The organism is Bradyrhizobium sp. 45 (assembly GCF_023073155.1).
GTDB lineage: Bacteria > Pseudomonadota > Alphaproteobacteria > Rhizobiales > Xanthobacteraceae > Bradyrhizobium > Bradyrhizobium canariense_D.
This window is the reverse complement of the sequence record NZ_JADPIX010000122.1, coordinates 906,941-1,362,434: the sequence shown is the minus strand read 5'-3', so window position 1 is coordinate 1,362,434 and position 455,494 is coordinate 906,941. Positions and strand designations below refer to the sequence as shown.

Genomic DNA, 455,494 nt, shown 5'->3' with positions numbered 1-455,494 from the left:
CTTCCCACATATCCTCGGGATCGAGACGCGCCGAGAGCGCGGTCGAGCCGACCAGATCGCAAAACATAACGGTGAGGTGGCGCCGCTCGGCGTCCTGAGGAGGGGTCGGCGATGCGATCAACGCGGCTGGATCGAGGTCGGCAATAGCACGCAGCATTTTGCGGCGATGGCCTAGCAGGACTCCGAGCTTTTCAAAGTCCTCGTCCATCAGTTCGGGGAGGACGCCCACGTCGATTCCATTCTGGGCAAAACGCTCTGCGTATTGCCCAAGCCCCAGTTTCTCGAGCCACTCCGCAATCTGCATTGGCTCCACCGATCGTGTGGTTGGCGGTTAGCAGGATTTTGGACCACGGCGCGGGGACGATATCCCAACACCGCCATGATGGCACGTCTTGTTTGTTGTGCGATAATTTAGGTTACTCAGTACCGACACGGCTTCCAAGCCGGGTCGCCGCCCGATGCGAACGACTGCGCTACCAAAAATCGTCTTCCCGCAGCGTTGGACGACAGAGGTTGCGATGAGTGGTCACTACTCACTCCGGACCTGAAATCGAATCCAACACTGCGGCTTGTGCACTCGTCATGACGCCAAGCAGACGTTCTTGCGTGAGGACAATTCCTTCATTGCTTGTCCATGCGCGCTTCGTAGTTGCGAGCCATCATGCCCGCCGCAACTTGGAGCGAGGAACCAACCACCCAACAGCCGGCAACAAAGGTTATCAGGCCATTGGCTGGGTTTTGATCAAGGACAAGGATGCTGACGGACAGAGTTGCGGCAATCGCGGCGCCGAACGTTCCAGCCGCACTCATGATCTCAGCCGGCTCGGAACCATTCCACTCTTCCGAGTTGCTCGAGATCGACTTCCGCGCGACACTGCGAGACAAATCAATTCCGACATAATAGCTGAGAGCTCCATAGAGCATCGTTATCAGCACGATCCAGCCGCTTTCAAACAGTCCGCCTTTCTCACGCAACAGGGTCGCACCCACATAGAGGCCACAGGAGGCCCCAACGGCTGCGAGCCCAATTCTTTCAAGAAGATGGGCCGACCTGATCAGACCGGAACGAGCGATCCGAAGATTGCCGGAGCCCCTCGTTAGGGAAAATGCGCTGGAAACTGCATCACTAATTTTCATTGGGGGTCTCCTTCTTAGGTAAGTAGCGGCCTACCGGCCGACCCCGAATAGAGGCAGCCTCGTGGACGCGTTTTGCGATTGCCTTGATTCCAATTTCTGAAAAATCTGTGCTGAGTGATGGGGCTGGCTTGCTCGTGAGCAAGACGAGAGCCAATCCAAAGCTGCGAGCACGCGGCTACGCAGGCATTGCATCTCACCCGTGTCGGTCAGTTAGGTCCGGGTGCGGCAATTTCTTGCGGGAGTGATAGCTCGAAAGAGAGTGATGAAATATGAGACGGTTCACATAACGCGGTTCCCCGTCGCTCTATCCGATCACAATTTCCGGAGGACAAGTCTGCATCGTCGCGAGACCCGGGAGCACGGGAGCTGAATCAGTAAACAAGTTGTCCCGCGTCTCGCCGACATCAGATCTATCCCCTCATACCGTGTTTCGTGCACGTGAATTCCTGAAGCGCGAGCAAGCAATCAGCAGGATCGGACAAGGCAGCGCGGCTTTAGGAAAGACGCCGGCGCTCCGCCAGCCCTAACACACGGACATGCCGCTTTTGCCGGAGGCCAAGCCATGTCCGAACTTCCCACCCCCGCTGCAACACCCGCCGCGGTCGTCGATGCATTGAAGGCGGTCGCAGGCAATCCGCCGAAGGTGCGCGCGAGCTTCGCCAAGGGTCGATGTGTGCGCGGGACCTATGCCCCGTCCGACCGCGCGGCAGAGATTACGCGATCGCTGAGCTTCACAAAACCGTCGCGCGTGCTGGCGCGCTTCTCCGTCGGCGGCGGCAATCCCGGGGTGACCGACACCAACAACCTCGTGCTGCGCGGCTTCAGCTTCAGGCTGGGCGACGACGCCCATCGCTCGGACATCCTGACGGAAACCGCTCCGGTGCATTTTGCACGGACGCTCGACCAGATGCTCGCCTTCCTCGAGGCGCGCATTCCGGGTGCGGACGGCAAGCCTGACATCGAGAAGGTCCGGGCCTTTTCGGCAGCCAATCCTGAAACACTGAACCAGGCGAATTACGTCGCGGCACGCCGGCTGCCCGGCAGCTTTGCCGGCACGACCTATTGGGGCGTGCACTCCTTTCCCGCGACGAACGCGAAGGATGAGACCCGCTTCATCAAGTTCAAGGTCTCGCCGGTCGGCGGCGACGTCACCTTGAGCGAGGACGAAGCGAGGGCGAAGTCGGCCGATTTCCTGCATGACGATCTCGCGCGGAGGATCGTAGCCGGCGACGTCCGATTCAACGTGATGGCCTTGCTCGACCGTCCCGGCGATCCCACTATGGACGTGACCCTGCGATGGCCGGACGAGGACAACCGTGAGCAGGTGCGGCTGGGGACGATCGTCATCACCAGCCTCGAAGCCAACGCGGCCTGCGACGGCTCCATCTTCAATCCAGCCAATCTTGCCGACGGCATCGGCCATCCGCCGGACGAGATTTTTGCGGCGCGCCGCACGGCCTACACGATCTCGCTGGCGAAGCGTCGGTAACTTCAAGTCTTGTCCCGTCCACCATCCGTTTCTCGGCGCCATGCGCCCGGACTGACGCCGACGATGGACGAGAACACCCGCGTGAAATGGCTCTGATTGGCAAATCCGGCCGAGATGGCAATCTCGGATAACGGCAGGTCGCGGACTGTCATCAGTTGCTTGGCCGCCTTGACGCGCTGTTGGAGCAGCCATTGATGCGGCGGCAGGCCGGTGGAGATCCGGAATGCGCGTGAGAAGTGGCTGACTGACAGGCCAAGCTCGGTCGCGATCAGCTGCAGCGCGATCTTGCCCGAGAGATCGGAATCGAGCCGGTCACACGCACGCTTCACCTGCCATGGCGCGAGACCGCCGCGGCTCGGTTCCGCGGCCGGCTTCAGCCCACCATAGGTCTGGGCGACATGGGCGGTGAGCGCGAGCATCATGTGATCGACGAAAAGCTGGTTGGTCTCGTCGGGCCGACACAGTCCTTGCCGCAACGAGGCACCGACATGTCGAACGACCTCGTCGTCATGACCGACACCGGGCTCGTAGCTGAGCTCGCCTACGCGCGGCCCGCCCGGTTGCCTGGCAACGCTGTTGAGCGCCGAGCGCGGCAAATAGAAGAAGAGCGAGTGAAACGGCTTGTCGATCACATAGCGCGGGTCACGCTTGAGGTCGTACAGATAAGTCGCACCTGCGCGAACATCCGCCTTGGTGACACAGCGGCCCTCCTCCCAGCATTCGCAATCCGGATAGTCGCGGAGTTTCAGGCTGAGGAGATAGGCATCTTCCGCAGCCAGCGATCCGGAAATATCCGGTGTCGGATCGTCGTTGCGGACTTCGGTGACCGCGAGCTCGGCGCTGTGCAGCGAACGCGTGATCAGGACCGGTGCTTGCTTGGAGCGAAGGCCCTGCCCGAGCCTCTGCCCGTAGACGCCTGCTTGTGTCATTCTAGTAAATCCATCCGTAAAGGCACGTCTTCGCCGGCCTTCCCGAGATCCGCGCATTATCGGAGATCGCCGGCCGACGGTCCAGCTGCAGCGCATAACACGAAGCTGGCGCGGCCAGCCGTCGCACCGGGCCGTGCCGCGATGATTTCATTGTGATTTCAGCGTGATGTCACCGGCCTGGCGTCGCGAAGGACACCACCGTTGACCTGCCCGGCAGATCGCGGGGCGACTTCATCGTGCATTTTGGAAATAATTTGCGGCCTGCGCACGTCAGTTGGACCATTCCTCGCCCCAGAGCTGGACGACATGGCCCGGCGACACCTCACGAAATTGACGCACGGGCGGCTGGTAATCGGGCGCGCGCACCGGGCTTCTGATCTCGTCATTCGTGGCCTCGCGCCTGGTGCCGCGGCGCGCTGGATCGGGCACTGGCACGGCCGCCATCAGCTTCTTCGTATAGGGATGCTGCGGATTTCCGAACAGGGCCGCGCGTGGACCGGTTTCGACGATCTCGCCGAGATACATCACCGCGACGCGATGGCTCATGCGCTCGACCACCGCGATATCGTGGGAAATGAAGAGATAGGCAAGTCCCATGCTGGCCTGAAGGTCCAGCATCAGATTGACGACCTGCGCCTTGACCGAAACGTCGAGCGCCGAGACCGCTTCGTCCGCGACGATCAGCTTCGGTCCGAGCGCGAGCGCGCGGGCAATGCAGATGCGCTGGCGCTGGCCACCGGAGAATTCGTGCGGAAAGCGCGCGGCCATGTCGGCGGTGAGACCAACGCGGACAAGCAGGTCGGCGACCTTCTCCCGTGCCTGCGACGCCGTGACGAGCCCGTTGGCGAGCAATGGGGCCGCAATCGCCGTTCCCACCGACATGCGCGGGTTGAGGCTCGCGAACGGATCCTGGAACACGATCTGCATCTGCTTGCGAAAGTCACGCAAGGTGCGGGCATTCATCGCCAGCACATCCTGCCCGTCCACCAGAACGGTGCCGCTGTCCGGCTCCGTCAGCTTGAGAATGGAGCGGCCCGTCGTCGACTTGCCGCAGCCGGATTCGCCGACCAGCGCCAGCGTCTCCCCGGCGCGCAAGGTGAAGGAGATGTTCTCGACCGCATGGACGCGGCCCGAGACCTTGCCGAACAGGCCCGAGCGGATTGGAAAGCGCGTCGTGAGGTTGGAGACCTCGAGCAGCGGTCGCTCGGCAATCGAGACCGTATCGGGCGTCTCCGCCGGCTCGTCAGAGGTCCCCGTCACCTTGTCGACGGTCGGAAAACGCATCGGCCGCGTCCGCCCGTCCATCGAGCCGAGGCGTGGCACGGCCGCGAGCAGCGAGCGGGTATAAGGATGCGAGGGTGAAGCAAAGATGCGCGCGGTCGCATCGGTTTCCACTGCCTGGCCGCCATACATCACCACGGTGCGGTCCGCGATCTCGGCCACCACCCCCATGTCGTGGGTGATGAAGAGGATCGACATCTCCTCTTCCTGCTGAAGCTCCTTCAGAAGCTCCAGGATCTGGGCCTGGATCGTGACGTCGAGCGCGGTGGTCGGCTCGTCTGCGATCAGCAGCCTCGGCTTGCAGGCCAGCGCCATCGCGATCATTACGCGCTGGCGCATGCCGCCGGAGAAGCGATGCGGATGCTCGTGGAAGCGCGATTTCGCCGCAGGTATCCGCACGCGGTCGAGCAGGCATATGGTCTCGACCTCCGCCGCCGCGCGCGACAGGCCGCGGTGCTGGATCAGTGCTTCCGCAATCTGGAAGCCGATGGTCAGCACCGGATTGAGGCTCGTCATTGGCTCCTGGAAGATCATGGCGATTTCGTTGCCACGAACATCCTTCATGCTCGCTTCGGGCAGCGTCAGCAGGTCGCGACCGGCAAGCCGGACGCTGCCTTCGACGCGGCCGTTCTCCTTCGGAATGAGCCGCATGATCGAGAGCGCAGTGACGCTCTTGCCCGAACCGGACTCGCCGACGATCGCCACGGTTTCCCGCGAGGCAATATCGAACGACACGTCGCAGACGACGGGAATCCATCGCCGCTCACGCAGGAAGGACGTCGTCAGGCCGGAAACCGACAGCACCGGCGACTGCGCGTTGGCAGCGATTTGATCAGCTCCGCTTGCGCCCATGCTCATGCCAGTGTCCTAATAGCCGCGACTACGATCGACACGCCCCGGCAATTCTTCACCGCGGCGGTGGCGCGCAATCACATCCAGCACGAAATCGACCGCCGTATCCGGCGTCGTCATGCTGGCATTGTGCGGCGTGACCAGGATGCGCGGATGGCTCCAGAAAGGGTGACCCGCAGACAGCGGCTCCGGCTCGGCGACATCGAGGACAGCACCCGACAACGCGCCGCTGTCGAGCGCCGCGAGAAAGTCGGCTTCGACCAGATGCGGGCCACGCCCGACGTTGACGAGCGACGCGCCGCGCGGCAGGCGCGCGAACAAGTCCGCATTGAGGATGCCGCGGGTCTCATCCGTCAGAGGCAACAGGCAGACGAGAATGTCGGTCTGCGCAAGGAAATCCGGCAACGTCCCCATGCCCGTATAACAGGTGACGCCGTCGATCTCGCGCATCGATCGGTTCCAGCCGAGTAGTGGAAAGTCGAAAGCCGTGAGGCGTTCGAGCACGGCCTGGCCGAGTTGGCCGAGACCCATCACGCCGACGCGCCGCCGCTTCGCCGGCGTGATCCGGATCTCGCGCCAGACCTGCGCCTTCTGCTGGGCGATGAAGTGCAGGAGATCGCGATGCAGGGCGAGCACCGCCATGGTGACGTATTCGACCATGGTCTCGGCGATGCCAGGCTCCAGCATGCGAACGAGCGGAATGTGCGCTGGAAGTTTTTTCGCGTCGAACTGATCGACACCCGCACCGACCGAGAAGACCAGCTCGAGATTTGGGAAAGTCGTCGCGATGTCGTCGGGCGGCACCCACGCCACGAGATAGCGGATGTCGGCGGGATCGCCGATGTCGGGCCAGAGCCGGAATGGCACATCGGGCGCGCGCTCGGCGAAGAAGCCCGCCCATTCAGCGCCCCGAACCATGTTGGCCTTGTAGAGAACCGTCATGCCGCCAAAACTCTCAGAACGGGCTGACCGGCGCGAGCCGGCGGCCGTCGATCAGGCGCTTGTGGCTGTAGGCCGCGGGATCGACCAGCGGCGTCGCGCCCGTCACGATGTCCGCCGCGAGCTTGCCGGCCGCAGGACCGATGCCAAAGCCGTGGCCGGAGAAGCCGGTGGCAAGGAAGAAGCCAGGCATGGCATCGACCGGCGAGATGACCGGAATGGTATCCGGCGTGCAGTCGATCGTCCCGCCCCAGGCTTCCGCGATCTCGATGTCCTTCAATTCAGGGTTCGACTTGATCAGCGAAGCCAGCGCGGCATTGACCAGCGACATGTCAGGCGCGGGATCGCGCACCCGCTCGGTCTCGAATGGCGACGGCTTGTCCAAGCTCCAGTTCGTGCCGCGCATGAGCTGGTCGAAGAAGGATTTGCCGAACGACAGTTTCAACCCATTCTTGCGATGCAGATAGGTCGGCCAGAAAGTTCGCGCGTACCGGAACAGATCAGGCGACAGTTCGACCGTGCCGCGGTTGCGTAGCGCCAGGGTAAAGCCGCCGTCGAGGCGGCGGCGGATGCAATAGAAATCGGTGCCGAGCGCACCGGAGGTGATCTCCGGCCCCGGCGTGGTCCGGCACGCGGTCGCATTGACGAGGCCGATCGGCAGCTCGATGCCGTGGCGACGGCAGAATAGCGACGACCAGGCGCCGCCGGACAGCAGCACCGATTGCGTGCGAACGGTGCCCTTCTCGGTGACGACGGCGCTCACCCGTCCACCTTGCGTCTCCAACCCACGCGCGGCGCAGCCCTGATGAATCGTGACGCCGTGCTTTCGCGCGGCGGTCGCAAGCGCCGGCACGGCCATTGAGGGCTCGGCGCGCCCGTCGCTCGGCGTGTGCAATCCGCCAACCCATGTCTCGGCATTGCCGGGCAGGCGCTCGGCGACCTCCGCCGGCGTCAGCACGGTCGAGTGAACCTGCATCTCGCGCGCCGTTGCGGCCCATCGCTCCCAGCTGGCGAGCTCGTCCTTGCTCTTGGTCAGGAACAGCACGCCGGTACGGCGGAAGCCGGCATCGACGCCGGCATCGTTTTGCATGTCTTCCCACAGCCGCAGCGCCTCGCGGGCCAGCGGGATCTCCTCACGCGCGCGGCCCTGCTGGCGGCACCAGCCCCAATTGCGGCTCGACTGCTCGCCGCCGACATGGCCCTTCTCGACCAAGGCGACGGAGAGGCCCTTCTTTGCGAGATGATAGGCCGCGGAGACGCCAATGACGCCGCCGCCGATGACGACGACATCCACCTGCGCTGGCAGGCGCTCGTCACTGTTTATGCGGGTGAGCGGCGGGGACATGGGAAACTCCAGATATTCAGTTCGATCGAGACAGCTCGGCTCGTCGCTAGTTTGCAGATCATGGGATGTTCATCCGCGGATCGAGCGCGTCGCGCAGGCCGTCGCCGAGGAAGTTGAAGCTCGTCACCGCAAGCGTGATGGCGAGGCCCGGTGCAATCGCGAGCCAGGGCGCGCTGGTGAGATAGATCTGCGCGTTATTGAGCATGTTGCCGAGGCTCGCGGCCGGCGGTTGGATGCCGTAACCGAGATAGCTGAGATAGGATTCGAGCAGAATGGCCTTGGCCACGTTCAGCGTCGCCGCCACCACGATCGGCGCGATCGCATTGGGTACGAGCTCGCGGAACATGATCCGCAGATTCGACGAGCCGAACGCGAGTGCAGCAACCGCAAACTCGCGCTCCCGCAGCGAGCGCACCTGGGCCTCGACGACGCGGGCCACCCACATCCAGGCGGTTGCCGCGATCAGCACGGTGGTGGTGATGAAGCCGGGCTCGATGAGCGCCGCGAGCGCAAGCAGCAGGAAGATGGTCGGAAAGCAGAGCATGGCATCGACGAGCCGCATCAGCACCGCGCCGACCACGCCGCCATAGAAGCCGGCGAAGGCCCCGACGACGATGCCCACCGCCATCGCCATCACCATCGCGACGAAGCCGATCGACAGCGAGACGCGCGCGCCCATCATCAGCCGCGCCAGCACGTCGCGGCCGAGTTCGTCGGTGCCGAGGATGTGCGCGCCCGACAGCGGCGGTGCGAACCGCTTCATGATATCGATGTAGGTGTCGTCGAACGGCAGGAGGTACGGGCCGAATGCCGAACCGAGAACAAGGACGAGAATGATCACCGCGCCTGCAAGTGCAAGCCGGTGCCGACGAAATCGCCGCCACGCGGCCTGGCCGGGTGCGGGTTGAGCGCTGGACAAGTCTACGGTCGTCATCCCTAGCCCACCCGGATGCGCGGATCGACGACCGCATAGAGGATGTCGGCCAGCAGCGACCCGATCAGCACCATGATCGCCGAGAACATCAGAATGCCCATCACCACGGGATAGTCGCGATATCCGATGGAATCGAGGAACAGCCGGCCCATGCCGGGCCAGGTGAACACGGTTTCAGCGACCAGCGCACCACCGAGCAGCGTCGGAAACTGAAGGCCGCCCATCGTGATCATCGGCAGCAGCGCGTTACGCAAGGCGTGAACCGTAAGGATTCGCCATTCCGGCATGCCCTTGGCGCGCGCGGTGCGAATGTAGTCCTGGTTGATGACTTCGAGCATCGAGGAGCGCATGAAGCGGCCCCACATCGCGGTCTCCACCAGCGCCAGCACCAGCGCCGGCGCAATGAGATGATGGAGCAGATCGAGCAGGGAGCCATCGCCGACGGTCTGCCGGTTGCCGGCCGGCAGCCAGCCGAGCTTCACCGAGAACACATAGATGGTGACGAGGCCGAACCAGAAGGTCGGGATCGACAATGCGATCATGGCGCCGACGGTTGCGAGCGAATCGAACAGCGAATAGCGGCGCAGCGCACCGAGCACGCCAATCCAGCAGCCGAGCAGCACCGCGATGATGGTCGCAGTCGCCATCAGTTCCAGCGTGGCGCCGAGATGCGACGAGATCACCGCCAGCACCGCCTCGCCGTCACGATGCGAGCGGCCCCAATCGCCCCTCAGCATCCGGCCGAACCAATCGAGATACTGGATCGGCAGCGAACGATCGAGGCCGAGTTGCCGCGTGACGCGGTCGAGATCCTCCTGCGTCATCTGCGCGGACGCCGCGAATTGCGAGAGCGGACCGCCGGGCGCCAGATGCAGGATGGCGAAGCCGATCGCGGACACGATCACCAGCAGCATGATCGCCTGCGCCAGGCGATTGGCGACGTAACGGGCCATCTCAGGCGATCTCGCGCGCCTGAACCATCAGGCCCAATACCATTCGCGAATGTTCCAGCAGTTGATCGACATGTTGATGTTGGGACGGAAGCCTTGCAGCCCTTCCTTCACACCTTCGGCGATGAAGCCCTGGAACAGCGGCAGGATCGCGAGGTCGTCGCGGATGAGCTTTTGCAGAGCGCCATAGGTCGTCTTGCGCTGCGCCAGATCGAACTGCTTGGCACCTTCGGCGAGAAGCCGATCCGCCTCCGGGTTGCGATACTGATAGGTGTTGTAGCCGCGGCCACCTTTGGCAGGAATGGCGCCGGAGCCGAAGCGGGGCGTCACGTCGGGGTCGCTGCCGAGCATGAAATTCACTCCCACGATCACCGAATTGAATTTCGATTGCTGCCAGAAGTCGCCCCAGATCACGGCGGCCGGCATGTTGTTGACGCGCATCGCGGCACCGATCGCGCGCCAGTCCTGGATCAGCAGCTGCTGGGTCTGCTCACGCACCGCATTGCCCGACGTCGTTGAATTGGTGAATTCGAGCTTGACGCCGCCTTTCTCGCGCACGCCGCCGGCGCCGCGGACCCAACCGGCCGCATCGAGCAGCGTGTTGGCCTTGGCCGGATCGTATTTGTGCTGCGGCAGTCCCTGCTGGAACGACCAGGCCTGTTGCGGCACGAAGCTTTCGGTCTGCGTCGGCAAGCCGTAGTTCAGCGCGTCGATGATCGCCTGCTTGTTGATCGCGAGATACAGCGCCTCGCGCACCGTGCGGTCCGCCAACGCGCCGAACTCCAGATTGGGCGCGATGTGCTCCACCGACGACGTGGATGAGACGAAGATCTTGCGGCCCTTCAGCGTCTTCGCTTCCTGCACGAAGTTCGGCAGAATGCCTTGCAGGCCGGTGTAATCGACCTGGCCGGTGCGGAACTGGGTGTAGAGCACGGTCAGGTCTGGAATGTATTTGAACACCACGCGCTCAACGTAGGGTCCCTTGGCGTGATAGCCGGTATGGGCATTCAACTGAATGTGGTCGCCCGGCACGCGCTCGCCCCAGCGGAACGGTCCGGTGCCGACAGGCGCATTGTGGAACGGCGAGGCGTTCGGATCGGTCACCTTCTCCAGGATGTGCTTGGGCACGATGAAGGTCAGCGATCCCAGGATCGACATATAGGGCGAATAGGGAGCTTCCATGCGCCAGTGAATCTCGTCGGGCGCGACGATCTTGATGTCCTTGACGAGACTATGGCCGACGCGGCTGCGCGCGCGAAAATCGGGGTTGTTGATCAGCTCAAGCGAGAACTTCACGTCCTCGGCCGTGAACGGCGTGCCGTCGTGCCATTTCACGTCGCTGCGGAGCTTGATCTTCCAGGTCAGGCCGTCGGCCGAGAGGCCGCCATTCTCGACCGTCGGGACTTCGCGGGCGAGGTCGGGAACGAACTTGCCGTCGGGATCGATGAACCAGAGCGGCGAGAACACCTGCCACCAGATGCCCTGATCGACTTCGATGCCCGGCATCAGGGGATGAAAGACCGTCGGCTCCTGCGACAGCGCCGCGATCACCTGTCCGCGCGGCTTGTCCGGCGGATTGGTCGGGCGTTCTGTCTGCGCAAATGCGTTGCCCGATAGCGTCCATCCCGCCGCGGCGCCGGCCCCGAGCTGAAAGATCTGACGGCGATTCGGATTGCCGAGATGCAGTGCCCCAACGCCGAACTTCCCGGTGTCGTCCGCCATGACCACTCTCCGTTGTCGCACGCGGCACCGTCTCCCGGGCCCCGAGACCCCGGCAAAGGGACAGGAATGGGCTTTAGTGCTTCTAAATTTTCTGTCAAAAGTTCATCACGACTAAATACAGCTGTCAATCATATTGCTAGGATGCGCGACCTTTTCACTCCGACTGAAGCTCCGGAACGTCATTGTCCGGGCTGAGATGATGCATGGGAGAGCGACATGGATGGTCGCGGCGAGATCAACGATCCGAAGGATGCCCCGCCGACCGAAGCCGACGATGCCGTCGACCAGCGCCTCGGCGAGACCGTGCGGCTGCTGCGGCAGCGCGCGGGCCTGTCGATCCAGGACGTCGCCAAGAAGACCGGCCTCTCCAACGGCATGATCAGCCAGCTCGAACGCGCGCGCGCCATGCCGTCGATACGCACGCTGCGCCTGCTCAGCATCGCGCTCGACGTTCCCATCTCCTATTTCTTCGAGACCACCGATCCCGCCGACGTGCAGCGCTATATCGTGCGCAAGAACGGCCGGCGCCTGCTGCGGCTCACCGCCAGCGGCGTCGTCAAGGAAGCGCTGACGCCGGCAGACAAAGGCCAGCTCGAATTCTACGAGCTCACGCTCAATCCCGGCGCCTCGTCCGGCACCGACTTCCTGCAGCACACCGGCGAGAAGGCGGGCTACATCCTCTCAGGCAGCCTGCGGCTGTGGCTCGACAACCAGGCCCATCTGCTCGACGCCGGCGACAGCTTTCGCTTTCCGAGCATCGTGCCGCACATGTTCGACAACCCGACCCAGCAGACGGCCCGCGTGATCTGGGTGACGACGCTGCGCCAGACCGATTCGCCGGCAGGTTGAAAGCGCCGCCAGCCCGGCACCACCGCAAATTGCCCCTCGACGCTGCCGCGCGGAATCTGTAGCTCACATCTGTAGCTCACGTGGAGCCGGTCATTGACAGGGCGGACACGAGGGTCTGCCACTGACGCGTTGGTGTGAGACCATGAAACTCAGGCGGCTTCTGACACTCGCGATGGCCGCGCAGGTCATCGTGACCGCGGCGGCTCTCCTCGTCTCCTATGCCGCGACCGGAACCGGGTTCGGCATTGCCCAGATCGTCGCCATGCTCGCAAGCGGCGCCATTGCGGTCCTGCTCGCTCGTCTGTGCACGCGCGCGATCGAAACGGCGCAGGAAAAACGGGCCGCCGCGCTACTGACCGAGCAGGCGCGGGCCAGCGCACAGATGACGCAAGCGGTCATCAAGACCGCGCTCGATGCCTTCGTTCAGACCGACCAGAACGGCATCGTGCTGGAATGGAGCCTTCAGGCCGAGGCCCTGACGGGATGGACGCACAAGGAGGCGCTCGGCACGGACGTCGTCAATCTCCTCATCGCCGAGCCGCTGCGCGACGGCTTCAGGCAACGCATGATGCGGCTGCTGCCGGAATTGTCGGATACGCCGATCGGCATCCGGTTCGAAGCGACCCTGCTGCACCGGGACGGCGACGAGATCCTGATCGAGGCCTCCAGCACGGCGCTCCACATCGGGGGGCGCACCCTCATCAACAATTTCGTCAAGGATGTCACCCAGAAGCGCGCCGCCGAGGAGCAGCTGATCCAGGCCCAGAAGATGGAGGCGATCGGTCAGCTCACCGGCGGCATTGCGCACGAATTCAACAACATGCTCACCGTGATCACGGGCACGATCGAGATCCTCGCCGACGCCGTGAAGGATAATCCGCCGCTCGCGACCATCACCAAGCTGATCAGCGACGCCGCCGATCGCGGCGCCGCGCTGACGTCGAGCCTGTTGTCCTTTGCCCGCAAGCAGGCGCTCAAGCCGGCCGAGAGCGACATCAACGAGCTGCTCGAAGAGCTCGCAAAGCTGCTGCTGGCAACCTTCGACAAGAAGATCGAGATCGTGACCCGGCTCGACGGCAACATTTGGCTCGCCCTCGTCGATCGCGGCCAATTGAGCTCGGCGCTTCTCAACCTCGCGATCAACGCCCGCGACGCGATGCTGGACGGCGGCAGACTGACGTTGACGACGCGCAACGTCGTGTTCGGCGTCCGCGAGGCCGTGGCGGTCGGGGCCGGCTATGCCGGCGACTATGTCGAGATCGAGATAGGCGATACCGGCACTGGCATTCCGCCGGCCATTCTGGAGCGGATCTTCGATCCCTTCTTCTCGACCAAGGACATCGGGAAGGGCACCGGGCTCGGGCTCAGCATGGTGTTCGGATTCATCAAGCAGTCCGGTGGCGGAATCAAGGTCGCTTCCGAAGAAGGACGCGGCACGACTTTCACGATCTATCTGCCGAAGGCGGAGGCGAGCACGCTTCGCCCCACCGGCTATGACGAGCGCAAGGTCGTGGGCGGGACGGAAACCATTCTTTGTGTCGAGGACGACCGCGACGTCCGCCAGTACGTCACGGTTCAGCTCGAAAGCCTCGGCTACAAGGTCATCTCGGCCGCCAATGCAGCCGAGGCACTGGCCATCGCGGCCGAAGGCACGCCCTTCGACCTGCTTTTCACCGACATCGTGATGGCCGGCAGCTTGAACGGACGAGAGCTCGCCGACGAGATGGTGGCATCGCGCCCCTCGCTGCGGGTGCTCTTCACGTCGGGCTATGCCTACGACGCCCCGCATGCGCAGGGGCGCGCCACCAAGGGCGCACCGCTTCTGACAAAGCCCTACCGCAAGGCCGAGCTCGCGCGCATGCTGCGCCGCTCTCTCGACACCGCTGTCGACGACGCGGGCGATCCGATCCCGACGCCCTATTCCGTGCAGGCCGATCTCGAAGGCTTTCTGCGCAGGCAGGCGGCTGAACGCGATGGCGCGACAAGGTCGCGGAAGACCTAGGCCATCCGCTGCGAATTCCAACGCGGGTGGCATGGTTGAATGGTCAATCAACGACAAGCTAAAAGACTGCGACGATCAGTATTGCTGGGGCGATGTTACTCAGGCGACGACGTTCAAATGATGCCGCGTCTTCGCGCCGCGCGCTCCCCAACCGACATCGGGAAGCCGCCGGCGCATCAGCTCATCTTCCGCCGCAGCGTCGCTGACGGCGTCTCGCCGAATTTTTCGCGATAGGCGCCGGCCATGCGGCCGAGATGGGTGAAGCCGAGATCGAAGGCGATCTCGGTGATCGAAGTGTCCAGCTCGGCTTGCGTGAGCCGGGTGTGGAGATTGGCGAGGCGCATGTCGAGCAGCATCTGCGAGATCGACACGCCGAAATGACGGCGGAAACCGAGCTGTAGCGCGCGGATGCCGATCCCGGACTCACAGGCGAGGTGCGCAACGTCGAGCGGCTCGCAGGCATTCGCCGCGAGGCAGTCCCGCGCAGTGTGCAGCGCGCGCGGCAGACGCTCGCCCTGGCCCGAGAACGTTCTGATCGCGTCGGACAGGCCGTGCCGCTGGCCGTCGAGGAGGTAATGAAGCAGCGCCTCGCGCCAGCCCGCGGTCGCGACCGGTGAAAGCCTGCCGGACGGTCCGAGACCTTCGGCGAGCATCATCAGCTCGACGAGCTTCGCCGCGAGGCCGCGCGCGGCCGGCACGTTCAGGTCGAGCGTAGGGTCGAACTCGACCGCGCCGGTCGCCCTGCCCGACAATGCCGCTGCGCGCTGCTCGACCATGCGGCGGTCGAGCAGCAGGATCGCTTGCGCCGACTCGGTCCAGATCATCCGGGTCGGGATGGTCGGCGACAACAGCGACGCCGTCCGTTCCGGCGCTGTGTCGAGTTCGCGGGTACCTGCGCGGATACGGGCCGTGCCGGCGAGCGGGATCTGCACCAGGAAGAAGCGGTCGAGGCAGCCGGGATCGATGGTGACGGATCCGCCATAGGCGACATAGTTGATGGAAAAGCCGTCGAAGGCGGCACAATTGTGCCTGGCCGAGAAGCCCGACCTCCGCATCGGCGTCAGATCATGCGGGCAGAAGATGCGCCCGACCTGCTCGGCCGCCTCGTCGGCGTCGTCGGTGGTGACGCGGGCGAAAGCCGCGAGCCTTTCGGCCGCGGATCGAGGCGTGCTCATTTCCAGCTCGGCTGCGGACATCGCCGACCACGCTTGGCATCACGGAATATTTTAAACCTATAATAGTTCCCCGTCCCCGGAAAGAGCCCTGTCGCAAAAACGTCGTGCCGCACGGCACAGGACGTGTCCGGATTCGTTTAGCGGATAGACAGCAGCCCGCGCCTGACCGAAGCTCCACCCTCGTCGGGATCCACGATGGAGGCGAGCCATGACTGCACTCGAGAAGGGCATTACCGCGAACGGCACGGGCTATGGCGGCAAGACCTGGAATATTCTGGGCCAGGTCTATTTTCCCAAGGCCGTCACCGATTCCACCTTTGCCTTCGAGACCAACAGCGAGCCGGGCCAGTTCGTGCCAGTGCACATCCATCCGACCCAGGACGAATTCATCCTGGTGCAGGAGGGCACGCTCGACCTCAAGCTCGACGGCAAATGGGTCAAGGCCAACGCCGGCGATCTCGTGCGCCTGCCGCGCGGCATCCCGCACGGCTATTTCAACAAGTCCGACAAGCCGGCCCGCGCGCTGTTCTGGGTCTCGCCGATGCAGAAGCTGGAGGCGCTGTTCAACCAGTTCCACAATCTGGCCGACCCCGCCGAGGTCGTGCGCATCTCGGCCCTGCACGAGGTCGACTTCCTGCCGCCTGAAGCCAACGACTAGGCGGCCGCCCGACTCCCATTTCTGTTTCGTCGCAGGTCCAGCGGCGGCGCAGCGCGGCCGAACGCGGCCTGCTGTGCCCAGAACATTCGAGCTCGCGAGCAATCCCATGGTCAACCCAAAGCATGTCTGCGTGATCGGCGCCGGCGTCTCCGGCCTTGCCGCCGCAAAGGCGTTCTCGACCCGCGGTCACCGGGTCACCATCATTGAACGCAGCGCCGATCTCGGCGGCGTCTGGGAGCCGGCGCGCTCCTATCCGGAGGTGCAGACCCAGAGCCCGAAGGAGCTCTACCGCTACACCGACCGCGCCATGCCCGAAGCCTATCCGGAATGGCCGACCGGATCGCAAGTCCACGCCTACCTCGCCGACTACGCACGAATTTTTGGCCTCGACCGTATGCTGCGTTTCAACACCAGCGTGTCGGGCATGGCGCGACGCGCCGACGGCAGACCAGGCTGGACGCTCGCGCTCTCGGACAAGAGCGGCGCCAGCACAGCTGAGGATTTCGACTTCGTCGCGGTCTGCACCGGACAGTTCAACGAGCCGCGGGAGCTGCACTGCCCAGGCGAAGACGGCTTTCTAGCACAGGGCGGGCAGATCCTGCATTCATCGAAATACAACGATCCTCAAGTGGTGAAAGGACGGCGCGTCGTCGTGCTCGGCGGATCGAAATCGGCAACCGACATCGCGGTGAACGCCGTGAAAGCGGGCGCGCGTGAGGTGACGATCGTGATGCGCGAGCCGGTCTGGCGCATTCCTTATTTCATCGGCGGTCTCGTGAACTTCAAGCGCATCCTCTACATCCGTGCGCAGGAGGAGATGTTTCCGGGCTGGGGCATCGGCGCGATGTCGCGCCTTGCGCATCGCATCGCAGCACCGTTCGTCTGGGCAAACTGGCGCGGGCTGGAAAGCCTGTTGAAGGCGCAGCTCAAGCTGAAGCAATGCAACATGGTGCCGAAGGAGCGGATCGAGGACGGAGTCAACTGCTCGGTGCCGATCGCAACACCCGGCTTCCATCCGATGGTAGCCGACGGCCGCATCAAGGCCGTGTTCGGCAGCTTCGATCATTACGACGGTGACACCATCGTGATGAGCGGCGGCGAGCGCGTGGCGGCCGATGTCGCGGTGCTCGCGATCGGCTACAAGCTCGGCGTGCCATTCCTGCCCGCCGCGTACCAGGCAAAACTGGTCGATGCGGATGGGCAGTACCGGCTCTATCGCCTGATCGCCAATCCCGACCTGCCGGAGCTCGGTTTCGTCGGTTTCAACTCCTCGTTCTGCACCGTGCTCTGCGCCGACCTCGCCGCCAACTGGCTGGTCCGTTACGCCGACGGACAGCTCGCACGCCAGCCGACCGCGCAACAGATGCGCGACAACATCGAGATGATGCTGCACTTCAAGCGGGTCGAACGGCCGGCTGCGGGCGTCTATGGCGGCCTCTGCGTCGCGCCCTATCACTACCGTCACTTCGACGAGCTGATGGCCGACATCGGCGCCAAGGAGCAGAAGCGCGGCGGGCTCGCGGGCCACTTCCGGCCGCCGGACGCGGACGCCTATGCGCGGTTTCTCGCCTCCGCGCCGGATTACCAAGCGGCGTGAGGCCGCGAATTCGGGCCGAGTGGGATTTGCCGCTCGCCAGCCCTCGCCTCCGATGCTTACGATCCCCTTGGCCATCGAATCGACAGGCCCAGGGAACCGGCCATGAGAGCACGACATCGCGCCGCCGCAGTCATAACGGCGCTTGGGCTGATCCTTGCGACCTTCGTCCCGAGCCTGGCGCAAACGCTCACGGCCAGGCAATCGGAGGCGGTTGCGACCTACGAGCGTGCGCTCGGCGATTTCAAAGCGATTCTCTCCGAGCGGCGCCGCCAGATCGACGCCAAACAGCCGCTGCCGAACCTGCCGGGCCAGGCGCTCTATCTGGCACGCGTCGCCGTGATCAGTGCTTACAAGGATCTCACCGACGTCATGCCGTCGCGGACCGGCAGGCCCAACAAGTTCGAGATCCCGCCGGCCTATTTCGATGCCGACATCGAACCGCTGGTGGACGAATACTCAAAGCTGTTCGAGATCATGGAAGCGCCGCCGGCCGGCGCGCAGAACTCGGCGACACCGTTCAAGGACGTGGTGGATCTCGCGGTCGCGATCGCACGCGCCAAGGGGTTGGCGCCTGACCACGCCGAAGCCGCGGGCCGGATCAGTCTGGGGCTGTTCTTCGCCGAGACCAACGGCAAGCAGAACGTCCGCAACGGGCGCTCGAACACCTATATGGGCAGCTTCCAGACCGGCCCGTCCGAGGACCGCAACGGCCATAGGAAATGGGACGCCATCAAGGGCGAGATCGCGGCCGCCGATCCCGGGTTGAGCGCGCGCGACGACAAGGAGGAGGCGCGGGCCCGCGGCACCGATCATCGCTTCAATCACTGGACCAACGTGCGCGACGGCCTGATGAACGCGCATGCGGATATTTTCCGGGAGATCCCAGGAATCGTGAAGACGCTGCCCGACCCGATCGACCAAATGAAGCTGTTCGAGCTGATCCAGATCGTTCCCACGCCGACGCGGGCGGCGCTCAGGTCCGGCGATCTCCTGAACTACAGGGTGTCCAGTCCGACGATCATGAAGCACCTGCGCAACAACAGCATCTTCGCATTCGGACAGGCCGACCGGGCGCGCACCTCGGCAAGCTTCCGGGAAATCCTTGGCGCGATGTGGCTGTTCAAGCGGAAGTTCGAGAAGGCGATGGCGAAATACGCGGAGATCAAGCCACGCTGAGGGGCCTCGCCGCGTGGCACGCGACTGAGAGGCTAGCTCCCGCCTTGTAGCCGTCCGTCGGCGTCTTCAAAGGCAAACGCTCGCCACCTGGTCATTGCGTCCTGCGCCCGGTGCATTTAGCTTCTCCGGACAAGAACAAATCTCGGGGGGACATATGACAGCCGCTCTTCGCAAGCGCACGCGCCGTGCCGCATGTGCTTTGATCTCAACATCCCTGGCGGGCCTCGCCAATTTCGCCGCGCACGCCGAGATCGTCGTCACGGCCAATGACGGCAAGATGGTGCTCGAGAACGGCAGCGCCCTGGTGCGCAAGCAACCACTGCCGGACACGGTGAGCGTCATCGACTTCACCGACGGTGCCTTGAAACTTCTAGGCGAGGTGCCCGCCCCGGCCAGCGTCGTCGGACCGCCGCCGAGCGTGGCAATTGCGCCGGATGGCGCGTTCGCCCTCGTTACCGGCGCGATGAAGCTCGATCCCGCGGATCCGACCAAGACGGTGCCCGACGACAAGCTTTCGGTCATCGACCTGAAATCCACGCCGCCCAAAGTACTGGCGACCTTGCAAGCCGGCGCGGGCGCTGCCGGCGTTTCGATCAACCGCGCGGGCACGCTGGCGCTGGTTGCGAACCGCAGCGAAGGAACGGTCTCGGTCTTCACCATCAGCGGGGGCACGCTTGCGCCCGTCGGCAAGATCTAGCTCGGCGACGCCAAATCAGGCCCCAGCCACGCGGTCTTTTCCCATGACGGCGCGACCGCGCTGGTCACGCGCGACGGAGACAGCAAGATCTCGCTTCTGACTGTGGACGGGAGCAAGGTCGAGTACGCCAAGCGCGATCTCTCCGCGGGCATCCGCCCCTACGACATCGATGTCACCGGCAGCGCCGCCGCCATCGTCGGCAATGTCGGCGCCAGCAGCGGCGACAACGACTCGATCAGCCTGATCGACATGACGGCGAAACCGATCCGCGTCGTCACGACAGTCACCGTCGGGCAGACGCCGGAAGCCGTGAAGATGTCCCCGGACGGCAACTACGTGGCCGTGACCGTCATGAACGGTTCGAACAAGCCGTCGGCGTCGCCGTTCTTCAACGATTTCGGCCTGCTCAAGGTCTACAAGATTTCGGGCACTGACCTTACGCCGGTGACGGAAGCGAAGATCGGCCATTGGTGCCAGGGCATGGTGTGGTCCAAGGAGTCCAAATATGTCGTGGCCCAGTGCATGGTCGAAAACGAGCTGATCGCCTTCTCGTTCGATGGCAAGGCGCTGAACAAGACATCCACGCTCAAGATGCAAGTGAGCCCCGCGGGCATCCGCACCGCGGAGCCGTAGGGCCGGAGCGCGGCGCAGTCATCCTGCGCCGCCGTCCTATTCGGTGCGGATCGGCGCGTCCTTCAGGCCATTGCTGTCGTAGGCCTTGCGCAAGGTGCCATTCGTCACCGCCTCGTTCATGAATTTGGTGACGAAGGTCAGCGCTTGGGGGTGGCCGAGCGGTACAGCGACCGCCGTGACGGTCTTCTTGAAGGTCTCGTCGAGCACGCGCGTGCCCGGGATCTTCTGCGCCATCTTGTTGAGCTGGTCGCGCGACAGCGCAAACGCATCGATCTGGCCGCTGCTGAGGAGGCCGAAGATCTCGTCATAGGTCTGATAGCCCGTGACCTTCGCATTCTTCAGATGCGCGGCCGCGCCGCGCATCGTGGTCGTGGCGTTCACGGCCGCGACCTTGATGCCCCCCTGATCGAGCGTGGCGAAATTGGTGACGTTCGAGCCTGATTTGACGATGTAGGTGGCGTCCGCGACCTCGTAGATCGGGCCGAACATCATCCTGCTCTCGCGCTCAGGATCTTTGGGCAACCAGGTGACGTCCCAGTTGCCGTTCGATGCCGCGTCAGTGATCTGCCCTGAATTCTGGTACACGACATATTCAACGGGCACGCCGAGTTGCCCGGCCATCTCCCTGCCGAGATCGACCGGCACGCCGGCATAGCCGTCTCCGGTCTTGGTGGACCAGAACGCGCCGCCAGCCAGGCTGATCGCAATCGCGACCCGCAGCTTGCCGGTCGGTGCGATCTCGTCCTTAAGTCCATCGCCTAGCGCGGGCATGACGACCGCCGCTGCGAGAATGAGGCCGGCAAGGACCGACTTAAGGACCGACGTGGGCATGTCATGATCTCCCGACCTTTTCTTCTTGTATTCTTCTCTTGTTCGTCCCGACCGCTTCGCGCGCCGTCGCTCGGCCTGTGACATAGTTCTGGTCGATCGGGTGCGCGATAAAAAGCGGTTTGTGATGGCAAAACTGCCAAAGGCCACAGCGCGGTCCGCAGCGCAAGGCCGACGACTGCCATGGCTATGGTGTTCCACGTCCGGGCATTTGTTGGTAGCCTCCCGCCTCGATAGACAGCAACCGGGGGCCACCGAATGACCTGCGCGAATCCCGCATCTCCCGCACGGCGCAACGAAGCGTGGAGACATGTCGGGCAGGCACTGGCCGCCGCGATGGCCGTGGCCGCGCTCGCCGGCTGCGAGGACAAGAACAGTTTCGTCGCTCCGCCGCCGCCCAAGGTGGACGTCGCCGCGCCGGTGCAGCGCCCGGTGACGCGGTATGTCGAGGCCACCGGCAACACCGCGCCGTTCAAGAATGTCGATCTCGTCGCGCGCGTGCAGGGATTCCTGCAATCGATCGACTACCAGGACGGCGCCTTCGTCAAGCAGGGCACCCAGCTGTTCACGATCGAGCCCGAGACCTACAAGCTCAAGCTCGACCAGGCGCGGGCGGCCGAGGCCGGCGCGCAGGCCTCAGTCCGGCAGGCGGAAGCCGACTACAAACGGCAGGCTGAGCTGGTGCAGCGCCAGGCCGTCTCGCAGGCCACGCTCGACACCTCGACATCGACGCGCGATAACGCGCAGGCCAATCTCCAGCAGGCCGAGGCCAACACCAAGCTCGCCCAGGTCAACTACGGCTACACCAACGTGACCGCGCCTTTCGACGGCATCGTCAGCGCTCACATGGTCTCGGTCGGCGAACTCGTCGGCGTCTCCTCTCCAACTCAACTCGCGTCCATCGTCGCGATGGACCCGATCTATGTGAATTTCACCGTCAACGAGCAGGACGTGCTGCGCATCCGTGCCGAGGCCGCCCGCCGCGGGCTCACCGCCGCAGACATGAAGCAATTTCCGATTCAAGTCGGTTTGCAGACCGAGGCCGGTTATCCGCATGAGGGCAAGCTTGACTATGTCGCCCCGACCCTCACCCAGTCGACGGGCACGCTCGCAGTGCGGGGCCTTGTCCCCAACGACAAGCGGGTGCTGCTGCCCGGCTATTTCGTCCGCGTTCGCGTGCCCTTCACTCAGGAGAAGGACGCCCTGCTCGTGCCCGACACCGCGCTCGGCAGCGATCAGGGCGGCCGCTATCTCCTCGTCGTCAATGGCGACAACGTTGTCGAGCAGCGCAAGGTGCAGATCGGTCCCGTGGACAACGGTTTGCGCGTGATCGAAAGCGGCTTGAAGCCGGATGATCGCGTGGTGATCGCAGGGCTGCTGCGGGTGATTCCGGGCCAGAAGATCGAGCCGCAGGTGACGAAGATCGAGCAGCCGCAGGCGTCTGCCAAGTAAGTAGGAGCGCCTGCCATGATCTCAAAGTTCTTCATCGAGCGGCCGGTCCTCTCGAACGTCATCGCGCTGCTGATGATCCTGATCGGCGGCGTCGCGCTGTTCAACCTCGCGATCGCGCAATATCCCGACGTGGTGCCGCCGACAGTGCAGGTCACCACACGCTATCCCGGCGCCAGCGCCAAGACCGTGATCGACACAGTTGCCTTGCCGATCGAACAACAGGTCAACGGCGTCGAGGACATGCTCTACATGCAGTCCTACAGCGGCTCCGACGGCACCTATACGCTGACCGTGACCTTCAAGATCGGCACCGACCTGAACTTCGCGCAAGTGCTGGTGCAGAACCGCGTCTCCAGCGCGCTGTCGCAATTGCCCCAGTCGGTGCAGAACCAGGGCGTCACCGTACAGAAGCGGTCGACGTCGATCCTGCTGTTCGTGACGCTGACCTCGCCCGACAAGACGTTCGACAGCCTTTATTTGAGCAACTACGCCACCATCAACCTCCGCGACGAACTCTCGCGCCTGCCCGGCGTCGGCAACGTCACCGTGTTCGGCGCCGGCCAGTATTCGATGCGGGTGTGGCTCGATCCGAACAAGCTGCAGGTCCGGGGCCTGGTGCCGCAGGACGTCATCCAGGCGATCCAGCAGCAGAGCCAGCAGGTCTCCGCCGGCCAGGTCGGCGCACCGCCGACGCCGCCGGGTCAGGCGTTCCAGTACACCCTCAACGTCAACGGCAGGCTCGACGATACCACCGAGTTCGAGAACATCATTGTCAAATCAGGCACCAGCGGCGACGTCACGCGGGTGCGCGACGTCGGCTGGGTCGAATTGGGCGCGCAGACCTACAGCCAGATCTTCTCGCTCAACAAGCAGCCTGCCACCGGCATCGGCGTGTTCCAGTCACCCGGCGCCAACGCACTCCAGGTCGAGCAGGCTGTCGAGAAGAAGATGGCGCAGCTCGCCAAGGCCTTCCCGCAGGGCATGAAGTACGACACGCCGTTCGACACCACCAAATTCGTGCAGGCCTCGGTGCACGAGGTCTACATGACGCTGATCGAGGCCGGCCTGCTGGTGCTGGTCGTGATCCTGGTGTTCCTGCAGGACTGGCGCGCGATGCTGGTGCCGGCGACCACTGTGCCGGTGACCATCATCGGCGCCTTCGCCGCCATGGCCGCGCTCGGCTTCACCATCAACATGTCGACGCTGTTCGCGATCGTGCTAGCGATCGGCATCGTCGTCGACGATGCCATCGTCGTGGTGGAAGGCGCGGCCCACAACATCGAGCAGGGCATGAACGGCCATGACGCCGCGATCAAGGCGATGGACCAGCTGTTCGCGCCGATCGTCGGCATCACGCTGGTGTTGATCTCGGTGTTTTTGCCAGCGTCGTTCCTCGCCGGGCTCACCGGCCGCATCTATTCGCAATTTGCGCTGGTGATCGCGGCGACCGCGCTTCTGTCCGCCATCAACGCGGCGACGCTGAAGCCGACGCAATGCGCTCTCTGGCTGCGGCCGACGGTGCCGCCGGAGCAGCGCAACTTCTTCTATCGCGGCTTCAACGCGGTCTACAACCGCGTCGAGCGCGGCTACATCCGACTGATCGGCGTGCTGTGCAGGAACAGCACGATCTCGGTCGCGATCGCGCTGGTGCTGATCGGGATCGGCGGCTACGGGCTGTCCCGGGTACCGACCGGCTTCCTGCCGATCGAGGACCAGGGCTACCTGATCGCCGCCGTGCAACTGCCTGACGGTGCCGCGCTGGAACGGACCCAGAAGGTGCTCGACAGAGCGAGCGAGCTGATCAAGGACACGCCCGGAGTCCAGCAAGTCATCACCATCGCCGGCATCTCCGCGCTGGACAACAGCGCCAGCCTTGCCAATGCCGGCGTCGCCTACATTATCCTGAAAGATTGGGACGCGCGCAAAGGACCGGGCGAGGATCTGCGCTCACTGGTCTACGGGCTGAACGACAAGCTCGCGGCCATCATGGAAGCGCGCACGCTGGTGCTGCCGCCGCCGCCGATCCAGGGCATCGGCAACGCGGCCGGCTTCTCGATGCAGGTCGAGCTGCGCGACGGCAACAGCGATTTCGCCAAGCTCCAGGCCATCACGGGCGCGATGGTCAGCAATGGCCAGAGCCAGAGCGCGCTGCAGCGCGTCCAATCCTCGTTCCGCTCCTCGGTGCCGCAATTCAACGTCGAGATCGACCGCATCAAGACCCAGACGCTGCACGTGACGACGGACCAGGTGTTCGCGGCGCTCTCGACCTATCTCGGCTCGTCCTATGTCAACCAGTTCAACAAGTTCGGCCGCGTGTTCCAGGTCTACACCCAGGCCGATCCCGCCTTCCGCGTCACCGAGCGCGACATCGCCAACATGATGGTGCGCAACTCGAACGGCGACATGATCCCGATCGGCACGGTTGCCACGATCACGCCCGCCACCGGCCCGTCGCTGATCAGCCTCTACAATCTCTATCCATCGTCGACCGTGATCGGCCTGCCGGCGCAGGGCTACTCCTCTGGCCAGTCGCTGAAGCTGATGGAGGAGATCGCGGACAAGACGCTGCCGCCGGGCACCGGCTTCGAATGGACCGCGATGTCCTATCAGGAGAAGGCCGTCTCCAACCAGATCTACTGGGTGTTCGGGCTCGCCATGCTGCTGGTCTATCTCGTGCTCGCCGGCCAGTACGAGAGCTGGTACGCGCCGATCTCGGTAATCCTGGCGGTGCCGCTGTCGTTGCTCGGCCCCATGCTGATCCTCAACGCACTGAAGATCGACAACAACCTCTATTGCCAGATCGGCCTGATCCTGCTGATCGCGCTGTCGGCCAAGAACGCCATCCTGATCGTCGAGGTCGGGCTCGAGCTGCACGGCCGCGATGGCAAGCCGGTGCTGGAATCCGCGGTCGAAGCTGCGCGCGCCCGCTTCCGCCCGATCCTGATGACGTCGTTCGCCTTCATCCTCGGCGTGGTGCCGCTGGTGATCGCGACCGGCGCCGGTGCCAGCGCGCGCAAGTCGATCGGCATCACGGTGTTCTCGGGCATGCTGGCCTCGACCTGCCTCGCGGTGCTGTTCGTGCCGGCGTTCTTCGTGGTGGTGCAGCGCTTCGAGAACTGGCGTGCGTCGAAGAAAACGCCGAAGGCGGTGGCAGTGGCCGAAGTGAAATCCTAGGCTTTCTCCGTGGACGTCGGCCGCGCCTCCCCGCTCGAGACCAGGAGCACCGACACCTTCGCTTGCCTGAGCACGGCGTCGGCGACGCCGCCGAAGGAGAGATGATCGGCCTGGATGCGATCGACCCCCATCACCACGAGATCGACGGCGGTGGTCTCGATCTCGCGCAGGATCGCCGCTTCAGGCGCCCGGTTCGCGCGCAAGGTCGTGGTGATGTCGACCTCGTAACGGGCGGCGAGATCGCTGGCGTCCTTCAGGATGCCGGCCTCCTGGTTCAGACCACGCGAGGCGCCGCGCTGCGCGCCCTTGTCGCGCGTCGTCGCGACATAGATCACCCGGAGCGAGCCTGATCCCGCCTGCGCCAGCGCGACCGCGACCTCGGCGCCGCGCTTGGAGACGCCGCTGCCGGAGACCGGAACGAGGATGTTGAGCGCCTCGGGCGTCGGCTGCTTCAGGTGCTTGCCCTTGGCCGCCACGACCGCGAGCGGTCCCTCGAACTTCGCTGCGATGTCCTCGATCCTCCGATCGAAGCGATCCTTGGCGGCAGCAACCTTGTCGACGCCGATGACCAGAAGATCGAAGCCCTTGCGCGCTTCGTCGGCGATGGACTCGCCGAGCTCCGCACGCCTTGCCCGGGTGACGACGTCGACGCTGCCGACATCGCCATCGCCATGGGCCGATACGATCTCGGCGGCCTTCTTCACCACGGTTTCCGCGCTTTCCTCTTCATCGCGGCCCTTCTCCTGATCCTTGGCGCGCTTGCCGATGTGCAGCACGGTGATTGGCAAGCCGCGCATGCCGGCGATCAGGCCGGCGATGTGGGCAGCGAAGGTGGCGTTCACGCTCTCGTCCACGGCGAGCAAGGGGCGTTCGAGATTGCCGACGAAGCCGCGCTTCTCGAATTCTTCCCGCTCCAGGCGCTCTTGCTCGTCCTTGTTCATCGGCAGCTTTGCCAGCGCGGCGCGCAGCATCGGCGGCATCGCCATCGTGGTCACGATCGCCATGGTCACAATCATCGTGAACAGGTTCTGGCTGAGCACGCCGATCGAAAGACCGATGGTGGCGATGATCACCTCGGTCGAGCCGCGCGCGTTCATCCCGCTTGCGAGGGCCAGCGACTCCCTTGTGTTCAGCCCGCCCACGGTTCCGCCGACGAAGGCGCCGCCGAACTTGCCGACGCTGGCGATCACGACCAGCAGGCCGGTGAGCATCAGCAGATGGGGATCGCGCAGCACCGTGAGGTCGGCGCTCAGGCCGGCCAAACCGAAGAACACCGGCATGAAGAAGCTCGAGATCAGCCCGCGCAGCCGCTCGTCGATCTGCCGCGTCAGGATCGGGGACTCCCCGACCAGAATGCCGGCGACGAAGGCACCGAGCACGGTGTGGACGCCGATCAGATGCGTGACCAGCGCCATCGCGCACATCAGCAGCAGGATCACCGTGATGACCGGGGCGGTGCTGACGAGATTGTCGTTGGCCCATCGAATGAGCTGGAACACGATGCGGCGGCCGATGGTGAAGCTAATCGCGAGGAAGGCCAGCGTGCCCAGCACAGCTTTCGCCACCGAGGCGATATCCAGCGCGCCGTGCGAAGCGAGGCTGAAGATGACGGCGATGATGATCCAGCCGATGGTGTCGTCGATGACGGCGGTGGCGACGATGATCTGGCCGACATTGCGGCGCATGAAGTTCATCTCGCGCACAACCACCGCGACGATCTTCACCGAGGAGATTGACAGCGCCGTGCCCATGAACAGCGACGCAACCAGGCGGGCTTGCGGATTCGGCAACAGCGCATCTGGCAGGAATTCGCCGAGCGCAAAACCGCAGGCAAAGGGCACGAGGATGCCGGCAATCGAGATCGCGATCGCGGCCTTGCCGACCTTCCTGACCAGCTTGAGGTCGGTCTCCATGCCGGTCAGCAGCAACAGCAGCAGGATGCCGAACTGCGCGATGCCGTCGATCATCGCTTTCTGCTCGGGCGTTTTGGGGAAGATTGCCTGCTGTGCGTCAGGCCAGACCCAACCGAACAGCGAGGGACCGAGCAGGATGCCGGCGAGCAATTCGCCGATCACCGAGGGCTGGCCGAGGCGCTGCATGATCTCGCCGAGACCGCGGCCGACCGCGATCAACAGCACGATCTGGGCCACCAGCAGGAATTCCGAGGGACCGGCCGATTTGCCGCCCTCGGCGCTGGCCGCAACGGTGGTGAGGACAAGCGCCGCGGGGACAAGGCCGACCGGTCGGAGCAGGCTCCACTGCATGCAGGAATTTTACCCCTTCATCTGCCCCGGCGAGGTGCCGGGATGACGGGGATAGAACCCGCGGCAGGCAACAGGAGTTCCTTGACTTCGCGGCGGGTAAGGGGCCTCAACAAAAAAACGCGAAAACAACCCCATGCACAGTAGAGATGAGGTTGAAAAGACTGGAGAAAATTTCGTCTTTGCCGAAATCTAATTTCGCTTTGCCGAAAATGCTTGCCCCGTCGGGCAAAACACTGGCATGATGGCATCATCGGCAGACTACGCGAGCCGCCGCCACTCCCACGTCATTGCGGGCGCGGCGACTTGACAGCCGAACCTTTAGCGAAGGCGGAAGCAATCCAGAATCCGTCCGCCGAAAGATTCTGGATTGCTTCGTCGCTACGCTCCTCGCAATGACGGGATTGAAACGGGCGCGCGCCTCACGCCGATCCCTCACACCGCCTGCGGTGTCCTGATCTCGCGCGGGAGAATGATCGCGGCTGCGATCGCGAGCAGGCAGAGTGCGGCGAAGGCATGCAGCATGGTGACGAAGCCGCCCTGCTCGTAGAGCCAGGCGACCAGGCCGACCGAGGCGCCGGCCGCGGTGAAGCCGATGAAATAGCGCACGGCATAGGCGCGCGAGCGCCATTCCTCGCTGGTGTATTTGCCGACCATGGCGTCGTTGACCGTGACCTGTCCGAACGCGCCCATGACGATGCCGATCGAGACCAGGATCAGCGGCAGATTGGACAGGCTCGCGGCGAGATACAGGAACGGCGCCAGCATGAAGGACAGCGGCAGCGCCACTGTCTTCAGCGAATAGCGGTCGAGCAGCCGGCCGATCGTATACTGCGTCATCGCGCCGAACACGTAGACGCAGGCCGCGATGACGCCGAGCAGCGCCGGGCTTTTGGTGAGATCGGCAAGCCGCTCCGCGAACAGCTTTGGCAGCGCCACGGTGACGGCGTTGAACGTCGTGGAGATCGCGATCACCACGATCAGCAGCGACAGGATCACGCGCCACATGTCCTGCTTGGCGACCCGCGCCTGCGCTGCCGCCTGCTTCGAGCCCTTGCGGTCCTCGTGAACGACCATCGTCGCGAACGCGATGCCGATCAGGATGGTGACGATGCCGGGGACGATGAAGGCGAAGCGCCAGCCGAGATACTGGCCGATCACGCCGGTGACCAGCGCCGACGAAGCGACGCCGAGATTGCCCCAGACGCCGTTGATGCCCATCTCGCGGCCGAGCCTGTCAGCGTAGGAGACGATCATGGCAGTGCCGACGGGATGATAGATCGAGGCAAAAATGCCGATCGCGAACAGCGCCGCGCCGAGTTGGGCCGGGGTCTGCACGAAGCCAACCGAGATCATGGAGGCGCCGATGCCGACGAAGAAGATCAGCATCATGTGGCGACGGCTCCAGCGGTCGCCGAGCCAGCCGGTGAGCAGCGAGCCCGCGCCGAAGGCGACGAAGCCCGGCGTCGCGTAAGGCAGGAGTTCCGAATAGGCCATGCCGAGCGCCGGTCCCATGATGATCACCGCGGCGGCGAAAATCAGCATCGCGTAATGGTCGATGAAATGGCCCGCGTTGACGAAACTGATCACCCGGCTGGGGCTGTTCATGGGAATCCTCTCCTGCTCCGAAATGAGTTATATGTCTTGGGCATGACGGGATGCTGCCAATGACTGTCGTCGAGACGCCAATCCTCCGGGCGGTCCGGAGCAATCATCGCTCGCCCGCGGGCGTGCATCTGGTCGCACGCGACTATCCCAAGGGCATGCGGATCGATCCGCATATGCACCGCGAGGCACAGCTGATCTATGCCGCCAGGGGCACCATGCAGGTGACGACGCCCGGAGGGCGCTGGCTGGTGCCGCCGGACCGCGCGGTCTGGGTCCCCGCCGGGCTCCAGCACGCCATCGATCTGCTCGCCGACATCGAGATGCGGACGCTGTATTTCGACTTGGCCTGGCTGAAGCGCGCGCAGCGCCATGAGGGACTGACCAAGGAATTCGTGGTGCGGGTGTCGCCGCTGCTGAACCAGGCGATCCTCGCGCTGTTCGACGCGCAAAATACCGAGGAGCGGACCGATCTGCTGGTTCGGCTAGTGATGCTGGAACTGGTCCGGGCCGAGGATTCCGCGACCTTCGTGCCGCTGCCACACGAGCCGCGCTGCCGGCGCGCGGCCATGATCGTGCTCGACGATCCCACCGGCCTGCACGACATCGACGCGCTGGCGCGCGAGGTCGGAACCTCCGCGCGCACACTGTCGCGGCTGTTTTCGACAGAGACGCAGCTGAGCTTCAAGAGCTGGTGCCAGCGTGCGAGGATTGCGGCGGCGATCCAGCGGCTGTCCACCGATGCCAATGTGTCCGTGAAGCAGCTCGCGACCCAGCTCGGCTATGCCAGCGTACCGGCGTTTTCGGCCGCGTTCCGTCAGGTGACGGGACGGACGCCGACGGAGTTTGCCACACACTCGGTGTCATCGCCCGGCTTGACCGGGCGATCCAGTACTCCGAGACGGCGCGGCTAGAAGCGAAAAGCTGCGGCGTACTGGATGCCCCGGTCAAGCCGGGGCATGACAACTCACTTGGGGCGCATAGCCCCGCTAAACTTGCCAAAATCCCCCGCTTGATTGTGATCGGATTCCGCCCAAATCCCGTGTAAGATTCCCGCACCGCACAAACCCGACACGAAAGCCCCGATGGCCAACGCCTTCTTCTCCGACTTACTTACTACCATCTCCGAGCGCGGCCGCACGCTGCTTCGCCGCGGGGATTCTGCCGACACCAAGCCGGACGCCGATGGGCTGATCGAGCTCTGTGGCGCGCTGCTGTCGGGCCGGGGTGAAGCTTCCGGCACCGCCATGGCGCGTGAGGTGCTCGACATCTACCAGGACCTGGATGCGGCGGGACGTCGCGCCTTTTTCGAAGCCCTGGTGCGCGATTTCGGCCCGGATCGGGAACGCCTGTCCAAGGCGATCGAGACATGGCGCGCCAAGCCGGCCGACGAGGATGCCAGCGCCCTGCACTTCGCCTCCGAGCCGCGCCGGCAGGAGCTGATCCGCCGCCTCAACCGCGCACCCGGCGGCACCGGCGATCTCGTCAAGATGCGCGCCGACCTGCTCGACATGATGAACAGGCACGCCGATCTCGCCGCACTCGATCGCGACGTTTCGCATCTTCTCTCGTCATGGTTCAACAGGGGGTTTCTCGTGCTGCGCAGGATCGACTGGTCGACCCCGGCCAACATCCTCGAAAAGATCATCCGTTATGAGGCCGTGCACGAGATCAGCGACTGGGACGATCTGCGCCGCCGCATCGATCCGGTCGACCGCCGCTGCTACGCCTTCTTCCATCCCGCGATGGTGGACGAGCCCCTGATCTTCGTCGAGGTCGCGTTGACCGAGACGATCCCCGGCGCGATCGCGCCGCTGCTCGCGGTCGATCGCCCATCCGTCCCGATCGAGCGCGCCCGTACCGCCGTGTTCTACTCGATCTCCAACACCCAGCGCGGTCTGGGCGGCATCTCCTTCGGCAGCTTCCTGATCAAGCAGGTGGTGGAGGAGCTGCGCCGCGAATTGCCCAAGCTCGACAATTTCGTGACGCTGTCGCCGGTGCCGGGCTTCATGCCATGGGTGAAGCAGGACAAGGATTTGCCGCTGTCGGACGAGGACCGCGAGATCCTGAAGCGCCTCGACGATCCCAAATGGTTCGAGAACCCCGAGACAACGACACTGCTACGTGGCGTGATCGAACCGCTCGCGGCGCACTATTTCCTGAAGGCGCGCACACCCAAAGGCAAGCTGATCGACTCCGTCGCGCGCTTCCATCTCGGCAATGGCGCCCGCCTCGAGCGCATCAATTGGTTAGGCGATCTCTCGCCGAAGGGCGTGCGCGAGTCCGCCGGCGTGATGGTCAACTACCTCTACCGCCTCGACGACATCGAGAAGAACCACGAAGCCTACGCCAATGACGGCGAAGTCGTGGCCTCGAGCGCGGTGAAGAAGCTCTTGAAGGGCGAAGGGCGGCGGCTGTTGGATATGCGACTGTCGTAAGGGACGACCTCGGCTGATTGCGTTGGTTCGTCCACAATCTCGGTGTCATCGCCCGGCTTGACCGGGCGATCCAGTATTCCAGAGGCCTCCGTTGAAGCGCTCGCTCTCGCCACATTCGCCACGGCGTACTGGATGCCCCGGTCAAGCCGGGGCATGACAGCGGAAAGCATGGCGTGGCCGTCGCGCCCCCTACTCCGCCAGCGCCTTCATCTCCTTGTAGAGATCCGACTTGCCTTCGAAGCCGATGCCTGACAGCTCCGGCATGGTGATGTGGCCGTTCTCGACGCGGACGCCGTCGGGGAAGCCACCATAGGGCTGGAACAGGTCGGGGTAGCTCTCGTTGCCGCCAAGGCCTAAGCCGGCTGCGATGTTGAGCGACATCTGGTGGCCGCCGTGGGGGATGCAGCGGCTCGGCGACCAGCCATGAGTTTTCAGCACCTCCAGCGTGCGCTGGTATTCGCACAGGCCGTAGGACAGCGCGCAATCGAATTGCAGCCAGTCGCGGTCGGGGCGCATGCCGCCGTAGCGAATCAAATTGCGGGCATCCTGGTGGCTGAACAGGTTTTCGCCTGTTGCCATCGGGCCCGGATAGAATTCGGCGAGGGCTGCCTGCAGCGCGTAATCCAGGGGATCGCCGACTTCTTCGTACCAGAACAAGGGATAATCCCGCAGCATCTTGGCATAGGCGATGCCGGTCTCGAGATCGAAGCGGCCGTTGGCGTCGACGGCGAGCTGCGCGTCCTTGCCGATTTCCTTCAGCACCGCTTCGATGCGGGTGCGGTCGTCCTCGATATCAGCACCGCCGATCTTCATCTTCACGACGTTGTAGCCGCGATCGAGATAGCCTCGCATCTCGCCGCGCAGCATCGAGAGGTCCTTGCCGGGATAGTAGTAGCCGCCGGCAGCGTAGACGAACACGCGCGGATTGGCTTTGACGCCGTGACGCTCAGCCAGCAGGCGAAACAGCGGCTGGCCCGCAATCTTCGCGACCGCATCCCACACCGCCATGTCGATGGTGCCGACCGCGACCGAGCGCTCGCCGTGACCGCCCGGCTTCTCGTTGGTCATCATCGCGGCCCAGACCTTGTCGGGGTCGAGATTGTCGCCGGCCGCGTTCAGCAGCGATTTCGGATCGGCCTCCAGGATGCGCGAGGCAAAACGCTCGCGGATCAGGCCGCCCTGCCCGTAGCGGCCGTTGGAGTTGAAGCCGTAGCCGACGACGCGCTTGCCGTCGCGAACGACGTCGGTGACGACGGCCACGAGGCTCGTCGTCATCTTGGTGAAATCGATATAGGCGTTGCGGATCGGCGAAGAGATCGGCTTCGTGATCTCGCGGACGTCGACGATGCGGACGGACATGGGGTTTGGCTTTCTGCGGGCTCCCTCCTCTCGTCATGGCCGGGCTTGTCCCGGCCATCCACGTCTTAGCCGCTCGAAGAACGTGGATGCCCGGGACAAGCCCGGGCATGACGGCGTGCCCCAAGCACGCTTCGCATTCCAAAACTACTTCTTATCCCTGAAATACGGCTCGACCGGGCCGTGCACCTTGATGGTCAGCGGGTTGCCGTGGCGGTCCTTGGCGTTGCCTGCGGTGACGCGGACCCAGCCTTCGCTGATGCAGTATTCCTCGACATTGGTCTTCTCGACACCCTTGAAGCGGATGCCGACGTCGCGCGCCAGGATGTCCGCATTGTAAAAGGGGCTGTTCGGATCGACCGAGAGGCGGTCCGGAAATTCGTCGCTCATGATTGTCTCGCTCATAACAGGGTCTCGATTTGCTGCCGCAATCCTTCGGGCCGCGCGGTCGGCGCATAGCGCGAAACCACCTTGCCGGCGCGGTCCACCAGGAATTTCGTGAAATTCCATTTGATGGAGGCGCCCAGCAGGCCGGATTGCTGGCGTTTCAGGTACTCATACAACGGATGGGCATTGCTGCCGTTGACGTCGATCTTCTCGAACAGGGGAAAGGTGACGTCGTAATTGGTCGAGCAGAACGCCTGGATCTCGCTCGCCTGCCCTGGCTCCTGCGCACCGAACTGGTTGCAGGGAAAGCCGAGCACCGAGAAGCCGCGCGGGGACAGGTCGCGATGCAGATCCTCCAGCCCGCGATATTGCGGCGTGAAGCCGCATTTGCTCGCGGTGTTGACGATCAGCAGCACCTGCCCCTCGAAGCTGCGCATCGGCACTTTTTCGCCGAGAAGCGAGTTGGCCTTGAAGTCGTAGATCGCGGACATCGCTAACCTACGGGATCGATCGGCGACGGCGGCACGCCGCCCGCCTCGATCGCCTCGCCTGCGAGCAGGCAGAGATCCTCGCGATAGCGGCCCGACACGATGTGCACGCCGACCGGCGCCTTGCGGACGAGGCCCGTGGAGACCACGAGGCCCGGCAGGCCCATGAAGGGAATGGCGATCTGCGGCAACTGCGCTTCCCAGACGCGTTTGAAGGAAGAGTCGTCCTTGCGGTCGAGATGATCGGGGAACGGCAGTTCGCCGGAGACCGGCGTCAGCAGCACGGCATAGGTCTCGAAGAACAGCATCCAGTCGCGGGTCAGCGTGGCGCGGCGGGTCAATGCCTTGGCGTAATTGGCCTGGTCCATCGGCGTGACCCTGGCACGGTTGCCACGCAGGCACGCCAGCGCGCCGGGATCGCCTTCACGCTCGGCCATCTCGAGCTGCGCCTCATAGCCGTCGCCGAGCCAGAGCTTGATCTGCCACTCGACCGCTTCGCGCATCGGCGGGGTGTTCTCGATTGTCTCGACGGTCCAGCCGGCCCGTTCGAGCCGCTTGCCGGCGTCGATGACGGCGGCCTTCACCTCGGGCGCGCTGGCCAGGCCGTCCGGGTCGAGACAGAGCGCGGCGCGCTTCGGCCGCGCGGGGCCTTCCAGCGGCACCGGCACAAACCAGGGATCGCGGATGTCGCGGGCCGACATGGCCGCGAGCGAAATCCTGATGTCGTTGACGGTGCGCGCCAGCGGCCCCGACACCGCCATGATCTGCGGCCCGATCGGGCGCTCCGGCAGGGCCGGATTGAAGGCCGGGATGCGGCCCAAGGTCGGGCGCAAGCCATGCACGCCGCAGGCATAGGCGGGATAGCGGATCGAGCCGGCAATGTCGGTGCCATGGGCGATATGGCCGATGCCGGCCGCGACCGCCGAGCCCGCGCCGCCGGACGAGCCGCCCGGCGTCAGCGAGGCGTCGCGGGGGTTCTTGGTGTCGCCGTGGACCAGGTTGGTGGTGAACCAGCGATAGGAAAAGGCCGGGCAATTGGTGCGCCCAAGCAGAACGGCGCCGGCTTTGCGGAAATTGGCGACCACCGGATTGTCCTCGCGCGCGATCAGGTCGCGCTGGAGTTTGAGGCCGTTGGTGGTGGCAAAGCCCTCCTGGTCGACATTGGCCTTGATGGTGACGGGCACTCCGGCCAGCACGCCGGGGTCCTCGCCCCTGGCGATGGCGGCATCGACGGCGTCGGCCTGCTTGAGCACGTCCTCGGGCCGGTGGTCGATCACGGCGTTGAGGCTCGGATTGACCGCGTCGAGCCGGCCGAGGCCGGCCTGCGCGGCCTCCCTGGCGGAGACCTTTTTGGTTTTGACGAGATCGGCGAGGTCGGCCGCCGACAGGCGCCAGAGATCTTGCATGACTTGCTCCGTGTAACCGGCGTCTTTTAGCCCCGGGAACGCGGCAAAGCCATGCGGATTTCGCAGGGATTCCTCCGCCATTGCGACGGTGGCGAGAGCAAGCCTTAATGCCGGGTGGCGGACTGGTCCGGAATGTCCAGGAGTGCCTCGGTGAAGGGGAATTCGAGCACGATCTCGCCTTCCCGGTCGGTGACCTCGATGACGGCCTCAAGCAGGGCCGGCTGGGTGCCTTCCGATCTCAGCACCTCCAGAATCATCTGGCGGGCAACCTCCCAGGCGCGATCGGGATTGCGCAAATCCTCTCCCTCAGGATCCACGATCAGTTCGTCGCCGATACGGGTGTTGAAGAAATATCTGGGCATCACGAAGTTCCAGTTGGGTCGCCTGTACCGGATTGAAAGCTGCACTGCACTCACAACCGCTTTATCAGGAGAGGGTTCGCGACCGAATGCGCCGGGCGCAAGGCAGCATCACCAGCAAGTATCGTTCCGGCAGCATTTTTTGCGCCGCAACATGGCTTTCTCGGGAAAATTTCACTGGCGAACTTTTCCACCCGCACTAACTTAAGGATTGGGCGGATACGTCCGAATTCTCGAAAATGGAGAGCCGAAAATGGCCTGGAAAGCCCCGAAGATCGTCGAAGTGCCCTGTGGCATGGAAATCAACATGTATGTGAGCGCCACCCGCAAGTAAGCGGTTGGTGAGTTCGCGTTCTGCGCAGGTGGATCTTTCGGTCACGATGCATGTCCGGAAGACAGGATTTGTGTTTGCGTGAGGTCCACCTCGCGACATTGCCTCCAGGAGACGGATCATGCTTCGCGTCGTCGTCCTGGGCGCCGCAGCCGGCGGCGGAGTGCCGCAATGGAATTGCGGCTGCGAGGGCTGCCGGACGGCCCGTGATAACGGCCAAGAGCTGCAACGGACCCAAGCCTCGGTCGCCTTCAGCGGCGACGGCGAGCACTGGTTCTTGATCAACGCCTCCCCCGACCTCCGCCAGCAATTGAATGCGACGCCACAGCTGCATCCGAAGGCAGGCGCGCTGCGCCATACGCCGATCGCAGGCGTGATCCTGACCAACAGCGAGGTGGACGCAGTGGCCGGCCTGCTGTCGATGCGCGAGGGTTCGCCCTTCACGGTCTATGCGCACGAGAAGGTGCTGGCGATCCTGAAGGCGAACAGCATCTTCAATGTGCTGAACGAGAAAAACGTGCAGCGCCTGCCGGTCGACATCAATGAGCCGTTCGAGCCGCGGCTGCCGGACGGGGCGCGCTCAGGACTTGAGGTGCTGCCCTTCGCGGTCTCGGGCAAATCGGCCTGGTACCTGGAAGGCAAGACGCATCCGGGCGGCGACAGCGGCGAAGGCGATACGCTGGGGCTGAAGATCACCGACAAAGCAACCGGCAAATGCTTCTACTTCATCGCCGCCTGCGCCGAGGTCACCGACGCGCTCAAGGCCGAGATCGACGGCGCTGCGCTGGTGTTCTTCGACGGCACGGTGTGGCAGGACGACGAGATGATCAAGGCCGGGCTTAGCCACAAGACCGGCAAAAGCATGGGCCACGTCGCGATGTCCGGCGACCACGGCGCCATCGCGCGGCTCGCCGACCTCACACTCGACAGGAAGATATTTCTGCATATCAATAATTCGAATCCGGCGCTGCTGCCCGCTTCCCCGGAGCGCAAGGCCGCTGAAGCGGCGGGCTGGCAGATACCCGCGGACGGAACGGAGATCGTGCTGTGAATGCCGCGTCACTGACTGGAATGACCGCGCTCTCGATCGGCAAGGACATCAGGCTCACTAGCGCCGAGGAGCTGGAGGCGGCGCTGCGTCACATCGGTGCGACGCGCTATCACAGCCTGCATCCGTTCCATAGACTGCTGCATGGCGGCAAGCTCAACAAGGGCCAGGTGCAGGCCTGGGCGCTGAACCGCTACTATTACCAGAGCACCATCCCGATCAAGGACGCGGTGGTGATCTCGCGCTTCCGCGACCGCGCCACGCGGCTGGAATGGCGCCACCGCATCGAGGATCATGACGGCGACATCGGCTCCGAAGGCGGTATCGAGCGCTGGCTGAAGCTGACCGAAGGCCTCGGGTTGGACACAGCTTACGTGGAATCGACCGAAGGCATCCTGCCGGCGACGCGCTTTGCGGTGGAAGCCTATGTGCACTATTGCCGCGAGAAGTCGCCGCTGGAGGCGATCGCGTCCTCGCTCACCGAATTGTTCGCGCCGAACCTGCACGAAGAGCGCATCTCCGGGATGCTGGAGCACTACGACTTCGTCAATCCTGATATCATGAGCTACTTCAACCGCCGGTTGGCGCAGGCGCCGCGCGACGCCGGGTTTGCGCTCGACTATGTCAAGGCGCATGCCACCACGCCCGAGCAACGCGCGTCCGTCTGCAATGCGCTGATCTTCAAGACCAACGTGCTATGGGTGCAGCTCGACGCACTCCAGCACGCCTATGTCGAGGGCCACATTCCGCCGGGCGCGTTCGTGCCCCAAGAACACCAAAAGGCGAGCTAAGGAACGAGCGATGGCCGAGCCGCGTCACATCAGCGTCAGCGAGACCAGCCGGCCGGTTCTGCCGCGGCACGCCAAGCTGAAATATGACGAGACGCGAAAAGTCTGGGTGATCCTGGCGCCCGAACGCGTGCTGGCGCCGGACGAGATCGCGGTCGAGGTCTTGCAGCTCTGCGACGGCGAGCGCAATGTCGGCGAAATGTCCGACCAACTCGCGGCAAAATACGCCGCGCCGCGCGAGGCGATCCTGGCCGACGTCATTGTCATGCTGCAGGATCTCGCCGACAAGGGCTTTCTCACGGAGGCCCGGGAGAAGACGTCATGAGCGATGTGCTCGGCAATCCCACCATCCCGCCCGACGCCAGCGACAGCCTCGCGGTGCTGGAGAAGAGCCGCTCGACGGCAGAGACATTCGGCATTCCGCTCGCCGTGCTGCTCGAGATCACCCATCGCTGCCCGCTGCAATGTCCCTACTGCTCCAACCCGGTCGAGCTCGACCGCTCGGGCAAGGAGCTGACCACCGAGGAATGGAAGAAGGTATTGAGCGAGCTCGCCGAGATCGGCGTGCTGCAGGTGCATTTCTCCGGCGGCGAGCCGACGGCGCGCAAAGACCTGGTCGAACTGGTCAAGCATGCGAGCGACGTCGGGCTCTACACCAACCTCATCACCTCGGCGGTGCTGCTGACGCGCGAGCGGCTGAGCGAACTTGCCGATGCCGGGCTCTGCCACGTCCAGATCAGTTTTCAGGGCGTTGAAGAAGCCCTCGCCGACCGCGTCGGCGGCTACAAAAACGGGCACCGCAAGAAGCTCGAAGTCGCAAAATGGACGCGCGAGCTCGATTTGCCGCTCACCGTGAATGCGGTGATGCATCGGCAAAACCTGCACCAGCTGTCTGATATCATCCAGATGTCGGTGGACCTCGACGCCGACCGGCTCGAGGTCGCCAATGTCCAATATTACGGCTGGGCGCTAAAGAACCGCGCCGCGCTGATGCCGACGGTGGCGCAGCTCGACGAGTGCACCCGCATCGTCGAGGAGGCGCGCGAGCGGCTGAAGGGCCGGCTCACGATCGACTATGTCGTGCCCGATTATTACGCGCTGCGGCCGAAGAAGTGCATGGGCGGCTGGGGTCGGCAGTTCTTCAACATTTCGCCGGCCGGCAAGGTGCTGCCCTGCCACGCCGCCGAGAGCATCACCGGGCTCGACTTCGAATCCGTGCGCTCCAACCATTCGATCGCCTGGATCTGGCAGAACTCGGACGCCTTCAACCGCTACCGCGGCACCGGCTGGATGAAGGAGCCGTGCAAGAGTTGCGAATTCCGGGAGATCGATTTCGGCGGCTGCCGCTGCCAGGCCTTTGCGCTGACCGGCGACGCCGCCAACACCGATCCCGCCTGCGCGCTGTCGCCGCTGCACGAGACCATCTTCAAGCAGGCCGAGCGCGAGGCTGAGGGCGAAACCAACCGCTTCCTCTATCGCAATTTCGCCGGCGGCACCCTGGAATCCGAGAATGGTGCCTGACGCCGACGCGGCCAGCTCAGTCAAGCGCGCCGATCCCTTTGCACCGCTGACCTCCGAAATGCTCGACGTCGGCGACGGCCACGAACTCTATGTCGAGAGCGTCGGCCGCACCGACGGCATCCCCGCGGTCTATCTGCATGGCGGCCCCGGCAGCGGCTGCCAGCCCGACCACCGCCGCCTGTTTGATCCCGACCGTTTCCATGCCGTGCTGTTCGACCAGCGCGGCTGCGGTCGCAGCCGGCCGAAGGGATCGCGCCAGCACAACACCATACAGCATCTGATCGCGGACATGGAAAAGATCCGCGAGAAATTCGGCGTCGCGCGCTGGATGGTGGTCGGCGGCTCCTGGGGCGCGACGCTGGCGCTGGCTTATGCGCAGGCGCATCCCGAGCGCGTCTCCGGAATTGCGCTGCGCGCGACCTTTCTCGGCACGCGTGCTGAAGTCGAGATCGCCTTCACCTCGCGCCTGTCGCAATTCTACCCCGCGCTCTACGACGATTTTCTGAGCGTGCTGCCGGTCGAGGAGCGCGCGCAACCGGTGGAAGCCTACTATCGCCGCATCCTCGATCCCGATCCGGCGGTGCATGGCCCGGCCTCGCGCGCCTGGCACGATACCGAACGCGCCTTGTCGGAGCACAAGGCGGCAAAGACACGGCTGGATCTGGCGTCGCTGAACGTGTGGCGCACATTGCCGGCGACGCCGTTCATGGAGGCGCATTATTTCGTCCAAGACAGCTTCATGACGGAGAACGAGTTGTTGCGGAACGCCGGCAAGCTCGACGGCATTCCCGGCATCATCGTCCAGGGCCGCTACGATCTGTTGTGCCCTCCCGAGACATCGCAGGCGCTCGCGAAAGTGTGGCCGGGTTCCGAGATTCGCATCGTGGAAGAAGCCGGCCATTCGCTCTATGATACCGGCGTGCGGGACGCGGTCATGAAGTCGATCGCAGATATCGCTTCGAAGATTTCGCGATAGCGGGACAAGAAAATGCCACTCGCCGGGAAGGGCATGTTGCTCACGTCGATGAATATCGACGTTCCAAATGAACCCGATTTCAACCGCTGGTACGATCGCGAGCATCTGGAAGAGCGCGTTGCGATCGAGGGCTTTCTCGAAGCGCGGCGCTATGTCGCGCACGCCGCCAATCCCAAATATCTCTCGCTGTATTCAACCGCGACGCTCGACGTGCTCGACAGTCCCGCCTACCGGGCGAGGCTCGCCAATCAGACCGAATGGTCGCGGCGGAGCATGGCGCATTTCAAGGACATGCTCCGCGTGGTCGCCCGCATCACGATCAGCAACGGTACCGGACGCGGCGCGGCGCTCGGCCTCGTGCGGCTGCGGCCGACGCCGGACAATGCAGTCGCGTGGCGTGACGCACTGCAAGAACGGCTGGCGCCGGAAAAACACGACGGCATCATCTCCATGCATCTGCTCGAAAGCGAGCCGGAACTATCAGGCGCGACCGCGGATATTCCGGCGGTGCGCAACGAAGGCGCGCGCGACTGGTTCGTGCTGATCGACGGCACGCATGTCGGCGCGGTCTCGTCCGTGATCGCCGAGCGCTTCACCGGCCCTGCCGCCTCGCCATTCCCGCTTCCCGTGTCGGTCGGCTCCTACTGCCTGATGTGGGACCTCGCGAAGAGCGACATCGCGCGCAACTAAGCCATCGGACGCATCGCAACATGCTGCACCGCCACATACTGCGCACGGCCGTTAATGCTGTGCGCGCGTAGCTCCCATGAAAGAGGGGAAGCGCGAAATTTGCCGTTGTACTTCGGAGCGGTTCTAATAAGCTAACCTAATGACGTCATTCAGAAACCAGATCGCCGCGCGTTAGCGTTCGCAAGCTCAAGAAAAGGCCGCGGGGTCTTTGAGCCTGCGCGGACAGGGTAGGAATGAAACCGACCGATATTGCGGCCCCCGACTACTTTCACAAAGTGGTCGATTGCCAATGGGCCTGTCCTGCGCACACTCCCGTTCCCGAATACATCCGACTGATCGCCCAAGGCCGCTACAGCGACGCCTATATGATCAATTGGAAATCGAACGTGTTTCCCGGAATTCTGGGACGGACCTGCGATCGTCCATGCGAGCCGGCGTGCCGCCGCGGACGCGTCGAGGAGACGCCGGTCGCGATCTGCCGCCTGAAGCGCGTCGCCGCCGACTTCAAGGACGACATCACGCAGCGCTTGCCGCGCCCCTCGGCCAAGAACGGCAAGCGCGTTGCCTTCGTGGGGGGTGGTCCCGCTTCGCTGACGGTCGCCCGCGATCTCGCGCCGCTCGGCTATCACTGCACCGTGTTCGACGCCGATGCCCAAGCCGGCGGCATGATGCGCTCGCAGATCCCGAAATTCCGCCTGCCGGATTCGGTCATCGACGAGGAGACCGGCTACATCCTGGGTCTCGGCGTCGACTTCAAGGGCGGCCATCGCATCGAGAGCATGAAGGCGCTGCTCGCGGAGAAGTACGACGCAATCTTCGTCGGCTCCGGCGCACCGCGCGGCCGCGAGCTCGACATCCCCGGACGCAAGGAAGCAGCCGCCAACGTCCATATCGGCATCGACTGGCTGTCCTCGGTCTCGTTCGGTCATACCGACAAGATCGGCAAGCGCGTCATCGTGCTCGGCGGCGGCAACACCGCGATGGATTGCTGCCGCACTGCGCGTCGCCTCGGCGGCGAAGAGGTGAAGGTCGTCGTACGCTCCGGCTTCGAGGAAATGAAGGCCTCGCCCTGGGAGAAGGAAGATGCGCTCCACGAGGACATCCCGATCCTCAACTTCCTCGTGCCCACAGCCTTCGTCCACGACAACGGCAAGCTCATCGGCATCACTTTCCAGAAGGTGAAGGCCGAATATGACGCCAAGGGCCGCCGCAACCTCGTGCCCTCGGGCGAGCCGGACCAGACCATCGAATGCGACGACGTGCTGGTCGCGGTCGGCCAGGAGAACGCCTTCCCCTGGATCGAGCAGGACTGCGGCATCGAGTTCGATAAATGGCACATGCCCAAGGTCGATCCGCAAACCTTCGTCTCGACCAACCCGAAGGTGTTCTTCGGCGGCGACGCCGCGTTCGGGCCGAAAAACATCATCTGGGCGGTGGCGCAGGGCCATGACGCCGCGCTGTCGATCCACAAAATGCTCTCGGGCGAGGACATCACCGAGCGGCCATTGCCCGACGTGTACATCTCCTCGCAGAAGATGGGCATCCACGAATGGAGCTATGACAACGACATCTCCAACGACAAGCGCTACAAGGTGCCGCATCGCGACAAGGTGATCGCGCTGAAGGACATCCGCACCGAGGTCGAGCTCGGCTATGACGTCAAGCTGGCGCTGGGCGAAGCTCATCGCTGCCTGAACTGCGACGTCCAGACCGTGTTCTCGACCTCGCTCTGCATCGAGTGCGATGCCTGCGTCGACATCTGTCCGATGGATTGCATCACCTTCACGGACAACGGCGAGGAAGGCGATCTCCGTCAGCGCCTGAAAGCACCCTCGCTGCATCCGGACCAGGATCTCTATGTTTCCAGCGACCTCAAGACCGGGCGGGTGATGGTGAAGGACGAGGATGTCTGCCTGCATTGCGGGCTGTGCGCCGAGCGCTGCCCCACCGGCGCCTGGGACATGCAGAAATATTTGATCGAGATGACTCACGCAGGTTCAGCATGTCCGACAAAAAGCCGATCAGCAGCGTAAACGACTTCGTCGTCCGCTTCGCCAACGTCAACGGATCCGGCTCGGCCAGCGCCAACGAGATGTTTGCGCGCGCGATCCTGCGCCACGGCGTTCCGGTGAGCCCCCGTAACATCTTCCCCTCCAACATCCAGGGCCTGCCGACCTGGTACGAGGTGCGGGTGACCGAAGACGGCCATCTCGGCGCCCGCGGCGGCGTCGACATGATGGTCGCCATGAACCCGCAGACCTGGGACAAGGACGTCGCCGGCATCGAGCCCGGCGGCTATCTGTTCTATGATTCCACCAAGCCGATGCCGTCGACCAAATTCCGCGACGACATCACCGTGATCGGCGTCCCCCTGACCGCGATCACCAACTCGACCTATACCGATCCGCGCCAGCGCCAGCTGTTCAAGAACATCATCTATCTCGGGGCGCTCTCGGCGCTGCTCGACATGGATCCGAAGCTGATCGAGCAGCTGATCGGCGAGCAGTACAAGGGCAAGGAGAAGCTGCTCTCGTCCAACGTCCACGCGCTGCATCTCGGCCGCGACTGGGCACTGCAAAACCTGAAATGCCCGACCGGGCTGCGGGTGAAGAAGTCCGACAAGGTCGGCGACCGCATCTTCATCGAAGGCAACAGCGCCGCCGCGCTCGGCGCCGTCTATGGCGGCGCCACGGTGTGCGCGTGGTATCCGATCACGCCGTCTTCGTCCGTGGCCGAGGCCTTCACCGCGCACTGCAAGAAGTACCGGCACGACCCGGAAACCGGCAAGGCGAAATACGCCATCGTGCAGGGCGAGGACGAGCTCGCCTCGATCGGAATCGTGATCGGCGCCTCCTGGAACGGCGCGCGCGCCTTCACCGCGACCTCCGGCCCCGGCATCTCGCTGATGACCGAGTTCATCGGCCTGTCATATTTCGCCGAAATCCCGGCCGTGATCATGAACATCCAGCGCGCCGGTCCCTCGACCGGCATGCCGACCCGTACCCAGCAATGCGACATCATCGCCTGCGCCTATGCTTCACATGGCGACACCAAGCATGTGCTGCTGTTCCCGGAGGATCCCGCCGAAGCGTTCGAGTTCGCGGCCGCGGCTTTCGATCTCGCCGAGCGGCTCCAGACCACCATCTTCCTGATGCTCGACCTCGACATCGGCATGAACCACCGGCTCTGCCGTCCGCTGAAATGGGACGACGCCAAGCAATATGACCGCGGCAAGGTGATGACCGCGGAGATGCTGGACGAAGGCCGCGATTTCGGCCGCTATCTCGACGTCGACGGCGACGGCATCCCCTACCGAACCTATCCCGGCACGCATCCGACCAAGGGCTCCTATTTTACCCGTGGCACGTCGCGTGACCGCTATGCGCGTTACTCCGAAGAAGGCTCGGTCTACGCCGACAACATGCAGCGCCTGATGCGCAAGTTCGAGACCGCGCAGGATCTGGTGCCGCGGCCGCTCCAGGCCAATGCGGAACGGCCAACCAAATACGGCGTGATCTATTTCGGCTCGACCACGCCGGCGATGGACGAGGCGATCGGATTGCTTGAAGCGCGCGGGCATCAGCTCGACCGCCTGCGCATCCGCGCCTTCCCGTTCCACTCCAGCGTGGCGAGCTTCCTCGCCGAGCACGATTTCGTCTATGTAGTCGAGCAGAATCGCGACAGCCAGCTGCGCCAGCTCATCGTCAACGAAAACGGCATCGACCCGGTGCGGCTGGTGCCGATCGTGCATTACGACGGCTCGCCGATCACCGCCCGCTTCATCGCAAAAGCCATTGGCGACCACCAGGATCACATCAAGGTGACCCCGCTCCGCAAGGCCGTGTCATGACCTACATTGCAAAGCCGAAATTCCACCATCCCGGGCTGAAGAAGAACGAGCTCGGCTACACCCATCGCGATTACGAGGGCAAGATCTCGACGCTGTGCGCCGGCTGTGGCCATGACTCGATCACGGCCTCCATCATCGAGGCCTGCTATGAGCTTTCGATCGAGCCGCACCGGGTCGCCAAGATTTCGGGTATCGGCTGCTCGTCGAAGACGCCGGACTATTTTCTCGGCAATTCGCACGGCTTCAACTCCGTGCACGGCCGCATGCCCAGCGTCCTGACCGGCGCCAATCTCGCCAATCGCGACCTGATCTATCTCGGCGTCTCCGGCGACGGCGATTCCGCCTCGATCGGCTTCGGCCAGTTCGCGCATTCGATCCGGCGCGGCGTCAACATGACCTATATCGTCGAGAACAACGGCGTCTACGGTTTGACCAAGGGCCAGTTCTCGGCGACCGCCGACCGCGGCTCGAAGTCCAAGAAGGGCGTCACCAACACCGACAACGCCATCGACCTCGTCGCGATCGCGCTGCAGTTGGGGGCGACTTTCGTCGCGCGCTCGTTCTCCGGCGACAAGACCCAGCTCGTGCCGCTGATCGCGGCCGCGATCCGCCACAAGGGCGCGTCGTTCATCGACGTCATCAGCCCCTGCATCGCCTTCAACAACCATGCCGGCTCGACCAAGAGCTTCGACTATGTCCGCGAGCACAATGACGCGGTGAACCGGCTCGATGTGCTGGTCAGCCGCGATCCGATTGCGGTGGATTACGCACCCGGCACCGTGCAAATGGTCGAGCAGCATGACGGCAGCAGGATCGCGCTGCGCAAGATCGATGCCGACTACGATCCGCACGACCGGCTCGGCGCCCAAACCTTCCTGCAAAAGCACGCCGCCAAGGGACAGATCGTCACCGGCCTGCTCTATGTCGATCCCGACGCGGAAGACCTGCACGAGCATCTCAACACGGTCGAAACGCCGCTCAACACGCTGGAAGCCGACACGCTCTGCCCCGGCTCGGCGGCGCTGGACAAGTTCAACGCCAGCCTGCGGTGATTGCCTATCGTGCCGCGGCCGGCTGCCGGACGCGTATGGTGATCTTCTCCGACACGATGGGCGGCTCGAACGGATAGTGCTTGGCATCGCCCAGCACGAGTTGAAGCGTGTGCGTCCCGGGCGGAAGCTCGAGCAGCGTTTCGGTCTGCCCTGCCCCGAAATGCAGATGCGACTTGTCCTGCAGGATCGGCTCCTTGGGATCGATGGGGTCGTTGACGTCGATCAGCAGATGATGGTGACCGGCGTTCTGGTACTCGTCGCCGGCATGGGTCACTCCCATGTTGCGCAAGCCGAACCGGACCCAGAATCCGCCGCGCACCTTCTGCCCGTCACGCGGGGTGATGAAATAGAGCTTTGCGTCCTTGGGCGCTGCCTTGCCCTGCGAAAAGGCTGCCCCCGGAAGCAATGCGAGCGCCGCCGCCAGCGCGACGCAACGAAGGATCTGCATCAAACCAACTCCACCACTTAAGGACTGAGCGCCACGCGGAATCCGTGCGTGGGGTAACGAACATTGGTGTCGTAGCCATCGCGGTTGGACGGCCGCACATATCTCGAATCGTTCTTCCAGGAGCCCGAGCGCAGGACATGAGCGCTGCAGTCCCCGCTGCTCCATGCCGAGCCGTCGGTGGGCGCGCCCTGATAGGTCTTGTGCCAGCAGTCCTCGACCCACTGATCGACGCCGCCGCCCATGTCGTGGAGCCCGAACGGGTTCGGCTTGAAGCTGCCGACTTTCGCTGGCTGCTCGGCCGCGAGATCACCGCAATCCTTGCAACCGGCCATGCCCGGCTGCAGCTTGTCGCCCCACCAATATCTGGTCTGCGTTCCGCCCCGCGCGGCATATTCCCATTCGGCTTCGCTCGGAAGCCGATACGTCTTCTTCGTCGCCTTGGCGAGATAGGCCGCATATTGCTGCGCGTCGGTCCAGCTCACATTGCTGACCGGCGCATCGTCCTTGCCGATGGCGGTGAAGCTGCACGCCTTTGCAGCGGCGCACTCGTTCCATTCCTGCACGGTCACGGGATATTTGCTGATCGAGAACGGCTTCACCGTCACCTGATGGACGGGACGCTCGGTCGGGTCGTCGTTGCTTCCCATCGCAAAGCTGCCGCCGCGAATGGCGACCATCTCGGGTTCGCGGACGGGAATCGGCGATTGACTTACCGATTGACTCGTCGATTGATTTGGCGCCGGAGCGGGCGATGGAGATGATGAAGCCGACGAGGGAGAAGGCTGCGGCGTCTGCGGCGCCGCTTCGCGCGGCGGAGGCTGCGGGCTCGGCGATGCGGCAGGAGAGGCGGGAGTGACGGCGGCCTGCTCGCCTACCCTGCCCGGCGCCTGAGCCAGAAGATACCACAGCACGCCGGCGGCCATCACCGACAGCGTGATACCCAGGAGAAAGATCAGGGCATTCTCGCGCCGCCCCCGCGTCCTGCCGACCGCGTCTGCATCCGGCAGAACTTTATAAACGCGCACGGGATCGGTGATGTTCTTGACCTTGCGGTCCCCGAGCGACTCGTAACCGCACACGACCTTGTGCTTGATCTGCTCGTAGATCGCGCCGGAGATAAAGACCTGGCCTGGCTCGGCGATGCCCTCGATACGCGTGGCGATATTGACGCCGTCGCCGTAGACGTCGTCAGGCTCCACGATGACGTCACCGAGATTGACGCCAATCCGGTACTCGATCCGGGTGTTCTTCGGAAGCGAGGCGTTGCGGCCGATGAGATTCTGCTGGATGACGATGCTGCATCGGACGGCCTCGACCGGACTGTCGAAAATCGCGATGAAGCCATCGCCCGTCGTCTTCACCAGACTTCCGTTGTGCTCGACGATGCTGGGCTGGATGAGATCCCGCTCGATCCGCTTGACGCGGACGTGCGTGCCCTCTTCGTCGGCCTGCATCAGGCGGCTGTAGGAAGCGATGTCACCGACAATGATGGCCGCGAGGCGACGAGGCATAGGGCCGTGCGAAGGCGGCTCGTCATTCCCGGATCTGAAGTTGCGAATTTCGCCCATTGCGGGGACTCCACAAACTTGCAAAGGCAGACCCCAGCCTACGACTGCCAAAGGCGATCGTCTGTGAAGGCTATCACATCGATGGAATCGGGCAATGTCCGTGGAATCGCAGGCGCCGAGTTCCGAAAGGCGAAGGCGTCACGTCGAATGAACCTTCAGGACCCCACCGACGACTAATGCCCGGCGTGGAACTAATCACCTCGCTCCGCCCTGCGATGATGCTGTCAGCTGTGCGGACGTTGAACGCGTCGCACCGGGGCTGCGTCTACAGCGTACAGCTCAGCTGCTGCACGCGAGGCCATCATGAAGTCTTTTCTCGTTGCGGCCGTCTTCCTTGCCGCGCTCGGCGGCGCCGCTCACGCCGAGGAGGCCGACGATATCCGTGAGGCCATCAAGGCCGAAGCCGAAACCTTCAACGCGCGCATGTATGCCGGCGAACCCGGCAACAAGGCCTATGCCTGCTTCGTGCGCCGCTACGATGCCGAGCATCTGGCGCACCATCCGAAGCAGAAGGTCGCCTCGATGAAGCTGCTGATCTCGGCGGAGATGGACACCGAAGACAAGCAGTTCCACAACTCCTTCCGCCTCGGCTTCAGATATCGTCACCGCTCCGGCGATTTCGATTCCAGCGGCTCCTGTCATCACGCTGTGTTCACCAAGGACGGCACCGAAATCCGCCTCGGTTGCGGCGTCGACTGCGAGGGCGGCGGCATCGGCGTCGCGCTCTCGAAGGACGACAAATCGGCGATCGTGCGGCTGGCGCGGGTCAGGGTCTGGCAGAACAACAAGCCGGACGACGATGCCGAACTGTCACTGGTCGCCGGGGCCGACGACGGGATTTTCCGCCTAGATCGAACGGACAATAAGGAATGCGCCTCGCTCGTGACCGACCGCAAGGAACTCGCCGCGCTCCGCCACAAATGATATGTGTCCGGCACAATCGAGGGGAGATCGTCATGAACCGCCGGAACATCTTGTGGAGCGCCGTCTCAGGCCTGGGCGCGGCACTTGGCGCCTCCAGCGCGAAGGCCGCGACCGAGGCCGGCACGGGCAACAAGCTGAAGGTGGTCTATCACCTGAGCGATGCCGAGAAGGTCAACTTCGTCCTCGGCAACATCCAGAACCACATCGATGGCGTCGGCGGCCCCGACCATGTGACGATCGCGCTGGTGATCCACGGCCCGGCACTGAAGGCGTTTCACTCGGCGCAGGCCAACCCTGACATTAGCAAGCGCGTCGGCGATTTTTCCAAGGATGGCGTCGAGCTTGCCGCCTGCGGCAACACGATGAAGGCGCAGAACGTCACGCTCACGGATCTCCTGCCGGGCTTCGTCAGCGCGGAGAAGGGTGGCGTCGTCCGTTTGGCCGAGCTCCAGTCGCAGGGTTATCTCTATCTGCGGCCGTAGGAGCGCGCGCTCGACATCCCCCTTGACGTACCCATAACCCCAGGGTTATGAATATATCCATAACTTGCAGGTTATGGATTTTATGCCCGCCATCGCCCACGACCTTCTGTTCAGGACGCTCGCCGACCCCACTCGTCGGGCGATCTTCGAGCGATTGTGCCGCGAGGGCGAACAGACGGTCGGAGCCCTGACAGCACTGTCGGGCGTTTCCCAGCCCGCAGTCTCAAAACATCTCGGCGCGCTGAAGCAGGCTGGTCTGGTGCGCGACCGGCATCAAGGGCGGCAGACGCATTACAGCGCCCAGCCCGGCGCGCTCAATCCGCTGATCGACTGGACCAGCCAGATGACCGGATTCTGGCAGAACCGGCTCGATGCGCTCGACGATCTCCTGAAGAGGATGGACCAATGAACGAATCCCCCACCGAAACCCGATCTGTCGTCGTCGAGCGCGAATATGCCTTTCCGGCAGAGCGGATCTGGCGCGCGCTGACGCAGCCGCATCTGATCGAGGAATGGCTGATGAAGAACGACTTCAAGCCGACCGTGGGCCACCGCTTCAACCTTCGCGGCGAGTGGGGCGGCGTGTTGGACTGCGAGGTCCTCACCATCGAGCCGCAGAAGACGCTCGCCTACACCTGGAATTTCTCGCATGACGACGCGGCGTTCGATCTCAAGAGTGTCGTGACCTTCACGCTGACGCCGGCGGGCGCAGGCACGCATCTGCGCGTCGAGCAAGCGGGCTTCAGCCCGACGCAGAAGCAGGCTTTTGGCGGCGCGCATGCCGGCTGGAAGCAGTTTCTCGCCAAGCTGGACGAGCTGCTGGCAAGGGCAGACTAGCTCGGCCGCCGGCCTTCATTCAATCATCTCAAGAGGAGGTTTCATTGACCGGAAACATGTGGGTTCGACAGATCCATCGTTGGCTGTCGATCGCTTTCACGCTTGCCGTCATCGCCAACATCGTCGCCCTGACGCTGCAAGTCCAGGCGACGTGGATCGGCTTGCTCGCCTTCGTCCCATTGATCCCATTGCTTGCGACCGGACTCTACATGTTCGCGCTGCCATATCTCGGCCGCCGCCGCGGCGCCCGACAAGAGGCGTGAACATGAAGAAGGCCGTCACCGTGAAAAACAGCAGCGCGACGAAGGCGGATGGCGCTTCGCCATCCAGGATGATCGACGGCAGGATCAAGGAGCTCGGCGACTGGCGCGGCGACATGCTCGGACGAATCCGCGGCCTGATCAAGGAGGCCGATCCTGACGTCGTCGAGGAATGGAAATGGCGCGGCGTTCCGGTGTGGGAGCACGACGGCATCATCTGCACCGGCGAGACCTACAAGGCCGTGGTGAAGATGACGTTTGCCAAGGGCGCAGCGCTGGACGATCCAGCCGGCCTGTTCAACTCGAGCCTCGACGGCAACGTGCGGCGCGCGATCGATATTCGCGAAGGCGAGAAGATCAACGAGAAGGCGTTGAAGGCGCTGATCCGCGCAGCCGTGGCGCTGAATGCGTCCAAGAAGAAGCCGGCGAAACGTTCCGGATAGAACAGCCGTTGTGGAGCCACGAACGCTTTCCTTCTCCCCTTGTGGGAGAAGGTGGCGCGAAGCGCCGGATGAGGGGTCTCTATCGACACGGGAAACGTTGAGAGATACCCCTCACCGCAGTGAGCTTGTGTCTCCGAGCGTCGCCGCCCTCTCCCACAAGGGGCGAGGGCGCATCAACGCGCATCTCGCCGTATTGCTCCGCATAGTCAGCAGCGTCAGGCCACCGCCGAGATCGGGCGCGGGCTCACGACATATTCGCGCAGCACCTTGTCATTGGCGTCGACCTCGATCAGTGCGACGTCGTAGGTCCAGAGATCGGCCAGATGCTGGAGCACGCGCTTGGCGTCGGTCTCGTTGAGCTGCGCGCCCTTGATGACATGGTGATGCAGGATCAGCCGCCGGTCGCCGGAGAGATCGACGTCGACCACCTCAATATTCGCGTCGATGTAGCCGACATCGTGCTGCCGTGCCAGCTCGCGCCGAACGCGGCGGAAGCCCCGCTCGTCGTGAATGGCGTCGACCCGGATGCCGGCGCGTTCCTCGGGGTCATCATGCAGGTGGAACATGCGGAGGTGCCGCATCAGCTTCGGACTCAGGAACTGGGCGATGAAACTCTCGTCGCGGTAGTTGGCCCAGACGTCGCGCAGCACGCCCATCACGTCGTTCTTGCCGGCGATGTCCGGGAACCATTCGCGGTCCTCGTCTTCCGGCCTGGTGACGATGCGCTCGATGTCCTGCATCATGGCGAAGCCGAGCGCATAGGGATTAAAGCCGGAAAAGCGCTGGTCATCGAATTCGGGCTGGAACACGACATTGGTGTGCGACTGCAGGAATTCGAGGAAATTGCCGTCGCTGATGCGGCCCTGCTGATGCAGCTTGGTCATGATGCGATAGTGGACGTAGGTCGCCGTCCCCTCGTTCATCACCTTGGTCTGGCTCTGCGGATAGAAATATTGCGCGATGTGGCGGACGATGCGCAACAGCTCGCGCTGCCAGGGCGCCAGCCGCGGCGCGCTCTTCTCGAGGAAATACAGCAGGTTCTCCTGCGGCAGGCCGAGCAGCTTGCGGCGGCGTTCGATGCTGAGCGCGGACCGGGTCTTGCTCTTTCCCGCCGGCACGGTGCGCCAGAGGTCGTTGAAGACCTCCTCCTCGTGCTGGCGGCGGCGCCCTGCCCGCTTCTCTTCGGCGCGGAGGTCGAGCTTCTTCTTGCCGGGATAGCGGTCGATCCCATGCGACATCAACGCATGCGCGGCATCGAGGGTGCGCTCGACCTCCACGCGGCCGTAGCGATCCTCGCATTGCATGACGTAGTTCTTGGCGAAATCCAGATAGTCCAGGATGCCATCGGCGTCGGTCCACTGCTTGAACAGATAGTTGTTCTTGAAGAAGTGATTGTGGCCGAAGGCGGCGTGCGCGATCACCAGCGTCTGCATCGTCGCCGTGTTCTCTTCCATCAGGTAGGAGATGCAGGGCGAGGAGTTGATCACGATCTCATAGGCGAGGCCCATGAGGCCCTTGCGGTATGAGGCCTCGTGATACGCAAAGTGCTTTCCGAACGACCAGTGCTTGTAGAACAGCGGCATGCCGACCGACGAATAGGCGTCCAGCATCTGCTCCGCGGTGATGACTTCGATCTGGTTCGGATAGACGTCGAGCCCGAGATCTTTCGTCGCCACCTCCTCGCAGGCATCCGTGATGCGCTGCAAGGTGTGAAAATCCCAATCGGCGCCTTCGAACAAGCGTTCCGTCATGGAGCGGCTTTCTCCTGGGCAGTGTCGCGGCGCTGAAACAGTTCGTGGAACACCGGAAAAATTTCGCTGCGCTCGCTGACCTTGCGCATCGAGAGCGGTGCGCCGCTGTTGCGCAAGCGCTCGTAGAGGGTCCAGAGCGAGGAGTCGGACAGATCGAAGGCGCTGCCGCCGGACTCGCCGACCTCGAGATAGGCGAAGAACTGGCAGACCGGCAGGATTTTGTCGGTCAGCAGCATGCCCGCGAGCTCGCCGTCGGAATAGGAATTGTCGCCGTCGGAAGCTTGCGCAGCGTAGATATTCCAGTCCGACGGGCTGAAGCGTTCGCGCACGATCTCGTGCATGGCCTGCAGCGCGCTGGAGACCAGCGTGCCGCCGGAAGCCGGGCCATAGAAGAAGGTCTGCTCATCCACCTCCTCGGCGCGATCGGTGTGGCGGATGAAGACGATGTCGACATGCTTGTAGCGGCGCTTCAGAAATACGTAGAGCAGCATGTAGAAGCGCTTGGCGAGATCCTTCATGTGCTCGGACATCGAGCCCGACACGTCCATCAGGCAGAACATCACAGCCTGGGCAACGGGCTTTGGAACCGTCTCGAAGCGGCGGTAGCGGATGTCGAGCGGATCGATGAAGGGAATGCGCTTGGATTTCGCCTTCAGTTTTTCGAGCTGGGCTAGCAGCAGCAGACGCTCGTCCTCATCTGCGCAGGCAGCGATGGCGGATTCAAGCTCTTCGATCTCCTCCTTGCTGGGACGCTTGAGCGCGATACGGCGCGCCATTGCGCGCCGAACCGTCCGGCTCACCGAGATGTTGGATGGCGAGCCCGACGTGGTGTAGCCGGCGCGCTGGATGCCCTCGCTCTCGGTCTGCGCGATCTTGCGCTTGGCGAGATCAGGAAGTTCGAGGTCATCGAGGAAGAGATCGACGAATTCGTCGCGGCTGAGCACGAAGCGGAAGGCGTCCTCGCTGTCGCCTTCGCCCGGACCGGAATCCTTGGCACTGCCCTGGCCGGAGCGCTGGAGATAGTCGCCCTCGATGAACTTCTTGTTTCCGGGCAACACCATGTCGCGCGTTCCGCCGTCGCGGCGGAAACGCGGCTCGTGCATGCCGTCGAGCGGAATGGTGACCTCGCCACCCTCCAGGACGTCCTTGATGTCGCGTTCCTGCGAGGTCTTCTTGACGGCGCCCTGCACCAGGGATTTGGCCCGACGCAAGAACCGCTGCCGGTTCTCGAGACTCTTGCCGCCTGGATTCAGGCGCCTGTCAATAATGTGAATCGGCACTTTTCCATCCGCCTCAACCGGCCTGCTTCACGCGCATGTACCATTCGACGAGCCGGCGAACCTGACGCTCGGTGTAGCCGCGCTCCACCATGCGTGCGACGAACTCGCCATGCTTCTTCTCCGTCTCGCCGTCCTTCTTCGACCCGAAGGAGATGACCGGAAGCAGGTCCTCAACCTGGGAGAATATCCGCTTTTCGATCACATCGCGAATCTTCTCGTAGGAGATCCAGGTCGGATTCTTGCCGCCGTTCTGGGCGCGCGACCGTAACGAGAATTTGACCACCTCGTTGCGGAAATCCTTCGGGTTGGCGATGCCCGCCGGCTTCTCGATTTTGGTCAGCTCCTGGTTCAAAAGCTCACGATCCAGCAGCTGGCCGGTGTCGGCGTCCTTGAAATCCTGGTCCTCGATCCAGGCATCGGCGTAGTCGACGTAGCGGTCGAACAGGTTCTGGCCGTAATCCGAGTAGGATTCGAGATAAGCCTTCTGGATCTCGTTGCCGATGAACTCGGCATAACGCGGCGCAAGGTCGGCCTTGATGAATTCGAGGTAGCGCTTCTCGACTTCCTCGGGCAGTTGCTCGCGCTTGATCGATTGCTCCAGCGCGTACATCAGATGCACGGCGTCGGCGGCGACTTCCTGCGGATCGTGGTTGAAGGTCGCAGCCAGGATCTTGAAGGCAAAGCGGGTGGAAACACCGTCCATGCCCTCGTCGACGCCGGCGGCATCGCGATATTCCTGGACGCTGCGCGCCTTCGGATCGGTCTCCTTCAGGCTCTCGCCGTCGTAGACCCTCATCTTGGCGTAGATCGTGGAATTTTCGTGCTTGCGCAGGCGCGACATCACCGAGAACCGCGCCAGCGTTTCCAGCGTCGCGGGCGCGCAAGGCGCGGCCGCGAGCTCGGAGCCCTGGATCAGCTTCTCGTAGATCTTCTGCTCCTCCGTGATCCGCAAGCAGTACGGCACCTTGATCACGCAGATGCGGTCGATGAAGGCCTCGTTGTTCTTGTTGGCCTTGAAGCTCGACCACTCGGCTTCATTGGAGTGCGCAAGGATGACGCCGGTGAAGGGGATCGCGCCGATATTCTCGGTGCCGATATAGTTTCCTTCCTGCGTCGCGGTGAGCAGCGGGTGCAGCATTTTGATCGGCGCCTTGAACATCTCGACGAACTCGAGCACGCCCTGGTTGGCGCGGTTGAGGCCGCCGGAATAGCTGTAGGCGTCGGGATCGTTCTGCGCGTAGGTTTCGAGCTTGCGGATGTCGACCTTGCCGACCAGCGAGGAAATGTCCTGGTTGTTCTCGTCACCCGGCTCGGTCTTCGCGATCCCGATCTGGCGCAGCCGCGACGGCTGGATCTTTGCAACCCGGAACTGGGAAATGTCGCCGCCGAAGGCTTCCAGCCGCTTGTAGCACCACGGGCTCATCAGGCCGGTGAGACGGCGGCGCGGAATGCCGTATTTCTCTTCCAGCATTGGGCCGAGCTGATCCGGATCGAACAGGCTGAGCGGGCTTTCGAACACGGGCGAGAGCTCGTCGCCGGCCTTGAGCACGTAGATCGGATGCACCTCCATCAGCGACTTGAGCCGCTCGGCGAGCGAGGATTTGCCGCCGCCGACCGGACCGAGCAGATACAGGATCTGCTTGCGCTCTTCGAGGCCCTGCGCCGCGTGACGGAAGAAACCGACGATGCGCTCGATGGTTTCTTCCATGCCGTAGAAGCCGGCGAAGGCCGGATAGGTGCGGATCGTGCGGTTCAAAAAAATACGGCCAAGGCGTGGGTCCTTGGCCGTGTCAATCGTCTGGGGCTCACCGATCGCTGCTAGCAGTCGTTCGGCCGCGTTTGCGTATTTCATGGGATCGCTTCGACACGATTCCAGATACTCCGCCATCGACATGTCGTGTTGGCTTCTCGCCTCGAACGACTTAGCGAAAGCGTTGAATAGAGAATCGTTGTACATGATCCCTCTCCGCGTGAGTTCCGCTACACAATTGAACGAAAGCAGCGACCGGACCGTTCCTTAGCGCCACTCTCGAATCAGCGTGAGCACATGACGATCATTCGACACCCGGGCGCCTTCTCGGCGCAACGCACAACGTAGGCACAGGGTGAGTTACGAACAGGCACCTGCCTGATATTTGAGCGAATCTTTGTCTATATTGGCTCATTTCCAGAAAATGTCACTCGCTCGCAACATCCGGGCATTACCGGGGATGCGTTCATCCGGCGCCGCATCATAGCCGTCTGCGAACGGCGATCTTATGACGCTTGTGCGGCGAAGCCTTGCGTGGCGCGTTCATCTTCCTGCTGCAATGCGGTGCGTGGACCGCCGGCGGCGTGACAGTCGCGGCAAACGCGCAGCAGTGTATCAAAATCGGTCGCCAGGCCCTCCGACCGGATGACGATGCGATCGTCCGTCACACCGCGGGCCAAGCCGCGGATGCTGCAGAGCTGCCTCTGCAAGGCCGGCGTCGGCGTCAGCACGATCACCTTGCGCCCGCGGCGTTCTTCAGCCGAAATCTCCGCGATCGAGTCCCACAGCAGAAATTCATTGCCGATGCGAAGGTCGCGAATGCCATAGGGGGTGACGATCACCACCGATGCCCGCTCGGCGGGGAGCATCCAGATCAGCCGGCCGGTCATCGCGGCGAACGCCACCACGCCGGCATAGCCGACCGTCGTGTCGTAATCGCCAAAAGCGTTCCACCAGCCCAAGGCGAGCGTTGCGCTGAGCAGCGTCATGGCGAAACCCGCAACGATCAGCAACCGCAGTTGGGTCGTACATGGACCGATTTCGAGATCGTGGGACGCATCGACGCATCCGGTCGACGTGACCGACTGGGGGCTGTCTGTGACAGCGAGCGCCAGACGGTCATGATGTGCTTGCATGCTTTCCCCCAGCATGGCCATTCGCGACCGAGCCACGATGCATCAGGCGGACCGGAATCCGCTGATGAGTACTCCACGCAGCCGCTGGCGGCGAGGCGAGGCAGCTGGCGTTACACAACAAGGGCCTAGCCGATTCCTCACGGCCAACGACCTTTTACGCAACTCGGCTCCCTCTACGCGGATCGCCATGATCGCGACGGAGTTACACTGGAGGATATGACGCCCATACCCTTGATTGGTTCCCTCAAGGAAGCATGTAAGCTAGAGGATAGCGCGTCAGGACCGGCGCGGAAACCCCTCGCCCGCAGGCTTGGAGATAAATTAGCATCATGAATCCCGTCAAAGAACTGGAAAAGCACGGACAAGCCGTCTGGCTGGACTTCCTGGCCCGCGGCTTCATCGCCAAGGGCGACCTGAAGCGGCTGATCGATACCGACGGCGTCAAGGGCGTCACCTCCAACCCCTCGATCTTCGAGAAAGCGATTGGCAGCTCGGACGAGTACGACGCGCCGATCGGCAAGGCGTTGAAGCGCGGCGATCAGTCGGTCGCCGACCTGTTCGAGGCCGTCGCGGTCGAGGACATCCAGAACGCCGCCGACGTGCTGCGTCCGGTCTATGACCGCCTCAAGGGCGGCGACGGCTATGTCAGCCTGGAAGTCTCGCCCTATCTGGCGATGGACACCGCCGGCACGGTCACCGAGGCGCGGCGGCTCTGGAAGGACGTCAACCGCAAGAACCTGATGGTGAAGGTGCCGGCGACGCCGGAGGGCCTGCCGGCGATCGAGACCCTGATCGGCGACGGCATCAGCATCAACATCACGCTGCTGTTCTCCAGGGACGTCTATCTGCAGGTTGCCGAGGCCTATATCGCCGGCCTGGAGAAATACGTCGCAGGCGGCGGCGACCCCTTGCACGTGGCGAGCGTGGCGAGCTTTTTCGTCAGCCGTATCGACTCGGTGGTCGACAAACAGCTCGACGAGAAGATCGCCCGCGCCAACGACCCGAGTGAGAAGGAACGGCTCGCCGCGCTGAAGGGCAAGGTCGCGATCGCCAATGCGAAGGTCGCCTACCAGGATTACAAGCGCCTGTTCTCAGGTCCGCGCTGGGACAAGCTCGCGGCCAAGGGCGCCAAGCCGCAGCGCATGCTGTGGGCCTCGACCGGCACCAAGAACAAGGACTACAGCGACGTCCTCTATGTCGAGGAATTGATCGGTCCCGACACCATCAACACCGTGCCGCCGGCGACACTGGATGCGTTCCGCGACCACGGCACGCCGCGGGACAGCCTGGAAGAGAATGTCGACGACGCCAGGCGCGTGCTGGAAGAACTGGAGCGCTCCGGCGTCTCGCTCGATGCTATCACCGAGGAACTCGTCAAGGACGGCGTCAAGCAGTTCGCCGACGCCGCCGACAAGCTCTATGGCGCTGTCGCCCACAAGCGCGCCACCGTGCTCGGGCCTGCGATCGACCGCCAGCTGCTCTCGCTCGGCGACGGCCTCGGCAAGGCCGTAGCCAAGAGCACCGAGGAATGGCGCGCGTCGGCAAAGATCCGCAGGCTGTGGCAACGGGACAAATCGGTCTGGACCGGCACCGACGAGGACAAATGGCTCGGCTGGCTCGACAGCGCCGCCAAGGCCGACGTCGCCGATTATGAGGATTATGCCAGCCGCGTGAAAGGCCAGAAATTCTCCGACGCCGTCGTGCTCGGCATGGGCGGGTCAAGCCTCGGGCCGGAGGTGCTGGCCGAGACCTTCGGCAAGAAGCCCGGGTTCCCGAAGCTGCACGTGCTGGATTCCACCGATCCGGCGCAGGTGCGGGCAATGGAGGCCAGGATCGACATCGCCAACACCGTGTTCATCGTCTCCAGCAAGTCCGGCGGCACCACCGAACCGAATGCGATGAAGGATTATTTCCACGAGCGCGTCGCGCAGGCGGTCGGACCGAAGGTCAAGACCGGCCGTCGCTTCATTGCGGTCACTGATCCCGGATCGTCGCTGGAGACGGCGGCGAAGACGCTAAGCTATGCGCGCATCTTCCACGGCGAGCCCTCCATCGGCGGACGCTACTCGGTGCTCTCGCCGTTCGGCCTGGTGCCGGCGGCAACCGCGGGCGTCGATATCAAGACCTTCATCAAGCACGCGCTTGCGATGGCCCGCTCCTGCGGACCGGACGTGCCGCCGGCCGAGAACCCCGGCGTGCAGCTCGGCCTTGCCATGGGCCATGCAGCGCTCGAAGGCCGCGACAAGGTGACGATCCTGTCGTCGAAGAAGATTGCCGATTTCGGCGCCTGGGCCGAGCAGCTCATCGCGGAATCGACCGGCAAGGACGGCAAGGGCCTGATCCCGATCGACGGCGAGCCGCTGGGCGAGCCGGCGGTCTACGGCAATGACCGGCTCTTCATCGACATCCGTATCGAGGGCGAAGCGGACGCCGCCCATGACTCGCAGCTTGCTGCGATCGAAGCGGCCGGCCATCCCGTCGTGCGCATCGTGATGAAGTCGATCGACCATCTCGGCCAGGAGTTTTTCCGCTTCGAGATGGCAACGGCGGTCGCGGGCAGCATCCTCGGCATCAACCCGTTCGACCAGCCGGACGTGGAAGCGGCCAAGATCAAGACCCGAGAGCTCACCGCCTCGTTCGAAAAGACCGGCGCGCTGCCGGCCGAGCAGCCGGTGGTCAGCACCACCGAGGCCGATCTCTACACCGACGAGACCAATGCCGCAGCCCTGCGCGCCGCCGGCGCCAACGGCGACCTCACCTCGTGGCTGAAGGCGCATCTGTCGCGCTCCAACCATGGCGATTATGTCGCCCTGCTCGGCTACATCGCGCGCGACAAGGCGACGATCGACGCGCTCCAGACCATGCGGCTCGAGGTGCGCGAGAAACGACACGTTGCGACCTGCGCCGAGTTCGGCCCCCGCTTCCTGCACTCGACAGGACAGGCCTACAAGGGCGGCCCCGACACCGGTGTGTTCCTCCAGATCACCGCCGACGATGCCAGGGACCTGCCGGTGCCGGGCCAGAAGGCCAGCTTCGGCGTGATCAAGGCCGCGCAGGCACGCGGCGACTTCGACGTGCTTACCGAGCGCGGCCGGCGCGCGCTGCGGGTCCACTTGAAGGGCGGGCTCAAGAAGGGTCTCGCGACGCTCAATGCGGCGCTTAACGACGCACTGAACTAAGGGAATTCCTCAAATGCAACTCGGCATGATCGGCCTCGGCCGGATGGGCGGCAATATCGTTCGCCGCCTGATGCGCCAGGGACATTCGACCGTGGTCTATGACAAGGACGCCAAGGCCGTCGCGGGCCTTGCCGCAGACGGCGCGACAGGCTCGGCGACGCTCGAAGAGTTCATTGCGAAACTGGAGCGGCCGCGCACGGCTTGGGTGATGCTGCCGGCCGGCCACATCACCGAGACCACGATCGACACGATCGCGGCTGCGATGCAGGACGGCGACGTCATCATCGACGGCGGCAACACGTTCTGGCAGGACGACGTCCGCCGCGGCAAGGCGCTGAAGGAGCGCGGCATCCACTATGTCGACGTCGGCACCTCCGGCGGCGTCTGGGGCCTCGACCGCGGCTATTGCATGATGATCGGCGGCGAGAAACAGGTGGTCGATCGGCTCGATCCGATCTTCGCCGCGCTCGCGCCCGGCGCCGGCGACATTCCGCGCACGGAGGGACGTGAGGGGCGCGATCCCCGCATCGAGCAGGGCTACATCCATGCCGGCCCCGTCGGCGCCGGTCATTTCGTCAAGATGATCCACAACGGTATCGAATACGGCCTGATGCAGGCCTACGCCGAAGGTTTTGACATCCTCAAGAACGCCAACATCGAGGCCTTGCCGGCGGATCATCGTTACGATTTCGATCTCGCCGATATCGCCGAGGTGTGGCGGCGTGGCAGCGTGATCCCGTCCTGGCTGCTCGACCTTACCTCGACCGCGCTCGCGGATAGCCCTGCACTGGCGGAGTATTCGGGTTTCGTGGAGGATTCCGGCGAAGGACGCTGGACCGTGAACGCGGCGATCGACGAGGCCGTGCCGGCCGAAGTCCTGACCGCGGCGCTGTTCGCACGTTTCCGTTCCCGCAAGGAACACACTTTCGCCGAGAAAATTCTCTCAGCGATGCGAGCCGGTTTTGGCGGCCACAAGGAGCCGAAGCAGCCGACTGCTTCGAAGCCGAAATAGCAATTAGCAGAACGAAGGCCAATAGTTCGTGACAAAAGACCCGCAAGCCAAGCGCAAGCCGGAAAATTGCGCCTTCGTCATCTTTGGTGTCACCGGCGACCTCACCCATCGGCTGGTGATGCCATCGCTCTACAATCTGGCGGCCGAGCATCTGTTACCCGAAAAGTTCTGCGTGGTCGGCGTCGCCCGCCGGGGCCAGTCGGACAACGAGCTGCGCGACAGCCTATTGAAGGGCTTGCGCCAGTTCGCGACCCGGCCGGTGGACGACGACATTGCCAAGAAGCTGCTGGAATGCGTGACCTTCGTCGAAGCCGACGCAAAGGATCCGCCATCCTTTGATCGCCTGCGCGAGCATCTGGATTCCCTGGAATGCGCGCAGGATACCGGCGGCAACCGGCTGTTCTACCTCGCGACCCCGCCGGCTGCGTTCGCGCCGACCGCGCGCGAGCTCGGCCGCACCGGCATGATGAAGGAGAACGGGGCGTGGCGGCGCCTGGTGATCGAAAAGCCGTTCGGCACCGACCTCGCCTCGGCGCGCGCGCTGAATGGCGAGCTGCTGAAGATCATGGACGAGCACCAGATCTACCGGATCGATCACTATCTCGGCAAGGAGACGGTGCAGAACATCCTGGTGCTGCGCTTTGCCAACGGCATGTTCGAGCCGATCTGGAATCGCAACCATATCGACCACATCCAGATCACGGTGGAGGAAAAGCTCGGCGTCGGCCATCGCGGCGGCTTCTACGATGCCACCGGCGCGCTGCGCGACATGGTGCCGAACCACCTGTTCCAGCTGATGTCGCTAGTCGCGATGGAGCCGCCGGCGCGTTTCGACGCCCATTCGGTGCGCTCAGAGAAGGCCGAGATTCTGACCTCGATTCAGCGCCCGAGCGAAGAGGAAGCGCTGAAGAGCTCGGTGCGCGCCCAATATCTCGCAGGGCGCATCGGCGACGATGAGATCCCGGACTATCGCAAGACCGAGGATGTCAAACCCGGCAGCACTACCGAGACCTATGTCGCGCTGAAGCTGATGATCGACAATTGGCGCTGGGCCGGCGTGCCGTTCTATTTGCGGACCGGCAAGGCGCTCGGCCACAAGCGCACCGAGGTGGCGATCAAGTTCAAGCAGGCACCGTTGTCGATGTTCTCAGGCACCGCTGTCGATCGCCTCTCCCAAAACTTCCTCACGATCGGCATCGCACCCACCGAGACCATCGAGCTCCAGTTCAACGCCAAGATCCCGGGGCCGAGCGTCACCATCGACGGCGTCGAGATGAAGTTCCGCTATGGCGACTATTTCCGGGCCGATCCCTCGACCGGCTACGAGACGCTGATCTACGACTGCATGATCGGCGACAACATCCTGTTCCAGCGCGCCGACGGCATCGAAGCCGGATGGGAGGCGGTGCAGCCGTTCCTTGACGCCTGGAAGAACGCGGGCAGCAACGGCATCGAAACCTATCAAGCCGGCAGCGACGGCCCCGCCTGCGCCGATGAATTGCTCCGCCGCGACGGCCGAAGCTGGCGTAAGTTTTCGTGACGGCGGCGAGACAGCCGAAGCTGATCGTCGAGGCCGACGCCGAGGCTCTCGCGCGAGGCGCGGCCGAACGGGTGATGGCGCAAATCGCGGCCAATCCCGGGCGCATTGCGATCTGCCTGACCGGCGGCTCCAGCCCGAAGAGGCTCTACCAGCTGCTGGGCAGCGAGGCCTGGCGCGAAAAAATCCCGTGGGAGCGCGTGCACTGGTTCATCGGTGACGAGCGCTTCGTGCCCGAAAGCGATCCCCTCAACAACATGGCGGTCGCGCGCGCGACCTTTCTCGATCGCAACGCGCCCTCCGGCCATGTTCACCCGATCCCGACGACGGCTGACGACCCTGATCAGAGCGCCGAGGCCTATGCGCGCGAGCTGCAGTCTTTCTACGGCGCGGAAAGCCTGGATCCGGCACGGCCGCTGTTCGACATGGTCTTGATGGGCGCGGGGCCGGACGGCCACACGGCTTCGCTCTTCCCGGGCTACCCCGCGATCGAGGAGACGGGACGCTGGGTGGTCGGCGTCCCCAAGGCCAATGTTGCCCCCTTCGTGCCGCGGGTCTCGCTCACCCTGCCCGCACTGGCGTCCTGCCGCGAAATGCTGTTCGAGATAGCGGGGCACGACAAGCAGCCGATCTTGACGCGCCTGCTCAATGGCGAGACTCTGCCGGCTGTACGCGCGCGCTCGAATGGCGAGACCGTCTGGCTGGTCGACCGGGCCGCGCTTCCGGAGGGAATTCGTGGCCGGCGTTGAAGCACCTTGTGCATTGATCGTGATGGGCGTGTCGGGCTCGGGCAAGAGCACGGTTGCAAAAGCGCTCGGCGAGCGCCTCGGCTGGCGTTTCGAGGACGGCGACAGCTTTCATCCCGCCAGCAATGTCGAGAAGATGCGGGCCGGCCATCCCCTCACCGACGAGGACCGCTGGCCCTGGCTCAACGCCATTGCCGACGAGATCGCGAGGGTCTGTGACAAGGGCGAGCACGTCATCATCGCCTGCTCGGCGCTGAAGCATACTTATCGGGACGTGCTCCTGCGCGGACGCGACGACGTCCGCTTCATCTTCCTGAGGGGCACGAAGGAGCTGATCGCCGCACGCCTGGCGCAACGTAAGGGGCACTTCATGCCGCCCAGCCTGCTGACGAGCCAGTTCAACACGCTGGAGCCGCCGGAGGCTGGCGAGCACGTGATCACAGTCTCGATCGACGAATCCGTGGAAGCGATCGTAGACGGCGCGGTGCGGCAGTTGAAACTGGGCGGCGCGAAACGCTGAGGCCAAACACCCAAGAAACACCCAAGGGACCGTCATGACAAAAATCTCGCTCGTCGTCTCCGACGTCGACGGTACGCTGCTGACCAAGGACAAGACGCTGACCGACCGCGCGAGGTCCGCGGTTCAGCGTCTGCACCAGGCCGGCATCGGCTTCACGATTACGTCGAGCCGCCCCGCGATCGGCATGCGTTTCCTGATCGAACCGCTGGCGCTCTGGCTGCCGGTCGGCCCGTTCAACGGCTCCTCGATCGTCGACCCCGAGATGAATCCGGTCGAACAGCATCTCATCCCCGCCGCGGCGGCCGAGCGAAGCTTGCAAATTCTGCGGGACTTCGGCGCCGACATCTGGCTGTTCACCACCGACAAATGGCTGATCGACAAGCCTGATGGCCAATACGTGGCACATGAGCAGCACACCATCCGCTCCGACCCGACCATCGTGACGGATTTCTCGCCGTATCTCGCGAGCGCCTGCAAGATCGTCGGGGCCAGCGCCGATGCAGCCGGCCTCGAAGCTTGCGAGAAGGCGATGCAGAAGGCGCTCGGCAGCGAGGCGATGGCGGTGCGCTCGCAGACCTATTACCTCGACATCACCCCGCCCGGCTTCGACAAGGGCACATTCGTGCAAGCCATGGCCAAGCGCCTCGGCATTTCAACGGACGCGGTCGCCACCATCGGCGACATGCAGAACGACCTCGCGATGTTTCGCGTCAGCGGCGTTTCGATCGCAATGGGCAATGCGGCCGACAACGTCAAGGACCAGGCCACCCACGTCACCGCGACCAACGAGCACGACGGTTTTGCGGAAGCGATGGAGATGATTTTGAAGCGGAACGAGGTCGCCTAGGTCACTGCTTCGACCGCTGCATTGCAGGCTTCTTGCTGCCCTGCCTTGCGGCCGACAGGTTATGCGCGGTGTTGACCAGCGCGATATGAGTCAGCGCCTGCGGGAAATTGCCGGTCTGACGCCTGGCGCCTGAATCATATTCCTCGGCCAGCAGTCCCACATCATTCGCGACACCGACCACGCGATCGAACAAGGCTTGCGCCTTGTCGAGATCGCCCGCCAGTACATGGGCATCGGCCAGCCACAGGCTGCAGGCGAGGAAGGCGCCCTCGATCGGCTGCTTCTCCTCGGACACTTCGCGCGGATCGTGCCGCAGCACAAAGCCGTCAGGCATCATGTGCTTTTCCATCGCCGCGATGGTGCCGCGAATGCGCGGATCCGACGCTTCCAGGAAGCCAACGGACGGCAGCAGCAGCACGCTGGCATCGAGCAGCTTCGAGCCGTAGGACTCCACGAAGGCATTCTCCTCCGCGTCGAAGCCCCGGTTGCAGACGTCGCGATGAATGGCGTCGCGCAAGGTGCGCCAGTGCAGCAGCGGCGCCTTGAAGCCGAAGGTCTCGGCGCTCTTGATGCCGCGGTCGAAGGCGACCCAGGTCATCACCTTGGAGAAGACATAGTGCTTCGGCTGTCCGCGCCGCTCCCAGATGCCGTGATCGGGCTGGTCCCAGACTTCGGCGAGATGCTTGAGCACGGCGCATTCCAGCGCCCAGCTCTCGTCGTCGAGCTTGAGCTTGGCCATCCGCGATTGGTGGAAGGCGTCGATCAGTTCGCCGTAGACGTCGAGCTGGAGCTGCGCATGCGCGGCATTGCCGACGCGCACCGGCTGTGCGCCCTCGTAGCCATCGAGCCAACCGGCCTCCCATTCCAGCAGCCGCCGCTGGCCCCAGATGCCGTACATGATCTGCATGTTCGCCGGTGAGCCTGCCGCCGCACGCAACAGCCAATTGTGCCAGGCCGAGGCTTCCTCGGTGTAACCCGAGTTCATCAGCGCCAGCAGCGTGAAGGTGGCATCGCGCAGCCAGCAGAAGCGGTAGTCCCAATTCCTGGCGCCGCCGAGCTTCTCCGGCAACGAGGTGGTCGGCGCCGCGACGATGCCGCCGGTCGGAGCGAAGGTCAGCGCCTTGAGTGTGATCAGCGAGCGCACGATCAGGTCGCGATAGTCGCCATCGCGATTGCAGTGGCTGCACCAGTCCTGCCAGAATTTCTCGGTCTCCTTGAGTGCGACCTCCGGATCGATTGGCGCGGGCGGCTCGAGATGCGAGGGGCCGTAGGTCAGCACGAACGGCACGGTCTCGCCGGCCTTCACCTCGAAATCGGAAACCGTGGTCAGATCCTCGCCTCGGGTCTTGGCCGGTGTCCGCAGCACAGTCATGTCCTGCCCGGCGACCGCCAGCAGGGAATGATCGATCCGCCGCACCCAAGGGATGTCGACGCCGAAGCCGAAGCGGATGACGAGTTCCATCCGCATCTTCACCGTGCCGCTGACACCGCGGACCAGCCGCACGATGTCGGAGGCCTTGCCGCGCGGCGGCATGAAGTCGATCAGCGCAACGGTGCCGCCGTCAGTCTCAAAGCGCGTTTCGAGGACGAGGGTGTCGCCGAGATAGCGGCGCGACGTGGCGGTGACGCCCTCGTCCGGCGCGATCAGCCAGCGGCCGTTCTTGTGCGTGCCGAGGAGCGCTGCAAAACAGGCGTCGGAATCGAAGGCCGGCCAGCACAGCCAGTCGATCGAGCCGTTGCGGCCGACCAGCGCCGCGGTCTCGCAGTCGCCGATCAGCGCATAATCTTCAATCCTCTGAGACAATGTCGTGCGAGCCTCGAAAACGACGTCCGGAGACCCCGGCGATCAACGCCCGCCGGGTAACGAGCGTTCCCGTGTCGCGGCCTTCAAGGCTGCGACATCGACCTTCGAAACGATCTTGTCGAGCGTCACAGGCAGGCGCTGGCGCCAGTTCGGATGCTCGTCAATCGTACCGGGAATGTTGGGCTGGTCGATCACGCCGAGCAGATCCTCCAGCGACACCGCAAGCAGCCGCGACGGCGTGCGCGACAGGAAGGCGAGCACCGAATAGACATCATTGGCACGGATGCCGTTGGCACGCAGGATCTCGTCGAGCAGGCCGAGCGCATCCCAGCGGGCCTGATCGTTCTCGCCCGGATCGAGCCCGAGCGAGCGCTTCATCCTGAGATCGCTGAAAGAGCGCCAGCCGGCATAGGTCGACAGATCATGCGTGTTCAACGTCACCAGCGCGTTGGGCCGGTAGTGATCGACGGGCCGGAAGTGACCGGCATCGTCGCGCTCGAACATCATGACGAGGTAGGACCAGATGCCGAAATCCTGCATGGTCTCGCGAAAACCTTCCGGCACCGTGCCGAGGTCCTCGCCGATCACAATGCACTTATGGGCCGCGCTCTCCCGCGCCACGGTCGCCAGCAGCGCCTCGAACGGCATCTGCACATAGGCGCCGTTGTCGGGCTTGAAGCCGCGCGGCACCAGATAAAGCCGCTTCAAGCCGAGCACGTGATCGAGACGGATGGCTCCGGAATGGCGCATCGAAGCCGCGAGCATATCGGCGAATGGCACGAAGGATTGCGCCTCCAGGCCGCCGGCATTGAAGCCGGCCAAGCCCCAATCCTGGCCAATGGTATTGAGCACGTCCGGCGGCGCGCCGACGGCGAGATGACGGGAGATCGCCCCCTGTTCGTTCCAAGCATCGAAGCCGTTCGACTGCACGCCGACGGCAACGTCAAGATAGAGCCCGACCCGCATGCCGAGCTGGCCGGCCAGCTCCTTGGCCGCATGCAACTGGCTATCGGCGGTCCATTGCACGAATTCGACGAACTCGACCTCGTGCTTGTCCGGGCCGTTGCGCAGCTCGGCGCATTTCGTCTCATCCGGCTGTTGCCATTCCTGCGGCCATTCCCACCACGGCGCCGCAAAGCGATGGCGTAGCACCTCGAAGCAGGCAAAACGGGACAACAGCGGCGCGCGAGCCGCCCGGAAGGCGTCGAACTGGTTGCGGCGGACGCCGCTCGCGGTTTTCACGAAGCTGTCGAAGGCGGCACGCAAGGCCAACCATTTCAAGGCCGCCATGTCCGGATAGGGCACACGATCACCGTCGCGGAGCCGCGCGGCGGTCGCGGCCGCATCGGGGACGAGGTCGGGGGAAAATTCCGGGATCGCCTCGACGTCGATATAGAGCGGATTGAGAAACAGCCGGCTGTTCGGCGAATAGGGGCTGCAATCGGCCGGATGGTCATCGAACAACACATGCAGGGGATTGAGCCCGACGCCGTCGGCGCCCAACTGCTTCGCGAGCCGGACCAGACCGGCGAGGTCGGTGAAATCGCCGATGCCCCAATTGCGGTCCGAGCGGACGCTGTAGAGCTGCACGGCAAGCAGCCAGCCCCGGTCGAAATCGCCGCCGAAGGCCCGCTCCGGCGCCACGATCATCGGCACCTCTTCCGTCACGCCTCCGGCATCCGTCAGCGTCAGCCGGTGATAGCCGAGCGGCAGGCCGGCCGGCCAGGCAATCACGGGCTCGCGCGTCTCACCTTGCGCGATCAAATTGCCGTTGCCGGTCATCTTCCATTTGAGCGGCGGCGCACCGATCGTCACCAATTCGGTGCGCGGATGGCCCAAGGCGCGTACCACCACAGGCCCGCTGACGAAGCGGTAAACCCGCTTTTCCGGCAAGGCGTCGAGGATGGATTTGAGGGCCACGGGATCGGTGACCCGCAGCTTTCCGAGGGCATCGACGAATTCGGATTGAACGCCCTTGATCCGGGCTTGAGCTAAAAGATCCATTCGGCACGCAGCTTGCAGGCCATTTTGTGGCCGGGGGCATCGATTTTAACGAGGTCGCGGAAGAAGTTAGTCAGGGTTAACTCGCGAGCCGCGCCTGCCGTTCCCCAGGGAACCAATGACACACAAGCGGCTTTCTATAGTGGTATCAAGCGTAGGTTCCCGGCAAGGGAAACGGGCTCCTGCTTTCTTGTCAATGGCATCACCGTGAACAAGACAATTCAAACTGTCGAGAGTGCCGCAGCCGGCAGCACTTTCCTCATCGAGGACGTCTATCCCCTGATCGACGGCGGGCGCTTCCCCGTGAAGCGGATCGCGCGCGAACCGGTCGAGGTCTGGGCCGACATCTACCGGGACGGCGACGCCGTGATCGGCGCAGCGCTGATCTGGCGACAGGAGCAGGACCGCGAATGGCAGAGCGAGCCGATGATCCCTCACGGCAATGACCGCTGGTCCGGCGCGTTCACACCCGTCGAGCCCGGCAAATATGTCTATGCGATCGAAGCCTGGACCGACGAATTCGCCACCTGGTCGCACGCGGTCGCGCGCAAGCAGCGCTCCGGTGCCGACGTCACGCTCGATGCGATCGAGGGCGCCGGCCTTTTGACCAAGGCGCATGGCGCGCAGCAGGACGCCGCCGCCGTCATCGTCAGGCGATGCGAGGACTATCTTCAGACCGGCGACGTTGCCCCGCTGCTGGCAACCGAGCTCGGCGCAGCCATGGCCGAGAGCCAGTTGCGGCCTGATCTCACGCGCTCGGCGCTATTCCCACTGTTCGTCGACCGCGACAAGGCACGCTTCGGCGCCTGGTATCAGATGATGCCGCGCAGCCAGAGCGTGGTGCCAGGACAGCATGGCACGCTTCGCGACTGCATCGCGCGCGTGCCCGACATCGCCGCGATGGGCTTTGACGTGCTGTACTTCACGCCGATCCATCCCATTGGCCGCACCCGGCGCAAGGGCCGCAACAACATGCCGGTGGCGGGCGACGGCGATCCCGGCTCGCCTTATGCGATCGGCGCCATCGAGGGCGGGCACGACGCGCTGCACCCCGAACTCGGCACGATCGAGGATTTTCGCGCGCTGGTCGCGACCTGCCTGGAATACGGCCTCGAACTCGCGCTCGACTTCGCCGTGCAATGCTCGCCGGACCACCCGTGGCTGACGCAGCATCCGGAATGGTTCAAATGGCGCCCGGATCGGTCGGTGCGGACGGCTGACGGGCCCTATTCCGATATCGTCATCCCCGATTTCGCGTCCGTCGACCGGGCTGGACTGTGGAACGCGTTTCGCGACGCCATGCTGTTCTGGATCGACCACGGCGTCACCATCTTCGCCATCGACAATCACGACACCGCGCCGCTCGCCTTCTGGGAGTGGCTGATCCGTGACATCCGCCGCCGGCATCCCGAGGTGATCCTGTTTTCCAAGACGTTCGCGCGCCCGAAGCTGATGAAGGGCCTCGCCAAGCTCGGCTTTGCGCAATCGTTCAGCTATTTCCCCTGGCGCACGGCGAAGTGGGAGCTGGAGCAATATCTCGGCGAGCTGACGCGCTATCCCGAACGTGACTTCTATCGGCCGAACCTGTTCGTGAATACGCCCGATCTTTTGCCCTATCATCTCCAGGGCGGCGAGACATGGGCGTTCAAATCGCGCGTCGCGCTGGCGGCGACGCTGTCCGGCAATTACGGCGTCTACAGCGGGTTCGAGCTGCTGGAGCACGACGCGATCCCCGGCCGCGAGGAATATCTCAACTCCGAGAAATACCAGATCAAGCAGCGCGACTGGAACAAGCCCGGCCACATCAAGGCCTACATCACGGAGATCAATCGCATCCGCAACGAGAATGCTGCGCTTCAGCAGACGGCGAACCTGCGCTTCCTCGGCATCGAAGACGGCGAGACGATCGCCTTCGTCAAGGAAGCGACCGACCCGGCCAACATCGTCGTGGCCGTGGTTGCGCTCTCGTGCCACGTGCGCGAATTCTGGTTGCCGCTCGGCGACGTCACGGTTGACGCCGGCGGGCAGCGACACCATGTGTCGGCACTCGAAAACCTCCTCACCGGCGAACAGGCCCGCATCGAATGGGGCGGGATCAGGTTGCGTATCGATCCCGAGCGCGATCCGGCGCTGCTGTTCCGCTGCCTGGCGTAAGGGCGCACGCCATGAACGTATTGTCTTCCGTCGACACCAAGAAAGCCGAGGCTGCCGAGATCGTGGACGAGCTCTGGTACAAGGACGCCATTATCTATCAGCTTCACGTCAAGGCGTTTGCCGATAGCAACAATGACGGCATCGGCGACTTCGCCGGGCTGACCGAGAAGCTGCCCTATCTCCAGGAGCTCGGCGTCACCGCGCTCTGGCTGCTGCCGTTCTATCCCTCGCCCGGCCGCGACGACGGCTACGACATCGCCGACTACGGTTCGGTCAATCCCGATTTCGGGACGATGAAGGATTTCAAGCGCTTCATCCAGGAGGCCCAGAAGCGAGGCTTGCGCGTCATCACCGAGCTCGTCGTCAACCACACCTCGGACCAGCACAATTGGTTCAAGCGTGCTCGCCGCAGCCCGGCAGGCTCGAGCGCCCGCAACTGGTATGTCTGGAGCGACACCGACCAGAAATACCAGGGCACCCGTATCATCTTCACCGACACGGAGAAGTCGAACTGGACCTGGGATCACGAGGCCGGCGCGTTCTACTGGCACCGCTTCTTCTCGCACCAGCCGGATCTCAATTTCGACAATCCGCGCGTCGTCAGCGCGCTGATCCAGGTGATGAAGCGCTGGCTGGATGCCGGCGTCGACGGCTTCCGTCTGGACGCCATTCCCTATCTCTGCGAGCGCGAAGGCACCTCGAACGAGAACCTCCCCGAGACGCATGCCATCATCAAGCGGCTCCGCCACGAGCTGGATTCCTACTCCAAGGGCAAGCTGCTGCTGGCCGAGGCCAATCAATGGCCGGAGGACGTGCAGGAATATTTCGGCCGCGGCGACGAGTGCCACATGGCCTACCACTTCCCGCTGATGCCGCGCATCTACATGGCGATCGCCCAGGAGGACCGTTTCCCGATCACCGACATCCTGCGCCAGACGCCGGATATTCCGGCGAGCTGCCAATGGGCGCTGTTCCTGCGCAACCATGACGAGCTGACGCTGGAGATGGTGACCGACGTCGAGCGCGACTATCTGTGGACCACCTACGCCAACGATCCGCGCGCCCGCATCAATGTCGGCATCCGCCGGCGCCTCGCGCCGCTGATGGACAACGACCGGCGCAAGATCGAGCTGATGAACTCGCTGCTGCTGTCCTTCCCCGGCACGCCGATCATCTACTACGGCGACGAGATCGGGATGGGCGACAACATCTATCTCGGCGACCGCAACGGCGTGCGCACGCCGATGCAGTGGAGCCCGGACCGCAACGGCGGCTTCTCGCGCTGCGACCCGGCCCGCCTCTACGCGCCGCTGATCATGGATCCGGTCTACGGCTATGAATCGGTGAACGTGGAGGCGCAGTCGCGCAGCCTGTCCTCGCTGCTCAGCGCGACCAAGCGTCTGATCTCGGTGCGCAAATCGACGCTCGCCTTCGGCCGCGGCACCATGACCTTCATCCGCCCGGCCAACCGCGCCGTGCTGGCCTATGTCCGGCAGTACCGCGACGAGGTGATCCTCTGCGTCGCCAATCTGTCGCGCGCGGCCCAGGCGACCGAGCTCGATCTGTCGCCCTGGAAGGACCGCATCCCGCAGGAGATGCTCGGCCGCACGCGTTTTCCGGCGATCGGCGAACTGCCCTACATGGTCACGCTGGGGCCCTATGGCTTCTACTGGTTCCAGCTCACCGAGCGCGACAAGTCCGAGCCGGTGACGCCGCGCGCAGTGCCCGAATTCGAGACGCTGGTGGTGCCGGTGAACTCGACCTGGGTGTCGCTGGCGCGCGAGCGCGGCGTGTTCGAGCACGAGGTGCTGCCGGGATTCCTGTCGCGCACGCGCTGGTATCCGGAGCACAATCCCAAGCACATCAAGCCGACGCTGACCTCGGCGGTGCCGTTCTGCGACATCGGCGACAACAGGCCCTGGATCGCGTTCTTCGAGGCGGCGCAGGGCGACGTCACCACGCGCTACGTGCTGCCGATGCAGATCGAATGGGTGCGCTTCGACCGCGAACGCTTCAATCCCAGGGCGCTCGCCGCCGTGCGTCAGGGGGCCCGCGAAGGGACGCTGCTGGACGTGGCAACCGAGCAGATCTTCATCGGCCTGTTCCTGCGCAATCTGTCGCAGAACCTGGTGGTGGAAGAAAACAATCTGCGGCTGGAGTTCAAGGCGACCAGCCGGTTTGCCGAGTACACCATCAAGGAGCCCGAACGCATCCGCACGATCGAGCAGTCGAACAGCACCGCGCTGGTCGACAACCAGTATGTCGCCAAGATCTATCGTCAGCTCGAAGCCGGCATCAATCCCGAGATCGAGATCGGCTCCTACCTCACCGAGATCGCCCGCTTTGCCAATACGCCGGCACTGCTCGGCAGCGTCGAGCTGGTCGAAGACGACCGTCGCAGCGCAGTCGGCGTGCTGCACGCCTATGTCGAGAACCAGGGCGACGGCTGGGGCGTCACCGCGGGCTATCTCGACCGCTATATCGACGAGCAACGGGTGCTGCCACCGGGCGAGATGCCCCGCGAGACCCAGGAGCAAGCGCCCTATCTGCACTTCATTACGCAGATCGGCCGACGGCTCGCCGAGCTGCATGTGGCTCTGGCCGCTGCAAAGCCCGGAGATCTCGCGCCGGAGCCCATTGGCTCCGCACACGTCAAGCGCTGGTCATCCGAGCTCGAGACACGGGCCGAGCGGGTTTTCGAGCGGCTGGCCGCCAGCACCGACCGCCTGCGGGAGGTGGACCGACCGCTGATCAATCAGCTCGCCGCGGAGCGCGCGACCCTGTCCGGCCGGCTCAACGCGCTCTTACCTTCCGAGCTCGGCGGGTTGAACATCCGTCATCATGGCGATTTCCGCCTCGGGCAAACTCTGATTGTGAAGGACGATATCTTCATCATCGACTTCGACGGAGATCCGCGTTTGCCGCTGGCCGACAAGCGGCGCAAGCTGCCTGCGGCGCGTGACGTTGCCGGCCTGATCCGCTCGATTGATCTTTCGGTTAACGCGGCGCTTCACCGCGCGCTCACGGGCGCCTCCGACGAACAGGGCCGTCTCACGGCAGCGCTCGACGAATGGCGCGAGCGCACCACCGCGACGTTCCTCACCGCCTACCGCGAAGCCATGACCGATCGGCGGCTGTGGCCGGAAGATCCGCAATCTGCGGCTGGCCTGTTAAGGTTTTTCCTGCTTGATCAAGCGTTCGAGGAAGTAGAGTACGAGCTGTCCCACCGGCCTGAGGGGCTCCATGCGCCGCTGTCCGGACTGCTTCGCATTCTGTCCAGTATCGAGAGCGAAGCCCATGCCTAAACTCCCTGCCGAGGCCTATGCGATCATCGAGGGTCGCCACTCCGATCCGTTCCACTATCTCGGGCTGCATCCCGAGGGCGACAAGAGCGTGGTGCGCGCGTTTCTTCCCGATGCTTCCAACGTCGAGGCGGTGGGCGAGCACGGCGAGGTGGCGAAGCTCGATCGCGTCCATGATGCCGGCCTGTTCATCGGAGCTCTGCCGAACGGCGCGAAGCACTACCAGCTCCGCGCGAAGTTCGGCGACAACGTCATCGAATTCGAGGACACCTATCGCTTTCCGCCGATCCTGACCGATTTCGACCTCTATCTGCTTGGCGAAGGCACCCACCAGCGCCTTTACGACAAGCTCGGCGCGCATCCGATGCGGCTCGAAGGCATCGATGGCATCGGCTTCGTGGTGCTGGCGCCCAACGCCCGGCGCGTCTCCGTGGTCGGCGATTTCAATTTTTGGGACGGACGGCGCCATCCGATGCGGGTGCGCGGCGCGGGTTATTGGGAATTGTTCATCCCGCACGCCAAGGCCGGCGACCACTACAAGTTCGAAATTATCGGACCGCATGGCCATCTGCTTCCGCTGAAGTCCGATCCGATGGCTTTTGCAAGCGAGGTGCGCCCGAAGACCGCTTCTATCGTGTTCGACGAAGCACATCTGCCCCGGCCGCGACCGGCGCCCGACGGCATCAACGCGTTGTCCGCGCCGATGTCGATCTACGAGGTCCATCTCGGCTCATGGCGGCGCAAGAACGGCAATGAATGGCTGACCTATCGCGAGCTGGCCGAGCAGCTGCCGGCCTACGCCCGCGACATGGGCTTCACCCATCTCGAATTCCTCCCCGTCAGCGAGCATCCTTTCGACGGCTCGTGGGGCTATCAGCCGACGGGGCTGTATGCGCCGACCAGCCGCTTCGGCACGCCGGAGGATTTTGCCGCGCTGGTCGATGCCTGCCACCGCGAGGGCATCGGCGTGCTGCTCGACTGGGTGCCCGGCCACTTCCCGGACGATCCGCACGGGCTCGGCAGCTTCGACGGCACAGCGCTGTACGAGCACGCCAATCCGCTCCAGGGCCGGCATCTCGATTGGGGCACGCTGATCTACAATTACGGCCGCACCGAAGTGACGAACTTCCTGGTCTCGAACGCGCTGTTCTGGCTCGAGCGCTACGCGATCGACGGACTGCGCGTCGATGCCGTCGCGTCCATGCTCTACCTCGACTACAGCCGTCCGCCCGGCGCGTGGATTCCGAACCAGCATGGCGGCCGGGAGAACATCGAGGCGATCGCGTTCCTGCGCCGCTTCAACACCGAGCTGTTCGCGCGTTTCCCGCAGGCGACCACGGCCGCCGAAGAGTCCACCGCCTGGCCGCAGGTCTCGCGCCCGGTCGAATTCGGAGGGCTCGGCTTCGGCTACAAGTGGAATATGGGCTGGATGCACGACACGCTGAACTACATCAGCAAGGACCCGATCCACCGCAAGCATCATCACGGCGACATCCTGTTCGGCCTGCACTACGCCTTCTCGGAGAACTTCGTCCTGCCGCTGTCGCACGACGAAGTCGTGCACGGCAAGCGCTCTATCCTCGGGCGCATGCCCGGCGACGAATGGCAGCGCTTCGCGAATTTGCGCGCCTATTACAGCTTCATGTTCGGCCATCCCGGCAAGAAGCTGCTGTTCATGGGCGCCGAGATCGCGCAAAGCCGAGAATGGAATCACGACCAATCGCTCGACTGGCACTTGCTCGAGTACAAGCCCCATTCAGGCATCCAGGCGTTGATCCGCGATCTCAACCGGCTCTATCGCGCGGTGCCCGCCCTGCACCAGATGGACTGCGAGCAGGCCGGCTTCGAATGGCTGATCACCGACGACGCCAACCGCAACGTGTTCGCCTGGCTGCGCAAGGGATTTGACGAGCACGCCCGGTGCATGGTGATCGTCAACTTCTCACCCAATGTCTATCGCAATTACCGCGTTCGCGCGCCGTTCGGTGGCAAGTGGAAGGAAGTGTTCAACTCGGACTCCGCTCATTACGGCGGCAGCAATGTCGGCAACATCGGCGAAGTCCACGCCGTCAATGGCGAGCTCCGCCTCACCATTCCGCCGCTCGCCGCGATCTTCCTCGTTCCGGAAAGCTGAACGATGCGCCTGACTGCTGGATCGCCCGCACGCCTCGGCGCAAGCTGGGACGGACGCGGCACCAATTTCGCGCTGTTCTCCGCCAACGCGCAGAAGGTCGAGCTGTGCCTGTTCGACATGCAGGGCCGCCGCGAACTCGAGCGCGTCGAGCTGCCGGAGCGCACCGAGGATGTCTGGCACGGCTATCTCAACGACGTCTCGCCCGGCCAGCTCTACGGCTACCGCGTGCATGGCCCCTACGAGCCGGAGCACGGCCACCGCTTCAATGCCAACAAGCTCGTGCTAGACCCCTATGCCAAGCGGCTTTCCGGGCGGCTGGTCTGGAGTGACGCGCATTTCGCCTATCGCACCGGAAGCCCGCGCGAAGACCTGTCGTTCGACCGGCGCGACAACGCGCGCGGCATGCCGAAGGCCGTCGTCGTCGACGAGACCTTCAACTGGGGCCGCCGCGAGATCCGGCCCAACATTCCCTGGGAAGATACCATCATCTACGAGGCCCACGTCAAGGGACTGACACAGAAGCGCGACGACGTGCCGCCGAATTTGCGCGGCACCTATGGCGGCCTGTCCTCGCCCGCGATGATCGAGCACCTGAAGAAGCTCGGCGTCACCACGGTAGAGCTTCTGCCGGTGCACAGCTTCGTCGACGACCGCATCTTGGTGGAGAAGAAGCTCGTCAACTACTGGGGCTATAACACCCTGTCCTTCTTCGCGCCCGAGCAGCGCTACGCCCAGGACAACGCTCTCGATTCCTTCCGCACCACGATCGCACGTCTGCACGATGCCGGCATCGAGGTGATGCTCGACGTCGTCTACAATCACACCGCCGAGGGCAATCATCTCGGTCCGACGCTGTGCTATCGCGGCATCGACAACGCCTCCTATTACTGGCTGAACCGCGAAAACCCGCGCTACTACGACGATTTTACCGGCTGCGGCTCGTCGGTGAACCTCACCCACCCGCGCGTGCTGCAGATGGTGATGGATTCACTGCGCTACTGGGTCGAGGTCTGCCACGTCGACGGCTTCCGTTTCGACCTCGCCACCACGCTGGCCCGCGGACCGAACGGTTATGATCGAGGCAGCTCGTTCCTGACCGCGATCCGCCAGGACCCGGTGCTGGCGAGCGTCAAGCTCGTCGCCGAACCCTGGGATCTCGGCCTTGGCGGCTATCAGGTGGGCGCATTTCCCTCGCAATGGTCGGAGTGGAACGACCGTTACCGCAGCGCCATGCGCCGCTACTGGAGCGGCGAAGGCAGCCTGACCGGCGATATCTCCAGCCGCATGACGGCGTCCTCCGACCTGTTCAACCACGACGGACGGCGGCCGCGCGCCAGCATCAACCACATCACCGTGCATGACGGCTTCACCCTGGCCGATCTCTTCAGCTACAACGAGAAGCATAACGAGGCCAATGGCGAGGACAATCGCGACGGCTCCAACGACAACCACAGCAACAATTGCGGTGTCGAGGGTCCGACCGACGATCCCCAAATCGTCAGCTTGCGCCGGCAGCTTCGCAAGAACGTACTGGCCTGCCTCATGCTGGCGCAGGGCATTCCGCTGATCCTCGCAGGCGACGAGGTCGGGAATTCGCAATCAGGCAACAACAACGCCTATTGCCAGGACAACGAGGTGGGCTGGGTCGGCTGGGACAATCTCGGCAAGGACGGCGACGACATGGTCGGTTTTGTCGCCGAACTCGCCGATATCCGCCGCCGGTTCTCGCAGCTTCGCAGCCATCGCTGGCTCGACGGCCGCCCCAAGGACGGCATCTCCTATGGCGCGCTGTGGCTGACGCCGGCCGGCGACGAAATGACGGAAAGCGACTGGAAATTCCCGGAAGGGCGGTTCCTCTCCTATGTGATGGGGCCGATGGAACCGGGCAGCGCCGCGATCTTTATCGTACTCAACGCAGCCCCCGAAGAGATCGCATTCAAATTGCCAAAAATGACTGAATACAAGAGCTGGCAGCAGATCCTGAACACGACCGACGCCAAGCTGAATACGATCGACTTCCAGCCCGGGAGCGACAGCAAGGCGCCGCCGCGCTCCGTGCTCGCTTTCGCGGGGGCGCTATGAGGCCATCCTTCGGGGCGAGGCCGACGAGGGACGGCGTATCGTTCCGGCTGTGGGCGCCTGCCGCGCGCCGTGTCGATCTCCTGCTCGACAGACGACACGCGATGCAGCGCCGGCAGGATGGCTGGTATGTCGCCGAGATTGCCAATCTGCCCGTCGGCAGCAACTACAAATTCAGGATCGATGACGAGATCGACGTGCCCGATCCGGCGTCTGCATTCCAACCCGACGACGTGTTCGGCCCGAGCGAGGTGATCGATCATGACGCCTTCGCCTGGCGCGCATCCGATTGGCGCGGCCGCCCGTGGGAAGAGACGGTGCTGATCGAGACGCATGTCGGCACCTTCACTGCGGAAGGCACCTATCGTGCCATGATCGACAAGCTCGATCATCTCGTCGCGACCGGCATCACCGCGATCGAACTGATGCCGCTGGCTGACTTCGCCGGTCGCCGCGGCTGGGGTTATGATGGCGTGCTGTGGTACGCGCCCGACAGCGCCTATGGTCATCCCGATGAATTGAAGACGCTGATCGACGAAGCCCATCTGCGCGGGCTGATGGTGTTCCTCGACGTCGTCTACAATCATTTCGGCCCCGAGGGAAATTACCTCGGCCGCTACGCGCCGGCCTTCTTCACCGACGCGCACACGCCATGGGGCAGTGCGATCGATTATCGCGTGCCGCAGGTTCGCGCTTTTGCCGTCGAGAACGCGCTGTCGTGGCTCAGCGACTATCGCTTCGACGGCCTGAGGCTCGATGCCGCCAATCACATCATGGCGATCCCCGGCGAGCAATCGATGCTGCAAGACCTTAGCGTCGCCGCGGGCGAGCTTGCCAAGGCGACGGAGCGCCATATCCATCTCGTGCTGGAGAACGGCGACAACCGCGCGAGCCTGCTCGACGCGGCGCAGGAGCCTCCGAACGGCAAATATCGCGGCCAGTGGAACGACGACTACCACCACGTCTGGCACGTGATGCTGACGGGCGAACTCGCCGGCTATTATGCGGACTATCAAACGCCGCGGCTCGATCTCGCACGCGCGCTCGCCTCCGGCTTCGTCTATCAGGGCGAGATCTCGGAATTCTGGGGCAAGAAGCCGCGGGGCGAGAACAGCGGCGAGCTGCCGCCGGCAACCTTCGTCAACTTCCTGCAGAACCACGACCAGATCGGCAACCGGCCGCTTGGCGACCGGCTCGAAAGCCTGGCATCGCCCGAGCAGATCGAAGCCGCACTCGCGGTGACCCTGCTCGCACCGATGGTGCCGATGCTGTTCCAGGGCGAGGAGTGGGGCTCCATCGCGCCCTTCCCGTTCTTCTGCGACTTCCAGGGCGGACTGGCTGATGCCGTCCGCAGGGGGCGCAGGCAGGAATACGCCTGGGCCTATGAAAAGTACGGCGACGAGGTGCCCGACCCGCTCGATCCGGCAACACTGCAATCGGCCGTGCTCGACTGGACCGACCACACGCCGGAGCAGGATGCGCGTCTCGCGCTGGTGCGGGAGCTGCTCGCACTCCGCCACAAGGAGATCGCGCCACGACTGAAAGGTGCGCGCTTCGGTGATGCCGCCGTGGCCGATAGCGGCCTGCTCACCGCACATTGGCACATGGGAGATGGCGCGACGTTGCGCCTCGTGGCCAATCTCTCCGACAAGGACATCGCGTGTTCCGACGGCGGTGTGGGGACCCTGATCTGGGGCGGCGCAACCGGCGACCGGCTTGCGCCCTGGTCGGTGGTCTGGCGCCTCGGAGGTTGAGATGCCTCCAGCCATTCCTCTCGCAACCTACCGGCTTCAGCTCACCGCGGATTTCGACTTCGACAAGGCCGCCGCGGTGGTGCCCTACCTGAAGGCGCTGGGAATCACGCATCTCTACACCTCGCCGGTGATGAAGGCCCGCAAGGGCTCGACGCACGGCTATGACACCGTCGACCACAGCCAGTTCAATCCGGAGCTCGGCGGCGAGGCCGGCTTCGCGCGGCTGAGCGAGGCGCTGACGCGACACGACCTCGGCCTCATCATCGACTTCGTACCGAACCATGTCGGCGTGCACTTCGCCGACAATCCCTGGTGGCTGGACGTGCTGGAATGGGGCCAGGCCTCGCCGCACGCCGTCTCCTTCGATATCGACTGGGATCAACTGGCCTTCCGCGCCCGCGGCGGCGTGCTGCTGCCGATCCTCGGAGCGTCCTATGGCGAAGCGCTCGAGAGCGGCGATATCGAGCTGCGCTACGATCCCAACGAAGGTAGTTTTTCCGCCTGGTATTTCGAACATCGATTGCCGATCGCGCCGGAGCGCTATGGCGAGGTGCTGCGGATGATCGTGAAGGACGCCGACGCCGCCGAGACCGAGACGGGCAAGCGCCTGCTGTCGCTCGCGGCGCGCTACACGGGACTGCGCCGCCCCAACCGCAAGGAAGCACCCGGCTTCAAGGCGGAGCTCAGGGAGATCGCAGGCAGCGCCGATATCATCGGGCGCGGCCTCGGCGCCTATCGCGCGGCCAAGGACCGTCCCGCGCAGACGCTGGCGCTGCATCATTTGCTGGAGCGCCAGCACTACAAGCTGGGGCACTGGCGGCTTGCCTCCAGCGACATCAACTATCGACGTTTCTTCGACGTCAACGGGCTCGCCGGCATGCGCGTCGAGGATCCCGGCACGTTCGCCGCCACGCACCGGCTGGTGAAGCAACTCATTGCCGACGGCAAACTGCAAGGCATCCGGCTCGATCATATCGACGGCCTGCGCGATCCCGCGCAATATTGCCAGCGGCTGCGCCGGCTGGTGCGCGACGCTCAGGGCACCACAAAGCCGTTCTATACGGTGATCGAGAAAATCCTGTGCGAGCACGAGCGCCTGCCGCATTTCGCCGGCGTCCAGGGCACCACCGGCTATGAGTGGATGAATGCCATCACTCACGTTCTGGTCGACGCCAAGGGGCTGGAGGCCATGGACGAGACCTGGCGACAGATCAGCAACCGGCCGCCGCGGCTCGCGCCTTACGTCAAGGATGCCAAACGGCGCGTGCTGGAGACGCTGCTGACCAGCGAATTCACGGTTCTGACGCGCCTGCTTGCGCGCATCGCCAACGGGCACTACTCGACCCGCGACTTTTCCGCTGACAGCCTGCGGCAGGCGCTCGAGCTCTATGTGCTGCATTTTCCGGTGTACCGCACCTATTTGACGACAAGCGCGCCAACGGCGAACGATCGTAAGCTGATCGACAACACCATCGAGCACGCTCGCCGGGAATGGTTCGCCGCGGACGAAGGCATTTTCGACTTCCTGCGCGACGCCCTCACCATGGACCTGCTCAAGCCTGGCCGTCCCCCGCACAGTGCCCCGCGGGTGCGCCGCTTTGCGCTGAAGGTGCAGCAATTCACCGGGCCGATGATGGCGAAGTCGTTGGAGGACACTGCTTTCTATCAATTTCACCGGCTGCTCGCCCTGAACGAAGTCGGCGGCGATCCCGCGAGCAAGGGCCTCACCATTCCCGCTTTCCACGAGACCATGCAGGCCCGCGCCAGGGAATGGCCGCAAGGGATGACGGCGACCGCCACGCACGACACCAAACGTGGCGAGGACGCCCGGGCGCGGATCGCTGCCTTAAGTGAAATTCCCGGCGAATGGACCAGCGCTGTGGCACGCTGGAAAGTCCTGAACGCACCGCACCTCGCGCTCGACGGCAATCTGCGCGCTCCGTCGGCCACGTTCGAATACATGCTCTACCAGACCCTGCTCGGCGCCTGGCCGCTCGTGGAGCCGGCCGATGCCGGTTTCGTCGCGCGTATCCAGGCCTATGCGCTCAAGGCCGCGCGCGAGGGCAAGGAGGAGACCAGCTGGCTCAACCCGCACGAGGCCTATGAGAACGGCGTCAAGAGCTTCATCGCGAAGATCCTCGATCCCGCGCAATCAGGCGAATTCCTGGAGGCGCTGAACACGCTGGCTCGCCGCGTCGCGCTGCTCGGCGCGCTGAACGCGCTGAGCCAGCTCACGCTCAAGGCGACACTGCCGGGCGTGCCCGACTTTTACCAGGGCACCGAATTCTGGGATCTGTCGCTGGTCGATCCCGACAACCGCCGCCCGGTGGATTTTTCCGCGCGACACGCGGCGCTGGGCACGCTGGACAACCCGGATTGGAATCATCTGATCAAGAGCTGGCCGGACGGTCAGCTCAAGCTGGCCTGGACGCGGCACCTGCTCAAGCTGCGCAACGAGCTGCCCGACGTCTTCGCGCGAGGTGACTACCAGCCGCTTCAGGTGCGGGGCGCACATGCCGACCATGTCGTAGCGTTTGCCCGCCGCCACGGCCGGGCTGCGGCGATCGTCGTGGTCGGGCGCCAGTTCGCACCTTTCACGCAAGCAGGCCGCGAATGGCCGGCGTTCGATGGGGCCGACGCCACTATTGACGTCACGGGCTATAATGTGCCGGGTTTCGCCGGCAACGATCTGCCGCTCGCGCAGGCGCTTCGCGGTTTTCCCGCTTCGGTCATCCCCGCGCGCCCAGCGGGCGCGGCGAAGCCGGTGCGACAGCGCACCCGCGCTTGAACGCTAGCTTTTCCCGTCCTTGCCCAACAGCAGCTGGCCGCGCTTGCGAATCGTGGCCTGCGCCATCTCCGCAAAGCGCTGCAATAGCCAGGGCAGCACCACCTGCACCTTGACATGGTCGTCGGCGACGTCGACCTGCCCCGTCGCGATCTGCCCGAGCGCGCGGATGCGGAAATTCATGCTGTCGCCGCTCCAGCTCTCCTCCTCGACCTGCATCACGGGAATGCTCGCCGCAGCACGGCCTAGCCCAGTCTTGAGCCGGCGCACCGCCTCCTCGCGGCCCAAGCGGTGGGGAATGGAGACGACAAGCGGTGCTGACATGGCTCTGCCCGGTTAGTGATTGAACCTCACATAGTCATGCCCGGCGGTACCACAAAGGTTCCATGCAAGTTGCGCGTGCACGGTGTTTCATTGGCGGAACTTTAGAACCTGCGGCAAGTTGCCCTCGCACCACGGGACAGGTTGCAAACGACCCTTCTAACGAAGGGCTGGAGGAGATTTCCGCATGTCTATCGGTACGATCATTCTGATCATTTTGGTCATCGCGCTGCTCGGCGGCTTCAGCGGCATCGGCGGCGGCCCGTTCTACGGCACCGGCTATTACGGCGGCGGCGGTCTCGGGCTCGTCATCGTGATCCTGCTGATCCTGCTCCTGCTGGGACGGATCTAGCCACCAAACGAAGATCTAGTAGGGTGGGCAAAGGCGGAATGCGCCGGGCCCACCTTTTTGCTCGGCTGAGAGAAGATGGTGGGCACGCTTCGCTTTACCCACCCTACTTCGTTTTCCCGGCGAGCTTCTTGATCGCCGCCTTGATCGACGCCGCTGCATCGTCATAACCATCCCACGCCTTCGATCGCGCCAGCAAGCCGGGCACCGTCCGCACCGTGTACCGCTTCGGATCGAGGTCGCTCTTCACCTGCGCCCACGTGACCGGCATCGACACAGTCGCACCATCTCGCGCACGCGGCGACAGCGGCGCCACCGCCGTCGACATCCGATCGTTGCGCAGATAGTCCAGGAAGATCTTTCCGTTGCGCAGCTTCTTCGACATGTTGAGCAGATAGCGCTCGGGAGCGTCGTCCGCCATCCACTGGCAGACGCCTTGCGCGAAGGCCTTGGCCTCCTTCCAGCTCACCTGGTCGCGCGCGCCGTGACGCAGCGGGACCACGACGTGCAGACCTTTGCCGCCGGTGGTCTTGCAGAAGCTGTCCATGCCGATGTCGGTCAGCCGCTGCCGCATCTCCTTGGCGGCCTCGACGACCTCGGCGAAGACGACGTCGGGCGCGGGATCGAGATCGAACACCAGCCGGCCCGGGGTATCGTAGGCGTAGGGCGCGCAATTCCAGGGATGCAGCTCGACGCCGCCGATCTGCGCCACGGCCGCGAGCCCTTCGATGCGGTCGATCTGCAAATAGGGCTTGCGGTCGCCGGAGACCCGCGCGAGCTCCAGAAGGTTCGAGGTGCCCTGCATGGCGTGGCGCTGGAAGAAGCATTCGCCCTTGATGCCATCAGGGGCGCGGATCAGCGAGCACGGCCGGCCCTTGAGGTGCACGATCATCCATTCGCCGACGGCTTCGAGGTAGCGCGCGAGATCCAGCTTGGTAACGGGATCGCCATTGCCGTCGTCCGGCCACAGCGCCTTGTCCGGCTTCGAGAGCACGACACCCATCACTTCGGCAGTGCCGGCTTGCGCTGTTCGTGCACCGGTCTTCGCTTGCGCGCGCGGCTTCGCGCGCTGCTTCGTCGAGGGCTCGGCAAGCTCGGTATCGACCGGTGTCTCGGCCTCGACCTCCTCCGCCGGCTTGTCCTGCCGCAGACCCTTGAAGGCGGCCTGGCGGATATTGCCGTCGGCAGTGAAGCCGGCGAACTCGATCTCCGCCACGAGCTCCGGCTTCAGCCAGTGCACCTCGCGCGTCTTTTTCGGTGCGTTCTTGCCGCCGAAGGGGCTTTGCTTCGCCTCCATAGCCTTCAAGGACGGCATGATGCGCTTGACCTTGTCCGCGCCGAAGCCGGTGCCGACCATGCCGACGAAGGCGAGATGATCACCGCGGTGCACGCCGGCCATCAGCGAACGGAATTTGCCATTGGTGGTCTTGTAACCGCCGATCACGACCTCATGGCCGGCGCGGCATTTTGCTTTGGTCCAGCTTTCTGTCCGCCCCGAACGATAGGGCGCGTCCAGCTTCTTCGACACCACGCCCTCGAGCTCGAGCTTGCAGGCGGATTGCAGCACGGCGTCGCCGCCGCTTTCGAAATGCTCGACATAGCGAATCTGGCTCGATTTGCGCTTACGCGCTTCCAGCAGCTCCTTCAAGCGCGCCTTGCGCTCGCCGAGCGGCAGCCGGCGATAATCGAGGCCTTCCGCAAACAGCAGGTCGAACGCAAAGAAGATGAGCTCCTCGGTCTTGCCGTCCGACAGCGCCGCCTGGAGCGACGAAAAATTGGGTGCTCCATTGTGGTCGAGCGCGACGATCTCGCCGTCGACCATCATATCCGGCAGCGCGCCCGCCTCCTTCGCGATAGTTGCGAATTTTTCGGTCCAGTCGAGGCCTTTGCGCGTCTTCAACGTCGCCTTGCCGCCCTCGACCCGCAGCTGCACGCGGTAGCCGTCGAACTTGATCTCGTGGCACCAGCCGTCGCCGCTCGGCGGGCGCTCGACCGACGTACAGAGCTGCGGCGCCACGAAATCCGGCATCTCCGCCGCCTTGTTCGCGGTCGTCGCGGTCGTCGCTTTCTTCTTGACTGTTTTGCCGGTTTTCAACGCCGCGCGGGGCGCCGGCTTGACCGTGCGCTCTTTCGCCTCGTCCGCCCGGTTGGACTGCCAGACCGCGTCGGCCTTGGCCTTGGTGCCCTTCGCCAGCATGAACGGTTTTGGCGCACGGCCCTTGCCTTCGGCGATCTGATCCATCGCGCGGCCGGAGGCGACCGATTTGTCCTCCTCGAGAATGTCGTTGTCTGCGCCCTCGCGAACATATTCGTCGCGATGCTTGATCAGGAGCCAATTGGTCCGTTTGCCGCCGGTGCGGTCGTTGCGCATGCGCACCAGGACCCAGCTGCCGTGCAGCTTCTCGCCGTGCAGCGTGAACTTCAGATCGCCCTTCTTGAAACCGCGTTCGGGATCATCGGATTCCCAGGTGCCGCGATCCCACAGCATGACCGTGCCGCCGCCGTACTGGCCTTCCGGAATCGTGCCTTCGAAGTCGCCATAGTCGAGCGGATGGTCCTCGACCTCGACGGCCAGCCGCTTGTCGTGCGGATCGAGCGAGGGCCCTTTTGTCACCGCCCAGGACTTGAAGACGCCATCGAACTCGAGCCGCAGATCGTAGTGCAGCCGCGAAGCGTCATGCTTCTGAATCACGAAGCGGCGCTGCTTCGACGGCGCCACCGCGGTCTTGCCCGATGGCTCGGGCGTCTTCTCGAAATCACGTTTCTGTCGATACTTGGAGAGCTTTTGCAGCACGACTGGTCCCGGATTCTCTTTGGCGTGAAGCCTATCACGGCCCGCATCCCACCCGGAACCAAAACCCCGCGGGACGGTTGGGGTTCCAAAATGACTCGCAGACGCTGGAGAACGGAATGGCACCGCGCGCCTATTGGAAGGGAACGTTGAAGCTCTCGCTGGTCAGTTGCCCCGTTGTGCTTTATCCGGCGACCACCGCGGCCGAGAAGACGCGGTTTCACATGATCAACCGGGAGACCGGCAACCGGTTGAAGCAGCAGATGATCGACGCCGAGACCGGCGACGTCGTCGAGAGCGACCAGAAGGGGCGCGGCTACGAGCTGCGCAAGGGCAAATATGTCGAGATCGAGCCGGAGGAGCTCGAAGCGGTCCAGATCGAGAGCAACCACACCATCGACATCGAGAGCTTTGTGCCGAGCGACGAGATCGACCAGCGCTATCTCAACCACCCCTACTACATCGCGCCCGACGGCAAGGCCGCGGTCGATGCTTTTGCCGTGATCCGCGACGCCATGAAGGACCAGGATCGCGTCGCGCTCGCCAAGATCGTGCTCACCAATCGCGAGCACATCATCGCGATCGAGCCGCTCGGCAAGGGCCTGCTCGGCACCACGCTGCGCTTCCCCTACGAACTGCGCGACGAGGACCAGTTCTTCGACGACATCAAGAGCCCGAAGATCACCAAGGACATGCTTGAGCTCGCCGGCCATATCCTCCAGACCAAGACCTCCCATTTCGATCCCAGCAAGTTCAAGGACGACTACGAGACCGCGCTGAAGGCCCTGGTGAAGCGCAAGGCCAGCGGCAAGACAATCGAACTGCCGGAGCCCGAGGAGAAGCCGAGCAATGTGGTCAGCCTGATGGATGCGCTGAAGCAGAGCTTGAAGGGACGCGGCGGGAAGAAGACGGCGGCGAAGTCCCATGCGCGCCGGGCGTCGGGGCGAACGGGCGCCGCGAAGAAGACGCATCGGTCGACAGCGCGGCAGAGGAAGGCGGGTTAGCTCTCCACCGCGCACCTCACTCTCTTCCCTCAAGGTGAGGAGGCGCGAAGCGCCGTCTCGAACCATGCAGGCCTCGCTGCAACAGTCGGGACCTTCATCCTTCGAGACGCGCGTTCCGCGCTCCTCAGGATGAGGGATGCAGCGTCAATCCCCCGCCTTCAGCCGATAGCCGATCCCCGTCTCCGTCAGCACATGTTGCGGCCGTTCCGGATCCGCTTCGATCTTTTGCCGGAGCTGGCGGACATAGACGCGGAGATATTGCGCGTCGGTCAGCTCGTCCCATAACTCCCTCAGCAGGAAGCGGTGGGTGAGCACCTTGCCGGCGTGCTGCACCAGCACACGCAGGAGGTCATATTCCTTCGGCGACAGTTTGACGTCGCGCTCGCCGACCCTGACGACCCGGCGCACCAGATCGACCGAGAGATCGCCGGCACGAAACACCGGCCGTTCGCCCTGGATCTGAAGCTGGTGGCGCAGCGCGGCGCGCAGGCGCGCCAGCAGCTCGTCCATGCCGAACGGCTTCGTCAGGTAATCGTCGGCACCCAGATCCAGCGCCTGCACCTTGCCGGCCTCATCGCCACGGCTCGACAGCACCACGATCGGCACAGCTTCGTTGCGGGCGCGGATGGTACGCAACAGCTCATGGCCCTGGATGTCGGGCAGGCCGAGATCGAGGATGATCAGCGCGGGATCCTCGCTGAGCTTCTCCAGCGCGGTCTTGCCGTTCGACGCCTCCAGGATCTCATAGCCTTGCGTCGAGAGCCCCATCCGCAGCAATTTGCGGATCGGCGGCTCGTCGTCGATGACCAGCACTTTGATCGGGGCGGCGCTCATGCGGCGGTATCCAATGCACGGGTCCGGGCGGGAATGGGCAGACGGATGGTCAGAACCGCGCCGCTCCGGTCGCTGCGATTCGCCGCCGAGATCGTGCCACGCATCGCCTCGACGAAGCCGCGGGAGATGGCGAGCCCGAGCCCGGTGCCGGGACGGACATGGTCGCCCTTCTGCACGCGATAAAACTTGTCGAACACCCTCTCGAGCTCCTCAGACGGAATGCCGTCGCCCTCGTCGGCAATCTGGAGCACCACATGATCGCTGTCGCGCCGGCTGCGGATCGAGACCGTCGCGTGGGGCTGCGAGTATTTGGCGGCGTTGTCGAGCAGGTTGAACAGCACCTGCTCGAACAGCACCGCATCGAGCTGGAGCATAGGAAGGTCTGCGGCCAACTCCAGCTCCACCTTGTGGGCGGTGAGGATCTTGGCTGCCCGCCGGAGCGCGCTGCCGACGATCTCTCCGAGATCGTGCAACGCAGCGTTGGGCACGATGGCGCCGGATTCGAGCTTGGTCATGTCGAGCAGATTGGCGATGAAGCGGTTGAGCCGTTCGGATTCGTCGATGACCGTCGCGAGCAGGTCGCGATTCTCGGTGTCGGAGAGCGCGCTGGCGAGATCGCGCATGGTCGAGGCCGCACCCAGCACGGATGCGAGCGGCGTCTTCAGGTCGTGTGAAATCGAGGTCAACAATGCGGAACGCAGCCGCTCGGATTCGACGGAGCGCTTGACGCGATCGACGTCCTCGACCAGCAGCACGCGTTCGATCGCCAGCGCGCCCTGGTCGACCAGCGCGTCGAGCAGCCGGCGCTGGTCCGGCGTCAGCAAGGGACCGCTGCGGTCGTTGTCGATTCCGATGACCCCGATCGGGCCGCGCCCGGTGCGCATCGGCAGGAATAGCCGTTTTGCACCAGGCAGCGTGTCCGAGCCGCGGCCTGCAGGCCGGTCATTGCTCCAGGCCCAGTTGGCGGCCGCAAGGTCGGCCTGATCGAGATCGTCCTCGGGCGGATAGCCCGACTTCACCGTGAGCAGCCCTTCGTCCGGCAACAGCAGCACCACGCGGACTTTCAGCATCAGCGCGATCTGGTAGGCGGTCGCCCACAGCACGTCGTCGAGCGTGCCGGTGCCGGCGAGCTTGCGGCTGAAAGCATAGAGCTGCTCGGTGGTCCGGATGCGGCCGATCGCAGCATCAGCCTGGGTGCGGACCCGCCCCGCCACATTCGACACCACGAACGCAATCAGCATGAAGAAAAAGAACGCCGCGACATTGGTCGGATCGGTAATGGTGAAGGTATAGACCGGCGGCAGGATGAAGAAATTGTAGGCGAGGGACGCCGCGACACTCGCAAGCAACGACGGCCACAATCCGTAGCGCACGGCAACCGTCACCACGGCGGTCAGAAACATCAGGTCGACGTTCTCAATGCCGAAATACGGCTTGATCGCCACGGCGGCAGCGAGGCCAAGCGCGGTGATCCCGACCGCCTTCAGATAGGGCCGCCCATCGAACGGGTCCGATCGCGTTGCGGTCTGTACCGCCGTCTTCGGCGGCGGCTCGTTCGTGAATTCGTCGCCAGGGATGACATGCACGCTGATGTTACCGGCGCGGCGCACCAGATCGTGCACGACGGAGCCGCGCGTCATCTCGAACCAGAGCGAGCGCGTGGACTTTCCGATCACGATCTGGGTGACGTTGTTGCCCTGCGCGAAGTTGACCACGTCGTCGGCGAGGCGGCGGCCGACGCCCGGAATCGTCAGTGCCTCGCCGCCGAGCGATTCCGCGAGCCGCAGCGTATCGGCGAGCCGGTCGCGCTCCTCATCGGACATTTGCAGGGACCGCCGCGTCTCGATCGACACCGCGATAAACGGCGCGTGCAGCCGGTCGGCCAGCCGCTTGGTGTAACGCACGAGGCTGGCCGCGCGCGGATCTTCGCTGATGCAGACGAGGATGCGCTCGCCTGCGGCCCAGGGACCGGCGATCGCGTTCGCCTGCATGTGGCTGAGTAGCTGCTCGTCGACCCGTTCGGCCGTGCGCCGCAGCGCGAGTTCACGCAGCGCGGTCAGGTTGCCCGGCGAGAAATAATGCTCCAGCGCCCGCTCGGCCTGCCTGGGGACATAGACCTTGCCTTCCTTCAGGCGCTGGATCAGGTCGTCGGGCGTGAGGTCGATCAGCTCGATGGCGTCTGCGCGGTCGAACACCGAATCCGGCACGGTCTCGCGCACCCGCACATGGGTGATCTGCGCGACAACGTCGTTCAGGCTCTCGATGTGCTGGATATTGACGGCGGTGTAGACGTCGATGCCGTGGGACAGCAGCTCCTCGACATCGAGATGGCGTTTTGGATGGCGGCAAAGGGGAGCATTGGTGTGGGCGAGCTCGTCGACCAGCGCGATTTTCGGGCGGCGCGCGATCACGGCGTCGAGATCCATTTCTTCGACAATCTGGCCGCGGTAGTCGAGCTTCTTGCGCGGGATCACTTCCAGCCCACGCACCAGCGCCTCTGTCTCGGCCCGGCCATGGGTCTCGACGAAGCCGACCACGAGGTCGATGCCGGCCTTGCGCTTGGCGTGGGCGCTTTGCAGCATCTCGTAGGTCTTGCCGACGCCGGGAGCGGCGCCGACGAAGATTTTCAGCTTGCCGCTCACGCCCTCCTCCCGGCGCGCGGCCTCCAGCAGCGCCTCGGGCGAAGGACGTTGTTCGGGATCGCGGCGCTCTCGGACCATCAGATCAATATAATCATCCGCGCGGACCTAGCCTAGACTACTTCGTGGCACGATCGAGCGCGAGATTCAGAGTCAGCACGTTGACCCGGGGCTCGCCGATCAGGCCGAGCAGGCGGCCCTGGGTGTTGGAAGCCACCAGTTGCTTGACCTGATCCTCCGGCACGTTTCGCGCCTTCGCGACGCGCGGCACCTGGAATTGCGCCGCTTCCGGCGAGATATCCGGATCGAGGCCACTGGCTGAGGTCGTCACGAGGTCGACCGGCACGGCGGCATTCGGATTCTCGCCCCTGAGCTTGTCCACGTCTTCCTGCAGCCGGTCGGCCAGCGCCTTGCTGGTCGGGCCGAGATTTGAGCCACCCGAATTCGCGGCGTTGTAGGGCGCCGGTACCGTCTTGGTCGAATCGTTCGGATTCGGCGCCACCGTCGCCGAGGGACGGCCGTGGAAATATTTGTCGTCCTTGAACTCCTGCCCGATCAGGGCGGAGCCGACCACCTTGCCGTCGCGCTCGATCAGGCTGCCCTGCGCCTGCGCGGGGAAGATCGCGCCGGCAATAGCGGTCATCGCGAGCGGATAGGCTAAGCCAGTGATGGCGGTGAGCACCAGCAGCAGGACGATGGCGGGGCGGATTTCTCTGAGCATGTGTTTCTCCTATTTCTTTCGTCATTGCGAGGGGCGAAGCGACGAAGCAATCCAGTCTCTCAGCCGCGGCAAGAATTCTGGATTGCTTCGCTTCGCTCGCAATGACGGGGTTAGGCCAAATGCAAAGCGGTCACCACGAGGTCGATCGCCTTGATGCCGATGAAGGGAATGACGATTCCGCCGAGGCCGTAGATCAGCAGGTTGCGCCGGAGCAGTGCGCCGGCCCCGACCGCGCGATAGGCGGCGCCCTTCAGCGCCAGCGGGATCAGCGCGATGATAACAAGCGCGTTGAAGATGATCGCCGACAGGATGGCGCTCTGCGGGCTCGACAGATTCATGATGTTGAGCACATTGAGCTGGGGGTAGAACGCCAGGAACATCGCCGGGATTATCGCGAAATATTTCGCGACGTCGTTGGCGATCGAGAATGTAGTCAGCGCGCCGCGCGTCATCAGGAGCTGCTTGCCGATCTCGACCACCTCGATCAGCTTGGTCGGATTGGAGTCGAGGTCGACCATGTTGCCGGCCTCGCGAGCCGCCTGGGTGCCCGTGTTCATGGCGACACCGACATCTGCCTGCGCGAGCGCCGGCGCATCGTTGGTGCCGTCGCCGCACATCGCCACCAACTTACCCTTGGCCTGCTCGTCGCGGATCAGCTTGAGTTTGTCCTCGGGAGTTGCCTGCGCCAGGAAGTCGTCGACGCCGGCTTCCGCTGCAATCGCGGCCGCCGTCATGGGATTGTCGCCGGTAATCATGACGGTGCGGATGCCCATGCGTCGCAGCTCGGCAAAGCGCTCGCGGATACCGCCCTTGACGATGTCCTTGAGCTGGATGATGCCGAGCAGCTTGCCGTCCCGGGCGACCGCCAGCGGCGTGCCGCCGGCCTTCGATATGTCGTCGGCGATGGTCTGAATCTCGCGGCCGATGTCCGAGAGCCCGGCGGGCTGGATGGAACGAGCCGTGTTGCCGGAGGCGACCACCAGCGGCGCACCGCCACCGACATAGTTGAGGATCGCATCGACCGCGCCCTTGCGCACCGACGAGCCGCCGGCATCGACGCCGCTCATGCGGGTCAGCGCCGTGAACGGGATGAAGGTGGCTCCCAACTCGGCCATGTCGCGGCCACGGATACTGTATTTTTCCTTGGCCAGCACCACGATCGAACGGCCCTCCGGGGTCTCGTCGGCGAGCGAGGCGAGCTGGGCCGCGTCCGCGAGCTCCTGCTCGGTGACCCCGCGCACCGGGCGAAAGGAGGTCGCCTGGCGGTTGCCGAGCGTGATCGTTCCGGTCTTGTCGAGCAGTAGCGTGTCGACGTCTCCGGCGGCCTCGACCGCACGGCCGGACATCGCCAGCACGTTGAAGCGGACCAGACGGTCCATGCCGGCGATGCCGATCGCCGACAGCAGTGCGCCGATCGTGGTCGGGATCAGCGTCACGAACAGCGCGACCAGCACAACCACCGAGATCGAGCCGCCGGCATAGGCCGCGTAGCTCGGGATGGTGACGGTGGCGAACACGAAGATGATGGTGAGGCCCGCCAGCAGGATGTTGAGCGCGATCTCGTTCGGAGTCTTCGCCCGCTCGGCGCCCTCGACCAGCTTGATCATACGGTCGATGAAGGTCGAGCCCTGCGCTGCCGTGATCCGCACGCGAAACCAGTCGGACAGCACCTGGGTGCCGCCGGTCACCGCCGAACGGTCGCCACCGGATTCGCGGATCACGGGTGCGGACTCGCCGGTGATGGCGGCCTCGTTGACGGACGCGACGCCCTCGATCACCTCGCCATCGGAGGGAATGGTATCGCCGGCCTCGACCAGCACGATGTCGCCGACCTTGAGGCTGGTGCCGGGCACCAACTTGAAGGTGCGGTCAGAGCCGGTCAGTAGCTTGGCCTGGCTCTCGGTGCGGGTCTTGCGCAGCGATTCCGCCTGCGCCTTGCCGCGGCCTTCTGCTACCGCTTCGGCGAAGTTGGCAAACAGCACCGTAAACCAGAGCCAGACGATGATCTGGAAGGTGAAGCCGAGATTCTCACCGCCGGTGAGGAGATCGCGCAGGAAGATCACAGTGGTGAGCGCGGCCACGATCTCGACCACAAACATCACCGGATTCTTGATCATCAAGCGCGGATCGAGCTTGATGAAGGACGCGCGGATCGCAGGCACGACGATCTTGGGATCGAGCATCGCCGAGACGGACGCGCGTTTTTGCAGTTTCGTGGTATCCATGGAGGTCACTCCAAACAATCAGAAGGCGGTCGATCAGAACACTAGTCGTTCAGAACACCTGGCCGGCGTTCATCGCGAGATGCTCGACGATGGGGCCGAGGGCGAGGGCCGGGAAGAAGGTGAGGCCGCCGATGATCAGGATCACGCCGACGACGAGGCCGACGAACAGCCCGCCCGTGGTCGGGAGGGTGCCCGCGGACGGCGGGATCGATTTCTTGGCGGCCAGCGAACCCGCGATCGCCATCGCCGGGATGATCATGAAGAAGCGGCCGACGAACATCGCGCTTGCGAGCGTGAGATTGTAGAAGAAGGTGTTGCCGGTGAGGCCCGCGAAGGCCGAGCCGTTGTTGCCGGTCGCCGAGGTGAAGGCATAGAGCACCTCGGTGAAGCCATGCGGCCCGGCATTCGCCATCGAGGCGACCGCCGCCGGATAGACCACGCCGACCGCCGTCCATCCCAGATACATCAGCGGCAGCACCAGGATCGCGAGCATCGCCATCTTCACTTCGCGCGCCTCGATCTTCTTGCCGACATACTCCGGCGTGCGGCCGACCATCAGGCCTGCCACGAAGATCGCGAGCACGACGAACAGCAGCATGCCATAAAGGCCGGCGCCGACCCCGCCGACGATGATTTCGCCGAGCTGCATATTGATCAGGGGAATCATGCCGCCGAGCGCCGTGAAGCTGTCATGCATGGCGTTGACCGCGCCACAGGAGGCGGCCGTCGTGATCACCGCGAACAGGGAGGACGCGACGATGCCGAAGCGAACCTCCTTGCCTTCCATGTTGCCGCCGGTCAGGCCGAGCGCGTGCAGGGTCGAAGTACCGTTGGCTTCCGCCCAATAGGTGATGGCGACACCGGCGACGAACAGCACACCCATCACGGACAGGATCGCCCAGCCCTGGCGCTGGTTGCCGACCATGCGGCCGAACACGTTGGTCAGCGCCGCACCCAGAACGAAGATCGACAGCATCTGCACGAAGTTCGACAGCGCGGTTGGATTTTCGAACGGATGCGCCGCATTGGCGTTGAAGAAGCCGCCGCCATTGGTGCCGAGCATCTTGATCGCGACCTGGGAGGCGACCGGGCCGACCGCGATGGTTTGCTTGGCACCCTCGAGCGTGGTGGCCTCGACATAGTCACCGAGCGTCTGCGGGATGCCCTGCCAGACCAGGAACAGCGTATAGACAATACCGATTGGCAACAGCACATAGAGGCTGCAGCGGGTGACGTCGACCCAAAAATTTCCGACGGTGCGCGCCGACGCGCGCGAGAAGCCGCGGATCAGGGCGACCGCCAGCGCGATGCCGGTTGCCGCCGACAAGAAGTTCTGGTGCGTCAAGCCGAGCATCTGCACGAGATAGGACAGCGTGCTCTCTCCACCGTAATTCTGCCAGTTGGTGTTGGTGATGAAGGAGATCGCGGTGTTGAAGGAGAGATCCGCGGCGACAGCGCTTTGGCCGGCCGGATTGAACGGCAGGACGGCCTGCAACCGCATCACGCCGTAGATGATGAGGAAGCCGCCGACATGGAACAACAGCATGGCGACCGTATAGGTCAGCCAATGCTGCTCGCGCTTCTCGTCGACGCCGGAGAACCGGTAGATGCCGGCCTCGATCGGACGCAGCACCGGAGACAGGAAGGTCCGCTCGCCGTTGAACACGCGCGTCATGTACCAGCCGAGCGGTTTTGTGAGCGCGACGGTAATGACGCAAAAGAGAATGATCTGGAGCCAACCGATCATAGTCATGATATCAACCCTTCAGGCTTCGTGAGCACGGTCAGAACCGCTCGGGCCGCAGCAGCGCGTAAGTGAGGTAGAACAGGAGGCCGAGCGAAACGGCGCCGGCGAGCGAATAATCGAAGATCATGGCCGCTCCTTCAAAGCCGTTCGCAGGCGTAGGTGTAGCCAATCGCAAGGGCGAAGAAGCCGAAGCCCAGCGCCAGCATCAGAATGTCCATCATGGAGATACTCCTCGTTGCGCCATTGATTTGGACGCAACCGTTTCTCGGGAGACCCGGTCGGCGCGTGAAAGGAAATGCCAGTGCATTTCCACCGCGCCCACCGGGACCTTTGACCGTGCTGAAGTGCCACCCCAGGCATAGGTTTTCGAGACGAGGGCCGTGGCGAAGTTATAGGAATCTCATAAAAGGCCGAGGCTGGCCTGGTCGGACAACGCTCGCGAGGCACATCACATCGTCGTCCCGGCGAAGGCGGAGAATGGCGCGCGACCGCCCCCATCCCGCACTTATGAAATCCCTATATCTCCCGCCCCGCCCCCATCTCGTTTTCAAATGCCGTTTTGGCCATCTTGGAGAGGCCGGCCGACTGACCGACGCCACCTCCAGGAGGCCTGACATGACCACCGCCGCTCTCCGACACTACGATCCACCGTCACTTGGCAACCGCTTGCGCAATGCGCAGGTGATGACGCAACCGCTGATGCTCGAGATCATCGACAAGGCGTGTCGGCACTTCCCTTCAGCTCGGACAGATCGAGCCCACCGCGCGCGTCACGCGCCTGATCGAAGCAGAGGCCTGGGCCGATGCCGCGCACTGATGGAGCTGGAGCTGCCGCTCTGGCAAGTCCGCCGCATCGCCTATGACGAGGGTGAATGGCATTGCGCTCTCTCGCGCGAGCGCGAATTGCCGGACTGGCTCGACGCCGCGGTCGAGGCGCGCTACTCCGATCTCGCGCTCGCACTGCTGTCGGCTTTCATCGAGGTTCAGGCATTGGCCCTGGAAGTTTCGCGTCCGAGTGTTCCCACTGTTCGCCCCGCGCCTGACCCGCTCTACGAGCCGGTAGGCTGCGAAAATTTCGGCTAGTGGGCGCGGTCCTGACGCTCGTCATCACACTCGTGGCGCGCGGGCTCGGAGCATAAACCGTCACGCCCATCGACCGCGAATTGACCATGGCTGCCTACGGGGCGAGCAACCGGCTCCGCAGCGCGGTCGCGACGCCCGGCTGAGGGCACGTCTCCCACACCAAAAACACTCGGCCGATCTGGCGCAGTTTCACGGAACCGTGTAGATCGGTTTCATGAGCATCAGCAACGTCAACGTGGTCGCCCATCCCCTGGTCCAGCACAAGCTCTCCCTGATGCGGGAGAAGGACCGCTCGACCAAGAGCTTTCGCGAAATCCTGAACGAGATCGGGATGCTGCTCGGCTACGAGGTGACGCGCGACCTGCCGCTGGAGCTGGTCGAGATCGAGACGCCGATTGCGCCGATGCGGGCGCCCAAGATCGCCGGCAAGAAGCTCACGCTGGCGCCGATCCTGCGCGCCGGCGTCGGCTTCCTCGACGGCATGCTGGCGTTGATGCCCTCGGCGCGCATCGCTCATATCGGGCTCTACCGCGATCCTGATACGTTGCAGGCCGTGGAGTATTACTTCAAGGCGCCGCAGGACCTGTCGGATCGCACCGTGATCCTGATGGATCCGATGCTGGCGACCGGCAACTCGGCCTGCGCCGGCGCCTCGCTGCTGAAGGCGCGCGGCGCCCGCGACATCCGCTTCGTCTGCCTTCTGGCCGCGCCTGAAGGTATCGCGCAGTTCCAGAGCGAGCATCCGGACGTGCCGGTCTGGACCGCCGCGATCGACGAGCGGCTCAACGACCACGGCTACATCGTGCCGGGGTTGGGCGACGCCGGCGACCGGATGTTCGGCACCAAGTAGACAGGTTCGCGCGGTCGGGTTAGTCCGGTTGCCATGAGCGCCAATGAATTCTCGCTGCAATCGCTGATCCGGGCCGAGGCGGCCGCTGATCCCGCCTTCGTGTTCGACGGCACGCTGGTTTCGCGCGCCGAATTCTCGGAACAGATCGAGCAGACCGCCGCCTGGCTTGCCGCGCGCGGTATCGGCAAGGGCGACGTCGTCGCGGTCTGGCTGGTCAACCGGATCGAATGGATCGCACTGCTGTTCGCCGCCGCCCGGCGTGGGGCAATCGTCGCCGCCGTCAATACACGCTACCGCAGCGCGGAGGTCGCGCATCTCCTGAAGCTGTCCGGCGCCCGTGTGATGGTGATCGAAGCCGCGTTCCGCTCGATCGACTTTGCCGCTATTCTCGCCGACGTCGCCAAGGACGAGGTGCCCGCGCTGCGAGAACTCGCGGTGGTCGGCGCGGATGAGATTCCCGCCCAATGGCCATGCGTACGCTTCGACGCCTTCGACAAGCCTTATCCGCCGGCTACGCCGGAGGAGGAGGACGTCGGTCTGCCTCTGCTGCTCTACACGACGTCGGGCACCACCAAGGGACCGAAGCTTGTCGCGCATTCACAGCGAACATTGGCCACGCACGCCGCCGCCGTTGCCAAGGCGCTCAAACTCTCGCCGCAGCGCCATGCGCTGCTGGCGATGCTGCCGTTCTGCGGCACTTTTGGCATGACGAGCCTGCTCGGCTTCGTCGCAGCGGGCGCGGCCGTCCATGCGCTCGACGCCTTCGAGGCCGCGCCGGCGCTGAAGATTCTCCGCGAGTGCGGGATCACGCACGCCTTTGGTTCCGACGAGATGTTCCGCCGCATCCTCGCCCTCACCGACGCGCCGCATCCATTTCCGCATCTCGAGGCATGCGGCTTTGCCGCGTTCCAGCCCGGCTGGCGCGAGCTTGCGGCGGAGGCCGAAGCGCGCGGCATGCCGTTGCACGGCCTCTACGGTTCGAGCGAGGTGCAGGCGCTGTTCTCGATCGCACGCTCGAGTGATGGCTTCGCCGATCGCATCGAGGGCGGCGGCTGGCCGATGTCGCCGGAGGCCAAGGTCCGGGTGCGCGACACCGAGACCGGCGAACTCGCCCCTCGCGGCGTCTCCGGCGAGATCGAGATCCGTGCGCCGTCACTCTTTCTCGGCTACTACAACAATCCCGACGCGACGCGCGACGCCTTCACCGCGGACGGCTTCTTCCGCACCGGCGATATCGGCCAGCTGCGCGGCGACGGCTCCTTCGTCTACGAAACCCGCGCGGGCGACGCCATGCGGCTCGGCGGCTTCCTGGTTGCGCCCGGCGAGATCGAGGACGAACTCAAATCGTGCGCTGGCGTGGCCGACGCCCAGGTCGTCGCGGTCGATCTGAAGGGAAACGCACGCTGCGTTGCCTTCGTGATCCCCGCTCGGGAAACCCACCACGAGCCGCCGCGGCAGGACGCGCTGATCGCGCGCCTGCGCGAGCGGCTCGCCGGCTACAAGGTCCCGGCTCGGATCTACGTCGTGGAGGCCTTCCCCGTCACCGACAGCGCGAACGGCGTCAAGATCCAGCGCGCCCGGCTTCGGGCCATGGCGATGGACCGGATCGCGGCCGAATAGCTCTGCCGTAGCGCGTCACGGTGATCGGGCGCGAATATCGCGGCGCCCGGCAATGGTACGTGTTCGAGCTTAGTATGACTTGGCCAGTCCAAGCACCTTTTCCGCGATGAAGCTCAGCGCAAGCTGCGGGCTGACCGGCGCGATGCGCGGAATCAGAACTTCACGCAAGTAACGCTCGACGTGAAACTCCTTGGCATAGCCAAAACCGCCATGGGTCATCACCGCCTGCTCGCAGGCGTGATATCCGGCCTCACCCGCAATGTATTTCGCGGCATTGGCGGCGCCACCGCAAGGCATGCCCTTGTCGTATTGCCAGGCCGCCGACATCACCATCAACCAGGCCGCCTCGAGCTCGACCCAGTTTACAGCCAGCGGATGCTGAATGCCCTGGTTCTTGCCGATCGGCCGGTTGAACACCACGCGGGTCTTGGCGTATTCGGTCGCGCGCGACAGCGCGAGCTTGCCGAGGCCGACGGCTTCCGCGGCGATGAGAATGCGCTCGGGGTTCATGCCTTCGAGAATGTACTGGAAGCCTTTGCCCTCTTCGCCGATGCGATCCTCCATCGGGATTTCAAAGTCCTCGAAGAACAGCTCGTTGGAATCGACGACCTTGCGGCCCATCTTCTCGATCTCGTGGACCTTGATCCTGTTGCGGTCGAAGTCCGTATAGAACAGGCTCAGCCCATGCGTCGGCGAGCGCACGTCCTCCAGCGGCGTGGTGCGCGCCAGCAGCAGGATCTTGTGCGCGACCTGCGCGGTGGAGATCCACACCTTCTGGCCGTTGACGATATAGCGGTCGTTCTTGGCCACCGCTCGGGTCTTGAGCTGTGTGGTGTTGAGGCCGGTGTTGGGCTCGGTCACGGCAAAGCACGCCTTCTCGCGGCCCTCGACCATCGGCGGCAGCATGCGCTTGCGCTGTTCCTCGGTGCCGAACACGACCACGGGATTGAGACCGAACACGTTGATGTGCACCGCGGAGGCGCCGGACATGCCGGCGCCGGATTCCGCGATGGCGCGCATCATAATCGCGGCTTCGGTGATGCCGAGGCCGGAGCCGCCATATTCCTCCGGCACGCAGATGCCGAGCCAGCCGGCGTCCGCCATGGCCTTGTGAAAGTCGTGCGGGAAGCCGCCGTCGTGGTCCTTCTTCAGCCAATAGGCGTCGGGAAAGTCTTCGCAAACCTTTGCGACGGCGTCGCGAATGGCTTCCTGCTGAGCGGTGAGCGCGAAATCCATATTCTTGATCTCCTTCTTGGGAGAAGCGAACGCGCAATCTCCCCCTCGTCGCGTTCCCCACGCGAAGGCCGTGGCGGATTGGTGCGCCCGAACGTGCCTTCGCTTGCGTTCTTTAACTTGAAAAGCAGGGTACAGATACGTGAATTTCCCTATCAACTGTGTGTAGCATGCATAGGGTCATGCGGCGCGAGGATGCGAGCGCGCCGTTATTTCGCAGGGAGGAAACCGCGATGGCCGGACTTTATTTCGAGGAGTTTTCGGTGGGCCAGGAGTTCAGGCATCCCCTGACGCGGACCGTCACGGAGATGGACAACACCCTGTTCAGCCTGCTGACGCTCAATCCGCAGCCGCTGCACATCGACGCACATTTTTCGGCCCAGACCGAGTTCGGCCAGCGCATTTTCAACAGCCTTTACACCCTCGGCATCATGATCGGCATGACGGTCTATGATACGACCATGGGGACCACCGTTGCCAATCTCGGCATGACGGACGTCACTTTTCCGAAACCGGTCTTCCATGGCGATACGCTGCGGGCGACGACAAAGGTGCTTTCGTTGCGGGAATCCAAATCGCGCCCCAAGGCGGGCATCGTCGAGTTCGAGCACCACGCTCTCAACCAGAACGACGAGATCGTCGGCAAATGCCGCCGCATGGCGATGATGCACAAGAGGCCGGTCTGATGCGTTCGATGCTGTTCGTGCCGGGCGACTCCCCGCGCAAATTCGAGAAGGCCAGCGAAGGCAACGCCGACGCGCTGATCATCGATCTCGAAGATTCCGTCGTCACCGACAAGAAGCCGGAGGCGCGCGGGTTGACGCTGACGATGCTGAAGGGCCGCAACAAGCCCCACCAGCTCTATGTCCGCGTCAACGCGCTCGACACCGGCATGACGCTCGCCGACCTTGCCGCGGTGATTCCGGGCCAGCCCGACGGCATCGTGCTGCCGAAATCGCAGGGCGGCGACGACGTGCGACAGGTCGCGACCTGGCTGGAAGCTTTGGAAGCTGCGGCTGGTATCGCCATTGGCTCAACACGCATCGTCTGCGTCGCGACCGAAACCGCAGCTTCGATCTTCGGGCTCGGCAGCTACAAGGGCTGCTCTCCTCGCCTCGCGGGCCTGATGTGGGGCGCGGAAGATCTCTCGGCCTCGCTCGGCGCGACTGAGAAAGCGGCGGGCGGCGTGTTCCACAGCCCTTATCGTCTGGCCCGCGATCTCTGCCTGATGGCGGCCGCCGCGGCCGAGGTCGCGCCGATCGACACCGTCTATACCGACATCGACAATCTCACCGGACTCGAACAGGAAACGCGCGCGGCGCGGCGTGACGGTTTTTCGGCGAAAGCGCTGATCCATCCCAAGCACGTCGACGTGGTCAACGCGGCGTTCGAGCCGACCGAAGCCGAGCGCAATTGGGCCGAGAAGGTGATCGCGGCGTTCGCGAGCAATCCGAACTCCGGCACGCTGCGCCTCGACGGCCAGATGATCGACAAGCCGCATCTTCGCGCCGCAAAGAAGATCCTCGGCCAGAGTTAGATCAGGACGCCGCGCTGCGACAGATGGGATCGAAGCCACTCTCAGCGTCGTCGTGGCCGGGCTTGTCCCGGCCATCCAGGGCTTCCACGCAACCGGCACCCAAAACGTGGATGCCCGGGACAAGCCCGGGCATGACGAAGCGAAACGTCCGGCCCCTCACTTTCCGCAGGCGGGGAGAGGGGAGCGTTAGACGATCTTGATCGACATATCCGGCAAGCCGTCGAGCTTGCACAACAGCACGTCGCCCTTCACGACCGGGCCGACATTCTCCGGCGTGCCGGAATAGATGATGTCGCCGGCCTTCAGCTCGAACGCTTCCGACAGTTTTGCGATTTGCTCGGCCACGCTCCAGATCATCTTGCTGAGATCCGAGCTCTGCTTCACCGTCCCGTTGATCGCCAGCGAGATGGCGCCCTTGTCGAAATGCCCGGTCTTGCTGGCCGGGTGGATCGGGCCGATCACCGCGGCGTGGTCAAAGCTCTTGCCGATCTCCCACGGCTTCTTCTCCGCGGCCATCCCGTTCTGGAGATCGCGCCGGGTCATGTCGAGGCCGAGCGCGTAGCCATAGACGTGGTCGAGCGCCTTCTCGGCCGGGATGTTGCTGCCGCCGGATTTCAGCGCGGCGACCAGCTCGACCTCGTGGTGATAGTTCTTGGTCAGCGACGGATAGGGATGATCGGCGACTTCGCCCACGGCGACGTTCTGGATCGCGTCGGTGGGCTTCTGGAAGAAGAACGGCGGCTCGCGGTTCGGGTCCGAGCCGCGCTCGATCGCGTGCGCCGCGTAGTTGCGCCCGATGCAGTAGATGCGGCGGACCTGGAACACCTGAGTTTCGCCGACGATCGGGATGGTGACCATCGGCACTGGAAAGATCGGCTTCGGGCCGGCCTGCGCCGCGGCCGGCGCAACTTCCGCGATTGAGGCAGCACTTGCCGCCGCGGCAATTGCGAGCAGCTCCCGTCGCGTTGCTGATGTCTCTTTCATGGCTTGTGCTCCCTTTTTATGTTCGTTGGGCGCATAATGCGCGCCGAGCCGCCTGATAATCAATATTCAGTATGCCAGCAATGCTGGACCGGCACGTCGACTAATTTAGAACAGGCCGGCTGCAGCCGAGCCTTCCGAACCGGCTCCCTTTCACCCTAGCATGGAACTTGCATAAATTCTGGGCGACATGGACGCCGCATGAACCTCATCAGCCTCGATATCCGCATGCTCCGGTCGCTGATCTCCGTGGTCGAGACCGGCAGCATCACCGAGACCGCGCGGCGGCTGGGCCGCACTCAGCCGGCGATCACTCTGCAATTGCAGCGGCTGGAGGAGCTCACCGGCAAGCAATTGTTCGAGCATGTCGGGCGCCGGCTCACGCTGAGCGAGGACGGCACCACGGTTCTCACCTACGCCAAATCCATCCTGAGGTTGCATGACGAATTGATTTCGCAGCTGGCGTCACAGGAGATCGAGGGTCAGGTCGTGCTCGGCACGCCCGACCTCTATGCCGCCTTCATGCTGCCGCAGATCCTCAGCGTGTTCCGAAAATCATTCCCGCGCGTCCAGGTCGAGCTCAATTGCGCGCTCTCGACGCCGCTGGTGGGCCTCGTCAAGCGCGGCGATGTCGACATCGCGCTCGTCACCCGCATGAACGATTTTACGGGCGGCCAGGTGGTACGGCGCGAGCAACTGGTCTGGATGACCGGCGAGCAGTCCTCCGCGCACCAGGAACGGCCTATCCCGCTGGCGTTGCTGCCGCCCGGCAACATCTATCGCGACTACGCGATTGACACGCTGGAACGTGCGAATCTGCGCTGGCGCATCGCCTGCGTCAGCGAAAGCGTCGGCGGCCTCCAGGCGGCGGCCTTCGCCGGCATGGCCGTGACCGTACTCGGCCGCAGCGCGCTGGTGCCGGCGATGCGCGAGATCGGCCCGAACGAGGGCCTGCCGCCGCTGCCGAAGATCGAGCTGCTGCTTTACAAGTCGAGCGGCGCGACCTCGAAGGCGGCGACCGCCTTGCACGACTATCTCGCGCACTATCTGCGCCTCGACGAGGAGCTCAGCGGCCGCGGCGAGCCGATCGAGCTGGGATAAAGCCATCCGGACGTTCGCGCAGCGGTCGTCCCAAACTGCGTCCCGGGTCCACGATCGCAGACAAAGAGCGACCGGCTTGCTGCGGTGATATCCTCTTTGATTGGCCTAGCGAACGAGGCGGTTGCTTCCTGCATTGGCATTGCGCGGCTCGGTTGCTGGAGCCACTCGGACGAGGACCGTGAGCGGTGTGCCGTTGCGCAGCAGAGCGAGCTTCACCTCGTCGCCGACCCGCGCAAGACCAATGGTATTGCGCAGCTGCGCGGCGGTGCGGATCGGGCGGCCCTCCGCCGTGGTGACAATGTCGCCCTTGTGCAGGCCAGCCTTCTCGGCCGGCGAATCCGCGGCAACTTCGGCGATGAGCGCGCCTTCGGTGCGTCCCTTGTTGACGGACGGGTGGAGGTCCTTCAGCGAAATGCCGATGCGACCGCGCTCGACCCTGCCGGTGGCGATGATCTGCTCCATCACCTTGCGCGCCATGTTGACGGGAATGGCAAAGCCAATACCGACATTGCCGCCAGCGGGCGAGATGATGGCCGAATTTATGCCGACCAGTTCGCCCTGCAGGCTGACCAGCGCGCCGCCGGAATTGCCGGGATTGATAGCGGCGTCGGTCTGAATGAAGTCTTCATAACCCTGCTTGCCGAGGCCGGTTCGGCCTAGGGCGCTGACGAGGCCCGACGTCACCGTCTGGCCGAGGCCGAAGGGATTGCCGATCGCGAGCACGAAGTCCCCGACTTCCAGTGCGTCGCTGTCACCGAGGGGAAGCGCCTTCAGTCCGGTCGGATTCTGGATCTGGAGCACGGCGACGTCCGTCGGCGAGTCGCGGCCGACGACCTTTGCGGAAAACTGCCGGCCGTCCTTGGTCGTGATCTGGAGGGCGGAGGTGCCTTCGACCACGTGGTTGTTGGTCAGCACGTAGCCGCTCCGGGCATCGACGATCACGCCGGAGCCGGTCGCGCTGACTTCCTTCTCGATCTGCCTCGGAACGTCGAAGAATTCGCGGAACAGCGGGTCACGATAGAGCGGATTGTCCTCGCGTACCCGGCCGTGCACCGAGATGTTGACCACCGCCGGCGTCACCTGCCGAACCAGAGGCGCCAAAGTCGGCACCGAGCCGCCCGGCTTCAGATCGGGGATCTGGCCTGCGGCGGGATGTGACGCCGTCAGTATCAGCACCAGCAACGCAAGCGAGAACGAACGCATAGCAATCGTCTTCATGACCAGTCGCATCGTCTGAGATTGAAATCAGAGAGCCGCTTCACGTTTGTCTGGCGGCACGTCGAGCCAGCCTTGCAAGGCTAGAAATGGAATGGCCCAGGCCGCGGAGACCTGGCCGACCAGCACCAGAGCAAGAACGGCCTGCGTGAGCATCACGCGCCTCGCCGTTCTGCGGCGGCCCAAGGCCGCCGCAAGCGCATCGGGACGCCGCCGCCGCGCGGCGGGTCGTCGTCATTGTCGCCGTCGAGCCGGCGCAGGGCCGCGAGAATATCGGCGAGCCGAATCGTACGGTTCATGCCGGGAATTTCACGCAAAGCGGGACAGGATTCGACGGCGTACATGTCGGACGCCCATGACGACAGAATGATCCGCTTCTCCGGCGTGGAGAGCTCCTTTGCATTCAGGACATCCGCGGGCGAACCGTAGTGAACCGCGGGATGAAACAGCGGGTTGAGATTTCCGGAATTCGTATTCACGTTTGTCATCGGTTGGGCCTCCCCTGACGCTCCTTTCGAAGGGATGGATGTGCTGATGATCGAATGGCCGTTCTCTCATGCATGTGGGAGCGCGGCGCGCATATCTGAGCGCCGCGTTCCACCATTCCCCTCGATCGAGCGCTTAGGCTGCTTTCTTCTGCTCGATCTGAGTTGCAGGAGAGGCCGCGCCCGCGATCTGGATCCGGCGCGGCTTCATCGCTTCCGGAACCTCACGGACGAGGTCGATGATCAAGAGGCCGTCCTGGAAGGACGCCTGCTTCACCTGGACATAATCGGCCAGGTTGAACACGCGCCGGAACGGCCGTGCGGCGATACCCTGGTACAGATATTCGCCCGTCGCACCTTCGGGCTTCTTGCCCTCGACGGTCAGCGCATTCTGTTCGGCCGTCACCGTGATATCGTTGACGCCAAAGCCCGCCACAGCGAGGCTGATCCGGTAGTGATCTTCGCCGGAGCGTTCGATGTTATAGGGGCGATAGTTGTCTTCGCTCGCCTGGCGCAGCGCGCTGTCGACGAGACCCGCCAGATGATCGAAGCCGACGGTGGAGCGCCACAGGGGCGCGAAGTCAAACGTGGTCCTCATAACCAAGTCCTCCAAAGAGCAAGATGGATACGAAGGAGCGCAGGACAGGGTTTTAGACGGGTCCAAAGACACCGGCCCGGCGCCCGCTCCGGGCCCCTCGCGGGCACCCGGCACACCGCTCTCGCGGCGAAAATGACTTAGAAGAACGCAAGTCGACTTCAAGAGGGCCCCTCGAAAAATTTTTCGGGCGCAGAGGCCGACCGGCAGGACGCGGCCGGCCCGCTCCAGGCCGGGTTCGGCTCACGCCTTCGCGCGGGCACGATCCGGTTCGCGCAACGCCAGCTGCGGCCAGAACGCCGCCCATGGCTGGGCCGCTTCGAACGCAGCGGCGATGCGGAAGATCGTGGGCTCGTCGAGCCAGGGAGCGACGATCTGCAAGCCGATCGGCAGCCCATCGCGATCGAAGCCGCAGGGCAGCGTCGCGGCCGGAAGGCCGGCGAGATTGATCGGCCAGGTGAAGGGCGACCAGCCGAGATGCGGATCGACATTGCCGCCGTCGATCGTGTCGACGCCGAGGCGGCCGGCCTCGAACGCGGTCACCGCGACGGTCGGCGTCACCAGCGCATCGACGCGCTCGAACAGCTTCAGGAAGCTGCTGCGAGCCTGGGCGCGGCGATACCCTGCTTCGATATAGTCCGTGCCGCTGTAGCGCCTGCCGGCACTGATGACGTCAAGATAATCTGCTTCGGAGCTGGCGAGATCGGCCGTGGTCTTGCTCGAGACCGCGCCCGCCTGTTCGGTAAAGGCGATCGGCTTCAGCGTGTGCTCCAGGATCCCGGGATCGAGGCCCGGACCATCCATGGTGACCTGCGCGCCGCAGGCATCGAGAATGGCCAGCGCCTTGCCGAACGCCGCGCGCACATCGGGGCTGACCGCGGCGTAGCCGAGATCGACGCTGGCGCCGATGCGAATGCCGTTCAACGGCGCGGCCTTCGTATCGAACCGACGCGCCGCCACCGGCAGGCTCGCGGGATCGCGCAGATCGTAAGCAGCGATGATCTCCAGCGTCAGCGCGGCATCCGCGACCGTGCGCGTAATCGGCCCGGTATGCGCGAGCGAGCCCCAGGACGGTGGCGAGAAGCCGGGCGAACGGGGCACCAGGCCAAAGGTCGGCTTCAGGCCAAACACACCGCAGAAGGACGAGGGCACGCGGATCGAGCCGACCCCATCGGTTCCGATCGCGATCGGACCGCAGCCGGCGGCAACGCCCGCCGCCGCGCCGCCGCTCGATCCGCCACTGGTGCGACCCGGGTTCCAGGGATTGCGCGTGGTGCCGGTGACCGGGCTGTCCGCCGTCAACTTGTAACCGGACTCGCAGGTCGTGGTCTTGCAGGTGACGATCGCACCCGCTTCCTTCAGCGCTGAGACAACCGCCGCGTCGACATCGGGCACGAACGCCTTGTTCATCGGTGAGCCGCCATAGGCCGGCACGCCCGCGACAAAGACCAGGTCCTTGATCGTGACGGGGACACCGGCGAGCGCTCCCTTGGTCTCGCCGGCGCGCATCTCCCTGGTGAGACGGTCGGCCTCCGCCCTCGCCTGCCCGTACATCGGCGTCACCACCGCGTTGCAGGCCTCGTTCGTCGCCTCCAGTGCGGCAATGGTGTCGTCGACGACATCGCGCGGAGTGAACGCCTTGCGCCGGTAGCCGGCCAGGATCTCGGTTGCGGAAAGCGAGCCAAGGCCAGTCGGCACCGGCGGGAAGGCCGTTCGGCCGGAACCATCAGTCATCATCAACCCTAAAAGAGCTAGCTGAGCGCCGCGTCGACGGCGCGCTTGGCCATGACCGTGACGAGATGTGCACGGTAGTCGGCTTCGGCGTGGACATCGGAGGTGAGACCGTCGGTGTCGATCCTGATCGCCGCGATCGCGGACGGATCGAAATTTCGCGACAGTGCTTCTTCCATCGGGGGAACGCGGAATACGCCGGAGCCCGCGCCGGTCACGGCCACGCGAACACCATCGGCGAATTTCGCGACGAACACGCCGACCAGCGCATAGCGCGACGCCGGCGCCTTGAACTTGGCGTAGCCCGCCCTGAGCGGCACGGGAAAGCGGATCGCCGTGATGATCTCGCCAGGTTCAAGCGCGGTCTCGAACAGACCACGGAAGAACCCGTCGGCCGCGATCTCGCGCGTGCTGGTGACGATGGTCGCGCCCAATCCGAGCACACCTGCCGGATAATCGGCCGACGGATCGTTGTTCGCGACGGAGCCACCGATAGTGCCGCGGATGCGTACGGCGGGATCGCCGATCATCGAGGCCAGCGCGGCGAGACCCGGGATCTTCGTCTGCACCAGCTTCGAGGCTGCTACCATGCCATGTGGCGTCATTGCACCGATGGTGATGGTGCCGCCGTCGTTGGTGATGCCCTTCAGATCTCCGAGCCTCGACAGGTCGACTAGGGCTGGCGGACTGGCGAGCCGCTGCTTCAGCGTCGGGATCAGCGTCATGCCGCCGGCGAGGAGCTTGCTGTCTTCGATCGAGGTCAGCAGTTTGGCAGCGTCGGGAATCCGGTCCGGCTGGTGATAGGCAAACGGCTTCATTGTCATCCTCCCTATTCCGCAGCGACCGGCAGCGACGCGTTCTGCAGCAGGCGCCAGATCCGGTTCGGCGTTGCCGGCATGTCGACATGGGTGACGCCGAGATGCGACAGCGCATCGACCACCGCGTTGATGACGGCGGCCGGCGAACCGATGGTGCCGACCTCGCCGCAGCCCTTCACGCCCATCGGCGTGTGCGTACACAGCGTCGAATGGGTCGCGATGTTCATCATCGGCATGTGGTCGGCGCGCGGCATGCAATAGTCCATCAGCGAGCCCGATAGCAGCTGGCCCGAGCCCTCGTCATAGACCGCGTTCTCGTACAGCGCCTGACCGACGCCCTGCACGATGCCGCCGTGCAACTGGCCCTCCACGATCATCGGGTTGATGACAGTGCCGACGTCGTCCACCGCGGTGTAATTGACCAGCGTCACCGTGCCGGTCTCCGGGTCGATCTCGACCTCGGCAATGTGGCAGCCGCCGGGATAGGTGAAGTTGACGGGATCATAATAAGCCTGCTCTTCGAGCCCCGGCTCCAGCACTTCGAGCGGATAGTCGTGCGGCACGTAGGCGGCGCCCGCGATCTCCTCGAACGTCCTCATGCGGTCGGTGCCCGCGACCGAGAATTTTCCGGCCTCGAACTGGATATCCACTTCGGCCGCTTCAAGCAGATGCGCCGCGATCTTCTTGCCTTTCGCGACCACCTTGTCCGTCGCCTTCGACAGCGCCGCGCCGCCGACCACCAGCGATCGCGAGCCATAGGTACCCATGCCAAACTGCACGCGATCGGTATCGCCGAACACGATGTCGACATTGTCAAACGCGACGCCGAGCTTTTCCGAGACGATCTGCGCGAACGTCGTCTCGTGGCCCTGGCCGTGATTGTGCGTGCCGATCATGACCGTGACCTGGCCGGTCGGATGCACCCGCACGGTGGCACTCTCATAGAGCCCGCCACGCGCGCCCAATCGCCCCGCGAAGCGTGACGGCGCGAGGCCGCAGGCCTCGACATAGGTCGAGTAGCCGAGTCCACGGAATTTGCCCCTGCGCGCCGACTCCGCCTTGCGGATACCGAAGTTCTTGACGTCGGCCGCGACAAGAGCGCCGTCGAGACACCCCATCGGATCGCCGGAATCGTACTGCACCAGCACCGGCGTCTGATACGGGTAGGCCCCCTTCGGGATCATGTTGCGTCGGCGGATCTCGACGCGGTCGATGCCCATCTCGCTGGCTGCGACGTCGACGATGCGCTCCAGCACGAAGGTCGCCTCGGGTCGGCCCGCGCCGCGATACGCGTCGACCGGAACCGTGTTCGTGAACACCACCTTCACGTTGCAGTAGATCGCTGGCGTGGTGTAGACGCCGCCGAGCAGCGGTCCGTAGAGATTGGTCGGGATGTTCGGTCCGAAGGTCGAGAGATAGCCGCCCATATTGGCGAGCGTGTTGACACGGAAGGCCAGAAATTTTCCGGTCTCGTCCAGTGCGAGTTCGGCCTCGGTGACGTGATCGCGGCCGTGGCGATCGGAGACGTAGCCTTCCGACCGGCTCGCGACCCATTTGATCGGCCGCATCACGCGCTTGGCGGCCCAGGTAATCACGGCCTCTTCGCCGTAGTGGAACTGCTTGACGCCAAAGCCGCCGCCGACATCGGGCGCGACCACGCGTAGCTTGTGCTGCGGAATGTTCAGCACCAGCGCGCCCATCAGGAAGCGCACGACATGCGGGAACTGGCTGGTGGTCCAAAGCGTGAAGCGATCCGTGCCGGGCTCGTATTCGGCGATCGCCGCGCGCGGCTCCATCGGGTTGCCGATCAACCGGTTGTTGACGAGGCTGAGCTTTGCGACATGGGCCGCCTTCCGGAAGGCGGTCTCGACCGCGGCCTTGTCGCCGAGCTCCCAATCGCAACAGATGTTGTTCGGAACGTCGTCGAACAGTTGCGGCGCGCCGGGCCGCACGGCTTCGAGCACGCCGACCACCGAGGGCAGCACCTCGTAATCGACTGTCAGCAGCTCGGCTGCCGCGCCGGCCTGCGCCGGCGTCTCCGCGACGACGAAAGCCACCATGTCGCCGACGAAGCGCACCTTGCCCTGCGCCAGCATCGGGAACGGCGGCTCCTTCATCGGCACGCCCTTGGCATCCGAGATACCCCAGCCGCAGGGCAGCGAGCCCAGCTTGTCGGCGGCGGCATCCTCGCCGGTCAGCACCGCGATGACGCCGGGCGATGCCAGGGCCGCACTCTTGTCGATGCCGCGCAGGATCGCGTGTCCGTGCGGCGAGCGCACGAACACACCCGCCGTCATGCCCGGACGCTTGATGTCGGAGACGTAACTGCCGCGTCCGGTGAGGAAGCGCTGGTCCTCTTTCCGTTTAGGTGAAGCGCCGATCCCGATCACATGGCCCATGGTCACTCTCCCTTGGCCACGTTCATGGCGGCGGCGCCTGCCATGACCGAGATGACGATGTTCTGATAGCCGGTGCAGCGGCAGATATTGCCTTCGAGGCCGTGACGGACGTCGACCTCCGTCAGGTTCGGCTTCTCGGCCGCGAGCGCCACCGCCGTCATCAGCATGCCGGGTGTGCAAAAGCCGCATTGCAGACCGTGATGCTCGCGAAATGCCTCTTGCATCGGATGCAGCCGGTTCGAACCCGGCACACCTTGCAGGCCCTCGATGGTGAGCAGCGTCGCACCGTCGAGCGCGGGCGCAAGCAGCGTACAGCTCTTCACCGGCAGGCCGTCGAGGTGCACGACACAGGCGCCGCACTGGCTGGTGTCACAGCCGATATGGGTGCCGGTGAGGTTGAGCCGCTCGCGCAGCAGCTCGGCGACCAGCGTCGCCGGTTCGACATCCACAGTTGTCGGCCGTCCGTTGAGTGTGAAGGATATCTGCACGATCATACTCCTGTGCGCGACGGGTCTTTAGGCGAGTGGAAGCGCGCTGCCGGTGGCCCATGTGGCCATCACGACATCGCCGACGGTGAAGGGATCCGCGAAGAAAGTCTTTTCCGGCACGTAGGCCACGAACGCGTCGTCCGGCACGGTGTCGAGCATGACCTTGACGAAATAGCCCTGGTATTCGATCGCGAGCACGCGACTCGGCAGCGAGGTGGAGCAGCCCGGCGGCAGCGCCCTGCCCGGCCGGACCAGCGCGACATCGTCGCGGCGCACGGCGATGTCGATCTTGTGGCCGACGCTGACCGTGGACCGCGCCTGAAGCGGGACCTCGATGCCATCAGGCGCGGCCTGTGCGAGCGTAAAGGTCGAACCGTTGACCTTCTCGACCCGTCCCGACAGCACGTTCTGCCCGCCCATGAACTCGGCGACGTAACGATCATGCGGATGGGCGTAGACATCGCGTGCCGCGCCCGCCTGCTTGATTCTGCCTTGCTCCATCACCACCACGAGATCGGCGAGCGCGATCGCCTCGAGCTGGGTGTGGGTCACGTGGACGAAGGTGATGCCGAGCTCCTGCTGCATTCGCCTGAGCTCCTGACGCATCTGCACGCGGAGCTGTTCGTCGAGCGCGGACAGCGGCTCGTCGAGCAACAGGACCCTCGGCTCGGTGATCGCGGCACGCGCCAGCGCCACGCGCTGCTGCTGGCCGCCGGAGAGCTGCGCTGGAAGGCGGTCGGCGAATTGCGTCAGATGCACCTTCTCGATCATGGCATCGGCTGCGCGGAGGCGATCGGCCTTCGACATGCCGCGCACGCGGAGCGCAAAGGCGATGTTCTCGCGCACGGTGAGATGCGGGAACAACGCGTAGGACTGAAACATCATCGCGGTGCGCCGCTGCACCGGCGCGAGCCCGACGACGTTCTGGCCGCCGATCACGATCTCGCCGGCGGTCGGGTCCTCGTGGCCGGCGATCATGCGCAGTATCGTGGTCTTGCCGCAGCCGGAGGGGCCGATGAAGCAGCAATAGGCGCCGTCGGCGATCTTGAGGTTGACGCCGTCGACCACATTGCCGACTCCGTCAAAGCTCTTGCAGACGCCCGCCAGTTCGATATCGCCGCGATCGCTCTTCATTTCCCAGCTCAACCCTTTGTGCTGCTGCCGCGCTTCTTCTGGATCAGCACGATGCTGCCCAGGCTCGCGCCGATGACAATGAAGGAGACGATGGTAGTCACGGTGCCGAGCGCATAGAGCGAAGGCGAGGTGACGTTCAGCGTCATGCTCCAGATCTCCAGCGGCAGCGTGTTGAGCGAGCCCGCGGTCTGGAGGCTGCGGGCGAACTCGTCGTAGGAGAGCGTGAAGCCGAACAGCGCGACCGCCACCAGGCCGGGTGCCAGCACCGGGATCATCACCAGCCGGATCGACTGCCAACGGCTGGCGCCGAGGTCGTAGGCCGCCTCCTCCCAGACGTGGTTGAAGCGCGACATCACCGCGAACATCACGAGCACGCCGAACGGCAGCGTCCATGACAGTTGCGCGCCGAGCGCCGAGGTGTACCAGCTCGCATTGAGGCCGAGGGCCTGGAACAACAGACCGGTACCGAGGCCGAGCACGAGTCCCGGTGCGACCAGGCTGCCGATCATCATGTAGAACACGACGGTGTCGCCGCGAAAGCGCTTGCGAAAACCGAGCCCGGCCAGGAACGACACCACCACTGTGATGATAGTGACGATGATCGCGAGCTTGATCGAACGATCGAACGAGCCCTTGACGTCGCCGGTCCGCACTTGGGTGAAGAGATCGACGAACCAGTGCAGCGAAGTGCCCTTCATCGGGAACACGAGGCCGCCACGGATGTCCTGGAACGACAGGACGTAGATACAGAACATCGGGCCGTACAGCGCAATCACATAGAACGCGAACAGTGTCGCCAGAACATAGAACGTCCACGGCCGACCGCCCTTGCTCGGCGCAATCGCCTTTGTCACCGGCGCGATCGCCTTTGACACATCAGCCTTGGGCATGTCGGCGAGAACCGCACTCATCGCGTGATCTCCTGCCTGATGTCGACCGTGCGCAGGATCAGCGAGACGATCGCGACCAGCACCAGCGTCAGCAATACTGCGCTCGCCGCCGCGGTCGGATATTGCAGCACGCCGACATCCTCGTAGAAGGCGCTGACCACAGAGGCCGAGCCGCCGCCGGACATCACCTTGACCACGAAGAAATCGCCCATCACGATCGAGACGACGAAGATGGTGCCGAGGGCGATGCCGCTCTTGGACATCGGCACCACGATCAGCCGCATGATGTCGAAACGACTGGCGCCGGCATCGATCGCGGCCTCGATCAGCTTCTTGTCGATCCGTGCCATGGAATTGAAGATCGGCACGATCATGAAAATGGTGAGCTGATGGACATAGGCGATGACCACCGCAAGGTCGGAGAACAGCAGCACCTCAAGCGGCTGGCGGATCACACCGAGTCCCAGCAGCGCCTGGTTGATCAGGCCTTCCTTGCCGAGCAGCGGAATCCAGGAAATCATCCGGATGATGTTCGAGGTCCAGAACGGCACCGTGCAGAGCAGGAACAGGCCAATCGCCAGTAGTTGGTTGCGGACGTGGAAAACCAGGAAGTATGCGACGAAGAAGCCGATGATCAGCGTGAAGATCCAGGTCAGCAACGTGAACTTGATCGTCGCCAGATACAGCTTCAGCGTCAGCGCCGAATGCAGCACCTCGACATAGCTTGCGAGCGTGAAGCCCGGCGTCAGCCCGCCGAAGCCGTCGGTGGCGAAGAAGCTCGCGGCCAGCACGACCAGGATCGGCGCCACGAAGAACGGTACAAGCACCAGCACGAGCGGCGACACGTAGAGCCAGCCGGCGAGATTTGCGCGTGGTGGGGTTTGAGCTGGACTAAGACTTGGCTGCATGTCGGCAAACGCCTCGAAGTCGGTCATTTGGCACCGGCGCATCGCCGCGCCGGCGCTTCGTTCACGTCAGGGAAAGCAGGTTTCAGGCCACCTTGAAGTCGTTCCAGCGCTTGTTCATGTAGGCGGCTTCGTCCATCAGCGTGTTCCAGCAGGAGATGTTCTTGACGCGGTCGAGGAACGAGCCGCCGTCACGCTTGGTGCCGCTCTTCTCCATCGGCACGCCATAGGGGTCGTTGACCACCTCGGGCGCGGGCTGGCCCTCGTACCAGAACGCCCATTCGGCCGCCGTGAGGAATTTCTTCGCAGTCGAAGGGACCGGGCTGTAATAGCCGTAGCGCGCGACGAAACCGCCCTGCCAGCCCGACAGATACCAGTTGAGATATTCGTAGGCCGCGTCCAGCTTCCTGCCGGAGAGATGTTTCATCAGGCCCATGCCGTTGCACCAGCCGCGATAGCCTTCCTTTCCGTTCTTGATGTTGACCGGCGCGTAGACGCAGGGGATTTCCTTCACGCGTACCGCGGCAACCGCCGGCGACCACATCGACTGGATGACCACTTCGCCCGCCGCCATCAGCTGCACCGACTGGTCGAAGGTGGTCCAGGTCGCGCGGAACTGGCCCTGCTTCTTGAGCTCGATCAGCTTGTTGCAGGTGAAGTCGATCTCCTCCTTGGTCATGTTGCCTTTGTTTCCGTACTTGATCAGCCCGGCGCTTTCGAAGCAGAGCGCGGCGTCCATGATGCCGATTGCGGGCACGTCGAGGATCGCGGCCTTGCCTTTGAATTTCGGATCGATCAGATCCTTCCATTCCGTGACTTCATGGCCGACGAGGTCGGGGCGATAGCCGATGGAGTCGGCGTTGTAGACCTGCGGCAGGAAGGTCGCCCATTCGGTCACGCCGTCGCTCAAATCGGTCGAATCGGGCTTGGCGATATACATGGCCTCGTAGGGCGAGATGCCCTGGCGCGGGATCTTGTGACCGTCGATCTCGCCCTTGGTAAAGATCGGCAGGATGTTGTCGAACTCCTTGACCTTCTTGACCTCGATGCCCTGGATCACGCCGCGCTTGGCAGCGAGCTTGGCCTGCCAGCCCTCGAGATCGGCGATATCGACCGTATTTGGCTGGCTTATGAAGCGGTTGATGGCGGCGGAAGTGTCGAGGTTCTGCATCGTCACCTTGAAGCCGAGATCCTTGGCCGCCTGGTCGCCGATCGCCTTCACCACCGAATAGGACACGCCGACATGGCGCAGCTCGATGTCCTTGATCTCCTGCGCCCAGATGGTTGGGAATCCGCGGATCGCGTCCGATCCTGCAGCCGCGCCGGCCACCGCCGCGGCGCCCTTCAACAGCGTGCGCCTGCTCAGCTTTTTCGCAGACTTGTCGCTCGTCCCCGCCGGATTGGCAGTGGATGTCCCCTTGTCCCTGTCAAGCATGGCAACCCTCGTTGGCTACAATGAACGTGCGCACCGGTCGCCATTGACCGGCTGCGGATGTGATCAATTGCGAGGGAGGCTATGGGCGGGAGGTCGTGAAGTAAAATTGGAAGTAAAAATTCGCTGCATAAACGCGGCTAATGATTCGCCCCGCTGCACCGGCTTTTGGCAACGCGCATAAGATGAAGGCGGCCCTCAGGACCTGAGCGAGTCCCGCGCGGTCTCCGGCGCTATCAACGTTGCGATGATGGTGATGACCGACAGTGCGATGATATACACCGACACCGGCCGGTACGAGGCGGCCCATGCAAGCAGTGCCGTCGCAATCAGCGGCGAGAAGCCGCCACTGAGCGCGGCGGCAACGTTGGCTCCCAGCGATGCGCCGCTATAGCGCACCTGGGTACGGAACAGCTCCGGCATGAAGGCCGCCTTCGGCCCGAACAACAGCGCATGCGTCAGTGTCATCGTCACGACGAGCGCGAGCGTGATCAGCGCAGGCTCCCTGGTGTCGAGGAACCAGAACAACGGAAACGCCAGCGCCACCGAGAACACGCCGCCGGCGAGATACAGCGCTTTGCGGCCGAAGATGTCGGACAGCCAGCCTGCGAGGGGCAGCGTCGCGAGCTCGACGAGCGCGGCATAGACCACCGCGTTGAGGATCACCTGCCGCGGAAGGCCGAGCTGCGTCGTGGCATAGACCACGGTGAAAACAGTGAGGAGATAAGCGAGCCCGACTTCGGACACCGTGATGCCGATCGCCAGCAGGAAGCTGCGCCAGTCGCGGCGCAGGACTTCCAGCACCGGCTGCGCCAGCACCTCCTTGCGCTCGAGCACCTCCTTGAAGTGCGGCGTCTCCGCGAGTTTCAGCCGCACGATGAAGCCGACACCGACGAGCAGGATGCTGATCAGAAACGGCACGCGCCAGCCCCAGCTCAGGAAGTCCGCTTCGGGCAGCTGCGTCATCAGACCGAAAATGCCGGTGGACGCGGCGACGCCGACGGGGAAGCCGATCTGCACCAGACTGCCGTAAAAGCCGCGACGGTTGCCGGCGTGCTCGGCCACCATGACCACCGCGCCGCTCCACTCCCCACCGAGCCCGATGCCCTGGACGAAGCGCAAAATGACGAGGAAGATTGGCGCCCAGACGCCGATCTGGCTGTAGGTCGGCAGGCAACCGATCAGGAACGTGCCCAGTCCCATCGCGAACATGGTCGCGACCAGCATCTTCTTGCGGCCGAGCCGGTCGCCGTAATGCCCGATGATCGCACCGCCGATCGGCCGCGCGACAAAGCCGACCGCATAGGTCGAGAACGCCGCCAGCGTGCCGACCATGGGATCGAAACTCGGGAAGAACAGCTTGTTCAGGCACGAGCGCCGCCGCCGTGCCGTAGATCAGGAAGTCGTACCACTCGATCGCGGTGCCGAGCGCGGCTGCCCACACCACATGCGCCGTCGTCGATTTCTCCGCCGCAGTGGAGACTCCCGATGCTGCCGTCATTGCCATCCGCCCCAAGATTCCTGGGCGACATGATGGCCAATCGTTGTGGCGGTTGCAACTTGCGGGAGTGTTAGTTCTCCCAAGATCAGAATGCGAGATTTTCGCGCCACTGCCTCCTCACTGTCGTCCCGGCGAAGGCCGGGACCCATAATCACAGGGAGGAGTTTGGCAAAGACCGGCGCCCCGGTACTGCGACCGCCCGACTTCGAGAGATCACGCGGTATGGGTCCCGGCCTTCGCCAAGACGACGCGGAGCCTTTATTCTCCATTGACAAACTTATTTGCTAATATCTAACTTGCTGCCACAATAACCGGCCGCGCCAAGCGCGCCCATAAACGAGAGGGAACGACGATGAGAGGGTTTTTGGCCTGCGCCATGCTCGCGGCCATGACTTCGGCTGCCATGACCACCGTTGCGAACGCGCAAATCTCCGACGACGCCGTGCGGATCGGCGTGCTGACGGATCTGTCGAGCTGGGGCCGCGACAACAGCGGGCCGGGCTCCGTGGAGGCCGCGAAAATGGCCTTGGAGGAATTCGGGCCCACCGTGCTCGGCAAGCCGATCGAGATCATCAGCGCCGATCACCAGATGAAGACCGATGTTGGCGTGCAGATTGTGCGCGGCTGGTTCGACAACGGCAAGGTCGATGCCGTCGTCGACATCCCCAATTCCGGCATCGCGATCGCCGTCCACAATATGGTGCGCGAGCGCAACAAGATTGCGCTGCTCTCCGGGCCCGGCGCGAGTTCGCTGACCGACGAGCTTTGCAGCCCGAACACCGTGCACTTCACCTACGATACCTACGCGCTGTCGAAGGTGACGGCCTCCGCCGTGATCAAGGAAGGCGGAAAATCCTGGTACTTCATCACCGCCGACTACGCCTTCGGGCAGCAGCTCGAGAAGGATGCCACGCGCTTCATCAACGAGATGGGCGGCAAGGTTTTGGGCGGCGTGAAGCACCCCACCAATACGGCCGATTTCTCGTCCTTTGCACTCCAGGCGCAAAGCTCGAAATCGGACGTCGTCGCTTTCGCCAATGCGGGCCAGGACACCGACAATGCCATCAAGCAGTCCGGCGAGTTCGGCCTGGTGCAGGGTGGCCAGAAGCTGGTCGGCCTCCTGATGTTCGACACCGATGTCCACGCGATCGGCCTCAAATCCGCGCAGGGTACCTACATGACCACGGCCTCGTACTGGAACATGGACGAGGCGACCCGCGCATGGTCGCGGAAATTCTACGAGCGCACCAAGGTGATGCCGACCATGATTCAGACCGGCGTCTACGGCTCGGTGCTGCATTATCTCAAGGCCATCAAGGCCGCCGGCACCGATGATCCCGCCAAGGCGATGGCCAAGATGCGCGAGCTGCCGATCGAGGATACATTCGTTCATGGCGGACGCTTGCGCGAGGACGGCCGCGTCATTCGCGACATGTATCTCGCCAAGGTGAAAACACCCGAGCAGTCCAAGGAACCGTGGGATTATTTGGAGATCATCAAGACGGTGAAGGGCGAGGACGCCTTCCGCCCGGTCTCCGAGTCGAAATGTCCGTTGCTCAAGAAGTGAGGCCTGCATGACCGGCAACGAGCGCAACGAGACTTACGAGTGCGATGTGCTCGTGGCCGGATCGGGCTGCTCCGGCATGTCGGCCGCCATCACCGCGCGCTATCGCGGCCTCGACGTGCTGATCGTCGAGAAGGAGCCGCGCTTCGGAGGCACCACCGCCCGCTCCGGCGGCTGGCTCTGGATTCCCGGTACCTCGCTGGCCAAGGCCTACGGCATCGAGGAGACACCGGAGCAGGCGCGGACTTACCTGCGGCACGAAGCCGGCAACAACTTTGAAGCCGCGCGCGTCGATGCATTCCTGAGCGCCGGGCCCGAGGCGATCGATTTTTTCACCAGCAAGACGGCGCTCCGTTTCGACATGCCGCTGGTGTTCCCGGACTACCACGCCGAGGCGCCCGGCGGCGCCCAGGGTGGTCGTTCGATGGTGGCGCGCCCGTTCGACGGCCGCGAACTCGGCGACCAGATCAAGACCCTCGGCATGCCCCTGCCCGAGCTGACCGTATTCGGCATGATGCTCGGATCCGGCAAAGACATCGTCCATTTCATGCGCGCGACGAAGTCCCTAAGCTCGGCGGTCTATGTCGCAAAGCGCCTGTCGCGGCATCTGATGGACGTACTGCGCTATGGCCGCGGCATGACGCTGACCAACGGCAATGCGCTCGCCGGGCGCCTGGCAAAATCGGCCCAGGACCTGAAGATACCGATGTGGCTGTCCTCGCCGGTGCGCGAGCTCACTGTCGAGAACGGCACTGTCACGGGCGCCATTGTCGCCCGCGACGGACGCGACGTCCGCATTCGTGCGAGACAAGGCGTCGTGCTCGCCTGCGGCGGTTTCCCGCATGATGTCGAACGGCGCAAGAAGATGTTCCCGCACGCGCCGACCGGGAACGAGCATTTTTCGCCGGGACCGACCGGCAACACCGGCGATGGGCTGCGGCTCGCAGAACGCGCCGGCGGACATGTCGAGGACAGGCTGCCGAACGCGGCAGCCTGGGTCCCGGTCTCGGTCACCAAGCGCAAGGACGGCTCACACGGCGTGATGCCGCATTTCATCGACCGCGCCAAACCCGGTGTGATCGCGGTGATGCGTGACGGCAAGCGCTTTGCCAACGAGGGCAATTCCTATCACGACTTCGTCCAGGCCATGGTCAAGGCGGCGAAACCCGGCGAGGAGATCGCGGCGTACCTGGTCTGCGATCACCAGACCCTGCGCAAATACGGCCTCGGCTGCGTGCCGCCGTTCCCGATGCCGCTGGGTCATCACCTCAAGACGGGATATCTCATGCGCGGCGAGACACTGGAGGCACTCGCGGCAAAAGCGGGTATCGATGCCAGCGCGTTTACCGAGACCGTCAAGCAGTTCAATGCGACCGCACCACAGGGACACGACGCCGCCTTCGGCAAGGGCTCAAAGGCCTATAACCGCTACCAGGGCGATGCGCTGCACGGCCCGAACCCCTGCGTCGCGCCGATCGAGAACGGCCCGTTCTACGCCATCAAGATGGTGGTCGGCGATCTCGGCACCTATGCCGGCATCGTCACCGACGAGAACGCGCGGGCGCTCGATGCGGAGGGACGGGTGATTCCCGGGCTCTATGCCGCCGGCAACGACATGGCGAGCATCATGGGCGGCAATTATCCGGGCGCCGGCATCACGCTTGGGCCGGCGCTGACCTTCGGCTACATTGCCGGCCGTCATCTCGCCGACAGCGCCGCCAAGCGCAACGCGGCGTAAGCCACGCCAGGAGGCGCATGAAAAGAGAGAGCCGCGGCATCCAGTCGATCGAGGTCGGCGGAGAATTGCTCCGCGCGCTTGCAAGATGCGGCGAGCCGATGATGCTGCGCGATCTCGCGCGCGAGGCCGGCATGACGCCGGCCAAAGCGCATCCCTATCTCGCCAGCTTCTCCCGCATCGGCCTGATCGAGCAGGACGAGACCACCGGCCGTTACGAGATCGGCGCGCTGGCGCTGGAGCTCGGCCTGATCAGCCTGCGCCGACTATCCGGCGTACGCATCGCAGGACCGAAGATCGCGGCGCTCGCAAGTCAGATCGGGCATGCGGTCTCGCTCGCGGTGTGGGGGACGCACGGCCCGACCGTGGTGCAGCTCGAAGAACCCGGCCAGCCCGTTCACATCGTGATGCGCGCCGGCTCGGTGATGGCACTGCTGGAGACGGCCACGGGCCGCGCCTTTGCGGCCTTCCTGCCGGAGAAGACGATCAACGCCGCGCTCGAAAGCGGCCTCGATCGTCATGGCGTCGGCTATAATCCGAAGCGCGCCGTGAAAGGCGCGAAGGTCACTGAGATGCTCACAGAGGTCCGCAAGCACGGCCTCGCCCGCGCGCTCGGCGACCCCCTGCCCGGCGTCAACGCATTCTCTGCGCCGGTGTTCGATCATTCCGGCCATGTCGCGCTGGTAATCACCGCGATGGGGCCGGAAGGCACTTTTGACGCGCGCTGGGACAGCCCGATCGCCCATGCGCTACGCGATTGCGCGGGCGGCATTTCGAAACGACTGGGTCACGGGATGACGGCTGCGGCGGAGTGATCTACTTCACCGGCACCGTGTAATTCAGAATCAACCGCCCACCATCTGGATAGATCGTCTGCCCCGTGATGTAGGACGCATCGTCACTCGCAAGAAACGCGACGACGGAGGCAACTTCGCTCGGCTCGCCGCCACGGCCGGCCGGCGTGCGTGACATCACGGTCTTGCGGGCATCTTCCGAGGTGTAGATGGACGATGCCACCATGTCGGTCAGAATCGTGCCCGGCCCGACCGCGACGACACGAATATTGTGCGGAGCGAGTGCGACGGCAGCGACCGAGGTGAGCTGCTTCATGCCGCCCTTGGACATGGCGTAGGTCGCAAGCGCCGGGATTGCCAGCAGTGCATTGACCGAGGACATGTTGATGATGACCCCGCCGCCGCCTTGCGCGATCATCTGCTTCGCCGCCGCCTGCACGCCGAAGAACGCGCCCTTCAGGTTGATGCCGATGATTTCATCGAATTCTTCTTCGGAGATCTCCAGGAGGTCCCGGTTGCGAGCGACGCCGGCATTGTTGACCATGATATCGAGCCGGCCGAACTCTTTTGCGGCAGTTGCGACCAGCTGGTCGACATCGGCACGCTTTGCGACATTGCCGACGACAGTGCGCAAGGCATCCGGTCGCGCGAGTTCGGCGGCCGTCGCGGCCAAGCCCTCGGCATCGACATCCGAGATGACGACCTTGACGCCGTCGTCCAGGAATCGCTTTGCGCAAGCCTTGCCGATACCGCGCGCCGCGCCGGTGATGGCGGCGACCTTGCCGGATAGTTTCATGGTCTCACTCCAGAGTAGCTGCTTCGACAGCAGACTGTCGCCGGGCGAGAAACCCGGCTCAGACCGACGCGAAGCTAAGATGAGCACGGAACCGGTTCTTGATAAAGACGGCATCGCGCGAGGGTAGCGAGCGCGGCGGATTTTCGGCCAGAACCTTGATGACAAAAAGGCGCGGGCCATCGGCCGGCTCGTCGAGCTGCGTCGCCAGACGTTCCACCTCCTCGAGCGTCCGCACGGTCCCGGTCGCGGCAAAGCCGCAGGCCACAGCGATCGCAGTGAGATCGACGCCGCGCCCGGTGTGGCTGGCCTGCATACCGGTCTCGCCAAAATGCTGGTTGTCGATCACGACGATGTCGAGATTGCGCGGGCGCGCGACGCCGATGGTGGCGATGCCGCCGAGGCCCATCAATTGCTCGCCATCCCCGGTCAAAGCGAGGACGCGCTTTCCCGGCTGGGCTTGCGCGAGGCCAAGCCCGATCAGCGCGGCGCCGCCCATGGCGCCCCAGAGATAGAAATTGCCGTCATGGTCGCCGACCGAATGAAGATCATAGGTCGGCGAGCCGAGGCCGGACACGACCAGCGTGTCCTTGCGATTCTTCAGGAGCGCGGCGACGGCGGCGCGGCGGTCGAGCTGAGCTTGCATTGGCATCACCACTTCTTCTTGCCGATCAGGCGTTGCCCGATCAGCACCGCGATCTGCTGATCGGAATCGTAGGCGAGCGCTGCGGCCGATTCCACGGTCTCGACCAGATCCTCCGCCGTCTCCGCGCGCATCACCTTCAAACCAATCGCTTCCAGCGAGGGCTGCGTCGCACGGCTCATCGGCACCTGCCAGGGATTGAACTCGGCCCATTCGCCGCGCATCGTCACCAGCATCAGCAGTGGAAATCGTCCGATCGCCGACAGCGACAGCATGTTGATGCAATTGCCGACCCCGCTCGACTGCATCAAGAGCACGCTACGCTGGCCGCCGAGCCAGGCGCCTGCGGCGATGGCGACGCCCTCCTCTTCCGTCGTCAGCACGTTGGTGGTGACGTCGCGGTCGGCGGAGAACAGGCGGATGAGCTGGCTGTGACCGGCATCGGGAACGTAGAACATCTGCCGCACGTCGGCGGCTTTCAGGATGCGGTAGAGCTCGGACGGCCAATCGTCTGCGCGCGTGTCGGGATTGGATTGAAGGCTGTGCACCGCTGGTCTCCGTGGATTTCGAGAGGCACTCTAGCGATGTTCAGGCGCCAAAGCTCTGACCGTCTGGCGCGATCAGGTATCGAGGGATTGTATAGCTGCCTCTTCCGCTGCCGGTGGGACAGCGCACGATGCGCATGGCTGCGCCCTCTCCCCTTGCGGGAGAGGACATCACCGCTGACAGATACAAACTCATTTGGGTGAGGGGTATCTCTCCGCGAACTCATCCGCATCCATATGCGCGGAGAGATATCCTCATCCGGCGCTTCGCGCCACCTTCTCCCGCACGGGAGAAGGAAGAGGAGTCATAGACAACTTCTCGACCTCTAGCCAAACTGGCGCGGCCGCAGCCCGGCATGAAACCAGGTGATCATGGAATAGATATCGTAGACGGGCAATCCGACCTCGGCCTGAAGCGCCGCTGCATAAGGCGGCATGTTGGTGCATTCCAGCACGATCGCGCCGACATCCGGGTTCCTGGCGATCAGCTCCTTGCCGGCCTCGACCACATCACGTTCGGCCTGCGCAATGTCCATGTCCTCCTTCTCGGCCTTGATCAAGACGCGGAAGAATTCCTTGCCGTGCTCGGTGCCGACCAGCGGCGTATCGAGCGGCACGCCGGCGCCTGCGAGATGGGCCGGCGTCAAGGTCGAACCGGATACCGTGACGAGGCCAACGCGCTTGCCCGGCGGCAAGGTCGCCTGCACCCACGGCACCTGCATCAGTGACGAGGTCGCAACGGGAACGCCGACCGCGGCCGCGATCTCCTTCTGGAACAGCGAGAGGAAGCCGCAATTGGTGGTGATGGCCTCGGCCCCGAGCCGCACCAGGTCCTTTGCCGCGTCGATGAAATCAGGCAGCAGACCGGCGGCGCCCTTCAATACCACCTTCTCGGGCGAAGCCCCGCTCACCACACGATAGAGCACGGGGAAGGGCCAGGTGGTGCCGTTGCCCATGTCGCCGGGAATGCGGGGAAAGCGCGCCTCCAGCATCAGGATGCCGAGCGGCGCTCCATAGATGGCCTTGCCGCCGCGGGCTATTCGGGGGGACGAGTTGGCTGGAGCGGTCATGATGCGATCTCAGAGAAAACGATCGGGCGAAAACGGTGCGAGCGGAATTTCCGGCGGCTTGCCGCTCAGAAGCTGGGCGACGAGACGACCGGTGCGGGCCGAGCCGACCAGGCCGATATGGCCGTGGCCGAAGGCATAGACGATGTCACGCGAGGCCCGCGCGTAACCGATGCAGGGACGTCCGTCCGGCATGCTCGGCCGATGGCCGAACCAGGTCTTGATACGCGAAGCCGGAATGTCCGTGGGCAGTTTCGGGAACATGCTGACGAGATGGTTGCGCAGGATCTCGGCGCGCTTCCAGTTCGGTGCGGCCTCGAGGCCGGCGATCTCGACCGTGCCGGCGGCGCGCAAACCCTTGTCGGTCCAGTTCACCACCATCTTCGCATCCGAGGCCATCATCGAGCTGCGCGGCCCCGATTCCGGATTCTCGATCATGACGTGATAGCCGCGCTCGGTCTCAAGCGGCAGCGGATCGCCGATGGACGCCGTGAGCCGCTTCGAATGCGCACCGGCGGCAATCACCGCGGCATCGCACGCAATCTCGCCGGTCTCGGTCAGGACAGCCACGAGCTTGTTGCCGGATAGCTTCAGCCCAATTGCCTTGGCCCGCACGAGCTTGGCGCCGCTTGCTAGGGCATGTTGCGCGAGCGCCGCGACATAGGCACCGGGATCGCGGCAGCGCCCGGCCTCCTCCACCACCACGCCAAAAGTGTAGCGCGGATGCAAATCCGGCTCGCGTTGACGCATCTCGTCGGACGAAAGCTCAAGCCATTCGACGCCGACGCGCTTGCGCACGCGCCAACCGAGATCGTTGTCGAAATTGCCGCGTGACGGGAAGACATGCATCACGCCGTTACGCTCGATCAATTCAGGGACGCCCGCCTCCTCCGCGAGCTTCCTGTGCAACTGCGGCGCGTCCTTCAGGAGGCCGCGTAGCGCGAAGGCCGTCGTCTCGACCCGCGCCTCGGTCCAGCCCGAGAGCAGATATTTGACCAGCCAGGGCAGCGCCTTCGGCAGATAAGACCAGCGGATCGCGAGCGGCCCGAGCGGGTCCACCAGATAACCCGGCACCTTCTTCCAGACACCGGGCTCGGCCGGCGGGATTACCGAATGCGAAGAGAGCCAGCCGGCATTGCCGTAGCTCGCCGCCTGTTCGCCACCGGGCTCGCCGGCGTCGATCAGCGTGACGCGATATCCCTCGCGCAGCGCCTCGATGGCGCTGATCACGCCGACCGCGCCGGCACCGATGATGGCGACGTGGCGGCCCTCCGACATCGCTTAAGCCTTCACCGCAGGGGCGAAGTCCTTGCCGACCGACATCGCGCGCGGATCGATGATGCAGTGGAGGATCGACGGCTTGCCCGAGGCGAGCGCACGCTCGAACGCCGGCGCGAACTCTTCGGTGCGCTCGACGCGCTCGCCATGGCCGCCGAACGCTTTTGCGTACATCGCAAAATCCGGGTTCTTGAGCTGGGTGCCGACCACGCGTCCCGGATAGTCGCGCTCCTGGTGCATGCGGATGGTGCCGTATTGCGCATTGTCGACGATGATGACGACGAGCGGCGCATCGTATTGCACGGCAGTCGCGAATTCCTGCCCGTTCATCAGGAAGCAGCCGTCGCCGGCGAACGCGATAACGGTGCGATCCGGATATTGCCGTTTCGCGAGCACCGCCGCCGGCACGCCATATCCCATCGAGCCCGAGGTCGGCGCGAGCTGGGCGGCAAAGCTGTGGAAGCGATGATGGCGATGGATCCAGCCGGCGTAGTTGCCGGCGCCGTTGCAGACGATCGCGTCCTTGGGCAGGCGATCGCGCAGCCAGGTCATGACCTGGCCGTACTGGAACGTGCCCGGCAGCTCGCGCGCCTTTTCGGTCCAGGCAAGATAGTCGGCATGCGCCTTGGCGGCCTCGCCCTTCCAGGCAACGGCGCCTGCCGGCTTCAGCGTCTCGACCGCGGCCGCGAAGGCGGCGGGCGTGGCCTGGATCGCGAGCTCAGGCTGATAGATGCGGCCGAGCTCTTCCGAGCCGGGATGAACGTGGATCAGCTTCTGCCGCGGGGTCGGAATGTCGAGCAGCGTGTAGGATGAGGACGGCATTTCCGACATGCGGCCGCCGATCAGCAAAATGACGTCGGCGTGGTCGAGGCGCGCCTTCAGGCTCGGGCTCGGCCCGATGCCGAGATCGCCGGCATAATGCGAGTGATCGGCGTCGATCAGCGAGGCCCGGCGGAAGGAGGTCGCGACCGGCAGGTCGAACCGCTCGGCAAAGCGCGCGATGCTCCGGGTCGCTTCATCCGTCCAGCGCGAGCCGCCAAGAATGACGAGCGGCGCCTTGGCGCTCGCAAGCATGGCGCCGACGCGCTCGATATCGGCAGGCGCCGGCCAGCTCACCGCCGGCTCGATGCGCATGGCGTCCGCAACGGCTGCGGTCTCGGTCAGCATGTTCTCGGGCAGCGAGATCACCACGGGACCGGGACGGCCCTGCATGGCGACGCGGAAAGCGCGCGCGACCAACTCCGGAATCCGGTCGGGACGATCGATCTCGACCGCCCATTTCGCCATGGTGCCGAACACCGCCTTGTAGTCGAGTTCCTGAAACGCCTCGCGCTCGCGCATGCCGGTGTCGACCTGACCGACGAACAGGATCATTGGCGTGGAATCCTGCATCGCGATGTGGACGCCGTGGCTCGCATTGGTGGCGCCGGGGCCGCGGGTGACGAAGCAGATGCCGGGACGCCCGGTGAGCTTGCCATAGGCTTCCGCCATCATCGCCGCACCGCCTTCGGCGCGGCAGATCATGACGTCGATCGGGCTGTCGTGCAGCGCGTCCAGCGCCGCCAGATAGCTCTCGCCCGGCACGCAGGTGACGCGCTCGACGCCCTGGGCGACGAGCTGATCGATCAGGATCTGGCCCCCGGTGCGGGCGTTGCGAATGGTCATGACGGCTCCCTCAAGGCTTTGGCGATGCGTTTCGCAGCTTCGCGAAATTTTGCTCGGAGCTGGCGTAGGACAGGCCGACAGGGCGCGCAAGATCGAAAGGCTCCTCGCACCCTGCGCAGGCGTCATGCCCGCCCCTGCTGGTTGCACTGCAGCCCATGTCGCAGCCGCTTGCCGGACGAGAGGTGGCGAGCTTCGACGCCTTCGTTGACGACCTGGCCGAACCAGATCGGTGCCCTATTCGACCGCGACCTCAGCGAGGCCGACGTGCCGGCAAACAGCAGGGCACAGATCGTGGAGATGATTTTGGCGTGGCTGGCGGCGAAAGCGTGAGACGGCGAGGTTCGTGCCAAGCATTCGGTGTCGTCCTGGCGAAGCCAGGACCTCCTGGCTTTCGCCAGGACGATGAACAAAAATCACCCGCCCTTTTTCTGCCGCGCGCTCGCCAGCAGTACCAGCACGAAGGAGGCCGCCGTCATCAGCGTCGAGATGGCAGCGATGGTCGGGTCGATCTCGTCGCGGAGGGCGGTGAACATGCGCTTGGTCAGCGGCTGATACTGGCCGCCGGAGATGAAAAGCGCGACGATGGTCTCGTCCATCGCCGAGATGAAGGCGAAGATGCCGCCTGCGACCACGCTGGACTTGATCTGCGGCAAGGTCACCGCGAAGAAGCTACGCAGGCGATTCATGCCGAGGCTGCGTGCGACCATCTCCTGCGCCGGATCGAAACTCTGCAAGCCCGCCAGCACCGAAATGATCACGTAAGGCAGCCCCAGCATCACATTGGCGAGCACCAGGCCCGGCAGCGTCGCGACCAAGCCGATTTTGGCATAGAGGAAGAAGATCCCCACCGCAGTGATGATGATCGGCACCACCAGCGGCAACAGCAGCATCATGTGGATCAGCCGCATGATCCGCAGCTTCGACTGGCTGATGGCATAGGCGGCGGAGACGCCGAGCGGCGTTGCGATAAGCACGGTAAGGAGCGCGACCGTCAGCGTTACCCGCGTCGCCTGCATCCAGGCCGCGTTGGAGAAATACTGCTGATACCAGCGCAGCGAGAACGACGGTGGCGGAAAGGTCAGAAAACGCGCGCTGGAGAAGGAGATCGGCGCGATGATCAGCACCGGCAGGATCAGGTAGATCAGCACCAGCGCGCTGATCACATAGAGGGCGATCCGGGCGGGTGACAATCGCGTCATTTCTGCCCCAATATGCGATCGAGCGAGATGAAGCGGCTGACGACGAAGAAGATCGCGAGCACGCTTAAGAGCAGCACGACGGCGACTGCGCTCGCCGCGCCGAACTGGTTGTATAGCTCGACATTGCGGCTCACCAGCATCGACACCATCACCGTGCGGCCGCCGCCGAGCAGTTCCGGCGTGATGTAAAAACCGAGGCAGAGCACGAACACCATGGTGCAGCCTGCCAGCACGCCCGGCAGAGACAGCGGCAGGAAGACGCGGACGAAGGTGAGCGACGGGCTCGCTCCCAGGCTGGCGCCGGCCTGCATGAGGTCGGACGGGATCTTCTGCATGGTGGCGTAGAGCGGCAGCACCATGAACGGCAAGAGGATGTGTACCGTCGCAACCACCGTGCCGAAGGTGTTGTGCACCAGCGCGAGCGGTTCGCTCGTCACCTCGAGATAACGCAAAAGCTGGTTGATCACACCGGTGCGCTGGAGCAGCGCCAGCCAGGCATAAGCGCGCACCAGCACACTGGTCCAGAACGGCAGCACGACCAGCGACAGGATGAGAATGCTCCATCCTTTCGGCACCGAGTTGGCGAGGTAGGCCACGGGATAGCCAAGCAGCAGCGCGATTCCCGTGACCACGAGGCTGATCTCGAAGGTCAGCGCAAAGCTGCGCCAGTAGATGTCTTCGGTGAAGACGCGGCGATAATTCTCCAGCGTGAAGCCGTCATGGTAGATCGACTGCCAGGCGAGCCAGCCGACCGGCAGCACGATCAGAGCCAAGATCACCAGCAGCGCCGGCGACACCAATGCCAGCATCAGGCCGTGTTCGCGACGCTGATGCTTTTGGGAGGGATCCGGCACGGATGTCATCGACGCGGCCTCGCTTCGCCTACTTCTGCATGAACGACGCCCAACGCTTCTCGGTGGCTTCGCCCGCCGGCGAGGACCACCAGGCGTAGGACATCAGGGCCTGCTTGGCCGCATTGGCCGGCTCGCTTGGCAATTGCGCGGCGCGCTCCGGCTTGATCACGCCGGTATCGAACGCCTTGGGATTGCCCGGGCCGTAATCGATATTGAGCGGCAGATTGGCCTGGTGCACGGGATCGACGGCCTCGTTGAGAAACTTGACGGCCGTCTCGAGATTCGGCGCGCCCTTGAGGATGCAGAGCGAGGTGCTTTGTAAAACGCCCTGGTTGTAGGTGAAGGCGACCTTGGCGCCTTCCTTCGCGACCGCACTGACACGGCCATTCCAGGCCATCTCCATGTCGACCTCGCCGTCGTTGAGCAGTTGCGCCGACTGTGCGCCGGAGGTCCACCACACCGTGATGTGCGGCTTGATCTCTTCCAGCTTCTTGAAGGCCCGGTCGACGTCGAGCGGATAGAGCTTGTCGGGCGCGACGCCGTCGGCCATCAGTGCCGCCTCGAGCGTCGCGAACGGGTGGTTGCGCAGTGCGCGGCGCCCGGGAAATTTCTGGACGTCCCAGAAATCGGCCCAGCTGTTCGGCGCGTCCTTCGGAAAGGTCTTCTGGCTGTAGGCCAGTACGCTGGAATAGAACTCGTAGGAAACCGAATAGGGGCTGCGATAGGACTCCGGCATCGCGGCGCCATTCGGGATCTTCGAGAAGTCGAGCTTCTCGATCAGCCCCTGCTCGCCCCCACGCAGGCAGTTGCCGGTCGGAGTATCCACGACGTCCCAGATCGGCTTGCCGCTGCCGACTTGCGTCTTGATCGCAGGCCAGGCGTCGGGAATCGAATCTTGGTTGATTGTGATGCCGAGCTTCTTTGCCGTGGGATCGAGGATCGCCACCGTCTGCGCCTGCTGATAGGCGCCGCCTTGCGAGACGAAGGTGATCTGTTCGGCAGCCCTGGCAGCCGTGCCGCTTATCGCGATCGCACCAACCAGCGTGTAGCCAAGTCCAAAAATCCGATTCGTATTCATCCTCGCCTCCTCCAGATAAATGTCACTGTCCGATCGCATCGAGAAACTGGTACCAGCCGGCGACCATGCGCACGGCGGGCTCGCGCAACGGATAGAACGGGATGGCTTTCAATCGCCTCGCGTCGAGCAGCCCGACCTCTGGCGTCTCGCCGCGCACAAAGGCGGCGAGATAGCGGCCCATCAGGCTCGACATCGCCACGCCCGCGCCGTTGTAGCCCATCGAGAACAGCGTGCGGTCGTCGAGCCGGCCGATATGCGGCACCGAGTCCAACGTCATCCCGACCAGGCCCGACCATTTGTAGGCGAGCGGGACGTCGGCAAGGTCGGGAAAGATTCCGACCATCGCCTTGCGCAACGCGTCGAAAGCGGTTTCCGAATCCTGCTTGCCGAAGGCGCCGCGGCCGCCAAAAATCACACGATTGTCGACCATGCGGAACCAACGCATCATGCGCTTGGTCTCGGTGTAGGTGCGCCCGGTCGGCATCAGGCTTCCCGCGAGGTTGCGCGGCAGCCTGTCGGTCGCGATGATGGCGCTGCGGAACGGGATCAGCGTGCGCTGCATGCTCGCGGTCGCGCCGGTGAGGTCGGAATAGCTGTTGGTGGCGATGATCGCCTGCTTTGCCCGCACTGCGCCTTGCGGCGTTTCAGCGGCGATGCCGCTGTTGTCGCGGCGGAGCCTTACGACCGGCGACTCCTGGAAAATCGGGATGCCGCGGCGCGCCACGCCATCGGCAAGGCCGCGCAGATAATTCAGCGGATGGATGCCGCCGGAGCCGGGATTGAGCACGCCGCCGACGAAGATGTCGGAGCCGGTCTCGTCGCGCACTTGCCCCTTGTCGAGGATGCGGACCTCCGCATCCCCCATCTCGCGCTTCATCCAGTTGGCCTCGTCGATCGCGGCCTTCAGGGTCGTCTCGTTGTGAGCGGCCTTGACCTGGCCGGTGCGCGTCAACGCGGCACTGGTGATGCCAAATTCGGAGACCAGCTCCTCGACGGTATCAGTGGATTCATGCGCGATCCCGTACATGCGCTGCGCCATGGCGCGGCCGTGCACGGCGTCGATCTCGCGGAACGAGAGGCGGAACTTTGCGGTGATCACGCCGCCATTGCGTCCACTCGCGCCCCAGCCCGGGCGGTTGGCCTCGAGTACGATCGGCGACAAACCGCTTTTGGCGATGTGGTGCGCAGCAGACAGGCCCGTGTAGCCCGCACCGATGATCACCACATCCGCCTGGTGCTCGCCTGACACGACCGGAAACTCGCGCGCCGGCTCGGCCGTGGCGGCCCACAGCGAGTTGGCCGACGGCAGCGCCTTCCAGTCCCGTGTCATGCCACCGCTCATGCCTTACGCAGCCGGCCCGATGGCCGCATCGGCAAGCGCCTTCAACGTCGGAAAATGGAAGTCCGGCTTGGTCAGCGTCTCCACGGCCGGTGTGCCTCCGAAACCGGCCATGCCCTGGCGGCGCTCGATCCAGCACACCTTGTAGCCGAGTTTCCGCGCAATCCCGATGTCGTGATACTGGCTCTGCGCGACGTGAAGGATATCGGACTGCTTGTAGCCGAAAGCGGACTGGCGGCCCTTGTTGTAGGCGAAAAACTCCGGATCGGGTTTCGCAACGCCAGTCTCGTCGGCGCAAACGGTATCGTCGAAGGGATTGCCGAGCGCGTGCGCGTAACAGGACAGCGCGACGCGGTCGGCATTGGTCATCGCGACCAGGCGGAATTTGGTTCTCAGGCGCTTCAGAGCCTCGACCGAGTCTGGGAACGGTCCCCAGCGCAGCACCGCGAGCTGGAACACGTCGCAGGAGGCGTCATCGGCCTGCAGCCCGAGTTCCTTGGCAAGATAGCGATAGACATGGAACATCACCTCGCTCGACCGCTCGTGGTGCTTGTCGCGACCGCGCTTGTAGGATTCGAAGATCTTGTCGTCGCTGAGCTCGGCCGGCGACTTGCCCGAGATCCGGCGCACCGCGGAGAGCACGCCGGTCTCGAAATCGATCAAGGTGCCGACGACGTCGAAGGTGAGAACCTTGAAATTGCTGAACGAGGCTGCTGACGACATTTTTGGCTTCTTCTCTCGGTTGGACAAGGCTTGGGTTCAGTCCCTCACCCTGGGCACGACGATGGTGTCCTCGGGGTGAAGGGTCACGGTAAGGCTGCCGCCCAGCGGCGGGATGCGGCTGTAGGCCTGGTGATAGCTCGCCTGGCGCAGGCTGAGCACGATGCCATCGGCGAGCGCCAGGAAGATGCGCAGGCTCTCGCCCTGATAGACGATGTCGGTGACCGTGCCGGTGAGCCGATTGCAGGCGGTGTCCGGCGCACCATCGTCGATCAGCAGTTTTTCGCTGTGCACGGCGAGCATCAGCGCGTCCCCGTCGGGAATGGCGCGGGCGCTGCGCAGAAGCACATTGCCGAGCGCAACGCCGGAGGCATCGACGCGTCGCACGGGAAGCATCGTGGCCTCGCCAATGAAACTCGCGACGAAGGAATCCGCGGGATGATCGTGCAGGCGCTCGGGCGCGTCGATCTGGATCAGCCTGCCGTCCTTCATCACGGCGACGCGGTCGCTCATGGTCAGCGCTTCGCGCTGATCGTGGGTGACGTAGATGATGGTGGCGCCGATGCGCTTGTGCAGCGCGCGCAGCTCGATCTGCATGGATTCGCGCAGTTGCTTGTCGAGCGCGGACAGCGGTTCGTCCATCAGGATCAGCCGCGGCTCGAAGATCATGGCGCGTGCGAGCGCCACGCGCTGGCGCTGGCCGCCGGAGAGTTGCGCGATACCGCGCTCTTCGTAGCCGGCAAGACCGACCATCGAAAGCGCCGCGCGCACCTTATCCGGCCAGGCCGCCTTCGGCAGCCGTCGCGCGCGCAAGGGAAAGGCAACATTCTCGCCGACGCTCATATGCGGGAACAGCGCGTAGTTCTGGAACACGACGCCGATGTCGCGCTTGTGCGGCGGCATCCAGGTGACGTCGCGGCCGCCGAACAGGATCGTTCCGCTCGATGGCAGGATGAAGCCGCCGAGGATGCCGAGCAATGTGGTCTTGCCGGACCCGGAGGGGCCCAGCAGCGAGACGAACTCGCCGGCGGCGACATTGAGGGACACGTCGTCGAGGGCACGAACGGCGCCATAGGCCTTGCTCGCGGATCTGATCTCGACGCTTTCCGCTCGTTTGTCCAACGATCGACCTCGCCATGTCCTGAGCCGGCGTGCTTCACTGCGCGCCATAAGCCTGCTTTATAGACAGGAATTTGAGCACTCCTGGTCGAAGCGTGCACCGCACCAACATCTTCGCTCGCAGGCCCTGTCTTTTGGCTATGACGCCAATGACACCAGACTTGGCAAAACTCGGCAATTGCCAAATTCTCACCTGGGTCATAACATGGTGTTATGCCCGAGCTGCGCCGGATGCTGCCCTCAAGTAACGCCCTGTTCGTCTTCGACGCAGCGGCGCGCAATGGCAGCTTCACGGCGGCGGCCGCCGAACTGAACGTCACCCAGCCTGCGGTGAGCCGGATGCTGGGTCAGTTCGAGGACCATCTCGGCGTTCGCCTATTCGACCGCAAGGCGGGACGCGCGGTGCTCACTGAGGAAGGCGAACTCTTGTATCGCCGCGTGCTCGAAGGCTTTCGCAGCATCGAAAGCGGGCTGGTCGAGATCGAGCGGCGCCGGAAGGGCACCGAGACGGTGACACTGTCGGTCTCCTCCGCCTTCACCACGCATTGGCTGATGCCGCGCATCGACAAGCTGCAGAAGCAATTTCCTCAGGTCGATTTGCGCTTTCAGCTGATCTCCGGCGCGCTGCGCGGACCAGTGGAGAATGTCGACCTCGGCATGCGCTTCCGCGATCGCGAGGAGCCGTCATCCGGTGGCACGCTGGTGATGAAGGAGGTCATGCTGCCGATGTGCAGCCCTGCCTATCTCGGCGAAACCGATCCCGCCGAAGGCAACACCATCATTCGGCTCGCCGAGACGCCGGGCGACTGGGCCGCGGATTACGCATCGCTTCTCACCGGGCGCCGCGGTGCGGCCAAGGCGCTGAGCTTCACGGACTATGCCGTCGTGATGCAGGCCGCCCTGCTCGGCCAGGGCATCGCGCTCGGTTGGCTGACGGTCGCCTCGCACTGGCTATTGACCGGCGCGCTGGTGCCCGCCTCCGACACGCTCACCACCACACGCCGCATCTGCGAATTCCTGCCACCGCGCAACCGGCCGATGCGTCCCATCGCCGCCGAGATCCGCGACTGGATCACCGCGCAGATGAAAAGCGAGATCGCCGCGATCGACCGGCTCTATCCGAAGCTCGGCGCGATGGCGGCTTGCTACTAGAGCGTTTTCGGGCGAAGTGGACCGGTTCACGTGAAGAAAACGCATCAAAACCGGAGTCTAGGCGGGTGTCAGCGCGGCACAGTAACGATCGGGCAGGTGATCGCCGATCCCTGCCGGCAGCAGCACCGTGAGCCTGCCGACGACATCCGTCCGCGTGTTCTCGGATACGCCGCTGAGGAGATTGCGGACCTGCTCACCAATTCCAGCATTCGCCATTGGCTCATCCGAACCAACATTCGTCGTGAGCTGGCTGGCGCTGAATTTGGCGCCGCGTGCACAGGCGAGATAACGGCCGACGTGATGAAAGCCAAGCCCGGGCGGAGGCACGGTCGGGACGATGTCGGTGCCGTGCACGAGACGATAGGTCGTCCTGCCGAACGTACCGTTGTAGAGGGCGACGAAATCGTCGCGGCCCACGCGCGGACAACCGTAAAGATAGATCTGCGCATCCGCGAGCTGGAGCTGCTCCCGCGCGAAGTCCGCCGTTGCCACCGCGATCGCGGCGCCGAGGCTGTGCCCAGTGATGAAGATCGGTGATTTGCGCGCCAGCGCTGCCGCCAGTGCGCTCTTCACGTCGTCCCACACGGCCGCCGCCGCATCGACGAACCCCTGGTGCACGGGCGCCTTCGGTCGGCCAAGCGTGAAATCGCTGACCCAGTTCAGGAGATGAAGCGGGTCGGTGCCGGCGAAGGCGACAATGGTTGCGTCACCCTTGCTCGCGATGATCCCGCGCGTGTCGGTCAGCGGCAGCGTCGAATGCGCCGGCTGGCTCAGCAACTTGACGCCGGACAGATCCCAGAAAGGAGAGACCCTGTTGATCGTGTCCGGCACATGGGTCTCGTAGGCGAGTTGCGACATCCACATCATCGCGCGAGCGATGTCGAGATCAAAGCCGGTTGATGTCTCGTTGAATTTTGCAAATGCCCGTCGGTCATATTGATCGGGAGGAAGTTCGACCAGAATGCTCACATCAAGCTCCTAAATGGCTTATTGCTGCAATACGTCGATCGAAAACGGAATGACGCTACCTTCGCATATGGCTGGAATTTTGACAATCTGTGCGCGTGCCCGGGACGTATTCTGCCTTTGCGCCTAAGGGGACAAGGTTGAGACGAGGCACCTCTCCCCCCGCGTCATTGCGAGCGTAGCGAAGCAATCCAGAGTCCTTCCGCGGAGGAATTCTGGTTTGGTTCGCTGCGCTCGCAATGACGGTATGGATAAAGTTTTGGCCTCTATCGATGCTCGATCGCGCGGATCGCGCCGCGGAGCTCGGCCAGGCCGCGGAGGCGGCCAATCGCGGTGTAGCCCGGATTGGTGCGCTTGGTGGCCGCGAGATCGTCGAGCATGCGATGGCCGTGGTCGGGCCGGAACACAATTTTCTGGCCGGGCGAACGCCGCGCGTTCTCCTTCAGCAGCGCCTTCAGCACCGCGACCATGTCGACGTCACCGTCGAGATGATCGGACTCGTAGAAGGACAGGCCATCCGCCTCGCGCTTGGTCGCGCGCAGATGCGCAAAGGCAATGCGCGGGCCGAAGCGTTCGGCCATCGCGGGAAGATTGTTCTCGGCGCGCACGCCAAGCGACCCCGTGCACAGGCAGATACCATTCGCCTTTGACGGCACCGCATCGAACAACGCCTGATAGTCATCGGCGCTGGACGCGACGCGCGGCAGACCGAACAGCGGGCGCGGCGGGTCGTCCGGATGCAGCGTCAATGAGACCCCGAGCTGCTCGGCGACGGGGGTGACGCGGCCCAAAAACTCGGCGAGATGCTGCCGCAGGATTTTTGGCGTGACGTCGCGATATGTTTCGAGCCGATCGCGGAATTGCGGGATGGTCAACGGCTCGGTGGTGGAGCCCGGCAGCGCGCTGGCGATGACCATGACGAGATATTCGATATCGGCCTGGCTCATCTGCTCGAACAGTTTTTTCGCGCGGGCCTGCTGCTCGGGCGAGTATTCCTGGACGGCGGCGGGACGCTTCAGGATGTGCAGCTCGAAGGCCGCGAAACGGTCTTGATCGAAGCGCATGGCGCGGGCGCCGTTCGGCAGCTCCCATTCGAGATCGGTGCGGCACCAATCCACGACGGGCATGAAGTTGTAGCAGATGATCTTGATGCCGGCCGCGGCAGCCGCCTCCAGGCTGGCGATCCATGTCTCGATCGAGCGCGTCGCTTTAGCCCCGAGACGCTTGACGTCGTCGGGGATCGGAATCGATTCCACCACCGACCAGGTCAGCCGCGAGCGCCCGGGTTGGCCGCTCTCGATGAAGTTCTTGCGCTCCTCGACCGCCTTGCGTGTCCAGGCTTCGCCGATCGGCACCTGATGCAGCGCCGAGACGATGTCGCTCGCCCCGGCCTGCCTGACATCGTCGAGCGAGACCGGATCGTCCGGCCCGTACCAGCGCCATCCCTCGAGCATCATAAGAATTCTCCCCGATCAGTTCGCGGTCAGCACGACCTTGACGCTCTGCGAGCGGTCGAGCGCCAGCCGCAGCGCGTCCGGCGCGGTGGACAGCGGCCGCTCGGCGGTGACCAGCGACAGCACGTCGACGCTGCCGTCCGCGATCAGCTCCACCGCCGTCATGAACTCAAGCCCGAAGCGGAACGAGCCGCGCAGGTCGATCTCCTTGGCCATCACCGCATTGGCCGGCACCGGAATCTGGCCACCCGGCAAATTGCCGATCTGCACCACAACGCCGCCGCGCCTGACGATACCGATCGCACTGGCAAGGCCTGCAGCCGTGCCCGAGACTTCGAAAGCGACATCGTAGGGGCGCGAGGTGGCCTGCGCCTTCAGGCCTTCCTCGCCGGCTGCGACATTCTCGACGTGAGAGGCGCCGAGCCGGGTCGCAAAGGCCAGCGGCGCCGGCGCGATGTCGGCCACCGTGATGTCGGTCATGCCGGCGCGGCGCGCGGCGAGCATGGTCAGAAGCCCGATCGGACCGGCGCCGAAGATGATGCCGCGCTTGCCATCGATGTTGCCGGCACGCGCGACGGCGTGCAGGCAGACCGCGAGCGGTTCGGCGAGCGCCGCGGCCTGATAGGACACATGATCGGGAATCTTCACGCACTGTGCCGGGATCGCGTCGAAATAGTTGGCAAAGCCGCCCTGCATGTGCGGTGTCTTCGAGGCCGAGCCCATGAAGTAGATATTTTCGCAGAGGTTCTGCCGGCCTTGGCGGCAGGCGCCGCAATGGCCGCACCAGCGCGACGGGTTGACGGCAACGCGGTCGCCGACCTTCAGATTTGCCGCGGAGCCCGCGATCTCCACGACCTCGCCGGAGATTTCATGGCCGAGCACCAGCGGCGATTTCACCACGAAATCGCCGGTCCGGGCATGGCGGAAATAATGCATGTCCGAGCCGCAGATGCCGCCGGCGCCGAAACGGAGGCGCACCATGCCTTCAGCGAGCTTGTCGAGCGGATGCTCGACCATGCGCAGATCTTCGGGGCCAAACAGGGTTGCGGCGAGAGCAGTTGAGGTCATTTGGAAAGTCCCATGTATTTCGGTAGCCACAGGGTCAATTCGGGGATGTAGGTGATCGCGATCAGCGCAACCATCAGCGGCACCAGCCACGGCAGGATCGCCACCGTCGTGCGCTCGACCGAGAGCTTTGCGACGCGCGCGAGCACGAACAACACCATGCCGAGCGGCGGATGCAGCAGACCGATCATCAGGTTCAGCGTCATGATCAGACCGAAATGGATCGGGTCGATGCCGAGCTTGAGCACGATCGGCAACAGGATCGGCACCAGAATGGTGATCGCCGCCGTGGTGTCGATGAAGCAGCCGACGAACAGGATCAGGACGTTGGCGAGCGCCAGGAACACCCATTTGTTGTGGGTGATGCTGAGCATCCAGTCCGACAGCATCTGGGCTGCCTGCGACACCGTCAGCAGCCAGGCGAAGATCGAGGCTGCCGTGACGATGAACAGCACCGAAGCCGTGGTCTCGATGGTGTCGAAAGTCGCTTTCGCGACCGTTTTCATCGTCATGGTGCGGTAGCGTACCAGGCCGAGGAACAGCGACCAGATCACGGCGGCGACCGCGGCTTCCGTTGGGGTGAACCAGCCGAGCGTCATGCCGCCGATCAGGATCACCGGCGCCATCAGCGCCATCACCGCGGAGAAGTCGAAGTACCAGTCGATCGCGAGCAGCGCGAACAGGCCGAGACCAACTGCCCAATTGGTGGAGAGACCGGCGACCGTCAGAAGCCAGACAGCCATCGGGAAGCTCAATACGACGAGGATCTCGAGCCCCGCCGATCCCAATTGCGGCCAGGAGAACGGCGTATCGCTGCCCCATTTGTTCTTGTGCGCGAAGTAGGTGACGGTGGCCATCATCAGGAGCGTCAGCACGACGCCTGGAATGACGCCCCCCAGAAACAGCGCGCCGATCGAGACGTTGGCCATCATGCCGTAGATCACGAAAGGCAGCGACGGCGGGATGATCGGCCCGAGCGTGGCGGAGGCCGCGGTGACGCCCACGGAGAATTCCGTGGAGTAGCCGTGGTCCTTCATCGCCTTGATCTCGATGGTACCGAGACCGGCGGCATCCGCGATCGCGGTGCCAGACATGCCGGAGAAGATCACCGAGCCAATGATATTGACGTGGCCGAGGCCGCCGCGCATCCAGCCGACCAGCGCGACGGCGAATTTATAGATGCGCCCGGTGACGCCCGCGATGTTCATCAGATTGCCGGCCAGGATGAAGAACGGCACGGCGAGCAACGGAAAGCTCTCGACACCGGCGATCATGCGCTGCGCCAGCGTGACGTCGGGCGTCACGCCGCTGACCAGGATGTAGAGCAGCGACGACGCCGCCATGGCGATGGCCACGGGAACGCCGAGCAGCATGAGGATGAGGAAGCCTCCAAGCAACAGCAACATGGAATTACCCTTCAAAGCCGTCGTAGGCGCCGGGACGTTCGAGGATCGAGTAGCCCTGCCGCAAATGTTGTATGGCCACTTGCACCGAGCGGACGAACATCAGCACGAAGCCCGCCAGCACGGCGTAATAGACGTAGTCCTTGGGAAGATTGATGGTGGTCATGGATTCGTCGCCGATGATCTGGATGTAGACCCAGACCAGCTTGATGGCGTAACCGAAGAAGACGATCCGGATCAGATCGATCACTGTCGACAATGCGCGCGCCACAAGGTGCGGAAGATAGCGATAGAGCAGGTCGACCTGGATGTGCCGCGACAGCCGCACGCACATCGAGGAGCCGATGAAGACCACGCCGATCAGGCAGTAGGTCGCGATCTCCTCGGTCCAGGCGTAGCTGTCGTTGAGGACGTAACGGGTGAAGAACTGGAGGAAGACGGCGAGCGCCATCACCCAGAAGATCGCCAGCGCGACCCAGTCCTCAAAAGCGTAGATGCCGAGATCGACCTTGGGCGTCGCCTCTTCCTCGAAGGTGTGGGCGATCTCGTCCGCGGTGATCTGCCGGTGCGTTTCGGCGGTGGACATGGGTGTGCTCCTCAAACTGATCACGTCGTTCCGGGATGGTGCGTCAGCACCAGACCCGGAACCTCGAGATTTTCAGGTGCGCAATTGCACACCGTAGTTCGGTCCAGCGGACCGCCCCGGGATGGCGACTACGTCATTACTTCACCGCCTGAATGCGTTCCCAGTCGGCCTTGCGGTAGCCGAAGGTCTCGAACGCGACGTTCTTCAGCACGGTGTCGCGGAACTCGCTCTTGTCGACCTCGGTGACGGTCAGGCCCTTCTCCTTGAAGAAGGCGACCAGCTTGGCCTCGTTCTGCTTGATCTCCGCGGTCGCCTTGGCGGCGGCCTCCTGCGCGACGTCGGTGAAGGTCTTCTTGTCCTCGTCGCTGAGCTTCTTCCAAAGCGCACCGGCCACCACCGTGTTGAGATGGTCGACGATGTGGCCGGTCAGCACGATGTGCTTCTGCACCTCGTAGAACTTCTTGGCCTCGATCGTGGTGAGCGGATTCTCCTGGGCTTCGACGGTACCGTTCTGGAGCGCCAGATAGACTTCGGCGAACGCGATCGGCGCGGTGTTGGCGCCGCAGGCGCGCGGCATGGCGAGATAGGCGGGCACATCGGGCACGCGCATCTTCAGACCCTTGAGGTCGGCACAGGTCTTGATCGGCTTGTTCGACGAGGTCTGGCGCACGCCGTAATAGGTCACCGCGACGATGTGGTGGCCGCTCTTGTCCTCATAACCCTTGGTGAGCTCCTTGAAGATGTCGCTCTTGGTGTAGGCGAGCAGATGATCGGCATCGCGGAAGGTGTAGGGATAATAGGTCACGCCGATCGGCGGAAAGCTCTTGGCCGCGAAGCTCGAGCCGGAGATGATGATGTCGACCGAACCGAGCGAAAGGCCCTGGTTGATGTCGGCCTCCTTGCCGAGCTGCGACGCTGGATAGACGTCGATCGCATAGCGCCCGTTGGTGCGCTTGCCGATCTCCTGCGCGGCCCAGACCGAAGCAGTGTGGAAGGGCTCCGAGGTCTCGTAGACATGGGCCCATTTGAGCTTGGTCTGCGCCATGCCGGCGCCAGCCGTAGCAATCATCGCCGCGGCCGAGACCGCCAGCACCATTGTCATCTTTTTCAACACTGACTTTTCCTCCATTTTTCAAGTCTGCTTCTTTTAAATCTGCTTCTTGTCCGCCCGCCCCCAAACGCGGGTGCGGGCCGCACGATCTCATCGCGGTCGCGCGCTGCTGCTCGCAGCTCGCTTCTTCTTCGGCGCACGTTCCGGTTTTGTCGGTTTTGCCGTCGATCGCGCCGCGCGCCCGGAGGACGGTCCTGCCGCGCTCTCGGCGCCGAAGTTCTGCGCAAAGCGCTCCTGGGATCTCGCGAGATGATCGCGCATGGCTTCGCGCGCGGCCCCGGGATCATGCGCCGCGATCGCGTCGCGCACCGCGCGATGCTCGTCGAGTGCAGTGCGCCACGTGCCCGGGCTCTCGAAATAATGCGCAAGCTGCGCGAAATAGGGATTGAGGCGCTGGTCGAACAACTCGCCGACCACGCGCACCAGAACGGCATTGCCGAGGCTTCCGGCGATCGCGACGTGGAAGGCGCGGTCGTGGACCATCGAGGCTTCGCCGGGGTGTTCTACATTCTCCATCGCGACAAGGGACGCATCGATGCGGGCAAGGTCGTCCTTCGTCGCCACGCGCGCGGCTTCTTCGGCGATGGCGCTTTCCAGGAACTCGCGGGCACGCAACAGCTCGAACGGGCCCTCGATGACGGAAGCAGGCGCGGTCGCCGCAACCGTCGCAGGCTCGATCACATAGATGCCGGAACCGACGCGGATACGAAGGCGGCCCTCGACTTCGAGCGCGATCAGGGCTTCGCGCACCGTCGGCCTGGATATCTTGAGCTGCTCGGCGAGTTCGCGCTCGGTCGGCAAGCGGCTGCCGACCGCGTACTCACCGCTGTCGATCAGGCTTCGCAATTGATCGGCGACTTGGCGATAAAGCCGTCTCGCCTCCACAGCTTCCAGCGGCACGCTGGTCCTCCCGAAAGGGTCATGCCGGCAGCTCTCGCTGCCCGCGGCCCGCCAATTTTGGAAAATTGGTCTTACCAATTGACCGCAAGCATTGACCGAGGACGGGCGCCATGTCAAGCAGCGGCCAAACAAGGGGAGAGACGACATGCGCCTCGGCCGCGCCAATCTCGACCGGCTGCCACCCGGCATCCGCCGCCCGGCCTACGACCGTTCGCGCGTCACCTCTGGCATCGTGCATCTCGGCCTTGGCGCGTTTCATCGCGCCCACCAGGCCGTCGTCATCGATGATTGCCTTGCGGCCGGCGCCACCTCGTGGGGCATCGTCGGTGCCAGCCTGCGCAGCCCGGACACACGCGACGCCCTCGCCCCGCAGGATCATCTCTATACGGTTGCCGTCCGTGCAGCCGAAGGCACCGAACACCGCATCATCGGTGCGCTGCTCGACAGCGTGGTCGCGCGCGAAAGCCCGGCACGATTGGTCGAGCGAATGGCCGATCCCGCCATTCGCATCGTCTCCCTCACCGTCACCGAGAAGGGCTATTGCCACACGCCCCAGACCGGCGATCTCGACGAACGGCATCCTGATGTCGTGCACGACCTCAACAATTTCGACGCGCCGCGCTCGGCTCCCGGCTTCATCGTCGCCGCGCTGGCGCGCCGGCGGGCGCTGGGCGCCCCGCCCTTCACCGTGCTGAGCTGCGACAACCTCGCCGCCAACGGCCACACCGTGCAGCGGATCGTGACGCAATTCGCCGCGCTGCGCTCGAAGGATCTCGGCAAGTGGATCGCGGATACGGTGGCCTTCCCCTCGACCATGGTCGACCGGATCGTGCCGGAGACGACGGATAGTGACCGCGATGCGGTTTCATCGGCGCTCGGTTTACGCGATGCATGGCCCGTCATGACCGAGCCCTTCACGCAATGGGTGGTCGAGGATCGCTTTACGGCCGGCCGGCCCGATCTTGCCGCCGCGGGCGTCGAACTGGTGAACGACGTCAAGCCGTTCGAGCTGATGAAGCTGCGGCTGCTCAACGCCAGCCATTCGGCGCTGGCCTATCTCGGCTATCTCGCAGGCTACGAGACCATTGCCGACACCATGCTGGATCCGCATTTCGCGCGCCTCGCCGCGCAGGTGATGGAAGAGGCCGCGGTGACATTGACGATGCCATCAGGCGCAGATCTGGCCGCCTATCGCGCCTCACTGCTCAAGCGCTTCGCCAATCCGGCACTGCATCACCGCACCTGGCAGATCGTGATGGACGGCTCGCAAAAGCTGCCGCAGCGCCTGCTCGGCGCGATCCAGGATCGTCTCGCCAGGAACCTGCCGATCGCGACGCATGCGCTCGCGGTGGCCGGCTGGATGCGCTACGTCAGCGGCCTTGACGAGAAGGGCCGCACCATCGACGTGCGCGATCCGCTCGCAGCCGAGTTCGCCGGCTTGGCGCGCGAGGCAGGTCCCGTCGCCGAACGATTGGCACCCGCGCTGCTCGGCGTCGGAAAAGTGTTCGGGCCCTTGGGCGCCGAGCCGCGCCTGCGCGAAGCCGTGACCGCTGCGCTCGGCCGGCTCTACAAGGATGGCGCGCGGCGTGCGGTGGAGATTCTGGTCTCGGCGTGACCACAAAACGGGCAGCGATGCTGCGTTGCGGTCCAGATCGACGGAAAGTCGACGGAAGTCTTGCTTGATTTTTGCCTGTCATTGCCCCACCCGAGAGGCATGGCAAAGGACAGCAAGGTGATCGCCGCGAACGCAGCGTTCTACGCCGCCTTTTCGACCGGCGATTTCGACGAAATGGAGCGGATGTGGGCGGACGATGACGCCATTTCCTGCATTCATCCCGGCTGGCCGGCCATCATCGGCCGGGCCACGGTGATCGGAAGCTGGCGCGACATCCTGCAGAGTCCGGAGCGGCCGCAGATCGTCTGCGCGGAACCGCAGGCCATCGTCGATGGCGACAGCGCGCGCGTGCTCTGCATCGAGATCGTCGACGGCACGGCATTGGCTGCGGCCAACCATTTTCGGCGCGTCGGCGACGACTGGCGCCTGGTGCACCACCAGTCCAGCCCGATCGCGCAGATTGTCGAGCAAGCTGAGGACGATAGAGCGAGCCACCGCGTCCATTAACGGGCGCCCGGCCCGCAGGCACATTCTACTGTGCATGGGGTTGTTTTTTCAGTTTTTTTGTTTTGCCGCCTCACCCGAGCCCCGACAGATCATCCAGCACGACCCGCGCCTGGCTAAAATCGTCGTCCCGGAAGAACATGCTTCTGGTGATGAGCACGGGAATGTTCGCCCGCGAAGCTGCGGTCAGGCCGTTAGCGGAATCCTCGATCGCGACGCAGTCGGACGCGTTGAGCTTCAGCCGCGCCAGGGTCTCGACATAGACATCCGGCGCAGGCTTTTTATGCCGCACGTCATCTCCGGCGACAATCGCATCAAAATCCGCGGCCCAGCACTTTCCCAGGGCGCGCGACAGCAGCGCGTCGATGTTGGCGTGCGACGTGGTCGTCGCGATCGCGAGCCGCTGGCGGCGCGCCTTGGCAGCGACGAGGAGATCCGTCACCCCGGGCCGTAAGGGGCAGCAGCCGGTTTGGACCAGTCCGGCATAATGCGCGGTCTTGATGCGGTGGAGTTCCGCGATGTCCACATCCGATAATGGCGCGGCGATCCTCAGCCTTTCATGGTGGGCGCGAATGCGTTCCTTGCCGCCCGTGACCCGCAGCAGGTCCTTGTAGACGGCCCGATCCCATTGCCAATCGAGACCGTGGCGGGCGAAGGCATGGTTGAAGGCCTGCCGATGCAGCTCTTCGGTCTCAGCCAAGGTGCCGTCGACGTCGAAGATCAGCGCGGCGGCGCGGCGGACTAGCTCAGCCGCGTCAGATAGCATGATGGCTGGCGCTTCTGCCTGCATGATCGATGCGTCCCTCCGGTGAGCGACCATCGCCTGCACAGGCGGGCGAGACAAATTGCAATATCTTTTGCCGGACCCAAAAATCTCTTATGAGCGGAGGCGCGCTGCGGCGCGAACGGGAACTCCGACCTGCAAGGAAGATGTATGCTGCTCTTTATCCTTGGCCTCGGCTACAGTGCGCGGCACTTCGTCCGCCTGTTCGGTGGCCGCTTCTCGCATATCGCCGGCACGGTGCGCGATCCCGCGCAGCGGGGCGCTCTCGCCGGCGTCGAGGTGCATGCTTTCTCCGGCAGCAGTCCGGCACGCGAGACGATCGAACGCATGAGGGACGCGGATGTCCTTCTCGTTTCGATCCCGCCCGGCAGTGCCGGCGATCCCGCAATCGCGGCCTTCTCCGGCCTGCTGGCGGCGGGCGGCGACCGCAAGATCGTCTATTTGTCCACGATCGGCGTATATGGTGATCACGCCGGCGGCTGGGTCGACGAGAGCACGCCGCCGAAGGCGGACCTCGACCGGACGCGCATGCGGGTCGCGGCGGAACAGGCATGGACCGACACGACCGGTGGCGACGCCGCGATCCTGCGGCTTGCGGGTATCTATGGCCCCGGCCGTAACGCGCTGGTGACGCTGCGCGCTCGAACGGCGCGGCGCATCATCAAGCCGGGACAGGTGTTCAACCGCATCCACGTCGACGACATCGCGAGCGCGATCATGGCTGCGATTCATCACCCGAGCGGCGGCACGTGGAACGTCTGCGACGACGAGCCGGCGCCGCCGCAGGAGGTGATCGCTTACGCGGCGAAGCTGATGAATGTTGCACCGCCGCCGGAAGAGCCGTTCGAGACCGCCGAGATGTCGGCGATGGCCCGCAGCTTCTATGCGAGCAGCGCCCGCGTCTCCAACGCGAAAATGAAGTGCGAGCTCGGCGTCACGCTTGCTTATCCGACCTACCGCCACGCCCTGGATGCGTTGTGGCAAGCGGGGGAAGGAGGATCATGATCAAGCGTCAGCTCAACACGCCATACTTCTTGAACCAGGCCTGGGCCTGCTTCCAGGCATCTTCTGCTGCGTCCTTGCGATAGCTGCCGCGGTAGTCGGCATGGAAGCCATGCGGCGCTTCCGGATAGATCTTGAACTCGGCCGTCTTCTTGTTCTGCTCCAAGGCTGTCTTGAGCTGCTCGACCTGGGCGACGGGAATGCCGGTATCGGCGCCGCCATAGAGGCCGAGCACCGGTGCCTTCATCTCGGGCGCGAGCTGCATCGGGCTCTTCGGCCACGGCCGATTGGCTGGATCGACCGGCGGACCGTAGAAGGCGACGCCGGCCTTGAGGCTGCCCCTGTGAGCGGCATATTCCCAGACGGTGCGTCCGCCGCGGCAGAAGCCGATGATGCCGAGCTTACCGGTGTCGCCGCCTTGCGATCCCGCCCACGCCACCGTCGCATCGAGATCGGACAGCAGCTCCGCGTCCGGCTTGGCATTGACGATCGGCAGCAGGTCCTTGATCTCGGTGACCTTGGTCAAATCGACGCCCTTGCGGAAATAATAGTCGGGCGCGATCGCGAAAGCGCCGAGCTTGCCGAGGCGCCGCGTCACATCCTTGATGTATTCGTGCAGGCCGAAAATCTCCATCGCCACGATGATCACCGGCGCTTTGGTGTTGCCGGCGGGGCGGGCAAAATACGCATGCATCTGCTCGGAGCCGACCTTGATCTTGGCGTCCCCGGTCTGGAGGCCGCGGGTGTCGGTCGTGATCGCCTCGGCGCGCACGGGCCCGGCCGCAAGCGTGTAGCCGGCGGCGACGGCCGCAGTCGCGCTCATGAATCCGCGGCGCGAGACCGGAGCGACCTTGGTCAGCCCGACGACGTCGGATGTCATGGTGGTATCGATACTCATGGGTTCATCCTTCCTGATGCGTGCGCCTGATCGTTCAGGCGACGCATTCGCCATAGTTGCCGGCAAACGCAAATCACCAGCCTGCGAACGCGCTGCTTTCAGGCCTTGTTTTCAGGTCTTGTTCTGATGCTGTTTCACTGGCGCAGTCTCGGGCATGAGGCTCATCGCGACTAGTCCGACGATCGCCGCGAGCAGCAGGTACCAGGCCGGCGCCAGCGGATTTTCGGTGACGTGGAGGAGCCAGGTGACCACGAGCTGCGCCGTACCGCCGAAGCTGGCGATCGCGACCGCGTAGACGGTCGCGAACACACCGCCGCGGATGTTCTGGGGCAGCGCCTCGGTGAAGGTCGCGTAGAACGCAGTGAACGGCAGCGAGCCGATGACGGACAGAACACCGAAACCAACCAGGAGCGACAACGCGCCGGAGGCATGGACGATCCAGAGGAAGGTCGGGTAGGTCAGCAGCAGCGTTGCGAGCTGCGGCCAGATCATCACCGGCTTGCGACCGAGACGATCTGCGAGCCAGCCCCCGACCAGCGCGCCGACAAACTGGATGCCGTTGCTGACCAGCGACACGGCGAAAGCCAGTGTCGACGACACATGCAGCGTGTTCTGCGCATAGGTCGTCATGTATTGGGTGACGTAGGTCGAGATCGTGCCGCTTGCCAGGATCATCAGCGCAAGTCCGATGACGCCAAGGTGCCGTCTCGCCTGCGAGAGATGACCAGTGTGCTCGACGGTGCGGGCACCGGCTTCGGCCTGCGGGATAGTCTCGGGCAGCGTCCGGCGCATCCAGAACCCGAACGGCAGGCACACCGCTCCGATCAGAAACGCCACCCGCCAGCCATAGGCGTCGAGCATCTCCGGCCCCATCGTCTTACTCAGGATGACGCCGACGAGCGCGCCTGCGGTCGCGGCGATCTCCTGGCTGGCCGGTTGCCAGGCCACCACCAGCGCGCGATGCTGGGGCGGGGCGATCTCGATCAGATAGGCGGTGGTCGGTCCAACCTCCCCGCCCAGAGCAAAGCCTTGCGCCATACGCGCCGCGATCACGATGACGGGCGCTGCAAGGCCGATCGATCGATAGGACGGCGTGAGCGCGATGGTCAGGATCGATAGCCCCATGAGCGCGAAGCTCAGCAGCATGGCAGGCCGCCGGCCGATCCGGTCGGAATAGATCCCAAGCACGATTCCGCCGATCGGCCGCGTCACGAAGCCGGCGCCGAAAGTCGCCAGCGACAGCATCAGGCTGCCGTACTCGCTTCCCGTCGGGAAGAAGGTATGGCCGATCTGGATGGCGAAGAAGCTGTAGGTGATGAAGTCGTAGAACTCGAGCATGTTGCCGACGGTGGCGGCCAATGCTGCGCGCTTGACGCTGAACGGCTTCACTTGCTCGATCATTTCCCGGGCTCGATCCTATTTCGATTTAACCGCCTAGCCGCATTGCAACGCAACATTCATTAACCGAAAACGGTGGTTCTCTCGCCCCCTTTTCCGCTGCCCGAGTTGCTGCCGATCCGTCCGCTCGCGCGATTCGAAGCGCATCGCGCAACAAATGGGCTTTGCGGTGGTCGCAGCGACACATCATGTTGCACGCACATCCCGCGCGAGCGGAATCTGCGCGTACACCGCGGTCATTTGAGTGAAATTTTCAGAAGAGTTGAGCCGGGGGATTTACTCGAACTTTGTTCGTGACGCTCTAGTTCCACGACTGGAAGGTTCCGCCTCTCTCAGGGAGCTTCATTATCAGCCACCCGGATTGCGCTGCCAAAAGCTGAATTGAGTAAAGATATTGAAATGTATTTGGCTCGCGAAGCGATCGAATTATTGGGGCAGACGGCCCGCATCCTGTGGTTCGAAGGCGCCAAGCATGGCCTGCGCGACCGCGAATGGATGGCGCTGCGTTTCCTCTCCCGTGCCAACCGGTTTTCCCGGACGCCCTCGGCGCTCGCCAGCTACGTTGGCACCACGCGCGCCACCGCCTCGTTCATCATCGGCGAGCTCGAGCGACTGGGCTACATCGAGCGCAAGCGCTCCGCCATGGACAAGCGCTCCGTGTTGCTGAGCGTGACGCAGCAGGGCAAGAAATTTCTCGTGCGCGACCCCATCAGCGTTCTGCTCGAGGCCATTGCCGTTCTCGACGACGAGGCCAAGACTCGCTTTCGCGACACACTCCGGCACGCGCTCGATCAGGCCGATGCGGCCGAACAGCGGCACCATACCGACGTCTGCAAGCGATGCATCTTCCTCCGCGAAGATCGCACCACCACGGACAGCAGGACGATCGCCGAGTTCAGCTGCCGCCTGTTTCGGGCGCCGATCGCGGAGGCGGAGGTCGATCTGCTATGCACCAGCTTCGAGCATCACCGCAAATAGAAGTGGCCCTCGATCAGGGCGTGGCCTTGCGTGACGAATAGATGACGCCCCCGCTGGACTCGACCACCAGACGTCCGTTCTCGTTTTTGATCTCCTCGATACGGCCAAGGCCGGGCACCTGCTGTCCCAACACCGCCTCGACGACGCCGTTCGGGCCTTGCAGGATCGCGATCCCCTCATAGGCCTGGCGGACCGACCAGCCCTTGACCGTCTTGCGCGGCGCCGAGATGCGCTCGGAAGGTGCTACCGATCCCGTGATCTCGGGCGTAGCGGCCGAGGCCATCATCGGCATTGGCTGTGTGGCGACGGGCGCCGGAGCCTGGGCCTGCACCTGGGCAAGCTTGTCGAGCTTCACCGTAGAGGACGAGCCCACCCGTTCGATGCGATCAAGATTTTCGCCAAACCGGCCAAAACGGTCATTGGTCGCCTTGCTCGATTGGTCGACCGCGGTGCGGAGGCCGTCGAGATTGTCGGACACGCCCGACACCTGCCTGCGCAGTTGCGCCACCGTCTCGCGCAGATTCCTGATCTCAGTGTTGGCCGCGACGTTGCTCTGGGCAGGCTGCATGGTGAGATAGGCGATCACTCCGGTGCAGGCGCAGACGACCAGGATCGCAGCGACCGCCAATGTCGCGAGCGGCACGACCCATGTCGGACGCGGAGGCGGCGGCTTGGCCACGATCACGGCCGGCTTGATCACGATGGGCGTAGGCTTGGAAATTGCCATCTTGTCGAGGCGCGCCTTGGCGCGAATACGCTTCAGACCCTCGAGCGCCTCTTTCGCCAGAGTTTCATCACTCGCTGCTGCCGACGCAGGCTTGGTGTTCGCAGGCTTGGTATTTGCAGCAGGCTTGGTATTTGCAAAATGCTTGGCATTTACAAAAGGCCTGGCCGTCGGCGCCGCATTGTCTCTGGCATCGCGCGTCTCCGCGGCCGGTTTCGCCGCTGCGGAAACATCGGCGTTCGCGTTGGGACGAGCTTGTCCATCGGACAACATGCGAGAATGCTCCGTTCGGTTCGATCTGTCGAACGGTGACATTATTTGCCGAAGCTTGCCTGAAACGTGCGCATCGAAAACTTCTCATCACGCGCGATGCGACGTCACATGAGTCAAACGCGTCACGCACGTGGCGAGAGTGCGACTCGAAAGACACACCCTCGCCAAGATTTCGCCAAGCTGGAGTCGCCTCGCCATACATGAGTCGAATTGTCGCACGTGGAAACGCGATGACGAGAGTCAATCCCGGGTTGAAAACCCATCAATGTGCATGAAGCGCAGCACCACCCGAAATAGCTGTAATCATACGGGGATGCGGAAGTTTAGAACCGCCAAGGTGCAAAACTAGTTCGAACTCCAAATCAACTGATGCGATTGAATATACAAAGAAACAACTCGAACCAAACCAACAGCATCAAGCACGTGTAGCAAACGCTTAGTTGCGCACGCTTGATCGGAAATCGGCAATTGTTACGGTCCTACTCAAGTGATTCTCGCCAGTTGGCGAGGGGATTGACACAGTACAGTAGCGTTCGGACGCATGAGCGACTTGGCGCAATTGTTCTAGGTCGCTTTCTCAATCCGCTCCGCGAGGTGATCCGCAAGACACCCGCCGAGCCTCACGCAGTAAGCGTTCAGTATCGAGTCGAAGTAGCAGGCCTGCGAGACGCAGGCACTGAATGCGTAGGGCTGCCCGCGAATATCGAAACCATAATAACGGTTCGCGGGAAGGAATATCGTCAAACAGCACAGTTGCCGAGCCGGGCATCACAACAACCAACCGGCCGTAACAAGTGCGAAACAGGGGCGAAAGACTGATGTATATTATCGTTGATGATCGCGAGAGCGTCACGAACAGCTATGTCGGAGGGCTCGTTCGCGAAGGTGTATCGTCGATCGGCTTCTCCTCCGGAGAATTCTGGGACTGGCTGCAATCTGCGAGTGAATCGGATCTGGCCGCGGTGGACGCCTTCCTCCTCGGGGATTGCGACACCCGAGGAAGCCTGCCGCGGGCGATGCGCAAGCGCTCCTCGGCGCCCATCATCGCCATGAGCGGCCAAAAGATGCTCAAGAACACGCTGGAGCTCTTCGAATCGGGCGTCGATGACGTCGTCCACATACCGATTCACCTCCGCGAGATCCTCGCCCGAACGGCCGCGATTGCGCGCCGCCGGGTCGGGGAACTGCCGAGGCCCTGCGAGACCAGGATCCAGGTCTTCTTCAACGGACGTGACCCCGAGATCGCTGGCCACGCCCTCACCCTGCCACGCCGCGAACTGCGCATTCTCGAATATATGGTCAGCAACCACGGCAAGTGGGTCACCAAGACGCAGATCTTCAACGCGGTCTACGGCATCTTCGAAGCGACGTTCGACGAGAGCGTGATCGAGAGCCACGTCAGCAAACTGCGCAAGAAGCTCCGCGACCGCCTCGGCTTCGATGCGATCGTGGCGCGGCGTTACGTCGGGTACCGCCTCGACATCCCGGCCGGCGAAACCATCGACGTGCCGATGCAGGAGCTCGACGAAGTCGGCATCTTGCTCAACAGGTCGCATGCCGCTCCGGCGGCGTATCCGGCCGGAAACTGATCGGCAGGGCGCTGCCACGCAACCGACAACGGCCTCGCGAACCACCTTCGCAGGGGCCGTTGTAGTTTCAGCGACATCAACGGCGAACAGAGGCGCGGCAGTACCGGCGCCGCGGCTCGCGTCTAAGTATGATTCTAGAGGCTCGCTTCTGATTCAATCAGAACCGGTAATGCCTAGGGCTTCTGCTGGAATTCTTCCTTCGACACGTAATTGAAGTCCTCGACAAGGACGTCCTGGACGACTTCGGCCTGCATTCGCTCGTTGACACGCTGCTTGATGGCCGTTGTGAGGATGGAGAGGTCGTAACGGGCGAGTTTTCTGAAATCCAGGCGGTCGTCGGCATAGATCCTGCGGAAGGCTTCATCGACGACGAACGGCTCGGGCGGCACGTTGAGCTGATGCATGGTCCGCGCCTCTACGGTGTAGACGAAGCGCGCGACGATGTAGCCCTGCACGTTGCCACTCTCGACCATTGGCACGCTCAGGGCCCGCGTCTTCTGGTACTGCAGCCCGTCGAGATATTCATCCTTTGCCGGCAGCAGACTGCCATTTTCCTTCCAATAGGCCACGGCATAGCTCGTTCCCGCGGTGAGGATGCATACCCAGAGCCCGGCTAGCACGAGTCTGATCATTTTCCGTCCTGTGCTGCGCGGCCGGTATAGGTGCCGTCCGATTCGGCGTCCTTGATGGCCTTGACGATGATGCTCGCAACCTCGCGCACCGCATCGTAATGCATTTCGAGGATGGAACGGTTTCGCTCGAGCTTCTCGCGCAGCCGCTGGACCTCCTCGGTGATCTCGACCTCGCCGCCGAGGTGCATTCGTGCCCGCATCAGACGGACGAATTCCAGCATGCTCCGGCTCTTCCGGGCGCTGAACTCGTCGAAGTCGATCTTCTTGCCGGTCGCGAGCGCGGCCGTCTCCTCTTCGACGATGCCTTCGAGCCGGCGGATCGCAGCCAGCAGGCCGCGTACCTCGTCCGATCTCGCCGCGTCCGCGCCGTCGTTCGCCACCTCGCCGCCGACATTCGGCAGCAGCACGGGCAACAGGGCATCCCCCGACACGGCCGCCGTCGTCATCGCCTCGCGGTCCACGACCGGCTGTTCCATCACCAGGGCCGCCGCGCCTTCTTGTGCCTGCATAGGAAATTCACCCTTCAACTTCTGTCATCCATTCCCGGATCGTCATCCGGCCTTGCCCGAAGCGTCCGGTCCCGCCGGATGCGCGGCAGCGAGCTGCTTGGCAATGCCAATGCCCTTGCCCTTTGCCAGCTGAGCACCGAGCTGCTCCGCCAGCATCGACTTCCAGACGCCGCCGGCCGTGCCTTTTCCAAAGACCTGCTCCGACTCCTTCGGCAGCATCGTCTCGACGAAGGTCTGGAGGATGAAGGCCTCGAACTTGCGGTACACCTCGCCGGATGCCGGCGCCTTGATCACCTGCACCGGCGCCCCGTTCACCGCACCCGACTGGGGTTCCGAGATCTTCGTCGCGAATTGATCGGCAGCAGCCGCCTTGGCCTTGCCGACCTCCGCGTCCATCGTGGCGGCGAAATCCGCGTCCGATGATTTCAGCGCGTCGAGCTTCGCGGTGGCCGCGCGCTGCGTCACGGGATCGGCGGCGTCGAGGACGTCGAGAACGAGGTCGGGTGTCGCTGTCACGATCATGTCTTGGTCCGATTGGCTAGCCGTGGCGGCCACTCGCGCACGGTGAGGCTTGTTCCCGTCATCTCCTCGAGCGATCGCTTCTCGGCGTCGCGAAGCTTGTCCGCGAGCGCCGCCTTCGCGACCTGCTCGAACTGCTTCACACGGCGGCTCTCCGTGCGAACCTGGTCGAGCTGCTGCGAGGCCTGGGCCTGAATCGCGCGAGCGCCGACGCTGGCTCTGGTCAGGCGCCGCGCGATCGATTCGCTCGATGATCCCGCCGGCGGCTTCCCCTCGTTGAGAGTTCCGACCAGCCATTCCTGCTCGTCCTGCAAGCTGCGCTCCTGCTGGCGGAGATGAGCGAGCTGCCACTCTGACAGCCGAAGCTGGAGCTTCAGGAGCGAGACCATCCGGCCGAGCTTGTCCGCGCGCGACGTCATGATTGATCACTCCGCCAGCCACGACGAGACGCCGAGCATGAATTGCGTCAGGAGTTCGTCGCTGGTGAGGTAGAGCAGCAGGAAGCCGCCGAACAGCACGAAGGGCACCGAGATGAAATAGACCGGAATCGCCGGCGTCAGCTTGTTGATTAGGCCGACCGCCAGGTTGACGACGACCGAATAGACGATGAAAGGGCTGGCGATCCGCAGCGTCAGCACGAACGCCTCCGACAGCCTGCCGACGAGCTGGCCGAGCGGCATGCTGCCGCCGAGCCGGTCGCCGGGATGCCAGACGGCGTAGGAGTTCATCAGTCCGCGCAGGACCTGCCAGTGCTGGTCGGTCATGAAGAACAGCGTGGTGACGGCCGTCATGATCAGCGGCACCAGGGCCGGCGCCGGATCGGTATCGCCGACCGGGGTCCCCGGGATGTTGCTCAGCCCGATTGCGCTCGCCATCACGGTGGCCATGGTCTGGAGTGCGAGGAAGAACACGCGACCGCCGAGCCCGATGACGCAGCCGACCACGAGCTCGGAGCAGATAAGGAGCGCGAGCGTCAGAGGCGCCGCGTTGTCCGTAAGGGGTTTCAGGACGGCGATCAGGATCGGCGTCAGCGCAAACGTCGTGACGAGCGCGACGAACAAGCGGACCTGGGCCGGAACGTTGACGCTGGAATAGCCGGGCACCAGCATCAGGCAGGCACCGATGCGGCAGAACACGATGAACGTCACCAGCACGCTATCGGTGAGGCCGCTGATCACGATATGGCTCCGAGGGCCCGGATCTCGGTGCTGCGCGCGACCTCGACATGCGACAGGATCGGCAGTGTCGGAAAGACCCGCTCCAGGATCATCCGGACGTAGGGACGCGCTTCCGGGGTCACCGCCAGCACCACGCTGGTGCCGTTCTCGGTGAACTTGCGGATCGCGGCGCTGGCTTCGGTCGCAAACTGCTCGATCAGGCGCGGATCGGCGTCGAATTCGACGACGTCGCCCTTGGCGTCGCGCTTCAGGCTCTGGTGAAACGCGAGATCCCAACGGTTGCCGAGACGCACGACGTTGAGTACGCCGTTGTCGGAGAGATCGCCGCAAATCTGCTGGGCAAGACGGGTACGCACGTGCTCGGCCACCTGCTCGGAGCGCCGCACATGGGGCGCGATCTCGGCGATGGCTTCGAGGATCAGATGGAGGTTGCGGATTGACACGCGCTCGGCCAGCAGGATCTTCAGGATCGCCAGCAGCCCCGAATACGATATCTGCGACGGGCAGAGATCCTCGACAAGGCGCTTGTATTCGGGATCGAGCCGGTCGAGCAGGCCGCGCATGTCCTTGTAGGACAGGAGCTGGGCGAGGTTGGCCCTGATCACTTCGCTCAGATGCGTGAGCAGCACCGACAGATTGTCGACCGGCTTGCAGCCCTGACGCTTGACCTCGTCGGTGAAAGCGTCCGTCACCCACAGCGCCTTCATGCCGAAGGCCGGCTCGATCACCTCTTCGCCGGGAACGTCGGGCTTGCCATCCTTGTCGACCAGCACCAGCACTTCGCCGAGCCTGAGCTCGCCCTGGGCGACGCGGGTGTCGTGGATCCGGATCTGGTATCCCTTGGGATCGATCGACAGATTGTCGGTGAGCTTGATCTCGGGAACCACGAAGCCGTACTGCTTGGCGAACTTCTTGCGGATCTTGGCCACGCGGTGCGCCAGCTCGGTGCGCGAGCCCAGCAGATGGACCGAGAGGTGGCCGCCGAGCGCCAGCTCGATCTCCGCGGTCTTAAGCGATTCCTTGACGGATTCCTTGGCATCGACCTGGGCGCGTTCGTCGGCGTTGCGCGCATCTTCCTTGCGCCTCAGGGCTGCCTGCCGCCTCGGCAACGAGTATCCGACGAAGGCCATGACGCCGCCGAGCAGCAGGAAGGGCGCCGTCGGCAGCCCCGGCATCAAGGCGAGCACGAACATCATCAGCGCGGCGGCCGACACCGCGCGCGGATAGCCGCCGAGCTGCCGCAACACCGCCTGCTCGGCCGAACCTCTGGTGCCGCCCTTCGAGACGAGCAGGCCCGCCGACAGCGACACGATCAGCGCGGGCATCTGCGTTACCAGGCCGTCGCCCACGGAGAGCTTGGTGTAGACGTCGGCGGCGCGTGCCAGCGTCAATCCATGATGCGTCACGCCGATGATGATACCGCCGAAAATGTTGATCGCGGTGATGATCAGGCCGGCGACGGCGTCGCCGCGGACGAATTTCGAGGCGCCGTCCATGGCGCCGAAGAACGCGCTCTCCTCTTCCAGCTCGCGGCGCCGGCGCTGGGCTTCCTTGTCGTCGATCAGGCCCGCGGACAGATCCGCGTCGATCGCCATCTGCTTGCCCGGGATCGCATCCAGGGTGAAGCGGGCGCCCACTTCGGCGATACGCGTTGCGCCCTTGGTGATCACGACGAAGTTCACCGTGACCAGAATCGCAAAGATGATCAGGCCGATGACGAAGTCACCACCCATGACGAACTTCGAGAAACCGGCAACGACATGGCCCGCGGCGTTTTCGCCCTCCCCGCCGCGCGACAGGATGAGACGGGTCGTTGCGACGTTGAGCGCAAGCCGCAGGATCGTCGCGATCAGGAGCACGGTCGGGAAGGCCGAGAAATCAAGCGGCCGCTGGATCCACAGTGCGACCATCAGGATCAGTGCCGAGAGCGCGATCGAGAACGCGAGGCCGAGATCGATCAGGATCGGCGGTATGGGCAGGAACAGGATCGTGAGCATGGCCACGATGCCGCCCGCGAAAACGGCGTCGGCGCCCAATCGTCGCGGGGTCGGCAGGCTAGCAGCTAACGTATCGGACATGGGTCACCGGCAGAGGATCCGGCCCGTAATCTGCCGTGCAAAGCTTACGCGGGGGTGGTGGCAGGGTGGCAGAGGTGGCCGGGACCGTCGGGTCAGAAGCCGCGCTCGATGTGCGAATAGACCATCTCAGTGAAGGTGGAGAGATGGGCTCCGATGAAGGAGCCGGAGACGGCAACGACCACGAGAATGACGATGATCTTCGGAACGAAAGTCAGCGTCACCTCCTGGATCTGGGTCAGGGCCTGGATCAGCGCGATGATGGTGCCGACCAGCATCGCGGCACCGACGGCAGGTCCGGAGGCGACGATAATGGTCCAGATCGCCGCCTGGACGATGTCGAGAGCGTCCCGTTCGTTCATGACTGGCTGATCGTGAGACCGGGGCCGATCGCGACCTTCGTGCCGTTCTCGAGTGTCGCGACCGAGCCGTCGCTGTTGATGGAGATCGAGGCGACCTTGCCGCTGAAGCTCGCTCCTGTCGCATCCGTGAAGCTGACGGTCTTTCCGATCAGCCCGTCGGCCTGCGACAGCGACTGCGAAGACAGCAGAGCGTCGAGCTTGGTGTTGGTCTGCATCGCCTGCTCGACCGACGAGAGCTGCGCAAACTGGCTCATGTATTGCGAGGTATCCATCGGATTGGTCGGATCCTGGTTCTTCATCTCTGCAATGAGGAGCCGAAGAAACGTGTTGTAGTCGACGCCGGTGCTCGACGTCGACGTCGTCGAGCTGGTCGAACTGGACGACTTGCTGGTGCTATCGGTCGCGCTGGTGACGTTCATGTATCTCTCCGCTGTCAGGCAGCCTCGAATGGGGAATCAATCGTGGCGCCGGCCAGGATGGCCTGCTCCACTGGAAACAGTGCCCGAATCCGCTTGAGCGCGTCGAAGTAACGGGTCGCCCCGACCAGGTCGTCGACCGCACCAAGCCCGACCAGCATCTCCTGGCTCTCGCACACCGCGAGCAGAGCGGCGTGATGCTGCCCGTAGAGAGCCGAAGCATCCCGGACATCGGTCGGATTCATCAGCATGAGCTGGACGATGAAATAGAGCTGCCGCAGCGCCGTGGTGGCGTCGGAGGCCTGCATGATCTGTCCTTCGAGCAGGAACATCACGTCATTGACGAGCTCGACGGAGACCTTGCGGTCCACGCGCAGCACAGCGCCGTTGATGTAGACCCGTTCGCCCGCACGCAAGGATATCTTCATTAAAGTGCGTCTCGGATCAGGCGGTTGATTTCGATGAGCTGGATCACGTCATTCGACTTTTCTTCGCGAAGGCGGTCGGCTTCCTTGACCACCCACAGCCCGATCGAGATGATGTCGGCGCGCAGCTTTTCCGGAAGCCCGTTTTCCGGATGCGCGAGATCCTCGATGAAGATCGTCCACAGCCGCCGCACATAGAGCAGGCTCTCGACCAGATCCTCCAGGCTGAAGCGGTCCTTCTGGATCCGCTCGAGCCGGTCGATGCCAAGGCTGAGCGCCTGCCGCTCGCGGCCCCGCGCCTCATAGCCGCTCTCGTCGACGACCGCTTCATAGGCTTCAAACGTCATCAGGACAACTCTGCGCAGGAGACCGAACAATAAGACAAGGATTACGAGCCTTACGAAGGAGCGGGACTTAGAGATAGTTGATGAGGCTGATCTTCTGGAGCTGCGAGGTGAGCGCAAGTGCCGTCTGGATCTGCGTCTGCAAGGTGTTGACCCTGACGGAGGCTTCCGTCGGATCGACCTTCTCTATACCCACGATCTGATTGTTCAGAATGTCCTGCTGCGTCTTGAGCTTGTCGGTTGCTGAGGTGATCCGCTGCTGGACCGTGCCGATGTCGCCGCCGAGGGTGGCAAGGTCAGTGATGGCGTTTCCGACAAGGCCGATGGCCTTGTCCACGACAACCTGGAACGTCGCTTGATCCAGGTTGGCGTTCCCGAGATCTGCCATCATGGTGTAGGCCTCGGCGAGCTTGCGGAAGCCTGTCTGATTGGCGCTGACGGAGGTATCCGCTATCTCGGTCGTGGAGATACGGCTTTGCATGACCTGGTCGGTGGCCGATGACCAATTGGTGTTCCAGGCCGGGCTCGCGAACTCGGCATCGAAGGTGGTGTCGAGGAAGGTCTGCATCTGGGCCGGGGTGATGCTGTTCACGCTGGGCGATGATTGCGAGAAGCCGAAGGTCGCAAGGAAGTCGGCGTCGACCTGGTTCTTGCTGGCTGAGCCCGCGGTGTAGGCCGTGATCGGCGTGTTCTGCGTGTTGATGCCCGAGAAGAGAGACGAGCCGTTATAGGAGACGTTGAGCGCGCCAATCAGATCCTGGAGGTTGGAGGACGCAGGCGGCAGGATGATCCGTCCGCCGCCGTCGGTGCTGCGCGCCGCGATCAGGTCCTTGAGGAAGTCCGTTGCGGTCGAACCAAGCTGGGTGATCCGGCTCTGCGTTATGTCCAGACGTCCCGAGACCAGCCCGTTGGTATCGACGAGCTGATCGGCGAAGCTCCAATCCGCCCGCAGGGTGACGTCGCCTCCCGTCGTAGCACCAAGCTCGAGGCCGACATCGGCGAAGCGGCCGGTGGTGGCTTCCTTCGAGGCCTTGGCCAGCGCGGCCTGATTGTTGGTGATCGAAGACCTCAACGACGAAGACAGCATCAAGGTCGAGATGTAGTTTGCGCTCATCATGACTTAATTTCCCACGGCAGCCAGCAGGCTCTGCAACATTTCGTCGACGGTCGAGATGATCTTCGACGAGGCCGAATAGGTGCGTTCGACCTGAAGCATCAACGACATCTCATCGTCCATGTTGACGCCGCTGACGTTCGACAGCGCCGCGGTGCTGCGGTCGAGCAGCGTTTTCTGGTAGGTGACATTGGAGTCGGCGGTCTTGCGCTGGTTTTCGATCCAGCTCGTCGACGACGACGCGAAGTCGATCAAGCTGCCGTTCGGCTTGCCTTGCGTGGTCGCATCGAACGGCTGCGACGCATCCATGGCGCCGATGAGCTGCTGCACCCGAGCCGAGTAACCGCCGTTGCCGGCGGTATTGTATTGGTATGCGACGTTGCCGCTGATCGGGCCATCGCGCAGCAGGTTGGGATTACCGCCTTGGGCGGGATCGACCGATGCAGCAACGGATATCGTACCAGCGAGGCCCACCAAGACGGTAGCGCTCGCCGGCATCGCCGGCGCGCCCGGATAGGTGAAGAGACCGGGGACGTCGGGCAGCGTCGGAACAGGCGACTGGTCACTTTCCTTGAAGGCGTCGACCAGGCCGCGCGCGATTTCGTCGAGCTGGCTCTGGTAAGTAACCGTATCATTGTCGCGCAGCTGCGCCAGGCCAGCAAGCTTGCCGGACTTGAGCGGCATCGCGGAATTGGCGCCGGTCACCGGAACGCCGTCGATATAGACCGCATTGCCGGTGGTGCCGGCCGTATAGGCGTTCGTCGGCGCAAAGCTCACCGTTCGCGCCGTCTTGTCGAACAGCACGACGCCGCTGTCGGTATAGAGCGCCGCGTCGCCGTTGGGACGGAGCGACATCGAGACCCCGACCTCCTGCGACAGCTGCGAGACGATGCTGTCGCGTTGGTCGAGGTAGTCGGTGATGTCATCGCCGGAGATCGTCCCCTTCACGATCGCGGTGTTCACGGTCTGGAACTGGGAGAGCAGCCGATTGATGTTTTGAACCGACGTATTCATGTCGGCATCCGCGCCCTCCCGGGCCGACTGCACGGTCTGGGTCGCCTGATTGAGCGCGGTCGCCATGTCCTTGGCGGACGTCACCGCGGCCTGTGCCAGCGTGGTGTTGTCCGGGGCGTTGGCATATTGCTGGAGCGCCTTCTTCAGCGCATTGAGCTGCGCCGTCGGCGACTGGTCGAGTTCCGGATCGTCCACCGTGGCAGATGCGATCTTCTGGAGACCGTCAAGGATCGCGCTCTGCTTGGCCGACGTCGAGGTTGCGGTCAGCACGTTGGTGTAGAGACCCGAGCTCGCGGCGCGCTGGATCGCCGCCACGTAGACGCCGGTTCCCGGAAGGTTGTCCAGCACGGCAATCTTGCGCGAATAGCCGGCGGAGCTGGCACCGGCGATGTTGCGCGAGATGACCGACGACTGGATGCCCGACGCCATCAACGAGGAGCGGGCGGATTCGAGAGCGGCGGTAAGGTTCATGATCTGCTCTTGCCGGGGACGAGCGCTGAAGAAATCAGCGCTTCAGGTTGACGACCACGTCCAGCAGATCGGCGCCGGTCTGGAACGATTTCGAGTTCGCGGTGAAGCCGCGCTGTGCCTCGATCATCGAGGTCAACTCGTCCGCGAGATCGACGTTGGAATCTTCCAGAGCACCCGACTGGATGGTGCCGAGCCCGCCCTGGCCGGCGAGGCCGACCTGCACGTTTCCGGATTCCAGGTTCGGTGAGTAGACGTTGCCGACTTCGGGCGTCAAATGGTCCGGGCTCGGGACGGTCGCGAGCGCGATCTGAAAGCTCGGCAGCGTGGTGCCATTCTTGAGGACGGCCGTGACCACGCCCTTGTCGTCGATGTTCACCTTGTCCACCGCGGACGGAGCGTTGCCATCCACGGTCGCCTTGAAGTCGAAGCTGGAGGCGACCTGGGTCATGGCCGAGAGGTCGATGTTGAAGGCAGCCGAACCACCGGGGATCGCCACCGTAAGCGATGTCGCACTCGGCGGCGGGCCCACCAGATCGAGCTTGCCTTTTCCGGTCGAGCTTACGTCAAACGTGAACGTGGTGCTGGGCCCACTTGATGGAAGCGCGGTCGCGCCGTTGTAGACCTGCATATCCCAGGTATTTGCCGCAGTCTTTTTGGCATAGACGTCGAGCGTCACGGCATTTCCGATATTGTCGTAAGTCACGATCGACGTCTTCGACGTATAGTTGGCGGGGCCGGCCGGTCCAGCAGAGAAGGTAGCGCTCGGATCCAGATTGGCGGCGACGGTCGCCTTGGTCGAAGCCGACGCCTGGAGCGCCATCTGGTTGACGTTGACGACCTGGAGGCCGCCGAACCCGTTGGCTGCGACGGTGGGAGTGGCACCGTTGGCAATGTTGTAGCCCATCAGCTGGAAGCCGGCCGCGTTAACTAGGTTACCCGTGCTGTCGGGCACGAACGCACCGGCGCGCGTCAGGAAGTTGGTGCCGTTCGGATCCTGCACGACGAAGAAGCCGTTGCCCTGGACCGCGAGATCCGTGGCCGAGGTCGTGAACTGGTAATTGCCGGCGTCGGAGATGGCGTAACGCACCGTGGTCTCGACCGCGCCGGAATCGTAATTGCCCGAGCCGCTCTTCAGGATCAGCGAGGAGAATTCGGTCGAAGCCCGCTTGTAACCGGTGGTGTTGACGTTCGCGATGTTGTCCGAAACGGTTGACAGCTTGTTGGACTGCGCGTTCATCCCGGAAACGCCGGTGCGCATAACACCATACAGGCTCATGAATTGGGCTCCTTTGGTAGGTTGCAGCTACAATGGAGACTGTTGCTTGCGCGGGGCTGATGATGGGGAACGATGCACAACTTGGCGTCGTCTCCTTAGGTCGTCTTGGGCTGACAGAACGAGCGCGCCTTGTCGGTCCACGCGCCGAAGCCGCTGGAGACGAGATGCGCGACGATGTGGCAGACGTAGCGCTTCTGCGCCGGCTGGTTGTTGGGGCCTGCATTGTAGCGGGCGACTGCCATGGTCCAGCTGCCCTCGCGCTGCTTGAGCTCCTTCAGGAAGCGTGCGGCGTAGTCGACATTCCCTGCGGGATCGAACATCGCCCGGACCGAGGCGAACTTGTCGCCGTGATAGTAATGGTTGATCTGCATGCAGCCGAGGTCGATCAGCTTGATCCCTTTGGCTCGCATGGCTTCGAAGTTGGCGATCGCGTCGTTCATGTCCCTGGCGAACACGGTCTGTCCTTCGGCGCCGAGCGCGTAAGGATAAAGTGCGCCGCGCCGCCCCGTCTCGGTCAGTCCGACCGCGTAGAGAATGCCGAGCGGAATTCCGTGCTGCTGGGACGCACGCGCCATCTCGCGCTCGCACGGGCGCGAATTGTCGGTCGCCGCGGCCGCGGCGCCGGCGTTACAGATAAACAGGGCCGCGACGAATCTGCGGCGCCACGTCCTGGTCATGACGCGTCTCCTGGTTGGACTGGCGCTCCTGTCGAGCCTGCTTCGCGCCGCCGTCCGCTTGTCCCGACGAATTACTCGTACCGTCAAACGTGCCTTGCGACTGCGACGAGGGCTGTTGCTGGCCCGAAAGCTGCGGCTGCGACTGGCCGGAGCCGCTCTGGAAACCATCCAGCGAGCCGTGCTGGACGGGCGCAATGTCGGCGACGTAGCCCGCGGACTGCATCAGGTCGCGGATCGAATCGCGCTGCTGGTCGAGCATCTGGCTCGTGTCCTTGCGCGCAGCGGCGAGGTGGACGGACACTTCGTTGCCGACCAGGCGAAGGCGCACGGTGACATTGCCGAGCGCGGGCGGCTCGAGATTGATGGTCAGGATCTTGAGCGGCTGATCCGGCGCATTGGCTTGGGACGCTGCAAGATCTGGAGCTGCGGACGCCGTCGATGCCGGAGCTTCCTTCAACTCGGCGACAACGGCGTTGGCAACCTGTTGCGGAGCGTTGAACTGCGCCGGCGGCAGATGGGTCTCTTGCTGGACCACGGTGACCTTGGTCGTCTCGGGCAATGCGTCCCGCGCCGACGCCTTGACAGCACGCTCGACATTGGCCGCGACGGCCTCGAAGCCGGGTGCCGTTGCCTTCGGCGATGGCTCACTGTCGTCCGTCGATGTCGCCTGGGCGCTGGTCGCCGCGTGCGAATCCGCGGCCTGCGAGCGGGCGGCGGTTGGAGCCACCGGAGGTGGGAGCTCGGCTGTCGCCTTCGCCATGCCCAAGGCCTGAACGTCGCGCTTCGTCGTGGAAGACCGCTCGTCGCGCCCGGACGCATCCTTCTTGTCGCCGGCCGGTGCTTGCATCTGCGGCATCACGACCGGCGGCCCGGCGACGATCTCCTGTCCGACGATCCCGGCAATACTCGATCGGCTCTGGACGTCGGCCTGCTCGATGTGATCGAGAGGTCCATGTTTCCCGGACGACTTATCGGTCTTTTTGTCGGAAGATTTCTCGGTGGACGTCTCGCTGGATCCCGGCTCCTCGACCGCCGCGGCACGGTCGTGCACCGTCTCGTCGCTCGCGTTGTCCTTCCCGCTCTGATGCGCCAGGCGCGTCCGCAGCGTTCCGGCTTTCACGGCCGTGGCGCTGCCCTCGTCGTTGAGCGCACGCTTCGCGAGATTCGAGACGGTGTGCAGAAGATCGTTGAAGGACGAGTCCGCCTGCGCTTTCGCCCCGGCGCTCTTCCCGGAGCGCGATGTGCCCCGCATGCTGAGGCTTTCGGCGAGACCCGAAAAGACCTGTCCGGAGGTTCCACTGAGCTTCATCATGGACGGCGATCCCTGGTGAGAAGTTCGAGCTCCCCGAGCTGCTTCCGCGCACGAACAAGCGTTGCGGTCGACGACGCGAGGTCGAGACGCGCCGGCGTGACCGGAGGCTTGTCGGCTGCGGCGGCGGATCCGCCAGCGAACGGCTTGCGAACGTCGAGTGCGAGCTGCACCGTTGCATTGAGAAAGGGAATGTCGCGCTCGGGCAGCTTCGACCGGTCGAGCGCCTTCAACTCGGCGAGACCGCCGTCATATTCGTCGGCGAGCGCCCGCGACACGCCGCGGAACAAATGCGCCCGCTCGCGCTCCGCCGAGGCATCGGCGCTGAGAGTCAGGGCACGCTCGCCGGCAAGCCGGGTGACGGCCAGCCCTCCGCGCACCATCGCGGTACGCGCGATCACGAGATAGAGCTTGAGGCGGCTCGCGCGGTCGATCTGCTCAAGCAAGGTGGTGATCCGCGCAAACCGGCGCTCGTCGAGCGCGAGGCCCGACTGCGTCAGGCCGGTCGCAAAGCGCTGCCAGAAGTCCCCGGCATAGACCGAGTTGTGGTAGTGCCGGATATAGGCCAGCGTCAGGAACTCGAACTTGTCGAAATCCTCGGCTTGCCCGACCAACAGGATCTCGCGCCGCAGCGCGGCCTCCTCCACCAATGTGCCCGGCAGGAGCAAGCGCGCATCATCCAGACGCTCGATTGCGAGCGATGCCTCGGCGCGTGCGAACAGTGCACCCTGGACCAGCGCGAGCTGTCCGCCCAGGCCCGACGGAACCGTCCGCGGCTTGACGTCCTTGAGCAGTTCGCGCGCTTCGTCCTGACGACCCTCGACATAGGCAAGCGCGCCATCGAACAGCCGTCCATCGACGTTCAGCTTGTCGCGCGGCAGCTTGCGGATGATTTGCGGCGCGCCGCCACTGAGCAGGTAGATCACGGCGGCCTGGCCGTTCTGCGGGTTGCTCCACAGGCCCGGATCGGCGGCGAGAAATTTTTCGCCGATCTGCCGGATCAATGCGCTGTGGCTGCCGTACGCCGCGCTATCGCCGTTGGCGATGCCGTCCTGCACGGCCTGCAACGCCCGAACGAGTTCATATGGCTCGCCCGATGCCGATGCCCCCGGTGCCGGCTCGGCGAATGCGCCTGCCGCCGTGAACGGCAACAGCAGCATCAGCAGCGCTGCGCGGAGAGGAGACCTGATCAAGGGCGCTTCTCCCGGACCATGATCTCGATCCGGCGATTCTGCGCGGCCGCCGCATCGTTCTGAAGCTTCGGCCGCCGATCGGCATAACCCTCGACATGCTCGATGCGCTGCGTATCGACGCCGGAGCGGACCAGCATGTAATAGGCCATCTGCGCACGGGCCGTCGACAGCCGCCAGTTGTCATAGGCCTCCGAACGGTACGGCCGATTGTCGGTGTGGCCGCGGACGATGATCACGCCGGGACGCTTTGCCAGCAGCGGGCCGATCTTGTCGATCACACGGATGAGTTCGGGCCGCGGCTCAGCCGAGCCGACCGCGAACATGCCGAAGTTCGCATCGTCGGTCAGGCTGATCAGCAGGCCCTCCTCAACCTGACGCACCTCGGCCACCGGTCCGGCGCCAGCCTTGACGTCCGACAGCGCGTCCGCGATCGCCGACTGAAGCTGTTTGACCGTTAGTTGCTGGGCCTGAACCGCGTCGCGCGGCCCGGATTCCTTGGTCGTGTCGTTGGGATGCGGCTGCGCGGCGACATTGGCTTGATTACCAGCCTGGGCGCCCGGCTGCGCGCTCCCTTCGCGTGAGGCCTGCGATGGCGCGAGCCCCGGCGGCAGCAGAGGCGACAGGCTTGCGGACGACGCATCGGCGCTCGGAGCCAGGCTTCCGCCGGCATCGTCCTGCCTGGCTCGGCGCGCCTGCGGCTCGGCCTGGCTTGAGCCGGAGGCAGTGTCGCGCGCGGACGCATTCGGCTTGGACTCGGGCTTGGGCTCGCCCTCGATGACGCGGTCGGCATCCTTGGCTGCCTGCGGCGCAAGCTTCCAATAGCCGGGATCGAACGGATCGCGGTAGGCGTCGCCTCCCTTGAGGCCATCCTCTTCGGCGGACGTCAGAGCGCCGGCGCGCCGCTGGCCCGAGGCCTGGTTCGCACTGCTGGCGATCTCGGCGAGCGTCGTATAGGGATCGCGGAACAGGACCTTCTCCTCGTAGAAGGGCGGCTTCTCGGCCGTCGGAGAGTCACCGCGACGTTCCTCGCTCGGTCCCCCCGGCTGGCGCCTGCCGTCCTGGCCGTCGAACGACGACGGCTCCTTCTTGGAGAGATCGTTGAGGCCCTTCGGGGCAGGTGCGTTCTCCGCGAGCTTGATCGGATTGAAATAGCTCGCGACTACCTGCTTTTGATCCTGGTTGAGCGCATTGATCAGCCACATCACGAGGAAGAACGCCATCATCGCGGTCATGAAGTCCGCATAGGCGATCTTCCAGACGCCGCCGTGCGGCTTCTCGTCGTCGAAGGCACTCCGCCGGCGGATGATGACGAGTTCTGGCTTGACCTCATTCATGACGGACTACCGGCGCGCCTCTTTCAGGCGCTCGCTCCAGGTCGTGATCTGCGTCTCGATTACGGTCTGGTCGGCCACGACGCGAACCTCAAAAGTATCGGCGGCCTCATACTCGAAACCCGTTCGCCTGGCCGTCCCGAGCTGCGTCTTCACCAAGTCGAGCAGTTCGCTTGGTCCGGTGACCTTGAACACCGGCACTGGCGAATTGCCGGTCAGCGCCGCAATCTGCTCGACCAGCGACCCGATCGCCTTGTCGCGGACAGCATCGGCGAGGAACGGCAGCAATATCCGCGCAACGGAGCTCGCGATCTTGGTCTCGATTTCGCGGCAAGCCGTCTCGAAGCCGCTGACAACCGCCACCGCCTGCTGGTCGGACCACTTGGCCCGCTCTTCGCCGAGCCGGATCGCGCTGCGAACTCTTTCCTCGGCGATCCTGGACTCGCCCTCCGCTACGCCGGCCGCATGGCCGCGCCGAAAGGCATCGTCCAGGAGACTGACCGCGGGGGCTTCCGCGTTCGGCGCCGGAGGCGGCGACTGAAGCTGCGGCTGCGAATGGGTCTCGGGTTGCGGCTGAGGCTCGCGCCGGGCTTCCTTCGGCCTCGTCAGCACATCCTGGATTTTGGCCGGCGGTGGAGGCGGAGGCGACTTGACCCGCCCGTTCGCATCGAACTGCGTCAGGAGCTTTCCGATTGCCGCGTTCATGCCGCCTCCTCGCGTCGCATCCAGTCTTTAAGGATCGCTGCCGCCTGCATCTGATCGAGACGGACGATCTGCTCCAACCGCTTCTGCGGCGTTCGTTGCATCTTGCCTTCGAGGTCTTCGACCAGGTTGAGCTCGGCCTCTTCGCTGTCCGCCAGCGTGAGGGCGCCGGCGGCTGCCTGGAGCTGGGCGGCTTCCGCCGCCTCGGTCTGCTCCTGCGCCGCGCGATGGGTCAAAATGCCGTTGACCGCAGGACGAAGTCCGAACCACACCAGCATCGAAGCGACGGCCAGGATCGTGACCGCGTTGATGACGCTGCCGAGCTGCTTGTTGATCATCTCGACGAAGCTGATCGGCGGCACCGGCGCCAGTTCGCGCGAGCCTTCGATGAAATCGACGGCCGTCACCTGGATCTGGTCGCCGCGCGCCTTGTCGAGGCCGCCGGCCGTGGCTGCGAGTTGGCTGATCTCGGCGAGCTTGCTGTCGACGATGGCCTGGTTGCTCTTGTCGCCCAGGTCGGCAATGAGCCGCCCGCGGTTCACCAGCACGGCAATGAACAGCTTCTTCACCGAATAGCCGTCGCTCACCGTCGTCGTGGTCTTGGACGAGACCTCGAAATTGGTGACGTCCTCGCGGCGGGTCTTGTCCTCGCTGGAATTCTTGGTGCCGCCGGCGTTCACCTGCTGGTCGGGAAGATTCTGCTGCACAGTGGTCGGCTGCGAACGGTCCGCGTTCTGTGACTTCTCGTTCTCGCGGACGTTCCGGACCGAACGTTCCGCGCGACTCTCCGGATCGTAGACGGTTTCGTTGATCTGCCGCTTGTCGGTGGAGAGCTGCGATGCAACGCTCACTTCGAAATTGTCGAGGCCCAGGTACGGCGTCAGCGCCTTGCGAATGTTCTCCTGCACCATTCCGCCGACCGTCTTCTGCAGGCTCGCCATCTTGGTCGGAGCGGCAGTGGCCTCGTCCTCTTCGGCAAGCAGCATCGAACCGTCGGCGTCCAGCACCGTGACCTTGTCGCGGCTCATGCCCGGAATGGCCGCCGCGACGAGATGACGGATCGACTGCGCCGTGCGCGCCTCGATGGCGCCGTCGGTGCGCAGCACGACCGATGCCGAAGGCGGCTGCTGCGTCGCGCGGAACGACCCCCGCACCGGCATCACGATATGCACCCGCGCCGCCTTCACGCCCTTCATCAACTGCACCGTGCGCGCGATTTCGCCTTCCAGCGCACGGAGCTTGGTGACCTCCTGCATGAACGAGGTCAGACCGAGCGACCCGATCTTGTCGAACAGCTCGTAGCCGGAATTGGCGCTGGTCGGCAGCCCCTTCTCGGCGAGCAGCATCCGCGCTTGCATGGTCTGGCTCGGACGCACCGAGACCGCGTCGCCGGCGGTGTTGACGTCGAAGGTGATGTTTTGCTCGCGCAGCGCTGCACCCATGCGCGTCACGTCTTCGCGGGAAAGGCCGGTATAGAGCGTTTCGAATTCAGGCCGGCTCAGATAATAGGCGCCGCCCACGACGGTGACGAGAACGGCGAAACCGATCAATCCCAAAGCCATCAGGCGTCGCGGCCCAAGCTCCAGCAGATTGTTGAGCAGTTGCTGTACCTGCGCACGACTGAGCAGCATGTGACCTCGTACCAATACGAACGTAGAGGACACTCTGCTGCCAACCTTGTCTGAAGGTTGCGCGAGACCACGAATGTGTCGGTTCGCAGGCGAGGCGTTGCAATTTTACCAGAGAGCGAGTGACGCAATCGCGCGCGTCGGCAACAGGCGGACGGCCGGTTGCATCGCGGTGCGATCGGCGACGGCATGTTGCCTGGGATGCGACGTCAGGAAATCGATGTTGGCACGTCGTGTGCCGAGATCCGCCGTTCATGGCGGAGACCGTGCTCCCTGGGGAGCACGGTCGTTTTCGAAGCCGCGGCTTAGCGGAACAGCGACAGGATGCTCTGGCTGTTCTGGTTGGCGATCGAGAGCGCCTGAACGCCGAGCTGCTGCTGGGTCTGGAGCGCCTGAAGGCGGGTCGATTCCGCGTTCATGTCGGCATCGACGAGCTGGCCGACACCGCGGTCCACGGAGTCCATCAGGGTCTTGACGAACTCCGTGTTGGTCGCGAGGCGGTTCTTGACGGCACCGAGATTGGCGGCGGCCGAGGCCACCGAGTTGATGCCGGCGGTGACCTGCGCGATGTAGCCGTCGAGCGTGGTCTGGTCAGCTGCCGAGTCGGTCAGCGCGGAGATGCTCATCGTGTCGATCGACGGGGAGGTCGAACCGGCCGTGTCCAGAATGCCGCCCTGCGCCGAGGTGTAGAGCGAGTAGTTAGCGGTGGTCACGGTGATGGAGCCGATGGTGGGCGTACCGCCGACACGCGAGTACGACGACACCAGGTTGAAGGTCGTCGGCGTGGTGGCGGTCGTGCTCAGCCAGTTGATGCCGTTGAAGGTCGCCGAGTTGGCCTTGAGCTTCATATCCTGCTGGATCTGGGTGATGTCAGCCTGGATCTTGGTGCGGTCGATACCGGCGGTCTTGGCTTCGACCAGCAGCGCCTGGAGCTTGGTCAGGCCGGAGTCCTTGTCGCCGATGACCGAGGTCAGAGCGGTATATTCGGTGTCGACGGTCGCGGCCGACAGACCGAGCGAGTCGGAGACCGCGGAAAGCGCGGCGTTGTCGGAGCGCATCGACGTCGCGATCGACCAATAGGCCGCGTTGTCCGAGGCCGTGGACACGCGCATACCGGTCGAGATCCGGTTCTGCGTCGTCGCGAGCTGCGAGCTGACGTTGCGAAGGGTCTGCAGCGCGGTCATTGCAGACGAGTTGGTGAGGAGGCTAGAACCCATTTTGATGTCCCTTTGGAGATTGGATTGAGTTTGGGACATACCGGACTTGCACCGGTACGGCAGGGCGGCGTCATGCCTTTGGGCTGCGCAGAAGCGTCAAGGCCCAACCTGTCGTAACGGCGACGATAGCCCGCGAAGCTTGTGCGAGGCTTGTGGCTCTGTGGCTTTGCCGCAACAAGGCGGCCGAAATTGCGGCGCGCGACGTCACGCCAAACAAAAGGGCCGCGCTTCGCAAGAAGCGCGGCCCTCTTCGGATGGTTCGAGGCTTAGCGGAACAGCGACAGGATGCTCTGGCTGCTGTTGTTGGCGATCGAGAGCGCCTGGACGCCGAGCTGCTGCTGGACCTGGAGGGCCGACAGCCGGGTGGACTCCTGGTTCATGTCGGCGTCGACGAGCTGGCCGATACCGCGATCCACGGAGTCCATCAGAGACTTCACGAAGTCCGTGTTGGTCGAGAGGCGGTTCTTGACAGCACCGAGGTTGGCGGCGGCCGAGGCCACCGAGTTGATGCCAGCGGTGACCTGCGCGATGTAGCCATCGAGCGTGGTCTGGTCAGCTGCCGAGTCGGTCAGTGCGGAGATGCTCATCGTGTCGATCGACGGAGCGGTCGAGCCGGCCGTGTCCAGAATGCCCCCCTGCGCCGAGGTGTAGAGCGAGTAGTTGGCGGTGGTCACGGTGATGGAGCCGATGGTGGGCGTGCCGCCGACACGCGAGTACGACGACACCAGGCTGAAGGTCGTTGGCGTGGTGGCGGTCGTGCTCAGCCAGTTGATGCCGTTGAAGGTCGCCGCATTGGCTGTCGCCTTCATCTGCTGCTGGATCTGGGTGACGTCGGCCTGGATCTTGCTGCGGTCGATACCGGCTGTCTTGGCTTCGACCAGCAGGGACTGGAGCTTGGTCAGGCCGGAGTCTTTGTCGCCGATGACTGTGGTCAAAGCGGTATATTCGGTGTCGACGGTCGCAGCCGACAGACCGAGCGAGTCGGAGACCGCCGAGAGCGCGGCGTTGTCGGCGCGCATCGAGGTCGCGATCGACCAGTAGGCAGCGTTGTCCGAAGCGGTCGAGACGCGCTGGCCGGTGGAGATGCGGGTCTGCGTGGTGGAGAGCTGCGAGCTCACAGACCGCAAGGTCTGGAGTGCGGTCATGGCGGTCGAGTTCGTAAGCAGGCTTGACATTGCGAATGTCCCTTTATGTACGCGTTACATTTTCACGAGGGGACATACCGGGCTTTCACCGGTACGGAGGGGCGGCATCATGCCTTTGGACTGATGTGGGTGGGGTCCAACCCGCCGTGACGCATTGCTAGCACGCCGAATCTTGCGCGCGGATTAAGATTGGCTTGAATTACGCCGTAAAATCAAATGGTTAACAGTACATTTTGCTAACCATAGTCCGGTACTTCTCGCTAACCATAACCATTCCTCTGGCGCTCGTTGCCATCACGAGAACGACCGCACCAGCCCTGAGGCGAGCAGGTTCCAGCCGTCGATCAGCACGAAGAACAGCATCTTGAATGGCAATGCGAGGATCGTCGGCGGCATCATCATCATCCCCATCGACATGGTCAGCGTCGCCACGATCATGTCGATGACGAGGAACGGCAGGATGATGAGAAACCCGATCTCGAAGGAACGCCTGAGCTCGGAAATCATGAAGGCCGGAATGATGACGCGCATGTCGACGCGCTTGTCGTCGAACTTCCTGCGGAAGCTCTCCGCGGCGAGCGATTCGAAGGTCTGCAGATCCTTGTCGCGAACATGGGCCAGCATGAATTCGCGGAACGGATCGGTGATCTTCAGATAGGCCTCTTCCTCCGAGATCTCGTTCTTCATCAGCGGCTGGATGCCGGTTTCCCAGGCGCGGTCGAAGGTCGGCGCCATCACGTAGAAGGTCATGAACAGCGCGAGGCTGATCAGCACCAGATTGGCCGGCGTGGTCTGAAGGCCGAGACCGGCGCGCAGGAATGACAGCGCCACCGCAAATCGCGTGAAGCTCGTCACCATGATGAGCAGTCCCGGCGCCACCGACAGCACCGTGATCACCGCCATCAGCTGGATGATCCGGCCGCTGGTCGAGCCGTTGCCCGGTGGCAGCAGCGAATTGAGGTCCGGAATCTGGGCCAGTGCCACTTCGGGCAGCACGACCAAGAGCAACGCAAGCAGCAGGACTCTCAGTTTCACTGAATCACCAACGTCTCAATGATCAATTCGCGGATCTTGCCCGAGGAGCGGATATTGGCGCGTTCGGTCAGGTCGTCGCGCAGATGCTGAAGCCCGCGCGATCCCTCGAACTGCGCCACCGTCGCCGAACGCAGATAGGTGACGATGTCTTCGCTGATATGGGCCGCCAGGATGCCGGCATCCTCGTCGCTCATGCTGTCGGTCACCATGGAGGCTTCGATGCGGGCCCAGTTGTTGGCCGGCGCGCCGAGATTGGTCACGATCGGGGACAGCTTCCTGAGCCGCGCGCTGCCGGCGTAGCTCGAGGCTAGAGGCGGCGGCGTGGCGGTTTTCTTCGCATCCGCGACGCGCTCGGCGGCCGCAAACAGATGCAGGCCGGCAAGCGCGCCCGCGCCGATCGCGATCAGGGTCAGCACCACGATGGCCACAATCAGGCGCATGACGTCCCCTGCCCTCGTGACGCGGCCCGACGGGAGCGCATCTCAGAACGGTGCCACGGCGTCATAGATCCGATGTCCCCATCCAGGCTGCTGCACGTCAGAGAGATTTCCCCGACCGCCATAGGCCACGCGCGCTTCGGCGATCTTCTCGTAGGAGATCGTGTTGGTTCGCGAGATATCGCGTGGACGCACGATGCCGCCGACGTTGAGCACGCGCATTTCCGTGTTGACCTTGAATTCCTGCGAGCCGCTGATCATCATATTGCCGTTCGGCAACACGTCGGTGACGATGGCTGCGATCGACAGCTTGATATCCTCGGTGCGGTCGATCTGGCCGTTGCCCTTGATCTGGGTGTTGGTGTTGAGGTTGGCGCTCGTCGAGCCCTTGTCCTGCCATCCCGCAACGTCCATCAGCCAGTCGAGTCCGAACTTGATTTGCGAATCGCGCGAGCGGCCGGTCTTGTTGTCGAGCTTGGCCTTGTCCTGCATCGAGATGATCACCGTCACGACGTCGCCGACGCGCCGGGCGCGGGGATCGCGGTAGAGGTCGGTGCCGTCGTCCCAGGTCGAGCGATAGCTGACGGGCGAGTGCATACGGGGGGTCACGGGAATCGGATCGGCCTGCGTCCTCAGGCCGCTCCCGACCGGCGACAGTCGCGGGCCAGTCAGGACCTCGGCCGGATCAGTGACGCATCCCGCAAGCGATAACAGCGACAGGATGAGGATCAGATTCTTCATCTATTTGGTCTTTCCGTCATCCACGCGACGCATCCCGCCGAGCAGATCGGCGAGGTGCGCCGCGCGGCCCGTCTCCATCTCGTTGAAGATTGCGCTCGAACTCCTCGGGCTGAGCTTTGCGAGCACGGCCGCAGCCGTCTCGTCCGCCATCCCGGCGATCTGGGTTGCGGCGGCATCCGGCTTCATGCGCGAGTAGATCTCGACCACACTCGCTTCGGCCTTCTTCAGGAACTCGTCGCGCAACGCCATCCACTTCTCATATTCCGCGCGCTTGGCCTCGACCTCGGCGATCCGCTCGCGAAGCTGGTTCTCGGCCTTCTCCAGCTCCTTGAGCTGCCAGGCCAGCCTTGCATCGGCGGCGGAGTCGGCGACATTGCTGCAGAACAGGGCGACTTCGTTGTCCGCGGTTGCAGCGGCCTGGGGCGGCACCGGCTTCGGCGGCGCCGTGACGCTGCCGGGCTTGGCCGGTCGCGCCGCGGCTGTGGGTGCCGACGCGGGCTTCTCGGAGGCCGAAACGGCACCCGTGATCACTGGTCCCGAATCTTCGGCTGCCCACGCTGTCGCCCGCATCGACGCATTGTCGCTCGGGATCGATGAGATTGGCTTCTGTGGGCCAGACGCACGGGCGCGCGCGAAGGACAGCAGGTTGAGCGGCTTCGACGGCTTGGCCTCATCCAGCGCCAGAACGGGCGAAGCGCTCGCGAGCGCGGAGGCTGCGACCAGGAGGAGGAGTTTGGCTTTATGATCCAGCTTCAACATCGGCCCGCGTGCGATTCTCGGTCGAGAGAGCATTGAGCGACCAAGCTTGCACGGCGCTTACGCGTCATTGCACGATGACATCCGCCTGGAGGGCGCCAGCCGTCTTGATCGCCTGGAGGATCGCGATGATGCCGGATGGTTTCAGGCCGATCTGGTTCAGGCCGCGCACCAGGCGCTGGAGATCGACGCCGCTCAGGATCGCCACCTGCGATCCGGCTTCGTTGGCCTCGACCACGGTCTGGGGCACGACCACCGTCTGCCCTTTCGAGAACGGCGCGGGTTGCGACACCACGGGAAGCTCGGTGACCCGGACCGTCAGATTGCCGTGCGTCACGGCAACGGTCGATATCCGCACGTCGCGTCCGATCACCACCGTGCCGGTACGCTCGTTGATCACCACCCGCGCCGGCGTGTCCGGCTCGACCGTCAGCTCGCCGATTTCGGCAAGGAAGCGGACCGGTCCGATGTGGCGCGGCTTCGACAGCACGATCGTGCGGTAGTCTCGCTCGAAGGCGATCTGGGCGCGGTAGCGTCCGCCCGCGTAGCGGTTGATGGCGTCGAGGATTCGCGTTGCGGTGACGAAGTCGGGGTTCTTGAGCTCCAGCACAAGATATTCCATTTCATAGAGACTACCCTGCACCTCGCGCTCGACCAGCGCGCCGTTCGGGATGCGACCCGCGGTCGGCGTACCCTGGCTGACGTTCTGGGCCTGGCCCCCGACGCTGTAGCCGGCGACCGTGACGGCGCCTTGCGCCACTGCATAGACCGCTCCGTCCGCCGCGCGCAGCGACGTCATCACCAGGGTGCCGCCGAGCAACGAGGTCGCATCGCCGAGCGATGACACCGTCACGTCCATGCGCTCGCCCGCACCGATCGAGGGCTGCAGGTCCGCGGTCACCATGACGGCCGCGACGTTGCGCGTGCGCAGCGTCGTCGGACGCGGCGGATTGTTGGTGCTGGTGGTCTCGTTCCTGACATTGATGCCCATGTTCTCGAGCATCGATTGCAGGGACTGCTCCGTGAACGGCGCATTGCGGAGCGTGTCGCCAGTCCCGTTCAGGCCGATCACGAGGCCGTAGCCGACGATCTGATTTTCGCGCAATCCCTTGATGTCCGCGATGTCCTTGATGCGGACGGCGGCCTGGGCGCTGGCGGCGGAAACGAGCAGGACGAGCGCAAGCAGGACTCTGGTCATGACCCGTCCACGACCTTGACGGTGCCGTCCGGCTGGACAACGCCCCTGATGATCACACCGGTATCGGTGTTTCGTATCGGGATGAGCGCGCCGGGCGCGCCGGACTGCATCGCTGCGCCGTAGGTCACGATCGACAGGCCGCTGTCTTCGACCACGACCTTGACCATGGCGCCGCGGGCGACCGTCCAGGGATCCTCCACCGAGTTGGTCGGGATCGGCTGGCCGGGCAGCAGCGCGCGGCGCGCCATGCGGCCGACCAGGACCTGGCGTCCTTCGATGAATATGGCGACGCCGAGCACGTTCGGCGCAAAGGCGCGCTCGGTGATCATGTCGTCCCGGATCAGTTCGCCGGCGCGGATCGAGACGGCCGGCACGGGGAGCCGCTTCTCCTCGGCCGCGGCGAGACGCGCCGAGACGAGAACCAGCAGCACGGCGGCCATCCCGCGCATGATCGAGCCCATCCTGTTCAACATGGATACACCGGAACTAGCGCATGCCCTTCGAGACCGTCTGGGCCATTTCATCCGAGGCCTGGATCACCTTGGCATTCATTTCGTAGGCGCGCTGGGCAGAGATCAACTCGGTGATTTCCTTGACGGGATCGACGTTCGAGGCTTCGAGATATTGCTGGTTGATCTTGCCGTAGCCGGAATCGCCGGGCAGCCCGACGACCGGCGTGCCGGACGCCGTGGTCTCGCGATAGAGATTGCTGCCCAGCGGTTCGAGCCCGGCCTCGTTGGCGAAATTGGCGAGATTGAGCTGCCCGATTTGCCTCGGGTTCACTTCCGTATCCAGCTTGGCGAACACCTGTCCGGTCTGGTTGACCGTGACCTGGACCGTTCCCTGCGGCACCGTGATTGCCGGATCCAGCAGATAGCCGTCGGTCGTGACGAGCTGACTATTGGCATTGGTGTTGAACGAACCCGCGCGGGTATACTGCACCTCGTTGTTCGGACCGAGCACCTGAAACCAGCCGCGGCCGTTGATCGCCATGTCGTAGGGATTGCCGGTCTGCGTGAGCGCGCCCTGGATATGCAGCTTGCGGATTGCCGCCGACTTGACCCCGAGGCCGAGATTGGCGCCTTCCGGAATCGGCGACGAGCCGCTGGTGTTCGCAACGCCCTGCATGCGGTCCATCTGGTAGAACAGATCGGTGAACTCGGCACGCGCCCGCTTGTACGAGGTCGAGTTGATGTTGGCGATGTTGTTGGCGATGACTTCGATGTTGGTCTGTTGGGCGTTCATGCCCGTGGCCGCGATGGCAAGCGATTTCACAGCGTCACTCCTTGATCAGATCGACATCCGAACGACTTCCTGGTAGGCCTGCACGACCTTGTCGCGAACTGCGACCGCCGTCTGCAAGGCCTGCTCGGCCGACATCAGCGCCTCGACGACGCGCCGCGTCGATTCCTTGCCCTGCATCGCCGAGACCGAGGCCGCCTCGCCCGCCTTCAGCGTCCCGATCGCGTCCGTCGTCACTTGTTTCATGACCGATTCGAATCCGACGTCGCCACCGGACTGAATCGCGGGCGTCGCCGCCGGCGAGATGGCCTGCGTCTCGGTCGCGCGGCTTGCCGCTTGCCCGGCCGAAATCGCCGTGGATGAAATCGCTTCAAGCATTGTCAGCTCCTCAGCAGGTCGATGGTCATGCCCAGCATCGACCTCACCTGTTTCACGACCTGCAGATTGGCTTCATAGGAGCGGTTGACTTCCCGCATGTCCGCCATCTCGATCATCATGTTGACGTTCGGCAGCTTGACGTAGCCGGCCTTGTCGGCGGCGGGATGCCCCGGCTCGTACTCCACGCGGTAAGGCGTGGTGTCGACCCCGATTTCCTTGACCTTCGCCAGCTGCGCGCCCGAGGCGCGGTCCATCGCGGCGTCGAAGGTGATCGTCTTGCGTTGATAGGGATCGGCGCCGGCTGAGCGCCCTGTCGACGTCGCGTTGGCGAGGTTCTCCGAGACGATGCGCATGCGCGTCGACTGCGCTTCGAGCCCGGAGCTCGCGACCGTCAACGAGGATTGCAATGAGTCCAGCATGTCAGTTCACCTCAGGTCTTCGCGCTCGACAGCAGCATGCGGTGAAACGACCGCACGATCGCCGAGTTCATCGAGTAATCGCGACTGACGTCGCTGCCCTTGATCATTTCCTGCTCGAGACTGACGGAGTTGCCGGAGTGAACCACATCCCAGCTGTCCTTCTTCGCAGTCGCCCGCGTGTCGCTCTCGGCTGGGGAGAGCTGCAGGTGCGACGGCGACGTGGTCGCCAGTCTCACCGGCATGCCGTCGAGCACCTTGTTGAAGGGTTCGACGTCGCGCGCCTTGAAGCCCGGCGTGTTGGCGTTGGCGACGTTGGTGGCGATCGTCGATTGGCGGAGCTCGAGGTATCGCGCCTGCGACGATGCGAGTTCGAAGAGATAGAGCGGTCCCACGGCAGCACCATTCTGGTTCAGACGGTGTAACCTTAGGGTCGCAAGCTTTCGTCAGGCTGATGGAAGGGACGCCGTCCTCGGAATTCTACTGGACCTTCTCGGACTGCGGCGTCTGCTTGGACTGCAGGAAGTAGATGATCTCGGCGACCGGCCGGAAGAACTCCGCCGGAATTACCTGGTCGACCTGAACCGCCTCGTAGAGCGCGCGCGCCAGCGCCTTGTTCTCGATCACCGGAATCCGGTTCTGCTCGGCGACTTCGCGGATCTTCAGCGCAATCACGTCCATGCCCTTCGCCACGACGATCGGCGCCGGATTTTCCTCGCGATTGTAGCGCAGCGCGATCGCGAAATGCGTCGGGTTCGCGATCACCAGCGTCGCGCGCGATGCGGAGGCGATCATGCGCTGGCGCGAGCGGTCGCGCGCCAGCGAGCGCAGGCGCGCCTTGATCAGCGGATCGCCTTCGGCCTGCTTGTGCTCGTCCTTGATCTCCTGCCGCGTCATGCGCAGCTCGCGCCGCCAGTGGAAGCGCGCCCAAGCCAGATCGACCGCGACCAGGACGATGGTCGCGATGCAGATCGCCGAGACGATTCGCATGGCGATGTTGAGAATCATCTCCGGCAGCGCGACCGGATCGGTGTACATCGCCTCGAACGCCTTCGCTTCCGACGAGCGCAGCACGAACGCGACGACGACGGTGACCGCGGCGAGCTTGAACAGCGACTTGGCGAACTCGACAAGGCCCTGCGATCCAAACAGCCGGCTCCAGCCGCCGAGCGGAGAGATTCGCGAAAGGTCCGGCGTGATGCGCTGGAGCACCAGGCTGGGAGCATTTTGCAACAGCGAGGCTGCGAGCCCGAACGCCGCCAGGGTGACGACGAGCGGCGTCAGGAATCGCAGTGCCTGAAGCCCGACCACGATGAGGAGATTCTGGGCGTCGGCCCCGGTGCTGAGAGGGAAGCCGTCGAGATCGTCGAGAAAGCCCGTCAGCATCGGCGTCAATTGCTGCACGCCCTGACCGATCAGGAACGCCTGGATCACCATCAGCGCGGCCATCGAGGCGAAGATGGAAGCCTCCCGAGAGACCGGGATTTTGCCCTGTTCGAGCGCATCGCGGACTTTCTTCTCGGTCGGCTCTTCTGTCTTGCTCTCCTGATCGGTTGTTTCTGCCATGCCCGTTCAGCGGTCAGCGAAAGACCAGCTCATCCTCCTGCTCGGGGTTGAGCTCGATTTCGCCCTTTTCCGCGAGGTCGAGCGCGAGGTCCGTGATCACGCGCCGCGCCTCCAGCACGTCGCGCTGGTTCGACGGTTCGCCAATGGCGAGTTCGTGCTCGACGACCCGGCGGACGCGCGAGGCGACCGAGGACAGGATCATCTCGCGGAAGTGCTTGTCGGTGCCCTTCAGCGCGATCACGATGCGATCGGTCGGCACCTGGTCGAAGATCATGGTGCGCGCCTTCGGCGTCAGGTTGGTGACGTCGTCGAAGGTGAAGAGCAGCTCCTTCAGCACTTCGGCCGACTTCGGCCGCTTCTCCGACAGACTCTTCAGCATGTCCTCGATGTGTCCGCGCTCCATCTTGTTGATGATGTCGGCGACCCGGGCATAGGTGTCCGCGCCGAGGTTGCGGGCGAAGTTCAGCGTCAAATCCTCATGCAGCGTCTTCTCGAGGACCCTCATGGCGTCGTCGACGATCGGCTTGAGACTGAGCACACGCCGCATCAGCTCGTTGCGCAGGCTCGACGGCAGCTGGCTCATGACCTTGGCGGCGCAGGACGGCTTGACCTTGGACAGGATGAGCGCCGCGGTCTGCGGATGCTCCTTGGAGAGGTAGCTTGCCAGCGAGTTTTCCGACACCGACGAGACGCGGTCCCACACGGACCGGCTCGAATTGCCGAGCAGGTCCGACATGATGGCCGACACCTGGTCGGCCGGAAGCACGTCGCCGAGCACGGCTTCCAGGCCACCGAGGGTGCCGAGGATGTTGGCGCCCATCGAGAATTGCTGGGCGAACTCCTCGACGATCGCTTCCAGTTCCTGCGCCGTGATCGGCCGCAGCTCGGCCGCAGCCTTTGTCACGGTGCGGATATCCTGCGGCTCGAACTGCGCGAGCACGCTGGCGGCCGCCTGCCGGCCCATGGCGAGCAGGAGTGCCGCGACCTTCTCCGTTCCGCCCAGCGTGGCGACGCCGCGCTGCTTGATGGGAGCCATGCCGACCTGTGCGGCCATGGTCAGGTATCACCCTGTCCCAACGGCCCGACAATTTCGGTGAGCGAGACGCCGAAGCGGGAATTGTCTTCTTCGACCACGACGACCTCGCCGCGGGCGACGACGCGACCGTTGACGACGACGTCGACGGGTTCGCCGACCCGGTGGTCGAGCGGAACCACCGCGCCACGGCCGAGCTTCATCAGGTTTGCCACCGGAATGGTTGCCGATCCCAGCACCACCTGCATGGTCACGGGAATGCGCAGGATCGCATCGACATTGGCGAACTTGCCGGTCTCCTCCGCAGTGCGCGCGGCGATCTCCGCCAGCCGCTCCAGCGGAGATGTCTCCGTATGCCCCTCGTCGGACGCCGATGCTGACTCATAGTCGAAGGATTGCGCCATTTGGTATCGCCTCTTGGTATTTCCGCTCCCGGAGCGCCGCGACGTTCCGATCGTATTTATTCCGCCGGCTTCGGCTTCAATGCTTGTTCACGTCGGCGCCGCCCGCGGTCGCCGCGGATGCGAGTCCGCTCCTCGCATCGAGCGCCGCGATCGCCTCGTGGGCCTGGTCGATCTTCGTGCTCAGCACGTTGGCGAGCCGCCCGAGATTTGCGGTGGAATCATGCGCCGCGGTGATGACCGTGTCGAACGCGCCCGCCGTCTCCTGGACGATGGTCGAGAACTCGCCCTGGTAGCTGCGCAACCGCGCCAGCTCGCGATGCATCCGGGTCACCCGCATGCTGGTGAAGGCGAGCGCGATCAGCAGCACGGCATCAACGAGATAGGATATCATCGACGAACTCCCGTTTCTGATCGACGGGATCTGCCACCTGCATGGCGTAATAGCCATCAAGCTGGCCGATCTGACACCAGAACAGCACCTGGTTGTTGCTCTCGAGCCGAGCCAGCGTGCGCGGCGTGGCTTCGAGCTCGAGCACCTGTCCCACCTGGAACTTCACGACGTCGCCCAGCGAAATCATCTTCTCGTCCAGCACGGCGCTCAGCGTCACCTCGGTGCGGTGAACCTCGGTCTCCATCTGCTCGCGCCAGCGCGGATCGGCCGCGCGGCCGTCGCTGACGACGACGGTCGCGAGCTTTTGCCTGAGCGGGTTGAGCGCGGAATGCGGGATGATGAGGAACATCTGACCGCCGCGGTAGAGCGCCTGCAGCATGATGTTCGCGCAGATCGACATGTTGCCGCTCCGCCCGATCGCCAGCGACGCCATGGCGGTCTCGACCCGCTCGACGCGGAAGGTGACGTTGGAGGTGCCGGCGAAAGCGGATTGCAGCGCCTTGGCGAACCGCTCGAACAGCGCCTGGACCAGGCGGATCTCGATGTTCGAGAAGCTGCGCTCGACGTCGAGCGGCGGTTCGGCGCCATCGGAGCCGAACATCGCTTCGACCATGGTGAACACGAAGTCGCGGTCGAGCATGATGATGATGCGGGAGTCCCACTGCTCGGCATAGAGCACCGCCGCAACCGCGTTGGCCTCGTAGTCCTTGATGATGTCGCCGACACGGTCGTTGGTGATGCCGTTGACCGAGAAATAGCATGGCGTTCCAGCCATCGGCTGCAGGCTGTCCGTGCACGATGCCGCCATGCGATCGAAGATCACATTGAGCATCGGCATGCGCTCGATCGAAATGCCGGCGGCGTCCAGCAGATAGTTCGGCAGCGGCTTGCGCTGATCGATTTCGAGGGCTTCCATCATGATGCGCGCGCAGCCTTCGGTTCAACCTCGGTCACGACAGCCTTGGGGCCCGCGATCGTCTCGTTCTCGACGACGTCGATCGAGGGCCGCTCGGGGCTCGCGATCATCTTGCGGCCGTGCTCGACGGCGATCTGCGGCATGGCGCCGTTCATGAACGCCAGCAGCGTCTGCTTGACGATGATGTAGGGCCGGCAGCGCTTCTCGCGCGTCATCTTCACCTTCATCGCGAAGGGCGAAATGATCCCGTAGGACAGGAAAATACCGGCAAAGGTGCCGACGAGGGCGGCCCCGATGAAGCCGCCCAGCAGCTTCGGGGACTGGTCAAGCGCGCCCATGGCCTTGATGACGCCGAGCACCGCGGCGACGATGCCGAGCGCAGGCAGCGCCTCCGAGACCACCACCAGCGCGTGGTAGGGCGCCAGCTTGCTCTTCACGATGGTGTGGATCTCCTCGTCCATCAGCGCTTCGATCTCGTGCGTTCGCGCGTTACCCATGATGATGAGGCGGACGTAGTCGCAGATGAACTGGAACAGCGACGGATCTCCGAGCACGCTCGGGTACGCCTTGAAGATCTCGGAGGACGCGGGATCGTCGATATGCGCCTCGACCTCGTTGCGGCCCTTGCCCCGCAGCTCCCGCATCAGCGCGTGCAGCGCACCGAGCAGATCGAGATAGTAGCGCTGACCTGGCACCGCTCCCGTCACCGCCTGCACGCAGGCAAGCCCGGTATCCGCGACCGTCTTCCAGGGATTGGCCATGATGAAGGTGCCGGCCGCGGTGCCCATGATGATCACGAACTCCCACGGCTGCATCAGCACGCCCAGATGCCCGCCCATGGCGGCAAATCCGCCCAGCAGTGCCGCTACCGTGATGACGATCCCCACGAAACTGCCCAACGCGCCGCTCCATCACCGATCCCATCGGGAATATCTAGTTGGCGAGCCTTGCGCGAGGCTGGCTTCCCCCTCGCCAGCCTCGCGCAAGCGATTCACGGCAGCTTGGGACGACGTCGCGAGAGCGGCCAGAGGGGCGCGTGTCATGCTATCCACCATCGCGGACTACACCAGACTGACCAAGGACATGGGCAAGTCGCTGACACAGGTCGCGACGCAGCCGGACGTCAGCCGTGACACCGATTATTTCCTCAGCCACATCGGCAACGTGAAGACCATCGACGACTTCCTGAAGGACTATCGTCTCTACTCCTACGCGATGAAGGCATATGGCCTCAGCGAGATGACCTATGCCAAGGCGTTCATGCGCAAGGTGCTGACCGAGGGTATCGCGGACAACAAGACCTTCGCCAACAAGCTGACCGATACCCGCTATCGGCAATTCGCGGCCGCCTTCAATTTCGCCGCCCTCGGCGACAAGGCGACCCAAACCGCCGCGGCCACGACCGGCACGGCGACCCAATACGTTACGCAGACGATGGAGGAGAAGGCCGGCGACCAGAACGAGGGCCTGCGGCTGGCGCTCTATTTCACGCGCAAGGCCTCCACGATCACCAATTCCTACCAGATCCTCGCGGACAAGGCGATGACGCAAGTGGTGCAGACGGCGCTCGGCCTGCCGTCGACGATCAGCTCGGCTGATATCGATGCCCAGGCCAAGATGATCACGAGCAAGATCAAGCTCACCGATTTCCAGGACCCGGCCAAGGTCGCCAAATTCGTGCAGCGCTTCGCGGCGATGTGGGATGCGACCCAGGCCCAGAGCGACAACTCGACCAACCCGGCGCTGGTCCTGATCGGCGGCGCCACGACGTCGATTGGCATGGATTCCAACGTGCTCACGACACTTCAGAACATCAAGTTCAACAGGTAAGTCATGCAATCGGCCCTCTATGTAGGATTGTCGGCGCAGGTCGCTCTCGAAAAACGCCTCCAGACGATCGCCAACAACGTCGCCAACGTCAACACGGCGGCGTTCCGCACCGACGTGGTGAAGTTCGAGACCGTGCTGTCCAAGGCGGGCGCGAACCCGGTCGCCTTCTCCTCGCCCGGCGACAACATCATCTCGCGCGAGATGGGCAGCATCACCGAGAGCGGCAACCCACTCGACGTCGCCGTGGTCGGACAGGGCTGGATCGCCTTCGCCGGTCCGAACGGAACGGTCTATACGCGCGACGGCCGACTCCAGATCGCCGCCAACGGCGACCTTCAGACCGTGTCCGGCTTCCCCGTCATCGATTCCGGCGGCGCGCAGATCACCCTCGATCCGAACGGCGGACCGGTCTCGATCGCGCGCAGCGGCGCGATCACCCAGGACAACAACGAGATCGGCACCATCGGCCTGTTCAACATTCCCGCCGACGCCAATCTCGACCGCTACGGCAATTCGGGCGTCACGCCCAACCGGCCTGCGACCGCGATCGCCGACTTCTCCCGCGACGGCTTCAAGCAGGGCTATGTCGAGGGCTCGGGCGCCAATCCGATGATGGAATTGACGAAGCTGATCGCGGCCTCGCGCGCCTTCGACGGCACCAATTCGATGATCGAGGGCACCGAGAGCTCGCTCCAGAACGCAATCCGGACGCTGGGCGAACCCGGCAAATAGACTGCGCCCGCGCGCAATGAGATTGGACGGTTTCCTTGAACGCTCTTCGGCAACTTGAGTGGGCGCTGCTGGAGCTTCAGCAGAGCACTCCCCTGGCAAGCGTCAGCGGCGCGATCTCCGAGATCGCGTCGACGCATTTCCGCGTCTCCGGCCTGTCGCGCTTCGTCAGGCTTGGCGAGCTGATCGGCGTCAACTCCGGCGGCAAGCCCCAGATCGGCGAGGTGGTGCGGATCGACAGCGAGGGCATCATCGCCAAGCCGTTCGACCGGCAGTTCGCCGGCGGCCTCGGCTCGGTCGCCTACCGGATGCCGCCCCTGTCCTTCGCGCCCGATCCGAGCTGGAAGGGCCGCGTCATCAACGCGCTCGGGGCGCCCCTGGACGGACAGGGCCCTCTCACCCCCGGGTCGCGTCCGGTCTCGGCCGAGGCGGAGGCGCCTTCGGCCATGAAGCGCGCGCGGGTCCACAAGCCGCTGCGCACCGGCGTACGCGTCATCGACCTGTTCGCCCCGATCTGTGCCGGCCAGCGTGTCGGCATCTTTGCCGGCTCCGGTGTCGGTAAATCGACGCTGCTTGCGATGCTCGCCCGCAGCCAGGGTTTTGACACGGTCGTGCTGGCCCTGGTCGGCGAGCGCGGCCGCGAGGTGCGCGAGTTCATCGAGGACGTGCTGGGCGCCGATCGTCACCGCGCCGTCACGATCGTGTCGACGGGAGACGAGAGCCCGATGATGCGGCGACTGGCGCCGAAGACGGCCATGGCGGTCGCCGAATATTTCCGAGACCGGGGCGAATCCGTCCTGCTCATGGTCGATTCGATCACCCGCTTCGCCCACGCCGCCCGTGAAGTGGCGCTCGCCGCCGGTGAGCCCGCGGTCGCGCGCGGCTACGCACCCACCGTCTTTACCGATCTGCCGCGCCTTCTGGAGCGCGCCGGGCCCGGCGAGGAGGGATCCGGGACGATCACCGGTATTTTCTCCGTGCTGGTGGATGGCGACGATCACAACGAGCCGATCGCCGATACCATCCGCAGCACACTCGATGGACACATCGTGCTCTCCAGGCACATCGCCGACCAGGCACGTTACCCGGCGGTGGACGTTCTGGGTTCGGTCTCCCGTCTCGCCCATAACGTCTGGGACCCCGAAGAGCGCGAATTGGTGAGCAAGCTGCGCGCCATGATCGCCAAATACGAGGACACGCGCGACCTTCGCCTGATGGGCGGATACCAGGCGGGACGTGATTCGGGGCTCGACCAGGCGGTCGACATGGTCCCGAGAATCTATGGCGCGATGCGGCAGGACGCTTCGGCTCCCCCAAGCGCCGATCCGTTCCGCGAGCTGCGGGACATGCTCAAGGGCGACTAGCAAGTCTCAGATTGAGTCGGCGCGCGAGGCGCCACGCGATCGCACCTTGCTCGTTGTTTTCGACAGGCGATTGCGCATGCCGCCACGCTTCCAGCGCATGCGCGGCCGTCTCCGGTTTCCGCCGCGATCGCCTACACCATTCGGGTGAGGCTGGCCGCGCCGAATGCGACCGACCGGCGAGTTCTCGACCCAGTTCGGACAACCGCCGCGTGTAATTCCTGTGAGTTCCCTCGGACAATTCTTGGCAGAACGCACAAGTTGTGGATGACATGCGGACGCACATCGTCGTCCTGCACAAGCTTCGATCAACTTGCATCAACGACAGCCAACGGGCCGTGCAATAAAACCGTCGCATAGTCGCGTGCATGTTGCTCGTGGGACAGCGTATTGCGTTCACCAACATGTGTCCCGAGGAGCGAGATTGTCTTGAACGTTACATTCGCCTGCGACGACATCCTGTCTGCGAGATGGTCTCTACTTGATTTTGTTGAGAAGGTCATTCATCGTTTCGTCGGAAGATAAGAAACGTCTGCGTATGACTTGAACCTTAGGGGCTTCGGTTGAACTACTCCGATCCATCGTCTGGTGGCGACGGCTATTCGGGCTCCCGTGCGACGACGCCGCGAATGGCATATCCACAGCAACACCGCCTCCCACGCCATAGCTTGCAGTGCTCATCAGTCCAGGTCGGGCGCCGGGCAGGCCGTGCCTTCACGCGAGAGAAGAGCACGGTGCATGTGTCGGACGTTGCCGGTGGTCCGGCTTCTCGCAAACGGCTCGTGCGCAACGGCGGAAGGCGGCTCCGGAGCGCCGCAGACGTGACTCCCGGGGCAAGGTAGGAATTCATGCCATTGGCAAGAGAAGCCGTGGAGCTGCTGGTTCAGGCAGCGAGGGCTTGGTATTTCGAAGGCGATCAGCATGGGTTGCGCGATCGGGAATGGATGGCGCTGCGCTTTCTCGGCCGCGCCAACAGGTTTTCGCGCACGCCCTCCGCGCTCGCCGGCTTCATCGGCGCCACCAGGGCGACTGCATCGCAGATCGTGAAGACGCTGGAGAGCAAGACCTTCCTGGTGCGAAAGCCGTCGCACGAAGACAAGCGTTCTGTCGTGCTGCACGTCACTGCGCAGGGCGAGAAGTGCCTGAGCCAGCACGATCCGGTCAATCACGTGCTGAACGCGGTCACGGCGCTCGGACCCGACGAGTGCGTCAGGCTGCGCGATTCGCTGCGCGAGATCCTCAATCATCTCGACGCGGCACATCAGCGGCTCGATGCCAGCGTCTGCCGGGACTGCATGTTTCTCGCCGAACGCGGGCCGGGTACCGGCAAGGGACGCGCAACGGCCGAATTCATGTGCCGGCTGTATCGCGCCCCGGTTTCGCTCGAGGAGACTGAACTGCTCTGCACCAGTTTCGAGCGCACCCGCGACCGTCCCAAGATCGAGGAGCATCTCGACCGCGCGCGTGTGGTGAACCAGGGGTGAGGCACGCGTAAATTTCCGCGCGGTGGCGATCTCTGAAAGGCGCACAGAGCCTCTCATGTTCCGGACAAGCTGCAACGCGCAAAGCGTGTCGAAGACGCGCGTAAACGCGCTTATGGCGCTGCTGCGCAGAACCGGGACCAGGGCGACACGGCGTAATGCGGCGAGATGGGCCCCGGCTCTGCAGCCGCACCGCAAAAGCGCTGCGCTGCGTCCAGGGCACGAGAACGGAGTGTGGCGCACATTCTCTCCACATCGTCATTGCGAGGGCAGCGACTTGTCCGCCGAAGCTTTAGCGAAGGCGGAAGCAATCCAGAGTCTCTCCGCGGTAAGACTCTGCTTCGCTGCGCTCGCAATGACGGAGGATGAGGCGGCGGCTTCGTCCTCCCAGCACCACTGTCATTCCCCGCGAAAGCGGGGAATCCAGTACGCCGCGGCTTCTCGGTTCAATCATAACTGTCTCGGAATACTGGATCGCCCGGTCAAGCCGGGCGATGACAGGGAGTGTGTAGCCGTAGACACGCCTTCGCGTCCTCGCGGCGTTTCGCCCGAGCTTTGCCTGGTCATTCCACCCTCAAAGCCAAGAGGGCGCAGGGAAGACCGGGTGCCGGCTGGCACCCGCGGTCCGCTGCGCGAAAATGTAGCGCAAGGGAAACCGCACAGCAGCATACAGGTGTAGCCAATCACTCGGCCTTCCCTGCGCGATGGTTGGACGGCTTATGCCGTGCTCTCCCGGGAGCCGAGTTCCTTTTGGCCTCCCTCGTCCCAACGAAAGTCGCCGGCACCGCGCCGGTTGACGCGACTGCCGCATCCGCAAGAGCTTGACCGTAGCAACGACGGCCAGGACCACACGGTTTTGCCGTACGCACGGCTCGCCATTTCGCCGCAGTTTTTCCAGCCCTGTCGACGGAGCCGGAAACTTACAGACGAGACGAAGCCTAGCAGCGCCGCTCGTCGGAACGAAGCCTTGGGCTCACGGAGAGCAATCCGCCCTGCCCTTGGCCTCTCGCACCCGAACGCTGCCGCGTCCACCGCAAGCCCGGCTCGCGAACATGACGACCACAAGATCGCCCCTCAAGGATGAGCCGGGATGGACGACACATACGCCATTTCCGAATTTCGGTAAAGCGGAATATTTTTATGAGAGCGGATTGACACGGGGGCGACACAGGCGCGGTCCCGTGGCCCGGATGAAGCGAAGAGTGATCCGGGAAGGTGCCGGACGCAGCGCGAGCAGCCCCCGGATCACGCTTGCACTCCATCCGGGCACCGGGGCTTCGCCGCCCTATATCATCTGCCTTGCGCAAAAAAACACCCGGCGGTTTCCCGCCGGGTGTTCGTTCATGTGTTTCGATAGATTTTACCAGTTGCGCTGAGCGCGGAGGATCATGGCGACCGAGTCCTGATCCTTCAGCTCGTAGGCCGCGGTCGGCTTGGCGGTCGCGACGCTCGGGGAGGCGCCAACCGTACCAGAATACTTCTGATCGAGATGGGTCCAGGACACGTCCGCCGAGAAGGTCAGGTTCTTGACCGGGGTCCACCGGGTGACGACACCTAGCTGGCCGATCGCGAAGTCCGGGTTGCAACCCGTCACACCTGCCAGGGCTCCGAACACACCGGCGCCGCCGCCGGCGCCGCAGATGGTGGTCTTGGCCAGCGTGCCGAACTGGGCCTGAGCGTAAGCACCGTACAGCGAGGAGTTCCAGTTGGGATCCCAGTTGTGGGTGTAAGCGCCACGGAAGCCCCAGGTCTTGACGGTTTCCTGCGAGCTACCGGTCACGTACACCGTGTCAGGAGCATTGGCGAAGCCAACGCTCTGGTAGGCAACACCCGAGCTACCGAACAGCGAGTAGCTGCTGCCCGACAGGTTCTGGAAGTTGTAGCGGGTCGCGCCGTCGGTGTAGACGCCCTGGATGTTGATCGTGTCACCCGCGCCGGTCGGGATGTTCTTGATCGACAAAGCGAGCTGAACAGCCCAACCCCATTTGTCGTCGGGATGGCCGGTGGCTTCGGTCGCGCCGTAATAGGCGACATGGTTGTCATGCGCAGCCACTGACGCCTGGAAGAGACCCCAGGCCTGATCGACACGCACCTGACCGACGAGGTTCGGCGAACGCGAGCCGCCGAGGGCGTTGGTGCCGTACGAACCGCCGATGATGCCACCTGCGGTCGCGCCGGTCATGTTGAGGTTGCCGGCCTGATAGTAGGCCGTCGCATCTTCAGCGGAGAACGATGCCGTGACGCCCTGGCCGAAGTCGGCGGTGTATGTGAACTGGGTGACGCCAGTAACGGTGCCGCTGCCGCCGACGAGGTTGTCGGTGATGTTGCCGGGATAGTTGGTCCAGGGCGCGTCGAACTGCGACACGGCCTTACCCATCGTGAAGCCGGCGAACTGGATGAAGGCGTAGTATACGCCGAGCGCACCGGCCGAGGTATTGCCGTCGGTGCCGTTGACGTTGCCGCTACCCGAACCGACGAGGCCTGTGCCCGCAGCGTTGAGACCGAGCGTACCGCTGTACTGGGTGCCACCCGTTGCCGAACCGGTGCCCGAATAGTTGCCGGTCGTCCAGGTAAAGACGCCGTCGAAGAACGTGCGGACCACGCCGTATTCGGTCGCGGTGCGGGTGTCGATGTTGAGGTCTTCACGAGCGCGGAAGGTGTAGTAGTTCATCAGGCGGTTGCGTGCACCGGCAACACCGCTCTGGTTCGGGTTGAAGTCCGAATTGGTATTGAGGTTCGCATCGGCACGCAGGTAACCACCGAGCTTGATGCAGGTGTCGGTGCCCGGGATGTAGTAGAAACCGGCGCCGTACAGCGAGCAGATCTTCACGTATTCGACCGCCTTGGCCTTCACGGGAAGATCGGCAGCGAACGCCCCGGAGGCGGCCATCAGGCCGGCAGCCGAGCCGAGAAAGAGTGTCTTCGTCAACTTCATTAGTAAACCTCCAGGTCGGTTCAGGGGGCTCGGGTCCTCGGTGGACGCCGCTTTACCCTCTCAATTTCCGTTCAATTCAGGCCCGCACCGAAGGTTCGGACTGAAACGACAGCGAGGTGCCCCCTCCGTCGCGGCTTCACATATAGTTTATAAAAACAATGGTCTCAATTTATTGCTTTGATGAATCGACACTTCGGGTCGCGATGTGGCTTGAGGGCAACAGCGGCGATATCACCCCGGAATATCATTGCATACAAGCCAGAAAAGCCCTCAGGGGGCATCCCGAGGGCTTCTTGGAGGTCTCGCATCGCTGTCCGTCGCGTCGGTCAAGAGCAGCGAAATAGAGTGCGATAATCGATAATGAAATTAATTGTTCTTTGCAAGTAATAATTGGGCCTACGATTTCTTCCGCGCGGTATCTCCCCTTTGGTCGGCGCGCGATTTTCGAGACGCTTCCAAGATATCCCATTAAGGATAGGCAAGGGATAAACGGGGAGGGAGCCACATGATCGAGAAGAAACTCGACAGGGCGATTACGGACTTCATCTGGAACGTCGTCGAAATTCATTCCCAGCTGGAGGACATCCACACCAGCTGGGCCGGACTGCTGGGCATTACCGAGCCGCAGTGGCTGATCCTGATGGCCATCACCGAACTGGACCAGGGGCGAGGTGTCGCGGGAATCGACATCGCGAACAAGCTGCGCGTCCACCCCGCCTTCGTCACCAACCAGACCAAGAGTCTCGAAAAGGGCGGCTTCCTGTCGCGACGGCCGGCCGCAGACGACGCACGCTACGTCCTGATGTCGCTGACGGCGAAAGCAACGACGGAGATTGAAAAACTGTCGAAGAGAAAGCTCGCCTTGAACTCGACCATGTTCAACGAGCTCGACGAGAAGACCTTGGCCGACCTGAATGCCGCGCTCGCAACGATTGCCAAGAATGCCCGGCTGGCCGCACGGTTGCTGGCCATCGACGCTTCCTGACTCCCTGACGTCAGGCGCGGAACGCGCGCCTCGATTCATCCCCAATCTCTCCTCGCCTTCCCAATCTTTTCTCGCCTTCCCAATCTCTTGGCGCCTTAGAGGTAGGTCACGGAATCCAGCTGGCGGGCAATTCCAAGTTTGCTGTCGAGCCATTCGAAAATGAAATCGTCCACCGCGATGAAATTCTCGACCTCGCCCAGAGGGTGCGGAATGCAGTTCGGCACGACGGTCGCGCAATCGGCTCCGGCCTGCCGATAGCCGGCTTGCAGTTCGAGAGCATCCTCCTCCCAAACCATTGAGCGGCTCCCGACGACCATCAGAAGCGGGCAAGGTATCCGACACAACGGCAGCAACGAACCCGTCGAGGGCCCGTCACGGACCGCCTGCTCGACGCCGATCATCCAGCGCAGCGATGCCCGGCGCATGACCGGCGTCGCAATGCCGCCGTCGCACACGGCGGCAGCCATTCTGCGATCCACGAGGGCAAGACGGGATGCGTGACTGGCGGCCGCCCCCTCGCCGTAGACCGCGATCTGCTGCGAATCGACGTCCGGACGAGCTTCCAGGTAATCCAGCCAGCATTGAAGAATATGCGCCGGCTTGAAGGGGCTAAAACCGGATGAATCGCCGGCATCAACGAACAGGAGTGACACGTTCCGTCGCCCTGAAGCCGGCAACAGCCTGCTCATCATCGAGCCGAGGGTGATGTCCTCGTCGCTGACGCAGATAACTGCGGGTGCGAAAGACCGATCGGGGAACGCCGGCAGAAAGTAGCCCGCAAGCGAGCCTTGATCAGAGCAGTCGATCTCCACACGCTCGATCGCCGAACCGGCGTCCTCCTCGAAGCCCCTCAGGCAGAGTCTGACCTTGTCTACGAGGTCGGTACCCCCGGGATCTCCGGGCCAAGACAGGTTCCTCGCGACTTCAAGGGCCGTCAGCGAGCACAGCCACGCTTCCCGCGCGATCTGAGCTGAACTGGTTACGCGTGCCGATTCGGCGAATATCCGGTACTCGCCTGAGATCCTCAACCACTCCGAAATCCACCGATGCCTGTGCGCCTCGCGCACGAGTTCCCCGACGGACAAGCTTTCAAAAAAATGAGACGCACGTTTTCGCAAGCACGCCAGGCTTCGACCGGCGCCGTCGCACGTGCCGTGAGGCCAATGATCATCTTCCATGTCCGTCCCCGAACGGCGCGTCGGCGGTTGCTTGGACTCGGCGCAGCGCTGTCAGCGCAACGCCCTGCATGTCTGCTCGATGCGATGTCACGCGTGCGTGATCGCGCTTGCGTCTGCCGTCCCGATGATCGTTCCGTTTTCCCTTCGCGGGCGGGGGCACTGGACCGGACGGACTACAGTCCGAACGAACCGGTCGCAAAACAAGTCGCACGCCGACTCCAACTCAATCGTCACGTCTCAGCTCCGTTGCTGATACACAGTTTAGGCCCCGCACCACTCTGCCATTCTTTGCTGTCCCGCGTTTGCAGTTTTTTGTTGCGGTGGACGACTAAAATTGGAGCTCATTTAACGAGGGAGAAGGCATCACCTGTGTCGGCTTCCATCATGATTCCTCATGACGCCGATCCGGCGCGCCACCAATCACGCCAGCGATAAAAATGCGGCGGGTTACCGCCTGATCGATGCCGACGGCCTTCGCCAAAGGACTTTCCGCTAGTCAATGTCGCAGGAAAACCGGCGCGACAAAATCCTCGAAGTCGCTCATCCGCACCCGGCGCGCGAGACGTGACGAGGTATGATCGCGTTCTGGGAGAGCCTGGGCGATCGAGATGTGCAACATTTCTTACTTCGGTAAGCCAGTTATTTGAGCAACTCAACGACCCTGCACAACCGCCGCCGGTTTGGCGTCGTCTTGCTTTCGGCGTCAAGCAACACGCCGGGCCGCCCGCTGATCCGCGCCTTGTATCCATTATCCCAGTTGCCATCCCCACGCACTTTGCCTTACATGCCCGCCAAACTCGCCCGCGGCTGACGGCCGGGGCCCAAAAATCACCAATTGTCAAAGGGACGAGACATGGCGCGTAACATCCTGATTCTCGGGGCTTCCTACGGCTCCCTGCTGGGCACGAAGCTGCTGATGGCGGGGCACAACGTGACCCTGGTCTGCCGCGCCAAGACCGCGGAGCTGATCAACCGCGAGGGGACCGAGGTGCGCATCAAGTTGCGTGACGAGGCGGTTCACCGCGCCATCTTCTCGCGCGACCTGCCCGGCAAGCTCGACGCCGTGACGCCGGCCAATGTGGACCTGTCCCGTTACGACATGGTCGGCCTTGCAATGCAGGAGCCGCAATACACCAACCACACGGTGCGCGTTCTCATGGTCAGGATCGCCGCGGCGAAGCTGCCGTGCCTCTCGATCATGAACATGCCGCCGCTGCCCTATTTGAAGCGGATCCCCTCGCTCGCAGACATGGATCTCGAGGAGGCCTACACCAATGCGCAGGTGTGGAGCGCTTCGAGCCGGGGCTGGTGACCCTGTGCTCGCCCGACCCGCAGGCATTCCGTCCGCCGGAAGAGGCTGCGAACGTGCTCCACGTCGGTCTGCCCACGAATTTCAAGGCATCCGTGTTCGCCGACGAGAAGCACAACAAGGTGCTGCGCGAGCTCGAAGCCGACATCGACGCGGTGACCCTCGACGGCCACGACGTGCCGGTGAAGCTGAAGGTGTTCGATTCTCTGTTCGTGCCGCTGGCGAAATGGTCGATGCTGCTGACCGGCAACTACCGCTGCATCACGCCGCACGAGCCGCAGTCGATCCGCGACGCCGTGCACAGTGATCTCGCGCGCTCGCAGACCATCTATGAGCATGTCGACGACATCGCCCGGCGTCTCGGCGCCGATCCGCAGGACCAGGTGCCGTTCGCGAAATACGCCAAGGCTGCCGAGAGCCTGCTGAAGCCGTCGTCGGCCGCGCGCGCGGTGGCCGGCGGCGCACCCTTCATCGAGCGCGTCGACCTGCTGGTCAAGCTGATCTCGCATCAGCTCGGCGCGCCCAATGCAGAGATCGACCGCACCGTCGAGACTGTGGACCTGAAGCTCAACGAGAAGATCGTGCAGGGCGGATCGGGCGCGCTGTAACGGGCCACGATCCCCTTTGCCGGACTTCGCGCATCCATCGTTGACTGGGCGCATGCCGAGCGCACGGCGCAATGCCGGTTTCGTACATCAGCGGGGAACTCGCGCAAGCGATAACCCCAGGACGACGATCCGCAAGCCCCCTATCGGCCCGCACTTCTACGGCAATCGAATCACGCCTGAACTCCGCCGTGGGCAACAACGCATGATTCTCGCCATGGCGCTCGACGCGCCGTGGCCGGATTGATAAGCCCCTGTCCGCGAATGATGGGACTTGAGTCGGGCATGACGGTTGCGATCGAGATGGGGCAGACCACGGCGGGCGCCGCGGCGGCCATGGACCTCGAGGAACTGCTGGCGACCCGCCTCCTGGTGCAGGGCAATTCGGGCTCCGGCAAATCGCATTTGCTGCGGCGGCTGCTGGAGCAGAGCGCACCCTGGGTGCAGCAGGCGATCATCGATCCCGAAGGCGATTTCGTCTCCCTGGCGGAGCATTTCGGCCATCTCGTGATCGAGGCCGAGGATCACACCGAACGCGGCCTTCAGGTTGCCGGCGAGCGCGCGCGGCTGCATCGCGTCTCCACCGTGCTCAACCTCGAAGGGCTCGATGCCGAGAACCAGATGCGCCGCGCCGCAGCCTTCCTCGGCGGACTGTTCGACGTGGACCGCGACCACTGGTATCCGATGCTGGTGGTGGTCGACGAGGCGCAGCTGTTTGCGCCTGCGGTCGCGGGCGAAGTCTCTGACGAAGCGCGAAAGCTTTCGCTCGGCGCCATGACCAATCTGATGTGCCGCGGCCGCAAGCGCGGGCTTGCCGGGATCATCGCGACCCAGCGGCTGGCGAAGCTCGCCAAGAACGTCGCGGCGGAAGCGTCCAACTTCCTGATGGGCCGCACCTTCCTCGACATCGACATGGCGCGCGCCGCCGACCTGCTCGGCATGGAGCGGCGGCAGGCCGAATCGTTTCGCGATCTCGAACGCGGACAATTCATGGCGCTCGGCCCCGCGCTGTCACGCCGGCCGCTGCGTTTGAACATCGGCGCGACCGAAACCCAGCCGCGCAATTCCACGCCGCGGCTGATGCCGATGCCCGAAGCCGCACTCGAAAATATGCGCGCCGTGATCCTGGCCGCGCCGCCGCCCGATGCCAGCCGGCCGCAGCGCCGGCCCGCGCCCGATCTGCTCGAGCAGCTCCGCGCCGCGAAGGCTGCCGCACCGGAGATCGGCCCCGAAATAATCGAGGTCCCGATTAGTGCCGAAGAGCTCGCTGAACGGCGCGAACGCGTGGATCGGACCCTTCGTGCCGTGCTCGCCGCGCCCGATGCCGGTTTCCGCGCGGTGGGCGTGCTGTACCAGGAGTTCGTGGTCCGCTGCCGCATCGAGGGCCTCGGCTCGGCGGTGCCCGACCTCACCGAATTCCGCCGCATGCTGACACGCGCACGCGCCGGGCTCGGCGCCGAGCATGCCGAGGACGACGCTTGGCAGGACGTGTCGCTGCGCGCCTCGATCCTGCCCGACGACATGCAAGGCGTGTTCATGATGATCGCGCGCGCGGCGAAAGAAGGCTGGCCCTGCCCCGGCGACGCCGCGATCGCCCGCGCCTACGGCTCGCATTCGCTGCGCCGGGCTCAGCGCCTGCTCGGCTACATGGAAGAGCAGGGCCTGATCGTCTGCCAGCTCGACGGCGCCGGCCGCAGGTTCGTGACGCTGGTGGAATTGGCGTGGGCCACCGCGCCGGGCGATCCCAATGCCGACGACCTGCCGGCGGAGAGCGCAGCTTCGGCTTGAGCCCACGATTGACTCACGCTGTCTCGGTAGCATCGACGCCCACCAGCACATCGGGCGTGCGCCGCCGCTCGAGCGCGAATAGCCTGCGATAGAGCATGACCGAAACCAGCCATGCAATCGCGAATAGCGCGACCACGGCGAAGCCGACGTTCGCGAGTGAATCGTTGAGGCCGTCGACCAGCGTCCACACACCGCCAGACAGGCCGAGCCGATCCCCGATCAGGCCAAGCGCCTCAATGCCGCCGATGAACAGCGCCACCGCGACCGAGGCACCGGTGATCGTGAGGTTGTACCAGAGCTTCCGTAAGGGATCGACGAAGGCCCAACGATAAGCGCTGACCATCAGCGCGGAATCGGCGGTATCGACCAGCGCCATGCCTGATGCGAACAGCGCGGGAAAGACCATGACGTCGGCCAGCGATGCACCAAGCGCGTATTCGCTGGCGGAGATGCTGAGCAGGCCGATCTCGGTGGCGGTGTCGAAGCCGAGGCCGAACAGGAAGCCGAGCGGGTACATATGCGCCGGCTTGGTCACCAGGCGGAACATCGGGCCGAGCAGCCGCGCCAGCAATCCGCGGCTGGCGAGCAGCGCATCAAGCTGCGCGGCGTCGTGGATGCCTTGCGCGCGCGCGATCCGGAACGTCCGCCACAGGCCGGCGAAGATGACCAGGTTGATGGCCGCGATCACCAGCAGGAACAGCGCCGACACCGACGTGCCGATGAAGCCGCCGACGTCCTTGAGCAGGCTGTCGCCGCCAAGGCTCACCAAGCCCAGCGCGAGCAGCATGGTCGCGACCACAACCACGGTGGAATGACCAAGCGCGAAATAGAGACCAACGCTGCGCGGCGCATCGCCGGCCTGCATCAGCTTGCGCACGACGTTGTCGATGGCCGCGATGTGGTCGGCATCGACGGCGTGGCGCAGGCCGAACACCCAGGCAAGCAGCGCGGTCGCCATCACCGTCGGCCGGTCACCGAACGCCGCGAACGCCCAAGCCCACGCCCCGATGTTGGCCGCGATCAACCCGCCGAACAGCAGCATCATTCCGGGGTCGACCGCCCGCAAAGATAATTTCGTCACGCCAATCATTCCGTCCGCTGCACGACCCATCGCACGAGCGGTATGATCTTTTCATAAGGTGGTCATACTGACCAGTGCAATCCCGGAGGGGCGGCACGGTTCTGCAGCAGTGCTTGCGGCGTCCTTCGGGACGCCCGCTGCGCGGGCTCCTTTAGGATGAGGTCTCGCTTCGCCGCGAGATCGCCAGACCCTCACGGTGAGGCGCCCGCCAAGGGCGGGCGTCTCGAACCATGCAGGCCGAGATGGCGCTACGCCGCCTCGGAGCCGCCGAGATAGGCATCGCGGATGCGGGGATCGTCCTTCAGCGCGCGGGCGGAGCCGGAGAGAACGATCTTGCCGGTCTGGAGCACATAGGCCTCGTGCGCGATCTCGAGCGCGAGGCTGGCGTTCTGCTCGACCATGAAGACCGAGACGCCCTCCTGGTTGATGGTACGGATCAGTTCCAGCACGCGGTCGACGTAAAGCGGCGACAGGCCCATGGTCGGCTCGTCCATCACGATCATCCTGGGACGGCTCATCAGCGCGCGCGCCATCGCGACCATCTGCTGCTCGCCGCCGGAGAGCGAGCCGGCGCGCTGCGACAGCCGTTGGCCGAGCTTCGGGAACAGCGTGAGCATCTTGTCGAGATCCTGCGCGATCGCCTCGCGGTCGTCGCGCACGAAGGCGCCCATCAAAATGTTCTCGCGGACGCTCATGTCGGCGAACAGCCGCCGTGCCTCCGGCACCGAGGCGATGCTGCGGCGGACGATCTGCGGCGTGGTAAGTCCCAGTAGCGAAGTGCCGTCGAACGTCACGTCGCCCGAGCGCGGCTTCACGAGGCCTAGAATGATCTTCATCGTGGTCGATTTGCCGCTGGCATTGCCGCCGAGCAGGCAGACGATGTGGCCGCGCGGAACTGATATCGACAGGTCGAAATGCACCTGGGCCTGACCATAGAAGGTATTGACGTCGGTGATCGCGAGCAGCGCATCGGGAGGCGGGTTCGTCATGCCGCGCTCTCCTGCTTCGTCGTCAGGCCGTGGCCGAGATAGGCCTCGATCACCTTGGGATCACCGCGCACCGCTTCGCCCGGGCCTTCCGCGATTTTCTTGCCCTCGTCCATGACGATGACGCGATCGGAGAGGCGCATCACCATTTCGAGCTTGTGCTCGATCAGCAAGATCGTCAGCCCTTCGGCTTTCAGCTCGGCGACGAGCCCCTGCATCTCCGTGGTCTCGGTCGGATTCATGCCGGCGGTCGGCTCGTCCAGCAGCAGCAGGCGCGGCTTCAAGGCGAGCGCGCGCGCGATCTCGACGCGGCGGCGGTTGGCGTAAGAGAGGCTGTAGGCCGGCTGATCGATACGCGGCAGCAACCGCTCGCCGAAGCGCGCGAGAATGACCTTCACCTCCTCGCGCAGCCGCTCTTCCTCCGCCTTGACGCTAGCGGGGCGCAGCAGCGCCAGACCCAATTCCAGCAGCGGGCCGATCACCGGCACTGCCGGTTTCACCGCGCGCAAGCGCGTATGCGCACCGATCAGGACGTTGTCCATCACGCTGAGATTGCCGAAGACGCGGCCGAGCTGGAACGTCCGCGCGATGCCTCCGGCCGCCAGGCGTTCCGGCGAGAAACCTGTGATGTCCTGACCTTCGAAGCGAACCGTCCCGGCGTCCGGAAGGTCAAGCCCGGTCACGAGATTGAACAGCGTTGTCTTGCCCGCCCCGTTCGGGCCGATGATGCTGATCAGCTCGCCTTTGGCGAGATCGAGATCGATGGCGTCGACGGCGGTGAGGCCGCCGAAGCGCCGCGTGAGCCCGCGCAGGGACAGCATCGCCGTGTGTGCGTCCATCATCACACCGTCCCCAAAAGGCCCTGCGGCCTGAACCGCACCAGCAGCAGCAGCACGATGCCGTAGATCAGGATGCGATACTCCGCCGCGATGCGGAACACTTCCGGCAGGCCGACCAGCGCGACCGCCCCGAGAATCGCCCCGACGACATTGCCGAGACCGCCGAGGATGACGACGGTCAGCGCCAGGATGGATTGCTGCGTGTTGAAGGTCTCGTGGTTGATATAGGAATAGAGATGCGCGGCGATGCCGCCGCTGACCCCCGCGGCAAAGCCGCCGAAGATGAAGGCCAGCGATTTGTAGCGATTCAGGCTGAGGCCATAGGCCCGCGCGGCGATGTCGTCGTCGCGGATGGCGCGAAAGCTGCGGCCGAGATGCGAGCCGAGCAGGCGTCCCTGCAGCAACGCCAGCACGACCATCACGATGAAGCTGAACCAGTAGATCGAAATCGGGCTGACCAGCTCATAGCCAAACAGCGACAGCGGCGGGATGCCGGAGATGCCGATCGGCCCGCGCGTGACGCTCTCCCAGTTCAGGATCACCAGCGAGACGATCTCGCCGATCGCGAGCGTCGCGATCGACACATAATGTCCGCGCAGCCGGAACGACGGCGAGATCAGCGCCGTGCCCAGCGCCGCACTCATCAGGCCGCCGCCGATGATGGCAAGGCCGACCGGGACAGCGAACGTGAGCGACAGCAGCGCGGAGGTGTAGGCGCCGATCGCGAGCAGCGCGGCGTGTCCCAGCGAGACCTGACCAATCGTGCCTGCAACCAGGGTGAGGCTCAGCGCGAGCATGCCGAGCAGCCAAGCGTTGATCAGGGTCTGGAGCACGTAGAACGACACGGGCAACAGCGGCAGGATCGCGAAGACGACGGCAGCGATCAGCAGAGCCCAGCGCGGAATCCAGACCGGGCGGCTCGGCGCGATGAAAGTGCCGGTGAGCGGCTCGGGCGGCGCCTGCCGCGCGCTGGCGAACAGACCGTTCGGGCGCAGCACGAGCACCACGACTAGCAGCAGGAACGCGAACAGGTTGCGGTAGCTGGTGCCAAACACGGCAACGCCGTAGCTCTCGACGAGTCCGAGCAGCAGGCTGCCGATCACCGCGCCCGGCACATTGCCGGCGCCGCCGACGACTTCGGCGACGACGCCCTTGAGCGTCGCCTGCAGGCTCATCGCGGTGTCGATCTGGTTGTAGTACATGCCGACCAGCAGGCCGGAGACGCCGCCGAGCGCAGCCGCAATGCCGAACACGGCCTGATTGACGCGGTTGACGTCGACGCCCATCTGCATCGCGGCGTCGCGGTCCTGCGCGGTGGCACGCACGGCCCAGCCGAGCTTGCTGTAGCGCAGGAACACGAACAGCAGCAACGCGCTGGTGAGGCCGACACCGGCGATGAGCAGATCGAGCGGGCCGATCGTGCCGCCGCCGATCTGGAAGCGGACATCCGGCAACTGGCTCGGCAATGCGCGCGGATTGGGCGAAAAAGTCAGCATCACGAGCTGATCGAGCACGAAGCTGATGCCGATGGTCGCCAGCAGCGGTGCGATGCGCACCGAGTTCTGCAGCGGGCGCAGGCCGAACCGCTCGATGATCAAGCCGACCAGCGCCGCCGCCACCGCGACCAGGATGATGGTGAGCGGCAGTGGCGTATGCAGCTGCACGACCGCGACCCAGCCGATATAGGCGCCGACGAGGTAGATCGACCCTTGCGCAAAGTTGATCAGCCGGCTGACGCCGAAGATCAGCGCGAGCCCGACCGCAACGAGGGCGTAGACGTTACCGACGATCAGCCCGTTGATCGTGTAGTCGAGCCAGGAAGACACGCAGAAAATCCCCTCAGGTCGGCTTGCCGTCCCAGAGCGCGAACTGGCCCTTGCGCACGACGAGCTCGGCGTTCATGGCGCCCTTGACGCGCCGACTCTCGACGTCGAACGTCGCCTTGCCGAAGATCACGCTCGAGACGTCCTTTACTTTCGTGAAGGCGTCGCGAATGGCGCGACGGTCGGCGCCGCCGATCCTCACCACGGCGGCGGCCATGTTCATCGCGTCATAGGCGTAGGCATTGAACGCGTCGGGCTCCACCCCGTTGTATTTCTTCTTGAAGCCGGCGATGAACGTCTGCACCTCGGGGCGCGGGTCTTCCGGGAAGTAGCGCGTGCCGACATGGACGTCCTCGACGGCCTCGCCGCCGAGCTCCAGGAATTTCGGCGAGTAGACCGAGCTCGCGGCGCAGATCACCTGCTTCAGCCCGACCTGGCGCGCCTGGCGCGCGATCAGCGCACCGTCGGAATAATAGGAGATCAGGATCAGCCCGTCGGGATTGGCGTCGCGGACACGCACCAGCGTGGAGCGGAAGTCGCGCTCCTCCGCGATGTAGCCTTCGGTGACGGCGATTTCGGCGCCGTGCTCCTTCGCGGCCTTAACGAAATAGTCGCGGCTGGTACGGCCCCAATCGGTGTTGAGGTGCAGCACGGCGAGCTTCTTCAGGCCGAGGCGCTTGACGGCATAGGCCGCCAGCAGCGGCTGCTCGTCAGCCTGGCTGACCGAGGTGCTCCACATGAAGTCGCCGCCCTTGGTGAAATCCGGATGCGAATTTGTGAATCCGAACTGCACCAGCCCGCCGCGCTGATAGATCGGCGAGGCCGCCATCGAGGCGGGGCTGGAGAAGTCGCCGAGCTCCATGACAATCCTGGGATCGGAGACGAACTTCTGGGCGATCGCCACCGACTGGCGCGGGTCGCTCTGGCTGTCCTCGAAACTATAGGCGAGCTTGCGACCGTTGATGCCGCCCGCGGCCTGGATCTCGTCGAGCGCGAGATCAAAGCCCTGCTTCCACTGCGTGCCATATTGTGCGTTCGGCCCGGTCAACGGACCACTGACGCCCAGCAAAATCGGTTCGGACGATTGCGCAAGCGCGGCGCGCGAGAAGGCTGCCCCCGCCATCATGGCGGCAAGCGAGCCCTTGACCAGGGTACGACGATCGATGTTGCTCATGGACGGCTCCATCCTGTCAGGCGTTGAAACAACTAGCAATTTTCATGCCGGTGAGATTGGCTATTTCGAGGGCTCGCCAAGCGACAGCATCAGCCGGTTCGCCCAGTTGAAGAACGACGCGCCGTTGATGACGTCGACGATCTCGGCATCGTCGAGACCGGCGCGGCGCAGCTCATCGATATTGTCGGCGCTGAACGCGATCGGCGTCGCAGCCAACGCCACCGAGGCCTTGACGACCGCATTCCAGCGCTCGCCGAGATCGGCGCCGACGCCCTCGTCGAGCAGGCGCTGCACATCGTCGCGGCGCTTGGAATAAGTGCTGGCGAAACGCGCATGCACGGAGGCGCAGTAGATGCAGCCGTTGTAGCGCGAGGTCGCAGCCGCCGCGAGCTCGCGCTCGGCGCGCGGCAGGCCGTCGGCGACGTTGTAGAAGATGTCCTTGTCCGTCTTGGTGCGGGCTTCCAGCACCTCGGGGTCGCGCACCAGCAGGCGGAAATACTCGGACTTGGAACGGGAGCGATCGACGAGGCCCGCGAAATGCCGCTCGGTCAGCTCGGCTTCGAGCAGCGGGTCGATCCAGGACACCCAGCCCAGTTCGTCCTGGGTGAAGACGACGGGCGGATTGGCATTGTTTGCAGCGCTCATGATGCAGCCTCCTTACGCGCCGGCCGCGGCGTTCGTGGTGCGCCCGAGCGAGGCACCGAGCACGCGCAGTCCCGTGACGACGCGCACCTGGAACGATAGGAACGCAACGAGCTGGGAAAACGTGACGATGCCGGTGTTCGACCAGCCGGCGGCGAGCAGCGCCTTCATGTCGGCTGCAGCCGCATCGCGCGGGCGGAACACCAGCAGATGCGCATGCTCGAACGCTGCAGCGAGCCGGTCTCCGAGATCGGGCTTGCGCTCCGCGCCGACGCGATAGATCAGGCCGGCCTTGTTTTCGACAGACAGGGGGCCGGCTGGAAAGGCACCGTAGGGGCCCGAGGTCTCGCCCCGCGCGATTTCGACATCGACAGCTTCGACCAGGCGCGCGCCATCGGCGGTCGCAGCTAACTTCGCCCGATAGAAGCCGGCCATCGTGGGCTCGCGGTGAAGGCCGATCACGAAGAGCGCGACCGCGGCGCGCTCCACCAGCGAGACATCGCCGGCGTCGATCGGCTCCAACAGCGAGAGATAGCTCTTCTGCGCATTGTCGCGCGCCTGGATGCGCTTGGCCCGAATGCCGTCCAGAGCCGAACCCGGTTCGATCCCGGCGAGCGTGTCGATGATATCTTTCGTAGCCATCATTCAGCCTCTTGCAGCCTCGTGCAACGCGATTCCGTTCATTCCGACTATCCCGCCAGCGCCACGTCGGGCGCCGTCCGCGCCCAGCCCAGCGCCGGCGCGACCTTCTCCGCGACCAGCTCGATCGAGCGCAGAATGTGGGGATGCGGGGCATCGACCGAATGCGCCTGGAAGACGAGATCGGTCACCCGCTCCAGCGTGGCGTCGGCGCGGAGCGAAGCGATGACGTCGTCGGCCGCGCCGACATGGGTGTCGAACGCCACGATCATCTCCTCGAGCGTTTCGCCTGGCTTGGCGTGGCCGCCCTTGAGGAATTGCGGGAGCGCGCGTCGCAGGCCGATATCGGCAAGACGCATCGCCTCAGTCCGGTCGTCGGCAACGAAGACGGTGCGCGAGGCCATGATGCGGGGCTCCCGTCCCGGCGGCAGCGCCTCGAGATAGGCATCGATCACCGGATTCTGAATCTCGGCGAGCGTTGCCTTCGGCGCCTCCTTGGTTCGAGGCTGGGTGCGCGACAGCAACAGGCCATCGCCTGCCTTGCCGGCACGCGCGCCGCCCGCGACAGAGAACGTCGCCTGCCAGATCCTGTCGTCCAATTGCGGCCGCTGCGGATAGAGCGTGTCACCACCTTCGAGCGGCTTGCCGACCAACGCGGTGCGGACGACGTCCAGATTGCGCGCAAAGATCTCGTTGCGCTGGGCGCTGTCGAGGCCGAAGGCGGCAAAGGCCGAGGGATTGCCGCCGGTGCCGACACCGAGCTCGAAGCGACCGTTGCAGAGCAGATCGAGCACCGCGGCATCCTCCGCCACCCGCACCGCGTTCTCCAGCGGCAAGGTGACGATGCCGGTGCCGAGCCTGATGCGCGAGGTCTGGGCTGCGACATAACCGAGGAAGGTGAAGGGGGACGGCAGGCCGCCCTCGCGCTCGTGGAAATGGTGCTGCGCGATCCACGCGGAATCGAGGCCCGCCGTCTCGGCGCGCACGATCTGCTCGGCCGCGAAGCGATATCGGTCGGCCGGCGGGGCCTCGTCGAGAAGCCGTGTGAAAAACCCCAGGCGTTTCAGGTTTGCTAAGCGTTTCATACGACCCCTGTCGGACGAGGATAGGTCCCGATGATGTCGGTTGCCGCAGCTCCAGACAAGCGGGCATTGCGCAGGGCTAGTACGCAAGCCCGCCCGCCGGGATCGCCCTGAGCTGAACTTTGGCTGGGCAGACTGCCTACCAGCTCGGCAGAACCGCGCCCTTGAACTTGGTCAGGATGAACTCCTTGACCTCCGCCGTGTGATAGCTGTCCACCAGGATCTTGACCCAGGGCTTGTCCTTGTCGACCGTGCGAACGGCGATGAGATTGACGTAGGGACCCTTCGGGTCCTCGCGCAGGATCGGATCCTTGACGGGATCGAGGCCAGCCTGGGTTGCATAATTGGTGTTGATCGCGGCGGCGTCGACGTCGTCGAGCGCGCGCGGCGCCTGCGCCGCGTCGACCTCGATGAACTTCAGCTTCTTGGGATTCTCGGTGATATCGAGCACCGTCGGCTTGAAACCCGTGCCGTCCTTCAGCTTGATCGCGCCCTGGTCGCGCAGCAGCAGCAACACGCGGCCGCCATTGGTCGGATCGTTCGGGATCGAGACCTTGCCGCCCTCGGGGATATCGGCGAAGGCCTTGTGCTTCTTGGAATAGACGCCGATCGGGAAATTCACGGTCAGGCCGACGGCTTCGATCTTGTAGCCACGGTCCGCCTTCTGATTGTCCAAATATGGTTGGTTCTGGAACGAATTGGCCTGGATCTCACCGGCATCGAGCGCTGCGTTCGGCACGACGTAGTCGGAGAATTCGATGAGCTGGATGTCGAGACCCTGCTTGGCGGCGATCGGCTTCACCGCCTCGAAGATCTGGGCGTGCGGCCCCGGCGTCACGCCGATCTTGATGGTCTCGCCTGAAGCGGCGGCCGACCAGACGGCGAGCACGGTCGCAAGGATCAGGGTGGAACAGAACGACATCTTGGTCTCCATGACTCGGCAATGATTGGAACCGTATTCGCTTCTCCGCGGCGCGAAATCAATGAAATGTAAATCCATATTGACCGATTGACGCGGACGACGCTTCTCCGTTCGACGGCATGCGGGGAACGAATGCATCTGCGCAAGCGTGAGACGCGTCACGACAAAACCCACGGATCGTTGCCCGTAGCCCGATGGAGCGATGCGCAATCCGGGGCGCCGCCAGCGCGGCTGGACTTATCCTGGTTGCGCTCGGCTCCATCCGGGCGTCAGACCTCTCCCCGCACATTCGTCATTTCGCCGCAGGGTTTTCTGACCTTGGTGGCATTGCCGCCTCGCCCATGATCAAACATGATGGGCCTTGGCCGGTGACGACTTGTCCTTGAAGTGGGGGATCATCCGATGAACGAGAACGAAATCCGCAAGTCCATCACTGAGGTGCAGCAGGGCACCCTGTCGCGACGCTCGTTCATGCAGACGATGGCTGCGATCGGGATCGCGGCGCCTGTCGCGAGCCAGATCCTGGTCTGGAACGACGTGGCGATGGCGGACGCCACCCTGCCCTACAAGCCGACCAAGGCCGGCGGCGGCGGCCCACTCAAAATCCTGCTCTGGCAGGCCCCTACACTGCTCAATCCGCATTTCGCGCTCGGGACCAAGGACCAGATCGCCTCGCGCGTCTTCTTCGAGCCCCTCGCCGGCTGGGACAAGGACGGCAACCTCGTCCCCTGCCTCGCGGCCGAGGCTCCGTCCAAGCAGAACGGCGGCCTTTCGCCGGACGGCCTGAGCGTGACCTGGAAACTGAAGCAGGGCGTGAGATGGCATGACGGCAAGCCCTTCACCGCCGACGACGTCGTGTTCACCTGGCAATACGCCTCGGATCTCGCCACGGCGGCGTACACTACGGGGTCTTACAAAGACATCACGGTCGAGAAGATCGACGACCACACCGTCAAGGTGCTGTTCAAGGCGCCGACGCCGTTCTGGGCCGATCCCTTCGTCGGCTCGGTCGGTCCGATCCTGCCGAAACATCATTTCGGCGACTATGTCGGCGCGAAGTCGCGCGAAGCGCCCGGCAATCTGAAGCCGGTCGGCACTGGTCCCTACAAATTCGTCGAGTTCAAGCCGGGTGACCTGATCCGGGCCGAACGCAATCCCGACTATCACGTCAAGAACCAGCCGCATTTCGACACGCTCGAGATCAAGGGCGGTGGCGATGCGGTGTCCGCGGCTCGCGCCGTGCTGCAGACCGGCGAATACGACTATGCCTGGAACATGCAGGTGGAGGAGGAGGTCCTCAAACGCATGGAGGCCAGCGGCAAGGGCAAGCTCGACGTCACGCCATCAGGCAACGTCGAATTCATCATCCTCAACACGACGGACCCCTGGACCGAGGTGGACGGCGAGCGCTCAAGCCCCAAGACCAAGCACCCGACGCTGTCCGATCCCGCCGTTCGCCGCGCGATCAATCTGCTGATCGACCGCGAGTCGATTCAGAAATTCATTTACGGGCGCGGCGGCGTCGCCACCGCGAGCTTCGTCAACGCGCCCAAACAGTTCAAGTCGCCGAAGCTGAAATACGAGTTCGACGTCGACAAGGCGAACAAGATCCTCGACGAGGCCGGCTGGGCCAAGGCCGCGGACGGCATCCGCGAGAAAGACGGCAAGAAGCTCAAATTCGTCTTCCAGACCTCGACCAATGCGCCGCGTCAGAAGACGCAGGCCATCATCAAGCAGGCCTGCCAGAAGGCCGGGATCGAGATCGAAATCAAGGCGGTCACGGCATCGGTGTTCTTCTCGTCCGACGTCGGCAACCCCGACACCTACTCTAAGTTCTATGCCGACATGGAGATGTACAACACCACGCAGCCGCAGCCCGACCCGGAGCGCTTCCTGAACCAGTGCGTCTCCTGGGAGATCTCCAACAAGGAAAACAAATGGCTCGGCCGCAACGTCTCGCGCTGGTCCGATCCCGAGGCCGACAAGGCCTACAAGTCTGCGCAGAACGAGCTTGATCCGGTCAGGCGGGCCGCGCTGCTGATCAAGGTCGACGAAACGTTTTGCGAGGCCAACGTGTTCCTGCCGCTTCTATCCCGCAACATCGTCAACGCAGGGGTCAACAACCTCATGGTCGACATGTCGGGATGGGACGTCACGACCTGGAATCTGGCGAGTTGGTATCGCAGCTGACGCCGGAGAGGCTGAACGCGCAAACTCCGCCTCGGCAGACCACCAGCTCAATCCCTGCCGGCGAATTGACGGTCGAGGTTTGACGCCGCGTCGGCGCTTCTGAGCCGTTTCATCAGCTCATCCCGCTCCTTGCCGTCGGGCAACGCCTCGGCCTTTTCACGGATGGTCCTGGTGAACTCCGCAAGCCGTTCTTGCAGAGTGGTGGTTTGCTGAACGCGACGCCGCCTGAGCACGATCGGGTCTCCATCTCATGGCACCATGCGGTGCCTTTCCGGATTGCCGATGATAAGTGCGAGCGCAGCCATGTCTGTATCAAATGATATAGTTCACGCCATTGGTGCCGACACCCTTTGTTCACATGTGAACAGTGGGAGCCACCTTCACCTGCCGCTCCGGAACGAAAATGGCGGCTGTTACATTGACGCGGCGAGACAGCACGGACGCGCCATGGGCAAGATATTGATCAGCACCGCCGTCGTAAGCCTGGCGCTCATCATTGCCTTCGCGGTCTATGTCATCACTCTCTGAATTGCCAAGTAGAAGCGAATGATGGTGCGGCTCGGACATCAACCGCGCGCGCAGCAATCGACCAACAGGTCCCAGATCCGCTGCGCCTCGCGCGATGCGCTGCTTTCCGGCCCCTTCTCCGGGTTGGACTGCGAATAGTCCGCCACCGGACGTTCCTCGCGAGGCACGATCCATCGCTGGGAGATCGGGTCGTACCATTTTCCGATCATCATTTCAGTCACGCCGATCGACTCACCGATTTGATCCTGGGCGAGCTACGGCTCACGGGCTTCGTCAATCCCATTCACCGCGCCTCGCCCATTTTACAAATCGGCTTCTGACACAATCGTTCCTGCCGCGGCTCAGCCAGGCCGTGCCGGATGAAGCGTACGGGGATGCCGCTCGTGCAGCAGTCGCGCGAGCTCTTCCCGCTCCGCAGGACGCCCCTTCATGGCGGTCTCGAACAGCGCTTCCTGGATGTCGCGAGGCATGTCACCCCACACGTCCATGGCCGCTCGTCCGAGCAAGCCCGCAAGATGATCCGCACCATCGCTCATTCGGCTCTCCTGATCTGATCACGGGAATGGAACAGCTAGGGCTGTGCAGCGTTCCAGTTCCATCATTGTCAAAGGAGACGTCGTTTATGGGATTCTTCACCAAGGACATCAAATCGATGGAAGACCTGCTGCTGCACGGCCTGCAGGATATCTATTACGCGGAACAGCAGATCCTCAAGGCTCTGCCGAAGATGATCGAGAAGGCGACAAACAGGGACCTTGCCGCCGGCTTGAAAGCCCATCTGGAGGAGACCAACAAGCAGGTCGACAGGCTCGGCAAGGCATTCGCGAAGCTCGGCAAGGAGCCCAGCGGGACACACTGTCCCGCCATCGACGGCCTCATCAAGGAGGCCGATGAGACCGCGGGCGAAATCGAGGACAAGGCCGTGCTCGATGCCGCGATCGTGGCCAACGCACAGGCCATCGAGCATTATGAGATGTGCCGCTACGGCACGCTGATCGCATGGGCGGAGGAACTCGGGCACGACGACATCGTGCGCTTCCTCACGACGAACCTGAACGAAGAGAAGGCCGCCAACACCAAGCTGAACACCGTGGCGCTTCGCAAGGGCGTCAATGCCAAGGCGTCCAGCGCGGCTTGATCGAGACCTGCTGGTCAAGGCGTGCTGGTGAAGACGTACTAGACGTGGCGGCCCCACCCGCGGGGCTGCCACGTTCTCGTTGCAGGTTCGGTCAGATGAACGGCTTGCCGCCGGTGACCGCCAGGGTCGCTCCCGACGTGTAGCTCGAGAGTGGATCGGCGAGCATGACATAGGCGGTCGCAAGTTCGGCCGGTTGGCCGGCCCGTTGCATCGGCACTTGCTTGCCGAAGTTCTTGACTTTGTCCTCCGGCATCGTCGACGGAATCAGCGGCGTCCAGATCGGACCCGGAGCGACCGCATTGACCCGAATGCCCTTTGCCGCCAGCATCTGCGCAAGGCCGCCGGTAAAGTTCTGAATGGCGCCCTTGGTCGTGGCATAGGCCAGCAGGGTTGGATTCGGCATGTCGGAGTTCACCGACGCGGTGTTGATGATCGCCGCTCCCGGGCGCATGTGGGGGACCGCAGCCTTGGTGAGATAGAACATGGCGTGAATGTTGGTCTCGAACGTCCGCTGCCATTCCTCGTCGCTGATCTCAGCGATCTCCTTGAACGTGTCCTGATGCGCCGCGTTGTTGACGAGGATGTCTATTGCGCCGAACGCCTCGACGGTGCGCTGGATGATCGCGCGACAATGATCGGGATTGCGGATGTCGCCGGGGATCAGGACGACCTTGCGTCCCTCGCGCTCCACCAGCGTCTTGACCTCAGCGGCATCCTCGTCCTCGTTCAAATAGGCGATGACGATGTCGGCACCTTCCCGGGCATAGGCGATCGCGACCGCGCGGCCGATGCCACTGTCGCCACCGGTGATGATTGCCTTCTTTCCGGACAGTCGCCCGGAGCCCTTGTAACTCTCTTCGCCGTGATCCGGTCGTGGATTCATCGCGCGGGTCGAACCGGGCATCGATTGCTGCTGGGACGGATAAGGCGGCTTTGGATATTCGGTCATGGAGTGGCTCCAGGGATTTACTCCGCTAACGGAAAGCTTTCGGAAGCGTTCCTCGCGGTTCCATCACGCCTCGTGGCCAAGCCGCACGATGATGTCGCTCGGCAACAGCTCTGGCGCGTCGGCGGCGCCCAATCGCCATAGGCTCTCGCCCGCGACCAGCGCCGGCATGGGCAGTTCGTGGTCGGCGAAATTGGCAAGAATCTGCAAGATGTCTCCCTTCTGCGTCCGCCAACGGGCATCCAGGCCGCCCTTACGCTGGTTCTCCCCCAGCAACCTGCAATGAGCCGAAACGAAACCCCGTTTGATCAGCGGAACGATCTTCTCGCGCCTTATCTTCAGCAATCGGGCTGTGAGGCCGCGAAACCTGGCGCTGGCGGGAGAGCGGTCGATGCCGGCCCAGTCGAGCTTCGATGCCCCGAAGGTTTTTTCATCGCACGGATCCGGAATCCTGGCGCGCATGCCGGGCGTCGAGAACGCCTTGAAGTGCGCGAACTCCTTGCGCCGCCCTTCCCGCGTCAGCTCGGCAGCTTCGCCGGACCAGTCTGCGAAAAACAGGAATGGCGTCTCGGCCGCGGCTTCCTCACCCATGAACAACAGGGGAATATGCGGGTTCAAGAGAACCAGTGCCATGGCCTGGTCCAGCTTCTCCGGACCGACCAGCGCGGAAAGCCGCTCCCCGAGCGCGCGGTTGCCGATCTGGTCGTGGTTCTGGGCGAAGAAGATGGTGGCATCAGGCGGCAGATGCGCGCTCGGCTCGCCGCGCGGTTCGTCATGCAGCGGAAAGATTTCGCCCTGGTAGGCAAAGCCCTCGGTGAGCGCTCGCGCGAGATGTTCAAGCGGCCTGTCTGCGAACGCGCGATAATAGCCTTCGTCCTCGCCCGACAACAGGACGTGGAGCGCGTTGTGAAAATCATCGCCCCATTGCGCGTCATAGAGCCGGGTTCGCCCCTGAGCACGGTCGAGCAGGCGGGCCTGATTGGCCTCGTTCTCCAGCATCAGATGCACGCGCCGGTCCGGCAGCTGACTGCGAACCGTCTCGGCAAGCTCGATCAGGAAATGGCGGTCGGAATCGTCCTTCAGGGCGTGAACGGCGTCGAGCCGCAAGCCGTCGAACCCGTAGTCGCGCAGCCACATCAACGCGTTCTCGATCAGGAACTCGCGCACGAACGCGCCGTCGTGTCCCTCGAGGTTGACGGCAGGGCCCCAGCCGGTGCTGTGGCGCGCGGTAAGGAAACTTTCCGCATAGAGGTGCAGATAGTTCAGCTGCGGTCCGAAATGGTTATAGACAACATCGAGATAGACCATGATGTCGAGGGCATGCGCCGCGCGTAACAGCCGCTTGAGGTCTTCCGGCCTGCCGTAGCGCGCATTCGGCGCATTCAGCAGCACGCCGTCATAGCCCCAATTGTGCCGGCCGGGGACATCATTGAGCGGCATCAGCTCGATTGCGGTAATGCCGAGATCGCGCAGATAGGGCAACTTCTTCTCGACGCCGGCATAGGTGCCCTCCTCACTGAAGGTGCCGACGTGCAACTCGTAGATCACGGCCTCCGCCCAAGGGCGGCCGGGATAGAGCACCGAGTCCCGGAACGCCGCAGTGTCCACCACCTCGCTCGGGGCCCCGACGTCGTCCGGCTGGAAGAACGAGGCGGGATCGGGAACGACCAGGTCTTCGTTGATCCTGAACTGATAGCGCGTGCCGACATGCGCGGTGGGACTCAACGCCTGGTACCAGCGATCGTGGTCGCGCATCATCCGGAGTGGCGGCCGGCCGGCTTCGAGCAATTCGACCGATTGCGCCGTCGGCGCCCACAGATTGAAGCAGACCCCGTGGTCGAGGCATCGAGGGCCGTGGTGTCGCGCTGGCCCAGCCATTCCCAAACTGTGACTCAAACCTGGCCGCCTTTGCGTGCATGGCTGGAAGTTACGGCACGCTTCGCGAGGCTCGATTTTACGATCGCTTGAGCATGCTCAACGGGAGAAGCCGAGATGTGGGCATTCGTTCCTCAGGCCGGCGCCACACCGATGCGCCATGTGCGTTGTGTGCACTTTTGGGCCGAGGTGCGGCGACGATGGGTTGGGGAAGATCACTGTTGCAAACAGGGAACGGAATCGCCGGGGCGACGGTTGCAACTCCACACGGGAGTTTTCGTCATGCGCCGCTCGAAGCCACAGCCGATCCGCAACAAGCTCGACCTCGCCGACCGTACTCAGGTGCGCCTCGTCAGAAAGCGTCTCGGACTATCCGACGCAGAGCTGACCAGCATCGTCGAGCGGATTGGCAACTCGATTGCGGCTATCAGCAAGGAGGCGGCGCTGCAAAGGGCAACCACGCTGCCGAAGCCGGACGATGTGCCCCCTGTCGCGGTGATTACTTCTGCGACCGTCGGCGAGCAGGCGACGCGGAAGTGACGGCAACCTCACCAAATTCTTGAGGGGCTATTCGGGGGCAGCGATGGATCAAACGGTACATTCAGACGACACCCTGACGCGGGCGGCCTCGAGCCTGCGCCGCTCCCGCATCAGCGAGGGCAAGCCGTTTCCGCTCGGCGCCACCTGGGACGGGCTCGGCGTCAATTTCGCGCTGTTTTCAGCCCATGCCACCAAGGTCGAACTCTGCCTGTTCGACGACAGCGGCGAAACCGAACTGGAGCGGATCGAACTCCCCGAATATACCGACGAAGTCTGGCACGGCTATTTGCCCTCGGCCCGCCCCGGCACCGTCTACGGCTACCGCGTCCATGGCCCCTACGAACCCGACGCTGGACACCGCTTCAATCCCAACAAGCTCGTGCTCGATCCCTACGCCAAGCAGCTGGTCGGCCGGTTGCGCTGGGGACCGGAGCTGTTCGGCTACCAGCTCGACCATGCCGACAAGGATCTCTCCTACGACGAACGCGACAGCGCGCCCTTGATGCAGAAATGCCGTGTCATCGACCCGGCCTTCACCTGGGGCGCCGCGCGCAAGCCGGAAGTGCCGTGGGAGCGGACGATCGTCTACGAGATGCACGTCAAGGGGTTTACCCAGTTGCATCCGCTGGTGCCCGACGCAGACCGCGGCACGTTCTCCGGTCTCGCGCACTCGGAAGTTCCGGCCTACCTGCGCTCGCTTGGCATTACCAGTGCAGAATTGTTGCCGATCCATGCCTTCGTTGACGACAGCTATCTGGTCGAGAAAGGCTTGCGCAATTACTGGGGCTACAACTCCCTTGCCTTCTTCGCGCCGGAGCCGCGTTACCTCAGGACGCCGTTCGCGAACGAATTCAAGGCCATGGTCAACCAGTTCCACGCCCATGGCGTCGAGGTCATCCTCGACGTCGTCTACAATCACACCGCTGAAGGAAACGAGCTCGGCCCAACCCTCTCGTTCAAGGGCATCGACAACGCCAGCTATTACCGCCTGCTGCCGGACCAGCAGCGCTACTACATCAACGACACCGGTACCGGGAACACGGTGAACCTGTCGCATCCACGCGTGCTGCAACTGGTCGCGGATTCCCTGCGCTACTGGGCGACCGAGATGCGGGTCGACGGTTTCCGCTTCGATCTCGCCACCATCCTGGCGCGCGAACCTTACGGGTTCGATGAAGGCGGCGGCTTCCTCGATGCCTGCCGGCAGGACCCCGTGCTTTCCAGCGTCAAGCTGATCGCCGAGCCCTGGGACATCGGTCCGGGCGGCTATCAGGTCGGTCAGTTTCCGCCGGGATGGGCGGAGTGGAACGACAAGTTCAGGGACACCGTGCGCGCCTTCTGGAAGGGCGACGAGGGATCGATCGCGGACTTCGCCAAGCGCGTGTCCGGATCCGGCGATCTCTTCAACAAGCGCGGCCGCCGGCCATGGGCCAGCGTCAACTTCGTCACAGCCCATGACGGCTTCAATCTCAATGACCTCGTCTCGTACAACGACAAGCACAACGAAGCCAATGGTGAGGATAATCGCGACGGCCACAGCGACAATCATTCCTGGAATTGCGGCGCCGAGGGACCGACGGACGATCCGGACATCACGGCGCTGCGCGAGCGCCAGAAGCGCAATCTGCTGGCGACCATGTTGTTGTCGCACGGCACGCCTATGCTGCTTGCCGGCGACGAATTCGGACACACCCAACACGGCAACAACAACGCGTACGCCCAGGACAACGAGACCACATGGCTCGACTGGCTCCGCATCACCGCAAATGGCCGCAGCCTGCGCGAATTCACGCGCAAGCTGATCGCCACGCGCAAGGCATTTCCGATTCTTTACCGCAGCCGCTTCCTGGTCGGCTCCCACAATGAAGAGCTGGACGTGAAGGACGTGACGTGGCTCGCGCCGTCCGGGGAGGAAATGACGACGGACCAGTGGCAGGACGGTAACGCCAAATGTTTCGGCCTGCTGCTCGACGGCCGCGCCCAGGAGACCGGGATCAAGCGCCGCGGCTCGGACGCAACCATGCTGCTGATCTACAACGCCCATTACGACGTCGTGAATTTCACCTTGCCCGCAGTCGCCGAGGGACGCAGCTGGATCGGGTTGATCGACACCAATCAACCGGAGGGGCAAATGCCCGCATTCGAGTTCGGGCACGTTTATGCGATGACGGGGCGATCCCTCGTGGTGTTCGGTCTCGCCACCGAAGCCATCGCCACGCGCCGCCTGCGCCAGGGCGTCGGCGCGCTGCTGGACGTCGTGGAGGCGCCGCTGCCGGGGTAGTTGGTCGTGACACGGTGAGCCGACGCTTTCGAGTTGATGACGACAGGGAACGCACGCAGGTTATCGGCGTTCGAGTAGATGGGGCATCAGTCGGAGAACACCGAGATGAAGTTCACAGGTGCCGTTATCCTCGCCGCTCTCGCGCTGCCTGGAGCAGCCTGGGCGCAGGCCAGCAAGCCTGACGTTTCGTCCGCGCCGAGCGCGCAGAATTCGGGTGCCGGCATTGCCGGGCAGCCCGGCAACAAGAACGGGCCGGCCGCAAAGCCTGGTGAGACCGTTGGATCGAGTTCGACGAGCTCCACTGGCAACACCGCCGTGCAGTCGCAGGACCCGTCGAATATTCAGGGCGCGCCAGGCAACAAGAATGGGCCGCCCGCCAAGCGTCCGGACCAGCGCTAAGCGAATACGCCCACGATCCTGCCGATCGACTTCGAACGACCTGCGCCCGATATCATCGGCGCAGGTCGTTTCGCGAGGAACGAACGCTAAAGCCGCCCGTTCGGAAGACATCCTCTTTCCTGTCCTCCCAATACGAGAGTCCCCACCATGTATCACCACGTCAAGAAGCTGATGTTCACCGTTCGCGTCGACGAGCCGGATCCCCGCTTCGGCAACATGCTGCTGGAGCAGTTCGGCGGCGCCAATGGCGAGCTCGCCGCCGCGATGCAGTACTCGATCCAGGGGTTGAACTGCGAGGATCCCGATCGCAAGGACCTGCTGATGGACATCGGCACCGAAGAGCTCAGCCATCTGGAAGTGGTCGGCACGCTGGCGCGGATGCATCTCAAGCCGTCGAAGTTCGACCGCCAGGCGGCCGAAGCCGATCCCCTCATCGCCATCGCCGGCGGCGGCGGCGTCAATCTCTTCAACTCCCAGGGCAATGCCTGGACCGCCGACTATCTGAAGATCACCGGCGAGCTTGACGTCGATCTGCGCAGCAACATCGCCGCGGAGGCGCGGGCCAAGATCGTCTACGAGCGGCTGATCAATTTCTGCGACGACGCCGGCAGCAAGGACGCGCTGCAGTTCCTGATGACCCGCGAGATCACGCACATGAAGGCGTTCGCGCTCGCGCTCGAGAGCATGGGCAAGCCAGCGTTCAGCATCGGCCGCATCGCGCCGACGCCCGGCCTCGTGGACCAGTTCTTCAACGATTCCACCGGCGCCGGCGACCATGGCGAGATCGACACGCGCGGCCCGTGGAACGAGGGCGGCGACTGGGTGTTCACGGAGTCGCCGGCGATCCAGGCGGGCGAACCGGGTCCGGCCTCGGCCATCGTCACCGAGAGCTCGCCGCCCGCGGACGAAGCGGGTCTCGGCGATCTGCTCATCAACGAGCTGCGCGATATCCTGCATGCCGAGAAGCAATTGACCAAGGCGCTTCCCAAGATGGCGGAGGCCGCCCGCTTCGATCAGTTGCGCGAGCTGTTCGAGCAGCACCTCGCCGAGACCGAAGCGCAGGTCGAGCGCATCAACGAATGCTTCGAAATGCTCGGCAAATCCGCCCGCGCCAAGCCCTGCAAGGGCATGATGGGCCTCGTCGAGGAAGGCCAGGAGATCATGGCCGAGGGCGAGGACAAGGAGGACGCGGCGGCCGACCTCGCCCTGATCGGCGCAGCGCAGCGCGTCGAGCATTACGAGATCGCGGGCTACACCACGGCGCGCAACCTCGCCCAGCAGCTTCGCCACAGTGCCATTGTCGCCCTGCTGTCGAAATCGCTCGCCGAGGAGGAGAACGCCGATCAGCTTCTCAACCAGGTGGCTCGCTCTCTGATGTCGGTGGCGAAAATGCCGGCGGCAGTCGAGCAGACCGAATGATCCCTAGCCGTCCAGCAGGTCGAGAAACTCCTCGACCCGGCTGAACGGATCCTGGTCGCGGCGGCCGGCGTGAACAACGCGGTCGCCGTCGCGCTGCAGCGCCCCCGTCTGCGACTTCGCCCTCGATTTCCGTAGTCGCCCCGGCAGGAACGTCGCGGCGACGGCCTCGGGCCCGACATCGAGCCTGACGATACCGCGCCGCTTGCAATCGATCCGCAGCCTGGCGGAGGCGAAGAAGTCGCGGGCCTCCGGCGGCAGCCTGCCGAAACGACGCGAGATCTCCTCTTCCAGATCTTCCAGATCGTCGTCGCTCCGGCACCTGGCAGCGCGCCCATAGATCTCGAGCCGGACCGCCTCGGATTGCACGTAGCCTTCAGGCAGCATGTCGGCGAGCGGCATATTGAGATCGGGCACCCACAGATCGGCCCCGGTATCGCTGCCTCGCTCGGACGCGCGCTTCAGCAGATGACTGTAGAGCACCGGTCCGAACACCTGGACATGCCCGGACTGCTGTTCCGAGAACAGATCGCCGGCGCCCCTGAGGTCGAGGTCGCGCTCGCTGATCGCAAAGCCGGCCCCGGGCTTGCTGAACTCCTCCAGTACCGCCAGGCGCTTCTCGGACTGCTCCGAGGTCGATTCCGTCAGCAGATGAGCAAAAGCGCGCGTGCCGCCGCGTCCCACCCGTCCCCTGAGCTGATGCAGCTGCGCAAGCCCGAACTTTTCGGGCCAGCACACCACGATGGTGTTCGCGCGCGGAATATCGAGACCGCTTTCCACGATATTGGTCGCCAGCAGCACATCCGCCTCGCCATCGACGAAACTCATCATGCGATCGTCGATCTCGTCCACGGGCAGTCTGCCGTGAAGACAGACGATGCGCAGCTCCGGCGCCACCGATTGCACCCGCGCCAGCATCGGCTCCAGATCCTGGATGCGTGGGCAGATCAGGAAGCTCTGACCGTGCCGCCTGCGCTCACGGAGCAGCGCTGCGGCAATGGCAGCATCGGACAGCGGCGCGATCCTGGTCACGATGGGAAGGCGATGAACCGGCGGCGAGGCGATCACGCTGAGGTCCCTGAAGCCGGCAAGACCCGCCGCGAGCGTGCGCGGGATCGGCGTGGCGCTCATCCACAGCGAATGGGCCCCCTTGGCGAGGCCTGAAAGCTTCGCCTTCTCGGCCGCCCCGAAATGCTGCTCTTCGTCGATGATGACGAGGCCGAGTTCGGCGAACTTCACGTCCTTTGCCGCAAGCGCCTGCGTGCCGACCACGACTTTCAGCGTGCCGCGCCGCAACCCCTCCTTGGTCTCTCGCGTCTCCGGGCCTGAACTGGCCCGCGACAGGCTTCCCACCTCGATGCCGAGAGGGCCGAATCGCTTGCGGAAGGTTTCGACATGCTGCCGCGCCAGCACGGTCGTCGGCGCCGCGATCGCCACCTGCTTGCCGGACAGCGCCACTGCGGCCGCCGCCCGCAGCGCGACCTCGGTCTTGCCGAAGCCGACGTCACCGCAGATCACCCTGTCCATGGGATGGCCCGCCGCAAGATCGTCGAGGACGTCTTGAATCGCCTGGGCCTGGTCCACTGTCGTGAAATAGGGGAACCGCGCGACGAATTTTTCGTAAGCCGGCCCCGGCGGCACCAGTTTCGGTGCACGACGGCGGAGGCGCTGGCTGATGTGTTTGGCGAGCGCCTTGGCGGCGACCTGGATTTCCGCTTCCGCCTCGGTGCGCCGCGCCCACCAGCTGCTACCGTCCGCCTTGTCCAGCGTCAGCTTGCCGGGCTCGCCGGCATAAGGCCAGATCACGGCAAGATCGGAGGGCGGTACGAGCACGGCATTGTCGCCCGCGAATTTGAGCCTGATCATCTCGCGTCGCGATCCCTTGCCCATATCCAGGGTCTGCAAGCCATCGAGCACGGCGAGCCCGCGTTGCAGATGGACGATAGCGGCGCCCTTTTCCGGCACGTCGGGATGATCGAAAGCCGGATTCCAGGCGCGCGCCATCGGCTGCGGATGATGGGCTCGGCTGCCGAGCACGTCGGACGCGGTCACGACGACGAGCGGCTTGCGGCCGGCGCCAATGAACCCCGCGTCGAAATCGGCCAGCAGCGCGCCTTCGCGGCTCCGTGCCTTCGTCACCTCGCTCCAATCGGCCAGGCGCTCCGCCTTGATGCCGCTCATGCGCTCCATCGCGCGAAGGTCGTCCTCGACGGCCGCGACGAACAGCAGCCGCGATCCGCCGCGCTGCATGTCGGCGACGAAGGCGCGAAGCGCCTTGCGAGGCGAGGCCAGCTTCGAGAACTCCGGCGTCGAGATGAAGGCCGTCTTGCGCGGCAGCACGCTGATGCGCTTCTTCAGCTGCTTCCAGTCCGCCTGCCCCAGATATTCGCGTTCCGCATCCCTGCGGCCGGCAGCGTCCTCGATCGTGCCCAGCCAGCTCTCGGCGTGAGCCGATACCCCGGCATCCGCGATCCATCGCGCGCGGCTGCAATAATCAGGCAGTGTCGCCCGCTGTCCGCGCGTAGCTCCCAGAGCGATCCGCTCGGACATGGGATCTATGATCAATTCCGGGGTCTCGTAGACGACCTCGTGCTCGATAGGATCAACCGCGACGATCTTGCGGATCGTGTCGCCGGAATGCTCGATCCGGAAGGGAGCGAGTGCGCCGGCGGGAAACACTTCGAACGTCTTGCCATGGAACAGGACACCGCCCGGATACTCCGCCTCTTCGTCGAGATCGTAGCCGAGAGCTTCCAGCCGCGTCTCCAGCTCGGTCTCGGAATAGGGCGCGCCCACCTTCAGCGTGAGGCTCGATCGCGACCAGCTCGCCGGCAGCGGCAGCCGTTCCATGATGGCTTCCGCGGTGGACACCAGGAAGACGGGCTTCTTTGTCTTGGCGAGACGCCGCAGCACCGAGCTGCGCCGGCCCGCGATCTCGCGGGAGGGCTCGAGGCCGTCGAAGGGCAGCGTGTTCAGGCGCGGAAACACCAGCACGTCGACCGAGGGATCGAGGGCGTGGATCACGCCGCCCAGCCGCTCCGCCCTACTCTCGTCGTCGCAGAGGAAGACGAGGCCGTCGCGGCCGGACTTCTCCCACTGCTCGAGCAGATGCAGCGCCAGCATGCCGAGCGGCGATGAGGAGGCGACCGCGGAACGCGAGGCGCTCTTGTCCGGGCGCTTGCTTGTCGAGCTGGTACTTTTCGACCTCTTGCTTTTCGAACTCGTGCTCTTCGCGCTCTTGCTTATCGAGCCTACGCTTGTCGAGCTCTTGCTTTTTGTCTTTATCGCGCCGGTCGTGGCCCGGGCTTTGCTGGTGGGCGCCAATGTGTATCCAACTTTGTTTCGCAAATAGAGGCGAGCGACGACGAGCCCTCCCGTCGAGCTCCGTCGATAACGCGCCTCGGGCTTGAGCGCCCACTGACGTCATTACAATTTTGCAATTGCGTTGAAAAGCAGAGACAGGGGGCAAAGGCAAGCGGCCTGAACGGGCAAAAGGCTAACGGGCAGGCGGCTATTGCAGAACCTTCGGCAGCACGACGACCACGTCCACGCTCTGCGCGAGGATGTGCGTGGCGACCACAGCGAGCTGGTGCGAGAACTCGTCCTCGATCTCGGCCGCGCAGTCTTCGTCGCTGGCAATGGCAAACAGCAGATTGCCGTCGATTTCGTCGAACCGGATGCCGGCGAAGAGGCGATCGAAAATCTCGGCGCCCGCGATGTACGCGATTCGCGCTTGGATGGCCTGGTCCTCGACGAGCGACAACTTCCTCATGGACGCAACATATGGCCGCACCACCCGAATGCAAGAGCAGGAGAGCGCTGGCGCGGCGTGCCTTGCGAACTATATTGGTGGCATCGTCCCGCCTGATCGCCGTTTGCCCTTGAGGAAATCCTTGATTCTGTTCCTGCTGCTGATCTTCCTGCCGATCGGCGTGTCGGCCGGCCGCTATTATTTGCGCGGCGACGGCCGCGGCAATTGGCAGACGGCGGATCGCTCCAGCGCCGGCCTGCTGCCGCCCGCATCGGCCAATCCGGATGCGCTGATCCGAGTGTTCGCCGCGCGCACCGTGCGCTGGCGCAGTATTTTTGCCGTCCACACCTGGATCGTCGTCAAGGAGAAGGGCGCCACAACCTATAGCCGATACGACTACACGGCCTGGGGCGACCCTGTTCGCAGCAACGGCTTTCCGCCCGACGGCCGCTGGTTCGGAGCCCTCCCGGAAACGGTGGTCGCCGTCGATGGCGCGCGGGCCGAAGCGCTGATTCCGAAGATCCGTGCCGTCATCGAGAATTACAAGTTCCGCGCCTATGGCGACTACAGCGCCTGGCCGGGACCGAATTCCAACACCTTCGTGCAGGCGGCGCTGGATGCTGTTCCCGAGCTGCGTGCCGTGCTGCCGCCGACCGCTATCGGCAAGGACTTTCCCTACAGCGGACGCTGGGCCGGCATCACGGCGTCCGGCACCGGGCTCTACGCCTCGCTGTCGGGCTATCTCGGCATGACCATCGGCTGGGTCGAAGGGGTCGAGATCAATTTCCTCGGCGCGGTGCTCGGCCTCGACATCCGCCGCCCCGCGCTGAAGCTTCCAGGCATAGGCCGCCTCGGTGTCGCGGCCGGCGCATAGGCCAATGACGGGGCCGTCCCATCAAAGTCGGTGCCCTCCCAGGCTTCCCGACACATCGTCCTTCCAATGTGTGCTTCAGGTCACAGCAGAATCGAGCGCCGTCGCGTAGATTGATCCTGCATGGCCGCAAACAAGGTAACGGCGGTACGCATGAGGCTGGAGAGGCGACCAACAGCTACGAACTTTTGAAGCCGCCAGGGTGAAGAGCTCGGCGGCTTTTTCTCTGTCCAGGAACGCGCGGCCGAGCTTGTTCGCTGCCGATGTGGCTACCGGCAGCGCCAGCTACTATCGTTTGTCTGAGGAGTCCGAAAGCTTCCGCTGATCGCGCTCTTCTTCGATCTGCCGTTCCGCTTCGACCCAGAACTCCACATCGCGATCGGCCGGGCGACCGGCCTGCTCCCAGAGCTCGTACGCGCGCGCTCGTACCTTGCCGCGCCGCATCATGCGAAGGAGCTTTTGCTTCAGCTCCTCGGCGAAACTCCTGAATCGCTGGACGGTGGTTTCGTCTTTAACGAGCGCAGCCGCTCGCGTTGCGAGTTCGATCTGGTGCTCTATCTTTTGCTGCTCATCCACCGCAAACCCCGCCGTAGCCACCGGCCTGCGTCGCAGCCCGTGCTGCTCACAACCTCAATTCCTGCTGGAAGGCTTCTGTTCCGCCTTCAATGCCAGGTCGTGTCAGCTTCGACGATCACCACTCTTGTTTCGGGATCTTCCGTCGTGTTGCAGGTGCAGGGCATGCCCTCACCACAGCGGCAGCCGCCCAATTCCTCGCTCCAGGCGCGGAGCGGATGGTTTACGCAGACCCATCCCAGACCGTGGCAGAATGGGCAGCCCTTGTTGGTCACAGCGTATCCGGCGTCCGCATCGGGTTCGACTTGTCCTCGTTGCGCAACTCCTGCTCGGCCGCGTGCCAGAACTCGTCCTCGCGGCCTTCCGGCTTGCCCGCCTGTTCCCACAAGCGGTGCGCGCGTTCTCTGATGTCGTGATCGGTCGGCTCCGGCATTGCATCTCCTGCGAAGAGACACGGCCCCACCCTGGGGGGTATGGGGGCTTGGAGGCGGGGCCGTGCAGGCCAGCAAATCGGCGGCGACGCTGGCCCGCTGAGTCAAGCCTCGATGGTGCGCAAGAGTTCCTAGCCCGGAGCGGCGAACACGCGAGCTCGAACGAAGCCCGCTCTCGCCGCCTTTACAGGCCTCGGGATGGAGCGGTGCACTCCTGACGCGGAGCGTTCCTCAGGTATCGGGATGCCACGTCAGCCAGCAATCCAGACGAATCTGACGTCGGGCAGCAGGCGGCGCAAGCTCGAGCAAGTCACCGCGGCGAGCGAGAACGTTGTCATCAGCCGAAATCTGCGATACGGGCCTCGAGCGCAAACATGCTTTGATAAACTTCCGGCTCGCTCGCCCCGGCCATGACGTCGGGGGCAATTTCCGCGGCTTTCCGCAAGGCGCCCTGCAACGACGCGACGTCGAGCGCCTCGATCAGCAAAAGCCCGGCAAAAAAGCCCTCGTTCTTCCGCATGCCCTTCTCGGTCGTCCGCACCGATGTCCGCGCCTCGTCGGTCGCGCCGATCTGCACCGCGGCAACCCCGTCGCACGCAACGAGCGCCTGAGCCAGACCCTGGGGATCCTTCGGCAACGTCTCGATCCGCAGCGGCACGATCGATGCGCCCTCGCCCCGCCCTCCCCGCGCAATCATGACGCCGCCGCCCCGCATGAAATTGCCAAGCTTCGGCATGATGCGCCGGGACCACGGCGTCGGTGCGTTGAGGCGCGCCAGATAAGCCTCGCCGTCGAGGACCTCCGGCGTCCCCAGCTCGTACAGAATGAAGAAGCGGTTGATGTCGTCCCTTGCCGCGCGGAAGACACGCGATGCCAGGAAGCCCTTCGTCGTCACGCGCTCGGTCGTGTGCTCACGCGTCAGCCAGTGCCGGTAGTCGGTCAGGTCGAGAGCCTCGACGTCGCTCCAGATGGCGAGAAATCCCGTGCCGCGCATCCCGCCCTCCATGCCTACGCCTTGCCGCCGGCCGCAAGCCCGTGCAGAGCTGGCGCGATGGTCGCAGGCAATTGCCCTAGCCGTTGGACCGCCGCGAGCATCGCGGCGAGATAACCATAGGGACCCAGGCCGCAAATGACTGCCGTGGAGGCGCTCGACGTGATCGAGTGGCGGTGCAGCTCGTCCCGCGCGTGGATGTTCGAGATATGCACCTCGATCTTTACACCCTCGAAAATCTTCAGCGCATCGATCAGCGCGATCGAGGTGAATGAATAGGCCGCGGGGTTCATGATGATGGCGTCCGCGTTGCCATGGGCGGACTGGATCAGGCTGACGAGTTCGCCCTCCATGTTCGATTGATGGAACGACATCGAAACCCCGAGCTGGTCGGCCAGCGCCTTGCAGCTCGCCTCGATCTCCCCGAGCGTCGTCGAGCCGTAGATGTGGGGCTCGCGGATGCCGAGGAAATTGAGATTGGGTCCGTTGAGGATCATGATCCTTGCGGCCATTTTGGCTTGTCCTTCTTTTGTTGCCGACGCGTCTAGCCGCTGAACCACTTGGCCGGGATCGTCACCAGCCCCGGGAATAGCACCATCGCGAACAGGACGATCAGTTGCGCAATCAAGAAGGGCCAGACGCCCTTGATGATGTCCTCCATGCTGATCCTGGAGACGCCGCAAACCACGTTCAGCACGATACCGACCGGTGGCGTGATGAGGCCGATCGCATTATTGATGATGAAGAGGACACCAAAGTAGACGGGATCGATGCCCGCCGCCTTGACGATCGGCATCAGGATCGGCGTGAGGATGAGGATGGTCGGCGTCATGTCGAGAGCCGTCCCCACGATCACCACCACGACCATGATCGCCAGCATCAGGAGCGTGTTGTTGCCCATGAAAGGCTTGAGCAGGGTGACGATCTGTGCCGAAATCTCGGACACGGTGATGAGCCAGGACGACACCAGCGCGGCTGCCACGAGAAACATGACGATGCTCGTCGTCAAGGCCGAGGAGACGAACACCTCGTAAAGCTGCGACAGCTTCAATTCCCGATAGATGCAGGTCGCAACGAACAGCGAATAGACGGCGACGACCACTGCGGCTTCCGTCGGCGTGAAGATGCCGAAACGCAGGCCGACCACGATGATGACCGGCAGCATCAACGCCCAGAAGCCGTCGACCACCGCTTTCACCATTTCCGAGAGCGATGCTCTTGGCGGGGGCGTCAGGTTCTCCTGGCGGACCACCCACCACCAGGCCAGGCAGAGCCCCGCCCCGAGCAACAGCCCGGGGACGATCCCGGCCAGAAACAGTTTCGAGATCGACACGCCCGCGGCGACACCGAAAATGACGAATCCGATGCTGGGCGGAATCACGGGCGCGATGATGCCGCCGGCCGCGACCAGACCCGCCGCATAGGATTTCTTGTGGCCCGCCGCCACCATCATCGGCACCAGCAGGGCAGCCAGTGCCGCGGCATCGGCTGCCGCGGAGCCCGAGAGCGACGCAAGGATGCAGGACGCGAGGATCGTGACGTAACCAAGGCCGCCGCGAAAATGGCCGACCGCGACGAGCGCAACGTTGACGATTCGCTTGGCCAAACCACCCTTGTTCATGACCTCGCCGGCGAGCATGAAGAAGGGAATGGCCATGAGCGGAAAGCTGTCCGCGCCGTTGATGACGTTCTGCGCCACGATCTGCGCGTCGAACATGTCGATCGTGCTCATCAGGGCCACGCCGCAGACGATCAGCGCAAAGGCGATCGGCATGCCCAGCGCCATGGCGCCGAGCAGCGAGAGGGTGAAGACGGCAATCGTCATGGCATGATCCCGGTGATTTTCAGGATGTGAGCGCCGGGCGGCACGATACGAGGAGACAGCATCAGTGCTCCTCCGATTCCCTGACGGCTACCATGTCGGCTTCGCTGGCCTGTCCGGAAATGACGCGGAACAGGTCGTAGAGAAGGATCACTCCGGCCGAAACGCCGAAGATCACGCCGACGCCATAGAAGATGCCGAGCGAGAGGCCGGTCGCCGGCGCGCGGTCGTCGATATTGATGATCGTCTGCCGCCAACTTCCCGAGAGCAGAAGCCAGTCGGCGAACAGCATCAGGACGTAGCTGACGATGAAGCAGATGCGTTTGCCGTAAGCCGGCAGCATCCGCACAAGGCTATCGACGCCGAGATGGGCGTGCTCACGCATTGCCACGACCGCACCGAGGAAAGTCAGCCAGACCAGGAGCCAGCGCGACAGCTCCTCGGAAATCGCAATACCGGAGTTGAAGCCGTAGCGCAGGACAACGTTGCCGAAAACCAGCACCACCATCACCGCAAGAAATGCGGCGATGATGCCCTTCAGCAGGGTGCAATAGAGGTCGAGAATTCGCGCCATGCGTGCCGTCCGGGCAAAGTCGGGTTCAGAGCCGGCCCACTGGCCGGCTCTGCCTCTTGCATGCTGACGAGGTCGACTATTTCACGTCCTTGCGGATGCGATCGAGCTCGTCGTTGAACAGCTTGACCGCCTCCGGCTTGAGATTGGCGGCAATCTTGTCGACGACCGGCTGCGCCGTCTTGCGCATCCGATCGAGCTCTTCCGGCGCGACGGTGTTGTACTGCATGCCCTTCGCCTGCAATTCAGAGAGGGCTTTTTCAGTCTGAAGGCGGGTCTGCTCCTTTTGATAGCCTCGGCTTTCCTCGTACGCCTCGCGCATCAGGCGCTGCTCGGTCGGCGAGAGCTTGTCCCAAAACGCCTTGCTCACGAGGATGATGTTCAGGGTGAAGGTGTGATTGGTGGCGGAAACGTATTTTTGCACTTCGTAGAACTTGTTGGAGAGAATGACCGTGAAGGGGTTCTCCTCGCCGTCGACTGTGCGGGTCTCCAGCGCCGAATAGAGTTCGCCGAAGGCCATCGGAACGGGATTGGCCTTGAAGGATCCGAAGGTCTCGAGATAGACCGGGTTCGGAATGACGCGGAGCTTGAGGCCGTTGAAATCCTCGACCTTGGTGATCGGCCGCGTGCTGTTGGTGACGTTGCGGAAGCCGAGGCCCCAATAGCCCAGACCGATCAATCCCTTCGACGGCAACGTATCGAGCATCGACGTGCCGAATTTTCCGGTGCCGAGAGCATCCGCCTGCTCGATGGTCTTCACGATGAATGGAAAGTCGATGAGGCCGAACTCCGGCACGACGGTTGCGAGCGACGTCGTCGAGGCCGACAGCATTTCCTGCGTGCCGCCGCGTAGCGCGGATTGCTGCTGCAGCTCGTTGCCGAGCTGCGAGGCCGCGAACTCACGAATCTTCATCTTGCCCCCGCTCTTCGCCAGCAGGATCTCCGCAAATTTCTGCACCCCCGCGCTGACGGGGTGATCGGTGTTGTTCAGGTGTCCCCACCTGATCGTGCGCTCCTGAATGTCCTCAGCGGATGCACCGACCGTCAGCGCCACGCAGATCGCCGTCGCAGACAGCGCCCGTACCAACAAGCTCATTTTGACCTCCCTGTTCGATCGGGGCACGACGGCGGCTTCAGCCATTCTTTTCTGCACCCTCAGGTCAATCAAAAAACATAACTACATTTTTTGGTCAAATGATAAATCGCAATTCATCTGATATTTTTGATTACGTCTGTTGGTAGGCGTCTGCTATATTGCTGGTAACAGTGATGGTTCGGCCGCCCACCACGGGCGTTGCGCGCATATTGCGGGATCGGAGAGCATGACGTCACTCGAGGGGCGCCCTTTGTCGGCGGGCGACAGCGGTTATCAGCGGATTCGATCCGACATCATTTTCGGCGTGCTGACGCCGTCCGGACGTCTCAAGCTCGACGCCATGAAGGAGGACTACGGCGTCAGCATCTCCACGCTGCGCGAGATCCTCAATCGGCTGACCTCGGAGGGATTCGTGGTCGCGGAGGGCCAGCGCGGCTTCGAGGTGGCGCCGATATCCATCCAGAACCTGCGTGAACTCGCCGGCCTGCGCATCCTGCTGGAGCAGCATGCAATGGCCGAGTCGTTTCGTGCCGGCGACGTCGAGTGGGAGGGCCGCGTGGTGTCCGCGCATCACAAGCTGGCGGCCACCGAACGCACCGTCCTCAAGGAGGGGGACGATCCCGAGCTGCGCAAACGCTACGACGGCGAATTCCACCAGGCTCTCATCTCGAATTGCGGTTCGCGCGAGCTGATGCAGACCCACGCGATCGTGTTCGACAAATATTTCCGCTATGCGCTGCGCTACCGCGGCGCAGAGACGATCAACCAGCACAAGGCGCTGCTCGAATGCGCCCTCAAGCGCGACATCAAAAGCGCCAAAACCGTGCTCACCGATCACATCAACGGGTGCGTCGGGCACGCCCTCGCCTCCTGGAACGAGGATTGATCGTCCGCGGCCTGACGTCGTTCGGAGACAGCGCTCGTCGCTGCAATCGGATTTCGGGATGACTCCTGACATGATTCCCGCATATCGGGTCGAGACCGCGGTCGCCGCAGGCGACATCCTCGGCGAGACGCCATTGTGGTGCGACCGCTCCCGCAAGCTGTGGTGGGTCGACATCGACCGGCGGCTGCATCAATCCTTCGATCCGGCGACCGGCGCGCATCAGGTTGTTCCGTACGCGTGCAACTTCCTCGGCAGTCAGGCCTTGACGGCAGATGGCTCCCACCTGCTCGCGCAGGATCTGGGGCTTTATCGCCGCGCGTCCGATGACGATCCTCCAGGTCAGCTCTGCGAGGTCGAAAGCGGCCCCGACAATCGCCTGAACGACGGGCGCGTCGACGCGCGGGGCCGGCTATGGATCGGCACCATGGACAACCAGCTGCATCGGCCGAACGGAGCGCTGTATCGGGTGGAGGCGGACGGCCGGACGGTGCGCATGTTCGGCGACGTCATCGTGACGAACGGAATTGCGTTCTCACCCGACAATCGCACGCTCTATTTCACGGATACGAGGCGATACCGCACCTGGCAATTCGACTTCGATCTCGATAACGGCGTGATTAGCAACAGACGGTTGTTCGCGGATTACAGCGCCTCCGGCGAGAGGCCCGACGGCGCGTGCATCGACATTGCGGGCGGACTGTGGACCGCATTCTTCTCCGGCGGCCGGGTGGTGCGTTATCGGCCGGACGGCCGGATCGATACCGTCATTCGGGTGCCGGCGACCAATCCGACCTGCGTATGCTTCGGCGGAGCCGATCTGAAGACCCTGTTCGTGACGACGGCGAGAAAGTTTCTTGATCGCGAGCAACTGGGCCGCGAACCCCAGGCGGGTCATGTTCTGGCCATCGATGGCATCGCACAGGGACTTCCAGAACACCGCTTCGGCAATTCATCCTGAGCGCCTGCCACCGAGACGTCGCGGCACATGACGCGACCAGGCATTCAAACAGCGGACATGATTTCTCGTTCTCGCGGCGCGTTTCGCCCGAGCTTTGCTTCGTCACTCCGCCCTCATATCCAAGAGGGCGCAGGGAAGGCCGGGTGCCGGCTGGCACCCGCGGTCCGCTGCGCGAAAAGCACACGCAGGAAAACCGCACAGCAGCATACAGGTGTAGCCAATCACTCGGCCTTCCCTGCGCGACGGTTGGACGGCTTATGCCGTGCTCTCCCGGGAGCCGAGTTCTCTTTGGCCTCCCTCGCCTCGCGAATTTGGATGATGCTGTCTGCCCGGTTGGGCTCGCACACACCTCCGCGAAAGCTTGACCGTAGCAACGACGGCCAGGACCACACGGTTTTGCCGTACGCACGGCCCGCCATTTCGCCGCAGTTTTTCCAGCCCTGTCGACGAAGCCGAAAACTTACAGGCGAGACGAAGCCTAGCAGCGCCGCTCGTCCGCACGCGGTTGCGGGCTCACAGGGTCTACCCGCCCTGCCCGCACCATCTCGTACCGACGCTGCCGCGTCCATCGCAAGCCCGGCTCGCAATCAAGACGACAACGAGATCGCCCCTCAAGGATGAGCCGGGATGAGCGACACATACGCCGTTTCCGAATTTCGGTAAAGTGGAATATTTTTGCGGAGAGGGATTGACGGGAGAAGGGTGTGTTGCCCGACGGGCTGGGTTGCCGCTTCCCTAGAGCAAGGGATTGGCCGTTTTCCACAGAGGTCTAATCACCGCGGAGTGCCAGGGATTGCGTCACCGATACACGTTCTTATTTTGTTCGTTGGGTTAAGACTGCCCGCCATCTATTCCGGGCGCTTGACCGGGATCTGGCATCAATTTGCGGTGGACACCTGCGGGCGGTGTCGGAACTGTGTCGCGCCGTTCGTCTTGAGTCCAAGTCCCCTTATGGAGTTTTGCGTACCATGGCCCCCCGCGCGAACTGGAAAGGCTTTTTGCGTCTCTCGTTGGTCACCTGTCCCGTGGCGCTCTACCCAGCTACGTCGGAGAGCGAGAAGATCTCCTTCAACCAGCTCAACCGTCAGACCGGTCATCGGATCAAGTACCTGAAAGTCGACGCCGACACCGGCGACGAGGTGCCCAACGAGGACATCGTTAAGGGCTACCAGCTCGAGAAGGACCAGTTCATCGAGGTGACCAAGGAGGAGCTTGAGGAGATCGCGCTGGAATCCACGCGGACCATCGAGATCGATGAGTTCGTAGACAAGGCCGAGATCGATCCGCGCTACCTAATTCGCCCCTACTACATCCGTCCGGACGGAAAAGTCGGCCACGACGCCTTCGCGGTCATCCGCGAGACCATCCGCGAGATGAACAAGGTTGCGATCGGGCGCGTGGTGCTCACCAACCGAGAGCACATCATTGCGCTCGAGCCGATGGACAAGGGTCTGGTCGGCACCTTGCTGCGGTATCCCTACGAGGTTCGTAGCGAGCAGGAATACTTCGACGAGATCCAGGACGTCAAAGTGACGAAGGACATGCTCGATCTGGCCAGGCACATCGTGAACCAGAAGGCGGGATCATTCGAGCCGGAGAAGTTCGAGGACCATTATGAAAGCGCGCTGATCGAGCTCATCAACCAGAAGCGCACCGGCAAGCCGATCGTGCCGAAGGATCGGCCGAAAGGCGAGAACGTCGTCGATCTGATGGACGCGCTACGCAAGAGCGTCGGCGGGGCGGCAGCAAAGACCGAGGCTCCGAAAAAGCCTGCCAAGAAGACGAAGAAGGCTGCCGCGGCTCAGAAGGAGATGCTGATGCCGATCGCCGGTAAGAAGCTGGCTAAGGAAGCGGCGGCGAAGAAGCCGACAGCAGGGACGCGGCGGAAGTCGGCGTGAGATTGTGAAACATCCGGTGATACCCGATGGCAGTTTCGGACTGACATGGAAGAGGCCGCGCATGTCAAGGCTGAGCTGCGGCTCGGCACAGCGGGATGGAATGTTCCGCGAGTCTGCAAGGAAAGAGTTGGCGGGGTAGGTAGCCAGCTTGAACGCTACGCGCGGGTGTTGAACGCCACCGAGATCAACTCATCATTTCATAAGCCGCACCGGCGTTCGACCTATGAGAAATGGGCGAACGCGACGCCAGATGATTTCCGCTTTTCGGTAAAGGTGCCGAAGTCTGTTACTCACTCGTCACAGCTTGCGCAGGGTGAACTCGATCGGTTCATCGAAGAGAGCGCCGGACTTGGTGCGAAGCTCGGGGTTTTGCTCGTTCAGTTTGCGCCTCGCAAAATGTTCGTTGAGTCCGATGCGGAGTTCCTGTTCCGCGCGCTGCAGGAAAAGACCTCAGCCGCTCTCGCGTGCGAGCCGCGTCACGTCAGCTGGTTTACGCCCGAGGTCGGCGCCTGGCTCGGGGAACGTCGGATTGCCCGTGTCGCCGCGGATCCGGCGCGGGGGCCCGATGCCGACCTGCCGGGCGGGTGGCCTAGTCTGCGCTATTTTCGATTGCATGGAGCGCCGCGCATTTACTACTCCGCGTACGACGGGGCGTTCCTGCGATCGCTGAAGCTGCGGCTCGGTGCTGCGTCGTCATCTAGTGAGACCTGGTGCATCTTCGACAACACCGCAGCCGGCGCAGCGATCGAGAACGCACTAGACTTGCTCGCTTGAAGGGCCTTTTGGCAATAGTCCGCTGATATCCCTTACGTCGTCCAAGTTTGCCAAAGGCGTTTGAGGCTCGCACGCCATTCGAGCGGCGCGACAGCGCAGGGGACTTAATCGGGACGTGGCGGGCACTCCGGGCACGTATCGCCGATCGAATGCAAAACCTCGCGCACTTGCCCGACGGCCTGATCCGGAGATAAGCCCTCGGGTGGCTCCTGCCTGGCTATATCCAATGCGTGCTCGCGTGCATGCGGGTCGGCCCGGTCCTTCGCCCAGCCGTGCTCCTCGCATTCGTGGATGGCGCCCGCCTCCTGCAGCACGCTGAGCGCCCAGCCGCGCAGCGTTCGGATCGCCGGCCGTCTTTCCTTCGTCATCAGCATCGAGCTTGCTCCTGCCCGGACGAATCCTTTGGCCCGTCTTCTCGTTCCGAGCGGTTAGCACGCAGCAGGGATTCGCAATCGGCAGAGCTGAGGTTTGTCCCCGTGTTCCGCGGCTCTGGCACAATCGCGTCGGCTGCAGCACGGCTCAGCCGTAGGGTTCTGCCCGCTGAGAAGCGGCCACGCTTCGACTCCGGGCGCTAAACCGCTAAATGTACCCCGCCGTCTTCCCCTCCGCAGCGCGTAGCTTCATGCTCGCCAGCTTGCGAATTGGTGGGACTAATGTGGTACCAAGAGAGTCCGAGGATCGCAGGTTAGCAGGAAGTGCCTGATTTTTTGGTAGCGGGAGAGGGACTCGAACCCCCGACCCCAGGATTATGATTCCCGTGCTCTAACCAGCTGAGCTACCCCGCCACAGGGTCGCGAGGGCCGAAACAAGCCGACCTCGCGAACGCGCGGCATATAAGGAAGGGGGCGGCGGGCTGTCAATCCGAGTTTGGCAAAGCTTCCACCTTCGCCAAGGCTTCCGCCTTCGCTAAAGCTTCGGCGGGACATGTCGGCGGGGGATTTGGGCCTTTTGGCGCTGAATCCGTCATGGCCGGGCTGGTCCCGGCCATCCCGGCCGGCCACAAGAACGTGGATGCCCGGGACGAGCCCGGGCATGACGACGAGATTGGGATGCGGAACAGGCTCCGCCTACGCCAAGGCTTCGGCGCGACGAGCTATTTCGGCCGCACCGTCGGGTCGCCGCCGGGGCTGCCGGGGGGCGGGATGACGGGCATGGCGCCGTTCGTGCTGGGCGCCGGGGCGTGCATCTCGGGATCGACGCCGGAGGGCGGGCAGAGCACGCCGTCCGATTTTGCCAATTTGTCGCCGAGCGGTTCCCGGGACTGGCCGGTGGTGGTGCCGTCGGCCGAGCGGTTCGGGCGGTCCTGCGGCGTGCAATTGGTCGCATGCTGCGGGGATGGCGGCGCGGTCGCTTGCGGCGGCGTTGCCGGGGCGGGCGGAGCCTGCGCGATCGCGCTGCCGGAGGCGGCGATCAGGAGGCTGGCCAGAATGATGTTTGATGTCGTGCGCATGGGAGGGAAACGCGCGGGTCAGCCCGCGTGTTCCGCACCCCCGATCACGATTTGAGGTAGCGGATCAGCGAAAAGTGGCCCATCGGCGGCATCGGGCGGCGCTCGGCCAGCGTAACGCCGCCGTGTTTTGCGGCCCAGTCGACCAGGCGCTGCCATGGAAATTCCGGGCGCCAGCCGAGGCGGCGGGCGAGCGGCGCAAACGCGAGCTCGGAGAGTTTGCGCAAACCTTTTTCGGCCCCGATGTGGTTGACCAGGATCAGCTCGCCGCCGGGCTTCAAGACGCGCATGAACTCGTCGAGCGTGCCTTCGGGATCGGGCACCGCGGTGATGACGTATTGTGCGACCACCGCGTCGAAGAAGTTTTCGGGGAAGGCGAGGTTCTTCGCGTCCATCACCGAGAGTACTTCGACATTGCTCAAGCGCATCGCGCGCACGCGCGATTGCGCCTTGCGCAGCATCGGCTCGGAGATGTCGACCCCGCAAATCTTCGTGGTGCGCGCATAGTCGGAGAGCGACAGCCCGGTGCCGACGCCGACGTCGAGGATGCGGCCGCCGATGCGATCGGCCTCGGCGATGGTCGACTGCCGGCCGGCGTCGAACACCTTGCCGAACACGAGATCATAGACCGGCGCCCAGCGGCCATAGGCCTTCTCGACCCCGGCCCGCGAGATGTCTGCTGCCATGCCCCCTGCCCTGCCTAGATTCTTATTTTGCGCATGATCTGTTCGGAAAACCGCTGCACACTTTTCCGGATCATGCGCTTAGCCGCGGACCGCTTCTGCGAGCGGCCTCGTCGTGCTGCTTGCGGCCTTCGCGGCGGCGCTTTGAATGAAGCCGCCGCCGAGCACGCGGGCCTGGCCGCCAGGTGCGTCGTAGAACACGCAGGCCTGTCCCGGCGAAACGCCCTCTTCGCCGGCGACGAGCTCGACCTCGTAATGGCCGTTCGCGCCGCGCAGCCACGCCGGCTGGGGCGCGCGGGTCGAGCGCACGCGCACGAACATTTCGAGGCCATTGCCGATGGCGCGGTCGATGTCGCCATCGCCGATCCAGTTGACGTCGCGCAACACGATGCGGTGCATCTTCAGCGCCTCGCGCGGGCCGACGACGACGCGGCGGTTGGCGGCCTCCAGCCGCACCACGAACAGCGGCGCGGCGGCTGCGATGCCGAGGCCGCGGCGCTGGCCGATGGTGAAATTGGCGATGCCGTTGTGCCGGCCGAGCACGCGGCCGTCGAGATCGACGATGTCGCCGGGGTCCATCGCGTTCGGCCGCAGGCGGGTGATGATGTCGGTGTAGCGCCCGGTCGGCACGAAGCAGATGTCCTGGCTGTCGTGCTTGTCGGCGACGGCAAGACCGAAGCGCCGCGCCAGCTCGCGCGTCTCGGGCTTGGTCATGTCGCCGAGCGGAAAGCGCAGATAATCGAGCTGCTCCTGCGTGGTCGCGAACAGGAAGTAGCTCTGGTCGCGATCGGCGTCGGCGGCACACACCAGCGCGCGCGAGCCGTCGGCGCGGCGGCGCGAGGCGACGTAATGACCGGTGGCGAGCGCGGTGGCGCCGAGTTCGCGCGCGGTCTTCAAGAGGTCGCGGAACTTGACCGAGCGGTTGCACTCGATGCACGGCACCGGCGTCTCGCCGAGCGCGTAGCTGTCGGCGAAATTGTCGATGACGGATTCGCGAAAGCGGTCCTCGTAGTCGAGCACGTAATGGGGAATGCCGAGCTTGGCCGCGACGTCGCGGGCGTCATGAATGTCCTGGCCGGCGCAGCAGGCGCCCTTGCGATGGGTCGCCGCGCCATGGTCGTAGAGCTGCAGCGTGATGCCGACAACGTCGTAGCCTTCCGCCTTCAAAAGCGCAGCCGTCGTTGATGAATCGACGCCGCCTGACATGGCAACGACGACCCTGGTATCCTCAGGACGGCCTTCGAGATCCAGACTGTTGAGCATGGGCCTTAAAGCGTTGTGGACGGCGGTGTTGGGCGATCCGCTGGGTGCTTCCGGCGGGACAAAGGCAATCCCCGGGAACCGAGAGTTCCCGAAGGGCGCGGCCTGCCCGGTCGAAAGCGGTTGAGAGCTGTCTCTTTAATATAGGCGGCCTTCCGGTGAAGCAATCACGGACCCCCCAAGGTTTACGGCAATTCTTGCCGGGGAGGCAGAAATGGCGGGGCTTCGGAGGCCCCGCAGCGGCGAGGTCAAGTTATCAAGCCATTGATTTAACTGCGTAAAATGCTTTTCGCAGAGGTGGCCCGCTCCTTGCTACCTCTCATGGCGAAGATGTTTCCAAGGGGTTGCCTGTGGTCGGTCGTACGTCAGATGTCGTGGCAAGCGTGCAAGTCCCAAGCGCGCAGCAAAAGCTTGCCCGGTCGCAAGCGCCGAAAGACACGTCCAACGACTCCTTTGGCTCGCTGGTGGACAGCAACACCCAGGCGATCAGCGATAGCGCGGCGTCCTCCGTGCAGGACTCCCCGCGCCGACCCGATTCATCGTCCTCCGCCTCGGACAAGAGCCCGCGCGATCGCTCGGCGACCGACCAGTCCTCGCAGAGCAAGGCCAGCGACGACGCCGACAATTCCGCGCCCGCCAAAAACGACATCAAGAACGACGCCAAGAGCGACGCCAAGAACGACTCGACGGCTGATGCGGCCAAGGCTGATAGCAAGTCCAAGGACAAGCCGGAGGCGTCCGACGCCAAATCGGCCGACAAATCTGCGGACAAGTCCGACGAGACCAATGCGGACAAGGCCGGCGGCATCGATGGCCTCGCCGCCGTCGATACCGCCGCCGCCGCGCAAGTCGACGCGACGCAGGCCGCCGTACCCGATCCGAATGCACTCGTGGTCGCCGTGCCGGTCGATTCCAACGCGGCTGCAAACCAAGTCGCCGGCGCCGCCGCCTCGCCGCTGACGATTGCCGCCGCCGGCATCGCCGCCAGCGCATCCATCGCAGCGCAGATCGCCGGCACCAAGACCGATACCGCGACGCCGGGCGACAAGAGCGCCAAGACCGCAAGCGCCAAGGTCGATGCCGACACCTCGGCGGTGCTGGCCGATGCCGCGACCGGGACCACCGATTCGACCGCGGCCGATGCCAAGACCAATGGCGGCCTGATCGCCGCCGTCGACCAGGGCACGCCAAAAACCTCGTTCAAGGCCGCAGTCACTGCGCAAGGCGCCAGCGACGTCTCCAATATCGGCCAGGACACCGGCAAGGCCAACGCCGCGCAGACCTCGGCGACGGCAGCGTCCGCCAACGCGGCGCATCCGCACGCCGACAAGCCGCCGATCGACGCGAACGCGACCGACGCCAAGGCTGGGACTTCCGACCGCACCGCCGATGCGGCACCGGCGACGGCAGCACCGCATGCCCATGCGGGCACGCAGGCCGCTGTCTCCACCACCGACACCGGCGCGCAGGCGGCCTCGGCCGTGCAGGCGTCGCTGACCAATACGACTTCGGCCGCGACCGCATCGACCGCGACGCTCACGGCGACCGCAGCCACCAATACGGCCATTCCGATCACAGGCGTGCCGATCGAAATTGCCGCCGCCGCACGCGCGGGCAAGACCCGGTTCGACATCAGCCTCGATCCGCTCGACCTCGGCCGCATCGACGTCCGCATCAATGTCGACCGCAACGGACAGGTCACCTCGCATCTCACCGTCGAGAAGCCGGAGACGCTGCAGATGCTGCGGCAGGACGCGCCGCAATTGCAGCGCGCGCTCGACGATGCCGGCCTGAAGACCGGCAGCAACGGGCTGTCCTTCAGTCTGCGCGACCAGAATTCATCGGGCCAGAACTCCGGCCAGAACAACGACAATGGCGGCAATGCCCGCCGGCTGATCGTCAGCGACGAGGACGCAGTTCCCGCGGCCCCGGTCGGGCGCAGCTACGGCCGCATGCTCGGATCGAGCAGCGGCGTCGACATCAGAGTGTGAGGAGTATTCGATCATGACCACCACGAATGCCGCCACCGCCCCGTCCGTCGTCTCGGGCACGACCGACCTGCCGAAATCCTCGTCGAACCCAAGCCTGGGCTCGACCACCGGCGCGACGCTCGCCGGCAACTTCCAGACCTTCCTGACGCTGCTGACGACGCAGCTGCAGAACCAGAACCCGCTCGATCCGCTCGACACCAACCAGTTCACCCAGCAGCTGGTGCAGTTCGCCGGGGTCGAGCAGCAGCTCAAGACCAACGACTCGCTGTCCCAGCTCGTCACCCTGCAGCAGACCACGCAGGCGACCCAGGCGCTGGGCTTCGTCGGCAAGACCGCCCTGGTCGACGGCACCACCGGGACCATGACGAATTCGTCGGCGACCTGGCATCTCAACGTGCCGAGCGACGCCACGGTCGACATCACCATCGCCAATGCCAGCGGCCAGACCGTGTTCACCGGCAAATACACCGCCGGCGCCGGCACCGACGTTCCGTTCACCTGGAACGGCCAGGGCAATGACGGCACGCAATGGCCCGACGGCAAGTACACGATCTCGGCCACGGGCAAGGATGTCGCCAACAACAATGTCGGCATCGCTGCGCAGGTGCAGGGCACGGTGTCATCCGTCGACCTGACCCAGTCGCCGCCGCTGCTGACCATCGACGGCGCCAGCTACACGCTGAGCCAGGTCAAGAGCATCATCGCGACGGCCAGCAATTAAAGGCGGAATGCCCCTGGATAACGGTGTCGTCCTGGCGAAGCCAGACCCATTGCCACCGAAAGTCGCTTTGGTTCGTAACCCCGAGTCGTCGTAGCGACTCCTCCCTGGGGTAATGGGTCCTGGCTTTCGCCAGGACGACAATTGGGGTCTTGCAGCGCCGCGCGCAGGCCTCGTTCGTTAGTAAAGTATTTACGAACACCCCCTTCGGCCCGCCTGGACGCACCGTCCCGCCGGCCGAGTCGGCTGCGTTCCAGCCATTTTCAACGAGAATTGTATTGAAGCCTTAGGCTTAGCGGATTTTTAAGCCGGCGCGCGTAGGGTTCCTGAGTGAGTTCAGTGGTTGAGAGTTTGTGAGTACGCCATGACAGAACCCCATCGCCCGAGGGTAAAATACGTCATCGGGCCGGACGGTAGTCCGTTGACGATTGCGGATCTGCCTGCACCCGGCACCAAACGCTGGGTCATCCGCCGCAAGGCCGAGGTCGTCGCCGCAGTTCGTGGCGGTCTTCTCTCCCTCGAGGAGGCCTGCAGCCGTTACACGCTGACGGTTGACGAATTCCTCTCCTGGCAGTTTTCGATCGACCAGCATGGTCTGGCGGGACTTCGCACCACCCGTATCCAACAATATCGCCAGTAGGCAATCCGGAAATCTGCGGCTTTTGACGAAAATCGGCCTCGTCTTGCGAGGCCGATTTTTTTCATGCTTCGTTTTGGCGCGACTTTTGTCGCAGCTCTTAACCTTCGTTAACCATATCGAAACCATCACCTAGGCAATAATTGCCCAGTCGGCCTTTCCTGTGAAAGCAGCCGAATCTGTCGGGGCGGTTGCTTGCAAGGTCTTGCGGACTTTCTGAAGGGTATCGGAGCCGCCCGGTTCGGGGCGATGATCGCGGTCACCGCCGCGCTCGTCGGCTTTTTCGCGTTCGTCATCATGCGCGTCACCACGCCGCAGATGACGACGCTGTTCACCGACCTCAGCGTCGAGGACTCCTCGGGCATCATCAAGGACCTGGAGCGTCAGGGCATCCAGTTCGAGCTGCGCAACGAGGGCACCATCATCATGGTGCCCAAGGACAAGGTCACCCGGCTGCGGATGAAGCTCGCCGAGGGCGGCCTGCCCAAGGGCGGCGGCGTCGGCTACGAGGTGTTCGACAAGTCGGATGCGCTCGGCACCACCTCTTTCGTCCAGAACATCAACCATCTCCGCGCGCTGGAAGGCGAGCTCGCCCGCACCATCCGCGCCATCGACCGCATCCAGGCCGCCCGCGTCCATCTGGTGCTGCCCGAGCGCCCGCTGTTCTCGCGCGAGGCGCCGGAGCCGTCGGCCTCGATCGTGGTGCGGGTCCGCGGCGCGCTGGAAGCCCAGCAGATCCGCGCCATCCGCCACCTCGTCGCCTCGGCCGTGAACGGGCTGAAGCCGCAGCGGGTCTCGATCGTCGACGAGACCGGGCAGCTGCTCGCCGACGGCGCCCAGACCGATCCGGACCAGCAGATCGGCGACGAGCGCCGCACCGCCTTCGAGAAGCGGATGCGCAAGCAGGTCGAGGACATCGTCTCCTCCGTGGTGGGGACGGGACGCGCCCGGGTCCAGCTCTCCGCCGATTTCGACTTCAACAAGGTCACCCAGACCTCGGACAAGTACGATCCCGAAGGCCGCGTGCTGCGCTCGAGCCAGACCCGCGAAGAGCAGAGCATGACCGCCGACAACAACGGCCAGGTCACCGTCAACAACGAATTGCCGGGCAACCAGCAGAACGGCGGCGTTGCGGCCAAGGACCAGAGCAAGAAGAGCGAAGAGACCAACAATTACGAGATCTCCCGCACCACCAAGACCGAGGTGACCGAGGCCGGCCGGGTCAACCGCATCTCGGTCGCGGTGCTGGTCGACGGCATCTACTCCAAGAACGAGAAGGGCGATCTGGCCTACCAGGACCGCACCAAGGAGCAGCTCGACCGCATCGCCACGCTGGTGCGCTCGGCGATCGGCTTCGACCAGAAGCGCGGCGATCAGGTCGAGGTGGTCAATCTGCGCTTTGCCGATGCCCCCTCCACCCCCCCGATCGCCGAGCCGAGCGGCTTACTCGGCATGCTCCAGTTCACCAAGGACGACGTCATGTACTTCGTCGAGCTCGGCGTGATGATGCTGCTCGGCCTGGTCGTGCTGTTCCTGGTGGTCCGGCCGCTGGTCAAGCGCATCCTGGCATCCGACGAAGTCGCAGCCGCCATCTCCGGCGCCCTCACCGGTCCGGCGAGCGACGAGGCCGCGCCTGCCAGCCAGGCGCTCTTGCCGAGCGGCGCCGCGAGCGCGATCGACGTCGCCACGGTCCAGGGCCAGGTCCATGCCCAATCCGTCCATCGCGTCGGCGAACTCGCCGAGCGCAATCCCAACGAGACCGTCGCCATCATCCGCCAATGGCTGACCGAACCCACGAAATAATCGAGAAGTGATCTGATATGGCCGCCGCCCTGCAAAACGCCAATTCCAACGACATCACCAGCGTGATCTCCACGCTCGGTCAGCGTGCGGGCAGCCGCGGAGGCGCGAAGACCGAAGCGGTGGCGGGGCCGAAGCGCGCCGCGATCCTGATGCTGGCGCTCGGCGAGCAATATGGCGGCAAGATCTGGTCGCTGCTCGACGACGACGAGGTGCGCCAGCTCTCCCTGGAAATGTCGACGCTCGGCACTGTCGAGGTCGACACCGTGGAGGACATGCTGCTCGAATTCGTCTCGCGGATGTCGGCCTCCGGCGCGCTGATGGGCAATTTCGACGCCACCGAACGGCTGCTCCAGCAATACCTGGCCCCCGAGCGCGTCAACGGCATCATGGACGAAATCCGCGGCCCCGCCGGCCGCAACATGTGGGAGAAGCTCTCCAACGTGCAGGAAGAGGTGCTCGCCAACTATCTCAAGAACGAATATCCGCAGACCATCGCGGTGGTGCTGTCGAAGCTGAAGCCGGAACACGCCGCGCGCGTGCTCGGCATCTTCCCGGAGGACCTGGCGCTCGACGTCGTCAACCGCATGCTGAAGATGGAGGCGGTGCAGAAGGAGGTGATCGAGAGCGTGGAGAAGACGCTGCGCACCGAATTCATGTCCAATTTGTCACAGACCCGCCGACGCGACGCCCACGAGGTGATGGCGGAAATCTTCAACAATTTCGACCGCCAGACCGAAACGCGCTTCATCACCTCGCTGGAAGAGGACAACCGCGAATCGGCCGAGCGGATCAAGGCGCTGATGTTTACCTTCGACGACCTCGTGAAGCTGGATTCCGGCTCCGCCCAGACCCTGATGCGCAACGTCGACAAGGACAAGCTCGGCGTCGCGCTCAAGAGCGCCAACGAGGACGTCCGCAACTTCTTCTTCGGCAACATGTCCTCGCGTGCGGCAAAAATGCTCCAGGACGACATGGCGGCGATGGGCCCGGTCCGCCTGCGCGACGTCGACGAGGCTCAGGCGCTGCTGGTCAACCTCGCCAAGGATCTCGCCGCCAAGGGCGAGATCATGCTGACCAAGAACCGCGCCGACGACGAGCTGGTGTATTGATGGCCGCTCCGGCAAAATTCCTGTTCGACAACGACTTTGCAGCGCCCGACCGGACGCGCGAGAAGGCCGCCACCGCGGCCGAGATCGCCCAGAAGGTCGCGGAAGCCGAGGCGCGCGCCTATCAGGACGGCTTCGCCGCCGGCCAGCGCGAGGCCAAGGCCGAGAGCGACCGCCGTGTCGCGCTCGCCATGGAAGAGATCAACATCGCCATCCGCGGCATCGCTTCGGGCATCGGCAACATCGAATCCAAGATGGAAACCGAGGCGGTCGACGTCGCGGTCGCGGTGGCGCGCAAGCTGTGCGCCGATCTGGTCGCCGCCGAGCCGCTCGGCGAGATCGTCGCGCTGGTCAAGGACTGCTTCTCGCATCTGGTCGCGACGCCGCATCTCGTCGTCCGCATCAACGACGCGCTCTACGATTCCGCGCGCGAGAACATCGAGCGCCTGGCTAGGCAGAACGGCTTCGAAGGCCGGCTGGTGATTCTGGCCGAACCCGAGATTGCCACCGGCGACTGCCGGATCGAATGGGCCGATGGCGGCGTCGTGCTGGAGCGCGCCGCCATCACGGCCAAGATCGACGAAATGGTGGGACGCTATGTTGCGTCCCGCAGGGGGAGTTAAGCCATGAGCGACACTGACGGACAGGTCCCGCTGCCCGATCTCAACGGCCCGATGCCGCCTACCGGCACCGACGTCGGCTACAACGAGGACGAATACGCGACGCGCGCCGCCGCCGACCTCGAGGCCGTGTTCGACGTTCCGGTGCAGGTCTCGGCCGTGCTCGGCCGCTCCAAGATGGACGTCAGCGAGCTGTTGAAGCTCGGACCCGGGACCGTGCTCGAGCTCGACCGGCGCGTCGGCGAGGCCATCGACATCTATGTCAACAACAAGCTGGTCGCCCGCGGCGAAGTGGTCCTGGTCGAGGACAAGCTCGGCGTGACCATGACCGAAATCATCAAGACTGAACGCGCCTAAAGCGACGACGCGCGGCAGCGCGTCCAGACGGACAGGAGACTGATATGCGGCTTCTCATCGTTGGCACATTGAAGGGCCAGCTCACCACCGCCACCAAGATCGCGATGGCGAACGGCGCCACCGTGACCCACGCCGAGGATAACGAACAGGCAATGCGCGTGCTGCGCGGCGGCAAGGGTGCCGACCTGCTGCTGGTCGACGTCGCCCTCGACATCCGCGATCTCGTGATGCGGCTCGAGGCCGAGCACATCCACGCGCCGATCGTCGCCTGCGGCATCACCAACGACGCCCGCGCCGCGGTCGCCGCGATCCACGCCGGCGCCAAGGAATACATCCCGCTGCCGCCGGACCCGGAACTGATCGCGGCGGTGCTGGCTGCCGTCGCCAACGATTCCCGCGAGCTGGTCTATCGCGACGAGGCGATGGCCAAGGTGATCAAGCTCGCCCAGCAGATCGCAGGCTCGGACGCTTCGGTGATGATCACCGGCGAATCCGGGACAGGCAAGGAAGTGCTGGCTCGCTACGTCCACACCCGCTCGGCCCGCGCCAAGCGCCCGTTCATCTCGATCAACTGCGCCGCGATCCCCGAGCATCTGCTGGAGTCCGAGCTGTTCGGCCACGAGAAGGGTGCCTTCACCGGCGCGATCGCCCGCCGCATCGGCAAGTTCGAGGAGGCAACCGGCGGCACGCTGCTGCTCGACGAAATCTCGGAGATGGACGTCCGCCTGCAATCGAAACTGCTCCGCGCCATCCAGGAGCGCGTGATCGACCGTGTCGGCGGCACCAAGCCCGTCCCGGTGGACATCCGCATCATCGCGACCTCGAACCGCAACCTGGTGGACGCGGTGCGCGAGGGCACGTTCCGCGAGGACCTCTTGTTCCGGCTCAACGTCGTGAACCTGAAGATCCCGCCGCTGCGCGAGCGTCCCGCCGACATTCTCGAGCTCGCCCAGCACTTCGTGAAGAAATACGCCGAAGCCAATGGCGTGCCGATGCGCCCGATCTCGGCGGAAGCGCGCCGGGTGCTGTCCACCAACCGCTGGCAGGGCAACGTCCGCGAACTCGAAAACACCATGCACCGGTCAGTCCTGATGGCGCAGGGCGACGAGATCGGCGCCGATGCGATCCTCACGCCCGACGGCGACCGCCTCGACCTCGCCAAAACCGTGCCGGCCGTGGCCCATGCCACCATGGCCGCCGAGCAGGTGACGCGGGCCCTGGTTGGCCGCACCGTCGCCGACGTCGAGCGTGACCTGATCCTGGAGACGCTGAAGCACTGCCTCGGCAACCGGACCCATGCCGCCAATATCCTGGGCATCTCGATCCGTACGCTGCGCAACAAGCTCAACGAATATTCCGACGGCGGCATTCCGATCACGCCAGCGGGAACGCCGGGTGAATATCCACGCATGCCGATGGTGGGGGCGTAGGCGCTCTACGCTGACTGAGAGAAACGAATGCCCGGGCTGGTCCCGGGCATTTTTCTTTGAGAAGAACGCAAAGCAGTCACCACAATCCGTGGCTTCCGGCGAAAGTCAGGATCCATTACTCAGTGCGAACGGTAAGCCACGCCGACCCATTCGGAGCTACTCTTCCGCCGCGTGAAGCAGTTCACAATCAAACCACAACAAGATGGTTAAAGTCCTCGAGCCGCGCGACGTGATGTCGGGCAGAGCCGCATTGGTCTCGCGAAACGTCCTTTACATCGAAAGGGCATCCCATGAAGAACTCGTCGTGGACCATCTTCCGCCTCTCATTGATTGTAACGCTGCTCGCAGCGTCGGCGCCGCTTGCGCGCGCCGACGTGATCATGGATTGGAATGCAAAGGCCGACGCGATCGCCACTGAAAAGCAAATCCTTCCAGCGCCCCACAGCCGTGCCTTGTCTATGATGCACGTCGCGATGTTCGAGGCGGTCAACGCGATCGATCGCCGGTACGCGCCTTACAAGCTTGCCCTATCCACGGATCGTTCGACGTCGCGGGAAGCTGCGGCCGCAGTTGCGGGTCACGACGTGCTGCTGTCGCTCTATCCGGACCTCAAGCCGGAGCTGGATGCGGCGCTGACGAGTTCTCTGGTGCCGATCGCCGACGGCGAGTCCAAGATCGCGGGCATCGGCCTCGGCAAGGAGGCCGCGATGCAGATCATCGCGCTTCGTGAGAACGATGGCAGCGCCGCCCTTGAAACTTACCGGCCCCTGACAACGGCGGGTGCCTACGTTCCGACGACCGTCCCGCTGTTCTCGATCGCGGGCGCGACGACGCCCTGGGTCATGACGTCCGGATCTCAGTATCGCCCCGGCCCGCCGCCGGCGCTCGGTTCAGAGCTGTGGACCCGGGACGTCAACGAAATCCGCGAGGTCGGCAGCCGAACAAGTGTGATCCGGACGCCCGAGCAAACCACGGTCGGTCGATTTTGGTTCTTTGTCGGTGCCCGCACCTACAATCCGATCGTGAGGCAGGCGGCAACGGCCAAGGGCATGGATCTCGTCGACTGCGCCCGGCTGTACGCGCTGACCTCAATTGCCGGCAACGACGCCTTCGTCGCCGTTTTCGACGCGAAGTACCACTACAATTTCTGGCGGCCGATCACGGCCATACGCAACGCCGACCTGACATCGAACGCAGCGACGCCTCGCGACGCATCCTGGCTGCCGCTGGGGGACACGCCGATGCATCCGGAATATCCCTGTGCTCACTGCATTACGTCGGCAGCGATTTCGACCGTGCTCCAGACCATCGTTGGAGATTTCGGCGAGTTCTCGGTGACCAGCCCCACGGCACCAGGCGTCACCCGCAAATGGACGCGGGTCCAGGACTATAGCGACGAAGTCTCCAACGCCCGTATCTGGGCCGGCTTTCACTATCGGTTCTCGACCGAGATCGGCAAGGAGATGGGCCGGAAGATCGGCGCGCTGACCGTCGCCACGCAGCTTCGCGGCGTGGAAGCGATGGCGGAGCCGAGGCGTTAGCCGGTTGCCACACGCTCAACTTCGTTCTGGCGAAAGCCGGGACGACGTGGAAGGCACGGTGCGTCCAATTCCGTGGACCGGCGACATGGCCGCACCGCGTTCTCCGACTAGGTCACACCGGCGCTAGGCCCTATAACCCGCGTGAGAACCACGCGAGGGTCAACATGTCTCAAGCTCAAATCACGGACTGGCTGGCGACGCAGCGGCAGGCGATGATCGACCTGCTGCGCGATGTCGTGAACATCGATTCCGGGTCGTATGACAAGGAAGGCGTCGATGCGGTCGGGGCGCGGTTCGAGCGGCATTTCGCCGAGCATGGCATTCCGTTCCGGCGCGAAAGCCATGCCACATTCGGCGATGCCATCCATGCCGAAGTCGCAAAGCCCGGCAGCAACGAGAAGCCGGTGCTGTTGATGGGACATCGCGACACCGTGTTCGGCAAGGGCGAGGCCGCGCGGCGTCCGTTCACGATTCAAGACAAGCGCGCCTATGGTCCTGGTGTTGCCGACATGAAGTCCGGCGTCGTCATGAACATATTCGTCGCAACCGCGTTCCACAAATTCGGCGGCAACCCGCACCCGATCAAGCTGCTGATCACCTCGGACGAGGAGATCGGCTCGCCCTCCTCGCGGCCGGTGATCGAGCGCGAAGGGCGCGCCGCGCGCGCCGTGTTCAATTCCGAGCCGGGCCGCCCGACCGGCAATATCGTCACGGGGCGCAAGGGCGGCATCTTCATGCATGTCGCGATCACCGGCAAAGCCGCGCATTCCGGCGCCAATTTCGCCGCCGGCGTCAGCGCGATCGGCGAGCTCGCGCACAAGATCGTCCATATCCACGCGCTGACTGATCTCGACAAGGGCATCACGCTCAATGTCGGCCTCGTCTCGGGCGGGCAGTCCGTCAACACGACGGCGCCTTACGCCGAAGGACAGATCGACCTGCGCTACGTCGATCCGGCGGACCGCGCGAGGGTGATGGCCGCGATCGAGACCATCATCGCGACGTCCTACGTTCCTGGCACCAGCGCGACGCTGACGGTCAAAGGCGAGTTCGTGCCGGTGGTACAGAGCGCCGATTCAAGGGCGCTGTTCGAGAACTATCAGGCCGCCGCAAGGCAGGCCGGCCTCACCACGCTCCAGGGCGAGTTCTCCGGCGGCTGCGCCGATTCCGGCTTCACCGCCGCGGTCGGGACACCGACCATCTGCGGGCTCGGCCCGGTCGGCGGGCTCGCGCACTCGCCGGAGGAATATCTCGAGCTCGACAGCATCGTGCCGCGCGCACAGGCGCTGGCGCTGGCGATCTTGCGGGGGTAAAAACAGGTGCCGCGCCCGCCCGCGAAAACCTCACGAATAGCTCGGCGCATCCGGCCTGCGGAAGATCTGGATGGGGTCGCCCGGCACGATCGGATGGCCGCTGAACATCGCATAGGCATAGAGCGCGAGATAGGCGATCGCGAGCGCGCCGACCGCATAGAAGGCCCAGGTCGCGACGCGTTTCATCATTGCGCTCCATTGCTGTCCCGGCGGGAGGCTCAGGCAGCGCTTCTAGAGCGATGAGGAGGAAAACGCCAGCCTGCACGGCCTGTCGCCGGCGGCGATCAAATGCCGCGCCGTACCTGGGTGGGAACGCTGACGTCCGCAAGCCGGAGTGCGTCTTCGTCCTGATCCACCGCCACGTACTGGCCGTGCCAATAGGCCAGCGCAGCGTTGCGGGTCGAATTCCTGACGTCTCTGACACGCCCGATGATGATCCCGTGCGAATGGCGCTCGAAGATCTCTTCGACCTCGCAATCGACGGCGGACAATGCGCCAACCAGCAGCGGAACACCCGAGACCGCCGTCACCCATCTGGCGCCCGCGAAACGATCGGCACCCTTGAGCCCGCCCTTGCCGGCAAAGCGCTCGGCGATGTCGAGCTGATCGGCCGCGAGGATGTTCACGCCGAAGGCGCCGTGGCGCCGGATCAGCGGGAAGGAGGAGGCGTCGCGGTTGATGCTGACGATCAGCGTCGGCGGATCGACCGAGAACGAGCTGACCGAGGTGACGGTCATGCCGGTGATGTCCTTGCCCCGTCCGGCGGTGATGACGCTGACGCCGCCGGTAAGGTGGCGCATGGCGCCGCGGAAATCGGCGGAGGAGACGGCATTTTCGGTCATGAGATCGCGGGGCACTACATTCATGGCTTCGTCCCCAAGCGGGGTCCCTGTCTATCTAGGTACGATCGTCCGCCGACAAAAGGTGGCTCAGGATCGAGCCTTCGAGACCCGCGAGCTCGGCCGAACCGCGTTGGCGGGGCCGGGCCGTGTTAACCACGACGTCATGGGCGATCCGCCCTTCCTCGATCACCAGCACCCGGTCGGCCAGCGCGACCGCCTCGGCGACATCGTGGGTCACCAGGATCGCGGTAAAGCCCTGGTCGCGCCAGACGCGCTCCAGCAACCGTTGCATCGAGATGCGGGTCAACGCGTCCAGCGCGCCAAGCGGCTCGTCGAAGGCGAGCACGCGGGGGCGCGAGACCAGCGCGCGGGCAAGCGCCACGCGCTGCTTCTGGCCGCCCGACAGCACCGAGGGCCACTGGTCGCGCTTGTCGGTCAGTCCGACTTCGGTCAACGCCTTATCGGCGCGTGTATGCGCATCACTGGATGGACGATCGCGGCCAAGGCCGACCTCGACATTGGAGAGAACGCGGGCCCAGGGCAACAGCCGAGGCTCCTGGAACATCACGCGGATATCCTCGGGCTTCACCGCGTCGCCCAGCGAGATGCTGCCGGCTTCGAACTTCTCCAGGCCGGCGATGAGGCGCAGCAGCGTGCTCTTGCCGCAGCCGCTCTTGCCCACGATGGCGACGAACTGGCCGGCGGGGATCTGCAGGTCGATGCCACGCAGCACCTCGTTGTCGCCGTAGGATTTGCGCAGGCCGCAGATGCTGAGCGGCAGGCCAGAGGTCTGCACCGGGCGCTCCTCGCGCACGACGCGGGCGTGAGGCGCGAAATTGGCCCGGCTGGCGAGTTCGGTGTCCGGAAGGGAGGTACGAAGGGCTGTCTGCATGTGATTCCCAGTATGTCTGCTCAGCGTTTCCAATAAGCGGGGTGCCAGGAGAGCGTCAGGCGCTCCAGCACGCGGGAGGCGCTGTCGGCGAGCTTGCCGAGCAGCGCGTAGATCAGGATCGAGAGCACCACGACGTCGATCAGCATGAACTCGCGCGCCTGCATCGCCATGTAGCCGAGCCCCGAGGACGCCGCGATGGTCTCCGCGACGATCAGGGTCAACCACATGATGCCGAGGGCGAAGCGGATGCCGACGAAGATCGAGGGCAGCGCGCCCGGGAAGATCACGCGGCGGAACAGCTCGCCGTCGCTCATGCCGTAGATCCGCCCCATCTCGATCAGCTGCGGGTCGACGGTGCGGATGCCGTGCAGCGTGTTGAGGTAGATCGGGAAGAACACGCCGAGCGCGACCAAAAACAGCTTCGCGCTCTCGTCGATGCCGAACCACAGGATGACCAGCGGGATCAGCGCCAGATGCGGCACGTTGCGCACCATCTGCAGCGTGGTGTCGGTGAGCTTTGACGACAGCTGCGACAGGCCATTGGCGAGGCCGAAGGCAAAGCCGATGCTGCCGCCGATCAGGAAGCCGATCGAGGCGCGCCAGAACGAGACCCAGATGTTGCGAACGAGCTCGCCGGAGAGCAGCAGCTTCCAGCCCGCAAGCAACACGTCGCTCGGCGCCGGCAGCACCCGCGTCGGCACGAAGCCGGTGACGCTGGCGACCTGCCAGATCGCAATGATGGCGAGCGGCACGATCCACTGGATCAGGCCGTCGACGCGCGGCAGGCGCAAACTGCGGGGAAGTGAAACGCTGTCGATCAGACTCATGACTGCGACACCTTCTGTTGCGGACGGAAGTCGCTGCCGACCGTTTCACCAAAAGGACCACCGTTGAAGTGCAGCCTGGTCACGTTGCTGGGCTGCTCCAGCGAGAGCAGCGGAAACACCAGCTCGGCGAAACGATAGGCTTCTTCCAGATGCGGGTAGCCCGACATGATGAAGGTATCGATGCCGATGTCCTGATACTCCCGAATGCGGGCCGCGACCGTCTGGGCGTCGCCGACCAGCGCCGTGCCAGCGCCGCCGCGCACGAGGCCGACACCGGCCCACAGGTTCGGCGCGATCTCGAGCTTGTCGCGCTTGCCGCCGTGAAGCTGCGCCATGCGCTGCTGGCCAACCGAATCCATCCGCGCAAAGTTCTTCTGCGCGGTCGCAATGGTTTCGTCGCTGACGTGCTTGATCAGCTCATTCGCCGCACGCCAGGCCGCGTCATTGGTCTCGCGGACAATCACGTGGAGCCGGATGCCGAAGGATAGTTTTCGACCGCGAGTTGCTGCGACCTCCCTCACCCTCGCGATCTTCTCGGCGACTAAGGCCGGCGGCTCGCCCCAGGTGAGATATTTGTCGACGGTGTCGACGGCGACGTCGATACCGGCATCCGACGAACCGCCGAAATAGAGCGGCGGACGCGGCGACTGAACCGGCGGAAACAGCAGCTTGCCGCCTTCGACATGGATGTGCTTGCCCTCGACATTGACGGTCTTGCCGGCGAGCAGCTCGCCATAGACGTTGAGGAACTCGCGGGTGACCTCGTAGCGCTCGTCATGGGCGAGGAAGATGCCGTCGCCCTTGTTCTCGACGGGATCGCCGCCGGTGACGACGTTGACCAGGAGCCGGCCGTTGGTGATGCGGTCCAGCGTCGCGGTCATGCGCGCGGCCACGCTCGGCGATTGCAGGCCGGGCTTGACCGCCACGAGATAGCGCAGCCGCTCGGTGAACGGCGCGACCGAGGAGGCGACGATCCAGGAATCCTCGCAAGACCGCCCGGTCGGCAGCAGCACGCCGAAATAGCCGAGCTGGTCGGCGGCCTGCGCGATCTGGCGCAGATAGTTGAAATTGACCTCGCGGCCGCCGATGCCGGTGCCGAGATAGCGGCCGTCGCCATGGGTCGGCAGGAACCAGAGGATGTTGGCGTTCGCTTGCTTGCTCATTTGTTTGCTCATGATCCTGGCTTCCGGGCCACGTCGGAAATCTTGATGGATTTGGGAATCAGGTTGAGCGCGAAGAACGCGTCCGCAACCTGCTGCTGATTGGCGATGACGGCATCGGTCAGCGGCTTGATGCCGTAGGATTGCCGCTTCAGCGCGACCTCGACCACCGGGACTGACAGGCCGATGGACGGCGCCAGCTGCTCGGCAACTGCGTGGATGTCGCCCTTGGCCCAGTCATCGACCGCGCTCAGCTCGGCCAGCACGGCGTCGACGATCCTCGGATTGGTTTCGAGGAATTTCTTCGAGGAGAAATAGAACTGGTAGTTGGCGACGATGCCGGTGCCGTCGGCGAGCGTGCGGGCGCCGGTCGCGGCTTCCGCGGCGGCCTGGAACGGATCCCAGATCACCCACGCATCGACCGCGCCGCGCTCGAAAGCGGCGCGCGCATCGGCTGGTGCGAGAAACACCGGCTCGATCTCGGAATATTTGACGCCGGCTTTCTCCAGCGCCTTGACCAGGAGGTAGTGGACATTGGAGCCCTTGTTGAGCGCGACCTTCTTGCCTTTGAGGTCGGCGACCGATTTCAGCGGGCTGTCTTTTGGCACCAGGATCGCCTCGCCCTTCGGCGCCGGCGGCTCGTAGGCGACATACTGGATCGGCGCGCCGGCGGCTTGCGCGAAGATCGGCGGGGCTTCGCCGGTGTTGCCGAAATCGATCGCGCCGATATTGAGCGCCTCGAGAAGCGGCGGGCCGGAGGGGAATTCGGTCCACACCACCTTGTAGCCGTCGGCAGCTAACTTCGGCTCCAGCGTGCCCTTGCTCTTGAGCAGCACCAGCTTGCCGTATTTCTGGTAGCCGATGCGGACGACCTTGTCCTGTCCGTAGGAGGTGCCGACCGCGGCGGCGACGATGCCGATCGACAGCACGATGGCTGCGATCAGACGCTGGATGATACGCCTCATGTTCAAACCCTTTTGAATGGGAAGGCTGGTTGGCACGATCAGGCTGCCGGGTTGCGCCAGACGATGTCGCGGATCACGATCGGCTTCGGGATCAGGCCGAGCTTGTGGAAGCGGTCGGCGACGCCCTGCTGGGTCGTGACGATGTCGTCGGTGACCGGGCCGACCACGAAATTCGCGCGATTGGCGGCGACGGTCTGGATGTCCAGTGGAACGCCGGTGACCGCGGCGAGCGATTTGGCGACCTCGTCGCGGTGCTGTTCGGCCCATTGACCAGCCGCGGTCGTCACATCGATGATCTGCTGCAGGATGGCGCCGTGATTCCTGGCGAATTCGCGGTTGGCGATGAAGAAGGAATTGGTCTTGGTGACTTCGCGCGCATTGATCAGGATGCGGCCGCCCTGCTTGGTCTCGCCGATCGCGAAATACGGATCCCAGATCGCCCAGGCCTCGATGCTGCCATTGGCAAAGGCAGGCCCGGCATCCGGCGGCGTCAGATAGACCGGCGTGATATCGGCATAGGTCAGGCCGGCTTTCTCGAGCGTCTGCACCACGATGTTGTGGGCGCTGGAGCCCTTGGTGAAGCCGACGCGCTTGCCTTTCAAGTCGGCGATGCCGCGGATCGGCGAATCCTTCGGCACCAGGATGCCCTGCCCGTTGGTGATGGGCTGGCCGGCGGCATAGACGATCGCCGCGCCCGCGGCCTGGGCGAACACCGGCGGGGAGTCGCCGACCGCGCCGAAATCGATGCTACCGACATTCATTGCCTCCATCATCGGAGGCCCCGACGAGAACTCGACCCATTTCACGTCGATGCCCAGGGGCGCGAAATGCTTTTCCAGGGCGGCCTGCTGACGCGTGATAACCAGCACGCCGGTCTTCTGGTAGCCGACACGAATGTCCTTCACCGCGCCTTGTGACGTTGCTTGCGCGTTGGCGTGCGAAACGAATGCGGCGGCTGCCGCAGTTCCAACGGATAGTTTGAGAAAATCCCGACGTTGCATCCGACACTCCCGGCCGCGTGCGGCCGTCCTTCATTCGTGCTCGGGAATGATGGGGCGGCTTATCGGAGGTGTCGAGACGCGCGGAAAAATAGCGATGCATGCACTGCGCACGTGGCGGAGCGCATGATTAATCTTTCGATCCACGGAGCGAACGCAGGGGATATTTTTCCGCACGCGAATGTGAAAAACGCACGCAACCGAGCCGAGAAATTAAAAATCGCGAAAACAACCCCATGCACAGTAGCCGGGGCGCGCGAAAACAATGACTTACGCTTATCCGAAATTGACCTTGACTCGTCGGGCAAAACAGGAGCAGGATGGCATCGTGGCGGCGTTGCGGATGGACCGGTCCCTGCCGGCCTAATGCAGCCATCTCACCGGTAGATTCTGCAGCCCGCGAAAGGCCCATCCGCCGATCCGTACCGGCTCGTCGTCGGCGATCTCGAGCCGGCCGGCACGGGCGAACAAGGTCGGCAGTGCGACGTCGGCAATCATGGCGCGCGAGGCCCAGGCGCCGGCGCAGAAATGCGGACCGGCGCCGAACGCGACGCTCTTGGCCGTATCACGCCGCACGTCGAACTGGTCGGCGCGCTCAAAATGCTTCTCGTCGCGGTTGGCGGAGCCGAACATGAGGAATACGCGTTCATCGGTTTCGAACGCGACGTCGCGGATCGTCCACGGCTTTGCGATGCGCCGCGGCGACATGCCGATCGGCGAGATCCAGCGGGCATATTCCTCGAAGGCCTGGAGCCACGTCACCTCGCCCTTGCGCACGAGATCGAGCTGGTCGGGATGGGTCAGCAGCGCCCACACCGTGCCGGCGATCGCCTTGCGCGGCTCGTTCTGGCCGCCGGAGATCGCGAGCTTGACGTTGGCGCGCACGCTCTCCATCGCCATGCCGGACGCGAGGAGCACGCCGAGGATACTCTGGTCGGGATGCTTGCGCATCACCGGCAGGATGTCGTCGATCGCGGCATCGATGCCCGACGTCGCTGCATGGCAACGCGCCTCGACGGCCGCGTCGCCGCTGTAATTGGCGATGCCCTCGATCATGCCCTGTGACCAGGCGTCCATGTCCGCAAAGCCGATATTGGTGAGGCCGGTGATCGACTTCAGGCATTCGCCGGAGAACGGCAACGCGAAGTCGCGCATGAAATCGATCCGCCCGGGCTCGATCGCTTCGATGATGCGGTCGGCATGGGCCTGGAACAGCGCGGCCCAGTGCGCCTTCACCGTCTTCGGCGACACCGTTGGAAACATCGCGCGGCGCTCGACCTGATGCGCCTCGCCGTCCTTGCGCATCATGTTGTGGCCCATCAGCCGGTTCATCAGGCCCGCGGGCTGGTGCGAGGAGAACACGTCGATCTGCTTCTCGGAGATCGAGATATCGTCGCGGCTCGTCAGCAGTGTCGAGCCGAGCTGCGGCACGAAGGCGATCGGCGCCTCCTTGCGCATCGTTGCCAGCATCGGATATGGATCGGCCCAGAATGCGGCCGGGTCGATGTCGATGCGCGGCGCGGTGCTCAAGCTTCGCTCCATTGCTGTTCGCCACCGAGGTTAGCGGCTTCAGGAGGCGCCGTCTGTCCCCAGCGATTGGGACAGCTTCAGTTCAGGCCGCGCGGGCCGGCGAGCAGGCGCAGCACGATCGCAAACAGCTCGCTTTGTGACGAGATGCCGAGCCGCTCATAGGCGCGCTTGCGATAGGTTAGCGTCGAATGCAGGCTGATGCCGAGCGTCTGCGAGATCGCCTCGGAGCTGAAGCCGGAGAGGATGCGCCGGCAAACGTCCTGCTCGCGCGGGGTGAGGCTGGCGAGCGGCGCGCGCGTCGCGAAGAGCGCGGCGAGAGACTGCTCGGTCGTCGCAGCCGAGCCGTGCTGGAAATGGCGTGCCACGCTCGCACTGATGGCCGGTGCGATGGCCTGAAGCCGCGCACGCTGGGGGGCGCTGAAGCGGCCCTGGACAGCGATGCGATAGAAATTGACGTAGAAGCAGGTGTCGTCGACCCAGATCGCGGTCGCGCATTTGTCGACGATGCCGGAATCCACAAAGAACATTTTTCGGTAGCGGGCGCCGTACATGCGCGGCGCGAAGGCGGGCAGCACGAGCGTGGCGCGGCCCTCGCCTTCGAACAGCGCATCGCGGTTGGGATCGGATTGGTGGAACTGGCCGGCATAGGCAGCGCCGAGATCGCCGCCGATCGGGATGTTGCCGGCATCGAGCAGGCAGTGTGCGGCGCCCGCGCGGCTCAGCGCGAACACCATGCAATGCCCGACCCCGGCCTGCCGACGCAACGTCTCGATCAGGACATCAGGGAAATCCGGGCGACCGATGGCAAGCACGGCGGGCGTGACATCCCCAGCTGCCGGATTTGCGGGCGTCCCGCGAGGGCGCATCGTTTTCTCCCCATCGCCTTTTGACGAAATTTATCAGCAATGGCCGCGCAGCGGAAGGCGGGTGTCGCCCGATATCTCCTGCCACGTCGCCGAGCCGGCGGACGAAGGGGCTCAGGAAGCACTTTTGGCAGAATCCTGTCCATTGCTTTTCCCTTGGCCAGCTCATCGATCAGCTTGTCCAGGTAGCGGATCTCTCGCATCGTGGGTTCTTTGACGTCCTCGACCCGGACGCCGCAAACCACGCCTGTGATCAGGGTTCGCGAAGGATTGATCTTTGGGGCCTTCGCAAAGAAGGTTTCGAAGTCCGTCCCCTGCTCCAGTTGAGCTTCCAATTCCGTCTGACCATAGCCCGTCAGCCAGGAGATGACCTGATCGACCTCTGCTTTGGTACGTCCTTTCTTCTCCGCCTTCGCAACGTAAAGCGGGTAAACGCTTGCGAAGCTGGTGGTATAGATCCTGTGTTTCGCCATAACCACTCCATGGATCTCGCTGCGGCCGAAGGCCTTATACGATATCATCGATGGAGTTGCCTGTAGAGGTTCTGACTGAGAAGCCCCGCGAAGCAATATACGGCGGCAAATGCGCTCCATCAAAGCGCCAGTGATATCGGTCACTGAGCGTTCAAGGCAGTTGCGGCACTCTGCATCGTGCCAGCGCAACCACGTTCCGGGCGGCCGCTGAGGTGACTGTCTCGACAGTGTTTTGCCGGCACCCCCTGCTAGGTTAGCAGAATTCGCACCCAGCAGGGTATGCTCGGATGTGAAGCTTACTCCAAGGCAAAGGCGCAGCTATGTTCAAGGTCGAACCCACGCTTGAAAATCTCGCATCGCATATCCAGCGGCAGGACCGGTCACTGAAGGCTATGAGTTGGAGCGTTTTGGGGGCTACGATCCTGGCGGCTGCGGCGATCATTTCATCGCAATGGCATGCGACCGCTAATGCCGATACAGTCAAGGCCAAGACCCTGTCTGTGGAAACAATTGCCTTACGAAATGGCACCGGCAAAATCGTCGCCTTGATCTCATCCACTTCCGACGGAACGCCGCACATCTCGCTCTTGGATAGCCGCGAGAAGGTGCGTCTCAGCATCGGGCTTCGCCAGGATGGCGTACCTTCGGTGTCGCTCCTCGATACGGAGCAGGGTCAGCGGGCAGTGCTGTCCCTGAACGATCATCAGGATGCGTCCTTGACGATGTACAATGCTGCAAAACTTCCCCGTGCGACGCTCGCTGTGGACTCCGTCAGCTCGGGTCACATGGTTCTCTTCGGGACCGGCGGTGGTCTAAACTTCTCCGCTTTGGATGGCCGCGTGCAGTGGACTCCGGCGGGCGGAGCCGTTCAGAACATCCAGACGAAAACCCAATCCAAATAAACTCAGCCGGCCGCAGCGGCGAAAGACCCTACCCCGCCGCCGCCTTCGCCGGCGGAACGTTGATCGCGAGCTTGCCATAGCGGTCGGTGAACGCCTGCGTGTCGATCTCCTCGAGCTTGATCTCGCCGCTCATGACGCCCTGCTTCCAGGCCGCCTGCGCGGGATCGTTCTGGAATTCCGGCATCACCTCGCGGCCGAACAGCTCCAGCGATTCGCAGATGTGCTCGTGGCTGTTCTTGCCCGCCTGGTTCAGCAGGATGACCTGGTCGATATGCGAGCCCTGGAAGCGCTTTAGCTTCCTGCGGATCGTCTCGGGCGAGCCGATCAGTCCGCCGCGCAGCGCAGCCTCCTGCGCCTCGGGATTGTCGCGTTTCCACTTGTTGTACTCGTCCCACATGTTGACGGTATAGGGCGCCGGACGCTGGCGATTCTGCGACGCGCCGTAGAAGCGTAGCGCGAACTGGAAGAAGGTGGCGCCGTCGGCGCGCGCACGCGCCTCCTCGTCCGTCTTTGCGCACATGAAGAACGACACCAGCGCCATGTTCGGGTTGATCTCGTAGTCGGCGAGCTTGGCGAGACGCTTGGTCATGGCGTTGTAATAGGCGTGCACCCAGGCGTGCGCGGCGTCTGCGCTGACGAACTGGAAGCCGAGCGCACCAAAGCCCTGGCGGCCGGCGCGCTCGATGGTCGGCAGCTGCGAGCAGGCCATCCACAATGGCGGATGCGGCTTCTGCACCGGTTTTGGCACGAGTTGCGCAACGGGATGTCGAAATATTTGCCGTGGTGCTCGCTTCCTGCGTCCTTGAACATCGGGAAGATCGCGGCGACGGCCTCCTCGAACACCTCTTTCTTGGTCTCCATGTCGCGGCCGAACGGCGTGAGCTCGGTGATGGAGGCGCTCTCGCCCATGCCGAATTCGCAGCGGCCGTTGGAGAGCAGATCGAGCACCGCGACGCGCTCGGCGACACGTGCGGGGTGGTTGGTCGTGAGCTGGAGGATGCCGTGGCCGAGCCGGATGTTCTTGGTGCGCTGGCTCGCGGCTGCGAGAAACGATTCCGGCGAGGGCGAATGCGAGTATTCTTCGAGGAAGTGATGCTCGACAACCCAGGCGTGGTCGTAGCCGAGGCTGTCTGCGAGTTCCATCTGCGACAGCGCGTTCTGATAGAGGCTGAGCTCGTCGCCGGCCACCCACGGCCGTGGCAGTTGCAGCTCATAGAAGATGCCGAACTTCATGACGCCGTCTCTCCCAGGTTTTGTTGCAAGTTTTCTTGCAAATTTTCTTGCCGCTTATGTTTTTGTTGCGGGCATCTTAATGGGCGGGGCGGCGCTGTCTACGCAGTCGCAATTCCGCCTTGCGGGAGAAGGTGCTTTTCGGCGCGGCGGCCATTCAGGACCACGCCGATGAAGGTGAAGCGCACCAGCAGATGATAGCTCGCCAGCATCGGAGGAAGCGCGACGACGAGAAGAACACCGAACTTGATCAGACCGGGCCAGTCGAGCTGCGACAGCGCGACCTGCAGCGCCATCACGATCGGCAGGTGGATCAGATAGACCCAGTAGGATGCATCGGCGAGATAGCGCCAGGTCGGGCTGAAGCCGGACATGAAGCGGAGCGCGAGGCCGATGACCGCAAAGGTCGAAATCCATATCGCCGGCGCATACAGGATCACGGAGACAAGCCGGAGCGTGGCGAAGCCGAAAGGCAGTTTCAGTGCCCCCGGCGCGGACGTCATCGCCCCAACCAGCACGAAACTGATCAGGATCAGAGTGATTGCGAGCAGAAGATGCGGGAGCCAGCGCCGCTCAATCAGTCGCAGCAGATCGATCTGCCGATGCAGCAGCCAGCCGATCGCGAAGGCGGTGCCGAAGCCAATCCAGGCCTGCGCGTTGGTGACGAGCGATTGATCCGGCGTCCTCACGCCCGTCACGTTGATCCAGCGTTGGTCGAGGCAGAAGGCGGCGCCGATCGGGATTGCCAGAACAAGGGGGGCCAGCGGACTTTTCATGATCCCGGCGAAGACGCGGTCAATCACCGCTCGCCACCTGCCTGACGCATCTAGCCAGACAAATGCGCCGCGCAGCAGCAGCACGACGACATAAAGCTCCAGCAGCACATAGATGAACCAGAGATGGGTCAGGGGGAAATTCGGCAGCACCGGTGGCCAGCTGCGGGACCAGCCGCCGTTCGGGAAATGAGACGCCCAGATCGCGATGAAGTACATGGGCGTGAACAGGATCGGCCAACCCGTGCGCAACTATCCGGAGCAGCCGCCGGTGATCCCGCACACGATCGACGGCTATCAGATCGACCTCAACGGCAACAAGTGCCTGTCCTGCCATGCGCGGGCGCGCATCGCGGAATCGCAGGCGCCGATGGTCTCGATCACCCACTTCATGGACCGCGACGGCCAGTTTCTGGCTTCGATCTCGCCGCGCCGCTTCTTCTGCACGGAATGCCACGTGCCGCAGAACACCGCCAATCCGCCCGTCAGCAACGACTTCACCGACATCGACACGCTGCTGTCGCGCGCAAGCCCCGGTGGCCGCCGATGACGACGACCGCTGATGAACCCGGCGAGGGACTGAAGGCCAGACGCGGCTTCGTCGCGCGAAGCTGGGACTTCGCGCGCGAGCTCTGGCAGGTGCTGATCCGTCCGAGCTCGGTGTTCGGGCTCGGCGTGCTGGTGCTGGCGGGCTTCATGGCCGGCGTGATCTTCTGGGGCGGCTTCAACACCGCGCTGGAATTGACCAACACCGAAAAATTTTGCACCGGCTGCCACGAGATGAAGGACAACGTCTTCGCCGAGCTGAAGTCGACCATCCATTTCGCCAACCGCTCCGGCGTGCGCGCGACCTGTCCGGATTGCCACGTGCCGCACAACTGGACCGACAAGATCGCCCGCAAGATGCAGGCCTCCAAGGAGGTCTGGGGCAAGATCTTCGGCACGATCGACACCCGCGAGAAATTCCAGGATCACCGGCTCGAACTGGCGGCGCATGAATGGGCGCGCTTCAAGTCCAACGATTCGCTGGAATGCCGGAACTGCCACAGCGCCGATTCCATGGACATCACCAAGCAGTCGCCGCGCGCCTCGGTCGCGCACCAGCGCTTCCTGTTCACCAAGGAAAAGACCTGCATCGACTGCCACAAGGGCATCGCCCACCATCTGCCCGACATGCGCGGCGTTCCCGGCTGGCAATAGGGCGCCCCGCCCGGCTTGAACCAGCGGTGCGAATGGTTAGTTTTGGGGCTGGCGAATCGCTCCGTTTTCGCCCCCTCCTCAAGACAGACATGGCCACATTCACCCCGCATCAGGATGCCGCGCTCAAGGCCGTTGGCGACTGGCTCAAGGCCAAACCCGGCCGCAACGGCACGCCGCCGGTGTTCCGCCTGTTCGGCTATGCCGGCACCGGCAAGACCACGCTGGCGCGGCACATCGCCGACGGCGTCGACGGCGAGGTGAAGTTCGCCGCCTTCACCGGCAAGGCGGCGCTGGTCATGCGCAACAAGGGGTGCGACGAAGCCTCCACCATCCATTCGCTGATCTACCGCACCCGCGAATCCGGTGAGGAGCAGCCCAGCTTCGAGCTGTGGGACGACGCCCCGGCCTCCAAGGCCAAGCTGATCGTGATCGACGAATGCTCGATGGTCGATGCCGAACTGGGCCGCGACCTGATGTCGTTCGACTGCCCGCTGCTGGTGCTGGGCGATCCCGCGCAGCTGCCGCCGATCCAGGGCGGCGGCTTCTTCACCAATACCGAGCCCGACGCGATGCTGACCGAGGTGCACCGCCAGGCCCAGGACGATCCGATCGTGCGGATGTCGATGGACGTCCGCGAGGGCCGCGAGCTCGACATCGGCCGCTACGGCGAGAGCGAGGTGGTGTCGCGCAAGGAGCTCGACCCTGATCGCGTCATGGCCGCCGACCAGGTGCTGGTCGGCCGCAACAACACGCGACGCGCGTACAACATGCGGGTGCGCCAGCGCCAGAACATCGAGGACATCTTCCCCGTCGCCGGCGACAAGCTGGTCTGCCTGCGCAACAACCGCAAGAAGGGCCTGTTCAACGGCGGGCTGTGGCGCGTGAAGTCGCGCAACACCTCGCGCTCGAAATCCCGCATTCTCAGCATGAGACTGTCGCCGGACGAGGATCTCGGCCACAAGGTGACCAAGGTCTCGGTGCGCGCCGATTGCTTCGAGGGCGGCGTCGAGGCGATCGCCTGGGAGCAGCGCAAGCCCTATGACGAGTTCGACTACGGCTACGTGCTGACCGTGCACAAGTCGCAGGGCTCGCAATGGGACGACGTCGTGCTGTTCGACGAGAGCTTTGCGTTTCAGGAGAGCCGGGCGAGGTGGCTGTACACGGGCATCACGCGGGCGGCGAAGCGGCTGAGCATCGTGGTTTGAAACTGCGGTAGTCCGGATGGAGCGCAGCGTAATCCGGGGTTAGCTCCGCGATCGTGATTCCCGGATTTCGCTGCGCTCCACCCGGGCTACGAAGTCACTTCCCCGCGACGAAATAAAAATCCTCGCGCCCCGGCGGCGAGCCGTAGGAAAACGGCTGCTGCTCGTGCTTGGTCACAAGCCAGACATCGTCGCGAACGATGTCGAACAGTTTTCGGATCTCGACGCGCGGCATCTTGATCTCGCGAGCGAGCGCGGTGGCGAACGGGCTGTCGGCGCCGCCGTCGCCATCCATCGCGGTCTCGCCGTGCTTGGCGGCGTAGACCACCATGAAGCCGGCGCCCGGCTCGATGTTGGAAAAGCCCTTGTCCACGAGCTTGAGCGACAGCGTGCGCTGCATGGTCGGCGCGAACGGATTGTCGCGACAGGCATCCAGCATCACCAGACGCACTTTTCGCGCAGCGCCCACCGCCGCGATCACCTGCTCCAGCGCGACCGCCTGGGTCTCGGCGTCCCTGTCGGCGGCGAGCTTGGCGTCGACGGGAACGAGATAATTCACGCCGCCGATCTCGAACCCGTGGCCGGCATAATAGACCACCGCCCAATCCGCCTTCTCCGCCTCGGCGGCAAACGTCTGCAACGCTTCGAAGAACTTGTCGCGGGTGAGGTCGCTGACGGATATCACGGTCTGGAAGCCGACATCGCGCAGCGCGGCTGCGATCATTTTCGAGTCGCGTGGCGGATTGGGCAAGGCGTGGACGTTCTTGTAGGCGCCGTTCCCGATCACCAGCGCCACACGGCGCCCCGTGGATCCGGCCGGTGCCTGCGGGGTCAGCGCGGCCAATCGCTCCTGCGCGATCGCGCGGGCGCGCGCGACGTCGAGCTCGTCGAACTTCGTCAGCGAATAGGCCGCCGCACGATAGTCGGCACGGGCCTGGGCGAGATCCTTCTTGCGCTCGTAGATCTGGCCGCGACCTGAATGTGCCCGGACGTTGTTCGGGTTGATCTGGATGGCCGTGTTGTAGTCCTTCAGCGCGGCGTCGAAATCGCCCTTCAACATGTTGACGTCGGCGCGATTGTTGATCGCGTACGTGTTCTTCGGCTGCTTCTCGATTAGGCCGTTGCAGTCGGCGAAGGCCTGGTCGAACTTGCCCATCATGCCGTAGGTGATGCAGCGGTTGCCGGTGATCTGCTGCGCGGCCGGTTCGATCTTCTCGGCCTCCGCGAAATCGGCAATCGCGCCGTCAAAATCCTGCATCAGCGTGCGCACGCGGGCGCGGTTGGTGTAGCCGAGCAGGAACCTGGGCGCGTATTTGATCGACAGGTTGAAATCGTCGAGCGCGCTTTGCAGCGCACCCCGGCGCAACTGGATGACGCCGCGGTTGTTGTAGGGGACACCGTAGGTCGGGCGCTTCTGGAGCGCGAGGTCGTAGTCCGCCATCGCATGATCGTCCTGGCCCGTCCGCTCATAGGCGAGGCCGCGCAAATTGAGCGTGACGACGTTGTCGGGATCGAGGTCGACGGCCATGGACAAGGTCTCGATGGCGTGGCCGTAGTCGCGCTTGTTGAGCAGTGTGTTACCGCGCACGGAGAGCGCGATGGCCTTGTCCTTGCCGGTGAGCCGGTCGGCGTTGAGCAGCTTGTCGCAGGCCTGCGCCCTCGCCTGTGCATCCGCCTGGCGGTCGCGGCAAATGGCGAGGTCGTCGCCGGGTTGCGGTTCGGCCGCCGCGAGCGAGCTCCAGCCGGCCAGGATGGCGAGCACGACGACGAGGGTCAGGGATGCCACGCGCAGCATGTTGTCAGGTCAGCTCCAGCCACGATTCTCTTAAGTCGATCACCGATCGCGCCGGTTCATCTAGCGCGGAGTTCCGGTCGTCGCCAAGCCGGGCCGCTGGAGGCGGCGCGTTTCACGGACTCGTGTCCCTCCGGCCGTAACAATCGCCCGGTCCGCCCGTATCTCGAATGTCCGAAAATGCCGGGCAGGCTGTTCGCCCGGCCCCAACCGCCCTAGACTGTCAGACCTTCCGAAAGAGGATCGCCATGCGCCGACCTGCCGTCCTGTCCCTGCTCGCCGCAACCACCGCACTGACGCTGGCCTTTGCCGCGCCGACCCGGGCCGCAGAGGATGCGGTCGTGATCCCCGCTCCTGCCGTTGATGTGGCCCCCGCAAGCGGGATCCAGACCGCCGTGATCGCCGGCGGCTGCTTCTGGGGCGTGCAGGGCGTGTTCCAGCACACCGCGGGCGTCGTCAACGCGGTCTCCGGCTACGCCGGCGGCACCAAGGCGACGGCCGACTACCAGACCGTCTCGAGCGGCCGGACCGGCCACGCGGAATCCGTCGAGATCAAATACGACCCCAAGAAGATCTCCTACGGCAAGATCCTGCAGATCTACTTCTCGGTGGCGCACGACCCGACCCAGCTCAACCGGCAGGGCCCCGACACCGGTCCGCAATATCGCTCGGCGATCTTCACCACGTCCGACGAACAGAAGAAGGTGGCCGAGGCCTATATCGCCCAGCTCAACGGCGCCAAGGTCTTCAGCAAGCCGATCGCGACCAAGGTCGGCGCGCTGGAGGCATTCTATCCGGCGGAGGCCTATCACCAGGATTATCTGACCCTGCACCCGAACCAGCCCTATATCGCCTACAACGACCTTCCGAAGGTCGAGAACCTGAAAAAGCTGTTCGCGGATAACTATATCGAGAAGCCGACGCTGGTGAGCGCCAGCAAGGCCACCAACTGAAAAAACGGGAGACCCATGCCCGACACCAAGACGAAAACCACGGACGACAAGGTCATCAAGAGCGAAGAGCAATGGCGCAGCGAGTTGTCGCCGATGCAATTCGCGGTGCTGCGCGAGAAGGCGACCGAGCGTCCCTTCTCCGGCGAATATGAGCACGACCACCGCGCCGGCACCTACACCTGCGCCGGGTGCGGCAACGTGCTGTTCGAGTCCGACGCGAAGTTCGATTCCGGCTGCGGCTGGCCGAGCTTCACCCAACCCGCCGTCGAGGGCCATATCGAAGAGGAGCGGGACGTCAGCCACGGCATGATCCGTACCGAGGTGCTGTGCGCCAAGTGCAGCGGTCATCTCGGCCATGTCTTCCCCGACGGCCCGGGACCGACGGGCTTGCGTTACTGCATCAATTCCGCCGCGCTGAAGCTCGAACCCAAATAAACCTTGCGCGGCGCCGAGTTCCGTCATGGAACCCGGCGCCGCGATGTGCTTTTCTTCCCTGGTGGTGCGGCTGGCCATGGCGTGGCGGCGGCCGCCAGGGAGGATGCCATGACGCTTGGGACCATCCTGATCATCCTGGTGATCATTTATCTCGTCGGCGGCCTGTCGGGCCGCTTCGGCGGCTACGGCTACGGAATGGGTCATTCCGGCATGGGGATCGGCGGCCTCGTCCTGGTGGTGCTGCTCGTGCTGCTGCTCCTTGGCAAGCTGTAGACCATTCAAGTCGCTGATATTCCTGCAATTTCCCGGGCTGCGGAGCTGCCATGCGCAGATTCATCATCTCGCATCGCGGGGGTCGCAATTTTGTCAAAACGGGCTATATTAGAGGACGAAAATGACATGTGCGGCGCCCACTCAATCGTGGCCTCTGCCCGTCCCAACCCCACGCGCTTAAAGCCCCAGAGAGATCACGAGGTCTTTGACCATGCGTCCACTGCGTCCGTTCAACTTCAACACTTCCGCCGAACTCTTCCCCGCTGCGATCCGCAAGAAGAAGCGTGCAGGCTTCACCTATCGCCGGTTCGGCACCGCGGCCGAAGCCGTCCAGTTCGCGATGGAGCAGTTGCCGACGGATTCGCTGAACGGCGCCTATCTCCAAGTCGAAGAAGCGCGCTTCGACCAGAACGGCATCCGGTCGCTCTATGAGAGCGAAGCCTTCCCGCTGCCCCGCCACCGCAAGCCGGTGGAAGCCAGCACCGACGCTGCCGACGCGGCGTAAGTTTTCGTCACGCGCTCCGATGTGCGCTGAAAGCGCGATGGCCCGAAAGGCCGTCGCGCTTTTTGCGTTTTGGGGCGTGTCAGATGCGAGGCTGCTTGTCGAGCCAGCGGCGGAGCAGGCGCACGTTGCGCATGTTGGCACGGAACATGACGTCGAATGCGTCGCCCGCGAACGGGACGATACCGACGACGCCGTCGAGGGCGACATTTCCGAGCATGCGCGCGGTGATGTACCAGGGCGCCCCGAGCGCCCTCGCCTCTTGCACCAGCCAGAGCGAGATCGCGGTGGTGATGATGTCGCCGACGACGGGGATCAACCCGATCAACCCATCGATGCCATAGCCGATGTTGGTTCCGGGCAGCACGAAGGCGACGTCGAGCAGCTTTGCGATCGCCTCGATCCGCGCGATCCGCTGCTCGCGCGTTAGATTGCCAAACGGGTTGCCGGCGAAGGGACTGTCCTTCCCGAACTCGAAGCGAAATTCGCGAAAGCCCTGCCCCAGCGTTTCGGGCCGGATCTCGTGACCGTCCTGATCGATGATCGGCCCACGCCCGTCGGTGCCCGAAGAGGCCGCACCCGAGCGGCTTCCCGAACGGGATCGACGCGGAGCAAGAATATCGTCATCGGACATGGTCATGGCCTGTAGGGAACGCGCCAGCGCGGCGGAGGTTGCTGCGGCGTGATCGAAGGTCGCGCCCTCAAGTCTGTGCCGCCGCCGGCTGCGGCTCCGCGACATATTTATGCACGAGCCAGGATGAAATCACCGCCGGCACGAACCCGACGAGGCCGTACAGGATGAACTGCACCGCGCCCGAGTCCGGCCCGCGCGAGCTGTAGGTCAGCGAGGCCAGGATGAAGGCGAACACGCCGACCAGCAGCATCCGCAGCACCGGGCCGATCCGGCGGACGTGGACCAGGATATCGTCGACCGCACCGATCATCAGCGAGGGCAGGAAGCCGAACAGATAACTGTATTGCAAGGATTTGAAGAACACCGCGAACAGCTTGCCGACCTCAGCGAGACTGGTCTGGGTCCAATAGCCGGACTGATAGGTCGTCGTCAGCAGCAGCAGGAACCCGCCCACGAACGGGCCGACCAGCGCAAACACGAGATAGCGTTTCATCAGGCACCCTCATCCTTCACCTTACTATAGCAGCGCCGCGGGAACCTTGAATAGCGGGGGTGCGGGCTCTGCGCTGGGAACAAGCGGCATAGCGACGGACTTGAAATTCACCTCTCAGATTTGGAGCCGCCGATGTCCCGCAAACTGTTCTTCCTGGCGACGATCGCACTGACGGCCGTGAGCGGCCTGTCGAACGCGCCCGCTCTCGCACAAGGCCATATGGGTTCGCCGCAGGAGCAGCAGGCCTGTTCGCGGGACGCCTCGCGCTTCTGCCGCAAGGACCTCGGCAATGACGGTGCGGTGCAGGCCTGCCTGCAAGCCAACCGGACCAAACTGTCGCGGTCTTGCAGCAAGGTCTTTCAGAGCCACGGCATGTGAGGACCGGAACCATCCCCGGCGAACGGAGAGTGAAGCCATGTTGCGCGACGAACAGCTCTCGATCCTCAGGGACATCAGCCAATCCATCGCCTTTGCCGACGACCGGCACGGCAAGATAGGCGAGCTGATCGCCGACGGTTATGTGATGAAGGACGGAGATCTGTTCGAGCTCACGGCAAAGGGCGTTACGGCGGTCGAAGAGCATGCAGCGCTTGGCGCAAGCGATGTGGAACAAGCGAGCGTATCCTCCGATCGGTTGATCTGATCGCACGCGAGTCGCGTTGTGCGTGACGTGCGCGCAACAATTGCGAATTCCTTTTTGCCTGCCATTGCGGTCGCGCAACAATGGCGCATACTTGGCTCGGGCGGCGCAGCACTTTTCGATTCGAACATCACCAGAGATCGAGCAACCACATGCGGGATTGAGGTCCCGGCGTGATGGCTGAGACATGCGGCAGGTCAAGCCGCGTGCGGCGCCCCAAAACCAAGTGGCTCAAGCCCACGGAACTCGGGGACGCATTCTACATGACACGCAATCAGACGATCGCAACTCTCTTCGCCCTCGCCACCACCGCCATCGCAATCCCGACATCGCCAAGCTTCGCGTTCTCGTCCGAAGCGCAGCAGATGTGCTCGGGCGATGCGATGCGGCTGTGCTCCAGTGAGATCCCCGACATCCCCAGGATCAGGGCCTGCATGGTGCAGAAGAAGGCTCAGGTCAGCCCGGGCTGTCGCGCCGTGATGGACCGCGAGCACGCCGCCGCGACAGGATCGCGCAAGCGGGAAGCAGCCGCGCAATAGAGAGAGCGTATCTGCGGCCATCCTGAGGGCCCGCCCAAGGGGCGGGCCCTCAGGATGAGGTCTCGTTTCGCGGCGAGATATCAAACCCTCATGGTGAGGAGCCCGCCAAGGCTGGCGTCTCGAACCATGCAGGCCGAGGTCTCACGGAGTAGAGATCTAGTCGCCCCACTGCGCGAAGGCGTCGTTGAAGGCGCGCTCGCCGGGAGCGCCCTTCTCGATGGCGATGATGGCGCGGCGCTGGTTGGCGTAGACCAAGGGCACGTCGAACCAGGAGCGCTCCTTCAGCAGCTGGACGTTGCGGCTGCGGTCGGCATCGACGTTGGAGAGGCCGACCAGGAAGAAGCCGTCGGTGACCTTGACCGCGAGGCCTGCGAGCGGCGTGCCGCGTGCCTGCTCGTTCGACTTCATCAGGATGCCCGGCACGTTGGAAACGCCGCCGCCCGGAAAGTCCGGCGGCAGGACGAAGGTCAGCTCCGCGGTGTGGCTCGCCGGCAGCGAGGAGTCGGTGTTGCGGCGGAACGACATCGTCATCTTGAACTTGCGGTCGGGAATCTCGATGTCGGCGCGCACGGCGACGTCGGCCTTCTGGTTGCCCGACGCCTTGATCGGCTCGAGCCGCCACACCACCGAGCCGACATATTGCTTGCCCTTCGGATCGGATGGATCCTCGTCGTAGAGCACGACTTTCTGCGCCACCGGCGCGACCGGCTGGTCGCTGGCCGAGGGCTGGCCGACGCGATCCGGAATCTTGGGCTTGCTCTGCGGCTGAGACGAATCCTTGGGCGCCTCCACCACCTGCGTCGGCGAAGACTTCAACAGGTTGGTCGCGGTCTGGACCAGCTGCTTGCCCCACAGGATGCCGGCACCGACCAGGATCAGCACGATGCCGACGGCGATCGCGCTCTTGAACGGAAAGGCGCGGCCGGTGCGGGCGCGCTTCTTCTTGGGTTCGCGGTCGAGAACGGGGATGTGCGGACGTTGCGACGGCGGCTGCGACGGCGGCGCGTAGCGCTCAGCTTCCTCGATCGATTCGTCGTAGGAATACGGCGCGTCGGCTCCGGCGCCGCGATTCTCCAGGCTCGGCTCGAGCCGGTCGAATTCCGGCGAGGGCGAGGGCACGTTGGCGTAGGTGCGGCGCGCCGCGCGGTTGGCCTGCGCGGCGGCGCCGCCGAGCTCGTTGGCGTCCGCCGTGATGTCGCGGAAGCCGCGCACGCCCGGTGCGGGCGGCAGCGGCGGTGGCGGTCCCATGTCCGGCGGACGGCGCCCACCAGCGCGATCACGTCCGACCGGCGGAGGCTCCGGCATCGACGACGGGGCCGGCGGACCCGGCTGCCGCGGCGCGTCGAAACGCGGGGCCCGCGGCGCACGCGGGGCGTCGCCCTGGTCATCGACATTGAAGGAGGGCCGGTCAGCCCGCGGCGGCGGCGGAGCCGGACGGGTGCGCGGCGGGGCAGCCGTTTGCGGCGCGGGCGAGTTGCCCTCGGTGGCGCGGGTGCTGGCGCGGCGGAAGGCGTCGCCGCTGCCGCTGCTGCGGGCGCCGCCAGCGGGGCGCGAGGCCTCGCGGGCACGCTGGGCCGCCTCTGATTCGACCTTGCGGACGGCCTCTTCCAGCGAGAGGCGCTCGCGGGTGATCTCGGATTCCGAGAGCGGCGGCTGCACGCTGCGGAGCTGCGCGATCAGCGCCGTGCGCGCCCGCTCATAGAGCGCGCGACGGCTCTCGCCGGGAGCGTTGGGGTCCAGGGCGGCAATAGCGCGGGCGATCAGCGGGTAGTAATCAGCCATTTCTACTCAATTATACGCGCGTCCCGGTAAGAGATCGTTAAGCCTCAAACGGATTTTGTACCAGGATAGTATCCTCGCGTTCGGGGCTGGTGGAAAGCAGCGCCACCGGGCACCCCACCAATTCCTCGATCCGGCGGACATATTTGATCGCCTGGGCCGGCAGCTGGGCCCAGGACCGCGCATTGGCGGTCGGCTCCTTCCAGCCCTCGATGGTCTCGTAGATCGGCTCGACCCGGGCCTGGGCGCCTTCGCCCGCCGGGAAATGATCGATCTCCTTGCCGTCCAGCCTGTAGCCGGTGCAGACCTCGATCGAATCGAAGCCGTCGAGGATGTCGAGCTTGGTCAGCGCCAGACCGTTGATGCCGCAGGTCCGGACCGCCTGGCGAACCAGAACCGCATCGAACCAGCCGCAACGGCGGGGCCGCCCGGTATTGGTGCCGAACTCGCGGCCGCGCTCGCCGATCTTGCGGCCGGTCTCGTTGTCCTGCTCGGTCGGGAATGGGCCCTGGCCGACGCGGGTCGTATAGGCCTTGCAGAGGCCGAGCACATAGCCGACCGCGGCGGGGCCGAGGCCCGAGCCGGTCGCCGCCTGCGCCGCCACCGTGTTGGACGAGGTGACGTAAGGGTAGGTGCCGTGATCGACGTCGAGCAGGGCGCCTTGCGCGCCTTCGAACAACATGCGCTTGCCCTCGCGCCGCTTGATGTCGAGCAGCCGCCACACCGTCTCGGCATAGGGCAGGAGCTGCGGCGCGAGCGCGGTCAATTCCTTCACGATCTCCTTGCCGTCGAACTCCGGCAGGCCGAGGCCGCGGCGCAATGCGTTGTGATGCGCCAGCAGCCGGTCGATCTTGTGCGGCAGGGTGTCGAGATCGGCGAGGTCCATCAGGCGGATGGCGCGGCGGCCGACCTTATCCTCGTAGGCCGGGCCAATGCCACGGCGGGTGGTGCCGATCGCGGTCGCCGCATTGGCGGATTCGCGATGCGCGTCGAGTTCGCGGTGCAGCGGCAGGATCAGGGTGACGTTCTCGGCGACCCGCAGATTGTCCGGGCCGACCGCGACGCCCTGCGACCGCAGCTTGGTGACCTCGTCGAGGAAGGCGGCGGGATCGAACACGACGCCGTTGCCGATCACCGACAGCTTCTGCTCGCGCAGCACGCCCGAGGGCAGCAGCGCCAGCTTGTAGGTCTTGCCGTTGATCACCAGCGTGTGGCCGGCGTTATGGCCGCCCTGGAAACGGACGACGATGTCCGCCTGCTCCGACAACCAGTCGACGATCTTGCCCTTTCCTTCGTCGCCCCACTGGGCGCCGACGACGACAACATTGGCCATTCGCGGGTAATCCCTATGCAATCTGTCAGATGCGCCCAGCCCAATCACGGCCGGGGCCGCTCGAACGCGAGGCAGCCAACCGGATAAAGGATGCAGCCTCTCTAGGCAAGCAAGAACGGGACTTTTTCGAGGCCGCGAGCGCACTCCAAGCCTTTGATATCCCCTGAAAATCCAGAAACCTTCGCGGCGGGTGCAATGCTTCGACCAAAGCGTGAGAGGCTGCTTCCGCCGCTGCATGGTCGCGATGCATCCGGCCCCCGTTGATGCAACCTCGATTTCCGTGTCTTTGAACGGGGCCGGGTTTGAACCGGCCCGGGTGCCACCGGGCTGGAGGCTTGGCGCATGACGCGGGGCCACAACAATCCAATGTCCGCCACCGACGAGACCACCGGCGCCGCCACGTCCGGCCACAACTGGATCGCCAACCAGCCCTATCTGCTGCTCAGCATCACCGCGCTGTGCTGGGCGGGCAATGCCATCGTCGGCCGGCTCGCCGCCGGTCACATCCCGCCGGTGACGCTGTCGTTCCTGCGCTGGTTCTTCGCCTTCCTGCTGGTGCTGCCGTTCGCCTGGAAACACCTTGCGCAGGACTGGCCCGCGATCCGCGGCAAGCTCGGCCTGATGGTCACGCTCTCGATCACCGGCATCGGCGCCTTCAACACGCTGCAATATTGGGCGCTGGAGCATACGCAGGCGCTCAACACTCTCCTCTTGCAATCCGCCGCGCCGCTGGTCGTGGCGCTGTGGTCGCTCGCCATCCTCGGCGTCCGCCTCACCGTAGCGCAGGCCTTCGGCGTGCTGCTGTCGATGTGCGGCGTGCTGATCATCCTGCTGCATGGCGACTTCACCACGCTGTCGAACATCGACTTCAACAAGGGCGACCTCATCTTTGTCGTCGCGCTGATCATCTTCGCGCTCTATTCGGTGCTGACCTTGAAGCGGCCGCCGATGCACGGCCTGTCGTTCCTCGCCTTCACGTTCGGCTGCGGTGCTGCCTGTCTCATTCCGCTGGAGATCTGGGAGTTGTCCGCGCGTCCCGGGATGAAGCTCGACGGGCCGAACCTCCTGACCCTCTTCTATGTCGCGGTATTCCCCTCGACGCTCGCCTATCTCTGCTTCAATCGCGGTGTCCGCCTGATCGGCGCCAACCGCGCCGCGCCGTTCTTCCATGTCGTGCCGGTGTTCGGCTCGATCATGGCAATGGCGTTTCTGGGCGAGCACCCGCAGGCGTTCCACTTCATCGGCTTCGCGCTGGTGCTGGCCGGCGTGTTCGTGGCGTCACGGAAGCAGGCGAGCTAGGCTTGGGGCCCGGTTCGATCGGCTGCGATCAAGCGTTTGTCGACGGGTTCATCCACACCATCTCCCAAACATAGCCATCGGGGTCTTCAATGTGTCGGTTGTACATGAAGCCGAGATCCTGCGCCGGATTGGGATCGGCGCGACCGCCCGCAGCCACCGCGCGCGCCAGCGTTGCATCGACGGCATCGCGGTCGTCGACCGTGAGAGCGAACATAGCCTGGCTGTGGCGCCGCGCGTCGCCGATCTCGCGGCTGGTGAATTCACGATACCGGTCGTGGGTCAGCAGCATCACGCCGATCGCGTCCGTGAACATGAGCGACGTCGAATTTGCTCCGGAGAATTGAGGATTCACCGCGCCACCCAGGGCTACGTAGAACGCTGTCGATGCGGCGAGATCGCGTACCGGCAGGTTGACCAGAATCATCTTGGACATTGCTTTTCCTTCGAAAGCGGCTGGAAGCCGCGCTATGGTCTGACATTGGGAACAGAGAGCTCTCAACACTCCTCCCTGGACTGCATTCAAATGTAGCGCGCGGCGCCCATGCAGAGCGCGGCCATGCCCAGCAGGCCGGCCGCCGCACGTTGGGCGGCGGCGATACGTGCACGGAGGTCCTCCGGCTTGCCGGTGCCGCGACGCAAGGCCGCGAGCGCACGAGGACCGATGACAGCCTGAATAGCGGCCGCGATCAGTGCACAGACAGCACCGACGGCGAGCACCTGCTCGGTCGTGCCGAAGCTGTGGGAATGAACGAGATGGCCGAGATAGCCGCCGGTCAGGATGGCAATCGTCGCCGCGCCGAGTTGTGGAAAGACCAGCTGCTCACCGGCAACTCCGCCGATGCGGGCCAGCGCAAAGCTTGATCCCGCCCAGAACACGGACGACAACACATGAAGTGACAAGGCGATCACGAGGGCAGTTTGCATGGCAAGCTCCGAACCGGCTTCTAAATTAGATATACTACATGTATAGTCAATACGTCAACAGAATGGCAAGGCGATGCCGAAGCGCAATTATGTGAGCTCCGCGCGGGCTTCCGCGGCGGCGGCGACGCGCGAGCGCATCATCGCGGCCGGCGCGCGACTCCTACGCGAGGACGCGAGCATTGCGAACTTCTCCCTCGACGTGGTCGCCAAGGCGGCCGGCGTCACGCGATTGACCGTCTACAACCAGTTCGGATCGCGGCGGGGATTGCTGGAGGCCGTGTTCGACGACATCGCGCACCAGGGCGGACTGTTCGAACTGGCCGAGGTGATGACGATGGCGGATCCGCGCGCCGCGCTCGACCGCGTCATCGAAATCTTCTGTACGTTCTGGGGGCGCGATCCCGCCATCGGCGGGCTCAACCAGGCCATCGCGACCGATCCGGAATTCGGCGAGGCGCTGATCGAGCGTAACGAGCGACGGCGCGAATTGCTGACCGCGCTGCTGTCGCGGATCGTGGGCAAGCACGCGGCAAAGCGCGCCATGCGGGACACGGTTGATTTGATCTTCGTGCTGACGAGTTATCCGACGTTTGCAGCGCTGAGCCGGCAGCGGTCGACGGAGGAGGTCTGTCGCTTGCTGCAGACGGCGTGCCACGCGGCTGTGGACGGGCTGAAGTAAGCCGGCAGCAGGCGGCGCTACTTCATCTTGAACTTGCTGTACGCTTCGCTGGTCGCAATGATGACGTGCTCGGCGCAGGCGTTGACGCGGTGCGGATCAGCCTCCGTCTCGTAGGCCTTCGAGGTCATCATGTCGATGAAAGCCGTGACGGTGGGATAATAGACCAGCGCCGCGAAATCCCAGTCGTTGCCCTGCTGCGGGCCGAGCGCGACGGCCCTGGCCTCGCCGGTCCAGAGCAGCGTGCCGCCGCGTGCCTTGATCATCGGCACTGTGACCGCACTGTAGCGCAGATAGGCGTCCCAGCCGGAACCGTCGCCGTCGCCGGAGTGCGCGTGGAAGCGCATCAGGTTCAACATCACCACCGGTGCATGCCGATCGAGCCGATCAAGGCCATCGATGTTCAACATATTAACCGCCAATGCCGCCTCCTCTGGTCATGCCTGCATTGTAGCATTGCGGTCGCATGACTTGTGTCACGACGCAAATCCGGCGCAAGCTCGTATGCAACGCCAATGACGATCGCTTCGCCCGCGCCACCGGCCTCCAATCCGGCCAGTTGGCTCAACAACCAGCCTTATCTGCTGCTCAGCCTGAGCTCGCTGTTCTGGGCCGGCAACATCGTGCTCGCGCGCCACGTCGGCGCGCATGTGCCGCCGCTGACGGTGACCACGATCCGCTGGTTCGGCGTGTTCCTGATCCTCCTGCCCTTCGCCTGGCCGCATCTGAAGCGCGACTGGCCGAATCTGCGCAAGAGCCTGCCGCTGATGCTGTTCCTGTCGCTGGTGGGCTTTGCCTTCAACAACGCGATCTCGTACTGGGCGATGCAGTACACGGAAGCGCTGAACGCGCTGCTGATCCAGTCGGCCGGACCGTTGTTCGTGGCGCTGTGGTCGCTGGTGCTGTTCGGCGTGCGGCTGACCGGTGCGCAGCTCGCCGGCATCGGGATCTCGCTTCTCGGCGTGCTGATCATCATCCTGCGCGGCGATCTCGCCGCGCTCGCGAGCATCAGCTTCAACAGGGGCGACATCATGTTCGCCTCCTCGCTGGTGGCGTTCGGGATCTACTCTGCCTTCATCCCGCGGCGGCCCAAGATCCACCAGCTCTCCTTTCTCTCCTTCACCACCTGCTGCGGCGCGACGATGCTGCTGCCGACCGCGATCTGGGAGGCCTGGAGTGGTCGCGTCCTGCAACTCGACGGGGTGACGCTAGCGACGCTGGGCTACATCCTGATCTTTCCCTCGACGCTGGCCTATCTCTTCTTCAACCGGGGCGTGGCGCTGATCGGCCCGAACCGCGCCGCGCCGTTCTTCCATCTGGTGCCGGTGTTCGGCTCGGCGATGGCGATCCTGCTGCTCGGCGAAAAGATTCAGCCCTTCCACCTGATCGGCTACCTGCTGGTGCTCGCCGGCGTCGTGATCGCCTCGCGCCAGGGTTCTGCGGTGAAGTAATTCCGCGACGCGAGACGAGGCGACAAACTCGCGCCTTCCGATTTCGACGAGGAGACGCTAGGTTCCCCGCCAACCAAAAAAGAGGGAACGACCAGACATGCTTTCAGCGTTGATCCGAAACCTGCGTGCCATCGGCACGGGCGCCCTTTGTCTCGCCGCCGCGTCCGCTGCGCAGGCCGACAATTATCCGAGCCGCAACATCACGCTGGTGCTGCCGTTCGCCGCCGGCAGCGGCACCGACACCACGACGCGGCTGATCTCGCAGCATTTGTCGCAGGCCCTCGGCGTCGGCATCGTCATCGAGAACAAGGCGGGCGCCAACGGCATGATCGCCGCCACCTATGTCGCGCGCGCCGCGCCCGACGGCTACACGCTGCTGGTGACCACCAACACCACGCATTCGGCCAATCCCTATCTGCTCAAAAGCCTGACCTACGATCCGGTCAAGGACTTCACCCCGATCGCGCGCACCGGCGACCTGCCCTTCATGCTGGTGATCCACCCGGAGGTGCCGGCCAAGACCGTCGGCGAGCTCATCGCCTACGGCAAGGCCAATCCGGGCAAGCTGAGCTACGCCTCGGGCTCGTCCTCGGCGATCGTGTCGGGGGCGACCTTTGCACACAATGCCGGGCTCGACCTCCTGCACGTGCCCTACAAGAGCTCGCCGCCGGCGCTCAACGACGTCATGGGCGGCCGCGTCTCGATGATGTTCGTGGACATCCTGACCGGCCTGCCGCATGTCCAGGGCAACGCGCTACGCGCGCTCGCCGTCACGACGAAGGACCGCTCGTCGCTGGTGCCGAACCTGCCCTCGATGCAGGAGGCCGGCGTGCCGGACTTCGACATCTCGTCGTGGCAGGGCTATTTTGGCCCCGCCGGCATGCCCAAGGAGATCGTGACGCGACTCAACGCCGAGATCCGGAAGATCGTCGAGAAGCCGGAGATCAAGGCCCAGCTCGCCACCCTCGGCATGGACGCGTTTTCGGGCACGCCCGAGCAGCTCGGCACGTTCGTGAACGAACAGCTGGTGTTGTGGGAGAAGCTGATCCGCGAGGCAGGGATCGAGAAGCAGTAGGGGCTCGCGAAAGCCGCGCGCTCGGCATTCTCCGTCATGGCCGGGCTTGTCCCGGCCATCCACGTCGATCAAAGCGTCCGGTGTCCAAGAACGTGGATGCCCGGGACAAGCCCGGGCATGACGATAGAGGAGATGGCGTCGCTTTGGTGTGGCGACCTACGCCGCGCGCACCTTGGCGAGGAAGCCGTCGACTGCGCTGCGCAGCGCGCCGGACTGGCTGTCGAGCTCGCGAGCGTTGGTGAGCACGTCGCTTGCCGCCGTGCCGGTCGCTTCCGCGGCCGAGGTGACGCTGCCGATATTGGCGTTGATCTCGTTCGATCCGGCCGCGACCGACTGAATGTTGCGGGCGATCTCGCGGGTCGCCTCGCCTTGCTGCTCGATCGACGCGGAAATGCCCGCGGTGATCTCGCTCATCTCGGCGATGGTCTGAGTGATGCCGCCGATGGCGGCGACCGCATCGCTGGTCGATGTCTGCATCGCCGCGACCTGGGCGGAGATTTCCTCGGTGGCCTTGGCGGTCTGGTTGGCCAGCGCCTTGACTTCGGAAGCGACGACGGCGAAGCCGCGGCCGGATTCACCGGCACGCGCCGCTTCGATGGTGGCGTTGAGGGCGAGCAGATTGGTCTGTGCCGCGATCGAGTGGATCAGCTTGACCACCTCGCCGATCTTCTCGGCGCCGGTGGAGAGTTCCTGCACCGTGGCATTGGTGCGCTCGGCGTCGTTGACAGCGCGGCTCGCCACTTCGGTCGAGCGGGTGACCTGGCGCGAGATCTCCGCAACCGAGCTCGACAGCTCTTCGGCAGCCGCGGCAACCGTGCCGACATTGCCCGACGCTCTCTGCGAGGCCGCGCCGACCGTCGCCGCACGCGACGAGGCGTCGCCGGCGGTCGCGGTCATCGACTGCGCAGTGGCTTGCATGCCCGTCGCAGCCGAGGAGACCGAGCGGACGATACCATTGACGCTGCGTTCGAAGTCGCTGGCGATGCCCTCCATCACGCTGCGACGTTCCGCCGCTGCGCGATCCTTGGCATCGGCTTCGCTCTTCTCGATGTCGCGGATGCGGACAGCGTTGTCCTTGAAGATCTGGACGGTCGACGCCATTGCGCCGACCTCGTCACCACGGCCGACGCCCGGAATGTCGCCGTCGAGCTTGCCCTCGGCGAGATCCTTCATGCGGGCTCCGAGCAGGGCGAGCGGGCGGCTGATGCTGCGACCGATCAGCCAGGCAACGCTGCCGGCGACGATGACGATACCGAGCATGGCCAAGCCGAGCAGCCAGTAGACCGGACCCATCTTGGCGTCGATATCATCGAGATAGGCGCCGGTGCCGAGATACATGTCGAAGCCGGGGACCGCGACCGCGTAGCCGAGCTTGCGGATCGGCTTCTCCTGGCCGGGCTTCACATATTCATAATACAGCAGGATCGAACCATTGGCCTTGACCCCGTCCATCAACTCGGCAGACAGCTTGCGGCCGTTGGTCACGACATCCATGCGGTTGCTGCCGATCTGCTTCGGATCGGGCGCGAGCTGGGTGATGCCGTCATAGGACGTGCCGAACAAATAGCCCGCACCGTTGTCATACGTCATTGCATTGCCGTAGCGACGAATCTCGGCCATCGCCGCATCCTTCGTCAGCTCGCCGGCGTCGACCCGCTTCTTGAGGGCAGCGGCGTAGTTGCGCCCCATCTCCACGATCGCCTTGGCCTGATCGATGCGCGCGTTCACCATCTCCTGCTTCATCAGGTATCCGGCGAGGATCCCGGAAATGCACAGTCCGAACAAGGTGACGCCGACGAGGATGCCGAGCTTGGGGGCGATCTTCATATTGCTTAATTTCACGGGATGCTCCGGCAACACAGGGATAAGGACGCGCGAGTGAATCGATCGAAATCAAATTAACCTTTAGGGGGTGACCCCTTAGCAAGCTGTTACGGGGCGCCCCGTAGAAGCCCGGAGAAGACGTCGAACCAGTCGTATAAATCGCCTCAATGACAACCGGGAATTGTACGCGACCTCCTCGATTTCGCGTAAAAGACGCAAAGGCCCGCGCAAAGCATGGGTCACAACAAGAAACCAAATCGGGAGCAGGACATGCCGAGATACAGGGTGGTGACGCCGAAGGGCGCGAGCTTCACGGTCGCGAGCAGCGATTATTCCTACGAGCGCGAGGCGCTCGATCCGATCGACGCCGAGATCGTCGAGGCGCCGGCCGACGAGGCCGGGTTCATCGCCGCCGCGAAGACAGCGGACGCCATCTACGCCAAGGGCATCCCGATCACCAAGACCATCATCGACGCGCTGGAGAGCTGCAAGGTCATCACGCTGGGCTCGGTCGGCGTCGACAGCGTCGACATCAAGGCCGCGACCGCGCGCGGCATTCCCGTCACCAACATCCCCGACACCTTCATCGAGGAGGTCGCCGACCATGCCATGATGCTGCTGCTCGCTGGCTTCCGCCGGCTGGTCGAGCAGGACCGGATGGTGCGTAGCGGCCGCTGGGCCGAGGGCCGGCCGGCGTTGTCGAAGATACCGCGGCTGATGGGCCAGACGCTCGGCTTCATCTCGTTCGGCCGCGTGGCGCGTGCGGTTGCGAAACGCGCAGCTCCCTTCGGCCTGCGGATGATGGCCTACGATCCCTTCATCCAGGAAACGCTGATGTCCGACCACGGCGTGATTCCGGCGACGCTGAACGAGGTGTTGTCGCAATCCGACTTCGTCTCGATGCACGCCCCCGCCCGGCCCGAGGTGCATCACATGCTCACCGAGAAGCACTTCCGGCAGATGAAGAAGGGGTCCGTCTTCATCAACACGGGTCGCGGCGCCACCGTGGACGAGGAAAGCCTGATCAAGGCGCTTCAGGAGGGCTGGATCGCCCATGCCGCCCTCGACGTGCTGGAGAAGGAGCCGCCCTCGCACAACAATCCGCTGCTCGGCATGGACAATGTCACCCTGACCGCCCACGTCGCCTCCGCCTCGGCACGGTTTGACGAGGCGCGCAAGCGCCGGGTGGGCTACGAATTGTCACTGGTGCTTCAGGGCATGTGGCCGGTAAGCTGCGTCAATCCGTCGGTGCTGCAAGACACCGCGCTCCGCCGCTGGCAGCCTGTCAGCATGGACCGCGGCCCGAACAGCTAGACGGGACGGCCGCGAAGGCGCGCCGGCAACCGGAAAGACCCTTCACCGGCGATCAACGCCGGGAAGGGAAACATATAGGGAGGAACCGATGAGGAACGACATCACGCGTCGTGATGCCTTGGCGCTGGGCCTGTCCGCTGCGGCAATCGCGGCAACCGGTGCTCCGGCAAATGCGCAATCCGCGATCAAGGCCGCGGACGTCCCCACACCGAAACTGCCGATCGAGAAAGGCGCATCCCTGCGCATGCTGCGACCGGTACGTTTCGTCCAGGCCGACGAGGACGTGTTCCGCGCCAATGCGGCCAAATTCACCAAGGAGACCGGGGTCGAGGTCAAGGTCGACTTCGTCGGCTGGGAGGACATCAACCAGCAGACCGCGGTGACCGCGAATTCCGGTGCCGGCCCCGATATTATCATCGGCTTCTCCGATGCGCCGCACATCTATATCGACAAGCTGATCGAGCTGACCGACGTCGCCGACTATGTCGGCAAGCGGTACGGCGGCTGGCTGCCGCTGGCGCAGCGCTACGGCAAGAAGAACAAGAGCGACGCCTGGATCGGACTGCCGTTCGGCGCGACCGCGGGTCCGCTGATCTACCGCAAGTCGATCCTGCGATCGGTCGGCTTCGACAAGGTGCCGGAAGACCATGCCGGAATCCTCGATCTCTGCCAGAAGCTTCAGAAGGCCGGCAAGCCGGCCGGCTTGGCGCTCGGCAACGCCAAGGGCGACGGCAACGGTTTTGCGAACTGGGCGCTGTGGTCGCACAACGCGGCGCTGCTCGACGAAGAGGGGAACGTCGTCATCAACAGCAAGGAGACGATCGCCGCACTGAACTGGGTCAAACAGCTCTATCCGACCTTCATCGCCGGCACGACGTCATGGAACGACGTCAGCAACAACCGCGCCTACGCCGCGCAGGAGATCTCGCTGACCGCCAACGGCGTCTCGCTGTATTTTTCACTGAAGAACGATCCGGCGACCAAGGCGATCGCCGACGACAGCGAACATCAACTGCTGCCGAAGGGTGTCGCCAAGGTCTCGCCGATGGCGGGCCTGACGCTAAACGCCATGCTGTTCAAGCACAGCCAGTACCCCAACGCCGCAAAGGCCTTCCTGCAATACATGCTGGAAAAGGACCAGTACGAGCCGTGGCTCAACGCCAATTCCGGCTACTGGGCCCAGCCGCTCGCGGCTTACGCGGAGGCCAAGGTCTGGAGCGAAGATCCCAAGATCAAGATCTTCAAGGACACCATGAACACCATCTACTATGACGGCTATGCTGGCCCGATCTCGACCGCGACCGGTGCCGTCAGCGCCGACTACGTGCTGATTCAGATGTTCGCATCCGTCGCGACCGGCGCTGCCACGCCGGAAGCCGCAGCCGCGGAAGCCGAGCAGCGCTGCAAGCGGTACTTCCGGCGGCAGAAGTAGCGCTGGCCAAAAGCGCGTCATCGCGAGCGAAGCGAAGCAATCCAGCCTGTCTTCCCAGTTACAGCCTGGATTGCTTCGTCGCCCCAGTGCAAAATTGCTTCGCAATTTTGTTACGGGCTCCTCGCAGTGACGGGCCTGGTGACTTTCAGAGACGGGACAACAAACCGATGTCCGTGACCACACTCTCTTCTCCTGCCCTCGTGCACCGGCAACCCTCCTGGCTGGTGCGCCTGTTCGACTACAAGCCGTTCCTGATCGTGATGTGCCTCGCACCTGCGATCGGGCTGCTCACGGTGTTCCTGACCTATCCGCTCGGCCTCGGCATCTGGCTCGCCTTCACCGACACGACGATCGGCAGAAAAGGCGTCTTCGTCGGCTTCGAGAATTTCCAGTATCTGCTCACCGATTCCCTGTGGTGGAACGCGGTGTTCTACAGCGTGGTCTACACGGGGATCGCGACCTTTGGAAAGTTCGCGCTCGGCTTCTGGCTCGCACTGCTGCTCAACAACCATTTTCCGTTCAAGAGCCTGTTGCGTGCGATCATCCTGATGCCCTGGATCGTGCCGACGGTGCTCTCGGCGCTGGCGTTCTGGTGGATCTACGATCCGCAGTTCTCGATCATCTCCTACCTTCTGGTCGACGTGCTGCACTGGCGCACCACCAATATCGACTTCCTCGGCTCGCCCTGGCCGGCGCGCTTCTCGCTGATCGCCGCCAATATCTGGCGCGGCATTCCCTTCGTCGCGATCTCGCTGCTGGCGGGCCTGCAGACCATTTCGCCCTCGCTCTACGAAGCCGCGATGCTCGATGGCGCCAGCGCCTGGCAGCGGTTCCGCTACATCACCTTCCCGATGATGATGCCGATCCTCGCGATCGTCATGACCTTCTCGATCATCTTCACCTTCACCGATTTCCAGCTGGTCTACGCCATCACCCGGGGCGGCCCCGGCAACTCAACCCATTTGCTGGCAACGCTGGCCTTCCAGCGCGGCATTGCGGGCGGCGAGCTCGGCGAGGGCGCGGCGATTGCGGTGTCGATGATCCCGTTCCTCGTGTTCGCAACGCTGTTCTCTTATTTCGGCCTGGCGCGCCGCAAATGGCAGCAGGGAGAGAGCAATGACTGATACCGCCGCCGAGCCGGCCGCCGTCGCCACCACGCCGCCGGACACCATGGCCTGGGATTCCGGGCTGCGGCGGCTGATGATGATCTATCTGCCGCTCGGCTGCTTCGTGCTGATCCTCCTATTTCCGTTCTACTGGATGACGATCACGTCTTTCAAGCCGAACGCAGAGCTGATGAACTACAAGGAGCACAACCCTTTCTGGATCTCCTCGCCGACGCTGGCCCACATCAAGCACCTGTTGTTCGACACCGCCTATCCGCGCTGGCTGTGGACGACGATGCTGGTCGCGGTCGGGGCGACTACGCTGTCGCTGATCGCGAGCACGCTGGCCGCCTATGCGATCGAGCGCCTGCGCTTCCGCGGCAGTCCCTATGTCGGCCTCGGCATTTACATGGCCTATCTCGTGCCGCCGTCGATCCTGTTCATTCCGCTCGCGACCGTGGTCGTGCAGTTCGGCCTGTTCGACAGCCCGCTTGCGTTGATCCTGGTCTACCCGACCTTCCTGGTGCCGTTCTGCACCTGGCTCCTGATCGGCTATTTCAAGTCGATCCCCTACGAGCTCGAGGAATGCGCGCTGGTGGACGGTGCCACCAGGCTCCAGATCCTGCGGCGGATCACGCTGCCGCTGGCGGTGCCCGGCCTGATCTCGGCCGGCATCTTCTCCTTCACGCTGTCCTGGAACGAGTTCATCTACGCGCTCGCCTTTATCCAGAGCGGCGCCAACAAGACGGTGCCGGTCGCGATCCTGACCGAGCTCGTCACCGGCGACGTCTATCAGTGGGGCGCGCTGATGGCGGGCTCGCTGCTCGGCTCGCTGCCGGTTGCGATCTTCTACTCGCTGTTCGTCGATTACTACGTGTCGTCGCTGACGGGCGCGGTCAAGGAGTAGCTGTCGGCTGCGGCGTTTGGCCCGGTTTCACAAAACTGCAATGCGCGGTCCGCATAAGACGGCCTCCGTTAACAGGAGACGCACATGCGCGCGACTTTGCTTAGTACCGTCGCAACGATCATTCTGACCGCGAGCTCCGCGCTGGCGCAGAGCGAAGGCGAATTCCCCGCCAAGCTCGCCGGCCACGTCGTGATGCCGGCCGCCACGTTCATCGACGCGCCGGCTGATGCTCCCGCCGATCTCAAGACATCCGGTAAATACACCACCGGGAAGCGGGTCGACGCGCTCGGCACGGTGATGGGCAAGTCCTATGAGCGGGCCACCGGCGTGTCGCTGCCGTTCAAGGGCCAGCCGCTGCAGGGCCATTCCGGTATCAAGTCGATGGGGGACGGCACTTTCTGGGTCATCACCGACAACGGCATGGGCGCGCGCGCCAATTCGCCAGATTCGATGCTGTACCTCAACCGCTACAGGATGGATTGGGCCGGCGGCAAGATCGAGCGGCTGGAGACCGTGTTCCTGCACGATCCCGACAGACGCGTGCCGTTCCGCATCGTGCATGAAGACACCGAGAGGCGTTACCTCACCGGCTCCGACTTCGACACCGAAGGTTTCCAGATTATCGGCGACACCTTCTGGATCGGCGACGAGTTCGGCCCCTACATCCTGAAGGCCGACAAGACCGGCAAGATTCTGGCCGTATTCGAGACGGTCGCCGACGGTAAGCCCGTGCGATCGCCGGATCATTGGGCGGTGGCGACCCCGGGCGCGCCGGGTGCGACCTACACCAACGTCAACCTCCGACGCTCCAAGGGTTACGAGGGCTTCGCCGCCTCGAAAGGCGGCAAGTTTCTCTACGGCCTGCTCGAGGGGCCGCTCTGGGATGCCGAGAAAAAGGACTGGGAGAAGGTCGACGGCAAGGAAGCCTCGCGCATCCTCGAATTCGACGTCGCCGCGGAAAAATTCACCGGCCGCTACTGGCAGTATGTGTTCGAGCAGAACGGCAATGCCATCGGCGACTTCAACATGATCGACCCGAGCGCCGGCCTGATCATCGAGCGCGACAACGGCGAAGGCACGCCCGAAAAGGCCTGCCCGCAAGGCACCCGCGGCGAGAACTGCTTCCCCGACGTGGCCAAGTTCAAGCGCGTCTACAAGATCGAGCTCACCGACGCCAATGTCGGCAAGCCCGTGCGCAAGATCGGCTACATCGACCTCCTGAAGATCAGGGATCCCGACAAGAAGGCGAAGAAGCCGCTCAATGACGGCGTCTACACGTTCCCGTTCTTCACCATCGAGAACGTCGATCGTGTCGACGAAACCCACATCATCGTCGGCAATGACAACAATCTGCCGTTCTCGTCCAGCCGCGATCCCAACAAGGCCGACGACGACGAGTTCATGCTGCTCGATGTCGCGGACTTCCTGAAGGCGAAGTAAGCCAGCGCTCTCTCAACGCGGGTCATCGCCCGGCTCGACCGGGCGATCCAGTACGCCGCGGCGCCAGCGATCAAATCGTGAGGCCGCGGCGTACTAGATGCCCCGCCCTCGTGCGTAACTGCGCACTAGGCGGGACATGACGGACAGTGAGCGAGCACGAGGTAAAGACAACTCGCACCTCGGCGCCGCACATCAACCCGCCGGCACGATCACCATGCTCTTGTCCTTCGGCCAGCGAATGCGCCAGACGAAGTTGATGTCCTTGACCTCGCCGGGCTTGGCGTCGAACGACCATTCCAGCACGCCGCGCCGGTCGCGAATGTTGCTTGCGGTCGGCGGCGTGGTCGCAGGCAGCATCTCGACGAGGATGTCCTCGTTCTCGCTGACCGGCAATTGATCCTCAATCGCGACCTTGATCGGGAAGTCGTGACCATTGCGGATCGTCGTCTTGAACGATCGCTCGTCGGTCTTCGACGTCGTGACCAGGAGACCGGCCGAACCTTCGTTGCGCTTGAGCACCGCGCGCTCGATCCTGACCTTGTCGTCGGCGCCGAAGCCGAGCCGCACGATATCGTCCTTGGCCGAAGCCGAGAGTTTGCCGCGGCCGACGAAAGTCCCGTCGCGATAGATTGCGACCTTGCCCGGCAACAGGCTCGTGTCGTCGGTCTGCTTGAAGCTCGCTTCGAGGAAGGCGGTGGGGTCCATCACCGGTGCCGCGCGCACCATGAGATCGGCGGGCACGGTCATCGAGGCGATGCGCAGGCTCTTGGCGCCCTCGGCGGCCCCGAGGCTGACGCGGCCGGGAATTTTGTAGGTGGCCTGGAAGTCACCGATCTCGGCGACCGCCTGCTGCTCTTCGGCGCGTTCGCGGATATCGTCCGCCGCCTTGGCCGCGGAAGTTTCCATCTTGCGCTGCTGCATGGGCGCCGCCGCAGGCATTGCCGAATCCGAAACTGAGCCCAGCGCCCGCGGCTTCGGCACTTGCGGATACTGCGCGACCAGCGAATTCAGCTCCGGCGCGCTGCCGCCGCGGCCGATGCGGACCGTGGAGACGCCGAGCGCGACGTTCGACCAGTCCTCGCCGGTCGCCTGCGTGACCTCGGCGCGGCGGACAAGCTCGAGCTGCGGTTTGCGGTCCTTCGCGCCGGTATCGAGCCGGGCGTCGTAGAGCGGCAGCCAGCGCGCATTACGCACATTGTAGGTGACCCGCAACGTCGCCTTGGTTGCTGCCGGCGCCGCGATGTCCATGCGGACTTCGAGCTTGCTCGGCGGCTTGGCCTTGCGCTCGACTTCGAGCTGGGCGATCTGCCGATCGATCTCGCGCATCTTGCGCGTGGCGTCGCGAACGGCGGTATCGGCGCTCGCAATTTCGTCGCCAACGGCGGCAAAGGCCGTGCGCCATTCGGCAATCGGCCGCGCCTCGCCCTTGTCGCCGATGCCCGCGGGAGAGGCTTCCGCAAAGTGCTCCGCGAATTTGCGCCGCGCAATGGCCGAGTCGATCGCGCCTTGCAGGTCGGCGCGCTGGTCGTTCAGCGCCTCGATGCGCTTGTCCAGCTCCGGCAGATTGACCGGCGCCGCACGCGGCGTTCGCGCATCGATCGTACCGATGGTGAGCTTCGCTCCCCCCTCACCCTCCACCCGGATCGAGGAGGTGTCGAGACCAAGCGGGAAGTCCTTGGCAATGAGCGTCGAGTCACCAGACGGCAGGTCCACCGCGATGACGCGGGTGACGGTCGCGCCATCGGGGTAAACCGTAACGGTATCGATCGCCGATGTGGCGTCCAATTCGGCGGCCCATGACCACGACGCGAATGCCGTGGTCACCAGAACCAGGCTCGTCGTTGCCAAACATTTTGCGGTGATGCGCATCAAGTCCCTCCTCCAAGTCATCGCCGCCGCCAGCCGGACGCGCGATCCAATGCCTCGCCAACACGGTTGGACGCGGCAGGGGAGGAACTGGTTCGATTGGGGTTTCCGTGGGGCGCCGCCGCGGCGGCAGCAAGGCCCGCGACGGAGCGCTTAATCCTGAGGGGTAGAACCCTGCGCGAAGATGCGGCGAAGCAGGTCCGTCACGTTCTTCGCACCGGCCTTCCTCAGAATGCCGGCGCGATAGCCCTCGACCGTGCGCGCGCTCAGATGCATGCGCCGGGCGATCTCCTTGTTGGTCAGGCCCGCGGCGAGATGCTCGAGCACGTCGCCTTCGCGCGCGGACAGGGGTTCGCAGCCGGGCAACCACCGCTGCCGGTTGGAGCCCGGCTGCGCGAACTCGTCGATGGCGGCATCGATCCGGTCGACGATGTCGCGGGTGCGGAACGGCTTCTCGATGAAGTCGGCCGCGCCGCTCCTGATGGCATCCACCGCCATGGCGATGCTGCCGTTTGTCGCGGTCACCAGCACCGGCGCCATGCAGTTTTCCTCGCGCAGGCGCTTGAGCACGTCGAGACCGGAGCGATCGGGCGGCATCTCCAGCAGCACGCAGGCCGGCATCCGCGCCTTGGCCTCCGAGAGCAGAGACGCGCCGTCGGCGAAGCAGATCACGTTGTATGCGCTTTGTTGAAGCGCGGTGGACAATTGTTCGCGGGAGGCGGCATCGGTGTCGATGACGAATACCTCACCCTTGGAAAGCATGTTCCCCGGCATAATTCCGATCCAGCAATGTCTTGGGTCAAATGGTCCGAGACGGCAGCGGGGCCTCGTCGCGCCGCGCCGTCATATGCACGGCATTCACGCCCGTGCTTCGGTTTTACTTATGTATGTTCCACCCGGTTCCCGGATTTGACGGATCGGGACAGAAACTTTACATTTCGGGACATCTGCGGGATGTCCGGCAGGAACGGGTCGCATGACCGACCTCATTCGCAGCGCGGGCTTGAGCTATTACCCGGAGGTCGCCCGGTCGGTCGGGCTCGACCCCAAACACATGATGCGCAAGGTCAGGCTGCCGCTGGCCTGCCTCGACAAGCCCGACACGCCCATTGCCGTCACCGGTCTCCGCCGTCTGCTCGAATTGTCGGCCGAGGCGTCCGGCGCCGAAGATTTCGGCTTGCGGCTTGCTGAACGCGGCGGGCTGACCAATTTCGGCGCGGTCGGCCTGATCGTGCGCGAACAGGCGACCGTTGGTGAAGCCATCGAAGCCTTCTCGCGCTTCATCCCGATCCATCACGACGGCATGAAGCTGGACGTCACCCGCAACAAGCAGACCGTGACCGTCACGCAGCACCTGCGCGGCCGGCAGCCGACCGCGCCGCGCCAGTCGATCGACATGGCGCTCGGCAGCGTCCACCGCATCATCCAGTCGCTGTTCGGCAGCGATTGGCGGCCGCAGGAAGTTCACCTGCATTACCCACCGCCGCTCGACCGCAAACGCTACCGCGAGTTCTACGGCTGCCGTGTGACCTTCAATGCGGAGGCCGATTCGATCCTGTTGTCGGCACACGACATGGAGCGCCGGATCCCGAGCGCGCATCCGCTGATCGCGAGCTATCTGCGCAAGCGGATCGAGGCGATCGAGACGCGGCCGGCAAGCTGGGAGGAGAAGGTCGACGAGGTCGTGCGTCTCCTGCTCGCCGGCGGCGACTGCACGGTCGAGCGCGTCGCCGAACACCTCGCCTGCACCCGGCGTACCATCCACCGCCACCTCGCCGAAGCCGGCACCAGCTTCTCGGCCATTCTCGACGCGCAGCGCGCCGATCTCGTGGTCCAGCTCATCGACGACCCCGGCCGGCCGCTGGCCGACATCGCCGTGCAGCTCGGCTTCTCCGCACAGAGCGCCATGGCCCGCTGGTTTCGCGGCCATTTCGGCTGCACCATCACCGCATGGCGCAAAGGCGCCCGGCCATTGGCGGCAACGGCGGCTTGATTTTCAAGACCGATCACATCACCCGCGCAAACATGCGAAAGCCCGGCGCACCGATGATCGCCTCGAAGGCAGGATCGCGCTTCTCCTCGGCAAGGACAAAGCCGGCCTTGGTATAAGCGCGCTCGGCGGGCTCGTTGCCGATCAGGAACGATATTGTCGCCCGTGCACATCCAGCCGCTCGCCCCTTCTCCAGCGCATGCGCGATCAGTGACTGCACCAGGCCGCGGCCGCGATAGGCGGGATCGGTCGCGACATGCTCGATCATCCAATCGCCTTCGCCGCCCTGAACCCAGCAGGCGCGGGTGTAGCCGCCGCGTTGACGGATGGCCTCCAGCTCTGCCGCGGCGATTCCGGACGCGGCTGCGACTTCCTCGATCGCACGCCAAGCCGCTGGTCCCGTGCCGGCCGCCGGTAGCGCACACAAGGCGGCAGCAGGCTTGCCATCGATCTCGGCGACCAGAAATTGCGAGACGTGCCACATCGACACCGCGCGAGCGGCTGCGACGTGCGCGATGAAATCGCGGCACTGTGTTTCAGGCCAACCGAGCGCAACGTCGAACCAGCCGCGCGGCCGGTAGCCGCGCTGCGATGAAAGGATGGTTTGTGCGATGAAATCGGCGTCTTCGGGACGCGCAGACCGTATCGTCATGCGCGCCCCCTTCGCGAAAACCTTACGTGTTCTTCAGTGCGACGCGAAATTCGGCCTCGGTCTTGGCCTTGACCTCGTCGAGCGAGACGCCGTCGGCGAGCTCGATCAGCGCCATGCCGCCGCTGCCGTGCTTGTCGATGGTGAAGACGGCCAGGTCAGTCACGACCATGTCGACCACGCGCTCGCCGGTCAGCGGCAAATTGCACTGCTTCAGGAGCTTTGGACCGTCCTTGGCCGAATGCTCCATCACCACGACCACGCGCTTGACGCCGGCGACGAGATCCATCGCGCCGCCCATGCCCTTGACCATCTTGCCGGGGATCATCCAGTTGGCGAGATCGCCGTTCTGGGCCACCTGCATGGCGCCGAGGATCGACAGATCCATGTGGCCGCCACGGATCATGCCGAAGGAATCCGCGCTCGAGAAATACGAAGTCGACGGCAGTTCGCTCACGGTCTGCTTGCCGGCGTTGATGAGATCGGCGTCCTCTTCGCCCTCGTACGGGAACGGGCCCATGCCGAGCATGCCGTTCTCGCTCTGAAGGCTGACGTCCATGCCGTCCGGGATGTAGTTCGAGACCAGCGTCGGAATGCCGATGCCGAGATTGACGTAATAGCCGTCACGCAGTTCCTTCGCGGCGCGCGCAGCCATCTGTTCACGGGTCCAGGCCATCTTAGTCTCCTGATCTCAAGCTGCCGTGCGCGGGCGGGTGTTGCGGAATTCGATGCGCTTCTTGGCCGTTCCGACCTCGACGATGCGCTTGACGAAAAGACCGGGCGTGTGGATGTGGTCGGGATTGAGTTCACCGGCCGGAACCAGATGCTCGACCTCGGCCACCGTGACCCTGGCGGCGGTCGCCATCATCGGGTTAAAGTTGCGCGCGGTCTTGCGATAGATGAGGTTACCTGCGGTGTCGCCCTTCCAGGCGTGGACGATGGCGAGGTCGGCGAACAGGCCGCGCTCCATCAGGTATTTCTGTCCGTCGAATTCTTTCACTTCCTTGCCTTCGGCGATCAGCGTGCCGACGCCGGTCTTGGTGTAGAAGGCCGGAATGCCGGCGCCGCCCGCGCGGATGCGCTCGGCCAGCGTGCCCTGCGGATTGAATTCGAGTTCCAGCTCGCCGGCGAGGAATTGCTGGGCGAACAGCTTGTTCTCCCCGACATAGGACGAGATCATCTTCTTGATCTGGCGGGTTTCGAGCAGGCGGCTGAGGCCAATGCCGTCGACGCCGGCATTGTTTGAGACCACCGTCAGGTCCTTGACGCCGGAGTCGCGGATCGCGTCCGACAGCGTCTCGGCGATGCCGCAGAGGCCGAAGCCGCCCGACATAATCATCATGCCGTCTTTCAGAACGCCCTCGAGAGCCGACTTGGCGTCGGGATAGACCTTGTTCATGCAAATTACCTTCGAGTGAACCTTCGGCTTGCAGGCGTCGCGCCTTAGTGGCGGCGATTATTAGGCGAAATCGTCCGAAGCCGTCAATGATACGGGGTTCTCCGCTCCGCCCCCGGGTGATAGAAGCTGCCCAAGCCGTGGGCGCAACCGTTCCCGCGGCCTTGAAAGCGACAAGAAAACCCATCAAGTTGCGGCACTTAACACAATAGGTCTTGGGCGTGGGGCGCGCAGGTTTCCCAGCCCGCCTTCTGGCTCCAGCGACCAACTCGATCAGGACATGCCATTGACCATGGCCCAAGGAATGAAGCGCCTCGGGACGCCGATCGCGGCGCTGCTCGGCGTGGCGCTGATCGCCCTGATCGCGACCTCATGGCTCATCAACCGCGACGCACTGCGCAAGGCCGTGGAAACGCAGATCCGCGACGTCACCGGACTCGAGGTCAACGTCGCAGGCGCGATCGACATTTCGGTGCTGCCGGCAAGCTACATCTCCTTCCATGACGTCGGGCTGAAGGGCGGCGGCACCAGCGATCCCGCGCTCCATGTCGACGTTCTCACCGCGAACCTGCGGCTGCTGCCGCTGCTGCTGCAACGGTTCGAGATCGCCGACCTGACGCTGCTGCGGCCGCGCATCCATGTCAGCCTGAAGCCGGACGGTGAAAGCAACTGGACACCGTTCATCCAGACCATCGCGCGCACCATGAAGCCTGGCGCCGAGAATCAAGTGTCGTTCTCCGAGATCCGGATCCAGGACGGCGTGCTCAATTACGAGGACGCCGCCACGCACGGCACCGAGAAGCTCGAGGACATCGACCTGTCGCTGGCCTGGCCCTCGATCTCGCGCTCCTTCGCTGCGACCGGACAATTCGACTGGCGGGGCGAACGGGTCGACGGCTCGATCAGCTTTTCCGATTTCGTCGCCGCCCTCTCCGGCGAGCGCTCGGGGTTGAAGGCGCGGATCGCGAGCGCACCGCTCAAGCTCGCCTTCGACGGCAGCGTCGCCAATCGCACCAGCCCGATGATGGAGGGTACGCTCACCATCGACAGCCCGTCCTTGCGCAACGCGCTGCGCTGGACCGGCCAGCCGCAGCCCGCCAGCGGCGGCTTCGGCCGTTTCGCGCTGAAGGCGCGGGCCAATGTCGTCGGCGCGTCGATCGCGCTCACCAACGTCAATGTCGAGCTCGACGGCAACACCGCCGAGGGCGTGATGACCTACGCCAATAACGGCCGGCAGACGCTGCAGGCGACGCTCGCAGCCGACGCGCTCGACTTCACCCCCTATATCTCGACTTTCCGCCTGCTCGCGAGCGGCGCGCGCGACTGGAACAGGCAGCTGTTCGATCTCAACGCCTTGTCGACCACCGACCTCGACATGCGCCTGTCGGCCGCCAAGCTGACGGTCGGGACGTCGAAACTCGGCCGCACCGCGATCGGCGCGAATCTCCGCAACGGCACGCTGGCGCTCTCGGTCGGCGAGGCCCAGGTCTATGGCGGCATCGCCAAGGGCTCGTTCGGCATCGCGCGCTCCGACACCGTCGCCGACATCAAGGCGCAATTCCAGTTCACCGACGTCGACCTTCAGGCCTGCGCCTCCGAGCTGTTCGGCATCAACAAGCTGTCCGGGCGCGGCAACATCAACGTCTCGCTCCTCGCGTCCGGCTCGAGCCCGTTCGGCCTCGTGCAGTCGCTCGACGGCAGCGCCACAGTGACCGGGCATGACGGCGCGATCGCGGGCTTCAATGCCGAGCAGCTCCTGAAGCGGCTCGAGCGGCGGCCGCTGTCCGGCGGCGGCAATTTCCGCAACGGCTCTACCCCTTACGACAATCTCACCATCGCGGTGAAGTTCTCCGACGGCGTCGCCACCGCCGAGGACATCCGCGTCGAAGGACCGGCGGCGAAGATCACCATGACCGGTACCGCCTCGGTGCCGACGCGCGAATACGACATGAAGGGCGTGGCCAGCCTCAACAGCGCGTCGGGGTTCGAATTGCCCTTCGTGGTGCAGGGCCCCTGGGACGACCCCCTCGTCTTCCCCGATCCGGAAAGCCTGATCCGCCGTTCGCCGGCCTCTGCGCCCCTGCTCGACATGCTGAAAGACCGCAAGCCGGGCGACGCGGTGCGCTCCGCGATTGAGCGCATCACCGGCACCGGAAAACGTCCCGCACCGGCCGAAGCGCCGACGGCGGAGAACGCCAAGGAAGGCGCGAAGTCCAATTAAGGACGGCGATCAAGCGGCGCCAGCAGATCGGCGCGAATTGATCAGGGCGAATTGATGCGGCGATTGGATCGATGCGCACATTAAGCATCTCCTCTCGCCCGACACCCCACGACCTATGTCTGACAAGAAGCCGCTAGATCGGATAGCGGCCATGCGCTAGTGTTTTATACGACCGGTTAAAAACACCGGCCGTTTGAGGGAGAAAAACGTGAAATCCAAGGTTATTGGCGCAGTATCACTGGCGGTCGCTGCGGCCGGGCTGTTTGCAGCCGCTGCACCCGCATTTGCGCAGCAGAAGACGATTACGGTCTGGTGGGGCAAGGGCTTCTACCGCTCCGAAGACGACGCGCTGCTCGAGACAATCAAGAAGTTCGAAGCCAAGACCGGCATCAAGGTCGAATTGTCGCAGTACGCGATCCAGGACATGATTCCGAAGACGGTCGCCGCACTCGATTCAGGCACCGTGCCCGATGTTGCCTATTCCGACACCTACGACGTGCAGGTCCAGGGCAAGTGGGCCTACGAAGGCAGGCTCGAGGACCTCTCAGACATCATGGAGCCGATCAAGGATCGGTTCGTGCAGAACACGCTGGATGCGTCGATCCTCTATAACGACGTCACCAAGAAGAAGGCCTATTACGGCTTCCCGCTGAAGCAGCAGAGCATGCATGTCGAGATCTGGAACGACATGCTTGAGAAGGCCGGCTTCAAGCTCGCCGACATCCCGACCGACTGGGAAGGCTACTGGACGTTCTGGTGCGACAAGGTGCAACCGGGGATCCGCAAGGCGACCGGCCAGCGCGTCTACGGCGTCGGCCAGCCGATGGGCGTGGAATCCACCGACGCTTTCCAGTCGTTCTACACCTTCATGGATGCCTATCACGTCAAGCTGGTCGACGACGACGGCAAGCTTACGGTCGACGATCCCAAGGTCCGGGAGAACCTGATCAAGGCGATGAAGGACTACACCGACACCTACATCAAGGGCTGCACCCCGCCGTCCTCGACGACCTGGAAGGATCCCGACAACAACGTCGCGTTCCACAACAAGACCATCGTGATGACCCACAACTTCACGATCTCGATCGCGGCGAAGTGGTTCGAGGATTCCCAGAACCAGACGCTCACGCCCGAGCAGCGCGAAGCCGGCAAGAAGGCCTATGGCGAGGACATCATCACCGCGTCCTTCCCGAAGGCTCCGGACGGTTCGACGATCCGCTACCGCTCGGACGTCAAGACCGGGCTGGTCTTCTCCGTGGCCAAGAACAAGGCCGAGGCCAAGCAGTTCATCGCCTTCCTGCTCCAGGAAGAGAACGTCCGCCCCTATATCGAGGGTGCGCTCGGCCGCTGGTTCCCGGTGACGAAGGAAAGCCAAGAGAGCCCGTTCTGGCAGGCTGACCGGCATCGCAAGGCGGTCTACTCGCAGTTCAAGGGCGGCACCGCCGCGTTCGACTTCACCAAGAACTGGAAGTTCACCATCCTGAACAACGAGAACGTCTGGGCCAAGGCGATGAACCGCGTGGTCAGCGAGAAGGTGCCGGTGGACAAGGCGGTCGACGAGCTGATCGCCCGCATCAAGGCGGTCGCGGGCTGATCTCGGACTGCAATAAGGTATATGCTAATACCGGTCGCGGCTCTCCGCGACCGGTTGCTTTCGGTGGGTATGCGATATGGCGATCACACTTTCCGGCTCAGACACAATTCCGGCCCCTCCCCTGTCGGCGCGCCTGACCACGCAGCAGGTCTGGGGCATCTTGCTGCTTGTGCCCTATCTACTCGTCTTCCTGGCCTTCGTCGTCTATCCCGTCGGCTACGGCCTGTGGCTGGCGCGCAGTCCGGCGAACTATGTCGCGCTGTACAACGACCCGATCTTCGCGCGCGCCGCGGTCAACACGCTGATCTTCCTGGTCATCGGCATCAACGTGAAGATGCTGATCGCGCTGTTCCTGTCCGGCTTCTTCGCCCAGCAGCGCCCCTGGATCAAATGGCTGTCGGTGATCTTCATCCTGCCCTGGGCGGTGCCGTCGATCCCGACCATCCTGTCGGTCCGCTTCATGCTCAATCCCGAATGGGGCATGGTCAACCATTTCATCTTCTCTCTCACCGGCGATGACGGGCCGAACTGGCTGAACGATCCGACGGTCGCGCTGACCATGGCGATCGCCGTGCATATCTGGAAGTCGCTGCCGTTCTGGACGCTGATCCTGCTGACCGGGCGGCTCGCGATCCCGCAGGATCTGTACGAGGCGTCCGAGGTCGACGGCGCCAGTCCGTGGCAGAAATTCCGCTTCATCACCTGGCCGTCGATGCAGATGCTCTACGTCACCTGCACGCTGCTCTCGATGATCTGGACGCTCGGCGACTTCAACAGCGTCTATCTGCTCACTGGCGGCGGGCCGGCCGACCTCACGCACGTGCTGTCGACACTCGGCATCCGCTATCTCCGGCTCGACCAGCTCTCGCTTGCGATGGCCTCTATCGTCTGCGCGATACCGCTCGTGCTGCCGCTGATATACTTCATGATGAAACGGTTGTCGCGATGAAGCTTCCCACCCTCCGCGAAGTTGGCACCGAAGCCAAGCTCCTGCTGATCGGCATCCCGGTCTTCATCTGGACCATGATTCCGATCTACCACATGTTCCTGTTCGCGATCTCGCCCAAGGAGGACGCGTTCTCGGGCAAGCTGTGGCCGGATCATCCGACGCTGCACAACTTTCACATCGTGTTCTACCAGGAGCACTATTTCCTGCGAGACTTCTGGATCCAGTTCTGGAACTCGACGGTGATCGCGCTGGCCGCAGGCGCGCTGACCTTGTTCGTCGCGACCGCCGCCGCATTCTCGATCTCGCGGCTTAAGGCGCCGGGCGGCCGCTGGGTGATGAATCTCGCGCTGTTCACCTACTTCATCCCGGCGGCGTTCCTCGCCGTGCCGATGTACCGCACCATGGGCAACTACGGCCTGCTCAACAATCACTGGTCGCTGATCCTGGCGATGGTGACAATCGCTTCGCCTTACGCGATCTGGGTGCTGAAGCAGGCGTCCGACAAGCTGCCGGTCGAGCTCGACGAGGCCGCCGTGATGGACGGCGCGACCACGCTGCAGCTGTTCCGCCTGGTCTATGTGCCGCTGATGATGCCCTCGCTGGTCGCGATCGGCACCTATGCCGTGCTGCTGGCCTGGAACGAATATCTCTACGCGTTCCTGCTCTTGTCCAAGGACACCGATATCACGCTGCCGGTCGCGCTCGGCAACTTCCTCGCCGCCGACGACTCGCCGTGGGAGCTGTTGATGACCACCGGCTTCATCTACGCGCTGCCGCCGGCCGCGGTCTATTACGCCTTCAAGCGCTACATGGTGGGCGGGCTCACGGCCGGTGCGGTGAAGTCCTGAGATCCACGGCGCGCTTTCTTTGGTAGGCAACCAGCAGCGCGATCATCGAGCCGATGAAATAGCCCGCGGTCGCGCCCGAAATCGCGCGGCCGACGACGAGTGCGAGTGCACGGTCGCTCGCATCGACCGCCGAGATCACGCCGACCGCATACTGCAGAGAGAATATGACGAGGTTGCGGATCAGCGCAAAGGCGCCACCCGCGCGGATGATCTCGCCTGTCTTGTGATCGACGTCGAACGGACGCGACGTTAATACGCCGATCGGCAACAACACCAATGCGGCCCCGCCCCAGGCAACCAGCGGCCACGCGCTATCCTGATGTCCGAAGCCAATCCGCGAAATGCCCCAGACGATGAATACGATCGGAACGATCAGCGCACGCCAGATCGGCGTCTTGCGCGGCTGCATCGCCTTGATGCCCTGCCAGACCAGATAGGCGAGCAAGGTCCAGACCCAGAGCGGCGTATGCACCAGGACCTGATAGGCAAACGTCATCATCGCCTCCCGTTATAGCGGCGCCGCGCTCTCGCCCTGCGAGCTCGACAGTTTCGAGGCGAGCGAGGCGATGACGATGACAACAGCAATCAAGGCGATCACCAGCGTGCAGATCGCGTTGATCTCGGGCTTCACTCCGAGCCGCACTTCCGAATAGATCCGGATCGGCAGCGTCGCCGAGCCGGGGCCGGTGGTGAAGCTCGCGATCACGAGATCGTCCAGCGACAGCGTGAAGGCGAGCATCCAGCCCGCGACGATCGCAGGCGCGATCAGCGGCAGCGTTACGGCCACGAACGCGCGCAGGGGGTCGTAGCCGAGATCCATCGCGGCCTCTTCCAAGGAGCGGTCGAGCGAGCCGAGGCGGGACTGCACGACGACGGCGACGAAGCACATCGTCAGCGTGGTATGGGCGATCGTCACCGTCCAGAAGCCGCGCTCCGCGTTTAGCGCCACGAACAGCAGCAGCAGCGACAGTCCGGTGATCACCTCCGGCATCACCAGCGGCGCATAGAGCATGCCGGAGAACAGGGTGCGGCCGCGAAACCGCTCGCCGCGCGACAGCGCCACGGCGGCGAGCGTGCCGATCAGGGTCGCAATGGTTGCCGACGAAACCGCGACGCGCAGGCTCATCCAGGCCGCCTCGATCATGGCGCGGTCATTGAAGAACTCGTGATACCAGCGCAGCGACCAGCCACCCCACACCGTCACCAGCCGCGAGGCATTGAAGGAATAGATCACGAGGATCAGGATCGGCAGATAGAGGAAGGCCAGACCCAGCGAAAGCGAGGCGACGTTGAAGCGGGACAGACGGGAGACCTTGCGCATCGCCTCACCGCCCCTGTTCCAGCTGCCGCTTCTGCAGCCGTTCGTACAGCAGCAGCGGGACCAGCAGCACCACCAACAACACGATGGCCGCGGCGGAGGCGACCGGCCAGTCCTTGTTAGTGAAGAATTCGAGCCACAAGGTCTGGCCGATCATCAGCGCATTGGAGCCGGCCAGGAGATCCGGAATGACGAACTCGCCGACGATGGGGATGAAGCACAGCAGCACGCCGGCGCCGACGCCGGGCAGCGACAGCGGGAAGGTGACGAGCCAGAACACCTGCCAGCGCGGCGCGCCGAGATCGGAGGCGGCCTCCTCCAGCACCGGCTCCATTTTGGCCAGCGTGGCGTAGAGCGGCAGGATCATGAACGGCAGGTAGGAATAGACGATGCCGATATACATCGCGCTGTCGGTGGAGAGCCACACCACGGGCTGACTAACCAGATGCAGCGCCAGCAGTATCTGGTTGAGCAGGCCGTCGTGCTGGAGGATGTTGATCCAGGCATAGATCCGGATCAGGAACGAGGTCCAGAACGGCACGATCACCAGCACCATCGCCACGGCCTGCCAGCGCGCCGGCAGCCGCGCCATGCCGTAGGCGATGGGATAGCCGATCAGGAGCAACAGCGCGGTCGCGGTGACGGCGACGGTGAGGCTACGCACATAGGCGAACACGTAGATATCGTCGGAGACGAGCAGCCTGAAATTGTCGATCGACAGCGCGGCAAAGGCGGCCTTCAGCGCCCCCCATCCCGCCATCAGGTCGAACACCGGCTCGTAAGGCGGCTGCGCGATCGCCGTCTGCGACAGGCTGATCTTCAGCACGAAGCCGAACGGCACCAGGAAGAACAGCACCATCCAGACATAGGGCGCGATCGCGGCAAAGTGAGCCGGTCGCGCAAAAATGCGGCGCCCGCTCATGACGGCAGCACCACGCAGTCGTCGGGCGTGAACCAGGCGACGACAGGCTGGCCCACGCTGTAGGCGTCGACGTCAAGGCGCGCGCTGTTGGCGACCGACGCCTGCACCGTCCCGCCGGCCTCGAGCTTCACCTTGTAAGTGGTGGTGCCGCCGAGATAGCAGATGTCGGCGATCACGCCGTCCAGCTGGTTGATCGCCGTCTCATGACCGGCCTCCCTCGCCGGCCCACGGCGCGACAGCTTGACCTTCTCGGGGCGGATCGCAACCGATAATCTGACCTCACCGAACGGCTCGCGCGGCTCCGCCACCACCAGCGGTCCCGCATCGCGCGTGCCTATGACCAGACGATGACCGTCGCGCAATTTGGACTTGGCGTCGAACAGGTTGATGTCGCCGACAAACTCCGCGATCCAGCGCGAGCGTGGCGCCTCGTAGAGTTCGCGGGGACTCGCGACCTGCGCCAGCCTGCCGTCCCTCATCACGCCGATCCGGCTCGCCATCGTCATCGCCTCTTCCTGGTCGTGGGTGACGATGATGAAGGTCATGCCGAGCCGGCGCTGAAGCTCCATCAGTTCGCCTTGGGTGCTTTCGCGCAGCTTCTTGTCCAGCGCTGCGAGCGGCTCATCGAGCAGAAGGAGCTGCGGGCGTCGCGCCAGTGCACGCGCCAACGCCACGCGCTGGCGCTGTCCCCCGGAGAGCTGGTCGGGCTTGCGCTTCTCGAGTCCGTCGAGCTTCACCAGCGCAACCATCTCCGCCACACGCGTGGCGATGTCTGCGCGCGCCATACCGGCGCGCTTCAGGCCGAAGGCGATGTTGTCGCGCACCGACAGGTGCGGAAACAGCGCGTAGTTCTGGAACATCATGTTGATCGGCCGCTCATGCGGCAGCGCCTGCGCGATGTCCTTGCCGCCGAGCAGAATGCGCCCTTGATCCGGCGCTTCGAAACCGGCGAGCATGCGCAGAAGCGTGGTCTTGCCGCAGCCGCTGGGCCCGAGCAGCGCAAAGAACTCGCCGGCCTTGATGTCGAGCGAGACGCCATCGACGGCCCGGAACGTCCCGAACGTCTTGGCGACGCCCTCGATGCGCAGCAACGGCTCGCCGGCCGCGAGCTGCGTCTCTCCGACCGCAGCCGCAGCCGCGTCTGTTCTGGGCAACTCGTCAGTCATGGTTCCTGCCAACCCCAATCAAGCCGCACGCTAGCGGCCGATCGTCCCTCACTCAACCGGTTAGAGGCCGTTCGTTCACGCATTCGCCATGAACGCAGCCAGCGCATTGCATTCCCCCGCTGACATCGTCAGGCCGAGCTTGGAGCGGCGCCACAGGATGTCCTCGGGAAAACGCGCCCATTCGTGGGTCATGAGATAGCGCACCTCGGCCCCGGTCAGTTCGGGACCGAAGGCGGGGCCGAGATCGTCCCGGGTCTTCGCCTCGGCAAGCACAGCCGATAGCCGCGAGCCATAGGCCGCGACGAGGCGTTGGGCCTGCGCCTCCGAGAGAAAGCGCCAGCGGTCACGCGCAAGATCGACCTCGGTGTCGAAACGATCCCAGGCAAAATCTCCGCCCGGCAGCGCCGCGCCTGCGGTCCAGGGCGGCGACATCGGATAGAACGGCGTCAACTTCGTCACCGCGCGCTCCGCCCGCAGGCGCGAGGTGGTGACGTCACCGCCAAACATCGTGATCAGCGGCGCCTTGCGCCGTCGCGCGTCGAACAGCGTCGTGCCATCACGCCCGCGCGCGGACGCCAGCGTCAGGTTGACGCCGGAGACCGCGCGCACCACGTCGGTCGGGGCAACGCGCTCGCGGAAATAGCGACTGGCCGCTTCGCAGAGATAGCTGACGTCGGCCCCCCGCATCGCGACGATCGCAGGATCGCCGGTGAAATCGTGCGTGACTGTTCCAATCAGTGTGAAATCGCGCGCGATAGGACTCGCGAAGATCAGCCGGCCATCGCTGTTCTGGAAGACGTAGACGTTATCGGAATCGAACAATCGCGGGACGATGATCTGGCTCATCTGCATCGCCGCCACGGCGGGTTGCGGCTGCCGCAGCACGGTCTCGGCGACCATCGACGTCCAGCCGCCGGTGGCGTTGGCCAGTGCCCGGGCCGTGATCGTGCGACGATGGCCGCGGTCGACCACCGCGAGCCGCCATGTGTCGGTTCGATCGGCGCGCACACAGCGCGCTCCAGTCCGAATCACGGCGCCGCGCTCGGCCGCATCCAGTGCCGTGAGCACCACCAGTCGGGAATCGTCGACGACGCAATCCGAATATTCGAAGGCCGTGCCGAATGGTCGTTTCAGCGCGTTGCCGACCGGATGATGCGTGATGTCGAGGGTCGCCGTTGCAGGCAGGCCGCTCCGGCTGGTGAGGCTGTCGTAGAGGAGCAGGCCGACGCGCAGCAGCCATGGTGGGCGCTCGTCGGAATGCGCCGGGATCACGAAGCGCATCGGCCGAACCAGATGCGGCGCGATCCGGAGCCAGATCCGGCGCTCAGCGAGCGCCCGGCGCACCCGGCGGAAGCCGCGCCGTTCCAGAACCGACAGGTCGCCGTGGATCAGCCGCGGCGTTGCCGACGACGCCGCGCCGCCCAGATCGCCCTGCTCCAACAGGATGACCCGCAGGCCGCGGCCGGCGGCATCGCGCGCGAGGCTGACACCGTTCAGGCCGCCGCCGATGATCGCAAAATCGTAATCCGCCATGAAGCCGTCGAATGGGAGCGAAACGCTCGCCATCTCTAGAGCCATTTCCCTTCCGATGAAATCGGAACGGGGCTCTAGATTCTGGTTTGGCGCGTTCTCTTGACGCGAACCCGCATCCGCTGCGCTCGAAAAACGCTCTAGCCGGTCTTGAGCGCAAGCTCCATGACTTCGGCACGACCGACGAGGCCGGCATATTTCCCGATCGGCAGTGGCTTGCCGAGCAGATAGCCCTGCACGCCGTCACAGCCTTCCGCGGCGAGGAAGGCGAGTTGTTCCAGCGTCTCGACGCCTTCGGCGACGATCGACATTTCCAGGCCATGGCCGAGATCGATCACCGCGCGCACGATCGCCGCCGATTGCGGGTTGCGGCCGAGATTGATGATGAAGGCGCGGTCGATCTTGATCTTGTCGAACGGGAACGCCTGGAGATAGCTCAGCGAGGAATAACCGCTGCCGAAATCGTCCATGGAGATGCGCACGCCGAGCGCCTTGAGCCGGCGCAGCAGCGCCAGACCGCGATCGAAGTCCTCGATCAGCACGCCCTCGGTGATCTCGAGCTCGAGCCGACCGGGTGCGAGACCCGTCTCGAGCAGGATGGAATGCACGAGCCCGACCACGTCGCCGTGCATGAACTGCGCCGGCGACAGGTTGACCGCGATCTGAAGCGGCTTCGGCCAGGACGCGGCCTCGCGGCAGGCTTCGCGCAGGATCCACTCGCCCATCTCGACGATCAGGCCGCTTTCCTCCGCGATCGGGATGAATTCGGCCGGGGAGACCTGGCCGCGCACCGGATGCTGCCAGCGCGCCAGCGCCTCGAAGCCGATGATCTCGCTCTCGGCGACGCTGTGGCCCGCTGCTCCCTGCGGCTGGAAGGCGAGCGAGAGCTCGCCGTTCTTGATCGCCATCGAGAGATCCTGGTGCAGCACGCGGCGATCGCGGATCTGCTGGTCCATCTCCGGCTGGAACAGGCTGATCGTGCCGCGCGACTTCTGCTTGGCGCGGAACAGCGCCGCGCCGGCATTGGCGAGCAACGAGGCGGCGTCGGCGCCGTTGTGCGGGAAGATCGACATGCCGGTGGTGACGCCGGCGCGGACCGGGCGGCCGTCGATCTGGAATTCCTTAGCGACGGCATCACCGATCTGCTGCGCCAGCGCGAGACCTGCATCCGGCTGCTTACCGTCGATGATCAGGCCGAACTCGTCGCCGGACAGGCGCGCCACCACGCCGCCGCGCGCGGAGTCCTGGAGCCGCTGGGCCACCTCGACCAGGAGCTTGTCGCCGTGCGCATGACCGAAGACGTCGTTGACCTCCTTGAGACCGTCGAGATCGACGCACAGAACCGCGAACTCCTCGCCGGTGCCCTCGCAGGCCTCGATCATCTGGGTCAACGCCTGCAGGAAAGCGGCACGGTTCGGCAAATCGGTGAGGCCGTCGTGATAGGCCATGTGCGCCATGCGCGACTCGGTCTGCCGGCGATCGGTGACGTCCTCGTGGGTCTTGATCAGATATTGCGGCTCGCCGGTGTCGCTCAGCACGGTGGCGCGGCGGGTGAGGAACAGCCGCAGCCCGTCCTTTGTGGAGATCGGGTGCTCTTCGGTGATCATCCCACGCTTCTTGATCGCGGCTTCGTCGCGCGCGATGATCAGCTTGGCTTCCTTGGGATTGAAGATGTCGGACGCGGTCAGGCCTGTGGCTTCCTCGCGCCTGCGGTTGAGGATCGTCTCGGCGCTGCGGTTGGCGAGCAGGTAGCGGCCGTCCTTGACCTGCTCGACGATCAGGGCCACCGGGATGTTGTCGACCACGAGCTCGAGGAACTTCTTCGTGCTCTCCAGCTCCTTCGACAGCGAGCGGCGATCGGTGATGTCCTCGAACACGAGCATCAGGAATTCGGGCTTGTTGCTCTCGTTGCGGACAACGATCCGGATCGAGGCAACCATGCGTCGCTCACCGGCGCGGTCGACCTCGAATTCGTTGCGAAACTGGCCGTCCGGCGAATCGAGTGCCGTGCGGTCGGTCGCCTCGATGCTGTCCGCCGAGATCGGCGCAAACAGCTCGCGCGCGTTCTTGCCGACGACATGGTCGCGCGAGAAGCCCCAGAACCGCTCATAGGCGCTGTTGGCGAAGATGTAGCGACCATCCTCGATGTTCTTTGCGGCCACGCAGGCCGGCACGTTGTCCAGCACCGTTTCCAGGAACTGCTTGGTGGAGGCGAGCTGCCGCGACAGCCTGCGCTGCTCGCTGACGTCCAGATGCGTCGTCACCGAGCCGCCGTTGGGCAGCACGAAATATTTCACCAGGATGGCCCGCCCGTCCGGCAGTTCGGTGATCAAGCCGTTGGTGCTTGCCGCCTTCTCGTAGAACTCGTCGTTGGAGGCGGCGCCGAGCACCCCGCGCTTGCGTCGCAGCTCAAGGAGTTCGTAGCCGTTCATGTTGGCCCAGAGATCCGACCGCGCCAGGCCGTAAATCTCGATATAGCGGTCGTTGCAGAAGATGACGCGCCGCTGCGCATCCGTCATCACCACGCCCTGGTTGAGATTGTTCATGGCGGAGGAGACGAAGGCATTGCGCCGCAGCTGCAGACGCCTGGTCCGGCGCAGCGAGGAATGGATCCACAGCGCGATCGCGGCGAAGAACGAACAGATCACAATTCCCGCGATCAGGGCTTCCCAGATCACGTTGGGATCAAGCTCGCCGAGATAGCTCGGAGGGGTGAAGCTGTCTGAGAGGGCAAAGGCGCGCGCAGGCGCGACCGCTGCGGCCAGGCACACGACGGCCTGCACCGCAATCGGAAGCGCGCTGCCCGCGTGCCAGTTCTTCTCAGCCATCAGCCACCCGCGATTTCAACGTCGGATTGTCTGGCCTCGCGAGTTTGGATCGGGTAAACGCCTGTACGCGCAACGGAACAATGTGGCATCAAATACGGCAATTGCCCTGACATGATAAATGCTTCCTTAACGGAAAAAGCCCCCGCGTCGCCCTCCCCAGGCGTGGGGCCATCGTCGCTTCGAGCGGACGTCCTGCACGACCATGGATAGGGTGGACTGCGTCGTCATCGGAGCCGGCGTGATCGGGCTCGCGGTGGCTCGAAAGCTGGCGCAAGCCGGGCGCGAGGTGATCGTGCTCGAGCAAGCCGAGGCCATCGGCACCATCACCTCCTCGCGCAACAGCGAGGTGATCCATGCCGGCATCTACTACCGCGCCGGAAGCTGGATGGCGCGCATGTGCGTCGACGGCAAGCACGCGCTCTATCGTTACTGTTCCGAGCGCGGCATCCCGCACAGGAATTGCGGCAAGCTGATCGTCGCGACCAATCCGAAAGAGACCGAGAAGCTGCAATCGATCAAGGCGCATGCCGAGGCCAACGGCGTGCTCGACATGCAGTTGCTCACGGGTGATGCGGCACGTGCGCTGGAGCCGGCGCTCGCCTGTGACGCCGCGCTGCTGTCGCCGTCGACCGGCATCATCGACAGCCACGCCTACATGCTCTCGCTGCGCGGCGAAGCCGAGGACGCGGGCGCGGCCTTCGCGTTTCACACCCCGCTGATCCGTGCCAAGGCGACCGCCGGCGTCATCGAGATCGAGGCGGGCGGCGAAGCGCCGATGACGCTGCAATGCAGCCTCCTCGTCAACGCCGCCGGGCTCTCGGCGACCACCGTGGCGCGCAACATCGAGGGCATGCCGCTGGAACGGATCCCGACGGCCTACCTCGCCAAGGGAAACTACTTCAGCTGCAATGCTAGGGCGCCGTTCTCGCGCCTGATCTATCCGGTGCCCGAGCCCGGTGGCCTAGGGGTGCATCTGACGCTGGACATGGCCGGGCAGGCCCGTTTCGGCCCTGACGTCGAGTGGATCGAGACGATCGACTATGAGGTCGACCCGTCACGCGCCGAGCGCTTCTACCCGGCGATCCGCAAATACTGGCCGACGTTGCCTGACGGTGCTCTCATGCCGAGCTATTCGGGCATCCGCCCGAAGATTGTGCCGCCGGCGGTGGCCACGCAGGATTTCTTGATGCAGGGCCCGCGCGATCACGGCGTCGAAGGCCTGATCAATCTGTTCGGCATCGAGTCGCCCGGATTGACGTCATCGCTCGCGATCGCGGATCACGTCGCCGAGCTCGCAAACATCTAGTGGTTTAAAGCGAATTGGATTCCGGTTGCGCGTAAAGAACTGCGTCCAGACAAGACGCTGGAGCCGCGCAAATCCTTGCACGCTGCGCGCCTTGCAGCAGGGATGAGCGCAAAGGCTCCCATCCCTGCCTGAAAGGGTGCGATCAACTCTACGCTGTTACGGGGTTACTAGTGGAGCGTGTCGCCGTGCCTGAGACGCTCGATCTGGTCCTTGACCATCAACTTCCGGCGCTTCAACTCAACAATTTGCAGGTCGTCTGTTGAAAGGTGCACGAGAGCTTCGTGCAATTCGTTTTCGAGAGTTTTGTGCTTCCGTTCCAATTCAACCAGATGTGCCTGAATTGTCATTCGAAACCTCCTCGGTAGGGGTGAACCTTGGATTCGACCGGACGAGGAAGTGTACATCACCGATTTGTTCTGTCGATGGATATCAGTCGTCGCGCTGTCATTTTTAGAAATTCATATGTAACGAAGCGTGAGTAAGGGAACCACGCGGGAAAAATCCGTGATATCAATGCGCTTGCGCAACGCCGGAGCGACCGCAGAAATATCTCGCGGGAGATCGGCGCGCGACAGCCCGAGATCGCTTGCGATCACGGCGCGCAAGGACGATAGTTTCCACAGGGCATCCACAGCCTTAATCTCACGCCTATCGGTTTTTCGGCCACCGCAGACATGACCAATGAAGATGCGCGCGAACTCGAATCCGAGCTCGCCCGGTTGCACCAGGAACACCGAGATCTCGATGTGGCGATCGATGCACTGCATCAATCGCCCGCCCCCGACCTGTTGCGGTTACAGCGGTTGAAGAAACGCAAGCTGTTGTTGCGTGACCGTATCGCGTTCATCGAAGACCAGATCACGCCCGACATCATCGCCTGATCCACGGGTAGAACTTTACGGCGGCCCCGCCGCACGTAAATCCGCTTGACTCGAAAGGAACAAAATAAGAACATTTGAGCACCCAACACCCCCGGGGAAACCGTCTAAGGAAAATGCAGATGTCGGCAACCGCCCTTCTCGACAACAGCCATTATGAACAAGCCTGCGATCAGGCGATCGCGATGTGCGACGGCAATCTGCGCAGCACCATCAAGGCGCTGATCATGGCCAATGAATATCTGGAGGCCGAGCTGGAAGAATTGCAGGCGGCGGTTTCCGCAGGCTGCATTCCGGAGACCTCGCGCAGCAAGATGCGGAGCAAGAGCAGCGCCGCCTGACTGTCAGCTATCGGAGCCGACCATGTCCGATGTCACCTATTACGTTGCATTACCTTTCCTGACCGACGAGGACGGATCGCCGGTCGCGGGTGCGGCCGAGGAATGCCAGAGCGCGGCGGCCGCGCTACGGCGCGCCGAGATTATGTCGCACGGCGCCGGCCACACCGGCGCGGTCGCGTTCAGCCGCAGCGGCGATCCCATGACCGGCGAATTCGGGGACGCAAAACTGCTCCGCAGCTTCGGCGACGTACCGAAAGACCTCGGCACGCTTTAACTAGCTGCTGACGAGCCTGATGTGCGGCTCGTGCCGCCGGTGCGCCTTGCGCACATACATCGCGGCATCGGCCTCCTCCAGGGCGCGCGTGGCGTCGGATTGCACTCCGAGCAGGGCGACGCCGGCGGAAGCGCCCGCGCTCACGTGCTGGCCGCGAAAGACAAAGGACAATTCGTCGATGGCCTGCTCGAAAGCCGCGGCCTTCGCCTTGGCGTCGGTCTCGCTGAGATTCCAGAGCAGCAGCGCGAACTCGTCGCCGCCGAGCCGGCCGACCACGTCCGAAGCGCGGATCTGCCGCGTCAGCGTGGTGGCAATCGCCTTCAGGACCTCGTCGCCGGCCGCATGGCCGAAGGAATCGTTGATCGGCTTCAACCGATCGACGTCGAGCACGATCAGCGCCCCGCTGGCGCGGTAGCGCTTCATGTAGGCGACGGCGCGGGCGAGCTCGCGTTCGAAGCCGCGCCGGTTCGGAATTTCGAGCAGGAAATCGGTGTCGGCAGCCGCCTCGAGCTCCGCGACCCGCCGCAGCGCCCCCCTGAGCTTGCTCCGGAGCTCGCGGATGGTCGCGTTGATGGCCGGCTCGATGGCCGCTTTGGCCCCGTCATCGGCAGACGCTGCCCGCTGCGACGGCCTGGTCGGACGCCGCGCCGGACCCTTGATCCGACGCTTGGCCGGACGCTTGAGAGCAACTTTGGAGCGGCCGGCACTGGGCTTCGGGCCCTTTTTGGCCTTCGCAGCGCTTGCCCTTTTTGGTTTCTTCATGGGCATCCTGCTCAATGAAGGCTTGCGGGGATTCACCAAGACAGGATAGTTCATTCCCTTCTCCTTGCCACCGCCTTGCGAGCCACCGGCCGGAACCTTTAGTCTGGCCTATCTTTCTGTTTTTCGAGAACAATTCACGTCATGACCGCGCCGATCGCCATCATCATGGGAAGCCAGTCGGACTGGGACACGATGCGGCATGCCGCCGACACGCTCGCAGGGCTCGGCGTTGCCGCCGACACCCGCATCGTTTCGGCCCACCGCACCCCCGACCGGCTGTTTACGTTCGCCAAAGGCGCCAAGACGGCTGGTTACAAGGTCATCATCGCCGGCGCGGGTGGCGCAGCCCACCTGCCCGGCATGGCGGCGGCTCTGACGGAATTGCCCGTGTTCGGCGTCCCCATCGAATCCAGGACGCTCAAGGGCATCGATTCGCTCTATTCGATCGTCCAGATGCCCGCAGGCATCCCGGTCGGCACCCTCGCCATCGGCAAGGCGGGCGCCATCAATGCGGCGTTGCTGGCGGCGGCCGTGCTGGCCTTGTCCGACCCGGCCTTGTCCGATCGCCTCGCCGCCTGGCGCAAGGCGCAGACCGAGGCCGTGGCCGAGCGCCCGGAGGACAAGGCGTGACTGACGCAAAGCAGGTGAAGCTGAAGCCCGGCGACACCATTGGCATCCTCGGCGGCGGACAATTGGGGCGGATGCTGGCCATGGCGGCGGCCCGGCTTGGCCTGCGCTGCCAGGTGTTCTCGCCCGATCCGGACTCACCGGCCTTCGACGTCGTCCTGAATGCGACCTGCGCCGAATATGCCGATGTCGAAGCACTCGAGCTGTTCGCCAACGACGTCGACGTCATCACCTACGAATTTGAGAACGTGCCGTCCGCGGCCGCGATGGTGCTGGATGCGCGCCGCCCGGTGCTGCCCAACCGCAAGATCCTCGAGACCACCCAGGACCGGCTCGCCGAGAAGGATTTCGTGACGCGGCTGGGCATCGGCACCGCAGCCTACGCCGACGTCACCTCGGTCCCGTCATTGCGCGAGGCGATCGCCAGGATCGGCCTTCCGGCGGTGCTGAAGACCCGTCGCTTCGGCTATGACGGCAAGGGCCAGGCCATCATCCGCGAGGGCGACGACGTCGCGAAAGTGTGGACCAGTCTCGCCACCAAATCGGCCATCCTGGAAGCCTTCGTGCCGTACGAGCGTGAGATTTCCGTGATCGCCGCCCGCTCGGCCACGGGCCAGGTCGAGTGTTTCGACGTCACCGAAAACGAGCACCGCGACCACATCCTGAAGATCTCCCGTGCGCCCGCCCGGATCCCGGACGTGCTCGCCGAGGAAGCGCGCAGTATCGCCGGCAAGATCGCGGGCGCGCTCGATTATGTCGGCGTGCTTGCCGTCGAGATGTTCGTGCTCGCCAACGGCACCGGACCCAAGGTGCTGGTCAACGAGATCGCTCCGCGCGTGCACAATTCCGGACATTGGACGCTCGACGGTGCGTCCGTCTCGCAGTTCGAGCAGCACATCCGCGCCATTGCCGGCTGGCCCCTCGGCAAGCCCGTGCGCCACGGCGAAGTCGTCACCATGACCAATCTGATCGGCGACGAGATCAACGAATATGACAAGTGGCTGAGCGTCGCGGGCGCAACGGTGCACATCTACGGCAAGGGCGCGCCGCGTCCGGGCCGCAAGATGGGACATGTCACCGAAGTGCGACCCACGACCGGCAAATAACGGGACCGCGGCGCATGCCGCGATCCCGCTTTGCAGTTATGCCGTCTTCGCGCCCGCGACGACGCCAGTGGGCTCTTCGCTGAGCCAACGATAGATCACCCCGCCCAGCGCGCCGCCGATCAGTGGCGCAACCCAGAACAACCAGAGCTGCGACAGCGCCCAGCCGCCGACGAACAGCGCGGGCCCCGTGCTACGCGCCGGGTTCACGGAGGTGTTGGTGACGGGGATGCTGACGAGATGGATCATCACCAGCGCGAGCCCGATCGCCAGCGGCGCAAAGCCGGCGGGCGCGCGGCCGTGAGTCGCGCCCATGATGATGAACAGGAACATCATGGTCATGACCACCTCGGTGAGGAAGCACACGATCATGCTGTACTGGCCGGGAGAATGGGCATCGTACCCGTTGGACGCGAACCCCTTGCTGACGTCGAAGCCGGGAGCTCCGCTTGCGATGACGTAGAGCAGCCACGCGGCCACGATCGCGCCGGCGACCTGCGCAATCACATAAGGCAGGATCTGTCCGGCCGGAAAACGTCCGCCGGCGGCAAGACCGACAGTGACGGCCGGATTGAGATGACAGCCTGAGATGTGGCCGATCGCATAGGCCATGGTGACCACGCTCAGTCCGAACGCGAGGGAGACACCGACCAGACCGATGCCAACCTGCGGAAAGCCGGCTGCGATCACCGCACTTCCGCAACCTGCGAATGTGAGCCAAAAGGTACCGATAGCTTCGGCCGCGTATTTCTTCATATCCATGTGTCGTCCCCTGCTTTCAAAGATTCCGGAACAAAGCTCCGGAAACGGCCCCACCCTTGGCGTCAAATCTCCCAAATCAGGGCCGCACAGAGGTATTTTGCCTCATTTAATGGCTGAACTTGGCCCGAAAACCCGCTTGGCCGGTGGACATCCCAAGTTTTGTCTGATACATCCGCGCCCTCAAGGTTAAGGGCTTGTGCGTTTCGCCATCCCCTTTGACTTACCAGAATTCAAATCCGATCCACTGAAGAGGATGCCGCGTGCAGGTTCTCGTTCGCGATAACAATGTCGATCAAGCCCTCAAGGCGCTGAAGAAGAAGATGCAGCGCGAGGGTATTTTCCGCGAGATGAAGCTCCGCGGTCACTACGAAAAGCCCTCCGAGAAGAAGGCCCGTGAAAAGGCCGAAGCCGTGCGTCGCGCACGCAAGCTGGCCCGCAAGAAGCTGCAGCGCGAAGGCCTGCTGCCGATGAAGCCGAAGCCGGTGTTCGGTGCTGGCCCCGGCGGTGATCGTGGCGGTCGCGGCGGCCCGGGTGCAGGCGCAGGTGCAAGTGCTGGTCCGCGCGGACCGCGCTGATTTACCCGACTTGAGAGATTTCAGTTTTCGATGACGCGGGCCCCTGGCCCGCGTTATTGTTTTGTGAGCGGTGCCTTGCTGGGATGGGGCACTACCGATGCGGCACTAGCGCGAGCGAACCGTAGATGGCCTCCCCTCTCCCCAAGCGCGGCTTGGCGCGGCTACGGCAGATCTTGCAGCAGCCGTTTGCGCTGGCCTTGATGGGGATTTCGCTATGCGGCTGCTCCTTCGACCTGGGGTCGCTGACGCCGGAGAAGGAGAAGCCGCAGGAGGCACCCAAGGCGGCCACGACCGCTGAGAACGTGGTCAGCGCCGGCAATGTCAGCGAAGCCCAAGCCCATACGGCAAAGGCCCAGGCTCTGGCAAAGTCCGGCGAGACGGCGGCCGCGCTCGATGAATTCAATCACGCGGTCGGACTCGATCCGTACAACGCGCAGGCGCTCTATGGCCGCGCCCTGATCTACCAGGGCAAGAACCAGCACGACTTCGCCATCGCCGATTTCAGTGCCGCGAGCGGCCTTAACCCGCAGAAGGTCGAGCCGCTGCTCGGCCGCGCCACCAGTTATCTCGCCGTCGGCAAGGTCAAGGAGGCCGCGGCCGATCTGGATGAGGCTTCCGAGGCCGATCCCCACAATGCCCAAGTCTGGACCATACGCGGGCAAGCCTATGAACGGCTGGGCGACAGGACCAAGGCGGCGGCGTCCTACACCAAGGCGGTCTCGCTTCGCCCACGCGACGACGCCGCCCGCAGCGGCCTCGCCCGCGTCGGCGGCTGACGAGTCTGGCGCAGCGCGGGCGCCGTCTTAATCCGGGGTGACGCTCTTCGGCAGAACGGAGTGGAACATGGACTTAACGCCCGACAGCATGTCGTCGGCGACATTGGTCTTCGGCCGCGGCATCGACGCGCCGGCATCGGCGCGCAGATCGAGCGGGGGCGCAATCATCGGGACCGGAATATCAGCCGGCGGCGTCAGCCGATTCGGGTTCTCGTTGCCGACCGACGCCGTGTAGGGCGGGCTCGGCTGCGACGAGCCGCCATTGCCATAGGCCTCGGCTGCGGGTGTCGAGACCGTGATCGGCGGCGGCAACGGACGCACCGATGACGTATCCACGGGAATGATACGCGGGGCCTCCGGAGTGCGGGCGGCTTCACGCACCGCAGGCTCCTGAGTCTTCTCGGGCGCCTTGGTCTCGGAAGACTTATTGTCGGAAGCCTTTGTGTCGGCAGCCTTTGTGTCGGAAGCTTTGGCCTCAGCCGCTTTGCTCTCAGGCGACTTGCGCAGGCGCTCGATCGCGGCGCGCACGAGATCGTTGGCGTCGGGGGTTGCGGCCGGCGCGGCAGCAGCGGGCGCCGAATTGGCCTCCACCACCGGGGCGGCGGGAGCGGCTGCACTGACGGCCGGCGTGGACTTGGCGACTGCCTTCTCGCGACCGGACGGCTTGCCGCGCGGGGCGGCCTCGGCCGGTGCCACGTCCGCCGTCGAGGTCTTCGACTCCGCGCCCGGATGATCGGCAGCCTTCTCGGCCGCCGGCTTGTCCGTCACGTTCTTCTCGGAGATGCCCTTGGCCTTGACGCCGGGCGCGGGGAGGTTGGCCACATCGGCGGGCTTGCCGTTCTTGCCGGCCTCGGCGGGCGCCGTCACGGCCGCGGGCGCATCCGCCGCCGGCTTGGCGTTGATGTAATGATTAACGATATACGCCCCGATGATCGTTGCGAGCACCGAGGGGAAGATGTCCATCGAGATTTTAGCGATGTATTTCAGCATTCCGGCCACTCCCCGCGCGATCTGATGCGGGAACTTTGAGGCATAGTGAGGGATCAACTGCGACGGATCAATGGCAAAGGGGTACGCCGGACTTACGACTTCAGCTCAACCTCAAGGAACACGATCTCGGTTGCGGTTTCGTTAAGCACGTCGTGCTGGACGCCGGCCTTGCGAAAATAGGATTTCCCGGCCGCAAGCTGTGCTTTGGACCGCTCGCCATCGGGCGCCACGATGGTCATTTCCCCTCCGACCACGGGAACAATGACGTAGTCCATGCCATGGGTGTGATGCCCGGTGGCGCTGTTTGGCGCGAGCCGCCACTCGGTCACCCGAACCTGCTCATTGTCGACCTGAACCTCGGACTCGGCGGCAAGCATCGGAACTCTCCTGGGGCATATCCGGAAAACCGGTTCAGGGCACGAAAACCACGAACACGTAGACGGCAAATACCACCTTATGGACCAGCCCGAACAGGACATTGGTCCTGCCCGTACCGAAGGTCAGCATGCTCAGGAAGAAGGTCAGGAGCAAAGGCAGGCGGCGCGCCGATCCTGGCCGCGACGGCATCGACCACCAGCGAGAATTTCTTGGACAGCAACACGACCGCCAGCAGCGCAATCAGCAGCAGCACGACGCTGAGCACCAAGGCCCGGCCCGACAGATGCGCCTCGCACGGCCAGCGCCGGAAAGATCCAGGCCGATCGAGGCGTCGGATTGTGCGCGCTCATCCATCGGCTCCAATTGTCTCAGCCGAGCAGTAGCAATCGCGCGGCAGATTCAATGCCAGCGCAGGATCGGAGCGAACGGCAGCAGCGTCAGCAGCACGAACAGCGGGATCAGCACCGCGCTGGCGCGCAGGAAATAACCGAAGAAGCTCGGCATCTCGATGCCGTTCTCGCTGGCGATGCTGCTCACCATGAAATTCGGCGCATTGCCGATATAGGTAAGCGCGCCCATGTAGACTGCGCCCATGGAGATGGAGGCGAGCGTGCCCGAGAGTTCGTGCATCAGCATCTGCGGGTCGCCGCCGGCGAGCTCGAAGAACAACAGATAGGTCGGCGCATTGTCGAGGAACGCCGACATCAGACCGGTGAACCAGAAATAGGCAACCTCGCGCGGCGTGCCGTCCGGAGCGGTCACGGCCGACAACAGCCAGGCGAACGCGCCGTGATGGCCGGCATCGAGCATGGCGACGACCGGGATGATCGCGATGAAAATGCCGGCGAACAGCTTTGCGACTTCGCGGATCGGCTCCCAGGTGAAGCCGTTGGCCTGCCGGTGCTCGTCCGGCGTCAACCACACCGACAGGCCCGCTATGGCCAGCAGCGCCGCGTTGCGGGCGATATCTTCCAGCTCCAGCCTGGTTCCGAGAATGTCGAAAGCGATGCCGGGCTTCCACATCGCCGAGGCCAGCAGGCTCGCGACGATGGCTGCAATCAGCACCAGGTTGACGAGGCCGCGGATGCGGACCGGCTTCGCGGCGCCGGCGGCGCCGAGCAAGGGTTCGCTGCGGAAGCGCCAGACGTCGATGACGACGAAGATCGCGAGCAGCAGTCCGGCAACGATCGCCGTCTGCAGCCAGATGGTCCGCGTGGTCCAGAAGAAGTCGACACCATGCAGGAAGCCGACGAACAGCGGGGGATCGCCGAGCGGGCTCAGCGCGCCACCGACATTGGCGACCAGGATGATGAAGAAGATGACGACATGGGCGTTGTAGCGCCGCGGTCGGTTGGCGCGGATCAGAGGGCGGATCAGGATCATGGCCGCCCCCGTGGTGCCGACGACACTCGCCATCACCGTACCGAGCGCGAGGATGCCGGCATTTGATGCCGACGTCGCCTTGATGTCGCCCGTCACGAGAATGCCGCCAGCCACGACATAGAGCGAGAACAGCAGCACGATGAAGCCGAGATATTCGGCGAGCATGGCGTGAACGAGCGCCGCCAACGTCGCCATGCTCCCGGCCAGGATGACGAGCGAGGCGAGTGCCAGCAGCGACCAGGCCGCGGCGATCTTGCCGTAATGATGGTGCCAGACTTTTGCAAACAGCAGCGGCCCGAGAGCGATCGACAGCAGGAGGCCGGCAAAGGGCAGCGCATACGGCCAGCGCATCGCCGCGCCGTCGAGCCCGGTCGCCGCCCATGCGTGCTGTGGCAACAACACGACGAGGATCGCGGCGATGAACCCGCTCGCGCGCCGAACGACAAGCCGTCTAGAAAGCAATGAAGTGCCTCGCCGTTTCAATCGCACCGAACGCATCGAGATTGTCGTGTCCACCGCCCGCAAAGCGAACGAACTCCTTCGGTTCGTGCGCAAGCGCGAACAGACGCTCTCCGAACACGATGGAAATGGCAAGGTCATCGGTGCCATGCATCACCAATAGCGGCACAGTGACGCGCGGGATGCGCTCGTCGGAATGAAATGGATCTCGCATCAGCAGGCGGACCGGAACGTACCAGAACGATGAAGCTGCAATATCGGCCGTCGATGTATAGGGCGCTTCCAGGATGAGTTTTCCAACACGATGCTCCGAGGCGATCGCGACCGCCACGCCGGTCCCGAGCGAAAAGCCCCACGCGACGATTCGCTCCGCCGCGTAGCGCGCGGTGGTGAAGGCGTAGGCGGCCGCGGCATCGCGCAGCAGGCCCGCCTCGCTCGGCGCCCCGCTCGAGCCGGCATAGCCGCGATAGGACAGCGCGACCAGGCCGGTGCCGTCCGCCGTCATGGCCTTGAGGCGGCTGACGCGACCAGCGAGATAATCGCCATTGCCCGGAAAATACAGGATCACGGGGCGGCCTGGCTTCGCCGGCACGTGCCAGACGATGACATTCTCGCCATCGGAGGTAGTCAGGACGTGCTCTTCGGCCTCGGGGAAGCCTGCGGCGTCCGGCGTGGTGCGACCGACGGGCGGGATCGGAAACAGCATCTCGCGCTGCCTGACATACAGCACGAGGAGACCGGCGCAATAGACGGTCACGAGCAGGATGGCGATCCATTTGACGATGGTCATGATGACGCGACCCGGCCCCTGTTCAGGGTTTGCACCGGCTCGGCAGCAATTTCATGACATCGCCCGAGGCGGGCCGGAACGTCACGGCAGCCGCACGCCGCCTGGTGAGCGGTGTGCCACGCGACGCGCTGCTCGCGCGTCGCATTGGCAATGGCCCGCTTGCCTCCGCGCTACATCGCCTTGACGATGTTCTCGGTGACCTTCTTGGCGTCGCCGAGCAGCATCATGGTGTTGTCGCGATAGAACAGCGGATTGTCGATGCCGGCATAGCCGGAAGCGAGCGAGCGCTTGATGAACATCACGGTGCCGGCCTTCCAGACCTGGAGCACCGGCATGCCGTAGATCGGCGAGGTCTTGTCCTCTTCGGCCGCCGGATTGGTGACGTCGTTGGCGCCGATCACGAAGGCGATATCGGCCTGCGCGAATTCGGAGTTGATGTCCTCGAGCTCGAACACCTCGTCATAGGGCACGTTGGCCTCGGCCAGCAGCACGTTCATGTGGCCGGGCATGCGGCCGGCGACCGGGTGAATGGCGTATTTCACCTCGACGCCTTCTTTCTTCAGGATGTCGCCCATTTCACGCAGCGCATGCTGAGCCTGTGCCACCGCCATGCCATAGCCGGGCACGATGATGACCTTCTGCGCGTTCTTCATGATGAAGGCTGCGTCGTCGGCCGAGCCGAGCTTGGCCGGCTTCTGCTCGCCGCCGCCACCGCCGGCCGCCGCGGTCTCGCCGCCGAAGCCGCCGAGAATGACCGAGATGAAGGAGCGGTTCATCGCGTGGCACATGATGTAGGACAGGATCGCGCCGCTTGATCCCACCAGCGCGCCGGTGATGATCAGCGCGGAATTGCCGAGGGTGAAGCCGATGCCGGCCGCGGCCCAGCCCGAGTACGAGTTAAGCATCGAAATCACGACCGGCATGTCGGCGCCGCCGATCGGGATGATCATGAGGACGCCGAGCGCCAGCGCGATGATGACGATCAGCCAGAAGTCGAGCGCGCTGCCCGTCATGACCAGCCCGACGATGAAGACGACGAGCGCGATCGCGAGCGCAATGTTGATGATGTGGCGGAACGGCAGGATGATCGGCGCACCGCTCATGCGCGCGGACAGCTTCAGGAACGCGATCACCGAGCCGGTGAAGGTCAGCGCGCCGATGGCGACGCCGAGCGACATCTCGACCAGGCTCTGCGGATGGATGTTGCCGGGGCTGCCGATGTCGAAGGCCTCCGGCGCGTAGAACGCACCGGCCGCGACCAGCACCGCGGCCATGCCGACCAGCGAATGGAACGCGGCGACCAGTTCCGGCATTGAGGTCATCGGCACCCGGCGGGCAATCACTGCGCCGACGCTGCCGCCGATCGCGATGCCAAGGATCACGAGGATCCAGGCGAGGCCGTCCGCCGGCGGATGGCTGGCCAGCGTGGTGGCGACCGCGATCGCCATGCCGATCATGCCGAAGAAATTACCCTGCCGCGATGTGGCGGGGCTGGACAGCCCGCGCAGCGACAGGATGAACAGCACACCTGCCACGAGATACAGAACTGCAGCCAGATTGGCGTTCATCTCAGGTCCCCTTTGTCTTTGTCACCCCGAGGTGAACGCCGCTCACTTCACCTTCTTCTTGTACATCGCCAGCATGCGCTGGGTGACAAGGAAGCCGCCGAAGATATTCACGCAGGCGAAAATGAGCGCGATGAAGCCGAAGCCGCGCGCCCAGCCCGAGCCGCTCGAGATCATGCCGACCCCGACCGCGAGCAGCGCACCGACCACGATCACCGAGGAGATCGCATTGGTCACGCTCATCAGCGGCGTATGCAGCGCCGGGGTCACCGACCACACCACGAAATAGCCGACGAAGACGGCGAGAACGAAGATCGACAGCCGGAAGACGAAGGGGTCGACGACCTGTGCAACATGCTCCATGGCGGCTCTCCTTACGCTTTCGGCTGGAAGTTCGGGTGGATGACGGCGCCGTCCCTGGTCAGCGCGGTCGCTTTGACGAGCTCGTCGTCCCAGTTCACGGCCAGCGCCTTGCTGGTCTTGTCGACCATCGTTTCGATGAAGTTGAACAAATTGCGCGCGTAGAGGCTGGAGGCCGACGCCGCGACGCGGCCGGCGACGTTGGTGTAGCCGACGATCTTGATGCCACCGACATCGGCGACCTCGCCCGCCTTGACGCCTTCGACATTGCCGCCGCGCTCGACGGCGAGATCGACCAGCACTGATCCCGGCTTCATCGACTTGACCATGTCAGCCGTGACGAGCCTCGGCGCCGGCCGGCCCGGAATCAGCGCGGTGGTGATCACGATGTCCTGCTTCTTGATGTGCTCGGCGGTGAGCGCGGCCTGCTTGGCCTGGTATTCCTTGGACATTTCCTTGGCGTAGCCGCCGGCGGTCTGCGCGTTCTTGAATTCCTCGTCCTCGACGGCGAGGAATTTTGCACCGAGCGATTCGACCTGCTCCTTGGTGGCGGGCCGGACGTCGGTCGCGGTGACGACGGCGCCGAGACGGCGTGCGGTCGCGATCGCCTGGAGGCCGGCGACGCCGACGCCCATCACGAACACTTTGGCGGCGGGCACCGTGCCGGCCGCGGTCATCATCATCGGGAAGGCGCGTCCGAAGGCCTCGGCGCCCTCGATCACGGCGCGGTAGCCGGCGAGGTTGGCCTGCGAGGACAGCACGTCCATCACCTGCGCGCGCGTGATGCGCGGCATCAATTCCATCGCGAAGGCGGAGACACCGGCATCGGCGATCGTCTTCAGCGCGGCCTCGTTGCCGTAGGGGTCCATGATGGCGATGACGAGCGCGCCGCGCTTGTACTGCGCCAACTCGGAGGCTTCAGGGCGCTTCACCTTGATGATGATGTCGGCGTCCTTCAGCGCGTCGGCGCTGACGGTGGCGCCCACCGCGGTGAATTCGGAGTCCGGCAGGCCCGACTTGAGGCCGGCGCCCGGCTCGACGGCGATCTCGGCGCCCAACGCCTTGAACTTCTTCACCGTATCCGGCGAAGCGGCGACCCGCGGCTCCGACGGATCGATTTCCTTGGCAACGGCGATCTTCATAGGCCCTCCGGCGACGCGGGAAGAAGCGCGCACGCGAACTTAGCGTTACTCCCGCAACGTTGGATACCGGTTTTCAATCCGGCTTGATTGCAAATTTTATAGGCACCGACGACACTGGCGGTGCTGCAGGGGATGAATCAGGTCAGGAAGATCGCCATCAGGATCACGATAAGCGCGACCGAGACCGTGCCGTACTTCACCAGCTTGATGAAGCCCTCGTAGGTCTGCTCGTGGGCAACGTAGTCGTTGCCGTCGGCGGTGCTGTACGCCACTTCGCTATGGTCAGCCATGAATTGTCCCCAGTCGAAAGTCGAATTTCGTGGCTGGGATACCGCAAACTTCCGGGCAGGGCAACGGCACGGAGGCGCGGTTTCCCGGCAAATCAGGTCATTTGGAATTCCAATGGGCGGGAATTCGGCTCAGACCGGTGATCCGCCCGTCAGAGGCGGTCTCCGATGCCACGAGCCGAGGCCTCTCAGCGCAGGCCGAGCGCACGGCGGACTGCGCCGATCGGCTCCACCTTGCTGTCGCAGAAGTTTCGCTTTGCGCAGCGTTCTCCCGGAACGTTGACGACGATTGCATCCGCGCCGGCATCCTCGGTGAGAAAACCGTGGCTCATGTGGAAACCCAGCGCGCGGTAGACCTCGAACTGCTCCTCCGAGAAGAACTGGTCACCGGTGGTTTCATGCGGGAAGGTGTCGTTGCGGCGTGCATAGTCGCGGATGTAGTCGTTCTCGTCTCCGGTCAGGGACGACTTGATGTACACGAGGTACCCCTTTTCCCCCGAGCCGTAGTCGATGGTGCCGACCGCCACGTGCGGTCCGCCCGCCGTGCGCCGGGCCGGGGATTTGGTTGCGTTGCACTTCATCCACTCGAGCGTGGTGTTGCGGATCGGCGTCCACGGCAGATCGATGATGATCCCGAGATCGATGCGCGCATAGCGCTGCAGCGTCACCAGGGATGAGAAATTCATGGGTGCATCGGCTTCGGCGTCAACCGCGATGATCACCTTGCAGCGTCGTCGCAACAACTCGTAGACACCGAGATTCTCGATGTGTCCGCCGTCCGTCAGGTAGACCGCATCGGCATTCTCGTAAAGCCGGCCCGAGATCTCAGACCATAGAAACAAAGGGGTCGAGTGGTGCTGCGGCTTGTCCTTTGTCGAGACCCAGCGCGGGTTCTTCAACCAGTACCCCAGGCGCACGTTGAGGAGCGCCAGGGTCGGGGTCAGCGAGCGGATCGACCCCGAGCCCATGTTCGACGAAGCAGCGGCCCCGGAGATTGCCATCGCGGTCGCAAGATCGAGGCCCGGCGCGACCTTCTCGAATGCCGGTGTATTCGCATAGCCAGTGGCCTCGCTGCCGACGTGCAGCGGCGAGAATATGAAGAAATCCGCGTTCCGTCCCCGCCGATTGGCGAAGTCGGATCCTTGGATGTTCAGCGCGGCGTTGATGATGGGATATGGCGAGGCCAGGCTGCATTTTTTCGATGTCGCGACCGTCATCGCTCCCGCTGGATCGACCCCGTAGACCATCTGATGTAACAGACCGCTCAGCTTCTCCTCGTCGAGCGGAAGGAAATCCCTCCCCTGGTCCAGGCTCGGCATGTTCCGCGACGGCTCCCCGTCGGCGTAATAGAGCGGATTGAACAAGAAGGCCTTGCTGAGGCGATCACGATAGAGCCGGTGCAACGAATTGGCATTCGGCCCGAGAACCCACGACAGGCCGAACATGGCCGAGCCCGACAAGAAGTAGAGCAGCATCATCCGCCAGCTGACACTGTTGCCGAACTGGTACTTCGACCAAGTGAATTTGTCCGGGGACTGCAATGACGCAACGGAAAACAGCCATGCGGGAATGTGCGAGATCGGCCCCACCGGCTTGGAGACGACGACCTTCGCTTCGCGATTGGTGATTTCGGCCGAGAGCTTGCGGGTCGCCGAGTCAAACTGGACATTTCCCTTGACATCGACACCGGCCGCGGGCGGCACGGGTTGCACGCCAGCCGCTCCCCACTCCTCGATCATGGGGTATTGACGGTAGGCGGCGTCGAGGGTCTTGTCGTTCGCGATGCCCCAATAGCAAAGATAGAGATATCCGACCCAGATCAGCAAGGGCAGCGCCAGTCCCGCGACAAGCACGGCTGCTTTCGCCGCATGGGCGAGCAGGCGTGATCCCAGGTCCGAGGCGCCGGCGCCCTTCAGCAGGTCGGCGAATTGCTGCCGGAACAGCGTGACAGCCGCCGCAACCGGCGCAGTGATGGCCGCAAGCGATTGGACCCACTTGATTGCAACGCCGCCAATGATGCCGCCGGACTGAGTCGTGTTAGCGTCGGCGACATCGAACATCTGGGCGATCATGAAGGGCTGAAATTCGAAGAAGCAGATGGCGGCAAGCAGAACGAGATAGGTCGCGCCGACCGTCGACGGATAGCCGCGGAATTCACCTCCCTTGGTCGACGAAATCGATCGCAGCACTGCCCAGCCAAAGAAAAGCGCAAGGCCGAGCAGGACCGCTGCAAGCGAAAGGCCAAAGTGATCGACATTCAGGCAGCTGGCGATCGCACAGATGAGACCCATCGCAAACGCAAGACCGGCCAGGTACCGAAACAGCTCGCGCCGCCCGACTTTGAAAAGGCGCCCGACCAACAAAAGCAGCAAAGCGACAACAAGGCCGACAAGAAAGAAGGCAGGCATCAATCCCAGGCTGGAGAGGGGACCAAGATTGTGGGTGTCGTCGACGCTCAGGCCGAAGAAATTGGTCGTATAGAGTGACGAGCGTGCGGCGTTGGACAGGATCGTGATCACTGCAACGAGCAGTACAACCGGCAGCGTCAGGCTCAGATTGGCAACGAGTCCACGCACGACGATTGCGACGCCGGTGATCAGGTCGCGCGCGCCGGCCGGAACGAGATAGTTCGAGTAATTCCGGATATGGCCCACCGCAGGCGTGTCACTGATCTCATTTGCGCTCTCGGCTCCAGGTGTCGGCGTGCTTCCGAAGACGAAATTCTGCGCCCGCGTCATGGTCGCCGTAAACGAACAGCCGGTGTAACCGCCGCCCGATACGGTCGACAGATAGTCGATGTGCTTGATGAGCCCGTGGTGATTGAAAGCCTGCAAGACGCCGAGGCAGATTGCGGAGGATCGGATCCCGCCGCCTGACAGCGCAAGGCCGACCGTGTCGATCGCCTTTTCGTCGCCAGGGTATGCAACGGGATCCATACCCTGGGCTAGGCGGCGGTTGTTGATGGCTGCGAGCTCGCGCTTGACGATCTTCCGGTGCTGCGTCCCCCACAGCTGCTGTTCCCCCACAGCCCGTGGCGGCTCCACCTTGGGGTCTGGGGCACTGATCCTGGCCATGTTCGCCTCCCTGGCCGAGCACACGCGACGATCAACGATCACAGATTGCATTGCAGGTCGAACCCGCCTGCAAGAATTAGTCCGGTCCCGGGCACAAACGTTCAATGTGCATGGCGGGATCTTTACAACCCGCCTCCCCCGTTGTCGGAACAACGGGACACTCGGACGGCCGACCCGACCTGCTCGCTGCAGCGCTGAAGGCGGTTCGGCTCAGCCCATCGCTTCCAGTTCGTCGATCATGCCGGCGATGACGCTCAGGCCGCCGTCCCAGAACTTTGGATCCTTGGCATCGAGCCCGAACGGCCGCAGCAGTTCGGAATAATGCTTGGTGCCGCCGGCGGCGAGCATGTCGAGATAGCGCTCGGCAAAGCCTTCGGCCGCGTTCTCGTAGACGGCGTAGAGCGAGTTCACGAGACAATCGCCGAATGCATAGGCGTAGACGTAGAACGGCGAATGGATGAAGTGCGGGATGTACATCCAGTAGTTCTCGTACCCCGCTTTGATCTCGATTGCCGGACCAAGGCTCTCGCCCTGCACCGAGAGCCAGATCTCGCCGAGCCGCGTCGCGGTGAGCTCGCCGTTCTTGCGTTCGGTGTGGACCGCGCGCTCGAAGGAATAGAACGCGATCTGCCGCACCACGGTGTTGATCATGTCCTCGACCTTGCCGGCGAGCAGCGCCTGGCGCTGCCTTGCGCTCCTGGTCTGCGCCAGCAGCCGCCGGAAGGTCAGCATCTCGCCGAACACGCTCGCGGTCTCCGCCAGCGTCAGCGGCGTCGGCGCCATCAACGCGCCGTTCCTGGCCGCCAGCACCTGATGCACGCCATGGCCGAGCTCATGGGCGAGCGTCATCACGTCGCGCGGCTTGCCCTGGTAGTTCATCAGCACGTAGGGGTGCGCGGACGGCGTGGTCGGATGCGAGAAGGCCCCCGGCGCCTTGCCCGGACGTACCGGCGCGTCGATCCAGCGGTCGGCAAAGAAGCGCTCGGCGATATCAGCCATCTTGGGCGAGAAGCCGCGATAGGCGGAGAGCACCATGTTTCGCGCATCGCCCCAGCCGATCACGTCGGTCGCAGCAAAAGGCAGCGGCGCGTTGCGGTCCCAATAGGCCAGGCGCTTCCTGCCGAACCAGCGTGCCTTCAGCGCGTAGTAGCGATGCGACAATTTTGGATAGGCTGCGCGCACCGAGGCGACCAGCGCATCCACCACCTCGCGCTCGACGCGGTTGTTCAGGTGCCGGGAATCTGCGACGTCCTTGAAGCCGCGCCAGCTATCGGAGATGTCCTTGTCTTTGGCCAAAGTGTTGGTGATCAGCGCAAAGGTGCGCTCATTGGCCTTGAAGGTCTTTGCGAGCGCCTCTGCCGCGGCCTTGCGCTTGGCGCCGTCGCGGTCCTGCAACAGATTGAGCGTCGGCTCGATCGCGAGCTCCTTGGGCCCGACCTTGAAGCGCAGGCTCGAAATGGTCTGGTCGAACAGCCGATTGAAGGCGGAATAGCCGGTCTGCGCCTTCTCCAGGAAGAGCTGCTCGAGCTTGTCCTCGAGCTGGTACGGTTTCTCCTTGCGTAGATCCTCGATCCAGGGACGGTAGTGCGCGAGCTCGGTGGCCTGCATCGCGCGGTTCAAAATATCGTCATCGATCCGGTTGAGCTCGAGCGCGAAGAACAGCAGATGCGTCGATGCCGCCGTCAGGCGCTCGGAAACGTCGCCGTAAAACTTTGAAATCTTGGGGTCCACGCTGTCGCCGGCATGAACGAGGCCAGCGTACGAGCCGAGCCGGCCGGCGAGGTCGTCGATCGCCTCATAGCGTCGCACGGCTTCTGCGAGCCATTTTCCGCCATCTTCCTTTGCTGTTCCTGTTGCGAGCTTGCCCTTGTAGTCCGTCTCGAACGCGACGCAATCGGCATCCATCTTTGCGAGATCGCGCGCCACTTCCGGCGCATCGATCCCGGAATAGAGGTCGGCGAGGTTCCACTCCGGAAGCTTGCCGGTCTTGCTCGCAGGCTTTGCGGGTGAAGGTCTGGAGGACTTTGCCTTGATGACCGATTGCTTGGTGCCTGGTTTGCGGAGAGCAGACTTTTTGAGAGCAGACTTTTTGAGTGCAAGCTTGGAGCTCGAATTCATTGTGTGGGAAACCTGTGTTCAACAATCGCGACGGCGGGCGGGGGCATCAGGATTTAACAGTGCGTTAATCGGCTTCGGCCAGAGTGCCCCGATTCGAGACAGATAGTAGTAGCGTGCGGGGAACACCATGGCTGCCAGTATTTTGATCGCCGACGACGACGCTGTAGCCCGCCGGCTGGTCGAAAACATGGTGCAGAAATGCGGCTATGAGACGATCGTGGTGGACTCCGGCGATGCGGCGATCGCCGCCCTCACCGCCCCCGACGCGGCCATCGACGGCGTCATCCTCGATCTCGTGATGCCCGGCCTCGACGGCATGGGCGTGCTGGCGAAAATCCGCGAAGCGGGTCTCAGCATCCCCGTCATCGTGCAGACGGCCCATGGCGGCATCGACAATGTGATCTCGGCGATGCGCGCGGGTGCGGCCGACTTCGTGGTCAAGCCGGTCGGCCTGGAGCGGCTCCAGGTCTCGCTTCGCAACGCGCTCAATTCGTCCGCGCTCAAGGGCGAACTGCAGCGCATCCGTCACAGCCGCGAAGGCCGGCTGACCTTCTCCGACATCATCACACGCGCCGAGGCGATGGCGGGCGTGATGCGCGCGGCGCAGAAAGCAACAAACTCCTCGATCCCGGTGCTGATCGAGGGCGAGTCCGGCGTCGGCAAGGAGATGTTCGCGCGTGCCATTCATGGCAGCGGCGAGCGCAAGGCCAAGCCGTTCGTCGCGGTCAATTGCGGCGCGATCCCCGACAACCTCGTCGAATCCATTCTGTTCGGTCACGAGAAGGGTGCCTTCACCGGCGCCACCGAACGCCACACCGGCAAGTTCGTCGAAGCTCATGGCGGCACGCTGTTCCTGGACGAGGTCAGCGAGCTGCCGCTGAGCGCGCAGGTCAAGCTGCTTCGCGCGCTCCAGGAAGGCGCGGTCGAGGCGGTCGGCGGCCGCAAACCCGTGAAGGTCGACGTCCGCATCATCTCGGCGACCAACCGCAGGCTGCTCGAGCGGGTCAAGCAGGGCCACTTCCGGGAAGACTTGTTCTATCGCCTGCACGTGCTGCCGCTGACGATCCCATCGCTGCGCGCCCGGCGCGAGGACATTCCGCATCTGCTCAGGCATTTCCTGGCGCGCTTTGCCGCCGAGGAGAACCGCCCCATCACCGGCATCAGCGGCGAGGCCGTTGCGCACCTTGCCCAGCTCGATTGGCCCGGCAACATTCGCCAGCTCGAAAACGCGGTCTATCGCGCCGTGGTGATGAGCGAGGGCGACCAGCTTGGCCTCGACGACTTCCCTCTGATCGCCTCGCAGCCGCATCCGGGAACAGACATTCCGACCGCGCCGCTGATGCTGGAGCCGATCGCGGCCCCCTCCGTGGTGTCAGGTAATGAAATACCGATCGCGCCGCTGCCCATGGCGGGTGCCCTCTCAATGCTGACCGCGACCGGCGACGTCCGGCCGCTGGAAGACATTGAGAACGAGATCATCCGTTTCGCGATCTCGCATTACCGCGGGCAGATGTCGGAGGTCGCCCGCCGCCTCAAAATCGGCCGGTCCACCCTCTACCGCAAACTCGATGAAGCCGGAGTTCCCGGCCATGGCGGCAAAAGCGGTGAGGAGACGCACTGAGCCGGACGCGAACGGCGGTTCGTCCGGGCGGAGCGATACGACTGTAAGCCGTTCGTATGACGACGGAATTCGACTGCGATTTGAACCGTGACTTGGAAGTGACAGACACAGGGAAAAGCGCGTGGCAGAAGCGCACAATCCGTTGCCAAGAGGCGTGCTTGAAGTCAGTTTGTCGTGAGTTGTCCCGGGTAGCGCTGGCTGCGAAATCGGGGCCTGTATATCGTCCGCGTAAGATTCGTCTGCGTAGGAATCGTTGCGTGCAGGCGTGCAACTTTCGAGAGGCCGGCGCGGTTTAGCCGAAGCTCAATAGGCGATAACGAAGCTGTTCCACGGGGGACAGTTCACCCGAGGGGTGCGACACAATGCGTGACTGTTTGAACCACCGTGCAGGCTTTGACCGTGTCTTGATCACGGTCGCGGCGACCTTCCTCACGGTATCGGCCAGCTCAGCCCTGGCGCAGGATCAGGCGCACAGCAGCGCTGCCGAGCTCGCGATCGAAGCCGCCATCCCGCGCCCCGAACCCGCAAACGTCCCGCCCCCGACCGCATCAGACATCAAGCTCGACACCACCGCCACGGTGGTGGACCCTGCTAAGGAGCCCGCCAAGGAACCCCTGAAGGCCGAATCCGCCCCCGCGCCGGACAAGGTCGAGACCAAGCCTTCCGACGTCGCCACCACGCCCGCCGCCGAGGCGACGAAGAGCGAGACGGCGAAGACTGAACCTGCCAAGACCGAACCTGCCAAGGCCGACACGGCGATCCCAACGCCGGCCGCGCCCGCCACCGCTGCGGCTCCGGCCTCGGAGCCGGTGAGGGCCGCGAGCAACGTTCCCGCGGCCGACCAGCCGGTCGCCGACAAGCTCAAGGACATCATTGGCGCAAAGGCCTCGCGCTATCTCGACCGTAAGAACGAACGCGCTGCGATCGAGAAGTTCTACGGTGCACGCGACTTCGCGCCGGTCTGGAGCCAGGGCGGCAGCCTGACCGCTGCGGCCAAGGGCGTGATCGCACGGCTGAAGGACGCGGCGTCCGACGGTCTCAATCCCGCCGATTACCCGGTGCCGGACTTCGCGGCCGCCACGACACCCGATACGCTCGCCGATGCCGAGCTCAAGCTCACCGCCAGCATGTTCGACTATGCGCGCCAGGCCCAGAGCGGCCGCATGCACTGGTCGCAGGTCAGCGGCGACATCCTCTATCCCGAGCATCCGGTCGATCCGAACGAGGTGCTCGCCAAGGTCACGACCGCGGCGGACGCCTCCGCGGCGCTCGACAGCTACAATCCGCCGCAAAAACTTTACAAGGAGCTGAAGGCGAAGCTCGCGGAGCTCCGCGGCCAGGGCAACGGCCCGGTGATCGAGATCGCCGATGGTCCGGCGCTGAAATACACCCCGGCCGGCAAGAAGCAGGCTGAAATCGTCGTTGAAGATCCGCGCGTGCCGCAGCTGCGCGCCAAGCTCGGCATCACCGAGAACGCCAGCGACACCCGCTATGACGCGGCGGTCGCCGAAGCCGTGCGCAAATTCCAGAACAGCGCCGAGCTCAAGGCGACCGGCATCCTCGACGACAAGACGGTGAGGGCGATCAACGCCCCGAAGCGCGACAAGCAGATCGACGTGGTGCTGGTGAACATGGAGCGCTGGCGCTGGCTGCCGCGCGACCTGGGCGCGCCCTCGCTGGGCGATGCCTATGTCATCCTCAACATTCCCGACTACACGTTGAAGGTGATGCAGCGCGGCCAACAGGTCTGGACCACCCGCGTCGTCACCGGCAAGCCCGGCACGCATGCGACCCCGCTGCTCACCGAGACGATGAAGTACATCACGGTCAATCCGACCTGGAACGTGCCGCCGTCGATCGTCTACAACGAATATCTGCCGGCGCTTCAGCAGGACCCGACAGTGCTCCAGCGCATGGGCCTCAAGCTCGAACAGAACCGCGATGGTTCGGTGCACATCTCGCAGCCGCCCGGTGAAGCCAACGCGCTCGGCCGCATCCGCTTCAATTTCCCCAACAAGTTCCTGGTCTATCAGCACGACACGCCGGACAAGAACCTGTTCGCCCGGGACGAACGCGCCTTCAGCCACGGCTGCATGCGCGTGCAGAACCCGGATCAGTACGCCTCGGTCCTGCTCAACATCGCGATGCCGAACGAGAAGTACACGCCGGAACGCATCCGCAGCATGTACGGCAAGAGCGAGATCGACCTGAAATTCCCGACCCCGATCCCGGTCAACATCACCTATCAGACCGCATTCGTGGACGATGGCGGCAAGCTGCAATTCCGCAAGGACGTCTATGGCCGCGACGCGACCATGATCAACATCCTGAAGAACGGTCGCGGCAAGGATCTCGAGAACGTCGTCGCGCACTCCCAGCCGAGCTATTCACGCCCGGCGACGACACTGCCGAACGGGGTGTTGGCGGCCAACAACGGCGGCTCGTCCGGGCCGAATTTCTTCGAGCGGCTGTTCGGAGCGCCCACCCCGCCGCCGGCCCCGGTCGGCCGCCGGCCGCAGCAGCAGCGGGTATTCACCCGCTGAGCCAGGCCGCCCGGCGCCTGATTTCCTGAAATTCTGCAGTAAAATCAGCGACCTCATCCTCTGGATGGGGTCGCTTAACGTTAACCATTCTCCACCTGACCTCAGGCAGCGGGCGTTTTTTTGCCACACTCACCCGGTTAGGTTCGCGATCTGACTTGGTTTGGGGGCGGGAAGGTCAACCTCGAATTAACCTTCTCGCTTTAACAAAGCGTTCATCCTCTTTCGCGCGCTAACGGGGTTAGCGGGAGAGTCCATTTTGAACGCTCGTCGACTGGGTGGGCTCTAACGTGCTGACTGGAATCGCACGCCAATTCGCTGTGCTGTCGTTGTCCCATGCGGGAGTGAAGGCCGGATCCAGAATCGGCCTCGCTGCCGTATTGCTGCTTGCTGCCGCGGGTTCAGTTCACAACGCCGCCGCGCTCAACGAGACCAAGACGCTCTCCTTCCACCACACCCATTCCGGCGAAGACCTCACCGTCACCTTCAAGCGCGACGGACGCTACGACGAAGCGGCGCTGAAGCAGCTCAACCACTTCCTGCGCGACTGGCGCAGCCAGGACGAGACGGTCATGGACCGTCACCTCTTCGACATCCTCTGGGAAGTCTACCGCGACGTCGACGGCAAGCAGCCGATCCAGATCATCTCCGCCTACCGCTCGCCCGCGACCAACTCCATGCTCCGCCGCCGCTCCTCCGGCGTGGCGCGCTTCAGCCAGCACATGCTGGGGCATGCGATGGACTTCTACATCCCGAACGTGCCGCTGGAGCAGATCCGCTTCGCCGGCCTGCGCCTCCAGCGCGGCGGCGTCGGCTTCTACCCGACCTCCGGCTCGCCGTTCGTACATCTCGACACCGGCAGCATCCGGCACTGGCCGCGCATGACGCATGACCAGCTCGCCCGGGTCTTCCCGGACGGACGCACCGTCCACCTCCCGACCGACGGCACGCCGTTGAAGGGTTATGAGCTCGCCAAGGCAGAGATCGAGCGGCGCGGCAGCGGCGAGGATTCCGGCAGCAAGTCGAATTTCTTTGCCGCCCTGTTCAAGGGCAAGTCGGCTCCGGCCGCGGCGAGCAACGACGAGGATGACGAGGGCGCGCCCGCCCCGTCCGCGAAGACTGTCGCGCCGACCGTGGTCGCCGCCGCGACCAAGCCGGCCGATCCGGTGCCGACGCCGCGCGCCAAGCCGTCAGTCGCGGCGACGATCCAGCTCGCCTCGGCCGATGCGCAGATCGTCGCGCTTGCCAAGCCGAAGCCGGCCCCCGTGGCTGACAAGCCGGCCGCCGGCAAATCTGCTGACGCCAAGCCCGAGACCCCCGCCGACATCATCAATGCCCGCGGCTTCTGGGATACCCCGACTGCGCCGCAGCAGGCGACGCCGGCCCAAATTGCTGCGCTGAAGGCACGGCAGGCGCTTGCCGCCGCCACCGATCCGCAGCCGACCGCGAGCGTGTCCAGCGCCGCCTATCAGGCGCTGGCCTACGCGCCGGCGTCCGCCTCCCCGGTCGACCGCGCCAATGTCGTCGCCGCCTCTGCGCCGATCCCGCGCTCCGCCCGTCCCGCCGCCGCATCGCGCAACGTTGCGCCCGCGACCGAGATCAACACGGTGGTCGGCAAGCGCATCGACGGCATGGTCGCAACCGCGACCCGGCTCTCCGCAGCCAAGGGCGAAAGCATCTGGCTCAAGATCGTGATGCTGTCGCCGAGCGCCAGCCGCGCGATGTCGGTCACGCTGATGGGCGAGCTCGACACCGCCGCAATGCGCGCCTACTTCGTCAAGCCGCAGTCCGTGATCGCCATGGGTTTTGCCGACGATCCGATGCAGGGCCTGTCCTGCGACAGTTTCTCGGGCACCGCCACCGCCAAACTCGAGACGACGTCCTTCGTCGTACGGACGGCTTCGCTGCGCTGACGTCTTCGCGCGCCGCTAACGCTTCCTCCGTCGATCCAGATGATACGTCAACGCCAGCAACAGGCAGACCGATAGGTCCTGCTTCGGCAGCTTGCCCGACACCGGCAACAGCAACGCCCTGGTCTGCCGATATTCGAACTGATCGGGAAAGCGTTCACGAAAGGTATCGACCAGCGTCGTCTTGCAGTTGAACAGAATCGCGGCGTGCGCGGAGTCCTTCAGGCGGCCGAGCCGGATCGTGCTGCCACTGCCGGTCTCTTCGGTCAGATAAGCAGGCTCGCCCCATTTCAACGTTTCGGTAAGACGGCCGATGCCTTCATGCGCCGCGGCGGCCGCGAAGATCAGCTCGCGTACCCAAAGCAGCCGCTTGCCGATCGACGCCGGAAAAGCATCGTAGGCACGGCTTACCTCGCGCGGCAGCGGCGGCGCAGTCACCGCGGTCTCCTTCGATCGGCATGGTGTCGCCCTGGCGAAAGCCAGGACGACACCGATAGCTCAGATCATCCCCAGTGCTTGCATGTAGGTCTCAAGGATCGTCTCGGCCTCGGCGCGCTCGTTCGGGTCCTGCTTGCGCATGCGCACGATGGTGCGCAGCGCCTTGACGTCGTAGCCGTTGCCCTTGGCCTCGGCGAATACGTCGCGGATGTCGTCGGAGATCGCCTTCTTCTCTTCCTCCAACCGCTCGATGCGCTCGATGATGGACTTGAGCTGGTCCTTGGCAAATTTCGTCGCGGGCTCGTCGTCGCGGACGGCGGCGGAGGTGGCCATCTTGGTACTCCCAATGGAACTGGCAAAACGAGGTGACGCCGGCATCCTCACCGCGCGTGCTGGTTAGACCCTTAGGGTTCGGACCTCTCGCGTTCAAGGCAGCATCGCGCTCGTCCACAGCGCGCCCACACCTTCCTGCGGCGTGTCGAAGAAAGCGGTTGTGTGATGCGACTCAAAGGCACCGCATATCAGGCTGCCGGCGAGGCCGTTCAGTGCCCCGGATGAACCTTCTTCATGGCATCGAGCTGCTCAGGCGTGGCCGCGCCCTGGTATTTCGACTTCCAGGCCTCATAGGGCATGCCATAGACGGCTTCCCGGCTCTCATCCTTGCTCAAGGCGACGCCTTGGGCGTCGGCGGCGTCCTTGAGCCAGTTGGACAGGCAGTTGCGGCAGAAGCCTGCGAGGTTCATCAGGTCGATGTTCTGGACGTCCGTCCGCGTCTTCAAATGATCGACCAGGCGCCGGAAAGCGGCAGCCTCGAGTTCCGTTCTGGTTTTGTCGTCAATTGCCATGGCTGGATCCCTCGGCTTTGCGAATTGGCTGTGACCTGGATGGGTCACCCTTACGAGATCAGGTGGGGCCTGTCACAGATTTTGCCATATCGCGGCGCAAACGGGCGCGAAGCCGGCTTCAGGCAGTTCCTGGGCCCTACGCCAAATCGTCAATGATCTGATATAGCTTCCGCGACAATGATCGCCGAATCTCCCCGCTCCCGCCTTCGCCTGCTCGCCCGGTTGGTCCCGGTGCTGGTGGTTGGCCTGCTGTACCTCTGGGCCAGCCCGGCTTCCGCCGATTTCCGGCTCTGCAACAACACATCGAGCCGGGTCGGCATCGCGCTCGGCTACAAGGATGCCGAGGGCTGGACCACCGAAGGCTGGTGGAACATCTCGTCGCGCTCCTGCGAGACCCTGCTGCGCGGAACTCTGGTGGCCCGCTTCTATTACATCTACGCCATCGACTATGACCGCGGCGGCGAATGGTCGGGCCAGGCTTTCATGTGCTCGCGCGATAAGGAGTTCACCATCCGCGGCACCGAGGATTGCCTTGCGCGCGGCTATGACCGGACCGGCTATTTCGAGGTCGATACCGGCGAGCAGCGGGCCTGGACGGTGCAGCTCACCGATGCCAACGAACAGCCATCAAAGCAGCAGCGCGTGCCAGGCCTCCCCGGCCCTGTTGGCCCGGGGGTCCCGGGTTTGCCCAATGGCCCGCCCGGTGGTACGCCCCCCGCCGCGCCTGGCCTCCCGCCAGCTCCCTCGCCCCCGTCTGGAAATAAGCCATGAGGCGTCTTCGCCGTATCAAGATTCTCGCGACCCTTGGACCCGCTTCTTCGGACCTCGCGATGATCCGCCGCCTGTTCGAGGCCGGCGCCGACCTCTTCCGCATCAACATGAGCCACACCCCGCATGACAAGATGCGCGAGCTGGTGGCGACGATCCGCAACGTCGAGAGCAGCTATGGAAGGCCGATCGGCATTCTGGTCGATCTCCAGGGGCCAAAGCTCCGGCTCGGTGCCTTCGCCGAAGGCGCGGTCCAGCTCCAGAATGGCCAGACCTTCACGCTCGATTCCGACAAGGCGCCGGGCGACACCACCCGCGTCCAGCTCCCGCATCCGGAGATCCTGGCCGCGCTGCGGCCGGGCCACGCGCTGCTGCTCGACGACGGCAAGGTGCGGCTGATCGCCGAGGAGACCTCGAAGGAGCACGCGGTGACGCGCGTCGTGGTCGGCGGCCGGATGTCCGACCGCAAAGGCGTCAGCCTGCCCGACACCGACCTGCCGGTCTCGGCGATGACGCCGAAGGACCGCGCCGATCTCGAAGCGGCGCTGGTCACCGGCGTCGACTGGATCGCGCTGTCCTTCGTGCAGCGCGCCGACGACGTGCTCGAGGCCAAGAAGATGATCCGCGGCCGTGCGGCGGTGATGGCCAAGATCGAGAAGCCGCAGGCGATCGATCGCCTCGCCGACATCATCGACGCCTCCGACGCCCTGATGGTGGCGCGCGGCGACCTCGGCGTCGAGCTGCCGCTGGAACGCGTGCCGAGCCTGCAGAAGCAGATGACGCGCATGGCGCGGCGCGCCGGCAAGCCGGTGGTGATCGCGACCCAGATGCTGGAATCGATGATCCAGTCGCCGGTGCCGACCCGCGCCGAGGTCTCCGACGTCGCCACCGCCGTCTACGAAGGTGCCGACGCCATCATGCTGTCGGCGGAATCGGCGGCCGGCAAATTCCCGGTCGAGGCCGTCTCGACCATGAATCGCATCGGCGAGGAGGTCGAGCGCGACCCGATTTATCGCTCCGTCATCACCGCACAGCGCCCGGCCCCGGAAGCCACCGCCGGCGATGCCATCGCGGACGCTGCGCGGCAGATCGCCGAGACGCTCGACCTGCCGGCCCTGATCTGCTGGACCAGTTCGGGATCGACCGCCGTGCGCGTGGCGCGCGAGCGGCCGAAGCCGCCGATCGTGGCGATCACGCCGAACGTCGCGGCGGGACGCCGGCTGTCGGTCGTCTGGGGCATACATTGCGTGGTGGCAGAAGATGCGCGCGACCAGGACGACATGGTGAGCCGCGCCGGCCAGATCGCGTTCCGCGACGGCTTCGTCCGGGCGGGCCAGCGCGTGATCATCGTCGCCGGCGTGCCGCTCGGCATCCCCGGCACCACCAACATGGTGCGCATCGCCTCGGTCGGCCCCGAGGGCGAAGCGAATATCTAGCTCCGCCGGCACCCGGCAAACAAAAAATGTCGAAAACAACCCCATGCACAGTAGCCGGCGGGTCCGGCGGATGTGCTGAGGTTTTTTGAAAAGGCGAGCTCGAGCAACGGCCTGGGCGCGATCAGGTCCGCCGGTCGATCAGGATGACGTTTTAGGCCCCAACCAGCGCTTTCGCCGTCGGCAGCAGCGTCTGCTGCACGACGAGCCCCCTGGCGCGGGCGTCCATGACGCCGACCGCGCGGAGCGCCAGCAGCGTCACGGTCTGCACGGCATCGCGCATCCTGGCGGGATCGTCGAGATTGTCCGGCGCGAGCGGTCCGACCAGGGCCTCGTGCAGCGCGCCGAGCAGCGCGGTGGCAGCAAGGGCCGTGTCCTGCGCCGGCAGGTGGCCGGCGCGCACGGCGGCGTCGATCCGCGAGGCCATCTCGCCCGCGATCTCGCGCCGGCTGGCGAGACGTGAAGCGCTGACATCGACATCGACCGGCTCGGCCAGGATGCCCCAGGCGAGCCTGCGCTGTGACAGGGTATGGACAGCCACGGTGGTGACCGCCGCCGCCAGCGCCGAGGACGGCCCCGGCGCGGCATCGGCGGCTCGCCGGATCGCCGTGAGCTCGTCGCGGGAGACTTCGGCAATCAACTCGGAGATCAAATCGGCCTTGGAGGGGAAGTAGCGGTAGACCGTACCCGCAGCGACGCCGGCGCGAACCGCGACTGGCGCAATCTGCACCGCCGCCATCCCGCCTTCCGCCGCCGCCTCCCGCGCCGCCGCCAGTATCGCACTGCGCCGGGCCGCAAGGCGCTTCACCACTTGATGCGTCCGCCGATAAACCATGGCGCGCTTCCTGTCCCACACGCCGGTCGCACGCCTTGCGGCCGAACGCTTCGTCACTGATATCGCAAATCGCCCCGCAAGGACTGAACAACTATTCAGAGTGGATGACAAGGTGCAAATGCATGAAGCGTCACGCAAAAAAAACGCGAGCTCAAACAGCTAAAAACGTCGCGAACTGCTTTGGTGAAGGGGTAACCACGATCGTTACCGCCATCTTAAACCTGCTCCGCGACTGTGCTGCGGTATCGCGATCCCACCTCGGTGCAGCATGGTCGACACGGACGCCCGGACCGCCTGGCAGCTCTTCCACCTGAACTGGCTTCCCATCGCAGCCATGGGCAGCCTGCTGGCGCTGGGCCTCGCCTTCACCGGCCTGAGCCTCGAACCAGTCGCCTATTGGGTGACGCTGGCAGTTGCTGCAGTCTTGCTCGCGCTGGCCTATGGCCACCGCATCGTCAAAGGCGAGCTTGCCGACCCGAAGCTGCTGTTTTCGCTCGGAACGATCGGACAGATCATTCTCACCTGCGCCATCGTCGGACCGCTCAGCTATGTCGCGGCTAAGCTGAACTGGCCGCTGCAGGACCAGGCGCTGCTTGCGATCGACCGTGCACTCGGCCTCGATCCCGAACCGATCGCGCGATACGTCAACGACCATCCCTGGCTCGCGGACTGCCTGGCTCGCGGATATGGGCTGATCAAATTGCCGCTGCTCGGCATTCCCGTCGTGCTGGCACTGACGGCGCACTATATGCGGCTGCAATTGTTCATGCTCGCGATGAGCCTCGCGCTCGCGGTCACCATCGCGATCTCCGCCGTCGTGCCCGCGATCGGCACCTATTGGGGGCTGCAGCTGTCCGCCGCGCATTTTCCCGAAATCAACACCGCGGTCTATGCCGGGCAGTTGCGCGACATCCTCGCGCTTCGCGACGGTAGCCTGCACGAGCTCCAGTTGTTCTTCCTCGCCGGCGTTGTCTCGTTTCCGAGCTTCCACGCCGCATCCGCCGTGCTCTACATGTGGGCGCTGTGGCCGGTGCGCGGCCTCGGCGGCATCGCGGCTGCGCTCAATCTGCTGATGATTGCGGCAACACCGGTGATCGGCGCGCATTACGTCATCGACGTCGCCGGCGGAATCGCAGTCGCCGCAGCGTCGATCTGGGCGGCGAAATTCTATCTCGAATGGCACCGCCGCGCGCAGCAGACGTCTGCCGCGCCTGCGCCGTCGGCGGTCTGGCAGCCCGGCCTCGCGGAATGACAGCCGACAAGTTGCCCTAGGGTCCGCGCGTAGCGGCGTGCCCGCCGGCAACTTTCAATGTTCAATGTTCTCGACGGTGGGAACGCCTGCGCTTTCGGAGCCGCGGCAGACGCTTTGCCGCCCTACAAGCTTGCTACAGCTTCACGACTTCCCAGATCCGGAAATCGTCCGCCAAAAGAAAAGAGCCCCGTCAAGGACGGGGCTCTTTGAATTCGCGATTCGTACAGCGTTACTTGAGGCTGCTCGAGATCGAGGTGAACTTGGCGTTCAACGTGGTGCCCAGGTTATTGACGACAGTGATGATCGCCAGCGCAATGCCGGCGGCGATCAGACCGTATTCAATAGCGGTGGCGCCGGATTCATCTTTCGCAAAACGCGCAACGAGGTTCTTCATAAAGAGCTCCAAATGAGTACACGAGGCTACAACTGATCTGGTCTTTTGGGCTTCCCAGCGCCGCTTGACCATGGAACCGAACGTAGAGGCAAAGAATTGCGCCGCAGTTAATTCGACTGCGGAAACACAGAGCGGTTTGCGTGTATGCGTCGATGGTAAACCGAAATCTAAAACGATCCGTTAAATTGTCGAGACATCAAGCCGGCCCCGCCTCACCGGTTTACCCGGAATTATGACCGCCGTGGTCCAATGTCGATCGCTCGGCACAACGACAAAAACACCAGGACGACGAGGCGGCATGTCCCTTTCCTTTGCCAACAGCATCACGGTGCAGGGTCGTGCGCGAGCCCTGGTGCCGCTGTGCGTCGGTGCGGGCGCCTATCTCTTCTTCGCGTATGTCGGCGACACGCTGCTTCAGGACTCCGACTCGCTCTGGCAGATCAAGATCGGACAATGGATCCTCGATCACCAGGCGCTTCCCTACACGGACTTCTATTCCTTCACCCGTCCGGGGGCGCCCTGGGTTTCGACCTCATGGCTGTCGCAGGTCCTGTTCGCCCTCTCCTATGCGCAATGGGATTGGGCCGGCCCGGTGGTCCTCACCGCGCTTGCGGTCGCATTGTCGGCGGCGATGCTGGTCGGCCTGCTCGAGGCCCATCTGGAAATTCCGCGAGCGGTCCTGTTCGCGATGTTCGCGCTGTTGCTGTCGCTGCACCACGTTCTGGCGCGGCCACACATGCTGGCGCTGCCCGTGATGATCGCGTGGGTCGGCGTATTGATGGCCGCAGCCGACCGCAAGGGCGCCCCGTCATGGTACTGGCTGCCGCTGATGTCCCTGTGGTCGAACCTGCATGGCGGCTTCGTGCTGGGCCTGGCCCTGATCGGCCCGATGTCATTTGTGGCGCTCTGGGGCATGGAGTCCGGCAAGCAGGTCCGACTGCTGTCGCGCTGGTTCCTGTTCGGTGTTGCGGCACTCGCCGCAAGCTGCGTCACGCCTTATGGCTGGCGCACATTGCTCGGCGCGATCAACATCCTCAATCTGGGCGAGCTGCTGACGATCATCTCCGAGTGGGCGCCCGCGAACTTCGCCTCCTTCAACGCATTCGAAGGCGCGCTGTTCGGCCTGATTGCGATCGGGCTGTATCGCGGCCTGACGCTCTCGCCCCCGCGTATTCTTCTGATCCTGCTTCTGACCTGGATGGCGCTCACCCACGTCAGGAGCATCGAGGCCTTCGCCTTCCTGGTGCCGCTGGTGCTGGCCAAGCCCCTCGGCGAACGGTCTGCGCTGCCGCAGCCTGGCACGCAGGGCGGCGAGAGTTGGGCTGCCCGTTACGTCACCGCGACCGGCGCGCTGATGATCGTGGCCGCAGGCTGGACCTCGACCTCACTCTACATGGCGCATCACCGCTTCACCTTCACGATGGATCAGACACCGGTCGCCGCCGTCGATCTGCTCGAGAAACGCAAGGCGCAACGCATCTTCAACGCCTACCAGTTCGGCGGCTATCTGATCTCGCGTGACATCCCGGTCTTCATCGACGGCCGCGCCGAGCTCTACGGCGAAACCTTCGCCATGGACGTCTTCAAGGCCGTGGAGCTCAAGAAGCTCGACAGTCTGACGCGGCTGCTCGACGCGTACCAGATCGACGCCACGCTCATGGTCGCGGACGCACCGGCCGCCCAGGTGCTGGACCACATCAAGGGCTGGAAGCGGCTCTACGCGGACAACATCGCCGTGATCCACGTGCGAACCGGCGGCACAGAGGCCGGCGCGATGCCGGAAGCGGAGTCCTCGAGGGAAGCCGTCAAGTGAGCGCGTCAGCTCAGCAGCCGATATCCGGTCCATCGCGCCGCTGGATCGGAATTCCTCTCGTGATGCTGCCAGCGTTTTCGATCGCAACGCTCTTCGCCTGGGGCGTCCTGATCTCCACCTTCACCCATCCCGGTTGGATCGGGCTGAACCACGTCGCTCCCGGCACCGACTGGATGGTGTTTTACGGCGCCGTCAAATCGTCGCTCGCCGGCAATCTTGCGCTGGTCACCGATGGTGACGCGTTCACGGCCTATCTCAACCAGTCGTTCGCATCATGGCTCACGGTGCCTCTGGAGTTCCGTCCATGGTTCTATCCGCCCGGCTTCCTCGTTCTGCTGCTGCCATTCGCGCCGCTTGGCTTCATCGGCTCCTATGTCGCATTCCAGGCCGCGACCGCAGGCTTCCTGGCCTGGGCGCTTCGCAACCGGTCCGATCAGCCGCAACTGACGCCCTACATCATCGCGGCCGTGCTGGTCTCGCCATCGGCATCTCTCAACCTGGCCGATGGACAATGCGCCTTTCTCGTTGCCGCACTGCTGGTCGCGGGCGTCAGGCTGCTCGGACCGCGACCGCTCCTGGCCGGGGCAATCCTCGGGCTGCTGAGTTTCAAGCCGCAATTCTTCCTGCTCGTCCCGCTCGCGCTAATGGGGGCGCGCCGCTATGGCAGCCTGTGCGCTGCTGCATGCTCGGCATTCGCATTGGCGGCTGCAAGTGCCATGATTTTTGGCGTCGAATTGTGGCTCTGGTGGATACCGCAGGCGTACAACAATCTGGTCAGCCCCGACGCGAAATGGCTGGCCTATGGCCGCATCTGGGGTCACAGCGTGTGGGCCTGCGCGATGCTGCTAGGCCTGCCGGAGCGGCTGGCCTCCATCCTGCAGCTGGCCGCGATCCTTTCGAGCGCGGCGGCAACGTTCGCGGTCTTTCGCTCCTCGCTCCGTACCAACAACAAGCTGATCGTACTGCTTGCGGCAACCGTGCTGGCAGCCCCGCATTCGGGCCCTTATGACGCGACGCTGCTGACGGTCGCCGTCGTGCTGTGGCTTGCCGCATCGATCGATGCTCCACGCTTTCGCGACTGGCTGATCGGGCTCGGCATCTGGATGGTGCCGTTGCTCAGCCCGGCGGTGTATATTCCGGCGGGACGACTATCGCCGCTCCTCATCGTCGCTCTCATCGGCGTCGTGTTCGGCGCGTTGCGCAGTCCGGCAGGGTCTGGCGAGCCGGCAATGTCGCCGCATTCCTGAATCCAATCTGCGGCTGGGATGCGGGCGCCGAAGTGATGACGCAAACTCCGGAGCGTGTGCCACCACTTCTAGCGTGATTGGCGAGAGATGGTGGGCCCGGCGCTTAGGCACCTTTGCCTGCCGTACTTCTGAGTTTCCAGTGCAACTGCATCAAAATCGTCAATGCGAGCGCAGTGAAGCAAATCCAGACTGTCACCGCGGATCTATTCTGGATTTCTTCGCTGCGCTCGCAATGACGGGCGCTGAGTTGGCACCACCCGCAAATCACCATCACCAACAAAAAACGCGGCGTTTCCGCCGCGTTTTTCAATTCGATCTGCCGTACGCGATTACGCCTGCGGCTGCGGCTCCAGGCCGGGATCCGGATCGGGTCGCGGGCGCGACTTGCCGGCCGGCGGCACGGCCGAGGCGCGCGGTGTGGTCGGCTCGAGCACGGATTCGCGGTTCGGCTTCTTGCCCTTGAGCAGGTCGATGATCTCGTCGCCGGAGAGCGTCTCGAATTCGAGCAGGCCCTTGGCGAGAGCTTCGAGATCGGCGCGCTTCTCGGTGAGAATACGCGTTGCCTCGTTATAGCCTTCTTCGACGAAGCGCCGGATCTCGGTATCGATCTTCTGAACCGTCGCTTCCGATGCGTTCTGGGTGCGCGACACCGACATGCCCAGGAAAACCTCGTCCTGATTCTCGCCGTAGGACACGGTACCGAGCGCCTCGGACAGGCCCCAGCGCGTCACCATCATGCGCGCCAGACGCGTCGCCTGTTCGATGTCGGACGACGCACCCGAGGTTACCTTCTCGCGACCGAAGATCAGCTCTTCGGCGACGCGGCCACCCATCATGATGGCAAGGCGCGAGGTCATCTGCTCCAGCGACATCGACAGCTTGTCACGCTCGGGCAACTGCATGACCATACCCAGCGCACGCCCGCGCGGAATGATGGTCGCCTTGTGGATCGGATCGGTCGCGACGACGTTGAGGCCGACGATGGCGTGGCCGCCCTCGTGATAGGCCGTCAGCAGCTTCTCTTCCTCGGTCATGACGAGCGACTTGCGCTCGGCGCCCATCATCACCTTGTCCTTGGCTTCCTCGAACTCGGCCTGGGTCACCATCCGCTTGTTGCGGCGGGCGGCGGTGAGCGCGGCTTCGTTGACGAGGTTCATCAGGTCGGCGCCGGAGAAACCCGGGGTGCCGCGCGCGATGGTCTTGAGGTTGATATCCGGCGCCAGCGGCACCTTGCGGACGTGGACCTTGAGGATCTGCTCGCGGCCGACGACGTCCGGGTTGGGCACCACGACCTGACGGTCGAAGCGGCCGGGACGCAGCAGCGCGGGATCGAGCACGTCGGGACGGTTGGTCGCGGCGATCAGGATCACGCCCTCGTTGGCCTCGAAGCCGTCCATCTCGACCAGCAACTGGTTCAGCGTCTGCTCGCGCTCGTCATTGCCGCCGCCGAGGCCGGCGCCACGGTGACGACCGACGGCGTCGATTTCGTCGATGAAGATGATGCAGGGCGCGTTCTTCTTAGCCTGCTCGAACATGTCGCGGACGCGGCTGGCGCCGACGCCGACGAACATCTCGACGAAGTCAGAACCCGAAATGGTGAAGAACGGCACGTTGGCTTCGCCCGCGACCGCACGCGCGATCAGGGTCTTGCCGGTGCCGGGAGGTCCGACCAGCAGCACGCCGCGCGGAATTCGGCCGCCGAGGCGCTGGAATTTGCCGGGGTCGCGCAGGAATTCGACGATCTCCTGCAGGTCCTGCTTGGCCTCGTCGACGCCCGCGACGTCCTCGAAGGTGACGCGGCCATGCGCTTCAGTCAGCATTTTTGCGCGCGACTTGCCGAAGCCCATCGCCTTGCCGGCGCCGCCCTGCATCTGCCGCGACAGGAATATCCACACGCCGATCAGCGCGATGAAGGGCAGCCAGGAGACCAGCAGCGAGACGAACCACGGCACGTTGTCGCCGGGCGGCTTCGCGGTGATCTGCACCTTGCTGTCATAGAGGCGCTTCACGAGCGTCGGATCGCTCGGCGCATAGGTCTGGAAGCTCGAGCCGTTGGTGAAGGTGCCGTGAATGTCCGGCCCCTGGATTACGACGTCGCGCACATTGCCGCGGTCAACCTCGCTCAGGAGCTGGGAGAAGGCGATGTCCTGCGAGGAGGCGCGCTGACCCGGATTCTGGAAGAGCGTGAACAACGCCAACAGCAGCAGGACAATGATGACCCAGAGGGCGAAATTGCGCAGATTGGCGTTCATCGATCTTCCTTCGTGGTCGCGCGGATCGCGGCCTGAGCCTTGGGCAGTTATTTGGGCAGCGCGAGGAAATCCCCAAGGAATCCTCTCGGTTAGACGCATACAATCTAGGTGTCGCTCCGGTCGCTGCCAAGGGAACGAGATGGGACTATTTAGCCCATCTTAGTCCGATTCCCGCTGAAATAATGGCGCCCGGATCCGGGTTTTTCCTGCCTGGTTAAGGTGTCCTCACGGCGCGGTCTCGAAATGGCCGGTGCCATGATCCGCCCTTATCCACCCTTGATCCACCCTTGCGCCGGGCCGGCGCCGGGGCGATGCGGATACGTCCCCCGGCAAGGCTGATCAAGGCTCCCGCAAGCGTCTGCTTCAGGGCCGGCCGGCCATTTGCGGGTGCGCGGGCACTTGCGGCAATGGCCTGATCGAGCACGGCCAGGAGGGATTCGACCTTGCCGAGTTCCGCCGGCCCCTCATGCCCGAACGCGTTGATGGCCCGCAGCAGGATCCGCAGCCGGACCTCCTCCGGCAGGGCGGCAAACCCGGAGGCCTCGAAGCTTCGAACGCCGGCCTGCGGCGCATCGCCGCGATCCCGCAAACGGAGGAAGCGCTCGGCTCCATCGGTCAGCACCTCGACGGCCAAATTGGCGCGCGCCAGCCTTGCCGCGAGCCGAGCCAGGCTGCGGGCATCACCGCCCTCCGCCGCGAGCTGCGGCAGCAGCGCACGCAGCCGCGGCCGGGTAAAGGCAGCGTCGTGGTTGGTGGGATCGTCGGCAAAGCCGATCTTCGCCCGCTTCAAGGTCGCGATCAGCTGCGACTTCGGAACATCGAGTAGTGGACGCGCAAGAACGACGCCGTCGCGCTCGGTGAGACGGGCCATCGCCGACAGCCCGGCTAATCCGCTGCCGCGCACAAGCCGCATCAACAGGGTCTCGGCCTGGTCGTCGCGGGTGTGGGCGGTCAGCACGTGGCTCGCACCGGCGAGGCGCGCGGCCTGCACAAGCAGGCGGTAGCGAGCTTCGCGCGCGGCGGCCGGCAGTCCCGTTTTCGGCTTTGCCCCGCGCCAGCGCACGGTCCGGTGCGGCAGGCCAAGCCCGGTTGCGAGACGCTTGACCGCGCGCGCCTCGCGCGCCGCCTCCGGCCGCAAGCCGTGGTCGATGGTGACTACGGTGAGACGCGGGCCGCGCGAAAGGCTGCGATGCCAGCGCGCCGCAAGCCACATCAGCGCCACCGAGTCGGGCCCGCCGGAGACCGCGAGCAGCAGTCCCTGCGCGCCTTTCAGGCCTGCGAAGAGGCGCTTGGCCTCACGCGCCGAGATCGGTGAATTGTCCTCTGACATGACACTGCAATCGTCCGCGGATGGACACTGTTTAGCGCAGCGCCATCCGTCTTGTCAGGATCAATCGCCGCGCCTCAGCACTTCACCCGCTTCTGCTCGCGGTCGACCGCAGCTTTGACGCCGGCGGAAGCGCGCGGATATTTGCGCCCGACTTCACCGAAGGCGGCACACGCCGCCTCCTTCTCCTTCAGCGCCGCCAGCGACTGGCCGAGCCGCAGCAGGGCATCCGGTGCCTTGGCGGATTTGTCGTATTTCGTGGTGACGGCGAGGAAGGCTTCCGCGGAGTCGCGATATTGCTGGCGCTGGAAATAGCTCTCGCCGAGCCAGTATTGCGCGTCACCGAGCAGCGGGTCGCTCGGATATTTCTGCGAGAAATTCTTCATGGTCTGCTCGGCCAGCGCGTAGTCCTTGCGCTGCATGTAGCCGATTCCGAGGTCGAATTCGTCGCGCGGCGTTGCCGAGGGCGGCAGGGTCGCAAGGCCCGTGCCGCCTGATGGCGCGGGAGAGCCGGATGAGACCGGCGGATAGCCGGGCTGCGCAGCCTGAGGCCCGACCGCCTGCGGATAGCGGGGGCCGCTGTTGGCGAGATCAAGCGGTTCGCCGGCGCCACGGCCGCCGGGCGCGCCGCTCGGGGCACCTGCAGGCATCGGTTGCTGCCCGCCGCCGAGCGCGCGCGGCGCACCCGGCGCATTCGGACTCTGGTTCGGGTCGAAGGCATCGCCGCGGCGGCGCGTGCCCGGCGCGCCGGGCGCAGGCTGCTCCTGAACGATCGGTGCCGGAGAGGCGATCTGCGGCTGCTCGTAATTCGGCTGGGCCGCTTGCTGGTGCGGCGGCTGCTGGCGATAGGCCGGCGCGGCTTGTGCGGGCGGCATGGCCGCGACATTGGGCTGGACCGGCGTCTGGCCGGGCGAAGCTTGCGCGCCGCCCTCGAGCGCTCTTAGCCGCTCTTCGAGCTGGCGGTTGCGATATTGCAGCTCTTCGTTCTGACCGGTGAGCTGGCGCAGCTGGTTCTCCAGCCGCTCGATCCGCATCTCGGGATCTGCATCGTCCGATTGTGCGAGGGCGGGCGAGCACAACGAAAGCAGCGCGGCGATCGCCACGGTGCCGGTGAAGACCTTAAATCTGGATGACATCTTGCCCTGACGACGAAAGCGAAATGGCCTGCGACCGAACATTCGACGCGCCACACATTGAAGGGGAGTACGCCAAAACTGTGACTGTAACAAACGGGTTTCTGTCACAGATCGCTGAAACGAAACCGGCGCCCGAGAGGGCGCCGGCATAATCGCTATCTGAAGATGAACGGCGCCTGACCGATCGTCAGGAGCTCGCGTTCAGCACGGTGACGGCGCGGCGGTTCTGCGACCAGCAGGAGATGTCGTTGCAAACGGCCACCGGCCGCTCCTTGCCGTACGAGATCGTGCGCATGCGGTTCGGATCGATGCCGCGCGAGGCGAGGAACGAACGCACCGATTGGGCGCGGCGAGCGCCGAGCGCGATGTTGTATTCGCGGGTGCCGCGTTCGTCGGCATGACCTTCGACGGTGAAGCTGTAGCGCGGATAGCTCTGGAGCCACTGCGCCTGCTTCTCCAGGGTCACGATCGCCTGCGGGGTCAGATCGGTCTGGTCGCTTTCGAAGAACACGCGGTCGCCGACATTGACGACGAAGTCTTGCTGGCTGCCCGGCGTCGCCGCGTTGGCCATCGCATCCGTGGCAGAGTTCTTGTTGGCGCAGGCACCCATCGACAACGCGACGGCAAGCACCGCGGCCAGCTTCAATCCCTGGAGGATGCGCATAGGATGTTTCATTCCGGAGCCTCCACGCTCACGTTTCGTCCACTGCTGTCCGGTCTACAGGGGGTTGGTTAAGCGAACGTTCCGTCAACCTTGATGGAACCTTGCCACAGCCGGTCAAATGCCCCCAACCAGCGAAAAGCAACCGTCATGGTTAATGGGTTGTAAATGTGGCGCGACGGTGAAGGCAAGCCGCAACGACCGGCAAAAACCGCGGCCTTTGCTGGAATTTTAGGCTCGTCGCGTGGGGCCTAGCGGGCAGAACCCGTTGCCGAGACGGCTACGTCCGGGGGCCGCTGCGTGGCCAGCGACACCGGGCGCGCGGCAGCCTGGCGGGGGCTGCTGCGTTGAAACAGCATGCGCCGCTCAAACGCGCTGGAGCGCATGATCGGAAAGCGCGTCAGGACCTTTTCCCGCTGGTTCCGGAAATCGGACGCCATCAGCACGGCCTTCTTGGTGGGCCAGCCCGGAAACCCGCGTGGCTCCGGTGAAATGGTCTCGTGCAGGAAGATGCGACGATAAAACGCCTGGTGGTCGGTCCGGATCATGGCCAGCCCGGTATCGGCGTTGAAATGATCGCAGGCCACAAAGGCCAGCCGCACCGTCAGATAGGGCAGCTCCGGAAAACGCTGGTGCTTTTCGGGATCGGCAACAAACCGGCATGGATCGATGAGAACTTCGCCGCGGTCGAGGCGGGGATGCAGCACGTCGCCAAACACTTCGGTCGTGTAGGACATCCGCCAGTCCGACGTCAGGACGTGAATGCGAACGGAGCTGCAGAGCTCTCCATCGACATAGACCCCGAAATTCCAGGTGTTGGGCGCATCGTCGAAGCGATCGGTTACGCGCCGCGACTCCGACGGCTCGATCAGACCGGCGTGCAGATAGGCCCGGTACCGCATCAAATAGAGGTTGTCTCGGTCCTCGGGAGTTTCGATCAGGCGGTAATCGATGCGGTCAAACAGAGCGGCTCCCCGCGGAAGGAGCACCGTTTGCGGTTCAGCTCCAGACGTCATCCAGTACCCCTACACTCCAAAGCAACTTCTGCGAGTGTGAGGAGATTAATGGTTCATTAACGGAATTGCAAAGGCTTAGAAACGTTAGGGTTAACCTTTGCAGCCCGCAAAAACACGGGCGAACGAGAGCTAAATGCGTTGAAGGAGCGAGGCGGAGAAAGATCAGGCGATCGATCGCGAGGACACCATGACGATGTGGTCCTCAGCCCCGCGGCGGCCATGCGAGGCATTGAGCAATTGGCGAATCCGGACTGCCGGCACCGGCCGGCTGAACAGATAGCCCTGCCCTTCGGTCACGGTGCCGTCGGCGCTGATCAACTCGAGCTGATCATTGGTCTCGATGCCCTCGACCACGACCGCCATGCCGAGATCGGCCGACAGCCGCGCTACGCCGCGCAGCAGCGTCAGCGGCCGGTCGGCATCGATGCCCTCGAGGAAGGAGCGGTCGATCTTCACCTTCTGCATCGGGAAATTGTGCAGGTAGCTGAGGCTCGAATAGCCGGTGCCGAAATCATCCAGCGAAATGCGCACGCCGATCGCATGCAATTGCGACAGGATGTCGTGCGTGAGCTGGGTGTTGCGCAACAGGGAGGATTCGGTGATCTCGATCTCCAGCCGATGCGCCGGGAGCCCCGAAACCTCGAGCGCGTAGCGGATTTCGCTCAAGACGTCGCGCTGGTGGAATTGCTGCGGCGAGAAGTTGACGGCGACGCTGACGCCCTCCGGCCATTTCATGCATTCCATGCAAGCGCGGCGCAGGATCCAGCGGCCGAGATCGACGATCAGCCCCATGTCCTCGGCGACCGGGATGATGTCGATCGGCGAGACCGTGCCGCGCACCGGATGATTCCAGCGCAGCAGCGCCTCGCACGTCGTGATCTTGCCGGATTTCAGATTGACCAGCGGCTGATAGAACAGCTCGAACTCCTCGTTGGCGAGCGCCTTGCGCAGATCGAGCTCGAGGATGCGGCGCGCCTCGACGGTCGCCGCCATCTCGTCGCGGAAGAAGCAGAAGGTGCCGCGGCCGTCGGCCTTGGCCCGGTACAGCGCCATGTCGGCATTCTTGAGCAGCGTGTCTGCGCTGATGCCCTCCGGCAAGGTCAATGCGATGCCGACGCTGGCGCCGATCTCGACCAGATGATTGTCGATGCGGTAACGCTCGCTCAGCCGTTCGACGATCCGGCGCGCCAGCGCAGCGGCGTCCTCGGGCGAGGAGATGTTCTCCTGGAACACGACGAATTCGTCACCGCCGAAGCGGGCGACGAAATCCTCGGGGCGCAGCATCTCGCGCAGACGGTTGGCGACCGCGCACAGGAGCTGGTCGCCGCAGGGATGGCCGAGCGTGTCGTTGACCTGCTTGAACTGGTCGAGGTCGACGAACAGCAGCGCGGACAGGCGCTCGGCGCCGTGCGAGATCGCCAGCAGCCTTTCGATCTCATCGCGGAAATGAACGCGGTTGGGCAGCGCGGTGAGGTCGTCGTAGCGCGCCAGATGCGTGATCTTGGCCTCGGCGCTACGTCGCTCGGTAATGTCCTCGAGCAGCACCACCGCGCCACCGTCAGCCATCGGCTGGACAGTCCAGGACAACGACCGGTTTCGCTGCGTATCGGGATCGGCGGTGATGATCTCCTTGGCTTGCGAACTCTCGATGTCCGCGACGATTCGCTCGCCGCTCCCAGCGGAGATGGATCCCGCGCTCACGCACGCCGCGACGATGTCACGCGCGTTGACCCCGCGCTGCGCGAGACCTTCCGGCAGATTCATCATTGCGCCGAAGCGGTGGTTCATGACCGCCAGCTGTCCGTCGACGCGGAACATGCAGAGGCCGTGCGGCATGTTGTTCAGAGCCGTATCGAACTGGCCGGCGAGCGCGGCTTCACGCTCACGTGCCACGACCGCTCCCATGAAGATTCGATGCAGATTCACCGAGAGCTGCATGATCGCCATCAGGAACGCGGCGCTGACCAGCGCCATCGCGATGTAGTAGGGTGTTCCACGCAGCGCCAAGGCAAGCACGGCCGGGCCGAAGATCAGCACGGCCTGGAGGTGGAAGATCGCAGGCCGGCCATATGCCCTGCCCGCGCCGCCTGCCGCGATTCCGGTCGTGACGGACAAGGCGATCATGTGGGCCACGGCGTCGTCCGTGGCCAACAGGGTGGTGGCGCACCAGATGCCGATCGCAGCCGCCTGGATCTTTGCTCCGATCTGATAGCGCTTCTGCCAGCGTGCGGCCGCCTCGACGGTCATGACCGCGTGACGTGCCTGATAGAGGCGCAGGTCGATCGCCCGCGCGGTCCCGGCCAGGATCAGAAGTGCGACGCACGCCCAGATCAGCGGCTCGCCCGTCCTCAGCGCGGTGAGGGCCGCACCAATCGACACGAAAATGAGTCCCGCCAGCAACGGGCCAGGCGCTTCGAACAGCGAATCGATTTGCGCCGCCGAAGTTTTCGGCGGCCGCTGTTCCGGCTCTCCGCTCTGACTTGCAAACTGCATCTGGTGTTTACGCGCGTCCTGTCTGGAGCGCAGTTTTACCGATCCGGTATGAAGTCTTTCTGAGGGAACATCGTTAAAGTCGAGTTGTTTTGAATGACCAATAGTCGGAATACATCAATAGAAACAAACCCATGGGAAAAGTTTGCCTAGTGCAACCTTAAAGAACAATTATCGCGGGGAAACATCTCGCCAAGTTTTCGGAAAAGGCGCGCGGTCAAATCATCGCGCGCCGGGGGCGGCGGCTAGCCCGATGTCGAGGACAAGAGCGGCGACCATGCCGGGTCGGAGGCGAAGCCCGGCGTCGGCACTTTCAGCTCGTTGCGCCCCGAGATGTCGACGGAGAACAGCGACGGCCCGCCGCTGCCGCCCGGATCGCGGAAGAACATCAGCACGCGGCCGTTCGGCGAGAAGGTCGGACCTTCGTTATGATAGCCGGAGGTGAGAAGCCGTTCGCCGGAGCCGTCCGGCTTCATCACGCCGATCGAAAACTGCCCGCCACCTTGCCTGGTGAAGGCGATGTAATCGCCCCGCGGCGACCACACCGGCGTCGAATAGGTGGCGTTGTTGTCGTCCTTGGAGAAAGAGATGCGCTGCGCCGCTCCGCCGCCCGCGGCCATGACATAGATCTGCGATCTGCCGCCGCGATCGGACTCGAAGCAGATGCGGGTGCCGTCCGGGGAGTAGGAAGGCGAGGTGTCGATCGCGGGCGTGTCGGTGAGGCGCGTGGTCGAGCGCGAGCGCAGATCCATCACGAACAGGTTGGAATTGCCGCCCTGCTGCAGACTCATGATGACGCGCTGGCCGTCCGGCGAGAACCTCGGCGCAAAGGTCATGCCGGGGAAGTTGCCGACGATCTCGCGCTGGCCGGTCTCGATGTTGAACAGGTAGACCTTCGGATCGCCCTGGCCAAATTCCATGTAGGTGATCTCTTGCGAGTTCGGCGAGAAGCGCGGCGTCAGCACGAGGTCGGAGCCGCGGGTCAGATAGCGCACATTGGCGCCGTCCTGGTCCATCATCGCGAGCCGCTTGACGCGGCGCTCTTTCGGCCCGGTCTCGTCAACGAACACCACGCGGCTGTCGAAATAGCCCTTCTCGCCGGTCAGCTTCTCATAGATCTGGTCGGAGATGATGTGGGCGATGCGACGCCAATATTCCGGCGAGGTGAAATATTGTTGGCCGGCGAGCTGCTGGCCCGTGACGACGTCCCACAAGCGGAATTCAGCCTTGAGGCGGCCGTCCGGCTGCCGCGTCATGCGGCCGGTGACGAGGGCCTGCGCGTTCAGGGTCTTCCAGTTCTCGAACTGCGGCGCGACGTCGATGTTGCTGATTCGCTCGATGAAGGCGGCCTGGTCGACCGGCGCAAACAGGCCCGAGCGCTTCAGATTGTTGGTGATGACCTGGGTGACGCCGTTGCCGACGTCACCGTCGGCCGGCGAGCCCGGCACAAAATTGGTGATCGCAATCGGAATCGGCCGAAACTCGGTGGGATCGATGCGGAGCCGTCCCTGCGGCTGCTGGGCCAAGGCTTGTCCGCCCCCCAGCATCGCGAGCGTCGATCCGGTCAGGGTCATGAAGCGGCGGCGGTTCATCGATCGAACGTCATTCATCGCAAAATTCTTTTGTTCGGATGTCACAACATGTCTTTCAGGCCGAAAGTCATCGGAATGAGCTTCCAGCTCTCGTATTGCTGCTTCGGCATGAACGAATAGACCTGACACTGCACGATGGCGCGTCTGGCACTCTCCGCCACCGCCTGTGCGATCGATCGCGACGGTCCCCTCACCGCGACGACGATCGGCTCGGACGCGAGCGATCCGTCGATCTTCATGGGAATGTCGATGTCGGCTTCGTATTGATCCGCATCCTGGCCGTTATAGGTCGGCGTGAAGCAGCGCTTCACCGCCCCCTGGAACGCGCCCCGCCAGGTCGCAATGTTGTTGGCGGCCGTTCCGGTCGTCGATCCCAGCGAGGCCGACGCATTCAGCGTCGAGCCGGCGAGTTCGTGCCGGGTCGCGGCGCGCTTGTCGAGATCGCGCTGGATCTGCGCGGGATCGAAGCTGCGCTCCTTGGGCTTCGGCAGCTGCTGTTGCGGCTGCACCGCCGCGACCTTTTGCTCCGGCGGCTTGGGCGGCGGCTTCTTGGTTTCGAGCTTTTTCTGCAGCTCGGCGATCGGATCTTCCTTGGCCGGGTCAGGCTTTTTTTCCGGCGGCTTCGGTTCTTCCTTGGGCTTCGCCTCAGCGACGGGCTTGGGCGGCTCGGGCTTCTTCTCGACCGGCTTCTCCACGGGTTTTGGCGGCGGCTCCGGCGTCGAGTTGGTCTTGATCAGCTCTTTCTTCTCGGTGACCTTGCCGACAGCGTCTTCCTCGGGCTTGGCTTCCGCGATCTTCTCGACCTTCGGCTTCGGCTCTTTCTTGTCGCCGGTCTTCTGCCCCGACATCATCTGCGCGAGTTGATCGGTGGAGATGATGTCGATCGGCAGCGACTCTTCCGCCGGCACAAAAGCCCTGCTGCTAAAGGTGACGAGCCCCCATCCCAGCACGAGGACGTGGAGGGCAATCGACGCAACGAGTGTCTTGTCGACCTTCACCTTCACGGTTTACCCCTGATCCGCTTCCGTGACGAGCGCCAGCTTCTTGAAGCCTGCGCCGGACAACTGGCCCATGACCTTGGCCACCGTCCCGTAATCCGCCTTCTTGTCGGCACGCAAATAGATGCGTTCCTCGAGCCCGCCGCGCGCGTCCGTGATCGCCTTCAGCTTGGGGATCAGTTCGTTGATCGCGATCTCGGCGTCGTTGATGAACACCTTGCCCTTGATGTCCACCGACATCTGGATCGGCTTCTGGTCGTTGTTTTCGAGGCTCTTGGCCTGGGTCTGCGGCAGGTCGAGCGGCACGCCGACCGTCAACATCGGCGCCGAGACCATGAAGATGATGAGCAGCACCAGCATCACGTCCACCATCGGCGTGACGTTGATTTCGGCCACGACCGGCTTGCGCCGGCCACGGCGCCCACCGCCTCCGGACGAACTCGCAACGTTCATGCCCATGGTCTGGTGCCCAAATTGCCCTTCACACTATACATGCCGTCCGTCAGCCCCGCTCGTCGATCTGGCGCGACAGGATGGCTGAAAATTCATCGGCGAAGCCTTCGAGCCGCTGGGCCTGCCGGTTCACCTCGGAGGTGAACTTATTGTAGAAAATAGTGGCAGGAATGGCGGCGATAAGGCCGACGGCGGTCGCAAACAGCGCCTCCGCGATGCCAGGGGCCACCACCGCCAAAGAGGTGTTTTTCGACGCCGCGATCGACTGGAAGCTCGACATGATGCCCCAGACGGTGCCGAACAGGCCGACGAAGGGGCCTGCGGAGCCGACGGTGGCGAGCACCAGCAGCCGGCGTTCCAGCCGCTCGACCTCGCGGGCGATCGAGACATTCATGACCTTGTCGATGCGCATCTGAAGGCCTGCGACCGAGCGGGCCTGGCTCTCGAACGAACGCTTCCACTCGCGCATCGCGGCGACGAAGCAGGCCGCCATGGAATGTGTCGGCTTGGCCGAGAGCGTGCGATAGAGGTCCTCGATCGACTCGCCGGACCAGAAAGCCTGCTCGAAACGGTCCATCGAGCGGCGGGTGCGGGCAAACAGGAAGATCTTGTCGATGGCGATCGCCCAGACCCAGACCGAGCAGGCGAGAAGCCCCAGCATCACCGCTTTCACGATCCAGTGAGCCTGCCAGAACAGCGCGATCAGCGACACGTCCGCGGAAGCGGCAACCGGAAGGGCTGACTGAGCCACGTCGGCCGGATTCATAAGAAGTATCCTCTCAAGGCGATCGTTACCTGATGTCCCGACCTAATGTCCCGGCCAGCAAATGGCCGCCGGTTCCCCAATAGCCGCGCTAGAACCGGCGCGGCCGGCAAGCCCGCTCAAAGCCTTGTCTTTCTGGGGTGCAGGGCTCGTCCAAAGCCGGCCGCCTGCATTCCCTGCCAAGATGTCAAAACTATGGGCCCGACCCCAAGGCTCAGACTTCAGGCTTTGGGCGCGCGATTGTCCGCAATTACCAGAGCCCGGCGATGGTTAATGCTGGGTTACCGCAGACGAATTTGAGTGCGGGAAAGGGAGGTCGCACAGGGGGATGGGAGGCGCGGCGGGCGGGCCGTGTTCCCGACGGGACGGTGCGCTGCGCCCGGGACAGCAGAGTTCCGCTTTCCCGTGCGCATCAGGAGCGGAGCCCGCTATCCCGGTCAGAGGAACCAGCCTCCGTCCGAAAAATTGTCTGGAAAATCACTTCTCGCGAGGTTTTGCCATGAGCATCAACCCCAAGACGACCGCCGCGGTCGGCGATCATCCGCTCCACCCCATGATCATCCCGTTCCCCGTCGCCTTCCTGGTCGGCGCGCCCATCGCCGATCTCGCCTTCATCGGCACCGGTGACGGCTTTTGGGCCAGAGCCGCGATCTGGCTGATCGGCGCCGGTATTGTGATGGCGCTCGTTGCGGCCGTGGCCGGCTTCACCGACTTCTTCAGCGACGCCCGCATCCGCAGCCTCAATGACGCCTGGTATCACATGATCGGCAATCTCGTAGCCGTCGTGCTGGCCCTGATCAATTTCTACCTCCGCTACGCGCAAGGCGCGGAAGCTGCAATCAAGCCGTGGGGCGTGGCGCTGTCCCTGGTCGTGGTCGGCATTCTGCTTTTCACGGGCTGGAAGGGCTGGGAGTTGGTCTACCGGCATCACGTCGCGGTGCTGGACGCGCCGGGCCAGACCAGTTCGGAGCCGGTCAGCCCGCGTCATGGCGGCGAGAGCCGCCGCCGCGCCGCGTGAACGAGGAGCACGTCGCCTGATGACGTGACGGCGAGTCAGGCCGCGGAAGCGGGCTCTGGGCAATTGGTCAGCCGCGCCGGATTGCCGATTGCGGTGCAGCCCCGGGGCACGTCGCTCGTCACGACGGTGTCGGCGCCGATCTTTGCAAAATCGCCGATTCTGACGTTGCCGAGAATTGTCGCGCCGGAGCCGATGAACACGCCGCGACCAATGAGGCGAGCGCGCCGGCAGTTCCGTGCCACGACCGATGCTGACGTTCTGAAGGATGGTGGCCTCGTCGCCGATCACCACATCGGCACCGATCACGATGCCGGTGGCGTGGTCGAGATACACCGACGATCCCAAGCTCGCCGCCGGATGAATGCTGACCTGCAGGACGTTCGACGCCTCGTTCTGAAACAGCAGCGCCGCGTCACCATGGTCGTGATGCCAGAGCCAGTTCGAGACGCGCCACGCCTGCAAGGCGACGTAGCCCTTCAAGTGCAGCAGCGGCGCCAACACTCCGCTGATGGCGGGATCGCCAAGCACGATGGCCTGCAAGTCGCGGCCGGCCGCCTCGATCAGATCCGGCTGACCATTGAAGGCGTCGCGGGAAAATGTCGTGAAGCGCGCGCGTTCGACCTCGCTGTCGCCAAGCCGGCGTCCGATCAGGTCGGACAGTGCGGCGGTAAAATCGTCATGGACGAGGATGAGTCCGACAAGAGCCTTGCCGAATATGGCGTCGGCTGCCGCGGTGCGCTGCGCCTCGTCGCGGATCTTCTGCCAGAGGGTTTCGCTCGCCATCATCGCCGCTTCCGCCATCGTTGCTGCCTGCGGTATTTTGACGCTTCCTTTTCACTGTCGGCTATAGGCCGTCGGCAGCCCGCGCGCCACGCACCCCGTGAGGCTACGAGCTTGCATGCCAAGCAGTCGGGATCATATATATGGAGGCAGCCGAGTTCCGCCCGTAGCTATGGTCTCAGGTTCGTGCTGCCGCGCTGGCCCGGGTTGCTCAGGCAAAGCATCTCGTTCAAAGCCCCGCAGTGGTCCGCCATCCCCGGGATTGTCGCACACAGCGGCCCTCAGTGCTGCCGAAGCGAATCCCGAATCCCCGTCCTCCAAGGTCACGCCAATACATGTCGCCCAACGCCCCCGCTGACGACCAACACGACGACATCATGTATCCCTCCGCCCTGCCGTTCCTGCTGGTCCATCTCGGCTGCATTGCTGCGATCTGGACCGGCGTTACCTGGCAGGCCATCGCGATCTGCGCCTCACTCTATGTCGTCCGTATGTTTGCGATCGGAGCAGGCTACCACCGCTATTTCTCCCATCGGGCTTTTGCGACCGGTCGAGTGTTTCAGTTCATCCTGGCCTGGCTTGCGCAAAGCACCGCGCAGAAAAGCGTTTTGTGGTGGGCGGCCAAGCATCGACATCATCATCTGCATTCCGATACCGAAGACGACGTGCATTCGCCGCGTCATCGAGGCTTCCTCTACAGTCATCTCGGCTGGATTTTTTACAGGGAGCACGATGGCACCGACCTCGTGAAAGTCGGAGATTTCGCCGCCTATCCGGAGTTGATGTGGCTGCATCGCCTGGAACTCCTGCCAGCCGTCACGCTGGCTGCGCTCTGCTTCCTGGTTGGCGGATGGTCCGGTCTCGTCGTCGGCTTCCTGTGGAGCACCGTGCTGGTCTATCACGCGACCTTCTGCATCAATTCCCTCGCCCACGTGCATGGACGCAAGCGGTACGTGACCGGCGATGATTCACGCAACAATTGGCTGCTGGCCTTGTTCACTCTCGGTGAGGGCTGGCACAACAATCACCACGCCTACCAGAGCAGCGTGCGGCAGGGTTTTCGCTGGTGGGAAATCGACGTCACCTATTACATCCTGAAGGTGCTGTCCTGGTTCGGCATCGTCTGGAACATGAAGTCGCCACCCGAGCAGGTGCTGCGCAACGAGCAGCCGCTTGGCGCACGCGTCATCAACCGGGCGGCCCGCGAGCTTGCCGGACGGTTCGATGCGCAGACCCTGGCGCATGCGATTTCGTCGGCGCTCCGCCGAGCCGATTTGGCCCAGTTGCAACTGCCGACGCTGCACGACATCCTGAGTCGCGCGCACGAAGGTGTCGATGCACTGACGCATCTGCATTTGCCGAAGATTCCGACCCGCGACGAGTTTCTCGCCGAGGCCAAGGCGATGTTTGCGCGAACGCGATCACTGAACGAGATCGTGGACTATGCCTACGAACACTTCCTGGAGTCGGTTCGCGCGCAGCTCGCCACGGCGCGCTGACCAAGTCTCTCTGGACCAGGACTTTCCAGATCAAGACTTTTCCAAACCAAGGCAATCCGGACGGTCGCGGCAGCCTGACGCGCATTCCCAAAATCAAACCGCCCGCCTGCGGGTTGCGCAGGCGGGCGGCTCGGGGCCATCAGGACTTTGGGGGCATGCGCCTGACGGCTTTGAGAGGCGTCAGTCCCGAGATCAAGCTTGAGATCAACCTTGCTGCTGGTCGGTCGGCGGCGGGGTCGGGCGTGTCTTGTGTTGCGCCATGAACTGGTCGAACTCTTCCTTGTCCTTGGCGTGACGCAGACGGTCGAGGAAGTTCTTGAACTCGACCTGCTCCTCCTCGAGCCGCTGCAATGTCTCGGTGCGGTACTCGTCAAAGGCGCGGTTGCCGCTCGAGGGCGGACCGAAGCCAAAGCCGAAACCGTGGCGCTCCATGCGGCCGCGCATACGATCCATCTTGTACTGCATCCGCTCCATCTTGTTCTGCCAGCGATCCTGGTTGCTCCAGCACGACATTCTTCTGCTCCCGAGTGTGAAAAAGAGAAGGGCAAGTCCGATCGGCCACCAGATGATGAAGCCGAGGATGGTCACGGCGATCCAGCCGGGATGCCAGGGCGTATTGAGCATGTGGGGGCGCTCGTATTGTTGGTCCGAAGGGCCGCGCCATCGATTGACATCAGCGGTGTAGGCCATTTCCCTCTCCATGACGGCATCAGCGCCGTTGTGAATGTAAATAACATTTACATAGGTAGATCATCCCGCGGTTTTGTCAAGCCGACCGCCTGACAGGGCGGGGCAATTATTTGGGTAATTTTATTTCGGCTTGCCCCAGGGACCACCGGGCGGCACGCCTGAACCGGAGGATGCCTCCGGCGGCACCGGCGGCGGCTCGGCGCTTTTCGCCGGGGGACGGCGATCGGTCGGGAAGCCGAGACCGCGCAGATAGATCAGCACCTCAGCTTCGAGCAGCTCGTCCGGCGACATCGGCAGCTTTCGACGCGCGGCGTCACCGCGGGAGAACAGCGAGGCCACGCCATGCGCCATGGACCAGATGTGCAGCGCCATCATCATCGCCGGCGGCCGCGGCGTGCCCGGCGGCGCCAGCGCGGCAAGCCGCTCCGCCGCGGCACGAATGATGTTGAAAGCACGCTCGCTGGCCGCCTGGAGCGCCGGATTGGCATCCACCGGGAGGCCAGATTCGAACATCGCGTTGTAGAACGCGGGCTCCTCGCGGGCGAAGGCGAGATAGGCCCTGCCGACACGCTCGAACGCCGTGACGGTGTCGGGCCGTCCGTCGTCCCAAGCCGCGGTCAGGCGCGATTCAAACTGCTCGAAGCCGCGCTGCGCGATCGAGGACAGCAGTTCTTCACGGTCGCGAAAATGCCGGTACGGCGCCGCCGCACTGACGCCGGCCATGCGCGCGGCATCGGCAAAGGTGAAGCCGGCCGCGCCCTTCTCGGCGATCAATCCGAGGGCGGCCTGCAACAGGGCTTCCTTCAGATTGCCGTGGTGATAGCCGCGCTCGGCGCGGCGCGTCTCCTTGCGCCAGCTCATGTGAACGACCTTTACATGAGCCGGCGGTGAAGGTCACTAGCGGCGACGGGTTGATCAGCCCGTATTCTTCCCGGTCCGGCGAGGCGGCCCGAGATCCTAGCCGCTAGGGATCGGCAGCACCGGCATGATCTCGACGCGTTCGCCGGGGAAGATCGTGAAGTGCGGGTGGTTCTCGAACATCTTCGCCGCGGCTTCATGGGACGCTGCGCGCACCACGGTGAAGGCGCCCATCTCGTTGGCGATGTCGGCGATGCCCTTGCCGTCGACCTTCTTGGTCTTGCCGAGCGGGCCGCCCATGGCCTCGATCGCGCCCTGGTGCTTTTCGACCCAGCCTTTCCACGCCGCCATGCCCTCCTGCTCTTTCGCCTTGCGCTCGGCCTCGGGCATCGCATTCCATGCGGTCCATTTGGAACTGGTCTTGCTGCCGAGGAAAACGGCGAGATAGGTGTCGGTGCTCATCGGTTCTCTCCTTTGGTGATGGATAGACGAAGCTGCGGCTATTTCTTCAGGTCGCCGAAACCGGCGGCCTCCCGCACGTCAGGCGGGAAGTCGCTCATCTCCTGCACCTGACGGATCTCGATGATTTCGTTCGGTGCGGCCGGACACCGCCTGGCCCAGGCGATCGCCTCGGCACGCGAGGCAACCTCGATCATCCAGTAGCCGCCCAGGACCTCCTTGGCCTCGGCGAACGGACCATCGGTCACGATGGGCTTGCCGGCCGCAAACGAGACGCGCGCGCCCATCGAGGGCGGGTGCAGGCCGTCGAGCGTGATCAGCACGCCGGCGTCCTTCAGCGCCTCGTTGTAGCGCATCATCGCAGCGACCCGCTCGGGATCGAGTTGAACGTCGGGCGCCGCGGTCTCGTAGCCGAGCGGGATCATCAGCATCATGAATCGCATGAGCACTCCTTGCGTGCTTTTTCGTTCGGGTTGCGCGCCGAGGCGCCACTCCGGATGGGCGGAGCGACGGCCCGGGCCGCCCACCCTCACCTCCAAGACGAAGGAACCTTGACGAAACCGACAGGTGACGAAAATTATTCTGGCGATTATTGGCTGGCCCTAGCGCGCCTGCGGCAGGAAACGCCCGTCCTGCCGGGCAGCGCCGAAATAGACGTCGATGCAGCGAATCTTGCCGCCGGCGAAGGTGAAGAACTCGGTGTTGCGAAAGCTCCTGCCATCTGTCGCCAGGCAGAGATAGGTGACGAAGGCCTCGTCGCCTTGGACGAAAATCCGCTCGATGTCGTGCCGCGCAATCCAGCCGGTGTCCCTCCAGCAACGCTCGAAATAAGCCGCCTTGTCGAGATCGTCGTCGAACGGGCTGGTGAAGCGAAAATCGTCCGCCAACGCGTCGGCGACCCGTTGCCGGTCGTTGCCGAGATAAGCGGCGAAAAGGTCTCGAATCTGGCGCTCGTGGTTGGACATTGCGGATCTCCCTGGCAATGATCCCCTGGAAGACGATCCATCGAGGACCGTCCCGACATCGTGCCTTCGAGTTAAGGCCTTCCTCGTCGGGACGAAAGCGAAGTAAAAAGAGGCTCGCGTTTGCGCGACCCAATCTTTCATAAGGACCGATCAGCCAATGCCCCCTACCCCGCACCGCGTTGCCCTCGTCACCGGAGCCGCGCGTGGCATCGGGCTTGCGACCGCGAAGAAGTTTTTGAGCGAGGGCTGGCGGGTGGCGTTGATCGACATCGAGGGCGAGTTGCTCGGCTGCGCGGTCGCCGAGATCGGCCGGGACGAGGCCACGCTGGCGTTGACCTGCGACGTCTCGGACGCAGCCGCGGTTGCCGCCGCGATGACGACGGTCGAACAGCGGTTTGGCCGGCTCGATGCGCTCGTCAATAATGCCGGCGTTGCCGTGTTCGCGCCGCTGATGGAGACGTCGGAGATCGATTGGCGGCGCGTGCTCGAGGTCAACCTCACCGGCCCGTTCCTCTGCACCAAGGCGGCGGTGCCGCTGATGCGCGACGGCAATGGCGGCGCCATCGTCAACATCACCTCGATCTCGGCAGTGCGCGCCTCGACGCTGCGCTCGGCCTACGGCACCAGCAAGGCCGGCCTCGCGCACCTTACCAAGCAGCTCGCGGTTGAGCTCGCGTCCCTCAACATCCGCGTCAACGCGGTCGCGCCGGGACCGGTCGACACCGCAATGGCGAAGCAGGTGCACACCAGCGAGATCCGCGCCGATTATCACGACGCCATTCCGCTCAACCGCTACGGCCTGGAAGAGGAACTCGCCGAAGCCATCTACTTCCTGTGCTCGGAACGATCGAGCTACATCACCGGACAAATTTTGGCCGTCGATGGCGGCTTCGATGCGGCAGGCATCGGCCTGCCGACGCTGCGCGGCGAGCGGAGGAACGGGTAGGCACCGCGTAGGTTGGCCTAGCGAAGCGTTACCACCTCTTCTCGTCGGCCTATCCTACGGACTCGAATTCGCGGAGGCTTCATGCGGCGCGTCACCTTTCTCAGGGCCCTGATCCTCGCATCCGCGCTGCTCGCCGCCACACCTGCCTCGGCCGAAATCCGCATCATCCAGTCGCCCGGTGGACAGGTCGGGCCGTTCCTCGATTTGTTCGAGAAGGTGCGCGAGAGCGGCGAGCGCGTGGTGATCGACGGTCCCTGCCTGTCCGCCTGCACACTGGTACTGAGCATCGTGCCGGGCGAGCGGATTTGTGTGACAAAACGCGCCGTGCTCGGCTTCCATGCGGCGCGCTCGGTCGATCGGCGCGGACGCTTCTACGCCGAGCCGGAAGCATCCGATGCGGTGCTTGCGGCCTATCCCGGCCCGGTGCGCGACTGGATCAGTCGCCGCGGCGGCCTCTCGTCGCGGTTGCTTCTGCTGAAGGGACGCGACCTCGCCGCGATCTATCCGCGCTGCCGGTGATGATCGACGGACGCGAGTGCCCGGCAAAATTGCGCCGGTCACCTGCTTCGAGAGCTCTAGTAAAAACTCTGGATCAACTCGGTCAATTCCATGCTCGCGCAGATGAGCATACCCCAAAGTGCAAAGTTGATCTGCAGCGCCGCCGCCATCGGTCGCTCCCCTTCCAAGTCCGCCCGCCCCAGTTTTTAGAATTTATGACGGAATAAATAACGATTCTGTCCCGGAGTTCACAGCCTAATATTGCGCCAGTTGTTGTGCGATGCGGTCCGCATCATTTCACGAAGCGGCCTCACTGCTCTCGCAATGTGGTGCGACAGCAGAATTCATATTCGGCCATGTCGGCCACGCGTTTCCCTTAGGTTCCATTTGAGCGGTGCGACGCAAGCTTCGGTAAGCGGACTTGGCGCGTCGCATACAACACCCAAGGGTCCGGCATGATCCGACACGGCTTCGTCTTGCTCACTTTTTGCGCAACGCTCATGGGATGCGTGGTCGCGCCTGCGCAGGATCGCCGTCCGATCGCATGGGACGGCCTCGGTCAGGATCCGAACCGTCCCTCCGGCATCAAGCGTCGCGTGGCGACCCAAGCTCCCGCGGCGAGTGATCCGAATCAGGAGCGGGAGAGAGTCCTCGGCACCTTGCGCCCGTACTCCCCGGCGTGGTGGGCAATCCATGACGAAATCGAAGCGGAGAATGACAGGCAGCTCGGGACAAAGCTCGTGATCTGTCCGCGCTGCGTTCCCTCCTCCCAGCCACCGAGCAATGACGTGACCGGATCGATCCGCTGAGGGGCACGCGGTCGACGCGACGTCCTCATGGGCGCCCCTCTCCCGCATCGTAGAGGAGAGGGGATCGCCGTTCAGCGCGTCAGGCGATCGCGCCTGTCACATTTCCTCGGCCGGGCAGTTCACCATCCAGGGAATGCCGAACTTGTCGACGCACATGCCAAAACCCTTGGCCCAGAACGTCTTGCTGAAGGGCATGGTGACGTTGCCCCCATCGGCGAGCGCGTTGAACTTGCGCTCGCCCTCCGCCGGGTCCGCGACCGTGAGCGAGATCGAAAAGCCCTGCGGCTTGTGAAAATGTTCGCTTGGTGCGTCGGAGGCCATCAGCACGCTGCCGTCGGGCAGCGACATCCGCGCATGCATGATCGTCTTCTCGCGGCCGGGCGCCGCAGCCATGTCCGGCGGTGCGTCCGAAGAACGCATCATGGCGTCGATCTTGCCGCCGAGAACCTTGGCGTAATAATTGAACGCCGCTTCGCAGGTGTCCTGATAGAACAGATAGGGATTGAGCATCGTTTCTCTCCTTTTTGCTTTGGTTCGGGGTGACGGCGCTACTTCTCGGTGAGCTTCTTCAGGCTGGCCAAGCCCGCCTCGAAATCCTTGCCGATCATGTTGTCCATGTTGACGAACACCTGCATGACTTTGGACAGGAACGGGGCCGGACCGGACATCGCCCACGTGACCAGTGTGGCATCGCCTTGCGGCACAAAGGTGAACTCGGCGGTGTTGTGGCCTTCGAAAGGCCGCTCGAAATCGAGCTTGATGCGTAGTTTTGACGACGCACTCGCCTCGAGGATCTCCATATGGCCGGCGCCGACATTGTTGTTGCCGTCCCAGGCATAGGTCGCGCCCTTGCCTTGCGCGGTGCCGCCAAACGCCCGCTTCATCGCAGGATCGCGGTTCTCGTAGGGGGACCAGGCCGTCCAGCGATGGAAATCGGCAACCAAGGGATAGACTGCATTGGCCGGCGCTTTCACGGCGAGGCTGCGCTCGACGCGGAATGTGTCGGGCTTCGTCAGGGCAAAGCCGAGCACGCCCACGATTCCGACCGCGAGCAGGATGGCGATGACGGCAATGGCTTTCAGCATGAATGGCTCCCTGGATACGCTCCTAGGACGAAGGGAGGGGACCGGGCCCGACAAGGCGAAGCGGAAAAATTTGTTATGCCCCAGGCAGGCGCTCCCTACTTCACCTTTGCGCCTTCGACCTTAGCGTCTTGCCTGGCGCCGCCATTGGCGCCCTTGGGCTGGCTGTCCCGGATCAGGCGATCGAGATGCATGCGGATGTGAGCGGCTTCTGCGGACGTGTTGGCGAGGGCGATGGCGCGGTCGAAGGCGATGCGGGCTTCGTCGTTGCGGCCGAGCTGCATCAGGAAGGCGCCGCGCACGCCATAGAAATGGAAGTAGTTGGCAAGCTTTGGCGCCAGCGGCTCGATCAGGTCGAGCGCGGCTTGCGGTCCGCGCACCTTGGAAACCGCGACCGCGCGGTTGAGCGTCACCACCGGCGAGGGCTGCACCACCTCCAGCGCACCATAGAGCAGGTCGATCTGCGCCCAGTCGGTCTCCTCAGGCGTGGAGGCGCGGGCATGCAGCGCAGCAATCGCGGCCTGGATCTGGTAGGGCCCGCTGCGGCGATGGCGTATCGCCTTGTCGATCAGCGCGAGGCCTTCCGCGATCATCGTGCCGTTCCACAGCGAACGATCCTGGTCGTCCAGCAGGATCAGCGAGCCATCCGCGGCAAAGCGCGAGGCACTGCGCGCATGCTGCAACAAGATGAGCGCCGTGAGTCCCATGATCTCCGGCTCGCTCTGGAACAGCCGCAGCAGCAGCCGCGCCAGCCGGATCGCTTCCTCGCACAGCGGCTTTCTGATTTCGGCGGTGTCGCCGCTCGCCGAATAGCCCTCGTTGAAGATCAAATAGATCATCGCCGCGACAACGGCGAGCCGCTCCGAGCGCTCGACCGCGCCCGGCGTTTCAAACGGCGTCCCGGCCTCCGCGACCTTGGCCTTGGCACGCGTGATGCGCTGCTCCATCGCCGCTTCCGACACCAGGAAGGCGCGCGCGATCTGCTTCACCGTCAGGCCGCAGACGATGCGGAGCGCCAGCGCGATCTGCTGCGTTGCCGGCAGCCCTGGATGGCAGCAGATGAACATCAGCCGCAAGATGTCGTCGCGGTAGTGCGAGCCGTCGAGCCGCTCGGCGAGCGCGCCCTCGGCGTCGTCGAGATCGGAGATCGCCTGGTCGTCCTCCGGCAGCGGCTGCTGCTTGCGGGTGCGGCGCACCTCGTCGATGGCAACGTTGCGGCCGACCATGATCAGCCAGGCGGCGGGATCGCGCGGCGGTCCGTTCTGCGGCCAGGTCTTCAGCGCGCGCAGGCAGGCGTTCTGGAAGGCCTCCTCGGCGGTGTCGAGATCGCGGAAATAGCGCAGCAGCGCGCCGACCGCCTGGGGGCGCGCCGAGGTCAGCGCGGTCTCGATCCAGGCGGTATCGGCTTCGCTCATTTCAGATTCCCTCCGGGACTGAACACGCCGACGGGGCGCACCTCGTAGGCGCCGCCGGGATTGGCGGCACCGAGGTCGCGGGCGACATCGAGTGCGTCATCGAGATTCTTGCAATCCACGATATAGAAGCCGAGCAACTGCTCCTTGGTCTCAGCGTAGGGGCCGTCGAGCACCAGTGGCGGGTCCTCCTTGCGCAGCGTCGCTGCCGCAGTGGTCGGCAGCAGCCGCGCCACCGGGCCGAGCCTGCCCTGCTTCGCGAGACCTTCCTGCACCACGGCGAGCTTCTTCATCACGGTCTCGTCCTGGTCCTTGCTCCATGAGCCGACGAAGTCCTCGTCGTGATAGCAAAGGATCGCATAAAGCATGGGCAGTACCTTCTCTGAGCGCTTGTTTTGAAGACGATCCAGTATGCCTTGCCCCGACATGGCTGCGGAAAAAAATTGCAAGAAAAATCCGGCAGATCGTGCCAAGGAGGGCCTTCAAAAGCGGAACTTAAAGAGGCACTTCGAATGACCGTTGGCACCCTGGCCGTCCTGATCAACAGCACGCAGCAGAACTGGCTGCCTGAGCGCTGGAAGGCCCGGTTCGACGCCGTCTGCGGCGGCCGCCGCGTGGTGCTGCTGCCCGATGCCGGGCTCGATCCGGCCGAGGTGCATTATGCCGCGGTGTGGAAGCCGGTGCCGGGCGACCTCGGCTCTTTCCCCAATCTGCGTGCGATCTTCAATCTGGGCGCCGGCGTCGACGCGCTGATGGCGGACAAGAGCCTTCCGAACGTGCCGCTGGTGCGCGTGGCCGTGCCTGATCTGACCGGCCGCATGACCGAATACGTCGTGCAGCACGTGCTGATGCACCACCGCCAGGAGCTTTATCTGCGCCAGTCGCAGCGCGAAAAGCGCTGGGAGCCGACCTATCAATGGCCAGCGAGCGCCGTCACGGTGGGTATCATGGGCCTGGGCACGCTCGGTACTGATGCGGCCGATGTGCTGCGGCGGCTTGGTTTCCGCGTCGCCGGCTGGAGCCGCAGCCCGCGTATCATCGCGGGTGTCGAATGTTTCCATGGCGCCGGGCAAATCGACGCGTTCCTGCGCACGACCGATATTCTCGTCAGCCTATTGCCGCTGACGCCTGATACACACGGCATCCTCAACCGCGACGTCTTCACCAAGCTCAACCGCAAGAGCCCGCTCGGTGCGCCCGTGCTGATCAACGCCGGCCGCGGCGGCCTCCAGAATGAAGCCGACATCCTGGCCTGCCTCGACGACGGCACGCTGGGCGCCGCCTCGCTCGACGTCTTCGTACAGGAGCCGCAGCCGGCGGACAGCCGGTTCTGGACCCATCCCAAGGTTTTGCTGACCCCGCACAACGCCGCCGACACCGACGCCGACGCGATCTCGGCCTATGTCGCCGAGCAGATCGCGCGGTTCGAGGCGTGTGGTGTGCTGGAGAACGTGGTGGACCGGACGCGGGGGTATTAGGCCGCACGCCTGAAAAAGGCACGACCGCTCCCTACCCTCCGTGTCGTCCTGGCGAAAGCCAGGACGACACCAGACTTCTTTGGTCACTCCGTCACCCCCGAAGGCACCCGCTCGGCCGGCATCCCGTTCACCCTCTCTTAGCGAGAAGTTGATAGGTCTCCTTAATCAACGCTCAACGAACGAGTCGGACATGCGCTTCACGCTCGGCCTCAGGATGCGGATCACGGTTGCGCTGGCGGTGACGGCGGCGGCGACCGCCCTGTTCGCCGTGCTCGGGGCGATGTGGATCATTTCCGGCATCATCGACCGGGCCGACCAGCGCGAGCTTCGCAGTCATTACGACGCGCTCCAGTCGCGAATTGCCGAGGAATCCCAGCGCGCCGCCGCCATGAGCGCCGTCGTCGCCGCGATGCCGGCAACGCAGGACGCGATGGCCAAACAGGATCGCAATGCCCTGATCAGCCTGTTCGGGCCGGTGTTTGCTGCGACCAAATCGGAGTACGGCGTCGAACAGTTCCAGTTCCACGTGGCGCCCGCGACCTCGTTCCTGCGCGTGCACTAGCCTGCTAAATTTGGCGACGACCTCTCGGGCTTCCGCAAAACCGTGATCATGGCCAACCAGGAGCGCAAGGTCGTGGTCGGCCTCGAGGGCGGCTTGGCTGGGCTCGGCATCCGCGGCGTCGTGCCGATCGCGCAAGGCGGCAAGCATCTCGGCTCAGTGGAGTTTGGCCTGACCTTCGGCCAGTCCTTCCTCGACGATTTCAAGACCAACCGCCATGTCGACATCGCCTTCCATCTCGCGGACGGCGGCGGCTTCAAGCTGTTCGGCGGCACGCTGAAGGGGAAGAGCTTCTTCGATGCGGCCGATTACGGCCGCGCCGCCGGCGGCGACTTCACGGTACGGCAGGCCAAGCTCGACACGACGCCGGTAGCGGCGCTGCTCGGACCGATCAGGGATTTTTCCGGCAAGCCGCTCGGCGCCGTCGAACTGGTGATGGACAATGCCGACTATGTGGCCTCCGCCGACCGTGCCTGGCTGCTGGCATTCGGCATCGCCGCGCTCGGGCTCGTGCTCGCCGCCATCGTCGGCTATCTCATCGCCCGCAGCATCTCGCGCCCGATCATTTCCATCACCAGCGTGATGCGCGAGCTGGCCGACGGACACCTCGATGTCACCGTCCCCGTCAGCAAGGCGAATGACGAGGTCGGCGCGATGGTCAAGGCTGTCGCGGTGTTCCGCGACAACGCCGTCAACTTCAACCGGCTCCAGGCCGAACAGGCCGACACTAAGGCGCAATCCGAAGCGGAGAAGCGACGCGCGTTCGCCGCGCTCGCCGACAATTTCGAAGCCAGCATCCGCGAGGTCGTCACCACGGTCTCCTCGGCCGCGGTCGAGATGGAGAACACGGCGCGCTCGATGTCTGATATCGTCGAGCGGTCGCGGCAGCAGACCGGCACGGTGTCGTCGGCCTCGGCGCTCGCCTCGGAAAATGTGCAGACGGTCGCTGCCGCCGCGGAAGAGCTGTCGTCGTCCATGACCGAGATCAGCCGGCGCCTTGCGCACGCGACCGCGGTGGTCGGCAAAGCCGCGAGCGACGGACGACGGTCGAACGAGCGCGTGCAAAGTCTGGCCGACGCCGCGCAAAAAATCGGCGACGTCGTCTCCTTCATCAGCGGCATCGCCGAGCAGACCAATCTGCTGGCACTCAACGCGACGATCGAGGCGGCGCGCGCGGGCGAAGCCGGCCGCGGCTTTGCGGTGGTCGCCTCCGAGGTGAAGGCGCTGGCAACCCAGACCGCCAAAGCGACCGAGGAGATCGGCGCCCAGGTCACGGCGGTACAAGGCGAGACCACCGGCGCAGTGGACGGCATCCAGTCGATCTGCGCAACGATCCAGGAGGTCGACGAGATCTCCGCCGCGATCGCCGCCGCCGTCGGCCAGCAGGGCACCGCAACGCAGGAGATCGCCCAGAACGTGCAGCAGGCAGCCGCCCGCACCGGCGAGGTCTCGCAAAACATCGCAGGCGTCACCGCCGGCATCGCCGCGACGGGAACAGCAGCGGAGGAGGTGCTGGGCTCCGCGATCGAGCTGTCAAAGCAATCGCAGCGGCTGCGGGACGAGGTGGACCGCTTCCTCGCGCATATTCGCGCGGCGTAGGCGGGCTACAGGGAGGAGCTGCGGCGCGACGGCGGCAACTCCGAATCTTCGCCAAACCAGATTCGGTGGCTAGGGGTCCTGGCTTTCGCCAGGACGACGTTAGCTCGCGCCACGCAACCGCCTAGCTCTTTCGTCCCACCATCACGTCGATCGCTCCCTTCACGATCGCCTCGAGATCCTTCCGCGACACGCGCGCGCGCGAACGAATGGCAATTGAGTGCACGGTCGCTGAAGCGAGCTGCGCCAGCACGGCGGGATCGGCGCTTTCGGGCAATTCGCCTTTCTCCTTGGCGCGGCGGAAGCAACTCGCAAACGCCTTGTCGAGTTCGTTAAGGCCATCGAGCACCATGGCGCGGATGTCGGGATCGCCGACCGCTTCGGAGGCCGCCGTGACCACGGTGAAGCAGCCGCGCGGGCCGGTTGCGCCGGACAGATAGATGTTCAGCGCGGAGGCGAAGATACGCTCCAGCCGCTGGCGCACGGGCATCTCCTGTCGAAAGATCTCCACCATGGATGCGCGCGCGTCCTCACGGTAGCGCTGATAGCTCTTGATGTAGAGCTCGCGCTTGTCGCCGAAGGCGCCATAGAGGCTCGGGCGATTCATGCCGGTGGCTTCGCTGAGATCGTCGAGCGAGGTCGCGGCGAAACCCTGCGTGCGGAACAGGTCGAGCGCCTTGCCGAGCGCGACCTCGGGTTCGTAGGCGCGCGGACGGCCGCGGCGCTTGGGCTCAGTGGCAGCAGCTGGCGGCTTCGATTTTTGTACCATTTCGCAATTTAATCCTTGACCAACTCCATAATATGCAAGACAGTACAAAAATCAATCTGGCCAGGTTGAGCGCCACTCCAAAAGTCACATCGAAGAATTGCCCAAGGAGGCTCAAGATGGATCTTTATTTCTCGCCGCTCGCCTGTTCGATGGCGAGCCGCGTCGCGCTGTATGAAGCCGGCGCCGAAGCCAATTATCTCGAAGTCGATCCGCCGACCAAGACGGTGCTGAGCGACGGCACCGACTTTCGAACCGTGAACCCGATCGGCCTGGTGCCGACACTGCGGACGGACGACGGCGTGGTGCTGACCGAGAACGCCGCGATCCTGCAATATATCGCCGACCGCTTCCCGCAATCGGGTCTCGGAGCCGCAGCGGGCATCGAGCGCACGCGACTGCATCAATGGCTCTGCTTCATCGGCACCGAGCTGCACAAGGGCCTGTTCATCCCGGTGCTCGACCGCAAGGCGCCGCAGGAGACGAAAGCCTACGCGCTGGAGAAGAACCTGTCGCGGCTGGACTATCTCGACAATTACCTGAAGGGGCGCGACTTCCTGCTCGACCAATTCAGCGTCGCCGACGCCTATCTCGTCACGGTCATCAACTGGACCATGGCGACGCCGCCGATCGAGCTCGCCAAATGGCCGAACGTGAAGGCCTATTACGAACGCCTGCGTCAACGGCCCTCGATCGCCAAGGCGATCGCGGAAGAGTTCGAGCTGTACAAGGCCGAGCAGGCGCGGAAGAAGGCCGCGGCGTAAGCTTTGACGATTGAGGCGCGCCGTCCCGGCTGAGCGGCCGGGACGGCGCAATCTATCCGTACAACACCCTCGGCAGGATCGTGACTATGCCGGGCCAGAGCGTCAGCAGCAGCACGAATCCGACCATGATGAGGAGATAGGGCATCGTGACGCGCGCGATGTAGCCGAGGCCGTCGTCGGTCAGGCCTTGGATCACGAACAGGTTGAAGCCGACCGGCGGCGTGATCTGGGCCATCTCGACCGCGAGCACGAGGAAGATGCCGAACCAGATCTCGTCGAAGCCCGCGCCCTTCACGATCGGCAGCACGATCGGCAGCGTCATCACGATCATCGAGAAGCCATCGAGGAAACAGCCGAGGATCAGATAAAAGATAATCAGCACCACGATCAGCATGAACGGCGATAGCCCCAAGCCCTTCACGAAGGCGGCGACTGCCTGCGGGATGCCGAGGAAGGCCGCGGCGTTGCCGAGGATCGAGGCGCCGAGCACGATCAGCGCGATCATCGAACAGGTCACGACCGAGCCGATCAGCACGTCACGCATCACCTGCTGCGACATCGAGCCCTGCGCCCAGGCGACCAGCGCCGCGCCGAACACGCCGACCGCGGCGGCCTCCGACGGCGTCGCCAGCCCGCCATACATCGAGCCGAGCACGCAGGCGATCAGGAACAGCGCCGGCGCGAGGTCCTTGAGCGCCGCAAACCGTTCGCGCCATGGCACTTGCGAGAGCTTGGCTTCCGCCTCCGGCACCATGCCGGGGTTAAGGGTCGTGTGCAGCATCACCCACCCCATGAAGGTGGCGGCCAGCAGCAGTCCGGGCAGCACCCCGGCCGTGAACAGTTTCAGGATCGAGACGTCGCCGAGCACGCCGTAGATGATCATGATGTTGGATGGCGGGATCAAAAAGCCGAGCGTGCCGGCGCCGGCGAGCGAGCCGATCGCGATGTCGCGGGAATAGCCGCGGCGCAGCAGTTCGTTCAGGGACATGCGGCCGATCACCTGCGTCGTCGCCGCCGACGAGCCGGAGATTGCGGCGAAGATGGTGCAGCCGATCACGTTCACATGCAGAAGACGACCCGGCAAAAGCCCCGCCCAGGGCGCGAGCCCCTGGAACAGAGAACGTGACAGACGGGTGCGAAACAGCAACTCGCCCATCAGGATGAACAGCGGCAGCGCCAGCAGTTCCTGCGTCGTCAAGATGTTCCAGGCGTATTGCGGCAGCAGCTTGTCGAGCGGGATTGAGCGGAACATCGCCAGCAGCAGCGTTGCGGTGAGCGCAAGCGTCAGGCCGATCCATACGCCGCATGCCAGAAGCGCAAACAGGATCCCGAAGAGAGCAATGACTTCGATGGTCATGGTATCCGGTGTCTGCTGGCTGGCGCGTGGGCGATCATTCGACGGGCGAGGCCTTCATGCGGTGGTCCTCCAGCGGCAGGCCGAGCACGGCCTGGATCACGCGCGCCAGGAACTGCAGCGTCAGCAGCAGCATGCCGAAGGTGACGACGGCCTGTGGAAACCACAGCGGGGTGTCGCTCGAGGTCGAGACCTGGCCGCGCACATAGGCGCCGAAGGCGAACTTCGCCATCGACGATGTCAGGAAGGCCATGAAGGCGAAGCCGGCGGCGGCCGACAGGATTTCGATCGCGCGCTGAAACGGAGCGGGGACGTTCTTCAGCAGCAGCACGACACGGATATGGCCGCCGACGCGCAGGGTCATGGCGGCGCCGAAGGTGAAGGACGCCGCCATCAGATAGGAGGAATACTCCCACGCGATCGAGATTGTGGGCGGAAAGAACGGCAGGAAGTTCGAGAGGAAGCGCGTTGCGACCTCGCACAGCATCAGCAGCGTCAGCATCAAGAGGCAGCCGCCACCGATCCAGCCGTCCAGCCGGCCAAGACGGTCGATGCCGTCGAGCAGGATGCGCAGCGGCTCCGGCGCCGCCGCGTTGAGACTATGGGACGACGCAGGCAAAACATCCGCCACTGCAAGTCCTCAGCGCTTCATTTCCGCGAGATAGGCCCGCACCGGCTTGTCGGCCGCCGGCACGCGCTTGACGAAAGCGTCGAGCTGCGGCGCGGTCTTGGCGCGAATGTCCGTGATCATGGCATCCGAGACCGGCACCACCTCCATGCCGCCTTCCTTGAGCCGGTTGAGGCTGTCGACGTCCGCCTTGAGCGAGTTCGCCCAGAAGCCCGGCTCCATCTTCGCGGCAATGCCGGCGACGAGCTGCTGCTGATCGGCACTCAGCGCCTTCCAGGAATCGAGGTTGACGGTGAGCATCTGCGACGACCAGACGTGGTTGGTCGGGTAGATGTATTTCAGGAATTCCCAGAATTTTCCGTCGACGCCCGACACCGACGAGGTGGATACGCCGGAGACCGCGCCCGACGCCAGCGCCGGGATGGTCTCGCCCCACGGAATCATCACCGGCGCCATGCCGACCACGGCCAGCATGTCGACGGCGTTCTTGTCGGGCACGCGGATCTTGATGTTCTTCAAGCCGTCGACATCGGCGACCTTGACCTTGAGATGCAGATATTGCGTCGGCCAGGGCACGATGTAGAGGATCTTCTGGTTGTTGCGCGCGGCGACCTTCTCGTATTCGGGCCGCACGTATTTGTGCAGCACCTTCAATTCGTCCATGGAGCCGCAGAGAAAGGGAATGCTTTCGACGCCCATGAAGGGTTCGTCGCCGACCTGCTGAATATTGAGGACGTCGGCGAGCGGCACCAGACCGTCGCGGACGGCGCGCAGATGCTCGGGGCCCTTGAAGCCGAGCTGTCCACCGGCCTTCACGGTGATCGCGACCGAGCCAGCCGTCTGCTTCTTCACCTCTTCCGCGAAGGCAAACGCGTTCTGGGTGTGGAAATTGCCGTCGGGCCATACCGTCGACATGTCCCAGCTTACCGTCGCCGCTCGCGCGCGGGTCGAGATGTGGCCGGCTGCGAGCAGCGTCGCTGCGCCCGCGGTAAAAGTCCGTCGCGTGATCATTGAGCCCCTCCGTTTGCTACGCGCACGACGCCTGAAGCGTCATCGCGTGTGCCCATAAATTTCAACCGCATTGTCGGCAGACACGAGGCCGCTTTCGATGTCGTCGTTGACGGCTGTCGGCGCGCGCTCCCGGGGATCGCCGATGCCGGCGCCGCCTGGTGTCAGCACCACCAGCCGGTCGTCCGGCGGCACCTGCTGAAAGCCTTTTCCACGCAGCTTCTTGCCGGACTTCAGGCCGACATAGCCGGCCTCGCCGTTCTTGCCGCCATCACGTCCGCGTGGCGGATGATCGATGCGATCGAATGCCGCCAGGATGTCGAACGGCCCATCGACACCGCTGCCGACCTCGATGATCTGGCCGAGGCCCCCGCGGGTTCGCCCTGCCCCGCCGGAATCCGGACGCAGTTCCTTGCGCCAGAAGATCAGCGGCGTCTGCGTCTCGGCGATCTCAACCGGCGTGCCGCGCACGCCGCTGGGATAGGCGGTCGCCGACAGCCCGTCCTTCGCGAAGCGCGCGCCGGTCCCGCCATTGGAGGTCACCGCCATCGAAAATCCGTAATTGCCGCCGGCGCCCGAGCGGGTCTGGCCGCGCACGTTGAGATTCCACAGGCACGAGGTGCCTTCCGCGGGCACGCGCTCGGGAATGATCTGGCGCAGGCAGCCGAACACGACATCGGGCAGCATCTGGCCGATGATGTGGCGCGAGGCGACCGGCGCCGGCTTTGGCGCATTGAGGATCGCGCCTTTGGGAGCCGACACCGTCAGTGGCGAGAGCGAACCGGCATTGTTCGGAATCTGGGAGGCGACGACGCAGCCGAGACCGAACACGGTGTAAGCGATGGTGTAGGACAGAGGCACGTTGATGCCGAACCTGGACGCGGCCGAGGTGCCGTCGAAGTCGACGTGGATGCCTTCGTCCGAGATCGTCAGCACGGCGGCCAGCGTGACCGGCTCATCATAGCCGTCGACCACCATGGTGTTGCGCCAGCTGCCTTTCGGCAGTTTGGCGATCTCGGCCAGCACGGCCTCGCGCGAGCGGTCGCAGATGTAGTCGCCGAGCGCATCGAGCGAGTCGATGCCGAACTCGGTCATCATCTCGACCAGGCGCTCGCAGCCGACGTCGTTGCAGCCGGCGAGCGAATAGGTATCGCCCTCGGTGTCGATCGGCAGCCGCGTGTTGGTGCGGATCATCGCCATCAGCGTCTCGTTGACGACGCCCTGGTCGATCAGCTTCAGCATGGGGATGTAGAGCCCCTCCATGAACACGTCGGTGGCGTCGGGTCCGAAGCCGATGCCGCCGATGTCCATGAGATGGCTGGTGCAGGAAAACAGCGCGACCGGCTTGCCGTCCTTGAAGCAGGGCGTGGTGACGACGAAATCGTTGAGATGGCCGGTGCCCATCCAGGGATCGTTGGTGATGTAGGCGTCGCCCTCCTTCATCGTCTCGATCGGAAAGTGGGCGATGAAGTGCTTGACCGATTCCGCCATCGAGTTGACGTGGCCGGGCGTGCCGGTCACCGCCTGCGCCAGCATCCGTCCCTTGAGGTCGAACACGCCGGCCGAGAGGTCGCCGCATTCGCGCACGATCGGGCTGAAGGCCGTGCGGAGCAGCACCTGCGCCTGCTCCTCGACCACGGCGATCAGCCGGTGCCACATGATCTGAAGGTCGATCAGGCTCGCGCCGCTTGCCTTGCTCATGATCAGGCCGCCTTCCGTTCCATGACGATGCTGCCGGCACCGTCGATATGGGCATCAAAACTGTTGGAGACGAACGTCGAGGTCTCGTCCTCCGCGATCACGGCGGGACCTGCAATCGTCGCGCCTGGCGCCATGTCCTCGCGGCGATAGAGCGGGATCTCGATCACCTCCCCGACCCGGCCATCGAAGAACTTGCGGCTGCCGGTCGCCTTCCCGGCGGGCTTGCGCGTAACGGCCGCGACAATAGGCGGATTGCGCGCCTCGGTCGTCGCAAGCACCGACCAGCTCAAGACCTCGATCGCCGCACCCGGGATCGGCCGCTCGAACATCACCGCATAATCCGCCTCGAACTTCTGACGCAGGCCGGCCAGATCGGCCGTCGCCAGCCGCCGGTTCGGCAGTTCGATCGAGATCTCATGGCCTTGACCGACATAGCGCATGAAGGCCGCGCGGCGCTCGCGGACCGGCGCGCCTGCCGCACCCGTCTCGACCAGCGCACGCGCTTCGGTCACCATCTCCTGGAGCAGATCGGAGACCCCTTCGGTGTCGAAATCGTCGAGCCGCACATGACGGCTGCGCACCAGCTCGTAGGCGATCGGAGCCGCGAGGAAGCCAACGGCCGAGCCGACGCCGGCATTGGAAGGAACGATCACGCGGGAGACACCGATCTTCTCGGCGACGCGCGCCGCATGCAGAGGCGCCGCGCCGCCGAAGGCGATCAGCGTGTGCTGACCGACAATCTCACCGCGCTCGACCGCATGCACGCGCGCCGCGCTCGCCATGTTCTCGCAGACGACCTCGTGCACGGCATAGGCCGCAGTCTCTGCCGACAGACCCAGCGGCTCGCCGACGCTGCGCAGCAGCGCCTGCTTCGAGAGTTCAGGGTCGAGCTTGATCGTGCCACCCGCGAAGTCGTCCGGATCGATCATGCCGAGCGCGACGTCGGCATCCGTCACGGCCGGGCGCAGGCCGCCGCGGCCGTAGCAGGCGGGCCCGGGCTCCGACGAGGCACTCTCAGGACCGACCGTGACGCGCTTCATCGCATCGACATGGGCGATCGAGCCGCCGCCGGCGCCGATCTCGACCATCTCGATCACGGGAATCCGCACCGGCAGACCCGAACCTTTCAGGAAGCGCGCTGCGCGATCGACCTCGAACACGCGCGAGGTCTCGGGCTGGTATTTTTCGATCAGACAGATCTTTGCCGTGGTACCGCCCATATCGAAGGACAGCACCTTGCTCTCGCCGAGACGCGCCGCGATCTGCGCCGCGAAAATGGCGCCGCCGGCAGGACCGGATTCGACGAGGCGCACCGGAAAGCGCCGCGCCGTCTCGATCGAGGTGACACCGCCGCCGGAGGTGACGAGATAGATCGCGCCGCGGTACTGCTCGACCTGCAAGGCGTCGGACATGCGAGCGAGATAACCATCGATTAGCGGCTGCACATAGGCGTTGGCCACTGCAGTCGATGTGCGCTCATATTCGCGGATCTCCGGGCACACCGCGGACGATACGGTCACGGAAATGCCGGGCATCTCCTCACTGATGATCGCGGCCGTGCGGCGCTCGTGCTCGGGATTGGCGTAGGAGTGCAGGAACGCGATTGCGACGCTCTCGACGTTCAGCGCGCGCAATCTTGGCGCGAGCGCGCGCACCGCCGCTTCGTCCAACGGGAGGCGGACGGCGCCATGCGCGTCGATGCGCTCGGGCACGGTGAAGCGCAAAGATCGCGGCGCCAGCGGCTTCGGCTTGTCGATGGAGAGGTCATACTGGTCGTAGCGGCTCTCGGTGCCGATATCGAGCACGTCGCGAAAGCCCTCGGTCGCGATCAACGCCGTCTTGGCGCCGCGACGCTCGATGATGGCGTTGGTCGCGAGCGTCGTGCCGTGAATGAAGACGTCGATGTCGCTGATATAGGCGCGCGCATCAGCGAGAATGAGCCGCATGCCGTCCAGCACCGCCTCTTCCGGCCGCTGCGGCGTCGTCAGCAATTTGCGCGTCTTGCGCACCTCGCCCACGTCCAGCACGATGTCGGTGAACGTGCCACCGATATCGACGGCAAGCCGCACCTCGGCTCCCTCAAGCATTCCAAACTCTCCGTGCTGATCGTCAAGACCGAGGACAAAAGCGCAGCAATTTCCATGCCATGGATGACAGGAACATGCTGCCGTCCAGCTATTCTGCTTGGCACCCATGCAATAGGCAAGGCGTGTTCGCAGGCCGCGCGATCAGAGCAGGAATGCAAGCGCCGCTTCGCAGCGCTCCTCGACCTTCAGCGTGAGGAGATCATCGGCGCGGGTGCGTCCGAGATTGACCGCAGCGATCGGGATTTGCCGTTGCGCGGCCGCCTGCACAAAGCGGAAACCGGAATAGACCATCAGTGACGAGCCGACGATGAGCATGGCGTCCGCCTGCGCCAGATGATCCTGCGCGGTCACGACCACGTCGCGCGGGACGGTCTCGCCGAAGAACACGACGTCGGGCTTGAGGATGCCGCCGCAGGATTCGCAGGCCGGCACCTTGAACGACGAAAAATCCGCATGCTCCAGGTCCGCATCGCCGTCGGGCGCATCGGCCGCGTCGAGCGTCAACCATTCCGCATTGGCGTGGCCGAGCGTCTTCTGGAATTCGCTCCGCGGGGTCTTTTGACCGCAGCCCATGCAGCGGACCAGATCGAGCCGGCCGTGCAGGTCGATCACCTGGCGGTGGCCGGCGGATTGATGCAGCCGGTCGACGTTCTGGGTCAGCAGCATTCCGCAACGCCCGCTCGCCTCGAGCCGGGCGAGCGCGTGATGCGCATCGTTCGGCCTCGCCTGGCCGAACCGCCGCCAGCCGATCAGGCTGCGCGCCCAATAGCGCCGACGCGTATGCTCTTCCGACATGAAAGCCTGGAAGTTCACCGGCTGGGTCCGCTTCCAGTTGCCGTGACTGTCGCGATAATCGGGGATGCCCGAATTGGTGCTGCAGCCAGCGCCGGTCAGCACGAACAGATTTTCGTGCCGTCCGACGAAATCGCGGAGCGGATGATTTGCCATGACGCAGATGTAGTCTGCGCAGGCCGGTTTTGCCAGATGGCGAGGAAGCCCGCTAGCTTGCCCAGTTCTCGCGGAATTCGGGAAACAGCGTCAGACCTCCGCACGCATAGATGGTCTGCCCCGTGATGTAGCTGGCCTCATCCGAGGCGAGGAAGGCGAACACGCCGGCGATCTCCTCCGGCGTGCCGACACGGCCGAGCGGAATGTGGCTGGTGACCACACCGCGCTTTTCCGGATCGCCGGTCCAGGCCGCGTTGATTGGGGTGTCGATCGCGCCTGGACCGACCGCATTGACGCGAATGCCGCGGCCGGCGAATTCGAGTGCCAGCGTGCGTGTCAGATTGGCCATGCCGCCCTTGCTGATGGAATAGGCGAGGTAGCCGGGTTTCGGGATGATCTGGTGGACGCTGGAGCAATTGATGATGCTGCCGCCTGCGCCGCGCGCAACGAAATGCGCGAGCGCCTTCTGGGCGCAGAGCACGGCGCCGTTGAGATTGACGTCGATGATGCGGCGATAGGTGTCGATGTCGAGCGCCTCGCTCGGCGATTCCCGCTGGAAGCCCGCATTGTTGACCAGGCAGTCGAGACGCTTCCAGCGCGCCAGGATCGTCTCGAACATCGCGGCTACGTCCTGCTCGTTGCTGACGTCGGCCCTGACGACGATATGGTCGAGCTTGCCGTGGCCGCGATCGCTCGATGCCGTACGCGCGGACGCGAGCACCTCCTCTGCCTTTTCCGGATGATCGACATAGTTGATGGCGACGGTCGCGCCTTCCTGGGCAAGCCGAATGGCGACGGCGCGGCCGATGCCTTGCGAGGCGCCCGTCACCAGCGCGTATTGGCCGACGAGGCGCGAAGAAAAGGTGGTCGAGCGGTCGATATGTGGCATCGTTCTTCTCCGGGGGGACACATCAACATGGAGGGAACCGGCGTTTTGTTCCATCCGTCGGCGCACCGCTGGGATTCACTCCTAGCGGCGAGCCAGTCGCGAAGTCAGGATCTGGTACAGGATGATGGCGCCCAAGGTTGCGGTGCCGATCCCGCCGATCGTGAAGGCGCCGAATTTGAGCGTGAGGTCGCCGGCGCCTGCGGTGAGCGCGACCGCGACGGTGATCAGGTTTGCCGGACTTGAGAAGTCGACCTTGTTCTCGACCCAGATCCGGCCGGCCATTGCGGCGATCAACCCGAACAGCACGATCGAGAGCCCACCGATGACGGGACCCGGGATCGACAGGACCAGCGCGCCGAATTTCGGCGAGAAGCCGAGCACGATCGACACCATCGCCGCGAAGGCAAACAGCAAGGTCGAATAGACCTTCGTCGCCGCCATGACGCCGATGTTTTCGGCATAGGTGGTGACGCCGGTGCCGCCGCCGCAGGCGGCCACCATGGTCGCGAGGCTGTCGGCAAGCAAGGCGCGGCCGAGATAGTCATCGAGGCTCCGGCCCGTCATGGCGCCGACGGCCTTGATGTGACCGAGGTTCTCGGCGACGAGAATGATCGCGACCGGCGCGATCAGGACGATTGCATCGGCCTGGAAGGTCGGCGTGGTAAGACTCGGCAGGCCGATCCACGACGCAGCCGAAACTTGCGTGAAGTCGATCGGCCTGCCGAAGCCGAGGCCGTTCGCGAACAGCAGGTACAAAAGATATCCGCCGATCGCGCCGAGAATGATCGGCAGGCGGCGCCACAGGCCAGGCGCGCCAACGGCAACCACGCCGATGATCAGAACGGTCGCGAGCCCGATTCCTGTGTCGAACGCATTGGCGCTCACTGCCTTGACCGCCACCGGCGCGAGGTTGAGGCCGATCGCGGCGACCACAGCGCCGGTGACGACCGGCGGCAACAGCTTCTCGATCCAGCCAACCCCCGACCACATCACGACCAGCGCGATCAGGCCGTAGAGGACGCCGGCTCCTACGATGCCGCCAAGCGCAACCGACAGGTTCGGGTTCGGCCCGTGCCCGGCATAGCCTGTGGCGGCGATCACGACCGCGATGAACGCGAAGCTCGAGCCGAGGTAGCTCGGCACGCGCCCCGCGACGATGACGAAGAAGATCAGCGTGCCGATGCCGGAAAACAGCACCGCAACATTGGGATCGAACCCCATCAGCAGCGGCGCGATGATCGTCGAGCCCGACATTGCGACGCAATGCTGGAGACCGGAGACGACGGTCTGGCCAAGCGGCAGCCGCTGCTCGGGCATGATCACGCCGGAGGACTTCAGAATCCAACGCGGAAAATAGCCTTGCGCTCGCTCATCGGAGCCCGTTGCAATCGGCATGTTCCTCCCAGTTGCGGTGCAGCGACAGATCTTCGTGCGAACAGATAAAAATGTGATTGTCGCTTCTGCAGCGGCCATCACATGATGCAAATCAAACAAGATCAATACGTCCGGGGCCTATTCTATGACACACATTGCGATCCAGCCAGCCGTCCACCGCCGGCACCAGCCCTGGTACAAGATCCTCTACATTCAGGTGCTGATCGCGATCGCACTCGGGGTGCTCGTCGGCTATTTCTATCCCGATCTCGGCAAGGCCCTGAAGCCGCTCGGCGACGGTTTCATCGCGCTGATCAAGATGATGATCGCGCCGGTGATCTTCTGCACCGTGGTGCACGGCATCTCCTCGATGGGCGACCTCAAGCGCGTCGGTCGGGTCGGGCTGAAGTCGCTGATCTATTTCGAGACGGTCTCGACCGTGGCGCTCGCGGTCGGCCTGCTGGTCGGCGAGGTGCTCCAGCCCGGGCACGGCTTCAACATCGATCCCGCCACGATCGACCCGAAATCGGTGGCGACCTACGTCACCAAGGCCAAGGAAGAAGGCATCGTCGCCCATCTGATGGCGATCATCCCCGACAGCTATCTGGGCGCCATCGCACGCGGCGATCTGTTGCAGGTGCTACTGATCTCGATCCTGTCGGGCTTCGCCATCGCGTTCCTCGGCAAGGCCGGCGAGCCCATTGCGGAGGCGATCGACAAGGCCGCAAAGATGTTCTTCGGCATCATCCGCATCATCGTGCGCGTCGCCCCGATCGGAGCGTTCGGCGCGATGGCGTTCACCGTCGGTGCCTACGGCCTCGGTTCGCTGCTCAACCTCGCGGCCCTGATCGGCACGTTCTATCTCACCAGCATCCTGTTCGTGGTGGTCGTGCTCGGCGCAATCGCGCGGCTCGCCGGCTTCTCGATCTTGCGTTTCATCGCCTACATCAAGGACGAGCTGCTGATCGTGCTCGGCACCTCGTCATCAGAAACGGTGCTGCCGCAGATGATCCAGAAGATGGAGCATCTCGGCGCCTCGCGTTCGGTGGTCGGCCTCGTCATTCCGACCGGTTACAGCTTCAACCTCGACGGCACCAACATCTACATGACGCTGGCAACGCTGTTCCTGGCGCAGGCGACCAATACCCATCTGACCATCTGGCAGGAGCTCGGCATTCTCGGCATCGCCATGATCACCTCGAAGGGCGCCTCTGGCGTGACGGGGGCGGGCTTCATCACGCTGGCGGCGACGCTCTCGATCGTGCCCGACATCCCGATCCAGTCGATTGCGATCCTGGTCGGCATCGACAAGTTCATGAGCGAGTGCCGCGCGCTGACCAATCTGATCGGCAACGGCGTCGCCTGTGTCGTCATCAGCATCTCCGAAGGCGAGCTCGACCGCGATGCGCTGCACGAGACCATGGCCCATCCGCTGGAGATGGGTGAGGCGCTCGAACCGGGCGGCAGCGCCGCCTCCTAGGCCGCGCGCAGGTTGGGCGGCGTCCGGTTCCAACGCGGTAGTTTCCCGGAGTGGTAAATTGGAGCGACGCGAGTCACAACTGCTGCGTTGGGATCACGGATTGATACTCATCTTTTTCCACCCGACGCGCTGGGGGCAGGGCGTCGGGTTTTTGAAAATTGTCGTCGTGCCGAACCGCAAAGCGGGATCAAATGATCCTGCAACCGGCGCGCTGCCTCGGGGCAGCAAGATCGAGCCGTCGGGTAATCCCGATCGCCTGCAAAAACGCCTCATCATGACTGACGACGAGCAGCGCGCCGTCATAGGCCCTCAAGCCCGCTTCGACGGCTTCGATGGATTCGATGTCCAGATGATTGGTCGGCTCGTCGAGGATCAGCAGCGACGGCGGCATCGCTCCGCCCAGCACGCAGGCAAGGCCTGCACGAAACATCTGCCCGCCGCTCAAATGTCCCGCAATCTGCAAGGCGGCATCGGCTCGAAACATGAACCGGGCCAGCGCCGCATGGCATTCATTTGCACCCGCCTTCGGATGGAAGCGCCTGAAGTTATCCAGGATGGAGACCGCGGGATCGAGCAGGCTGGCCTTCTGATCGAACAGCGCAAGATCCGGCCTGACCCGCATGGTGCCGGAGAGCGGACGTAGTTCGCCGGCGACGAGTTTCAGCAGCGTCGTCTTGCCGGAACCGTTGGGTCCGACAATTGCCAGGCGCTCCGGACCAACGATCGCGAGCGATAGATCGCGCAAGACTTCCCGGTCCGGCCGATAGCCGGCGCTGACGCAATCGAGCCAAACCACCTCCCTGCCCGCTGGCAGCCGGGTCGAGGGCAGCTTCACCGACAGCGGCTGAAGAATCTCGATGCGCCGGCGCGCCGTATCAAGGGCCTCAAGCGCATCCGCACGCCGCCGCTCGGCGATCTGCGCGGTCTTGCCGCCGGTGTCTTCGCTACGGTCCTTGCGTGCGCCGGCCAGGATGCGCGGCATGTCGCCCTTGGCGCGCTTCTTCTTGCCCCCGCCGTCCTTGCGCGCTTTCCTCTCCGCGGCCTCCTGCGCTTTCCCGTCGATCTCGGACAGGCGCCTCTGGGCATGCGCGAGGTCGTGCCTGACAGCCGCGAGCGCAACGGCTTTCTGCTCGCAATAACTGCTCCAATTGCCGCCGTATCGCGTAGCTCCGAGCGACCTCAGCTCGACGATCGCATCCATGGTTTCGAGCAGGCTCCGATCGTGGCTGACGACGATCGCCCCACCGCGCCAAGACGCAAGGAAATCGATCACCGCCTTGCGCCCCTCCCGATCGAGATTGTTGGTGGGCTCGTCGAGCAGCAGGAAGTCTGGCTCCGCAAAGATCAGCGCGGCCAGACGAACCCGCGTGACCTGCCCGCCCGACAGGCGGTCGAGCTCGATCTCCGGAGCGACGTCGAACCCGACACGCGCAAGGGCGGACGTAAGCCGTGTTTCGAGGGTCCAATCGACCTCGGAAACCTCCTCGGCCAAGGCATCCCCGCGCTCGGCACGGCGAAGCACATCGAGCGCGGCTCGCGCACCGAACAGGTCGATCACCTTCGCGCCCGCAAGGGGCTGGACGTCCTGGCGCAACAGACCAACGGTTCCGTTGATAGCAACGCGCCCCGATTGAGGAATGTGCTCTCGCGAAATCGACGCAAGCAGCGTCGTCTTCCCGACGCCGTTGCGGCCGACGAGGCCGGTCCGCTCGGCGCCCAACGTCAGATCGATATTGGAAAAAAGAGAGCGGCCGTCAGGCGAGGACAGCGACAGGTTGGACAGGATGATGGAAGCAGGCATGGAATTCCCCGTGAGCAAGGCAGGTCGGCTTTGCGGTCGGGGTCAAATCCATGGATCTCGAATATCCTGTTTGAGGGCTCTCTAACTAATCCCATCGAAGGGCGAGATCAAGGCGAGGCTCTGAGGAACGACGGCGCGCGGAGCGCCGACGTCCGCCGCAGGCCCGCGCGATCAACCCTTGAGCGCGGTGACCACGACCTCGATCAGCGCGCTGCCGCCGAGATCGGCGACGCCGACGGTGGCGCGGGTCGGCAGATTGTCGCCGAAGAACTCGGTCCAGACCGCGTCCATCTCCTTCTTCTTGGAAAGGTCCGTGACGAAGATCGAGGTGCTCACGACGCGCGACTTGTCGGTGCCCGCTTCCTTCAGATAGCCGGCGATCTTGCCGAGGATGTTGCGGGTCTGCTCGCCCATCGACACAGAGGTGTCGTCGGCGATGGTGCCGCCAATGAAGACGAAGCCGTTGGCTTCGACGGCGCGGTGCATGATGGGCGTGCGGATGCTGCGGGTAATGCTCATGATGTCCTCTTTTGCTAGAGCGTGGAGGGGTGGAAACGGTCGATGCCGAGATCGCCGATGCGGGTCTGGGTGCCGCCGTTGACGATCAGCTCCGCCATGACGGCGCCCGCGCCGGGGCCGAGCTGGAAACCGTGCAGCGAAAAACCGAATTGGTGATAGAGGCCCTTGTGCCGGCTGCTCGGTCCAAACACGGGCAGATCGTCCTTGGTCTTGGCCTCGATGCCGGCCCAGGCCCGCATGATCGTCGCGTCGCGCATGACCGGGAACAGCTCGAACACGGTGCGGGCGCTGGTCGCGAGGCTTTTCCAGTCCAACACCGTCTCGTTGCGATCCTGATGGGGCGTAGCCAAATGGCCGCCGCCGATCAGCACCGTGCCGTTCTTGAATTGCTTGAAGGACAGCTTGCGGCCGCGCAGGATCACGACCGGATCGATGAAATGCGGCACGCGCGAGGTGATCATCAACATCGGCGCCACCGTCTCGACCGGAACGGGCTCACCGAGCGCGGCTGCGATGGTCCCGGCCCAGGCGCCGGCGGCATTGACGAGCACCGGCGCGGCAAAGCTCTCGGCGCCGACATCGACATGCCAGAGACCATCGGTGTGCCGGATATTCGTGGCGGCAATGCCCTCGCGCACGGTCGCACCTAGTTGCTCCGCCTTGCGACGGAACGCCGTCGTCGCCTGCGCGGGATTGGCCGCACCGTCGCGGCGCGAGACCACGCCGCCGGGACAGGTCTCGGCCACCGCCGGCACGAGGCGCCGCAGCTCTGCGGCATCGATCAGCTCTTCGTGGGTGAAGCCGAGCGCGTTGAGCTCGGCCACACGTGCGCGGCAGACCGCGAGTTCCTCTTCGTTCTCGGCGACGAGGACCTGGCCATAGCTCTCAAAGCTGCAATCGTCGTCGAGGAGATCGGTGATCTTCTCCCAGATACCCATCGAGCGGATCGAAAGCGGGATTTCGGGGATGTGCCGCGCAAGCTGGCGCACGCCGCCGGCGTTGACACCGGAAGCGTGCCGGCCGGCATAGTCCTTCTCGATCAGCACCGGCTTGAGGCCGGCGAGACACAGATATAGCGCGGTCGAGCACCCGTGGATGCCGCCGCCGACGACGATCGCATCCACGTTTTTCGTCATCCGCGCACCACCGCCTTGATGTCGTCTGCGCTCTTCGGAACGGCGGCGAGCTCGGCGAGCGTGATCGGCTTGACCGGCGCGCGCAGCCGGTAATAGCCAATCTCCTGCGGGCTCTTGCCCCGCGCCTGCGCCATCAGCTCGGTGACGGTGAGGCCGCAGAGCCGGCCCTGGCACGGCCCCATGCCGGTGCGGCGGTAGGCCTTGAGCTGGTTCGGCCCGGTCGCGCCGATCGCGACGGCGTCGAGAATATCCTTTGCGGTGACCTCCTCACAGCGACAGACGATGGTGTCGCCTGCGGGAATGCGAAACTGCGGCGCCGGCCGGAACAGCGTGTCGAGAAAAACGCGACCACGTTCGGCCTTGGCGAGATCGGCGCGGAGGCTCGCCATCGGCGCAGATTTTTTTGCAGCCGCAGGCGCCAACGCCTCCACTGCCGCGCGTGCCGCGATGCGGCCGCGCACTACGGCTGCGTTCGCCCCGCCGATGCCGGCGCCGTCGCCAGCAATCGCAATGCCGGCGACCGACGAATTGCCGCTGGCATCCAGCACCGGAGACCAGCACAATTGCAAATCATCCCAGCGATGCTCGATTCCGGCCGCCATCGCCAGATTGACGTTGGGCACGACGCCCTGGTGCAGCAGCAAGAGATCCGCAAGGACGGTCTCGCGTTTGCCGCCGGCGACATAGCTGACGTTCGCGAGTTGGCCGTCACCAGAGGCAGCAAGCTCGCTGACACCTGAGACGACCTGCACCTTCGCCTTCACCTCGCGCATCATCGACAAGCCCTTGGCGAAATACGGCGAGGTCAGGAAAGCGAAAGCGTGGGGGAGTGCGGCGAAATAGTTTCCGCGCTCGGTGGTGTCGAGAATGCGATCGATGCGACCGCCGAGACGCAAGATCTGCGCGGCGAGCAGCCAGAGCAGCGGCCCCTGCCCCGCGATCACCGTGCGGCCATCCGGCACCAGGGCCGATGTTTTCAACATGGTCTGCGCGGCGCCCGCGGTCATCACGCCCGGAAGCGTCCACCCGGGAATCGGAAACGGCCGCTCCAGCGCGCCGGTCGCGAGGATCACGCGCCTGGCCTTGACGAAGGCGGACGCGCCGCCGACCGAGACGGCGATATCGAGATTGCGATCGAGGCTCCAGACCGTTGCGCGCTGAATGACCTCCGCGTTGCCTGCGCGTAGCGCCTGCACGAGATCGGTACCGACCCAATAGTCCTCACCGAGCTGGCTGCGGTCGGTCACCGGCGTCGAGGCGATGGCACGAAACACCTGGCCTCCGGGGCCGATATTCTCGTCGAGCAGCAGCGTGGACAGGCCGGCTTCGGCGGCCGTCGCGGCGGCGGCAAGGCCGGCAGGCCCGGCCCCGATCACCACGACGTCATATTCTTCGCGCTTGGGAGCCACAGTCATTTCCCGATCTCCCGCTTGCCCTTCTGAATCTCGATCTGCATGCCGTCGGTGACCGGCACCAGGCAGCCCTGTCGGTTGCCGACGCCATCGATGGTGACGAGGCAATCGAAGCACACGCCCATCATGCAATAGGGCAAACGCAGCGCCCCGCTGACTGCGGTCGAACGGCGTGCATCGCAGCTCGAGGCCAGCAGCGCGGCGGAGACGGTGTCGCCCTGCCGCGCCGCGACGGCAACGCCATCGACGAAGATTTGCACCGCTGGCCGCTTGTCCTGCTCGGATCGTTTGAACATCCTGGCTCCTTCAATGTCCCTAGTAGCCGCTGTTGTTCGCGGCACCGGCGGCGCCAAAACGGCTGGCCGAGAACGCGCCGACCAGCTCGGGCTCGAGCGCGCCTTGCGCAACCATCCGCGCGATCTCGAAGGCGTGGTTGGAGGCGAGTGTCACCCCGGAGTGGCAGCAGGCGACGAAGGCACCGGGATGCGTCTCCGACTGGTCGTAGATCGGAAAGCCGTCCTGCGGCATGACGCGGATGCCGGCCCAGCTCCGGACCACGTTGAGCCGCGCGAGATGCGGAAACATGCGCTGGGCGCGATCCGTCATCACGGCGCTGATCGAGTGCTTCAGCGCGCGATCGTCGAGCTCGTCTTCCTTGCTGTCGCCGATCATCACCGTGCCCTCGTCGGTCTGGCGGATCGTGGTCAGCGGATGCGGCAGAAAGGGCATGGTGCGCTCGGTCACCACGATCTGGCCGCGGGTCGGGCCCATCGGGGCGTGGAGACCGACCATCGGCGCCAGGGTCTGGTTAGCATTGCCGGCGGCGAGCACGATCTTGGCGGCACGGAGCTCGCCCTGCGGCGTCGTCAGGCAGAATTCGCCGCTGCTCCTGCTGATCGCCGAGACCGGGCGCTCCGGAAGATAGTCGATGCCGAATGCCTTGAAGCCGGTGTGGAACGCACGAAACGTGCGCAGCGAATTGACGTGACCGTCGAGTGGACAATAACTGCCGCCGGAGACCTCGGGCCCGATCAGCGGCAGCGCCTTCTTCACCTCGGATGCCGGCAGCATCTCCATCTTGTAATCGGCGGCACCCGTCTGGTTGTGCATGCGCTTGACCAGCTCGGCGCGCTGACCGAACTCGTCCTCGCCAAGCGTCAGATGAAAACCGCCGTTCTGCTGAAGCGAGACATCGAGGCCGGTCTGCTGCTTCAGCTCCGAGGCGAGCCTGCTCCACGCCTGTGACGCCTGCACCGTCCAGACGGTATAGGCTGGCATGCCGAGCCCCTTGCTCTGGACCCAAACCAGCGCAAAGTTCGCGCGTGAGGCGCGCTTGGTGATGTCGCCTTCGTCGAGCACGGCCACCTTCTTGCCGAGTCTTCCCAGGCCCCAGGCGATGGCGGAGCCGAGCAATCCGCCGCCGACGACGGCGACGTCGTAATCTGTTCGCATGGATTCTCCTATCGCCCTGTATCGCCCTTGCCGGCGAGCACGCGGTCGAGCCCGTAGAAGCGATCGAGCAGAATGAGGGCGGTCATGGTGATCGCGATCACGCAGGCCGAGACGGACGTCACCAGCGGATCGATGTTGTCCTGGATGTAGAGGAACATGCGCACCGGCAGTGTTTCGGTGCCGGGTCCCGCGAGGAAGACGGTCATGGTGAGATCGTCGAAGGACTGGATGAAGGCGAGCGCCCAGCCGCTGATGACGCCGGGCAGGATCAACGGCAGCGTCACGCGGCGGAATAGCGTCCAGCCGCCGGCACCGAGCGAGACCGCCGCCATCTCGACCGAAAGGTCCATGCCGGTCGCCGCCGCCAGGGTCAGCCGTAGCGCGAACGGAAACACGATGATGACATGCGCGATGATCAGCGCGGCGAAGCTGCCGCCCATCCCGGCCGAGGTGAAGAAGCGCAGGAACGCGATGCCGAGCACGACATGCGGGATCATCAGCGGCGAGAGAAAGAGGGCCGCGAGCGCATCACGGCCGCGGAAGCGATAGCGCGCGATCGCGAGCGCCGCCGGTACCGCGAATAATAGCGCGACGAACGACGATAGTGCGCCCAGGCCAAGGCTGACCCAGAAAGCATGGACGAATTCGGGATAGTTGGCGATCGCCCTGAACCAGCGCAACGAAAAACCGTTTGTCGGCAACGACAGGAAGCCTTCAGGCGTGAACGCAACGAGGCAGACGACGAGGATCGGCGCCACCATGACGATGACAAAGATGGTGTGGAAGATCAGCGCGAGCGGGCCATTCCGGCTCATCGGAACACCTCCGCGTAACGGCGCTCGATCAGTGCGTTGCTGCCGACGACGATCAAGACCAGCGCGGCCAGCAGCAGCGTGGCGACCGCCGCCCCCAGCGGCCAGTTCAGCGTGTTGAGGAACTCGTCATAGGCCAGCGTCGCCGCGACCTTGAGTCGACGGCCGCCGATGATGGCGGGCGTCGCAAACGCGCTGGCCGAGAGCGAGAACACGATGATCGCCCCAGACAGCACGCCCGGCATGATCTGCGGCATGATGATGCGGTGGATGATGGTCGCAGGGCCGGCGCCGAGCGACATCGCGGCATTCTCGATCTGCGGATCGAGCCGCTGCAGCGCCGCCCACACCGACAGCACCATGAACGGCATCATCACGTGCGCGAGTGCGACCACCATGCCGGTTTCGGTGAACATGAAGGGGATAGGCGCGCGGATCAGCCCGGCCGACATCAGCAGCTTATTGACGAGGCCGTTGTTGCCGCCGAACAGCAGCGCCCAGCCGAGCGTCCGCGCCACCACGGAAATCAGCAACGGCCCCAGGATGACCAGGAGAAAAACGCTCTTCCAGCGTCCGCTCATGCGGTTGAGGATGTAGGCTTCGGGTGCACCGAGCACGGCGGTGAGCAGCGTAGTCAGGATCGCGATGCGAAACGTCCGCCCGAACATCTCGGCGTAATAGGGATCGGTTACGATCTCATGCCAGTTCTTGAGGATGAAGACCGGCTCGATGCCCTTGTACTGGCCCCAATCATGGAAGGACAGCATCACGGTCATTGCCAGCGGAATCAGGAGCACGCCGACGAACAGCATCAAAGCGGGCGCCGTCAGCGCCCAGGGCGTGCGTGCGTTTCGTTCCTCGGCGGAAGCGCTCATGCGACGCCCCTCACGCTCATGTCCTCGGGCCGCCAGGTGAGGTGAACGGCCTCGCCTTCGACCGGCTGCGACCGGCCGTCATTCTGGCGGATCACGGTCGCCGGGCCGCATTCGCTCTCGCACTGGAACAGCCAGTGATTGCCCTGGAAGATGCGTGTGACGATCTTTGCGCTGAGGCCCGCGTCGCCAAAGTCGATCCGCTCGGGGCGAATGCTAATGGTGACGGGACCGCTGCGCCCGACATGCGCAGGCGCGCTCCACGAGCCGACAATCAATCGCCCAGGCGCACTGGTCCGATCGATCGTCGCGGCAAAGTCGTTGGTCTTTCCCAAAAACTGCGAGACGAAGGCCGAGGCCGGCTTCTCATAAGTCTCTTGCGGCGTGCCGATCTGCTCGATCCGGCCCTGGCTCATCACCACGATGCGGTCGGACAACGACATCGCCTCGTTCTGGTCGTGGGTGACGAGGATCGTGGTGGTGCCGATGGTACGCTGGATCTGGCGCAGCTCGATCTGCATCTCCTCGCGCAGCTTGGCGTCGAGATTCGATAGCGGCTCGTCGAGCAACAGCACGCTCGGCTTGATCACCAGCGCGCGCGCCAGCGCCACGCGCTGCTGCTGGCCGCCGGACATGCGACGCGGATGGCGATCCTCGTAGCCGGCAAGCCCGACCATCGCGAGCGCTGCGCGAACGCGCTCGGTCCGTTCGCCGCGCGGCACATTGCGCATCTCGAGCCCGAAGGCGACATTCTCGGCCGCGGTCATGTGCGGAAACAGCGCGTAGCTCTGGAACACGATCCCGAGCCCGCGTTTGGCCGGATGGATCGCGGTCAGATCCTTGCCTTGCAGCCGGATCGCGCCGCGGGTGGGATCGAGGAAGCCCGCGATCATCTGCAGGGTCGTGGTCTTGCCGCAGCCGGAGGGGCCGAGAAAGGAGACGAACTCCCCCTTCCCGACCGCGAGACTGAAGTCGTCGACGACAGTCTGCGCTCCGAATTGCTTGGCGACCCCTTCGAGCTCGAGATAGGCCATCGCACTGTCTCCGGGATGACCGATCAGCGCTCGACCTCGCGATTCCAGCGCTTGGTCCATTCCTCGCGCTTCTCGTTGATGACGGTCCAGTCCGGATTATAGAGCTTTGCCGCGCGCTCGCCGATCGGCGCCATCTTGCCGAGCTCGGGCGGGATCACCAGCGATTTCAGCACCGGGCCGTAGCCGTAATCCTTCAGCATCACGAGCTGGATCTTGGGTTCGAGCAGCATCTTGACGAAGCTAGACGCAAGCGGCGAGGCGTTCGGCTTGGTGATCGGACAGGCGGTCGTCAGCAACGTCGCGGCGCCCTCCTTCGGATAGACGAAATCGACGGGGAAGCCGGTATTGGCAAAGCTCTGCACGCGGCCGGTGCCCCACACCGCGATCACAGCCTGCCCGGACTGGAACAGCTCGGTCATCTTGCCCGGCGACGGCTCATAGGCGAGCACGTTCGGATTGATCTGCTCCTTGAAGATCTTGAAGCCGGAATCGACATTGGACTCGCCGCCGCCATTCATCTTCGACAGCATCACCAGCGCTTCGAGGCCATAGGTGTTGTTGATCGGCGGGATCACGAGCTGCTTGGCGTATTTCGTGTCCTTGAGATCGTTCCAGGAGGTCGGCGGCGCCCAGCCCTTCTCCGCAAACACCTTGGTGTTGTACATCAGGCCGGTCGCGACGATGCCGATCGCGACCGCACGATCGTCCTTGAAGCGCGCGGTGTCGTAGAGATCGGTCGGCAGGCCATCGAGCTTGCCGCAGAAGCCGAGTTGGATCGCCTGGTACATCGGGCCGTCGTCAACGATGGCGACGTCGATCTGCTGGTTGCCCTTCTGCGCCTGGAGCTTGGCCAGCGTGTCGGTGGAGTTGCCGGCGACGTACTCGACCTTGACGCCGTTCTCCTTCTCAAAAGTCGGGATCACCTCGTCGCGGATGGTCTTCTCGAACGAGCCGCCATAGCCGGCGACATAGAGCGTCTTTTGCTGAGCCGTGGCAACCGAGGGGGCGGCGATGAGGGCCGCGATGCTGACCGCTGTCAGAAGGCGAAAAGTCTTCATGTGGTCCGATCTCCATACCGGGATGAGGTGACGTGCCGACGAGTCTCGTTGGCTGAACCTTCCGCATTTCCTTCCGCGCAGATCCCTCTCCGACTAGGGCTCCAGCCCTTGCGCGGCGAATTTTGGCGCGATCCGGAGGTTTAAACCCCTCCAATCTGCCGAAAAAGCGGGCCGTCTCCAGCACTGATGAAAAAGATCGCAAACTCCGGCTTCCATCGTCCAATGAATAATGGCAGCCTCTGCATGCCTAAATATTATGAATGGAAATGGGGATGGCCCGGATCAATTCGCGGCAGGTGGAGGCTTTCCGGGCGACGATGCTGACCGGCAGCGTGACGGAGGCGGCGGCGCTGATGACCGTGACGCAGCCGGCGGTCTCCCGGTTGCTGCGCGACCTCCAGGCGCTGTTGAAGATGGAGCTGTTCGAACGGCGCGGCACCGGCCTCGTGCCGACCGCTGCGGCCATGGCACTCTACACCGAAGTCGAGCGCTCCTTCGTCGGCCTCGAACGCATCACCGCGGCAGCCGAGGAAATCCGCGGCCGCCGCACCGGCTCACTGCGGATCGCGGCACTTCCAGCATTGTCGAATGGCTATTTGCCGCGGCTCACCGGGCACTTCCTGAGGGAGCGGCCGAACCTCAACCTCGCTTTCTTCGGCGTGATCTCGCCGATCGTGGTCGACTGGGTACTGAACAATCAGTGCGACGTCGGCTTTGCCGAGGTGCCCATCGCGCATTCGGGCTTGCCGAGCCAGAAGCTGCCGGCGCCCGCGCGTGTGGCTGTACTGCCCACCGGTCACCGCCTCGCGGAAAAGGAAGTGCTGGAGCCCCGCGACTTCGAGGGCGAGACTTTCATCTCGCTGTCGGCGGGCTCGTCGAGCCGCCACCTCGTCGACCAGGTCTTCCATCGCCACGATGTCCGCCGCGTGCTCAGGGTCGAGACCACGCTGTCGGAGATCATGTGCGGCATGGTGTCGTCAGGACTTGGCGTCGCCATCTGCGATCCCTTCACCGCCCAGGAATTTTCCACCCGCGGCGTCGTCGTGCGCCGCTTCCTGCCGCGCATCGACTTCGAATTCTCGGCGGTCTTTCCGGCACAGCGCAGCCCCTCGCCGGTAGCGCTCGATCTGGTCGAGACCATACGCAAGGCGCTCGCCGAATTCGACGAGCCACCCCTCAGCCGTTGAACGCCGCCTGTGCCTCCGGCAGGTCCCAGATCTTGCCAATCGCAGCGGTGCCGGCAGCCGTGATCGCCGCCTCGTCGGCGCCGAGATAGCGGCCGGCATCGACCAGCATGCGGCCGTCGACCATGACCTGATCGATATTGGCGCGATTGGCGAGCGCGATCAGCGCGCGGCGCGGGTCGAACAGCGGCTGAAGATGCGGATGGGTGAGATCGACGATCGTGAGGTCGGCGGTCGCGCCCGGCTCGATACGGCCGAGATCGGGCCGCTTGATGACATCGGCCGCGATTGCCGTGTTCGCCTCGATCAACTCGGGCGCGTTCGCGACATCGGCACGCGCCGAGGTGATCTTGGAGATCAGCGACGCCGCATTGAGCTCGCCGAGCAGGTCCATGTTGTAGCCGTCGGTGCCGACCACCGTGCGCACGCCGTGCTCCGCGAACTGGCTGAAGGCCGCGGTGACGCCGGCGCGCGCGAACACGCGCGGGCAGTTGAGAACCGTCATACCGCGCGCGGCCATCAGCTTGAGATCGTCATCGGTGCTGAACATGCAGTGTGCCGCCATCAGGTCGGGCGCCAGCAGGCCGAGCCAGTCGAGATATTGCGCCGGCGTGCGGTCGCCATAGCGCTTGCCGATGGTTTCGACCTCGGCGCGGCTCTGCGCCATATGCGTCGTGACGGGCACGCCGAGCTCGCGTGCCCGCGCGGCACAGGCCCTCAACAGATCAGGCCCGCAGGTGTCGGTGGCATGCGGACTCATCGCAAGGCCGATGCGGCCGTCGCCGCGATTATTCCAGCGCTGGTAGAGTGCATCCCAGGTCGCCATGTCGGCTGTGCCGTCATCGCCGGAATAGTGCACCACGCCGTCGGGGCCGGCCTTGGCGTCCGACGTCGAGAACAGATAGGGCGCGCCGTAGAAGCGGATGCCCATCTCCTCGGCGGCATCGAACATCTCCGGGATCGAGTTGCGGAACGGCTCCATCACCGTGGTGGCGCCGCCCTTCAGGAGTTGGAGGATGCCGAGCCGCGCGACCGCCATGCGCTCTTCCGCCGACAAGATATCTGCACCGCGCTTGGTCAGCGGCAAAAGCACCGTGTAAACGATGCTCTGATTGTTGCGGCGGCCGTTGCCGTCCTCGGTGTGGCTGCGCGCCAGCGCTTCGGAGAAGCAGTGATTGTGCAGGTTCAACAGGCCCGGCAGAACGAAGCGGCCGGGACGGTCATGCACCTCGTCCGCCCGCGGCTTGTCGCGCGTGACCGCGGCAATCTTCTTGCCTTCGACCAGAACCCAATGGTCGCGCAACACGTCCTGCGCGCCGTCCTTGCGTGACAGCACATAGCTGCCGAAGATTGCGATCATGCTCATGCGGGGCGTACGTTCCAGAAGACGGCGGTGCCGTCGAGAATGCCGGTGATGGCTTTGCGATAGGCGGTCGGCTGCTTGTACAGGCCAATCGGAATATAGGGGATTTCCTGGAAAGCCACCGCCTGGATCTCACGGCAGATGCGCTGCTGCTCCGCGAGCTCGGAGGCCGCCAGCCACTGGCTGCGGAGCCCGGCCATCTTCTCGCTCGCATACCAGCCGGCGACCTTGCCCTCACCACGGATATTGGTGTTGCCGGCCGGATTGAGCCAGTCGATGCCCTGCCAGTTGCCGACCGCCGCGCTCCAGCCGCCCTGCCCGATCGGGTCCTTCTTGAGTTGGCGTTGCAGCACCACGGCGAAATCGAGCCCGGCATATTCGACGTTCATGCCGGCCTTGCGCAAGGAGTCGACGGCGATCTCGCCAAGCGGCTTCTGCGCCAGTGAGTTGGTGGGCACGAGCACCACGACCTTCTTGCCATTATACCCCGCGGCCTTGAGATCGGCCTTCACTTTGGCGTAGTCACGCGGGCCGCGGAAGACATCGAGGCCGACATCGCTGGCCATCGGCGTATTCGGCGCGAAATAGCCGATCGGTGAGACCTGGAAGTTCGGATCGGTACCGGCCACCGCGGTCATGAAGGCGGATTGATCGATGGCCCCCAGGAGCGCGCGGCGAACGGCAGGATTGTCGAACGGTGGCTGAAGATGATTGAGGCGCAGCATGCAGGCGTAACCGCGGGGATCGAGGATCCGCGTCTCGATGTCGCCGGCCGCCTTGATGATCGGCAGCAGGTCGTGTGGCGTGGTCTCTTGCCAGTCCTGCTCCCCGGTCTGCAGCGCGGCGACGCCGGTGCCGGCATCGGGCGTGGTGGTCCAGACCACCCGATCGTAGTGCACGATCTTCGGGCCCGCTGTCCAATCCGGTTTGCCGTCCGTGCGCGGCTGATAGCGCTCGAACCTGGCATACGCGTTGCGCGCACCCTGCACGCGCTCGTCGGCGAGATAGCGGAACGGGCCGCTGCCGATCACTTCGGTGAGCGGCTTGAACGGATCCTGGCCCGCCAGCCGCTCCGGCATCATGAAGCACGCGTTGATCGCGGCCTTGCCCAGCGCTTGCGGCAACAGCGGGAATGGACGTTTGAGGCGGAAGCGGATGGTGCGGTCGTCAGTGGCCGACAGCTCGTCAGTCGCCTCCATCAGCTCGCCGCCAAAGCCGTCGCGCGCGGCCCAGCGGCGGATGCTCGCGACGCAGTCGCGGGCGAGCACGCGCTCGCCATCGTGCCAGAACAGACCGTCGCGCAAGCTGAGGTCCCATTGCAGCCGGTCGCCGGAGACGACATGGCCCGACAGCATCTGAGGCGAGACCTGGAGCGAAGAGCTCATGCCGTAGAGCGTGTCGTAGACCATGAAGCCGTGGTTTCGCGACACTTGTGCCGTCGAATAGATGGGATCGACGAAGGCGAGGTCGATCACCGGAATGAAGCGTAGCGTGGTCTGGGATTCGGCGCGCAGGATGCCCGGAAATGACAGCGCCGGCACCGCGGCTACGGCCTTGAGGAGCGAACGGCGGGAGACGGGCATTGCAAGAGGCTCCTGAAGGATCTTACGTGTTCAACAAGACCGCGCCGATCGCAGCGGCCACCGCCTGCTGCGCCGGCTCGACCACGGGCACACCGATGGCATCCGCAATCGCCGCGCGGTGCGAGGCCATGCCGGCGCAGCCCATCACCACGACATCGGCACGGCATTGCGAGACCAGCGCGCGGCCGGCTTCAATCAACCGTCCCCGGATGTCCGCGCCTGCCGTCTCCGCCGCGCTCGCGCCGACCGACCAGCTTCCGGCATAGCGGCTGTCGATGCCCATCAGCCGCACCATCCGCTGCTGGCGGCGAATGCTCGACGGCGACAGCGCGATGACGCCAAATCGCTCGCCCAGCATCATTGCGCGAAAGATGCCGCACTCGGCGATGCCCATCACCGGGCGCCCGCCGGCCGCCTCGCGCACCGCATGCAGGCCGGGATCACTGAAGCAGGCGAGCACGAAGGCATCCGCATCGGCGCGCGACACACGGTTGACCAGCGGCATCACCATGCTGTCGGCGTCGCGTTGCGAGCTGATGCCCGGCGGCCCCCCGGCAAGGCCGACGACCTCGATTGCGGGTCCGCCGGCGATGCGTAGCGGCGCGACGGCGTCGTCGATCGCCGCCGTCACCGATGCGGAGGAGTTGGGGTTGATGACGAGGATACGGGTCATGGCGTGGCTCAACTTTTTCCGGCCTCGTGGCGCAGGAAGTTGGCCGCGATCTTCTCACCGGTCGTGATCCAGACATCCGGGCACGACTTTGCGTAGGTCAGGAATTCGCGCAGCAGGCGCAGCCGCATCGGTCGACCGCTGCATTGTGGATGCAGCACGGTCGTCACCATCGCGCCCCAGTCTCTGGTTTCGTCGAGCTCGTCCTTCCAGATCGAGAGCACATGCTCCTTGGGGAAAATCGAGCGCGGACTGAAGCGCGCGGACAGGCCGTGCATCCAGTCGTCATAGCTGGCGGTCACCGGCAGCTCGATCGTGCCCGGCTTGCCGTCGGCGAGACGATGGCGATAGGGCCGCACGTCGTCGCGGAACGAGGAGGTGTAGACGATGCCGTGGCGCACTAACGCCACCCGCAGTTCCTCGGTGAATTCGCCGTAGGGCGCGCGGTAGCCGGTCGGCCTGACGCCGAGCCGGCGCTTGAGCGCCTCGAACCCGCGCTCGAGCTCCTCCTCGATCCAGGGATCGCCGGGATCGGGCAACAGATGGTGATAGCCGTGGTGGCCGATCTCGTGACCGGCCTTGAGAATGGCCTCGGCCATCGCCGGATGCGCGTCGACCGACCATCCCGTGACGAAGAAGGTCGCCTTGAGATCGAGCTGTTCGAGCAGCTCCAGGAGCTTCGGCGTGCCGACGCGCGCCTCATAGCCGCCATAGCTCATGGTGATGAGCCGCTGGGCGTGCACCGCGTCCTTGCTGGTCCAGGCGCTCTCCGCGTCCACGTCGAACGACAGGAACATCGCCGAATTGTACGGCTTCGGCCAGGGGTATTCCGGTGCAGGATCCGCGGTGTTGGCCGGAACGAGCGGAATGCTCTGGAGTGCCTTACTGTCCAGCATTGATGGTCGCCTTTTCGAGTGCGTTGTCGGTCAGTTTCCACTTGGCGAGGAGCGTGCGATAGGTGCCATCCGCGATCAGTGCATCGACCGCCTCGAGCATGGCTTGCTGCAGCGCCTTTTCCTTGACCGGCAGAGCGATGCCGGTGAATTGCTGCGCGATGGGCTCGCCCACGGTCGCATAGGTGCCGGGCTCGAGGTCCATGATGTAGGGCAGCGTCTCGTTGCCCTGGGCGGCGGCATCGATGCGGCCCTGCCTGAGCTGGGTGCGGGCGTCGGCCGAGCCGTCGGTGCCGACGAACTGGATCGGATTGGTGCCGCAATTCTTCTCGCTCCAGGCCGCGATCTGCGCGGGGAACATGGTGCGGCGGCTGGCGCCGACCTTCTTGCCACAGAGCGCGGCTGCGTCCTTGAACTCCGCCTTGCGCGACTGCTGCACGAAGAACTGCGGGCCGCTGCGCAAATAATCGACGAAGGACGCGATCTCGTGCCGGCTGGCATAGTCCGTGAAGCCGGACAGGATGGCGTCCACCCGCCCGGTCGAGATCGACGGCATGAACTCGGCAAAGCTGGTCTCCTGCCACTCGATCTTGACGCCGAGCTTGCGGCCGATGGCCTCGCCGAGATCGATGTCGAAGCCGGACAACGCGTTGGTGGCGGGATCGCGGAACTCCATCGGTGGATAGTTCGGCACCAGCGCGACCTTGATGCTGCCGCGCTTGGCGATCTCCGCCGGCAGCTCGACTGCCATGACCGGAGCGCTCATGGCGCCAACGAGTGCCGCCGTAACCAGAAGTCTCTTCATCGATACGCCCCCATTCAGATCACTGCCGAAAGAAATGCCTTGGTACGCTCCTCGCGCGGCGCGCCCAACACATCGGATGCGCGCCCGTGCTCGATGATCGCGCCCTGGTCCATGTAGACGACGCGGTCGGCGGCCTCGCGCGCGAAGCCGAGTTCGTGCGTCACGACCATCATGCTCATGCCGCTCCGCGCCAGCTCCTTCATGACCGCCAAGACCTCGCCGACGAGCTCGGGATCGAGCGCGCTGGTCGGCTCGTCGAACAGCATCAGCATCGGCTTCATGGCAAGCGCGCGGGCAATCGCGACCCGCTGCTGCTGGCCGCCGGAGAGCTGGGCGGGATACGCGTCCGCTTTGGCCGACAATCCGACGCGCCGCAGCAGCTCGATCGCCTCAGCGCGCACCTCGTCGGATTTTCGGCCTTGAACCTGGAGCGGACCCTCTGTGATGTTTTCGAGCGCGGTCTTGTGCGGAAACAGGTTGAAGCGCTGGAACACCATGCCGGTTTTCAGCCGTTGCCGCCCGATTTCGCGCTCGCTGAGCCGATGCAGTCGTCCGCCCTGCTCGCGCACGCCCAGGAGCTCGCCGTCGAGCCAGATGCCGCCGCTGTCGATCGCCGCGAGCTGGTTGATGCAGCGGAGCAGTGTGGTCTTGCCCGAGCCGGAGGCGCCGATCAGACACATCACCTCGCCGGGCCAGACGTCGAGCGTGACGCTCTTGAGAGCCTGGAACTCGCCGAAATTCTTGGCGACGGAGCGAATCGCGACGAGGGGTCTTGTCATCGCGCGAGCCGCAATGTGCCGCGCGCAAAACGGCGTTCGAGCAGCATCTGGAGCGGCGTCAGGATTGAGACGACGAGCAGGTACCAGAGCCCGGCCACGATCAGGAGCTCGATCACGCGCGAATTGGCGTAGTAGATGTTTTCGGCGTTGTGCAGCAGTTCCGGATACTGGATGACGCTGGCGAGCGAGGTCGCCTTCACCATGCCGATGAACTCGTTGCCGAGCGGCGGGATCACCACCCGCATCGCCTGCGGCAGCACGATCCGGCGCAGCGCACGCAGGCGTCCCATGCCAATCGCCTGCGCGGCCTCATATTGCCCGATATCGACTGACAGCATGCCGGCGCGCATCACTTCCGAGGTATAGGCACCCTGGTTGATGCCGAGCCCGAGCAGCGCGGCAAGGAACGGCGTCATGACGTCGACGGCGCGCGCACTCCACAGGCCGGGAATGCCGATGGTCGGAAACACCAGCGCGAGATTGAACCACAGCAGCAGTTGCAGGATCAGCGGCGTGCCGCGGAACAACCAAGTGTAGCCGGCGGCAACGGTCTTCAGTACCGGGTTGGGCGACAGCCGCATGATCGCGACGACGACGCCAAGGAAGATACCGAGCGCCATCGCCAGCACCGCCATCACCATGGTGTTGACGATGCCCTCTATGATCACCTTTGCGGTCAGGAAGCGGCCGACATAAGACCATTCGATCTGGCCGCCCGCAAAAGCGCGCCCGATCAATGCAAGCACGAGGACGATCAGCGCCGCGCTGAGCCAGCGAAACCAGTGCGGCTCGCGCGCGACCCGCATTCCCGACAGATCGGGAAAACCCTCCGCGAGTGCCGGTGCCGGCTTCATTGCGGCGCCGCGTTCAGCATGGGCTGGGCGACCGCGTTGCCGCCAAGGCTCCATTTGTCGAGGACGGCCTTGTAGGAACCGTCGGCGATCATCGCGATGAGCTTCTCGGTCACCACTTCACGAAGCGCCGCATCGTCCTTGCGGAACATGATGCCCTGATAGCCTTTGGCAAAGGGCTCGCCGATCACGCGGTATTTGCCGGGTTCCTGCGTCTGCGCATAAGGCAGCGTCTCGCTGCCCTGTACGGCGGCGTCGATACGGCCCTGCTTGAGCTGGTTGCGAACGTCGATCGAGTTCTCGCCCGGCACGTACTGGATCGCCGGCTTGCCGGCCGGCTCGCAATTCTGCTTGCTCCACTTCTCGATCTCGACCGGGAAGCTGGTGCTGCGGGTGGTCCCGACCTTCTTGCCGCAGAGATCGGTCGCAGCCTTGGCTTCGTTCTCCGCCATCACGAAGAACTGCGGGCCGGTCCCGAGATAATCGACGAAATCTGCGGTCTCGCGCCGCGAGGCGCGATCGGAGATGCCGGAGATGATGAAGTCGGCGCGCCTGGTCTGGAGCGACGGGATCAATTCGGCGAACGGCGTCTCGCTCCAGACGATCTTCACGCCGAGGCGCTTGGCGAGCTCGTTCGCCAGATCGACGTCGAGCCCGACGAGCTCATTCGTTGCGGGATCGCGATATTCCATCGGCGCGTATGTCGAGTTGACCGTGAGCTTCAACGCGCCCGCCTGCTTGATCTCGGCCGGAAGCTCCGCCGCCTGCGCGGACGTGGCGGCCGTCAGCGCTGCGATGCCGAGGAAATACGAGAGGCGCGTCATATCGGCTCCTTTGCCAACGTTGCTGGAACGTCCTGTCAGTCCGCGTCGAGAACCGCGGGTTCGATGACGCCGGCGCGTTCGGTGATCACCCTGTATTGCTCCGGCCGCCGGTGCGCGGCGAAGTTGAACATCTTGTCCTTGCCCTGGCGGCAGAGGTCCAGATCGATATCGGCGACGATCACCTCGTCGGTCAGCGTTGCGGCCTGCGCGACGATGCGGCCATTGGGATCGACGATGCAGGAGCCGCCGATCAGCCCGGAGCCGTCCTCCTCGCCCGCCTTCGCCACCGAGATCGCCCAGGTCGCGTTCATATAGGCGTTGGCCTGCGTCACCAGCGTGGAGTGGAAGGTGCGCAAGGAGGCATCTTCCGTGCTACCGCCATTGGGATCATAGGCCGCCGAATTGTAGCCGATGCAGACAAGCTCGACGCCCTGCAGGCCAAGCACGCGCCAGGATTCCGGCCAGCGGCGATCGTTGCAGATCATCATGCCCATAATGGCGTGGGCCCAGGCCGAGCCGGCGCGGAAGGCCGGAAAGCCGAGGTCGCCATAGTCGAAATAGCGTTTCTCAAGCTGCTGGTAGCGCGCACCTTGTCGCGGCTCGACCGAGCCCGGCAGGTGCACCTTGCGATAGCGGCCGAGCAGCTCGCCGTCGCGGTCAACCAGGATGGCGCAATTGTAGCGGCGTCCATCCGGCGTCAGCTCGGCATAGCCAACATAGAAGCCGACGCGCAGCGCACGCGCACGGTCAAACAAGGCGGCGACGTTCGGGTTCGGCATTCCGCGTTCGAAATAATGGTCGAGCGCGTCGCCTTCGAGCAACCAGCGCGGAAAGAATGTGGTGAAGGCAAGCTCGGGAAACACCACGAGGCTGGCGCCGCGGCCGGCCGCCTCTTCCAGCAGCGCAAGCATCCGCGACAGCGTATGCTCGCGCGGATCGGCTTTTTGCGTCGGCCCCATCTGTGCGGCGGCAGCGCGAAGGACACGAACCAAGATTGCCTCCAATCTGTGCGCAGTGGCGCCTCAATGGGCGGATGAACCCTTTGATGCGACGTGCAAATCCGCGGCCATTACGCGGAAGCGGGGCTGCAAAATCAATTCGTTCTGCTATGATGTTTTGGCCCAGAGTATAATCGGCAGTGATATGAACCTGCGCCAGCTCGAGATTCTCCGCGCCGTCATCCGCCACCGCACCACGGTTGCGGCCGCCGACGAACTGGCGCTGTCGCAGCCTGCCGTCAGCAATGCGCTGAAGACGATGGAGGCGCAGGCGGGTTTTGCGCTGTTCGAGCGCGTCAACAACCGGCTGTTTCCGACCACGGAAGCGATGGCGCTCTACAAGGAGAGCGAGGCGATCTTCGCGCTGCACGCAAAGCTCGAGAACCGCGTGCGCGATCTGCGCGAGAACCGCTCCGGGCATCTCGCGCTGGTCGCGACGCCGCCGCTCGCCTACAGCATCATCCCCGCGGCGCTGTCAGGCTTCCTGCGCCGCCGCCCGGAGACGCGGGTGTTCTTCGACGTGCGGCGCTATGAGGGCATCATCGAAGGCGTGCTCAACCGCGTCGCCGAGCTCGGCTTCGCGCTCGGGCTGACACATCATCCGGGCATCGCCCATGAGGTGGTGCACACCGGCGAGATGGTCTGCGTGCTGCCGCCGCAGCACCCGCTCGCCGACCGGCCGGTGATCTCGGCAGCCGACCTGTCCGGCCTGCCCTTCATCGGGCTCGAGCGCGGCACGCGGCTTGGCGAGGCCGTGCGCGACAGTTTCGCACGCGCCGGCGCGCCGTTCCAGCCGACCGTCGAGGTGCGCTACTGCAACACGGCCTGCGTGCTCGCCGCCGCTGGCGTCGGCGCCGCGGTGGTCGATCCCTTCTCGCCACGGCAGAACGGCGGGACCGGCCTCGCCGTACGGCCGTTCGCGCCGACGACGCACGCCGTGGCCTATATGCTATGGTCGGAAGCCGAGCCGCTGTCGCGCCTGGCCAAGGCGTTTCTCAACGAGGTCCGGAAAGAGAGTGCGCTGCTGGAGCGCACAGCGCCACACCAACAACATGGGGCAGGAAGCGACTGAGCTTGACCTTTACCGGAGGGCACATGGCACGCATCACCATCATCGAGACCGGACAGGTCCCACAAAAATATTGCGAGCGCCACGGTTCATTCCCGGACATGTTCGAGCGCATGGTCCGCGCCGAGGATCCGACAGCTACGGTCGAAATCGTCAGCATCCCGAACGGCGATGCGCTGCCCGATCCGCGCAATTTGGAGGCGGTGCTGATCACCGGCGCGGCCGCCGGCGTCTATGACGGGCTCGACTGGATCGCGCCGCTGGAAGATTTCGTGCGCACGGCCTACGCCAACAGGACACCCATGGTCGGCGTCTGCTTCGGCCATCAGTTGATCGCGCAGGCGCTCGGCGGCACCGTGCGCAAGTCGGAGAAGGGCTGGGGCATCGGCCGGCACGTCTATCAGGTGCTGCCGGACAACGGCGTCGTTGACGGCGAAGCGGTCGCCATCGCCTGCTCGCATCAGGACCAGGTGATGGAGCCGCCCAACGATGCGCTGACGATCCTCTCCTCCGATTTCACCCCGCATGCCGGCCTGCTCTACGCCAACGGCGCGACGCTCACCCTGCAGCCGCATCCGGAGTTCGACGTGGAGTTTGCGCAAGTGTGCTGCGAGCTGCGCATCGGCAAGGCGCCGGAGGATGTCGTTGCCACCGCGAGGGAATCACTGGCGCAGCCGATGGATCACGCCAAGCTTGGTGGCGCGATTGCAAGGTTTCTGGCGAAGCGTACGGCAACGTAGTCCGCAGCTCTCGCCACGCAGACTCTTCCCTTCTCCCCTTGTGGGAGAAGGTGGCGCGAAGCGCCGGATGAGGGGTCTCTATCCGCGGATTCAATCGCGAGAGGTGCTCGCTGAGGGAGACCCCTCACCCGTCTCGCCGCTTCGCGGCGAGCCACCCTCTCCCACAAGGGGAGAGGGAAGAAAGCGACAAGCTCGTCTTGATAGGCCTCAGAACGGATCCGTCCCCAGCCCCACCACATCCGCAGGCCTCGGCCCCGGTGCCGGCCAGTGAAACCGCCGGTCCTTCTCCGCAATCGCGATGTCGTTGATCGAGGCCTCGCGGCGCCGCATCAGGCCGTGCTCGTCGAACTCCCACTGCTCGTTGCCGTAGGAGCGATACCACTGGCCGCTCGCATCGTGCCATTCGTACTGGAAGCGAACCGCGATGCGGTGTTCGTCAAACGCCCAGAGGTCCTTGATCAGGCGGTAGTCGTGCTCCTTCTCCCATTTGCGGGTGAGGAACGTGACGATGGCCTCGCGCCCCTGAAAAACCTCGGAGCGATTGCGCCAGCGGCTGTCCTCGGTATAGGCGAGCGAGACGCGCACCGGGTCGCGCGAATTCCAGGCATCCTCGGCCATGCGGGCCTTTTGCGCTGCGGTCTCACGGGTAAAGGGCGGGAGCGGCGGGCGCGACATGAGGGCCTCATCGGTTGGCGGGAGTGCAATCTATCGCCGCGCGCGGAGGAGTCGAGAGGCCGTCCGCTATCGCCCGATCACGAAATCAGATCAGCCTTCATCAAGGCGCGGATCGATTTCGGGATCGGCTGGGCACGTCCGCCGCTGATGAAGGCGACCTGCACCTCGGCTTTGACCAGCACGACTTCGCCGCGCCGCACCTCCTGCGCCAGCATGATGGAGGCGCCCTTCACGGCGACCGGCCAGGTCACGACATCGAGCACGTCGTCCATCCGGGCAGGCTTGAGGAAATCGAGATGCATCGAGCGCACCACGAAGGCGAAGCTTGCCTCTTCCGCCCCGGCCTGCTCGAACAATGCCTGCTGCTCGGCGCCCATCAGCCGCAGATGATTGGTCCGCCCGCGCTCCATGAAGCGCAGATAGTTGGCGTGATAGACGATGCCGGAAAACTCTGGCTTGCCAACATCGCAACACAGCGCCTTGATTTCATTGGGGCGTTGGAGGGCTATAGCGTGAACAAGCGTAGATTTATCCATGCCCTTCCATGGCGAGCCGCAGTGACTTCGGGATGCGCTGTGCTTATCCGCCCGAGATAAATGCCACGCGTACGCGGGCCGCGACTAAAAGATCGTCTCCGCGCCTATATTCCTGGAGCAAGGCAATCGATGCGCCCCTCACCTCTTCTGGAACTGTGACAACCTCAAGCAGGTCGTCCAAGATTTCCGGTTTTAGAAAATCGATGGTCATCGAACGGACCACAAAGGCAAAGCCTGGCGCATCGTTCTGCGCTTCTTTGAGGAGCTCTCGCTGATTCGTTCCGAGCAAACGCAAGTAGTTTGTTCTGCCGCGTTCCATGAAGCGCAAGAAATTCGCGTGATAAACAATCTGGCCGGAGTCCGTATCTTCGAAATAGACGCGGACCTGCATATGATGGTGACCGCCGCGAATTTCGCCATCAAGAGAAGCTGTCACGGTACGATCCCCCCAATTGTGGTCCCGAGAACCAATTGTCTTGCATACAGGCAATTTACTGAGCAATCGTCAAAGCTCTTGGGCTCGGCTCCTGCAATCTGAAAATTCAGCGCCTACCGTGTGAATGCTGCCTGCACTTTGGGGATCTACAGCGGCGCCGGGCTGCCATCGTGCCAACCCAACCGGACTGAAAATCCAACGCTCTTGCCGAGCGGCAAGAGCGCAACGTCTGCGATCCAACTGCGGCTTCGAATGTTCCCAGGGAAGTCCAAATCCCGGGCTTGCAACACTCAATTCCTTCGGTTGGCCGAAGGGCAGATACCGCGGCTCGCGGCGTAGATAAAGTACGCTATCGCCCGACTGAGCACAAAGCCCCAAGACGCATGCGGGCATGTGGTAGGGATGCTTTGTCGATTCCAGGGCGTTCTGCCTGTACATATGGAATGGCGCAGCTCCGTCCCACTACTCAATGGTTGCGGCGCGCCGGTTCGGGCTAGCGACCGCAGATTGTAACAGTGTATGCTTTAGCCTCTTCGTTAATCTTATTTGAGTCCTTCCGTGGCCCGCATCCGCGTCGTCGACATTCGCAACTTTCGTTGCCTCAAGTCCTTCACCTGGCGACCGTCGAGCGGCATCAACTGCCTGATCGGTTCCGGCGATGCGGGCAAGTCGTCAGTTCTTCGCGATCGATCTCTGCCTTGGCGCGAGACGCAGCCTTTCGTTCTCAGACGCGGATTTCCACGGGCTGGACGTTTCAGCGCCGATATCTATCTCGATCACGCTGGGCGAACTGGATGACAGCCTCAAGAGCATGGAGGTGTACGGCAACTATCTTCGGTCCTTCGACGCGGCGGCGGGCGAAATCGACGATGAGCCCGAAAGCGGTAAGGAGACGGTGCTGACCCTGAACCTTTCCGTGAAAAATGATCTCGAGCCGGTATGGACGCTCATTTCGGAGCGCTCCGAAGCACAGGGACAGACTCGGTATCTTACCTGGAGCGACCGCAACCGGCTTTGCCCAACGCGCATCGGCGCGTTTGCCGAGAACGATCTGGCATGGCGGCGCGGCTCGGTGCTGACGAAGCTTTCCGACGAGAAGGCCGAAACCTCGGGCGCGATGGCCGAGGCGGCGCGCCAAGCGCGGGCCGCCTTCGGCGATATCGCAGAACAGCAACTCTCCGCCACGCTCGGTATCGTCGGAACGACCTCGCGCGAACTTGGCAACGACATCGGCACACAGCCCAAGGCGCTTTTGGACGCGCATTCCGTATCGTTCAGCGGCGGCACGAGATCGCGCTTCCCAACGAGGCCGGAATTCCGCTTCGTGGCCTCGGCACGGGCTCTGCCCGCCTGTTGGTCCGGGTCTTCAGCGGAAAGCCGCTAAGGAAGCGACGGTCATTCTGATTGACGAGGTTGAGCATGGCCTCGAACCGCACCGGCTCGTCAGGCTGTTGCAGTCGATCGGATCGAAGGAGACCCCGCCGCCGCTGCAAGGCTTCCTGACAACGCGCTCGCCCGTCGTCGTGCGTGAGTTGTCGGCGGAGCAACTCACGGTGTTGAGACGCGGCAAGGATGGGCACCATGCGAGGGTTGTTGGCACTAAGGCCGAAATCCAGGGCACGTTGCGGTTATTTCCTGAAGCCTTCCTGAGTTCGTCCGTTCTGATCTGCGAGGGCGCAAGCGAAGTCGGGTTGGTGCGCGGTATCGACCAGTTTCGAACGGCTGGCGGTAAAGTGCCGATGCAGGCGGTGGGCGTGACGCGGGTGGATGCCAACGGGTGCGATAATCTTTATCGCCGCGCGAACGCATTCCACAGCCTCGGCTACCGCACCAATGTTCTGCGCGACGATGACAAGCAGCCTGACAGGGGTATCGAAGAGACATTCAGTAAAGCCGTGGGGGCTATTTTCCGGTGGCGGGAAGGCTGTGCGCTCGAAGATGAGCTGTTCGCCTCCCTCCCGGCCGACGCCGTAACCGCGCTTCTCGCGCATGCCGTCAAGCTTCATGGTGAAGAACTCGTTGGTGCCCACATCACCTCGGCCTTCTGCGTCGAGACCCTGGAGGATGCCTTGGCGCTGCACGGCCGGCCTGACGTCTTCAACACCGACCAGGGTTCACAGTTCACCGGTGCGGACTTCACCGCCGTGCTCGCCGGCAACGGCATCGCCATCAGCATGGACGGCAAAGGGGCTTGGCGGGACAACGTGTTCGTCGAGCGGCTGTGGCGCAGCGTCAAGTACGAGGAGGTGTATCTGCGGGCCTAAGAGACCGTCAGCGAGGCGCGCACTCGATCGGCAGATATCTCGACTTCTACAATCGCCGCCGTCCCCACTCGAGCCTTGACGGCAGCACACCTGATCAACCCTACTTCACCCCACTGCCAATCCGCTTGGCAGCCTAACCCGGCAGAGGCTCCACTTATCAACGCGGAGATTCTGTTCAGACAACCGGGACCAGCTCAACTGGCGCAGCCTTTGACGATCTACCGAACGTAACCACGTTAATTGGTGCCAATAATGAGCGTAAGTCGAATGTGCTCGACAGCCTGAAGCTGTGTTTGGAATTGCTCCGCTCAGACCGCATTACCGGTGTCGGCGAAAAGGTTCGAATCCGACCGATGCACGCCGGTTACGATTGGGAGTCGGATTTTCCGGTAGCGATATGCCTTCTCGAACGTTCTGACCGCCTTGCGCGAACTCCACCATGGCAGCCATCGCCCGTATCCATGTGGTGCGGGAGGCGGCTATCTCGGGTATCGGCCGATGGCGAGCTTGCGGCCTGCCACCGGTTTGTTGGCGACGCGGTCGGCGGCATGGGCTCGCTCGACGCGGGCATCGACCACGCGCGAAAGACGGCCTGGCTGCAAGATCGCCACGTGCATCGACAGTCACCATGCGCCGGTTGCTGGGCGCGTTACCTCTGCGGTGGCGGCTGCTACCATGAGGTGACTGCGCGCGGTCGGCCTGCTTGCGAATTCATAAGAGGCTGGCTGCATTTCGTGCTGCAGCTTTATTTGAGGCTGACATCTGCGGGAAATCGCTTGCCGCTCCGTGCCGATGTCGGAATGGGCCATTGATCCGGAGCTCGAAGCCGAAATGCTTGTCGTCGGCGGTGGCCCTGCCGGAGCCGCCTGCGCGCTCACTTTGGCCAATCTCCGAAGGCGCGTTGTTCTTTGCGAGGCGGCGCGCTTCCCGCGCGAACATGTCGGCGTCTGCCTCAGTCCCGGTGTCATCCACCAACTCGGCTTCCTGGGCATCCGGCACATCTTGGACGATCCGGCCAATCGTCAGGTTTCCAGCCGGCACCGGTCCCCACGTTGATCGCGGACAGAGGTCGGTTTGACGCGGACCTGCTCAGTGCGGGAGCAGATTGCGGCGTTCGGGTTCCCCCGCCGGGATAGATCGACTGGCACGCGATGGGTCTGGATGGCAAGCCGATGTCACCGAACCGTCGAGCCGCCAATACGGGACCGTTATATCATCGATGCGCGCGGCAGAACTTCGCGCGCTCGGTAGCGGCGAACCTGAATGGGTCCCCGCACTCTGGCGCTACGCGGCACGTGGAGCGGCAACACGCAGGCCAGCGTGCGCATCGGCGCCGCCGCGTCGTCCTGGAGCTGGGCAGCGCCAATTGCAGGTCGTCGACGCCTTGCCATCGCGTTCGCGGCAGCGCACCCCCTCCGGGAAATGGCGGGCTCGCTGGGCGACCGTTATTTGCGCCTATTAGAAGAAGCCGGCGTGCTCGGACCCGGCCTCGATCTTGAAGGCGAGCCGCGGGTTTGCGACGCCGCGCCCTATCAAACAGACAATGACGAGCCGGGCGTGTCGCGGATTGGCGATGCCGACACAGCCCTCGATCCGCTGTCGTCTAGCGGCGTCCAAGCCGCAATTCAATCTGCGCTCCGCGCCGGCCCGGTCGTCAACACCATGCTCGCGCCGTCGTCCGACAAGGACGCCGCAAGCGAATACTGGAAGGCGCGCCGATCCGCGCAAGCCGCGACACATCGCAGCTGGTCATCGGACCGATACGCCGAGGCGTACCATGTCCACGCGACTGAGTTTTGGCGTGTTCGGGCGACGCCCATGCCGCCGCGTGTCGAAAACGCCCTGCCAGCAACACCATTGCCGCCGCCGGACCAGATACTGGCCCTGAGTGCAGCAGCCGAGCTCGTGCAGTCACCCAGCCTGATCGGCGCCCAAGTTGTCCGCACCACCTTCCTGTTCCATCCGAATTTGCAGGAAGCCGTCGCCTTCGTGGACGGCGTACCGCTTCATGCGGTCCTCGCATCGATGTCGACATTGTCCACCGCGCTCCGAACTGATCGCAATCTGGCAAACCGCATTTTGGCTGGAGAAGGCCCTGGCGGTTCTGGGTTGGCTTTGGCGGAACGGCATCGTCACGGCCGGACTGGAAGCTCCAGCGACCGCCCGCAGAAGGAGCTGAAACAGTCTGCGGATCAGCCGGCGCGGCTGCCTCCGAATGGCTGTTTGATCGTCCCTATGTTACCGGCCGCCCTCGCGGAGCCGGAAATGTCCTCAGACCAGCCATTTCAATCAATGGCCGCATCTGGGGTCTTCGTCGCTGGCTGCGTGGAATGGATTGACTACATCAGAAAGGCGCATGTAGTATCAACGGCAACGTGAGGTGGCTCACGTCTTTTTATTTAGTTCGAACTATTTTTTGAATCGATTGAATTTGGTCCGCGCTTTCGTGCGCGGCGTCATGTGCGCGCCGTCATTTGGGTAGTCAGGTGATGCAACGCTTAAATCCGTGTGAAGCGCGGCTTCCGATCCGGTTTGGCCAGGCTGCATGGGTGACCGGGGTCGCCCTGGGTTTCCTGCTTCAGCCGGCAATCGCAGCAGAGCTCGTTCAGCCGCCAATCTGCTCTGAAGCAACGGCAGGACAGCCTGATCTCGCCGGCATCTGCTCCATTACGCCGCTCGGCATTGGCCAAAACGAGGTTAAGATCACTCTGAGGGCAGCCAGCGCCGAGATCGTCATGGGTGGCTACAAGGTCACCTCCGGAAACTACAATTACAACTATCTGACCCCAATCGTTGAAGCGATGCCGGGCGATACCGTTTCGGCGCACCTGATCAACGCGCTCACCCCCAGCGCCAACGGCAGCATGCACGACCATAATGACGGTTCGACGAACCTTCATTATTTTCATGGCGGAATCGTATCGCCGAACAACGCGCGACCCGCGCCCGCGGAGCTTGGCACGGGTGACAACGTCTATGTCCATCTCAAGTCCGGCCTGAGTTTCGATTACAAGGTGCCGATCCCGGGAAAGACGCCGATCCCCGGCAATGACATGATCGACGCACGCGTTCTCGAAAGCACGGGACTCATCCCGCACCCTCTTGGGCTGAATTGGTATCACTCGCATCTGCACGGCACCTCGTCGGATCAGGTGATGGGTGGAATGTCGGGACTGCTTTCGGTCGGCGAAGCAACGGCCAACGTCAAGGCGGGCTGTCTGCCGGATCCGAACGACAAGGAGAAGTGCTCCAACGACGTCGCGAAGGACACAAGCGACTTGAAGCGCATCACCATGGTGCGCTATGCGCTGCTCCGCGACATGCCGGTGATGAACATCGCCAAGCTCCCCGGCGAGGCGAACGGCGATGCCGCGACGTGGGATCCCGATCCGGCCGCGCGGGATTTTACCCCAGGCAAGCCATGCGGGGTGTGGAAGCCGGACGGTTCCGGACCGGACCTCGATCCGAAGCTGCGAACCGGCTTCTGCCAGCGCGAGCAGAAGAAGGCACTGCTTTTTACTGTGAACGGGCAGCGATACCCGACGATCACTGTGGAGGGCGGCAAGAATCTCCTCCTCCGGCTGGGCAATCTCAGCGCCAACATCCCGTACTGGCTGGAGCTGCGGAACGAGGACGCGACGGACACGAAGCCTCTGCGGATGACGATCCTCAGCCTCGATGGAGTCGTCCCGGCGATACCGATTGCGCCCGGGCAGGCACAGAAACCGGTGCAGGCCGTCGACTATGACGATGTGCTGATGATGCCGGCCACGCGTGCGGAGATTTACGTGCGCAACGACGACAAGCACGAGCGCCAGCGGGTCTATATTCTCAAGACCAAGCAGCACACGGTCGAAGCGGGGACGGACGAATGGCCGGAGATCCAGCTGGCCCGTATCGTGCTGGAGCCAAATGCGACGACCAGCAACGTGCGGATCGCATTGAATGCTGCCGTCGCCACTCCCGGTCCACCCCAAACTCCGAGTGCCGCATTGGCGATTGAGACGACGGAGCTACCCCCGGGATGCATTCGCGATCTGGCCCCGGCATTTCGCGAATATCGCCGTGTCATGTTTCTGGATGGCGTCACGACGAGCAACGGGAAAATGACGGATTGGAGCGTTTTCACCCAGATTATACGCCCGACGGGACCGGACCCGCAGGACGAACCGATGCACAACCCGCCACCCGATGAAGATCCCGACAAAAACACGGTCGGGCTCAACGGAGGGGGCATCCCATTCGAGGAATATGTCGGAAGCGATGAGCTGGTCGATTGGACGAAGAAGCATGTGTGTGTCTTCATCGACAAGAAAGCTCATGCGGGCAGCCACAAACAGCTTTGGGTTCTGACCAATGCAACCGGCACTCTGCATAATTTCCACATTCACCAGATGAAATTTCGTTTGGCGACAGGCAATGAACTCAACAGCTATTTCATAAAGCCTCCCGCTTCGGCGCGCACTTGCGGCCAGGGCGCATGCCCGGCGAATACGCCAAACTATGATCTCTATGACGATCAACAAAACAGCGACCTGGATTCCGGCGCGACGCGACGCTGGCACGATACGATTCCGCTGCCTCCGGGGCAGTCGGTGTTTGTGGTGATGAGCTTCGATACAAGCCAGCAGCTCGGACGATTCGTTTTCCATTGCCATATCCTCAAGCACGAGGACAAAGGGTTGATGGCTCCTATCGAGGTCTGGGGTCCCGGGCTTGCAGCGCAATAGCGTCAAAACGCCAAGTGAGGAGGAGACCAATGAGGACGTTGTCAATGCCGCTTCCGACGGCGAGCATCATTGTCGGTGCAACTCTGGCATTTGCGGGTGCTGCATCTGCGGCCGACACCCATGTGATCGGTGTCCAGGGGCTCGCTTGGACCTACAAGGACAAGAAATCGACGGCTTCCACACCTCTCGCCGTCGATGATCTGAAGGTCGGCGACATCGTCGAGGTTCAGATCCCCAGCGGCCCCGTCCATCACGGATTTGTCACCATCAAGCGAACCGATGGCGGGTCTCCGGCCGAGGACAAGAGTCCCGTGCTTGCCTGCGACGACACGACGGCCAAACCCAACGCCGCGCTCCGCGAACTCGATTGCAACGGGACCACCAGTAAGTTCGGCGTCGGGTTCACTGGAAGCCTTCGGCTGGAAGTCACGGACAAGTTCAAGGATCCGGTCGACTTCTTTTGTGTGATCCACAAGGGCCTCATGCCGGGAGTGCTCAAGCTCGCGCCGTAAGATCGGCAGCGCTCGCACGCGCCCCTTGTCGCTCGCCCCGAAGCACTTCGCATGCTCGTGCGGAGCGACGGGAGAATGAGGGAAAGTCCCATCGCGGCTGCGATCTTCCCGGTGGGCTCACGAATTGAGCTGCCATCGACGTTCTCGCATTTCGTGCGTCGTGGCGGCGAACGCGCGCAACGATATTGATGGCCCGGATGTCGGGTTGCTCAGGAGGGGAAAGTCTCATGGCCAAGGCAAAGACGAAGAAGTCGGTTACAAAGAAGAAGTCAGTTACGAAAGCGAAATCGGGCAAGGCCAAGAAATCAACCACCAAGAGAGCGGTCAAATTTCGTCCGATGAACGTTGTTACCTCCCCGGGTTCGCCGGCTGAAAAGTATTACCGGGGGATGGCCGCGCCGATGGCCGCCATTGTAGCAGCGACCGCGTCGAAATTCGCGCCAACTCCCGCGCACAATCTGATCAATCACGGTGGAAATATCATCCAGGACCTCGTCTATACCAATTTCTATATCGGTGGCGCATCGTCATGGGCGGCAAGCGACATCAAGAATATCGACGATGCTTTGGCAGCCGCGATGGCGGACACCAACTTGAACAACGTCATGATGCAGTATTTCAAGAACAAGCCGATCACCACAACGTTCGAGCCCTCGCACATACTGCCTGGCGCAAGACCATCCCAGTTCTCGCAAGGCGACGTCGAACAGCTGGTCAACAGCCTTTTCCAGCAGGGCGCGCTGCAGGGTTTCGATTTCGGCTCGACCGTCTTCAATTTCCTGCTGCCGAGCGGAACGATCTTGACGACCGATGAGGATCCGACGGCTGCAATCAGCGTCGGCAATGCCGCCGCCGCTGCTGCTATTCCCGTCGAGGATGAAGCGAGCTCGCTGCGAGGGTTGCATGGCTCAATCCATCCGACCAGCAAGGTCACGATCTACTACGCTATCGGCGTCTTCTCCGAAACGCGGCCGAGCGGATCCGATAACGGGATCGTCGCGTTCGATCAGCCATGGAAAAACATCGTTGCGACGCTTTATCACGAGCTGAACGAGGCTCGGACGGACCCCGACGTGGAGGATGCCATTCGGGCCGGCAGCAGCCCCAATGCGGTCAAGTTTCTCGGATGGACGTCCGCGCAGGGTGAAGAGTGCGGCGACTTCCCGATAACCGAAGCTGGTGCGAATCTGAGCCGCGTGATGAAGGAGGTGAATCTCACCATTGGCACTCGAACGGTGCCCATTCAATTTCAATATTCGAATGCCGTAGCAGGACCAGAAGGTCCAATTCAAGCCCCGCATGTTTAGGACCAGATGGCATTGTCACCCCGCGAAATGACGATGCGACGTTTCTCGACGCGCTTGGGCGTGTCGAAAAATGTAAACTTCTGAAAAATAGCAATCTCGTAAGGCCGATTTTCGGCGTTATTTCAATTAGTTATATACACTCCCATCCGCTGTCGGAAATAATTCGCTTTTCGACGCCGACGGAGCGGTGCATCCAAGCGTCGTGTGTCCCGTTTCCAATTGCGACTTCCACGATTTCGTTCGGCTTTCGCGCCGGGATGCGGGCTCGGTCTAGCGGCTGACCTTTCGAAAGGCAGCCACCGCGCATCAGCAGCGATTTCGAGCTCTTGGCCGCGCAAAGAATCGCAATGTGGCGAGAGCGAGATCCGCAATTGTTCGCGCTGCCGCATCGCAAGCGGTTCTGCGACATTCCGCGCGTGGCAATCAGCAAGAAAATTGTTGCACAACCCGAGGCATCATCAGATAGTAGATACTATATTAGATTGTGACAAGAATACTTACTGAGATTGGGGACGCTGATGGTTGGGAGGGCAAGCACCAGAGGCGTCGGAAGGGAGGCTCACCATGAGTCTCGGCCAAGATCCGCTTAATCCTACACGCACCCATCCTTTATCGTATGCAGCGGCGGGACTCGATCGTCCCTCCGACTCCGTGGGCTCATCTCCATCCAGCCTTCGCGCGAGAGTGGTCGGTATAGATCCCAATGGAGGCCGACCCATGACAGACGGCGAACGCGCGTCCCTGGGCGACCCCTTCTTCGAGCTCGTACTGGCGCGCGGACGCTTCCCAGGGACGGCTGCCGAACTTCTCGCCGTCCTGAACGAGACGAATGGCGCCCCCGAAGGCCTGCCTGAGCAAATGGTCTTCGTCGTCGCGGAAGCCGGCCAGATTCCATTCAACAGTGCAAGCGCGCGGCTGCCGAGGAGTGTCCGCTACGTCCTCACCCGCGGCCGCCCCGCCAGTGGACCAACGGTTCTGGTCAGCACGCGACCGCCCGCGACCGATCCGACCGCTTTTCTGCAGGTCGCGGGCTGGGACAGTCGCAACAAGGTGTTTCATTTCTACGAGCGCGCAGGAGACGCATGGTTGTGGGAAGGCTCCTCCTGGCAAGCGTTCGATGATGCAGCGCGGGGCAAAGGGCCATTCGATAGCCACGTGAATGGCACGCTGGTCATGAAAGAACTGCGCTTGCCCTGGCTGCACTGGAACAGCACGGCGCAGGAGATCCCACTCGAGTCCTTTCCGCCCGATCACCCGGTGAGGACCGATCCGCTTTTCGCTGCCCGCGAGAGCGCGGACATCCTGGAGCGGCGGGTGGTCCGCCCGGCCGTTCAACGCTGGACCCGCGCGCGCCTTGATCGCCTGCTCGGCGCGCCAGGCGGTGTCGCGGCGCCCAGGGAGCTGTTGCGCCACCTGCTCGCGGCCACATCCGTCAATATCGTCTCAAGCGAGGAGCGAAGCCGCGGGAGCAAGCCGGAGTTCGGACTGCCGGCCACTTTCTTCTTCGACGTGGAGAGCATCGTCAACCAGCTCGCGCTCGATATCTCCGGACTCGGCCAAGCGTTTCAGGTGCGACGACCGGACTACGAGAGCGCCGTCGCCGCACTCGGGCTCGTGCTGAAGCACTCGGATGCGGGCTTCCAGCAGGCCGGCGATGCTTTCTTTGCCTGGCCTGTTTCGGAGCGGGCATTCGAGGACTGCGTAGTCGTGGGCGAGCTCACGCGAAGAGGCATCCTTTCTCCCGGCTTTGCGCTTGGGCTCCTGATGGTGGACGCCTGGAATCCGACTGACTCGGCCACGCGTGAAAGTCTGCTGCAGTACGTCCCCGCGGGGACAACGCCAGCAGGCCAGATCGAGGCCGAAACGCGCAGGAACATCAACGATGCCGCGGCCGGCCTACCTCCAGAGGCACCGGAACGCATCGCAGCTGACTACCTGACGCTCGACGAGGGAGCGATGCGCACACGGGCCGCCGCGGAGCTTGACGCGTTCGTTGCCAAAGTGCGCGCGCGTCTCGCGACGTCGCAAGGCGTTCTCGATTTCATGCGTGTCGCCGATTGGCGCAGGCGCGCTTTCCGCAAGCGCAGGATAGCTGAATTCGGCCTGACGCTGCCGTTCAGCAATATCGACGAGAACGCGCCGCCCCTGGCAGTAACCAGGGATGCCGAGGTGGTCGAACGATGAGATTTCCGGTCCTGTCGCGCAGTCATCAGGGAGGTGAATATGGCGTTTCAACGGTTTGACCCACCGGGTTTTCTCGACGATTTCGGACCGGCCCAACGCGATGCCTGGCATCAGTTCATCTCCGACGCGATGAACTCCGCTCAAGAGGGTAGCGGCGATCCGTTCGACTCGCCCCGGGCGCAGTTCTTCAATGCCGCCAAAGTCGAGGCGGGACCCAACCCGGCGTTCGAAGATGTGAAATGGACAGCGTTTCCCCGCATTGTGCAGATCAGCAGCGGCTCGGACATGGAGCGCTGGCGCTCTGCCGATGCCTCACGCGACGTTCAGGACGAGTACTGCGAGTGGAGCGTGACCCGGCAATCCGGCACGAACAAGATGACGCGGGTCACGTTTACCTGCGAAGGGCCGGAGTACTGGCGCTTTCTCGCCGCAACCGATCCGACCCAAACGCTCGCACTCTACAAGCAACATGTCGACGCCTCGGCAACACAGGCAGACCTCTTCACCCCATCGGGGGCCTACATCTTGCGCAACCGCTTCAACAATTCGACCTCCAACGGGGCCATGCACCTCGTGCAGAGAAACAACACACTGGGCGCCGAGATCGAGATCGCGGGCGCGGCAACGGTTTCGCGGCTGCGCGCCGATGGTTCGCCGATGGTCGATACCCTGGAATTGATCCGGTGTGGCCGATACGGCGCCGAACAGCGACACAGCGACCCATTCATCGGCGCGCGCGTGAACTTTCATGCGCGTAGCAAGGCAGACGTTACTGTCGCCAACCCTGTCGGCATCTATTTCGGCGGCCTGGACACGCAGGAATGGGAAACCCCCGACGGCAGCGATCCTGCCTCCTTCTGGAAGTATACGCGCGGAACTCCAGAACGTCCGGTCCGAGCCGTCATCGAAGTGCCGAGCGACCGCGGTTACGTGCTGGGCGATGTACTAATCGACGGAAGAGCGATCCAGTTCGGTGGCCAGATCGCAGACCGGATTCAAATGACGATCCGGGCGCTCGCAACGCGCATCGGCCAGAGTACGGCGCAGCCGGTTCGCGGCTGCGTCGGCGACGGAGCGGGTGCCGCCGGCGGTCCTGGCGGGCCGCTTTCGGTGAGCGCGGTGCTTTCGGCCGGCGACACGCGCGGACGGCTCTAGGCAAGCCATGCCGCTCCGTCTTGACGAGGTCAGTTGGATCCACGGCTCCGCTGATTGCGCGGCGAGCACCGACCCGCCGCTGCAAGTGGTGTCGGTCGATGACGACACCCATGTGCTCCGGCAGAGCAAGTGCTTCAGTTTCGAAGCACCGTTCATGTACCTGCTTATGGGCAGCGAGAAGGCCGTGCTGTTCGATACGGGGGCCAGTCCCGACGACGGCGATCCACGGAAAATCCTGCCGATCCGCGAGGCCGTCGATACGCTGCTGTCACGGCGTGCCGAAGAAGGTCGCGCCATCAGCGAGCTTATTATAGCGCACACACATGGCCACGGCGATCATGTCTTCTGGGACAGGCAGTTTGCCGGGCGGCCCCAGACGAGAATTATCGGCCGCGGCGTAGGCGCGGTTCAGCACGCGTTCAATCTCCCCGCCTGGCCGGACGGGCAAGCCACGCTCGATCTCGGCAGCCGCGCGCTGGTCGTGTTGCCCCTTCCAGGCCACGTTTCCGATCACATCGCCGTCTATGACCCTCGCATGCAGGCTCTGCTGACCGGGGACACGCTCTACCATGGCCTGCTGACTGTTGCCGACTGGGCAGCTTATCGACGCAGCGCGGCGCGCCTTGCGGTGTTCGCATCCGAGCACCCGGTTTCACTCGTGCTCGGAAACCATATCGAGATGACAAGGACGCACGGCGAGCTTTATCCGCTCGGGACGACGTTTCAGCCCAACGAGCATCCGCTGCCGCTCAGTGCCGAAATATTCGCCGAATGGCATCAGGCCTGTGAAACGATTGGCAATTTAGCGCAACGTATTACGCGTGACCATTTCATCATCGAGCGCGCTGGCCAAAGTTGAGGGAACATCGCACGGTAGCCATGCGCAACTCCAAGCGTGGCTGGTGCAGAAGAGAAGGGAGGGCGCCTTGACCATAAAACCACGTGCGCGACGGCCAGGAAAGTCAGCGGCGGAGGCGCCGAGCTCCAGCGGCAGGGCGGCGCCTAAATATGATTCGGTGGGGTCCTCGCCCTACGAACAGCCAACCATCAGGAGGCCGCGCCGGGCGCGAATGGCGGCAGCGGCTTCGGCTGCAGCGGGGATAGGCTCAGCGGCCAATGTCGGCGTGCGCGGCGTCGAGATCGTGCAGGTCATCCAGGCACTCGACAATCGTGTGCGGCTCATTGCCGGCAAACCCACAATCGTGCGCGTCTATCTTGACCCCGCCACGGTCGCTGCCTCGACACTGGTGACTGGCGAGATTACGTGGCGACGCGCCAACGGCGGCGCTTTCTATCTCGCGGCGATGAACCGCGTGAAGCTAGATCCGGCGCGCACGCCCGATCTCATGGGACAACGCTTCGATGTCGCCGAAAGCCTGAATTTTGTTCTTCCGGCCGACGCGCTCGGCGCCGGATCGATCGAACTCCGTCTCGACCACCTCAATGTGCCGGGAGGAGAGAAGCTGCCACTGGCGGCGCAACCGGCGATGACCGCCAATTTCGTCACAGCGCCGGTGTTGCGCATCCGGGCGATCGGGCTTCGCTATCGCAGCACGAACGCCCCGACGGCGACGATCACGCCCGGCGCAATCCATTTCGATTACCTTCGGTCCTATCTGACACGGGCCTACCCGGTTGCCGCGCTCGCATGGTCGCAGATTGTAATCGATGGCGACCGCCTCAGGCCGCCATTCGGGGGCAATCAGTCGATCCTGGTCAACGCCCAACTATCGGCCCTGCGCACGCGAGAGATTTCATCCGGAATGGATCCACGGACCCATTATTATGGCCTGGTGGACAATGAGGCGGGCAATAGCTTCATGCGCGGCAGCGCCCTTTACGATGAGGCGACCACCATCTTCGGCGCGGTGGCATGCGGCCCCTGCGGCGTGCCTAACGGCTGGACCGGCGACAGCGACGCGAGTTTTGCGGACTGGTACGGCGCGCACGAGCTTGGCCACACGTTCCAGCGCCGGCACCCGGGCTTCCCGACCTTTGATCCTGTTCAGGGGACGGGCCAGCCCCGAGACAACCTCGAAACGACCTTTCCCTATGCCGGTGGCTTGATTAGCTCACCAGCGCAGGAATTCGTGGGCTTCGATTTCGGTGACCCCGCCCTTGGCCTGCAGATGCGGGCTCTGCCGGGTAACATCCATCACGATGTGATGACCTATGCCGACAGCCAGTGGCTCTCGGCGTATACTTATGAGGCCATTCACGATCACTTGGTCCATGAGGATATGGCGCTCGCTCCGCCGAACGCGTGATACCGGCGGACGATCAGGAGGCGAATGATGTCATACGAGAACAAAGTTATTCACATCGTCGGATCAGTCGACATCGGATCAGGTACGGGTGAATTCCTTTATGTCAATCCGGCCACCGCGGCGGCAAGCCAATCAGCAACGGCAGGCGCGGCTCCACCCGCCAACCAGCCGCCGCAAGGCACCGGGTTCGAACTCGTCGTGGAAGCGGCGGATGGGAAGGAGCTGAGCCGCGTGCGGCCAACCATTCTCCTTCCCAGCGACGACCATGCATCGAAGACCGGGCTGATCGACCAGAACGTATCGTATGCGGCGGGCATGGCCCGTCTCGTGCTGCTGCATGATGGCAAGGTCGTGAACACGTTCGAGGCAGGCTCTCCCGAACCCACCGTGACAGCCCGGTCTCAAGGATTGGAAATGGGCGCGGGGCCGCCTGGACATCCCGAAAAGCGATCGATGTCCATGGCCGCCCCCGATGAACCGGGCGTCAGTTACACGATCCAGGTGCGGCCTGACGGCGAGAAAACATGGCAAACGATCGCCGTTGGCCAGAAGAGCCCGAAGGTCGTGCTTGACCGCAACCAGTTTCCTGCTGCGGAGCGTGCCACCGTTCGTGTACTGCGCTCGACCGGTTTTGACGACAGCATCATCGCTGAAGACGAGATGGACCTTCGATTCAAGGAATAGGCGGCAGCGTACAGGGGGGGACGACATGGCGGGCGTGAGTGCATCCGAGATTGCCTGGATAGGCGTTTATCCGCCGATCGGCATTGCTCGCCTGGGCAACGCGCATGGGCAGGACGACTACACGCTGGCGCCCGAGGTGATCGGCGGAACGCCCGATGCGCGCGGCGGATTTCAGACTGCGGCCGGCGAGATCAAACGCCAAGGGGTGCGCTTCCACGTCTATGCGCGGCTGAAGTCAGGCGAGACTATCGAACTCGTCCAGGGCCCGGACGTGAAGATCTCCTGGCGCGTTGAAGTCGCCAATCTCAAAGCCGGCTGGTACCAGTTCAACCAGGCCATGGACCTGCCGGCGCAGTTCGTGGTTCCAGCGACGCGGCGCAACGTGGACTATACTCGGCGGCTTGAGCTCGACATTCGCCCGGCAGCGCGGCAGATCAGCGGTCTGAACCTGTCCGGGCCCGAATTCCGTTTCGACGATGGGCAGATTCTCAATTTCTTCGTCACGCTTGGCGAGCTACGAACTGACGACGCCGGGCGGCTCATTTTCTTGGGCGGTTTTGGCAAGTCGGCGCCGTTCTACACCAGTATGCGCCCCGTCACCTTCGCCAACAACGATCGTTGGTATGACGACACATGCGACGGGCCGGTGCGCGCGCGAATAACCGTGGGCACCACGGAATTCGAAGCTGATCCCGGTTATGTGGTCGTCACGCCGCCCAATTTCGCGCCCGGCCTTAACGGTCTCGTGACGATGGACGACACCGTCCGGGGAGGCGTTCATGGCAGCCGGCTGGCTCGCCCGACCGACGACGACAAGTTTCTCGCACGACATTTGGCCGATCTTCGACCGTCTAACCGCGCTGCAGTGGATCAATCACGGATTCCTTGTCGCGCACGGCGTGGGGTCGCCGCTCGATGCGCGGGCCGTCTCGGTGATCTCACGCTTGGCCGACGCCAGTCCCGAGAACAAGTCATGGCGCCAACAGGTATTTGCCTTGTTCCGCCCGATATCTCCCGGCCCCGGCTCGCAACGGCAGATACCCTACATATACGGGGACCTTTTTGGTGAGGCCCGCGACGTCGATCTGACCTTTCTGTCGGTCACGCCTACGATGTTCGCACACCTCGATCGGTGGGCCGCGGGCACGTTTGTGTCCGATTGGCACGGACCACCGTCGCTACCGGACTTCGCGGCCCTCTCCGCCGATGCGCAAGTATCTCAGCTGATGCGCGCGGGCCTGACCGAGTGCCTCGGCGGACCGTTCCACCCAGGCATCGAGCTTACATGGCCGATGCGGCGGCCTGAGCTGTGGGCGTTGCATCACGCGGCCCAACGCGACGATCGCCTGCTGTACAGATTGAACCTTTTGCCCGAGGGCGAAGCTGTGCGCCAGGATTTCGGTTCACAACTGACGCGGGACACATGCCTCGGACCCGCAGGCCCGATCACAGCCGCGGGCCCCGGTGCGCTCACGCGCTGGCTCGGCCTGCCCTGGCAGACGGACGAAGCATCGTGCAACTCCAGCGCCGATTACTCCCCAAGCACTTATTTGTCATTCCCGAGCTTCTGGGGCGCGCGCGTGCCCGACCAAGTGCTGAGCTCCGCCGCTTTCGAGCGAGCAAGCGCTAACATCACCGATCCGTTTGATGACCCAAAGCTGCAACGTCTCAAGCACGCGTTGCTGCGGGAGGACTGGCTGCGCGACGTGCGCGGCCGCACCTATTACGAGCGCATTGACAAGATGGTTCAGCTGTGGGCAACGCTCGGGATGGTCGAACCACGCCAAACGCCGCAGGCGCTGCGCGACGTTGGCTTCCCCGAAACAGTCCACGTGGAGACTGGCCGCGATTGCGCGAATGCCGGCACCGACGAAAAAATTGCCTTGATTGCCCGGATCGAGTCGCTGCGGGAGCGGACACCGGAGCCGACTCCGTCCCAAGCGGGCCTCGAAGCGCCGCCCGAACCGATCACGCCGCCGCGCCATCAGTTCCGTCAGGGTGAGGTGTGAACGGCGTGGACGACGACCGCGTCTGGGACGTTCTCGTGGTCGGCGCGGGCCCGGCGGGAGCAGTCGCCGCCGCGGCTCTGGCGGAGCGGGGTCTGCTCGTCGCACTCCTGGAGAAAGAACTGCAGCCTAAGGGCAAGCCCGGCGAGGTACTGACGCCGAACGCCATTCCTATTCTGTCTCATCTCGGTCTCCTCGACCTTATCGAAGCGAATGGCAATCTGGCATGTCCCCTCGCATGCATCGATCGCGCATGGTCGATGGCTCGGCCGAACCGCGAGCATTTTCTCGGTCACCCGGGCGGGCGCGCTTGGGTGATCGACCGCGGCGCCCTCGAACAATTGCTCGTGAGCCGAGCCATGAGGGCCGGCGCCCATGTGTTTCCCGGCCATCACGTTCGCGGTCTAAGCCGCCGCAATCGCTATTGGTCTGTGCAGAGCCGTTCGAGGAATGGTCTAGCTTCCCTGCGTGCGGCGTTCGTGGTCGATGCAAGCGGGCCTACGTCGACATTAGCTCGCCGGCTCGGTGCGAAACGCAAGAGTCTCTTTCGCCTCCTCGCCGTTCACGTCCAGTCCGCGCCCGACACAGAAAGGCAGAGCGAACCGCCGTCACTGACCGTCGAAGCCACTGGGGTCGGATGGTGGTACGCGGTGTGCGGCCCGGGGCGGACGCTTACCTGCGCCCTGTTCACCGGTGATCCCGCCAGCGCCCGAAGCGACGCCGCGCGGTCAGCCCTTCTCGCTGCGCTTGACGACACAAACTCGCTTCCTCGCTGGACAAGGGAACTGGTTCGTAGCGGCCATGTGAAGAGCGTCGACGCCTCGCCGTCGCTGCTCGATCATCCTGCCGGTGAGGGTTGGCTGGCAATCGGCGACGCCGCCGCAAGCTTCGATCCGATCGCATCTCAAGGCCTTGCGAACGCGTTAGCATCGGCGGTGGACGGTGCAGAGGCAATCGGCCGCCAACTCCTCGGCGATTGCGTCGCTATGGAGGCCTTCGCCGTATGGACTGCTGAAACATGGCACCATTCTGTGCGGCAGCTTTTTTCGATTTACCAAGCAGCCGCACACCGCTGGCCAACACCTTTTTGGCAAGCGCACCTTCCGCTCGCGGCAAGGACGCGGTTAAGAATGTGACGTCGCCCGAAATCGTTCGCCCGCCTCATCCACCGACTTATTGCTCGGCCGACTGAACGGGACAGAGCTATTGCGAGTTGGGCCCACGCCATGGGTTCGGATGTGCCACGAGGCTGAATAAGCCGGCACGCTCAAAAGCAAGCAATCGGGCGTCCTTACTAGGTGCGGATCGTTCGCCGATACGCATGACAAGACCCTCCTTTGACCTCGCGACATTACGATAGGTCGATCTCGGCCGTGATTTCGAGTCAGAGCAGGGTTCGATTCCGGTCGGAGGCGATTGTGGAGACCGGAACGGCATGGCGCGCGCCTCCGCGCTACGCGCCGTGACCAAGATATCCTCTGCGCGCCTGCATTCCTGCGTTAAGGTAATTGACGCGCCTCTCACCTCTTGCGGGAGAGTAACGACGTCAAGCTCGTCGTCCAAGACCGCCGGCTTTAGAAAATCGATTGTCATCAACCGGACGACAAAGGTAAAGGCCCGGCGCATCGTTCTGCGCTTCTTGGAGCAGCGCGTGCTGACTGGTTCCGAGCAGGCGCAAGTAATTCGTCCTGCTGCGTTCCATGAAGCGCAAAAAGTTCGAGTGATACACAATTTGGCCGAACACTGGTTTGACTAGGTCGCAACAGAAGCTTAATGACTTGATTTCAGTGGGGCGCTGGAAGCCAAAAGCTTGAACTAAGCGGCAGATCTATCGAAGCCCTTCCATAGCGAGCCGCAGCGACTTCGGGATGCGCTGCGCCTTTCCGGCTGAAATAAACGCCACGCGTACACGCGCCGTGACTAGGAGATCGTCTCCGCGCCTGCATTCCTGCAGCAACGCAATCGACGCTCCCCTCACCTCTTGCGGGACTGTGACGACGTCAAGCAGGTCATCCAAGACCGCCGGTTTTAGAAAATCGATCGTCATGGAGCGGACAACGAAGGCAAAGCCGGGCGCATCTTTCTTGGCTTCTCTGAGTAGCGCTTGCTGAGTGGTTCCGAGCAGGCGCAAGTAGTTCGTTCTACCGCGTTCCATGAAGCGCAAAAAATTTGCGTGATAAACAATCTGACCGGAGTCAGTATCTTCGAAATAGACGCGGACCTGCATATGATGGCCGCCGTCGCGAATTTCGCCATCAAGAGAAGCTGTCACAGTGCGGTTTCCTTACTGCCGTTCTGGGACGAATTGTCTTGCACAGAGGCGCGTTCCGCAGCAAGTGCCAATGGGTTTGGTGCGTGCAGGTTGAGGCTGCCCGGCGCAAGGCCGGTCGGAGACCGGTTGCTTTGCGAGAAGCCGGCACCCCCTATCCAGATTTCGGGCAAGTCCCGCACGCACGGATGGTTTGCAGAGCTCTTATCGCTGCTCAGCAATCCCCGAGGACCGAGGTCGCCCCACTGGCAAGCGCCTTGATCTCCGCGTACATCTCCGCTTCGCAGGAAAAAGTCGGGATTGCCCGGCAGTGCGGATTGTTCAGCAAGCAGTCCTATTCCGCGAATCCTACCATTCTTAGCAATTGTTAAATTCCGGCCGGTCAGCCATCGCGGCTGGATATTCCAGGTGAGATGGTCATGGAGATCGATGAAACCGGGCAGAATGATCCACGGTACCTTGACCGAAGAGTCGGCCGCGCCGATGCTCTGCGCCCGAGCTCGTCGCTCGGTACGACACGCACCGCGCCTGGCAAGTCCGCGCCGAGCGCCGCCAATAGATCGAAGTCGCTCCGTGGCCACCGCGCCGCAAGAAAGCGACGAGTTCATTTGCATATCCGTCACGTGCCGGGACGCTGCCTTCATGAGCCGGGCGATTCGGTCGTAAGGTGGCCGTTGGAGCAGATGTTCGAGTTCGGCATGAGAGGCCGCCAACGTCATTCAACATTCCGCGTTGTCGTGTTCAGCCGTGTCCGGCTGAAGACGTTAATGTCCGGGACCAGACACTGAGGCGCGAGTATTCCGTCGGTGGACACGAAGCACATGGTTTTGCCCTCTTCAAGCCAGGCTCGCAAATGTCTTTAGTGGCACGTGTATTGCTGGGACACCGTAAATGGATCCGCACGACCATGACGATCTCGCATTCGCCGGCCCAGGAGTTCAAATGAAACTTGCTCGACTCAATGCCTTGGACCTGCGCTATTGAGTGCGGTCCCGCCTAAAGCTTTGCCGCGTCCCTCGCGGGTGCCGCTGTCGTTCTTCGCGTCGGGTAACTCTCAAGACCACCAGACACGACTAGCATTGAGCGCGCTTACTCCCGAGCAAATCCGAACCAGTGTGACACGTTTGGGCGGCTCTGTGTCGAATGCATGCAGCGGCATGCGAATGTTGGCGTCGGACCGGGAGGAAACCAAATCAAGCTTGGTCTCGAGCAATGGCCGCTTCCTGTCGAAGAGGGGAGCGGACAGAAGTTGTTCAATGGCACGCTGGAGCAGATCGAGCTCGGCGCCCGACCCGGCGCGGGTCACACTCGAAGGTGGAGCACCATTTTCTCCAGCAGTATTCGCACTCCTCAGCCCCTGAAGTCTTTCTCGGTGCCGTTTCGCAACGCCCGAAGGACATTCGGCCACGGCATCTGTCTTCCTCGCCGAACCATAATCATCCCGCGTGTCCCCGAGCGGATGGCGACACTCGGTCTGCTCTACGGTGGTTGCGTCGAGTAGGAGCCGACAAATCCGCGTCTGATCGAATTGCACGACTTCAGTATCGAGCCCGAGCTTAAGAGCGCGATGTGACACGAGCAACGAAGCTGCCATCGGGCCTTGCCTTCACAAGAAAGCTAGAGGAGTTTAAAAAAATGCGTGCGCCGTCCTATTCCGAGGCCTTGGAATTCGCGATCGACCGCTCGTACGACATTAACCTTGACATGTTGAGGTCACGGAATTTGCACCTTGACATGCACAACGATTATCTTGTCGGCACATATCCGCCTCTCAAGGCAATGGGCGACCTGAATGCCGAAAAGTTGTTGCTTCAGGTTTCGTCGTCAATTGATCTCTATTTTCACATCCCCTTCTGTGATCAGTATTGTACCTTTTGCCACTTCGCCAAGGAAATCAATCCATCTTCCGGGCGAGTGGAGCGCTATCTGGCGGCTTTAGATAAAGAGATGAGTTGGTCGGACGCAGCGCTCGGTGGCAGAGCTGTTGAGACTGCTTTTTTTGGAGGCGGCACTCCCTCGTTCTTAACCAACCGTCAACTCGAAACGCTATTTGGCATGATTAGCCGGCGCTTTGACTTGTCTAAGTCGGAAGTGAGTTTCGAATTGCATCCCTCTCTTGCAAAGCAAGCGGACGCTGCAGATCGCATATCCACACTGCTTAGAGCCGGCGTAAACCGCTTCGTATTGGGCGTTCAGAGTCTAGATCCGAGCATTTTACGCATATTGAACCGCGGGCACCACGTGGACGAGGTAGTACAACTAGTAAAGTTACTGAATGAGATGGGCGTTCAGAATCTGTCGCTTGATCTCATGTATGGGTTGCCGCAGCAAACGCTCCGGAGCTGGTACGACTCACTTATCGGCTTACTGGATATGGGAATAGAGAAGTTCAATGTATTCCCATTGATGTTTAAATCTACAGACCCCGTAGCCCGCCATTTGGCTAGGGGACGATATCAATTTGCCGGGGCTAAGGAGCGCATTATCATGCATTTTATGGCCGAGCACATCCTCACGAAACTCGGCTATCGCCATGGGCCGATTTTCTATTGGAGTAAGCAGTCGCAGCCGCACTCAATTCAACAGAGCCGCAAATACGATTCCTGGAACGACAATAATCTGGTCCCGTTTGGGGTTGCCGGGTTTGGTTACATGAGCCAGTGCCAGTTCTATAACGAGGCAGATTTAGATCGCTACCTATATAGGGTTGAGGCGGGCGAGAAGCCTGTGTGGAAGGGTGTTGTCCTGTCGCAAGATGATCTCATGCGCAGAACGGTAATGTTTGCCCTGCGTAGCAGTGGGGTGTTGCTCTCCCGCTTCGAGCGGGAGTTTGGGGTTTCCATTGAGAAATGCTTTGGCCGCGAGCTTGAACTCTTGAATGAGGCAGGACTCATCTGCATTTCGAACGGCCTGCTTTCGCTAACTGCCGCCGGCACTATCAATTCGGGCGCCGTATCGCTGCTATTTTTCTCGAACAATATACTCGAGCGGGTCGCGTACAACGACAGTAGGATAATAGACAAACGAACTGATCTGCTCGAAAAGCACGATTACTCACCGGCCGCACGATACGGGTCAAGTGCCGAAATGCAAGTTGCGTTTCGATGAAGTCGCGTGCGCGCTCATTTATGGTCGCTCCTTTTTCCGTTTCCACCCCGCAAGGCTCGCCCTCCCAGGCGGAGGACATATTTTCGCATCTGTCCGATAGCATTGATCGCCGGCACCGAGAACGCCCGCTTGGGCTTGTCAGCAATTTTGTCGCCGATCAACTGCCGCACTGCATTGCGGAGATCAAATGCAGTGAACGACCAGATGAAGCGGTTAAGGCTCTTGGGCGTAATATCAACGCGATGATTGCGGAGGCGGACTATGAAGCGCAGCTGCTAAGTCTGCCGCAGTCGGAATTCGAGATCGCTAAGACAGACATCCAATATCTCGTAAATTGTGCTTATCAGATGTCTGCGTTTGCCGGCCTTCATCCCGTGGACGCCGAGCTGACGGTGGGAGATGTACTGATCCGCCTTGCGCGCTCGACTTGTCAACGGCGGCCTGGCATTGAGGTCCTCTCCTATGAAGATATGATCCTTACGAATCCGCTGCAGAACGATCCACGCGTATACTGCCTCGGCGCGGCCGGCGTCGAGGAGCGAGATTTTTGCTTGGGCCACCAGATCATCGAGAGCGAATTGCAGTCAGCAATGGACGCTCTGCTCAAGTTGCGTGATGTGGCCGACGTGGATGCGGGGCAATGTCTTGCGACATGCCTGGAGCGCCTTGAGTCAGCAAACAATGTTCTGACGCGCTTTTATGAACATATGTCGCCGGACTTATTTGGCCAATTTCGTGTGTTTTACGGAAAGAATCCTTATAAGAATACGCTTGGTCCAAGCGGCCGCTTCTCGGCCCGTATCGTGGCGGTCTCGGTGCTACTGGTCGGTGAAGAACTCTTCCACCACAAACCGCAATTTTATAGGGATCTGTACCGGCTGTCCGAATATTATCCGCAGAGATGCATTCACGAGGTATTCCGCTGGCTGTCGTCAGGCAAAGGGAGTGCACCGCTCAAGCCAGGTTGGCTAAAGGGGAAAGCGGACTTTCCCAGGGTTGCGACCATTTCGCCAGTCGTGGAGCATCACGGCGGCGAAATCGGAACGCTGCGCACGTCCTGTGTTTGTGCACTGGATCGGTTTACCCGGATGCATCGTAGTACGGCCTTAAAATATACGGTTGAGCCGGGTCGTCCAGTTGTCGGAGTTGAGGTATCGGAAAGTGTTGAGGCTGTCCTTTCTCAGCGGCTGTTGACAGAGGCGCGCCCGTAAGCCGACGGTGGTCTCTGCGTGGCTAAAAACAAAGGCGCAGGCGTCCGCCACCGGTCGAGAGGTAATAGTCGATGTCTCAAGACGAACTGATCCTTCGTCGGTTCGAGTCCGGGGATAGCGATGATGCATGGCATCTGCACAGAAGCGCATCGCAGGATGTTGGTGTGTGTGGCCCGGAAGGGGCTTGGGAGGATGATTTACGCAATATCGGGGAAGTATACATCGCCTCGGGCGGTGACTTCGTAGTTGCGCATATTGGTCCCCGGTTCGCTGCCATGGGTGGGCTGAAACCTTTTGATGATGATGTCGCAGAACTAAAACGTATGCGGGTCGACCCCGTCTTTCAGCGACGAGGGTTTGGAAGGAGGGTTCTTCGTGAATTGGAGTCGCGAGCTGTTGCTCTCGGTTTCAAGTGGATAATGCTCGATACAACAACGATCCAAGTAGGGGCCCAAAGACTTTATGAGAGCGCTGGCTATGTTCGCCGCAGGGAAGGGATGTTGCACGGATATGCAGTGATCTTCTACGAGAAGCGGCTCATTTGGCCAGGAATGACCCCCGCTGAGCAAATGAGGTTGTGAGACCGGACAATCCAGTGAAGCTCTACGGTCGCGCAACGAGCACAAATTCAATCACTTGCCCCTGACTAGCCGAAATGCCCAATCTCGCTCCTTGGGAATGACGTGGAATGCGCTCAGATAAAACCGTATCATCCGCGAGAACTTTCTCATTAAGCTTCGCGAGATCTGCGATCGGAATGAATCGTGTCACTGTAGCTGACAAGGACGTGAAGGTTTCGCGACCGATAGGCCTCGAACGCACGCACAAACTCACGTCTGGCCGAGCCAGCGTTGCATTCAAAACGAGAGCTGATACGGTGCGCCAGCGGCGGATAGGCGAAGACGCTCTGGAGTGTCGTGGGCTCGCGACGTGAGCCTTGCCAGCCGGCATACAAATCCACCTCGATTCAACCGCAACATTCTGTTGCGTATGGAATCCAAAAGTCCGCTCTTGGCGATGCGGGGTGGTGGATGCACGGGCGCGTCCAATCGCCCCCTACCAGCTTGTGGTGGTCGCCCTTCCAGATCGTGATGCTACTCGGGCGTATCGACCGGTTGCGTGCCGTAGCGCTCGCAGGCTCTCAACCAAGGACCCAGCTCGCACCCTTCTGGATCACGATCGAGCACCAAACCTGCATCAAGCAGCTGCGGATCGGGTCTCACCAGCTTCGTGGTGCTCACGCCCGTATTCGGGTCAACTGCCATTCGGTAGTCTCGTTCAAGCAGCTCTCGCAGGCGCTCGATGCGAGCGAACCGGAATGGATGGACCGGTTTAATCATCGGGCCAGGCTCCTCGGGTCGAATGCGAACAATTGGATGATGAAAATGACGGCGGGCGACGGGTTACGTTCATGAGTCGAGCTGTCGGTTCTCCGCCGAATGCCAGTCCGCGCCGTAGAGGCGGATCATCTCCCGACGGGACCGCTCGATGAAGATGCGCTCAACGCAAAAGCCGGTTGTCACTGAAGCCGCCAGCGCAAGGCCGCAGACCATATAGTCATTCATGAAATTCCAAAACATGTTGCAGCCGGCAACTCCCACAAAAGTAAGTGCCATGACCGTATTGCGAAATGCCTTAACCATGTTGCCCCCAGTCAGTGGGAACTTTACCATTGCAACCATGGCGATTAGCAGCGTTTGTCCTTGTTAGGCGCCGTCTTTCTGCTCGATCGGCCTGGGTCCGCCCGCGCTGTCGACGGCCGTGGGTTCCCCATTGCCCGGCGCAGCTCATTCGATCGCGTCGGAGTCCTGGCGCGGATTGCCCGATCCGATACAGCTCGTGGACAATGACCTCTACTCTCCGCATCTCCTCCGACGACCACAGGCGTGGCACATCAAAATAACCGAGCACCGGCTCGGCGCTCGGCCGCCCAGGCGAACCGATTCGAGGATGAGAAGCGCCGAGGGCTCGACAGGGTCGGCTACGCCGCGATCCAGCGTGATTTCGGGTATATGCGCCGCATTCCTATGCCGAACGCGAGATAATGGCAGTGAATATGACCTCAAGTTGTATCACGCTAGATGATCCACGTTGCGACCTTTAAGTGACCTCTTTTGGGGCTTAAATATGAAGAGACTTCTGGGACTCTTGCTGCTCGCCCATTCCTTCTTCCTTTCCGCCGAGGCCATCGCACAGGGGCTTCCTGCCCCCTCGTACTGGAAGAATGAACGAGGTTCAGAACTTTTTGTTTGGTCCGCCAATAGCGGGGCAATACAAGGGACTTTCACAAACCATGCTCAAGGGTTTGCGTGCCAGGGCATTCCATATCCTGCATCGGGAGCCGTTAGCCCTGCTGGCTTGTATTTTGTTGTTACCTTTGCCCAGTGCAATTCCTTCACCCGGTGGGTTGGAAAGCTCAACGGGTCTCAAATGCCGACCTCATGGACGCTGTTCTACGTTGACAAGAACGGCAAGCCCGGCAAGTTGAAGGGTGCCGATACATTCACGCGCGTATGGTAGTTTTCAATCTTCTTGCTCTGTCGTGACCTTTGATTGGAAACTCACTCTCGCGAGTTTTTGGCTGCGTCTCTTCGGGAAATGTGGGCTCGCCTTCGTGGAGCACTGGCCTGTCCAGGATCAGCTTCGATGCTGGACAGCCGGCAAGTCGTGCCGAACGGCCCGGGAAAAACATCAAAGGGCCTCTCCCGAAATCCGAAAGGACATTCTGAATTTGCGTCCGAATCGCGGGACGATCCGTGCACTACCGTTACTTTTCAGGTCCTTGTTTTGAAGCCGAGCGCGGGCTCCGGCAGATGCCGCTAACATCTGCGGCGGTCGCGTTGCCTGAGTTTGGTTGACGACGTGAATTTTCAGCTCTCGATACCTAGAATTCTCACGCAGCGCGATTCGCAGGCTTCGCCGCCGGAAGTAGCCAAGGGCGCGCTCGGTCTAACCGTTCCGCGAAGCTGCTTGCTATTGCCGGTTCATGTTGCGCGGCGACAAGATCGCACGTTGGCAACGAGTACGGACTTGATCCCTCTCTAGCATTAGGTAGATCGCCCTCATTTGGAATTAGAGATACTTAGTGACGACTGGCATCGCAAAGTGGTTTAACGCGACCAGGCTATAGTTTTATCAAGCTGGATTAATGGCGGAGCCGACGTTTTCGTGCACACAGGGCGGTCGAGAAGGCCGGCTATACCGATCTTGCAGAGGGGGCCTTGATCAGGTTAGAGATCAAGACTGGCAGCTCAGGCAAGGTATCCGCAGAAAATCTGCGTACAGGATCATTCGCGCTATCAGCTACGTGACGCGTCAACAGTGATTCGCCTAGGGTGTCAGCATTCTTCGCTTACATGCCTCGATCTGACTTCGGCGAAACACTTCAGAGTCGGCAACCTCGCCTGAAGGCGCACATCAGTGTCAATACGCGATCTCGTGTTTTTTCAAAACCATTGTATTTCTCAGGCAAGAAGATTCGCAGCCACAAGATCTTCGGTTGCGGCCCCAACAGACTTGAAGAGAGTGATCTCTTGCTGCGAAAGGCGGCCAGACTTCAAACCATTGGTTAACTCATGAAGATCCCCACAAATCATTGAGGCGTCCCACCGGCCACCCGCAATCGGCTGGAGCAGATCACCGGCTTCTTTGAGGGCACGCATAGTATCTACGAACACGCGGCTGCGGCAAACAGCATCGTCGTCGGTCTCACGCATTTCTGGTGTGAATGCGCCGACGAGATCGAGATGTGTTCCTGGCCTGAGGTGCTGACCTACGATCAGCGGCTCACGTGACGTGGTGGCGCAGCTAACGATGTCCGCCAACGAGAGAGCGTCCGTCTGATCAGCAGCCGGTTTGGCCTTGAGACCTGATGCTCAAGTGTGTCCGCGAGCTTAGACACGTTGCGCATTGCGCCCCGAGACCAGCACGGCTTCAATCGGCCTAACTGCGCGATGGGCAACGGCCAAATAGGAGGCGAGCCGGCCGGTTACAATCAGCAGCAGCGTGCGGCTGTCGGGGCGTGAGAGATGTCGTCATGCGAGCGCGGAGGCGGCGGCCCTACGCCGATTAGTGAGTGTTTCGCCATCGATCATTGCGCGCGGCCGACCGGTTGCCGTCGAACAGCATGTAAAGCGAGGAAAAGGCGGGAGACCGCATGCCCCGCGCTTCGGAAACACGGTCACCAGCTTCGCGCCGAGTGCCTTGCCCCGCTCCCAAGCCGGCATTGTCAGGAGACGACCTGGGCTTGCAGCGGTACCAACATTATAGCTCTGCCGCACCGGCATCGCTTCTCCGCCGCGCCGCTTAAGGCATCCATCAACCTCGGATAGTTGAGGCCGGCATCTACCTCTGGGACGGAGAAATAACGCGACATGATTTCCTCGTTTTATGCGAAGTTCGGACGAGTTTAGCACCCGTCGCTCCGATGACAGCACGGTCTATACCGCCGCCAAAGAGAGGCCGTCGCCAGCGTTTAGAATTCCGTGTGAAGCTCGACCGAACGTACAGAACACAAAAATCGCTCGCCTCGTAGCAACAGATCGAGGTCAATGGCCGTCAGAGCGCGAAGTTGAGTCATGAGCATGCCGATGACAGTCCCATACTTGGCGAACTCGCTTGGGTAATCAGAACCGGGTCTCCATTAGGTGAACAAGTTGGGACCCCGCGATGTAGAAGGCTTCCCGCGCGGCACGAAAGCGTTGCCGTTCAACGGCAGTGACCGGCAGCGGAAGATCGTTCTCCGCGATCTGCCCCAGAACGTACGAAGCCAACACACTGCCAAAGACTGTGCCAGGTGCGATGCCGCGACCGTTATAACCGCTGAAAGCAACGACGTTGCGGTCGAGCTCGTGAAAGCGCGGCAGGTTGTTCGAGGTCATTCCAATCATGCCGAACCAGCCGGTTTCAAACTCGACATCCTGAAGTCCCGGAAACAGCTTGCGCAACGATCTCTGAGCCCATGCCCGGTGAACGGATGCGCCAATACCCTCAAGGGCACCAACACTGCCAAACACGAGGCGCCCGGAGCGATCCAAGCGAAATGAAGAGAGGACCTCTCGAGTGTCCCACGCTCCCTGCCGTTCAGGCAGGATCGACTTCCTCAGACCATCCGGCAGAGAACCTGTAGCAAAGTTGAAGTAGGGCAGATGGATCTGCTCCTGCCGTACCTGCGACCAAAGTCCTTTACCATAGGCATCCGTCGCAACGATCACCCATTCCGCATCTACCGATCCGCTTTCTGTGCTAATCCTCCAGCGCAGGCCGTTGTGTTGCGCAGTAACAGCCTCGCTCTGTGTGAATATCCTGGCGCCCGCTGCAAGCGCGGCTCTCGCTAGACCGTGCACATAGGCCAGCGGCTGTATCGTCCCGGCGCGCTTATCGAGCAGCGCCCCGCTGTATTCGCCACCGCCCACTTTCCTGCGTGTCTCCTCTGCATTTAGCACTACGACAGGGGCGCCACGCTTCTGCCACTGTTCGGCGCGGGCCTCGATCTCTTGCAAGCCCTTACGTCCGACGGCACAATGCAGGGTACCGGCACGTTCCACTTCACATTCGATGCCATGCTTTTGGATGAGGTCGAACACCTTTTGCGGTCCACGGCCGAGTTGTTCAATCAACCGTTCGCCGAAGGGGGCGCCGAGCGTATCCGGAAGGGTGTCAGGCATCACCCACATGCCCGCGTTAACCAGACCGACGTTCCGGCCCGAACCGCCGAACCCAATTTCGGACGCCTCCAACACCGCGACGCGCGCCCCTCCTTCGGCGAGATGAAGTGCAGACGACAGCCCGGTATATCCAGCGCCAATCACGATCACATCCGCTGCGGTGTCACTGGCGAGGGGAACAGTGTCTGGCGCCGATGGCGCGGTGAGAGCCCACAATCCATGTGATGCTGAATTGTTTCGCATCCAGAAATCCTCCTACTATTCTTGCTTCTTGATCAGCCCAGGTGGCGCTGCAATCAGTGCCGCGCCTAAGGGTCAAGGATGGATACCATTTCGTCGATATGTGCATCGATCCGTTCGAGAACCTGCCCAGGCACGACGTCGCGTTCTGGAAGAACTGACCACTTGTCGCGCACGGCCGCCGCGGTCTCAGCTACAGCCGTCACCACTGCCCCCTCTGGAAGACGGCTGCGGTTCGCGAAATTGCGCCAGCGCTCTGGAGTCAGGGGCTTGAATGACTTTTCGCCCGCAAGGCTCAATGCTAGACCATCTTTCGGGATATAGGAAACTGTTGAGAGCACGTCGTAGATTGGCGCCAACGTAGGCCTCCGTCCCTCTCCAGGATACAGTAACGACCAATTCTTGAGATGCATGTCGCCATTGCCCGTGATCGCGGAGAGCGCAAGACGACGGACAAATTCGATCGCGGAATCGAACGAGACACCGCTGTTCAGCGCGGCCGCGATATTGTGATACGCCGCACCGGTATATTTCTCGGAGGGATAGCGGCCGAAGACCTGTGCAAAGTCCTCCATATGCACGCGCGCTGCATCGGCACCGCGATCGAAGCGACGGACAAGAAGCACTTTGCCCGTGGACATGGTGTTAAGCTCTTCCGGAATGCCGGCGAAATCCGTCTTTTCGACGAGCTCACGTGCAGGCACTTCCATCCCTAGCGCTTCCGCTAAGGCTAGGATCGCGAATTCGTTTTCCGAAAGCCCAATGTGGGTGAGGGAGGGAAATTTCGCGATGTACTGCCCTTGCTCATCGTCGACGGCGAGCGTGATCCCCCCTTTTCCGGTATTTTTGATGACGGAGAGCTTCATCTGGACACCGGCGAGCGAAAAGCGCGCCTTCTTCTTGCCTTCTGATTCTGGCCCGGCCGGAACGGGAACGCCGTCGCTCGGCAACGCTCGTACCGCTCCCGGTAGATTTGTCCCCAGTGCTGCCAAGAGATCGAAGTCGTTTCCAGGTCTTACTGACGCTGCGTGGTGCTTTTCCATTGCTTCGCGCAGTTTCTCTTCGGGCAGCAAGTTCGCGAAGAACGGCGGCAGCGCGCCGCGTATGGGTTTGGGATCCCGGCGGAGGCTGCCATCCGCCGAGCGAAGCGACAGGCTGAAGATCGGAGGGTCGTTCAAGCTCCGATACGCGGGCAAGAGATTGAATGCGCTGTAGTCGCCCGGCGTTCGCACGAGCGTGCCGACGGCAAGATCGTTTAATGAGATGTCGAGCGATTGGATACGTTCAGCCGCGAGGACAGGCTTATTCATGCTCCTCCTCAACATCTGACGTGAACGCAGGATGGTCATCATCGCCCGTAGCTGGCTGCAGCATTGATTGAATAGCCGGTACCATCGCTTGCGGAATCAGCATCATTTCCATGCCAAGGGCGCGAGCAACGTTGACGAGTGTCGTTGCGCGCGCTGCAGCGGCACCCGTTTCAATGTCGCGATAGCGGGGCCTGCTAATGTTCGCCCGGAGGGCGACTTGCTCCTGGGAGAGGCCAGCAGCCCTTCGCGCTCTGCGAAAGTGTAGGCCAAGTTCCTCGAGCAGCGGGTTTGGAGCCGAAGCCATGATATGTTCTCGGATCATTAATACCGAAATGATATGTAAACAGATCACACATCGCAGTCAAGCGAAACGTAAACAGATCTTCTTTATCGACAATGATGCTTAAACATATCTTATTCCAGCGGCAATGTCGTCTGAACTGTTGACCCTGCTGCCAGAATGGCCCTTGGGGCTAATGCGCCTGACGCGATGAAGGAGCCAGATCTTATCGCCAGGTTGACACAGATTCCCATGGCGCTCGCGTGCATTGGGCGCATAGGAATGGCCGCCAGCGAACGAACCGGATCCTGGAACGCGGTGCGTCGCTTTTATGGAACGCCAGTTGAAAGCGGTCGGTAGATGGATCATCGAAGTTCTTCCATGACGCGCCGTCCTAGTGGCGTCGTGCCGAGTCGTTTCCGTGAGGCGCCTTTGGCGCCAAGCAAGTCCGTATTGCCAAATCAATTCCGATGTCCGCCGGCCCGCCTCGATGTAGCTACGAAGCGTCGAACTACCTATCAATTCGTTTTTCATTCTTCGACATGCTTCCCACGACGGCCAATAGCCTGCGGGCGTGACCGGGCCGCTGACGTGGCCACTCGCAGGGCCGCAATGCGAGCGGAGTGGTCTCGGCTAGTACCAGCAACTTTTCTTCTATTCGCGTTGATATCCAATCCTACGACGCGCAATTAACGTGTTCCTATGCAACATCAACCGGAGCATGATGGTCAAATCGGCGGCACTCGACAGGGAAAGTTCGACGACTGCGTTGATTCTCTTGACGTCCCCGCCCAAGAAGCGACCAGGCAAATACACAAGAGCCTCGCTCGCTTCAATCGTGAGAGTTGACGATGGGCCACTTGAAGGAGACGCTCCGCACCATGAAGCGACCTCGGAAGAATCGCGGCATGCCGCCGCCCGCGACGTTCGATATCGATTCGCTGCCGGGCAGCTCAAACTTAACGGCATTAGAAACGGCCGCCGTGATCCGGCGCACGCCTGGAGCCCTGGAGCTATGGCGGCGCAATCCGAACCACCCGCTGAAATGGCGCTACATCGATGGCCGCCCGCTTTACCGAGTTGATGCGGTGCGCGACTATCTGGCCGGACGCGATGAGACAACTAAGTCGTCGCAGCCGCATAATGCTCGCGAAGACGGCCAAGCAATTCGGCCTTGATGGGATCGAGCGGATTCGTCCGCTGCAGGCGCACGACCTTGCCTCCCCGTTTAGCGCCGACCAACTCCGCGATGTAGTCATGAGCAGCTTCGAACGCCATCTTGCGGATGATCCACTGTTCGTCGTGATTGTAGACCTGATCGATCCCGCGCGGCTTTTGCCCGACACACAACCGCTGGATTTCGTTGTCATAGCCGCAGCGTGACATGATGGTTCGCAAGCTGCGCCTTAAGTCATGCATTGTGAACTTGGCGACACCCGCTTCCTTGACCAGGCGGTCGACCAAGTTTGTGAAGCCCGATATCTGGCCGCCGGTCTTCGGTGACGGGAAGACATAGTCCGACGTCGCACGCTGGAAATGTTTTGCGGCCGTAAGCACCTCGTCAACGAGGTGGGTACGCGGCACGTCGTGGTAAACGCCCATCTTGGTCCATGCTGCCTCGAAAGTGATGCGGTCATCCATGACGTGATTTTGCCACTCGATCATGGCTGGCTCGCTGCGGCGCGGGCCGCCAAGTAGGCACATTCGCGTCAATAGCCCAAACGTCCCAAGCTTGCCGGATGCGTGCCAGACTTTGATGATCTCCTCGTCGGGCAGCGCCCGGCCCTTCGTTCGGCGCCCGACCCGCTGCGCGCGCGTCTCCTTGGGCACGCGATAGCCGGCGAGCACGTTGTGCTCGACGTAGCCTTCGCCGACGCACCATTCGAGGAACGTGTGCGTGTGCTTGCGCAAGTCCTTTGCTGCGCCGCGCTTGCCGGTCTTGCCGATCCTGTCCACCGCCGCCATGATTTGCCGTCGCGTGAGCTCGGCGATGGCGAGGTCGAAATGATCTTTCAGACCGCGTCGGAGTGCCGACATAGCCGGTTTCCAGTTGACGACCTGGCGCCCGGTCAGGGACATTTCGTAGGGGCCATCTTCAACGATCAAGGTCGCCAGTGTCGTGCACTGCCGCTCGGCCAGCGCTTGCCGCTTCGCCTCGCGCTTGCCCTCATTGGGATCGATCCCAATGACCACCTCCCCAGCGACGACGGTGGCGGCCCTGCGCGCGGCCTTCTCATTGAATTTGGGCCATGCACCCAGCGTCTTGCGTTGGGTGCCTTTCGTCCCAGGCTTTGTGAACATGAAGACCCAGGTCCTGCCACCCGTCGCGCGCATCCTGATCGCGAGCCCCGGCTGCTCTGTGTCGTGCAGATAGTGCTGCGATTTGCCCGGCGGCAGCGTCGCCGCACGGATGGCCGCGTCAGTGAGTCTCAGGTAGTTCGTCGTTCCTTCAGCTCTGAGAGATTCTTTACTCTTTTCCATCGTTTGTGCTCTCGCTCCTTGCGCCCTGAGACGGGTCGCGGCGATCCTAGAAGAAATGGACCACAAGCCATTGCCTTCGCGTTCCCAGTTAATGTGCCCTAAGGGAAATCCTCTGAAGGGCACAGCAGGGACATACAACATGTGGTAAGGCCAACCGAGGCCACGGATGGTCCAATATGGCCACAAGTCCTTACCTTACAAGGACTTTTGCAATAAAACTATGGCTGGATTAGGTTGGCTACAGTCCACCAGTTGTGGTTCACACGGGAGAGGTCCAAGGTTCGATCCCTTGTGCGCCCACCATTCACCTTCCTGAACCATAATTTGCTGCGGAAGATAACCGACGCTCGGCGGCTGTCTTCACCCGTCCAAATCAAAAACAGCGAAAACAACCCCATGCACAGTAGCCGACCTCAGTCGGATCAATGAGTTACGGGATTGCGACTTTTCCGAAATAGAATTTGACTCGTCGGGCAAAACACCGGCATGATGGCATCATCGCGGGGACCTGAAGCGCGATCGCATCAAGCTTCACGCAACCCGCGCCGGTCGCCAGGCTGCGTACAAACCGACCAGGGTGCCGATAATAACCAGCGCTGCGGCCAGCAGCAGCTGCAATTCTCCATCGTCCGTGGTGCCTACGGACGACACAAGTCTGGTCACCACGACGAACAGAATGCCCACGGAGGCTGCTGCACCCACGCCGAGATAGGCGAGCTCGCGCGTCAGCTTGCGGCCGAGGAGTCCGAGTGCCGTGAAATACATCGCGCAGGCGTTAGGATGAACGAACAGCGCAATGCGCGCGTAAGGACCGTAGGCGTCGAGGAGGGACTCACACCGGTTCAGTGCCGCCTTTGAGGCAACTCGCTGCAACAGCGGTCTGAAAAAACGAGCCTGTCCGTAACTCAGGACGGCGCCCAGGATGATGGCCAGCCATGCCACGATGAAAACGGAGACGTCCGCGGGCTTCGGATTGAGCGCCACGGACATCAAGATGAGAGCGGTTCCGGGGAAATAGCCAAAATACGGGAAGACCGCCTCCAGCAGCACGCAGACGAATATGAAAGCCGGAAACCACGCCGAACCGGTCGCATCCTGGACGATGGCGTTCAGGTCGAAGAGGTTTGTCCTGTACAGGACGAGGTACATGCACATGGCCAACCCGGCCAGCGCGTAAAACGGCAATGCTCCCGATAGAAACCGCCTCATCCAGCTATCGCGCCTTGTTGCGCGGACACAGCGGAAACCATCGATAAACGCCCCCTACCCAATCGACAAAATCTCGATCTCCTGCGCACCGGACCCCACGACATCCCCGACCGCCTTCCCCATCAACGACTTCGCCACCGGTGCCACGAATGAGATCGTGCCGGCCTTGGGATCGGCTTCGTCCTCGCCGACGATGCGATAGGTTTGCACGCGGCCATCGGCGCGGCTGAAGGTCACCGTGCTGCCGAAGGCGACGACATCGGTCGAGGCCGGGGCGGGAATGACCTGCGCCGTGCGCAGCCGTTCGGTGAGATAGCGGGCGTCACGCAAGGGCACCGCCGACTGCCGGCGCTTTTCGTTGACGTCCTCGATGGCTTGCGCGGCTTCATAGGCCTCGCGCGCGTCCTGAAGCTGCTTTTGCAATGCCTGCAAGCCTGCTTCCGTCACGAGGTTTGGATGCGGCGAGATCGGCCGATCCGGCAACAGCGTCTCGGCGGCGGTTTCCGCGCTCTCTTCCTTGGTAAAGGCAACGCTCAAGTCGAAAATCCTGTCGAACTGTTCGGGCTCACGGCCCGCGCCTTCGCGCCGCAAGCAATCGCGGCGGGCAGAAGCTGGCGATCATCCCGGATCATATCTCAAGTACGACGAAACGGCGCAGCTTGAAAACGATGTCCGGCATGGCCTGCCGGAACCGCGTGGCATCCCGGAACGTGGTCGAGAACGGCGCGAAGGTGATCATCGCGTTCCAGTGCCTGTAGCCGTAGACCGTGACGGAGGCGCCGGTCGCCGGAAAATTCTCGAGCTTGCGCAACTCACCCAGGACGAGATCGGCGATCGCTTCAGCAGGCAGCAACTGCTTGCCATCAGGTGTCGTGGCGATCTTCGCTGGCGGCTCGACTGGCTTCGCGGGGGCCAGCGCCGCATCGGGCGCGTTCTCGGAATTTGTTTCGGGCTTGCCCTCGAGGTTGGCCGGCGGCGTATCGGCGGCGGGCGGCTCGACCAGCTCAAATCCGTTCGTCGGCGCGGTCGGCGGCGGAACCTCGATGAGCGGCGGCGGCGCAATGCTTTCTGCGGCGCGCCTGTTGCCTCCCAGGATGCTGCTGATCATGGCCACGAGGCCAGCATCCTTCACGTCGTCACTCATTACTCCCCCCAGGCTTCGACCTACTCTAGCACCGCTCGCGCGGACCGCCACTGGGGATGTATGGCCGGATTCCGTCCGGCCAAGATCCTATTTCACGTGATGGCATTGGCGGGGCGATGCTCGATCACGCCGCGCTGCCGTGCGATCCGTCACTGCTTATCGAACGGAATGTATTGTTGGTATTGCTTCGGCACCGAGCTGCGGTAGCGCGCGGGCACCGTGCCGCTGTCGACCGAGTGATCGATCTCCTGCTGCCGCGTCATCTTCTTCTTCGCCGGCTTCTTCGACGCACTCTTCTTGGAGTCGGTCGGCTGGCTGGAGGTGTCGTTGGTTGCGCCCGGCGCTGCCGGCGTCGCTGCCGGCGCGGCGGTTGTCGCCGCAGGCGCCGCGGTTCCGGCGGCGGCTGGTGCGCCCTGCGCCAACGCGAGCGGTGTCTGCATGAGAAGCGCCAGCGCTGCTGTCGCAGCCAGCAAGTATGATTTCTGCATTAGAACCTCCAAAATACCTGATCCGAATAAGGCAAGCGTATTTCTGCGGGATCGACGCGTGCAAGTCCGTTCACGATGGGCTCGAACCCCATGGTGAACTGTGGCCGAGATCACATTGCCGGCAGCAGGCTGCGTCATGATGCGCCTTGTCGCGAACGCAAAGCATTCTGGCGACACCAATACAGGCATGACTGCGCAACAGACGAGCCAGGCTCGCTGACATTCCCACCCACTCGCTCTCGAAGGAGACTGACATGCGTCGCACGATCCTCACTCTCGCATCGCTCGCGGCCCTGCTCGCCGTAGCATCCCCGGCAGCCCAGGCACATCCTGCGAACGATCGATATTGCATCCAGGGCCGCTCGTGGGGCTATCCCGGCAATTGCCAGTTCGCCAGCTATCAGCAGTGCCTCGCTACCGCCTCCGGCACGTCGTCCTATTGCGGCATCAACCCGCGCTACGCGTTCTCGCAGCAGCGCGACTACTGACGAATTGGCGGCGTGCGCGTATGACGCGCGCGCCGCCACAATTTTTGCGTGAAGACGACCCGCTTCGCCGACGTGCCGGCGAATTGAAACTGTGCGAAGCCGCTTGCGTCCGTCGATGACGAGAATGTTATCCGTCATCAGCACCGAGAAATTCACGATGCGCAGCCGTGGCTTGCGGGCCAAAGGCGCACCTTCCGAAAATTTCGATACCGGGCAATTGTGATCCATCTCGCTCGTGGCAGGCGTGATCGCGCCTAGGCTGCAAACTCCAGCGCGAGAAACCTTAGCCCGATCTTTCCATTCGACTTTTCAGGAAGGTGTTTCAATGAGCAGCCGCCACGCAATTGTTCCGCGCGGTCTGAACGCAACGCGTTCGCCGCTTTCGCAAGGCCGCTTCGGCCGCATGTTCCGCAAGCTCGCACCGGCCAAATTCGGCCCGAACGATTCCAACACGATCGCAAACCTGTCGGCGCTCGCCGACAAGATGGTCGCCGGCTTCGACGGGCCGAAGGACGGACCGGACGCGGAAGAGAGCGGCATTCCCTCGCTCTACACTTATTTCGGCCAGTTCATCGACCACGACATCACCTTCGATCCGGTCAGCTCGCTGACCAAGCAGCAGGACCCCGACGGTCTCGTCGATTTCCGCACGCCGTCGCTCGACATGGACAATGTCTACGGCCGCGGTCCGAACGACCAGCCCTACATGTATGACGGCATCAAGTTCCGCCTCGGCGAAAAGGTCACCGGCGCGGGCGTGCCCGATGCGGTCGATTTGCCGCGCTTCAAGGGCCGCGCGCTGATCGGCGACCCCGCAACGACGAGAACAGCATCGTCTCGCAATTCCAGGCCTTGATGCTGCGCTTTCACAACCGCATGGTCGACGACAATGACAGCCTGTCGTTCGAAGACGTGCAGCAGCGCGTTCGATTCCACTATCAGTATGTGGTGCTGAACGACTTCCTGCCGCGCATCGTCCACGCCAGCGTGCTGGACCAGCTGAAGACCGCGGGTCACTACGATCGCAGCAAGCTCGCTTACTACCATTGGAAGACCTATCCGTTCATGCCGGTCGAGTTCTCGGTCGCGGCCTACCGGCTCGGGCACTCCATGATCCGCCCTGGATACCGGCTGAACGACGCGGCCAACATGCTGCTGCAGATCTTCCCCGATCCCAACAATCCCGACCACAACGCACTGACCGGCTTCCGCGCCATGGGACCGGGACGCGCCATGGACTGGGGCCGCTTCATCGATCTCGACACGCGCCCCTACGGGGTCGAGGACGTCGACACCAATCCCGACAACAAGAGGCGGCTGCAGTTTGCCTATCGCATCGATGCCTCGCTGGTGGACCCGCTGCGCAAGCTGCCGCCGGAAGTCGCGTCCAATCCGGCGTCGCTGGCGCTGCGCAATCTCGAGCGCAGCTGGCGGCTCGGACTGCCGTCGGGCCAGGCCGTCGCCAGGGCGATGAACCTGACGCCGCTGAGCGACGACGAGATCATCATCGGCAAGGCCGTCGACGAGCCCGGGACGGGCGATCCGCAAGTCAAGATCGCGAGCATCGCGAACGGCGCGTTCGCCGGCAACTGTCCGCTGTGGGCTTACATCCTGGCCGAGGCGCGGCAAAACATGACCGACGTGCCAATCTCCGCGACTGGTGGGCCCGCCACGGTCAAGACACCGCAGCTCGGACCGGTGGGCGGTCGCATCGTCGCCGAAGTCTTCCTCGGCATGATGTTCGGAGATAATTCCTCCGTGCTGTCGCTCGACCCGCAATGGACGCCGGTGACCGGCTCCAGCTTCGCGCTGAAGGACCTCGTCGCCTACGCGCTCGGCCAGGGCGATCCGCTGCATTGAGGGGATGACGGTCGATGATGCAAGGCCGCTCGTCGTGCGAGCGGCCTTGTGACCCACTCGCCTCGACGCGCGGGCGGATGGATCCTGGCAGGCGTGCTTCCCTAACGCAAATCCGTCCGCTTCCTGTTGACTCGCATCGCGAATGGAGAAATCCTTCAACAACGCAATTGCCATTGCCGATCTCAGCAGTACGAACTTCGGCGCCCTCGGTTTTATCGGCGCCATCTGACCAGATTTATTCTGAACAGAAACGGAGGGGCCGATGCGCGCGCTCGCCTTGAGAACCGTCTCTCTTCTCGCCCTCGCTACCTTAGGCTCGATTTCCGGCACGCCCGCCGCACGCGCGGAAGACGGGGCCGATGAGCAATTTGGCAAGGTGCACTTCCAGACTTCCTGCAACGAGGTGGCGCAGCGCCGCTTTGATCGCGGGATGCGTTATCAGCACTCGTTCTGGTACCGGCCCGCAAAGGAAATTTTCGAGGAGACGCTGCAGGCCGATCCGGAATGCGCGATCGCCTATTGGGGCATTGCGCTGAGCCTGCTGTACAATCCGCATTTTGCCGCGCCGAAGGAAAACCTCACCGGAGGGCTCGCCGCGCTGCAGAAGGCGAAGGCACTCGGCGCCAAGAGCGAACGCGAACGCGACTATATCGATGCGCTGCTGGCCTTCTATTCGGGCGACGAAAAGACGACGTTTGGACAGCGTGCGCAGGCCTATCTCAGGGCAACCGAAGCCGTCGCCGCGCGCTATCCCGATGATGACGAGGCGCAGATCGCCTACGCCATTACGCTGAACGTCACGGCGTCACCAAACGACAAGTCCTATGCCAACCAGCTCAAGGGCGCCGCTATCCTGGAGCCGATCTTCAAGCGCCAGCCGCGGCATCCCGGCGTCGCACATTACCTGATCCATCTCTATGACTATCCGGCGATCGCAGAGCAAGGACTCGACGCTGCTAAGCGTTATTCCGAGATCGCGCCGGCGGCACCGCACGCCTTGCATATGCCGTCGCACATCTTCACGCGCGTCGGCTACTGGAACGAATCCATCGACGCCAATAGCCGTTCCGCGAAGGCTGCCAAGGAGGGCAAAGACCCCAGCGAGCAGCTGCATGCCGACGATTATATGGTCTACGCGCTGCTCCAGCTTGCGCAGGACAGCCGAGCCAGCGAGGTCATCGCGGACATGATTGCGACCACTGGCTATGTGCCGGCTGTCCGCGCCGGTCCCTACGCGATAGCAGCCAGCCAAGCGCGCTATATGGTCGAGCGCGGTGATTGGCAGGGCGCCGCCGCGCTGAAGGTCGAGCCGAGCCGGTTTGCCTATGTCGATGCGATCACCTATTTCGCCCGCGCCCTTGGCGCCGCGCGCTCCGGCAATGCAGACGCGGCAACGGCGGACATCGCCAAGCTGGCGGAGTTGCGGGACAAGCTGCAGCAGGACAAGGACGCCTATTGGGCCGAAATCGTGGACATTCAGCGGCAGGTCGCTACAGCCTGGCAGCTCAACGCCCTGGGGAAGCAGGCGGATGCGTTGGAAGCGATGCGCCTTGCCGCCGATGCCGAAGACAAGACCGAAAAATCCATCGTGACGCCGGGTCCACTTGCCCCCGCACGCGAGCTTTACGGGACCATGCTGCTCGAACGCGGCATGGCGACGGAGGCATTGGTCGCGTTCGAAAGCACCATGCGCAAGGAGCCGAACCGATTTGGCGCGACGATCGGCGCCGCTCACGCGGCCGAGAAAGCGGGGGATCCTGTGAAGGCCCGCCAGTACTACGCGAAAGTCGTCGAAACCGCGAGAAATGGCGACTCATCGCGAGAGGACCTCGCGGCCGCACGAAAGTTGATGGCTCAGAATTAGCAAAGATGTCGCGGCAACTTCCATGCGCCTGACAAGCAAGCTCGTTGCAACCAGCGCAGCCATCGCACTGTTCTGCTCAGCCACAGCGCTCTGGATATTGCGATCCGGTGAACCGGCACGCGCAACAGCGACCTCCGGCGAGGTTCGCCCAGTGTGGACGGAAATCGACTGGCCTTTCGGTGCGGATCCCTGGGGGAAAGGAAAAGCGTTCCGCTGCAAGGCCGCGGATTGCGGCGGCGAAGTCCAGCTCTACGTTCGCGCCAAGCTCGGCTTTTGCAATTGCGCCACCGGCATTGCCGATGACGGCGACCTCGAGCAGATGGGCGACCTGGCGCTGATTGGGAAGGCAACGCCGACGGCCGCCGGCCGAGAGATCCTTGTCGGTCCAATGCGCGGCCGCAGCCGGGCATATCGCGTCGAGGGGAACGCCAAGGCCGCGCTCTCACTCGCCTTCAATCAACGCTGCGACATGGTGGCCGCGACGGCTTTGCTCGCACCGGGCGCCACCGCGTCGCTCGAGCCGGCGGTGCTGGCGTTCCTCAATAGCGACCGCATGCTGAAATGGGCCGAGATCGCGCTTGGGCTATGACTCAAGGGAATAGCTGAATTAAAGGCGACAATTCGGCACACGCCTTAACGCGCCATCCCGAGGCCGACCTCCTCCAGCCGCGTGGCGAACCAGCGCGACAGCGGCTGATCGAGGACGCCGCTGACATAGACTTCCGAGATCGTCACGTTGTCCTTGTCCAGCACCAGCAGCACGCCGATCCAAAAGGCGAACCAGACATGCGCATCGGTCAACGCCATCAGCTTGTGCTGGTCGTGGTCGAGCGCGGTGTGATTGCTGGCCTTGCGGATCTCCATGGTGAGCAAATTGTTCGGGATCTCGCGCTGATGCACCACGACGTCAGGGTAGATCGACTTGCCCAGATGATCGTCGGTCGAGATGATGGTGCCGTGCGGCAGATGCAGCGTACGCTCGCCTAGCCGGTCGTAGTTGCAATCGACCGACCAGCCGCAGAACTGCTTCTCCAGATGCACGGCGAAGCGGTGCGTGATGGCACGCTCGCCGATGTCCTTCTCGAACAGGAATGTTTCGTGTGCGTAGAAGTCCCGGAGTGCCGCGATCACCTTGTTCAGCTCGGTCTGCATCTTGCCCCCGGCCCTCGGCGCTCCTGATGCGGTGCCCTACATCTGGACTTCGATCAGCCGCGGTCCGGGCTCGGCGACGGCCTCGGCCAGCGCCTTGTTGAACTCGTCCGCGTTGGTGACGGCGCGGCCGGGCACGCCCATGCCCTTGGCCAGTGCCACGAAATCCAGCGTCGGCCGGTCGAGCCGCAGCATGTCGTTGGCGCGCTGTCCGGGCTCGCCGGCGCCGACATTGTCGAACTCGCCGCGCAGGATCTGGTAGATGCGGTTGGCGAACACGATGGTGACGATGTTGAGGTTTTCTCTCGCCTGCGTCCACAGCGACTGGATCGTGTACATCGCGCTGCCGTCGCCGACCATGCAGATCACCTTGCGGTCCGGGCAGGCGATCGCGGCACCGATCGAGAGCGGCGTCGAGAAGCCGATCGAGCCGCCCATGTTCTGGAGCCAGTCGTGCGGAGCAGCCGCCGCTGTCGGCGGGAAGAAGGCGCGGCCGGTGGTGAGGGATTCGTCGACCAGGATCGCGTTCTCCGGAATCGCATAGGCGATCGATTGCGCGATCGAGGCGTGGGTCAGTGCGCCGGTCGGCTTGAGCAGCTCAGCCGCGGCCTGCGGCTTGACGTCCTTCGCGCTGGCCTTCACCGCGCCGGCGAGCGCTTCCAGTGCAGCGACCGAATTCTCCCCCCAGGAGGTCATGCGATGCACCTCGCAGCCCTCGGGCTTGAGGATGCTCGGCTTGTTCGGATAGGCAAAGAACGCCACGGGATCGTCGGACTCGACCAGCACGATATGGCGGAACCTGGCCAGCATCTGCAGCGCGTTGTCGATCACGTAATGGATGCGGTCGATCGAGAAGCGGCCGCGGCCGCGCGCCATCCTGGGACGGAAGGTCGGGCCCATCACGGTGCAACCGGTCTTGGCGGCGATGCGCTCGGCCAGCGCCAGGCCCTGCTCGCTCAGCGCACTGCCGGTCATCAGCAGCAGCGTGCCCTCGCCGTCGCCGTGCAGGATCTTTGCGGCCTGCTCGACCGCCTGCGGCGAATAGCTCGCGCGCTGCTGCTCGGCCGGAACCTCGGCGATGCCGTCCGCTTCGTTCCAGGCGGTGTCGGCGGGCAGGATCAGGGTCGCGATCTGCGGCGGCGCGCTCTTGGCGGCGGCGATCGCCGCGGCACCGTCGGCGGCGACCGATTTGGAGTCCGGCGAAGTGCGGACCCAGGACGACATCGGCCGGGCCAGGCCCTCGATGTCGGAGGTCAGCGGCGCGTTGTAGTCGATGTGGTAGACGGCGTGCTGGCCGACGATGTTGACGATGCCGGAATTCGCCTTCTTGGCGTTGTGCAGATTGGCAAGGCCGTTGGCAAGACCGGGGCCGAGATGCAGCAGCGTCGAGGCCGGCGTGCCCTTCATGCGGAAATAGCCGTCGGCGGCGCCGGTCACCACGCCTTCGAACAGGCCGAGCACGCAACGCATGCCGGGCACGCGGTCGAGCGCTGCGACAAAATGCATCTCGGAGGTGCCGGGGTTGGAGAAGCAGACGTCGACCCCGCCCTTGACCATCGTCCGCACCAGACTTTCCGCACCGTTCATCCGTCAGCTCCCGCAACCGGCAATGTTCCAACAATCCATCCGATCAATCATTGTTCGCTCGTCTCGTCAAAGCAATAGCCGGCGTCGCCGCCCTGCCCCGCGCGGCGATGCGCTGGTTTGGCTAATACTTTCCGGCAAATTGGCGCGGTTGCCGGTTTGGTAACGCCAACCGTTAAGGATGCCCCGTCTCACGAGGCCGTGGCTTGCGGAAAGCCCGCAAATATGGCCTGTAACTTCAGTTGAATCGATTTTTTGCTGGGGGAACAATGATCCGGTATTTTGCCGCGCCGATTGCCGCCATCGCACTGCTGTCGGCGACCGCCGGCGGCGCCTTCGCCGAGGAGTTCGACTCGCGCGACATCATGGGCGGCGGCCCGAATTTCTTCCGCGGCGGCTCGAGCCCAGTTCCCCGCACCACCGTCATGTATAACGGCAACTACGCCCCGGGCACGATCGTGGTGAACACCTCGGAGCGCCGGCTCTATCTGGTGCTCCAGAACGGCCAGGCCCTGCGCTACGGCATCGGTGTCGGCCGCGACGGCTTCCGCTGGGGCGGCGTGCACCGGATCACCGCCAAGAAGGAATGGCCGGACTGGACGCCGCCGTCACAGATGCTGGCGCGCCGGCCGGACCTGCCGCGTCACATGAAGGGCGGCGTCGAAAATCCGCTCGGTGCGCGCGCGATGTATCTGGGCTCGACACTCTATCGCATCCACGGCTCCAACGAGCCGGAGACGATCGGCCAGGCGGTGTCCTCGGGCTGCTTCCGCATGACCAATGACGACGTCACCGACCTCTACGGCCGCGTCGGGGTCGGCACCACGGTGGTCGTGCTGAACAACTAGCAAGAATCGGCGGCGCGTGGATATGCGGCCTTGTGCGTCGGTTCCGAATACGGCAGCGTCGCCTGGCAATGAGCGCATTGGCCCCGTCTCCGTCCGGCTTTCGCATCGTGCTGCTGGCGCTCGCCACCGTCGCGTTCGCGCCTGACACCGCTACCATCGCCGTCGCGGGCGAATTGCCCGCGATCGCTTCGCGCCAGCGCGCCGAGAAGAAGAGCTTTACCGACGGCGAGATCGTCGACGGCTTTCTGAAGACGGCGTTCGGCGCCGAATACCACCTTGCCGGCCGTGTCGATCGCATCCGCAAGTTCGACGGACCGGTGCGCGTGTTCGCCGAGAGCGATCGCGCCGACCGCAAGGCGCAGCTCGCGAAAGTCGTAGCCGACATCGGCAAGCGCGTGCAGCATCTCGACATCGCCATGATCGACTCCAGCGAAGCGGCGAATGTGCGCGTGAAGCTCGTGCGCGACCGCGATCTGTTCCGCACCATCTCGAGCTTCTACGGTGCGGAGAAGGCCCGCGAGATCCGCACCTCGCTCGATCCGCAATGCCTGTCCGGCTTCCGCAAGAACGACAATTTCGAGATCGAGCATTCCGACGTCATCCTCACCGTCGACAACGGCGATTTCACCTTCCTCGACTGCGCCTATGAGGAGCTGCTGCAATCGCTCGGCCCGATCAACGACACCGCCAGCGTGCCCTGGACCATGTTCAACGACAACGTCTCGATGGGCTATTTCGACGTCTATGACCAGTACATCCTCAACCTGCTCTACGATCCCCGCATCAAGGCCGGCATGACCGTGGCTGAGGTCAAGGCGGCGCTGCCCGACGTGCTCACCGATGTACGCATTTGGGTAAGGCGCGTGAACGATCTGAAGGAGTGAGATCGCAAGGGGAGAAGGAAAGCACCGTGGCGCGGCTTTACGCCTTCTTCGCCTTCGACATCAAAAATTGCTGGCGCATCACGTTGTTGCTTCCGTCGTAATATTCGGAGATCAGCGCCTCGAACTCGCTGCGAAAACTCCGCAGCCTGTCCGGCTCGTCCTTGTACTGGGCGACGAGCTTGATCAAAGGCCCGATCGTCGTTTCCATGGTGCGGCGGAAATGCTGCGGGCTGAGTGCGGACGGCGTCATGATGTCCATCTCGAAGGTGATATCCTTCGCTTTCCCTGCGAGACGTTCGGCGACGATCTTCGGATCGCCCCACGACACCGGTGAGGCCACGCCCTCGGGCGGCGGCAGATGGCGGCCGATCAGCGCGAACATCCGGCCGACATAGAGATGCGGCGGCCAGGTGGAGAAGGCGATGGTGCCGCCGGGCTTCAGCACGCGCAGCATCTCGCCGATGGCGACCTTGGGACGCGGCGCGAACATGTGGCCGAACTGGCTGAGCACCACGTCGAACTCGTTGTCGCCATAGGGCAGGCTTTCGGCGTCGCCTTCGGCGAAGTCGACATCGAGATTCGCCAGCTGCGCGTGCTCGCGGGCGCGCTCGAGCAGGACCGGCGACAGGTCGAGACCCCTGACCTTCGCACCGCGGCGCGCCGCCGTGATCGCGGCAACGCCGGTGCCGCATCCGACGTCGAGCAGCATTTGGCCGGTCGCGACCCCGGCGAAGCTCACGAGCTTGGCGGCCGAGGGCGTGGTGAACACTTCCATCGGCGTGAACAGCGACCAGGCTTCCTTCTGGACTGCCTTGAAACCAGCAAACGGGTCTTGGTCGGCCATGGAACTCTCCCTTCGCTCAATGTCAGTTTTTCATGAGGCTGACGACGGATGCCAAAGGTTCAACGCAAGCCCATGACGGCGACGGCTTCGCCTCCCTGGCGGTCCTATTGCACGAGATCGGCAACGATGGTCGCGGCCTTGAGGCCGGTGCCGGTGAGGACCGCGACCGTGGTCTCGGTCGCCTTGATGCTACCGGTGACGGATAGTTTCTCCAGCGCGGCGGCAGCACTTGCGCTGGTCGGCTCGGCGAACAGGCCCTGCCGCGCAAGACGCCGCAGCGCGGCGACGATCTCGTCCTCGGTCAGCGCGACAGTGCCGCCACCGCTCTCGCGCAACGCGCCGATGATCTCGCGCAGGCGCAGCGGATGCTTGATCGCGGTGCCTTCGGCGATGGTCTTGTTCACCTCGCGCGCGACAGGGGTGTCGACGCCGGCCTTGAAGCTTGCATCGATCGGCGAGCAGTTGAGCGGCTGCGCCGCGAACAGGCGCGGCAGCCTGGTGATCTGGCCGGCTTTCAACAGCTCACGGAAACCAAGGGCGCAACCCAAAAGGCTGCTGCCGGCGCCGACGGGCACGATGACGTTGTCGGGGACGCGGAAGCCGAGGTCCTCCCATATCTCATAGGCGAGCGACTTGGTGCCTTCGAGGAAGAACGGTTGCCAATTGTGGCTGGCATAGAAGGTCTGGCTCGACTGCCGGATTGCCTCGGCCTCCGATTCCTCGCGCGGGCCCTCGACCAGCTGCACCGCCGCGCCATAGGCGCGGACCTGCGCGATCTTGGCCGGCGATGTCGAGGCCGGCGCGAGAATCTTCACGCGCATGCCGCCGGCGGCGCCGAGACCCGCCATCGACGAGCCGCCATTGCCGGACGAGTCCTCCAGAATGGCGTCGACGCCGATCTGCCGAAGGAAGGACAGCATCACGGCGGAGCCCCGGTCCTTGAAACTGCCGGTCGGGTTGAACCATTCGAGCTTGAAGAACGGGCGCAGCTCGCCCCAGGCCTGCTGCACCAGTGGCGTGCAGCCTTCGCCGAGCGTGATCGGAGTCTTGATCTCGACCGGCAGCGCCGCCCGGTAGCGCCAGAGCGAACGCGTGCGCGGCTCGATCTCCTCCCGCGACATCCCTGCCCCGGGCGTCACCAGCAGCGGCGTGCGCTCGTCCGAGCACCAGCGCGGCTGGTCCAGCGGAAAGAGCTTACCGTTGCGGGGGTCGATGTAGGCGGGGGCGGGCATGGCGGTCTCCAAGGAAGGCGATGCGGCAAAGGCGATCTGTACGTTTTGGTTTGATGACACGTTTTGTCCGGAAACTCGACGCCCGGCACGCCAACCGTGTGGCGCCTCTTGAAAACGTGAAAACCATAATTACTTCATCATCTTACTGCGGTGGCGGAGAGCTCCGCCAGTGCGGTAGCGTGGGACTCGGGCAAGCGCTGCCGGGTCGCGGGACGACAGGAATTTGGCCGCGAACCGCCCCGCCCCCGCGCAGCACGATTAACTTGTCTGTCGCGACTGCCCGCTACAATATGTTGGATTGAGCTCGCGCCGCCGGTGTTCCGCATCGGCAGCGCGACGAGCCAAGGCCCGTCCGAGCGGCGGGCCGTTGGCTTTTTAGGAGTTTGGTCATGAGCCGCGCGAACCGTACCGACCACATCCGCCTCACCTCCCATCCGGAGCCGGGCAGGACAGCCGCCTTCCCGATCCACTGGGGCGCCGCCGACGCACGCACCCGCGGTCCGATCATCGGCACGGTGTCGCGCGCGGGAGATCGCAACGTGATCGGCAGCCATGGCGGCTCCTATGCGATGTACCGCGCGCTCGCGGTGTCCGCCGGCGCGCTCGATCCGATTCGTAGGCCCGACCTCACCAACACGTTTCCCGCGGCGACCATCGGGCCGTTCCCGCAATGGAGCGATCCCGCCAAGATCGTCGCGCTCGATCCCTGGGGGCATCTCGTCGCCGAGAATTTCGGCAAGGACATCGCCGAGGGCATCGACATCAGGCCGAGCATCGCGGTGACGCGCGCGCGGCTGGACCTGCCGGAGATCCGCGAGGCGCTCGCCGCCAAGCGCCTGCGCGCCGACGGCGACGTCGTGCACGCCAATGGCAGCGTGTCGGTGGTGAAGATCGCGATTGATCCGGTCTGGTATCTGCCAGGCCTTGCGGAGCGCTTTGCGACCAACGAGACCGAGCTGCGGCGCACGCTGTTCGAGCAGACCGCCGGCATGTTCCCTGAGCTCGTGACCCGGCCGGACATGAAGGTGTTTCTGCCGCCGATCGGCGGCACCACCGTCTACATGTTCGGCGACGTCACCAAGCTGCCGGACCATCGCACCAAGATCACCTGCCGCGTGCATGACGAGTGCAACGGCTCCGACGTGTTCGGCTCCGATATCTGCACCTGCCGGCCCTACCTCATTCACGGCATCGAGGAATCCGCGCGCGGCGCGCAGGAGGGCGGACTCGGGCTCGTGATCTACAACCGCAAGGAAGGCCGCGCGCTCGGCGAGGTCACGAAGTTCCTGGTCTACAATGCGCGCAAGCGCCAGGAGGACGGCGATGCGGCCGCCGCCTATTTCGAGCGCACCGAATGCGTCGCCGGCGTCCAGGACGCGCGCTTCCAGCAATTGATGCCCGACACCATCCACTGGCTGGGCCTGAAGCGCATCGACCGCTTCCTCTCGATGAGCGACATGAAGCATGACGCTTTGACCTCGCAGGGCATCGACATCGTCGAGCGCGTGCCGATCCCGCCCGAGCTCATTCCCGCCGACGCCTATGTCGAGATCGCCGCGAAGAAGGCCGCCGGCTATTACTCCACCGACATTGCGCCGGAGAAGGACGTCGACGGCGTGGTCGGGCGTTCGCTGGAAAAATACTGATCGATTGATGGCAGACGCTTTGGAATTGCAGGCCCGTTCGCTGCTTAGCGCAGCAGCGGTTCGCGCGCGTGCCGGCGAGATGTTTGGGATCGGTCTGAACGGCGGGCTGACGCATTTCACCATCGATCTCGATCGCATGGATGGCGTTGCCGACGCCGTTCTCGCCGTGACGCGCGAGGCCTATCCGACGCTGGAGATTCCGTTCCATGCGCGCTGGCGGCATTTCGTGCTTGATGGCGTCGACCGTTGGGCGCGGCTCGCGGACGCGACGTCATGGCCCGACCGCGCGGCACGGGCGCGCGCGGAGTTCGACCTTGCCATCGTCAGCGTGCTGCTCGACGCCGGCGCGGGTGCCGCGTGGCGATACCGCGACGCGGTGACGGGACAGAGCATCGGCCGATCCGAGGGACTCGCGATTGCGAGCCTCGACATGTTCGCAAGCGGCCTTTTTTCCCACGATCCCCGCGCGCCCTTCAGGACCGATGCCGACGTGCTCGCGCGACTGCCACTCGCCGCGCTCACTTCGGCCTTTCAGGTGAGCGATGCCAATCCGCTGCTCGGGGTCGAGGGGCGGACCGATCTGCTGCGCCGCTTGGGCAAGCTGGTGGCGGAGCGGGCGGACGTGTTCGGCGCGCACGACACCCCGCGGCCGGGCGGGCTGTTCGATCACATCGCGGCGCAGGCGAAGGGCGGCGCGGTTCCCGCGCCCGCGATTCTCTCGGCGGTGCTGAATCAGCTCGGACCGATCTGGCCGTCGCGGCTGGAGCTTGCCGGGATTCCGCTCGGCGATTGCTGGCGCCACCCGGCGATCAAGGCCGATGACGCTACCGCGGGCCTTGTGCCCCTGCACAAGCTGTCGCAATGGCTGAGCTATTCGTTGATCGAGCCGCTGCAGCGCGCCGGATTCGACGTCACCGACATCGACGGCCTGACCGGGCTTGCCGAATATCGCAATGGCGGGCTGTTCGTCGATCACGAGGTGCTGCGCCTGCGCGACGCCGCCGATGCCGAGCGCGCGCATGCGGTGGATTCCCTGCTCGTCGTCGAGTGGCGCGCGCTGACCGTGGCGCTGCTGGACCGGCTCGCCGAACTGGTCCGCGCCAAACTCGGGCGCACTCCTGAGACATTGCCGCTCGCCAGCATTCTCGAAGGCGGCACCTGGGCCGCGGGCCGCGCCATCGCCTTCGCGCGCCGGCCCGATGGTTCGCCGCCGCTCAAGGTGATCAGCGACGGTACGGTGTTCTAGTCTCTCGTTCGAGTTCGCGGAAACAGATCCTTCATCCGGCGCTTCGCGCCACCTTCTCCCACAAGGGGAGAAGGAAGAAAGGCATCCGATCATGCAAGGCGTCACGATCGTCGATCATCCGTTGGTGCAGCACAAGCTGACCCTGGTGCGGGACAAATCGATCTCGACCAAATCGTTTCGGGAGCTGATCAAGGAGATCGGCATGCTGCTGTGCTACGAGGTGACGCGCGACCTGCCGCTCGCCGATACCGTTATCGAAACGCCGCTGGCGACGATGCATTCGGCCAAGATCGCGGGCAAGAAGCTGGTGTTCGTGCCGATGCTGCGCGCCGGCACCACTTTCGTCGACGGCATGATGGATTTGGTGCCGACCGCGCGCGTCGCCCATATTGGCCTCTACCGCGAGCCGCACAGCTTTGCCGCGGTCGAGTACTTCTTCAAATCGCCGTCCGATCTCAGCGAGCGCCTGGCGATCGTGGTGACGCCCGTGGTTGCGACCGCCAACACGGCTGTGGCCGCAATCGACCGGCTGAAGGAGCGCGGCGCCAAGGATATTCGCCTCGCCTGCCTGATCGCCGCCCCCGAAGGGCTCGAACGGCTGCGCGGACTGCATCCTGACGTGCCGATCTGGACGGCCGCAGTCGATGAAGGTCTCGACGAGAACGGCTTTATCCTGCCGGGCCTCGGCGACGCCGGCGACCGCGCCTACGGGACGAGATAGGCGCCGGCTTGCAAACCGCGTCACGTTAGGAACAGGTTCGCTCGCGCAAGGTTTTCCTGCTCTACGATGGAGAGCACGATGACCTATCAGGATGACCGCAGGGCAGACAGAGCACGCCGCAACAGCCCGGTGGGCTGGGCGATCGGCGCGATCTTCGTGATCGCCGTGGTCGCTGCCGTCTTCTTCTACAATGGACGCGACGTCGGCCCGCAGACCACGACCTCCAATCCGAACAACGCGCCGAGCGTCACCACCGGATCGAATCCACCTGCTGCGCCCGCGAAGTGATGCGCTGAGGGCGGGCCGTCACACCTTGCCGCTGCCGCAGATCCCCTTCAGCGCCTGCCACTCCGCATCCGTGAGCAGCGGCGGGCCGCTGGCGGGGCGGTCTTCTTTCGTCATGCGCGCGAGGCGGTCCTCGGTCAGCGGATGGCTCGCCAGGATCGACGTGAGGCCGCCGCCTTCCTTGCCGGTGATGCGGAACATCAATTCGGCTGCAGGCTTAGGCGAACGGCCGAGCTTGTGCATGATCTCGATGGCAAACGTATCCGCAGCGGTCTCGGCCTCGCGCGAATAGGAAGCCTCAACCACGCTGCGCGAGGCGAAGATCACGGCGCTCGAGCCAGTGACGTCGCCGAACAACAGGCCGATCAGGAACGAGGTGCCGCCGTTGTAGATCAGGCCGCGCATGTTGTCGTAATGCTTGAGATGACCGAGCTCGTGGGCGAGGATGCCGGCGATCTCGTCGGCATTTTCGGCCTTGTCGAGCAGGCCCTTCAGCACGAACACCTTGCCGCCCGGCAGCGCGAACGCGTTCGGCACCGGGGTCGGCAGCACGCCCGCGGTCATGGAATCGTCGTCGAGGCCGGCGGCATCGCGCAGCCGATTGACGAGCTTGACGAAGGCGGCTTTCCCCGCCCCATCCTGGCACTCGCTGCGCCCGAAGATCGTCTTCACCTGAACCTCCGCCGCATCTCCAATGCGCCGCTCGATCGGTTTCGGCACCAGCGGCGCGAGGCGGTCGGCAGCGAGCGGCACGCCGAACAGCACGACGCAGACAATGGAGACGGCGGCAGCCATCGACCAGCCGACGATTTTTGCGACCCCGCGGCGCGAGGTCTGGTGCTCGTCGAGCCGCATGCAGCGCGCGGTCACGTCTGACGCGAGCAGAGCGTCGCGGATTTCCAGCCGGGCCAGCGGCGGAGCGGAAGCGCAGGCGAGCCGCAAGATGCCGGGCGGGCTATCGGCGCAGCGGATGTCGGCATAGGCCCAGCGAACGGGCGTCGCACCCTCTTCGAGGATCTCGAGCGCGTCACCGAGCGTCAGCGCCACCTGCCGCCTGCGGCTCGACACGCCGTCGAAGAAGATCGTCGGCTTTGCGGATTGCGCCGGGACCTCTGTGGACAACTCACTCACAGCTCAGAATCCCGCGACATCGAGTCCATCGGCAAAGCCTTCGCCGAGCGCGCTGGCGAGCTCGGCGCTGCCGCGCACATCCGCCGCGGCTCCGATGTTGTGCACCTCGACAGTTTCCAGCACCTTGGCCCAGAGATCGCGCTGGAGATAGACCCGCATGACGATGTTGAGGGCGAGAGCGAGTGCGAAGTAGCCGATCACCATCATCACCAGCGTCGGGATGCTCTTGGCGGCATTGCCCCGCACCAACGCCTGCTCGACCGAAAGACCGCTCAGCTTGACGACGAGCATGGTCGCTCCGCCGATATAGGCGGCGAAGATGGCCGAGAGCAGCATCCACCAGCCGATCACTTTCCAGTACAACGCGTAGAATGCGTTGTGCGGCAATTGCGAGGACACGCTGACGTCGCCGATGCGGATACCGTCGAGCCACCAGCGCCACTCGCGCGCCTTGAACTCGGCATAGAAGAACGGCGCGAGCGGGAAGATCACCATCGCGATCGGGCTCAGCAGCCACAGCCACCAGCCGCGCTTGAAGAATGTCCAGCCGTCGCCTTCGAAATCGCCGCGTAAATCGCCGTAATGGGTGTGCCGCATCTTGTAGCGTTCGAGCGAGGCCTCGCGCCACGGCAATGCGAGCCCGAGCGTCAGGAACACGAGCAAGCCCCACAGCATGGCGCGGAACGAATAGGCCCAGCCCGATCCGTCCATCCAGAACCGCACGCCGCGCCAGACCGTGCGCGTCAGGCGATAGCGCCGCGCGCGAAAGATCGCAAACTGACCAAAGGCGTAGAAGCTGATGAACAGCGGCGTCGAGGCAAAGCCCTGCCAGCGTTCGAACTCGATACCGACAAGGAAGTAAGCGAGGTAGATCGGCACCAGGATCGCGAGCGCGAACAGGAAGCCGACCAGCAGCTCCTTGGCCCGCCCGGTATATTCGGCGGCGTCGCCATCAACCGCGGTGTTCGCCCACAGATGACGGCGGATGTCGGTGACGAGCCAGAACCGGTAGAAGCCGAAGGTGACGAGCTCGAGCAGGGCACCCTTGGTGACCAATTTGCGAAACTCGGTACGGTTGCCGGTGAAATCGACCCGCGTGGGCGGCAGCGGCGGGGGTAAGGGTTCGGAGCCGATGGGGGCCCATTGCATGTCGTTCACGGCGGCAACCTCGGGGTGCGGACCTGGTTCGATCAAACTTATAGATCAGAGATTAGTCGATCCCCAAGATGGGCGGGTTCGATTTAGCTCGATTCCGGTCGATTTCTGGCACGATTCCACGGCCGAGGGCGTGCGCGAGATCACGTTGTTGGATCAATGGCCTCGTAGTCCGGATGGAGCGCAGTGCAATCCGGGACAGCGGCAGTGGCGGACCGAATCCCGGATTTCGCTCCGCTCCATCCGGGCTACATCACACCCATGTGGCAAAACTCGCCCTTGCTCCGGCGCAGACAACCGGCTGTAATTGCAAATCAAATACCGCAGCGCAGAATTCAACGAGAACGCGCGGTTGATGTCAGGGAGAGCGGTCATGCATGGGACCATCGAA

The 455,494-nt window shown here is 63.9% G+C and carries 422 protein-coding genes, 1 tRNA gene and 15 pseudogenes (2 of these 438 cut by a window edge); 173 read left to right on the top strand and 265 right to left on the bottom strand.

Annotated features, from left to right (window positions below):
• Positions 1-304, bottom strand: partial view of an adenylate/guanylate cyclase domain-containing protein gene (locus IVB42_RS26910; protein ID WP_247294985.1) — the 5' end (the start) only. Its footprint begins 3,026 nt before the window's first position; 304 of the gene's 3,330 nt are visible here — the first part of the coding sequence; the start codon lies at positions 302-304; its stop codon lies off the left edge, out of view.
• 317 nt (positions 305-621) lie between these two features.
• On the bottom strand, positions 622-1,137 hold the full coding sequence (locus IVB42_RS26905; RefSeq protein WP_204512115.1) for a hypothetical protein: 516 nt from the start codon (positions 1,135-1,137) through the stop codon (positions 622-624).
• 562 nt (positions 1,138-1,699) lie between these two features.
• Here IVB42_RS26905 and IVB42_RS26900 point away from each other — a divergent pair.
• Positions 1,700-2,626: a catalase family peroxidase gene (locus IVB42_RS26900; protein WP_085361470.1), complete on the top strand. Its 927-nt coding sequence runs from the start codon at positions 1,700-1,702 to the stop codon at positions 2,624-2,626.
• A 2-nt stretch (positions 2,627-2,628) separates the two neighbouring features.
• Here IVB42_RS26900 and IVB42_RS26895 read toward each other — a convergent pair whose 3' ends face one another.
• The 7 genes from IVB42_RS26895 to IVB42_RS26865 form a co-directional block, all read right to left on the bottom strand.
• Positions 2,629-3,555 (bottom strand): AraC family transcriptional regulator, encoded by a 927-nt coding sequence (locus IVB42_RS26895; protein WP_085385352.1) that lies wholly within the window; start codon positions 3,553-3,555, stop codon positions 2,629-2,631.
• Between the two features lie 270 nt (positions 3,556-3,825).
• Complete coding sequence (locus tag IVB42_RS26890; RefSeq protein WP_204512116.1) at positions 3,826-5,694, bottom strand: ABC transporter ATP-binding protein; 1,869 nt, start codon at positions 5,692-5,694, stop codon at positions 3,826-3,828.
• A gap of 9 nt (positions 5,695-5,703) precedes the next feature.
• Positions 5,704-6,630 (bottom strand): glyoxylate/hydroxypyruvate reductase A, encoded by a 927-nt coding sequence (locus tag IVB42_RS26885; protein WP_204512117.1) that lies wholly within the window; start codon positions 6,628-6,630, stop codon positions 5,704-5,706.
• Positions 6,631-6,643: 13 nt separating this feature from the next.
• Complete coding sequence (locus IVB42_RS26880; protein ID WP_247294987.1) at positions 6,644-7,972, bottom strand: FAD-binding oxidoreductase; 1,329 nt, start codon at positions 7,970-7,972, stop codon at positions 6,644-6,646.
• A 58-nt stretch (positions 7,973-8,030) separates the two neighbouring features.
• A complete protein-coding gene (locus IVB42_RS26875) occupies positions 8,031-8,906 on the bottom strand; it encodes an ABC transporter permease (RefSeq protein WP_085361475.1) in 876 nt (291 codons plus the stop codon).
• A 2-nt stretch (positions 8,907-8,908) separates the two neighbouring features.
• The gene (locus IVB42_RS26870) at positions 8,909-9,859 is read right to left on the bottom strand and encodes an ABC transporter permease (RefSeq protein ID WP_247397513.1); all 951 of its coding nucleotides are present in this window, start codon (positions 9,857-9,859) and stop codon (positions 8,909-8,911) included.
• 27 nt (positions 9,860-9,886) lie between these two features.
• Complete coding sequence (locus IVB42_RS26865) at positions 9,887-11,578, bottom strand: peptide ABC transporter substrate-binding protein (protein ID WP_085351879.1); 1,692 nt, start codon at positions 11,576-11,578, stop codon at positions 9,887-9,889.
• A 216-nt stretch (positions 11,579-11,794) separates the two neighbouring features.
• Between IVB42_RS26865 and IVB42_RS26860 the strand changes: the two genes are divergently transcribed.
• On the top strand, positions 11,795-12,427 hold the full coding sequence (locus tag IVB42_RS26860; protein WP_018454100.1) for a cupin domain-containing protein: 633 nt from the start codon (positions 11,795-11,797) through the stop codon (positions 12,425-12,427).
• 142 nt (positions 12,428-12,569) lie between these two features.
• The gene (locus IVB42_RS26855) at positions 12,570-14,429 is read left to right on the top strand and encodes an ATP-binding protein (RefSeq protein WP_247294990.1); all 1,860 of its coding nucleotides are present in this window, start codon (positions 12,570-12,572) and stop codon (positions 14,427-14,429) included.
• A gap of 176 nt (positions 14,430-14,605) precedes the next feature.
• On the opposite strand, the gene IVB42_RS26850 is transcribed toward IVB42_RS26855, so the two are convergent.
• Positions 14,606-15,625, bottom strand: a complete 1,020-nt coding sequence (locus IVB42_RS26850; RefSeq protein ID WP_018454098.1) for an AraC family transcriptional regulator — start codon at positions 15,623-15,625, stop codon at positions 14,606-14,608.
• Positions 15,626-15,812: 187 nt separating this feature from the next.
• Between IVB42_RS26850 and IVB42_RS26845 the strand changes: the two genes are divergently transcribed.
• From IVB42_RS26845 to IVB42_RS26825, 5 genes and pseudogenes are all read left to right on the top strand, one after another.
• Positions 15,813-16,262, top strand: coding sequence for a cupin domain-containing protein (locus IVB42_RS26845; RefSeq protein WP_247471357.1), 450 nt, complete (start codon positions 15,813-15,815; stop codon positions 16,260-16,262).
• 106 nt (positions 16,263-16,368) lie between these two features.
• Positions 16,369-17,859, top strand: coding sequence for an NAD(P)/FAD-dependent oxidoreductase (locus IVB42_RS26840; protein WP_085351881.1), 1,491 nt, complete (start codon positions 16,369-16,371; stop codon positions 17,857-17,859).
• A gap of 102 nt (positions 17,860-17,961) precedes the next feature.
• Positions 17,962-19,035, top strand: a complete 1,074-nt coding sequence (locus IVB42_RS26835; protein ID WP_018454095.1) for a hypothetical protein — start codon at positions 17,962-17,964, stop codon at positions 19,033-19,035.
• Between the two features lie 154 nt (positions 19,036-19,189).
• Entirely contained in the window at positions 19,190-19,732 is a 543-nt protein-coding gene (locus IVB42_RS26830) for a hypothetical protein (protein ID WP_240544095.1), read from the top strand.
• 24 nt (positions 19,733-19,756) lie between these two features.
• Positions 19,757-20,365 (top strand): annotated as a pseudogene (locus tag IVB42_RS26825) (YncE family protein); the annotation flags it as partial.
• Between the two features lie 36 nt (positions 20,366-20,401).
• On the opposite strand, the gene IVB42_RS26820 reads toward IVB42_RS26825, so the two are convergent.
• Complete coding sequence (locus IVB42_RS26820) at positions 20,402-21,196, bottom strand: ABC transporter substrate-binding protein (RefSeq protein ID WP_247294993.1); 795 nt, start codon at positions 21,194-21,196, stop codon at positions 20,402-20,404.
• A 255-nt stretch (positions 21,197-21,451) separates the two neighbouring features.
• Between IVB42_RS26820 and IVB42_RS26815 the strand changes: the two genes are divergently transcribed.
• On the top strand, positions 21,452-22,645 hold the full coding sequence (locus IVB42_RS26815; protein WP_247294996.1) for an efflux RND transporter periplasmic adaptor subunit: 1,194 nt from the start codon (positions 21,452-21,454) through the stop codon (positions 22,643-22,645).
• Between the two features lie 15 nt (positions 22,646-22,660).
• Positions 22,661-25,819: a multidrug efflux RND transporter permease subunit gene (locus IVB42_RS26810; RefSeq protein WP_247294998.1), complete on the top strand. Its 3,159-nt coding sequence runs from the start codon at positions 22,661-22,663 to the stop codon at positions 25,817-25,819.
• Here IVB42_RS26810 and IVB42_RS26805 read toward each other — a convergent pair.
• Both IVB42_RS26805 and IVB42_RS26800 read right to left on the bottom strand, forming a co-directional pair.
• Entirely contained in the window at positions 25,816-28,083 is a 2,268-nt protein-coding gene (locus IVB42_RS26805; protein WP_247295001.1) for a cation:proton antiporter, read from the bottom strand. The two genes, IVB42_RS26810 and IVB42_RS26805, sit on opposite strands and share 4 nt — an antisense overlap.
• Positions 28,084-28,515: 432 nt before the next feature.
• Positions 28,516-29,688, bottom strand: a complete 1,173-nt coding sequence (locus IVB42_RS26800; protein WP_018454089.1) for an MFS transporter — start codon at positions 29,686-29,688, stop codon at positions 28,516-28,518.
• Positions 29,689-29,747: 59 nt separating this feature from the next.
• Between IVB42_RS26800 and IVB42_RS26795 the strand changes: the two genes are divergently transcribed.
• Complete coding sequence (locus tag IVB42_RS26795) at positions 29,748-30,599, top strand: helix-turn-helix transcriptional regulator (protein WP_026232669.1); 852 nt, start codon at positions 29,748-29,750, stop codon at positions 30,597-30,599.
• 171 nt (positions 30,600-30,770) lie between these two features.
• Complete coding sequence (locus tag IVB42_RS26790) at positions 30,771-32,123, top strand: malonyl-CoA decarboxylase (RefSeq protein WP_085351884.1); 1,353 nt, start codon at positions 30,771-30,773, stop codon at positions 32,121-32,123.
• 189 nt (positions 32,124-32,312) lie between these two features.
• On the opposite strand, the gene tarD is transcribed toward IVB42_RS26790, so the two are convergent.
• The 5 genes from tarD to IVB42_RS26765 all read right to left on the bottom strand — a co-directional run bounded on the left by tarD (position 32,313) and on the right by IVB42_RS26765 (position 36,122).
• Positions 32,313-33,482 (bottom strand): D(-)-tartrate dehydratase, encoded by a 1,170-nt coding sequence (tarD, locus tag IVB42_RS26785; protein ID WP_085361487.1) that lies wholly within the window; start codon positions 33,480-33,482, stop codon positions 32,313-32,315.
• A gap of 144 nt (positions 33,483-33,626) precedes the next feature.
• The gene (locus IVB42_RS26780; RefSeq protein WP_007613756.1) at positions 33,627-33,884 is read right to left on the bottom strand and encodes a DUF3297 family protein; all 258 of its coding nucleotides are present in this window, start codon (positions 33,882-33,884) and stop codon (positions 33,627-33,629) included.
• Complete coding sequence (locus tag IVB42_RS26775; RefSeq protein ID WP_247397516.1) at positions 33,881-34,357, bottom strand: glutathione peroxidase; 477 nt, start codon at positions 34,355-34,357, stop codon at positions 33,881-33,883. Before IVB42_RS26775 ends, IVB42_RS26780 begins: the two co-directional genes overlap by 4 nt.
• A gap of 2 nt (positions 34,358-34,359) precedes the next feature.
• The gene (locus IVB42_RS26770) at positions 34,360-35,760 is read right to left on the bottom strand and encodes an amidase family protein (protein WP_247394780.1); all 1,401 of its coding nucleotides are present in this window, start codon (positions 35,758-35,760) and stop codon (positions 34,360-34,362) included.
• Between the two features lie 104 nt (positions 35,761-35,864).
• Positions 35,865-36,122, bottom strand: a complete 258-nt coding sequence (locus IVB42_RS26765; protein WP_007613759.1) for a hypothetical protein — start codon at positions 36,120-36,122, stop codon at positions 35,865-35,867.
• A gap of 250 nt (positions 36,123-36,372) precedes the next feature.
• Here IVB42_RS26765 and pqqA point away from each other — a divergent pair, with 250 nt between their 5' ends.
• From pqqA to IVB42_RS26715, 10 genes are all read left to right on the top strand, one after another.
• Positions 36,373-36,453 carry a pyrroloquinoline quinone precursor peptide PqqA gene (pqqA, locus tag IVB42_RS26760; protein ID WP_007595659.1) on the top strand — a complete coding sequence of 27 codons (81 nt, stop codon included), beginning with the start codon at positions 36,373-36,375 and terminating at the stop codon, positions 36,451-36,453.
• A 118-nt stretch (positions 36,454-36,571) separates the two neighbouring features.
• On the top strand, positions 36,572-37,501 hold the full coding sequence (pqqB, locus tag IVB42_RS26755) for a pyrroloquinoline quinone biosynthesis protein PqqB (RefSeq protein WP_085361488.1): 930 nt from the start codon (positions 36,572-36,574) through the stop codon (positions 37,499-37,501).
• Entirely contained in the window at positions 37,498-38,289 is a 792-nt protein-coding gene (gene pqqC / locus IVB42_RS26750) for a pyrroloquinoline-quinone synthase PqqC (protein WP_247295004.1), read from the top strand. Before pqqB ends, pqqC begins: the two co-directional genes overlap by 4 nt.
• Positions 38,290-38,299: 10 nt before the next feature.
• Complete coding sequence (gene pqqD / locus IVB42_RS26745) at positions 38,300-38,611, top strand: pyrroloquinoline quinone biosynthesis peptide chaperone PqqD (RefSeq protein ID WP_247295006.1); 312 nt, start codon at positions 38,300-38,302, stop codon at positions 38,609-38,611.
• Positions 38,608-39,807: a pyrroloquinoline quinone biosynthesis protein PqqE gene (gene pqqE, locus IVB42_RS26740; RefSeq protein ID WP_018454081.1), complete on the top strand. Its 1,200-nt coding sequence runs from the start codon at positions 38,608-38,610 to the stop codon at positions 39,805-39,807. Before pqqD ends, pqqE begins: the two co-directional genes overlap by 4 nt.
• The gene (pip, locus tag IVB42_RS26735; protein ID WP_247361130.1) at positions 39,797-40,783 is read left to right on the top strand and encodes a prolyl aminopeptidase; all 987 of its coding nucleotides are present in this window, start codon (positions 39,797-39,799) and stop codon (positions 40,781-40,783) included. The genes pqqE and pip overlap by 11 nt, the downstream gene beginning before the upstream one ends.
• A gap of 12 nt (positions 40,784-40,795) precedes the next feature.
• A complete protein-coding gene (locus tag IVB42_RS26730; RefSeq protein WP_247295012.1) occupies positions 40,796-41,473 on the top strand; it encodes a DUF4286 family protein in 678 nt (225 codons plus the stop codon).
• A 233-nt stretch (positions 41,474-41,706) separates the two neighbouring features.
• Positions 41,707-43,506 carry an FAD-dependent oxidoreductase gene (locus tag IVB42_RS26725; protein WP_247295015.1) on the top strand — a complete coding sequence of 600 codons (1,800 nt, stop codon included), beginning with the start codon at positions 41,707-41,709 and terminating at the stop codon, positions 43,504-43,506.
• Positions 43,476-45,323 carry a 2-oxoacid:acceptor oxidoreductase subunit alpha gene (locus IVB42_RS26720; protein WP_085385335.1) on the top strand — a complete coding sequence of 616 codons (1,848 nt, stop codon included), beginning with the start codon at positions 43,476-43,478 and terminating at the stop codon, positions 45,321-45,323. The genes IVB42_RS26725 and IVB42_RS26720 overlap by 31 nt, the downstream gene beginning before the upstream one ends.
• A complete protein-coding gene (locus IVB42_RS26715) occupies positions 45,320-46,375 on the top strand; it encodes a 2-oxoacid:ferredoxin oxidoreductase subunit beta (protein WP_085351892.1) in 1,056 nt (351 codons plus the stop codon). Before IVB42_RS26720 ends, IVB42_RS26715 begins: the two co-directional genes overlap by 4 nt.
• Positions 46,376-46,379: 4 nt before the next feature.
• Here the strand turns inward: IVB42_RS26715 and IVB42_RS26710 are convergent, their stop codons facing one another.
• Entirely contained in the window at positions 46,380-46,823 is a 444-nt protein-coding gene (locus tag IVB42_RS26710) for a DUF4399 domain-containing protein (RefSeq protein WP_018454075.1), read from the bottom strand.
• 17 nt (positions 46,824-46,840) lie between these two features.
• Complete coding sequence (locus IVB42_RS26705; protein WP_085385333.1) at positions 46,841-48,391, bottom strand: SUMF1/EgtB/PvdO family nonheme iron enzyme; 1,551 nt, start codon at positions 48,389-48,391, stop codon at positions 46,841-46,843.
• A 303-nt stretch (positions 48,392-48,694) separates the two neighbouring features.
• Here IVB42_RS26705 and IVB42_RS26700 point away from each other — a divergent pair, with 303 nt between their 5' ends.
• The 6 genes from IVB42_RS26700 to IVB42_RS26675 all read left to right on the top strand — a co-directional run bounded on the left by IVB42_RS26700 (position 48,695) and on the right by IVB42_RS26675 (position 51,337).
• Positions 48,695-49,315: a hypothetical protein gene (locus tag IVB42_RS26700; RefSeq protein WP_018454073.1), complete on the top strand. Its 621-nt coding sequence runs from the start codon at positions 48,695-48,697 to the stop codon at positions 49,313-49,315.
• A 32-nt stretch (positions 49,316-49,347) separates the two neighbouring features.
• The gene (locus tag IVB42_RS26695) at positions 49,348-49,797 is read left to right on the top strand and encodes a DsrE family protein (RefSeq protein ID WP_085385332.1); all 450 of its coding nucleotides are present in this window, start codon (positions 49,348-49,350) and stop codon (positions 49,795-49,797) included.
• Between the two features lie 82 nt (positions 49,798-49,879).
• Positions 49,880-50,206 carry a metalloregulator ArsR/SmtB family transcription factor gene (locus IVB42_RS26690; protein WP_085361496.1) on the top strand — a complete coding sequence of 109 codons (327 nt, stop codon included), beginning with the start codon at positions 49,880-49,882 and terminating at the stop codon, positions 50,204-50,206.
• Positions 50,203-50,634: an SRPBCC domain-containing protein gene (locus IVB42_RS26685; protein WP_085361497.1), complete on the top strand. Its 432-nt coding sequence runs from the start codon at positions 50,203-50,205 to the stop codon at positions 50,632-50,634. The genes IVB42_RS26690 and IVB42_RS26685 overlap by 4 nt, the downstream gene beginning before the upstream one ends.
• 44 nt (positions 50,635-50,678) lie before the next feature.
• A complete protein-coding gene (locus IVB42_RS26680) occupies positions 50,679-50,897 on the top strand; it encodes a hypothetical protein (RefSeq protein ID WP_085385331.1) in 219 nt (72 codons plus the stop codon).
• Positions 50,898-50,899: 2 nt separating this feature from the next.
• Complete coding sequence (locus IVB42_RS26675) at positions 50,900-51,337, top strand: DUF1801 domain-containing protein (RefSeq protein ID WP_085352024.1); 438 nt, start codon at positions 50,900-50,902, stop codon at positions 51,335-51,337.
• A gap of 215 nt (positions 51,338-51,552) precedes the next feature.
• Here the strand turns inward: IVB42_RS26675 and IVB42_RS26670 are convergent, their stop codons facing one another.
• The 4 genes from IVB42_RS26670 to IVB42_RS26655 all read right to left on the bottom strand — a co-directional run bounded on the left by IVB42_RS26670 (position 51,553) and on the right by IVB42_RS26655 (position 57,275).
• Positions 51,553-53,088, bottom strand: coding sequence for a SpoVR family protein (locus tag IVB42_RS26670; RefSeq protein ID WP_007613791.1), 1,536 nt, complete (start codon positions 53,086-53,088; stop codon positions 51,553-51,555).
• Positions 53,085-54,362, bottom strand: a complete 1,278-nt coding sequence (locus IVB42_RS26665; RefSeq protein WP_247397577.1) for a YeaH/YhbH family protein — start codon at positions 54,360-54,362, stop codon at positions 53,085-53,087. Before IVB42_RS26665 ends, IVB42_RS26670 begins: the two co-directional genes overlap by 4 nt.
• A gap of 19 nt (positions 54,363-54,381) precedes the next feature.
• On the bottom strand, positions 54,382-56,325 hold the full coding sequence (locus IVB42_RS26660) for a PrkA family serine protein kinase (protein ID WP_018454065.1): 1,944 nt from the start codon (positions 56,323-56,325) through the stop codon (positions 54,382-54,384).
• Positions 56,326-56,624: 299 nt separating this feature from the next.
• Complete coding sequence (locus IVB42_RS26655; RefSeq protein ID WP_085351899.1) at positions 56,625-57,275, bottom strand: hypothetical protein; 651 nt, start codon at positions 57,273-57,275, stop codon at positions 56,625-56,627.
• A gap of 308 nt (positions 57,276-57,583) precedes the next feature.
• On the opposite strand from IVB42_RS26655, the gene IVB42_RS26650 reads away from it, so the two are divergent.
• From IVB42_RS26650 to IVB42_RS26625, 6 genes are read left to right on the top strand one after another with little or no spacing between them, the layout of a single operon-like run.
• Positions 57,584-60,433, top strand: coding sequence for a bifunctional transaldolase/phosoglucose isomerase (locus IVB42_RS26650; RefSeq protein WP_247394777.1), 2,850 nt, complete (start codon positions 57,584-57,586; stop codon positions 60,431-60,433).
• A 13-nt stretch (positions 60,434-60,446) separates the two neighbouring features.
• Positions 60,447-61,445 carry a phosphogluconate dehydrogenase (NAD(+)-dependent, decarboxylating) gene (gene gnd, locus IVB42_RS26645; RefSeq protein ID WP_247295021.1) on the top strand — a complete coding sequence of 333 codons (999 nt, stop codon included), beginning with the start codon at positions 60,447-60,449 and terminating at the stop codon, positions 61,443-61,445.
• 28 nt (positions 61,446-61,473) lie between these two features.
• Positions 61,474-62,985, top strand: a complete 1,512-nt coding sequence (gene zwf, locus IVB42_RS26640; RefSeq protein ID WP_018454061.1) for a glucose-6-phosphate dehydrogenase — start codon at positions 61,474-61,476, stop codon at positions 62,983-62,985.
• Entirely contained in the window at positions 62,982-63,731 is a 750-nt protein-coding gene (gene pgl / locus IVB42_RS26635) for a 6-phosphogluconolactonase (protein WP_247295023.1), read from the top strand. Before zwf ends, pgl begins: the two co-directional genes overlap by 4 nt.
• Positions 63,718-64,248 carry a gluconokinase gene (locus tag IVB42_RS26630; protein ID WP_247471354.1) on the top strand — a complete coding sequence of 177 codons (531 nt, stop codon included), beginning with the start codon at positions 63,718-63,720 and terminating at the stop codon, positions 64,246-64,248. Before pgl ends, IVB42_RS26630 begins: the two co-directional genes overlap by 14 nt.
• 34 nt (positions 64,249-64,282) lie before the next feature.
• Positions 64,283-65,095, top strand: a complete 813-nt coding sequence (locus tag IVB42_RS26625) for an HAD family hydrolase (protein ID WP_085351905.1) — start codon at positions 64,283-64,285, stop codon at positions 65,093-65,095.
• 1 nt (position 65,096) lies between these two features.
• Here the strand turns inward: IVB42_RS26625 and IVB42_RS26620 are convergent, their stop codons facing one another.
• Together IVB42_RS26620 and malQ are read right to left on the bottom strand one after the other, a co-directional pair.
• Positions 65,097-66,899: a glycoside hydrolase family 15 protein gene (locus IVB42_RS26620; RefSeq protein ID WP_247295025.1), complete on the bottom strand. Its 1,803-nt coding sequence runs from the start codon at positions 66,897-66,899 to the stop codon at positions 65,097-65,099.
• A gap of 42 nt (positions 66,900-66,941) precedes the next feature.
• On the bottom strand, positions 66,942-68,903 hold the full coding sequence (malQ, locus tag IVB42_RS26615) for a 4-alpha-glucanotransferase (RefSeq protein WP_204512130.1): 1,962 nt from the start codon (positions 68,901-68,903) through the stop codon (positions 66,942-66,944).
• 204 nt (positions 68,904-69,107) lie between these two features.
• Here malQ and IVB42_RS26610 point away from each other — a divergent pair, with 204 nt between their 5' ends.
• Genes IVB42_RS26610 through treY form a run of 6 tightly spaced genes read left to right on the top strand, consistent with a single transcriptional unit; the run spans position 69,108 to position 83,111 of the window.
• Positions 69,108-71,054: a maltotransferase domain-containing protein gene (locus IVB42_RS26610; RefSeq protein WP_247295027.1), complete on the top strand. Its 1,947-nt coding sequence runs from the start codon at positions 69,108-69,110 to the stop codon at positions 71,052-71,054.
• A gap of 11 nt (positions 71,055-71,065) precedes the next feature.
• Positions 71,066-74,359, top strand: coding sequence for a maltose alpha-D-glucosyltransferase (gene treS, locus IVB42_RS26605; protein WP_085351909.1), 3,294 nt, complete (start codon positions 71,066-71,068; stop codon positions 74,357-74,359).
• Positions 74,352-76,490, top strand: coding sequence for a 1,4-alpha-glucan branching protein GlgB (gene glgB / locus IVB42_RS26600; protein ID WP_247471351.1), 2,139 nt, complete (start codon positions 74,352-74,354; stop codon positions 76,488-76,490). The genes treS and glgB overlap by 8 nt, the downstream gene beginning before the upstream one ends.
• A 3-nt stretch (positions 76,491-76,493) precedes the next feature.
• Complete coding sequence (gene glgX / locus IVB42_RS26595; protein ID WP_247397524.1) at positions 76,494-78,572, top strand: glycogen debranching protein GlgX; 2,079 nt, start codon at positions 76,494-76,496, stop codon at positions 78,570-78,572.
• A complete protein-coding gene (gene treZ / locus IVB42_RS26590; protein WP_247295029.1) occupies positions 78,569-80,323 on the top strand; it encodes a malto-oligosyltrehalose trehalohydrolase in 1,755 nt (584 codons plus the stop codon). Before glgX (IVB42_RS26595) ends, treZ (IVB42_RS26590) begins: the two co-directional genes overlap by 4 nt.
• A gap of 1 nt (position 80,324) precedes the next feature.
• Positions 80,325-83,111, top strand: coding sequence for a malto-oligosyltrehalose synthase (gene treY / locus IVB42_RS26585; protein ID WP_247295031.1), 2,787 nt, complete (start codon positions 80,325-80,327; stop codon positions 83,109-83,111).
• Between the two features lie 3 nt (positions 83,112-83,114).
• On the opposite strand, the gene IVB42_RS26580 is transcribed toward treY, so the two are convergent.
• Positions 83,115-83,432, bottom strand: coding sequence for a polyhydroxyalkanoic acid system family protein (locus tag IVB42_RS26580; RefSeq protein WP_085351913.1), 318 nt, complete (start codon positions 83,430-83,432; stop codon positions 83,115-83,117).
• Positions 83,433-83,616: 184 nt separating this feature from the next.
• Here IVB42_RS26580 and IVB42_RS26575 point away from each other — a divergent pair, with 184 nt between their 5' ends.
• Positions 83,617-83,781 carry a DUF3309 family protein gene (locus tag IVB42_RS26575; RefSeq protein ID WP_007595743.1) on the top strand — a complete coding sequence of 55 codons (165 nt, stop codon included), beginning with the start codon at positions 83,617-83,619 and terminating at the stop codon, positions 83,779-83,781.
• Positions 83,782-83,884: 103 nt separating this feature from the next.
• Here IVB42_RS26575 and ligD read toward each other — a convergent pair whose 3' ends face one another.
• Entirely contained in the window at positions 83,885-86,572 is a 2,688-nt protein-coding gene (gene ligD, locus IVB42_RS26570; RefSeq protein WP_085361508.1) for a DNA ligase D, read from the bottom strand.
• A 116-nt stretch (positions 86,573-86,688) separates the two neighbouring features.
• Between ligD and IVB42_RS26565 the strand changes: the two genes are divergently transcribed.
• On the top strand, positions 86,689-87,573 hold the full coding sequence (locus IVB42_RS26565; RefSeq protein WP_247471349.1) for a Ku protein: 885 nt from the start codon (positions 86,689-86,691) through the stop codon (positions 87,571-87,573).
• Between the two features lie 144 nt (positions 87,574-87,717).
• Here the strand turns inward: IVB42_RS26565 and IVB42_RS26560 are convergent, their stop codons facing one another.
• The 6 genes from IVB42_RS26560 to IVB42_RS26535 form a co-directional block, all read right to left on the bottom strand.
• Positions 87,718-88,407 (bottom strand): response regulator transcription factor, encoded by a 690-nt coding sequence (locus IVB42_RS26560; RefSeq protein WP_018454047.1) that lies wholly within the window; start codon positions 88,405-88,407, stop codon positions 87,718-87,720.
• On the bottom strand, positions 88,404-91,127 hold the full coding sequence (locus tag IVB42_RS26555; protein WP_247397527.1) for a sensor histidine kinase KdpD: 2,724 nt from the start codon (positions 91,125-91,127) through the stop codon (positions 88,404-88,406). The genes IVB42_RS26560 and IVB42_RS26555 overlap by 4 nt, the downstream gene beginning before the upstream one ends.
• 37 nt (positions 91,128-91,164) lie before the next feature.
• The gene (locus IVB42_RS26550) at positions 91,165-91,767 is read right to left on the bottom strand and encodes a K(+)-transporting ATPase subunit C (protein ID WP_018454045.1); all 603 of its coding nucleotides are present in this window, start codon (positions 91,765-91,767) and stop codon (positions 91,165-91,167) included.
• Positions 91,768-91,877: 110 nt separating this feature from the next.
• Positions 91,878-93,992 carry a potassium-transporting ATPase subunit KdpB gene (gene kdpB, locus IVB42_RS26545; RefSeq protein WP_247295038.1) on the bottom strand — a complete coding sequence of 705 codons (2,115 nt, stop codon included), beginning with the start codon at positions 93,990-93,992 and terminating at the stop codon, positions 91,878-91,880.
• A 49-nt stretch (positions 93,993-94,041) separates the two neighbouring features.
• Complete coding sequence (gene kdpA, locus IVB42_RS26540) at positions 94,042-95,745, bottom strand: potassium-transporting ATPase subunit KdpA (protein WP_247295041.1); 1,704 nt, start codon at positions 95,743-95,745, stop codon at positions 94,042-94,044.
• Positions 95,746-95,776: 31 nt separating this feature from the next.
• Positions 95,777-95,866, bottom strand: coding sequence for a K(+)-transporting ATPase subunit F (locus IVB42_RS26535; protein ID WP_018454042.1), 90 nt, complete (start codon positions 95,864-95,866; stop codon positions 95,777-95,779).
• 488 nt (positions 95,867-96,354) lie between these two features.
• On the opposite strand from IVB42_RS26535, the pseudogene IVB42_RS26530 reads away from it, so the two are divergent.
• The 3 genes and pseudogenes from IVB42_RS26530 (at position 96,355) to IVB42_RS26520 (ending at position 99,292) form a co-directional block, all read left to right on the top strand.
• Positions 96,355-96,822, top strand: a pseudogene (locus IVB42_RS26530) (hypothetical protein).
• A 214-nt stretch (positions 96,823-97,036) separates the two neighbouring features.
• The gene (gene upp / locus IVB42_RS26525) at positions 97,037-97,672 is read left to right on the top strand and encodes a uracil phosphoribosyltransferase (RefSeq protein ID WP_018454040.1); all 636 of its coding nucleotides are present in this window, start codon (positions 97,037-97,039) and stop codon (positions 97,670-97,672) included.
• Positions 97,673-97,705: 33 nt separating this feature from the next.
• Entirely contained in the window at positions 97,706-99,292 is a 1,587-nt protein-coding gene (locus IVB42_RS26520) for an AMP-binding protein (protein WP_247295044.1), read from the top strand.
• Positions 99,293-99,361: 69 nt separating this feature from the next.
• On the opposite strand, the gene IVB42_RS26515 is transcribed toward IVB42_RS26520, so the two are convergent.
• Positions 99,362-100,528 carry an acyl-CoA dehydrogenase family protein gene (locus tag IVB42_RS26515; protein WP_007613843.1) on the bottom strand — a complete coding sequence of 389 codons (1,167 nt, stop codon included), beginning with the start codon at positions 100,526-100,528 and terminating at the stop codon, positions 99,362-99,364.
• 179 nt (positions 100,529-100,707) lie between these two features.
• Here IVB42_RS26515 and IVB42_RS26510 point away from each other — a divergent pair, with 179 nt between their 5' ends.
• Both IVB42_RS26510 and IVB42_RS26505 read left to right on the top strand, forming a co-directional pair.
• A complete protein-coding gene (locus tag IVB42_RS26510) occupies positions 100,708-101,211 on the top strand; it encodes a MaoC/PaaZ C-terminal domain-containing protein (RefSeq protein WP_018454038.1) in 504 nt (167 codons plus the stop codon).
• The gene (locus IVB42_RS26505; RefSeq protein ID WP_162496395.1) at positions 101,211-102,062 is read left to right on the top strand and encodes a CoA ester lyase; all 852 of its coding nucleotides are present in this window, start codon (positions 101,211-101,213) and stop codon (positions 102,060-102,062) included. The genes IVB42_RS26510 and IVB42_RS26505 overlap by 1 nt, the downstream gene beginning before the upstream one ends.
• A 186-nt stretch (positions 102,063-102,248) precedes the next feature.
• On the opposite strand, the gene IVB42_RS26500 is transcribed toward IVB42_RS26505, so the two are convergent.
• The gene (locus IVB42_RS26500; RefSeq protein ID WP_085361511.1) at positions 102,249-103,046 is read right to left on the bottom strand and encodes a fumarylacetoacetate hydrolase family protein; all 798 of its coding nucleotides are present in this window, start codon (positions 103,044-103,046) and stop codon (positions 102,249-102,251) included.
• A 198-nt stretch (positions 103,047-103,244) separates the two neighbouring features.
• Here IVB42_RS26500 and IVB42_RS26495 point away from each other — a divergent pair, with 198 nt between their 5' ends.
• On the top strand, positions 103,245-104,144 hold the full coding sequence (locus IVB42_RS26495) for a LysR substrate-binding domain-containing protein (protein WP_018454035.1): 900 nt from the start codon (positions 103,245-103,247) through the stop codon (positions 104,142-104,144).
• A 105-nt stretch (positions 104,145-104,249) separates the two neighbouring features.
• Here the strand turns inward: IVB42_RS26495 and IVB42_RS26490 are convergent, their stop codons facing one another.
• The 13 genes and pseudogenes from IVB42_RS26490 to IVB42_RS26435 form a co-directional block, all read right to left on the bottom strand.
• Positions 104,250-105,362, bottom strand: coding sequence for a trypsin-like peptidase domain-containing protein (locus IVB42_RS26490; RefSeq protein WP_018454034.1), 1,113 nt, complete (start codon positions 105,360-105,362; stop codon positions 104,250-104,252).
• A gap of 27 nt (positions 105,363-105,389) precedes the next feature.
• A complete protein-coding gene (locus IVB42_RS42065) occupies positions 105,390-105,515 on the bottom strand; it encodes a hypothetical protein (protein ID WP_018454033.1) in 126 nt (41 codons plus the stop codon).
• A complete protein-coding gene (locus IVB42_RS26485; RefSeq protein ID WP_085395707.1) occupies positions 105,515-105,847 on the bottom strand; it encodes a hypothetical protein in 333 nt (110 codons plus the stop codon). The genes IVB42_RS42065 and IVB42_RS26485 overlap by 1 nt, the downstream gene beginning before the upstream one ends.
• Before the next feature lie 133 nt (positions 105,848-105,980).
• Positions 105,981-106,442: an Hsp20 family protein gene (locus tag IVB42_RS26480; protein ID WP_247471346.1), complete on the bottom strand. Its 462-nt coding sequence runs from the start codon at positions 106,440-106,442 to the stop codon at positions 105,981-105,983.
• A 240-nt stretch (positions 106,443-106,682) separates the two neighbouring features.
• On the bottom strand, positions 106,683-108,173 hold the full coding sequence (locus IVB42_RS26475) for an amidase family protein (protein WP_085352025.1): 1,491 nt from the start codon (positions 108,171-108,173) through the stop codon (positions 106,683-106,685).
• Positions 108,174-108,190: 17 nt separating this feature from the next.
• A complete protein-coding gene (locus tag IVB42_RS26470) occupies positions 108,191-108,988 on the bottom strand; it encodes a xanthine dehydrogenase family protein subunit M (RefSeq protein WP_247295047.1) in 798 nt (265 codons plus the stop codon).
• An 11-nt stretch (positions 108,989-108,999) separates the two neighbouring features.
• The gene (locus IVB42_RS26465; RefSeq protein WP_247295049.1) at positions 109,000-111,387 is read right to left on the bottom strand and encodes a xanthine dehydrogenase family protein molybdopterin-binding subunit; all 2,388 of its coding nucleotides are present in this window, start codon (positions 111,385-111,387) and stop codon (positions 109,000-109,002) included.
• A 2-nt stretch (positions 111,388-111,389) separates the two neighbouring features.
• Positions 111,390-111,881 (bottom strand): (2Fe-2S)-binding protein, encoded by a 492-nt coding sequence (locus IVB42_RS26460; protein WP_247295051.1) that lies wholly within the window; start codon positions 111,879-111,881, stop codon positions 111,390-111,392.
• Between the two features lie 21 nt (positions 111,882-111,902).
• Positions 111,903-113,009 (bottom strand): ABC transporter ATP-binding protein, encoded by a 1,107-nt coding sequence (locus IVB42_RS26455; RefSeq protein ID WP_247471343.1) that lies wholly within the window; start codon positions 113,007-113,009, stop codon positions 111,903-111,905.
• A gap of 8 nt (positions 113,010-113,017) precedes the next feature.
• Positions 113,018-113,920, bottom strand: coding sequence for an ABC transporter permease (locus tag IVB42_RS26450; RefSeq protein WP_018454025.1), 903 nt, complete (start codon positions 113,918-113,920; stop codon positions 113,018-113,020).
• Positions 113,917-114,834, bottom strand: a complete 918-nt coding sequence (locus IVB42_RS26445; RefSeq protein ID WP_085361515.1) for an ABC transporter permease — start codon at positions 114,832-114,834, stop codon at positions 113,917-113,919. The genes IVB42_RS26450 and IVB42_RS26445 overlap by 4 nt, the downstream gene beginning before the upstream one ends.
• Positions 114,835-114,889: 55 nt before the next feature.
• Entirely contained in the window at positions 114,890-116,239 is a 1,350-nt protein-coding gene (locus IVB42_RS26440; RefSeq protein WP_247295053.1) for an extracellular solute-binding protein, read from the bottom strand.
• 195 nt (positions 116,240-116,434) lie between these two features.
• Positions 116,435-117,737, bottom strand: a pseudogene (locus tag IVB42_RS26435) (MFS transporter).
• 352 nt (positions 117,738-118,089) lie between these two features.
• Here IVB42_RS26435 and IVB42_RS26430 point away from each other — a divergent pair.
• The 3 genes from IVB42_RS26430 to IVB42_RS26420 are packed head-to-tail and all read left to right on the top strand — an operon-like array spanning position 118,090 to position 121,851.
• A complete protein-coding gene (locus tag IVB42_RS26430) occupies positions 118,090-119,304 on the top strand; it encodes an ABC transporter substrate-binding protein (protein WP_085351926.1) in 1,215 nt (404 codons plus the stop codon).
• Between the two features lie 7 nt (positions 119,305-119,311).
• On the top strand, positions 119,312-121,039 hold the full coding sequence (locus tag IVB42_RS26425) for an FAD-dependent oxidoreductase (protein WP_085385314.1): 1,728 nt from the start codon (positions 119,312-119,314) through the stop codon (positions 121,037-121,039).
• A 17-nt stretch (positions 121,040-121,056) separates the two neighbouring features.
• Positions 121,057-121,851, top strand: coding sequence for an IclR family transcriptional regulator (locus IVB42_RS26420; protein WP_085361518.1), 795 nt, complete (start codon positions 121,057-121,059; stop codon positions 121,849-121,851).
• A 1-nt stretch (position 121,852) separates the two neighbouring features.
• On the opposite strand, the gene IVB42_RS26415 is transcribed toward IVB42_RS26420, so the two are convergent.
• The 6 genes from IVB42_RS26415 to IVB42_RS26390 form a co-directional block, all read right to left on the bottom strand.
• Complete coding sequence (locus IVB42_RS26415; protein WP_085351929.1) at positions 121,853-122,626, bottom strand: SDR family oxidoreductase; 774 nt, start codon at positions 122,624-122,626, stop codon at positions 121,853-121,855.
• 58 nt (positions 122,627-122,684) lie between these two features.
• Positions 122,685-123,275 (bottom strand): thiamine pyrophosphate-dependent enzyme, encoded by a 591-nt coding sequence (locus tag IVB42_RS26410; RefSeq protein WP_143273367.1) that lies wholly within the window; start codon positions 123,273-123,275, stop codon positions 122,685-122,687.
• The gene (locus IVB42_RS26405) at positions 123,275-123,814 is read right to left on the bottom strand and encodes a thiamine pyrophosphate-binding protein (RefSeq protein WP_085351930.1); all 540 of its coding nucleotides are present in this window, start codon (positions 123,812-123,814) and stop codon (positions 123,275-123,277) included. Before IVB42_RS26405 ends, IVB42_RS26410 begins: the two co-directional genes overlap by 1 nt.
• A 323-nt stretch (positions 123,815-124,137) precedes the next feature.
• Complete coding sequence (locus IVB42_RS26400) at positions 124,138-124,881, bottom strand: aspartate/glutamate racemase family protein (protein WP_085351931.1); 744 nt, start codon at positions 124,879-124,881, stop codon at positions 124,138-124,140.
• Positions 124,882-124,890: 9 nt separating this feature from the next.
• The gene (locus tag IVB42_RS26395; RefSeq protein WP_085351932.1) at positions 124,891-126,156 is read right to left on the bottom strand and encodes an FAD-binding oxidoreductase; all 1,266 of its coding nucleotides are present in this window, start codon (positions 126,154-126,156) and stop codon (positions 124,891-124,893) included.
• Between the two features lie 3 nt (positions 126,157-126,159).
• Entirely contained in the window at positions 126,160-127,821 is a 1,662-nt protein-coding gene (locus IVB42_RS26390; RefSeq protein ID WP_247295055.1) for a thiamine pyrophosphate-binding protein, read from the bottom strand.
• A 204-nt stretch (positions 127,822-128,025) separates the two neighbouring features.
• Here IVB42_RS26390 and IVB42_RS42060 point away from each other — a divergent pair, with 204 nt between their 5' ends.
• Positions 128,026-128,151, top strand: a complete 126-nt coding sequence (locus IVB42_RS42060) for a hypothetical protein (RefSeq protein ID WP_256464935.1) — start codon at positions 128,026-128,028, stop codon at positions 128,149-128,151.
• 83 nt (positions 128,152-128,234) lie between these two features.
• On the opposite strand, the gene IVB42_RS26385 is transcribed toward IVB42_RS42060, so the two are convergent.
• Genes IVB42_RS26385 through IVB42_RS26360 form a run of 6 tightly spaced genes read right to left on the bottom strand, consistent with a single transcriptional unit; the run spans position 128,235 to position 134,133 of the window.
• Positions 128,235-129,020, bottom strand: coding sequence for an ABC transporter permease (locus IVB42_RS26385; RefSeq protein WP_085361521.1), 786 nt, complete (start codon positions 129,018-129,020; stop codon positions 128,235-128,237).
• Positions 129,017-129,883, bottom strand: a complete 867-nt coding sequence (locus IVB42_RS26380; RefSeq protein ID WP_026232651.1) for an ABC transporter permease — start codon at positions 129,881-129,883, stop codon at positions 129,017-129,019. Before IVB42_RS26380 ends, IVB42_RS26385 begins: the two co-directional genes overlap by 4 nt.
• Before the next feature lie 19 nt (positions 129,884-129,902).
• Entirely contained in the window at positions 129,903-130,952 is a 1,050-nt protein-coding gene (locus tag IVB42_RS26375; protein ID WP_247295057.1) for an ABC transporter substrate-binding protein, read from the bottom strand.
• A gap of 22 nt (positions 130,953-130,974) precedes the next feature.
• Positions 130,975-132,282, bottom strand: a complete 1,308-nt coding sequence (locus IVB42_RS26370) for an FAD-binding oxidoreductase (protein WP_247295058.1) — start codon at positions 132,280-132,282, stop codon at positions 130,975-130,977.
• Positions 132,283-132,297: 15 nt separating this feature from the next.
• The gene (locus tag IVB42_RS26365; RefSeq protein WP_018454007.1) at positions 132,298-133,014 is read right to left on the bottom strand and encodes an HAD family hydrolase; all 717 of its coding nucleotides are present in this window, start codon (positions 133,012-133,014) and stop codon (positions 132,298-132,300) included.
• Between the two features lie 36 nt (positions 133,015-133,050).
• The gene (locus IVB42_RS26360; protein ID WP_018454006.1) at positions 133,051-134,133 is read right to left on the bottom strand and encodes an ABC transporter ATP-binding protein; all 1,083 of its coding nucleotides are present in this window, start codon (positions 134,131-134,133) and stop codon (positions 133,051-133,053) included.
• A 210-nt stretch (positions 134,134-134,343) separates the two neighbouring features.
• Between IVB42_RS26360 and IVB42_RS26355 the strand changes: the two genes are divergently transcribed.
• Positions 134,344-135,282: a LysR family transcriptional regulator gene (locus tag IVB42_RS26355; protein ID WP_204512151.1), complete on the top strand. Its 939-nt coding sequence runs from the start codon at positions 134,344-134,346 to the stop codon at positions 135,280-135,282.
• Between the two features lie 57 nt (positions 135,283-135,339).
• Here IVB42_RS26355 and IVB42_RS26350 read toward each other — a convergent pair whose 3' ends face one another.
• From IVB42_RS26350 to IVB42_RS26320, 7 genes are all read right to left on the bottom strand, one after another.
• Positions 135,340-136,251, bottom strand: coding sequence for a lipase family protein (locus IVB42_RS26350; protein WP_085361526.1), 912 nt, complete (start codon positions 136,249-136,251; stop codon positions 135,340-135,342).
• A 263-nt stretch (positions 136,252-136,514) separates the two neighbouring features.
• A complete protein-coding gene (gene uxuA / locus IVB42_RS26345) occupies positions 136,515-137,705 on the bottom strand; it encodes a mannonate dehydratase (RefSeq protein ID WP_204512152.1) in 1,191 nt (396 codons plus the stop codon).
• 15 nt (positions 137,706-137,720) lie between these two features.
• A complete protein-coding gene (locus tag IVB42_RS26340) occupies positions 137,721-138,770 on the bottom strand; it encodes an L-idonate 5-dehydrogenase (RefSeq protein ID WP_085361528.1) in 1,050 nt (349 codons plus the stop codon).
• Positions 138,767-140,173: a TRAP transporter large permease gene (locus tag IVB42_RS26335; RefSeq protein WP_085351941.1), complete on the bottom strand. Its 1,407-nt coding sequence runs from the start codon at positions 140,171-140,173 to the stop codon at positions 138,767-138,769. The genes IVB42_RS26340 and IVB42_RS26335 overlap by 4 nt, the downstream gene beginning before the upstream one ends.
• Positions 140,174-140,177: 4 nt before the next feature.
• Positions 140,178-140,756 carry a TRAP transporter small permease gene (locus IVB42_RS26330; protein ID WP_018454000.1) on the bottom strand — a complete coding sequence of 193 codons (579 nt, stop codon included), beginning with the start codon at positions 140,754-140,756 and terminating at the stop codon, positions 140,178-140,180.
• A gap of 136 nt (positions 140,757-140,892) precedes the next feature.
• The gene (locus IVB42_RS26325) at positions 140,893-141,852 is read right to left on the bottom strand and encodes a sialic acid TRAP transporter substrate-binding protein SiaP (RefSeq protein ID WP_018453999.1); all 960 of its coding nucleotides are present in this window, start codon (positions 141,850-141,852) and stop codon (positions 140,893-140,895) included.
• Between the two features lie 105 nt (positions 141,853-141,957).
• Positions 141,958-142,767, bottom strand: coding sequence for a FadR/GntR family transcriptional regulator (locus tag IVB42_RS26320; protein WP_204512153.1), 810 nt, complete (start codon positions 142,765-142,767; stop codon positions 141,958-141,960).
• 145 nt (positions 142,768-142,912) lie between these two features.
• Here IVB42_RS26320 and IVB42_RS26315 point away from each other — a divergent pair, with 145 nt between their 5' ends.
• Positions 142,913-144,382, top strand: coding sequence for a mannitol dehydrogenase family protein (locus IVB42_RS26315; protein WP_204512154.1), 1,470 nt, complete (start codon positions 142,913-142,915; stop codon positions 144,380-144,382).
• Between the two features lie 99 nt (positions 144,383-144,481).
• Positions 144,482-144,889 (top strand): nuclear transport factor 2 family protein, encoded by a 408-nt coding sequence (locus tag IVB42_RS26310; RefSeq protein ID WP_018453996.1) that lies wholly within the window; start codon positions 144,482-144,484, stop codon positions 144,887-144,889.
• A 70-nt stretch (positions 144,890-144,959) separates the two neighbouring features.
• Here IVB42_RS26310 and IVB42_RS26305 read toward each other — a convergent pair whose 3' ends face one another.
• Entirely contained in the window at positions 144,960-145,676 is a 717-nt protein-coding gene (locus IVB42_RS26305; protein WP_204512155.1) for an HAD family hydrolase, read from the bottom strand.
• A gap of 144 nt (positions 145,677-145,820) precedes the next feature.
• Here IVB42_RS26305 and IVB42_RS26300 point away from each other — a divergent pair, with 144 nt between their 5' ends.
• Positions 145,821-146,675: an SDR family oxidoreductase gene (locus tag IVB42_RS26300; protein WP_085351943.1), complete on the top strand. Its 855-nt coding sequence runs from the start codon at positions 145,821-145,823 to the stop codon at positions 146,673-146,675.
• A gap of 7 nt (positions 146,676-146,682) precedes the next feature.
• Here the strand turns inward: IVB42_RS26300 and IVB42_RS26295 are convergent, their stop codons facing one another.
• On the bottom strand, positions 146,683-147,570 hold the full coding sequence (locus IVB42_RS26295) for a dienelactone hydrolase family protein (protein ID WP_085351944.1): 888 nt from the start codon (positions 147,568-147,570) through the stop codon (positions 146,683-146,685).
• A 111-nt stretch (positions 147,571-147,681) separates the two neighbouring features.
• Complete coding sequence (locus IVB42_RS26290; protein ID WP_247397536.1) at positions 147,682-148,971, bottom strand: MFS transporter; 1,290 nt, start codon at positions 148,969-148,971, stop codon at positions 147,682-147,684.
• Between the two features lie 396 nt (positions 148,972-149,367).
• Here IVB42_RS26290 and IVB42_RS26285 point away from each other — a divergent pair, with 396 nt between their 5' ends.
• Positions 149,368-149,946 (top strand): MarR family transcriptional regulator, encoded by a 579-nt coding sequence (locus IVB42_RS26285; RefSeq protein ID WP_247295065.1) that lies wholly within the window; start codon positions 149,368-149,370, stop codon positions 149,944-149,946.
• A gap of 13 nt (positions 149,947-149,959) precedes the next feature.
• On the opposite strand, the gene IVB42_RS26280 is transcribed toward IVB42_RS26285, so the two are convergent.
• Complete coding sequence (locus tag IVB42_RS26280) at positions 149,960-150,943, bottom strand: hypothetical protein (protein WP_247295067.1); 984 nt, start codon at positions 150,941-150,943, stop codon at positions 149,960-149,962.
• An 818-nt stretch (positions 150,944-151,761) separates the two neighbouring features.
• Here IVB42_RS26280 and IVB42_RS26275 point away from each other — a divergent pair.
• Positions 151,762-152,532 carry a response regulator transcription factor gene (locus IVB42_RS26275; RefSeq protein ID WP_018453989.1) on the top strand — a complete coding sequence of 257 codons (771 nt, stop codon included), beginning with the start codon at positions 151,762-151,764 and terminating at the stop codon, positions 152,530-152,532.
• A 173-nt stretch (positions 152,533-152,705) separates the two neighbouring features.
• Here IVB42_RS26275 and IVB42_RS26270 read toward each other — a convergent pair whose 3' ends face one another.
• The 37 genes from IVB42_RS26270 to motA form a co-directional block, all read right to left on the bottom strand.
• A complete protein-coding gene (locus IVB42_RS26270; protein WP_018453988.1) occupies positions 152,706-153,164 on the bottom strand; it encodes a hypothetical protein in 459 nt (152 codons plus the stop codon).
• On the bottom strand, positions 153,161-153,673 hold the full coding sequence (locus IVB42_RS26265; protein ID WP_018453987.1) for a FlgN protein: 513 nt from the start codon (positions 153,671-153,673) through the stop codon (positions 153,161-153,163). Before IVB42_RS26265 ends, IVB42_RS26270 begins: the two co-directional genes overlap by 4 nt.
• A gap of 42 nt (positions 153,674-153,715) precedes the next feature.
• The gene (locus IVB42_RS26260; RefSeq protein ID WP_018453986.1) at positions 153,716-154,195 is read right to left on the bottom strand and encodes a rod-binding protein; all 480 of its coding nucleotides are present in this window, start codon (positions 154,193-154,195) and stop codon (positions 153,716-153,718) included.
• Positions 154,192-154,611 carry a hypothetical protein gene (locus IVB42_RS26255; RefSeq protein WP_085351951.1) on the bottom strand — a complete coding sequence of 140 codons (420 nt, stop codon included), beginning with the start codon at positions 154,609-154,611 and terminating at the stop codon, positions 154,192-154,194. The genes IVB42_RS26260 and IVB42_RS26255 overlap by 4 nt, the downstream gene beginning before the upstream one ends.
• Positions 154,612-154,617: 6 nt before the next feature.
• On the bottom strand, positions 154,618-155,370 hold the full coding sequence (fliR, locus tag IVB42_RS26250) for a flagellar biosynthesis protein FliR (RefSeq protein WP_247295069.1): 753 nt from the start codon (positions 155,368-155,370) through the stop codon (positions 154,618-154,620).
• Complete coding sequence (gene flhA, locus IVB42_RS26245) at positions 155,367-157,448, bottom strand: flagellar biosynthesis protein FlhA (protein WP_247295071.1); 2,082 nt, start codon at positions 157,446-157,448, stop codon at positions 155,367-155,369. Before flhA ends, fliR begins: the two co-directional genes overlap by 4 nt.
• Positions 157,449-157,540: 92 nt before the next feature.
• On the bottom strand, positions 157,541-157,807 hold the full coding sequence (fliQ, locus tag IVB42_RS26240) for a flagellar biosynthesis protein FliQ (protein WP_018453982.1): 267 nt from the start codon (positions 157,805-157,807) through the stop codon (positions 157,541-157,543).
• Positions 157,804-158,226: a flagellar hook assembly protein FlgD gene (gene flgD, locus IVB42_RS26235; RefSeq protein ID WP_018453981.1), complete on the bottom strand. Its 423-nt coding sequence runs from the start codon at positions 158,224-158,226 to the stop codon at positions 157,804-157,806. The genes fliQ and flgD overlap by 4 nt, the downstream gene beginning before the upstream one ends.
• Before the next feature lie 14 nt (positions 158,227-158,240).
• Entirely contained in the window at positions 158,241-158,651 is a 411-nt protein-coding gene (flbT, locus tag IVB42_RS26230; RefSeq protein ID WP_085351953.1) for a flagellar biosynthesis repressor FlbT, read from the bottom strand.
• Positions 158,651-158,995: a flagellar biosynthesis regulator FlaF gene (flaF, locus tag IVB42_RS26225; RefSeq protein WP_018453979.1), complete on the bottom strand. Its 345-nt coding sequence runs from the start codon at positions 158,993-158,995 to the stop codon at positions 158,651-158,653. The genes flbT and flaF overlap by 1 nt, the downstream gene beginning before the upstream one ends.
• A 67-nt stretch (positions 158,996-159,062) precedes the next feature.
• Complete coding sequence (locus tag IVB42_RS26220; protein WP_247295073.1) at positions 159,063-160,109, bottom strand: flagellar hook-associated family protein; 1,047 nt, start codon at positions 160,107-160,109, stop codon at positions 159,063-159,065.
• 3 nt (positions 160,110-160,112) lie between these two features.
• Positions 160,113-161,591 carry a flagellar hook-associated protein FlgK gene (gene flgK, locus IVB42_RS26215; RefSeq protein ID WP_231190391.1) on the bottom strand — a complete coding sequence of 493 codons (1,479 nt, stop codon included), beginning with the start codon at positions 161,589-161,591 and terminating at the stop codon, positions 160,113-160,115.
• 34 nt (positions 161,592-161,625) lie between these two features.
• Entirely contained in the window at positions 161,626-162,867 is a 1,242-nt protein-coding gene (locus IVB42_RS26210) for a flagellar hook protein FlgE (protein WP_026232642.1), read from the bottom strand.
• Between the two features lie 95 nt (positions 162,868-162,962).
• Positions 162,963-163,544 carry a transglycosylase SLT domain-containing protein gene (locus IVB42_RS26205; RefSeq protein WP_247471338.1) on the bottom strand — a complete coding sequence of 194 codons (582 nt, stop codon included), beginning with the start codon at positions 163,542-163,544 and terminating at the stop codon, positions 162,963-162,965.
• Positions 163,495-164,856, bottom strand: a complete 1,362-nt coding sequence (locus IVB42_RS26200; protein ID WP_247295075.1) for a flagellar hook-length control protein FliK — start codon at positions 164,854-164,856, stop codon at positions 163,495-163,497. The genes IVB42_RS26205 and IVB42_RS26200 overlap by 50 nt, the downstream gene beginning before the upstream one ends.
• Positions 164,853-166,046 (bottom strand): chemotaxis protein, encoded by a 1,194-nt coding sequence (locus tag IVB42_RS26195; protein ID WP_247295078.1) that lies wholly within the window; start codon positions 166,044-166,046, stop codon positions 164,853-164,855. The genes IVB42_RS26200 and IVB42_RS26195 overlap by 4 nt, the downstream gene beginning before the upstream one ends.
• Entirely contained in the window at positions 166,043-167,380 is a 1,338-nt protein-coding gene (locus tag IVB42_RS26190; RefSeq protein WP_085351958.1) for a MotB family protein, read from the bottom strand. Before IVB42_RS26190 ends, IVB42_RS26195 begins: the two co-directional genes overlap by 4 nt.
• Positions 167,381-167,386: 6 nt before the next feature.
• Positions 167,387-168,082, bottom strand: coding sequence for a hypothetical protein (locus IVB42_RS26185; RefSeq protein WP_247397539.1), 696 nt, complete (start codon positions 168,080-168,082; stop codon positions 167,387-167,389).
• Entirely contained in the window at positions 168,079-169,710 is a 1,632-nt protein-coding gene (gene fliF / locus IVB42_RS26180; protein WP_018453970.1) for a flagellar basal-body MS-ring/collar protein FliF, read from the bottom strand. The genes IVB42_RS26185 and fliF (IVB42_RS26180) overlap by 4 nt, the downstream gene beginning before the upstream one ends.
• Before the next feature lie 302 nt (positions 169,711-170,012).
• Positions 170,013-170,924, bottom strand: a complete 912-nt coding sequence (locus tag IVB42_RS26175; RefSeq protein ID WP_007613947.1) for a flagellin — start codon at positions 170,922-170,924, stop codon at positions 170,013-170,015.
• A gap of 266 nt (positions 170,925-171,190) precedes the next feature.
• Positions 171,191-172,099, bottom strand: coding sequence for a flagellin (locus IVB42_RS26170; RefSeq protein ID WP_018453968.1), 909 nt, complete (start codon positions 172,097-172,099; stop codon positions 171,191-171,193).
• Between the two features lie 264 nt (positions 172,100-172,363).
• Positions 172,364-173,104 carry a flagellar type III secretion system pore protein FliP gene (gene fliP, locus IVB42_RS26165; RefSeq protein WP_007595877.1) on the bottom strand — a complete coding sequence of 247 codons (741 nt, stop codon included), beginning with the start codon at positions 173,102-173,104 and terminating at the stop codon, positions 172,364-172,366.
• The gene (locus tag IVB42_RS26160; protein ID WP_018453967.1) at positions 173,101-173,544 is read right to left on the bottom strand and encodes a flagellar basal body-associated FliL family protein; all 444 of its coding nucleotides are present in this window, start codon (positions 173,542-173,544) and stop codon (positions 173,101-173,103) included. The genes fliP and IVB42_RS26160 overlap by 4 nt, the downstream gene beginning before the upstream one ends.
• 42 nt (positions 173,545-173,586) lie before the next feature.
• Positions 173,587-174,282, bottom strand: a complete 696-nt coding sequence (gene flgH, locus IVB42_RS26155; protein WP_018453966.1) for a flagellar basal body L-ring protein FlgH — start codon at positions 174,280-174,282, stop codon at positions 173,587-173,589.
• Positions 174,283-175,041, bottom strand: a complete 759-nt coding sequence (locus IVB42_RS26150; protein ID WP_247295081.1) for a MotE family protein — start codon at positions 175,039-175,041, stop codon at positions 174,283-174,285. It lies immediately after the preceding gene.
• A 64-nt stretch (positions 175,042-175,105) separates the two neighbouring features.
• The gene (gene flgI / locus IVB42_RS26145; RefSeq protein WP_247397542.1) at positions 175,106-176,236 is read right to left on the bottom strand and encodes a flagellar basal body P-ring protein FlgI; all 1,131 of its coding nucleotides are present in this window, start codon (positions 176,234-176,236) and stop codon (positions 175,106-175,108) included.
• A complete protein-coding gene (flgA, locus tag IVB42_RS26140; RefSeq protein WP_247295083.1) occupies positions 176,233-176,709 on the bottom strand; it encodes a flagellar basal body P-ring formation chaperone FlgA in 477 nt (158 codons plus the stop codon). Before flgA ends, flgI begins: the two co-directional genes overlap by 4 nt.
• A gap of 13 nt (positions 176,710-176,722) precedes the next feature.
• Complete coding sequence (gene flgG, locus IVB42_RS26135; protein WP_007595892.1) at positions 176,723-177,511, bottom strand: flagellar basal-body rod protein FlgG; 789 nt, start codon at positions 177,509-177,511, stop codon at positions 176,723-176,725.
• A gap of 15 nt (positions 177,512-177,526) precedes the next feature.
• A complete protein-coding gene (locus tag IVB42_RS26130; protein WP_018453963.1) occupies positions 177,527-177,856 on the bottom strand; it encodes a flagellar hook-basal body complex protein FliE in 330 nt (109 codons plus the stop codon).
• Positions 177,857-177,858: 2 nt separating this feature from the next.
• Positions 177,859-178,275 carry a flagellar basal body rod protein FlgC gene (flgC, locus tag IVB42_RS26125; RefSeq protein WP_085385293.1) on the bottom strand — a complete coding sequence of 139 codons (417 nt, stop codon included), beginning with the start codon at positions 178,273-178,275 and terminating at the stop codon, positions 177,859-177,861.
• 11 nt (positions 178,276-178,286) lie between these two features.
• Complete coding sequence (flgB, locus tag IVB42_RS26120) at positions 178,287-178,667, bottom strand: flagellar basal body rod protein FlgB (protein WP_018453961.1); 381 nt, start codon at positions 178,665-178,667, stop codon at positions 178,287-178,289.
• 85 nt (positions 178,668-178,752) lie between these two features.
• A complete protein-coding gene (gene flhB / locus IVB42_RS26115; RefSeq protein ID WP_247295085.1) occupies positions 178,753-179,838 on the bottom strand; it encodes a flagellar biosynthesis protein FlhB in 1,086 nt (361 codons plus the stop codon).
• A gap of 13 nt (positions 179,839-179,851) precedes the next feature.
• Positions 179,852-180,892 (bottom strand): flagellar motor switch protein FliG, encoded by a 1,041-nt coding sequence (locus IVB42_RS26110; protein ID WP_027570476.1) that lies wholly within the window; start codon positions 180,890-180,892, stop codon positions 179,852-179,854.
• A gap of 2 nt (positions 180,893-180,894) precedes the next feature.
• Complete coding sequence (fliN, locus tag IVB42_RS26105; protein WP_007595899.1) at positions 180,895-181,275, bottom strand: flagellar motor switch protein FliN; 381 nt, start codon at positions 181,273-181,275, stop codon at positions 180,895-180,897.
• Positions 181,276-181,351: 76 nt separating this feature from the next.
• A complete protein-coding gene (locus IVB42_RS26100; RefSeq protein WP_018453958.1) occupies positions 181,352-181,666 on the bottom strand; it encodes a hypothetical protein in 315 nt (104 codons plus the stop codon).
• Positions 181,647-182,588 carry a FliM/FliN family flagellar motor switch protein gene (locus IVB42_RS26095; RefSeq protein WP_026232638.1) on the bottom strand — a complete coding sequence of 314 codons (942 nt, stop codon included), beginning with the start codon at positions 182,586-182,588 and terminating at the stop codon, positions 181,647-181,649. Before IVB42_RS26095 ends, IVB42_RS26100 begins: the two co-directional genes overlap by 20 nt.
• On the bottom strand, positions 182,582-183,481 hold the full coding sequence (gene motA, locus IVB42_RS26090) for a flagellar motor stator protein MotA (RefSeq protein WP_247471335.1): 900 nt from the start codon (positions 183,479-183,481) through the stop codon (positions 182,582-182,584). Before motA ends, IVB42_RS26095 begins: the two co-directional genes overlap by 7 nt.
• A 142-nt stretch (positions 183,482-183,623) precedes the next feature.
• On the opposite strand from motA, the gene IVB42_RS26085 reads away from it, so the two are divergent.
• From IVB42_RS26085 to IVB42_RS26070, 4 genes are all read left to right on the top strand, one after another.
• The gene (locus IVB42_RS26085) at positions 183,624-184,412 is read left to right on the top strand and encodes a DUF1217 domain-containing protein (protein WP_247295089.1); all 789 of its coding nucleotides are present in this window, start codon (positions 183,624-183,626) and stop codon (positions 184,410-184,412) included.
• A gap of 3 nt (positions 184,413-184,415) precedes the next feature.
• Entirely contained in the window at positions 184,416-185,144 is a 729-nt protein-coding gene (flgF, locus tag IVB42_RS26080; protein WP_007595915.1) for a flagellar basal-body rod protein FlgF, read from the top strand.
• Between the two features lie 35 nt (positions 185,145-185,179).
• Positions 185,180-186,505, top strand: coding sequence for a flagellar protein export ATPase FliI (gene fliI, locus IVB42_RS26075; RefSeq protein ID WP_018453953.1), 1,326 nt, complete (start codon positions 185,180-185,182; stop codon positions 186,503-186,505).
• 845 nt (positions 186,506-187,350) lie between these two features.
• The gene (locus tag IVB42_RS26070; protein ID WP_026232636.1) at positions 187,351-187,986 is read left to right on the top strand and encodes a MarR family transcriptional regulator; all 636 of its coding nucleotides are present in this window, start codon (positions 187,351-187,353) and stop codon (positions 187,984-187,986) included.
• 1,357 nt (positions 187,987-189,343) lie between these two features.
• Here the strand turns inward: IVB42_RS26070 and IVB42_RS26065 are convergent.
• Positions 189,344-190,918 carry a porin gene (locus IVB42_RS26065; RefSeq protein WP_085357572.1) on the bottom strand — a complete coding sequence of 525 codons (1,575 nt, stop codon included), beginning with the start codon at positions 190,916-190,918 and terminating at the stop codon, positions 189,344-189,346.
• A 505-nt stretch (positions 190,919-191,423) separates the two neighbouring features.
• On the opposite strand from IVB42_RS26065, the gene IVB42_RS26060 reads away from it, so the two are divergent.
• Positions 191,424-191,903 (top strand): MarR family transcriptional regulator, encoded by a 480-nt coding sequence (locus IVB42_RS26060; RefSeq protein ID WP_018453949.1) that lies wholly within the window; start codon positions 191,424-191,426, stop codon positions 191,901-191,903.
• 95 nt (positions 191,904-191,998) lie between these two features.
• Here the strand turns inward: IVB42_RS26060 and IVB42_RS26055 are convergent, their stop codons facing one another.
• The gene (locus IVB42_RS26055; RefSeq protein ID WP_247295684.1) at positions 191,999-193,081 is read right to left on the bottom strand and encodes an alpha/beta hydrolase; all 1,083 of its coding nucleotides are present in this window, start codon (positions 193,079-193,081) and stop codon (positions 191,999-192,001) included.
• An 853-nt stretch (positions 193,082-193,934) separates the two neighbouring features.
• Here IVB42_RS26055 and IVB42_RS26050 point away from each other — a divergent pair.
• A pseudogene (locus tag IVB42_RS26050) lies at positions 193,935-194,998 on the top strand (2-dehydropantoate 2-reductase N-terminal domain-containing protein).
• Between the two features lie 282 nt (positions 194,999-195,280).
• Complete coding sequence (locus IVB42_RS26045; RefSeq protein ID WP_247295680.1) at positions 195,281-196,783, top strand: ATP-binding protein; 1,503 nt, start codon at positions 195,281-195,283, stop codon at positions 196,781-196,783.
• 13 nt (positions 196,784-196,796) lie between these two features.
• Here the strand turns inward: IVB42_RS26045 and IVB42_RS26040 are convergent, their stop codons facing one another.
• From IVB42_RS26040 to IVB42_RS26000, 9 genes are all read right to left on the bottom strand, one after another.
• Positions 196,797-197,828, bottom strand: coding sequence for a HoxN/HupN/NixA family nickel/cobalt transporter (locus IVB42_RS26040; RefSeq protein WP_247295691.1), 1,032 nt, complete (start codon positions 197,826-197,828; stop codon positions 196,797-196,799).
• Positions 197,829-198,112: 284 nt separating this feature from the next.
• Entirely contained in the window at positions 198,113-198,853 is a 741-nt protein-coding gene (locus IVB42_RS26035) for an ABC transporter ATP-binding protein (RefSeq protein ID WP_018453943.1), read from the bottom strand.
• Positions 198,850-199,692 (bottom strand): ABC transporter ATP-binding protein, encoded by an 843-nt coding sequence (locus tag IVB42_RS26030; protein ID WP_018453942.1) that lies wholly within the window; start codon positions 199,690-199,692, stop codon positions 198,850-198,852. Before IVB42_RS26030 ends, IVB42_RS26035 begins: the two co-directional genes overlap by 4 nt.
• Entirely contained in the window at positions 199,692-201,515 is a 1,824-nt protein-coding gene (locus tag IVB42_RS26025) for an ABC transporter permease (protein ID WP_204512172.1), read from the bottom strand. Before IVB42_RS26025 ends, IVB42_RS26030 begins: the two co-directional genes overlap by 1 nt.
• 13 nt (positions 201,516-201,528) lie before the next feature.
• Positions 201,529-202,686 carry an ABC transporter substrate-binding protein gene (locus IVB42_RS26020; protein WP_247295676.1) on the bottom strand — a complete coding sequence of 386 codons (1,158 nt, stop codon included), beginning with the start codon at positions 202,684-202,686 and terminating at the stop codon, positions 201,529-201,531.
• 60 nt (positions 202,687-202,746) lie between these two features.
• Entirely contained in the window at positions 202,747-203,331 is a 585-nt protein-coding gene (locus IVB42_RS26015; protein ID WP_085383547.1) for an alkylhydroperoxidase domain protein, read from the bottom strand.
• Positions 203,332-203,343: 12 nt separating this feature from the next.
• Complete coding sequence (locus tag IVB42_RS26010) at positions 203,344-203,970, bottom strand: CMD domain protein (RefSeq protein WP_085383552.1); 627 nt, start codon at positions 203,968-203,970, stop codon at positions 203,344-203,346.
• Between the two features lie 47 nt (positions 203,971-204,017).
• Positions 204,018-205,052, bottom strand: a complete 1,035-nt coding sequence (locus IVB42_RS26005) for a putative FMN-dependent luciferase-like monooxygenase (protein WP_085383546.1) — start codon at positions 205,050-205,052, stop codon at positions 204,018-204,020.
• Between the two features lie 136 nt (positions 205,053-205,188).
• Positions 205,189-205,983 carry a MetQ/NlpA family ABC transporter substrate-binding protein gene (locus IVB42_RS26000; protein WP_247295672.1) on the bottom strand — a complete coding sequence of 265 codons (795 nt, stop codon included), beginning with the start codon at positions 205,981-205,983 and terminating at the stop codon, positions 205,189-205,191.
• A gap of 390 nt (positions 205,984-206,373) precedes the next feature.
• On the opposite strand from IVB42_RS26000, the gene IVB42_RS25995 reads away from it, so the two are divergent.
• Entirely contained in the window at positions 206,374-208,161 is a 1,788-nt protein-coding gene (locus IVB42_RS25995) for a peptide ABC transporter substrate-binding protein (RefSeq protein WP_085348497.1), read from the top strand.
• Positions 208,162-208,208: 47 nt separating this feature from the next.
• Here IVB42_RS25995 and IVB42_RS25990 read toward each other — a convergent pair whose 3' ends face one another.
• From IVB42_RS25990 to IVB42_RS25975, 4 genes are all read right to left on the bottom strand, one after another.
• Positions 208,209-208,394 (bottom strand): hypothetical protein, encoded by a 186-nt coding sequence (locus IVB42_RS25990; RefSeq protein ID WP_018453934.1) that lies wholly within the window; start codon positions 208,392-208,394, stop codon positions 208,209-208,211.
• A 121-nt stretch (positions 208,395-208,515) separates the two neighbouring features.
• Positions 208,516-208,728, bottom strand: a complete 213-nt coding sequence (locus IVB42_RS25985) for a hypothetical protein (RefSeq protein WP_143273036.1) — start codon at positions 208,726-208,728, stop codon at positions 208,516-208,518.
• Positions 208,728-208,910: a hypothetical protein gene (locus IVB42_RS25980; protein ID WP_143273038.1), complete on the bottom strand. Its 183-nt coding sequence runs from the start codon at positions 208,908-208,910 to the stop codon at positions 208,728-208,730. Before IVB42_RS25980 ends, IVB42_RS25985 begins: the two co-directional genes overlap by 1 nt.
• A 120-nt stretch (positions 208,911-209,030) precedes the next feature.
• The gene (locus tag IVB42_RS25975) at positions 209,031-209,225 is read right to left on the bottom strand and encodes a hypothetical protein (protein WP_007614011.1); all 195 of its coding nucleotides are present in this window, start codon (positions 209,223-209,225) and stop codon (positions 209,031-209,033) included.
• 86 nt (positions 209,226-209,311) lie between these two features.
• On the opposite strand from IVB42_RS25975, the gene IVB42_RS25970 reads away from it, so the two are divergent.
• Positions 209,312-209,827 (top strand): ferritin-like domain-containing protein, encoded by a 516-nt coding sequence (locus IVB42_RS25970; protein ID WP_247395353.1) that lies wholly within the window; start codon positions 209,312-209,314, stop codon positions 209,825-209,827.
• A 91-nt stretch (positions 209,828-209,918) separates the two neighbouring features.
• On the opposite strand, the gene IVB42_RS25965 is transcribed toward IVB42_RS25970, so the two are convergent.
• Both IVB42_RS25965 and treZ (IVB42_RS25960) read right to left on the bottom strand, forming a co-directional pair.
• Positions 209,919-210,776, bottom strand: a complete 858-nt coding sequence (locus IVB42_RS25965; RefSeq protein WP_018453930.1) for an SDR family oxidoreductase — start codon at positions 210,774-210,776, stop codon at positions 209,919-209,921.
• 63 nt (positions 210,777-210,839) lie between these two features.
• On the bottom strand, positions 210,840-212,651 hold the full coding sequence (treZ, locus tag IVB42_RS25960; protein ID WP_247395352.1) for a malto-oligosyltrehalose trehalohydrolase: 1,812 nt from the start codon (positions 212,649-212,651) through the stop codon (positions 210,840-210,842).
• Positions 212,652-212,930: 279 nt separating this feature from the next.
• Between treZ (IVB42_RS25960) and IVB42_RS25955 the strand changes: the two genes are divergently transcribed.
• From IVB42_RS25955 to IVB42_RS25940, 4 genes are all read left to right on the top strand, one after another.
• Positions 212,931-213,188 carry a DUF3606 domain-containing protein gene (locus IVB42_RS25955; protein ID WP_018453928.1) on the top strand — a complete coding sequence of 86 codons (258 nt, stop codon included), beginning with the start codon at positions 212,931-212,933 and terminating at the stop codon, positions 213,186-213,188.
• Between the two features lie 43 nt (positions 213,189-213,231).
• Positions 213,232-215,469, top strand: coding sequence for a glycogen debranching protein GlgX (glgX, locus tag IVB42_RS25950; protein ID WP_247395351.1), 2,238 nt, complete (start codon positions 213,232-213,234; stop codon positions 215,467-215,469).
• A gap of 105 nt (positions 215,470-215,574) precedes the next feature.
• Positions 215,575-215,868, top strand: coding sequence for a hypothetical protein (locus IVB42_RS25945; RefSeq protein ID WP_026232628.1), 294 nt, complete (start codon positions 215,575-215,577; stop codon positions 215,866-215,868).
• Positions 215,869-216,015: 147 nt separating this feature from the next.
• Positions 216,016-217,287 carry a DUF892 family protein gene (locus IVB42_RS25940; RefSeq protein WP_018453925.1) on the top strand — a complete coding sequence of 424 codons (1,272 nt, stop codon included), beginning with the start codon at positions 216,016-216,018 and terminating at the stop codon, positions 217,285-217,287.
• 3 nt (positions 217,288-217,290) lie between these two features.
• On the opposite strand, the gene IVB42_RS25935 is transcribed toward IVB42_RS25940, so the two are convergent.
• Positions 217,291-220,407 carry a DEAD/DEAH box helicase gene (locus tag IVB42_RS25935; RefSeq protein ID WP_204512179.1) on the bottom strand — a complete coding sequence of 1,039 codons (3,117 nt, stop codon included), beginning with the start codon at positions 220,405-220,407 and terminating at the stop codon, positions 217,291-217,293.
• Between IVB42_RS25935 and IVB42_RS25930 the strand changes: the two genes are divergently transcribed.
• The gene (locus IVB42_RS25930) at positions 220,406-220,636 is read left to right on the top strand and encodes a hypothetical protein (RefSeq protein WP_018453923.1); all 231 of its coding nucleotides are present in this window, start codon (positions 220,406-220,408) and stop codon (positions 220,634-220,636) included. The two genes, IVB42_RS25935 and IVB42_RS25930, sit on opposite strands and share 2 nt — an antisense overlap.
• A gap of 159 nt (positions 220,637-220,795) precedes the next feature.
• Here IVB42_RS25930 and IVB42_RS25925 read toward each other — a convergent pair whose 3' ends face one another.
• Positions 220,796-221,056 (bottom strand): hypothetical protein, encoded by a 261-nt coding sequence (locus IVB42_RS25925; protein ID WP_007595982.1) that lies wholly within the window; start codon positions 221,054-221,056, stop codon positions 220,796-220,798.
• A 121-nt stretch (positions 221,057-221,177) separates the two neighbouring features.
• Between IVB42_RS25925 and IVB42_RS25920 the strand changes: the two genes are divergently transcribed.
• A complete protein-coding gene (locus IVB42_RS25920) occupies positions 221,178-221,909 on the top strand; it encodes a DUF3750 domain-containing protein (protein WP_018453922.1) in 732 nt (243 codons plus the stop codon).
• 285 nt (positions 221,910-222,194) lie between these two features.
• On the opposite strand, the gene IVB42_RS25915 is transcribed toward IVB42_RS25920, so the two are convergent.
• The 7 genes from IVB42_RS25915 to IVB42_RS25885 all read right to left on the bottom strand — a co-directional run bounded on the left by IVB42_RS25915 (position 222,195) and on the right by IVB42_RS25885 (position 227,390).
• On the bottom strand, positions 222,195-222,482 hold the full coding sequence (locus IVB42_RS25915) for a DUF2934 domain-containing protein (RefSeq protein ID WP_085394208.1): 288 nt from the start codon (positions 222,480-222,482) through the stop codon (positions 222,195-222,197).
• A gap of 268 nt (positions 222,483-222,750) precedes the next feature.
• Entirely contained in the window at positions 222,751-222,912 is a 162-nt protein-coding gene (locus tag IVB42_RS25910; RefSeq protein ID WP_018453920.1) for a DUF2934 domain-containing protein, read from the bottom strand.
• Positions 222,913-223,247: 335 nt separating this feature from the next.
• The gene (locus IVB42_RS25905; protein ID WP_247395350.1) at positions 223,248-223,904 is read right to left on the bottom strand and encodes a hypothetical protein; all 657 of its coding nucleotides are present in this window, start codon (positions 223,902-223,904) and stop codon (positions 223,248-223,250) included.
• Positions 223,905-223,918: 14 nt separating this feature from the next.
• Entirely contained in the window at positions 223,919-224,413 is a 495-nt protein-coding gene (locus IVB42_RS25900) for a type II 3-dehydroquinate dehydratase (protein WP_026232626.1), read from the bottom strand.
• A 32-nt stretch (positions 224,414-224,445) separates the two neighbouring features.
• On the bottom strand, positions 224,446-225,726 hold the full coding sequence (locus tag IVB42_RS25895; RefSeq protein WP_085383158.1) for a TRAP transporter large permease subunit: 1,281 nt from the start codon (positions 225,724-225,726) through the stop codon (positions 224,446-224,448).
• A gap of 61 nt (positions 225,727-225,787) precedes the next feature.
• Positions 225,788-226,297 carry a TRAP transporter small permease gene (locus IVB42_RS25890; protein ID WP_085393958.1) on the bottom strand — a complete coding sequence of 170 codons (510 nt, stop codon included), beginning with the start codon at positions 226,295-226,297 and terminating at the stop codon, positions 225,788-225,790.
• Positions 226,298-226,373: 76 nt separating this feature from the next.
• Positions 226,374-227,390, bottom strand: a complete 1,017-nt coding sequence (locus IVB42_RS25885; RefSeq protein WP_018453915.1) for a TRAP transporter substrate-binding protein — start codon at positions 227,388-227,390, stop codon at positions 226,374-226,376.
• Positions 227,391-227,616: 226 nt separating this feature from the next.
• Here IVB42_RS25885 and IVB42_RS25880 point away from each other — a divergent pair, with 226 nt between their 5' ends.
• The 4 genes from IVB42_RS25880 (at position 227,617) to IVB42_RS25865 (ending at position 231,906) form a co-directional block, all read left to right on the top strand.
• A complete protein-coding gene (locus IVB42_RS25880; RefSeq protein WP_247471331.1) occupies positions 227,617-228,276 on the top strand; it encodes an FCD domain-containing protein in 660 nt (219 codons plus the stop codon).
• A 58-nt stretch (positions 228,277-228,334) separates the two neighbouring features.
• Positions 228,335-229,234, top strand: a complete 900-nt coding sequence (locus IVB42_RS25875) for an SMP-30/gluconolactonase/LRE family protein (RefSeq protein ID WP_085393960.1) — start codon at positions 228,335-228,337, stop codon at positions 229,232-229,234.
• 968 nt (positions 229,235-230,202) lie between these two features.
• Positions 230,203-231,132: a Ku protein gene (locus tag IVB42_RS25870; protein ID WP_018453912.1), complete on the top strand. Its 930-nt coding sequence runs from the start codon at positions 230,203-230,205 to the stop codon at positions 231,130-231,132.
• 45 nt (positions 231,133-231,177) lie between these two features.
• Entirely contained in the window at positions 231,178-231,906 is a 729-nt protein-coding gene (locus tag IVB42_RS25865; protein WP_085393961.1) for a DUF72 domain-containing protein, read from the top strand.
• A gap of 104 nt (positions 231,907-232,010) precedes the next feature.
• Here the strand turns inward: IVB42_RS25865 and IVB42_RS25860 are convergent, their stop codons facing one another.
• The 5 genes from IVB42_RS25860 to mnmA form a co-directional block, all read right to left on the bottom strand.
• Positions 232,011-232,280: a hypothetical protein gene (locus IVB42_RS25860; RefSeq protein WP_018453910.1), complete on the bottom strand. Its 270-nt coding sequence runs from the start codon at positions 232,278-232,280 to the stop codon at positions 232,011-232,013.
• A 334-nt stretch (positions 232,281-232,614) separates the two neighbouring features.
• Positions 232,615-232,691, bottom strand: a tRNA-Met gene (locus IVB42_RS25855).
• 308 nt (positions 232,692-232,999) lie between these two features.
• Complete coding sequence (locus IVB42_RS25850; RefSeq protein WP_063994841.1) at positions 233,000-233,356, bottom strand: hypothetical protein; 357 nt, start codon at positions 233,354-233,356, stop codon at positions 233,000-233,002.
• A gap of 44 nt (positions 233,357-233,400) precedes the next feature.
• Positions 233,401-234,039 carry a class I SAM-dependent methyltransferase gene (locus IVB42_RS25845; RefSeq protein WP_018453892.1) on the bottom strand — a complete coding sequence of 213 codons (639 nt, stop codon included), beginning with the start codon at positions 234,037-234,039 and terminating at the stop codon, positions 233,401-233,403.
• A 78-nt stretch (positions 234,040-234,117) separates the two neighbouring features.
• Positions 234,118-235,299 carry a tRNA 2-thiouridine(34) synthase MnmA gene (gene mnmA, locus IVB42_RS25840; RefSeq protein WP_027570436.1) on the bottom strand — a complete coding sequence of 394 codons (1,182 nt, stop codon included), beginning with the start codon at positions 235,297-235,299 and terminating at the stop codon, positions 234,118-234,120.
• Positions 235,300-235,646: 347 nt separating this feature from the next.
• Here mnmA and IVB42_RS25835 point away from each other — a divergent pair, with 347 nt between their 5' ends.
• The 10 genes from IVB42_RS25835 to IVB42_RS25790 all read left to right on the top strand — a co-directional run bounded on the left by IVB42_RS25835 (position 235,647) and on the right by IVB42_RS25790 (position 246,812).
• Positions 235,647-237,287, top strand: a complete 1,641-nt coding sequence (locus tag IVB42_RS25835; protein ID WP_247294083.1) for a flagellar hook-length control protein FliK — start codon at positions 235,647-235,649, stop codon at positions 237,285-237,287.
• A gap of 13 nt (positions 237,288-237,300) precedes the next feature.
• Positions 237,301-238,008 (top strand): flagellar hook capping FlgD N-terminal domain-containing protein, encoded by a 708-nt coding sequence (locus IVB42_RS25830; protein ID WP_018453889.1) that lies wholly within the window; start codon positions 237,301-237,303, stop codon positions 238,006-238,008.
• 361 nt (positions 238,009-238,369) lie between these two features.
• Positions 238,370-238,645, top strand: a complete 276-nt coding sequence (locus IVB42_RS25825; protein ID WP_002714638.1) for a DUF1153 domain-containing protein — start codon at positions 238,370-238,372, stop codon at positions 238,643-238,645.
• A gap of 192 nt (positions 238,646-238,837) precedes the next feature.
• Positions 238,838-240,445, top strand: coding sequence for a flagellar basal-body MS-ring/collar protein FliF (gene fliF / locus IVB42_RS25820; RefSeq protein ID WP_085349194.1), 1,608 nt, complete (start codon positions 238,838-238,840; stop codon positions 240,443-240,445).
• A gap of 17 nt (positions 240,446-240,462) precedes the next feature.
• The gene (gene fliG, locus IVB42_RS25815) at positions 240,463-241,554 is read left to right on the top strand and encodes a flagellar motor switch protein FliG (RefSeq protein WP_018453886.1); all 1,092 of its coding nucleotides are present in this window, start codon (positions 240,463-240,465) and stop codon (positions 241,552-241,554) included.
• Positions 241,554-242,174, top strand: a complete 621-nt coding sequence (locus tag IVB42_RS25810; protein WP_018453885.1) for a FliH/SctL family protein — start codon at positions 241,554-241,556, stop codon at positions 242,172-242,174. The genes fliG and IVB42_RS25810 overlap by 1 nt, the downstream gene beginning before the upstream one ends.
• Before the next feature lie 3 nt (positions 242,175-242,177).
• The gene (gene fliN / locus IVB42_RS25805; RefSeq protein WP_007596160.1) at positions 242,178-242,528 is read left to right on the top strand and encodes a flagellar motor switch protein FliN; all 351 of its coding nucleotides are present in this window, start codon (positions 242,178-242,180) and stop codon (positions 242,526-242,528) included.
• Positions 242,529-242,572: 44 nt separating this feature from the next.
• Complete coding sequence (locus tag IVB42_RS25800) at positions 242,573-243,958, top strand: sigma-54 dependent transcriptional regulator (protein ID WP_026232617.1); 1,386 nt, start codon at positions 242,573-242,575, stop codon at positions 243,956-243,958.
• A 290-nt stretch (positions 243,959-244,248) separates the two neighbouring features.
• Positions 244,249-245,499, top strand: a complete 1,251-nt coding sequence (locus tag IVB42_RS25795) for a vanadium-dependent haloperoxidase (protein WP_247395349.1) — start codon at positions 244,249-244,251, stop codon at positions 245,497-245,499.
• Between the two features lie 164 nt (positions 245,500-245,663).
• A complete protein-coding gene (locus IVB42_RS25790) occupies positions 245,664-246,812 on the top strand; it encodes a M20 family metallopeptidase (protein ID WP_085349193.1) in 1,149 nt (382 codons plus the stop codon).
• Positions 246,813-246,842: 30 nt separating this feature from the next.
• Here the strand turns inward: IVB42_RS25790 and IVB42_RS25785 are convergent, their stop codons facing one another.
• The 10 genes and pseudogenes from IVB42_RS25785 to IVB42_RS25740 all read right to left on the bottom strand — a co-directional run.
• Positions 246,843-246,998: a hypothetical protein gene (locus IVB42_RS25785; protein WP_007596165.1), complete on the bottom strand. Its 156-nt coding sequence runs from the start codon at positions 246,996-246,998 to the stop codon at positions 246,843-246,845.
• Positions 246,999-247,096: 98 nt separating this feature from the next.
• A complete protein-coding gene (locus IVB42_RS25780) occupies positions 247,097-247,678 on the bottom strand; it encodes a flavin reductase family protein (protein WP_026232615.1) in 582 nt (193 codons plus the stop codon).
• 31 nt (positions 247,679-247,709) lie between these two features.
• Positions 247,710-248,546 carry an ATP-binding cassette domain-containing protein gene (locus tag IVB42_RS25775; protein WP_018453879.1) on the bottom strand — a complete coding sequence of 279 codons (837 nt, stop codon included), beginning with the start codon at positions 248,544-248,546 and terminating at the stop codon, positions 247,710-247,712.
• 20 nt (positions 248,547-248,566) lie between these two features.
• Positions 248,567-249,373 carry an aliphatic sulfonate ABC transporter permease SsuC gene (gene ssuC / locus IVB42_RS25770; protein ID WP_018453878.1) on the bottom strand — a complete coding sequence of 269 codons (807 nt, stop codon included), beginning with the start codon at positions 249,371-249,373 and terminating at the stop codon, positions 248,567-248,569.
• On the bottom strand, positions 249,370-250,536 hold the full coding sequence (ssuD, locus tag IVB42_RS25765; protein ID WP_245288374.1) for an FMNH2-dependent alkanesulfonate monooxygenase: 1,167 nt from the start codon (positions 250,534-250,536) through the stop codon (positions 249,370-249,372). Before ssuD ends, ssuC begins: the two co-directional genes overlap by 4 nt.
• 8 nt (positions 250,537-250,544) lie before the next feature.
• Positions 250,545-251,498, bottom strand: coding sequence for a sulfonate ABC transporter substrate-binding protein (locus tag IVB42_RS25760; protein WP_018453876.1), 954 nt, complete (start codon positions 251,496-251,498; stop codon positions 250,545-250,547).
• A gap of 38 nt (positions 251,499-251,536) precedes the next feature.
• On the bottom strand, positions 251,537-252,499 hold the full coding sequence (locus IVB42_RS25755) for a sulfonate ABC transporter substrate-binding protein (protein ID WP_026232614.1): 963 nt from the start codon (positions 252,497-252,499) through the stop codon (positions 251,537-251,539).
• Between the two features lie 360 nt (positions 252,500-252,859).
• Positions 252,860-254,026 carry a cytochrome P450 gene (locus IVB42_RS25750; protein ID WP_247294072.1) on the bottom strand — a complete coding sequence of 389 codons (1,167 nt, stop codon included), beginning with the start codon at positions 254,024-254,026 and terminating at the stop codon, positions 252,860-252,862.
• Positions 254,027-254,103: 77 nt separating this feature from the next.
• On the bottom strand, positions 254,104-254,892 hold the full coding sequence (locus tag IVB42_RS25745; RefSeq protein ID WP_026232612.1) for a helix-turn-helix transcriptional regulator: 789 nt from the start codon (positions 254,890-254,892) through the stop codon (positions 254,104-254,106).
• A gap of 128 nt (positions 254,893-255,020) precedes the next feature.
• Positions 255,021-255,362, bottom strand: a pseudogene (locus tag IVB42_RS25740) (DUF2200 domain-containing protein); the annotation flags it as partial.
• A gap of 320 nt (positions 255,363-255,682) precedes the next feature.
• Between IVB42_RS25740 and IVB42_RS25735 the strand changes: the two are divergent.
• Complete coding sequence (locus tag IVB42_RS25735; RefSeq protein ID WP_018453871.1) at positions 255,683-256,264, top strand: hypothetical protein; 582 nt, start codon at positions 255,683-255,685, stop codon at positions 256,262-256,264.
• Positions 256,265-256,292: 28 nt separating this feature from the next.
• On the opposite strand, the pseudogene IVB42_RS25730 reads toward IVB42_RS25735, so the two are convergent.
• Together IVB42_RS25730 and IVB42_RS25725 are read right to left on the bottom strand one after the other, a co-directional pair.
• Positions 256,293-257,497 (bottom strand): annotated as a pseudogene (locus tag IVB42_RS25730) (LLM class flavin-dependent oxidoreductase).
• Positions 257,498-257,595: 98 nt separating this feature from the next.
• Positions 257,596-258,519 (bottom strand): acyltransferase family protein, encoded by a 924-nt coding sequence (locus IVB42_RS25725; RefSeq protein ID WP_247376466.1) that lies wholly within the window; start codon positions 258,517-258,519, stop codon positions 257,596-257,598.
• Between IVB42_RS25725 and IVB42_RS25720 the strand changes: the two are divergent.
• The 3 genes and pseudogenes from IVB42_RS25720 to IVB42_RS25710 form a co-directional block, all read left to right on the top strand.
• A pseudogene (locus tag IVB42_RS25720) lies at positions 258,512-258,817 on the top strand (nitrate reductase cytochrome c-type subunit); the annotation flags it as partial. The gene IVB42_RS25725 and the pseudogene IVB42_RS25720 overlap by 8 nt on opposite strands.
• The gene (locus IVB42_RS25715; protein WP_018453867.1) at positions 258,814-259,467 is read left to right on the top strand and encodes a NapC/NirT family cytochrome c; all 654 of its coding nucleotides are present in this window, start codon (positions 258,814-258,816) and stop codon (positions 259,465-259,467) included. The pseudogene IVB42_RS25720 and the gene IVB42_RS25715, both read left to right, overlap by 4 nt.
• An 89-nt stretch (positions 259,468-259,556) precedes the next feature.
• Entirely contained in the window at positions 259,557-260,672 is a 1,116-nt protein-coding gene (locus tag IVB42_RS25710) for an ATP-dependent RecD-like DNA helicase (RefSeq protein WP_018453866.1), read from the top strand.
• A 94-nt stretch (positions 260,673-260,766) separates the two neighbouring features.
• On the opposite strand, the gene IVB42_RS25705 is transcribed toward IVB42_RS25710, so the two are convergent.
• Positions 260,767-262,464, bottom strand: coding sequence for a caspase family protein (locus IVB42_RS25705; protein ID WP_085359416.1), 1,698 nt, complete (start codon positions 262,462-262,464; stop codon positions 260,767-260,769).
• Positions 262,465-262,709: 245 nt separating this feature from the next.
• Between IVB42_RS25705 and msrA the strand changes: the two genes are divergently transcribed.
• The 4 genes from msrA (at position 262,710) to IVB42_RS25685 (ending at position 264,627) form a co-directional block, all read left to right on the top strand.
• Positions 262,710-263,414, top strand: a complete 705-nt coding sequence (gene msrA / locus IVB42_RS25700) for a peptide-methionine (S)-S-oxide reductase MsrA (RefSeq protein WP_018453864.1) — start codon at positions 262,710-262,712, stop codon at positions 263,412-263,414.
• Positions 263,415-263,429: 15 nt separating this feature from the next.
• Positions 263,430-263,849 carry a peptide-methionine (R)-S-oxide reductase MsrB gene (msrB, locus tag IVB42_RS25695; protein ID WP_018453863.1) on the top strand — a complete coding sequence of 140 codons (420 nt, stop codon included), beginning with the start codon at positions 263,430-263,432 and terminating at the stop codon, positions 263,847-263,849.
• A 108-nt stretch (positions 263,850-263,957) separates the two neighbouring features.
• Positions 263,958-264,122, top strand: coding sequence for a DUF3309 family protein (locus tag IVB42_RS25690; protein WP_083926348.1), 165 nt, complete (start codon positions 263,958-263,960; stop codon positions 264,120-264,122).
• A 211-nt stretch (positions 264,123-264,333) separates the two neighbouring features.
• Positions 264,334-264,627, top strand: a complete 294-nt coding sequence (locus IVB42_RS25685) for a hypothetical protein (RefSeq protein WP_007596188.1) — start codon at positions 264,334-264,336, stop codon at positions 264,625-264,627.
• A 79-nt stretch (positions 264,628-264,706) separates the two neighbouring features.
• On the opposite strand, the gene IVB42_RS25680 is transcribed toward IVB42_RS25685, so the two are convergent.
• Positions 264,707-265,264, bottom strand: coding sequence for a DUF4112 domain-containing protein (locus IVB42_RS25680; RefSeq protein WP_247294068.1), 558 nt, complete (start codon positions 265,262-265,264; stop codon positions 264,707-264,709).
• A gap of 61 nt (positions 265,265-265,325) precedes the next feature.
• Positions 265,326-265,751 (bottom strand): DUF5413 family protein, encoded by a 426-nt coding sequence (locus tag IVB42_RS25675; protein WP_085349175.1) that lies wholly within the window; start codon positions 265,749-265,751, stop codon positions 265,326-265,328.
• Positions 265,752-265,883: 132 nt separating this feature from the next.
• Between IVB42_RS25675 and IVB42_RS25670 the strand changes: the two genes are divergently transcribed.
• The 3 genes from IVB42_RS25670 to IVB42_RS25660 all read left to right on the top strand — a co-directional run bounded on the left by IVB42_RS25670 (position 265,884) and on the right by IVB42_RS25660 (position 266,930).
• Positions 265,884-266,129 carry a cysteine rich repeat-containing protein gene (locus tag IVB42_RS25670; protein WP_026232611.1) on the top strand — a complete coding sequence of 82 codons (246 nt, stop codon included), beginning with the start codon at positions 265,884-265,886 and terminating at the stop codon, positions 266,127-266,129.
• A 37-nt stretch (positions 266,130-266,166) separates the two neighbouring features.
• A complete protein-coding gene (locus tag IVB42_RS25665; protein WP_018453858.1) occupies positions 266,167-266,394 on the top strand; it encodes a hypothetical protein in 228 nt (75 codons plus the stop codon).
• A 260-nt stretch (positions 266,395-266,654) separates the two neighbouring features.
• Complete coding sequence (locus IVB42_RS25660) at positions 266,655-266,930, top strand: hypothetical protein (RefSeq protein WP_051112961.1); 276 nt, start codon at positions 266,655-266,657, stop codon at positions 266,928-266,930.
• A 156-nt stretch (positions 266,931-267,086) separates the two neighbouring features.
• On the opposite strand, the gene IVB42_RS25655 is transcribed toward IVB42_RS25660, so the two are convergent.
• Together IVB42_RS25655 and IVB42_RS25650 are read right to left on the bottom strand one after the other, a co-directional pair.
• Positions 267,087-268,712: a hypothetical protein gene (locus IVB42_RS25655; protein ID WP_018453856.1), complete on the bottom strand. Its 1,626-nt coding sequence runs from the start codon at positions 268,710-268,712 to the stop codon at positions 267,087-267,089.
• A 37-nt stretch (positions 268,713-268,749) separates the two neighbouring features.
• Positions 268,750-270,042 carry an adenylosuccinate synthase gene (locus IVB42_RS25650; protein WP_018453855.1) on the bottom strand — a complete coding sequence of 431 codons (1,293 nt, stop codon included), beginning with the start codon at positions 270,040-270,042 and terminating at the stop codon, positions 268,750-268,752.
• A 366-nt stretch (positions 270,043-270,408) separates the two neighbouring features.
• Here IVB42_RS25650 and IVB42_RS25645 point away from each other — a divergent pair, with 366 nt between their 5' ends.
• A complete protein-coding gene (locus IVB42_RS25645; RefSeq protein WP_018453854.1) occupies positions 270,409-271,341 on the top strand; it encodes a DMT family transporter in 933 nt (310 codons plus the stop codon).
• Between the two features lie 28 nt (positions 271,342-271,369).
• Here IVB42_RS25645 and IVB42_RS25640 read toward each other — a convergent pair whose 3' ends face one another.
• Together IVB42_RS25640 and IVB42_RS25635 are read right to left on the bottom strand one after the other, a co-directional pair.
• The gene (locus IVB42_RS25640) at positions 271,370-271,774 is read right to left on the bottom strand and encodes a VOC family protein (RefSeq protein ID WP_018453853.1); all 405 of its coding nucleotides are present in this window, start codon (positions 271,772-271,774) and stop codon (positions 271,370-271,372) included.
• An 86-nt stretch (positions 271,775-271,860) separates the two neighbouring features.
• Complete coding sequence (locus IVB42_RS25635; RefSeq protein ID WP_018453852.1) at positions 271,861-272,265, bottom strand: hypothetical protein; 405 nt, start codon at positions 272,263-272,265, stop codon at positions 271,861-271,863.
• Positions 272,266-272,338: 73 nt separating this feature from the next.
• Here IVB42_RS25635 and IVB42_RS25630 point away from each other — a divergent pair, with 73 nt between their 5' ends.
• The gene (locus IVB42_RS25630) at positions 272,339-272,944 is read left to right on the top strand and encodes a TetR/AcrR family transcriptional regulator (RefSeq protein WP_018453851.1); all 606 of its coding nucleotides are present in this window, start codon (positions 272,339-272,341) and stop codon (positions 272,942-272,944) included.
• 17 nt (positions 272,945-272,961) lie between these two features.
• On the opposite strand, the gene IVB42_RS25625 is transcribed toward IVB42_RS25630, so the two are convergent.
• Positions 272,962-273,351, bottom strand: coding sequence for a hypothetical protein (locus IVB42_RS25625; protein WP_018453850.1), 390 nt, complete (start codon positions 273,349-273,351; stop codon positions 272,962-272,964).
• A 105-nt stretch (positions 273,352-273,456) separates the two neighbouring features.
• Here IVB42_RS25625 and IVB42_RS25620 point away from each other — a divergent pair, with 105 nt between their 5' ends.
• The gene (locus IVB42_RS25620; RefSeq protein WP_007614154.1) at positions 273,457-274,392 is read left to right on the top strand and encodes a DMT family transporter; all 936 of its coding nucleotides are present in this window, start codon (positions 273,457-273,459) and stop codon (positions 274,390-274,392) included.
• A gap of 97 nt (positions 274,393-274,489) precedes the next feature.
• Positions 274,490-275,467 (top strand): tripartite tricarboxylate transporter substrate binding protein, encoded by a 978-nt coding sequence (locus IVB42_RS25615; protein WP_018453849.1) that lies wholly within the window; start codon positions 274,490-274,492, stop codon positions 275,465-275,467.
• A gap of 156 nt (positions 275,468-275,623) precedes the next feature.
• Here the strand turns inward: IVB42_RS25615 and IVB42_RS25610 are convergent, their stop codons facing one another.
• A complete protein-coding gene (locus IVB42_RS25610; protein WP_026232608.1) occupies positions 275,624-277,309 on the bottom strand; it encodes a methyl-accepting chemotaxis protein in 1,686 nt (561 codons plus the stop codon).
• 252 nt (positions 277,310-277,561) lie between these two features.
• Here IVB42_RS25610 and IVB42_RS25605 point away from each other — a divergent pair, with 252 nt between their 5' ends.
• The 5 genes from IVB42_RS25605 to IVB42_RS25585 all read left to right on the top strand — a co-directional run bounded on the left by IVB42_RS25605 (position 277,562) and on the right by IVB42_RS25585 (position 283,490).
• The gene (locus IVB42_RS25605; RefSeq protein ID WP_026232607.1) at positions 277,562-278,605 is read left to right on the top strand and encodes a C-terminal binding protein; all 1,044 of its coding nucleotides are present in this window, start codon (positions 277,562-277,564) and stop codon (positions 278,603-278,605) included.
• Between the two features lie 88 nt (positions 278,606-278,693).
• The gene (locus IVB42_RS25600) at positions 278,694-280,037 is read left to right on the top strand and encodes an extracellular solute-binding protein (RefSeq protein WP_018453846.1); all 1,344 of its coding nucleotides are present in this window, start codon (positions 278,694-278,696) and stop codon (positions 280,035-280,037) included.
• Positions 280,038-280,204: 167 nt separating this feature from the next.
• On the top strand, positions 280,205-281,161 hold the full coding sequence (locus IVB42_RS25595) for a sugar ABC transporter permease (protein ID WP_018453845.1): 957 nt from the start codon (positions 280,205-280,207) through the stop codon (positions 281,159-281,161).
• Complete coding sequence (locus tag IVB42_RS25590; RefSeq protein ID WP_018453844.1) at positions 281,154-282,050, top strand: carbohydrate ABC transporter permease; 897 nt, start codon at positions 281,154-281,156, stop codon at positions 282,048-282,050. Before IVB42_RS25595 ends, IVB42_RS25590 begins: the two co-directional genes overlap by 8 nt.
• A gap of 84 nt (positions 282,051-282,134) precedes the next feature.
• Complete coding sequence (locus IVB42_RS25585; RefSeq protein WP_247294061.1) at positions 282,135-283,490, top strand: esterase-like activity of phytase family protein; 1,356 nt, start codon at positions 282,135-282,137, stop codon at positions 283,488-283,490.
• A 192-nt stretch (positions 283,491-283,682) separates the two neighbouring features.
• On the opposite strand, the gene IVB42_RS25580 is transcribed toward IVB42_RS25585, so the two are convergent.
• Both IVB42_RS25580 and IVB42_RS25575 read right to left on the bottom strand, forming a co-directional pair.
• On the bottom strand, positions 283,683-285,359 hold the full coding sequence (locus IVB42_RS25580; protein ID WP_018453842.1) for a mucoidy inhibitor MuiA family protein: 1,677 nt from the start codon (positions 285,357-285,359) through the stop codon (positions 283,683-283,685).
• Between the two features lie 150 nt (positions 285,360-285,509).
• Positions 285,510-286,130 (bottom strand): response regulator, encoded by a 621-nt coding sequence (locus tag IVB42_RS25575; RefSeq protein ID WP_026232606.1) that lies wholly within the window; start codon positions 286,128-286,130, stop codon positions 285,510-285,512.
• Between the two features lie 202 nt (positions 286,131-286,332).
• On the opposite strand from IVB42_RS25575, the gene IVB42_RS25570 reads away from it, so the two are divergent.
• On the top strand, positions 286,333-287,349 hold the full coding sequence (locus tag IVB42_RS25570; protein WP_018453840.1) for an AraC family transcriptional regulator: 1,017 nt from the start codon (positions 286,333-286,335) through the stop codon (positions 287,347-287,349).
• 13 nt (positions 287,350-287,362) lie between these two features.
• Here the strand turns inward: IVB42_RS25570 and IVB42_RS25565 are convergent, their stop codons facing one another.
• From IVB42_RS25565 to IVB42_RS25555, 3 genes are read right to left on the bottom strand one after another with little or no spacing between them, the layout of a single operon-like run.
• A complete protein-coding gene (locus IVB42_RS25565) occupies positions 287,363-287,998 on the bottom strand; it encodes a GNAT family N-acetyltransferase (protein WP_018453839.1) in 636 nt (211 codons plus the stop codon).
• Positions 287,999-288,020: 22 nt separating this feature from the next.
• Complete coding sequence (locus tag IVB42_RS25560) at positions 288,021-288,671, bottom strand: CoA transferase subunit B (RefSeq protein WP_007596236.1); 651 nt, start codon at positions 288,669-288,671, stop codon at positions 288,021-288,023.
• 15 nt (positions 288,672-288,686) lie between these two features.
• On the bottom strand, positions 288,687-289,394 hold the full coding sequence (locus tag IVB42_RS25555) for a CoA transferase subunit A (RefSeq protein ID WP_018453837.1): 708 nt from the start codon (positions 289,392-289,394) through the stop codon (positions 288,687-288,689).
• A 289-nt stretch (positions 289,395-289,683) separates the two neighbouring features.
• Between IVB42_RS25555 and IVB42_RS25550 the strand changes: the two genes are divergently transcribed.
• The 4 genes from IVB42_RS25550 (at position 289,684) to IVB42_RS25535 (ending at position 295,003) form a co-directional block, all read left to right on the top strand.
• On the top strand, positions 289,684-291,612 hold the full coding sequence (locus IVB42_RS25550) for an AsmA family protein (RefSeq protein WP_162496341.1): 1,929 nt from the start codon (positions 289,684-289,686) through the stop codon (positions 291,610-291,612).
• 208 nt (positions 291,613-291,820) lie between these two features.
• Positions 291,821-293,206: an ABC transporter substrate-binding protein gene (locus tag IVB42_RS25545; RefSeq protein ID WP_018453835.1), complete on the top strand. Its 1,386-nt coding sequence runs from the start codon at positions 291,821-291,823 to the stop codon at positions 293,204-293,206.
• 76 nt (positions 293,207-293,282) lie between these two features.
• Complete coding sequence (locus IVB42_RS25540) at positions 293,283-294,155, top strand: sugar ABC transporter permease (RefSeq protein ID WP_018453834.1); 873 nt, start codon at positions 293,283-293,285, stop codon at positions 294,153-294,155.
• Positions 294,152-295,003, top strand: a complete 852-nt coding sequence (locus tag IVB42_RS25535; protein ID WP_018453833.1) for a carbohydrate ABC transporter permease — start codon at positions 294,152-294,154, stop codon at positions 295,001-295,003. The genes IVB42_RS25540 and IVB42_RS25535 overlap by 4 nt, the downstream gene beginning before the upstream one ends.
• Here the strand turns inward: IVB42_RS25535 and IVB42_RS25530 are convergent.
• The 6 genes from IVB42_RS25530 to IVB42_RS25505 all read right to left on the bottom strand — a co-directional run bounded on the left by IVB42_RS25530 (position 294,978) and on the right by IVB42_RS25505 (position 302,767).
• Positions 294,978-295,499, bottom strand: coding sequence for a DUF6622 family protein (locus IVB42_RS25530; protein ID WP_018453832.1), 522 nt, complete (start codon positions 295,497-295,499; stop codon positions 294,978-294,980). The genes IVB42_RS25535 and IVB42_RS25530 overlap by 26 nt on opposite strands.
• Before the next feature lie 12 nt (positions 295,500-295,511).
• The gene (locus tag IVB42_RS25525; RefSeq protein ID WP_018453831.1) at positions 295,512-296,324 is read right to left on the bottom strand and encodes an ABC transporter permease subunit; all 813 of its coding nucleotides are present in this window, start codon (positions 296,322-296,324) and stop codon (positions 295,512-295,514) included.
• Between the two features lie 4 nt (positions 296,325-296,328).
• Positions 296,329-297,243, bottom strand: a complete 915-nt coding sequence (locus IVB42_RS25520) for an ABC transporter permease (protein WP_018453830.1) — start codon at positions 297,241-297,243, stop codon at positions 296,329-296,331.
• A complete protein-coding gene (locus IVB42_RS25515) occupies positions 297,240-298,409 on the bottom strand; it encodes an ABC transporter ATP-binding protein (RefSeq protein WP_026232604.1) in 1,170 nt (389 codons plus the stop codon). The genes IVB42_RS25520 and IVB42_RS25515 overlap by 4 nt, the downstream gene beginning before the upstream one ends.
• A 75-nt stretch (positions 298,410-298,484) precedes the next feature.
• Positions 298,485-299,942, bottom strand: coding sequence for a glycerol-3-phosphate dehydrogenase (locus tag IVB42_RS25510; RefSeq protein ID WP_026232603.1), 1,458 nt, complete (start codon positions 299,940-299,942; stop codon positions 298,485-298,487).
• A 137-nt stretch (positions 299,943-300,079) separates the two neighbouring features.
• Entirely contained in the window at positions 300,080-302,767 is a 2,688-nt protein-coding gene (locus tag IVB42_RS25505) for an EAL domain-containing protein (protein WP_018453827.1), read from the bottom strand.
• Positions 302,768-302,969: 202 nt separating this feature from the next.
• Here IVB42_RS25505 and IVB42_RS25500 point away from each other — a divergent pair, with 202 nt between their 5' ends.
• Positions 302,970-304,073 (top strand): NAD(P)/FAD-dependent oxidoreductase, encoded by a 1,104-nt coding sequence (locus IVB42_RS25500; protein WP_018453826.1) that lies wholly within the window; start codon positions 302,970-302,972, stop codon positions 304,071-304,073.
• 167 nt (positions 304,074-304,240) lie between these two features.
• Here IVB42_RS25500 and IVB42_RS25495 read toward each other — a convergent pair whose 3' ends face one another.
• The gene (locus IVB42_RS25495) at positions 304,241-304,420 is read right to left on the bottom strand and encodes a DUF465 domain-containing protein (protein WP_007596254.1); all 180 of its coding nucleotides are present in this window, start codon (positions 304,418-304,420) and stop codon (positions 304,241-304,243) included.
• Positions 304,421-304,531: 111 nt separating this feature from the next.
• Positions 304,532-304,678 carry a hypothetical protein gene (locus tag IVB42_RS25490; RefSeq protein WP_240543946.1) on the bottom strand — a complete coding sequence of 49 codons (147 nt, stop codon included), beginning with the start codon at positions 304,676-304,678 and terminating at the stop codon, positions 304,532-304,534.
• Positions 304,679-304,747: 69 nt separating this feature from the next.
• Here IVB42_RS25490 and IVB42_RS25485 point away from each other — a divergent pair, with 69 nt between their 5' ends.
• The 3 genes from IVB42_RS25485 (at position 304,748) to IVB42_RS25475 (ending at position 305,566) form a co-directional block, all read left to right on the top strand.
• The gene (locus IVB42_RS25485) at positions 304,748-304,954 is read left to right on the top strand and encodes a DUF465 domain-containing protein (RefSeq protein WP_007596255.1); all 207 of its coding nucleotides are present in this window, start codon (positions 304,748-304,750) and stop codon (positions 304,952-304,954) included.
• Between the two features lie 119 nt (positions 304,955-305,073).
• A complete protein-coding gene (locus tag IVB42_RS25480; RefSeq protein ID WP_007614210.1) occupies positions 305,074-305,292 on the top strand; it encodes a hypothetical protein in 219 nt (72 codons plus the stop codon).
• 22 nt (positions 305,293-305,314) lie between these two features.
• Positions 305,315-305,566 carry a hypothetical protein gene (locus tag IVB42_RS25475; protein WP_007614211.1) on the top strand — a complete coding sequence of 84 codons (252 nt, stop codon included), beginning with the start codon at positions 305,315-305,317 and terminating at the stop codon, positions 305,564-305,566.
• On the opposite strand, the gene IVB42_RS25470 is transcribed toward IVB42_RS25475, so the two are convergent.
• Positions 305,567-306,328, bottom strand: coding sequence for a GGDEF domain-containing protein (locus IVB42_RS25470; protein WP_018453822.1), 762 nt, complete (start codon positions 306,326-306,328; stop codon positions 305,567-305,569).
• A 141-nt stretch (positions 306,329-306,469) separates the two neighbouring features.
• Between IVB42_RS25470 and purE the strand changes: the two genes are divergently transcribed.
• Both purE and IVB42_RS25460 read left to right on the top strand, forming a co-directional pair.
• The gene (gene purE / locus IVB42_RS25465) at positions 306,470-306,958 is read left to right on the top strand and encodes a 5-(carboxyamino)imidazole ribonucleotide mutase (RefSeq protein WP_007614214.1); all 489 of its coding nucleotides are present in this window, start codon (positions 306,470-306,472) and stop codon (positions 306,956-306,958) included.
• Positions 306,955-308,061, top strand: a complete 1,107-nt coding sequence (locus IVB42_RS25460) for a 5-(carboxyamino)imidazole ribonucleotide synthase (RefSeq protein WP_018453821.1) — start codon at positions 306,955-306,957, stop codon at positions 308,059-308,061. Before purE ends, IVB42_RS25460 begins: the two co-directional genes overlap by 4 nt.
• A 36-nt stretch (positions 308,062-308,097) precedes the next feature.
• On the opposite strand, the gene aqpZ is transcribed toward IVB42_RS25460, so the two are convergent.
• A complete protein-coding gene (gene aqpZ / locus IVB42_RS25455; RefSeq protein ID WP_018453820.1) occupies positions 308,098-308,820 on the bottom strand; it encodes an aquaporin Z in 723 nt (240 codons plus the stop codon).
• A gap of 260 nt (positions 308,821-309,080) precedes the next feature.
• On the opposite strand from aqpZ, the gene rpsU reads away from it, so the two are divergent.
• A complete protein-coding gene (rpsU, locus tag IVB42_RS25450; RefSeq protein ID WP_007614218.1) occupies positions 309,081-309,395 on the top strand; it encodes a 30S ribosomal protein S21 in 315 nt (104 codons plus the stop codon).
• Positions 309,396-309,520: 125 nt separating this feature from the next.
• Entirely contained in the window at positions 309,521-310,171 is a 651-nt protein-coding gene (locus IVB42_RS25445; RefSeq protein WP_026232602.1) for a tetratricopeptide repeat protein, read from the top strand.
• 27 nt (positions 310,172-310,198) lie between these two features.
• Here the strand turns inward: IVB42_RS25445 and IVB42_RS25440 are convergent, their stop codons facing one another.
• From IVB42_RS25440 to IVB42_RS25390, 11 genes and pseudogenes are all read right to left on the bottom strand, one after another.
• Positions 310,199-311,161 (bottom strand): hypothetical protein, encoded by a 963-nt coding sequence (locus IVB42_RS25440; protein WP_018453818.1) that lies wholly within the window; start codon positions 311,159-311,161, stop codon positions 310,199-310,201.
• Between the two features lie 92 nt (positions 311,162-311,253).
• On the bottom strand, positions 311,254-311,538 hold the full coding sequence (locus IVB42_RS25435; protein ID WP_018453817.1) for a cupin domain-containing protein: 285 nt from the start codon (positions 311,536-311,538) through the stop codon (positions 311,254-311,256).
• Between the two features lie 34 nt (positions 311,539-311,572).
• Positions 311,573-311,828 (bottom strand): annotated as a pseudogene (locus IVB42_RS25430) (ionic transporter y4hA); the annotation flags it as partial.
• Positions 311,829-311,938: 110 nt separating this feature from the next.
• Complete coding sequence (locus IVB42_RS25425; RefSeq protein WP_247397987.1) at positions 311,939-313,420, bottom strand: sodium:proton antiporter; 1,482 nt, start codon at positions 313,418-313,420, stop codon at positions 311,939-311,941.
• Positions 313,374-314,171, bottom strand: a complete 798-nt coding sequence (locus IVB42_RS25420; protein ID WP_018453814.1) for an alpha/beta hydrolase — start codon at positions 314,169-314,171, stop codon at positions 313,374-313,376. Before IVB42_RS25420 ends, IVB42_RS25425 begins: the two co-directional genes overlap by 47 nt.
• 170 nt (positions 314,172-314,341) lie before the next feature.
• Complete coding sequence (locus IVB42_RS25415; RefSeq protein ID WP_018453813.1) at positions 314,342-315,739, bottom strand: NAD(P)(+) transhydrogenase (Re/Si-specific) subunit beta; 1,398 nt, start codon at positions 315,737-315,739, stop codon at positions 314,342-314,344.
• A gap of 42 nt (positions 315,740-315,781) precedes the next feature.
• Positions 315,782-316,099, bottom strand: a complete 318-nt coding sequence (locus IVB42_RS25410) for a proton-translocating transhydrogenase family protein (protein ID WP_018453812.1) — start codon at positions 316,097-316,099, stop codon at positions 315,782-315,784.
• A gap of 11 nt (positions 316,100-316,110) precedes the next feature.
• On the bottom strand, positions 316,111-317,238 hold the full coding sequence (locus IVB42_RS25405) for a Re/Si-specific NAD(P)(+) transhydrogenase subunit alpha (protein ID WP_018453811.1): 1,128 nt from the start codon (positions 317,236-317,238) through the stop codon (positions 316,111-316,113).
• A 137-nt stretch (positions 317,239-317,375) separates the two neighbouring features.
• Complete coding sequence (locus tag IVB42_RS25400; RefSeq protein ID WP_007596280.1) at positions 317,376-317,528, bottom strand: aa3-type cytochrome c oxidase subunit IV; 153 nt, start codon at positions 317,526-317,528, stop codon at positions 317,376-317,378.
• A gap of 185 nt (positions 317,529-317,713) precedes the next feature.
• Entirely contained in the window at positions 317,714-320,599 is a 2,886-nt protein-coding gene (locus IVB42_RS25395) for a cell division protein (RefSeq protein ID WP_026232600.1), read from the bottom strand.
• A 210-nt stretch (positions 320,600-320,809) separates the two neighbouring features.
• Positions 320,810-322,717 carry a M3 family oligoendopeptidase gene (locus IVB42_RS25390; RefSeq protein ID WP_018453809.1) on the bottom strand — a complete coding sequence of 636 codons (1,908 nt, stop codon included), beginning with the start codon at positions 322,715-322,717 and terminating at the stop codon, positions 320,810-320,812.
• 127 nt (positions 322,718-322,844) lie between these two features.
• On the opposite strand from IVB42_RS25390, the gene IVB42_RS25385 reads away from it, so the two are divergent.
• The 3 genes from IVB42_RS25385 (at position 322,845) to IVB42_RS25375 (ending at position 328,791) form a co-directional block, all read left to right on the top strand.
• The gene (locus IVB42_RS25385; protein WP_018453808.1) at positions 322,845-324,338 is read left to right on the top strand and encodes a sigma-54 dependent transcriptional regulator; all 1,494 of its coding nucleotides are present in this window, start codon (positions 322,845-322,847) and stop codon (positions 324,336-324,338) included.
• A 362-nt stretch (positions 324,339-324,700) separates the two neighbouring features.
• On the top strand, positions 324,701-326,881 hold the full coding sequence (locus tag IVB42_RS25380) for a L,D-transpeptidase family protein (RefSeq protein ID WP_026232599.1): 2,181 nt from the start codon (positions 324,701-324,703) through the stop codon (positions 326,879-326,881).
• 275 nt (positions 326,882-327,156) lie between these two features.
• Positions 327,157-328,791 (top strand): DUF882 domain-containing protein, encoded by a 1,635-nt coding sequence (locus IVB42_RS25375; RefSeq protein WP_026232598.1) that lies wholly within the window; start codon positions 327,157-327,159, stop codon positions 328,789-328,791.
• 15 nt (positions 328,792-328,806) lie between these two features.
• Here IVB42_RS25375 and IVB42_RS25370 read toward each other — a convergent pair whose 3' ends face one another.
• The 3 genes from IVB42_RS25370 to IVB42_RS25360 form a co-directional block, all read right to left on the bottom strand.
• Positions 328,807-329,226, bottom strand: a complete 420-nt coding sequence (locus IVB42_RS25370; RefSeq protein ID WP_018453805.1) for a hypothetical protein — start codon at positions 329,224-329,226, stop codon at positions 328,807-328,809.
• A 60-nt stretch (positions 329,227-329,286) separates the two neighbouring features.
• Positions 329,287-329,559 carry a DUF2312 domain-containing protein gene (locus IVB42_RS25365; RefSeq protein ID WP_007596286.1) on the bottom strand — a complete coding sequence of 91 codons (273 nt, stop codon included), beginning with the start codon at positions 329,557-329,559 and terminating at the stop codon, positions 329,287-329,289.
• A gap of 209 nt (positions 329,560-329,768) precedes the next feature.
• A complete protein-coding gene (locus tag IVB42_RS25360; protein ID WP_007596287.1) occupies positions 329,769-330,071 on the bottom strand; it encodes a DUF1244 domain-containing protein in 303 nt (100 codons plus the stop codon).
• A gap of 177 nt (positions 330,072-330,248) precedes the next feature.
• Here IVB42_RS25360 and IVB42_RS25355 point away from each other — a divergent pair, with 177 nt between their 5' ends.
• Positions 330,249-330,842 carry a DUF1036 domain-containing protein gene (locus IVB42_RS25355; protein ID WP_018453803.1) on the top strand — a complete coding sequence of 198 codons (594 nt, stop codon included), beginning with the start codon at positions 330,249-330,251 and terminating at the stop codon, positions 330,840-330,842.
• Positions 330,839-332,275: a pyruvate kinase gene (pyk, locus tag IVB42_RS25350; protein WP_026232597.1), complete on the top strand. Its 1,437-nt coding sequence runs from the start codon at positions 330,839-330,841 to the stop codon at positions 332,273-332,275. The genes IVB42_RS25355 and pyk overlap by 4 nt, the downstream gene beginning before the upstream one ends.
• A gap of 151 nt (positions 332,276-332,426) precedes the next feature.
• Here the strand turns inward: pyk and IVB42_RS25345 are convergent, their stop codons facing one another.
• A complete protein-coding gene (locus IVB42_RS25345) occupies positions 332,427-333,107 on the bottom strand; it encodes a TetR/AcrR family transcriptional regulator (RefSeq protein WP_026232596.1) in 681 nt (226 codons plus the stop codon).
• Between the two features lie 268 nt (positions 333,108-333,375).
• On the opposite strand from IVB42_RS25345, the gene IVB42_RS25340 reads away from it, so the two are divergent.
• Positions 333,376-334,359 (top strand): phosphatase PAP2 family protein, encoded by a 984-nt coding sequence (locus IVB42_RS25340; RefSeq protein ID WP_018453800.1) that lies wholly within the window; start codon positions 333,376-333,378, stop codon positions 334,357-334,359.
• Between the two features lie 229 nt (positions 334,360-334,588).
• On the opposite strand, the gene IVB42_RS25335 is transcribed toward IVB42_RS25340, so the two are convergent.
• Positions 334,589-334,753 (bottom strand): Flp family type IVb pilin, encoded by a 165-nt coding sequence (locus tag IVB42_RS25335; protein ID WP_007614256.1) that lies wholly within the window; start codon positions 334,751-334,753, stop codon positions 334,589-334,591.
• Positions 334,754-335,051: 298 nt separating this feature from the next.
• Here IVB42_RS25335 and IVB42_RS25330 point away from each other — a divergent pair, with 298 nt between their 5' ends.
• Together IVB42_RS25330 and IVB42_RS25325 are read left to right on the top strand one after the other, a co-directional pair.
• Positions 335,052-336,566, top strand: coding sequence for a hypothetical protein (locus IVB42_RS25330; protein ID WP_204512217.1), 1,515 nt, complete (start codon positions 335,052-335,054; stop codon positions 336,564-336,566).
• A gap of 62 nt (positions 336,567-336,628) precedes the next feature.
• Positions 336,629-337,813 carry a glycosyltransferase family 87 protein gene (locus tag IVB42_RS25325; protein ID WP_018453798.1) on the top strand — a complete coding sequence of 395 codons (1,185 nt, stop codon included), beginning with the start codon at positions 336,629-336,631 and terminating at the stop codon, positions 337,811-337,813.
• Between the two features lie 329 nt (positions 337,814-338,142).
• Here IVB42_RS25325 and ftsH read toward each other — a convergent pair whose 3' ends face one another.
• From ftsH to tolQ, 10 genes are all read right to left on the bottom strand, one after another.
• On the bottom strand, positions 338,143-340,065 hold the full coding sequence (gene ftsH / locus IVB42_RS25320; protein WP_007596301.1) for an ATP-dependent zinc metalloprotease FtsH: 1,923 nt from the start codon (positions 340,063-340,065) through the stop codon (positions 338,143-338,145).
• A gap of 214 nt (positions 340,066-340,279) precedes the next feature.
• Positions 340,280-341,395 (bottom strand): tRNA lysidine(34) synthetase TilS, encoded by a 1,116-nt coding sequence (gene tilS, locus IVB42_RS25315; RefSeq protein WP_018453796.1) that lies wholly within the window; start codon positions 341,393-341,395, stop codon positions 340,280-340,282.
• A gap of 74 nt (positions 341,396-341,469) precedes the next feature.
• Positions 341,470-342,528: a tol-pal system protein YbgF gene (gene ybgF / locus IVB42_RS25310; protein WP_018453795.1), complete on the bottom strand. Its 1,059-nt coding sequence runs from the start codon at positions 342,526-342,528 to the stop codon at positions 341,470-341,472.
• Between the two features lie 187 nt (positions 342,529-342,715).
• Positions 342,716-343,204, bottom strand: a complete 489-nt coding sequence (pal, locus tag IVB42_RS25305) for a peptidoglycan-associated lipoprotein Pal (protein ID WP_026232595.1) — start codon at positions 343,202-343,204, stop codon at positions 342,716-342,718.
• Positions 343,205-343,440: 236 nt separating this feature from the next.
• Positions 343,441-344,205: a hypothetical protein gene (locus tag IVB42_RS25300; protein WP_026232594.1), complete on the bottom strand. Its 765-nt coding sequence runs from the start codon at positions 344,203-344,205 to the stop codon at positions 343,441-343,443.
• Positions 344,206-344,367: 162 nt separating this feature from the next.
• Positions 344,368-346,698, bottom strand: a complete 2,331-nt coding sequence (locus tag IVB42_RS25295) for an EAL domain-containing protein (RefSeq protein ID WP_018453792.1) — start codon at positions 346,696-346,698, stop codon at positions 344,368-344,370.
• Between the two features lie 242 nt (positions 346,699-346,940).
• Positions 346,941-348,287, bottom strand: coding sequence for a Tol-Pal system beta propeller repeat protein TolB (gene tolB, locus IVB42_RS25290; protein ID WP_026232593.1), 1,347 nt, complete (start codon positions 348,285-348,287; stop codon positions 346,941-346,943).
• Positions 348,288-348,328: 41 nt separating this feature from the next.
• The gene (locus IVB42_RS25285; protein ID WP_018453790.1) at positions 348,329-349,291 is read right to left on the bottom strand and encodes a hypothetical protein; all 963 of its coding nucleotides are present in this window, start codon (positions 349,289-349,291) and stop codon (positions 348,329-348,331) included.
• A 3-nt stretch (positions 349,292-349,294) separates the two neighbouring features.
• On the bottom strand, positions 349,295-349,744 hold the full coding sequence (gene tolR, locus IVB42_RS25280; protein WP_018453789.1) for a protein TolR: 450 nt from the start codon (positions 349,742-349,744) through the stop codon (positions 349,295-349,297).
• Between the two features lie 43 nt (positions 349,745-349,787).
• Positions 349,788-350,504 carry a protein TolQ gene (gene tolQ, locus IVB42_RS25275; protein ID WP_007596319.1) on the bottom strand — a complete coding sequence of 239 codons (717 nt, stop codon included), beginning with the start codon at positions 350,502-350,504 and terminating at the stop codon, positions 349,788-349,790.
• A 496-nt stretch (positions 350,505-351,000) separates the two neighbouring features.
• Here tolQ and IVB42_RS25270 point away from each other — a divergent pair, with 496 nt between their 5' ends.
• A complete protein-coding gene (locus IVB42_RS25270) occupies positions 351,001-351,519 on the top strand; it encodes a DUF2231 domain-containing protein (RefSeq protein ID WP_018453788.1) in 519 nt (172 codons plus the stop codon).
• A 35-nt stretch (positions 351,520-351,554) separates the two neighbouring features.
• Here IVB42_RS25270 and IVB42_RS25265 read toward each other — a convergent pair.
• Positions 351,555-352,320, bottom strand: a pseudogene (locus IVB42_RS25265) (serine acetyltransferase).
• 314 nt (positions 352,321-352,634) lie between these two features.
• On the opposite strand from IVB42_RS25265, the gene IVB42_RS25260 reads away from it, so the two are divergent.
• Positions 352,635-353,798: an acyl-CoA desaturase gene (locus IVB42_RS25260; protein WP_018453786.1), complete on the top strand. Its 1,164-nt coding sequence runs from the start codon at positions 352,635-352,637 to the stop codon at positions 353,796-353,798.
• Between the two features lie 204 nt (positions 353,799-354,002).
• Here IVB42_RS25260 and IVB42_RS25255 read toward each other — a convergent pair whose 3' ends face one another.
• From IVB42_RS25255 to IVB42_RS25235, 5 genes are all read right to left on the bottom strand, one after another.
• Positions 354,003-354,488, bottom strand: coding sequence for a DUF2852 domain-containing protein (locus tag IVB42_RS25255; protein WP_018453785.1), 486 nt, complete (start codon positions 354,486-354,488; stop codon positions 354,003-354,005).
• Positions 354,489-354,608: 120 nt separating this feature from the next.
• Complete coding sequence (locus IVB42_RS25250; protein ID WP_085348908.1) at positions 354,609-355,349, bottom strand: TetR/AcrR family transcriptional regulator; 741 nt, start codon at positions 355,347-355,349, stop codon at positions 354,609-354,611.
• Positions 355,350-355,445: 96 nt separating this feature from the next.
• Positions 355,446-355,808 (bottom strand): YciI family protein, encoded by a 363-nt coding sequence (locus tag IVB42_RS25245; RefSeq protein ID WP_018453783.1) that lies wholly within the window; start codon positions 355,806-355,808, stop codon positions 355,446-355,448.
• Between the two features lie 38 nt (positions 355,809-355,846).
• Positions 355,847-356,248: a YciI family protein gene (locus IVB42_RS25240; protein ID WP_247294054.1), complete on the bottom strand. Its 402-nt coding sequence runs from the start codon at positions 356,246-356,248 to the stop codon at positions 355,847-355,849.
• Positions 356,249-356,407: 159 nt separating this feature from the next.
• The gene (locus tag IVB42_RS25235) at positions 356,408-356,770 is read right to left on the bottom strand and encodes a nuclear transport factor 2 family protein (RefSeq protein WP_018453781.1); all 363 of its coding nucleotides are present in this window, start codon (positions 356,768-356,770) and stop codon (positions 356,408-356,410) included.
• Positions 356,771-356,927: 157 nt separating this feature from the next.
• Here IVB42_RS25235 and IVB42_RS25230 point away from each other — a divergent pair, with 157 nt between their 5' ends.
• The 3 genes from IVB42_RS25230 to IVB42_RS25220 all read left to right on the top strand — a co-directional run bounded on the left by IVB42_RS25230 (position 356,928) and on the right by IVB42_RS25220 (position 359,023).
• Positions 356,928-357,716, top strand: coding sequence for an SDR family oxidoreductase (locus IVB42_RS25230; RefSeq protein ID WP_247397990.1), 789 nt, complete (start codon positions 356,928-356,930; stop codon positions 357,714-357,716).
• 81 nt (positions 357,717-357,797) lie between these two features.
• On the top strand, positions 357,798-358,235 hold the full coding sequence (locus tag IVB42_RS25225; protein WP_018453779.1) for a hypothetical protein: 438 nt from the start codon (positions 357,798-357,800) through the stop codon (positions 358,233-358,235).
• A 434-nt stretch (positions 358,236-358,669) separates the two neighbouring features.
• On the top strand, positions 358,670-359,023 hold the full coding sequence (locus tag IVB42_RS25220) for a hypothetical protein (RefSeq protein ID WP_018453777.1): 354 nt from the start codon (positions 358,670-358,672) through the stop codon (positions 359,021-359,023).
• Between the two features lie 96 nt (positions 359,024-359,119).
• Here IVB42_RS25220 and IVB42_RS25215 read toward each other — a convergent pair whose 3' ends face one another.
• The 4 genes from IVB42_RS25215 to IVB42_RS25200 all read right to left on the bottom strand — a co-directional run bounded on the left by IVB42_RS25215 (position 359,120) and on the right by IVB42_RS25200 (position 361,885).
• Positions 359,120-359,533 carry a VOC family protein gene (locus IVB42_RS25215; RefSeq protein ID WP_204512222.1) on the bottom strand — a complete coding sequence of 138 codons (414 nt, stop codon included), beginning with the start codon at positions 359,531-359,533 and terminating at the stop codon, positions 359,120-359,122.
• Between the two features lie 38 nt (positions 359,534-359,571).
• On the bottom strand, positions 359,572-360,108 hold the full coding sequence (locus tag IVB42_RS25210) for an SRPBCC family protein (protein ID WP_018453775.1): 537 nt from the start codon (positions 360,106-360,108) through the stop codon (positions 359,572-359,574).
• A 95-nt stretch (positions 360,109-360,203) separates the two neighbouring features.
• Positions 360,204-361,520 carry an RNA polymerase sigma factor gene (locus IVB42_RS25205; protein WP_018453774.1) on the bottom strand — a complete coding sequence of 439 codons (1,317 nt, stop codon included), beginning with the start codon at positions 361,518-361,520 and terminating at the stop codon, positions 360,204-360,206.
• The gene (locus tag IVB42_RS25200; protein ID WP_026232592.1) at positions 361,517-361,885 is read right to left on the bottom strand and encodes a YciI family protein; all 369 of its coding nucleotides are present in this window, start codon (positions 361,883-361,885) and stop codon (positions 361,517-361,519) included. Before IVB42_RS25200 ends, IVB42_RS25205 begins: the two co-directional genes overlap by 4 nt.
• Before the next feature lie 144 nt (positions 361,886-362,029).
• On the opposite strand from IVB42_RS25200, the gene IVB42_RS25195 reads away from it, so the two are divergent.
• Positions 362,030-362,995: a glyoxylate/hydroxypyruvate reductase A gene (locus IVB42_RS25195; protein WP_018453772.1), complete on the top strand. Its 966-nt coding sequence runs from the start codon at positions 362,030-362,032 to the stop codon at positions 362,993-362,995.
• A 190-nt stretch (positions 362,996-363,185) separates the two neighbouring features.
• A pseudogene (locus IVB42_RS42335) lies at positions 363,186-365,153 on the top strand (cache domain-containing protein).
• Positions 365,154-365,274: 121 nt separating this feature from the next.
• Here the strand turns inward: IVB42_RS42335 and IVB42_RS25180 are convergent.
• On the bottom strand, positions 365,275-365,919 hold the full coding sequence (locus IVB42_RS25180; RefSeq protein ID WP_018453770.1) for a TetR/AcrR family transcriptional regulator: 645 nt from the start codon (positions 365,917-365,919) through the stop codon (positions 365,275-365,277).
• Positions 365,920-366,035: 116 nt separating this feature from the next.
• Here IVB42_RS25180 and IVB42_RS25175 point away from each other — a divergent pair, with 116 nt between their 5' ends.
• The gene (locus IVB42_RS25175; protein ID WP_018453769.1) at positions 366,036-366,680 is read left to right on the top strand and encodes a glutathione binding-like protein; all 645 of its coding nucleotides are present in this window, start codon (positions 366,036-366,038) and stop codon (positions 366,678-366,680) included.
• A gap of 52 nt (positions 366,681-366,732) precedes the next feature.
• Here IVB42_RS25175 and IVB42_RS25170 read toward each other — a convergent pair whose 3' ends face one another.
• From IVB42_RS25170 to IVB42_RS25135, 8 genes are all read right to left on the bottom strand, one after another.
• The gene (locus IVB42_RS25170) at positions 366,733-368,037 is read right to left on the bottom strand and encodes a TRAP transporter large permease subunit (RefSeq protein WP_018453768.1); all 1,305 of its coding nucleotides are present in this window, start codon (positions 368,035-368,037) and stop codon (positions 366,733-366,735) included.
• A gap of 34 nt (positions 368,038-368,071) precedes the next feature.
• A complete protein-coding gene (locus tag IVB42_RS25165) occupies positions 368,072-368,665 on the bottom strand; it encodes a TRAP transporter small permease (RefSeq protein WP_018453767.1) in 594 nt (197 codons plus the stop codon).
• A 9-nt stretch (positions 368,666-368,674) separates the two neighbouring features.
• Positions 368,675-369,673 (bottom strand): TRAP transporter substrate-binding protein, encoded by a 999-nt coding sequence (locus IVB42_RS25160; protein ID WP_018453766.1) that lies wholly within the window; start codon positions 369,671-369,673, stop codon positions 368,675-368,677.
• Between the two features lie 39 nt (positions 369,674-369,712).
• Positions 369,713-371,371: a hydantoinase B/oxoprolinase family protein gene (locus IVB42_RS25155; RefSeq protein ID WP_018453765.1), complete on the bottom strand. Its 1,659-nt coding sequence runs from the start codon at positions 371,369-371,371 to the stop codon at positions 369,713-369,715.
• 2 nt (positions 371,372-371,373) lie between these two features.
• Complete coding sequence (locus IVB42_RS25150) at positions 371,374-373,458, bottom strand: hydantoinase/oxoprolinase family protein (protein ID WP_018453764.1); 2,085 nt, start codon at positions 373,456-373,458, stop codon at positions 371,374-371,376.
• Between the two features lie 141 nt (positions 373,459-373,599).
• A complete protein-coding gene (locus tag IVB42_RS25145; RefSeq protein WP_018453763.1) occupies positions 373,600-374,406 on the bottom strand; it encodes an NAD-dependent protein deacetylase in 807 nt (268 codons plus the stop codon).
• 52 nt (positions 374,407-374,458) lie between these two features.
• The gene (locus tag IVB42_RS25140; protein WP_247294038.1) at positions 374,459-375,295 is read right to left on the bottom strand and encodes an SDR family oxidoreductase; all 837 of its coding nucleotides are present in this window, start codon (positions 375,293-375,295) and stop codon (positions 374,459-374,461) included.
• Between the two features lie 81 nt (positions 375,296-375,376).
• A complete protein-coding gene (locus tag IVB42_RS25135; protein WP_247471326.1) occupies positions 375,377-376,690 on the bottom strand; it encodes a solute carrier family 23 protein in 1,314 nt (437 codons plus the stop codon).
• 124 nt (positions 376,691-376,814) lie between these two features.
• On the opposite strand from IVB42_RS25135, the gene IVB42_RS25130 reads away from it, so the two are divergent.
• Positions 376,815-378,149 carry a dicarboxylate/amino acid:cation symporter gene (locus IVB42_RS25130; RefSeq protein WP_018453760.1) on the top strand — a complete coding sequence of 445 codons (1,335 nt, stop codon included), beginning with the start codon at positions 376,815-376,817 and terminating at the stop codon, positions 378,147-378,149.
• 187 nt (positions 378,150-378,336) lie between these two features.
• Here IVB42_RS25130 and IVB42_RS25125 read toward each other — a convergent pair whose 3' ends face one another.
• From IVB42_RS25125 to IVB42_RS25080, 10 genes are all read right to left on the bottom strand, one after another.
• Positions 378,337-379,950: an ABC-F family ATP-binding cassette domain-containing protein gene (locus tag IVB42_RS25125; RefSeq protein WP_247471324.1), complete on the bottom strand. Its 1,614-nt coding sequence runs from the start codon at positions 379,948-379,950 to the stop codon at positions 378,337-378,339.
• Between the two features lie 171 nt (positions 379,951-380,121).
• Positions 380,122-380,469: a RidA family protein gene (locus tag IVB42_RS25120; protein WP_007596366.1), complete on the bottom strand. Its 348-nt coding sequence runs from the start codon at positions 380,467-380,469 to the stop codon at positions 380,122-380,124.
• A 14-nt stretch (positions 380,470-380,483) separates the two neighbouring features.
• Complete coding sequence (locus IVB42_RS25115) at positions 380,484-381,605, bottom strand: FAD-dependent oxidoreductase (protein ID WP_018453758.1); 1,122 nt, start codon at positions 381,603-381,605, stop codon at positions 380,484-380,486.
• Positions 381,602-383,020 (bottom strand): (2Fe-2S)-binding protein, encoded by a 1,419-nt coding sequence (locus IVB42_RS25110; protein WP_018453757.1) that lies wholly within the window; start codon positions 383,018-383,020, stop codon positions 381,602-381,604. The genes IVB42_RS25115 and IVB42_RS25110 overlap by 4 nt, the downstream gene beginning before the upstream one ends.
• Entirely contained in the window at positions 383,017-383,313 is a 297-nt protein-coding gene (locus tag IVB42_RS25105) for a (2Fe-2S)-binding protein (protein ID WP_018453756.1), read from the bottom strand. Before IVB42_RS25105 ends, IVB42_RS25110 begins: the two co-directional genes overlap by 4 nt.
• Positions 383,314-383,332: 19 nt before the next feature.
• Positions 383,333-384,469 (bottom strand): FAD-dependent oxidoreductase, encoded by a 1,137-nt coding sequence (locus IVB42_RS25100; RefSeq protein ID WP_018453755.1) that lies wholly within the window; start codon positions 384,467-384,469, stop codon positions 383,333-383,335.
• 8 nt (positions 384,470-384,477) lie between these two features.
• A complete protein-coding gene (locus IVB42_RS25095; protein WP_018453754.1) occupies positions 384,478-385,284 on the bottom strand; it encodes an ABC transporter permease in 807 nt (268 codons plus the stop codon).
• A complete protein-coding gene (locus IVB42_RS25090) occupies positions 385,281-386,156 on the bottom strand; it encodes an ABC transporter permease (RefSeq protein WP_018453753.1) in 876 nt (291 codons plus the stop codon). The genes IVB42_RS25095 and IVB42_RS25090 overlap by 4 nt, the downstream gene beginning before the upstream one ends.
• Positions 386,153-387,187 (bottom strand): ABC transporter ATP-binding protein, encoded by a 1,035-nt coding sequence (locus IVB42_RS25085; protein ID WP_026232591.1) that lies wholly within the window; start codon positions 387,185-387,187, stop codon positions 386,153-386,155. Before IVB42_RS25085 ends, IVB42_RS25090 begins: the two co-directional genes overlap by 4 nt.
• A 23-nt stretch (positions 387,188-387,210) precedes the next feature.
• Complete coding sequence (locus IVB42_RS25080) at positions 387,211-388,245, bottom strand: ABC transporter substrate-binding protein (RefSeq protein WP_018453751.1); 1,035 nt, start codon at positions 388,243-388,245, stop codon at positions 387,211-387,213.
• Positions 388,246-388,517: 272 nt separating this feature from the next.
• Between IVB42_RS25080 and IVB42_RS25075 the strand changes: the two genes are divergently transcribed.
• Positions 388,518-389,432: a LysR substrate-binding domain-containing protein gene (locus tag IVB42_RS25075; RefSeq protein ID WP_018453750.1), complete on the top strand. Its 915-nt coding sequence runs from the start codon at positions 388,518-388,520 to the stop codon at positions 389,430-389,432.
• On the opposite strand, the gene IVB42_RS25070 is transcribed toward IVB42_RS25075, so the two are convergent.
• The 9 genes from IVB42_RS25070 to IVB42_RS25030 are packed head-to-tail and all read right to left on the bottom strand — an operon-like array spanning position 389,422 to position 398,189.
• Entirely contained in the window at positions 389,422-390,795 is a 1,374-nt protein-coding gene (locus tag IVB42_RS25070) for an amidohydrolase family protein (protein ID WP_247471321.1), read from the bottom strand. The genes IVB42_RS25075 and IVB42_RS25070 overlap by 11 nt on opposite strands.
• The gene (locus tag IVB42_RS25065) at positions 390,792-392,375 is read right to left on the bottom strand and encodes an ABC transporter substrate-binding protein (protein WP_018453748.1); all 1,584 of its coding nucleotides are present in this window, start codon (positions 392,373-392,375) and stop codon (positions 390,792-390,794) included. Before IVB42_RS25065 ends, IVB42_RS25070 begins: the two co-directional genes overlap by 4 nt.
• Before the next feature lie 22 nt (positions 392,376-392,397).
• Entirely contained in the window at positions 392,398-393,048 is a 651-nt protein-coding gene (locus tag IVB42_RS25060; protein ID WP_247294022.1) for an aspartate/glutamate racemase family protein, read from the bottom strand.
• A gap of 8 nt (positions 393,049-393,056) precedes the next feature.
• Positions 393,057-393,941, bottom strand: a complete 885-nt coding sequence (locus IVB42_RS25055) for a polysaccharide deacetylase (protein WP_018453746.1) — start codon at positions 393,939-393,941, stop codon at positions 393,057-393,059.
• Positions 393,928-394,743, bottom strand: a complete 816-nt coding sequence (locus IVB42_RS25050; RefSeq protein WP_026232589.1) for an ABC transporter substrate-binding protein — start codon at positions 394,741-394,743, stop codon at positions 393,928-393,930. The genes IVB42_RS25055 and IVB42_RS25050 overlap by 14 nt, the downstream gene beginning before the upstream one ends.
• Positions 394,744-394,757: 14 nt before the next feature.
• On the bottom strand, positions 394,758-395,522 hold the full coding sequence (locus tag IVB42_RS25045) for an amino acid ABC transporter ATP-binding protein (RefSeq protein WP_018453744.1): 765 nt from the start codon (positions 395,520-395,522) through the stop codon (positions 394,758-394,760).
• On the bottom strand, positions 395,519-396,376 hold the full coding sequence (locus IVB42_RS25040; RefSeq protein ID WP_018453743.1) for an amino acid ABC transporter permease: 858 nt from the start codon (positions 396,374-396,376) through the stop codon (positions 395,519-395,521). The genes IVB42_RS25045 and IVB42_RS25040 overlap by 4 nt, the downstream gene beginning before the upstream one ends.
• Entirely contained in the window at positions 396,373-397,197 is an 825-nt protein-coding gene (locus IVB42_RS25035; protein WP_247294020.1) for an ABC transporter substrate-binding protein, read from the bottom strand. The genes IVB42_RS25040 and IVB42_RS25035 overlap by 4 nt, the downstream gene beginning before the upstream one ends.
• 35 nt (positions 397,198-397,232) lie before the next feature.
• Positions 397,233-398,189: an N-carbamoyl-D-amino-acid hydrolase gene (locus IVB42_RS25030; protein ID WP_083926347.1), complete on the bottom strand. Its 957-nt coding sequence runs from the start codon at positions 398,187-398,189 to the stop codon at positions 397,233-397,235.
• A 151-nt stretch (positions 398,190-398,340) separates the two neighbouring features.
• On the opposite strand from IVB42_RS25030, the gene IVB42_RS25025 reads away from it, so the two are divergent.
• Both IVB42_RS25025 and IVB42_RS25020 read left to right on the top strand, forming a co-directional pair.
• Positions 398,341-399,267, top strand: a complete 927-nt coding sequence (locus IVB42_RS25025; RefSeq protein ID WP_018453740.1) for a LysR family transcriptional regulator — start codon at positions 398,341-398,343, stop codon at positions 399,265-399,267.
• Between the two features lie 23 nt (positions 399,268-399,290).
• Complete coding sequence (locus IVB42_RS25020) at positions 399,291-400,004, top strand: type 1 glutamine amidotransferase (RefSeq protein ID WP_018453739.1); 714 nt, start codon at positions 399,291-399,293, stop codon at positions 400,002-400,004.
• A gap of 207 nt (positions 400,005-400,211) precedes the next feature.
• Here IVB42_RS25020 and IVB42_RS25015 read toward each other — a convergent pair whose 3' ends face one another.
• The 3 genes from IVB42_RS25015 to IVB42_RS25005 all read right to left on the bottom strand — a co-directional run bounded on the left by IVB42_RS25015 (position 400,212) and on the right by IVB42_RS25005 (position 401,651).
• Positions 400,212-400,679: a nuclear transport factor 2 family protein gene (locus tag IVB42_RS25015; protein WP_018453738.1), complete on the bottom strand. Its 468-nt coding sequence runs from the start codon at positions 400,677-400,679 to the stop codon at positions 400,212-400,214.
• A 77-nt stretch (positions 400,680-400,756) separates the two neighbouring features.
• Complete coding sequence (locus IVB42_RS25010; RefSeq protein ID WP_247367512.1) at positions 400,757-401,215, bottom strand: YbgC/FadM family acyl-CoA thioesterase; 459 nt, start codon at positions 401,213-401,215, stop codon at positions 400,757-400,759.
• Between the two features lie 43 nt (positions 401,216-401,258).
• Positions 401,259-401,651 (bottom strand): YbgC/FadM family acyl-CoA thioesterase, encoded by a 393-nt coding sequence (locus IVB42_RS25005; protein ID WP_247471318.1) that lies wholly within the window; start codon positions 401,649-401,651, stop codon positions 401,259-401,261.
• A gap of 658 nt (positions 401,652-402,309) precedes the next feature.
• On the opposite strand from IVB42_RS25005, the gene IVB42_RS25000 reads away from it, so the two are divergent.
• The 3 genes and pseudogenes from IVB42_RS25000 to IVB42_RS24990 form a co-directional block, all read left to right on the top strand.
• Positions 402,310-403,035 carry a hypothetical protein gene (locus IVB42_RS25000; RefSeq protein WP_247471315.1) on the top strand — a complete coding sequence of 242 codons (726 nt, stop codon included), beginning with the start codon at positions 402,310-402,312 and terminating at the stop codon, positions 403,033-403,035.
• Positions 403,036-403,174: 139 nt separating this feature from the next.
• Positions 403,175-403,492 (top strand): annotated as a pseudogene (locus IVB42_RS42330) (ATP-dependent endonuclease); the annotation flags it as partial.
• 195 nt (positions 403,493-403,687) lie between these two features.
• A pseudogene (locus IVB42_RS24990) lies at positions 403,688-404,052 on the top strand (integrase core domain-containing protein); the annotation flags it as partial.
• A 342-nt stretch (positions 404,053-404,394) separates the two neighbouring features.
• Here the strand turns inward: IVB42_RS24990 and IVB42_RS24985 are convergent.
• A complete protein-coding gene (locus tag IVB42_RS24985; RefSeq protein ID WP_247471312.1) occupies positions 404,395-404,532 on the bottom strand; it encodes a hypothetical protein in 138 nt (45 codons plus the stop codon).
• A gap of 175 nt (positions 404,533-404,707) precedes the next feature.
• Between IVB42_RS24985 and IVB42_RS42325 the strand changes: the two genes are divergently transcribed.
• The 13 genes from IVB42_RS42325 (at position 404,708) to IVB42_RS24920 (ending at position 419,896) form a co-directional block, all read left to right on the top strand.
• Positions 404,708-404,971: an FAD-dependent oxidoreductase gene (locus IVB42_RS42325; RefSeq protein WP_346732234.1), complete on the top strand. Its 264-nt coding sequence runs from the start codon at positions 404,708-404,710 to the stop codon at positions 404,969-404,971.
• A gap of 207 nt (positions 404,972-405,178) precedes the next feature.
• Positions 405,179-406,294, top strand: a complete 1,116-nt coding sequence (locus tag IVB42_RS24975) for a hypothetical protein (protein ID WP_247471308.1) — start codon at positions 405,179-405,181, stop codon at positions 406,292-406,294.
• A 170-nt stretch (positions 406,295-406,464) separates the two neighbouring features.
• Entirely contained in the window at positions 406,465-408,645 is a 2,181-nt protein-coding gene (locus IVB42_RS42320; RefSeq protein WP_247471306.1) for a multicopper oxidase domain-containing protein, read from the top strand.
• A gap of 29 nt (positions 408,646-408,674) precedes the next feature.
• A complete protein-coding gene (locus IVB42_RS24965) occupies positions 408,675-409,157 on the top strand; it encodes a hypothetical protein (RefSeq protein ID WP_157642895.1) in 483 nt (160 codons plus the stop codon).
• 227 nt (positions 409,158-409,384) lie between these two features.
• Positions 409,385-410,464 carry a hypothetical protein gene (locus IVB42_RS24960; RefSeq protein WP_247471304.1) on the top strand — a complete coding sequence of 360 codons (1,080 nt, stop codon included), beginning with the start codon at positions 409,385-409,387 and terminating at the stop codon, positions 410,462-410,464.
• Between the two features lie 717 nt (positions 410,465-411,181).
• The gene (locus IVB42_RS24955) at positions 411,182-412,648 is read left to right on the top strand and encodes a hypothetical protein (RefSeq protein ID WP_247471302.1); all 1,467 of its coding nucleotides are present in this window, start codon (positions 411,182-411,184) and stop codon (positions 412,646-412,648) included.
• 39 nt (positions 412,649-412,687) lie between these two features.
• Entirely contained in the window at positions 412,688-413,803 is a 1,116-nt protein-coding gene (locus IVB42_RS24950) for a hypothetical protein (protein ID WP_247361056.1), read from the top strand.
• Positions 413,804-413,810: 7 nt separating this feature from the next.
• Complete coding sequence (locus IVB42_RS24945; protein ID WP_247471300.1) at positions 413,811-414,662, top strand: MBL fold metallo-hydrolase; 852 nt, start codon at positions 413,811-413,813, stop codon at positions 414,660-414,662.
• A gap of 211 nt (positions 414,663-414,873) precedes the next feature.
• Positions 414,874-416,070 carry a hypothetical protein gene (locus tag IVB42_RS24940; protein ID WP_247471298.1) on the top strand — a complete coding sequence of 399 codons (1,197 nt, stop codon included), beginning with the start codon at positions 414,874-414,876 and terminating at the stop codon, positions 416,068-416,070.
• A 24-nt stretch (positions 416,071-416,094) separates the two neighbouring features.
• Positions 416,095-416,754, top strand: coding sequence for a hypothetical protein (locus IVB42_RS24935; RefSeq protein WP_247369674.1), 660 nt, complete (start codon positions 416,095-416,097; stop codon positions 416,752-416,754).
• A 25-nt stretch (positions 416,755-416,779) separates the two neighbouring features.
• The gene (locus IVB42_RS24930) at positions 416,780-417,823 is read left to right on the top strand and encodes a LodA/GoxA family CTQ-dependent oxidase (protein WP_247471295.1); all 1,044 of its coding nucleotides are present in this window, start codon (positions 416,780-416,782) and stop codon (positions 417,821-417,823) included.
• Positions 417,824-417,866: 43 nt separating this feature from the next.
• The gene (locus IVB42_RS24925; protein WP_247471385.1) at positions 417,867-418,763 is read left to right on the top strand and encodes a LodA/GoxA family CTQ-dependent oxidase; all 897 of its coding nucleotides are present in this window, start codon (positions 417,867-417,869) and stop codon (positions 418,761-418,763) included.
• Between the two features lie 5 nt (positions 418,764-418,768).
• A complete protein-coding gene (locus IVB42_RS24920; protein ID WP_247471293.1) occupies positions 418,769-419,896 on the top strand; it encodes an FAD-dependent monooxygenase in 1,128 nt (375 codons plus the stop codon).
• A gap of 319 nt (positions 419,897-420,215) precedes the next feature.
• Here IVB42_RS24920 and IVB42_RS24915 read toward each other — a convergent pair.
• From IVB42_RS24915 to IVB42_RS24905, 3 genes and pseudogenes are all read right to left on the bottom strand, one after another.
• Positions 420,216-420,492, bottom strand: a pseudogene (locus IVB42_RS24915) (hotdog domain-containing protein); the annotation flags it as partial.
• Between the two features lie 96 nt (positions 420,493-420,588).
• Entirely contained in the window at positions 420,589-421,032 is a 444-nt protein-coding gene (gene ybgC / locus IVB42_RS24910) for a tol-pal system-associated acyl-CoA thioesterase (RefSeq protein ID WP_026232585.1), read from the bottom strand.
• Entirely contained in the window at positions 421,029-421,748 is a 720-nt protein-coding gene (locus tag IVB42_RS24905) for a hypothetical protein (RefSeq protein ID WP_247369668.1), read from the bottom strand. Before IVB42_RS24905 ends, ybgC begins: the two co-directional genes overlap by 4 nt.
• A 916-nt stretch (positions 421,749-422,664) precedes the next feature.
• Between IVB42_RS24905 and IVB42_RS24900 the strand changes: the two genes are divergently transcribed.
• The 3 genes from IVB42_RS24900 to IVB42_RS24890 all read left to right on the top strand — a co-directional run bounded on the left by IVB42_RS24900 (position 422,665) and on the right by IVB42_RS24890 (position 425,929).
• Positions 422,665-424,137 carry a coproporphyrinogen-III oxidase family protein gene (locus IVB42_RS24900; protein ID WP_247361046.1) on the top strand — a complete coding sequence of 491 codons (1,473 nt, stop codon included), beginning with the start codon at positions 422,665-422,667 and terminating at the stop codon, positions 424,135-424,137.
• Positions 424,134-425,348, top strand: coding sequence for a hypothetical protein (locus IVB42_RS24895; protein ID WP_018453715.1), 1,215 nt, complete (start codon positions 424,134-424,136; stop codon positions 425,346-425,348). Before IVB42_RS24900 ends, IVB42_RS24895 begins: the two co-directional genes overlap by 4 nt.
• Positions 425,349-425,419: 71 nt before the next feature.
• Positions 425,420-425,929 (top strand): GNAT family N-acetyltransferase, encoded by a 510-nt coding sequence (locus tag IVB42_RS24890; protein ID WP_026232583.1) that lies wholly within the window; start codon positions 425,420-425,422, stop codon positions 425,927-425,929.
• 513 nt (positions 425,930-426,442) lie between these two features.
• Here the strand turns inward: IVB42_RS24890 and IVB42_RS24885 are convergent.
• Entirely contained in the window at positions 426,443-426,688 is a 246-nt protein-coding gene (locus IVB42_RS24885) for a hypothetical protein (RefSeq protein ID WP_247282434.1), read from the bottom strand.
• A 69-nt stretch (positions 426,689-426,757) separates the two neighbouring features.
• Positions 426,758-426,991, bottom strand: a complete 234-nt coding sequence (locus IVB42_RS24880; RefSeq protein ID WP_026232582.1) for a hypothetical protein — start codon at positions 426,989-426,991, stop codon at positions 426,758-426,760.
• A 484-nt stretch (positions 426,992-427,475) separates the two neighbouring features.
• On the opposite strand from IVB42_RS24880, the gene IVB42_RS24875 reads away from it, so the two are divergent.
• Positions 427,476-427,868: an avidin/streptavidin family protein gene (locus IVB42_RS24875; RefSeq protein ID WP_039798703.1), complete on the top strand. Its 393-nt coding sequence runs from the start codon at positions 427,476-427,478 to the stop codon at positions 427,866-427,868.
• 565 nt (positions 427,869-428,433) lie between these two features.
• Positions 428,434-428,659 (top strand): annotated as a pseudogene (locus tag IVB42_RS24870) (cold shock domain-containing protein).
• A gap of 153 nt (positions 428,660-428,812) precedes the next feature.
• Here IVB42_RS24870 and IVB42_RS24865 read toward each other — a convergent pair.
• The 5 genes from IVB42_RS24865 to IVB42_RS24845 all read right to left on the bottom strand — a co-directional run bounded on the left by IVB42_RS24865 (position 428,813) and on the right by IVB42_RS24845 (position 432,868).
• The gene (locus IVB42_RS24865; RefSeq protein WP_083926331.1) at positions 428,813-429,172 is read right to left on the bottom strand and encodes a hypothetical protein; all 360 of its coding nucleotides are present in this window, start codon (positions 429,170-429,172) and stop codon (positions 428,813-428,815) included.
• Positions 429,173-429,382: 210 nt separating this feature from the next.
• The gene (locus IVB42_RS24860; RefSeq protein ID WP_247384735.1) at positions 429,383-429,574 is read right to left on the bottom strand and encodes a hypothetical protein; all 192 of its coding nucleotides are present in this window, start codon (positions 429,572-429,574) and stop codon (positions 429,383-429,385) included.
• A 399-nt stretch (positions 429,575-429,973) separates the two neighbouring features.
• A complete protein-coding gene (locus IVB42_RS24855) occupies positions 429,974-431,257 on the bottom strand; it encodes an FAD-binding oxidoreductase (RefSeq protein WP_247376444.1) in 1,284 nt (427 codons plus the stop codon).
• 65 nt (positions 431,258-431,322) lie between these two features.
• Entirely contained in the window at positions 431,323-432,564 is a 1,242-nt protein-coding gene (locus tag IVB42_RS24850) for a type II toxin-antitoxin system HipA family toxin (RefSeq protein ID WP_247384696.1), read from the bottom strand.
• Entirely contained in the window at positions 432,557-432,868 is a 312-nt protein-coding gene (locus IVB42_RS24845; RefSeq protein ID WP_026232580.1) for a helix-turn-helix transcriptional regulator, read from the bottom strand. The genes IVB42_RS24850 and IVB42_RS24845 overlap by 8 nt, the downstream gene beginning before the upstream one ends.
• A gap of 827 nt (positions 432,869-433,695) precedes the next feature.
• Here IVB42_RS24845 and IVB42_RS24840 point away from each other — a divergent pair.
• The gene (locus IVB42_RS24840) at positions 433,696-434,022 is read left to right on the top strand and encodes a hypothetical protein (RefSeq protein WP_083926328.1); all 327 of its coding nucleotides are present in this window, start codon (positions 433,696-433,698) and stop codon (positions 434,020-434,022) included.
• Here IVB42_RS24840 and IVB42_RS24835 read toward each other — a convergent pair.
• From IVB42_RS24835 to IVB42_RS24815, 5 genes are all read right to left on the bottom strand, one after another.
• Positions 433,967-435,325, bottom strand: a complete 1,359-nt coding sequence (locus IVB42_RS24835) for an integrase arm-type DNA-binding domain-containing protein (RefSeq protein WP_026232579.1) — start codon at positions 435,323-435,325, stop codon at positions 433,967-433,969. The genes IVB42_RS24840 and IVB42_RS24835 overlap by 56 nt on opposite strands.
• A gap of 531 nt (positions 435,326-435,856) precedes the next feature.
• Positions 435,857-436,534: a hypothetical protein gene (locus tag IVB42_RS24830; RefSeq protein ID WP_247296109.1), complete on the bottom strand. Its 678-nt coding sequence runs from the start codon at positions 436,532-436,534 to the stop codon at positions 435,857-435,859.
• Positions 436,535-436,588: 54 nt separating this feature from the next.
• The gene (gene greA, locus IVB42_RS24825) at positions 436,589-437,071 is read right to left on the bottom strand and encodes a transcription elongation factor GreA (RefSeq protein ID WP_026232577.1); all 483 of its coding nucleotides are present in this window, start codon (positions 437,069-437,071) and stop codon (positions 436,589-436,591) included.
• A 91-nt stretch (positions 437,072-437,162) separates the two neighbouring features.
• Positions 437,163-437,678: a hypothetical protein gene (locus IVB42_RS24820; RefSeq protein ID WP_018453702.1), complete on the bottom strand. Its 516-nt coding sequence runs from the start codon at positions 437,676-437,678 to the stop codon at positions 437,163-437,165.
• A gap of 149 nt (positions 437,679-437,827) precedes the next feature.
• Positions 437,828-438,166, bottom strand: a complete 339-nt coding sequence (locus IVB42_RS24815) for a hypothetical protein (protein WP_018453701.1) — start codon at positions 438,164-438,166, stop codon at positions 437,828-437,830.
• A 254-nt stretch (positions 438,167-438,420) separates the two neighbouring features.
• Here IVB42_RS24815 and IVB42_RS24810 point away from each other — a divergent pair, with 254 nt between their 5' ends.
• The 4 genes and pseudogenes from IVB42_RS24810 (at position 438,421) to IVB42_RS24790 (ending at position 442,967) form a co-directional block, all read left to right on the top strand.
• Complete coding sequence (locus tag IVB42_RS24810; protein WP_007596464.1) at positions 438,421-438,654, top strand: DUF3551 domain-containing protein; 234 nt, start codon at positions 438,421-438,423, stop codon at positions 438,652-438,654.
• A gap of 325 nt (positions 438,655-438,979) precedes the next feature.
• Positions 438,980-440,514 (top strand): annotated as a pseudogene (locus IVB42_RS24800) (heme peroxidase family protein).
• Positions 440,515-440,776: 262 nt separating this feature from the next.
• Positions 440,777-442,378 (top strand): hypothetical protein, encoded by a 1,602-nt coding sequence (locus IVB42_RS24795; protein ID WP_018453700.1) that lies wholly within the window; start codon positions 440,777-440,779, stop codon positions 442,376-442,378.
• A gap of 22 nt (positions 442,379-442,400) precedes the next feature.
• Complete coding sequence (locus IVB42_RS24790; protein WP_247296111.1) at positions 442,401-442,967, top strand: hypothetical protein; 567 nt, start codon at positions 442,401-442,403, stop codon at positions 442,965-442,967.
• 44 nt (positions 442,968-443,011) lie between these two features.
• Here IVB42_RS24790 and IVB42_RS24785 read toward each other — a convergent pair whose 3' ends face one another.
• Together IVB42_RS24785 and IVB42_RS24780 are read right to left on the bottom strand one after the other, a co-directional pair.
• Positions 443,012-443,530 carry a hypothetical protein gene (locus tag IVB42_RS24785; RefSeq protein WP_018453698.1) on the bottom strand — a complete coding sequence of 173 codons (519 nt, stop codon included), beginning with the start codon at positions 443,528-443,530 and terminating at the stop codon, positions 443,012-443,014.
• A 36-nt stretch (positions 443,531-443,566) separates the two neighbouring features.
• On the bottom strand, positions 443,567-445,114 hold the full coding sequence (locus tag IVB42_RS24780; RefSeq protein WP_085349553.1) for an acetolactate synthase large subunit: 1,548 nt from the start codon (positions 445,112-445,114) through the stop codon (positions 443,567-443,569).
• Positions 445,115-445,380: 266 nt separating this feature from the next.
• Between IVB42_RS24780 and IVB42_RS24775 the strand changes: the two genes are divergently transcribed.
• Both IVB42_RS24775 and IVB42_RS24770 read left to right on the top strand, forming a co-directional pair.
• Positions 445,381-445,959, top strand: a complete 579-nt coding sequence (locus IVB42_RS24775) for a L,D-transpeptidase (RefSeq protein WP_007596474.1) — start codon at positions 445,381-445,383, stop codon at positions 445,957-445,959.
• Positions 445,960-446,027: 68 nt separating this feature from the next.
• Positions 446,028-446,843, top strand: a complete 816-nt coding sequence (locus tag IVB42_RS24770; RefSeq protein WP_018453696.1) for a DUF2927 domain-containing protein — start codon at positions 446,028-446,030, stop codon at positions 446,841-446,843.
• A gap of 37 nt (positions 446,844-446,880) precedes the next feature.
• On the opposite strand, the gene IVB42_RS24765 is transcribed toward IVB42_RS24770, so the two are convergent.
• Together IVB42_RS24765 and IVB42_RS24760 are read right to left on the bottom strand one after the other, a co-directional pair.
• Positions 446,881-447,687 carry a class I SAM-dependent methyltransferase gene (locus IVB42_RS24765; protein ID WP_018453695.1) on the bottom strand — a complete coding sequence of 269 codons (807 nt, stop codon included), beginning with the start codon at positions 447,685-447,687 and terminating at the stop codon, positions 446,881-446,883.
• A 104-nt stretch (positions 447,688-447,791) separates the two neighbouring features.
• Positions 447,792-448,919 carry a threonine synthase gene (locus IVB42_RS24760; protein WP_247471290.1) on the bottom strand — a complete coding sequence of 376 codons (1,128 nt, stop codon included), beginning with the start codon at positions 448,917-448,919 and terminating at the stop codon, positions 447,792-447,794.
• A gap of 389 nt (positions 448,920-449,308) precedes the next feature.
• On the opposite strand from IVB42_RS24760, the gene IVB42_RS24755 reads away from it, so the two are divergent.
• The 4 genes from IVB42_RS24755 (at position 449,309) to IVB42_RS24740 (ending at position 452,820) form a co-directional block, all read left to right on the top strand.
• Complete coding sequence (locus IVB42_RS24755; RefSeq protein WP_018453693.1) at positions 449,309-450,565, top strand: GTP cyclohydrolase II; 1,257 nt, start codon at positions 449,309-449,311, stop codon at positions 450,563-450,565.
• Positions 450,566-450,572: 7 nt separating this feature from the next.
• A complete protein-coding gene (locus tag IVB42_RS24750) occupies positions 450,573-451,811 on the top strand; it encodes a URC4/urg3 family protein (RefSeq protein WP_247296112.1) in 1,239 nt (412 codons plus the stop codon).
• A gap of 91 nt (positions 451,812-451,902) precedes the next feature.
• Positions 451,903-452,532, top strand: a complete 630-nt coding sequence (gene upp, locus IVB42_RS24745; RefSeq protein ID WP_007614501.1) for a uracil phosphoribosyltransferase — start codon at positions 451,903-451,905, stop codon at positions 452,530-452,532.
• A 78-nt stretch (positions 452,533-452,610) separates the two neighbouring features.
• Entirely contained in the window at positions 452,611-452,820 is a 210-nt protein-coding gene (locus tag IVB42_RS24740; RefSeq protein ID WP_026232575.1) for a hypothetical protein, read from the top strand.
• 18 nt (positions 452,821-452,838) lie between these two features.
• Here the strand turns inward: IVB42_RS24740 and IVB42_RS24735 are convergent, their stop codons facing one another.
• A complete protein-coding gene (locus tag IVB42_RS24735) occupies positions 452,839-453,948 on the bottom strand; it encodes a M48 family metallopeptidase (RefSeq protein WP_247369661.1) in 1,110 nt (369 codons plus the stop codon).
• A gap of 3 nt (positions 453,949-453,951) precedes the next feature.
• Complete coding sequence (locus IVB42_RS24730) at positions 453,952-455,106, bottom strand: YjgN family protein (RefSeq protein WP_039798822.1); 1,155 nt, start codon at positions 455,104-455,106, stop codon at positions 453,952-453,954.
• Between the two features lie 370 nt (positions 455,107-455,476).
• Here IVB42_RS24730 and IVB42_RS24725 point away from each other — a divergent pair, with 370 nt between their 5' ends.
• Positions 455,477-455,494: the start of a cytochrome P450 gene (locus IVB42_RS24725; protein WP_018453688.1), read on the top strand. The gene runs 1,248 nt beyond the window's last position; only the first 18 of its 1,266 coding nucleotides appear in the window; it begins with the start codon at positions 455,477-455,479; its stop codon lies beyond the right edge, outside the window.

What these genes read in the sequence shown, in the direction of transcription:
- IVB42_RS26905 (WP_204512115.1), bottom strand. Translation starts at nt 1,137, where the DNA reads ATGAAAATTAGTGATGCAGTTTCCAGCGCATTTTCCCTAACGAGGGGC.
- IVB42_RS26900 (WP_085361470.1), top strand. Translation starts at nt 1,700, where the DNA reads ATGTCCGAACTTCCCACCCCCGCTGCAACACCCGCCGCGGTCGTCGAT.
- IVB42_RS26895 (WP_085385352.1), bottom strand. Translation starts at nt 3,555, where the DNA reads ATGACACAAGCAGGCGTCTACGGGCAGAGGCTCGGGCAGGGCCTTCGC.
- IVB42_RS26890 (WP_204512116.1), bottom strand. Translation starts at nt 5,694, where the DNA reads ATGAGCATGGGCGCAAGCGGAGCTGATCAAATCGCTGCCAACGCGCAG.
- IVB42_RS26885 (WP_204512117.1), bottom strand. Translation starts at nt 6,630, where the DNA reads ATGACGGTTCTCTACAAGGCCAACATGGTTCGGGGCGCTGAATGGGCG.
- IVB42_RS26880 (WP_247294987.1), bottom strand. Translation starts at nt 7,972, where the DNA reads ATGTCCCCGCCGCTCACCCGCATAAACAGTGACGAGCGCCTGCCAGCG.
- IVB42_RS26875 (WP_085361475.1), bottom strand. Translation starts at nt 8,906, where the DNA reads ATGACGACCGTAGACTTGTCCAGCGCTCAACCCGCACCCGGCCAGGCC.
- IVB42_RS26870 (WP_247397513.1), bottom strand. Translation starts at nt 9,859, where the DNA reads ATGGCCCGTTACGTCGCCAATCGCCTGGCGCAGGCGATCATGCTGCTG.
- IVB42_RS26865 (WP_085351879.1), bottom strand. Translation starts at nt 11,578, where the DNA reads ATGGCGGACGACACCGGGAAGTTCGGCGTTGGGGCACTGCATCTCGGC.
- IVB42_RS26860 (WP_018454100.1), top strand. Translation starts at nt 11,795, where the DNA reads ATGGATGGTCGCGGCGAGATCAACGATCCGAAGGATGCCCCGCCGACC.
- IVB42_RS26855 (WP_247294990.1), top strand. Translation starts at nt 12,570, where the DNA reads ATGAAACTCAGGCGGCTTCTGACACTCGCGATGGCCGCGCAGGTCATC.
- IVB42_RS26850 (WP_018454098.1), bottom strand. Translation starts at nt 15,625, where the DNA reads ATGTCCGCAGCCGAGCTGGAAATGAGCACGCCTCGATCCGCGGCCGAA.
- IVB42_RS26845 (WP_247471357.1), top strand. Translation starts at nt 15,813, where the DNA reads ATGACTGCACTCGAGAAGGGCATTACCGCGAACGGCACGGGCTATGGC.
- IVB42_RS26840 (WP_085351881.1), top strand. Translation starts at nt 16,369, where the DNA reads ATGGTCAACCCAAAGCATGTCTGCGTGATCGGCGCCGGCGTCTCCGGC.
- IVB42_RS26835 (WP_018454095.1), top strand. Translation starts at nt 17,962, where the DNA reads ATGAGAGCACGACATCGCGCCGCCGCAGTCATAACGGCGCTTGGGCTG.
- IVB42_RS26830 (WP_240544095.1), top strand. Translation starts at nt 19,190, where the DNA reads ATGACAGCCGCTCTTCGCAAGCGCACGCGCCGTGCCGCATGTGCTTTG.
- IVB42_RS26820 (WP_247294993.1), bottom strand. Translation starts at nt 21,196, where the DNA reads ATGCCCACGTCGGTCCTTAAGTCGGTCCTTGCCGGCCTCATTCTCGCA.
- IVB42_RS26815 (WP_247294996.1), top strand. Translation starts at nt 21,452, where the DNA reads ATGACCTGCGCGAATCCCGCATCTCCCGCACGGCGCAACGAAGCGTGG.
- IVB42_RS26810 (WP_247294998.1), top strand. Translation starts at nt 22,661, where the DNA reads ATGATCTCAAAGTTCTTCATCGAGCGGCCGGTCCTCTCGAACGTCATC.
- IVB42_RS26805 (WP_247295001.1), bottom strand. Translation starts at nt 28,083, where the DNA reads ATGCAGTGGAGCCTGCTCCGACCGGTCGGCCTTGTCCCCGCGGCGCTT.
- IVB42_RS26800 (WP_018454089.1), bottom strand. Translation starts at nt 29,688, where the DNA reads ATGAACAGCCCCAGCCGGGTGATCAGTTTCGTCAACGCGGGCCATTTC.
- IVB42_RS26795 (WP_026232669.1), top strand. Translation starts at nt 29,748, where the DNA reads ATGACTGTCGTCGAGACGCCAATCCTCCGGGCGGTCCGGAGCAATCAT.
- IVB42_RS26790 (WP_085351884.1), top strand. Translation starts at nt 30,771, where the DNA reads ATGGCCAACGCCTTCTTCTCCGACTTACTTACTACCATCTCCGAGCGC.
- tarD (WP_085361487.1), bottom strand. Translation starts at nt 33,482, where the DNA reads ATGTCCGTCCGCATCGTCGACGTCCGCGAGATCACGAAGCCGATCTCT.
- IVB42_RS26780 (WP_007613756.1), bottom strand. Translation starts at nt 33,884, where the DNA reads ATGAGCGAGACAATCATGAGCGACGAATTTCCGGACCGCCTCTCGGTC.
- IVB42_RS26775 (WP_247397516.1), bottom strand. Translation starts at nt 34,357, where the DNA reads ATGTCCGCGATCTACGACTTCAAGGCCAACTCGCTTCTCGGCGAAAAA.
- IVB42_RS26770 (WP_247394780.1), bottom strand. Translation starts at nt 35,760, where the DNA reads ATGCAAGATCTCTGGCGCCTGTCGGCGGCCGACCTCGCCGATCTCGTC.
- IVB42_RS26765 (WP_007613759.1), bottom strand. Translation starts at nt 36,122, where the DNA reads ATGCCCAGATATTTCTTCAACACCCGTATCGGCGACGAACTGATCGTG.
- pqqA (WP_007595659.1), top strand. Translation starts at nt 36,373, where the DNA reads ATGGCCTGGAAAGCCCCGAAGATCGTCGAAGTGCCCTGTGGCATGGAA.
- pqqB (WP_085361488.1), top strand. Translation starts at nt 36,572, where the DNA reads ATGCTTCGCGTCGTCGTCCTGGGCGCCGCAGCCGGCGGCGGAGTGCCG.
- pqqD (WP_247295006.1), top strand. Translation starts at nt 38,300, where the DNA reads ATGGCCGAGCCGCGTCACATCAGCGTCAGCGAGACCAGCCGGCCGGTT.
- pqqE (WP_018454081.1), top strand. Translation starts at nt 38,608, where the DNA reads ATGAGCGATGTGCTCGGCAATCCCACCATCCCGCCCGACGCCAGCGAC.
- pip (WP_247361130.1), top strand. Translation starts at nt 39,797, where the DNA reads ATGGTGCCTGACGCCGACGCGGCCAGCTCAGTCAAGCGCGCCGATCCC.
- IVB42_RS26730 (WP_247295012.1), top strand. Translation starts at nt 40,796, where the DNA reads ATGCCACTCGCCGGGAAGGGCATGTTGCTCACGTCGATGAATATCGAC.
- IVB42_RS26725 (WP_247295015.1), top strand. Translation starts at nt 41,707, where the DNA reads ATGAAACCGACCGATATTGCGGCCCCCGACTACTTTCACAAAGTGGTC.
- IVB42_RS26720 (WP_085385335.1), top strand. Translation starts at nt 43,476, where the DNA reads ATGTCCGACAAAAAGCCGATCAGCAGCGTAAACGACTTCGTCGTCCGC.
- IVB42_RS26715 (WP_085351892.1), top strand. Translation starts at nt 45,320, where the DNA reads ATGACCTACATTGCAAAGCCGAAATTCCACCATCCCGGGCTGAAGAAG.
- IVB42_RS26710 (WP_018454075.1), bottom strand. Translation starts at nt 46,823, where the DNA reads ATGCAGATCCTTCGTTGCGTCGCGCTGGCGGCGGCGCTCGCATTGCTT.
- IVB42_RS26705 (WP_085385333.1), bottom strand. Translation starts at nt 48,391, where the DNA reads ATGGGCGAAATTCGCAACTTCAGATCCGGGAATGACGAGCCGCCTTCG.
- IVB42_RS26700 (WP_018454073.1), top strand. Translation starts at nt 48,695, where the DNA reads ATGAAGTCTTTTCTCGTTGCGGCCGTCTTCCTTGCCGCGCTCGGCGGC.
- IVB42_RS26695 (WP_085385332.1), top strand. Translation starts at nt 49,348, where the DNA reads ATGAACCGCCGGAACATCTTGTGGAGCGCCGTCTCAGGCCTGGGCGCG.
- IVB42_RS26690 (WP_085361496.1), top strand. Translation starts at nt 49,880, where the DNA reads ATGCCCGCCATCGCCCACGACCTTCTGTTCAGGACGCTCGCCGACCCC.
- IVB42_RS26685 (WP_085361497.1), top strand. Translation starts at nt 50,203, where the DNA reads ATGAACGAATCCCCCACCGAAACCCGATCTGTCGTCGTCGAGCGCGAA.
- IVB42_RS26675 (WP_085352024.1), top strand. Translation starts at nt 50,900, where the DNA reads ATGAAGAAGGCCGTCACCGTGAAAAACAGCAGCGCGACGAAGGCGGAT.
- IVB42_RS26670 (WP_007613791.1), bottom strand. Translation starts at nt 53,088, where the DNA reads ATGACGGAACGCTTGTTCGAAGGCGCCGATTGGGATTTTCACACCTTG.
- IVB42_RS26660 (WP_018454065.1), bottom strand. Translation starts at nt 56,325, where the DNA reads ATGTACAACGATTCTCTATTCAACGCTTTCGCTAAGTCGTTCGAGGCG.
- IVB42_RS26655 (WP_085351899.1), bottom strand. Translation starts at nt 57,275, where the DNA reads ATGGCCATGCTGGGGGAAAGCATGCAAGCACATCATGACCGTCTGGCG.
- IVB42_RS26650 (WP_247394777.1), top strand. Translation starts at nt 57,584, where the DNA reads ATGAATCCCGTCAAAGAACTGGAAAAGCACGGACAAGCCGTCTGGCTG.
- gnd (WP_247295021.1), top strand. Translation starts at nt 60,447, where the DNA reads ATGCAACTCGGCATGATCGGCCTCGGCCGGATGGGCGGCAATATCGTT.
- IVB42_RS26625 (WP_085351905.1), top strand. Translation starts at nt 64,283, where the DNA reads ATGACAAAAATCTCGCTCGTCGTCTCCGACGTCGACGGTACGCTGCTG.
- malQ (WP_204512130.1), bottom strand. Translation starts at nt 68,903, where the DNA reads ATGGATCTTTTAGCTCAAGCCCGGATCAAGGGCGTTCAATCCGAATTC.
- treS (WP_085351909.1), top strand. Translation starts at nt 71,066, where the DNA reads ATGAACGTATTGTCTTCCGTCGACACCAAGAAAGCCGAGGCTGCCGAG.
- glgB (WP_247471351.1), top strand. Translation starts at nt 74,352, where the DNA reads ATGCCTAAACTCCCTGCCGAGGCCTATGCGATCATCGAGGGTCGCCAC.
- glgX (WP_247397524.1), top strand. Translation starts at nt 76,494, where the DNA reads ATGCGCCTGACTGCTGGATCGCCCGCACGCCTCGGCGCAAGCTGGGAC.
- treZ (WP_247295029.1), top strand. Translation starts at nt 78,569, where the DNA reads ATGAGGCCATCCTTCGGGGCGAGGCCGACGAGGGACGGCGTATCGTTC.
- treY (WP_247295031.1), top strand. Translation starts at nt 80,325, where the DNA reads ATGCCTCCAGCCATTCCTCTCGCAACCTACCGGCTTCAGCTCACCGCG.
- IVB42_RS26580 (WP_085351913.1), bottom strand. Translation starts at nt 83,432, where the DNA reads ATGTCAGCACCGCTTGTCGTCTCCATTCCCCACCGCTTGGGCCGCGAG.
- IVB42_RS26575 (WP_007595743.1), top strand. Translation starts at nt 83,617, where the DNA reads ATGTCTATCGGTACGATCATTCTGATCATTTTGGTCATCGCGCTGCTC.
- IVB42_RS26565 (WP_247471349.1), top strand. Translation starts at nt 86,689, where the DNA reads ATGGCACCGCGCGCCTATTGGAAGGGAACGTTGAAGCTCTCGCTGGTC.
- IVB42_RS26560 (WP_018454047.1), bottom strand. Translation starts at nt 88,407, where the DNA reads ATGAGCGCCGCCCCGATCAAAGTGCTGGTCATCGACGACGAGCCGCCG.
- IVB42_RS26555 (WP_247397527.1), bottom strand. Translation starts at nt 91,127, where the DNA reads ATGGTCCGAGAGCGCCGCGATCCCGAACAACGTCCTTCGCCCGAGGCG.
- IVB42_RS26550 (WP_018454045.1), bottom strand. Translation starts at nt 91,767, where the DNA reads ATGCTCAGAGAAATCCGCCCCGCCATCGTCCTGCTGCTGGTGCTCACC.
- kdpB (WP_247295038.1), bottom strand. Translation starts at nt 93,992, where the DNA reads ATGGATACCACGAAACTGCAAAAACGCGCGTCCGTCTCGGCGATGCTC.
- kdpA (WP_247295041.1), bottom strand. Translation starts at nt 95,745, where the DNA reads ATGACTATGATCGGTTGGCTCCAGATCATTCTCTTTTGCGTCATTACC.
- IVB42_RS26535 (WP_018454042.1), bottom strand. Translation starts at nt 95,866, where the DNA reads ATGATCTTCGATTATTCGCTCGCCGGCGCCGTTTCGCTCGGCCTCCTG.
- upp (WP_018454040.1), top strand. Translation starts at nt 97,037, where the DNA reads ATGAGCATCAGCAACGTCAACGTGGTCGCCCATCCCCTGGTCCAGCAC.
- IVB42_RS26520 (WP_247295044.1), top strand. Translation starts at nt 97,706, where the DNA reads ATGAGCGCCAATGAATTCTCGCTGCAATCGCTGATCCGGGCCGAGGCG.
- IVB42_RS26515 (WP_007613843.1), bottom strand. Translation starts at nt 100,528, where the DNA reads ATGGATTTCGCGCTCACCGCTCAGCAGGAAGCCATTCGCGACGCCGTC.
- IVB42_RS26510 (WP_018454038.1), top strand. Translation starts at nt 100,708, where the DNA reads ATGCGGCGCGAGGATGCGAGCGCGCCGTTATTTCGCAGGGAGGAAACC.
- IVB42_RS26505 (WP_162496395.1), top strand. Translation starts at nt 101,211, where the DNA reads ATGCGTTCGATGCTGTTCGTGCCGGGCGACTCCCCGCGCAAATTCGAG.
- IVB42_RS26500 (WP_085361511.1), bottom strand. Translation starts at nt 103,046, where the DNA reads ATGAAAGAGACATCAGCAACGCGACGGGAGCTGCTCGCAATTGCCGCG.
- IVB42_RS26495 (WP_018454035.1), top strand. Translation starts at nt 103,245, where the DNA reads ATGAACCTCATCAGCCTCGATATCCGCATGCTCCGGTCGCTGATCTCC.
- IVB42_RS26490 (WP_018454034.1), bottom strand. Translation starts at nt 105,362, where the DNA reads ATGAAGACGATTGCTATGCGTTCGTTCTCGCTTGCGTTGCTGGTGCTG.
- IVB42_RS42065 (WP_018454033.1), bottom strand. Translation starts at nt 105,515, where the DNA reads ATGCTCACGCAGGCCGTTCTTGCTCTGGTGCTGGTCGGCCAGGTCTCC.
- IVB42_RS26485 (WP_085395707.1), bottom strand. Translation starts at nt 105,847, where the DNA reads ATGACAAACGTGAATACGAATTCCGGAAATCTCAACCCGCTGTTTCAT.
- IVB42_RS26480 (WP_247471346.1), bottom strand. Translation starts at nt 106,442, where the DNA reads ATGAGGACCACGTTTGACTTCGCGCCCCTGTGGCGCTCCACCGTCGGC.
- IVB42_RS26475 (WP_085352025.1), bottom strand. Translation starts at nt 108,173, where the DNA reads ATGACTGATGGTTCCGGCCGAACGGCCTTCCCGCCGGTGCCGACTGGC.
- IVB42_RS26470 (WP_247295047.1), bottom strand. Translation starts at nt 108,988, where the DNA reads ATGAAGCCGTTTGCCTATCACCAGCCGGACCGGATTCCCGACGCTGCC.
- IVB42_RS26465 (WP_247295049.1), bottom strand. Translation starts at nt 111,387, where the DNA reads ATGGGCCATGTGATCGGGATCGGCGCTTCACCTAAACGGAAAGAGGAC.
- IVB42_RS26460 (WP_247295051.1), bottom strand. Translation starts at nt 111,881, where the DNA reads ATGATCGTGCAGATATCCTTCACACTCAACGGACGGCCGACAACTGTG.
- IVB42_RS26455 (WP_247471343.1), bottom strand. Translation starts at nt 113,009, where the DNA reads ATGAAGAGCGATCGCGGCGATATCGAACTGGCGGGCGTCTGCAAGAGC.
- IVB42_RS26450 (WP_018454025.1), bottom strand. Translation starts at nt 113,920, where the DNA reads ATGAGTGCGGTTCTCGCCGACATGCCCAAGGCTGATGTGTCAAAGGCG.
- IVB42_RS26445 (WP_085361515.1), bottom strand. Translation starts at nt 114,834, where the DNA reads ATGACCGACTTCGAGGCGTTTGCCGACATGCAGCCAAGTCTTAGTCCA.
- IVB42_RS26440 (WP_247295053.1), bottom strand. Translation starts at nt 116,239, where the DNA reads ATGCTTGACAGGGACAAGGGGACATCCACTGCCAATCCGGCGGGGACG.
- IVB42_RS26430 (WP_085351926.1), top strand. Translation starts at nt 118,090, where the DNA reads ATGAGAGGGTTTTTGGCCTGCGCCATGCTCGCGGCCATGACTTCGGCT.
- IVB42_RS26425 (WP_085385314.1), top strand. Translation starts at nt 119,312, where the DNA reads ATGACCGGCAACGAGCGCAACGAGACTTACGAGTGCGATGTGCTCGTG.
- IVB42_RS26420 (WP_085361518.1), top strand. Translation starts at nt 121,057, where the DNA reads ATGAAAAGAGAGAGCCGCGGCATCCAGTCGATCGAGGTCGGCGGAGAA.
- IVB42_RS26415 (WP_085351929.1), bottom strand. Translation starts at nt 122,626, where the DNA reads ATGAAACTATCCGGCAAGGTCGCCGCCATCACCGGCGCGGCGCGCGGT.
- IVB42_RS26410 (WP_143273367.1), bottom strand. Translation starts at nt 123,275, where the DNA reads ATGCCAATGCAAGCTCAGCTCGACCGCCGCGCCGCCGTCGCCGCGCTC.
- IVB42_RS26400 (WP_085351931.1), bottom strand. Translation starts at nt 124,881, where the DNA reads ATGACCGCTCCAGCCAACTCGTCCCCCCGAATAGCCCGCGGCGGCAAG.
- IVB42_RS26395 (WP_085351932.1), bottom strand. Translation starts at nt 126,156, where the DNA reads ATGTCGGAGGGCCGCCACGTCGCCATCATCGGTGCCGGCGCGGTCGGC.
- IVB42_RS26390 (WP_247295055.1), bottom strand. Translation starts at nt 127,821, where the DNA reads ATGACCATTCGCAACGCCCGCACCGGGGGCCAGATCCTGATCGATCAG.
- IVB42_RS26385 (WP_085361521.1), bottom strand. Translation starts at nt 129,020, where the DNA reads ATGACGCGATTGTCACCCGCCCGGATCGCCCTCTATGTGATCAGCGCG.
- IVB42_RS26380 (WP_026232651.1), bottom strand. Translation starts at nt 129,883, where the DNA reads ATGACATCCGTGCCGGATCCCTCCCAAAAGCATCAGCGTCGCGAACAC.
- IVB42_RS26375 (WP_247295057.1), bottom strand. Translation starts at nt 130,952, where the DNA reads ATGAATACGAATCGGATTTTTGGACTTGGCTACACGCTGGTTGGTGCG.
- IVB42_RS26370 (WP_247295058.1), bottom strand. Translation starts at nt 132,282, where the DNA reads ATGACACGGGACTGGAAGGCGCTGCCGTCGGCCAACTCGCTGTGGGCC.
- IVB42_RS26365 (WP_018454007.1), bottom strand. Translation starts at nt 133,014, where the DNA reads ATGTCGTCAGCAGCCTCGTTCAGCAATTTCAAGGTTCTCACCTTCGAC.
- IVB42_RS26355 (WP_204512151.1), top strand. Translation starts at nt 134,344, where the DNA reads ATGCCCGAGCTGCGCCGGATGCTGCCCTCAAGTAACGCCCTGTTCGTC.
- uxuA (WP_204512152.1), bottom strand. Translation starts at nt 137,705, where the DNA reads ATGATGCTCGAGGGATGGCGCTGGTACGGGCCGGACGATCCGGTCTCG.
- IVB42_RS26340 (WP_085361528.1), bottom strand. Translation starts at nt 138,770, where the DNA reads ATGACCTCAACTGCTCTCGCCGCAACCCTGTTTGGCCCCGAAGATCTG.
- IVB42_RS26335 (WP_085351941.1), bottom strand. Translation starts at nt 140,173, where the DNA reads ATGTTGCTGTTGCTTGGAGGCTTCCTCATCCTCATGCTGCTCGGCGTT.
- IVB42_RS26330 (WP_018454000.1), bottom strand. Translation starts at nt 140,756, where the DNA reads ATGTCCACCGCCGAAACGCACCGGCAGATCACCGCGGACGAGATCGCC.
- IVB42_RS26325 (WP_018453999.1), bottom strand. Translation starts at nt 141,852, where the DNA reads ATGGTGCTGGCGGTCTCGGCCGCGGCGATGATTGCTACGGCTGGCGCC.
- IVB42_RS26315 (WP_204512154.1), top strand. Translation starts at nt 142,913, where the DNA reads ATGCGCCTCGGCCGCGCCAATCTCGACCGGCTGCCACCCGGCATCCGC.
- IVB42_RS26310 (WP_018453996.1), top strand. Translation starts at nt 144,482, where the DNA reads ATGGCAAAGGACAGCAAGGTGATCGCCGCGAACGCAGCGTTCTACGCC.
- IVB42_RS26305 (WP_204512155.1), bottom strand. Translation starts at nt 145,676, where the DNA reads ATGCAGGCAGAAGCGCCAGCCATCATGCTATCTGACGCGGCTGAGCTA.
- IVB42_RS26300 (WP_085351943.1), top strand. Translation starts at nt 145,821, where the DNA reads ATGCTGCTCTTTATCCTTGGCCTCGGCTACAGTGCGCGGCACTTCGTC.
- IVB42_RS26295 (WP_085351944.1), bottom strand. Translation starts at nt 147,570, where the DNA reads ATGAGTATCGATACCACCATGACATCCGACGTCGTCGGGCTGACCAAG.
- IVB42_RS26290 (WP_247397536.1), bottom strand. Translation starts at nt 148,971, where the DNA reads ATGATCGAGCAAGTGAAGCCGTTCAGCGTCAAGCGCGCAGCATTGGCC.
- IVB42_RS26285 (WP_247295065.1), top strand. Translation starts at nt 149,368, where the DNA reads ATGTATTTGGCTCGCGAAGCGATCGAATTATTGGGGCAGACGGCCCGC.
- IVB42_RS26280 (WP_247295067.1), bottom strand. Translation starts at nt 150,943, where the DNA reads ATGTTGTCCGATGGACAAGCTCGTCCCAACGCGAACGCCGATGTTTCC.
- IVB42_RS26275 (WP_018453989.1), top strand. Translation starts at nt 151,762, where the DNA reads ATGTATATTATCGTTGATGATCGCGAGAGCGTCACGAACAGCTATGTC.
- IVB42_RS26270 (WP_018453988.1), bottom strand. Translation starts at nt 153,164, where the DNA reads ATGATCAGACTCGTGCTAGCCGGGCTCTGGGTATGCATCCTCACCGCG.
- IVB42_RS26265 (WP_018453987.1), bottom strand. Translation starts at nt 153,673, where the DNA reads ATGCAGGCACAAGAAGGCGCGGCGGCCCTGGTGATGGAACAGCCGGTC.
- IVB42_RS26260 (WP_018453986.1), bottom strand. Translation starts at nt 154,195, where the DNA reads ATGATCGTGACAGCGACACCCGACCTCGTTCTCGACGTCCTCGACGCC.
- IVB42_RS26255 (WP_085351951.1), bottom strand. Translation starts at nt 154,611, where the DNA reads ATGACGTCGCGCGCGGACAAGCTCGGCCGGATGGTCTCGCTCCTGAAG.
- flhA (WP_247295071.1), bottom strand. Translation starts at nt 157,448, where the DNA reads ATGTCCGATACGTTAGCTGCTAGCCTGCCGACCCCGCGACGATTGGGC.
- fliQ (WP_018453982.1), bottom strand. Translation starts at nt 157,807, where the DNA reads ATGAACGAACGGGACGCTCTCGACATCGTCCAGGCGGCGATCTGGACC.
- flgD (WP_018453981.1), bottom strand. Translation starts at nt 158,226, where the DNA reads ATGAACGTCACCAGCGCGACCGATAGCACCAGCAAGTCGTCCAGTTCG.
- flbT (WP_085351953.1), bottom strand. Translation starts at nt 158,651, where the DNA reads ATGAAGATATCCTTGCGTGCGGGCGAACGGGTCTACATCAACGGCGCT.
- flaF (WP_018453979.1), bottom strand. Translation starts at nt 158,995, where the DNA reads ATGACGTTTGAAGCCTATGAAGCGGTCGTCGACGAGAGCGGCTATGAG.
- IVB42_RS26220 (WP_247295073.1), bottom strand. Translation starts at nt 160,109, where the DNA reads ATGATGAGCGCAAACTACATCTCGACCTTGATGCTGTCTTCGTCGTTG.
- flgK (WP_231190391.1), bottom strand. Translation starts at nt 161,591, where the DNA reads ATGAACCTTACCGCCGCTCTCGAATCCGCCCGCTCCTCGTTGATGGCG.
- IVB42_RS26210 (WP_026232642.1), bottom strand. Translation starts at nt 162,867, where the DNA reads ATGAGCCTGTATGGTGTTATGCGCACCGGCGTTTCCGGGATGAACGCG.
- IVB42_RS26205 (WP_247471338.1), bottom strand. Translation starts at nt 163,544, where the DNA reads ATGACCAGGACGTGGCGCCGCAGATTCGTCGCGGCCCTGTTTATCTGT.
- IVB42_RS26200 (WP_247295075.1), bottom strand. Translation starts at nt 164,856, where the DNA reads ATGATGAAGCTCAGTGGAACCTCCGGACAGGTCTTTTCGGGTCTCGCC.
- IVB42_RS26190 (WP_085351958.1), bottom strand. Translation starts at nt 167,380, where the DNA reads ATGAATGAGGTCAAGCCAGAACTCGTCATCATCCGCCGGCGGAGTGCC.
- IVB42_RS26185 (WP_247397539.1), bottom strand. Translation starts at nt 168,082, where the DNA reads ATGAACGCGGCAATCGGAAAGCTCCTGACGCAGTTCGATGCGAACGGG.
- fliF (WP_018453970.1), bottom strand. Translation starts at nt 169,710, where the DNA reads ATGCTGCTCAGTCGTGCGCAGGTACAGCAACTGCTCAACAATCTGCTG.
- IVB42_RS26175 (WP_007613947.1), bottom strand. Translation starts at nt 170,924, where the DNA reads ATGGGTTCTAGCCTCCTCACCAACTCGTCTGCAATGACCGCGCTGCAG.
- IVB42_RS26170 (WP_018453968.1), bottom strand. Translation starts at nt 172,099, where the DNA reads ATGTCAAGCCTGCTTACGAACTCGACCGCCATGACCGCACTCCAGACC.
- IVB42_RS26160 (WP_018453967.1), bottom strand. Translation starts at nt 173,544, where the DNA reads ATGCGCCTGATTGTGGCCATCGTGGTGCTGACCCTGATCGCGATCGGC.
- flgH (WP_018453966.1), bottom strand. Translation starts at nt 174,282, where the DNA reads ATGAAGAATCTGATCCTCATCCTGTCGCTGTTATCGCTTGCGGGATGC.
- IVB42_RS26150 (WP_247295081.1), bottom strand. Translation starts at nt 175,041, where the DNA reads ATGTTGAAGCTGGATCATAAAGCCAAACTCCTCCTCCTGGTCGCAGCC.
- flgI (WP_247397542.1), bottom strand. Translation starts at nt 176,236, where the DNA reads ATGACCAGAGTCCTGCTTGCGCTCGTCCTGCTCGTTTCCGCCGCCAGC.
- flgA (WP_247295083.1), bottom strand. Translation starts at nt 176,709, where the DNA reads ATGTTGAACAGGATGGGCTCGATCATGCGCGGGATGGCCGCCGTGCTG.
- IVB42_RS26130 (WP_018453963.1), bottom strand. Translation starts at nt 177,856, where the DNA reads ATGCTTGAAGCGATTTCATCCACGGCGATTTCGGCCGGGCAAGCGGCA.
- flgC (WP_085385293.1), bottom strand. Translation starts at nt 178,275, where the DNA reads ATGCTGGACTCATTGCAATCCTCGTTGACGGTCGCGAGCTCCGGGCTC.
- flhB (WP_247295085.1), bottom strand. Translation starts at nt 179,838, where the DNA reads ATGGCAGAAACAACCGATCAGGAGAGCAAGACAGAAGAGCCGACCGAG.
- IVB42_RS26110 (WP_027570476.1), bottom strand. Translation starts at nt 180,892, where the DNA reads ATGGCCGCACAGGTCGGCATGGCTCCCATCAAGCAGCGCGGCGTCGCC.
- fliN (WP_007595899.1), bottom strand. Translation starts at nt 181,275, where the DNA reads ATGGCGCAATCCTTCGACTATGAGTCAGCATCGGCGTCCGACGAGGGG.
- IVB42_RS26100 (WP_018453958.1), bottom strand. Translation starts at nt 181,666, where the DNA reads ATGATATCCTATCTCGTTGATGCCGTGCTGCTGATCGCGCTCGCCTTC.
- IVB42_RS26085 (WP_247295089.1), top strand. Translation starts at nt 183,624, where the DNA reads ATGCTATCCACCATCGCGGACTACACCAGACTGACCAAGGACATGGGC.
- flgF (WP_007595915.1), top strand. Translation starts at nt 184,416, where the DNA reads ATGCAATCGGCCCTCTATGTAGGATTGTCGGCGCAGGTCGCTCTCGAA.
- IVB42_RS26070 (WP_026232636.1), top strand. Translation starts at nt 187,351, where the DNA reads ATGCCATTGGCAAGAGAAGCCGTGGAGCTGCTGGTTCAGGCAGCGAGG.
- IVB42_RS26065 (WP_085357572.1), bottom strand. Translation starts at nt 190,918, where the DNA reads ATGAAGTTGACGAAGACACTCTTTCTCGGCTCGGCTGCCGGCCTGATG.
- IVB42_RS26060 (WP_018453949.1), top strand. Translation starts at nt 191,424, where the DNA reads ATGATCGAGAAGAAACTCGACAGGGCGATTACGGACTTCATCTGGAAC.
- IVB42_RS26055 (WP_247295684.1), bottom strand. Translation starts at nt 193,081, where the DNA reads ATGGAAGATGATCATTGGCCTCACGGCACGTGCGACGGCGCCGGTCGA.
- IVB42_RS26045 (WP_247295680.1), top strand. Translation starts at nt 195,281, where the DNA reads ATGACGGTTGCGATCGAGATGGGGCAGACCACGGCGGGCGCCGCGGCG.
- IVB42_RS26040 (WP_247295691.1), bottom strand. Translation starts at nt 197,828, where the DNA reads ATGATGCTGCTGTTCGGCGGGTTGATCGCGGCCAACATCGGGGCGTGG.
- IVB42_RS26035 (WP_018453943.1), bottom strand. Translation starts at nt 198,853, where the DNA reads ATGACGAACCCGCCTCCCGATGCGCTGCTCGCGATCACCGACGTCAAT.
- IVB42_RS26030 (WP_018453942.1), bottom strand. Translation starts at nt 199,692, where the DNA reads ATGATGGACGCACACACGGCGATGCTGTCCCTGCGCGGGCTCACGCGG.
- IVB42_RS26020 (WP_247295676.1), bottom strand. Translation starts at nt 202,686, where the DNA reads ATGAGCAACATCGATCGTCGTACCCTGGTCAAGGGCTCGCTTGCCGCC.
- IVB42_RS26015 (WP_085383547.1), bottom strand. Translation starts at nt 203,331, where the DNA reads ATGAGCGCTGCAAACAATGCCAATCCGCCCGTCGTCTTCACCCAGGAC.
- IVB42_RS26010 (WP_085383552.1), bottom strand. Translation starts at nt 203,970, where the DNA reads ATGGCTACGAAAGATATCATCGACACGCTCGCCGGGATCGAACCGGGT.
- IVB42_RS26005 (WP_085383546.1), bottom strand. Translation starts at nt 205,052, where the DNA reads ATGAAACGCTTAGCAAACCTGAAACGCCTGGGGTTTTTCACACGGCTT.
- IVB42_RS26000 (WP_247295672.1), bottom strand. Translation starts at nt 205,983, where the DNA reads ATGGAGACCAAGATGTCGTTCTGTTCCACCCTGATCCTTGCGACCGTG.
- IVB42_RS25995 (WP_085348497.1), top strand. Translation starts at nt 206,374, where the DNA reads ATGAACGAGAACGAAATCCGCAAGTCCATCACTGAGGTGCAGCAGGGC.
- IVB42_RS25985 (WP_143273036.1), bottom strand. Translation starts at nt 208,728, where the DNA reads ATGTCCGAGCCGCACCATCATTCGCTTCTACTTGGCAATTCAGAGAGT.
- IVB42_RS25975 (WP_007614011.1), bottom strand. Translation starts at nt 209,225, where the DNA reads ATGAGCGATGGTGCGGATCATCTTGCGGGCTTGCTCGGACGAGCGGCC.
- IVB42_RS25970 (WP_247395353.1), top strand. Translation starts at nt 209,312, where the DNA reads ATGGGATTCTTCACCAAGGACATCAAATCGATGGAAGACCTGCTGCTG.
- IVB42_RS25965 (WP_018453930.1), bottom strand. Translation starts at nt 210,776, where the DNA reads ATGACCGAATATCCAAAGCCGCCTTATCCGTCCCAGCAGCAATCGATG.
- treZ (WP_247395352.1), bottom strand. Translation starts at nt 212,651, where the DNA reads ATGGCTGGGCCAGCGCGACACCACGGCCCTCGATGCCTCGACCACGGG.
- IVB42_RS25955 (WP_018453928.1), top strand. Translation starts at nt 212,931, where the DNA reads ATGCGCCGCTCGAAGCCACAGCCGATCCGCAACAAGCTCGACCTCGCC.
- glgX (WP_247395351.1), top strand. Translation starts at nt 213,232, where the DNA reads ATGGATCAAACGGTACATTCAGACGACACCCTGACGCGGGCGGCCTCG.
- IVB42_RS25945 (WP_026232628.1), top strand. Translation starts at nt 215,575, where the DNA reads ATGAAGTTCACAGGTGCCGTTATCCTCGCCGCTCTCGCGCTGCCTGGA.
- IVB42_RS25940 (WP_018453925.1), top strand. Translation starts at nt 216,016, where the DNA reads ATGTATCACCACGTCAAGAAGCTGATGTTCACCGTTCGCGTCGACGAG.
- IVB42_RS25930 (WP_018453923.1), top strand. Translation starts at nt 220,406, where the DNA reads ATGCCGAGCGGCGATGAGGAGGCGACCGCGGAACGCGAGGCGCTCTTG.
- IVB42_RS25935 (WP_204512179.1), bottom strand. Translation starts at nt 220,407, where the DNA reads ATGCTGGCGCTGCATCTGCTCGAGCAGTGGGAGAAGTCCGGCCGCGAC.
- IVB42_RS25925 (WP_007595982.1), bottom strand. Translation starts at nt 221,056, where the DNA reads ATGAGGAAGTTGTCGCTCGTCGAGGACCAGGCCATCCAAGCGCGAATC.
- IVB42_RS25910 (WP_018453920.1), bottom strand. Translation starts at nt 222,912, where the DNA reads ATGCCGGAGCCGACCGATCACGACATCAGAGAACGCGCGCACCGCTTG.
- IVB42_RS25905 (WP_247395350.1), bottom strand. Translation starts at nt 223,904, where the DNA reads ATGCGCGGCACGGGATTTCTCGCCATCTGGAGCGACGTCGAGGCTCTC.
- IVB42_RS25900 (WP_026232626.1), bottom strand. Translation starts at nt 224,413, where the DNA reads ATGGCCGCAAGGATCATGATCCTCAACGGACCCAATCTCAATTTCCTC.
- IVB42_RS25895 (WP_085383158.1), bottom strand. Translation starts at nt 225,726, where the DNA reads ATGACGATTGCCGTCTTCACCCTCTCGCTGCTCGGCGCCATGGCGCTG.
- IVB42_RS25890 (WP_085393958.1), bottom strand. Translation starts at nt 226,297, where the DNA reads ATGGCGCGAATTCTCGACCTCTATTGCACCCTGCTGAAGGGCATCATC.
- IVB42_RS25885 (WP_018453915.1), bottom strand. Translation starts at nt 227,390, where the DNA reads ATGAGCTTGTTGGTACGGGCGCTGTCTGCGACGGCGATCTGCGTGGCG.
- IVB42_RS25880 (WP_247471331.1), top strand. Translation starts at nt 227,617, where the DNA reads ATGACGTCACTCGAGGGGCGCCCTTTGTCGGCGGGCGACAGCGGTTAT.
- IVB42_RS25875 (WP_085393960.1), top strand. Translation starts at nt 228,335, where the DNA reads ATGACTCCTGACATGATTCCCGCATATCGGGTCGAGACCGCGGTCGCC.
- IVB42_RS25870 (WP_018453912.1), top strand. Translation starts at nt 230,203, where the DNA reads ATGGCCCCCCGCGCGAACTGGAAAGGCTTTTTGCGTCTCTCGTTGGTC.
- IVB42_RS25865 (WP_085393961.1), top strand. Translation starts at nt 231,178, where the DNA reads ATGGAAGAGGCCGCGCATGTCAAGGCTGAGCTGCGGCTCGGCACAGCG.
- IVB42_RS25860 (WP_018453910.1), bottom strand. Translation starts at nt 232,280, where the DNA reads ATGCTGATGACGAAGGAAAGACGGCCGGCGATCCGAACGCTGCGCGGC.
- IVB42_RS25850 (WP_063994841.1), bottom strand. Translation starts at nt 233,356, where the DNA reads ATGCGCACGACATCAAACATCATTCTGGCCAGCCTCCTGATCGCCGCC.
- IVB42_RS25845 (WP_018453892.1), bottom strand. Translation starts at nt 234,039, where the DNA reads ATGGCAGCAGACATCTCGCGGGCCGGGGTCGAGAAGGCCTATGGCCGC.
- mnmA (WP_027570436.1), bottom strand. Translation starts at nt 235,299, where the DNA reads ATGCTCAACAGTCTGGATCTCGAAGGCCGTCCTGAGGATACCAGGGTC.
- IVB42_RS25830 (WP_018453889.1), top strand. Translation starts at nt 237,301, where the DNA reads ATGACCACCACGAATGCCGCCACCGCCCCGTCCGTCGTCTCGGGCACG.
- IVB42_RS25825 (WP_002714638.1), top strand. Translation starts at nt 238,370, where the DNA reads ATGACAGAACCCCATCGCCCGAGGGTAAAATACGTCATCGGGCCGGAC.
- fliG (WP_018453886.1), top strand. Translation starts at nt 240,463, where the DNA reads ATGGCCGCCGCCCTGCAAAACGCCAATTCCAACGACATCACCAGCGTG.
- IVB42_RS25810 (WP_018453885.1), top strand. Translation starts at nt 241,554, where the DNA reads ATGGCCGCTCCGGCAAAATTCCTGTTCGACAACGACTTTGCAGCGCCC.
- fliN (WP_007596160.1), top strand. Translation starts at nt 242,178, where the DNA reads ATGAGCGACACTGACGGACAGGTCCCGCTGCCCGATCTCAACGGCCCG.
- IVB42_RS25800 (WP_026232617.1), top strand. Translation starts at nt 242,573, where the DNA reads ATGCGGCTTCTCATCGTTGGCACATTGAAGGGCCAGCTCACCACCGCC.
- IVB42_RS25795 (WP_247395349.1), top strand. Translation starts at nt 244,249, where the DNA reads ATGAAGAACTCGTCGTGGACCATCTTCCGCCTCTCATTGATTGTAACG.
- IVB42_RS25790 (WP_085349193.1), top strand. Translation starts at nt 245,664, where the DNA reads ATGTCTCAAGCTCAAATCACGGACTGGCTGGCGACGCAGCGGCAGGCG.
- IVB42_RS25785 (WP_007596165.1), bottom strand. Translation starts at nt 246,998, where the DNA reads ATGAAACGCGTCGCGACCTGGGCCTTCTATGCGGTCGGCGCGCTCGCG.
- IVB42_RS25780 (WP_026232615.1), bottom strand. Translation starts at nt 247,678, where the DNA reads ATGAATGTAGTGCCCCGCGATCTCATGACCGAAAATGCCGTCTCCTCC.
- IVB42_RS25775 (WP_018453879.1), bottom strand. Translation starts at nt 248,546, where the DNA reads ATGCAGACAGCCCTTCGTACCTCCCTTCCGGACACCGAACTCGCCAGC.
- ssuC (WP_018453878.1), bottom strand. Translation starts at nt 249,373, where the DNA reads ATGAGTCTGATCGACAGCGTTTCACTTCCCCGCAGTTTGCGCCTGCCG.
- ssuD (WP_245288374.1), bottom strand. Translation starts at nt 250,536, where the DNA reads ATGAGCAAGCAAGCGAACGCCAACATCCTCTGGTTCCTGCCGACCCAT.
- IVB42_RS25760 (WP_018453876.1), bottom strand. Translation starts at nt 251,498, where the DNA reads ATGAGGCGTATCATCCAGCGTCTGATCGCAGCCATCGTGCTGTCGATC.
- IVB42_RS25755 (WP_026232614.1), bottom strand. Translation starts at nt 252,499, where the DNA reads ATGCAACGTCGGGATTTTCTCAAACTATCCGTTGGAACTGCGGCAGCC.
- IVB42_RS25745 (WP_026232612.1), bottom strand. Translation starts at nt 254,892, where the DNA reads ATGCGCCCTCGCGGGACGCCCGCAAATCCGGCAGCTGGGGATGTCACG.
- IVB42_RS25735 (WP_018453871.1), top strand. Translation starts at nt 255,683, where the DNA reads ATGTTCAAGGTCGAACCCACGCTTGAAAATCTCGCATCGCATATCCAG.
- IVB42_RS25715 (WP_018453867.1), top strand. Translation starts at nt 258,814, where the DNA reads ATGACGACGACCGCTGATGAACCCGGCGAGGGACTGAAGGCCAGACGC.
- IVB42_RS25710 (WP_018453866.1), top strand. Translation starts at nt 259,557, where the DNA reads ATGGCCACATTCACCCCGCATCAGGATGCCGCGCTCAAGGCCGTTGGC.
- IVB42_RS25705 (WP_085359416.1), bottom strand. Translation starts at nt 262,464, where the DNA reads ATGCTGCGCGTGGCATCCCTGACCCTCGTCGTCGTGCTCGCCATCCTG.
- msrA (WP_018453864.1), top strand. Translation starts at nt 262,710, where the DNA reads ATGCGCCGACCTGCCGTCCTGTCCCTGCTCGCCGCAACCACCGCACTG.
- msrB (WP_018453863.1), top strand. Translation starts at nt 263,430, where the DNA reads ATGCCCGACACCAAGACGAAAACCACGGACGACAAGGTCATCAAGAGC.
- IVB42_RS25690 (WP_083926348.1), top strand. Translation starts at nt 263,958, where the DNA reads ATGACGCTTGGGACCATCCTGATCATCCTGGTGATCATTTATCTCGTC.
- IVB42_RS25685 (WP_007596188.1), top strand. Translation starts at nt 264,334, where the DNA reads ATGCGTCCACTGCGTCCGTTCAACTTCAACACTTCCGCCGAACTCTTC.
- IVB42_RS25680 (WP_247294068.1), bottom strand. Translation starts at nt 265,264, where the DNA reads ATGACCATGTCCGATGACGATATTCTTGCTCCGCGTCGATCCCGTTCG.
- IVB42_RS25675 (WP_085349175.1), bottom strand. Translation starts at nt 265,751, where the DNA reads ATGAAACGCTATCTCGTGTTTGCGCTGGTCGGCCCGTTCGTGGGCGGG.
- IVB42_RS25670 (WP_026232611.1), top strand. Translation starts at nt 265,884, where the DNA reads ATGTCCCGCAAACTGTTCTTCCTGGCGACGATCGCACTGACGGCCGTG.
- IVB42_RS25665 (WP_018453858.1), top strand. Translation starts at nt 266,167, where the DNA reads ATGTTGCGCGACGAACAGCTCTCGATCCTCAGGGACATCAGCCAATCC.
- IVB42_RS25660 (WP_051112961.1), top strand. Translation starts at nt 266,655, where the DNA reads ATGACACGCAATCAGACGATCGCAACTCTCTTCGCCCTCGCCACCACC.
- IVB42_RS25655 (WP_018453856.1), bottom strand. Translation starts at nt 268,712, where the DNA reads ATGGCTGATTACTACCCGCTGATCGCCCGCGCTATTGCCGCCCTGGAC.
- IVB42_RS25650 (WP_018453855.1), bottom strand. Translation starts at nt 270,042, where the DNA reads ATGGCCAATGTTGTCGTCGTCGGCGCCCAGTGGGGCGACGAAGGAAAG.
- IVB42_RS25645 (WP_018453854.1), top strand. Translation starts at nt 270,409, where the DNA reads ATGTCCGCCACCGACGAGACCACCGGCGCCGCCACGTCCGGCCACAAC.
- IVB42_RS25640 (WP_018453853.1), bottom strand. Translation starts at nt 271,774, where the DNA reads ATGTCCAAGATGATTCTGGTCAACCTGCCGGTACGCGATCTCGCCGCA.
- IVB42_RS25635 (WP_018453852.1), bottom strand. Translation starts at nt 272,265, where the DNA reads ATGCAAACTGCCCTCGTGATCGCCTTGTCACTTCATGTGTTGTCGTCC.
- IVB42_RS25630 (WP_018453851.1), top strand. Translation starts at nt 272,339, where the DNA reads ATGCCGAAGCGCAATTATGTGAGCTCCGCGCGGGCTTCCGCGGCGGCG.
- IVB42_RS25625 (WP_018453850.1), bottom strand. Translation starts at nt 273,351, where the DNA reads ATGTTGAACATCGATGGCCTTGATCGGCTCGATCGGCATGCACCGGTG.
- IVB42_RS25620 (WP_007614154.1), top strand. Translation starts at nt 273,457, where the DNA reads ATGACGATCGCTTCGCCCGCGCCACCGGCCTCCAATCCGGCCAGTTGG.
- IVB42_RS25615 (WP_018453849.1), top strand. Translation starts at nt 274,490, where the DNA reads ATGCTTTCAGCGTTGATCCGAAACCTGCGTGCCATCGGCACGGGCGCC.
- IVB42_RS25605 (WP_026232607.1), top strand. Translation starts at nt 277,562, where the DNA reads ATGCCGAGATACAGGGTGGTGACGCCGAAGGGCGCGAGCTTCACGGTC.
- IVB42_RS25600 (WP_018453846.1), top strand. Translation starts at nt 278,694, where the DNA reads ATGAGGAACGACATCACGCGTCGTGATGCCTTGGCGCTGGGCCTGTCC.
- IVB42_RS25595 (WP_018453845.1), top strand. Translation starts at nt 280,205, where the DNA reads ATGTCCGTGACCACACTCTCTTCTCCTGCCCTCGTGCACCGGCAACCC.
- IVB42_RS25590 (WP_018453844.1), top strand. Translation starts at nt 281,154, where the DNA reads ATGACTGATACCGCCGCCGAGCCGGCCGCCGTCGCCACCACGCCGCCG.
- IVB42_RS25585 (WP_247294061.1), top strand. Translation starts at nt 282,135, where the DNA reads ATGCGCGCGACTTTGCTTAGTACCGTCGCAACGATCATTCTGACCGCG.
- IVB42_RS25580 (WP_018453842.1), bottom strand. Translation starts at nt 285,359, where the DNA reads ATGCGCATCACCGCAAAATGTTTGGCAACGACGAGCCTGGTTCTGGTG.
- IVB42_RS25575 (WP_026232606.1), bottom strand. Translation starts at nt 286,130, where the DNA reads ATGCCGGGGAACATGCTTTCCAAGGGTGAGGTATTCGTCATCGACACC.
- IVB42_RS25570 (WP_018453840.1), top strand. Translation starts at nt 286,333, where the DNA reads ATGACCGACCTCATTCGCAGCGCGGGCTTGAGCTATTACCCGGAGGTC.
- IVB42_RS25565 (WP_018453839.1), bottom strand. Translation starts at nt 287,998, where the DNA reads ATGACGATACGGTCTGCGCGTCCCGAAGACGCCGATTTCATCGCACAA.
- IVB42_RS25560 (WP_007596236.1), bottom strand. Translation starts at nt 288,671, where the DNA reads ATGGCCTGGACCCGTGAACAGATGGCTGCGCGCGCCGCGAAGGAACTG.
- IVB42_RS25555 (WP_018453837.1), bottom strand. Translation starts at nt 289,394, where the DNA reads ATGAACAAGGTCTATCCCGACGCCAAGTCGGCTCTCGAGGGCGTTCTG.
- IVB42_RS25550 (WP_162496341.1), top strand. Translation starts at nt 289,684, where the DNA reads ATGGCCCAAGGAATGAAGCGCCTCGGGACGCCGATCGCGGCGCTGCTC.
- IVB42_RS25540 (WP_018453834.1), top strand. Translation starts at nt 293,283, where the DNA reads ATGGCGATCACACTTTCCGGCTCAGACACAATTCCGGCCCCTCCCCTG.
- IVB42_RS25535 (WP_018453833.1), top strand. Translation starts at nt 294,152, where the DNA reads ATGAAGCTTCCCACCCTCCGCGAAGTTGGCACCGAAGCCAAGCTCCTG.
- IVB42_RS25530 (WP_018453832.1), bottom strand. Translation starts at nt 295,499, where the DNA reads ATGACGTTTGCCTATCAGGTCCTGGTGCATACGCCGCTCTGGGTCTGG.
- IVB42_RS25525 (WP_018453831.1), bottom strand. Translation starts at nt 296,324, where the DNA reads ATGCGCAAGGTCTCCCGTCTGTCCCGCTTCAACGTCGCCTCGCTTTCG.
- IVB42_RS25520 (WP_018453830.1), bottom strand. Translation starts at nt 297,243, where the DNA reads ATGAGCGGGCGCCGCATTTTTGCGCGACCGGCTCACTTTGCCGCGATC.
- IVB42_RS25515 (WP_026232604.1), bottom strand. Translation starts at nt 298,409, where the DNA reads ATGACTGACGAGTTGCCCAGAACAGACGCGGCTGCGGCTGCGGTCGGA.
- IVB42_RS25510 (WP_026232603.1), bottom strand. Translation starts at nt 299,942, where the DNA reads ATGGCGGATTACGATTTTGCGATCATCGGCGGCGGCCTGAACGGTGTC.
- IVB42_RS25505 (WP_018453827.1), bottom strand. Translation starts at nt 302,767, where the DNA reads ATGGCTGAGAAGAACTGGCACGCGGGCAGCGCGCTTCCGATTGCGGTG.
- IVB42_RS25500 (WP_018453826.1), top strand. Translation starts at nt 302,970, where the DNA reads ATGGATAGGGTGGACTGCGTCGTCATCGGAGCCGGCGTGATCGGGCTC.
- IVB42_RS25495 (WP_007596254.1), bottom strand. Translation starts at nt 304,420, where the DNA reads ATGACAATTCAGGCACATCTGGTTGAATTGGAACGGAAGCACAAAACT.
- IVB42_RS25485 (WP_007596255.1), top strand. Translation starts at nt 304,748, where the DNA reads ATGACCAATGAAGATGCGCGCGAACTCGAATCCGAGCTCGCCCGGTTG.
- IVB42_RS25480 (WP_007614210.1), top strand. Translation starts at nt 305,074, where the DNA reads ATGTCGGCAACCGCCCTTCTCGACAACAGCCATTATGAACAAGCCTGC.
- IVB42_RS25475 (WP_007614211.1), top strand. Translation starts at nt 305,315, where the DNA reads ATGTCCGATGTCACCTATTACGTTGCATTACCTTTCCTGACCGACGAG.
- IVB42_RS25470 (WP_018453822.1), bottom strand. Translation starts at nt 306,328, where the DNA reads ATGAAGAAACCAAAAAGGGCAAGCGCTGCGAAGGCCAAAAAGGGCCCG.
- purE (WP_007614214.1), top strand. Translation starts at nt 306,470, where the DNA reads ATGACCGCGCCGATCGCCATCATCATGGGAAGCCAGTCGGACTGGGAC.
- aqpZ (WP_018453820.1), bottom strand. Translation starts at nt 308,820, where the DNA reads ATGGATATGAAGAAATACGCGGCCGAAGCTATCGGTACCTTTTGGCTC.
- IVB42_RS25445 (WP_026232602.1), top strand. Translation starts at nt 309,521, where the DNA reads ATGGCCTCCCCTCTCCCCAAGCGCGGCTTGGCGCGGCTACGGCAGATC.
- IVB42_RS25440 (WP_018453818.1), bottom strand. Translation starts at nt 311,161, where the DNA reads ATGCTGAAATACATCGCTAAAATCTCGATGGACATCTTCCCCTCGGTG.
- IVB42_RS25435 (WP_018453817.1), bottom strand. Translation starts at nt 311,538, where the DNA reads ATGCTTGCCGCCGAGTCCGAGGTTCAGGTCGACAATGAGCAGGTTCGG.
- IVB42_RS25425 (WP_247397987.1), bottom strand. Translation starts at nt 313,420, where the DNA reads ATGCGTTCGGTGCGATTGAAACGGCGAGGCACTTCATTGCTTTCTAGA.
- IVB42_RS25420 (WP_018453814.1), bottom strand. Translation starts at nt 314,171, where the DNA reads ATGACCATCGTCAAATGGATCGCCATCCTGCTCGTGACCGTCTATTGC.
- IVB42_RS25415 (WP_018453813.1), bottom strand. Translation starts at nt 315,739, where the DNA reads ATGAACGCCAATCTGGCTGCAGTTCTGTATCTCGTGGCAGGTGTGCTG.
- IVB42_RS25410 (WP_018453812.1), bottom strand. Translation starts at nt 316,099, where the DNA reads ATGGAGCATGTTGCACAGGTCGTCGACCCCTTCGTCTTCCGGCTGTCG.
- IVB42_RS25405 (WP_018453811.1), bottom strand. Translation starts at nt 317,238, where the DNA reads ATGAAGATCGCCGTTGCCAAGGAAATCGATCCGTCGGAGCCGCGGGTC.
- IVB42_RS25400 (WP_007596280.1), bottom strand. Translation starts at nt 317,528, where the DNA reads ATGGCTGACCATAGCGAAGTGGCGTACAGCACCGCCGACGGCAACGAC.
- IVB42_RS25395 (WP_026232600.1), bottom strand. Translation starts at nt 320,599, where the DNA reads ATGGCCAGGATCAGTGCCCCAGACCCCAAGGTGGAGCCGCCACGGGCT.
- IVB42_RS25390 (WP_018453809.1), bottom strand. Translation starts at nt 322,717, where the DNA reads ATGAATTCGAGCTCCAAGCTTGCACTCAAAAAGTCTGCTCTCAAAAAG.
- IVB42_RS25385 (WP_018453808.1), top strand. Translation starts at nt 322,845, where the DNA reads ATGGCTGCCAGTATTTTGATCGCCGACGACGACGCTGTAGCCCGCCGG.
- IVB42_RS25380 (WP_026232599.1), top strand. Translation starts at nt 324,701, where the DNA reads ATGCGTGACTGTTTGAACCACCGTGCAGGCTTTGACCGTGTCTTGATC.
- IVB42_RS25365 (WP_007596286.1), bottom strand. Translation starts at nt 329,559, where the DNA reads ATGGCCACCTCCGCCGCCGTCCGCGACGACGAGCCCGCGACGAAATTT.
- IVB42_RS25360 (WP_007596287.1), bottom strand. Translation starts at nt 330,071, where the DNA reads ATGGCAATTGACGACAAAACCAGAACGGAACTCGAGGCTGCCGCTTTC.
- IVB42_RS25355 (WP_018453803.1), top strand. Translation starts at nt 330,249, where the DNA reads ATGATCGCCGAATCTCCCCGCTCCCGCCTTCGCCTGCTCGCCCGGTTG.
- pyk (WP_026232597.1), top strand. Translation starts at nt 330,839, where the DNA reads ATGAGGCGTCTTCGCCGTATCAAGATTCTCGCGACCCTTGGACCCGCT.
- IVB42_RS25345 (WP_026232596.1), bottom strand. Translation starts at nt 333,107, where the DNA reads ATGGTTTATCGGCGGACGCATCAAGTGGTGAAGCGCCTTGCGGCCCGG.
- IVB42_RS25340 (WP_018453800.1), top strand. Translation starts at nt 333,376, where the DNA reads ATGGTCGACACGGACGCCCGGACCGCCTGGCAGCTCTTCCACCTGAAC.
- IVB42_RS25335 (WP_007614256.1), bottom strand. Translation starts at nt 334,753, where the DNA reads ATGAAGAACCTCGTTGCGCGTTTTGCGAAAGATGAATCCGGCGCCACC.
- IVB42_RS25330 (WP_204512217.1), top strand. Translation starts at nt 335,052, where the DNA reads ATGTCCCTTTCCTTTGCCAACAGCATCACGGTGCAGGGTCGTGCGCGA.
- IVB42_RS25325 (WP_018453798.1), top strand. Translation starts at nt 336,629, where the DNA reads ATGCTGCCAGCGTTTTCGATCGCAACGCTCTTCGCCTGGGGCGTCCTG.
- ftsH (WP_007596301.1), bottom strand. Translation starts at nt 340,065, where the DNA reads ATGAACGCCAATCTGCGCAATTTCGCCCTCTGGGTCATCATTGTCCTG.
- tilS (WP_018453796.1), bottom strand. Translation starts at nt 341,395, where the DNA reads ATGTCAGAGGACAATTCACCGATCTCGGCGCGTGAGGCCAAGCGCCTC.
- ybgF (WP_018453795.1), bottom strand. Translation starts at nt 342,528, where the DNA reads ATGTCATCCAGATTTAAGGTCTTCACCGGCACCGTGGCGATCGCCGCG.
- pal (WP_026232595.1), bottom strand. Translation starts at nt 343,204, where the DNA reads ATGAAACATCCTATGCGCATCCTCCAGGGATTGAAGCTGGCCGCGGTG.
- IVB42_RS25300 (WP_026232594.1), bottom strand. Translation starts at nt 344,205, where the DNA reads ATGACGTCTGGAGCTGAACCGCAAACGGTGCTCCTTCCGCGGGGAGCC.
- IVB42_RS25295 (WP_018453792.1), bottom strand. Translation starts at nt 346,698, where the DNA reads ATGCAGTTTGCAAGTCAGAGCGGAGAGCCGGAACAGCGGCCGCCGAAA.
- tolB (WP_026232593.1), bottom strand. Translation starts at nt 348,287, where the DNA reads ATGAACCGCCGCCGCTTCATGACCCTGACCGGATCGACGCTCGCGATG.
- tolR (WP_018453789.1), bottom strand. Translation starts at nt 349,744, where the DNA reads ATGGGCATGAACGTTGCGAGTTCGTCCGGAGGCGGTGGGCGCCGTGGC.
- tolQ (WP_007596319.1), bottom strand. Translation starts at nt 350,504, where the DNA reads ATGAATCCGGCCGACGTGGCTCAGTCAGCCCTTCCGGTTGCCGCTTCC.
- IVB42_RS25270 (WP_018453788.1), top strand. Translation starts at nt 351,001, where the DNA reads ATGAGCATCAACCCCAAGACGACCGCCGCGGTCGGCGATCATCCGCTC.
- IVB42_RS25260 (WP_018453786.1), top strand. Translation starts at nt 352,635, where the DNA reads ATGTCGCCCAACGCCCCCGCTGACGACCAACACGACGACATCATGTAT.
- IVB42_RS25255 (WP_018453785.1), bottom strand. Translation starts at nt 354,488, where the DNA reads ATGGCCTACACCGCTGATGTCAATCGATGGCGCGGCCCTTCGGACCAA.
- IVB42_RS25250 (WP_085348908.1), bottom strand. Translation starts at nt 355,349, where the DNA reads ATGAGCTGGCGCAAGGAGACGCGCCGCGCCGAGCGCGGCTATCACCAC.
- IVB42_RS25245 (WP_018453783.1), bottom strand. Translation starts at nt 355,808, where the DNA reads ATGAGCACCGACACCTATCTCGCCGTTTTCCTCGGCAGCAAGACCAGT.
- IVB42_RS25240 (WP_247294054.1), bottom strand. Translation starts at nt 356,248, where the DNA reads ATGCGATTCATGATGCTGATGATCCCGCTCGGCTACGAGACCGCGGCG.
- IVB42_RS25235 (WP_018453781.1), bottom strand. Translation starts at nt 356,770, where the DNA reads ATGTCCAACCACGAGCGCCAGATTCGAGACCTTTTCGCCGCTTATCTC.
- IVB42_RS25230 (WP_247397990.1), top strand. Translation starts at nt 356,928, where the DNA reads ATGCCCCCTACCCCGCACCGCGTTGCCCTCGTCACCGGAGCCGCGCGT.
- IVB42_RS25225 (WP_018453779.1), top strand. Translation starts at nt 357,798, where the DNA reads ATGCGGCGCGTCACCTTTCTCAGGGCCCTGATCCTCGCATCCGCGCTG.
- IVB42_RS25220 (WP_018453777.1), top strand. Translation starts at nt 358,670, where the DNA reads ATGATCCGACACGGCTTCGTCTTGCTCACTTTTTGCGCAACGCTCATG.
- IVB42_RS25215 (WP_204512222.1), bottom strand. Translation starts at nt 359,533, where the DNA reads ATGCTCAATCCCTATCTGTTCTATCAGGACACCTGCGAAGCGGCGTTC.
- IVB42_RS25210 (WP_018453775.1), bottom strand. Translation starts at nt 360,108, where the DNA reads ATGCTGAAAGCCATTGCCGTCATCGCCATCCTGCTCGCGGTCGGAATC.
- IVB42_RS25205 (WP_018453774.1), bottom strand. Translation starts at nt 361,520, where the DNA reads ATGAGCGAAGCCGATACCGCCTGGATCGAGACCGCGCTGACCTCGGCG.
- IVB42_RS25200 (WP_026232592.1), bottom strand. Translation starts at nt 361,885, where the DNA reads ATGCTTTATGCGATCCTTTGCTATCACGACGAGGACTTCGTCGGCTCA.
- IVB42_RS25195 (WP_018453772.1), top strand. Translation starts at nt 362,030, where the DNA reads ATGACCGTTGGCACCCTGGCCGTCCTGATCAACAGCACGCAGCAGAAC.
- IVB42_RS25180 (WP_018453770.1), bottom strand. Translation starts at nt 365,919, where the DNA reads ATGGTACAAAAATCGAAGCCGCCAGCTGCTGCCACTGAGCCCAAGCGC.
- IVB42_RS25175 (WP_018453769.1), top strand. Translation starts at nt 366,036, where the DNA reads ATGGATCTTTATTTCTCGCCGCTCGCCTGTTCGATGGCGAGCCGCGTC.
- IVB42_RS25170 (WP_018453768.1), bottom strand. Translation starts at nt 368,037, where the DNA reads ATGACCATCGAAGTCATTGCTCTCTTCGGGATCCTGTTTGCGCTTCTG.
- IVB42_RS25160 (WP_018453766.1), bottom strand. Translation starts at nt 369,673, where the DNA reads ATGATCACGCGACGGACTTTTACCGCGGGCGCAGCGACGCTGCTCGCA.
- IVB42_RS25155 (WP_018453765.1), bottom strand. Translation starts at nt 371,371, where the DNA reads ATGAGCAAGGCAAGCGGCGCGAGCCTGATCGACCTTCAGATCATGTGG.
- IVB42_RS25150 (WP_018453764.1), bottom strand. Translation starts at nt 373,458, where the DNA reads ATGCTTGAGGGAGCCGAGGTGCGGCTTGCCGTCGATATCGGTGGCACG.
- IVB42_RS25145 (WP_018453763.1), bottom strand. Translation starts at nt 374,406, where the DNA reads ATGGCAAATCATCCGCTCCGCGATTTCGTCGGACGGCACGAAAATCTG.
- IVB42_RS25140 (WP_247294038.1), bottom strand. Translation starts at nt 375,295, where the DNA reads ATGCCACATATCGACCGCTCGACCACCTTTTCTTCGCGCCTCGTCGGC.
- IVB42_RS25135 (WP_247471326.1), bottom strand. Translation starts at nt 376,690, where the DNA reads ATGCCGATTGCAACGGGCTCCGATGAGCGAGCGCAAGGCTATTTTCCG.
- IVB42_RS25130 (WP_018453760.1), top strand. Translation starts at nt 376,815, where the DNA reads ATGACACACATTGCGATCCAGCCAGCCGTCCACCGCCGGCACCAGCCC.
- IVB42_RS25125 (WP_247471324.1), bottom strand. Translation starts at nt 379,950, where the DNA reads ATGCCTGCTTCCATCATCCTGTCCAACCTGTCGCTGTCCTCGCCTGAC.
- IVB42_RS25120 (WP_007596366.1), bottom strand. Translation starts at nt 380,469, where the DNA reads ATGAGCATTACCCGCAGCATCCGCACGCCCATCATGCACCGCGCCGTC.
- IVB42_RS25115 (WP_018453758.1), bottom strand. Translation starts at nt 381,605, where the DNA reads ATGACGAAAAACGTGGATGCGATCGTCGTCGGCGGCGGCATCCACGGG.
- IVB42_RS25110 (WP_018453757.1), bottom strand. Translation starts at nt 383,020, where the DNA reads ATGACTGTGGCTCCCAAGCGCGAAGAATATGACGTCGTGGTGATCGGG.
- IVB42_RS25105 (WP_018453756.1), bottom strand. Translation starts at nt 383,313, where the DNA reads ATGTTCAAACGATCCGAGCAGGACAAGCGGCCAGCGGTGCAAATCTTC.
- IVB42_RS25100 (WP_018453755.1), bottom strand. Translation starts at nt 384,469, where the DNA reads ATGCGAACAGATTACGACGTCGCCGTCGTCGGCGGCGGATTGCTCGGC.
- IVB42_RS25095 (WP_018453754.1), bottom strand. Translation starts at nt 385,284, where the DNA reads ATGAGCCGGAATGGCCCGCTCGCGCTGATCTTCCACACCATCTTTGTC.
- IVB42_RS25090 (WP_018453753.1), bottom strand. Translation starts at nt 386,156, where the DNA reads ATGAGCGCTTCCGCCGAGGAACGAAACGCACGCACGCCCTGGGCGCTG.
- IVB42_RS25085 (WP_026232591.1), bottom strand. Translation starts at nt 387,187, where the DNA reads ATGGCCTATCTCGAGCTCGAAGGGGTCGCCAAGCAATTCGGAGCGCAG.
- IVB42_RS25080 (WP_018453751.1), bottom strand. Translation starts at nt 388,245, where the DNA reads ATGAAGACTTTTCGCCTTCTGACAGCGGTCAGCATCGCGGCCCTCATC.
- IVB42_RS25075 (WP_018453750.1), top strand. Translation starts at nt 388,518, where the DNA reads ATGGCCCGGATCAATTCGCGGCAGGTGGAGGCTTTCCGGGCGACGATG.
- IVB42_RS25070 (WP_247471321.1), bottom strand. Translation starts at nt 390,795, where the DNA reads ATGAGCATGATCGCAATCTTCGGCAGCTATGTGCTGTCACGCAAGGAC.
- IVB42_RS25065 (WP_018453748.1), bottom strand. Translation starts at nt 392,375, where the DNA reads ATGCCCGTCTCCCGCCGTTCGCTCCTCAAGGCCGTAGCCGCGGTGCCG.
- IVB42_RS25060 (WP_247294022.1), bottom strand. Translation starts at nt 393,048, where the DNA reads ATGACCCGTATCCTCGTCATCAACCCCAACTCCTCCGCATCGGTGACG.
- IVB42_RS25055 (WP_018453746.1), bottom strand. Translation starts at nt 393,941, where the DNA reads ATGCTGGACAGTAAGGCACTCCAGAGCATTCCGCTCGTTCCGGCCAAC.
- IVB42_RS25050 (WP_026232589.1), bottom strand. Translation starts at nt 394,743, where the DNA reads ATGAAGAGACTTCTGGTTACGGCGGCACTCGTTGGCGCCATGAGCGCT.
- IVB42_RS25045 (WP_018453744.1), bottom strand. Translation starts at nt 395,522, where the DNA reads ATGACAAGACCCCTCGTCGCGATTCGCTCCGTCGCCAAGAATTTCGGC.
- IVB42_RS25040 (WP_018453743.1), bottom strand. Translation starts at nt 396,376, where the DNA reads ATGAAGCCGGCACCGGCACTCGCGGAGGGTTTTCCCGATCTGTCGGGA.
- IVB42_RS25035 (WP_247294020.1), bottom strand. Translation starts at nt 397,197, where the DNA reads ATGACGCGCCTCTCGTATTTCCTCGGCATCGCAGCGCTGACGGCCGCC.
- IVB42_RS25025 (WP_018453740.1), top strand. Translation starts at nt 398,341, where the DNA reads ATGAACCTGCGCCAGCTCGAGATTCTCCGCGCCGTCATCCGCCACCGC.
- IVB42_RS25020 (WP_018453739.1), top strand. Translation starts at nt 399,291, where the DNA reads ATGGCACGCATCACCATCATCGAGACCGGACAGGTCCCACAAAAATAT.
- IVB42_RS25015 (WP_018453738.1), bottom strand. Translation starts at nt 400,679, where the DNA reads ATGTCGCGCCCGCCGCTCCCGCCCTTTACCCGTGAGACCGCAGCGCAA.
- IVB42_RS25010 (WP_247367512.1), bottom strand. Translation starts at nt 401,215, where the DNA reads ATGGATAAATCTACGCTTGTTCACGCTATAGCCCTCCAACGCCCCAAT.
- IVB42_RS25000 (WP_247471315.1), top strand. Translation starts at nt 402,310, where the DNA reads ATGCGGGCAAGTCGTCAGTTCTTCGCGATCGATCTCTGCCTTGGCGCG.
- IVB42_RS24985 (WP_247471312.1), bottom strand. Translation starts at nt 404,532, where the DNA reads ATGCACGTGGCGATCTTGCAGCCAGGCCGTCTTTCGCGCGTGGTCGAT.
- IVB42_RS42325 (WP_346732234.1), top strand. Translation starts at nt 404,708, where the DNA reads ATGTCGGAATGGGCCATTGATCCGGAGCTCGAAGCCGAAATGCTTGTC.
- IVB42_RS24975 (WP_247471308.1), top strand. Translation starts at nt 405,179, where the DNA reads ATGGGTCCCCGCACTCTGGCGCTACGCGGCACGTGGAGCGGCAACACG.
- IVB42_RS24965 (WP_157642895.1), top strand. Translation starts at nt 408,675, where the DNA reads ATGAGGACGTTGTCAATGCCGCTTCCGACGGCGAGCATCATTGTCGGT.
- IVB42_RS24960 (WP_247471304.1), top strand. Translation starts at nt 409,385, where the DNA reads ATGGCCAAGGCAAAGACGAAGAAGTCGGTTACAAAGAAGAAGTCAGTT.
- IVB42_RS24955 (WP_247471302.1), top strand. Translation starts at nt 411,182, where the DNA reads ATGACAGACGGCGAACGCGCGTCCCTGGGCGACCCCTTCTTCGAGCTC.
- IVB42_RS24950 (WP_247361056.1), top strand. Translation starts at nt 412,688, where the DNA reads ATGGCGTTTCAACGGTTTGACCCACCGGGTTTTCTCGACGATTTCGGA.
- IVB42_RS24945 (WP_247471300.1), top strand. Translation starts at nt 413,811, where the DNA reads ATGCCGCTCCGTCTTGACGAGGTCAGTTGGATCCACGGCTCCGCTGAT.
- IVB42_RS24940 (WP_247471298.1), top strand. Translation starts at nt 414,874, where the DNA reads ATGGCGGCAGCGGCTTCGGCTGCAGCGGGGATAGGCTCAGCGGCCAAT.
- IVB42_RS24935 (WP_247369674.1), top strand. Translation starts at nt 416,095, where the DNA reads ATGATGTCATACGAGAACAAAGTTATTCACATCGTCGGATCAGTCGAC.
- IVB42_RS24930 (WP_247471295.1), top strand. Translation starts at nt 416,780, where the DNA reads ATGGCGGGCGTGAGTGCATCCGAGATTGCCTGGATAGGCGTTTATCCG.
- IVB42_RS24925 (WP_247471385.1), top strand. Translation starts at nt 417,867, where the DNA reads ATGTTCGCACACCTCGATCGGTGGGCCGCGGGCACGTTTGTGTCCGAT.
- IVB42_RS24905 (WP_247369668.1), bottom strand. Translation starts at nt 421,748, where the DNA reads ATGACGTTGGCGGCCTCTCATGCCGAACTCGAACATCTGCTCCAACGG.
- IVB42_RS24900 (WP_247361046.1), top strand. Translation starts at nt 422,665, where the DNA reads ATGCGTGCGCCGTCCTATTCCGAGGCCTTGGAATTCGCGATCGACCGC.
- IVB42_RS24895 (WP_018453715.1), top strand. Translation starts at nt 424,134, where the DNA reads ATGAAGTCGCGTGCGCGCTCATTTATGGTCGCTCCTTTTTCCGTTTCC.
- IVB42_RS24890 (WP_026232583.1), top strand. Translation starts at nt 425,420, where the DNA reads ATGTCTCAAGACGAACTGATCCTTCGTCGGTTCGAGTCCGGGGATAGC.
- IVB42_RS24885 (WP_247282434.1), bottom strand. Translation starts at nt 426,688, where the DNA reads ATGATTAAACCGGTCCATCCATTCCGGTTCGCTCGCATCGAGCGCCTG.
- IVB42_RS24880 (WP_026232582.1), bottom strand. Translation starts at nt 426,991, where the DNA reads ATGGTTAAGGCATTTCGCAATACGGTCATGGCACTTACTTTTGTGGGA.
- IVB42_RS24875 (WP_039798703.1), top strand. Translation starts at nt 427,476, where the DNA reads ATGAAGAGACTTCTGGGACTCTTGCTGCTCGCCCATTCCTTCTTCCTT.
- IVB42_RS24860 (WP_247384735.1), bottom strand. Translation starts at nt 429,574, where the DNA reads ATGCCGGCTTGGGAGCGGGGCAAGGCACTCGGCGCGAAGCTGGTGACC.
- IVB42_RS24855 (WP_247376444.1), bottom strand. Translation starts at nt 431,257, where the DNA reads ATGCGAAACAATTCAGCATCACATGGATTGTGGGCTCTCACCGCGCCA.
- IVB42_RS24850 (WP_247384696.1), bottom strand. Translation starts at nt 432,564, where the DNA reads ATGAATAAGCCTGTCCTCGCGGCTGAACGTATCCAATCGCTCGACATC.
- IVB42_RS24845 (WP_026232580.1), bottom strand. Translation starts at nt 432,868, where the DNA reads ATGGCTTCGGCTCCAAACCCGCTGCTCGAGGAACTTGGCCTACACTTT.
- IVB42_RS24840 (WP_083926328.1), top strand. Translation starts at nt 433,696, where the DNA reads ATGGGCCACTTGAAGGAGACGCTCCGCACCATGAAGCGACCTCGGAAG.
- IVB42_RS24835 (WP_026232579.1), bottom strand. Translation starts at nt 435,325, where the DNA reads ATGGAAAAGAGTAAAGAATCTCTCAGAGCTGAAGGAACGACGAACTAC.
- IVB42_RS24830 (WP_247296109.1), bottom strand. Translation starts at nt 436,534, where the DNA reads ATGAGGCGGTTTCTATCGGGAGCATTGCCGTTTTACGCGCTGGCCGGG.
- IVB42_RS24820 (WP_018453702.1), bottom strand. Translation starts at nt 437,678, where the DNA reads ATGAGTGACGACGTGAAGGATGCTGGCCTCGTGGCCATGATCAGCAGC.
- IVB42_RS24815 (WP_018453701.1), bottom strand. Translation starts at nt 438,166, where the DNA reads ATGCAGAAATCATACTTGCTGGCTGCGACAGCAGCGCTGGCGCTTCTC.
- IVB42_RS24810 (WP_007596464.1), top strand. Translation starts at nt 438,421, where the DNA reads ATGCGTCGCACGATCCTCACTCTCGCATCGCTCGCGGCCCTGCTCGCC.
- IVB42_RS24795 (WP_018453700.1), top strand. Translation starts at nt 440,777, where the DNA reads ATGCGCGCGCTCGCCTTGAGAACCGTCTCTCTTCTCGCCCTCGCTACC.
- IVB42_RS24790 (WP_247296111.1), top strand. Translation starts at nt 442,401, where the DNA reads ATGCGCCTGACAAGCAAGCTCGTTGCAACCAGCGCAGCCATCGCACTG.
- IVB42_RS24785 (WP_018453698.1), bottom strand. Translation starts at nt 443,530, where the DNA reads ATGCAGACCGAGCTGAACAAGGTGATCGCGGCACTCCGGGACTTCTAC.
- IVB42_RS24780 (WP_085349553.1), bottom strand. Translation starts at nt 445,114, where the DNA reads ATGAACGGTGCGGAAAGTCTGGTGCGGACGATGGTCAAGGGCGGGGTC.
- IVB42_RS24775 (WP_007596474.1), top strand. Translation starts at nt 445,381, where the DNA reads ATGATCCGGTATTTTGCCGCGCCGATTGCCGCCATCGCACTGCTGTCG.
- IVB42_RS24770 (WP_018453696.1), top strand. Translation starts at nt 446,028, where the DNA reads ATGAGCGCATTGGCCCCGTCTCCGTCCGGCTTTCGCATCGTGCTGCTG.
- IVB42_RS24765 (WP_018453695.1), bottom strand. Translation starts at nt 447,687, where the DNA reads ATGGCCGACCAAGACCCGTTTGCTGGTTTCAAGGCAGTCCAGAAGGAA.
- IVB42_RS24760 (WP_247471290.1), bottom strand. Translation starts at nt 448,919, where the DNA reads ATGCCCGCCCCCGCCTACATCGACCCCCGCAACGGTAAGCTCTTTCCG.
- IVB42_RS24755 (WP_018453693.1), top strand. Translation starts at nt 449,309, where the DNA reads ATGAGCCGCGCGAACCGTACCGACCACATCCGCCTCACCTCCCATCCG.
- IVB42_RS24750 (WP_247296112.1), top strand. Translation starts at nt 450,573, where the DNA reads ATGGCAGACGCTTTGGAATTGCAGGCCCGTTCGCTGCTTAGCGCAGCA.
- upp (WP_007614501.1), top strand. Translation starts at nt 451,903, where the DNA reads ATGCAAGGCGTCACGATCGTCGATCATCCGTTGGTGCAGCACAAGCTG.
- IVB42_RS24740 (WP_026232575.1), top strand. Translation starts at nt 452,611, where the DNA reads ATGACCTATCAGGATGACCGCAGGGCAGACAGAGCACGCCGCAACAGC.